Origin of the sequence: Ancylobacter radicis (assembly GCF_018449475.1) — a bacterium.
Lineage (GTDB): Bacteria > Pseudomonadota > Alphaproteobacteria > Rhizobiales > Xanthobacteraceae > Ancylobacter > Ancylobacter radicis.
The window spans coordinates 456,236-906,011 of record NZ_JAHCQH010000015.1 but is presented as its reverse complement, the minus strand read 5'-3'; the positions used below and the strand labels follow the sequence as shown (position 1 = coordinate 906,011).

The following is a 449,776-nucleotide window of genomic DNA, read 5'->3' as shown; positions in this document are numbered from 1 at the left end:
CCAGCCTCGACCCGCTGACCGGCATCGCCAACCGGCGCAGCTTCGACACCGTGTTTGCCCTGCAATGGAGCGCGGGCCAGCCGCTCGCCATCCTGCTGATCGATATCGACGCCTTCAAATCCTTCAACGACCGCTACGGCCATCGCGCCGGCGATGGCTGCATCCGCGCCGTGGCGCAATTGATGGCCGGCACGGTGCGGGCCAGCGATGTGGTCGCCCGCATCGGCGGGGAGGAATTCGCCGTTCTGATGCCCGGCGCCTCGCTGACCGCCGCCGCCGACGTCGCCGAGCGACTGCGCGAGGCCGTGGAGGGCCTCGCCATCGCCCATGCCGACCAGCCCGGCGGCATCGCCACGGTCAGCATCGGCGCCGCCGCCTGCACGCCGACGCCCGACCTCGCCCCCGGCGACCTGTTCGTCGCGGCCGATCTTGCGTTGTATGCGAGCAAGAATGCCGGGCGCAACCGCGTGCGCCTCGCGGAAAAGGTCGCCCCCGGCATGGCAGCCACCGTTCCCGGCGGCGGGCGGCGCGGCGCCGGGGTGCGCCCGGCTGGTTGACCGGGCGCCTCACTTCGTGCCTAGTCCCCGGCCATCGGTTTCGCGCCGATCCGCCCTTTCCCGAGCCTGCCCCATAGAAGCCGAACATGAGCACCGAGCGTTACAATGCCCGCGAGGCCGAACCCCGCTGGCAGAAGATCTGGGACGAACGCGGCATCTACCGCACGCGCAACGACGATCCGCGGCCCAAATATTACGTGCTCGAGATGTTCCCCTACCCGTCGGGGCGCATCCATATCGGCCATGGCCGCAATTATGTGATGGGCGACGTGGTGGCCCGCTTCAAGCGGATGAAGGGCTTCAACGTCCTGCATCCGATGGGCTGGGACGCCTTCGGCCTGCCGGCGGAAAACGCCGCCATCGAGCGCAACACCCATCCCGGCAAGTGGACCTACGAGAATATCGCCACCATGCGCGAGCAGCTCAAGCTGCTCGGCCTGTCGCTCGACTGGTCGCGCGAGATCGCCACCTGCGACCCGTCCTATTATGGCGAGCAGCAGCGCATCTTCCTCGAATTCCTCGCGGGCGGTTTCGTCTACCGCCGCGAGAGCGAGGTGAACTGGGACCCCGTCGACAATACCGTGCTCGCCAATGAGCAGGTGATCGACGGGCGCGGCTGGCGCTCGGGCGCGCTGGTCGAGCGGCGCAAGCTCGCCCAATGGTTCTTCCGCATCTCCGACGCCTCCGAGGAACTGCTGGCCGGGCTCGACACGCTGGAGCGGTGGCCGGACAAGGTGCGCCTGATGCAACGCAACTGGATCGGCCGCTCCGAAGGCCTGCATGTGCGCTTCGTGATCGAGAACGCGCCCGAAGGTCTCCCGGCCGGCCTGCCCCAGGATCTCCCCAGCGAGATCAAGGTCTACACCACGCGGCCCGACACGCTGTTCGGCGCCTCCTTCCTCGCCCTCTCGCCCGGCCATCCGCTCACCGAGCAGCTCGCCGCCGGCAATCCGGCGCTGGCCGCCTTCGTCGAGGAATGCCGGCGCGGCGGCACCTCCACGGCCGAGATCGAGACGCAGGAGAAGATGGGCTTCGACACCGGCCTCACCGTCGCCCATCCGCTCGGCGGCGCGCCGGTACCGGTCTATGTCGCCAATTTCGTGCTGATGGAATACGGCACCGGCGCCATTTTCGGCTGCCCGGCGCATGACCAGCGCGACCACGACTTCGCCCGCAAATATGGCCTGCCGATCACGCCCGTGGTGCTGCCGGCCGGGGCCGACCCGGCGCAGTTCTCGGTTGCCGACGGCCCCTATGATGGCGACGGCACGCTGTTCAATTCCGGCTTCCTCGACGGCCTCTCCGTGCCGGAAGCCAAGGAGAAGGTGGCGCTGAAGCTGGAGAACGCGATTCTCGGCAATGCGCCGGTTGGCGAGCGGGCGGTGAATTACCGGCTGCGCGACTGGGGCATTTCGCGCCAGCGCTACTGGGGCTGCCCGATCCCGATCATCCATTGCGATTCCTGCGGCCCGGTGCCGGTGCCGGCCGACCAGCTTCCCGTGCGTCTGCCGGAGGATGTGACCTTCGACCAGCCGGGCAACCCGCTGGACCGCCACCCGACCTGGAAGCATGTGAACTGCCCGCACTGCGGGGCGCCCGCCCGGCGCGAGACGGACACGATGGACACCTTCGTGGACTCGTCCTGGTATTTCGCGCGCTTCGCCTCCGAGCCCGGCACCGCGCCGCTGCAGAAGGGCGCGGCGGATCACTGGCTGCCGGTCGACCAGTATATTGGCGGCATCGAGCACGCGATCCTGCACCTGCTCTATTCGCGCTTCTTCACGCGGACGCTGGCAAAGATCGGCCGCGTCTCGATCACCGAGCCATTCGCCGGCCTGTTCACGCAGGGCATGATCGTCCACGAGACCTACAAGGACCCGGCCGGCAAGTGGCTGTTTCCCGAGGAAGTCGAGAAGCGGGCGGATGGCACGGCGGTGAAGGTCGGCTCGAATGAGCCGGTCACGGTCGGCGCGCCCGAGAAGATGTCGAAGTCGAAGAAGAACGTGGTCCCGCCGGAGATCGTCGCCGACACCTATGGCGTCGACTGCGCCCGCTGGTTCATGCTCTCCGACACCCCGCCCGAGCGCGACAGCGAATGGACCAGCGCCGGCATCGAGGGCGCCTGGCGCTTCGTGCAGCGCATCTGGCGCCTCGTCGGCGACGCCATGGAACTCACCGACGGCGTGCGCGAGGCGACACCGGAAAGTTTCGGTACCGAATCGGTCGCCCTGCGCCAGGCCTCGCACCGTCTCGCCGCCCAGGTCGAGGACGATGTCGAGCGGCTCCGCTTCAATGTCGCGGTGGCCCGCGTGCACAGCTTCACCAATGTGTTCGGCGACGCCATGGCCAGCGCCCGCAAGGGCGGCGTAACCCCGGATATCGGCTATGCCCTTCGCGAAGCGGCGGAATTCCTGGTGGCGGTGGTCGCCCCCATGGTGCCGCATCTCGCCGAGGAATGCTGGACCGTGCTCGGGCGCGACGGCCTCGCCGCAACGGCCGGCTGGCCGGTGGTCGAGCCCGCGCTGCTGATGGACGATACCGTTACGCTGCCGATTCAAATCAACGGCAAGCGGCGCGGCGAGATCACCGTGCCGAAGGACGCGCCCCCCGCCGAGGTCGAAAAGGCGGTGCTGGCGCTCGAACTCGTCTCTCAGGCACTCGACGGACGGGCGCCGAAGCGTATCATCGTGGTGCCGCAGAGGATCGTGAATGTCGTTGCTTGACCGGACCCCGATGCCTTCCCCCACCCTGTCCCGTCGCGTGCTGGGCCTTGTCTGCGTGGGCCTGCTCGCCCTCTCCACGGCCGGCTGCTTCCGGCCCATGTATGCGGAGACCACCGGCGACGGCACGGCGCTTCCCGAGAAGCTCGGCGAGGTCGAGGTGGTGTTCTCGCCGGGGCGGCTCGGCAATGAGGTCCGCAACGACCTGATCTTCAATCTCACCGGCGGCGCCGGCAATCCGGGCGGAGCGCCCTACCAGCTCGTGCTGCAGGTGACCGACAGCACGCAGGCGGCGGTGGTCGATACCTATACCGGCCTGCCGGAAGTTGAGCTGGTCTCGGTCGACGTGAACTGGCAGCTCATCGACACGACCAAGCCGGTGAAGGCCGGCCAGAAGCCGACCCCGGTCACCCAGGGCACCGCCTTCGGCAAGGCTTCGATCGATTCCGGCTATCAGCGTTTCGCCCGCTCCCGCGCGATTCGTGACGCGCAGAACCGCGCCTCGACCGTTGCCGCCGAGATGATCCGCGGTCAGCTCGCCTCCTACTTCATCACCACGCCGAAGAGTTGACCGCATGGTCGCCATCCGGCCGGCCGATGTCGAGGCGACGCTCTCGCGGATCGATCCGCTCCGGCCCGTCCTGCTGCTGTTCGGCCCCGATAGCGGGCTGGTGCGCGAGCGGGCCCGCGCCTATCTGACCCGCGCCCAGCAGGGTTCGGACGATCCGTTCGGCCTTATCCGGCTCGATGGCGACGAGATTTCCGGCGATCCCGGCCGGCTGGTCGACGAGGCCGGCACGGTGGCGCTGTTCGGCGGGCGGCGGGTAATTTCGCTGCGCGCCGGCAGCCGCAATCTGGTGCCGGCGGTCGAGGCGCTGCTGGCCGCGCCGGTCTCCGACGCGGTGGTGGTGATCGAGGCCGGCGATCTCAAGCGCGGCGCCGGGCTGCGTGCGCTGTGCGAGGCCTCGCCGCGCGCCAGCGCCATCGTTTGCTACGCCGACACCGACCGCGACCTCTCCCGCCTGATCGACACCATGACGGCGGAAGCGGCCATCCCGATCGAGCGCGACGCGCGCGGCGAGCTGATGGCGCTGCTCGGCGGCGATCGCATGGCCTCGCGCGGCGAAATCGCCAAGCTGCTGCTCTACGCCGCCGGTGAGCCGCGCATCACCTGCGAGCATGTACGGGCGATCGTCGGCGACGCCTCGAGCCTGGCGCTCGACGAGATCGCCGACAGCGCCTTTGCCGGCCAGCCGGCGGAAATGAGCGTGGCCTTCGGCAAGGCGACCCATGAGGGGATGCGGGCCGACATCATTCTCGGCTCGGTGTGCCGCGCGGCGCAGGCGCTGCATCAGATGCGGGTTCAGGTCGAGCAGGGCGCCAGCCCCGACCGCGCAGTGGAATCGGCCCGTCCGGCCGTGCATTTCCGGCGCAAGCCACTGATCGAGAAGGCGCTGCGCAGCTGGACCCTGCCGCGCCTGCAAAACGCCCTGCTCATCCTCGACGACGCGCTGCTGGCCGCGCGGCGCCATGCCGGGCTCGGCCCGGCGATCGCCGAGCGCGCTTTGCTCCAGCTCGCCACGCAAGCGCGGCGCGGCTGAGGCCGGATCAGCCGGCGCTGAGGCGGCGGCAGACCTCGTCGAGCTGGTCGAGCGAGGAATAGCGGATGCGGATTTCGCCGCTCTCGCCATCATGGCGCAGCGTCACCTGGAGCCCCAGCTCGTCGGAGAGCCGGCGTTGCAGCGCGGCAGTATCCGCATCGAGCGCGGGAACCGCCCGCGCCTTGCGCGCCGGCTTGCCCGCGGCTTCCGCCTTGGCCTCGTTCAGCTCCTGCGCCAGCGCCTCGATGGCGCGCACATTCATGCCGCGCTCGACGATCTCGCGCGCCAGCGTCTCAGGGTCGTCCTGCGTCAGCAGCGCGCGGGCATGGCCGGCGGAGAGGCGGCCATCGGCCAGATAGGCCTTCACGCTCTCCGGCAGGCGCAAGAGGCGCATCGTGTTGGCGACATGCGAGCGGCTCTTGCCGATCACCTTGGCGAGGTCGTTCTGCGAATAGCCAAACTGGTCGGTCAGCGACTGATAGCCGGCCGCCTCCTCCAGCGGGTTGAGATCGGCGCGTTGGACATTCTCGATGATGGCGATTTCCAGCGCCTGCCGGTCATCGACCTCAATGACGACGATCGGCACCTCGTGCAGGCCGGCGCGCTGCGAGGCCCGCCAGCGCCGCTCGCCGGCGACGATCTCGTAATGGTCGCGGTTGGCCGGATCGGCCCGCACGACGATCGGCTGGATGATGCCGCGCTCGCGGATCGAGGCGGCCAGATCCTCCAGATCCTCCTCGCCGAAGGTGCGGCGCGGGTTATGCGGATTGGCCTTGAGGAAGGCGAGCGGCACCCGCCGCGCGCCGCCCGCGGGACCCGGCCGGCCGCGCTCGCGCTCGCCGCCGAGATCGGTCATGTCCGACATGTCGCCGATCAGGGCTGCGAGACCCCGCCCAAGCCGGTTCCGGCCACCATCTTCCGCCATCGCCATCGCCGGCTCTCCTAGGCTGCCGCGGCGCGCAGAGCGCGCTCACGCTGGATTATTTCGGATGCGAGACGAAGATAGGCCTGCGACCCGACGCATTTGAGATCATAGAGCAGCACCGGCTTGCCATAAGACGGCGCCTCGGACACCCGGACATTGCGGGGAATCACCGTCTCATAGACCTTGTCGCCCATGAACTGGCGCACATCCTCGACCACCTGGGTGGACAGGTTGTTGCGCGCATCGAACATGGTCAGCACGATGCCATGGATCGACAGGCCCGGATTGAGCGTGGTGCGCACCTGCTCGACGGTCTTCAACAGCTGCGACAGACCCTCCAGGGCGAAGAACTCGCATTGCAGCGGCACCAGGATCGCGTTCGCCGCCGCCATGGCGTTGACCGTGATGAGGTTCAGCGAGGGCGGGCAGTCGATCAGGACGTAGCTGTAGGTGATCTCGTTCCGTGTCCGAAAGGACCCCTCGTCATTCAGCCCGCGAACCGCGTCGCGCAGGCGATAGGCGCGGTCGCGCCGGTCGGCCAGTTCCAGTTCGAGGCCGGAGAGGTCCATCGTCGAGGGCGCGATATGCAGGCGTGGCACCGCCGTCTCCAGCACCGCCTCGCGCATCACCGCATCACCGGTCAGCACATCATAGGTAGAGACCCGCCGGCTGCGCCGGTCGATGCCCAGCCCGGTCGAGGCATTGCCCTGCGGGTCCAGATCGACGATCAGCACCGTCTCGCCGATCGCCGCCAGCGCGGTGCCGAGATTGATGGCGGTCGTCGTCTTGCCGACCCCACCCTTCTGGTTCGCGAGCGCCAGCACGCGCGGCGGCGCGCGGGGCGGAAGGGGAGCAAGCGGAATCTCGTCGGTCATGTCAGTGATCCCGATGGCGAGCCGGTTCGCGGCTCAAAGCGCCGGCGTCAGCGGCTCGGCAGTCTCGACGGTCAGGATGCGCCCGCTCGTGTCGGTCAGGCTCTCCGTGATCCTGGCGTTGATTCTCCAAGATTTAGCTGTCTCGGTCAATTCGTTATCAACATCTTGTCCCTTCAGGAACAGGCCGCGCGCTCCCTGTGCAAGGAACGGGTAGGCCAGATCGAGAAGTCTCGGCAGCGGCGCAAGCGCGCGGGCGGAAACCAGCTCGACCCCCGGCGCGATCTGGCCGGCCACCTGCTCGATCCGGGCCGGCAGCACGGTAACCGGCAATTCGCCGATCCGCGCCGCCTCGCGCAGAAAGGCCGCCTTGCGGGTGTCGCTCTCGACCAGGATCACGTCCATGCCATCGCGCTCCGCCAGCGCGGCCGCCACCACCAGACCGGGGAAGCCCCCGCCGGAGCCGAGATCGACCCAGCGCCGCACCTCACCGGCCAGCGGCACGAGCTGGAGCGAATCCGCGATGTGGCGGGTCCAGATCTGCGGCAGGCTCGCCGGGGCGATCAGATTGATGGTGCGCTGCCACTTTTCCAGCAGCGCGACGATGGCGACAAGGCGGTCCTCTGTTTCACGTGAAACAGGGGTCAGGCGCAGCGCGCGGGCGCGATCCGAATCGGTCGAGGTCATGGCCATACTCTAGCGCGAACCGCGTCAGCGCGCGCGCCGCGCATGGGCTGCCAGCAGCGCCAGCGCCGCCGGGGTCATGCCGTCGATCCGGCTGGCCTGGCCAATGGTACGGGGCCGAATCGATTCAAGTTTGGCCTTGATCTCATTGGAGATGCCGGACAGGCCGGCATAGTCGACCTCCGGCAGTTCGGCCTGCTCCTCGCGGCGGAAGGTGGCGATGTCAGCCTCCTGCCGGTGCAGATAGACCGCGTATTTCGCGTCGATCTCCACCTGCTCGCCAATGCGCGCATCCTCCCCGGAAGCTTCCGGCCAGATGCGGCAAATGTCGTCCCACTGGATCGTCGGGTAGGACAGCAGGTCGAAGGCGCTGCGCCGCTGGCCGTCGCGGTTCAGCGTCAGCCCGTGCCGGTCGCCCTCCCCCGGCGTGATGGCCACCGAGCGGCTCCAGTCCCGCACGCGGGTCAGCGCCGCCTGCTTGGCGCCGTGATGGGCGAGTCGCTCCGCCCCGATGAGCCCGAGCGATTCGCCCCGCGAGGTGAGCCGCTGGTCGGCATTGTCGGCCCGCAGCGACAGGCGATATTCGGCGCGCGAGGTGAACATGCGGTAGGGCTCGCTCACTCCGCGCGTCACCAGATCGTCGATCATCACGCCGATATAGGCCTCGGCCCGGTCGAAGGTCGCGCCCTCGGAACCGGCCGCCCGGCGCGCCGCGTTGAGGCCGGCGACCAGCCCCTGCGCGGCGGCTTCCTCATAGCCGGTGGTGCCGTTGATCTGCCCGGCGAGGAAAAGCCCCGTCGCCTTGCGGGTCTCCAGCGTCGGCTCCAGCTCGCGCGGATCGACATGGTCATATTCGATGGCATAGCCCGGACGCACCATTACCACCCTCTCAAGGCCGGGGATGGTGGCGAGGATGGCGCGCTGCACCTCGGCCGGGAGCGAGGTGGAAATGCCGTTCGGATAGACGGTCGGGTCGTCCAGCCCCTCCGGCTCCAGAAAGATCTGATGCCCTTCCCGCTCGCCGAAGCGGACGATCTTGTCCTCGATGGACGGGCAGTAGCGCGGGCCGACGCTCTGGATGTTGCCGGAGTACATGGCCGAGCGGGCGATGTTGTCGCGGATCACCTGATGCGTCGCCGCCGTGGTGCGGGTGATGCCGCAGGCCACTTGCGGGTTGGTGATCGCCGCCGTCAGCATGGAGAAGGGTTCGGCCGGGTCGTCGCCCTGCTGCATCTCCAGCGCCGCCCAGTCGATGGTGCGGCCATCGAGGCGCGGCGGCGTGCCGGTCTTGAGCCGCCCGAGCGTCAGGCCGATGCGGGCGAGCGAGCCGGAGAGGCCGCGCGCCGGCGCCTCGCCCATGCGCCCGGCCGGGGTCTGCTCGTCGCCAATATGAATGAGTCCGTTGAGAAAGGTGCCGGTGGTGATGACCACGGCGCCCGCCCTGATGGTGCGTCCATCGGTGAGCTGAAGGCCGGTGACGCGCGTGCCAGTGAGGGTCAGCGTGTCCGCCTCGCCTTCGATGACGAATAGGTTCGGCTGCGAATCGATCGCCCGGTGCATCGCTTGCGCATAGAGCTTGCGGTCGGCCTGCGCGCGCGGGCCGCGCACCGCCGGGCCCTTGCGCCGGTTCAGCACGCGGAACTGGATGCCGCCCTGATCGGCCACGCGGCCCATCAGCCCGTCCAGCGCGTCGACCTCGCGGACCAGATGGCCCTTGCCGAGACCCCCGATCGCCGGGTTGCAGGACATCGCGCCGATGGTCGCGCGGCTATGGGTGAGCAGCACGGTCCGGGCGCCGGCGCGCGCGGCAGCCGCCGCCGCCTCGGTGCCGGCATGGCCACCACCAACCACGATCACATCAAAGGAAAGATCGGCCTCGCTCATCGGGCATGGCTCACGCGGGAGGAGAATGGGATGGCGCTAGAAGCCCTGCTTCGCCGGCCCCGTCAAGCGAGGGCCCGCGCGGGGCGGCCCCGCAAAAGCTGGGGAGGCTGATTCACGTGAAACATTTCGCTAACGAATCGTTCGGGCGAGCGCACCTGTTTCACGTGAAACGGGGTGCGCGATCCGCCTCGGACGACCTACGTCATTTGCCGATGCAAAACTCGCGGAACACCACGTCGAGCAAATCTTCCGTGCCGATGGCGCCGGTGATGCGCCCGAGCGCGCGGGCGGCAAGGCGCAGCTCCTCCGCCAGCAATTCCTCGCTGAGATCGTCCCACCCGGCGAGCGCCAGGTCGAGATGACCAAGCGCCTCCGACGCCCCGGCACGGTGCCGCTCGCGCACCAGCATGGGATGCTCAGCCCCCTCCACTCGCGCGGCGACGAAGGCCCCGAGCGCCGCGATGAGATCGGCCAACCCCTCCCCCGTCGTCGCCGCGACAGTGAAGCTACGCGCCGCCCATTCGGGCGAGGCGAGCGGCACAGGGGCGAGGTCCGCCTTGTTGGCGAGCAACCAGCGCGCCGCGCCGTCGCCAGCCGGAGCGTCGGGGATCGCCTCTGGCGCCGGCCCGTCCGTGGCATCATGCACCCAGAGAACGAGATCGGCCTCACCGATGCGGGCACGGGCGCGGCGGATGCCTTCCGCTTCCACCTTGCCGGTTGCCTCGCGCAGCCCGGCGGTGTCGAGCAGCGTGACCTTGTGGCCGGCGAGGTCGAGCGCGACTTCCAAAACGTCGCGCGTCGTGCCCGGCTCGTCGGAGACGATGGCGACATCGCGCGCCGCGAGCGCGTTCATCAGCGACGACTTGCCGGCATTGGGACGCCCGGCGAGCGCGATCACCGCCCCCTCGCGCAGCAGTGCGCCGCGCCGGTCGGTCAAGGCGGCGCGCAGTTCCCCGGCCAGCGCAATGACCGGCGGGTGCGCCATGGCGCGGGTCTCAAGGGGCACGTCGGCCTCATCGGAGAAGTCGATGCCGGCCTCGACGAGGGCCATGGCCTGGATGAGCTGGCGCCGCCAGGCCTCCACCCGCGCGCCGAGATGGCCGAAGGCATGGGCGAGCGCGAGCCGGCGCTGGCTTTCGGTCTCGGCCGCGATGAGGTCCGCGAGGCCCTCGGCGGCCGCCAGATCCATCCGGCCATTGAGGAAAGCGCGGCGGGTAAACTCGCCCGCTTCCGCCGGCCGCATTCCCGGCAGGGCGAACAGCGCAGCCAGCACGGCGGCGACGACCGCGCGCCCGCCATGGATCTGCAGCTCCGCCATGTCCTCGCCGGTGGCGCTGCGCGGCGCCGGGAACCACAGCGCCAGCCCCTCGTCGAGCCGCTCATCGCTCGCGGGATCGCGCAGCACGGCAAGACTCGCCCGGCGCGGCTCCGGCAGACGCCCGCACAGCGCGCGCAGCGCCTCCCCCGCGGCGGGGCCGGAGAGGCGGATTACCGCCACCGCGCCGCCGGTGCCGGAAGACACCGCGGCAATGGTGTCGCGCGCGATCCTGTCGCCGTCGATTCCGCTTTTCACCTTCTCGCTCCCACGCTACGCCCTATCTCTCTCACACAAACGCGAACCGAAGCGCCGCCGCCGGAGAACGCCCGTGAACCGCCTCAAGGACGCCGCCAGCCCCTATCTCATCCAGCACAAGGACAACCCGGTCGACTGGTGGCAGTGGGAACCGGCGGCCTTTGCGGAAGCCCGGCGCAGCAACCGGCCGATCCTGCTCTCCATCGGCTATGCCGCCTGCCATTGGTGCCATGTCATGGCGCATGAGAGCTTCGAGGATGCGGCGACAGCGGCCGTGATGAACGAGCTTTTCGTGAACATCAAGGTCGACCGCGAGGAACGGCCCGAGGTCGACCAGATCTACATGTCCGCCTTGCAGCAGCTCGGCGTCCAGGGCGGCTGGCCGATGACGATGTTCCTCGATCCCGAGGGCGCGCCCTTCTGGGGCGGCACCTATTTCCCGAGGGAAGCGAAATACGGCCAGCCCGCCTTCACCGAGGTGTTGAAGACCATGGCGAACGCCTATGCCTCCGGCGATCCGCGCATCGCGCAGAACCGCGAGGCACTGCTGCACCGGCTGCGCGAGAAGGCACGGCCCGCCGGCGCGGTGACGATCGGCCTCAACGAGCTGGACGATGTCGCCACCCGCATTCTCGGCATCATGGACCCCGAGCATGGCGGCCTGCAGGGCTCGCCGAAATTCCCCAACACGCCGTTCCTCGAATTGCTCTGGCGCGCTTATGAGCGCAGCGGCCGGCAACGCTTCCGCGACGCGGCGCTGCACGCGCTGGACGGCATGAGCGAGGGCGGCATCTACGACCATATCGGCGGCGGCTATTCGCGCTACTCGGTCGACGACCACTGGCTGGTGCCGCATTTCGAGAAGATGCTCTACGACAACGCGCAGATTCTCGATCTGCTCGGCCTCGCTTATTCGCAGACGCAGGCCGACCTGTTCCGGGCTCGCGCCGAGGAAACCGTCGGCTGGCTGGAGCGCGAGATGCTGACCGAGGGCGGTGCCTTCGCCGCCAGTCTCGACGCCGATTCCGAAGGCCATGAGGGCAAATATTACGTCTGGACGCTGAAGCAGGTGCTCGACGCGCTCGGCGCCGCCGACGCCGAATTCTTTGCCAGGCATTACGACATCGTCCCGTTCGGCAATTGGGAGGGCGTTTCGATCCCGAATCGGTTGAAGGAGACCGAGCGGTCGCCGGCCGATGAGCTTCGCCTCGCCATGCTGCGCGACAAGCTGCTGGCGGTGCGCGCAACCCGCATCCCGCCCGGCCGTGACGACAAGGTGCTGGCCGACTGGAACGGGCTGATGATCGCGGCGCTGGCCAATGTCGCCCCGCGCGTGCACCGCCCGGAATGGGTGGAACTGGCCGCCCGCGCCTTCCGTTTCATTACCGAATCGATGGTGCGGGATGGGCGCCTCGGCCATAGCTGGCGCACCGGCAAGCTGGTCTTCCCCGGCCTCTCCGCTGACTATGCGGCGATGATCGGGGCGGCGCTGGCGCTGCATCAGGCGACCGGCGACGCCGCCTATCTCGATCAGGCGGTTGCCTGGCAGGCCACTTTGGAGGCGCACCACGCGGCCGAGGATGGCGGCTATTATCTGACAGCCGACGATGCCGAGGGCCTGCTGGTGCGCCCGCAGGCGACGGCCGATGATGCCGTCACCAACCCGAACGCGCTGATCGCCCGCAACCTCGTTCGGCTGGCCACGCTGACCGGCGACGAGGCCTATCGTGCCCGCGTCGACCGCCTGTTCGAAGGCCTGCTGCCGCGCGCGGCGCCGCAGCTCTATGGCCATGCCGGGCTGCTCAACGCGCTCGATACACGGCTGCGCGCCCCGGAGATCGTGATCGTCGGCGCCGGGCCCGAGGCCGAGGCGCTGTTCGCGGCGGCCCGGCGCCTGCCGCGTGCCGATATGGTGATCCAGCGCATCGCCGATGCGACCGCCCTCCCCCCGGATCATCCGGCGCAGGCCAAGGCGGCGTCCGTCACCCAGGCCGCGGCCTTTGTCTGCGCCGGCGCGGTGTGCTCGCTGCCGGTCACCGACACCGCCGGGCTGATCCGCGCGGTTGAGGCGCGCGCCAGAGCGGAGGCGTGAGGTCGGGACGACCCGTCTCCGCGCCGACGACGGGATGTCCGGCATTCAGCCGTGAAAAGGCAGGCTCACGGGCGGTCCCGCTCAAGCTGGGGACAAGCCTGTGGATAAGTTGAGGGCAAAATCGGCCATAGCCGCCAGAAGGCTCAGAAATCGCCGCTGGCGGGCCTTTTCAGTTCTGTGAGGAATGGATCGGACGGGAAGCGGAAAGGCCGTCCTGAGTCATTTCTGGAGGCCATCATTTCGGCTCCGAAACACAATCCAGACGATGTAAATATCCTCAGGATCAACCGCGGCGCGAACCACGACGCGGCGGGCGCTCGTCCTGCCGCGTGAAGCGGATATTGGCGAACATCAGCGGCACCACCAGCAGCAGCGCGCCGGCCAGGTCCGCTTCCAGAATATAGAGGACGCCCAGTTCCTCGCGCACCGCCGCGCCGATCACCGGGTCGGCGAAGTCGGCGATCAGGCTGGAGATGAACAGGGCGCAGGGCACCCAGATCGCCAGCGGCAGCCACCAGCGCCGGCAGGCCATCACCCAGCTCAGGGCCGCGGCACCGATCACCAGAAGATACAGGACGGGGACAGGCGGCTCGCGCTCGGCCATGCCGGCCAGCGCCGCGCCGGGTGTCGCCAGGAAAACCGCGCAGGAAAGGGCGAGCGGGGCGAGAATGAAAAGGGCGGGCCTCCGGCGCTGCCGCAGCCGCGTTCCGAATAACCCGCCCATATTCCGTCCCCATCGCTGCCGATGGAACGGGCGGCCATCCGGCCGCCGCACCATCGGCCGAGGCGCCCCGCCCCGTCAGGTGTTCCGTCAGGTATTCATCGAATCGAAGAAGTCACCATTGGTCTTGGTCTGGCGCAGCTTGTCGAGCAGGAACTCGATGGCATCGACCGTGCCCATCGGGTTGAGGATACGCCGCAGCACATACATCTTCTTGAGCACGTCGGCCGGGACCAGCAATTCTTCCTTGCGGGTGCCCGAGCGGGTGATGTCGATCGCCGGGAAGACGCGCTTGTCCGACACCTTGCGGTCGAGGATGACCTCGGAATTGCCGGTGCCCTTGAACTCCTCGAAGATCACCTCGTCCATACGCGAGCCGGTATCGACCAGCGCCGTGGCGATGATGGTGAGCGAGCCACCCTCTTCGATATTGCGCGCCGCGCCGAAGAAACGCTTGGGGCGTTGCAGCGCGTTGGCGTCGACACCGCCGGTCAGCACCTTGCCGGAGGACGGCACGACGGTGTTGTAGGCGCGCCCGAGACGGGTGATCGAATCGAGCAGAATAACGACGTCGCGCTTGTGCTCGACGAGACGCTTGGCCTTCTCGATGACCATTTCCGCGACCTGCACATGGCGCGCGGCCGGCTCGTCGAAGGTGGAGGAGACGACCTCACCCTTCACCGAACGCTGCATGTCGGTCACTTCCTCCGGCCGCTCGTCGATGAGCAGCACGATGAGGTAGCAGTCGGGATGGTTGGTGGTGATCGACTGGGCGATGTTCTGCAGCAGAACCGTCTTGCCGGTGCGCGGCGGCGCGACGATGAGCGCGCGCTGGCCTTTGCCGATCGGCGCCACGACATCGATGATGCGGGCGGAGAAATCCTTGCGCGTCGGATCCTCGATTTCGAGCTTGAAACGCTCGTCGGGATAGAGCGGCGTCAGATTGTCGAAGTTGATCTTGTGACGGATATTCTCAGGGTCTTCGAAATTGATCGTGTTGACCTTGAGCAGCGCGAAATAACGCTCGCCATCCTTGGGGCCGCGGATCTGGCCCTCGACCGTGTCGCCGGTGCGCAGGCCGAAGCGGCGGATCTGGCTCGGCGAGACATAAATGTCATCGGGACCGGGCAGATAATTGGCGTCCGGCGAGCGCAGGAAGGCGAAGCCGTCGGAGAGGATCTCGACCACGCCCTCGCCGATGATATCGGTCTCGCGGGCGGCGAGCTGCTTGAGGATGGCGAACATCAGCTCCTGCTTGCGCAGCGTGCTGGCGTTCTCGACCTCCTGCTCCTCCGCAAAAGCGAGAAGTTCGGCCGGATTTTTGGACTTGAGGTCCTGGAGCTTCATTTCCCCCATGGGAAAAGGCCTCGGAAGTTGGATTGACCCCGGCAAAGGCGGAAGGCATCGGCCAGGATAAAGCAGGAAAGGAAGGCGCTGGTCCGTGGACGCGGCCGGCAAGGAGCCGGCCTCTCATCCGATACCCCGTCCGGCATCGGGGAGATACCGGTCAGTAATGGAGCATCAGCCAGCTTAGCGAAAGCGAAGGGCACCATAGGCAAAGCGGCGATTCGGTGCAACCCCCGCGCAAACACGCATTCACGCGCTCAAAACGGCTTTACGATGACCAGAATGACGATGCCGATCATCAGAAGCGTCGGCACCTCATTGGCGAACCGGTAATAGCGCTGCGCCCGCGTATTTCGATCCCCGGCGAAATCGCGCACCCAGCCGACGCATTTGCCGTGAAACGCGCTCATCGCCAGCACCAGCGCGAATTTCGCGTGCATCCAGCCGGACAGATACCAGCCGCCATCCCAAACCAGATACAGCCCGGCCAGCCAGGTCACGATCATCGCCGGGTTCATGATCGCCTTCAGCAGGCGCCGTTCCATGACCTTGAAGGTCTCGGACTGCACCGAGCCGGGCGGCGCGTCGCAATGATAGATCATCAGCCGCGGCAGATAGAACAGGCCGGCCATCCAGGAGATGACGGCCATCACATGCAGCGCCTTGATCCATTCATACGCCATCGCGCGCCCCTCAGCCGCGCAGGCGGCGGATCATCTGCTCGACATGAGCGATCGGCGTTTCCGGCCGTATGCCGTGACCGAGATTGAAAATATGCGCGGAGCCGCGAAAATCGGCCATCAGCGTGTCGATGGCCCGGTCAAGCGCATCGCCGCCGGCGATCAGCGCCAGCGGGTCGAGATTGCCCTGCAGCGCATAGCGCCCGCCCAGCTGCGCGCGGGTCGCCCGGCGGTCCGCGGTCCAGTCGAGTCCGACCCCGTTCACCCCGGTTGCCTGCGCAAGTTCGGTCAGGCCGGACAGGGTCGCCCCCTTCGGAAAGGCGATGATGCGCGCATCCGGCACTTCTGCTCTCACTGCACTGACAATCCGCCTGATCGGCCTGACTGACCACGCCCGGAACGCCTCTGGATCGAGCACCCCGGACCAGGAATCGAAGATCTGCACCGCATCGACGCCGGCCTTGAACTGGCCGATCAGATAGCTGGCGGAGGCTTCCACCAGCCGGTCCATCAGCGCCTCGAAAAACGCCGGATCGCGCAGCGAGGCGAGGCGGGCCGGGGCCTGATCGGGCGTGCCACGCCCGGCAATCATGTAGGTGGCGAGCGTCCAGGGCGCGCCGCAAAAGCCGAGAAGCGTCGTTTCCGCCGGCAGTTCGGCGCGAATCCGGGTGATCGCCTCATACACCCGGTCGATCTTCGAGGCGTCGAGCTCGGTGCGCAAGCCATTGAGCTCGCTCATATTCGTGGTGGTGGAAAGGCGCGGACCCTCCCCCTGCTCGAAGGTAAGATCGCAGCCCAGCGCATGCGGCACGACGAGGATGTCGGAGAACAGGATCGCCGCATCGAAGCCGAAGCGGCGGATCGGCTGAAGAGTCACCTCGACGGCATGGTCGGGCGTGTAGCAGAGGGTGAGGAAGTCGCCGGCCTTCTCGCGCACCGCACGATATTCCGGAAGATACCGCCCCGCCTGGCGCATCATCCAGATCGGCGTGCGTGCCGCCACATGGCCGTCCAGCACCTGCTTCACGACCCGCTCAGCCACGCTATCCCCTGCGCACTTCATACTTCTTTAATCTCTTATATATGAGAGTCGTTAGTGTTTAGGCGTGGGCATTAGACATGTTCCGGGCTGACCACAACAAGCCCTTGGCTCGGCTCCCGGTCGCACCGCCGCAAGCAATCCTGAAATCATTGGACATCAATGGCTTGCAGGTCTGCGGCGGATTATCCCCGTAACCCGCAGGCACCACCTTGATTTGGCTCACAGGCACCAGCCTTGTGGATGGAAAGCACCGCCATCCCCAGCGCGGGACTTGCTAACGCCTCCTCCCCATGGCTTGTTCCTGCTTTATGCACAGCCCTGTGGATGAATGGTGTGACTGATCCGATCCGCCAGGCGGAAAGCTATTACCACCTCCATCTCGTCTCGGATTCCACCGGCGAGACGCTGATCAGCGTCGGGCGCGCGGCGGCGGCGCAGTACAGCGTGAAGCCGATCGAGCACGTCTACCCGCTGGTCCGCACCCATCGCCAGCTCGACAAGGCGATCCAGTCGATCGAGGAATATCCGGGCATCGTGCTCTACACGCTGACCGATCCCGAGCTGCGCAACCGGCTGAAAATCTACTGTCAGAACAATGGCGTACCGGTGCTATCCGTGCTGGCCCCGGTGGTGCGCCTGTTCCAGGCCTATCTCGGCGGCGTGCCAGAGCCGCGCGTCGGCGGCCAGCATCAGCTCGACGGCGAATATTTCCGCCGCATCGACGCGATGAACTACACGGTCATGCATGATGACGGCCAGCATACGGACGGGCTGGAAGCGGCGGATGTGGTGCTGCTCGGCATTTCCCGTTCGTCGAAGACGCCGACCAGCATCTATCTCGCCAATCGCGGCATTAAGACCGCCAATATCCCGTTGGTGCCGAACCTGCCCATCCCGCCGGGCCTGTCCGAGCTGAAGCGCCCGCTTGTGGTGGGGCTGGTCGCCAGCGCCGAGCGCGTGGTCGAGATCCGGCGCAACCGCCTGCTCGGCCTCAATGCCAGCCAGCCCAATGATTCCTATGTCGATCGCGATGCTGTCGCCGAGGAAATCGCCTTCTCGCGCCGGCTCTGCGCCCGCCATGGCTGGCCGGTGATCGACGTGACACGGCGCTCCATCGAGGAAACCGCCGCCGCCATTATCGGCCTGCTGCAGGAGCGCCGCCGTAAAATGTTCGAGACGACAAGTGCCTGAAGATATGAGCGTAAATCCGCTGTGGCGGGGAATGACTCCGCTCGTTCTGGCCTCGAGAAGCGCGGCCCGCCGGGCTCTGATGACGGCGGCCGGTCTGCCGCATGAGGCGATCACTGTCGACGTCGATGAGCGCGGCCTTGAATCCGAGGCGCTGGCGCGGGGAGCGGGACCCGCCGAGATCGCCCGTCGCCTCGCGCGCGCCAAGGCGCTGGCGGGCAGCGCCGCAAGGCCCGGCCGGGTGGTGATCGGCGCCGACCAGACGCTCGCTCTGGGCGAGGAAGCCTTCCACAAGGCGCCGGATCGGGCGGCCGCCCGCCACCAGATCGCCCGGCTCGCCGGCCGCACCCATGCCTTGCATGCCGCTCTCGCCGTCGCTCTGGATGGCGAGATCCTGTTCGACACCGTCGCATCGGCGCATCTGGCCATGCGCGCGCTCGATGACGTCGCCCTCGACGCCTATCTCGACGCTGCCGGTGAGGCCGTGCTGTCCAGCGTCGGCGGCTATCAGCTCGAAGGTCTCGGCATTCATCTGTTCGAGCGGATCGAGGGCGAGCATTCTGTCATTCTCGGCCTGCCGCTCTTGCCGCTGCTGGCTTTCCTGCGTGATCGGGGAGACCTGCTTTGACCCGCCGCGCTGCCATTATCGGCCATCCCGTGGCCCATTCCCGCTCGCCGCTGATTCACGGCCATTGGCTGGTCCAGCATGGGATCGACGGCGAATATGGCCGGCGTGACATCGAGCCGGAGGCCATCGACGCCTTCCTGGCGGATTTCGCCGCCAGCGGCCTGATCGGTGCCAATGTGACGGTTCCCCACAAGGAAGCCGCCTTCCGGGCCGTGGCCGCGCTTGATCCGGTCGCCGCGGCCCTTGGCGCGGTGAATACGTTGTGGCTGGAGGATGGCCACCTGAACGGCGCCAATACCGATGTGCACGGCTTCCTTGCCAATCTCGATGCGGCGGAACCCGACTGGGCGCGGGCCTTGGGCGAAGCCGTGGTGCTGGGCGCGGGCGGTGCCTCGCGTGCTGTGATCTATGGTCTCATCAGTCGCGGCATCGGCCGCGTCGTTGTCGCCAATCGCACCCTCGCCCGCGCGCAGGCGCTGCGCGACCAGTTCGGCGCGCAGGTGCTGCCGGTCGACTGGCGTGATCTGGGGGGCCGGCTGAATGGCTGCCGTCTTCTGGTCAATACGACCTCGCTCGGCATGAAGGGTCAGCCGCCGCTCGATATCGACCTTTCGGCGCTGTCGCCCGACGCGGTGGTCAGCGACATCGTCTATGTGCCTCTGGAAACGCCGCTTCTTGCGACCGCGAGAGCCCGCGGGCTCAAGACCGTGGACGGCCTCGGCATGCTGCTGCACCAGGCGGTGCCGGGATTCGAACGCTGGTTCGGCGTGCGCCCGCAGGTGACGGCCGAATTGCGTGACCTGGTGCTGGCCGACCTCGCTGCCAAGGGGCAATTGCGATGAGCGCCAAGGGCCCGTTCCGGCTGGGTCTTACAGGCTCCATCGGCATGGGCAAGACGACGACCGCGGCGTTTTTCCGCGAGCTTGGCGTGCCTGTGCATGACGCCGATGCTGCCGTTCATGAGCTCTACGGCGCCGAGGGCGTCGCGCCGGTTGAAGCGGCGTTTCCGGGCGTGAGTGTCGATGGCCGGATCGATCGCACGCTTCTGGGTGCTCGCGTGCTCGGTGACGATGCGGCGATGCGCCGGCTGGAGGCCATCGTTCACCCGCTGGTGCGGGCGCGGGAGGCGGCGTTCCTCGCCGCGGCGGCGCAGACTGGGGCCCGCCTCGCCGTGCTCGACATCCCTCTTCTCTTCGAGACCGGCGCGGAGGAGCGAACCGACGCGATCCTCGTCGTCACAGCGCCGGAAACTGTGCAGCGCGCGCGCGTCATGGCGCGCCCGGGCATGACAGAGGAGAAGTTTGCGTCGATCCTGCAGCGGCAGATGCCCGATCCGGAGAAGCGGCGCCGCGCCGATTATCTGCTCGACACAGGCCCCGGCCTCGATCATGCCCGGGCCGAGGTGGCGGCGCTGGTCGCGCGCCTGACCGAAGGAGACCACCTTGCGTGAGATCGTTCTCGATACCGAGACCACCGGCCTCAATCCGCTCACCGGCGACCGGCTGGTCGAGATCGGCTGCGTCGAGATCTATAACCGCATCCCGACGGGGCAGGTCTACCATGTCTATCTGAACCCGCAGCGCGACATGCCGGTCGAGGCGTTCAACGTGCACGGGCTGTCGGCCGAATTCCTGTCGGACAAGCCGCTCTTTGCCCAGGTGGTGGAGGAGTTTCTCGCTTTCATCGAGGATTCGCCGCTGGTCATCCACAATGCGGCCTTCGACATCGGCTTCATCAATGCGGAACTGGCGAAGATCGGCCGACCGCCGATCACCTTCGACCGCGTCATCGACACGCTGAGCCTCGCGCGGCGTCGCCATCCGGGCGCCTCGAACCGTCTCGACGACTTGATGTCCCGCTATGGCATCGACGGCTCGCGCCGCACCAAGCATGGGGCGCTGCTCGATTCCGAGCTTCTGGCGGATGTCTATGCGGAGCTGTGCGGGGGACGGCAGACGGCGCTCGGTCTCACCGTGGCCGAGGTGCGCGTGGAGACCACCGAAATTGTTTCGGGCCTGCCGCGCGAGAGGCCGCGGCCTTTGCCGGCGCGGCTGGATGCCGTGCAGATCGCCACTCATGCCGCCTTTGTGGCGACGCTGGGTGATGGCGCGATCTGGAAGGAATACGCGGCTGACACCGAGGCCGGGCCGGCCGCGTAAGCCGGATCAGGAAGCGAGCACGCCGCTCGGCTGCTGCTTGGCCATGCGCTGGCGATACAGCGTAACGAAATCGACCGGATCGATCATCAGGGGCGGGAAGCCGCCATTGCGCACGGTGTCCGCCACGATCTGCCGCGCGAAGGGGAAGAGCATGCGCGGGCATTCGATCATGATGAAGGGGTGGATGGTCTCCTGCGCCACATTCTGCGCGCGGAAGATGCCGGCATAGGCGAGTTCGAGCGCGAACAGCGTCTTGCCCTTGAGCTCGGCCTTGGCCTCGATCTTCAGCTCGACCTCAAATTCGGAGCCCTCACGCACCGGCTTGGCGTCGACCTTGATCTGGATGCCGATCTGCGGCTGGCCACCGACCGCCAGCGATTCCGGGGCGCCCGGATTCTCGAAGGACAGGTCCTTCGTGTACTGCGTCAGCACCTGGAGCGTCGGCATCGACGCGGCGTTTTCGTTCTCGGCCATCAGGAATCTCCGTGTCGCCGGCGGAAGGAGCGTCGCCGGCCTATGTACCGCGCGGCCGGGCTCGCCGTCGCATCGGTCTTCAGGAAAGGGCGCGTGTCGCTAACACGGTTGCTGCGTACTCACAAGGAGAGGTGCGCGATGAGCAGGCAGGGTTGGCGCATGGAGCGCGCTTGGACTACTCTGGGAGGAAGCGTCGACAAAAGACCGTGTTCTCGGCGAAATGGATGACCTTGCGGCATCCGCTGCACTGGCGAAATCGGTTGGACGGCGTACATAACCCAAGCGGGCACGAGGGCCAGAGTGGTTCGGCGTGCCAAGATCAGTCTGAGGCCTGCCGGCGGTCGCGCCGGCGCAACGAAATCAACGGCGGCGTGTAACGTGTTCGATATTTATACGATCATCTTCCTGGCCCTCGCCGTGTTCATCTTCATACGGCTGCGTAGCGTGCTGGGACAGAGGACCGGGCGCGAGCGGCCGCCCTATGACCCCTATTCGCGTCGCGATCCCGCCAAGGCCCCGGCGGGTGCGTCCGACAAGGTGGTGAATTTTCCCGGTACCGCCGAGCCTGTCGCCGTGCCTGAACCGGTCGAGCCGGAAGAATCGCCGGCGTCGCCGCGCCGCTGGTCCGGTGTCGCCGAGGTCGGTTCGGCCGTGGCCAACGGGCTCGATGCGATTGCCGCGCAGGAGCGGGGCTTCGATGTCCAGCACTTCATTACCGGTGCTCGCTCGGCTTATGAGATGATCGTGGTCGCCTTCGCGCAGGGCGATCGGCCGACCCTCAAGGAGCTTCTGGCCCGCGAAGTGTTCGACGGCTTCGCCGCCGCGATCCAGGAGCGCGAGCAGCGCGGCGAGAAGATGGAGACGCAGTTCGTCGGCGTCGACAAGGCGGAGATCATCGAGGCCAGCGTGAAGGGCCGTACCGCGCAGATCACCGTGCGTTTCGTCTCCCAGCTCATTTCCGTGACGCGCGACCGGGCCGGTCAGGTCATCGATGGCGATGCCGAGCAGGTCGCCGATGTGACCGATGTGTGGACCTTCGCCCGCGATCTCGGGGCCCGTGACCCCAATTGGAAGCTGGTCGCCACCGAAGCCGCTTCGTGAGAAGATGACGGAGTGCGCGCACCCCGTCATTTCCTGGCCCCTCTGCGGGCTTTTGTCCTCGCATTGATCGCCGTCCCGGCGGTGGTCGCCGGGGCAAGCACGGCTGCGGCCCGCACCGACGCGCCGCTGTTTCTGTTCCCGCAGGCGACGCTTGAGCCGATCGCCTTCGACGCCCTGCCGGGCTGGGAAACCGATCCCATCGCGCCCGCCTTCACCGCCTTCCGCCGCAGCTGCGCGCGGCTCCGCAGCCGGGGCGATAGCGTTGAACCGCCGCGTCCGATGTTCTCCGCGCTCCGCCCGGTGTGCCGGCGCGCCCTGCGCCTGGCCTCTCATCCCAGCGAGCACGCGGCCCGTGCTTTCTTCCAGCGCGAATTCACGCCGTTTCTCATGACCGGGGTGGATCAGCCGCAGGGATTTCTGACCGGCTATTACGAGCCGGAGGTGGAAGGCTCGCGCACCCGCACCGACATCTACGCGACGCCGCTCTACCGCCGCCCGCCCGATCTCGTGCTGGAAGCCCCGCCGAAGGATGGCGCGCCGGCCAATAAGGGCAAGGCCTTCCGCCGCGAGGGCGATGCGCTTGTGCCCTATCACGACCGCGCCGCGATCGAGGATGGCGCACTGGCCGGCAAGGGGCTGGAGGTGGCCTGGATCAAGGACCCGGCCGACGCTTTCTTTGCTCATATCCAGGGTTCGGTGCGGGTGCGGCTGCCGGACGGCGCGGTGCTCCGCCTCAATTATGACGGCCATAACGGCCAGCCCTACACGCCGATCGGCCGTCTGCTGATCGAGCAGAATCTCGTGCCGCGCGAGAAGATGTCGATGGACGCGATCCGCGCCTATATTGCGGACCATCCGCAGCAGGGGCGCGAATTGATGCGGCAGAACCGCTCCTACATCTTCTTTCGCGAGGCGACGGAGCTGAAACCGGGTGATGGCGCGATCGGTGCCCAGGGTCTGCCGCTGACGGCCATCCGCTCCATCGCGATCGACCGCACCATCCATGTCTATGGCACGCCCTTCTTCATCGCCGCCGACCTGCCGACCGGCGAGGACGGGGCTGTCGCGCCGTTTCGCCATCTGACGATTGCGCAGGACACCGGCTCGGCCATCATCGGCCCCGCGCGGGCGGACATTTTCTTCGGCGCCGGCAAGGAGGCGGGCTCGATTGCCGGCCGCATCCAGCATCCCGGCCGGTTCGCGATCTTTTTGCCGCGTGCGCTCGACCCGGCCCGCCACCGCGTGCCCCTGCCCAAGCCCCGCCCGCCATCGGCGCCGATGACGGCGGCTACCCCATGACAGAAGGCGGCGGACAGACCGGCGGGCGCCCGCGCCGTCGTCGCGGGCTTGATCTCGAGGAGCGGGCGCTGTGGGAACATGTCGCGCGCTCGGTGAATCCGTTGAGGCCGAAGCTCCCGGTCACTGCGCCTCCGGCCCCAGTGCCTGAACCGGCGGAGCCGGAGGCAAAATCCCCCGCACCCACCCGGCCGGCAGCAGCACCGTCGGTCAAGGCAAAGCCGCCCGGCCCCCCGCCGCTGGCGCCGCTCGCTCCTCTGGAGCCCAAGCTGCGCCGCCGCCTCGGGCGCGGGGCCGAGGTGGATGCACGGCTCGATCTTCACGGCCTCACGCAAGCGGCCGCCCATGGCCGGCTGAACGCCTTCCTGCGCGGGGCGCAGGGTGCGGGTCATTCCCTCGTGCTCGTCATCACCGGCAAGGGCGAGGGCATGCGGGTTCTGGCCGGGGAGGGCGGGCGTGGTGTGCTGCGCCGTCTGGTGCCGCAATGGCTCGCCGCCCCGGAGCTGCGCGGCGTTGTGGTCGGCTTCGAGACCGCCGCACGCGGCCATGGCGGAGAAGGCGCGCTCTATGTGCGCATCCGCCGCGCGCGGGAGATCGGCCGATGACGCCGTTTGGCTGGAGAATGCGGGAACTGCGCGCCGAACGCGGGGTGACGTTGTCGCAGATGGCGGAGGCGATCGGCGTGTCCGCCGCCTATCTCTCGGCGCTTGAACACGGCAAGCGCGGGCAGCCGACCTTCATGATGCTCCAGCGCATCATGGCCTATTTCAACGTCATCTGGGACGAGGCGGAGGCCCTGCGCATGCTCGCGGAGATTTCCGATCCGCGCGTCGTTGTGGACACCTCCGGCCTTGCGCCCGAGGCGACGGAGCTGGCCAATCTTCTCGCCCGCGAGATTTCCACCCTGCCGCCCGAGGCGGTGGCAGAGCTGCTGGGGCGCCTCAAGATCCTCAGCCGGCCGGGGTAGCGTAGGGAGCGGGGCACCAGAGGCCCCGCGGTTTCACGTGAAACTACCTGATCGACCCTGGCCCGTTTCGTAGCCGAATCAAAGGATGTAGCGGCTGAGATCGGCATTGCCGGCGAGGTCCGCGACCCGCTCGCGTACATAGGCGCCGTCGATCACCACCACGTCTCCCGACCGGTCGGGCGCGTTGAAGGACAGATCGTCGAGCACCCGCTCGATCACCGTTTGCAGCCGGCGGGCGCCGATATTCTCCACCGTGGAATTCACCTGGACCGCGATATCGGCAATCGCCGCCACGGCATCCTCGGTGATGGTGAGCGTCACGCCTTCCGTCCCCATCAGCGCGACGGACTGCTTGACGAGGCTCGCCTCCGTCTCCGTGAGGATGCGGGTGAAATCCTCGCGCGACAGTGCCTCAAGCTCCACCCGTATCGGCAGGCGGCCCTGGAGCTCGGGCAGCAGGTCGGAGGGTTTCGAGACGTGGAAGGCGCCGGAGGCGATGAACAGGATGTGGTCGGTCTTCACCGAGCCGTGCTTGGTTGAAACCGTCGTGCCCTCGATCAGCGGCAGCAGGTCGCGCTGCACGCCCTCGCGGGAGACATCGGCGCCGCCGCGCCGCTCCGAGCCGGCAATCTTGTCGATCTCGTCGAGAAAGACGATGCCATTCTCCTCCACCGTGCGGATTGCTTCCTGTACGATGGCGTCCTGGTCGATCAGCTTGTCGGCTTCTTCCGAGAGCAGCAGCGGGTGGGCGTCCTTCACCGTCACCCGCCGCGGCTTGGAGCGTCCGCCAAAGGCCTTGCCGAGCATGTCGCCGAGCGAGACCGCCCCCATCTGCGCGCCGGGCATGCCGGGTATCTCGAACATCGGCATGCCCTGACCACCGCCGGACGCAATCTCGATCTCGATTTCCTTGTCGTCCATCAGCCCGTCGCGCAGCTTCTTGCGGAAGCTCTCGCGCGTGCCGGAGGAGGCGGTGGCGCCGACCAGCGCGTCGAGCACCCGTTCCTCGGCGGCCAGATGCGCCTTGGCCTCGACCCCCTTGCGCCTCACCTCGCGCACCAGCCCGATGCCGACCTCGACGAGATCGCGCACGATCTGTTCGACATCGCGGCCGACATAGCCGACCTCGGTGAACTTGGTCGCCTCGACCTTGATGAAAGGCGCGCCGGCGAGCTTGGCAAGGCGGCGGGAAATCTCCGTCTTGCCGACGCCGGTCGGGCCGATCATCAGAATGTTCTTCGGCAGCACCTCCTCGCGCAACTGGCCTTCCAGTTGCTGGCGGCGCCAGCGGTTGCGCAGCGCGATGGCGACGGCGCGCTTGGCCTTGTGCTGGCCGACAATGTAGCGATCGAGTTCGGAGACGATTTCGCGCGGCGAGAAATTGGTCATTGGTCGTCTTTCGCAGGGGCGGCCCCGATGGGCGGCTCAGCCAATGGTTTCCAGCACCAGATTGCCGTTGGTGTAGATGCAGATCTCGGCGGCGATGGACAGGCTCCGGCGCACGATGGCTTCCGGGTCCTGCCCGCTATCGGCCAGCGCCCGCGCGGCGGCGAGCGCATAGCCGCCGCCCGAGCCGATGGCGGCGATGCCGTTCTCCGGCTCCAGCACATCGCCGGTTCCCGTGAGCACCAGGGTGATGTTGGCGTCGGCGACGATCATCATGGCTTCCAGCCGGCGCAGATAGCGGTCGGTGCGCCAGTCCTTGGCAAGCTCGACCGCCGCGCGCTGCAATTGGCCGGGATATTGTTCGAGCTTGGCTTCCAGCCGCTCGAACAGTGTGAAGGCATCGGCCGTGGCGCCGGCGAAGCCGCCGATCACATCGCCCTTGCCGAGGCGGCGTACCTTGCGGGCGTTCGATTTCATCACCGTGTTGCCGAGCGTGACCTGCCCGTCACCACCGACGGTGACGCGCCCGCCAATCCGGACGGAGACGATGGTGGTGCCGTAGATGGTCTCGGGAGAATGCGTCGTCATGAAAGGCTCCGATCGAGAGCCCTTACTTAAGCCCTCGCGACGTCAGTGCAACTCGGGCCACCAATGCCGGCCCCGTAGCCGCGGATGTGGCATCGCCACCCCATAGCTGCTAAGACGCCGGCTCTTTCCGGAGCCCACATCATGCGTCAGGCCAGCATTACCCGCGCCACCAAGGAAACGCAGATCCGTCTGTCCGTCGATCTCGACGGGACCGGCCAGGCGGTGATCGCGACCGGAGTCGGCTTTTTCGACCATATGCTGGACCTGCTGGCGCGCCATTCGCGCATCGATATGAACATCGAGGCCAAGGGCGACCTGCATATCGATTTCCACCACACGGTGGAGGATGTCGGCATCGCGCTCGGCCAGGCGGTCAGGCAGGCGCTGGGCGACATGCGCGGCGTGACCCGCTATGCCAGCCTTCATCTGCCGATGGACGAGACGCTGACCCGCGTCGCGCTCGACATCTCCGGCCGTCCCTTCCTCGTCTTCCGCACCGATTTTCCGGCGGCGAAGATCGGCGAGTTCGATACCGAGCTGGTGCGCGAGTTCTTCCAGGCTTTCGCGATCAATGCCGGGCTGACGCTGCATGTCGAGACGCTCTATGGCGCCAATGCGCACCATATTGCGGAGAGCTGCTTCAAGGGCCTCGCCCGCGCGCTGCGCGCGGCGGTGGCGATCGATCCGGCGGCGGCGGGGGAAATTCCCTCGACCAAGGGTAGCCTTGGAGGCTGAGCATGACGATGTGGAGCGTTTTCGAGCCTGAGGAAGCGCAAGAGGAACGCACGGGCGCGTGGGCCGACAGTGTGGTCTTCGTTCCCGAGCGCCTGTCCTGGAGTTCCATCCCTCTGGCGCCACTGGTCTTGCTGCGCCACCAGCTCTGGCTGGGGCTGATCGGCTACCTCCTGTTTCAGGGGGCGATCGGCGCGACCATGTATGGTCTCGACATTGAGGACGGCTTTGCCCTGCTGATGATCGGCAATCTGGCCGTCGCCGTTCTGCTGCCCGGCCTGCGCCGGAGCAAGCTGATCGGGCACGGCCATGAGGAAGTCGCGGTGATCGTCGCCCCGACGCTCGAAGCCGCCGAGCAGCGTTACTTCGAGGCCCGCCTCAGTAGTGGCGCGCTGCGGGCGCAGGGCGTCAGCTACATTCCCGAGCGCCCCACACATCGTTTCGCTGGCGATCCGATTTTGGGCCTGTTCCCGGAGGCCGGACGATGATTCCGCCCGCACCCGTCGTTCTCATCGATTACGGCTCCGGCAATCTGCACTCGGCCGGCAAGGCGCTGGAACGCGCCGCCCGCGATGGGGGCTCGAACAAGACCGTGCTGGTGACGGCGGACCCGGAAGTGGTGCGCCGCGCCGACCGCATCGTGCTGCCGGGCGTCGGCGCCTATGCTGATTGCCGCCGTGGCCTCGACGCCGTGCCGGGCATGGTGGAGGCGCTGACGGAAGCGGTGCTGGAGAAGGGGCGTCCCTTCCTCGGCATCTGCGTCGGCCTCCAGCTCATGGCCTCGCGCGGGCATGAGCATGGCGTGACGCAGGGGCTCGGCTGGATCGAGGGCGACGTGGTCAAGATCACGCCGTCCGATCCCGCGCTGAAGATCCCGCATATGGGCTGGAATTCGCTCGACCCCGCCCGCGCCCATCCGATTCTCGACGGCATTCCGACCGGGCCGGATGGGCTCGACGCCTATTTCGTCCATTCCTACCATCTCGCCGCCGCGCGGCCGCAGGACGTGATCGCCACCAGCGACTATGCCGGCAAGATCACCGCCGTCGTCGGTCGCGACAACATCGCCGGTACACAGTTTCATCCCGAGAAGAGCCAGCGCCTCGGCCTCGCCCTTCTCGCCAATTTCCTGAAGTGGGCGCCGTGATTCTCTTTCCCGCCATCGATCTCAAGGACGGCAAATGCGTGCGCCTGCAGCAGGGCGACATGGCACGCGCCACCGTGTTCAACCATGATCCCGCCCAGCAGGCCGCCCAGTTCGAGGCCCAGGGCTTCCGCTATCTCCACATTGTCGATCTCGACGGCGCCTTTGCCGGCAAGGCGGTGAACGCCGGCGCCGTCGAGCGCATTCTCGAAACCATCGCCATGCCGGTGCAACTCGGCGGTGGCATCCGCGATCTCGCGGCCGTCGAGGGCTGGCTGGGCAAGGGCATCACCCGCGTGATCCTCGGCACCGCCGCCGTGCGCGATCCGGCCTTCGTGAAGGAGGCGGCACGCCGCTTTCCCGGCCGCGTCGCGGTGGGGCTCGATGCCAAAGACGGGCGCGTGGCGGTGGAAGGCTGGGCCGAGACCTCGGACCTCACCGCGCTTGACCTCGCCCGGCGCTTCGAGGATGCCGGCGTCACCGCCATCATCTACACCGATATCGACCGCGACGGACTGCTCAAGGGCCTCAATCTGGACGCCACGATCGCGTTGGCGGAGGCGATTTCCATCCCTGTCATCGCCTCGGGCGGGCTTGCCTCGCTGGATGATGTGAAGGCGCTGCTGGAGCCGCGGGCGGCCAAGCTCGAAGGCGCCATTACTGGGCGCGCGCTGTATGACGGGCGTCTCGACCCCCGCGCCGCGCTGGCGCTGGTGGCGGGGCTGCCGGCATGAGCGGCGGAGAGGATTCCATGCTCAAGGTGCGCGTCATTCCCTGCCTCGACGTGAAGGATGGCCGCGTCGTCAAGGGCGTGAAATTCGTCGATCTGCGCGACGCCGGTGATCCGGTCGAAGCCGCCAAGGCCTATGACGCGGCGGGGGCCGACGAGCTCTGTTTTCTCGACATCACCGCGAGTGTCGAGGCACGCAGCACGCTGATCGACGTGGTCAGCCGCACCGCCGAGCAGTGCTTCATGCCGCTCACGGTCGGTGGCGGCGTGCGCACGGTGGAAGATATCCGCGCGCTGCTCAACGCCGGTGCGGACAAGGTGTCGATCAACACGGCCGCCGTGAACCGGCGCGACTTTGTGCGCGAGGCGGCGGAGAAGTTCGGCGAGCAGTGCATCGTCGTCGCCATTGATGCCAAGAAGGTGTCGTCGGATGGTGAGCCCGACCGCTGGGAGATCTTCACCCATGGCGGGCGCAACCGCACGGGCATCGACGCGGTGGATTATGCCCGCGAGGTCGTCGCGCTCGGTGCCGGCGAAATACTCCTCACCTCCATGGATCGCGATGGCACCGGCGAGGGCTTTGACCTCGCGCTGACCCGCGCCATCTCGGACGCCGTATCGGTCCCCGTCATCGCCTCGGGCGGCGTCGGCACGTTGGATCATCTGGTCGACGGCATCCGCGAAGGGGGCGCCTCGGCGGTTCTGGCGGCGTCCATCTTCCATTTCGGCACCTTTACCATCGGTGCGGCCAAGCAGCGCCTGGCGCAGGCCGGGCTGCCGGTGCGCGCCACCGAGACCTGAGGAATGGCCATGGCCGAGACAGCCGCCCGCGTGAGCCTTGAAGATCTCGCCGCCATCGTCGCGCAGCGGGCGCAGGCCACGACGGAGACCTCCTACACACGCTCGCTTCTGGCCAAGGGCGTCGCCAAATGCGCCCAGAAGCTCGGTGAGGAAGCGGTGGAAACGGCGCTTGCCGCGGTGAGCGGCGATACGAAAGCCGTCGTTTCGGAAGCCGCCGATCTTCTCTATCATCTCGCCGTACTCTTGCAGGCGCGTGGCGTGCCACTGGACGACGTTTATGCGGAACTGGGTCGCCGGACCGGCCAGTCCGGGCTGGAAGAGAAGGCCTCCCGCCCGGCTTCATGACCTGCGGCCGGGGCGTGGACGCATCGTTCGCCCTGCCTGGGCAGGGCGTGGTTTCGCAACGGCTTCTGTTCTGGTATCTGGTCGACCAACGCCCGGCGCAACGAATGTCCGGGCGATCGACCGGGGAACGCGCCAATGGACATGAAGCTCGACGGGGGCGGCCTGTCGCCTTTCCGCAATTTCACGCGCTCGGAATGGGCGGCGCTGCGCGCCGACACGCCGCAGCCCCTGCGGCCGGAAGAAATTGCCCGGCTCCAGGGCCTCAATGATCGGCTCTCCATGGCCGAGATCGAGGAAATCTACCTGCCGCTCTCGCGCCTGCTCTCCATGTATGTGGGCGCGGCGCAGAAGCTGTTCCGCGCCATGCAGAAATTCCTGGGGCCGGAAGAGAACGGAAAGATGCCCTACATTATCGGCGTCGCCGGCTCGGTGGCGGTGGGCAAGTCCACCACCTCGCGCGTGCTTCAGGCGCTGCTCGCCCGCTGGCCGAACACGCCGAAAGTGGCGCTGGTGACGACCGACGGATTTCTCCTGCCCAACGCCGTGCTCCAGCAGGAAGGGCTGATGGGCCGCAAGGGCTTCCCCGAGAGCTACGACCTGCCGGCGCTTCTGCATTTCCTCTCGGACATCAAGGCCGGCCGGCGCCCGGTTCGCGCGCCGCTCTACAGTCATTTCCATTACGACGTGAAGCCGAACGAGATGGCCGAGGTCGACCAGCCGGACATCCTCATCGTCGAGGGGCTGAACGTGCTGCAGACCAGCCGCCCGCCCAAGGATGGTAAGGGCATTCCCTTCGTCTCGGACTTCTTCGACTTCAAGATCTATATCGACGCCGACGAGACCATTCTGGAACGCTGGTATGTCGAGCGGTTCATGCGGCTGCGCGAGACGGCCTTCCGCGATCCGGCCGCCTATTTCCACCGTTATGCCGACATCTCCGACGCCGAGGCCGATGCCACGGCGCGCGGAATCTGGCGCACCATCAACCTCGTGAACCTGCGCGACAACATCCTGCCCACGCGCCAGCGCGCCGATCTCATCCTGCGCAAGGGTGGCGACCATGAGATCGAGGCTGTCGCGCTCAGGAAGCTCTAGCATGGCGGCGCCGGTCGAGATCGCTCCCGGATGTCTATGGTGGTCTGGCTGGCTGAACCGATCCGGTCAGGAAGCTCTGGCCGAGGAACTGCGCCAGCTTCTTCTGCAGGCGCCGCTTTTCACCCCGCGCATGCCGCGCACCGGCACGCCTTTCTCGGTGCGCATGTCGAATTGCGGGCCACTGGGTTGGGTATCGGACGTGACCGGCTATCGATACCAGCCGTCCCATCCGGAGACGGGCGAGCCCTGGCCGGCCATGCCTCTGGTGCTCCAGAGCGCCTGGGCGGAGCTCGCCGGCACGCCGCTGGCCCCGGAAGCCTGCCTCATCAACTGGTACGCCCCCGGCACGCGCATGGGCCTGCATCAGGATCGCGACGAACAGGAGTTCGGCGCGCCGGTCCTGTCCCTGTCGCTGGGGGATACCGCAGTGTTCCGCGTTGGCGGCACATCCCGCAAGGATCCGACCCGCTCCATCCGCCTCGTCTCGGGCGACGCGCTGATCCTGGCGGGTCCGTGCCGCCTCGCTTTTCACGGCATTGACCGCATCATGCCGGAGAGTTCCACCCTGCTGAAGCAACCGGGCCGGATCAATCTGACGTTACGGCGGGTGAATCCGGCGGGATCGGGCGAAATTCCGCCGCGGTGAGCACGAAGAAGGGGATGACCGCCGGCATAGGATGCCCCACTTTGGTCATCGAACAGCGTGAGACGAAGGAAACCGAATGCGCCGCCTGATCTGCGCCCTTGCCGCGAGCCTCATGCTCCTGGCTGCGCCCCTTGCCGCCACTGCCCAGGCCCTTTTTCCCAATGAGGGTGTCGTCGGCATCGTGCCGCCAGCCGGGATGGTGGAAATTCCGGGTGTCGCCGGTTTCGAGGATCGGGACGCCAAGGCCGCGATTCTCATCCTGGAGATGCCGTCGGCTGCCTATGCCGACATCATGCGCACCTTCGAGCCGGAGGCGCTGCAGAGCAAGGGCGTCACCATCGAGCAGCGCCGCGATCTTGAACTCGCTGGCGGGGAGAAGGCGGTCCTGCTGACCGGCTATCAAAGCGTCGGTCCGGTCGCGCTCAAGAAGTGGATCCTGCTGGTCGGGGGCAAGGACGTGACCGCCATGGTCACCGTGCAGTTCCCTGAGGCGGCGTCGGCGCGCTACTCCGACGAGGCGGTGGAGACGGCGCTGCGCAGCATCGTGTTCCGCGCCCCTCCCACGCAGGACGAACTCCTCGCGCGCCTGCCCTTCACCATCGGCGATCTCGAGGGTTACCGCGTTCTCAAGGTGCTCGGCGGCAGCGCGGTGCTGCTGACCAAGGGCGACGCGAAGGGGCCCGACGTTGCCGGCCAGCCTTACTTCATCATCTCGGCCGCCCGCGGCGAAATCCGCGAGGATGACCGCGAGAGCCTTGCCAAGCGGGCAATTGCTTCGGTGCCGGGCGTGAAGGAACTGCGCGTCGAGCGTGGCGGGCCGCTGCGCATTGGTGGCCAGCCGGGCTTCGAACTGATGGGCAAGGCGCAGGACCAGCAATCGGGGAAGCCCGTCAAGGTCGCCCAATGGCTGCGCTTCGGCCGCACCGGCTATCTGCGCATGGTCGGCGTGGCACCGGAAGAGACCTTCGGCGCCGAGTTCGACGGCATGCGCGCGCTGCGCGACGGCATCGACCTGCGCTGACGGAAGGCGCCGGGCGGCGGAGGCCTCAGCCTTCCGCCGCCGGAGCGTCGGCGGGCGTCGCCTTGGGGCCACCTTTGGAGACGCCGACCATGGCGGGGCGCAGGACGCGGCCGCCGATCGTGTAGCCCGGCTGTACCACCTGAACCACGGTGCCGGACGGCACCTGCGGATTCGGCACCTCGAACATCGCCTGATGAAGATTGGGGTCGAACTTCGCCCCTTCTGCCTCGATCCGGGCGACGCCATGCTTGGTGAGCGCGTGATTGAGCGCCCGACCGGTGAGTTCGATCCCCTCAAGCAGCGTCTTCAGCGTGCCCTCGGCCTGCTCGCGGGCCTGCGGATCGATCGTGCCGAGTGCACGTTCGAAATCATCGGCGACATTGAGCAGGTCGCGGGCGAAGCCGGTGATGCCGTAGACCTTGGCGTCGGCGACTTCGCGCTCGGCGCGGCGGCGGACATTGTCGGCTTCGGCAAAGGCGCGCAGGAACTTGTCCTTGAGGCTGGCGATCTCGGCTTCGAGGCGCTCCTTCTCGGCCGCGAACATGGCCGCGGCATCTTCCGGCGCACCCGGCGCATCGCTCGCCTCGGGGGGAACGCTCGCCATGGTCTCGGGCTGTTCCGCCGGATTGCGGGTGTCTTCGCTCATCGGTACCTCGTCGGAAATGTCGAGTGGGCGCAGGCAGGCTGCGGCGACGCTCGCCATATCGGGTTCCGGGCCGGAAAAATCAAGCGCCGTCAAATCCGGACCGTCCCAGCACACGGCTCACCACGCGGGCGGTGAAATCCACCATGGGAACGATGCGGGCATAGTTCAGGCGCGTCGGGCCGATGACGCCCAGCACACCCAGGACCCGCCCCTGCCCGTCGCGATAGGGGGCGACGATGGTGGAGGAACCGGACAGCGAGAATAGCTGGTTCTCCGAGCCGATGAAGATGCGCAGCCCCTGCGCGTCCTCGGCGCGGCCGAGCAGGTCGACCACCTCCTGCTTGGATTCGAGATCGTCGAACAGCAGCCTTATCCGTTCGAGGTCGTCGATCGCCTTGAGGTCGTGCAGGAGGCGGGTCTGGCCGCGCACGATGAGCCGGCGCTCGGTGCGGTCCCCGCCCGACCAGCTCGCCAGCCCCGTCTCGACTACCCGCGCGGTGATCTCGTCGAGCTCGGCGCGGCGGGCGGTGAGGGTGCGCTCCACCTCGGTGCGCAGTTCCGCGAGGGTGCGCCCGCGCGTGCGGGCGTTGAGGAAGTTCGTGGCCTCGACCAGCGCGGAGGAGGGCAGTCCGGTGGGCAGTGGGACCAGCCGGTTCTCCACCTCGCCATCCTCCGAAACGAGGATCAGCAGGGCGCGGGTCGCGTCGAGCGGAACGAATTCGATGTGCTTCAGCCGGCCGTCGCTCTTGGTGCTGGTGACGACGCCGGCCCCGCGGGTGAGGCCGGAGAGCAGGTTCGAGGCCTCCGTCAACACGCCGTCGACGGTCTGCCCCTGTGCCGCTGCCCGCACCTGCGTCTCGATCGAGTTGCGCTCTTCCTCCGACACATCGCCGATCTCCAGCAGCGCATCGACGAAAAAGCGCAGGCCCCGCTCGGTCGGCAGGCGGCCGGCGCTGGTATGCGGGGCGTAGATCAGCCCGGCGGCCTCGAGATCCGCCATCACATTGCGCACCGAGGCCGGTGACAGTGTCATGGGAATAAGCCGCGATATGTTGCGCGAGCCGGCCGGCTCGCCCGTGGCGAGATAGGTCTCCACGATCTGCCGGAAAATCTCGCGCGAACGCTCGTCGAGCCGGGCGAGCTGCGGCGCGGACGCGGAAATAAGAGAGTCGAGGGCCATCGCGCGCTGCCTGTTCGGAGGGGTTGGTCTCATATTTCGGCAATCAGCGGCGCGGTTCAAGGCGCGCCGTGGCCGTCCCCCAGTCCTCGCACGGGCGCGAGACGATTGCGCGCCTTCCTTTGCACCCGTAAAAGGGCGGCCACAACGCCGAGGAGAATTTCGCATGCGCCCTTCCCGCCGCTCGTCCGACGAGATGCGTGCCGTCAGCTTCGAACGCGGCGTGTTGCGCCACGCGGAAGGCTCCTGCCTCGTGAAGTTCGGCGAGACCCATGTGCTGGTCGCCGCGACGCTGGAAGAGCGTCTGCCGCCCTGGCTGAAGGGTCAGGGGCGCGGCTGGGTGACCGCTGAATACGGCATGCTGCCGCGCGCCACCCATGACCGCACCCGCCGCGAAGCCGCGACCGGCAAGCAGTCCGGCCGCACCCAGGAAATCCAGCGCCTGATCGGGCGCTCGCTGCGCGCCGTGGTCGATCTCGAGAAGCTCGGCGAGCGCCAGATCACCGTCGATTGCGACGTGATCCAGGCAGATGGCGGCACCCGCACCGCTGCCATCACCGGCGCCTGGATCGCGCTGCATGACTGCCTGAGCTGGATGAAGGCGCGCAGCATGATCCCGGCCATCCCGCTGCGCGACCATGTGGCGGCGGTGTCCTGCGGCATCATCGAGGGCGAGCCGCGTCTCGATCTCGATTATGCTGAAGACTCGCAGGCCGATACCGACGTGAATTTCGTGATGACCGGCACCGGCGGTTTCGTCGAGGTGCAGGGCACGGCCGAGAAGACGCCTTTCACCGAGGACGAGTTCAACGCCATGCTCGGCCTCGCCCGCAAGGGCGTCGGCAAGCTGGTCGATCTGCAGAAGATGGCGGTTGCCTGACCATGGACGCCCATAACCGCCGACTGTCCGGCCGCGTCGTCATCGCCACGCATAATTCCGGCAAGCTGGAGGAGATGCGCGGCCTGCTCGCTCCCTATGGGATCGAGTGCGTTTCGGCGGGCGATCTTGATCTGCCGGAGCCGGAGGAGACGGGTCTCACCTTCAAGGCAAACGCCCGCATCAAGGCGATCTCCGCCGCCAATGCCACGGGATTGCCGGCCTTTGCCGACGATTCCGGCCTGTGCGTCGATGCGCTGGGCGGCGCGCCGGGCCTGTACACCGCCCGCTGGGCCGGGCCGGAGAAGGATTTCTACGCCGCGATGACCCGCGTCGAGGAGGAACTGCGCGACGCCGGCGCGAACCTGCCAGACATGCGCCGTGCCTATTTCATCTCGGCGCTCTGCCTAGCCTGGCCGGATGGCCATGTGGAGGATTTCGAGGGCGTGGTCGAGGGCACGCTGGTCTGGCCGCCGCGCGGTCCGGCCGGCTTCGGCTATGACCCGATGTTCCAGCCGGACGGCCATGACCGGACCTTCGGCGAGATGAGCGGTGCGGAAAAGCACGGGCTTCCGCCGCTCGGGCGTGGCCTGTCACACCGGGCCCGCGCCTTCATGGCGCTTGCCCGCGCCTGCCTCGGGGCGAAATTTGACGAATAGCGGCCTTTGGCAGCCGGCGGGACGCGCGGCGCCGCCGCCGGCCGATCCCGGCTTTGGCGTCTATGTTCATTGGCCGTTCTGCAAGGCCAAGTGTCCCTATTGCGACTTCAACTCGCATGTCCGCCACGCCCCGCCGGATCAGGCGCGCTTCATCGCCGCCTTCCGCGCCGAGATCGCGCACATGCGCGCCGCCATCGGCCAGCGGCGCACGCAGAGCGTGTTCTTCGGCGGGGGTACCCCGTCGCTGATGGAGCCGGCGACGGTGGGGGCGATCCTGTCCGCCATCGACGCCGCTTGGCCGCTCGACGCCCGTGCCGAGGTCACATTGGAGGCGAACCCCACAAGCGTGGAGGCGGAGCGTTTCCGTGGCTATCGCGCGGCGGGGGTCAACCGCGTCTCGCTGGGTGTGCAGGCGCTTGACGATGCCGCGCTGAAGGCTTTGGGGCGTATGCACACGGCCGATGAGGCGCTTGCTGCGGTCGCGGTGGCGCGCTCGGCTTTCGAGCGCGTATCGTTCGATCTGATCTATGCCCGCCCCGGCCAGACGCCGGAGGCTTGGGCTGCCGAACTGCGCCGCGCCATTGACGAAGGGTGCGAGCATCTCTCGCTCTACCAGCTCACCATCGAGGAGGGGACGCCCTTCGCCGCGCTCCACGCGGCCGGCAAGCTGCGCCTGCCCGAGGGCGACCTCGCCCGCGCCCTGTGGGACGCGACACAGGAGACGACCACGGCGGTCGGGCTTCCGGCCTATGAGATTTCGAACCATGCCCGGCCCGGGGCCGAGAGCCGCCATAATCTGCTCTACTGGCGCTATGGCGAATATGCCGGCATCGGCCCGGGCGCGCATGGACGGCTCGACACGCCGGAGGGGCGCCTCGCCACTTCCACCGAGCGCGGCCCGGAAGCGTGGCTGGGCCGGGTCGAGGCGGACGGACATGGGATCATCCAGGAGGAGACCTTGTCGCGTGCCGAGCAGGCCGATGAGCTCCTGCTGATGGGACTGCGTCTCAAGGAAGGCATTGACCGCCAGCGATTTGCCCGTCTTGCGGGACGGGACGTGACTCCCGAGCGCGTGGCTGCGCTGGTGGAGGAAGGCATGGTCGAGGAAATGCCGGGCGGCCGGCTGCGGGTGACGTCGCTCGGCTTTCCGGTGCTCGACGCCATCGTGGCCGATCTCGCGGCGTGAGGCGCGCTCAGGCGCGTCAGCTCGCCTGCGCGAAGCTGCGCGGCGCGGGGCTGATGATCTGCACCGTGCCGCCGCCGATCTGCATGATGGCGAGGCCGCGCTGGTTGGTGCCATCCGCCCGGAAGCGGAAAATCCCGTCAATGCCGGTGAAGCCCGACGGGTTCTGAATGGCCGCATCGGTGATGCCGACCTCGCCATGGGCTGTCACCAGCGCCGCCATCAGCGACACCGCGTCATGGGCGAGCGTCGCGGTGCGCACCGGCTCGCGGCCATACCGTGCCCGATAGCGTTCGGCGAAGGCTCGGAATCCTGCCGGGTCGGGCGCGGCGAAGATGCCGCCGGCCACCGATTGGGCGGTAAAGAGCTTGCGGTCGTCCCACAGGCCGGTGCCGATAAGCTGCTTGCCAGAAAGGTTCACCCCGGCCTTGTCCAGTGCCTGAAGGATTTGCGGCACCGCATCGGCCGCATCGGGCAGGAACAGCGCATCGGCCTGCGCCGCCGAACCGGCAATGCGCCGGGCGGCTTCGGCATATTGCGCCTCGCCTGTGGCGTAACGCTCCAGCCCGACCACCCGACCACCGACAACGGGCACTGTCTCGCGGAAGGCGGCCTCCACCACCGAGCCATAGGCATTGTCCGGCACGAGGCCGGCAAAGGAGCGCCGGCCGATGGAGGCGGCGTAGCGGATGGCGCGATCCACATCGGTCTGCGGCAGGAAGCTCAGCAGATAGACGCCCTGCGTCGCCACATTCGTGTCGGTCGAGAAGCCGACCACCGGCACGCCGCGCTGGCGGGCGACCTGGCCGGCGGCGGCCACCGTGTGGGCGAAGACCGGGCCGATGATGGCACGAGCCCCCTCGTCGATCGCCTGCTGGGCGGCGGCCTGCGCACCCGGCCCGGTGCCGGTATCGTCCTTGACGATGAGCTGAATGTTCGCGCCGGTGAATTCCGCGATCGCCATTTCCGCCGCATTGCGCAGCGACTGCGCGGCAAGGGCGGCATTGCCGCTGGCGCTCAGCGGCAGGATGAGGCCGATCCGCACCGTTCCCGTGCCGAGCACATTCGCCGGAAGCTGCGGCGCGGCGGGCTCCACCGGCGCGATCTCGGCCTGCGGCGGCGGCGTGTCGCGGATCGAGCCGCAGGCCGACAGGGCCGCGCTGCCCGCCATGAGCAGGAAGGCGCGCCGGCTGCTGCCGATGAAAGCGGGGCGGAGGCCCGGCCTGTTGCGTTCGTCCTGCATGCCTGTGATGTGTCCAGCCTTGCGGATGGCCCGTCCGGCGAGCCTGTTGCTGTTTTAAGGTGCGCCGCCGGGACCTGTCACCTCATGCCGGGGTGGGGGAGAATCAATTGCCGACATATCCACCCCTTCACGGCGCGATTTACGGCTTCGCCCTTGCTTTTCGCCGGCCGCGCGGGGCTCTACACTCGTCGCGATGAACACTCCCCCTCCCGCCGACCGTTTCCGTGGCTTCCGCCTTGCCGGCCAGAGCCTGCCCGCCCCGCGCCTGTTGCCCGGCCTGCACATCGTGGCGACGCCGATCGGTAATCTCGGTGACATCACCCTGCGCGGGTTGGAGACGCTGGCCGGCGCGGATCTGATCGCCTGCGAGGACACCCGCGTTACCCGCCGTTTGCTGGATCGTTACGGAATCGAAACGCCGCTGCTGGCCTATCACGATCATAATGCCGAGCATATGCGCCCGCGCCTGCTGGCCAGGCTCTCCGAAGGGGGGACGGTCGCGCTGGTCTCGGACGCCGGCACGCCCCTGGTCTCCGACCCCGGCTACAAGCTGGTGGAAGCGGCGATTGCCGGCGGTTTTCGCGTCATTCCGTTGCCCGGCGCCTCGGCGAGCCTCGCCGCGCTGGTGGCGGCGGGACTGCCCACCGACCGCTTTTTCTTCGAGGGCTTCCTGCCGCCCAAAAGCGGCGCCCGGCAGACCCGCATTGCCGAGCTGAAAACGCTGCCGGCGACGCTGGTGATCTATGAGAGCGGCCCACGGCTCCCGGAGAGCCTCGCCGATCTTGCCGCCGGTCTCGGTGCCCGGCCGGCGGCGGTGTGTCGCGAGCTTACCAAGACCTTCGAGGAGGTACGACGCGGTACGCTCGGCGCGCTGGCGGCCCATTATGCTGAAGCGGGCCCGCCCAAGGGCGAGATCGTGCTGGTGATCGGTCCGCCGCTGGCTGAGGAGGCCTCCCCGGACGATGTCGATGCCGCCCTGCGGCAGGCGCTCGCCACGCTGTCGGTGAAGGATGCGGCCATCGCGGTCGCGACCGCAACCGGACTGCCGCGCCGCGCCATCTATGCCCGTGCGCTGGCCCTTCAGGGGCAGGAATGACCCGGCCATGAGGCGGCCCTCCACCCCTGCCCGGCGCGCCGCCTTCACGCGCGGCGTCGACGCGGAGGCGATGGCCGCGGCCCTTCTGGAGGGACAGGGTTTCGTCATCCTGGCCAAGCGTGTGCGCACGGCGCGCGGCGAGATCGACCTCGTCGCCCGCCGCGCCGATCTTGTCATCTTTGTCGAGGTCAAGGCGCGCGGCACGCTGGTCCGCGCGGCCGAGTCGCTTCTTCCCCGCCAGAGGCGGCGCATTGCCGGAGCGGCGGAGATTTTTCTGGCGGATAATCCTGAGCTGGCCGGTCTCGACATGCGGCTCGATGTGGTGCTGATCGCACCGGGCCGGGCGCCGCAACACCTTCCCGGAGCGTTCGAGGCGGAGTGACCCGCCCGCCCCCGTGGCGCATCGGCCGGCGAGGGACTACATCAGCAGAGACCCGCGGCGCGGCCGCCCCACCGATGCTTCAGACGGAACTCCCATGAGCTTGAACGTCGCCATCCAGACGGACCCGATCGAACGCCTTAACATCGCTGGCGATTCCGGCTTCGCCCTCATGCTGGAAGCCCAGGCGCGCGGCCATCGCCTCGCCTATTACACCACCGACCGTCTCGCCATGCGCGACGGCGAGGTGTTCGCCACCGTCGAGCCGGTCGAGGTGCGCGATGTGAAGGGCGATCATTTCACCCTCGGGGCGCCGGAGCGGGTGCGGCTCGACAGTTTCGACGTGATCCTGATGCGGCAGGATCCGCCCTTCGATCTCAACTACATCACCGCCACCCACATGCTGGAGCGGGTGCACCCGCGCACGCTGGTGGTGAACGATCCCGCCCATGTGCGCAACGCGCCGGAGAAGATCTTCGTCACCGAGTTCCCGGACCTGATGCCGCCGACGCTGATCACGCGGGATCTCAATGAAATCAAGGCCTTCCGCGAGGAGTTCGGCGATATCGTGGCCAAGCCGCTCTATGGCCATGGCGGCTCCTCGGTGTTCCGGCTGACCCGCGACGACCTCAATTTCGGCTCGCTCTACGACATGTTCGCGCAGGTCTTCCGGGAGCCGTGGGTGATTCAGCAGTTTCTTCCGGCGGTTAGCGCGGGGGACAAGCGGATCATCCTGGTGGATGGCGTGTTCGCCGGGGCGGTGAACCGGGTGCCGAGCGCGGGCGATCTGCGCTCCAATATGGTGCGCGGCGGCGCCGCCAAGGAGACCGATCTCACCCCGCGCGAGCGCGAGATCTGCGAGCGGCTGGGGCCGTCGCTGCGGGAAAAAGGCTTGCTTCTCACAGGGATAGACGTGATCGGCGGCTACCTCACCGAGATCAACGTCACCGCCCCGACCGGGCTGCGGGCGATCCAGCGCCTCGGCGGGGGGAACCTGGCGGGCAAGGTCTGGGACGCCATCGAGGCCCGTCACGGCTGAAAAAAACGGCCGGTCGCGGGGGATTACCCGGCGGCCGGCCGTGGATTGTCAGTGCAGTCGGGTGGACGATCAGGCCAGTCCGGCCGATCCGTCCGAGCTGCTCAGTGCACGCTGAGCGTCACCAGCTCGTTCTGATGGGCGGAGGCGATCGCCGCCTCGCGGCTGTCGGTCAGCATGATCGGCGTGCCGTCCGCCCCGTGCAGGGTGAAAAGCTGGAGACCCGGCGCGAGCCGTGCCTGGGGAAACATCTCGGCCGCGTCTTCCGAGCGGATCGGGCGCACATAGGCGATGTGCCCGTCGCCGAGATTGGCGAAGGCTTCCGGGGAGAGCGCGCCGGCGATGGCGTCGCCTGCCGAGGAAGCGTCGATCTGGAATTCGTTGGTCATGGTCCGCGACTCCTTTCGTAGCTGTCGAGACCGGCTTTGGGGCCCCTCACTCATCGGTCGCTATGGTGATACGTCGGATGACGCGTTCCGGTTCCGGCCGGGCGAGATCGATCGACAGAAGACCGTTCTTCAGGTCGGCCCCGAGCACGCGCATGCCGTCGGCCAGCACGAAGGTGCGCTGGAACTGGCGGGCGGCGATGCCCCGGTGAAGATAGACGCGCTCGGTCTCGTCGGCCTGCCGGCCGCGGATGACGAGCTGCTTCTCCTCGACGATCACTTCCAGCTGCTCGCGGGTGAACCCGGCGACCGCCAGCGTGATCCGCAGACGGTCGGGCTCGCCCGACAGCGCGACCCGCTCCACATTGTAGGGCGGATAGCCGTCGGAGCCTTTCATGACGCGGTCGAGAGCTCGCTCGACCTCGTCAAAGCCGAGCAGGAAGGGGCTCGACAGCGAGGGAATACGCGACATGTCCCAAAGTCCTCGTTCGAAGCGACTTTGCGTGATGGGACCCGGTGACGGCGTCCCGTTGCGTTCAGATATGGGCGAGGGGCGGGGCGGCTGCAAGATCGCGCCTTCGTGCCGGGCGAAAAAGGCACGACGGCGCAGCGTCACCGGCGGGCGACGCGCTACCTCGCGCAAGCTCGTTTCGTGCAAGCTCGTTCCGCGCGGGTCCGGCGCGGGTATCGGCGGCATTGAGTGTCAGGGCGGTTGGCGCGCGCTCAGGCGGCGTGGCGCTCGCCATTGACGCCGAAATGATCGAGATAGCGCGCATTGATGCGCTCGACCGGCAGCACGATCAGCACATCGGTGGTGCCGAACTGGTGATCGACCACGGCGCCGCGCCCGATCTGCGCGCCGAGGCGCAGATAGCCCTTGATCAGCGGGGGGAGATCGTTCAGCGCCGCCTTGGCGTCGAGCGCCTCGACCGGGAGGCGGTCCATCGCTGCGGCGTGACGCGGCAGGGCATCGGCCGACCATTCCGGGTCGACCGGGGCGAAATGGTGGAGGAAGGCGAGCGGGCGGGCCAGCGCCTGCGGATCGGTGCCCTCAAGGCTGGCGCAGCCGAACATCACATCGATGCCGTGTCGGCGGACATAGGCCCAGATGCCGTGCCAGAGCAGCTCGACGGTGCGCTTGGTGCGATAGGGGCGCAGCACGCAGGAGCGGCCCAGCTCCAGGAAGCGGCGGCCGGGATGGCGCGCCAGCAGCGGGCCGATGTCGAACTCGCTGGCGGTGTAGAAGCCGCCATGGCGTTCGGCCATGCTCTGGCGCAGCAGCCGGTAGGTACCGACCACGCGCGGCTCGCGGCGCCCGCGCACGACGCGGCAATTATCGTGGTCGAGCACCAGGAGATGGTCGCAAATTGCGTCGAACTGGTCGAAGTCGCGCCGCGCGATCCGCGCCGCGGCGGCCGGGATCGCCGACATTTCCTCGTAGAACACCTCATAGCGCAGGCGCTGGGCGCGCCGCACATCCGCCGCCGTGACGGCAAGGCGCACTTCCAGCGCGCCGATCCGGCCGAGGGTCGACGGGCCGGTGGGCGCGCGGCTCTCGCGGTGGCGCAGGCCCGAATAGGAGCGCAGCGCCGGCATCAGGCGCGAAGGGGCGAAGGCGGCGGGGGAAAAGCGCGACGGGGCGGGCGAGGCGGGCCGGGCGGTCTTCGGCGTGAAGGGCTTCAGCAGGGCCGGGGGCAGCAGGCCGGGCTTGAGAAACGCCCGAAACACCGAGGACGCGGTGGCGGGCACCGCTTCGACATTCGCGTCGGCCAGCATCTCGGTCATGGCAACCCCCAACCTCGGCTCAAGTATAGCGATCCGCCAAGAGGAATCACATCTCTAGGACGAGCATGTGACAGATCATCTCTACGTCAGGCGGCGGGGCGCCATCCGCACCCGCCCTCATCCCCGGGGCGTGATCCGGGGATCCATGTCTTTGGCTGCGTGCGGGGGGCGGGAAGTCGTGGATGGCCGGGTCAAGCCCGGCCATGACGTGGTGGGGGTGGGGCGCGACACTCGGCTTGTCTGGAAACGGCGGCGCTCCGGTCTCGCGCCGTCCCCCGTCATCGTGCCGCCCCTGTCATCGCCCCGAGTCCGCAGGCGTCATCCCGGCCGCAGCGAAGCGGAGAGCCGGGATCGTCGGAGGACTTTCGCGGCGCGCTATCCCGGCTCGGCCTGTGGCCGTCCGGGATGACGCCCTCTCTTCATCCCGCTGTCATCCCCGGGCGTGATCCGGGGATCCATGTCTTTGGCTGCGTGCGGGGGGCGGGAAAGCGTGGATGGCCGGGTCAAGCCCGGCCATGACGTGGTGGGGGTGGGGCGCGACGCTCGGCTTGTCTGGAAACGGCGGCGCTCCGGTCTCGCGCCGTCCCCCGTCATCGTGCCGCCCCTGTCATCGCCCCGAGTCCGCAGGCGTCATCCCGGCCGCAGCGAAGCGGAGAGCCGGGATCGTCGGAGGACTTTCGCGGCGCGCTATCCCGGCTCGGCCTGTGGCCGTCCGGGATGACGCCTGCTGTCCATTTGCTCCCGTCCTCTCCCACTCCTCCTCCGTCACGCGGCCGCGGCGGCGCGGTCGGCGGCGGCGCGATAGGCCAGCGCCTCGGCGAGCTGGCTGCGCCCGACCGTCTCCGCCCCGCCGAGATCGGCCAAGGTGCGGGCGACCCGCAGCACGCGGTGATAGCCACGCGCGGACAGCCGCATCAGCCGGGCGGCATCGGCCAGCAGGGCGGCGCCGGCCTCGTCCGGGGCGGCAATCTCTTCCAGGATCGGGCCGCTCGCCTCGGCATTGGTCGACAAATCCGGGCGACCGAGGGCGCGGTAGCGTTCGCGCTGCACGCGGCGTGCCTCGAACACCCGCGCGGCCACCGCCGCGCTCGATTCGGTCGGGCCCGGCCGCACCAGATCGACCGCCGAGACCGAGGGCACGTCGAGATGCAGGTCGATCCGGTCGAGGAACGGCCCGGAGAGCCGGTCCTGATAGTCGCTGGCGCAGCGCGGCCCGCGCCGGCAGGTGTGGCCGGGCTCGCCGGCCCGCCCGCAGCGGCATGGATTCATCGCTGCCACCAGTTGGAAGCGGGCGGGATAGGAGATGCGGTGATTGGCGCGGGCGATCACCGCCTCGCCGGTCTCCAGCGGCTGGCGCAGCGAATCCAGCACGGCCGGGGCGAATTCCGGCAATTCGTCGAGAAACAGCACGCCATTATGGGCGAGCGAGACCTCGCCCGGCCGGGCCCGCATGCCGCCGCCCACCATCGCCGCCATGCTGGCGGAATGATGCGGCGCGCGGAACGGCCGGCGATTGGTGAGCGCCCCGCCCTGCAGCGCGCCGGCCACCGAGGTGATCATCGAGACTTCCAGCAGCTCCGCCGGGGTGAGCGGCGGCAGGATGGAGGGCAGGCGCTGCGCCAGCATCGACTTGCCGGCGCCGGGCGGGCCGGACAGCAGGAGATTGTGCCGGCCGGCGGCGGCGATCTCCAGCGCCCGCTTGGCGGTCTCCTGCCCCTTCACCTCCGCGAGGTCCGGCAGGCTGGTGCTGCCGCTGTCGAGCCGCGGCTCGGGCCGGGCCAGCAATTGCCGACCGGCGAAATGATTGACCAGCTGCACCAGCGAGTGCGGGGCGAGCACCGACATGTCCGGGCTGGCCCAGGCGGCCTCCGGGCCGCAGGCGGCGGGGCAGATGAGGCCATGGCCGCGCGCATTGGCGCCGATGGCGGCCGGCAGCACGCCGGCAACCGGGGCGATGCGCCCGTCCAGCGCCAGTTCGCCGACCACGGTGAAACCGTCCAGCGCGTCGCCGGCGATGGCGCCGATCGCCGCCATCAGGCCGAGCGCGATCGGCAGGTCGTAATGGCTGCCTTCCTTGGGCAAATCCGCCGGGGCGAGGTTGACGGTGATGCGCCGCGCCGGCAGCGCGAGGCCCGAGGCGATGAGCGCGGCGCGCACCCGCTCCTTCGCCTCGGTGACCGCCTTGTCGGCCAGCCCGACCAGATTGAAGGCCGGCAGTCCCGGGCTCACCTGAACTTGAACGTCGACCGGGCGTGCCTCGACGCCCTCGAACGCCACCGTCGCCACGCGCTGGACCATGCCGCGCCCCCGTCGCCCGCGCCCCGAACCGAGGCGCCCCAAGGGAAATCTAGCGGTTCGGCATCGCCCGTCAAGAACATTTGCAGAACAGATGGCGGCGGGACGCGGGCGCCGACGATGGCGGGCCGCAGCTTGTTGATAGAAAAATTCTATCAATGCACGGAACACCCGAATTGATTTCGTATCAACGACATAGGAATGTCTGTTTGGAAAATTCTAAAAGAAGGCCCGGGAGAAAATGCCGCATTACGAACCTTGGAGCGAGGAGCGCGCCCGCACGGTGATCGAGGAGTTCTCGCACCTCGAGGGTCCTCTCATGCCCATGCTTCATGCGGTGCAGGAGACCTTCGGCTATGTGCCGGACGCCGTGGTGCCGATGCTGGCCGAGACGCTGAACGTCTCGCGCGCGGAAGTGCATGGCGTCGTGACCTTCTACCATGATTTCCGGCACGAGCCGGCCGGCCGCCACGTGCTGAAGATCTGCCGCGCCGAGGCGTGCCAGGCCGCCGGCGGCGACGCGCTCACCGCCCATGCCGAGCACAGGCTCGGCTGCAAGCTTGGCGAGACCACGGCCGATGGCCGCGTCACGGTCGAGCCCATCTACTGCCTCGGCCTGTGCGCCACCGCCCCCTCGGCCATGCTGGACGGCAAGATCGTCGCGCGGCTGAACGAGCGCCGGCTCGATGCCCTGATCTCGGAGGCGCAGTCGTGACCATTCGCATCTACGTTCCCAAGGACGCCTGCGCCATCGCCTGCGGCGCCGACGAGGTGGTCGAGGCGATCCAGGCGGCCGCGCTGGCGGCGCGCCAGCCGGTCGAGATCATCCGCAACGGCTCGCGCGGCATGCTGTGGCTGGAGCCGCTGGTCGAGGTGGTGACGGCGGAAGGCCGCATCGGCTACGGCCCGGTCGGCGCCGACGACGTGGCGAGCCTGTTCGCCGCCGGCTTCCTGGATGGCGGCGCCCATGAGCTGCGCATCGGCAAGCCGGAAGAACACCCCTTCATGGCTCGCCAGACGCGCCTCACCTTCGCGCGCTGCGGCATCATCGACCCGGCCTCCTATGCCGATTACCGCGCCCATGGCGGCTATAAGGGGCTGGAGCGCGCGCTCACCCTTGGCCCGGCGGGGATCATCGAGGAAGTCAAGAAGTCCGGCCTGCGCGGGCGCGGCGGCGCGGGCTTCCCGACCGCCATCAAGTGGAAGACCGTGGCCGACGCCCAGGCCGACCGGAAATACATCGTCTGCAACGCCGACGAGGGCGATTCCGGCACCTTCGCCGACCGCATGATCATGGAAGGCGACCCCTTCGAGCTGATCGAGGGCATGACCATCGCCGGCATCGCGGTGGGCGCCACCAAGGGCTATGTCTACACCCGCTCGGAATATCCGCACGCCATCTGGGCGATGGAGAAGGCGGTCGAGGTGGCCCGCGCCAACGGCATGCTCGGCGCCAATATCGGCGGCTCGCCCTACAGCTTCGACATGGAAGTGCGCATGGGCGCCGGCGCCTATGTGTGCGGCGAGGAGACGGCGCTGCTCGACAGCCTGGAAGGCAAGCGCGGCACGGTGCGCGCCAAGCCGCCGCTGCCGGCGCATAAGGGCCTGTTCCAGAAGCCGACCGTCATCAACAACGTGCTCTCGCTGACCGCCGTGCCGCACATCCTGGCCGATGGCGGCGAGTTCTACGCCAATTTCGGCATGGGCCGCTCGCGCGGCACGATGCCGATCCAGATCGCCGGCAATGTGAAGTTCGGCGGCCTGTTCGAGACCGCCTTCGGCATCACGCTCGGCGAGCTGGTGAACGAGATCGGCGGCGGCACCGCGACCGGCAAGCCGGTCAAGGCGGCGCAGGTCGGTGGCCCGCTCGGCGCCTATGTGCCGACCTGGCAGTTCGACCTGCCCTTCGACTACGAGGCCTTCGCCGCGAAGGACGCGCTGATCGGCCATGGCGGCATCGTCGTGTTCGACGAGAATGCCGACATGAAGAAGATGGCGCGCTTCGCCATGGAGTTCTGCTCGGTGGAGAGCTGCGGCAAGTGCACGCCCTGCCGCATCGGCTCGACGCGCGGCGTCGAACTGATGGACCGCATCATCGCCGGCGAGCGCGTCGAGGCCAACCTCGCGACGCTCACCGACCTCTGCCAGACCATGAAGCTTGGATCGCTTTGCGCCCTTGGCGGGTTTACCCCGTATCCGGTGCTGAGCGCGATGAACCATTTCCCCGAGGAATTCGGCGCCCCGCGCCGCCTCGAAGCCGCTGAATGAGGAGGACGCTGCACATGTCACTCGTCCATGAGATCGACTACGGTACGCCCGCCCCCAAGACCGACAAGATGGTGACGCTCACCATTGACGGGATGGAAATCTCGGTGCCGGAAGGCACCTCGATCATGCGCGCGGCGATGGAAATGGGGACCCAGATCCCCAAGCTCTGCGCCACCGATTCGCTGGAAGCGTTCGGTTCCTGCCGCCTCTGCCTGGTCGAGATCGAGGGCCGCAACGGCACCCCGGCCTCCTGCACCACGCCGGTCGCGCCGGGCATCAAGGTGCACACCCAGACCGCCCGCCTCGCGCAGCTGCGCAAGGGCGTGATGGAGCTGTACATCTCCGACCACCCGCTGGACTGCCTGACCTGCGCCGCCAATGGCGATTGCGAGCTGCAGGACATGGCCGGCGCGGTCGGCCTGCGCGAGGTGCGCTACGGCATGGAGGGCGCCAACCACTTCGCCCCCACCTCCGAGCTCGTCATGCCCAAGGACGAGTCCAACCCCTATTTCACCTATGACCCGGCCAAGTGCATCGTCTGCAATCGCTGCGTGCGCGCCTGCGAGGAAGTTCAGGGCACGTTTGCGCTGACCATCTCCGGCCGCGGCTTCGGTTCGCGCGTCTCGCCCGGCCAGTCGGAAGCCTTCCTCACCTCCGAATGCGTCTCCTGCGGCGCCTGCGTGCAGGCCTGCCCGACCGCCACCCTCTCCGAGAAGCGCCTGATCGACATCGGCACGCCCGAGCATTCGGTGGTGACGACCTGCGCCTATTGCGGCGTCGGCTGCACCTTCAAGGCGGAAATGCGCGGTCAGGAAGTGGTCCGCATGGTGCCCTGGAAGGATGGCAAGGCCAATCGCGGCCATAGCTGCGTCAAGGGCCGCTTCGCCTGGGGCTATGCCACCCATCAGGACCGCATCCTCAAGCCGATGATCCGCGCCAAGGTCACCGACCCGTGGCGCGAGGTGTCGTGGGACGAGGCGATCGCCTACACCGCCTCCGAGCTGAAGCGCATCCAGGATACCTATGGCCGCAAGTCGGTCGGCGGCATCACCTCCTCGCGCTGCACCAATGAGGAAGCCTATCTCGTCCAGAAGATCATCCGCGCCGGCTTCGGCACCAACAATGTCGACACCTGCGCCCGCGTCTGCCATTCGCCGACCGGCTACGGCCTCAATCAGGCCTTCGGCACCTCGGCGGGCACGCAGGACTTCGATTCGGTCGAGGATTCCGACGTCATTCTGGTGATCGGCGCCAACCCGACCGACGGCCACCCGGTGTTCGGCTCGCGCATGAAGAAGCGGCTGCGCCAGGGCGCCAAGCTGATCGTCGTCGATCCGCGCCGCATCGACCTGGTGCGTTCGCCCCACATCACCGCCGATTATCACCTGCCGCTCCAGCCGGGCACCAATGTCGCCGTCGTCACCGCGCTGGCCCATGTGGTGGTGACCGAGGGGCTGGTGAATGAGGGCTATGTCCGCCAGTTCTGCGACTGGGACGAGTTCCAGGATTGGGCCGAGTTCGTCGCCGATCCGCGCCACTCGCCCGAAGAAGTCGAGAAGCTCTCCGGCGTGCCGGCCGAGCTGATCCGCGGCGCCGCCCGGCTCTATGCCACCGGCGGCAATGCGGCGATCTATTACGGCCTCGGCGTCACCGAGCACTCGCAGGGCTCGACCACGGTGATGGCGATCGCCAACCTCGCCATGGCGACCGGCAATATCGGTCGTCGCGGCGTCGGCGTGAACCCGCTGCGCGGCCAGAACAACGTGCAGGGCTCGTGCGACATGGGCTCGTTCCCCCATGAGCTGCCGGGCTACCGTCACATCTCCGACGACGCCACCCGCGCCACCTTCGAGGCGATGTGGGGCCGTCCGCTCGATGCCGAGCCGGGCCTGCGCATTCCCAACATGCTGGACGCCGCCGTCGACGGCACGTTCAAGGCGATCTACATCCAGGGCGAGGACATCCTCCAGTCCGACCCGGACACGCATCACGTCGCCTCGGGCCTCGCGGCCATGGAGCTGGTGATCGTGCAGGACCTGTTCCTGAACGAGACCGCCAACTACGCCCATGTCTTCCTGCCGGGCTGCACCTTCCTCGAGAAGGACGGCACCTTCACCAATGCCGAGCGCCGCATCCAGCTCGTGCGCAAGGTGATGGCGCCGAAGAACGGCTATGGCGACTGGGAAGTCACCCAGATGCTCGCCCGCGCCATCGGGCTCGACTGGAACTACACCCACCCGGCCCAGATCATGGACGAGATCGCGGCGCTGACCCCGACCTTCGCCGGCGTCTCCTTCAAGCGTCTGGATGAGCTGGGTTCGGTGCAGTGGCCGTGCAACGACGCCAACCCCGAGGGCATGCCGATCATGCACATCAACGGGTTCGCGCGCGGCAAGGGCAAGTTCGTCGTCACCGAATATGTGCCGACGGATGAGCGCACCGGCGCCCGCTTCCCGCTGCTGCTCACCACGGGCCGCATCCTCAGCCACTACAATGTCGGCGCGCAGACCCGCCGCACGGAGAACGTGGCCTGGCATCCCGAGGACGTGCTGGAAATCCACCCGCACGATGCCGAGCAGCGCGGCGTGCGCGAGGGCGACTGGGTCCGCATCGACAGCCGCGCCGGTGGCACCACGCTGCGCGCGCAGATCACCGACCGCGTGGCGCCGGGCGTCGTCTACACCACCTTCCACCACCCGACGACGCAGGCCAACGTCGTGACCACGGACTTCTCCGACTGGGCCACCAACTGCCCCGAGTTCAAGGTCACCGCCGTGCAGATCTCGCGCTCGAACGGCCCGTCCGAGTGGCAGGAAGACTATGACGCCTTCGCGCGCCAGAGCCGCCGCATCTCCGTCGCGGCGGAGTGAGCGGGGTCATCCGATGATCCCGCCCGTCGTCCGTGTCGCGCGTCTGGCCTGCGGTCCTTCGGGAGCGCAGGCGGGCGAGCGGGCGATCCCCGAGGAAACGCCGGTCGCCATCGTCCATAACGGCTCCACCTATGCCGTGATGATGGCGACGCCCAGCGACCTCGAGGATTTCGGCTATGGCTTCAGCCTGACCGAAGGCGTGATCGGCGACCTCACGGACGTCGAATCGATCGAGACGCTGGAATTCGACGAGGCGGACGGCGCCGTGGGCGTCGAAATCCGCCTCTGGCTGAGCGCCGAGCGGGCCGGTCAGATGGTGGCGCGGCGCCGCCAGATCGCCGGCCCCACCGGCTGCGGCCTGTGCGGGGTGGAAAGCCTGGAACTGGCGGTGAAGCCGGCGCGCGCCGTCACGGCGGGCCGGAGCTTCTCGGCCGGGGAGGTGGCGCAGGCCATCGCCGCGCTGCCGGCGGCGCAGGCGCTGAACCGGCAGACGCGGGCGGTCCATGCGGCCGCCTTCTGGGAGCCGGAGGAGGGGCTGATCGCCCTGCGCGAGGATGTCGGCCGCCACAACGCGCTCGACAAGCTGGTCGGCCATCTGGTGCGCCACGGGCGCGAGGCCACCTCCGGCATCGTGCTGCTGACCAGCCGGGTGTCGATCGAGATGGTGCAGAAGACCGCCATGCTGGGCGCGGGCGTGCTGGTCGCGGTCTCCGCCCCGACCGCGCTGGCGGTGCGCACGGCGGACAAGGCGGGCATCACCCTGGTGGCGATCGCCCGCGACGACGGCTTTGAGATTTTTACCCACCCCCATCGCATTTTGATCGGCGGGGCAGAACAGGAGCGGATCGCCCATGTCGGCTAATACGATGGACCGGCTCGTCTATATGGCGAACCAGATCGGCAAGTTCTTCGCCTCGCAGAAGCAGGGCAAGGCGGTCACCGGCATCGCCAAGCACATCAAGGATTTCTGGGATCCGCGCATGCGGGCGCGGATGGAGGACCATATCGCGGCGGGCGGCGAGGGGCTGGACCCGCTGGTCCTCGAGGCTCTCAAGACCCTGCCGCCGGTGACGCGCGATACGATTCCGGTGCCGCACCCGACGCTGCACCCGCCCGGCCCGACCGCCGCCCACCACTGATCCGGCGCGCCTGTTGCGCCATCGACGCCCACCCGACGCCCGGCCCATGCCGGGCGTTTCGGTTTTTTCGGTGCCGATTTGTCGGCTTCGCCCGAGAACTTGCCCTCAAGCACGGCGCGCGGGATTTCCCTGCGGCGTGAAAGATGTTCCGATGCGGCAGGGAGGAATTCGGCCTGTGGGGGAGTTCGTCGGTCCCTAAAGCACCATGGTTCTGCCATTGCGCGGCGCCATGCCTTGTCCAGATAGTGGGACGGCGCGGGGTGGCGCCGAGGGAGCACGGGTCGATGCACGGTGAAGGTCAGGGATTTCTGATCGGGGCGCTGATTTTCCTCGCCACCGCGGTGATCGCCGTGCCGATCGCGCGGCGGCTCGGCCTGTCGCCGATCGTCGGCTATCTGATCGCCGGCGTGGCCATCGGCCCCTCGGGCATCGGCGCCTTCCACGATCCCGAGCGCATCATCACAGTCGCCGAGATCGGCGTGGTGCTGCTGCTGTTCGTCATCGGGCTGGAATTGCAGGTGAGCCGGCTGCTCGCCATGCGCCGCGCCATTTTCGGCGTGGGCGCGGCGCAGCTGGTCTTCACCGGCATCGCCATCGCCTTCCTCACCCGCTATGCCGGCGACAGTTTCGACTGGCGGGCGGCGATCGTCGCAGGTCTCGCGCTGGCGCTCTCGGCGACCACGATCGCCCTGCAATTGCTGGAGGACAAGGGCGGCCTCGCCCAGCCCTATGGCCAGCGCACCTTCGCGGTGCTGCTGTTCCAGGACATGGCGGTGGTGCCGCTGATCGCCTTCATGCCGCTGCTGGCGCCGGGCGACCATGAGGCGCAGAGCTTCAGCCAGTCGGTCGGCCATGTGCTGGTGGTGATCGCGGCGATCGCCATCGTCATCGGCACCGGGCGCTATCTGCTGACCCCGTTCTTCCGCATTCTCGCCCGCTCCGGCGCGCGCGAGGTGATGACGGCGGCAGCGCTGCTGGTCGTGCTGGGCGCCGGCGGGCTGATGGCGGCGGTCGGCATGTCGATGGCGATGGGCGCCTTCCTCGCCGGCGTGATGCTGTCCGAATCGAGCTTCCGCCATGAGTTGGAAGCCAATGTCGACGCCTTTCGCGGCCTGCTGGTGGCGCTGTTCTTCATGGGCGTGGGCATGTCGATGAATCTCGACGTGGTGCTGGCCAATGCGCCGCTGCTGATCGTCGGCACGCTGCTGGTGACGCTGGTCAAGGCAGTGTCGGTCTGGGCGGTGTTCCGCGTCTCCGAGGGAACGGAGGCCGATGCGGTGCGCTCGGCGACGCTGCTGACCCCGGCGGGCGAGTTTTCCTTCGTGCTGTTTCCGCTGGCGCTCGGGCTCGGGCTGATCACCGCGCGGCAGGGCGACATGCTGGCCGCCTGCGCGGCGATGACCATGCTGCTCGGCCCGCCGGTGGCGCTGATCGGCGAGCGCCTCGCCCAGCGGATCGACAGCCGGCAGCGCCATGACGAGCCGCCCGAGGCCGATTTCAGCGAGGCCAAGGGCTCGGTCCTGGTGGTCGGCTTCGGCCGCTTCGGCCAGATCGCCTCGCAATGCCTGCTGTCGCAGGGGGTGGAAGTCACCATCATCGACAATGACGTCGAGATGATCCAGAGCGCCGGCCGCTTCGGCTTCCGCATCTATTATGGCGACGGCACGCGGCTCGACGTGCTGCGCGCGGCGGGCGTCGAGCGGGCGCGGGTGGTGGCGATCTGCGTCGACCGCCGCGAGACCGCCGACCGCATCGTCGACATTCTCCAGTCCAACGTGCCGGGCGTGCGGCTGCATGTGCGCGCCTATGACCGCACCCACGCCATCGCCCTGCGCGAGAAGGGCGTCGATTTCGAGATGCGCGAGACCTTCGAATCGGCGCTGGCCTTCGGCGAGGCGACGCTGCTGGCGACCGGCATCGATTCCGAGACCGCGCATGCCACTGTGGTCGATGTGCGCCAGCGCGACATGGAGCGCCTGCTGCGCCAGCGCCTGCTGATGAGCAAGGACGGGCAGGTCGGCTTCGTCGAGCCCGAGCCGCTGGTGGCGCCCGAACGCGCCGCCCAGCCGCTCAACGCGGAAGCCGAGGATGTGCTCAAGCACGAGACGGAGTTTTCGGGCTAGAGCATTTTCGAGCGAAGCGGATTCGGGTTCGCGCGAAGAGATGCGCCAGACAACAATCTGGCTTCTCCGGTGAACGGGAGTTCACCGGAGAAGTTTCTAGCGTGGAACGCCCAGCGTGGGACGCTTAGCCCGGCGCGCGCGGCAGGACGAAATGCTCGATGGCGTAGGCCACGCCGTCCTCTTCATTGGTGACGGAGACCACGTCCGCCCGTTCCTTCACCTCGGGCGCGCCATTGCCCATGGCGATGGCGAGGCCGGCGACCCCGAACATCGGCAGGTCGTTGGCCATGTCGCCGATGACAGCCACCTCCTCCAGCGGCACGCCGAAATGGCGGGCGAAGGCACGCACCGCATAGCCCTTGTCGGTGCCGGGCGGGGTGAGATCGAGATATTTGGCCTGGGAACGCCGGGCGGTGGCGCCGGCGCCGACCAGAGCCTGAAGCTCCGGCTCGCTCGCCGCCAGCATGTCGAAATCGGTCGAGGAGAAGACGATCTTGCCGGCGCGCTCGATATGGTCGCCGAAATCGCTCACCAGCGTCGGCTCGAAGGCGACGGTGCGGGTCTCGCCGGCGACATAGGGATTCGAGGGGTCGGTGATGTACCACTCATTATCGGCGAACACCCAGACCGAGGCGCCGCGCGGCACCATCATGTCCAGCCCCTTGCGCACGGCGGCGGGGTCGATCAGCGTCTGCTCGACCAGGCTGTAATCGCGGCGCAGGATGGTGCCGCCATTGAAGCCGCCGAAAATGTCGAGGCCGATCGCCTCGTTCAGCAGCTTCATGCCGCGCGGCGGGCGCGCGGAGACGGCGGCGAACTCGACGCCGGCCGCCCGCAGGCGGCGCACCGCCTCGACCGTGGCGGGCGTCACCTCCTTGGCGCGGTTCACCAGCGTACCGTCGACATCCGACACCATCAGCCGGATGCGATCGGGCAGAGGGCGCTTTTCGGCGCCTTTGGTCTCGGTCATCGCGTGCGGTCCCTTTCGAGCGGCAGCCATTGGAAGCCGTCCTGCGCCAGCATGACGTCGGACATGGCCGGTCCGTCGCTGCCGGCGGAATAGAATTGGACGTCGTTCTCGCCGCCGGCCACCGCCTCCAGGATCGGTTCGACCGCTTCCCAGCCCGCCTCGATCGTGTCGGCGCGCTGGAACAGGGTCGGGTCGCCGCACAGGCAGTCATAGATCAGCGTTTCATAGCCGGTGCTGGGCGCCGCCTTGAAGTAGTCGGCATATTTGAAGTCCATCTGCACGTCGGAGAGCCGGACCTTGCGGCCGGGCACCTTGGCCGCGAAGCGCAGCGACACGCCCTCGTCCGGCTGGACATGGATGACCATCAGATTGGGCTTCAGAGCGGTCGGCAAATGGCTGAACAGCACGCCCGGCGCTCGCTTGAACTGGACGGCGATCTCGGTGCGGCGCTTGGCCAGCGCCTTGCCGGTGCGCACATAGAACGGCACGCCGTTCCAGCGCCAGGAATCGACGAAGCATTTGAGCGCCACATAGGTCTCGGTGCGGCTCTCGGGGTCGACATCCTTCTCGGCCCGGTAGTCCTTGACCGGCTGGCCGTTGACGAAACCGGCGCGGTACTGGCCGCGCACCGCCGCGCCGATCGCCTCGTTCGGGCGCATATGGCGGATCGCTTCGATCACCTTGGTCTTCTCGGTGCGCACCGCGTCGGCGTCGAATGAGTTCGGCGGCTCCATCGCGGTCATGGCGAGGAGCTGGAACATGTGGTTCGGCACCATGTCGCGCATGGCGCCGGTGGTGTCGTAGAAACCGCCGCGCTGCTCCACCGTCACCGTCTCGGCGGCGGTGATCTGCACGTGGTCGATATATTCCTTGCTCCAGATCGGCTCGAAAATGCCGTTGCCGAAGCGCAGCGCCATCATGTTCTGGACCGTTTCCTTGCCGAGGAAATGGTCGATCCGGTAGATCTGCCGCTCATTGGCGATGGCCAGCAGGCGCCGGTTGAGCGCGCGGGCCGAGGGCAGGTCGGTGCCGAACGGCTTCTCCACCACGATGTGGCGGAAGCCGGTCTCCTCCTTCAGCAGCCCGGCGGCGCCGAGCTGCTCGGAGATGGTGGCGAAGAAACGCGGCGCCACCGCCAGGTAGAACACCGCGTTGCAGGTCTGCTGGGCGCGCGAATCGAGCCGCTCGCGGATGCGGCCATAGGCGGCCGGATCCTCGAAATCGCCGGCCATGTAGCCGATGCGGCTCATCAGCCAGCGCCAGGTTTCCCCGCTCGTGTCGCAGGAACCGGGCAGCTTGGCGATCTCGTCGGTGAGGAAGGCGCGGTAGTCCTCCTCGCTGCGCTCGACATGGTCGACGCCGATGATCGCGAAATCATCGGCCAGCACGCCCTCATGGGCGAGATTGTAGAGCGAGGGCAGCAGCAGGCGCTTGGTGAGGTCGCCCGAGGCGCCGAAGATGAAGAAGGTCGATGCCGGGGCCGGCGCCGAATCGGGCGCCAGCACCTTCTGACCGAGAACGACGGTCTCGCTTCCCATGGCTGTTCGGCCCCGTCACTTGTTCTTGAATTCGGAATGGCCGCCGAACTGGAAGCGCATCGCCGAGAGCAGCTTCTCGCCGAAGGTGTGGTCCTGGCGCGAGCGGAAGCGGGCGAACAGAGCGGCGGTCAGCACCTCGGCCGACACGGCCTCCTCGACGGCGGCTTCCACCGTCCAGCGGCCCTCGCCGGAATCGGCGACCGCGCCGGAGTAATCGGTCAGCTTCTCGTCGCTGGTCAGGGCGATAGCGGTCAGGTCGAGCAGCCAGGAGGAGACCACCGAGCCGCGGCGCCACACTTCGGCGATGTCGGCCATGTCGAGCGAGAAACGCTCCTGCTCGGGCAGGTCGGTCGAGGCCTTGTTCTTGAGGATGTCGAAGCCCTCGGCATAGGCCTGCATCAGCCCGTACTCGATGCCGTTATGGATCATCTTGACGAAATGGCCGGAGCCGGCCGGGCCGGTGTGGATGTAGCCCTGCTCGACGCGCGGGTCGCGGGTCTCGCGGCCGGGGGTGCGGGGAATGTCGCCAAGGCCGGGGGCAAGGGCGGCGAAGATCGGGTCGAGCCGGTCGACCGAGGCCTTCTCGCCACCGATCATCATGCAATAGCCGCGCTCAAGGCCCCACACGCCGCCGGAGGTGCCGACATCCACATAGACGATGCCCTTCTCGCGCAGGCTGGCGGCGCGGCGGATGTCGTCCTTGTAGAAGCTGTTGCCGCCATCGATGATGACGTCGCCGGCCGAGAGCAGGCCGGCCAGTTCGTTCACGGTGCTCTCGGTCGGGCCGCCGGAGGGCAGCATGACCCACACGGCGCGCGGCGCCTCCAGCTTGGCGACGATGTCGGCAAGATCAGTGGCGGCGGTGTTGCCCTCGCTGGCAAGGGCCTCCACGGCAGCGGTGTTGCGGTCCCACACCACGCAGGAATGACCGGCCTGAGCAAGCCGCCGCGCGATGTTTCCGCCCATGCGGCCAAGACCCACGATACCGAGCTGCATAGATCTGTCTCCGGTTGTTACCCCATGCCGGCCAAGCCGAGCGAGCCGCACCCTAAGCCGGGTATGCGACAAATGAAACGTCCCCGCCGGTTCCGTTGAACATATCGTGCGCGGCGCATCGACGGCGGGCGCGAAACCGCGCGGCCAGCGTCCACAAGTGGGCACAGCGCGGGCCGGGACTGAGTTAAGGACAGTCATGAGAAAAACGGAAGAAACCGCGCGCGCGATCTGCGGCCTCGATCTGCGGGCCCGAGGCATCCGGGACGAAGAGGTGCCCGCCCTCGTCGACCGCTTCTGGCCGGTGCTGGCGAACGAGATCCGCCAGGGCATCGCGGTCGGCGCCTGGCCGTTCAGCGCCGCCGAGATCGAGGCGCTGACGCAGGAATATCAGCGCCTGCTGGCGCGCAAGCGTTAGCCGCGCGGTGGAGACCCGCGCGGAAACGCTCAGCCGCGCAGCTTGTAGAGACCGACATCGATGGCGCCGGAGCGGAAGCCGCCCTCGCAATAGGCCAGGTAATAGTCCCACAGCCGGCGGAATTGGTCGTTGAAGCCGAGGCGCTGCACCTCCGGCCAGGCGGCGTGGAAGCGGTGGCGCCACTCCGCCAGCGTCAGCCCGTAGCCCTCGCCGAAATACTGCGCTTCCTCCAGCGTCAGCCCCGCCGCCTGCGCGTGCTCGGCGATCAGCGCCTTGGTCGGCAGCATGCCGCCGGGGAAGACGTAACGCTGGATGAAGTCGGGGTTGCGGCGGTAATCGTCGAAACGGTCCTCGGCGATGGTGATGACCTGCAGCACGGCGGTGCCGCCGGCCGCCAGCCGCGCGCGCAGCGTCTCGAAATAGACCGGCCAGTAACGCTCGCCCACCGCTTCCAGCATCTCGATCGAGACGATCCGGTCGAAGCGCCCCTCAGTGTCGCGGTAATCCTGCAGGCGCAGCTCGACCTGGTCCTTCAGCCCGCGCTCGACCATCAGATCGCCGGCATAAGCGAGCTGCTCGCGCGAGAGGGTGAGCCCGGTCACACGCGCGCCGGCCTCGCCCATGGCGCCCGCAAGGTCGCCCCAGCCGCAGCCGATCTCCAGCACCGCGTCGCCGGTCTTCAGTTCCAGCATGTCGAGGATGCGGGCGATCTTGGCGCGCTGCGCCTCCTCCAGCGTCTGGTCGCGGTCGGCATAGATGGCCGAGGAATAGTTCATCGAGGGATCGAGCCAGAGCCGGTAGAAGGCGTTGCCGAGATCGTAATGGAACGAGATGTTGCGGCGGCTGCCGGTCTTCGAATTGGCGTTCAGCGCGTGGCTGACGCGGTTCCACAGGCGCAGCGGCAGCGGCGCGGAGAGTGCGCGCGCCATCTTCGGCTGGTTGAGGGCGGCAAGCTCGATGAAGGCGGCGAGATCCGGGCTCGACCAGTCCCCGTCGACATAGGCTTCCGAAAAGCCGATGTCGCCGGCGGTGATCAGGCGGCGGATCGCCCGCCAGCGATGCAGCACCAGCGTCGCTTCCGGTCCCGGCTCGTCGCCGCGCGCGGCGATGCGCAGGCCGCCGGGCAGCACCACGTTCAGGCGGCCCTGCGTCAGGGTGGCCAGCAGCCGGGACATCACGAACCGGCCGAGCCAGGCGTCGCGGCGTGCGGGCCGGGCGGTCGCCGTGGCGTGGTCGCTATCAGTCAGCATGCACGATCCTCGGGGAATGCGGGGCGGTGGGGAGCGAGACCGGCTCGGCCGGCAGCGGCGGCCGCTGGCGCAGCCGGATGCCCTTCGCCCAGATGAACAGGGCCTCCCAGTGAATGCCGGCGATGACCTTCAGCGTGAGCAGCGGATAGGCGAACAGCGCGCGCATCAGCTCCCGGTCGGTCAGCGCACGACGCCGGGCGCGATGGGCGGCGATCAGCACCGGCCCGTCACTATCGCGGGCGCTGATGATGACGGTGAAGGCCGCGCCGGGCGGCTCGACGCGGAAGGCATAGTCGAGCCCCATATCCATGAAGGGCGACACATAGAAGGCCTTGGCCGCGCTCTGGCGGATGGTGCCGCCCGCGCTCCCGCCATCCACCGGGATGAAATAGGAATGGCGCTGGCCGAAGGTGTTGTTGACCTCATAGAGGATCGCCGCCAGCGCGCCGTCGCGGCGGTAGCAGAAATACATGCTGAGCGGGTTGAAGGCATAGCCGAACAGCCGCGGCATGGTGAGCAGCCGCACGGCGCCGCCATCGGGCTCGATCCCGGCCGAGCGCATCACCGATTCGACATAGGGCTTCAGCGCCGTGCCGTCGCCCCGGCCGTAATCGGCATCGCGCAGGCTGAACAGGTTGAAGCGGTTATGCGAGAACAGCCGCAGCCGGTCGCCGAGCCGCGGCAGCTCGTCGAGATCGAGCAGCAGCGAGAACAGCCGGTAGCGCAGCCGGTGGCGGCGCGGCTTCAGGCGGGAATGAATCACCGAGCCGGCAAACAGCGCGGACGCGCCTTGGTCGCCGGGACTCATGCTGCGACCCCGCCACGCTGACGCAGGGGCGCCGGGCCGATATGGATGCGCGCGCTTTCCTCGTCCACGCTCCAGGGCCGGCGCACGCCGCCCAGGGCCTCCGCGACGGCGAGCCCCGCCTGCAGGCCGTCCTCGTGGAAGCCGGCACCGAAATAGGCGCCGCAGAACCACACGCCGCCCTCGCCCTGCAACGACCAGAGCTGCTTCTGGGCCGCCATGGCGCCGGTATCGAACAGCGGGTGCCGATAGGTCTGGCTGTAATGGATGCTCGCGGGATGCGGCGTGCGGACGGGATTGAGTGTGACGAACATCGGCGGGCTGGCCGGCAGATTCTGCAACTTGTTCATCCAGTAGGTAACGGACAGTCCCGCCGATCGGTTCCGTTGCGTCAGATAGTTCCACGCCGCCCAGGCCGACCGCCGCACGGGCATCAGGCCGGGATGGCTGTGCAATATCGCCTCGTTCACCGAATAGCGGAAGGCCCCCAGCACCTCGCGCTCGCGCGGCGTCGGCGCTTCCAGCAGATGCAGCGCCTGATCGGCATGGCAGGCGAGCACCACCTCGTCAAAGCGGCGGCGCTCTCCCGCCCGGTCCACGACCTCGACGCCGAGCGGGCCGCGCCGGATGGCGGCCACCGGCGTATGGGTGACCGTCTCCCCGCGCATGGCGCCATGCAGGCGTTTGACATATTCGCGGCTGCCGCCGCGCACGGTGCGCCAGATCGGCCGCCCGGTGATCTTCAGCAGGCCGTGATTCTCGCAGAAGCGGGTGAAGGCCGTGAAGGGATAGCGCCCGACCTCGCCCGCCGGGGTCGACCAGATCGCCGCCGCCATCGGGTAGAGGTGATCCTCGCGAAAGGCCTCGCCATAGCCCTTGGCGTCGAGATAGGCGGCGAGAGTGCCGTCGAAGCCCGGCGCATCGCCGGGCGCCTCGCGGTAGAAGCGCAGCAGGTCGCGCAGCATCGACCAGTAGCGCGGGCTCACCAGATTGCGCTTCTGCGCGAACAGGCCGGCGAGGCTGGTGCCCGAATATTCCAGCCGCCCCTCATCCAGCGAGACGGCGAAGGACATGTCGGTCGCCTCGGTGGCGACGCCGAGATGGGCAAAGAGCGCGGTGAGGTTGGGATAGGTCGAGGTGTTGTAGACGATGAACCCGGTATCGATGGCGAGCCCGCCCGCGTCGCGGGTATGCGCATGGCCGCCCAGCCTTGGCTCCGCCTCGAACAGCGTGACATCATGGGCCTGCGACAGCAGCCAGGCGGCCGAGAGGCCGGAAATGCCGCTGCCCACCACCGCGATGTTGAGACGGCGGTGCGGCGAGGCAGGTTCGATGCGCAGATTCACCGGTGATTTCTCCGGGCGGTGGGATCGGTGTCTTTTGCGCTATACGTTGTCGAGCCGGCGTCAGATCACCGAAGGGTAAGGTGATCCGCCATCCGGCAAGGTGCGTAAGAGGGGCATGAATGCTGAGCCAGTCATCCATCATGCGAAACGGTTGCGAAGCCGCACAGGGTTGCGGAGCGCGATCGTGACGGATGTTGCCTTGGGCGGCGCCATGCCGAATGGGGAAGAATTGGACCGGCTTATCCAGCTCATCGCGTCAGAGCGCGACAAGCAGGCCTTTGCGCTGCTCTACAAGCACTTCGCGCCCCGGCTGAAAGCTTTCCTGCTCCGCCAGGGCCTCGCGGCCTCGGTCGCCGAGGAGCTGGCGCAGGAAACGATGCTCTCGGTCTGGCGCAAGGCCTCCTATTTCGATCCGCAGCGTGCCGGCGCGGCAACGTGGATCTTCACCATTGCCCGCAATCTGCGCATCGACCATCTGCGGCGCGACCGTTCCGTCTCGACCCCTGACCCGGAGTCGGAGGACACGGTCGACGACGGCGAGACGGGCGAAGCGTTCGTCTTGAGGGCCGAGCGCGAGGAACGCCTGCGCACTGCCATGAAAAGCCTGTCTCCCGAACAGGCGGCCATCGTCCGCCTCTCCTTCTTCAACGACAAGCCGCATTCCGAGATCGCCAGCGAGCTTGGCCTGCCCTTGGGCACGGTCAAATCGCGGGTGCGTCTCGCGCTGGGAAAGCTGCGCACCCTGCTGGAGGGCCAGCTTTGAGCATTCAGCATCATCCCAGCGACGAGACGCTGCTGCGTTACGCCGCCGGCCGCCTGCCCGTGGCGCCCGGTCTGGTGGTCGCCACCCATCTTTCCGGCTGCGTCGAATGCCGGGCGCGGGTCGCGACCTTCGAGGCCATGGGCGGCTCGCTGCTGGAGCAGGTGACGCCGGAACCGATGGAGCCGGAGGCGCTGGCGCGGCTTCTCGCCCAGATCGACGCTCCCGCCCCGCCGCCGCGCGCGCCCGCGCCGCGCAAGCCATTGCCGACGCTGCCCGGCGGGATCCTCCTGCCCCGCGCGCTACGCCATTGCGAGATGGGCCGATGGCGCTGGCTCGGGCCGGGCGTGCGCGCCTCCTCGCTGACCATTGCCCAGGATCCCTCGGCCCGGCTGACGCTGCTGCGGGTCGGTCCGGGGCGCAAGCTGCCCGAGCACGGCCATACCGGGCTGGAATTCACCCAGATCCTTTCCGGCTCGTTCTCGGACGGGTTCGGCCGCTACCGGCCGGGCGATCTGAGCGAGATGGATTCGGAGATCGACCACCAGCCGATTGTCGATCCCGAGGGCGAGTGCATCTGCCTGACCGCCATGGAAGGCGAGATGCGCATCGGCGGCATGTTCGGCCGCCTGCTGACCTCCTTCGCGCGGATCTGAGCGGGTGCCGCCCCCGATGGCCGGCGCCCTCCTCCTCCTCCTCCTCCTCGGCGTGCTGGTGTTCATGGCGCTGGCCATGGGCTTTGCCTGGGCGCTGGCGCGCGCGACCGGCCGGCATGGCTGGGTCGACACCATCTGGTCCTTCTCGGTGGGGTTGGCGGGCGTCTCGGCGTCTCTGGCGCCGCTCGCGGCTGATTCGCCGAACCTGCGGCAGATGGTGGTCGCGGCGGTGGCGGCGCTGTGGTCGGCGCGGCTCGGCGCGCACATCCTCGCCCGCACGCTGAAGGGCGGCGATGATCCCCGCTACGCCGCGCTGGTTCAGGAGTGGGGTTCGAACGCGGCGAGCCGGCTCTTTCTGTTCCTGCAGATCCAGGCGCTGTGTGGCGCCGTCCTCGTGCTCGCGGTGATGGCCGCCGCGCGGGCGCCGATGCCGTTCGGCAGCGTCTGGGACATTCTGGGGCTCGCGGTGATCGCGACGGCGGTGGCGGGCGAGACGCTGGCCGACCGCCAGCTCGCCGCCTTCCGCGCCGACCCCGCTAATCATGGCAAGGTCTGCGATGCCGGCCTGTGGGGCTGGAGCCGGCACCCCAATTACTTCTTCGAATGGATGGCGTGGGTCGCCTACCCGCTATTCGCGATCGACGCCAGCGGCGCCTATCCCGCCGGCTTCGCGGCCCTTTTGGGCCCGGCGCTGATGTATTGGCTGCTGGTGCACGCCTCCGGCATTCCGCCGACGGAAGCGCATATGCTCCGCTCGCGCGGCCAAGCGTTCAGGGATTACATGGGGCGGGTCAACAGCTTCTGGCCGGGTCCGCCGAAGCGGCGCTGAGGGGTCAGATCCCGATCCACCGCCCAAGCGTGCGCGCGGCGAGATAGCCGAGCGTGGCCGACATGCCGGTGACGAAGGTGCCCCACGCCATGTCGATGACCGTCAGGGCGAGCGGCCAGTTCTTCAACGTCGCCTGATTCGTCAGGTCGTAGGTGCCATAGGCCATCAGCCCGAACAGCAGGCCGAAAATCAGCGCCGTGCTCCATTTGCCCGAGCCGATGGCCGGGTGAATGGCGAAGATGACGATGCCGGCGACATAAAGCAGATAGAAGGCGGCGGCCGGGGCGAAGCTGAACCCGTCCTGCACCAGATCGCCCATCAGCGGCCGGTAGATTCGGTCCGCCATGGTGCCCAGCCAGACCGCGTCAAACGCGAGAAAGACGAGGCCGGCCATCAGATAGGACAGGATATAGATCGACACGGCGCTTCCCCTTGGCCCGGAACTCATGGCGGGTACGGGGCAGCAGGGGCGCTGGATCAGGCGACGCCCGCGGCGCGGGCGATCCGGGCAGGGCGTCGGCTGGACGGCCGGGCCTTACGACCGCGCATTTTCGTAGGGAAATCAGAGAATTGGTGGAGCCAGGCGGAATCGAACCGCCGACCTCTTGAATGCCATTCAAGCGCTCTCCCAACTGAGCTATGGCCCCACCGGGGGTTGCCGGGTCGCGCCTGGCCGAAGCGGGCGCTTTGGGTGTTTCTCCCGGCGAGCCGCGCTGGCATCAGCCAGAGCGGGATGGTCGTAAAGCACATGGCGGATGAGACTGCAAGGGCCGTCTTGAAGACTCTTGCGCCATCCCCAGGGCTTTTCAGGTTTCCTCGTCGTCCTCGATGCCGTCGCCGATCAGATCGATGACGTCGTCGTCGGCATCCTCGTCTTCTTCGAGGAAGGTGTCTTCGTCATCGGCCTCGACCTCGTCGTCAATGTCGATGTCGTCATCGGTCGCGACAACCTTGGCCGCGCCGGTGGCTTCCTCATCGGCATCCTCGAGCGAGACCAGTTCGACCTCGGCCGTCTCTTCGACCTCGGCTTCCTCGGCGGGACGCACGGGTTCGGCGCGGCCGCCGCGGGTCACGGGGGCCGTGATCGGCACGATCTGCCCGGTATAGGGCGAGATCACCGGATCCTTGTTCAGGTCATAAAACTTCCGCCCGGTGACAGGGCAGATTCGCTTGGTGCCAAGTTCAGCTTTCACCACGGTTCGGAACCTCGGAAAGTGGTGATTAAGGGGTGCTCCCATTGAACCGCCCGTTCTGTGGAGTCAAGCGCGCATTTGCTGGTCGTGACGCGGATGACACCCTCGTGCTAGGAGGAGCCCGCATTCGACCCGGCGATGCCGAGCCGCCAGAAAGGCCCTTCGATGAGCAGCCACGCCTCCGCTCCCGTCCCCGCCGCCTCAAGACTTTCGCCCGCCCTGAAGGGCCGGGTGCGGGTGCCCGGCGACAAGTCCGTGTCGCACCGGGCGCTGATCTTCGGGACGCTGGCGGTGGGCGAAACGCACATTACCGGCCTTCTGGAAGGCGAGGATGTTCTGAACACCGGCCGTGCCTGCGCCGCGCTCGGCGCCACCGTGGAGCGGCTCGGCGAGGGCGAGTGGCGGGTGAACGGCGTCGGTGTCGGCGGCCTGACCGAGCCCGCCGGCCCGCTTGATTTCGGCAATGCCGGCACCGGCTCGCGGCTGATGATGGGCATGGTGGCCGGAAACCCGATTACCGTGACCTTCGACGGCGATGCCAGTCTCCGCCGCCGGCCGATGCGGCGTATCCTCGATCCCCTTGAAAAGATGGGCGTTCAGGTGATCGAGGCGGCCGAGGGCGGGCGCCTGCCGCTGACCCTGAAGGGGCCGCGCGAACTGGTGCCGATCACCTATGAGAGCCCGGTCGCCTCGGCGCAGATCAAGTCCGCCGTGCTGCTGGCCGGGCTGGGCGCGCCGGGCGAGACGGTGCTGATCGAGGCCGAGGCGAGCCGCGACCATACCGAGCGCATGCTTACCCATTTCGGCGCGCAGGTGAGCGTCGAGCCGTACGGCGCGCATGGCCGCAAGGTCACGCTGAAGGGCCGCCCGGAGCTGAAGCCGGCGCCGATCCATGTGCCGGCCGACCCCTCTTCCGCCGCCTTCCCGATCGTCGCCGCGCTCATCGTGCCCGGCTCGGAGATCGTCGTGGAGGGGGTGATGACCAACCCGTTGCGCACGGGATTATTCATCACTCTCAAGGAGATGGGCGCCGAGATCGCTTATGAGAACGCGCGCGTCGAGGGCGGCGAGAACGTCGCGGATATTCGGGTGAAGTACAGCGGACGGCTGCGCGCGGTCGAGGTTCCGCCCGAGCGGGCGCCTTCGATGATCGACGAATATCCGGTGCTTGCGGTCGCCGCCGCCTTTGCCGAGGGGACGACGCGGATGCGCGGGCTGTCGGAGCTGCGGGTCAAGGAATCCGACCGTTTGCTGGCCGTTTCCAAGGGTTTGGACGCGGCGGGGGTGGTGAACCGGATCGAGGGCGACGACCTCCTGGTCGAGGGCGCGGGCAGCGCCGCCGGCGGCGGTACGGTGGAAACCCATATGGACCACCGCATCGCCATGAGCTTTCTGGTGCTCGGCCTCGCCACGGCTAAGCCCTTGAATGTGGACGATGTTTCCTTCATCGCCACCTCCTTCCCGAGCTTCCTGCCGCTGATGCGCGGCATGGGGGCGGTGATCGAGGCGGCGCTGTGATCATTGCCATTGACGGTCCCGCCGCCTCCGGCAAGGGTACGATCGCCCGGCGGCTGGCGGCCCATTACCGGCTGCCGCATCTCGACACCGGGCTGCTGTACCGCGCGGTGGGGGCGGCGGCGTTGGAAAAAGCCGTTGATTTTGAAGACGTTGCAGCGATGGCCGGGCTGGCTGAGGGGCTCGACCTCGCCGCCCTCGATCCCGAATCGCTGCGCGCCGGGCCGGTCGGGGAAGCCGCCTCGCGCGCTGCCGCGATTCCACAGGTGCGCGCCAAGCTGTTGACATTGCAGCAGAATTTCGCGCATCAGCCGGGTGGGGCGGTGCTCGACGGGCGCGATATCGGCACGGTGATTGCCCCCGACGCGGCGGTGAAGATCTTCGTCACCGCCACCCCCGAGGCCCGCGCGGCGCGGCGCTTCCGCGAGCTGGCGGCGCGCGGCGAAAAGGTCACGCCGGAGAGCGTGCTGGAGGATATTCGCAAGCGCGACCAACGCGATAGCTCGCGCACCAGCGCCCCGCTGGTGGTCGCCGCGGATGCCGAGATCATCGACAATACCGCGCTCGACGTCGCCGCGAGCGTGGCCGCGGCGCTGGCCATCGTCGAGCGTCGGAGGTAATTCAGTATGGTAAATCCGGTGGAGCGTGAGACCGGTGAGGCGGACGATCAGGCCGGTCAGGCCGATCCGTCCACTGATCCGTCCGGCGCCGCGCTGCCGCAGGACCGCCTCGCCCGTGGCCAGGCGCTGCTGGCGCGAATCACCGGGCGTTCCGGGGCGCAGGTGATGGACAGCCTCGGTGACATCGCCCCGGATTTCGCGCGCTATATTTTCGAGTTCGGCTATGGCGACATCTATGCCCGGCCCGGGCTCGATCTGCGCACCAGGCTGATCGCCACCGTGGCGGGGCTGGTCTGCCTCGGCCATGCCGAGCGCGAGCTTGAGGTGCATATCGGCTCGGCGCTCAATGTCGGGGCGAGCCGGGAGGAAGTGGTGGAGGCGATCATGCAGATGGCGCTCTATGCCGGCTTCCCGGCGGCGCTGAACGCGCTGATGGTCGCCAAGCGGGTTTTTGCCGCGCGCGATGCCGCCCCCGCCCCCCCTGTCCCCCCCGCGCGCTAGCTCATGCGCCGCCTGCTCGTCATCGGCATCGGCATGGGGGAGGCGGATCACCTCACCTTTGCCGCCGCCCGCGCGCTGGCGCAGATCGACCTGTTCCTGCTGCTCGACAAAGGCGAGGCGGCCCATCCGCTGGTCGCCCGGCGCGAGGCGCTGATCGCTCGCTTCGCCAAGCCCGGCCACCGGCTTTTCCGCGCGCCCAGCCCGCGCCGGCAGCGCCCGCCTCTGCCGGGGGCGGCCCTGCCCCATCTGGAGACTTCCCCCGCCGCCTACCGCGCCAGCGTGGCGGACTGGCATGGCGAGCGCGCGCAGCTTCTCGCCGCCGCCATCGCCGGGGAGCTGGGGCCGGAGGAGACCGGGGCGATCCTCGTCTGGGGCGACCCGATGCTCTATGATTCGACGCTGCGCGTGCTGGCGGCGGCGGGCGCGCTTCTGCGCGATGGCGGCCATGAGGGCTTCACCCTTGCCGTGGAGCCCGGCCTCTCCGCCCTGCAGCTGCTCTGCGCCGCCCATGCCATCCCGCTCAACGGGGTGGGCGAGCCGGTGCTGCTCACCACCGGGCGGCAGGTGGCGGAACAGACGCCCGACGCCCCCGCCTTCGCCGTGATGCTCGACGATGGCAGCGGCCTTGCCGCGCTGGCGGCGCGGGGCTGGCCGGGCGAGCTGTTCTGGGCCGCCAATCTCGGCACCGCCGACGAGGTGCGGATCGCCGGCCCGCTCGACGCGGTGGCCGGGCCGATCCGTGAGGCCCGCGCGCGGGTGAAGGCGCAGGCCGGCTGGGTCATGGATGTGTGGCTGGCGCGGCGGGTCTAGCGCATTCGCGCGCGCCGGTTCGCGCGTGCGGCGTTGCCCCTTCGCCCGTCCGGGTTTCGGGCGCATGATGGGGTGACCGCCCGGCGGTCAGGGAGACCCCATGATGACCCCGCCATCCCGCTCGATCACCCCCGCTGTGCCGGTTCTGGACGCCACGATTACGGGCGCCTCTCGCACAGGCGCGTCTTCTGCCGGGGAGCGCCCCGCGCCGGGCGAGGCGCCATCAGGCCCGGCCCGCGCCGCCCATCCCGAGGAGATGAAGGCCAGTGCCGAGATCCGCCTCGGCCGCGCGCTCACTATGTCCGCCACCGCGCGCATCACCCCCGCCGGCATGATCGCCGTGGGGCTGGCGACCGGAGTGATCCTGCTGGGCGTCGCGGCGGTGGTGCGGGCGGGGAGGAGAGCTAAATATCAACAGTATTTCTGATCTTTTCAATTTGAGGGTATAATGAAGTCAATTCTGAGCTAACGTAATAACGTTTTTTGTTTGATTTCAAATCAAGAAGTTTAGCATTATATAATGCAACGATTGCTAATTGATATAATGAAACAGAACGCGGGAATTTTGAACCAAGAGAGCGGTAGAAATTATCAATTACACCTATTGCGGCGTCAATTCTATTTTTCTCAATGAGAGAGTTATATATATTTTCACCTAATCTCTTGCCGTTCTTTGGCCTCATCTCCGAAGGAATAACTCCGTCATAGATAAGTTCGTCTATTTTTTGTGTTATACGACTGCTTGCTATGGCAGCGTAACGGCCAACATATTTGACGTTTCTAGATTCAGTTTTGAATCTAGAAAAAGTCCGGTCGATTTTTTCAATGTGCGCCATTAATTCGGCGGCTAATCGACTCGCTCTAGGATCAAATTGATGGCCTTTATACACAACAGGATGTGTAATTTTGGACCATGCATGTTGAAGTATAGTCCTTATTTGAATTTCGAATATTATTTCATTAAGTCCAGTTCCGTTATAATGGTTGCTATTAAGTGAGCAATAAACTCTAGGGCAGTCGAAATCAAAAGTTCGTTCATCAATAAGGGTTTTGCCAGATTTAATTGATTTTACTTTAAAAGCTTTTCGTAGATAACTTATAACGTCCTTGGTCTGTGCAGAGGTATCGATAATGATCGAGAATGCAATAAGATCGTCAATCATCAAAAAGCTTGAATAACGACCGGTCTCGATTTTATCTCTAACTGAATCTACATTCTTGAGCCGATTGACGAGAATATACGATCGACTGTTGCAAAAATCGGACAATGCTTCTTTTGCTTGACCTTCAACTATCTCGATCATTTTTAATGAAGAAGCATAGGCTTGCTCCAAAGTACGCATATCAGGGTGCTCCGAGCACTCGCTTAATGGCGTTGATACGAATGCGCCTCGGTCCCGCGTCATTAGATGCAGCTCGAGCTGCACCTAGATACATGATCTCGTCAGCGTATTGATCGTTAGTCTCAGCCATTAACTCAACATGCTTAAGACGAGAAATCCACTGAGCCAGTTTTGTAGCAGCGACGTCTGGTGTAGGTGCTCCACCGTCTCTGTTTAATTCCACAACGGCTGCAAAAAGAGAATAAAAATCCGCCTGATTCCTAAGTCTGCTCGAGGTGATATAATTTCCATTATTTTGTCGGATTATATCAGCTATGTAACCGATATTTCTACGAAATTCCGCGATAGTGTCGTACTGACTAAGCCACTCTTCGTCACGCTCGCTATATGCTTTATCTATGTCAGTTTGTGACAAAGAGCGTTCACCTTGCTCCAAAAATAGAAGCATAGTTGACAAGTTCTCTACATCTTTCATCTGGCGCCTTGATTGAGGCGCAATATTAGGAAAATTTGGATAAAGTATTGTGTCTAGTTCGTTAGAAAGATCCTCGCATTGTGAAATGAAAATCCCCGAAAATCGCGCATGACGTAACTCTTGAGCCGTTAGCTTCGCGACGTTCTTATTTATTCTATTAAAAATGTCATTAATTAGTGTTTCATTTTCTTGCTCAATGAATTCGACAGAAAATGAATAGCGCCAAACTTCTAGTTTTGAATTATCGTCTAGTTCATCAAATATTTTTCCTCTCATGTTCATGTTTGGATAATCATCAGAGACAGATATCTTATTGTCGACAAAATCAAAAAGAGAGCTTAGGCGCTGTTTTCCGTCTACGACTTTGTAAAGAAATGATCCATTAATATTGATTTCTTCATATAAAAATATCGCAGGACAGGGATATCCCAAAAGGACTGTGGTTATAAAATCAACTTTGTAGCGTTCTGGCCAAACGCTTCTGCGCTGATACGGAGGCTCCAAATCAAGTTGTTCACGGACTCGAAGGTCATGTAACCAGCCAAAAGGACGAAATTCAGCACGTCTACGCATGTGACCCCCAACGTTCGGATAATTGTGCAATATTTAGCGGATCGATCAAGTCCTTTCGCGCCGCCCCCTCACGCCGCCTGGAACGGGACGACGTTGCAGGGGGCGCCGTATTGGGCGCGGTTGATGCGGCAGAAGGCGAGATAGGCGTCGGCCGGCAGGGCGCGGGAGAACAGCCAGCCCTGCGCCATCTGCACCCCGCTCTGGCGCAGATAGTCGGCCTGCTCGGGCCGCTCCACCCCTTCGGCGACCACGGTGAGGTGCAGCTCGCGGGCCAGCGCCAATATGTGCTCGGTCACATGGCTGGTCGGCGCTTCCGTGCCGACCACGTCGATGAACGACTTGTCGATCTTCAGCGCGTCGATCGGCAGGCGCTGGAGATAGCGCAGCCCGGAATAGCCGGTGCCGAAATCGTCGATGGCGATGAAATGGCCACGCGCGCGGGCCTTGGCCAGCGTCGCATGGGTGCCCTCGATATCGACGAAGCCGCGCTCGGTCGCCTCCAGCCAGATCTGGTTGGAGCAGATGCCGGTGCCCGCCAGCGCCTCCTCCAGCACGCCGAGCACCCGCCCGGTGGAGAGATCCTCGGCGCAGATGTTGATGGCGACGTGCAGGCGCGGGTCGGCCACCAGCGCCGCGCCGAGATCCTCGATCACCGCGCCGATCATCTGGTCGGTGATGGCGCGGATGAGGCCGGTCTCCTCGGCGAGCGGGATGAACAGGTCCGGCCGCACCAGCTGGCCGTTCGGCCGGCGCCAGCGCACCAGCGCCTCCGCCCCGACGCAGCGCCCGGTCGAAAGCTCGATGATCGGCTGGTAATGGGCGACGAATTCGCGCTGCCGCACCGCCGCCGCCAACTCGCCGCGCGGCGAGAGCCGCTGGCGCAGCATCCAGATCGAGGCGCCGGCGAACAGGATCGCCAGCACCGCGCCCAGCGGCAGCAGCAGCCGGCGCTGCCCCTCGATATGGGCGAGGAAGCCGAGCGGCGGCTCGTGCACCGTCACCTTCCAGCGCGGCGAGGCGGCGGTGGCGGTGAGCGGGGGCGGGGACGGCTCGGGCGGTTCCGCCTCGTCAGTGGCGGCGACCGCCCCCGGCACCGCGGCACCAGCGGAGGCATCCGAGCCGGACGGGACCGGATCGGCGGTGACGGGCGCGGCGGCGAGCAGGACGGCGCTGCGGTAGCGCGACGGAGGCCGCGTCGCCAGCGGGATGCCGCCGGCGGTACGCAGCTCGGCCTGCAGGTGTCCGTGCGGGAAGCCGAGGAAACGCTGCTGGTCCACCAGCACATGGTGGCCGCCCAGACTCATGATCAGGGTCGGCCGGTCGACGACATGGGAGGCGCTCCAGTTGACCACGAGGCCGATGCCGTCCACCGTCCGCTCGGCGATCTCGGACAGCACCATGCGCCGCATCATGGGACCGAACGTGTTGCACTCGACGATCTCGCGCGCGCCATAGGCGATGTTGTCGACCACCAGCGAGATGCGGTCGAGCTCGCGCATCCAGCGCACATGGCCCGGCGAGCAGGTGCTGAAATCGGTCGAGGCGATGGAGCGCAGCGTCGCCGCCGCCTCGGCATAGACCGCCTCGGCATGGGCCAGCACCTCGTGCGCCCGGTGCTCCAGCGCGTCCTGCCGGGTTTCGACCGCCAGGCGCCAGGAGGCGAGCAGCGTCGCCGCCAGCGGCACCGCGGTGCCCACGCCGACGATCGTGACCGCGAGCAGCAGGCCGCGCCAGCGTCTCACCCGAGCCTCTCCCGACTGCCGGACAGCCCCCGCGCGCCCCGCAGCCGCGGACGGGGCGCGGTCTCCTGGGCGAGGTCGCGGGCGACCGGTCGAAAATTCATGCACTTTCATACTAACACGCGATCATCCTGTCGTCGTCGGCAAGTCTGGCGGCACCCGGCCCGGAAAGGCGCCCGCCACGGCGCGATCACGGTCTCGCGCCTTGCCAGAAGCCTGCCCTTGCGCTATGGCATCGCGCGTCCGGGCGCCCATGTAATGAGCGGCAGCCGGGCGGGCCGGGAGAGCGGGATGCGCGTCTCCCGCTTCTGGAGGCCAGCCCGCCCCGTCGCACATTGCGCCCGCAAGCTCGCTCACGAGCCTTGCCGCTACCTTGCAGCCCGCCTGAGGGCGCTGCCGTGCGACAGGGGACATGTACCGCGTTTCCCGGTCCTGGTGATGCCGCGCCGCCTTCAAGGCGCGGGCACCGGACCTTATGAAGACGCCTCGACCGTCACGGCCATTGCGCCGGGTCCCCGCAAGGGGGCTGCTCCGGGAACTGCCAGGTCCCGGGGCCCGCGACGAGCGAGGCGACCCCAACCCGCACCGGCGCATTGGCAACATGGAGTCTTGATGTCCGCTACTCAAACCCTCAGCGCCGCGCGCGATGATTTCGCCGCGATGCTCGAAGAGAGCTTCAACCTGACCGAGCCGGCCGAAGGCTCGGTGGTCAAGGGCATTGTCGTCGCGATCGAGAAGGATCTCGCGATCATCGACATCGGCCTGAAGACCGAAGGCCGCGTGGCGCTGCGCGAATTCGCCGGCCCCGGCCGCGAAGACCCCATCAAGGTGGGTGACGAAGTCGAGGTCTATCTCGAGCGCGTCGAAAATGCGCTCGGCGAAGCCGTCCTGTCGCGCGACAAGGCCCGCCGCGAAGAGAGCTGGGTCCGCCTCGAAAAGGCGTTCAACGCGCAGGAGAAGGTCACCGGCGTGATCTTCAACCAGGTCAAGGGCGGCTTCACCGTCGACCTCGACGGCGCTGTGGCCTTCCTGCCGCGCTCGCAGGTCGACATCCGCCCGATCCGCGACGTCGGCCCGCTGATGCACAACCCGCAGCCGTTCCAGATCCTCAAGATGGATCGCCGCCGCGGCAACATCGTCGTGTCGCGCCGCACGGTTCTCGAAGAGACCCGCGCCGAGCAGCGTCACGAGCTGGTGCAGAACCTCGAAGAGGGTCAGGTCATCGACGGCGTGGTCAAGAACATCACCGATTACGGTGCGTTCGTTGATCTCGGCGGCATTGACGGCCTGCTGCATGTCACCGACATCGCCTGGCGCCGCGTGAATCACCCGACCGAAGTGCTGAACATCGGCCAGACGGTCAAGGTGAAGATCATCAAGATCAACCACGAGACGCACCGCATCTCGCTCGGCATGAAGCAGCTCCTCGGCGATCCGTGGGAGGGCATCGAGGCCAAGTACCCGGTGCAGGCCCGCTTCAAGGGTCGCGTCACCAACATCACCGACTACGGCGCGTTCGTCGAGCTGGAGCCGGGGATCGAGGGCCTCATCCACGTTTCCGAGATGAGCTGGACCAAGAAGAACGTCCATCCCGGCAAGATCGTCGCCACCTCGCAGGAAGTGGAAGTGGCGATCCTCGAGGTGGATCCGGTCAAGCGCCGCATCTCGCTGGGCCTCAAGCAGACCCTGCAGAATCCGTGGGATGCCTTCGCCGAGAAGTATCCGGCCGGCGCCACCGTCGAGGGCGAAGTCAAGAACAAGACCGAGTTCGGTCTGTTCCTGGGTCTCGACGGCGATGTCGACGGCATGGTCCATCTCTCGGACCTCGACTGGAACCGTCCGGGCGAGCAGGTCATCGACGAGTTCAAGAAGGGCGACGTGATCAAGGCGGTCGTTCTCGACGTGGATGTCGAGAAGGAGCGCATCTCGCTCGGCGTGAAGCAGCTTGCCGGCGACCCCTTCCAGGACTCGGGCGAACTGCGCAAGGGCGTCATCGTCACCTGCGAAGTGATCGACGTGAAGGATGGCGGCGTCGAAGTGAAGATCGCCGGCTCCGACATGACCACCTTCGTCAAGCGTTCGGAACTGGCCCGCGATCGCGGCGACCAGCGTCCTGACCGCTTCGCCGTGGGCGAGAAGTTCGACGCCCGCGTCACCCTGTTCGACCGCAAGGCGCGCAAGGTTCAGGTCTCCATCAAGGCGCTGGAAATCGCCGAGGAGAAGGAAGCCGTGGCGCAGTTCGGCTCGCAGGACTCGGGCGCTTCGCTCGGCGACATCCTGGGCGCCGCGCTCAAGAAGGCCTCCGAGAAGGCCGACTGATCGGCGTCTCGATCGGCTGATCGCACCGAAAGCGACGGGGCCCCGCCCCGCCGCCTTCCGGTGACCAGCACCAGATGGAACGGCCGGCGTGGCGACACGCCGGCCGTTTTGTTTTGGGGGGTGTTCTGTGCTATAGAGCCGGCGACGTCAGCGGCGCTAAATGAGCTTCGTCAGCCACGGTTTGGATTCGCCGTCCATGCCATCACCCAACGGTACACCGAGCATAGAGGTATGCCATGCGCGAACGCGCTTGGCGCTGGCTCGATCGCGGGTTGATGGTCATTCGCATGTTGCGCGACCTTGCGGCCCTTTGCGACGAGTTGCTGGCGCTTTTCGATAAGATTTGACGCGGACCCGTTCCCGGATCGGCGATGCTCTGCTGCATCGCTTTTCCGCGAAACGGGCAGGAAGCTCCCGCCGTCATCCCCGGGCTTGACCCGGGGATCCACGACGTGGGCCGGGCTCGCGGCGGGAAGCGAGAAGTCGTGGATGGCCGGGTCAAGCCCGGCCATGACGGCGTTGAGGGGAATTGGCGCCGAGAGAACAGCCGGCGTGGCGACACGCCGGCTGTCTTGTTTTTTGGGGGGGGCTGCGTGCTTCGAGGCCGGCCTGCCGGCCGGCGCCTCAGCATGACGGGGCGCGTCATTGCCCATCCCGTGTCGTCAGTCCCCGCGCCGTCATCCCCGGACTTGATCCGGGGATCCACGGTTTCCTCGCGCGGCGCCCCGGCCAAAGACGTAGATGGCCGGGTCAGGCCCGGTCATGACGGTGTTGAGGGGAATTGGCGCGCGGCCTCGTGAGGCTCACATCCGCGTCGGCGGGTCGCCCATCGGCGGCGGGGTGATGTCCGGGGCGATTTCCGGCGGGGTGTCGCCGGGCATGATTTCCGGCATGTCCGGGCCGGGCGGGGGAATGTCCGGGCCGTTGCCGGGCAGGTCGGGCGCCTCGACCGGGGTCGGCGGGCGGTCCGGGCTTTCGACCGGCGGGGGAATATCCGGCCCGCCGGGCTCGGGCGTGGTCGGGTCGATACCGTTGGGGTCGATACCGTTGGAGTCGATCATGGCGCGTCCTCCCTGGGGCTGTCAGGGGGCAACGGATGGGAGGGGCGCGGGTTCCCCGCTGCCCTCAGCGCGCCCGCGCGGGGTTGCCGACCACCGTCGCGCCGGCCGGCACGTCGCGGGTGACGACGGCGCCGGCACCGATCAGCGCGTCGTCGCCCACCGTGACGCCCGGCAGCAGGATGGCGCCCGCGCCGATCCACACATTGGCGCCGATGCGGACCGGGCGGCCGAATTCCAGCCCGGTGGCGCGGGTGGCGGGATCGCGCGGATGGTCGGCGGTGAGGATCTGCACGCCCGGCCCGATCTGCGTTTTGTCGCCGATGGTCACCGCGACCACGTCCAGTACCACGCAGTTGAAATTGAGGAACACGCCGGCGCCGAGCCGGATGTTGAAGCCGTAATCGCAATGGAAGGGCGGGCGGATCACCGCGCCTTCGCCGACCGCGCCGAGCCGCTCGGCCAGCAGCGCGTCGCGCACCGCCTGCGGGGCCCCGAGCGCGCCATTATAGCGGGCCATCCAGGCGAAGCTGGCTTCCTGCGCCGCCTGAATCTCCGGGTCGGCGGCGTGATAGAGCGCGCCGGCGAGCATTTTCTGCATTTCAGTGCGGGTATCGGCGGCGTGGGCGATGGGCGTCGGAATCGGCGTCGGAAGGGTCATGGGCGCTCTCCGGCTGTCGCGGGGGCACCCTGCATCGGCGGGAACGCGCGCGCGGGCAAAACAAATCAGGTTTCGCGGGTGAAAGGTGGGCGATGTTCGCGATGGTGGGCGATCCCGGCGCTCGGCCGGGATGACGCTCATCCGGGGCGGCCTGCGTCCTTCGAGGCCCGGCGGCGCCGGGCGCCTCAGGATGGCGGGCCGCGTCGTCTCCCATCCCCGCCGTCATCCTCGGGCTTGGCCCGAGGATCCACGACTTTCCCTCGCGCGCCCGACCAAAGGCGTGGATGGCCGGGTCTGATCCCCGGATCACGTCCGGGGACGGCCATGACGCCGCGTGAGGTGGAGGCCGTCCGGGATGACGGCTTCGCCCCTCAGCCGATCTCCGCCCAGCCGCGCAGCTCGCGCTTCACCACGGCTTCCAGCGTGTTCATGCCGCCCTCGGAATCATTCAGGCAGGGGATGAAGTGGAACTTCTCGCCGCCGGCATGGTGGAAGATCTCGGCATTCTCGCCGGCGATCTCTTCCAGCGTCTCGAGACAATCGGCGACGAAGCCGGGGGTGATGACGGCGATCTTCTTCACGCCGGACTGGGCCAGCGCCTCGATGGTCTTGTCGGTATAGGGCTGCAGCCATTCCGCCTTGCCGAAGCGCGACTGGAAGGTGACCTTCAGCTTGCCCTCGGGCCAGCCGAGCCTCTCGCGCACCAGCCGCGCGGTCTTGTAGCAATAGCAGTGATAGGGATCGCCCTTGTCGAAATATTCCTTCGGAATGCCGTGGAAGGAGGCGATGACCAGCTCCGGCTCCCAGTCCAGCCCGGCCAGTTCCGTGGTGATCGAATTGGCCAGCGCCTCGATATAGGCCGGCTCGTCCGGCCAGGGCGCGGCGACGCGCAGCACCGGCTGCCAGCGCATCTTCTTCAGCGCGTCAAAGGCGGCATCGGCGACGGTGGCGGAAGTGGCGGCGGCATATTGCGGGTAGAGCGGCACCAGCAGCAGCCGGTCGCAACCCTGCTGCTGCAGCGCCTCGATGCGCGAGGCGACGGACGGGTTGCCATAGCGCATCGCCCAGTCGACCACGAGGCGGTCGTCCAGCGGGCCGATGCGGGCGGTCAGCTGCTCGGCCTGCGAGCGGGTGATGGTGCGCAGCGGGCCCTCATTGCGCTCATTGTTCCAGATCGTCGCGTAATCCTTGCCCTTGGCCTGCGGGCGGATCGACAGAATGATGACGTTGAGGATGAACCACCAGAGCACGCGGTTGACCTCGATCACCCGGCGGTCGGAGAGGAACTCCTTGAGGTAGCGGCGCATCGACCAGTAATCGGTGCCATCCGGGGTGCCGAGATTGACGATGAGCACGCCGATCTTGCCGACCTTCACCGGCGGATGGCCGGCGGGAAGGTGCGTGCCCGCGCCCGGCTGTGCGGCGACGGTGCCGGCCGGCACCGGAACGATCTTGTTCATCGAAAAACCCTTCGTCCCCGGGCCCGCATTCCGGCGGGCCGCTTTCCCCGAGCTTATAGGCGAAAACGCCCGCCCTGCCATCACAGCCGGGCGAGCGGGTTGTCACCTCGTGCTTCTACGCATCACGGGCGCGGGGGGATTTCCAGACCGCGCTGCACGGCGGGACGGGCGAGGCCGCGCGCCAGCCAGGCCGGCACATGGGTCAGTTCCTGATAGGCGACGAGATCGGCCGCGCCGTAAAAGCCGATCAGGTTGCGCACCCAGCCGAGGCACGCCATGTCGGCGATGGTGTAGTCCGCGCCCATGATCCAGTCGCGCCCGTTGAGCCGGTCCTCCAGCACGCGGATGAGGCGGGCGCTCTCCTTGGCGTAGCGGTCGCGCGGGCGCTTGTCCTCATAGGCCGCGCCGGCGAATTTGTGGAAGAAGCCGAGCTGCCCGAACATCGGCCCGAGCCCGGCCATCTGCCACATCACCCACTGGATGGTCTCGATGCGCGCGGCCGGGTCGCTCGGCAGGAACTGTCCGGTCTTCTCCGCGAGGTAGATCAGGATCGCGCCGCTTTCGAACAAAGCGAGCGGCTTTCCGCCCGGCCCGTTCGGATCGAGGATGGCGGGGATCTTGCCATTGGGGTTGAGCGCCAGGAATTCCGGCGTCCAGGTCTCGTCCTTGCCGATATTGATGGTGTGCGCCTCATAGGGCAGGCCGGTTTCCTCCAGCAGGATGGAGATCTTCACGCCGTTCGGCGTGGGGAAGGAATAGAGCTGGAGCCGGTCCGGGTGCGTGGCGGGCCAGCGGGTGGCGATCGGGAAGGCGGAGAGATCGGACATGGTGGCTCCGGTGGGAGGAAGGATCGGGCCTTATCTAGGCACCCCCGCGCCCGGCGCCAGAGTGGGCGCGCCATCTGCGCCCCGTCATCCCGGCTCAATGTCATTCCCGCCCTGTCATCCCCGGGCTTGACCCGGGGATCCACGTTTTACGCGCGCGCCCGTCCCAACTCGTGGATGGCCGGGTCTGATCCCCGGATCATGTCCGGGGGACGGTCATGACGTTGTGTTGGTGGAGATGCGGCTCGGCCTGCGGCTGTTGGGATGGCGGCGTGTGGGGCAACCCACCTCCCCGTCATCCCCGGGCTTGACCCGGGGATCCACGTCTTCCGCGCACGCCCGTCCCACGTCGTGGATGACCGGGTCTGATCCCCGGATCATGTCCGGGGACGGCCATGACGTTGTATTGGTGGAGAAGCGGCGCGGCCAGCCGGAGAATGGGACGAGGTGGAACGATGACGGACGACACGGTGCCGGGACGCCTTGGGCTCATCGGCTGCGGCCAGCTTGGTGGGGCGATCGCCGGGGCGCTGCTGCGCGCGGGCGTGGTGCCGCCGTTGCGGCTGACCATCTGCACCCGCTCCGGGCCGGCGGGCCCGATGGCTGAGGTCGCGGGCATCGTATGGACCGCCGATCCGCAGGCGGTGGCGCAGGGCTGCGACACGCTGCTGCTGGCGCTGCCCCCAATGGCGGGGCGGGCGCTGCGGCTCGCGGCGGGCGGGCGTCTGGTGATTTCGGTGATGGCGGGCGTCACCCTCGCGCAGCTTGCCACGATCAGCGGCTCGCCCCGGCGGGTGCGGGCGATGTCGAACCCGGCGGCGCAGAGTGGGATGGCCTATTCGCCCTTTTATGCGCCGGGCCTGTCCGACGCCGACCGGGCGGTGACGCGCGCTGTGTTCGACGCCTGCGGCCTCACCGACGAGGTGCCGGAGGAAAGCCAGATGGACGTGTTCACCGCGGTGACCGGGCCGGTGCCGGGCTTCGTCGCCTATGTCGCGCAGTGCATGCAGGAATATGCGCAAAGCCAGGGTGTGGCGCCCGACACGGCGCGGCGCGCGGTGGCGCAGCTGTTCCGCGCCGCCGGCACGCTGATGGCGGATTCAGAGCGTCCGCCGGCCGCTTTCGTGCAGGAGATGCTGGACTATGCCGGCACCACGGCGGCGGGGCTCGCGGCGATGCAGGCCGCCGGGCTGCCGGCAGCGGTGGCGCAGGGGCTGGAAGCCGCGCGCCAACGCTGCCTCACCATCGGCGCGCCGGAAGATTGACCGGCGCGGCGATGGCGTGGAGGTGACGGGCGTGAGGGGCGTGCCCCTCAGCGCACCAGCACGTTGCGGAACTGCCAGGGGTCGGTCTCGTCGAGATCCTCGGGGAACAGGCCGGGGCGGCCGTCCAGCGGGGTCCAGTCGGTGTAATAGCCCTTCACCGTGCCGAGATAGGGCTTCTGGATGTCGAGGCAGCGGCGGAAGTCCATCTCGTCGGTCTCGACGATGCCGGCCTGCGGGTTTTCCAGCGCCCACACCATGCCGGCCAGCACGGCCGAGGTGACCTGAAGCCCGGTCGCGGTCTGGTAGGGGGCGAGGTTGCGCGCTTCCTCGATGGTGAGCTGCGAGCCGAACCAATAGGCGTTCTTGGCATGGCCATAAAGCAGCACGCCGAGTTCGTCGCGCCCGTCGACGATCTCGTGCTCGGTCAGGATGCTCCAGTCGCCGGAGAACTTGCCCTCATTGCCGAACATCTCGTGCCACGACACCAGCGCGTCGTTGCAGGGATGGTAGGCATAGTGGCAGGTCGGGCGGTAGGCGACCTGCGCGCCATTGCGCACGGTGAAATAGTCGGCGATCGAGATCGACTCGTTATGGGTGACGAGGAAACCGTGCTGGGCGCCGAGGCTCGGGCACCAGGTGCGTACCTTGGTGGCGGCGCCCGGCTGCATCAGATAGATCGCCGCGCCGGAGCCGAAATTATGGGTGTGGCCATTGGCCGGCATCCATTTTTCATGGGTGCCCCAGCCGAGTTCGGCCGGCTGCAGGCCTTCCGAGACGAAGCCCTCGACCGACCAGGTGTTGACGAAGGTGCCGAACGGGCGCGGGTCGCGGGCGCGCTGGGTGTCGCGCTCGGCGATGTGGATGCCCTTGACGCCGACGCGCTGCATCAGCGCCGCCCAGCCCTCGCGGCTGGTGGGTGTCTCGACATCGAGACCGGTGTCGGTGGCGATGTCGATCACCGCCTGCTTGACGAACCAGGAGACCATGCCGGGATTGGCGCCGCAGCAGGACACCGCGGTCAGCCCGCCGGGATTGTCGCGCTTGGCCTTCAGCATGGATTCGCGCAGCGCGTAATTGGAGCGGCTGGCGGGGCTGGCGTCCTTGTCGAAATAGAAGCCGAGCCAGGGCTCGACCACCGTGTCGATATAGAGCGCGCCGCATTCGCGGGCGAAATTCATCAGGTCGACCGAGCCGGTATCGACCGAGAGATTGATCACGAAGCCGCGCCCGCCCGTGGTGAGCAGCGGGCCGAGCACCTCGCGGTAATTCTCCCGGGTGATGGCGAGCTGGAGGAAGCGGATGCCGCGCTCATCGAGCAGGGCGCGGTGATCGTCCACCGGATCGATGACGGTCAGGCGTTCCTTGTCGAAATCGAAATGCCGTTCCAGAAGCGGCAGGGTACCGCGACCGATCGAGCCGAAGCCGATCATCACGATGGGACCGTCGATTTTTCCGTAGACCGGCCAGACTGACATTCTCGGGGGGACTCCTTTGTTCTCAAGGGGAAAGATTGGCGGCGCGCACCATGCGGAGCCAAGCCTGCCGCGTCAATGGTGACGGGCGCGTGACGGGGGCGCAGTTGCGTTGCAGATGAAACCTGGGCCGGGCCATGAAGGCCCTCACCCGCTGCTGCGCGGCAACCTCTCCCCGACGGGGAGAGGTAAGACCATCCCATTCCCCAGGCCCCTGCGTGCTTCGAGGCTCTCTGCGCTCGCACCTCAGCATGACGGCGACAGGGCAGAGGAATCCGGTTGAGGCGGCTGTCGCGGCGTGTCGTCATCCTGAGGTGCCCGAGGCTTGCCTCGGGCCTCGAAGGACACAGGACGGGCCGCCCCTCGCCTGCCGGTCAGCCGTGAGCCCCGCTCAGGCGTCGCTGGCGAGGATGTGGTTGCGCACCAGCGGGTAGACCTGGCCCTTCCAGCGCCGGCCCGAGAACACGCCGTAATGGCCGACGCCGGCCTGCATGTGGTGGCGGCGCAGATGCGGGCGCAGGCTGGTGCAGATGTCCTGCGCCGCCATGGTCTGGCCGACGGCGCAGATGTCGTCGCGCTCGCCTTCCACGGTGAGCAGCGCGGTGCGGCGGATGGCGCGGAAATCCACCCGCTCGCCGCGATAGGTCAGCACGCCGCGCGGCAGGTCGTGCTCCTGGAAGACGATGCGGATGGTCTCCAGATAGAATTCGGCGGCGAGGTCGAGCACGGCGAAATACTCGTCATAGAAGGCCTTGGTGGTGCGCGCCTTCTCGTGCTCGCCCATGGAGAGGTTCTCGAACAGCTCGACATGCGCCTTCACATGCCGCTCCATGTTCATCGCCATGAAGGCGCCGACCTGCACGAAGCCGGGATAGACCCGCCGCCCGGAGCCGGCGAAGCCCGGCGGCACGGTGGCGATTAGGTTCTGCTCGAACCAGTCGAGCGGCTTCGAGGTGGCGAGTTCGTTGACCTTGGTCGGGCTGATGCGGGTGTCGACCGGCCCGGCCATCAGCGTCATCGACAGCGGCTGGGCCGGGTTGTCCTGCTGCGCCATCACCGCGCTGGCGGCGAGCACCTGCACGCAGGGCTGGCACACCGCGAGCACATGGGCGCCCGGCCCGATCGCCTCCAGGAAGCCGATGACATGGGCGACATAATCGTCGAAGCCGAAGGCGCCGGCGCTGAGCGGCACGTCGCGGGCGTTCAGCCAGTCGGTGATGTAGACGTCGTTCTCCGGCAGCAGGGTCTTCACCGTGTCCTGCAGCAGGGTCGCGAAATGGCCCGAGAGCGGGGCGACGACGAGGAGGCGGGGCTGGGCCTGCTCGATATCCTTGGCGAAATGGATCAGCCGGCCGAATGGCAGTTCCGCCGCCACCTCCTCGCGCACCTCGACCTCGCGATTGCCGACCATCACCTGATCCACCCCGAAGGAGGGGCGGGCATGGCTGAGCCCGGCGCGCTCGATCATCTCGAAGGCGGCCGAGAGGTTGCGCAGCAGCACCGTGTCGCCGAATGCCGCGCCCAGCGTCGTGTCGAGCAGCCGGCGCGACATGCGGGCGGCGGCGCGCATCGGATCGAACAGATCGGCCTGGGCCTGATAGGCGGCATACATCATGGGCGGTTCATGGGCGGGTTCACGCACGGCTCGCGGGGGCGCCCTCGGGGCGGGGATAGAGGCGGAAGGCGGGTCGGCGCGGCGTGTCAGGTTCGGCGAGGCGGGGGCGGCAAGGCAGGGTCGGCAAGGCAGGGTCGGCAAGGTGCAGATCAGGCGGTCGGCAACGCTAGCGCGTCCCCGCCTCGCCCGCGACAGGAAAAACATCCGGCAGGCCGTATCGGCGGCGGCTCACCGGGCTACGGGCAAGCGGCGTGCCGGACCGGTTGCGGCCGATGGCGCGCGGGACGGTCCCGGCCTGTCATCAGGGATGGCACGAATAGTGTTTGCCTCCGGGGCATCCATCCTTCGCCCGCCTCGACGCCGTTCGCGCCTGCCGACGGCCCCCGACACAGGACGCTTGCCATGCCCGCGCCGACCGACACGCCCGCCAGGGTCCGCCCGGCCAAAGCCAGTGCTGCCAAGGCAGGTCCCGCGAAAGCCAGTGCTGCAAAGGCCGGCGCGGCAAAGGCGGGTGCGGCAAAAGCTGGCGCACCCAGGATCAAAGCGGCGCCGAAGGCGGTGCTGACGATCTCCAGCAAGAACTACTCCTCCTGGTCGCTGCGCGGCTATCTGCTGTGCCGCATGGCCGGCATCGATTTCGAGGAAGCGCGCGTCTCGGCGGATGATCCGAGCATCCGCGCCGAGCTGCTGCTCCAGTCCTCCTCCTTCCTCGTGCCGCGCCTCGATCATGAGGGGATGCGCATCTGGGACACGCTGGCCATCGCCGAATATCTCAACGAGCTGTTCCCGGAGGCGGGGCTGCTGCCCAAGGATCGCGCAGCACGGGCCCATTGCCGCGCCATTTCCGGCGAAATGCATTCGGGCTTCGCCAATCTGCGCTCGGCGCTGCCGATGAGCCTCAAGGCGCATCATCCCGGCTTCAAGGTCTGGGCGGGGGCACAGGGCGACATCTTGCGCATCGTCGCGATCTGGCGCGAGTGCCTGAAGACCTATGGCGGGCCGTATCTGTTCGGCACCGCGCCGACCGTGGCGGACGCGATGTACGCCCCGGTCTGCACGCGCTTCCGCACCTATGACGTGCCGCTGGAGCCGGTGAGCGCGGCCTATTGCCAGACCATGCTGGCCTTCGCGCCGCTGCGCGACTGGACCGCGCAGGCGCTGGTGGAACCGGACGAGATGGAGGAGCTCGACGTCGAGTTCTGACCCGGCGGGGGAGGCCGGGGAACCCGCAAGCTCGACCCCATCCCGTCCGATGGGAGCGGAGGGGCGGGCGCCGCGCGCTCGATCCGCGCCGGTGAGGGCGGGAGAACGTGGGGCACGCCTTGCCCCTCCGATGGGAAATCGGGAGAGTGGCCCGTCAGGACCGGGCGTGGCCCGGTCCTTCATCGATGTGTCGGTCGATACTCAGGCGCTGCGCTTCAGCGCGCCGGCATCGCTCTCGCGGGCGATCAGGTCGGTGAGGCTCGGCGCCTCGACCGGCGCGCCGGTCGGGCTGACGAGGCCGCGCGCGCCGCTGAGCGCGCCCGCCTTCAGCTCCAGCCCGAGGAAGCGCGAGCGTTCGAAGGCGCCGGGCAGCCACAGGCCTTCGGTCAGCGCCACGTCGAAGCCGAAGCGCGCATAATAGGGCGCGTCGCCGACCAGCAGGATGGCGCCATGGCCGAGGCGCGCGGCCTCGTTGATGGCGGTGGTCATCATCGCCTTGCCGAGGCCCCGGTCGCGGAACCAGGGATGGATCGCCAGCGGGCCGAGCAGCAGCGCCGGACGGCCCGGACCGGCCGCGACATGCCACAGGCGCAGCGTGCCGATGACACGGCCATCCGCGCCATGGGCGGCGAAGGCCAGCCCGTCAGCCGGCTTGCGGCCCTCGCGCAGGCGCTCGGAGGTCTTGGCCAGCCGGGCGGCGCGGCCGAAGGCGAGATCGAGCAGCGCCTCGCGCTGGGCGAGGTCGGCCGGACGCTCCAGCGAGATCGCGGGCGTGGCAACGGTGTTGAGGGGGGCGACAGAAGCGACGGCGTGTGCGGAGACAAGAGCCATGGCGGCCTCCAAAACCCGGCTTTGCCGGGAAAAAGAGGAAAGGGAATTGTGAAAGGCGCTCGGCGTCGCGCGCGCCCTCAACCGCCGGGGTTGATCCCGGTGATTCAGCCGATCCGTCGGCGGAAGGCTGGATGGCCGGGTCGAGCCCGGCCATGAGGGGCGTTTGACAGGGGTGTCTGAAAGGGCCGCTCAGATCACGTAGGATCGCAGCGGTTCGAAGCCGTTGAACGCCACCGCCGAATAGGTGGTGGTGTAGGCGCCGGTCGCTTCGATGAGCACCTTGTCGCCAATGGCGAGCGACACCGGCAGCATGACCGGGGTCTTCTCGTAGAGCACGTCGGCCGAATCGCAGGTCGGGCCGGCGAGCACGCAGGGCTCGGTCGCGTCGCCGTCATGCGGCGTCACGATCGGGTAGCGGATCGCCTCGTCCATCGTCTCGGCGAGACCGCCGAACTTGCCGATGTCGAGATAGACCCAACGCACCGCGTCGGTCTCCGACTTCTTCGAGATCAGCACGACCTCGGCCTCGATCAGGCCGGCCGCGCCAACCATGCCGCGACCCGGCTCGATGATGGTCTGCGGGATGACATTGCCGAAGTGACGCGACAGGGCGCGGAAGATTGCCTCGCCATAGGCTTCGGCGGCCGGCACGTCCTGCAGGTACTTGGCCGGGAAACCACCGCCCATATTGACCAGCGAGAGCGAGAAACCCCGCTCGGCGCAGGCATTGAAGATCGCCGCGGCCGAGGCCAGCGCGGAATCCCACGCATCGACATTCTTCTGCTGGGAGCCGACATGGAACGACACGCCATGGGCTTCGAGGCCGAGGCGATGCGCGTGCTCCAGCACGTCCACCGCCATCTCCGGCTCGCAGCCGAACTTGCGCGAGAGCGGCCATTCGGCGCCGGCGCCGTCGCACAGGATGCGGCAGAACACCTTGGCGCCGGCGGCGACGCGGGCGATCTTCTCGACCTCTTCCACGCTGTCGACGGCGAACAGGCGCACACCCAGCTCGAAGGCGCGCGCCACGTCGCGCTCCTTCTTGATGGTGTTGCCGAAGGAGATGCGCTCGGCGGTGGCGCCGGTGGCGAGAACCATCAGGATCTCGTTGACCGAGGCGCAATCGAAGCACGAGCCCATCTCGGCCAGCGCGTTCAGCACGGCCGCATCGGGATTGGCCTTCACCGCGTAGAACACGCGGGTGTCGGGCAAAGCGCGCGCAAAGGCGGCGTAGTTCGCCCGCACGACATCGAGATCGACGACGACGCAGGGACCATCCTCGCGTCGGTTACGCAGAAATTCGCGAATACGGTCGGTCATGGCGCTCTCCACAGACCCGAAGCAAGGACCCAGAGATGCGAACACCCGCCCGCGGCGCCAGTGGGCCGCAGGTATGGCGAGAATGCGCATCCGTTCGCCGGCCGCACGGTTTTGCCGCAAGGCCGGATGGAATGGAGCCGTGGCACGAATGCAATCGCTGGCGCATGTGGAGAGCGCAAACGTTTGTTCGATGCCTTCGCTTGGTACGGGAAACCCGACCGCACGCCCGGCAAGAAGTAGTGCCTCTTCAGTTTCCCGACCTTTGGAGGGCCGACAGAGACCAAAAAAGCCCGCTACGTCGTTGCTTCAAGTCACGTTCCCCGCTGAGAGCGAGGTGCGCCGGTTTCGCCTCCGGCTACCGATCTGACTGGCGATTTTCCGGCCTCTTGTCCGGACTTCCGCCGATCGGCACGCGACCACAGGCACGTGCGAATATTGGGCAAGGCGGGATGTATGGAGTTCTACTGTCACATGCAAGCGGGTAGGGCAGTTTTTCTGCCCTAAGCCTGCAATTTCCGCGTGCTCATAAATCAAGCGGTAGTCGACGGTGGAGCCGGGGGCGATCTGTATTCCCGCCATCGCGGCGCGCCCGCCGGCGTCGCTCTCCGCGCGGGGCCTGATTCGGCCCGCACCGTTCTGCCAGGGCCGGATGGTCCGCCCCGCTGGGGCGTCAGCCCTCGACGAAGGGCTCGACCGACTTCGCCTTCATCACGAAACGATAGACGCCGTAGAGGGCGAGCAGGGCGAACACGCCCTCAAAGGCCAGCTCCCACGCCAGGCTGGCGTCGAACAGCGCGGCGATCGCCCAGCCGGCGGCGAGGCCGGCGCCGATCAGCTCGGCGCCGAGCAGGATCGCGGCGCTGATCACCGTGCTCACATTGTCCCAGCGGATGCGTCGGCCCGTGCTCATCATTCTCGTTCCGTCTTATTCGGCGGCCGGCAAACTGCTATGCCGCGACGCGCGGGTCAAGCGCACGCCACCGCAGGGGAGAACAGGCATGGGTCACGGGGACGTTCACGAGAGCGTGCGTGCCGGCGCCGGCATGGTGGCAAGCCCGCATCATCTGGCGACCGAGGCCGGCCGCGCCGTGCTGGAAGAGGGCGGCAATGCGGTGGAGGCCGCGCTCGCCGCCGCCGCCGCCATCGCCGTGGTCTACCCGCACATGAACCATCTCGGCGGTGACGGCTTCTGGCTGATCCGCGATGCCAAGGGCCGCGTCGCCTATATCGAGGCGGCGGGTCCCGCGGGGGCGAAGGCGAGCCGCGCCTTCTACCGCGAGCGCGGCTATGACGAGGTGCCCGTGCGCGGGCCGCTCGCCGCGCTCACCGTGCCCGGACAGGTCGGCGGCTGGACGCTGGCGCTGGAGACGGCGCGCGCGCTGGGCGGGCGGATGCCGGTCCGTCGGCTGCTGGAGGCGGCGCTCGACCATGCCCGCGCCGGCTCCCCGGTCAGCGCCTCGCAGCACCGGCTCACCGCGCTGAAGAAGGACGAGCTTGCCGCCGTCCCCGGTTTTGCCGAGGTCTTCCTGGCCGCCGACGGGACGGTGCCGGCGCAGGGCGCGCTGCTGCGGCAGGGGCGCCTCGCCGACACGCTGGAGCAGCTCGGCCGGGCCGGACTGGAGGATTTCTATCGCGGCGATGTGGGGCGCGAGATCGCCACGGACCTGGAACGCGCCGGCAGCCCGGTGACGCGCGCCGACATCGCCGGCTACCGCGCGCTGCGCTGCCCGCCGCTCACCGTCGCCCTGCCGACGCTGCGGCTCTGGGGCTCGCCGCCGCCGACCCAGGGGCTGGCGACGCTGATGATCCTCGCTCTGTTCGCCAAGCTGGGCGTCAAGCAGCCGGAGAGCCTCGCCCATGTGCACGGGCTGATCGAGGCCACCAAGCGGGCCTTTCTGGTACGCGACCGGGTGGTGACGGATGCCTCCCGGCTGACCGTCGATCCCGCCGATTTCCTCACCGACACGGCGCTGGAGCGCGAGGTCGCCGCCATCGACATGGGCCGCGCCGCGCCCTGGCCGCACAAGGGCGCGCCGGGCGACACGATCTGGCTCGGCGCGGCCGACCGGCACGGCACCACGGTGTCCTATATCCAGTCGATCTACTGGGAGTTCGGCTCCGGGCTGGTGCTGCCGGGCACGGGGGTTCTCATGCAGAATCGCGGCAGCAGCTTCTCGCTCGATCCGCGCGCGACCAACCCGCTGGAGCCCGGCCGGCGGCCGTTCCACACGCTCAACCCGGTGCTCGCGGAACTGGCGGATGGGCGCGTCGTCGCCTTTGGCTGCATGGGCGGGGAAGGCCAGCCGCAGACCAATGCGGCGGTGCTGAGCCGCTACGCGCTGTTCGGTGTCCCGCTCGGGGCGGCGGTGGCGCGCCCGCGTTGGCTGCTCGGGCGAAGCTGGGGCTCCGATTCCACCTCGCTCAAGCTGGAACACGGCTTCGACGGCGCGTTGGCCGAGCGGCTGGAGCGTGCCGGCCATGAGATCGAGCCTCTGGGGCCGGGCGTTTCGGACAGGCTTGGCCATGCCGGGGCGGTGGTGTTCCATCCCGGCCGCAGCGGCTTCGAAGGCACCCACGACCCGCGCGCCGATGGCGGGGCGGCGGGGGTGTGAGGGCGGCGCGCCGGGCCCGGCTCGGCAGGACAAACATCGCGCGAAATTTCACGGAACGGTCACATCAACATGCGAGAGGCGGGCCGATGGAAACCGTTCTGACCCATGCCCGCCTCGTTCTGGAGGACCGTGTCGTCGATGGCACGCTGGTCCATGAGAACGGCGTTATCCGCACCCTCGACGAGGGCCGCTCGCATATCCCCGGCGCGATCGACTGCGGCGGTGATTTTCTCGCGCCCGGCCTGATCGACCTGCATACTGACGCGCTGGAAGGCCATTTCGTGCCGCGCCCCAAGGTGATCTGGCCGGATGCGCGGGCCGCCGCGCTCGCCCATGACGCGCAGATGGCCGGCTCGGGCGTCACCACCGTCTATGATGCGATCTGCGCCGGCGGCTTCGACCAGGCCAAGGCCGACCGGCGCGCGCTCTATGAGGTAATGCTGGACGCGGTCGACCAGGGCACCGCGCGCGGCCTGTTCCGCGTCGATCACCGCATCCATCTGCGCTGCGAGCTGACCGATCACGGCCTGCCCGAGCTGGTCGACGCGGCGCTCGGGCGCCCGACGCTGGCGCTGGCCTCGCTGATGGACCACACGCCTGGCACGCGGCAATGGCGCAATGTCGAGCACCTCAAGGTCTATCTCTCCGGCATCGGCAAGGGCGGCGCCGATCTCGACCGCGAGGTGGCGGATCGGATCGAGCGGGCGCGCGGCGCGGTGGCCGGCAATTACGACCGCATGGTCGCGCTGTTTTCCGCCTCCGGCATCGTGCTTTCCAGCCATGACGACACGACGCCGGCCCATGTCGACGAGGCGCGGGCGGCGGGCTGCACCATTTCCGAATTCCCGACCACGCTGGAAGCGGCCCGCGCGGCGCACCAGGCGGGCCTCGCTACCATTGGCGGGGCGCCGAATGTGGTGCGCGGCGGCTCGCATTCCGGCGGCGTGTCGATGCGCGACCTCGCGGGCGAGGGGCTGCTCGACGCGCTGGCCTCCGACTATGTGCCGGCCAGCCTGTTGCAGGCGGCCATCGCGCTGACCCGCACGCCCGGCCTGGCGCTGGCCGAGGCGCTGGCGCTGGTGACCGCCGCCCCCGCCCGTCTGGCCCGGCTCGACGATCGCGGCCGGCTGGCCGAGGGGCTGCGGGCCGACCTGCTGCGCTTCCGACTCGTCGACGACACGCCGGTGGTAGGCGAGGTGTTCCTCGCCGGCCGCCGGGTGTTCTGAAGACCGCCATGTCCCAGCCCCGCTACGCGCTTTATTACGCCCCGCCGGCGCAGAGCCCGCTCTGGCGTTTCGGCGCTTCCGTCATCGGCTATGACGCGGAGACCGGGCAGGACTGCGCCCCGCCGCCGCTGCGCCGTTTCGATGCCGCGCGCTGGCGCGAGATCACCACGGAGCCGCGCCGCTATGGTTTCCACGGCACGCTGAAGGCGCCTTTCCGCCTCGCCGAAGGGCGCACCGAGACGGAGCTGCGGGCGGTGTGCCGGCGCTTTGCCGGCGACCGCGCGCGCTTTGCCTGCGCGGGGGTGAAGGTCGCCGCGATCAGCCGCTTCATCGCGCTGAAGCCGGTCTCGCCCAGTGCCGCGCTGGACCGGCTGGCGGCCGGGGCGGTCGCCGCTTTCGATGACTTCCGGGCGCCGATGAACGAGGCGGAGCGCGAGAAGCGCCTGCGCGCCCCGCTCACCGCCCGGCAGAAGGACTATCTCGACCGCTGGGGCTACCCTTACGTGCTCGACGATTTCCGTTTCCACATGACGCTCACCGGCCCGCTGGAGGATGAGGAGCGCGCCCTCGCCGAGGCCGAGCTGATCGAGCATTTCACCGCCTGTGGCGCCGACGGGCCGCTGATCGTCTCCGAGATCGCGCTGTACCGGCAGGACGACGGCCCGTTCCGCCTGCTCGCCCGCTATCCGTTCGGAAGCTGACCCCTGCCCTTCGGGAGCCGACCATGGCGAAACTCGGTATTGAGCCGGCTATTGACCCTGCCGCGCACATCACCCGCTGCCGGCTCGGGCGCTACACCGAGGTCGGCCCGCGCACCCTTCTGCTGGAGGTGGAGCTGGGCGATTATTCCTATGTGGTGAACGATTCCGACATCGCCTATGCGCGGATCGGCAAGTTCACCTCGATCGCCGCGATGACCCGGATCAATCCCGGCAACCACCCGATGGAACGGGCCAGCCAGTCGCATTTCACCTACCGTGCCTCGGCCTATTTCGACGACGCGCAGGACGAGCCGGCGTTTTTCGACTGGCGCCGCGCGCAGGGCGTGACCATCGGCCATGATGTGTGGATCGGCCATGGCGCGATCATTCTGCCCGGTCGGAGCATCGGGGACGGCGCGGTGGTGGCGGCCGGCGCGGTGGTGAGCAAGGATGTCGCGCCCTACACCATCGTCGCCGGGGTGCCCGCCAAGCCCGTGCGGGCGCGCTTTCCCGCCGCCATCGGCGCCCGTTTGCAGGCGCTCGGCTGGTGGGACTGGGACCATGCCCGGCTGCGGGCGGCGCTTGACGATTTCCGCGCGCTGCCCATCGAGGCGTTTCTGGAAAAGCATGGCGGCTGACGGGGGCGCCTGGCGCGGGAGGCGTGCTGCCCGGCTGCGGCTTTTCCCGCCTTGCGCCGGGTGCGGGCGGGCTTTACCCCTGTCTCGCCCCCAGGCGGGCGGACATCGGGAGTCGGCGAGATGGCATTTGGCGCGATCGAGGTGGACGAGCTGCTCGCCCGGCGCCGGCTGCGGCGCAAGCTGCTGGTCTGGCGCAGCTTCGCCTTTGTCCTGCTGCTCGGCGCCGGGGTGGCGCTGTTCGCCTGGTGGAGCGATGGCGAGTTCCTGCCGGGCGCCGCGCCGCATGTGGCGCGGGTGACGATCGGCGGCATCATCCGCAATGAGCGCGAGCGTCTGGAGCTTCTGGAGGAGATCGGCACATCGGGCGCCAAGGCGGTGATCCTGTCGATCGACAGCCCCGGCGGCACGGTGGTCGGCTCGGCCGCGCTCTATGACGGGCTGCGGCGCCTTGCCGCCAAGAAGCCAGTGGTGGCGGTGGTCGACGGCATGGCGGCCTCGGGCGCCTATATCGCCGCTCTCGGCGCCGACCACATCATCGCGCCGCGCAATTCGCTGGTCGGCTCGATCGGCGTGATCTTCCAGTTTCCCAATTTCGCCGAGCTGATGAAGACGGTCGGCATCTCCTATGAGGAGATCAAGTCGAGTCCGCTGAAGGCCGCGCCGAACATGTTCGATCCGCCGAGCGAGGATGCCCGCGCCGCGGTGCGCTCGCTGGTCGAGGACAGCTATGGCTGGTTCAAGGATCTGGTGTCCGAGCGCCGGCTGATCACCGGCGACAAGCTCGCTGAGGCCGCCGACGGACGGGTCTTCACCGGCCATCAGGCGCTGCCTTTGCGGCTGATCGACGAGATCGGCGACGAGCGCACCGCGCGCGACTGGCTGGCCCGCGAGCGCGGCGTTTCCAAGGATCTGCCGGTGCGGGCCTGGCACACGCGGCGCGCCGGCGACGAGTTCGGCTGGCTCAAGGGTATGGTGGTGGGGGCTATGTCGCTGATCGGGCTTGAGGAACTGGCTACCGCCGTGCTGCGTTCGGCAAGCGATGTTGCCGCGCAGGCCCGCCTTGACGGTCTGTTGGCCCTCTGGCACCCTCGGGGCGGCTAGACGGGGCCAAGATTTTCCAAAATATGATGTTTTTGGATTTCCGACGAGCCGAAAACAAAAAGGGGCCGGGGCGTCGATGATCAAGTCCGAACTCGTACAGCGGATTGCCGAAGCCAATCCGCATCTCTACCAGCGCGACGTCGAGAACATCGTGAATGCGATTCTCGACGAAATCGTCGCGGCGCTGGCGCGCGGCGATCGCGTCGAACTGCGCGGCTTCGGCGCGTTCTCCGTCAAGGCGCGCCCGCCGCGCACCGGCCGCAATCCGCGCACCGGCGCGCATGTGGCTGTCGACGGCAAGGCCGTGCCCTATTTCAAGACGGGCAAGGAGATGCGCGAACGCCTCAATGATGGCGTCGATCTCGAATAAACCGCCCTGTCGCAACCTTCCGGGAGTTTCGTCTTGCTGCGCCGTATCCTGATGGTCGTCATCGTCCTGCCGCTCTCGGTCGGGCTGGTCATGCTCGCGGTGGCGAACCGCCAGAAGGTCGGGCTGGTGGTCGATCCGTTCGGCGGCAACTGGACGGTGGACCTGCCGCTGTTCCTGGTCGTGTTCGGCGCGCTGATTCTCGGCGTGGTGATCGGCGGGCTGAGCGTGTGGTTCAATCAGGGCCGCTACCGCCGTGCCGCCCGCCGCAACGGCCGGGAGGCGCGCCGCGCCACCCAGCAGGCGGAGGAGCTGCGCGCCAGCCTCGCCACCCGCAACGCGGCGCCGACCGCGCCGCGCGGGCCGGGCCTCGCGCTCGCCTCCGGCCCCGCCACCCCGGCGCTGACCGACCGCCGCACGGCGGCGTGACGGCAACATGATAGCGGACTGATGGACGATCTGCGTTTCGTTTCGGCCGGCGAGATCGCCGGCCTGCTCACCTTCCCCGCCCTGATCGACGCGCTGGAGGCCGCCTTCCGGCGCCGCATCGTCACGCCGGTGCGCCATCATCACCATGTCGAGCGCCCCGAGGGCGACGGCACGCTGCTGCTGATGCCGGCCTGGAGCGCGGATGGCACCGAGGATGACGTGATGGGCACCAAGCTCGTCTCGGTCTTTCCCGGCAACAATGCGCGCGGGCTCGACAGCGTGATCGGGCTCTATGTGCTGAATTCCGCCGCCACCGGCGCGCCGCTGGCGGTGATGGACGGCCGGGCGCTCACCGTCTGGCGCACCGCCGCCGCCTCGGCGCTGGCCGCGCGCTATCTGGCCCGGGCGGATGCCTCACGGCTGACCCTGATCGGCGCCGGGGCGCTGGCGCCCTATCTCGCCCGCGCCCATGCCAGCGTCCGGCCGATTCGCACCGTCACCATCTGGAACCGCACGCTGGAGCGGGCCGAAGCTCTGGCGCAGACGCTGCGGGCGGAGGGCTTCGACGCCCGCGCCGAGGCCGATCGCGGCACGGCGATCGCGCAGGCCGACATTGTCAGTTCCGCCACGCTCTCGGGCGAGCCGCTGGTCGAGGGGCGCTATCTCGTGCCCGGCCAGCATGTCGATCTGGTCGGCGGCTTCACCCCCACCATGCGCGAGGCCGATGACGAGGCGATCCGCCGGTCGCGGGTCTATGTCGACACCCGTGCCGGGGCCGGCAAGGAAGCGGGCGACATCGTCGTGCCGCTGGCCTCCGGTGTGCTGGGACCGAACGGGGTGCAGGGCGACCTGTTCGAGCTGATCGGCGGGATCGTGCCGGGGCGCGGCGGGCCGGACGAGATCACGCTGTTCAAGTCGGTCGGCACCGCCATCGAGGACCTCGCCGCCGCCGAGCTGGTATGGAAGGCGCTGCGGGGCTGAGGGGGCGCTCCGGGCAGATGCCTGCGTCCTTCGAGGCCCGGCCGGGGGCCGGGCACCTCAGGATGACGACCTCTGTTCTTCGGCATACAACGCCGTCATGCTGAGGTGACGCCCGCCAGGGCGGCCTCGAAGCACGCAGGCGCGCCCCGCCTAATGCCCGGCCTTGGCCGCAACCTTTACCGTCGGCTCGCCGGTGAGCGCGGCGCGGCGGGCGTCGAGCCGCTCGATGATCGCCTTGGCGACCAGCGTCACCAGCGCGACGGCGGTCAGGATCGTCGCGATGGCGAAGGCGGCGATGGCGTTGTTGTCCTGGTAGAGCAGCTCGATCTGCAGCGGCAGGGTGTTGGTCTGGCCGCGAATATTGCCGGCCACCACCGAGACCGCGCCGAACTCGCCCATCACCCGCGCATTGCACAGGGCCGCGCCATAGAGCAGGGCGAAGCGCACATTGGGCAGCGTCACCAGCCGCAGGATACGCCAGCCGCCGGCGCCGAGCGTGACCGCCGCCTCCTCTTCCTCCGAGCCCTGCGCGATCATCAGCGGGATCAGCTCGCGCGCCACGAAGGGGGCGGTGACGAACAGGCTGGCGAGGATGATCGCCGGCACCGCGAACATGATCTTGATGTCATGGGCTTCCAGCCACGGCCCGAGCAGCCCCTGCGCGCCATAGACGAACAGATAGGCGACGCCGGCGATGATCGGCGAGATGGAGAAGGGCAGTTCCACCAGCGCCACCAGCAGATTGCGGCCGGTGAAGCGGAACTTGGCAATGCACCACGCTGCCGCGATCCCAAAGGCGACATTGATCGGCACCACGATCAGCGCGGTGAACACGGTGAGGCCGATGGCGTAGCGCGTATCGGGATCGGCGAAGGAGGCGGCATAGGCGCCGATTCCCTGCCGGAACGCCTCGGCGAAGATGGCGATCAGCGGCGCCACCAGCACCAGCGCGGTGACCAGCAGCACCGTGCCGATGAGCAGGGTGCGGGCCAGCGGTCCATCGCCGACGCGGATGCGGCGCGGGCCGCCGGAGGAGGGCTGAAGGGCCATGGATCAGTCTCCCCGCCCGATGCGGCGCTGCTGCCAGAGCTGTATCATGTTGACGAGGAACAGCATCACGAAGGCGAGCCCCAGCAGCGTCGCGGCGATGGCGGCGGCGGCCGGGTAGTCATATTCCTCGATGCGGATGAAGGTCAGCAGCGAGACCACCTCGGTCTTCATCGGCAGATTGCCGGCGATGAAGATGATGGCGCCGAACTCGCCGAGCGAGCGGGCAAAGCCGAGCGAGGCGCCGGTGAGGAAGGCGGGGAAGATCGCCGGAAAGATGATGCGGGTGAAGATCCGCCAGTCCGAGGCGCCGAGCGTGGCGGCGACTTCCTCGACATCGGCGGCGAGGTCCTCCAGCACCGGCTGCACCGTGCGCACCACGAAGGGGATCGAGGTGAAGGCCATGGCGGCGGCGATGCCGAGCGGCGTGTAGGCCACCTTGATGCCGAGCGCGGCGAGCGGGGCACCGAACCAGCCATTGCTGACGAACAGCGCCGACAAAGCGAGACCCGCGACGGCGGTCGGCAGGGCGAAGGGCACGTCGACCAGCGCGTCGAGCAGCCGCTTGCCGGGAAAATCATAGCGCACCAGCACCCAGGCCAAAGCGAGGCCATAGACGGCGTTGAACAGCGTCGCCAGCGCCGCCATGGACAGCGTCACCTGAAAGGCCGAGGCGGTGCGCCCGCCGCTCATGATGGCGAGGTAACGCTCCAGCCCCACGCCACTGGCCTGCCAGACCAGCGCGCCGAGCGGCAGCAGCACGATCAGGCTGAGATAGAGCAGGGTGATGCCGAGCGAGAGCGGGAGGCCCGGTATGACGCGGTTCAACGGGAGGCTCCTGGAATGACCATGGCCGGGACACATCCCGGCCATGCCGCAAAGGGTGAGAGATGTCCAGCGCCGCGGCCGCCCGGGCGTCGTCCCGGACGCGCCGCGAGGCCCGATCCGGGGCGCTCCGGCGGCGTGCGGTCCCGGCTCTGCGCTGCGCGTCGGCCGGGATGACGCTTTCTAGAGCGCGCTTACCTAGCAGCCGCTCACAGGCAGCCCCTCACTGGCCGACGAACAGCTCGTCGAGCTTGCCGCCGGAGGCGAAGTGGGTCTTCTGCACATTGGCCCAGCCGCCGAACACGTCGTCCACCTTGACGAGGCGCACCGGGGCGAACTTGTCCTTGAACGCCTCGGCGACCTTGGGGTCGACGACGCGGTTATTGGCGGTGGCGGCCACCGTCTGGCCTTCCGGCGAATAGAGGAAGGTCAGATAGTCGGTGGCGAGGGCGCGCGAGCCGCGCTTGTCGACCACCTTGTCGACCACGGCGACCGGGAATTCGGCGAGCAGGCTCACCGGCGGCACCACGACGACGAAGTTCTTGTCCTTGTAGGCATCCTTGGCGCTGATCACCTCGGCCTCGAAGGTCAGCAGCACGTCGCCCTGCTCGCGCTCCACGAAGGTGGTGGTGGAGCCGCGCCCGCCGGTGTCGAACACCACGACATTGGCGAGGAACTTCTTCACGAAGGCGTCGGCCTGGGCGGTGTCGCCGTTGAACTTCTCCAGCGCATAGGCGTAGGCGGCGAGATAGGTGTAGCGGCCATTGCCCGAGGTTTTCGGGTTCGGGAAGACCAGCTTCACGTCATCGCGGACCAGATCGTCCCAGCCCTTGATGTTCTTCGGGTTGCCAGCGCGCACCAGGAAGGCGGGGAAGGAGTACCAGGGCGAGGAGGCGTTGGGCAGGCGCGTCTGCCAGTCCTTGGCGACGAAGCCCTTGTCGACCAGGAACTGGATGTCGGTGATCTGGTTGAAGGTCACGACGTCCGCCGGCAGGCCCTCGACGATCGAGCGGGCCTGCTTGGAGGTGCCGGCATGGCTCTGGTCGATCTTCACCTCGGTGCCGGTCCTGGCCTTGTAGGCCGGGACGAAGTCCTTGTTGATCGCCTCGAACACCTCGCGGGCGATGTCGTAGGAGGCGTTGAGCAGGGTGGTCGGCGCCTGCTGGGCGCGCGCGCCCTCAAAGGCGAGGCCGGACAGGACGAGGGGCGCCAGGGCGGCGGCGAGGACAAGGCGGCGCGACGGGCGCATGGCGGTTCTCCTGATGCCGGCTCGGAGGCCGGATAATGCAAAAATATTGCGTGAAATAATATATTTCACAGATAATCCTGAGTAGCATGTGAATTGCCGGCACGGAAGGGCTAAATGCCGCCTTCTGTCGCAAAGCTGCCGCGCCCATGACGCGGACCTTCAACGCCGCCCTGTGCGCAAGGGCGTCCGGGAGCCTGCGCGACCCCGGCCCTCGCCAGCCCGCGCGATTCCGTGCTAGTGCCTCGTTTGCAGGAGGCGGCCTTGTCGCTTGAGATCAAAATCTGCGGGCTCAGCACGCCCGAGACGCTGGAGGCGGCGCTAGAGGCCGGAGCCGACATGGTCGGCATGGTGTTCTTCGCCCGGAGCCCGCGCCATCTCGACCTCGCCCGTGCCGCCGGTCTGGCGGCGCAGGTGCGTGGTCGCGCGCAGATTGTCGCGCTGAGCGTCGATGCGGACGACGCGGCGCTCGCCGGCATCGTCGCGGCGATCCACCCGGACCTGCTCCAGCTTCACGGCGCGGAAGACCCGGCCCGCATTCGCGCCATCCGCGCCCGCTTCGGCCTTCCGGTGATGAAGGCGATCGGCATTGGCGGGGCGCAGGATCTGGCTGTCCTTCCCGCCTATGCGGCGGCGGCCGACCGGCTGCTGCTCGACGCCAAGCCACCCAAGGACGCCGTGCTGCCCGGCGGCAATGGCGTCGCCTTCGACTGGAACCTGCTGACGGGCCCGAATCTCGCCGGTCTTGACCTGACCCGGCCCTTCATGTTGTCAGGGGGACTGGATCCGGACAATGTCGGCGCGGCCGTGCGGCTCATCCAGCCGGGCGGCGTGGACGTATCCTCCGGTGTCGAGCGTGCCCCCGGCATCAAGGACCCCGACCGCATCGCCGCCTTCGTGCGCGCGGCGCGCGAGGCGTCCGCGTTGGCGGCTTCCGGCCCCGCCGATCCCGCCCGCCCTTCACCCGCCAGAGAGACGAGACCGTCGTGAACGTTCTGAACTCCTTCCGCACCGGCCCCGACGAGAACGGGCATTTCGGCATTTTCGGCGGTCGTTTCGTCGCCGAAACGCTCATGCCGCTGATCCTCGACCTGGAGAAGGCCTATGAGGCGGCGAAAGCCGACCCGGCCTACAAGGCGGAAATGGATTCGGGGCTGAAGCATTATGTCGGCCGCCCGAGCCCGCTCTATTACGCCGAGCGTTTCACCGAGCACCTGCGCAAGGGTGCCCCGGCCGGCAAGGGCGCCAAGATCTATTTCAAGCGTGAGGAGCTGAACCACACCGGCTCGCACAAGGTGAACAACGTCCTCGGCCAGATTCTGCTGGCCCGCCGCATGGGCAAGGAGCGGATCATCGCCGAGACCGGTGCCGGCCAGCACGGCGTCGCCACTGCCACGCTGTGCGCCCGCTACGGGCTGAAATGCGTGGTCTATATGGGCGCCGTCGACGTTGCCCGGCAGGCGCCGAACGTGTTCCGCATGAAGATGCTCGGCGCCGAGGTGGTGCCGGTGAAGTCCGGCTCCAGCACGCTCAAGGACGCCATGAACGAGGCGCTGCGCGACTGGGTGACCAACGTGCACGACACCTTCTACTGCATCGGCACGGTTGCCGGCCCGCACCCCTATCCCGGCATGGTGCGCGACTTCCAGTCGATCATCGGCCATGAGACCCGCACCCAGATGGAGGAGCAGGAAGGCCGGCTGCCGGACAGCCTGATCGCCTGCATCGGCGGCGGCTCCAACGCCATGGGCCTGTTCCATCCCTTCCTCGACGATCCGACCGTGCAGATCTTCGGCGTCGAGGCGGCCGGCCACGGCATACCGTCCGGCCAGCACGCCGCCTCGCTCACCGGCGGGCGTCCGGGCGTGCTGCACGGCAACCGCACCTATCTCTTGATGGACGATGACGGGCAGATCACCGAGGCGCATTCCATCTCGGCTGGCCTCGACTATCCCGGCATCGGCCCGGAGCATAGCTGGCTGCACGACACCGGCCGCGCGACCTACATCTCCGCGACCGATGACGAGGCGCTGAGCGCCTTCCAGCTTGTCTCCAAGCTCGAGGGCATCATCCCGGCGCTGGAGCCGGCCCATGCGCTGGCCAAGGTGATCGAACTCGCGCCGACCCTGCCGGAGGATCACCTGATGGTGGTCAACATGTCCGGCCGCGGCGACAAGGACATTCCGCAGGTGGCGGAGATTCTGGGGACCAGCCTATGACCACGCGCCCGATCACCCGGCTCGATCACCGCTTCAAGGCCTGCGCTTCGGCGGGCCGCGCGGCGCTGGTGACCTTCATCACCGCCGGCGACCCGGATTACGACACCTCGCTCACTTTGCTGAAGGCGCTGCCGGCCGCCGGGGCCGACATCATCGAGCTTGGCGTGCCGTTCACCGACCCGATGGCCGACGGCCCCGCCATTCAGGCGGCGGGCCTGCGCGCGCTGAAAGCCGGGCAGACGCTCGCCAAGACCATCGCCATGGTCCGCGAGTTCCGCAAGACCGACGACACCACGCCGCTGGTGCTGATGGGTTATTACAACCCGGTCTATATCTATGGCGTCGACCGCTTCCTCGCGGATGCCAAGGCCGCCGGTGTGGACGGGCTGGTCGTCGTCGACCTGCCGCCGGAAGAAGACAATGAGCTGTGCCTGCCGGCGCTGAAGGCGGGCCTCGCCTTCATCCGCCTCGCCACGCCCACCACCGACGACAAGCGCCTGCCGACCGTGCTCGCGAACACGGCGGGCTTTGTCTATTACGTCTCGATCAACGGTATTACCGGTTCGGCGACGCCCGACGCCGATGTGGTCGGCCAGGCGGTGGCGCGCATCAAGCGCCACACCGCGCTGCCGGTCGCCGTCGGTTTCGGCGTGCGCACCCCGGCGCAGGCGGCGGCGATCGCGGCCGGTGCCGATGGCGTGGTGGTCGGCTCGGCGCTGATCGACGCGCTGCGCGGCACGCTCGACGGCGAGGACCGGGCCACCGCCGGCACGGTCGGGGCCGTCACCAGCCTGGTCGGCCAGCTGGCCGAGGCGGTGCGCGGCACGCGGCGCGAAGCGGCCGAATAGGCGCCCGCGCGCGCTCCTCACCCTTTCCCGCCTTTTCATCGCCCTTGTCGGCGATTAGATGAGGATGCGGCCGTCTTGCGCGGCCGCCGTCCCACCGTCCGGAGCCACGCCGTTGAACTGGATCTCGAACGTCGTCCGCCCGAAGCTGAACAGCTTCCTCAATCGCCGCGAGGTGCCGGAGAATCTCTGGGTGAAGTGCCCCGAGACCGGGCAGATGGTGTTCCACAAGGATTTGGAGGCCAATCTCCACGTCATTCCCGGCTCCAACTACCATATGCGCATGGACCCGCTGGCGCGGCTCCGCTCGGTGTTCGACGGCGGCAAATGGTACGACATCGCCCTGCCGCAGGTGGTTGCCGACCCGCTGAAGTTCCGCGACGAGAAGCGTTATGTCGACCGTCTCAAGGACGCCCGCACCAAGACCGGCGCACAGGATGCGGTGAAGGTCGGCTATGGCAAGCTCGAAGGCTTGCCCGTCACCATCGCCGTGCAGGATTTCGGCTTCATGGGCGGTTCGCTCGGCATGGCGGCGGGCGAGGCCATCGTGACGGGCCTTGAGACCGCAGCCTCGCGCGGCACGCCCTTCATCATGTTCGCCTCGTCCGGCGGGGCGCGCATGCAGGAGGGCATCCTCTCGCTGATGCAGATGCCGCGCACCACCTGCGCCATCCAGGAACTGCGCGAGGCCAAGCTCCCCTACATCGTGGTGCTGACCAACCCGACCACCGGTGGCGTCACTGCCTCCTATGCCATGCTGGGCGACATCCAGATCGCCGAGCCGGGCGCGCTGATCGGCTTTGCCGGCCCGCGCGTCATCGAGCAGACGATCCGCGAGAAGCTGCCCGAGGGCTTCCAGCGCGCCGAATATCTGCGCGACCACGGCATGATCGACCTCGTCGTGCACCGCCACGAGATGCGCGCCACGCTCGGCCGGCTGTGCCGCCTGCTGATGCGCGCACCCGCGCCCGCCCAGCCGGTTGAAACGGCTCCCACCGAGCCGGCCCCCGCCGCGCCCGAGACGCCGGCCCTGCCGTCGCCGGCCGCCTGAGGCTCGTGCCATGTCCGCCGCGCCTGCTGCTCTCCCTCCGGTCGAGGATATCTTCGCGCGGCTGCTGGCGCTGCACCCCAAGCTGATCGACCTCTCGCTGGAGCGCATGCAGCGGGTGCTGGAGCGGCTCGGCCATCCCGAGCGGCGCCTGCCGCCGGTGATCCATGTCGCCGGCACCAATGGCAAGGGTTCCACCGTCGCCTTCATGCGCGCCGTGCTGGAGGCCGCCGGCAAGCGCGTGCATGTCTATACCTCGCCCCATCTGGTGCGCTTCAACGAGCGCATCCGCCTCGCCGGCACGCTGGTCGACGACGCGACGCTGACCGAGGCGCTCAGCCGGGCCGAGGCGGCCAATGAGGGGGCGCCGATCACCTTCTTCGAGATCACCACGGCGGCGGCGCTGCTGCTGTTCGCCGAGGTGCCGGCGGATGTGTTGCTGCTGGAGGTCGGGCTCGGCGGGCGGCTCGACGCCACCAATGTGATCGAGGCGCCGCTGGTCAGCGTCATCACGCCGGTTTCGATCGACCATGTCGATTTCCTCGGCGAGACGGTGGCCGCCATTGCCGGCGAGAAGGCCGGCATATTGAAGCGCGGCGTGCCGGCGGTGATCGCCCGGCAGCCGGCGGAGGCGCTCAAGGTCATCGAGCGGCAGGCCGCGCGGCTGGCCGTGAAGCTGGCGGTGATGGGCGAGCATTTCCAGGCCCATGAGGAATCCGGCCGGCTCGTGGTGGCCGATGAGGACGGGCTGCTCGATCTGCCGCGCCCGCGCCTGGTCGGCCCGCACCAGATCGGCAATGCCGGCCTTGCCGTCGAGGCGCTGCGCGTGGCCGGGCAGCGCGATCCCGCCTTGCGCCTGCCGCCCGCCGCCTTCGAGGAGGGGATGCGCCAGGCGAGCTGGCCGGCGCGGCTGCAGCGCCTGGGGCCGGGGCCGCTGACCCAGCGGGCGCCGGCCGGCGTCGATATCTGGCTTGATGGCGGTCACAATGCCGCCGGCGGGCAGGCGCTCGCCGCCGCGCTGGCCGATCTGGAGGATCGCGTGTCGCGGCCTCTGGTGCTGATTGTCGGTATGCTGGGAACGAAGGATTCCGGCACCTTCCTTGCGCCCTTCGCGGGGCTGGCGCGGGAGGTGATCGCCGTGCCGGTGCCGGGCGAGCACAAGGGCCAGCCGCCCGAAGCGGTGGCCGCGGCCGCCGCAGTGCATGGCATCAGCGCCTCGACCGCGCCGAGTGTGGCGGCGGCGCTGGAAGGGCTCGCGACATTTCCGGTGGCGCCGGCGCCGCGCGTGCTGATCGCCGGCTCGCTCTATCTCGCCGGGGCGGTGCTGGGCGAGAATGGCAGCCTGCCGGACTGACGCGCCGCCAAGGGGGCGTCAGTTGGGGCCGTCAGTGGGGCCGTGATCTTCGCCGCCCCACCTGTCGCGGGGCAGCCAACAGCAATATCCCGGACCCGGCCTCGCGGCCGTTCCGGGACAGTCTGCCCAAGCTGGGCCGGCTCCGCTCAGCGCGGGGCCAGCACCATGATCATCTGCCGGCCTTCCAGCGAGGGCTCCGCTTCGACCTTGGCGATCGGCGCGAGTTCTTCCTTCACCTTGTTCAGCAGCTTGTAGCCGAGTTCCTGATGCGCCATCTCGCGGCCGCGGAAGCGCAGGGTGATCTTCACCTTGTCGCCTTCCTCGAAGAAGCGGTGGATGGCCTTCATCTTCACCTCATAGTCGTGGGTGTCGATGCCGGGACGCAGCTTGATTTCCTTGATCTCAACGATGTGCTGCTTCTTGCGCGCCTCGTTGGCCTTCTTCTGGTTTTGATACTTGAAGCGGCCGTAATCGAGGATCTTGCAAACCGGCGGCACGGAGTTCGGCGCGATCTCGACCAGATCGAGGCCGGCTTCCTGCGCACGCAGAATGGCATCCCGAGTCTGAATGACGCCGAGATTAAGCCCATCCTGATCGATGAGCTGCACTTCGCGGATCCGGATGTCTTCGTTGACGCGCGGACCGTCCTTTTCCGGCGCGACGGGTCTCATGGGGCGACGAATGGCGGTTTTCTCCTCTGCCATTTCAGAAAATCCGTTTCGACGCGCCGCGAGTTCTTGCCGGCCGGCTCGTTTCTGCGCGCGTAAAACGGTCGCAGAAGATCGTGACAAACCCGACAGAAGTCAACGGTATGACGAAACGGAAAATGCGCTGCGCCGCACATAAGGGCAAAGATAAGCCCAACGGCCCTTGCACGCGGGCGACGCACCTGTAGGGGAATGTGGCGTGGCCGGCGTGAATCGCAAGTCGCCCGCCCGCGCCTGCGCGCCACGCACCCCGCGGCGTGCCGAGCCGCCTGCCGAGAGGACTGCCAGCCATGACCGAGATCGCCAAGACCGCGACCACAAAGACCGCGACCACAAAGCCCGATGCCGTGACTCTGGCGGCGCCGGAGTTTCTCTCGGTCGGCAGCGATGCCCGCCGCATCGCCCTGCGCCGCACGCCCGGCAGGGCGACCGATGAGGCGCCGGGGGTGCTGTGGTGCGGGGGGTATCTGTCCGACATGCGCGGCACCAAGGCGGAGCGGCTGGCGCAGTGGGGCGCGGCGAGCGGCCGGCCGGTGGTGCGTTTCGACTATTCCGGCCATGGCGAATCCGAGGGCGCCTTCATCGACGGCACGATCTCGCGCTGGGCGCAGGAGGCGCTCGCCGTGTTCGACAGTGAAACCGAAGGCCCGCAGGTGGTTGTCGGTTCCTCGATGGGTGGCTGGATCGCGCTGCTGCTGGCGCGGGCGCTGGCCGCGCGGGGCGACAGCGCGCGCCTTGCCGGGCTGGTGTTGATCGCCCCGGCACCGGACTTTTCCGAGGAGCTGATGTGGAAGGTGATGACGCCCGAAATCCGCGCCGAGATCGAGGAAAAGGGCGTGTGGTACCGCGCCTCCGATTATGGCGAGCCCACCCCGATCACCCGCGCCTTCATCGAGGACGGGCGGCGCAATCTCGTGCTGGGCGCCCCCTTTGCGGTCGGCTGCCCGGTGCGCATCCTTCAGGGCGTCGCCGACGAGGTGGTGCCGTGGCAGCACGCGATGAAGCTGGTCACGTGCCTGGCCGAGGACGATGTGGTGATCACGCTGGTGAAGGATGGCGACCACCGCCTCTCCCGCGAGGAAGACATTGCCCGCATCATCGAGGCGGTGGCGGCGGTGGGCTGAACCCCGCCACCGGGTCCCGCCATGCAGGGTCACGCAGCCGCGCGCAGAAAAATCAGTTCGCTGGTGTCGTAGCGCCGGCGCTCCAGCTCCTCGAAGCCATCCGGCGCGGCGAAGGCGGCCTCGACCGATTCCTCGACGATCACCAGCGCGTCCGGCGCCAGCCAGCGGCCCGCGCGGGCGCACTCCAGCGCCGCCACCGCGAGGCCCTTTCCATAGGGCGGGTCGCAGAAGACCAGATCGAAGGCATCATTGGCGAGGGCGGCGCCGAGCTTGGTGGCGTCGCGGCGGAAGATGCGGGTGATGCCGTCGAGGCCCAGAGCCTCGATATTGGCGCGGATCAGGCCGCGCGGCTCGGCCGCCTCCTCGACGAAGACGGCGAAGGCCGCCCCGCGCGAAAGCGCCTCCAGTCCCAGCGCGCCGGTGCCGGCGAACAGGTCGAGCACGCGCGCGCCCTCGGCCGGGTCGCCATAGGCATGGGCAAGCACGTTGAACAACGCCTCACGCAGCCGATCCGAGGTCGGCCGCGTGGCGTTGGTGGAGGGGCCGCGCAGGGTGCGGCCCTTGAAGCGCCCGCCGACGATGCGCACGGTTCACACGCTCCGCGGATCAGCCACGCGGCGGCCGGCCGGGACGCCCGCCGGGCTTGCCACCGGACGGCTTGCCGCCCGAAGGCCGGTCACCGGAAGGTCTGCCGCCCGAAGGCTTGCCGCCCGAACGGGGCGCGCCGGGCTTGCCGCCGAACGACTTACCACCCGGCCTGTCGCCGAACGATTTGCCGGCGGGCCGCCCGCCGGAGGGGCGCTCGCCGCGCGGCGCATCGCCGGTGCGCGGGCCGGAGCGGTCGCCGAACGACTTGCCACCCGGCTTACCGCCAAACGACTTACCGCCAAACGATTTGCCCGGCCTGTCATCGCCCGGCTTGCCGCCAAACGACCGTCCGCCCGACGGCTTGTCGCCGAAGGAACGCCCGCCCGGCTTGTCGGCGAAATTCTTGGCGCCATAGGCGCGCTTCTCGCCGCCGTCCCGGTTGCCGAACGACCGGCCACCTTCCGGACGCTCGCGGCGGGCAGGGCGCTCGCCCTCGTCCCGGCGCGGCCGGTCATCACCGCGCGGAGCATCGCCCATCTCGGCGACGCGCGGACGGCGGGTGCGGTTCTGCTCGGACTTCACCCGCCCGCTGAACGGCCGGTCATTATCCGCGCCGCGATAGGGGCGCCCCCCCTCGGGACGCGGAGCGCGTTCGCGGAACGGACGGTCGCCCTCGGGGCGCGGAGCACGCTCACGGAACGGACGGTCGCCTTCGGGACGCGGGGCGCGCTCGCGGAACGGACGATCGCCCTCGGCGCGCGGGGGCCGCTCGCGGAACGGACGATCGCCCTCGGCGCGCGGGGGCCGCTCGCGGAACGGACGGTCGCCTTCGGGACGCGGGGCGCGCTCGCGGAACGGACGATCGCCCTCGGCGCGCGGGGTGCGCTCACGGAACGGACGGTCGCCCTCGGGACGCGGGGCGCGCTCGCGGAACGGACGGTCACCCTCCGGGCGCGCGGGACGGTCCTCGTCGCTGCGGACGGGACGGTCGCTGCGGGCGCGGAAGGTGCGTTCGCCGCCCCGCTCGCCGCCGCTCGGTCCATCGCGCTCCTCGCTCGCGCGGGGACGGGAGGGACGCGGCCCGGCGGCCTTGCGGTCGCGGCCGGGACCGCGTGCCTTGTCACGACCCGGTCCACGGGCCGGGCGGCGTTCCTCGCGCTCCGGGCGTTCCTCTTCCACGGCTTCCGGCTCGTTGCTGCGCACGCGCTGCACCAGAACCTTGCGGCCCTTGCGATCGGACAGCATGCCGGTGCTCACGGTCTTGTCGGGCGCCGGCTCGGCGTCGATCGGCTTGCGGCGCGGGCGGTCCTCGGCGCCTTCCACCTTGGCGTAGCGGGCCTTGGAGGGCTTGCGCGGGGCCTCATCCTCGACCGCGTGATCGAACAGCGGCCCGTCGAAATCGGCACCGGCGGCGGCGGAAAGCTCCGGGCCGAGCTGGTCCATCAGGATGCGGGTGCGCACTTCCTCGGCCGCGCCCTGGACGATCTCGCCGAGCTGGAACGGGCCATAGGAGAGGCGGATCAGCCGGTTGACGTCGAGGCCGAGGCTGCCGAGCACATTGCGGACTTCGCGGTTCTTGCCCTCGCGCAGCGCCAAAGTGAGCCACACATTGGCGCCCTGCACGCGGTCCAGCACCGCTTCGATCGGCCCGTAATGCACGCCGTCCACGGTGATGCCGGCGATCAGCGCGTCGAGCTTGTCCTGGGTGATGTCGCCCTTGGCGCGCACCCGGTAGCGGCGCAGCCAGCCGGTTTCCGGCAGCTCCAGCACGCGGGCGAGGCCGCCATCATTGGTGAGCAGGATCAGCCCTTCGGTGTTGAGATCGAGCCGGCCGACCGAGACCAGGCGCGGCAGGCCGCCCGGCAGGATCTCGAACAGGGTCGGGCGTCCCTCGGGGTCGTAATTGGTCGTCACCACGCCCTTGGGCTTGTGGTAGAGGAACAGCCGCGTGCGCTCCTTCTCGGGCAGCGCGACGCCGTCGACGGTGATCTTGTCCTCGGCGGTGACGGTGCGGGCCGGGCTCTCCAGAACCTCGCCATTCACCGCGACGCGCCCGGCGAGGATCCATTCCTCGATTTCGCGGCGCGAACCGAGGCCGGCGCGGGCGACCACCTTGGCGATGCGCTCGGCGTCGCGGGGTTCGGCCGGCGTCAGCGCGCGGGGGGCGCGCGGCACGCGATTCTGTTCCTTGCGGGGCGGGGTATTCTTGGGCATGGGATGCGGGCGTCCGGGCTACGCGCCGGGCGATCAGGGCGCCGGGCGTCTCTAAGCGATATCTGCAATGGGTCGCGGGTGCTAGCACGTCCGGTGCGCAGAGGCGAGCTTTTACGAGAACGGTGCGGGGCAGGTGACGGCAGGATCGAGCTTCATGACGGCGGCGCTGGAGCAGGCCCGGCTGGCCGCGGCGCGCGGCGAAGTGCCGGTCGGCGCGGTGATCGTGCGGGACGGCGCGGTGATCGCGGCCGACGGCAACCGCACGCGCGAGCTGAACGACCCCTCCGCCCATGCCGAGATGCTGGCGATCCGCGCCGCCGCGGCGCGGCTGGGATCGGACCGTCTGCCCGACTGCGATCTCTATGTCACGCTGGAGCCCTGCACCATGTGCGCCGGCGTCATCGCCTGGGCGCGGCTGCGCCGGGTCTATTACGGCGCGGCGGACCCCAAGGGCGGGGCGGTGGAAAGCGGCGTGCGCTTCTTCTCGCAGCCGAGCTGCCATCACCGGCCCGATCTCTATGGCGGGCTGGGCGAGAGCGAGGCGGCCATGCTGCTCAAGGACTTCTTCGCCAGCCGGCGCTGAGTGCCGGCCCGCCGTTGGCGCTCTTAGTGGGCGCGCGAGACGCAGAAGTCGACCACGTCGATCAGCGCGCTGCGGGTCGGACCGGCCGGGAAGATGCCGAGTGCGTCCTTCGCCATGGCGCCGTAATGGCGGGCGCGCTCCACCGTGTCGGCAATGGTCTTGTGCCCGGCCAGCAGCGCGATGGCGCGCTCGAGGTCGCCCTCGGCGATCTCGCCGCGCTCCAGGCAGCGGCGCCAGAAGGCCCGCTCCTCCTCATCGCCGCGCCGGAAGGCGAGCACGATGGGCAGCGTGATCTTGCCCTCGCGGAAATCGTCGCCGACATTCTTGCCGAGATCGGCGCCCGAGCCGCCATAGTCGAGCGCGTCGTCGATCAGCTGGAAGGCGATGCCGAGATTCATGCCGTAGCTGCGGCAGGCGGCCTGTTCCAGCTTGGGCCGGCCGGCGAGGACCGGGCCGACCTCGCAGGCGGCGGCGAACAGTTCGGCGGTCTTGCCGCGAATGACGGCGAGATAGTCGTCCTCGCTGGTCGCGGTGTTCTTGGCAGCGGCGAGCTGGGCCACCTCGCCCTCGGCGATCACCACGGCGGCGGTGGAGAGAATGTCGAGCGCGGTGAGGTTGCCGACCTCGATCATCATGCGGAACGCCTGGCCGAGCAGGAAATCGCCGACCAGAACGCTGGCCTCATTGCCCCACAGCATGCGGGCGGCGAGCTTGCCCCGGCGCATCTCGCTGTCGTCGACCACGTCGTCATGCAGCAGCGTCGCGGTGTGCATGAATTCCACCGAGGCGGCGAGCTTCACATCGCCCTCGCCTTGGTAGCCGCACAGATCGGCGGTCGCCAGCGTCAACATCGGCCGCAGCCGCTTGCCGCCGGAGGAGATGAGGTGTTGCGCCACTTCCGGGATCATCGTCACGTCCGAGCCGGTGCGCGAGAGGATCAGGGCGTTGACCCGCTCCATGTCCGCGCGAACCAGAGTGACGATACCCTCGATGGAGGGCGCGGCCGAGACCTCGGCGACGGGATCGAAAGGCAGGACAACGGCCACGGCATGCTTTCCGGTTGGTCGGTGGGCGGGCACCATATGGAGCGCGGATCGCCGCCGCTGCAAGGGTGCCAGCCCCCACGACAGCGCGCGGGTGCCGCTCGATTGTGGGCGACGGCCCCCTCGCATAGCGTAAATGGCGGAAAGACGGAAATAGTCCCTGTTGCGAAATTGCCGCAACGTTATGCATCGCCGGCTCTTTCCGTGGCATTATATCCTTATGCGTGAACTCTTGCGGACCAATGACATCGTTCTTCTTTCCGCCATCGGGGCGCTGCTCGATGGCGCGGGCATCGTGTATCTGATGCTCGACCAACACATGAGCGTGATGGAAGGCTCCATCGGCCTGCTGCCGCGCCGCCTGCTGGTGGAAGAGGACGCGCTCGACGAGGCCCGCGCCCTGCTGCGCGAGGCCGGGCTGGGCGCCGAACTGCGGACCGAGTGAGCGTGACCCATCCCGATGTCCCGGCGCTGGTCGATGAGGGCGAGGCGCTGACCGATGACGCGCTGCTCGGCGGTCGGCTGAGGCTGCTCCAGCCGGCGCGCGGCCACCGGGCCGGCCATGACGCGCTGCTGCTCGCCGCCAGCGCCCCGGCCGATGCGCACCGCGCGGTCGATCTGGGATCGGGCGTCGGTGCGGCCGGGCTGGCTCTGGCGATCCGCCTTCCCGCCGCCACGGTGACGCTGGTCGAGATCGACCGCGCCACCGCTGAACTTGCCCGCCGCAACGCCGACCGGCAGCAGCCGGACCTGTCGGGCCGCGTTCGCGTGGTGACGGAGGATGTGACCCGCCTCGCCCGCCCCTCCGGTCCCGCTGAACCGGCGGCGCGCGCGGCCGATCTCGTGCTGATGAACCCGCCTTTCAACGATCCGGCGCGTCACCGTGTCTCGCCCCGCGCGCGGCGGGCGCTGGCGCACAGCGTGGCTGATGGTGCGATCGAGCCCTGGCTGCGCGCGGCCGAGCGGCTGCTGGAGGCGGGTGGGCGGCTGGCGCTGATCCACCGGCCGGAGGCGCTGGAGACGCTGCTGGCGGGCCTTTCAGGACGTTTCGGTGCCGTGACGATCCGTCCTGTGCATCCGCGCGCCGAGGCGCCGGCGATCCGCCTGCTGATCGGCGCGGTGAAAGGCCGGCGCACCCCGCCCGCCTTCCTGCCCGGCCTCGTGCTTGCCGGGCCGGACGGGCGCCCGAGTGCCGAGGCGGAACGCCTGCTGCGGCAGGGCGAGGGAATCTAGCTCCAGAGGCACAGGCGCGGTGTTTGCGCCGGCCGCTTGAGCCGGGCGGCTGGGCGCCCTATGTGGATGGACACACCCACGTGGATCACCATGGCCAGCTCCTCCTTTCTCGCCGATCTCCGCCGCCGCCTCGATCCGATCCTGCCCGCGCGGATGCGGGCCGACGCCGCCATCGTGCCGGTGGTGCGGCTCTCCGGCGCCATCGGCATGTCCCGGCCGTTCAATCCGGGCCTGACCTTCGCCGGCATTTCCCGCTCGCTCGACCGCGCCTTCGCGGTCAAGGGCGCGAAGGCGGTGGCGCTGGTGATCAATTCGCCGGGCGGCTCGCCGGTGCAGTCGCATCTGATCTATCGCCGCATCCGCCTGCTGGCGGAGGAGAAGAAGATCCCGGTCATCGCCTTTGTCGAGGATGTCGCCGCGTCCGGCGGCTACATGCTCGCCTGCGCCGCCGACGAGATCGTCGCCGATCCGTTCTCCATCCTCGGCTCGATCGGCGTGGTCAGCGCCGGCTTCGGCTTCGACCGCGTGCTGGACAAGCTCGGCATTGAGCGGCGCGTCTACACCGCCGGCGCCCGCAAGGTGATGCTCGACCCGTTCCAGCCCGAGAAGGCGGAGGATGTCGAGCGGCTCAAGGCGATCCAGCAGGACGTCCATGTCGCCTTCACTGGCCTTGTCCGGCAGCGGCGCGGCGATGTGCTCAACGGCGACGATGAGACGCTGTTCTCCGGCGAGTTCTGGGCGGCGCCGCAGGCGCAGGAACTCGGCCTCGTCGATTCGATCGGCGACCTGCGTTCCTTCCTCAAGGCGCGTTATGGCGACAAGGTGCTCACCCCGCTGATCGAGGCGCGCGGTGGTTTCCTGAGCCGGCGTGTGCCGGGGCTGTCCCATAGCGCGCTCGACGGGCCGGAGGCGGGGCTGGGCAGCGCCGGCGCCGGTTTTGCCGAAACCCTGCTGGCGCGTGCCGAGGAGCGTTCGCTCTGGCAGCGTTACGGCCTGTGACGGGCTGAGACGGAGGACACGCCATGCCCCCCTTTATCGTCCTCGCCCTCGGTGCCCTCGGCGCCGCCGCGCTGGTCAAGCGCCTCGCCAGCGAATCCCGCCGCGTCAATGCCGAGCTGGATGCGCGCCGTGAGGGCGAGGAGGCGCGCGCGGCCGGCCGGAGCACCCTGCGCCGCGATCCGGTAACCGGCGACTATCGTCCGCAGGACCGCTGAGTGCCGCCCGGGCGCCACCCCGACGCCTGACATTTTTTAGAGCGTTTCCAGTTCGATAGGCGCCGCCTATCATTACCGCGAATTCACTTTGTGCGCTGCGGCTTCCGCCTTATCCCGGAACAAGGGGTCAGGCGAGTGGACGGGCGATGCTTCAGAGGTCGGAAGGCGGGTTGATGGCGACGACAGTGGCGGTGCGGCGGCGTCGGCGGTGGCCGTGGATCGTGGCGATCGCCCTGGCCGCGGCCGGCGGCGGCGCCTATTACTACAGCACGCGCGCCGGCTCCGAGGCGGGGCCCGCCTACCAGACGGCGACCGTCGAACTCGGCGATATCGAGACCACCGTCACCGCCATCGCCAAGATGCAACCCAAGACCTATGTCGATGTCGGCACGCAGGTGTCGGGCCAGCTTCGCGTCATCCATCCCGATGTGGGCGCCGTGGTGAAGAAGGGCGAGCTGCTCGCCGAGATCGACCCCACCGTCTACCAGACGCGGGTCAATGGCGACCGCGCCAGCCTCGACAATCTGCGCGCCCAGCTGGCCCAGGCCGAGGCGCAGCTGACCCTCGACCGGCTGCGCAACGACCGCGCGCAGGAACTCTGGTCGAAGCAGGCCGGCAGCCGCGACGCGGCGGAGGCGGCCGAGGCCACCATGCGCATCTCCTACGCCAAGATCGACGCGCTGAAAGCGCAGATCGCCCAGACGCAGGCGACGCTGGAAGGCGATCTCGCCAATCTCGGCTACACCAAGATCTACGCCCCGATGGACGGCACGGTGGTGTCCATCACCGCCCGCGAAGGCTCGACGCTGAATGCCAACCAGAGCGCGCCCATCGTGCTGCGCATCGCCGACCTGCAGACCATGACGGTGACGGCGCAGGTGGCCGAGGGCGACATTCCCCGGATCACGGTCGGCACCCCCGCCTATTTCTCCACGCTCGGCCTGCCGGACCGGCGCTGGGAAGGCGCGGTGCGGCAGATCGAGCCGACCCCGACCATCGTCAACGATGTCGTGCTCTACAATGTGCTGATCGACGTGCCGAACCCCGACCTGACGCTGATGACCGACATGACCGCGCAGGTGTTCTTCCGCCTCGGCGAGGCCAAGGGCGTGCCGCTGGTGCCGACCCCGGCGGTGCGCACCCGGCGCGACGGCACGGCCACGGTGCGGGTGATGACCCCCGCCGGCCCGCAGGAACGGACCATCAGGACCGGCCTGTCCAACCGCTCGCTCACGCAGGTGATCGAGGGCCTCGCGCCCGGCGAGACGGTGGTGACCGGCACCGCGGCGGCTACCGGACGGCCCGGCGGCGCGGGCGGGCCGCGCCCGTCCATGCCGCCGCGCCTCGGCTGAGGGCGCGCCATGGACGATCTCACGCGCGATCTCGGGTCCCGTCTCGACGCATTGCCCGCGCCCGTCGCCTCCCCCGGCACGCCTCCCCGCCCGATCCTCGAACTCACCGATGTGAGCCGCATCTACCCCAATGGGGAAACCGTGGTGCGCGCGCTCGACCGCGTGTCGCTGGCCATCCATCCCGGCGAGTTCGTCGCCATCATGGGCCAGTCCGGTTCGGGCAAGTCGACGCTGATGAACATTGTCGGCTGCCTCGACCGGCCTTCCGCCGGCAGCTACCGGGTGGACGGGGTGGATGTCGCCGGCCTCGACAAGGACCAGCTCGCCGCCCTGCGCTGCTCCACCTTCGGCTTCGTGTTCCAGCGGTACAATCTGCTGCCCACCCTGACGGCGGCGGAGAATGTGGAAATCCCGGCGATCTATGCCGGCACGGCGCAGGAGCGGCGGGAGACCCGCTCGCACCAGCTGCTCGCCCGGCTCGGCCTTGGCGATCGCGCCGGCCATCGGCCGAACCAGCTTTCCGGCGGCCAGCAGCAGCGCGTCTCGATCGCCCGCGCGTTGATGAACGCGGCCCCGGTGATCCTCGCCGACGAGCCGACCGGCGCGCTCGATTCGCGCAGCGGCGAGGACGTGCTGGCCCTGCTCACCGAGCTGAACGCGGAAGGCCACACGGTCATCCTCATCACCCATGATCCCGATGTCGCCGCGCACGCCCGGCGCGTCGTGCGCTTCCAGGACGGGCGCATCGTCTCGGACGAACGGCATGAGCCCGAACCCGACCGGGCGCCGCTGCCGGCGAGCCGGGGCAATGGGGCTGGGGGCTTTGCCCGCTTCCTTCCCGATCTCGCCGAGGCGGTGCGCATGGCCTTCGCCTCGATGGGGTCGAATGTGTTCCGCACCGCGCTGACCCTGCTCGGCATCGTCATCGGCGTCGCCTCGGTCATCACCATGCTGGCGGTCGGCGATGGCGGCAAGCAGAGCGTGATGGAGCGCATCTCGCAGATCGGCACCAACCTGCTGATCGTGCGGCCCGGCGCCGCCGGCATCCGCTCCAGCGGCGACAATGCGACCCTGCTGCCGGAGGATTCCGATGCGCTGAAGGTCATACCGGGCATCAGCGCGGTCGCGCCGGAGCGGACCGGGCGCTACACGATGCGCTTCGGCTCGGCGGATTATTACACCTCCATAACCGCCACCAGCGCGGATTATCTCGCCGCCCGCGACTGGTCGCTGGCGCGCGGTGTGATGTTCACCCCCGCCGATGTGCGCACCTACGCCCCGGTGATCGTGCTCGGCGAGACGGTGGTGAACAATCTGTTCGGCGAGGACGACCCGCTCGGGCGCTACGTGCTGGTGAAGAACGTGCCCTATGAGGTGATCGGCGTGCTCGCCCCGCGCGGCGCCAACGCCTTCGGCCAGGACCAGGACGACGTGGCGCTGGTCCCGGTCTCCACCGGTTTCGTGCGCGTCTTCGGCCGGCGCTTCGTCAATTCGATCACGGTGAAGGTCGAGAACGCCGGGGACATTCCCCGCGTCGAGCAGGACATCACCCGCATCATCACCGAGCGCCACCAGTCGGAGGATTTCCAGGTGCGCAACACCGCGCAGTTCCTGGAAACGGCGATGGAGACGCAGAACACGCTGACGCTGGTGCTGGGCTGCGTCGCCGCCATCTCGCTGCTGGTGGCGGGCATCGGCGTGATGAACATCATGCTGGTGAGCGTGACCGAGCGCACCCGCGAGATCGGCATCCGCATGGCCACCGGGGCGCGCATGAGCAACATCATGCTGCAGTTCAACACCGAGGCACTGGTGGTGTGCGGCGTCGGCGGCGCGGTGGGCGTGGGCCTCGGCGTCGGCGTGGCGCTGCTGCTGGAATATCTCGGCGTGACCATCGTGCTGTCGCTGCTGCCGGCGCTGCTCGCCTTCGGCTGCGCCTTCCTCACCGGGCTGATCTTCGGCTACCTGCCGGCCCGCAAGGCCGCCGGCATGGACCCGGTGGTGGCGCTGGCCTACGAGTAGGGCCGCGCCGGGTATCCTTCGAGCTCGGGCTGCGCCCGAGCACCTCAGGATGACGGCACACGGGGACGGCTCGACGGCCGTCATGCTGAGGTGCTGCCCGCCAGGGCAGCCTCGAAGCACGAACAGGTCGGTACCCCGCCGGTGGCCATGCATTGAACAACCCTTGCCCCATCCCGCCCGAACGTTTAGGCGAAGCGCGAGGTCGGGGCGCTGGAGGCTTGCCGCATGAATGTTCTTCTGCTCGGTTCGGGGGGGCGTGAGCACGCCCTCGCCTGGAAACTGGCGCAGAGCCCGCTGCTCGGCCGGCTTTACGCGGTGCCGGGCAATCCGGGCATTGCCGAGCACGCGACCTGCTTCGACGTCCCGCTCGACGACCATGACGCCATCGTCACCCTGTGCGGGGCGCAGAAGATCGATTTCGTGATCGTCGGCCCCGAGGCGCCGCTGGTTGACGGCATCGCCGACCGGCTGATCAGTGAGGGCCTGCCGGTGTTCGGCCCGCGCCGCGTGGCGGCCCAGCTCGAAGGCTCCAAGCTGTTCACCAAGGAATTGTGCAAGGCGCACGGCATCCCGACCGCCGCCTTCGGCCGGTTCACGCAGGTCGAGGCCGCGCGCGCGTTCATCCGCCAGCAGGGCGCGCCCATCGTGCTCAAGGCCGACGGGCTGATGGCCGGCAAGGGCGTCATCGTCGCCATGACCGTCGACGAGGCACTGGACGGCGTCGACGAGGTCTTCGCCATGGGCGGGGAAGGCACCGAGATCCTGATCGAGGAATTCCTCGAAGGCGAGGAGGTTTCCTTCTTCTGCCTGGTCGACGGCGAGACGGTGCTGCCCTTCGGCTCGGCGCAGGACCACAAGCGCGCCTATGATGGCGACCGCGGCCCCAATACCGGCGGCATGGGTGCCTATTCGCCGGCGCCCGTGTTCACCGCCGATATCGAGCGGCGCACCCTGCACGACATCATCCGGCCCACCGCCCGCGCGCTGGCCGATGCGGCGAGCGCCTATCGCGGCGTGCTGTTCGCCGGGCTGATGATCACCCGCGAGGGGCCCAAGCTGATCGAATACAATGTCCGCTTCGGCGACCCGGAATGCCAGGTGCTGATGCTGCGGATGGACAGCGACATCCTACCCCTGCTCCACGCCGTCGCGACGGGGCGGCTGGAGGATCAGCCGGTCCCCTTCAAGCCCGAGGCGGCGATCACCGTGGTGATGGCCGCGCGCGGCTATCCCGGCGCCTATCAGAAAGGCACGCGCATCGCAGGCATCGGCGCCGCCGAACAGGTGCCGGGGGTGAAGGTGTTCCACGCCGGCACGAAGCGGGCGGGGACCGAGCTGGTCGCCAATGGCGGGCGCGTGCTGAACGTCACCGCCATCGGCGCCAATGTCGCCGAGGCGCGCGAGCGGGCCTATGACGCCATCGCCCTGATCGACTGGCCGGACGGGTTCTGCCGTAGCGATATCGCCTGGCGCGCGCTGGGTGGCGAACCTACATAGGGGCGAAGCAGCATCCTTCCTGGATTTGCCGCATGAAGGCGGTATGAGGCGAAGCCATGGACGATCATCCCACCTCCTCGCGCGGCCGGCGCGGCCCGCGCCCGTCCCCGGAACCGCAACCGGTCGGGACGGCCCATCACGGCGTCATCGTCTCCGGCGAGGGGAGCGTGGCGCCGGAGCCGTCCGGGCCGCGCATCGCGGTCGCCCTCGGCTCGGGCGGGGCGCGCGGCCTGGCGCACATTCTCGTGCTGGAGGCGCTGGACGAGCTCGGCATCAAGCCCACCGCCATCGCCGGGGCGTCCATCGGCGCCTTTTTCGGCAGCATCTATGCGGCCGGCATGCCGGCCAGGGAACTGCGCCAACTGGTCGCCCACACGCTGCGCAACCGCGGCGAGGTGATGCGCGCGCTGTTCGCCGCCCGCGTCGGGCGCATAGCCGATCTGTTCGGCGGGCTGGGCAACCCGGTGCTGATCGATGCCGAGCAGGTGGTCGCCACCTTTCTGCCGGACGTCGTGCCGGAGAATTTCGAGGAACTGTCGATCCCGTTCCAGGTGGTGGCGACCGATTATTGGGGCCGTTGCGAGAAAATGTTCGAGCACGGCCCGGTGCGCCCGGCGCTTGCCGCCTCGCTGGCCATTCCCGGCCTGATGCGCCCGGTGCAGCTCGGCGGCCACACGCTGGTCGATGGCGGCGCGGTCAATCCGCTGCCCTTCGACCTCTTGCGCTCCAAGGCCGACATCGTGCTGGCCGTCGACATCACCGGCGGCCATGGCGCCGATACGCGCGGCGTGCCGCAGGCACTGGAGGCGATGTTCGCCACCTTGCAGATCATGGCCAGCTCGATCGTCGGCGAGAAGCTGAAATCCGGCGCGCCGGACATTCTCATCCGGCCCAATGTGCATGATTTCCGGGTGCTCGACTTCTTCCGCGTGGCGGCGATTTTCAAGGCCGCCGAGCCGGCCAAGGACGAGGTGAAGCGCCGGCTGGAAGCCGTGCTGGGCTGAGCGCGCTAAGGGCCACTCAGCCGCGCGGGCCGAACACGATGATCGCCGCGCCGACCAGGCACACCGCCCCGCCCAGTAGGTCCCAGCGGTCGGGCCGGAACCCCTCCACCGCCCAGAGCCAGACCAGCGACGCGGCGACATAGACCCCGCCATAGGCGGCGAAGGCGCGCCCGGCGGCGCTCGTCTCGATCTGGGTGAGCAGCGCCGCGAAGCCGATCAGGCTGAGCACGCCCGGCGCCAGCCAGAGCACGCCTGCCCCCTGCCGCAGTACCGCCCAGAAGGCGAAGCAGCCGGCGATTTCGAGGAGGGCGGCGAGGATGAAGACCACCGAGGAGCGCATGGGTTCGCCTGTCAGCCGAGCACGGTGGATTTGACCCACCAGCCGGGATGGGCGGCGGCGACCATCCGCCCGGCGCGGGCGGCGGCGCGGCAATCATCATAGAGCGCGAACATGGTCGCCCCCGAGCCCGACATGCGCACGAGGTGCGCGCCGGGGGTGGCGGCAAGCGCCGCCTCGACCTGTGCCAGCACCGGTGCCAGCCCGCGCGCGGGGGCCTCCAGATCGTTCGGCTCATCGGCCAGCCAGCCGAGCGCCGCCTGCCGCGTCGCGAAGCCGGGCGGGACGGATTCCGGCCCCCGGATGGGGCCGGGCGGGAGCGACAGCGCGCGGAACACCGCGGCGGTGGCGATCGGCACGCGCGGATTGACCAGCACCGCGCCGAAACGCGGCAGGGCGAGGGGCGTCAGGCTCTCGCCCCGCCCGCCCATCAGGCAGGAACGGCCGAGCAGACAGGCGGGCACATCCGAGCCGGTGGCCAGCGCCGCCGCGAACAGCCGGCCATCCTCCGGCGCGAGGCCGTTGGCGCGGGCCAGCAGCCGCAGCGCCGCCGCCGCGTCCGCCGAGCCGCCGCCAAGGCCGGCGGCGACCGGCAGCCTTTTGTCGAGGGTGAAGCGGCCGAGCATCAGGCCGGTCACGCGGGCGGCGAGTTCGCGCGCGGCGCGCAGCACCAGATTGTCGGCGTCCGCCTCCAGCACCGGCGCGCCCGGTCCGCGCAGGGCGAGCGCCAGATCGGGGCCGGGACGCAGGGTCAGCCGGTCCGCCGCGCCGGCAAAGGCGACCACGCTCGCCAGTTCGTGATAGCCGTCGGGCCGGCGGCCGAGCACCCGCAGCGACAGGTTCACCTTCGCCGGAGCGCGCTCGGTGAGCGCGGGCACGGGATGGATATCGGGCGTTTCAGGGGCATCGGGCATGGCTGCGCTTATGCGATGGCACGCGAGCGCCGGCAAGGCGCCGGCAGTGCGCCGGGTTGACGGGCGGTGCCCTGCGCTTGCATGGGTGGGGCGTTTGGATGTATAAGCACCTCACTCCACATATCTCACAACGACTTCTGGTCGGTTGAGAGTGGGTTCCGCCGCCGGAACCCGCTCTTTTTGCATTGCGGACCTGATGGGTTCGGACAGGACGGATGAGCGAACAGGACATCATCGCCGGGCAGGCGACGGAATCAGTGGCCGGGGCGCCGGAAGGCCGCCTCGACGAGCCGCGTCTCGTGATCGAGACCGGCCCCGCCGCGCGTGTGGCTGGCATTGTCGGGCCGGTGCTTCAGGGTCTCGGCTTCCGGCTGGTCCGGGTCAGGCTGTCCGGCCGCGAGGGCGTGACGCTGCAGATCATGGCGGAGCGGCCCGATGGTAGCTTCGGCATCGAGGAATGCGAGGCGGCCAGCCGCGCCATCTCCCCGGTGCTGGATGTCGAGGACCCGATCTCCGGCGCCTATAATCTGGAAATGTCGTCGCCGGGCATCGACCGGCCGCTGGTGCGCTTCAGCGATTTCGAACGCTGGTCCGGCCATGAGGTCAAGGTCGACATGGCCGTGCCGCTGGAAGGCCGCAAGCGGTTCCGCGGCCTGCTCACCGGGGCGCGCGAGGGCGAGGCGCTGGTGCGCCTGCCCGACGTTCCCGCCGGCACGCCCGACCTCGTCGCCCTGCCCATCGCCGATATCGGCGAGGCCCGCCTCGTCATGACCGAGACGCTGATCCGCGAGGCCCTGCGGCGCGACAAGGCGCTGCGCGAGGGCGCGGGCATCGACGAGGACGAGATCGACACCGCCGATCTCGGCGACACGTCCGACGCGGACGATTCCGAGGACGGCATCGAGACCGAAGGCGACAGCGAGGCCGGTGGCCCCGCGCCCCGTCTGGTGCCGCCGAAGAAGATGCCCGTGCGCGGCAAGCAGAAGGCGAAACCCGCCTTCAAGCCGAAGGGCTCGGCCAAGCCCGGCAAGAAGTCCAACGCCAAACGCAAATCTATTGCGAAGGAGATCCCCTGATGGCCGTGGTCAGCGCAAACCGGCTCGAACTCCTGCAGATCGCCGATGCGGTCGCGCGTGAGAAATCCATCGACCGGGGCATCGTCATCGCCGCCATGGAAGATGCGATCGCCAAGGCGGCCCGCTCGCGCTACGGCGCCGAGACGGACATTCATGCCGAAATCAACCCGCGTACCGGCGAGCTGCGTCTGGCCCGCCATCTGCTGGTGGTCGACCAGGTCGACAATCCGGCGATCGAGATCGATCTGGTCAGCGCCAACCGGCTGAACCCGGCCGCGCAGGTGGGTGATTCGATCGCCGACACGCTGCCGCCCTTCGATTTCGGCCGCATCGCCGCGCAGTCGGCCAAGCAGGTCATCGTGCAGAAGGTGCGCGAGGCCGAGCGCGACCGTCAGTATGACGAGTACAAGGACCGTATCGGCGAGATCACCAATGGCGCGGTCAAGCGCGTCGAATACGGCAATGTGGTCGTCGATCTCGGTCGGGGCGAAGCCTCGCTGCGCCGCGACGAGCTGCTGCCGCGCGAAGTGTTCAAGGTCGGCGACCGCATCCGCGCCTATGTCTATGACGTACGCCGCGAGCCGCGCGGGCCGCAGATCTTCCTCTCGCGCACCCATCCCCAGTTCATGGCCAAGCTGTTCGCGCAGGAAGTGCCGGAGATCTATGACGGCATCGTCGAGATCCGGGCGGTGGCCCGCGATCCCGGCTCGCGCGCCAAGATCGCCGTCACCTCGCGCGATTCCTCGGTCGATCCGGTCGGCGCCTGCGTCGGCATGCGCGGCTCGCGCGTGCAGGCCGTGGTGAACGAGCTGCAGGGCGAGAAGATCGACATCATCCCGTGGTCGCAGGACGTGGCGACCTTCATCGTCAACGCGCTGGCCCCGGCCGAAGTGGTCAAGGTGGTGCTCGACGAGGACAGCGAGCGTATTGAAGTCGTGGTCCCGGATGCCCAGCTAAGCCTGGCGATCGGCCGCCGCGGCCAGAATGTGCGCCTGGCCTCCCAGCTCACCGGCTGGGACATCGACATCATGACCGAGGCGGAAGAGAGCGAGCGCCGGCAGAAGGAATTCGCCGAACGCTCCAAGATCTTCGCCGAGGCGCTCGATCTCGACGAGATGATGGGCCAGCTTCTGGCTTCCGAGGGCTTCGCGACGCTGGAAGAACTGGCCTATGTGCCGCTGAACGAGCTCGCCGGCATCGAAGGCTTCGACGAGGATACGGCGCAGGAACTGCAGAGCCGCGCGCAGAACTATCTGGCGCAGGTGGAAGCCGATTTCGACGCCCGCCGCCGCGAACTGGGTGTGGCGGACGAGCTGCGCACGGTTCCGGGCGTGACCTCGGCCATGCTGGTGGCGTTCGGCGAGAACGACATCAAGACGGTCGAGGATCTGGCCGGCTGCGCCACCGACGATCTGGTCGGCTGGACCGAGCGGCGCGACGGTGAGACCGTGCGCACGCCGGGCGCGCTGGAAGGCTTCGAGGTCTCCCGCGAGGAGGCCGAGGCGATGATCATGCAGGCCCGCGTCAAGGCCGGCTGGATCGAGGAAACCGAACTCGCCACGGCGGGTGAGGAGGACGCGACCGAAGGCGAGCCCGAGGCCTGAGACAGGCTTGAGGCGAGTTTTGGGCACGGCGCAGGCGGGCGCGGAGGCGGAAATGCCGACGGTGGACGACGAGGCCGGACCCGTGGGGCCGGATCCCGCAAGGGCTGCGGGGACCGATCCTGATGCCGAGGCCGATGCCCCGGAGGGGGCGCCGGATGATACCGACGCCGGTCCCGCGGCCGTCCGCCGCGAGACCACACGGCAATGCCTCGCCACCCGCGCTGTGCTGCCGGTGGCGCAGATGCTCCGCTTCGTCGTCGGACCCGACGGCGCGGTGGTGCCCGACCTCGCCGCCCGGCTTCCCGGCCGGGGCGCCTGGGTCGCCGCCAACCGGGGCGCGCTCCGGCAGGCGTTGAAGAAGAAGGCTTTCAGCCGCGCCTTTCGCGGCCAGGGCCGTGCCGAGGAGGGTCTCTGCGAACTCGTGGAGGCGCTGCTCGAAAAGGATGCGCTCGCCGCCCTCGCCCTCGCCAATAAGGCCGGGCAGGTGGTGACGGGCAATTCCAAGGTCGTCGAGGCGCTGCAATCCGCCGCGCCCCGTCCCGGCATGAGGCGGGTGCCCGTCGCGGGGCTGATGCACGCGGCGGACGCGGCGGCCGATGGCATGGCGAAACTCGATGCGCTGGCCCGCCGGGTCGGCGAAGCGGCGGGGCGTGAGATCGTCCGCGTCGTTGCTTTTCCGGGCGCACAATTGGACTTGGCGCTAGGGCGGGCAAATGTGGTACATGCTGCGCTTCTTGCGCATCCGACCAGCGCGGGCTTCCTCGCGCGTGTAACAAGGCTCGAAGGCTGGCGCGCCGAATAAGCCGGCTGACAGACGATAAGTGACGCATTCACGCACGGGGCGGGAGTGCACAGGAACGGATACCGAATGACCGATACGAAGAACCCGGGCGAGAAGACGGTGGGCGTTGGCCAGGGTGCTGGCCAGGGGGGGAAGACCCTCACGCTCAAGCGACCTGTCGAGCAGGGCGTCGTCCGCCAGAGCTTCAGCCATGGACGGTCCAAGTCCGTCGTGGTCGAGAAGGTGAAGCGCCGTGTGCTCGGCCCGGGCGACAAGCCCGAGGCGCCGGCTGCGGCCGCTCCTTCTCCGACCCCGGCGTCGGCCCAGCCGTCCCGTCCCGCTCCGGCTCCGGCTGCCGCTGCCGCCGCGGCTCAGCCGAGCCGTCCGCTGCGCACCCAGCCGCAGCCGAACGCCAACCTCTCGGCGCCGCGTCCGGCGCCGCAGGGTCCGCGTCCGGGCGGCGTGGTGCTGCGCTCGCTGACCGAGGAAGAGGCCCGCGCCCGCACCGCCGCCTTGCAGGACGCCCGCGTCCGCGAGGTCGAGGAGCGCAAGCGCGCCGAGGAAGAAGCCGTCCGCCGCGCCGAGCGCGAGGCGCGTGAGAAGATCGAGCGTGACGCCGCCGAAGCGCGCAAGCGCGAGGAAGAAGCGCGCCGCGCCGCCGATGACGAGGCCAAGCGCAAGTCCGAGGAAGAGGCGCGCAAGCGTTTCGGCGAAAGCCAGCCGGCCCCGGCCGCCGCTTCCGCCCCGGCCGCGCCGCGCGCCGCCCAACCCTCCGCGCCGTCCACGGCGGCCGCTCCCGGCGCTCCCCGCGTCGCGACGCCGCGCGGCCCGATGGATGCCGAGGAAGAAGAGCGTCGTCCGGTTCGCCGTGGTCCCGGTGGCGCGCCCGCGCGTCCGGTCACCCCGCCCAAGCCGACCCGTCCGGCCGGCCCTGAAAAGAGCCGTGGCCGCCTGACCGTGGTCACCGCCCAGTCGGCCGAGGACGAGCGCCAGCGTTCGGTCGCCTCGTTCCGCCGCCGCACCCAGCGCATGAGCGGCCATCGCCATGTCGAGGCGAAGGAAAAGATCGCCCGCGAAGTGACCGTGCCGGAGACGATCTCCATCCAGGAGCTCGCCAACCGCATGGCCGAACGCGCGGTCGACGTGATCCGCCTGCTGATGAAGCAGGGCCAGATGGTCAAGATCACCGACGTGATCGACGCCGACACCGCCCAGCTGATCGCCGAGGAACTCGGCCACACGGTCCGCCGCGTCGCCGAATCCGACGTCGAGGAAGGCCTGTTCGACACCGAGGACACGGCCGAGCATCTCGAGACGCGCCCCCCGGTCGTGACCATCATGGGCCATGTCGACCACGGCAAGACCTCGCTGCTCGACGCGATCCGCAAGGCCAATGTCGTCTCCGGCGAGGCCGGTGGCATCACCCAGCATATCGGTGCCTATCAGGTGACCTCACCGCTCGGCGGCAAGGTCACCTTCATCGACACGCCCGGCCACGCCGCCTTCACGGCGATGCGTGCCCGCGGCGCCAAGGTGACGGACATCGTGGTGCTGGTGGTGGCGGCCGATGACGGCGTGATGCCGCAGACGGTCGAGGCCATCAGCCACGCCCGCGCCGCCAAGGTCCCGCTGATCGTCGCGATCAACAAGATCGACAAGCCGGATGCCAAGCCCGAGCGCGTGCGCACCGAGCTGCTGCAATACGAAGTCCAGGTCGAAAGCCTCGGCGGCGATACGCTCGAAGTCGAGGTGTCGGCCAAGGCCCAGACCAATCTCGACAAGCTGCTGGAGCTGATCACGCTTCAGGCGGAAGTGCTCGACCTCAAGGCGAACCCCAACCGCGACGCGGAAGGTACCGTCATCGAGGCCAAGCTCGATCGTGGTCGTGGCCCGGTGGCCACCGTGCTCGTCCAGCGCGGCACGCTGCATGTCGGCGACATCGTCGTGGCCGGCGCCGAGATGGGCCGCGTGCGCGCCCTGATCGACGACAAGGGCGTCAATGTCACCGGGGCGGGTCCGTCCTTCCCGGTCGAGGTGCTCGGCTTCAACGGCACGCCGGAGGCGGGCGACCGCATCGCCGTGGTCGAAAACGAAGCCCGTGCCCGCGAGATCACCGACTATCGCCAGCGCCAGAAGCGCGAGAAGGCGGCGGCCCGTTCCGCCACCGTCCGCGGCTCGCTGGAGCAGATGATGAGCCAGGCCAAGACGACCGGCCGGAAGGAATTCCCGCTCATCATCAAGGGCGACGTGTCCGGCTCGGTCGAGGCGATCATCTCCTCGCTGGAGAAGCTCGGCACCGACGAGGTGCAGGCCCGCATCATCCACTCCGGCGCCGGTGGCGTGAACGAGAGCGACGTGACGCTGGCCGAGACGGCCGGCGCGGCGATCATCGCGTTCAATGTGCGCGCCAACAAGGAAGCCCGCGACGCGGCCGATCGTGCCGGCATCGAAATCCGCTACTACAACATCATCTACGACCTGGTGGATGACGTGAAGGCGGCGATGGGTGGCCTGCTCGCCCCGATCAACCGCGAGACCATGCTCGGCAACGCGCTGATCAAGGAGATCTTCGGTGTCTCCAAGATCGGCAAGGTCGCCGGCTGCCTGGTCACCGACGGTATCGTCGAGCGCGGCCAGCATGTCCGCCTGATCCGCGACAATGTCGTGATCCACGAAGGCAAGCTCGCCACGCTGAACCGCTTCAAGGATGCGGTGAATGTGGTGCAGTCCGGCCAGGAGTGCGGCATGTCCTTCGAGAACTACCAGGACATGCGCGCGGGCGATGTGATCGAGTGCTACCGCGTCGAGGTCGTGCAGCGCACGCTCTGACGTCACGGCTCCCCGCACGCGGGGAGCCTCCGCGCCTCCCGCGGGGGGCGCGAACATCCACGGGAATGTGCGGTCCAAACCCGCGCGTTCCGGTCGAAGCTGGCTCCGCCGATCCGCGACAACCGGACGGGGGCCCTGAAGGTTTGTGAATCATGAAGAACAGAGCGAGCTCGGGCTCCGGCCCGAGCCAGCGCCAGTTGCGCGTGGGCGAACTGGTGCGTCACGCCCTCTCCGATATCCTCGCGCGGGGCGACCTGCCCGATCCGGCGCTCACCAAGGTGCTCATCACCGTGCCCGAGGTGCGGATGAGCCCGGATCTGAAGATCGCCACCTGCTACGTCATGCCGCTCGGCGGCAAGGACGCGAAGGCGGCGATCGATGCGCTGGCGACCAATGCCAAGCCGCTGCGCGGCGAGATTGGCCGCCGCATCGAACTGAAATTCGTCCCCGAGCTGCGCTTCCGCATCGACACCTCCTTCGAGGAAGGCGCGCGCATCGACGCTTTGCTGCGCCTGCCGCAGGTGCAGCGCGACCTCGACGAGGCCGGGCACGAGACGAACGACAAGACCGACAGCCACGAGGCCGATGAATGACCGCCCCGCTCGATACCACGACGCTGCTCCCCGAAACGGGCGCGGATACGGGCCCCGAGACGCATCCGGCGGACGCCGCCCGCCCGGCTCTCGCGGACGAGACGGCTCCCGCCGAGCTGCCGCCCCGCAAGCGCCGGCCCAAGCGCGACATTGACGGCTGGGTGCTGCTCGACAAGCCGGTCGGCATGACCTCGACCCAGGCGGTCGGGGCGGTGAAATGGCTGTTCTCGGCCAAGAAGGCCGGTCACGCCGGCACGCTCGATCCGCTCGCCTCCGGCTGCCTGCCGATCGCGCTGGGCGAGGCGACCAAGACCGTTCCCTTCGTCATGGAAGGGCGCAAGGTCTACCGCTTCACCGTGCGCTGGGGGGTCGAGACCGACACCGACGACAGCGAGGGCAAGGCCGTCGCCCAGTCCGAGGTGCGTCCCGCGCGCGAGGCCATCCTCGCCATTCTCGACGCGTTCCGCGGCGAGATCGAGCAGGTCCCGCCGGCCTATTCCGCGCTCAAGATCAATGGCGAGCGGGCCTATGACCTTGCCCGCGACGGCGTGCAGGTGGAACTTGCCGCGCGCACCGTGGTGATCCACTCGCTCGATCTCGTCGAGATGCCCGATGCCGACCATGCGGTGTTCGAGACCGAATGCGGCAAGGGCACCTATGTGCGCTCGCTGGCCCGCGACATGGGCCGCCGCCTCGGCACGCACGGTCATATCTCGGCGCTGCGCCGCACGCGGGTCGGCACCTTCCCGGAAGAGGAACTGGTGCCGCTCGCCACGCTGCGCGCCTGGTCCGAGGAGCGCGACGACGCCGCGCCGATGCATGTGCTGCGCCCGGTCTCCATCGGCCTCGACACGCTGCCCTGCCTGCGCGTCTCGCCCGCCGATGCGACGCGCCTCGCGCATGGTCAGCCGATCATCCTGCGTGGGCGCGATGCGCCGATTCTCGAAGGGCCGGTGGCGATCACCGCCGGCGGGCGCCTCATCGCGCTCGGCGAGGCCGAGGCCGGCGAGATCTACCCCAAGCGCATCTTCCACGCCGGCAAGTAGGGCACGCAGGCCCTCCGGCGCCGCACCCCGGTGCCGGAGGGCTCGGCTAGCCAAGGCCGCGTTTTCGTGTATGGTGCGCGCGCGTTGCGGACACGAGTCCGCGCGACCCGTCTGCTTTGACCGCGCTGGACGACATCCCGGCCCGGCCGAACGGCGGATCCGGCGAGGCGACCGTCGGACAGGACCCTTGAGAGGGTTCGTGCCGCGCCCCGCCCTTTCATCTAGACACTGAAAGGACTCTCCGATGTCGATTACTGCCGAGCGCAAGCAGCAGCTCATCACTGACTACGCCACCAAGCCGGGCGACACGGGTTCGGCTGAAGTGCAGGTCGCGATCCTCACCGAGCGCATCGCCAACCTCACCGGCCACTTCAAGATCCACGCCAAGGACAACCACTCCCGGCGCGGCCTTCTGAAGCTGGTGTCCCAGCGCCGTGGCCTCCTCGACTATCTCAAGAAGACCGAGGAAGGCCGCTACAAGTCCCTGATCGAGCGGCTGGGCATTCGCCGCTGATGCACGACCCGAGGCTCGCGCTGTAACGGCGCGGGCCTCGCGGCCTTTAAAGACGGCGCCAGCGGATGGTCCGCGGCGCTGACGACCGTAAAGGCGGCGGGCATGGGGCTCGCCGCGACCGACGAGAAGCGGCGCGCCATGGCAGGATCGCCGGGGGCTCGGACCCGCAGCCGCTCCGTGAGGAGCGGGCATCCGCCGAGCCTCTCGCCGTCTTGCCCTGGCCCCGTTTCGGAAAGCCAGAGACAGACATGTTCGATATCCACCGCGAGGAACTCGACTGGGGCGGGCGCACGCTCGTCCTCGAGACCGGCCGCATGGCGCGTCAGGCCGACGGCGCCGTGCTCGCGACCTATGGCGACACCACCGTGCTCGCCACCGCCGTTTCGGCCAAGGCGCCGAAGCCCGGCCAGGACTTCTTCCCGCTGACCGTGAACTACCAGGAAAAGGCCTACGCGGCCGGTCGCATTCCCGGCGGCTTCTTCAAGCGCGAGGGCCGTCCGAGCGAGAAGGAGACCCTCGTCTCCCGCCTCATCGACCGCCCGATCCGTCCGCTTTTCGCGGAAGGCTACAAGAACGACACGCAGGTCGTTGTCACCGTGCTCTCGCACGATCTTGAGAACGACCCGGACATCGTCGCGCTGGTCGCCGCCTCCGCCGCGCTGACCCTGTCCGGCGTGCCCTTCATGGGCCCGATCGGCGGCGCCCGCGTCGGCTTCATCGACAATGAATATGTGCTGAACCCGACCAGCGACGAGGTCAAGGAATCGGCGCTCGACCTCGTGGTCGCCGGCACCACCGACGCCGTGCTGATGGTCGAGTCCGAGGCCAAGGAACTGTCCGAGGAAGTGATGCTCGGCGCGGTCATGTTCGGCCACCGCCACTTCCAGCCGGTCATCGAGGCGATCATCCGTCTCGCCGAGAAGGCCGCCAAGGAGCCGCGCGACTTCGCCGCGCCGGATCACTCCGCGCTCGAGACCGAGCTGCGCGGGCTGATCGAGGCCGATCTGCGCGCCGCCTACAAGATCGCCCGCAAGCAGGACCGCTACGAGGCGGTCGGTGCCGCCAAGTCCAAGGCGAAGGCGCATTACGCCGCTCTCGCCGCCGAGGGCAAGGACGTGCCGGACGCCCAGACCCTTGGCGAAGTGCTCAAGGAGCTCGAAGCCAAGATCGTGCGCTGGACCATCCTCGATGATGGCGTGCGTATCGACGGCCGCGACACCAAGACCGTGCGCCCGATCGTCTCCGAAGTCGGCGTGCTGCCGCGCGCCCACGGCTCCTCGCTGTTCACCCGCGGCGAGACGCAGGCCCTGGTCGTCGCCACGCTCGGCACCGGCGAGGACGAGCAGTTCATCGACAGCCTGGAAGGCACCTACAAGGAACGCTTCCTGCTGCACTACAACTTCCCCCCCTTCTCGGTCGGCGAGACCGGCCGCATGGGTTCGCCCGGCCGCCGCGAAATCGGCCATGGCAAGCTCGCCTGGCGCGCCATCCGCCCGATCCTGCCGCCCGCGCACGAGTTCCCCTACACGCTGCGCGCGGTGTCCGAGATCCTGGAGTCGAACGGCTCCTCCTCCATGGCGACCGTCTGCGGCACCTCGCTGGCGCTGATGGATGCCGGCGTGCCGCTGCGCCGCCCGGTGGCGGGTATCGCCATGGGCCTCATCCTTGAAGGCGACCGCTTTGCCGTGCTCTCCGACATCCTCGGCGACGAGGATCACCTCGGCGACATGGACTTCAAGGTGGCCGGCACCGACAAGGGCGTCACCGCCCTGCAGATGGACATCAAGATCGCCGGCATCACCGAGGAGATCATGAAGGTCGCCCTCGGCCAGGCGAAGGATGGCCGCGCGCATATCCTCGGCGAGATGAGCAAGGCGCTGACCGGCGCCCGCGCCGAACTCGGCGAGCACGCCCCGCGCATCGAGGTGATCCAGATCCCGGTCGACAAGATCCGTGAAGTGATCGGTTCGGGCGGCAAGGTGATCCGCGAGATCGTCGAGAAGACCGGCGCCAAGATCAACATCGAGGACGACGGCACCGTGAAGGTGGCGTCGGCCTCGGGCGAGTCGATCAAGGCGGCGCTCAACTGGATCAAATCCATCGCCTCGGAGCCCGAGATCGGCCAGATCTATGAGGGCACCGTGGTGAAGGTCGTCGATTTCGGCGCCTTCGTGAACTTCTTCGGCGCCAAGGACGGCCTCGTGCACGTCTCGCAGCTCGCCAAGGAGCGTGTGGCCAAGCCCTCCGACGTCGTCAAGGAAGGCGACAAGGTGAAGGTCAAGCTGCTCGGCTTCGACGAGCGCGGCAAGACCCGCCTGTCCATGAAGGTCGTCGACCAGGAGACGGGCGAGGATCTCGAGGCGAAGGGCAAGGGTGACGAGGGCGAGGCTGGCGCGGCCGAGTGATTGGCCCGCTGGCGGGAGCGCCCCCGGCGCTCCCCTGCCACACCTGTTGAATCGAAAAGGGCGGCCGCGAGGCCGCCCTTTTTGCTGTCGTGGGGTCATCTGCCGGCCGTCAGGCGGCGCGGACCGTCTCCACGAAGCTGTGCACCTCGGAGCGCAGCGCCACCGCCTGCTGGGACAGGTCGCGGGCGAAGGCGAGCACCTGATGGGCGGCGACCGAGGAAGCCTGGGCCGCGCGCTCGACCGCACCCATGCTGCTGGTCACTTCGCGGGTGCCGGTTGCGGCCTGCTGGATGCTGCGCGCGACTTCCGAGGTGGTGGCGTGCTGCTCGGCCATCGCCGCCGCGATCGCTGCTGCCGCCGCGCGCAACTCGCCAATGGTCCGGCTGAAGCCGGTGATCGAGCCGAGCACGTCGCCGGTGGAGTCCTGAATGCCGGAAATCCGCTCGGAAATCCCGGCCGTGGCGGTCGCGGTCTGGCCCGCCAGTGCCTTGACCTCGTGCGCCACCACGGCGAAGCCGCGGCCCGCCTCGCCGGCGCGGGCGGATTCGATCGTGGCGTTGAGCGCGAGCAGGTTGGTCTGGCCGGCGATCGAGTCGATCAGGCTGATGATGGTGCCGATCTGCTCGGCCGAGGAACGCAGCAGGGTCATCTGGCCGCTGGTGTTGTCCACCTCGGTCACGGCCCGCTCGGTCATGCTGGACGAGTGCTGCAACCGCTCGCCGATCTCATGGGCCGAGGCGGAGAGCTCCTCGATGGCAGCGGCGACCGCCTGCACGTTGGAGGTGGCGAGCTGCGCCGCCGCGCTGACCGAGGCGGCCTGCGCCGTGGTTTCATCCGCCGTGGCGTTGAGGCTCTCGGAGGCGGTCTGCAACTCGCTGGCCGCCTTGGCCACGGTGTCGACCACCGCGCCGACCGCGGCTTCGAACTGGTTGGCGAGCTGGTGCATCTCCTCGCGCCGCCGCGTGGCGGCAAGCTGTTCGGCCGCCTGGCTCTCCGCCCGCTCGCGCTCGGCCTCGACAAGGCTGTCGCGGAAATAGGTGAGCGCCCGCGCCTGGTCACCGATCTCGTCCTTGCGCGCGGCATAGGGGATATCGGTGGCGAGGTCGCCCCCGGACACGCGTTCCATCGCCTCGCTGACATGGCGCACCGGCCGGGCAATGCCGAAGAAGGAATAGATCGCCGCGGCGATGGCCGCGAGGATGGCGACGATCGAGAAGATCAGGATCTGCGTCATGCCCTCGACCAGCGCCGCATCGGAGGCGTGCTGCGCCTCGATCGCCTGCTCCGCGCTGGCTTTCGTGACTTCGGCGAGTTCGCGCGCGGCCTCGTTGATCGCCGGATCGCTGCGCTCGGCGACGAAGGCGGTGCGGTTCTGAAGCTCGGTAATGCCCTCTTTGACCGTGTCGATGTAGTCCTTGAAATCCTTGTCGATGGTCTCCAGCGTCTGGGCGATCATCAGGTTGCTGCCGAACTGCTCCTTCACGTCGGTCAGCACCTGGACGACGCGCCCGCGCATGGAGTCGATGAGCGGAAGCTGCTTGGCGTCCCCTTCGAGGATGAACAGCGCGGCGGCGAGGTTGATGGCATCGACCAGCGGATCGAGCGGCTGGACGTTGCTCGCCATGTCCGGCTGCTCGGCTTCCAGCAACTGGCCGTAAAGCGTGGAGAAGCCGGTGCGCGCGCGCATGGCGAGGGCCGCGCGGCTGTCCACCGCGTTGAGCTGGATCGCCTGGGATTCCCGGATATCGACGGTCGCCGTGCCGATCTCGCGCAGCTTGGCCTTGAGCTGCTTGAAGACCGCGAGGTCGTCCTCGTGGGTTTCCAGCTCCATCAGCCGGTCGAGCCGCATCTGGGCTCCCGCCAGATCCTTCTTCACCTGGCGCAGCAGCGCGTCATTCTCGGGATTGGAGAAGGAGAGGCGCAACTCCGTCACGTTGAGGCGGATATCGGCGAGGGCGACGGACACCTCCTTGGTTTCCGTCAGAATCTCGCTCTGGCGGAAGGCGGCCTCGTCCGCCGCCTCGATCCGGCTCATCGCGATGTTGCGGCTGAGGATCACGCTGGCCGATAGAAGGATGAGCAGGCCGGACACGATGCCCAGCTTCCACGCGATCCCGAGGCGCATTCCCATCATTGGGAGACTCCTGCACATTGATGTTGATGCAAGAGAGGGCAAAAGGCTTGCACGAGACTTGCTGGCCGGTCGTGCTTGCTGGTCCCACGTGCCGGGGCGCCGCCTCGCGGCGCATGCGCGCCCGCAATAACCCGTATAGGCAGAACAGCCTCTATTGTTTAGAGTGATTCTAAATAATAGAGGCGTGCCCATGAAGCGGTTCAACGAGCTGACCGAGGCGGAGATTCTCGCCTTGGCGATTTCCAATGAGGAGGAGGATGCCCGCATCTACCTCCAATTCGCCAATCGCCTGCGCGGCGACTACCCGGCCACCGCCGCCATGTTCGAGCGGATGGCGGAGGAGGAGCGCGGTCACCGCCACTCCCTGCATGAACTCTTCAAGCGCCGCTTCGGCGGCGAGCTGCCCTATATCACCCGGCAGGATGTGAAGGGCTTCCTCAAGCGCAACCCGATCTGGCTGCTCGACACGCTGCGCATCGACGCGGTGCGCGGGCAGGCCGAAATGATGGAGTACGAGGCCAAGCAATTCTACATCAAGGCCGCCGAGCGCGCCCGCGATGCCGATACGCGCCGGCTGCTCGCCGACCTCGCCGAGGCCGAGGGGGCGCATGAGACGCTGGCGCAGGAACTGGGCGGGGAGATCGAGACCGGTAGCGCCAAGGACAGCGAGGATGCCGCCGCCCACCGCATTTTCGTGCTGCAGATCGTCCAGCCGGGCCTTGCCGGCCTGATCGACGGCTCGATTTCGACGCTGGCGCCGATTTTCGCCGCCGCCTTCGCCACGCAGGACAGCTGGGCGGCCTTCCTGGTTGGCCTCGCCGCCTCCATCGGCGCCGGCATCTCCATGGGCCTGACCGAGGCCTTGTCTGATGATGGCGAGATCACCGGGCGCGGCAGCCCCTGGCCGCGCGGCATCGCCTGCGGCGTGATGACGGTGCTGGGCGGGCTCGGCCACACCCTGCCTTATCTCATCACCGATTTCTGGACCGCCACCGCGGTTGCCGGCGTGGTCGTCGCCGTCGAGCTGTTCGCCATCGCCTGGGTGCGCACGCGCTACATGGACACGCCGTTCACCTCGGCCATCGTGCAGGTGGTGCTCGGCGGCATATTGGTGCTGGTCACCGGCATTCTCATCGGCTCGTCCTGAGTCTGGAGCCTTTTCGGTGAGGTGGAGTTCACCGAAAAAGCTCTAGCCGAAGGCGGCGAGCCCGGCGCGGATCGCCTGACGGTCCCAGCCGGCGCGCAGGGCCAGCATTAGCAGCAACCGCGCCTTGGGGCCGGGCAGGAAGCCACCCGGCAGCGCGCCGCGCTCCAAAAGGTCGATCTCCGAGCCGGGATAGGCATAGGTCCGCTCGAAGGAGGGGCCGGACAGCGTCCGGCTCGCCAGCAGAACGGGGAGGCGCGCGGCGACCTCGCCGACGATCTGCGTCACCGGCGCCGGCACATGGCCGGCCCCGGCGCCCTCGATGACGAGGCCGGCATAGCCGAGGCCGGGCGTCGCGGCGATCAGCCGGCCATCATCGCCCATGCCGATCTTCAGCAGCGCCACCGCCGGCACGTCCCCACCCGCAATGGCGAGCGGCGGCAGATCCAGCGGCGCGACGCGGGTGAGGATCCGCACGCGCCCCTCCGCCACCAGCCCGAGCGGCCCGGCATTGTCCGAGACGAAGGCCGAGGTGAGGCTGGTATGGCCCTTGCGAATGAAGCGGGCGGCGTGGATCTCGTCATTCAGCACCACCAGCGTGCCGAGCCCGCGCGCCGCCGGGCTCGCGGCAACGAGGGCGGCGGACAGCAGATTGGCGGGGCCATCGGCACCCGGCTGTTGGGGCCCGCGCATGGCGCCGACCACCACCACGGGTTTCGGCTCGCGCAGCAGCAGGTCGAGGATGAAGGCCGTCTCCTCGATCGTGTCCGTGCCCTGAATGACCACCGCGCCGTCAATGTCGCCATCGAAGCCCGCTTCAATGGTGGCGGCGACGGAAAGGATGTTCTCCACCGTCAGCGAGGAACTGCCGACCTTGAAAGGCGAGCGCGCCTCGATCTCCGCCACCTCCGCGAGCCCCGGCACGGCGGACACCAGCTCGGCCGCGCCGAGTGTCGGAGCAATGCCGCCGCCCGCCGTGGCGGTCATGGTGATGGTGCCGCCGAGCGACAGGATGAGCAGGCGGGGACGGCGGGAAATGGAGGCCATGGCGGGGTCCGGCAGGCAGGGGAGGCGGATCGCTTTCCTATACCCATCCCCGGCCGGCTTGTCGCCGTGTCCGGCGCGGGCGCTCAGGGCGCGGGCGGATGCACGGCGCGGCTGTCGTCGGGCGCCTGATCCCGCGCGTCCATGCCATAGTCGCGCAGCACGCCGGCGACGCGCAGGCGGTAATTGGCGAAGACGCCGCCGCGTCCCTCGGCCTGCGCGCTGCGGTGCGACGGCAGGCAGCGCCAGGCGCGCACCGCCTCCTCATCGCGCCAGAAGGAGAGCGAGAGCAGCTTGCCGGGCTCGGTTAGGCTCTCGAAGCGTTCCACCGAGATGAAGCCGTCGCGGCCAATGAGGTCCGCGCGCAGCGCGGCGGCCAGTTCCAGATAATGCGCCCGCTCACCCTCGGCCGGCCAGACCTCGAAAATCACCGCGATCATCCGCTCACTCCGCCGCGACAGCCGGGACGAGCGGCACCGGGAAGGGCGAGGGCCCGCCGGTCGCCCAATCCAGCAGTTCCACCGTATGCACCACCGGGATCGAGGTGCCGCCGCCGATCTGCGTCATGCAGCCAATATTGCCGGCGGCGATGATCTGCGGCTGGGTACGCTCGATATTGGCGACCTTGCGCTCGCGCAGCTTCCCGGCGATTTCCGGCTGAAGAATGTTGTAGGTGCCGGCCGAGCCGCAGCACAGATGCCCTTCCGCCGGGTCCAGCACGGTGAAGCCGGCCTTGGCCAGCAGCGCCTTGGGCGCCGTGCGCACCTTCTGGCCGTGCTGGAGCGAGCAGGCGGAATGATAGGCGACGCGCAGCCCGGCCGGGATCACCGGAACGGGGAGCTCGCGCTCCACGAGAAATTCGCTCACATCCTTGGCCAGCGCCGACACCTTGGCCGCGCGCTCGGCATAGGCCGGCTCGTTGCGCAGCATGTGGCCGTAATCCTTGATCGTGGTGCCGCAGCCCGAGGTGGTGACGATAATGGCATCGAGCCCCTCGCCGGCAATCTCGCGCCACCAGGCGTCGACATTGGCGCGGGCATTGGCGAGCGCCGGCTCCTCCTTGCCCATGTGGTGGGTCAGCGAGCCGCAGCAGCCGCCGCCGACCGGGCGGACGATCTCGACGCCCATGCGGGTCATCAGGCGGATCGCCGCTTCGTCGATCTCCGGGCGCAGCACCGGCTGGGCGCAGCCATCGAGCAGCGCCACGCGGGCGCGGCGCGGGCCCTTGGCCGGGAAGCGCCGTTCCCCCTCGCTGGCCGCGCGTGTGGCGGGCCGCGCCGGGGCGAGGCGCAGCATGGCGGCGACCGGGCGCAAAGCGGGGATGGCGTCGAACAGCCCGGCGAAGGGCTTGGCCAGCATCGCCCCGCCAATGGCCAGGCGGAACAGGCCGCGACTGGGCAGCACCCGCGCCAGCACCGCCCGGATCAACCGGTCCGTCAGCGGGCGCTTATAGGTCTTCTCCACATGGTCGCGGGCATGGTCGACGAGGTGCATGTAATGCACGCCCGAGGGGCAGGTGGTCATGCAGGACAGGCAGGACAGGCAGCGGTCGATATGCTTGGCGACCTCGACCGTGGCCGGCCGGTCATTCTCCAGCATGTCCTTGATGAGGTAGATGCGCCCGCGCGGCGAATCCAGCTCGTCGCCCAGCAGCACATAGGTCGGGCAGGTGGCGGTGCAGAAGCCGCAATGGACGCACGCGCGCAGCACCTGCTCGGAGCGGGCGGTCTGCGGGTCGGCGAGCTGGGCGAGGGAGAAATGGGTCTGCATGGCCTAGACTCCCGCATACATGCGGCCGGGGCTCAGCACCCGGGCCGGGTCGAAGCCATCCTTCATCCGCGTCACCAGCGCCTTGGTGACAGGGTCGAGCGGCTGGAACACCTCCTCCGCCCGCGCCGCGAGGCTGGCGCGGACCAGCGTGGCGTGCCCGCCGCCTGTCGCCGCGACGGCGGCACGGACCTCGGCGGAGCGCGGCGTGCCATCGGGCAGGGCGATCCAGACGAGGCCGCCGGCCCAGTCATAAAAGGCCCGCGCGCCGAGCGGGCGCAGCGCCGCCACCACATCCGCCCCCGCCATGGGGGCGACGGAAACGCGCCAGATGGCGGGGGCGGTGTCGAGAATATTCTCCCTCTCCCCCACGGTGAGAGGGGGGGGTGAGGGGGAAGTCGCGCTCGAAAACCCCTCACCCGGCGCGGTTCCCGCGCCGACCTCTCCCCCACGGGGAGAGGTGACAGTTGCCGCGAAGGGCTCCACATCCCGCACCGCCTGCCAGAAGGTGAGCGAGGCCGCCTCATTGAGGAAGGACAGCTCGCCGCGCGCCCGCAACATCTCCTCCAGCTTGCCGCGCCGGTGCAGGATGGACGGCTTCACCCCTTCCAGCCGCAGCGCCGTCACCGCTCGCCCTGCCCCGGCCACCGCTGGCACAAGTGCGGCGATGTCGGCGGGCAGATGGGCCGAGCCGGACACGTCGTAATAGGAGCCCATGGCCGCGCTCATGGCGCTGGCGGCTTGCGCCTCGTCGAGGCCGAGGATGAGCAGCGTCTCCACCGTCTCCGGGCGTGGCAGCACCTTGATGGTCAGTTCGGTGAAGGCGGCGAGCGTGCCATGCGAGCCGGCAAGGCCGCGCGGCAGGTCGTAGCCGGTGACATTCTTCACCACCCGCCCGCCCGCCTTGAACGCCTCGGCGCGGCCGGAGACGGCGCGCAGGCCCAGCGCATGGTCGCGCGCCGCGCCCGCGCTCGGCCGGCGCGGCCCGGCAAGGTTGCAGGCGATCAGCCCGCCCAGCGTGCCCCCGCCGGCCGGCTGGCCGAACAACGGGCCGTAATCCATCGGCTCGAAGGCCATCATCTGGTGCGAGGCGGCGACAAGCGCCGTGATCTCGGCGATGGGCGTGCCGGCCCGCGCGCTCAGCACCAGTTCTTCCGGCTCATAGAGGGTGACGCCGGAAAGCGCCGCCAGCTCCAGCGTCGCGTCGGTTTGGATGTGGCGCCCGAGCCCGGCCTTGGAGCGCGAGCCGGCGACATCGAGCGTGCGCCCGTTCGAGACCGCCCAGCGCACCGCCTCGACCACATCGGCCTCGTCGCGCGGGCAGAGCCGTTCGGTGGAGGCTGGCTCCTTGATAAGGGCGCTCATGGTCTACTCCGCAAGCGCGGCGAGCCGCGCGGCATGTGTGTTGTGTTCGGCGATGACCGCCGGCAGGTCGATGGTGACGATCCGCCCCTCCGCCACCACCGGGCGCCCGTGGACCACGGTAAAGGCGGCGGGGCCGGGGGTGCAGAACAGGGCGGCGGCGACGGGGTCGGACAGCCCGCCGGCAAAGGCGACATCATCCAGCCGCAGCGCGAAGAAATCCGCGCATTTGCCCGGCTCCAGCGACCCGATGTCGGCTCGCCCGAGCACGGCGGCGCCGCCCAGCGTGGCGAGCTCCAGCGCCTCGCGCGCGCTCATCCATTCGGCGTCGCGCGAGGGGTCGGAGGTGGAGAGCGTGGTGTCCGGCCCCTCGGGCGGGCGCAGGCTGATTTGCAACCGCGCCAGCAGCATGGCCTGGCGCGCCTCGGTCAGCAGGTTGTTGCCGTCATTCGACGCCGAGCCGTCCACCCCGAGCCCGACCTTCACGCCCGCGCGCCGATAGGCCTTCACCGGGGCGATCCCGGAGGCGAGGCGCATATTGGAGGAGGGGCAATGGCACACGCCGACGCCGGCGCCGGCAAAGCAGCCGATCTCGTGATCGTTCACATGCACCGCATGGGCGAACCAGACATCGTCGCCCAGCCAGCCCAGATCTTCCATGTAAGCGACCGGCCGTTTGCCGAAGCGCTCCAGCGTGTAGCGTTCCTCGTCGATGGTCTCGGCCAGATGCGTGTGCAGCCGCACGCCCTTGGCGCGGGCGAGGGCGGCGGAATCCCGCATCAGGCCGGGCGTCACCGAGAAGGGCGAGCAGGGCGCCAGCGCGATCTGCAGCAGCGAGCCGGGCGCGGCGTCGTGATAGCGGGCGATGACGCGCTCAGAGTCGGCGAGGATGTCCTCTTCCCGCTCCACGCAGTCATCCGGCGGCAGGCCACCCTTGGACTGGCCGAGCGACATGGAGCCGCGCGAGACCATGAAGCGCATCCCGATCTCGCGGGCGGCGCCGATCTGGTCGTCGACCTTGCAGCCATTGCGGAACACATAGGCGTGGTCGAAGGCGGTGGTGCAGCCGCTTAGCGCGAGTTCGGCGAGGCCGACCAGCGTCGCGGTGCGCGAGGCCTCCGGCGTGCGCGCCGCCCAGAGCCGGTAATGCGCCTTCAGCCAGCGGAACAGGTTCACGTTCTGCGCCGCCGGCAGATTGCGCGTCAGCGTCTGGTCGAGATGGTGGTGGCAATTGACGAGGCCGGGCAGCACCACATGGCCGGCAAGGTCCATCACCGTGTCGGCGGTGGCCGGCAGCGCCTCGCTCGGACCGACCTCGACGATCATCCCGTCGCGCGCGAACAGACCGCCGCCGGCGATCTCGCGCCGGGCGCCGTCCAGCGTGACGAGAACGGTGGCGTTGCGGACGAGGAGGGTGGTCATCGCGCGCCCCGTCCCCATAGGACGTCATCCCGGCCGGAGCGTGTCAGCGCGGAGAGCCGGGATCGTCTGGCAATACCCGCAGTGGCGCGCGATCCCGGATCGGCGCTGCGCTCCGGCCGGGATGACGGGTTGGGAGAGGGCAACCCGCGCATCAGAACCTCGGAATGTCGGGGAAGGGCAGCTTGCCACCGGAGACATGCATGCGGCCGAGTTCCGCGCAGCGGTGCAGCACCGGGAACACCTTGCCGGGGTTCAAGAGCGCCTCGGGATCGAAGGCGCATTTCAGCCGCTGCTGATGGGCGAGGTCGATCTCGTTGAACATGGAGGGCATGAGGTCGCGCTTCTCGACGCCTACCCCATGCTCGCCGGTGAGCACGCCGCCGACCTCGACGCAGAGCAGCAATATGTCCGCGCCGAAGGCCTCCGCCTTGTCCAGCTCGCCGGGCGTGTTGGCGTCGTAGCAGATCAACGGGTGCAGATTGCCGTCGCCGGCATGGAAGACATTGCCGCACTTCAGACCGTATTTCTCCGACATCGCCTCCATGCGGCGGAGCACCTCGGGCAGCGCCTTGCGCGGAATGGTGCCGTCCATGCAGAGATAATCCGGCGAGATGCGGCCGACCGCCGGGAAGGCCGCCTTGCGCCCGGCCCAGAAGGCGATGCGCTCCTCCTCGCTGGTGGAGGCGCGCAGCGTCTGGCAGCCGAGGCCGCCAGCGATCTGCGCGACGCGCTCGATGAGGTGGTTCACCTCCGCTTCCGGCCCGTCCAGCTCGACGATCAGCAGCGCCTCGACATCGAGCGGGTAGCCGGCGCCGAGAAAGGCCTCGGCGGCGTGGACCATCATCTTGTCCATCATCTCCATGCCGCCGGGAATGATGCCGGCGGCGATGATGGCGGCGACGCAGGCGCCCGCCGCCTCCGAGGACGGGAAGCCCACCAGCACCGCGCGCGCCGTCTCCGGCTTCTTGAGGATGCGCACGGTGACTTCGGTGACGACGCCGAGCAGCCCTTCCGAGCCGACGATCAGGCCGAGCAGATCCAGCCCGCCGGAATCGAGGTGCTTGCCGCCGATGCGCACGATCTCGCCCGATATCAGCACCATCTCGACGCCGAGCACATTATTGGTGGTGAGGCCGTATTTCAGGCAGTGCACGCCGCCGGAATTCTCCCCAACATTGCCGCCAATGGTGCAGGCGATCTGCGAGGAGGGGTCGGGCGCGTAATAGAAGCCCTCATGCGCCACGGCGGTGGTGATGCCGAGATTGGTCACGCCGGGCTGGGCGACCACGGTGCGGTTGGCGAAGTCGATGTCGAGGATGCGGTTGAACTTGCCCATGCCGAGCAGAATGCCGTCGGCCAGCGGCAGCGCCCCGCCCGACAGCGAGGTGCCCGCCCCGCGCGGCACCACGGGAATGCCGTTGGCATTGGCATAGGCCAGCACCTGCGAGACCTGTTCGGTGGTCGAGGGCAGCACCACGGCGAGCGGCAACTGGCGATAGGCGGTGACGCCGTCGCTCTCGAAGGGCCGCATCTCGTTGATGGCGTCGATCACCCCCTCGCCGGGCACGATGGCGCGCAGATCGGCGATGATCTCGGCGCGCCGCGCCATCACCTCGGCCTTGGGGGCCGGCATGACGAGACCGGACATGGCGTTTCTCCCTGCGTCGCGCCGGCTGGACCGGGCGAGGCTTCTCCGTTTCGAGCCATTCTAGGGAAATCCGCGCCGGCTTCCATGGTAAAAAAAATAGACCAATGACCAATAAGCGTGCGTCGGCCGGTGCCGGAGCTTCGCCTGCTGCCTTTGCCGGCCCACCATCGCCCGCCCCGCCGCTTGCGCCGGATCAAGGCGGGGCCATCTTCCCTGTCATAGGCAAACCGGGAGGCGGGCCTAGAGGGACGGGCCTTCAGGGGCAACCCGTCAATCCGGCCCAGATAAAAGAGGAAACACCCATGTCCGACGCCGCCACTCTTCAGCGCATCCGCCTGCATCTCGCCCGCTCCAGGGAGTTCCCCGAGGGCAGCGCGCGCCATGGCTATGAGTTCGTCGCCCCGCTGGATGGCGCGGGCCATATCGACCTGGAGGCGTGGAAGGGCCAGCGCGCGCTGTGCACCGTGACCCGCTTCTGGGGCAATGACGCCCATGAGCACGGCCATCTCGTGCACCGCGCGGGCGGGGCCAACGGGGCCACCTGGGTGTTCGATTACGAGCCGGAGGCGAGCGAGGACGACGAGGCCGGCTATCGTTTCGGCGACCACGCCTTTGCGCCGGGCGAATATGTCTCGGTGCGCGAGGAAGACGGCGACATGCACACCTTCACGGTGTTCTCGGTGGCCGCCGTCTGAGGAGACGCCGCGCGCCTCAGTTCGGCGCGCGGATCACCGCCGGCACGCTCGCCGCGCTGCCGGGGGCGGCGGCCGTCTCGGTGGCGCTCACCGTGGGAGCGATGGCGGAGGGCGAGGCGGCGGTCGGGCTCGCCGGCGCGGGCGCGGCCACCTGCGGCGCGGGGCGCGGGGCGCGCGGCCGGGCCGGCTTCTCGATCATGGCGATGACCCGGTTATGCAGCTCGGCCGCCTTCTCGATGTTGAAATGGCTGAGCTGGCCGGCGCCGGTGAGGTCGACATTGTCGACGCGCGGGCCGGAGACGGCCTTTCCGGCGCCGCCGGCCTGATAATAATTCACCACCTTGCCGATCTTGGCCGAGGCGGTGGTGGGCGTCACCGGATCGAAGGTCACGACCAGCGGCACCGGCACGCCGGCGGCGCTGACCTTGTTGGCCATGTAGACAGCCGCGTCCGCGCCCAGCGAATGGCCGATGATGATCACCGGGGTCGGGCGGCGCTTGCCGGCGCGGGCATCCTCGATGGCCACCGCGCTGAGCGTCTGCCAGTCGACATAGGAATGCACGCTGGCCTTGATGCCGCGCGCATTGAGCTTGGTGGTCAGCTCGTCCATGCCGAAGGAGAAGATGTTGGCGAGGCCGCGCAGCAGGTAGACGCGCACCTGCGGCGCCTTGCGGGTCTGGGCTTCGGCGACCGCCGGCAGAAACGCCAGCGCGACCGCGACCAGTGCGACAATGCCAAGACCCAATGACCGCGCGAACTTCATGTCCTGATTCCCGAACTGACCAACGACTTTCATGACTCTGCCACATGCGGCAAATCAAACGAATTTTGATCCGTTCTGGCTTACCGGCCGGGCTGATGCCATTGCGCAACAGCGCCCGACACCCTGATGCCACCACCGTCTCGGCCGGGCCGGACCCCGCCACCCCGGGCTTGCCAGAGGGGCAGTCCGCATGCAACCGACTGGTACCGCCCAAAGTTCCATGCGCGGCGGCTGGATGCCGGGACGGCGGGCGAACAGGGAGCATCAAGCGTGACGTCCAGTCCCCCCGCCACTAATCCCCCCGCTGGCGCGCCCAGGATGCCGAGCGCGGGCGCCTTCTACGACCATCCGCTGCGCGCGCCGGTGCTCGCCGAGCTGCACGCCCGCCCCTTCATGCCGGTGGGAACGCCGGCGCGAATCCTCCATGTCGCCTTTCTGGTGGATCGCGTGCAGGCGAAGGCCGACCGGGCCGCCTTCGCTGCGCTGTGCGTAGCGCGCGGCCAGTCCGGCCCGCACCGCGACGCCAAGCAGCACCGCGTGGCCTTTGGCGGCGCCGTGCTGCGCTGGGAGCGCCACGCCGAGTTCACCACCTACACGTGGGAACTGCCGGCCGAGGACCTGACCGAGGGCGGGCTGCCCTTCCACCCCTCCTCGGGCAGTCTGGCGCGCACGCTGCTTCAGGTGCCCCAGCCCGGCCCGCTGCTGGTGGCGGTCGATCTGCAACTGGTGACCGACACCGCCGACGCGCTGCCGCTCGACCGGCTGTTCGACCGTTCCAGCCTGGCGCGCTCGGATGTCGAGGACGGCCTCGCCGAGGTCGCCACCGACTTCCAGCCCGATGCCTCCGGCTTCGTGCGCATTCTGGTGCGGGACCGGGGCATGACGGACGACGCCGCCGGCGCGCTGATCCAGCGCCTGCTGGAGGTCGAGACCTACCGCACGCTCGCGCTTCTGGGCCTGCCGGAGGCGCAGCGCCTCGCCCCGACCGCCGCCCGCATCGAGAACGAGCTGAGCACGCTGACCCGCGAGATGCGCGAGACCGAGGGGCTGGCCGCCAACAACAAGCTGCTCGACGCCCTCACCTCGCTGGCCGCCGAGCTTGAGGCGGACGCCGCCGCGTCGCTGTTCCGCTTCGGCGCGACGCGGGCCTATGAGGAGATCGTCAGGAGCCGGCTCAACGCCATCGGCGAGCGGGCGGTCTCCGGCTACCCGACCTGGCAGCAATTTCTCTCGCGCCGGCTCCAGCCGGCGATGCGCACCTGCCAGGCGATCGAGCAGCGTCAGGCCAATCTGTCGGTCAAGCTGTCCAGCGCCGCCAACCTGCTGCGCACCCGCGTCGATGTCGAGCTGGAGCAGCAGAACCGCGATCTGCTGCGCTCGATGAACCGGCGCGCGCGCATGCAGCTACGCCTCCAGCAGACGGTCGAAGGCCTCTCGGTGGCGGCCATCTCCTATTACGTCATCAGCCTGCTGCATTACGCGCTGGAGGGCCTGCATGCCCGCTTCGAGGCGTGGGGGCTGCATGTCGATATCGGGCTGGTGACGGCGGTGGCGGTGCCGCTGGTGGCGCTGACGATCTGGAGCGTCGTGCGGCGCATCCGCAAGGGCCATTTCGACGAGGAATAGCCGGGCCAGCGTCGTCCCCCTAGGGACGGGAGGGTCATCCCGGCGGGGCCGCCGGGATGACGTGTCGACCTACTGCGAGCAGGTCTATTGCGAGAAGGTGCCGGCGGACGGCGCGGGCGCGCCGATCCACTGCGCGTCGCCGCTCGATGCAGGCGCACTTGCGGCCGGCGCGCTTGCGGCCGGAGCCGTGGCAGCGGGAGTGCTTGCGGCGGGAGCGGTGGCCGCCGGGGCGGGAGCTGTCTGAACCGGCGCCGCCGCCGCGGGCGCGGTTGTGGCCGGGGCGCTCTGCACCGGGGTGGTCTGCGCCGCCGGGGCGGTGCGCGGCGGGGTGGTGCTGGCCGCCGGCCGCGGCGTTGCCGGCGCCGCGCTGGTGGCGGGAGCGGGGCGCGGGCGGGTCTGCTGCGCCGGGCGCGGGCGCACCGGCTTCTCGTTCGCCCCCTGCGGGTCGAAGCCGATATAGACGACATATTTGTCGAGCACGTCATAGCTCGGACGCGGGAAGCTGATATCGTCAGCGACAAGGCCGAAATCGACCTGCAGCACGCTCTGCCCGATCTCGACCGGGACGGAATAGAACTTGGTCCAGATCGACTTGGGGGCCGGCCCTTCCTGCACCACGGCGACGCGGATCGGCACATTGATGCGCCCCGGCCCGCCCTTGGCGCCGAGCAGCACGCGGCCCTGTATGCCGACGCGCATGGTCATGTCGGGCGCCGTGTAGCGGCATTCGCGGGAGAACTGGCCCAGCGTCGCCTGATAGCGCACGCCGCCATCGGCGGGATCGGTCACCTGCCAGGCGGCGGCGCCGCCGCGCACCTCGACCGGCGGGCAGGAGAAATTGGAAGTGTCGCCGCCCGGCGTACCATTATTGGCCTGCGTCTCCGGGGCGACGGTGGTGGTCTGGATCTGCGAGCCGAACAGGCCCTGGTCGCCGGCATTGCCGGTGCCCATCGGGCCTTCATTGCCGCTGCCACCGCCCGTGCCCGCGCCGGCACAGCCGGCCAGCAGCAATCCGAGAGGCAGCAGGATCAGGGCACTCCGAAGACCCCGAGCCTCGCCCCCGCGGCGGCTCCGGTTCAGCAGTTCAGCTCCACGCATACGCATACTCCCCGCGAGGCTGGTAAGACGGCCATGCCCCGGCTGTCACCGGGTCTGGCCCTATCGACATCAATCGACCGGCGGTTCTTATAGCAGGCGATTGCGCGCCGGGGGAACCTGCGGCGGCGAGACTTTGCGCGGGAGGAAAATGCCACCGCGCCAGAGGTCTCTTCCAGCGCCGGGGATCAGCCGCCCTGCGCGCCGGGGATGGCTGTCGGGGTAATGCCGGTGGGCTTGCCGACCAGCGAGAACAGCAGGGCGGGATCCTCGCGCAGCCGGGCGGCCACGCGCCGGATGTCGTCCAGCGTCACGGCGGCGACCAGCGCGTTGCGCCGGTCGATATAGTCGATGCCGAGATTGTCGATCTGGATCTGCAGGAGCTGGGAGGCGACCTTGGCCGAGCTGTCGAAGCGCAGCGCGAAGGAGCCGATCAGATAGCTCTTGGCGTCCTCCAGCTCCTCCGCGCTCGGGCCATCCGTCAGCAGCTTGAGATATTCGGCGCGGATCAGCTCGATCGATTCGGCGGTGCGGTCGTTCTTGGTCGCCGTGCCGCCGAGGATCAGCGCGGCATGGTCGAGCGGGGCGAGATGGCTGTAGACCGAATAGGCAAGGCCGCGCTTCTCGCGCACTTCCTTGAACAGGCGCGAGGAGAAGGCCGAGCCGCCGAGCATGTGGTTGAGCACGAAGGCGGGAATGAAATCCGGGTCGTCGCGCATCAGCCCGATGCCGCCGAAGATGACCGAGGTCTGCGGCACGTCGAGTTCCTTCACCACCGTCGTGCCGAGCCCCTGCGGCACCACATCGGGCACCGGGGTGAGCTGGGCCTTGGCCGGCAGGGCGCCGAACATCTGGTCCAGCGCCGGGCCGAGAGCGGCGGCGTCGATGTCGCCGACCACGGCGATCTTGAGATTGTCGCGGGCCAGCGTGCGCGTGGCAAAGCCGGCAAGGTCGGCGCGGCTGATGGTCGGCACGCTCTCCAGCGTCCCGGCGACCGGGCGGCCATAGGGATGGTTGGGGAAGGCGGTCGCCGACCAGCCAAGGCTCGCCAGCGTCGAGGGATCGTTCATCCGGCGGCGCAGGCCCGCGAGCTGGCCCTGTCGGATGCGCTCCACCGCCTCGTCGTCGAAGCGCGGCGCGGTGACCGCGAGGCGCATCAGCTCGAAGGCTGGCGCGGTGTTTTCCGAGAGCGTGCGCAGCGAGCCGCTCACCATGTCGCGGGAAGCGTCGAAACGCAGCTCGATGGCCTTTTCGGCCATCCGGTCCTGGAAGGTCCGGGCGTCGAGATCGCCGGCGCCCTCGTCGAGCAGCGAGGCCATCAGGCTGGCGATGCCGGGCTTGTCGGCCGGGTCCTGCGCCGCGCCGCCGATGAAGGCGACCTCCATCGCCACCAGCGGCAGCGTGGTGTCATGGACCAGCCAGGCCTCGATGCCGCCCGGGCTGACCACGCGCTGAATGCGGGTGGTCTGCGACTGGGCCGGTGTGACGGGGGCGAGGGCGATGGTCATGACGGCAAGCACCAGAGCAAGGATCGTGGGAAGACGGGTCTTCAGGAACAGGCCGGGCGAGCGCCCGCCCATACGGGGCGGTAGCCGGCCAGCGGCGCCGGTCGCGGCGACGCTCATGAACGCTTCTCCGGCTGGGAGGCGGGCTGCGGATTGGTCGGCTGCGGCGCCACCTGGCGCAGCTCGCTGGTCACCGCGCGGGCGGGAACGAGGTAGCGCCGGGCGACGTCGCGCACCTGCTCGGCCGTGACCTGCTTGACCATGTCCGGCCAGATTTTCACGTCCTCGGCGGTGGAGCCGGTGGTGAGCGCGGCGCCATAGATGCGCGCCAGTGTCGCCTGATTGTCCTGCGCATAGATCGCCTCGGCGACCAGGCGGGTCTTGGCCCGCTCCAGCTCGCCCGCGTCCGGCCCGTCCTTGGCCAGCGTGCCGATAGCCTCGTCGAGCGCCGTCTCCAGCGCCTCCATCGTCACCGCGGGGCGCGGGCTCACGGACACGCCGAAGCGCGTGGCGTCGAGCGCGGTCGACTGGTACCAGGCGCCCGCATTGGCGGCGAGGCCCTTGTCGACCACCAGCGTGCGGTAGAGCCGGCCGGTGGAACCGCCGCCCAGCACCTGCGCGAGCACGTCGAGCGCGACGCTGTCCGGCTTGTCCATCCGGTAGGACGGCACGAGATAGGCACGCGAGAGGCTCGGCTGGCCGACGCGGGGATCGGCGAGAACGAGGCGGCGCTCGGCGCGCGGGGTCGGCTCCTGCGGCCGCTCGCGCGGCGCGGTCTCCGCCCGGCGCTCGACCTTGCCATAGGTGGCGTCGGCGAGCTTCTTCACCTCGTCCGGCTCGACATCGCCGGCGACCACGAGGATGGCATTGTTGGGCGTGTAGAAACGCTTGTAGAAGGCCAGCGCGTCCTCGCGGTTGAGATCGCGGATCTCGTCTTCCCAGCCGATGATCGGATGGCCATAGGGGTGGTTGACGAACATCGCCGCCTGCGACGCCTCGGACAGCTGCGCGGCGGGGTCGTTGTCGGTGCGCATCCGGCGCTCCTCCAGCACCACGTCGCGCTCGGGCAGCACCACCTCGTCGGTGAGCACGAGGCCGGTCATGCGGTCGGCCTCGAATTCCATCACCCGGCCGAGATGCTCCTTGGCGACGCGCTGGAAATAGGCGGTGTAGTCCTGCGAGGTGAAGGCGTTCTCCTGCCCGCCGAGCTTGCCGACGACCTGCGAGAACTCGCCGACCGGGTGCTTTTCCGTGCCCTTGAACATCAGATGTTCGAGGAAATGGGCGATGCCGGACTTGCCCGCCTGCTCGTCGGCCGAGCCGACGCGGTACCAGACCATATGCGTGACGACGGGGGCGCGATGGTCGGGCACCACCACCACCTGCATGCCGTTATCCAGCGTGAACTCGGCGACATCGGCCGCGCGGGCCGGCGTGTTCGAGGCGAGCGAGGCGGCGATCAGCATCACGGCGGACATCAGCTTTCCAGTCGACAGGGTTCCAGACGGCGAGTTTCCAGACAGCATGTGCGGTCACGGTATCCGATTTAAGCGTTGCCGGCGAAACCGGAAGGGCCGGTCCGCCAGGGAAGCGACAACTCTGCCACAGAACGCACGGCAAGAATGCGCCGCCGGTTCAATCCCGTGTGAGGCGTTGCCACGAAAGGTTGCCACGCGGGGCTGCCACGAGCGGCCCAGGGAGCGGCCAAACGAAAACGCCCCGCCGGGGTGCGGCGGGGCGCTTCATGAGCAAGCGGCCGGAGATGGCGCTCAATTGCGGTCGTTGTTCTTCTGCGTGCGGCTGAACCAGTCCGGCAGGTTCCACGCCTTGTCCTCGGGGCGCTCGGCGACCACGCCATAGGCCGCGCCGGGCGCCGGGGTCATCAGGCCTTCCGGCGGCTGGAACAGCGCCTCGCGCGGCGGTTCGCCCTCGAACACGAGCGGCTTTTCCTGCTTGTTGCCCCAGCCGAGGAAACCGGTCTGGCTGGGACGCAGCCAGTCCTCGCGGGAGGCGTTGTTCTTGGCCATGGCCTGGGCGTTCGGGCTCGCCGCACTCGTGTTGATGCCACGGGCGACTTCCGAGGGCGTCAGGGTGCGGGTCGCCTGACGGTCGCTGAACGGGTCGAGCGAGCTGCCGTTCTTCGCGGCGGCCTGCTTGCGGACGAGGTCCTCATCCTTCGGCCAGGCCGGATTGCTGGTGATGTCGTCGCCACTGCGCGGGGGCGGCAGCACGTCGCCCGAGGGCGGCACTACCAGCGGCGCGCGCTCGCGGTAATTGATGTCAGGCGGCGTCGGCGCGACCAGCCCGAGGCCGGTCAGCAGCTGGCCGGTGAAATTCTCCTCCTGCGAGAAGGCGGGCGCGGCGGCCAACAGAACGGCCGCGCCAAAGGCACCGGCCATCAGGCGGGCGCGCGTCGGGAAAGGTCGTTTCATCATCCGGTCGTCTCCTGCGGCATCGGAGGAAGCCTCGCCGGGCCGGTGCCCGGTGCGCTCGCCCCACAGGATGGGGCAGCGGGCGAGATCTCACGTCAGGACGGCGATTTTACGGCGCCGCCGCGGAAGGAGTCATACAGAAGCAGGCCCACCCCGGCAACAATGGCGACATCGGACAGGTTGAACACGTACCAGTAGAAGCCGAAGGCATGCAGCGAGACGAAGTCGAACACCGCGCCATAGGCCGCGCGGTCGACGGCGTTGCCGAGCGCCCCGCCGATCAGCAGGCCGAGCGCGGCGGCTTCCAGCTTGCGGTCGACCCGCGCCAGCCAGAACCAGAACAGCACGGCGGCGAGCAGCTTCAGCCCGCCCAGCAGCCACCAGCCATCAACGCCTTGTGAGAACAGGCCGTAGCTGATGCCGGTGTTCCACGCCCGCACCAGATCGAGAAACGGCGCGACCGTGACGACGCCGCCCGGCCCAAAATCGACGCCGTGCAGCACGGCGAGCTTCGAGCCCTGGTCGATGATCAGCGCGGCGAGCGCGAAGACGCTGCCATAGCGGGTGAGCGGGCCGGACAGAGGCAGCTTCATCGCGGGCGCGTCACTCGGCGGCCCGGCGGGCGTGGGCCAGCTCGCGCAGCGCCATGGCGTCGCGCGGGGTCACGTCGGGATAGTCGGGATCGGTGCCGACCAGAGGCGAGATCTTCCAGGAGCGGGCGCATTTATGCCCCTGCGCCCGCGCCGGCACCACTGCCACGCCCGGCACGTCGTCGAGCCGGAAGGCGTCGGCCGGGCCCTCATCCGGCATCAGATGCGCGTCGGAGGTGATGCACACTTCCGCCAGATCGACCGCGCTCACCGCCGCGAACAGCTTCGGGTCCGACACATGGATCACCGGCGCCGCCTCTAGCGAGGAGCCGATGCGCTTGGCCGCGCGCTCCACTTCCAGCGCCCCGAGCACGACGCGCCGCACCTGGCGGATCTTGCGCCATTCATCGGCCAGCGTCTCGTCGCGCCACTTCGCCGGGGTGTCCGGGAAGGCGATGAGATGCACCGAGCCGGCCTCGGAGGGGAAACGGGCCAGCCACGTCTCTTCCGCCGTGAAGGGCAGGATCGGCGCCAGCCACACCACCAGCCGGTTGAACACCTCGTCCAGCACGGTCAGGCAGGCGCGGCGCGTCACCGAGGAGATTGGGTCGCAATAGAGCGCGTCCTTGCGCACGTCGAAATAGAAGGCCGACAGCTCCGTCGTCATGAAGGCCGACAGGGCCGCGTGCACGCGCTTGAAATCGAACGCGGCGTAGGCCTCGCGCACCGTCTTGTCGAGCTCGGCGAGGCGGTGCAGCACCATGCGCTCCAGCGCCGGCATCTCGGCCAGCGCGATGCGCTCGGCCTCGCGGTAATGGTGCAGCGAGCCCAAAAGCCAGCGCAGCGTGTTGCGCAGCTTGCGGTAGGTCTCGACCGTGGTCTTGAGGATTTCCGGGCCGATGCGCAGATCGTCCGAATAGTCGGAGGCGCAGACCCACAGGCGCAGGATGTCGGCGCCGGAGGATTTGATGACCTCCTGCGGGGCGACGACATTGCCGACCGATTTCGACATTTTGCGGCCCTGCTCGTCGAGCACGAAGCCATGGGTCAGCACCACGTCATAGGGCGGGCGCCCGCGCGTGCCGCAGCTTTCCAGCAGCGAGGAATGGAACCAGCCGCGATGCTGGTCCGAACCTTCCAGATACATCACCCGGTCCGGCCCGCCCGAGAAGGCGCGGTCGGCCTTGAGGTCCTCGCGCACTTCCAGCGTGAAGGCGTGGGTGGAGCCGGAATCGAACCACACGTCGAGAATGTCGTCGACCTTGTGCCATTCATTGGCGCTGTAATCGGTGCCGAGGAAACGCTGCGCCGCGCCTTCCTGGTACCAGGCATCCGCGCCCTCGCTGGCGAAAGCCGCGGCGATGCGGGCATTGACCCTCTCGTCCTTGAGGATTTCGACCGTGCCGTCGCCCTTGTCGCGCACGAAGACGGCGATCGGCACGCCCCAGGCGCGCTGGCGCGAGACCACCCAGTCCGGGCGGTTCTCGATCATGCCGTTGATGCGGTTGCGCCCGGCTGCCGGCACCCATTGCACCCCGGCGATGCCGCCCAGCGCGCGGGCGCGCAGCGTGTCGCCCTCGGTGGACGAGCCGTCGGTCGCCGCAATGTCCTTGTCCATCGCGATGAACCATTGCGGCGTGTTGCGGAAGATGATCGGCGCCTTGGAGCGCCAGCTATGCGGGTACTGGTGCTTCAGCCGGCCGCGCGCGATCAGCCGGTCGGCGGCGAGCAGCGCCTTGATCACCGCGTCATTGGCGTCGCCGTCCTTGCCCTTGTCGTCCATGACGCGGGCGCCGGCGAACAGCGGCACGTGCTCGTAATAGCGCCCGTCCGGGCCGACCGTGTGCGGGACCTCGCCGAGCTTCTCGGCGATGTAGAGATTGAAGTCGTCGGCGCCATGGCCCGGCGCGATATGCACGAAGCCGGTGCCAGTGTCGTCGGTGACGAAATCGCCGGGCACCACCGGCACCGGGAAGTCGTAATAGCCGCCGACACCCTCCGTCCCGCTGAGCGGATGGGCGCAGACCAGATGGGTCGGGTCGACCTCCCGGCGCCGCTCGAAGGCGGTGACGCGGGCGGCCTTGAACACATCCGCCGCCAGCTTGTCGGCGAGGATGAAATGCTCGCCCACCTTGGCCCAGTTGTCGGCGGCGGCTTCCGTCACCTCATAGACCGCGTAGGTCACGTCCTTGGAGAAGGCGATGGCGCGGTTGCCGGGGATGGTCCAGGGCGTGGTGGTCCAGATGACGACGGAGGCGCCCTCATAGGAGGGGAACAGGTGGATGTCATCCGCCTGATCGGGTGCCTGCAGCCCGCCGCTCGCCACGACGCGCTCGCGATAGCCGGTAACCGGGAATTTCACGAAGATCGTGGTCGACTGGTGGTCGTGATACTCGACCTCCGCCTCGGCCAGCGCGGTGCGCTCGACCACCGACCACATGACGGGCTTGGAGCCGCGATAGAGCAGGCCGTTCTCGGCGAATTTGATGATCTCGCGGGCGATCTGCGCTTCCGCGTCATAGCTCATGGTCACATAGGGGTGCGACCAGTCGCCCTCGACGCCGAGCCGCTTGAACTCGGCGCGCTGGATGTCGATCCAGCCCTGCGCGAAAGCGCGGCATTCCTGGCGGAACTCGACGACCGGCACCTCGTCCTTGTTTTTGCCCTTGGCGCGGTACTGTTCCTCGATCTTCCACTCGATCGGCAGGCCGTGGCAGTCCCAGCCCGGCACATAGTTGGAGTCATGGCCGAGCGCGCCCTGCGAGCGCACCACGACGTCCTTCAGGATCTTGTTCAGCGCGTGGCCGATATGGATGTTGCCATTGGCGTAGGGCGGGCCGTCATGCAGCACGAAGCGCGGCTTCCCGGCGCCCGCGCGGCGCTGCTGGCCATAGAGGTCGATCCGCTCCCAGCGGGCCAGCAGTTCCGGCTCGCGCTGCGGCAGGCCGGCGCGCATGGGGAAGTCGGTCTGCGGCAGGAACAGGGTCGACGAATAATCGTGCCCCTGCGCCCCGCCTTCGCCGGCCTCTGTCGCGGCACCCTCGGTGGCACCCTTCGGGGTGCGCCCATCGCTGTTGCGGCTCGTCATGACGCGCTCCTTCACTCGCCGCCCGGTTTAAGCGCAGCGCCGAAGCGGTGCAAGGGCGGGATGGGGCGGCGCAAAGGGAACGGGGCTGACGGCGCGGCGGTGCGGCTCGCTGTCAGCCCCTATGAGCCCCTCGACCGCTAGTCGGGCGTCATCACGATCTTGCCGAAGGCGCCGCGATCGAGATGGTCGAGCGCGGCCGGCAGCGCGGCGAGCGAGTAATGGGCGTCGATCACCGGCTTGATCCCGGATATGTCCACCGCCCGCACCAGATCCTCCAGCGCCCGGCGGTGACCGACGCCGATGCCGTTGAGAGTGATCTGCTTCAGCATCAGCGGGCCGAGCGGCAGGCTGGCCTCGAAGCCCTCGATGATGCCGATCTGCGCTATCCGCCCGCCAATCGCCGCCACCTCCACCGCCCGGCCGAGCGTCGCCCCGCCGGCAAGCGCGAGGATATGGTCGGCGCCGCGTCCGCCTGTGGCCGCCCGCACCGCCTGCACCCAGTCGCCCTGCGTGCGGTCGATGCCGATGGCGGCGCCCAGCGCCCGCGCGCGTTCCAGCTTGGCGGCGCTGCCGGAGACCACGATGGTGCGGGCGCCCTGCGCGCGGGCGATGGCGAGCCCGGCCAGCGCGACGCCGCCCGTGCCTTCCACCAGCACGGTGTCGCCCGCCTTCAGCCCGCCGCGCTCGACCAGCCCGAACCAGGCGGTGAGCCCGGCGCAGGACAGCGTGCTCGCCTCGTCCAGCGCCAGCGTGTCGGGTGCCCGCACCAGCCAGTCCTCGGGCAGCGCCACATAATCCGCCAGCACGCCGGGATAAGCGCCGCCCAGTGACTGATAGGGCGGATGGGCCGAATCACCCTCCGGCAGACCGTCGATCCAGCCGGGGAAGAAGGTGGAGATGACCCGCTCGCCGGGGGCGAAGCGGCGGGCGCCGGTGCCGAGCGCCGTCACCGTCCCGGCAAGGTCGGAGGCCGGCGTGAAGGGGAAATCGAGCGGCGCGCCCATGCCGTCGGCGATGATCAGCTGGTCGCGGTAGTTGAGCGACACGGCGGCCATCTTCACCAGCACCTCGCCGGGGCCCGGCTGCGGCACCGGCACCTGCTGGAGTTCCAGCCGGTCACGGCCGAAGCCGTCCATCTCCCAGCGGCGCATGAGACCCGCCTCTGCCGTTTCCCCGCGCGAATCCATCTCATCCACCATCGTCGGTCTCCACAAAGCTTGAACTGACGACGAGCCTAGCGTTGAGATTTACGATCCAGTTGCGATAGAATTTCCCGACTTTGGCGATCATCTGGCGCCAATGGGAGACCTTCATGAGCGAGGTGCTGGCGGGCATCGACGTCTTCGTCGCGGTCGTCGAATCCGGCAGCTTCTCGGCGGCGGCCGGGCGGCGCGGCCTCACGCGCTCGGCGGTGGCCAAGACGGTGGCGCGACTGGAGGCGCGGCTGCAGCTCCGGCTGTTCCACCGCACCACGCGCAGCCAGACGCTCACCGAGGATGGGCAGCTCTATTACCAGCACTGCCTGCGCGCGCTGGACGAGCTGCGGGTGGCGCGAACCGCGCTCGATTCCGGCCGGCACGCGGCGGTCGGGCGGCTGCGTGTCACCGCCCCCCTGCTGTTCGGCCGCCGCTGCGTCGCGCCGATCCTGGCCGACCTGGTGGCGCGCCACCCCCGCCTCACCATCGACGTGCATTTTTCCGATGCGGTGGTCGATGTGCTGGCGGATGGCTACGACCTCGCCATCCGCAACGGCGCGCCGGGCGCGCTCCACGGCACCGGGCTGACCACCCGGACCCTCGGGCAGCAGCGCATGGTGGTCTGCGCCGCGCCGGCCTATCTAGATGTCCATGGCACCCCGGCGGACCTCGCCGATCTCAAGGACCATGCCGCCATCGTCTATGCGGTGGACGGCGGGGTGAAGCCCTGGGAGTTCCCGCAGGCGGACGGCCCGCCGCTGACGGCCACGCCGCCGAGCCGGCTGCGCTTCGACGATCTGGAAGCCATCGCGGATGCCGCGACCGCCGGGCATGGTCTCGCCTGGCTGCCCTGCTGGCTGATCCGGGATCGGGTGACTGCCGGCGCACTGGTGCCGCTGCTCAAGGCGCTGCCCGCCCGCATCTTCTCCACGCAGGCGCTCTGGCCGGCGGGTCCGCACATGCCGCTGAAGCTGCGCGTCGCGCTTGATGCGCTGGCCGCCGGGCTTCCCGGCAGCGCCGAACTTTAGGCGAGCGCCGCCCGGGCGCGGGCGCTGTCGATGTCCATCTGCGCGATCAGCGCGTCGATGCTGTCGAATTTCAGCTCGGGGCGCAGATAGGCGTGGAAGGCGACGGTCAGCACCCGGCCATAGAGATCGCCGGTGAAATCGAAGATGAAGCTCTCCAGCCGGGGGGCGCCGTCGTCGAAGGTCGGGCGGCGGCCGAAGCTCGCCACGCCCTTATGAGCGATGCCGTCAATATCGACCGTCACCGCATAGATGCCGTGGGCCAGCGTCACCGCCGGGTCGAGCCGCATATTGGCGGTGGGGTAGCCGAGCTCGCGCCCGCGCTTGTCGCCATGGATCACCTCGGCCTCGACCGCCCAGGGCGCGCCCAGCATGTGGGTGGCCTGTTCGACCCGGCCCTGCGCCAGCGCGGCGCGGATCACGCTGGAGGAAATCTGCGCCCCCTCGTCGAGCAGCGGCGGCACGATCTCGACCGGGAAGCCGTGGCGCTTGCCGGCCTCGCGCAGATAGATCGGCGAGCCGCCCCGGCCCTTGCCGAAATGGAAATCATAGCCCGCCACCACCATGGAGACGCCGAGCCGCCCGACCAGCAGGTCGGCGACGAAGGCCTCCGCCTCCAGCCCGGCGAGCGCGGCGTCGAAGGGCAGCACCACCGCGCCGTCGAGCCCGGTCTCGGCCAGCCGGCGCAGCTTCATCGGGTCCGGGGTGAGCCGGAACATCGGCTCCTCGGGCCGGAAGAAGGCGCGCGGATGCGGCTCGAAGGTCAGCGCCAGCGCCGGCCGGCCAAGCGAGCGGGCCTGGTCGATGGCGGTGCCGATGACCGCGCGATGGCCGCGATGCACGCCGTCGAAATTGCCGATGGCGATTACCGGGCGGGCCAGTTCCACGGGCAGCGGACCGGCCTCGCGCAGGATGCGGAACGGATGGGATGAGGCGGCAGCGTGAGTCATGTCGACCGGCACGAAGGATCAGGAGCCTCTTTAGTGGTCCCGCGCCGCATGGGCGTCAATCACCACGAAAGCCGCGTCGTCACCGCCGCCGGCTGTCCCGGCCCGTCGGCCATGAGGCGGGCGAGTGCGGCGGGGTCGACCTGCGCCCCATGCTCCAGCCCCAGCTCGCCGGCATGGATGCCGGCGGCAACGAACAGGCAGTCGATGCCGAAGCCGAGCGCGCCGGCAAGATCGGTGCGCAGCGCGTCGCCAATGGCGATCATCCGCGCCTTGTCGGGCGCCGCGCCGCGCAGGCGGGTGGCGGTGGCAAAAGCGGTCTCGTAGATCGGCCGGTGCGGCTTGCCGCAGAACACCACCTCGCCGCCAAGCTCGGCATAGGCCTCGGCGATGGCCCCGGCGCACCAGATGAGGTCGCCGCCACGCTCCACCACAATGTCGGGATTGGCGCAGATGAAGGGCAGATTGCGCGCCTTCGCGCTTTTCAGCGTGTCGGCATAATCGGCCGGGGTCTCGGTGGTGTCGTCGAACAGGCCGGTACAGACGATCAGATCGGCGCCGTCGAGGCCGGTCTGGACGAGGTCGAGCCCGTCATAAATGCCGAGATCGCGCTCCGGGCCGAGATGCCACATCCTGGCGCCGGGCCGCTCGGCGAGCAGCGCCATGGTCACCATGCCGGAGGTGACGATCGCGTCATAGGCGTCGCGCGGCACGTCGAAGCCGTCGAGGATCTGCGCCACCACATCGGCCGGGCGCGGCGCGTTGGAGACGAGGATCACCGTCGCGCCGGCCGCGCGGGCGCGCCGCAAGGCATCGCTCGCCGGGGCGGAACCCAGGACGCCATTATGCAGCACGCCCCAGATGTCGCAGAGCACGACATCATAGCGCGGCGCGAGCTCGGCGAAGCCGGGGACGATCGGCGGGGCGGCAGATGGGGCGGCGTGCGGGGCAGCGTGTTCTTGCATGGCCCGGCTCGTGCCATGGAGCGCCCGCGCGCGCAAGAGCCGGCGCGGCGGGCCAGCCATGCGCCGCGGGCCGCCTCTCGACCGCCGCCCCGCGTCTGCCCCTGCCTTGCTGCCCCTGCGCGGATTGGGCGCTGCCCGGCGCCGCTTCGTCGCGTGGACAGCGGCGGGGCGCTGGGCTTTGCTCACCCAGCGTGAGCCGGAACGCCTCGGAGCCTCCATGGACGTCGCCTTCGCGGCAAAGGTCTTTGCCGCCCTGTTTGCCATCATGAACCCGGTGGCCAACCTGCCGATCTTCCTGTCGCTGACCGGCGGCATGGGGGAGGCCGAGCAGCGCCGCACCGCGATCCTGGTCACCGCGACGGTGGCGACCGGCTGCTTCGTCTCGGCCGTGGCGGGGGAGGCGATCCTCGCCTTCTTCGGGCTCGACGTGAATCATTTCCGCCTGGCCGGCGGGCTGATCGTGCTGCTGATCGCCCTGTCCATGCTGCACGGGCAGGAGAGCGCCACCCATGGCGGCTCGCCGTCGGAAAGGGCGCAGTTCGCCAGCGCCGCCAATGTCGCCTTCTACCCGCTGGCGATACCCATCCTGCTCGGTCCGGGCACCATCTCGGCGCTCATCGTCTACGCCCATCAGGCGGCCGGCACGGCCCGCCTGGTCGCGCTCGGGGCCGGCATGGCCGGCTTCATCGCCGTGCTCGGCGCGGCGCTGATCGCGGCGCCGTGGATCGGGCGCGTGCTTTCGCCGACCGTGATGACGGTCACGCGGCGGCTGATGGGCATGGTGCTCGCCGCCATCGCCATGGAGATGCTGGTGGCGAGCCTGCGCGCGCTGTTTCCGGGCCTTGCCTGAGATCACCCCGCCCGAGCCCGCTCAGGGCCGGAAGGACGGTCCGTTGGTGATGATGCCGCCGCCGCCGGCGATCTCGTTGCCGGTCGGGTAGACGCCGCCCAGCACATCGTCGAAATGGCTGCGCACGACGCTGTGGCAGCCGCAGCTCATGGTGCGCAGGCGCTGCGTGTCGCGGATGGTGAGGCGCCCGCGCGAGGGCTCCACCGCGCCGCTCTCGCGCAATTGCTGGATCACCCGGCTGATATAGGAGCGCCCCACCGCCAGCATGGAGGCGAGCTGTTCCTGGGTCAGGCGGATATTCTCGTCGCCGGTGCGGTCGAGCGCGGCGAGCAGCCATTTGGCGGTGCGCTGCTCGATCGAGTGGGCGGCGTTGCAGGTGACCTGCTGGAACACCTGCGCCAGCAGGCAGTCGGCATAGCGGGCGAACAGGTGCCGCAGCGCCGGCGAGGCATCCTTGGCGCGCTCAAGCTCCGCCGTGTCGAGCCGCAGCAGCGGCCCGCCGATCTGCACCACGGCGCGGGCATAGGCCGGCAGCCGCCCCTGGCTGACGATGCCGCCGACCGCGCCTTCGCGCCCGATCGTGGTGACCTCCACCGGCCGGCCGTCGGCCAGCAGCACCATGAAGGAGACCAGCGTCGGCCCGCAGGGAAAATAGACGTGGCGCACATCGTCGCCCGGCTCGTAAAGCACCGCGCCGGCCGGGCGGTCGAGCCGGCGCAGGGCGCCGCGCAGCAGCGCGAAATCGCTCGGGCGCAGCGCGCCGAGCAGATTGTTTCCCCCCGAGGAAGGCTCGCTGAGCCCCCCGGCCTGCCCGTCATCGGCGGAGGTATCGCGCTTCATTGGATGGCCCTCATAACCGGTCCCAGAGACGTTCCACAGTACCTTCCGCGCGATAACGCAATCGAACGCCGAATGTTCACTACTGCGCAGAAGCCCGGTGACGGGCGCGGTAAAACCCGGCAGACTGTCGCACGGGCAAGCGGCGTCTCGGGGGTATTTGTTATGCGTCGCGATGACGGTCGATGCGCGGCGGCGGGCGTTTCCCGCCGGGCGTGGATTATGTCCCGTGTTCGCGGCGCGGCCATCCATCATGGCTGACCACCCGCCGGGCGCGCCGGCGGATTCACTGTTCTGGCGTCTGGTGCGGCTGGCCCGGCCGCTGCGCGAGAGCCGCCTCCTGGCGGACGCCTTCGGCGTGGCGATGTTCCTGATGGCGCTGGCCCTGCGCTTTGCCGTCGATTCTGTCCTGCCGCCGGGCTTTCCCTTCCTCACCTTCTTCCCCGCGGTGATTCTCACCACCTTCTTCTGCGGGCTGCGGCCGGGTATCACCTGCGCCGTGCTGTCGACCCTCGCGGCGTGGTTCTTCTTCATCGGCCCGGCCAGCAATATGGAGCTGACCGGTCAGGCGCTGATGGCGCTGGGTTTCTTCGTCGTCATCGCCTTCATCGACATCACGCTGATCCACTTCACCTTCGGCGCGGCGGACAAGCTGCGCGCCGAGCAGGCGGTCACCGCGCGGCTCTATGAGAGTCAGCGCACCATGTTCCAGGAACTCCAGCACCGCGTCGCCAACAACATGCAGTTCGTCGCCGCGCTGCTGACCCTGCAGAAGCGCAAGGTGACGGACGACCCCTCCCAGGCGATCAACGCGCTCGACGAGGCCCGCGCCCGGCTCGACACCATCGCCCGCATCCACCGCCGGCTCTACGCGCCCGAGCGGCTGGACATGCCGACCGGGCAGTTCCTGCGCGAACTGTGCTGCGATCTCATCACCGCCTCGGGCGGGCAGGCGATCACCTGCCAGGTCGAGGCGCCCGACCTGCCGCTCAACGTCACCCAGCTCACCACCCTGTCCATGCTGGTGGCGGAGATCGTCACCAATTCGCTCAAGCACGCCTTCGAGCCGGGCCGGCCGGGGGAGATCGCCATCACCGTCAGCCCGCGCGGCCATGGCCGCTACGAGATCGCCATCGCCGATGACGGGCGCGGCATGCCGGAGGAGCTGGATTCGGCGCGCAGCCGCGGCCTCGGCATGCGCATCATTCAGGGGCTCGCCACCCAGCTCGGCGGGGAGGCGCAGTTCAGCGCCCGTCCCGTTCCCGAGCGCGGCACGCGGGTGCGGGTGCAGTTCGCCGTGCTCGCCTGAGCGGGCGAGCTGCGGCGAGCCAGATCCGCGAACCGCATGCGCGAACCACAACCACGCGAGCGTTCATCTCCCACGTTCAACTTCGCCGTTTTATGGCGTATGAGCGCGGGAAGACGCACGCACCCATCACCGGCGAGGGACCATGACCGAGACATTCGATCTTCTGCTCAAGGGCGGCACGGTGGTGAATCAGGACGGCATCGCCGCCCGCGATGTCGGCGTGCGGGCCGGCCGGATCGCCGGCATCGGGTCGTTCGATGCCGCCCAGGCCGGCGAGACGATCGACTGCACCGGCCTCACCCTGCTGCCCGGCGTGATCGACACCCAGGTGCATTTCCGCGAACCGGGCATGGAGCACAAGGAAGACCTCGAATCCGGCTCGCGCGCCGCCGTCATGGGCGGCGTCACCGGCGTGTTCGAGATGCCCAACACCAACCCGCTCACCACCTCGGGCGACGCTCTCGCCGACAAGATCCGCCGCGCGACGGGCCGCATGCATTGCGACTTCGCCTTCTTCGTCGGCGGCACGCATGAGAATGTGAAGGACCTGCCGGAGCTGGAAATGCTGCCCGGCGCCGCCGGCATCAAGGTGTTCATCGGCTCCTCCACCGGCTCGCTGCTGGTGGCGGATGATCCGGGCGTGCGGGCGATCCTCAAGGTGATCCGCCGCCGCGCCGCCTTCCATTGCGAGGACGAGCCGCGCCTCGCCGAGCGCCGCCATCTGCGCGTGCCGGGCGATGCCTCGTCCCACCCGGTCTGGCGCGACGAGATCGCCGCGCTGACTGCGACGACGCGCCTCGTCAACCTCGCCCGCGAGGAGGGCAAGCGCGTCCATGTGCTGCACGTCACCTCCGCCGAGGAGATCGCGTTCCTGCGCGGCCACAAGGATGTCGCCACCGTCGAGGTCACCCCGCACCACCTCACCATGGATGCCGACTGGTATGCCCGCCTCGGCTCGCTGGTGCAGATGAATCCCCCCGTCCGCGACGCCCGCCACAAGGCGGCGCTGTGGCGCGGCCTCGCTGAGGGCGTGGTCGACGTGCTCGGCTCCGATCACGCCCCGCACACCCTCGAAGAAAAGGCCAAGCCCTACCCGGAAAGCCCCTCGGGCATGACCGGCGTGCAGACCTTCGTGCCGATGATGCTCGACCATGTGAATGCCGGCCGCCTGTCGCTGGAGCGGTTCGTCGACCTGTCCAGCGCCGGCCCCGCCCGCATCTTCGGCATCGCCACCAAGGGCCGCATCGCGGTGGGCTATGACGCGGATTTCACCATTGTCGACCTGAAGCGGCGCCAGACCATCACCAACGCCTGGATCGCCTCCAAGCCCGGCTGGACGCCTTATGACGGGGTCGAGGTCACCGGCTGGCCGGTCGGCACCCTCATTCGCGGCAACCGCGTGATGTGGGAGGGCGAGCTGGTGACGCCCGCCTCGGGCGCGCCGATCCGCTTCCTTGAGGCGCTGGGTGCCTCCACCGCGAGCCGCACGCCGACCCTGATCGAACGGCTCGGCTGATCCTGCCCCGCTGAGCGGGGCAGGCGGGAACTTTTTCCCCCATTTTCCGTTGTCACGGAATGGGAAAAGGTTGACCCGATTGATTGCGAAACTGTTCCGCCGGAAGACGGCAAAACCCGCCCAGCCGGAACCGCTGGTCATCATGCCGGTTCCGGCGCTGGTCGACGTGCTGGAAGAACTGGAAGCCGCCAAGGGCGCGCCGCTGAGCGAGGCCGAAGTCTGGCAGGCGCGCGACAATGCGGTCTGCGTGCGGGTTCCGCCCGGCGAGGCCGAGGCGATCCGGGCGCGCGAGCGTTTCCACATCGCCCCGCACACCGCCTGGGCCGACTGGTGCGCCTATCGCGACGCGCAGTCCGACTACAAGGCGGCCGCCCAGTAGGGCCCCCTCAATAGGTCACTTCCGCCAGATAAAGCCCGGCCGACGGCGCCATCGGCCCGCAGCGGGTGCGGTCCTTTGCCTCCAGTGCGGCGCTCACATCATCCGCCGTCCACGCGCCCTCGCCCACCTTCACCAGCGTGCCGACCAGGGAGCGCACCTGATGGTGCAGGAAGGAGCGGGCCTGCGCGTGGACGCGGATTTCCATCCCCGGCCCTTCGATCGGCACCGTCTCCACTTCCAGCCGGTCCAGCGTCTTCACCGGCAAGGCGGCCTGGCAGCCAATGGCGCGGAAGGTGGTGAAATCGTGCCGGCCGATCAGCCGCGCCGCGCCTTCGGCCATCGCCGGCGCGTCGAGCGGGCGCAGCACCCGCCAGGCCCGGTCGCGCTCCAGCACGAGAGAGGGCCGGCGGGCGATGATGCGGTAGACATAGCGCCGCCCGGTCGCCGAGAAGCGGGCGTGGAAATCGTCGGCCGCGCGCTCCGCCGCCAGCACGGCGATCGGCAGCGGGCGCAGATGCGCGTTGATCGCGTCGCGCACCGTGTCCGGCTTCCAGTCCTTGGCGAGTTCCACATGGGCGACTTGGCCCGTGGCGTGCACCCCGGCATCGGTGCGCCCGGCGCCCTGCACGCTCACCGCCTCGCCGCAGAACCGCTCCACCGCGCGGGCGAGCGCGCCCTGCACGCTCTCCCCCGCCGCCTGGATCTGCCAGCCGACAAAGGGCGTGCCGTCATATTCGATGGTGAGCTTGTAGCGCGGCATGATGGTTTCCTGCCCGCTCTGTAGCGCCCGCCGGGCCCGCCGTCACCTGATCCGAATTCTCGAAGCGCCGTCATGCCCGGCCTTGGGCCGGGCATCCATGATTTCCCCACTCTCGCACCGACAGACGTGGATGGCCGGGTCAAGTCCGGCCATGACGGTGTGAGCTCGGGAATCGTCTATGAGGGACAGCCGGCGCCCGCCCGCCGCTCCCACCCCCTTGCCCCGGCGCGGCGGGGGGGGCATCGTGCGCGCCCGTAACGGAGCCCTCCATGCCCGAGCATGACCCGCTGGAAGCCGGCGACCACGTCGTCCTGATCGACGGTTCCGCCTATATCTTCCGCGCCTATCACGCGCTGCCCCCGCTCACCCGCTCCTCGGACAAGCTGCCGGTCGGCGCGGTGGCGGGCTTCTGCAACATGCTGTGGAAGCTGGTGCGCGCCGGAAATAACGGCTCTGGCTTCTCGCCGAAGCCGACACATCTGGCGGTCGTGTTCGACATGTCCGAGCAGACCTTCCGCAAGGACATCTACCCGCTCTACAAGGCGCAGCGCCCGGACCTGCCGGAGGATCTGCGCCCGCAATTCCCGCTGATCCGCGAGGCGACGCGCGCCTTCGACCTCGCCTGCGTCGAGCAGGCCGGCTTCGAGGCCGACGATTTGATGGCGACCTATGCCGAGCAGGCCAAGGCCAAGGGCGCGCTGGTCACCATCATCTCCTCCGACAAGGATCTGATGCAGCTCGTCGATGACCGGGTGCGCATGTACGACCCGATGAAGGACAAGGCGATCGGTCCCGACGAGGTGCTGGAGAAGTTCGGCGTCGCCCCGGAGAAGGTGGTCGACGTGCAGTCGCTCGCCGGCGATTCGGTGGACAACGTGCCGGGCGTGCCCGGCATCGGCATCAAGACCGCCGCCCAGCTGCTCGGCGAATTCGGCGATCTCGACACGCTGCTCGCCCGCGCCGGCGAGATCAAACAGACCAAGCGCCGCGAGAACCTGATCGAATTCGCCGATCAGGCCCGCCTGTCGCGCGAGCTGGTGACGCTGAAGCGCGACGTGGCGCTCGACGTGCCGCTCGACGACATCGCCGTGGTCGAGCCGGAGGGCCGCAAGCTGATCGCCTTCCTCAAGGCGATGGAGTTCACCACCCTGACCCGCCGCGTCGGCGAGGCTTATGAGATCGACATTGCCGCCATCGACCCCGATCCCGGCCTGAAGGCGGGCGGCCACGAGAGCGGCCTCGTCGCCGCCGGGCTTGACCCGGGGATCCACGAGCCGGGCGCCACAGCGCAGATGGATCCCCGGGTCAAGCCCGGGGATGAGGGCGTACAGGCGGGCGCGCCCGCGCTCGCCCCCGCCGCACTCTCCGCCAAACGGCAGGCCGAAGCCCTCGCCACCCCGGTCGACCGCTCGAAATACGAGACCGTGCGCAGCCTCGCGCGGTTGCAGGACTGGATCATCAACGCCTTCGAGGCGGGCATCGTCGCGGTGGATACCGAGACCACCGGCCTCGACCCGATGACCGCCGAACTGGTCGGCGTCTCGCTCGCCATCGCCCCGAACGAGGCCTGCTACATCCCGCTCACCCATAAGGGCGGCGATGACGGGCTGTTCAGCGAGGGCCTGCTGGCCGACCAGATCCCGATCGGCGCCGCCATCGATGCGCTGAAGCCGCTGCTGGAACATCCCGGCGTGCTCAAGGTCGGCCAGAACCTGAAATATGACTGGCTGGTGCTGAAGCGGTGGGGCATCGAGGTCGGGCCTTACGACGACACGATGCTGCTCTCCTATGTGCTCGATGCCGGCGCCTCGCCGCACGGCATGGACCCGCTGTCGATGCGCTGGCTCGGCCATACGCCGATCAAGTTCGAGGAGGTGTGCGGCAAGGGCAAGGGGCAGATCTGCTTTGATCGCGTCGCGCTCGACAAGGCGACCGACTATGCCGCCGAGGACGCGGATGTGACGCTGCGGCTGTGGCGCGTGCTCAAGCCGCGCCTTGCCGCCGAGGGCAAGAGCGCCGTCTATGAGACGCTGGAGCGCCCGCTCGTCACCGTGCTCGCCCGCATGGAGGCGCGCGGCATCATGATCGACCGGCAGATGCTCTCGCGCCTGTCCGGTGAGTTCGCTCAAGGGATGGCGCGGCTGGAGGCGGAAATCTCCGCCATGGCCGGGGAGAGCTTCAATCCCGGCTCGCCCAAGCAGCTCGGCGACATATTGTTCGGCAAGATGCAGATTCCCGGCGGGCGCAAGACCCCGACGGGCGCGTGGTCGACCGGCGCCGACGTGCTGGAGGAACTGGCCGAGCAGGGCCATGAACTGCCCCGCCGCATCCTCGACTGGCGCCAGCTGCAGAAGCTGAAATCGACCTATACCGACGCGCTGCCGGGCTATGTGAACAGCCAGACCGGCCGGGTCCACACCTCCTTCGCGCTGGCCGCCACCACCACCGGCCGGCTGTCCTCCTCCGAGCCGAACCTGCAGAACATTCCGGTGCGCACCGAGGAAGGCCGCAAGATCCGCAAGGCCTTCATCCCCGCGCCGGGCTGCAAGCTGATCTCGGCCGATTATTCGCAGATCGAGCTGCGCCTTCTGGCCGAGATCGCCGACACGCCGTCGCTGCGCCAGGCGTTCCAGGATGGGCTCGACATCCACGCCATGACGGCGTCGGAAATGTTCGGCGTGCCGATCGAGGGCATGCCGAGCGAGGTGCGCCGGCGCGCCAAGGCGATCAATTTCGGCATCATCTACGGCATTTCGGCCTTCGGGCTGGCCAACCAGCTCTCGATCCCGCGCGAGGAGGCCGGCGCCTATATCAAACGCTATTTCGAGCGTTTCCCCGGCATCCGCGCCTATATGGACGAGACCCGCCTGTTCGCCCGCGACCACGGCTATGTGGAAACCCTGTTCGGCCGGCGCTGCCACTATCCCGATATCAACGCCAAGAACCCGTCGATCCGCGCCTTCAACGAGCGCGCGGCGATCAATGCCCGGCTTCAGGGCTCGGCCGCCGACATCATCCGCCGCGCCATGGTGCGCATGGAAGGCGCGCTGGAGACGGCCGGTCTGTCGGCGCGGATGCTGCTCCAGGTGCATGACGAACTGATCTTCGAGGTGCCGGAGGACGAGATCGCCGCGACCATCCCGGTGGTGCGCGCGGTGATGGAGCGCGCGCCGCTGCCCGCCATGGCGCTGAAAGTCCCGCTCAAGGTCGACGCCCGCGCCGCCCTGAACTGGGACGAGGCGCACTAGGGGACTAAAGGGTGCGCCGTCGCGGCATCCCGCCTCCAACCGCGTCATGGCCGGACGTGATCCGGCCATCCACGTCTTCCTTCGCACCCAAGTCGTGGATGCCCGGCTAGATGCCGGGCATGACGGCTTGCGAGACGGGCCTCAGCCGACGCTGAGTTCGACCGGGATGTTGCCGCGCGTCGCCTTGGAATAGGGGCACATCTGGTGCGCGGCTTCCAGCACCGTGCGGGTCTCTTCCGCGCTCAGGGCGGGGGCCTTGAGGGAGAGCTTGGCGGCGAGGCTGAAGCCGTCATCGCCCTTCACCAGCGAGACCGCGACCGTCACGGCGGCGCCGGTGACGTCCAGCTTCTTCTGGTGGCCGACCGCCTCGACCGCCGAGCCGAAGCAGGCGGCGTAGCCGGTGGCGAAGAGATGCTCGGGCGTCGTCTTGCCGGCGTCGAGCGTGCCGCCCTTGGGCATGCCGAGATCGACCGAAACCGAGCCGTCGCTGGTCTGCGAATGGCCGTTGCGCCCGCCAATGGCGGTGGCGGTGCCGGTGAACAGAACCGTGCCGGACATGAAAACCTCCTGATCTTGACTGGAGCACCCAGTCTAGGGCGCGCCTGTTGAAATGGTGCGACAGCGCCGGGAGGCAAGCGGGGCCGGCAAGCGGGGGCGGCAAGCGGGGCGCGGCGCGCCGGATCTGCGTCCTGAGCCGTTCCGTCTTTGTTCCTTTCCGCTTGCCCCCGCGCCATGCAGGGCTTACCTGTCCTGTCCAACCTGTATGCGACCCGCCAGACGAGGCCAGGCGCCCATGCCGATCGCTGTCCTACCCGCCCGTGCCGTCGCGCGCATTGCCGGGGCCGATGCCGCCCATTTTCTGGATAATCTGCTCACCGCCCGCGTGCCCGCCGCGCCCGGCGAGGCGCGCTACGCTGCGCTGCTGACGCCGCAGGGCAAGATCGTCGCCGACATGATCGTGCTCGCCACCGAGGGCGGTTTCCGCCTCGATGTGCCGCGCGCGGCGCTGCCGGACCTGCTGAAGCGGCTCCAGCTCTACCGCCTGCGGGCGAAGGTGGAGATCGGCCCGCTCGACGACCTCGCGGTCGCGGTGGCGTGGGGCGCGGCCGCCCCGCTGGTCGACACGCTCGCCTATGACGACCCGCGCCTTGCCGCGCTCGGCCGGCGCTTCCTGCTCCCCGTAGCCGAGGCGGCGCAGATCGCGATGGTGCCGGAGGATGAGTGGCAGGCGCACCGCGTCAATCTCGGCGTGCCCGAGGGCGGGCGCGATTTCCTCTATGGCGACGCCTTCCCGCATGAGGCGGATATGGACCAGCTCGGCGGCATCGACTTCGACAAGGGCTGCTATGTCGGGCAGGAGATCGTCAGCCGCATGCAGCATCGCGGCACGGCGCGCACCCGCATCATCCCCGTCGCGCTGTGCGGCCCGCCGCCGGCCGAGGGGACGCCGATCATGGCCGGCGGCAAGACCATCGGCCGGCTGGGCTCGGGCGTCGAGGGCCGCGCCTTGGCGCTGGTCCGGCTCGACCGGCTGGCGGAGGCCCGCGCGAGCGGGCAGGTGGTGGAGGCGGATGGCGCGGCGCTGGTGCCGGAGCGGCCGGGCTGGGCGCGTTTCGCCATTCCGGGGACGGAGGATATAGCCGGCACGGAGGACAGGGCGTGAGGGTGCATCATCATCCCGACGGCGTGACCCGCTGCGCCTGGTGCGGCACCGATCCGTTCTATATGGCCTATCACGACACCGAATGGGGCGTGCCGGAATATGACGACCGCGCTCTGTTCGAAAAGCTGATCCTCGACGGCTTTCAGGCCGGCCTCGCCTGGATCACCATTTTGCGCAAGCGCGACGGCTTCCGCGCGGCGTTTGACGGCTTCAACCCGGAGATCATCGCCCGCTACACGCCCGACAAGGTCGAGGCGCTCATGCAGGATTCCGGCATCGTCCGCAACCGCTCCAAGATCGTCTCGACCATCCGCTCGGCGCAGGTCTGGCTCGATATCCAGGAGCGCGGGCCGGGTTTCTCCGCGCTGCTCTGGGGTATCAACGGCCCGGTGCTGGACAATGCCCGCGCGCCGGACGATCCGCCGCTGGTCACCTCGGAGGTGGCGCAGGCCATGTCGAAGGAGCTGAAGGCGCGCGGCTTCAACTTTGTCGGCCCGACCATCGTCTACGCCTTCATGCAGGCGGTCGGCATGGTCGACGACCACGCGGTGACCTGCCACCGCCATGGCGCCCGGTCCTGAGGCGCCGGCAATGACGTCTCCCGCAAAGCCTGCCCGTGTAAAACCCCAACGTGTCTGGCAGCGCATGCTGTCCGGGCGCCGGCTCGACCTGATCGACCCGTCGCCGCTCGACATCGAGATCGAGGACATCGCCCATGGCCTCGCCCGCGTCGCCCGCTGGAACGGGCAGACGGCCGGCGCGCACATCTTCTCGGTCGCCCAGCATTCGGTGCTGGTGGAGCTGATCGCCCGCCGGCAGGCCAGCGCGCGCGGAGCCGACCTCGCGCCGCGCTGGTTGCTCGCGACGCTCCTGCACGACGCGCCGGAATATGTGGTCGGCGACATGATCAGCCCGTTCAAGGCGGTGCTGGGCGGCGACTATAAGGAGGTGGAGGCGCGCCTGCTCGCCGCCGTCAGCCTGCGCTTCGGCCTGCCCGCGCTCTGGCCGGCGGCGCTGGTGAAACTGGTGAAGGCCGCCGACCGCGCCAGCGCCTTTCTGGAGGCGACGCGCCTCGCCGGCTTCGAGATCAGCGAAGCCCGTGCCTTCTTCGGCGCGCCCTGCCCGCTCGACCCGGCGCTTGAGAGCGATTATCTCACCCCCTGGAGCGCCGGGGAGGCCAAGGACCGTTTCCTCGCCCGCTTCCGCGAGCTCGCGGAACTGACGCGCGCCGCGCCTGACCTTCGGAGTCCGTCATGATCCATGTCTGCCCGCTCTCGCGCCTTGCCGAGACCGTCGAGCGCACCGGCGCCGAGCATGTGCTGAGCGTCATCAATGTCGGCACGCCGGTGACGCGGCCGGCGCGCGTGCTGGCCGATAACCACCTCTTCATCGGCTTCAACGACATCCTCGCCCCCCAGGACGGGCTGGTCCACCCCTCCGAGGCGCATGTCGACGCCATTCTCGGCTTTGCCCGACGCTGGCCGCGCCGCGCGCCGCTGGTGGTGCATTGCTATCTCGGCGTCAGCCGCTCGACCGCCTCGGCCTATATCGCCGCCTGCGCGCTGGCGCCCGAGCGCGACGAGGCGGAGATCGCCCGCGAGCTGCGCGCCGCCTCGCCCATCGCCACGCCGAACGCGCTGCTGGTGGCGCTCGCCGACGCCGCGCTCGGCCGCCAGGGCCGCATGAGCGCCGCCATTGCCGCCATCGGCCGCGGCAGGGAGGCGATGGAGAACGAGCCGTTCGAGCTGCGGGTCGGGTAATCGCTTACGTGCTTCGAGGCCGGCTTGCGCCGGCGCCTCAGCATGACGATGGGCGGAATGGTTTGGGCCCGTCGCTGTCGCCCGTCATCCTGAGGCGCGCGCCATCGGCGCGCCTCGAAGGACGCAGAGGCTGACCGCCCCCGCCCTCAGCTCATCGCCCCGCCGGTCGCCGGCAGCACCACCACGCGCGAGCCAGTGGGAACGCGGCGGTACAGGTCGATGATGTCCTGATTGATGAAGCGGATGCAGCCGGAGGACACCATGGTGCCGATGGTCAGCGGCTCGGTCGTGCCGTGCAGCCGATAATAGGTGTCGCGCCCGTTCTTGTAGAGATAGAGCGCGCGCGGCCCGAGCGGGTTGTCCAGCCCGCCGGCTAGGCCGCCGGCATAGGGGCCGTAACGCTCCGGCTCGCGGGCGATCATGTCCGGGGTCGGCGTCCAGCGCGGCCATTCCGCCTTGCGGGCGACGATGCCCTCGCCACGGAAATTGAAGCCTTCCTGCCGGCCGACGCCGACGCCGTAGCGCAGCGCCCGGCCATTGGCCATGACGAGATAGGCGAATCGCTCATTGGGATCGACCACGATCGTGCCCGGCTGATAGGGGGAGTTGTACGCCACTTCCTGGCGCAGGAAGCGCGGATCGATCTGGCTGATGTCGACCGCCGGGATCGGGAACGGCTCGTCGGTGATCGCCCCGTACATCCGCACATATTGCGGATCGAGCGCCGGAGGCAGCATCTGGCTGACGCGGGGGCTTCCGGTCGTGGTGCAGCCGGCGAGGGCGATGGGAGCGGCGAGCAGGAACAGACGGCGGTCGAGGAGCATGGGGGATCAATACGCAATGTGATTGGGACAGCAGGTCTCACCTATACCCGCAGAGCGTTGCTTTGCTCCTAAGACGGGGTTCACGGTGGCGTTATGGCGGGATTCCCCGCCCCCCTGTGGCCCGCGCGCCTCACCTGCGCGGCGCGGGACGGAGGCGCGCTTCGGCTCACCCGCGACCGCTCCCCGCCCACACGTCGTCATCCCCGGGCTCGACCCGGGGATCCACACTTCCTCGCGCACCCGGCCAATGACGTGGATGGCCGGGTCAAGCCCGGCCATGACGTTGCTTGGGATGGTCGGGGGTGGGGGGTGCCCATCGCTCGACAGCGAGAGGCACATCGGCCTCCGGCAACGGCACACCACCCAACTCCCCTCATCCCCGGGCTTGACCCGGGGATCCACGTCTTGGTCGGGAGCGTCGCAGGGAAGACGTGGATGGCCGGGTCAAGCCCGGCCATGACGTGGTGGAGGCGGTTGTGGCGCGGCCTCAGCTCCCTCTCCGAGGTGTTCCACCCAACGCCCCTCATCCCCGGGCGTGACCCGGGGATCCACGTCTTCGCGCCCCCTCGCGCGCCCATCCAAAGACGTGGATGGCCGGGTCAAGCCCGGCCATGACGTGGTGGAGGCGGTTGTGGTGCGGCCTCAGCTTCCTCTCCGAGGTGTTCCACCCAAAACACCGTCATCCCCGGGCTTGACCCGGGGATCCATGTCTTCGCGCCCCGGCCAAAGGCGTGGATGGCCGGGTCAAGCCCGGCCCTGACGTTGTTGGGGGGGAGCGAGCGAAGGGGCGCGGGACAAGGGAGACGCCAGCGATGGGCGCGGGGAGAGGCGGCATCCATCACCAATCCTGATGCTCATCCTCAAAACATTTTGTTTCCCTCGCCGAAGCGCCGGGCCTAATCGAAGATCAGGCGGAGTGCGAGGCTGCGCCGCATCCGGTTGCCGAGGCCCGTCATGAGCACCGCCCCTTCCGCCTCTCCTCCCGCCTCCCCCTCCGCCCGCCCGTCTCTCGCCACCCGCGCGCCGCTTCTGGTGGTGCTGTGCGGCTGCATGATCGCCATGCTCACCTTCGGGCCGCGCGCTTCCTCCGGCATCTTCATGCTGCCGATGACCGGGGAATATGGCTGGGGGCGCGACACGTTCGGCCTCGCCATCGCCATTCAGAACCTGCTCTGGGGCGTCGGCACGCCCTTTGCCGGCGCGGTGGCGGACCGGTTCGGCGTGGTCCGGGTGCTGTGGGCTGGCGCGGCGCTCTATGCGCTCGGGCTGATCGCCATGGCCTATGCGGTGACGCCGGGCGCGCTGCATCTGTCGGCCGGCATGATGATCGGCTTCGGCCTGTCCGGCTGCTCCTTCAACATCGTGCTCGCCGCCTTCGGCAAGACGCTGCCGGAGAAGTGGCGTCCCATGGCCTTCGGCGCGGGCACGGCGGCCGGCTCGTTCGGCCAGTTCCTGTTTCCCCCGCTGGCGGCCGGGCTGAACGCCAGCATTGGCTGGCACGAGACGCTGATCGTGTTCGGCGTGACCATGCTGCTGGTCATGCCTTTCGCTCTGGCGCTGGCCACCCCGGCGAGCGGCCCCCGGCCGGGCGAGGCGCGCCCGCAATCTATTCGCGCGGCGCTGGGCGAGGCGTTCCGTCACCCCAGCTACATCTTCCTCGTGCTCGGCTTCTTCACCTGCGGCTTCCAGCTCGCTTTCGTCACCACCCATCTGCCGGCCTATCTCGCCGATCGCGGCCTGTCGCTGACCATTGGCGGCTGGACCCTGGCGGTGATCGGTCTTGCCAATATGGTGGGCTCGCTCTCCTCCGGCTGGCTGTCGAGCCGCATGTCGCGGCGCTATCTGCTGGCCGCGATCTATTTCGCGCGCGGCATCGCCATCGCCGTGTTCGTGCTGCTGCCAGCGAGCCCCGTCACCTCCATCGGCTTCGGCATCGTCATCGGCCTGCTCTGGCTCTCCACCGTGCCGCCGACCTCCGGTCTGGTGATGCTGATGTTCGGCACGCGCTATCTCGCCATGCTCTATGGCTTCGCCTTCTTCAGCCATCAGGTCGGCGGCTTCCTCGGCGTGTGGCTGGGCGGCCTGCTCTATGAGCAGCTCGGTTCCTACAACCTGGTCTGGTGGCTGTCGGTGGCGCTGAGCTTCGCCTCCGCCGCGATCAACCTGCCGATCGTCGAGCGGCCGGTGGCGCGCGCGCCGCAGCCGGCCTGACGACAGGCTTTCGTCTCCTTTACCGGCGCGGTGTTTGCCGGACATTAACCCTCTTCGCGCATCTTGCGGTGCAGTGGTGCCGAAGACGTTGCGCGGCGGCCACAGGCGCGTCCCGCCTTGCCTGCCACAGGCGCCGGCGGGGCGTGCGCGCCTTGACAAGACGGGGCTTTCGCAGCGCATCGTAGCCGATCAACCATCCATGGACGTCCTCATGCGCGCCTCTTCCGTCCTTCTGGCTGCCGTGTCGCTCGCCGCTCCCGCCCTCGCGCCGCTGGCGCCGGCGGTGGCCGGGGAGACGCTGACAGCCGTGGCGGCGCAGCGTTTCGTGATGGGCCGCACCTTTTCCTATAGCTGCTATGAGGGCACCGCCGGCGCCGGGCGCATCATGCCGGACGGCTCGGTGGCCGGCACCGTGCAGATGCGCGGCAAGGGCAATGTCCGCTATGTGACGCTGCCGGCCGGCACCATCATGGTGAAGGGCGAGAAGGTCTGCGCCAAGATGAAGGGCCTCGCCTTCCAGCCCTGCTTCGAGCTGGAGAAGACCAGCGAGCAGAGCTTCCGCGGCAATCTCGCCGGCGCCGAGAAGCTGTGGTGCGAGTTCAAGCGCGGCGGCAGCGGGCGCACCCGCCTCGCCTCGCGCAGCGTGCCGCGCGAGACGCCGGAGATGGCCGCGCCGGTGACCGGCCGCGCCCCGACGGTAGAAGTCACCGTGGCCGCCGAGCCGATCCCCGCCCCGACCGGCGGCAACTGAGCGTTCTTACCCGTCCACTGCTCGCCCGCTTCCGCGTTCCCCGCCCGGCCTGTCGCCGCCGCGCGGCGCTTTGCAATGGCGGCCTGATCGGAGTCGCGAGACATTGCGGAAATGCAATGTCGGAACGGTAATTGCGGCTATCGCCTTGCTTGTTTCCACCGGCTAGCAATGAGCCACACCGGACGGATCGGCCTGATCGTCCACCTCACTGCACTCATCAGCCACGGATTCCAGCCATGATCGACACCCGTTCCGCCCCCTATGGCGTGTTTCTGCTCCGCGTCGCGCTCGGCGCCATGTGGATCTCCCATGCCCTTCTGAAATATGTGGTTTTCACCATTCCCGGCTTTGCGGGCTATCTCGGTAGCCTCGGCCTGCCGACCGCGCTCGCCTGGCCGGTCTTCCTCGCCGAACTGATCGGCGGAATCCTCATCATTTCAGGGGTTTACGCCCGCCACGTGGCCCTGCTGCTGATCCCGGTGATGGCCGGCGCGATGAGCGCCCACATCCCCAATGGCTGGCTGTTCTCCACCACCGGCGGCGGCTGGGAATATCCCGCCTTCCTGATCGTAACCTCTTTTGCGCTCTGGCTTATTGGCGATGGCGCGTTCGCCCTGCGCTCGCGTCCGCTGTTCTTCGCGGGCCGCCCGGCGCGCGCCTGACATCGCCGCGATCCCTCACGAAAAAGGGCGGGCCGCCTTCCGGCGCCCGCCCTTTATCATTTAGAAAACAAAAACTTAGCCGCCGCCATCCGGCTTCGCCGGGGTGGGCGCGGGCGGCGTGGCCGGGGTCACGGCCTCGGCTTTCTGGGTCGGCTCAGCGGCGCCATCCGTTTCGGTCTTCTGGATGTCGGGTTTCTGGTCCTTGATTTTATCGGCTTCATCCAGCCCTACCGCGATCTTGCGCTGGATCTGGGCAAGCTCATCCGCGTCCGGCTTCAGGTCTCGCGCGTGATTCCACTTGAAGCGCGCTTCAAGCTTACGGCCGACCTTCCAATAAGCGTCGCCGAGATGGTCGTTGATCACGGTTTCATTGGGCTTCAACTCGACGGCGCGCTCAAGTTCGCGAACCGCATCATCGTAACGCCCGAGCCGGTAATAGGCCCAGCCGAGGCTGTCGATGAAGAAGCCGTCATCGGGGCGCAGTTCGACCGCCTTGCGGATCATGTCGAGGCCCGGTTCCAGGTTGATGCCCTGATCAACCCAGCTATAACCAAGGTAATTCAGCACATGCGGCTGATCGGGCTTGAGTTCGAGCGCCTTCTTCAGGTCGGCCTCGGACTTTTCCCACTGCTTGGTGCGCTCGTAACAGGTGCCCCGGAAGTAATAGAGCATCCAGTTATTGGCGGTCGGCGCCTGAAGTTCATCAATCGCCTGCGTATAGACGGCGGCCGCCTCGGCATATTTCTCGTTTGACCGCAGAATGTCGCCGAGCGCCATCATGGCGCGCAGATCCTTCGGATTGGCCTCGACGACGCTCGTGAGCGTCTTCCGGGCCTCGTCGAATTCCCCAATCTGTTCAAGGTTTAAGCCAAGTTGCACGTCGGCATTGACCTTGAACGGCGAGTCCTTCGGCACCCCGCGATAGAGCGCGATGGCCTCGTCATGCCGCTTCAGCCCCTCGAACAGATCGGCGAGCGTGATCTGGATCAGCGGATGCGACGGGTCGAGCCAGCGACCGAGTTGGAGATAGATCAGGGCAAGATCTTCGCCCCCCTGGCGCCCGAGTGCCGCGCCAAGCCCATAAAGCACCTCGGCCGCGCCCGCCGCCGGCGTCGTCACAAGCGGCGTGAGGGTCTTGCCGGCGTTCAGCTGGGCCAGTTCCTGCGCGACCATCGGATCGTTCGGCACCAGCTTGTCGAACGCCTCATAGGTCTCGATGGCGAGCTTCTTGTTCCCCGAGCGTGAGGCCCATCGGCCATACGCGTCGACCACACGCAACGTCCGCGGATCGAGCTTGAGTGCCGCTTCCAGCCGCGGGCCGGCGTCGCGCTTGGCGCCGGAGGCATCAAGCAACAGGCCGGCGTGGAAGTCCTTGAAGCCCGCATACCATTCCGGGCCTTTCAGCTCGTCAATGGCGGTGACGCCAGCGCGCGGATTGCCGGACCCGTATTGGGTCCAGGCGCCGAGCAGCGTGGCGTTCAATTCGGCGATCGCCCCCTGCCCGCCGGCCCGGCGCAGATTGCTGCGGGCCGTGACGAACTGTTTGGCCTTGATGGCGCGGACGCCCAGCACAAGCCGCGCCAGCGAATGGTCGGGGTCGATGCGCACGATGCGTTGGGCGTAATCGACCGCTTCGTCGATGTTGCCTTCCGACAGAACAGCGAGGAAGGCGCGCTCGAGAATTTCACCGCTGCGCGGGAAGGTGCGAGCCAGCGCACGGTAATAAGATGCGGCAGCCGGCGTATCCCGCTCGGCTGTGGCAAGGCGTGCGGCGAGATAATTGCCGGCGGGCGCGGAGTGGGCGATGAAGGCGTCCGGGGGCGCCTCCGCCAGAACCGGCGTCGCGCCGAGCGCGGCGAGGGTCGCGAGAAGGGCCGCACCGGGCCGCAGCGACAAACGGCGGAACGTCAAATTGGAAGCCTCCTGCGGCGCGCAAAAAGAAGCCGGCGAAAAGTGACTCGCGGCTCACGAATTGCCGGCAGATTGGTCCTTTTTGACGTCCCCTGCAACAATCGAGGCGCGTCTCAGCGGTTCACTTGCCGACCGCCGAGACCGTTTCAGATGCGTCGGCCAAGAATAAGGCCGAGGAGTGCTGCTCCCGCGGCAACAGCGATCACAGTTGACGTACTGGCCGGGGGGCGGGCCGCCGGATCGGCGCTAGTGCCGGGCGGGGGAGTCGCCGGGCGGGCGGCATAGGCCGCGACATTTCCGAGGCCGGCGGCGCGACGCGGTGACCGCAGACGTACATAGGCGATGATGAAGAACACCAGCGCCAGGATCAGGCAGATGCCGGAAATGATGAAGCCGGCAACGATCGGGTCGTATCGGACCGCCAGCAGGATGTAGCAGGCGGTGAGGAAGGCGATGGCGGCCCCGCTCAGCATCAACGCGCCGAGCGCGACCAGCAGACCCGTTACGGCGGCGCGGCGTGCGGTGTAGCGCAGCTCGACGCCAACCATGCCCAGCAGAAAGCGGAACATCAGCGGCCCCGCGACAGCAGGCCAATCAGGAAGCCGACGCCGAGAGCGGCCGCGACGGCGCCGAGCGGGTTGCGCTCGATCACGGCGGTCACATCGCCACCGATCTTGCCGGCGCGCTCGCGGGCCTCGTCATAAGCGGCGCGGCCTTCATCCATCAGCTCGGAGGCGGTTGCCTCGGCCTTGGCCTTGCCCTGCCGGACGCGGCTGCTCACGGCATCGGCCGCCGCTTCGCCCTGGCTGCGGGCGAGCGTCGTCAGCGTGTCGGCAAGTTTCGCGACATCGGCGCGCAGTACCGCAAGGTCGGCGGTGAGCTTCGAGAAATCTTCCTGCGCGTTGGTATCGGCCATGATCGTCTCCTTCGCCAAGTCCCCGGGGAATGCGCCTGACAACGCGGGCACGCCCGTGAGGTTCCAGCTTACGAGGTAATCAGATGCGCAGGAACTCGTAATAGCCCGGTGTGCGGCCTTCGCGCTTGGCCTTGGCTTCGTAGCGTGTGCCAGGCCAGCCCTCCCAAGGCAGACGCCAGTCATCCGCCCGTTGCGCTGTCCAGGCGAAGCGCGGGTCTGCCAGCAGGCGCGCCAGCGTCCAGGCGGCATAGTGTTCGATGTCGGTCGCGAAGCGGAAGCGCCCGCCGATGGGGAGCAGGCGGGCGATGCGATCAATATTGTCCGCCTGCACGAAGCGCCGCTTCCAGTGGCGCCGCTTGGGCCAGGGGTCGGGATAGAGCAGGTCGATGCGGTCGAGGCTGGCGGGCGGCAGCCGGTCGAGCAGCGGCACGACGTCGTCGCCGTGCAGGCGCAGATTGGCGAGCCCACTCTCGGCAACGGAGGCTGTCACCTTGGCGATGCCGTTCAGGAAGGCTTCGGCGCCGATATAGCCGATATCGGGATTTCGCTGCGCTGCAGCCAGCAGATGCTCGCCGCCGCCGAAGCCGATTTCGAGCCGTACAGCGGTGACCGGCACGCGGAAAAGCTGGGTCAGGGCGCGCCCGTCCAGTTCCGCGACGTCGATGGCGAGCGAGGGCAGTTCCTGCGCCAGATGCGCCGCCTGCTGGGCTCGCAGCGGTTTGCCTTTGCGCCGGCCGTAGAACGCGGCCTCGCGCGGGGAGGGGCGCAGGGAGGCCGAAGCGGAAGCGTGGTCCACCGCAGGGTCAACGGCGGCGCGGTTGGGGAGCACAGGCTTGTCAGTGTTGGTCATCGGCAGGCGGAATATAGAAGCCTCACCAAAAAGAGAAGGGCGGACGTTGCCGTCCGCCCCTTTGAGCGTCGCGCCCTAGGGGACGCGTGAGGTTCAGGACACCGCAGCCTTGATCGCACCGGCGAGGTCGGTGCGCTCCCAGGAGAAGCCGCCATCGGCTTCGGGGGCGCGGCCGAAATGGCCATAGGCGGCGGTCCGGGCATAGATCGGCTTGTTGAGGCCGAGATGCTCGCGAATGCCGCGCGGGCGCAGGTTCATGACCTCGCGCAGCACCTTCTCGAGCTTGGCTTCCTCGACCTGGCCGGTGCCGTGAAGGTCGACATAGACCGCCAGCGGGTCCGACACGCCGATGGCATAGGCGAGCTGGATGGTGCAGCGGTCGGCCAGTTCGGCGGCCACGACATTCTTGGCGAGATAGCGCGCGGCATAGGCGGCCGAGCGGTCCACCTTGGTCGGGTCCTTGCCCGAGAAGGCGCCGCCGCCATGCGGGGCCGCCCCACCATAGGTGTCGACAATGATCTTGCGGCCGGTGAGGCCGCAATCGCCATCCGGGCCGCCGATCACGAACTTGCCGGTCGGGTTGACGTGCCAGATGGTCGAGGGCGTCACCCAGCCGTCCGGCAGCGCCTGGCGAATATAGGGCTCGACGATCGACTGAACGTCATGCGACGACAGATCGGCGTCGAGGTGCTGGGTGGAGAGCACGATCTGCGTGACTTCGACCGGCTTGCCGCCCTCATAGCGGACCGTGACCTGGCTCTTAGCATCCGGGCCGAGCACCGAGCTCTCGCCGGAGTGGCGCGCATCCGCGAGCAGCTTCAGGATCTTGTGGGCGTAAAAGATCGGGGCCGGCATCAGCTCCGGGGTCTCGCGACAGGCGTAACCGAACATGATGCCCTGGTCGCCGGCGCCTTCATCCTTGTTGCTGGCGGAATCGACGCCCTGGGCGATGTCGGCCGACTGCGCGTGCAGCAGCACCTCGATGTCGCAGTCTTCCCAATGGAAGCCGTCCTGCTCATAGCCGATGTCCTTGATCGCCAGCCGGGCGATGTGGGACAGGAAGTCATGGGTGATCTGCGAGGGGCCGCGGGTCTCGCCCGCGATCACCACCCGATTGGTGGTGGCGAGGGTCTCGCTGGCGACACGCAGATGGCTCGGATCCCAGCCATATTCGGGGCCGTACTTGAAAAAGGCATCGACCACCTCATCGGAGATGCGGTCGCAAACCTTGTCAGGATGCCCTTCCGAAACCGATTCACTAGTAAAAACATAGGATTGCCGGGACACGTGTCGCTCCTCACGTCAGACCGGCGCGTTCCATAGCGTCCGGCGCCTACTTGTTTGACAAGTGGTCGCCAGCGGGTCAAGCCTTTATGGCGGACGCGTTCGGAAAAAAGAACGCTGCGGCAACCCGCACCTCAGGTTGCAACGTCGTTCCCAGCCAGGGCCTCCACGAGGTCGACGATGCGGCGGCGCACCTTGCTGTCGGTGATTTTAAGGAAGGCCCGCGTCAGGGCAATGCCTTCAGAGGTTGCGAGGAAGTCCGAAACATAGGCCGGGGACGCATCGTCCGCGAAACCCTGGGCCATTGGCTGAACGTTCGGGGCGCCGTCGAAAAAGAACGAAATCGGTACCCCTAGTACCGACGAAATATGCTGCAGACGACTGGCGCCGATACGGTTCGTGCCCTTCTCGTATTTCTGAATCTGCTGAAACGTGATGCCGAGATTCTCCCCCAATTTTTCCTGACTCATGGCGATCATCATGCGGCGCATCCGCACTCGGCTGCCCACATGCTTATCGATCGGATTGGGAGACTTCTTCGTCATAGGCTTCCTCAACGGCAAGCAAAAAAATACCTCTCCCAACCGATGGAATGGGAGAAGCGAACCCGAGAGAACGTCAGTCTAGGCAAAGCTCGCCACAGCGTCGATCAATCTAGGCGTGCATATCGCGGCGTTGCAGCATAAGTGCTAGCACAGCAGCACATACCAGAAGCGCGATCGGTACCCCGTTGCCGAAGCGGGCATAAATCGTCATCGGGAGAGCCGTCGGCAGTTCCCCGTCAAGCACGCCGCGCACACCAAGGGGTAGCAATCCGACCGCTCGCCCGAGCGGATCGATAATGGCGGAAATGCCGTTATTGGTGGCGCGAATGAGCGGCAAACCTTGTTCGACCGCACGCAATCGCGCCTGTTCGAAATGCTGGTAAGGGCCCGGCGTCAGACCGAACCAGGCATCGTTGGACATGTTCAGGAGGAAGCCGGGACGGCCCGCGCCGGGTGCGCCGCGCGGGACGAGGTCTTCGGGAAAGATCGCTTCATAGCAGATCAGCGGCACCGCATCCGGCAGGCCGGGGATCGGCATCAGGCGGCGTGTTTCACCGGCGGTGAAGCCACCGCGCTGGCGGGTGAGTTGCTCGATGCCGAGAGTCTCGAGCGTTTCCTGAAACGGCAGATATTCGCCGAACGGAACGAGATGCACCTTGTCGGCCGAGCCAGCAAAGCCTCCCTGGCTGTCGATGATGCGCAGGCTGTTGAAGGCTTGCGGGCGGCCATTGCTTCCACTCGCTCCCAGCCGCACCGCGCCCGTCACCAGCACCGCGCCATCCGGGAGCATGGCGGCAATGCGCGCCAGCGCCTCGGGCTCGCGTTCAAGGAAGAAGGGAAAGGCCGATTCCGGCCAGAACAGATGGGTAACCTCAGCAAGCCCGCCTTGGCTCTCGCTGGTGGCGATGTAGAGGTCCATGACGCTGCGCCGGGCGTCGTAGCGGAACTTCTGATCCTGCGGCAGGTCAGGCTGCATGATCCGTAGCCGCGCACCCGGCACGGTGCCGATCTCGGTGGTGGCGAGGCGCCATTGTCCGGCACCCCAAACCAGCGCCAGAAGCAGCACCGCCAGCCCTAGCGGGCGCTGGCGCGCTGCACGGGGCCGATCCCGGTCGAACAGCAGGGCGGGCGTGGCGAGCGTCGCCAGAGTGAGAAGGCATAGGCCAGACAGTCCGATGACCGCGCTGGCCTGTGCAAAGCGCAGGTCATCGGCCAAGGCATAGCCGAAATTGTTCCAGGGGAAACCGGTCAGTGCATGGCCGCGCAGCCATTCGGTGAGGGTCAGCGCGATCGCGAACACCAGCACCCGTCCGGCGCCGCGGCTCCAGGCGAAGCTGGCAAGGCCGCAACCGAGCGCGACAAACAGAGCCAGAAAGGCCGGCACGCCGATGACGGCGAAAGGCATGAGCCAGACGAACATGTCCGCCTGGACCAGAAACGCCATCCCGATCCACCAGAGCCCGGCGATGAAATAGCCGAACCCGAACAGCCAACCCATGCCGAAGGCCGCGCGGAACCGGCGCCATGGGCTGGCATGGGTCGCGGCCTGGTCGATCAGCCAGACCAGCACCGGCAGCGTCAGGGCCAGCACCGGCCACAACCCGAAGGGGGGCATGGCGAGTGCCGACATGGCGCCTGCCACAAGGGCCGCGAACCCGCGTCGGCGTCCGGACGCGGCCCGCAGAACCTCTGAGATCAGCATTGCGAGGCTCTCTTACGCCGCCGCATCCGGGTCCTGTTGGGAGCCGGGACGCGGCCCTCCGCCCTGTTCAGCCGGCGGCGGAAGGCTGGTGGAGGACGATCGCTCCTCCCGGCCGGCGACACGAAGCGCATGCGCCGCCTTATTTGTGCCCGTTCCGCTCGGGCTGAGCCTCAGCCGCTTGACGCGGCGAGGGTCGGCATCGAGCACCTCGATCTCGAAATTGCCCGGCCCCGGCACGATCTCGCCGCGCACCGGCACACGCCCGGCAAGCGTAACCAGAAGGCCGCCCAGCGTGTCGACCTCTTCGGCCTCCTCGCCAAGAGCGAAGGCCGGATCCACCAATTCCGCCACTTCCTCGAGGCCCGCACGGGCATCCGCGATGAAGCTGCCATCCGCCTGGCGCAGGATCAGCGGGCCGTCATCGTCGTCATGCTCGTCCTCAATGTCGCCGACGATCACCTCGACCAGATCTTCCATCGAGACGATGCCGTCTGTGCCGCCATACTCGTCGATGACAAGGGCGAGATGGATGCGGCTCGCCTGCATGCTGGCCAGCAACTCGATGGAGGGCATGGAGGGTGGCACAAAGAGCAGCCGGCGGATCAGCTTCGCCGCACTGAGCGAGGCCGCGAGGTCGATCGCCTTCAGATTGAAGGCGGGGACATGCTTGGCCGTTTCGGCCCTGGTTCCGTCTTCCCGGATGCCGTCGCTGCGCCTTGCCGCACCGCCGAGCGCCTTGCCGCCATCCTTGCGCGGCGTCATGGCGCGTTGGGTGAGATAGGCGACGAGGTCGCGGATATGGACCATGCCGACCGGGTCATCGAGCGTGTCGTCATAGACCACGAGCCGCGAATGGCCGGCATTGGCGAAGACGGTCAGCAATTCGCCGAGCGTGATGTCCTTCTGCACCGCGACGATGTCGGCCCTTGGCACCATGAGGTCGCCAATGCGCAATTCGCGCAGGCCAAGCACGCTCTTCAGCATCGAGCGTTCGGTAGCGGTGAGGTCGGCCGCGGTGTCGATATTGGCCGAGAGCGCCTCGGCGAGATCGGTGCGCAGCGAACCGGAGAAGCGTCGGCCGCCAATCAGTTGGCGCAGCCGATCGAAAAGGCCGCCGCGAGGGTCGGCAGGGCGATGGTCACCCGCGCCGGCCGAAGCGGCGCTTCTACTCTGGCTCGGGCCGCTACTGGGTCCGCTACTTGGGCCGTTGGCAGCGCCTTCGCTGCCCGAGGGGGAGGAGGCGGCGGTGGAAACAGGGTCGGACATTGGCCTTTTCAATGCAGCTGTTGAACGGGTTCGGTGTCGGCATAGGGATCGGGTACGCCGAGTTCGGCAAGGATGTCACGCTCCATCGCCTCCATCTCCTCGGCCTCCTCTGCGACTTCATGATCGAAGCCGAGGAGATGCAGCGTACCATGGACCGCAAGATGCTGGAGGTGGTCGGCGAAGGGTTTGCCCTCCTCCTGCGCCTCGCGCGTCAGCGTCTCAAGAGCGATGGCGATATCGCCCAGATGGGGATCGCCGCCAGCGCGTACCACTTCCGGTGTGGGAAAGGACAGCACGTTGGTCGCGTAGTCCTTGCCCCGCCAGTCGCGGTTGAGCGCCTGGATCGTGGCGTCGTCAGTGAGCTTCACCGCGATCTCGGCGCCGCTCTCGATGTCGAGTTCATAGGCACCAAGTACGCCCGCGCAGGCGGCACGTACCGCTCTGGCCACGAGATCGGCTGCGAGCGGGTGGGCCGACCACGCGTCGGCCTCCACGAGCACATCGACCTCTATGAATGGCTCCTCGCTCATCGCGGCGGGGCCTCGGCTTCCGCCGTCGGTGTGCCTTCGGCGAGCACGTTGGCGCGCGTCTCTGCCCGGGCACGCTGCGCGGCAAGCTTGCCATCATAGGCGGCGACGATCCGGCCCACCAGTTCATGGCGCACCACGTCGGCGGCTTCGAAATGGCAGACCTCGACGCCTTCGACATTCTTCAGCAGCGCGACCGCCTCGCCAAGGCCCGAGGTCTGGCCGGGCGGCAGGTCGATCTGGCTGGGATCGCCGGTCACGATCATGTGCGAGTTCTCGCCGAGGCGGGTGAGGAACATCTTCATCTGCATCGAGGTGGTGTTCTGGGCCTCGTCGAGGATCACGCAGGCATTGGCCAGCGTGCGCCCACGCATGAAGGCGAGCGGGGCGATCTCGATCTCGCCGGAGATGAGCGCGCGCTCGACAAAGGCGCGGTCCATCAGGTCGTGCAGCGCGTCGTAGATCGGGCGGAGGTATGGATCCACCTTCTCCTTCATGTCGCCGGGCAGGAAGCCGAGCCGCTCGCCCGCCTCCACCGCGGGGCGCGAGAGAATGAGCTTGTCGACCACTCGCCGCTCCAGCAGATGGACCGCATGAGCGACCGCCAGCCAGGTCTTGCCGGTGCCCGCCGGACCAACGCCGAACACCAGCGTGTGGCGCTTCAGCGCGCGGATATAGGCATCCTGCGCGGCCGTACGTGCGCGCACTGGGCGCCGGCGCACCTGGATCTCGTCGAAGCTCTGGCGCCGCGCGGCGGGATCGAACTCGAACAGCACGCCCTGCGAGGCGGCCTCGCGCAGCACGCCCTCGACATCGCCGGGAGCAATCTCGCCACCCTTCTTCAGCCGGGCATACAGCGTTTCCAGCACATGGCGGGCCTGGTCGCAGACGTCGCGCGGGCCTTCCAGCGTGACGTGGTTGCCCCGCTGCTCGGCGACGATTTCCAGCCGCCGCTCGATCAGGGCAAGGTTCTGGCCGTAATGGCCAAACAGCAGGCTCGCCAGCCGGTTGTCGTCGAAAGCCAGCACGATCTGCCCGGTCGCATCGTCCCGTGTTTCTGTCCAGCGGGCCTCGACACGGTTCGGTTTCGGCGGCGTCGTTGCGCCCGCATTGCCGCGGGCGGGAACCAAGGCACGGTCAGGATAGGAACCCGGTCGACGCACGCTCACGCCTCCACCTTCTCGCTCTGTCCTCGGATACGCGTTTCCATCCCGGCTTCCGTGGCGAAGAATTCCCCGCCGAGGATCTCACCGGAAAGACTCTTGGTGCTCACATCCCGCACGATGACGCTGGCCAGCGTGCCGATAGCCTCGGCCGGGGCCTCGACCACCACCGACTGGAGATAGGGCGAGCGGCCGATAAGTTGACCCGGAAAGCGACCCACTTTTTCCAGCAGGATGTCGAAGCGGCGCCCGCGGCAGGCCGCGTCGAAGGCGGCCTTCTGGCGGTCGAGCAATGCCTGGAGCGCGTAGATTCGCTGCGACTTCACGTCTTCCGGCACCTGCTCGCCCAGACCCGCTGCCGGCGTGCCCGGCCGCGACGAGTACTTGAACGAGAAGGCGCTGGCGAAGCCGACCTTTTCCACGAGATCCATCGTGTCGGCGAAATCCTCGTCGGTCTCACCGGGAAACCCGACGATGAAATCCGAGGAGAACGCGATGTCCGGCCGCGCGGCGCGTACCTTGGCCACGATCTCGAAGAACAGCTCGCGGTCATGCTTGCGGTTCATCGCCGCGAGAATGCGGTTCGAGCCCGACTGAACCGGCAGGTGCAGATAGGGCATGAGCGCGGGCATGTCGCGATGGGCGGCGATCAGCTCCTCGTCCATGTCGCGCGGGTGGCTGGTCGTGTAGCGCACGCGGGCGATGCCCGGCACTTCGGCGATGCGGCGCACGAGTTCCGGGAGGCCCACCGGCTGGCCGGTGGCATCCGGGCCGTGATAGGCATTGACGTTCTGGCCGATGAGAGTGATCTCGCGCACCCCGCCATCGGCAAGGCGGATCACTTCGTCGAGGATTTTGGACAGCGGGCGCGAGACTTCGGCGCCGCGCGTATAGGGCACGACGCAGAAGGTGCAGAACTTGTCGCAACCCTCCTGCACGGTCACGAAGGCGGTCGGGCCGCGCTTGGCGATGGCGGCGCGGGTCGGCGGGGGCAGGAAGTCGAACTTGTCCTCGACCGGGAACTCGGTTTCGACGATGCCGGCGCGGCGGTTGCTGCCGCGCGCCTCGGCCTGTGCGATCAGTTCGGGTAGCTTGTGATAGCTCTGCGGGCCGATCACCAGATCGACCGCGCGGGCACGCTTGACGATCTCCGCGCCCTCGGCCTGCGCAACGCAGCCGGTGACAGCAATCATGGAGCGGCGCCCGGACTCTTCCTGCCCTTTGCGCAGCCGGCCGAGCTCGGAATAGACCTTCTCGGCGGCCTTCTCGCGGATATGGCAGGTGTTGAGAATCACCAGATCGGCGTCGTCCGGCGTGTCGGTCTCGACATAACCTTCCTTGGCGAGCGTGTCCGTCATGCGCTGGGCGTCATAGACGTTCATCTGGCAACCAAAGGAGCGGACGTAAAGTTTGCGCGGCTCACTCATGCGTGTTGATCGACCCGGCCCGCGCCGCCCGTCGGGCGCCTGCGGTCATCCCGTTGAAGCTCCGGGCACGCGGCAGGCGCGCCCCTGAAAAGGCGCTCCCGCAAATCGCCACTCGCACCGAGGTCGAGATCGCCTATGTCTCCACAAAGAACGCCCTACCCCTTGTGTAACGGGATTCCCTCGAAAAGGAAATGCGCAGGCGGCCGGCATCGGGCGCCGATGAGGATTTTCACGACTCCTGTTGCGCCTCAGCGCGCGCGGCCGGTGAGGGCCTGGGCCAGCATGCGGCGGGCAGAGGCTTCCGCCTGCACCGTCGCTGCCTTGCGGTTCGCACCATCGAGCGGCGGGCCGAAATGGAGTTCGACATCAATGGCGCCGCGACGCAGCACCTCCATCAAATGCGGCACCAAATCCATATCACCATACCAGGCGGTGAGGGGCCGGCGGGGCCGGCCGAGCGGGATGCCCGCCTGCCCGACATAGGCGATGGCGAGCGGCTGGATGGTTGCGGCGTCTGCGCCGCCCCCCATCGCCTGCCGGGCCGCGCCGATCAGCGCCGAGCGGAAAGGCAGCACTCGATTACCATCGCTCGACGTCCCCTCGGCGAATAGCACGACAGGATCGCCACTCTTCATCCGCTCGGCCATCTCGCCGGCGACCCGTGCGGTGGCCGTGCGTGAAGATCGGTCGACGAAGATGGTGCGCTGAAGCCGGGCGAGCAGGCCAATGCCCGGCCAGCGACCCACCTCGCTCTTGGCCACGAAGCAGAGCGGCATCTGCGCGCCGAGCACCATGATGTCGAGCCAGGAGACATGGTTGGAGACCACCAGCAGCGGCCGCTGGCGCGACACGGAGCCTTTCACTGTGACCCGCACGCCGATCAGCGCCAACAAAATTCGATGATATATCAAAGGGATAGTGCGGCTTGTGGGGAGGCGGAAGGCGAGGGAGAGCCACTGCAGCGGCAGGCCGATGAGCGTCACCAGCACCACAGGCACCAGCACCAGCCAGGCGCGCATGGGGCCCGCTCAGCTCTTCTTGTCGAGCGGCACGCCGTAGAGTTCCAGGCGATGGCCGACCAGACGGTAGCCGAGCTGGCGGGCGATTTCTTCCTGCAGCCGCTCGATTTCCTCCGAGCGGAACTCCACCACATGGCCCGAACGCAGGTCGATCAGGTGGTCATGGTGCTCATCGGGCACCGGCTCATAGCGCGAGCGGCCGTCGCGGAAGTCGTGGCGTTCGATGATACCGGAATCCTCGAACAGCTTGACGGTCCGGTAGACGGTTGAAATGGAGATGCGATCGTCGATCGCGACAGCGCGTCGGTGCAGTTCCTCCACGTCGGGATGGTCCTGCGCGTCGGCGATGATGCGGGCGATGACCCGCCGCTGGTCCGTCATGCGCAGACCCCGCGTGATGCAGGCTTCCTCGATGGCGGTCGGCTTGTCGTTCATCTACGGCTGGTCTCCGTCGTTGACGCGTTATGGCGCATGGCGGTGGCAAAGGGCAATCGTTTCGTGGGAACGGTTCAGGCGATATCCCGGCGCATCATCAGGGCCGCGCGGGGCTCGCCGGCGGCGTCGCGATAATAGCCCTGGCGCCTGCCGATCTCGTGGAAACCGCTGCGCTGATAGAGCTTGATCGCCGCCGCATTGCCCTCTTCCACCTCCAGAAACACCGTGGTGAAGCCCTCCGCCGCCAGCGCGCCGAAGGCGGTGTCGATCAGAAGGCGGCCGATGCCGGCGCCGCGCCGGTGTTTTAATACCGCGATGGATAAAATCTCGATTTCCGGATTCACGCCACTTAACAACACGAACCCTACAATGGCACCTCCCGGCCGGTCGGTCGCGACGAGGGCGCGGGTGAGCCGGTTGGTCAGCAGTCGCTCGAACTCGTCCGCGCCCCAGCCGATGCGGAAAGCGGCCGCGTGAAGCTGCGCCAGCGCCGGCGCGTCGTCCGGCCGGGCGGCGCGCAGCGTCGGATTCTGTCGGCCAAAGCCGAGCCTTTCCAATAACTTGCGCGTCATCGCCGGGCGATGCGGCCGGCCGTCTGCGGCTTGGCGTCGGCGTCCCGCAGATAGAGCGGGCGCGGCTCCGAGCGGGTCGGATCGGCCACGCTGGCGAGCCGCGCCAGCCAGACAGGGTCCGGCGTGGAGTATTTATATACCTCCAAGGGCGGGCGCTCGCCGGGCGGCCAGACCTCGGTGAGGAGGGGGGCGCCGGAGCCTACGAGGCGGACGGGGCCGATGGCGACAACGCGTGCAGCATCCTTGACCGCCATCGCCCGCGCGCCCACCAGAATGCGCCCGGAGGCGCCGATCATCTGCAGGTAGACATTGCCGTGCCGGGCGTCGATGGCGGCGGCGACGGGGATGGAATCGTCCTCCGCCAGCAGCGGCGCGGCGAGCGTCGCCAGCGTCGTGACGCCGATCACCGGCCGCCCGGTGGCGAGGCCGAAACCGCGCGCGGCGGACAGCCCGACCCGCAGCCCGGTGAAGCTGCCCGGCCCCACGGTGACGGCGAAAAGCTCGATATCCCCGAAGCTTAGCCCGCTCGCGCGCATCACCTCCTCGACCATCGGCACCAGCGCCTCGGCATGGCCGCGCGCCATGTCGCGGCTGTCGCTGGCGAGCGTGCGGTCGGTCAGCGTGTCGTGCAGCGCGACGGAACAGGCCTCAAGGGCGGTATCGAGGGCCAGAATCAGCATGGAACATCCTTCACCGGACCCCCACCATGCGCATGGCCGGCGCCGGATGAAAAGAGCGCGCGCCGGGCCGCCGGAACCGCCGGCCGGTCAGTGCAGTCAGGCGGACGATGAGGCCAGTGTGGCCGGCCCGGCCGCCATCTGGAGGTATAAAAACACCGAAACGGGCGCGCCCGGCCGATCAGACCGGTCGCACCTCGACCACATCCGGCACGAAATGGCGCAGCAGGTTCTCGATGCCGTTCTTCAGCGTCGCGGTGGAGGAGGGGCAGCCGGCGCAGGAGCCCTTCATCGCCAGAAAAACGATCCCGTCCTTATAGCCGCGGAAGGTGATGTCGCCGCCATCATTGGCCACCGCTGGGCGCACCCTTGTGTCGATCAGCTCGCGGATCGTGTCGACGATTCCGGCGTCCTTGGCCTCGAAGAAGGCGTCATCGGCGACATGCTGATGGTCCTCGGGCAGCAGCGCCTGGCCGGAGACGAAATGCTCCATGATGGCGCCGAGGATGGCGGGCTTGAGATGCGCCCACTCGCCCTGTTCCTTGGTCACGGTGACGAAATCCGAGCCGAAGAACACGCCGGTGACGCCCGGCACCTCGAACAGCCGGGCGGCGAGCGGCGAACGCGCCGCCTCCCCGGCATCGCGCGCCTCGAACGTCCCGGCCCCGAGCACGGAACGGCCGGGCAGGAATTTCAGCGTGGCAGGATTGGGCGTGGCTTCGGTCTGGATGAACATGTCTGGCGCTCCTTGCCAACCCCGGTTCAAGGCCGGGGCGACGGGAATGGATCGCGTTTTAGATAAGCGGTCGTGAGGCGGAGGGGAAGGGGTGGGGGGCCGTTGCTGCCGCTCGGGCGCTTTGCTCATTATGTTCGCGTGCGACCCCATCTCGGTCATTTGCATGATTTCTGTAAATCACGAAAAGCGGACGTTGCTTTCGGACCTCATTTATAAATGCTGATAGGGCTTGGGAGGCTTGTGTTACGCAAGGGCCATACCGCCTGATCTCGCCCCCCCCCCTAAGGCCCTCTCGGTGCCTGCGGTCAGGATGCCCTCCGTCGCCACGATCTCACTGCCGATCTCATCTCGTTTGACCATTGCTTCGATGATGACAGGAATTCGCGACAGCTGCGCGGCGAACGGCGCGTATGCCAACTTCGCAGCGAAGGACATTGTGAAGTGTCGACCTTTGCTGTTAACCTCGCTGATATGAACTTGGGCTAAGCGCCCCGCGTACCGGCGTAAAATTCGCACCGCTTCTGTCATAGACGAGTCGACCTGCCTGGCATGCGCTACGTCAAAACAGAGCTGAGCTTCCGGCAAAAGGTCAAAGAACGGAGCCAGTTCATCGGCGGTTCTACCGGTTGGTTTGCGAGAGTCCATGTTTTCAATGCAAAGTCGCGCACCCAACAACCGCCAGGCGGCGAAATCGTGCATGGTATCCGGATGGACGACTATGTTCAGTCCCATGTTAGCAATGACTTTTAACTGCTGTACCAGGCCGCGCTCATCATCAAAATTAGTGGGTGCGTGAAAGCTTATGTACTTGTATCGGCGCTGCAGTTCCGAGAATTTAAGCGGAAGGGCGGCAAGAAGCGCGGGAAGTTCTGCGGCTCTTAAAGCCGAGAGTTCAACGGCGTTCGCACGCGTGGGGGCTAATAGCCTCAATGCAGTTTCAAAGTCATCCAAGGCGATTGCGCCTGTCGAGAACCCAATAACGCTCATCAGAAGACCCCATATTTCTTGACTAGTTTCGTTACGTCGTCACTGGAATCGAATAGCAGCTTCGTGAGAGCATCGTCGAAACTCAAAGAAATTGAACGAGCCTGTAAGAATATATCATCTTCGTAGGCGGCGTAGGGAGACAGATTTTCAAGCCGTTCTCGCTTTTGGGTGTCGTTCAGAAGCGCGATAAATGCGTCGTAGTTATCGAAAATTTGTCCAGCGAGATCCGGCGCGTGAGCTGTAACCATTGCTGCCAAGGACTCCAACGGCGTTCTGTTGGTCCACGTAGTCAGGTGGCTTACCAGATCCTGTGTGAGAAACGCCCCTTCCTCGCAACTGCTCTCACGCAAAGCCCATGAGATACACATGAAAAAACCTGAAACGAACAACAGTTTGCGGGACATGCGAAGCTTGATATTGCGCAGAGCCCACTTGTCTCCGGCGCGAGCGCGATACTTATTTGCGTAGTCCACCGCCATTGTGCGCCAGAACCGGACCACGTCATTAAGAAGGAACCTCGGAATCTTGTCCGCACGAGTGTTGCTTCGAATGAAGCTCGCATCCTCCTCGACGTATCTGCTCAAGATGGCATTGATGATACGTGCCCGCACCTCTTCGCTGCTGGCAGTTTGAACGGCGCGGGATTCCAACAAGAGCAGCAAGCGCCTCGTCATGTTCTTGTTGCTGTCTTCGTCCCCACCGACTGCGTGCACGAGGTCATGGCTGAATATCAGCCCGCCGAAAACCCCGGTAGGACCTGGCTTGATGAAATTTGCATCGGTCAGCCTCCCGCTGAGCTGATGAACGAGCTTTTGATGGAGGGAATCCGCCCGCCCGTCGATCAAGATCGTCCAGTCGAGGTCGCTCCCACCGGTAAACTCTCCTCGAGCCATCGAGCCGAAGACGACCGCGCTACCCTCATCCGTTGGTAACAAATCACCCATCAACGCAGCGAGCTCCTGCAACTTCTCACCGCTGCGTACCTCTGCTGCCGCAATTTGTGGCCAGCGTTCGTCGTCGCCATTGCGTATATGGTTCAACGCTGAAACTCGCATCGGCGTAGAATGTCCCTACATGAGTCGGTTGACCGCCACGTTTAGCCGTTCCACCGAACTTTGTCTCTCCAATGCTATCTGGGCCGCAACATGCATCCCTCAAGTCAGTTCGTGAGGGCAAAATTCTTGAGCTTGCGCGACGCCACAGGAGAGGCGATCAGCGTGCTGCATTTCCATTTCCATAGGGCCGTCACCAAGTGCGGCGGACTGATTGCGGAGCAGACTTTGTCTAGAATGACGTCCGCTTTCCCGGACGGTCCCGCAAAAGCTGCAATTCGGCTTTCCACCCCAAAGCCGATATGGGTTGCGACCTCGGCAAGCGGCCGCTTCTGGTGCAAAGCCGACGGCCGACAATCTGGCACGTGCCGGTTGGCCCGTCCTTAGCAGGGATCATAGTCACTACAGTTTCGATCCCGAAGCGACCCAGCTTCCCCCAATTGACTGCCACCCCCTCACCGCCCCGCCGCAAAGGTCTCCGCGATGGCGAGGATGGCGGCGTGGACGGGGCCGGAGGGGATGGTCGGGATCACCGAGGCGTCGACCACGTGCAGGCCCTCGAAGCCGTGCAGCTTGAGGTCGGGGTCGACCACGCTCGGGCTGTCCGCTCCCAGACTGTCGGCGCCCATAGCTTCCGCCCCCATGCGGCAGGTGCCGACCGGGTGGTGATGGGTGATGACCGCGCGGGCCAGAAAGGCGTCGATTTCCGTTTCGCTGCGCACATCAAGGCCGGGATGGATTTCCTCCGCCCGCCACTCGTCCAGCGCCGGCGAATGGCCGATCTCGCGGGCGAGTTGCAGCGCCCGGCGGGCCATCGCGCGGTCATGATCGGTGGAGAGATAGGCCGGGTCGATGCGCGGGGCGTCGTCGAGGTCAGGTCCGGTGACGGTGAGCCGGCCCCGGCTGGTCGGGTGGGTGACGCCGGACAGGAGTGTGTAGGCGGTGCCATAGGCGGGGGGCGCCAGGCACTCCGAGACGCTGGGCGCGGCGACGCAGCCGAGCACCACATCCGGGCGCCCGTCCGGCCGGGTCGGGTCGGCGGCGTTCAGATACATCAGCGATTCCGAATGCTGCAGCCGTGACGGCGGCACCGGCCGGCGCGCGCGGTAGACATTGCCGGCGGTCAGCAGGTGATCATGCAGATTGCCGCCGAGACCGGGCCTATCGGCGATGCAGGCGATGCCGGCCGCCTTCAGATCGGACGCCGGGCCGATGCCGGAGCGCATCAGCAGCAGCGGCGAGGCGATGGCGCCGGCGCACAGGCAGATCATGCCGGCCGAGAAGGTCGCGGGCGCGCCGGCGATCTCCGCCTCCACGCCGGTGATGCGGGAGCCGGCGACCACCAGCCGGTGCACGCGCGCGCCGGTGATCAGGGTGAGGTTCGGCCGCTCGAGTGCCGGCAGCAGATAGGCATCGGCCGCGCTGACGCGCTTGCCATCGCGGATGGTCAGCGAATTGGCGGCGACGCCGTTGAGCGGGCCGGCATTGTGATCGCCGATCAGCGGCACGCCGCGCGCCACCCCCGCCGCCATATAGGCGCGCACCACCGGGCTGAGCTCGTCATCCGGCAGATAGACGGTGAGCGGGCCGTCGCCGCCATGATGGGCGTCCGCGCCGCGCGAGAACGCCTCGCTGCGGCGAAAGCCCGGCAGCAGGCCCGCATAGGACCAGCGGGCATCCCCGGTCGCCAGCGCCCAGGGCGCGAAATCGTCCGCATGGCCGCGCACATGGGCCATGGCGTGCAGGCAGCTCGACCCGCCGACAATGCGCCCGCGCGGCCAGGGATGGACGCGGTTCGCCGTGCCCGGCTGGGGGATGGTGCGGTAGGCCCAGTCATAGGGGCGGTCCGGCAGGGACGGCCATTTCTGCGGGATGGCGATGTCCGGGTCGCTCGGGTGCTCGCCGGCCTCCAGCACGCCGACGCGGATAGCGGGATTCTCCGAGAACCGCGCCGCCAGCACGCAGCCGGCCGAGCCGGCGCCGATGATAAGAATGTCGAAGGAGGTCATCGAAGGCGTCTCCGGGTGCGAACGGGCATGAAGGGGCGTTCCGCGCGGCGGCGCGGGTGTCAGCGCGGTGCGGGAGGGGAGGCGGGAGGCGCTAGAGCGAGCCGCCCGGCGCCAGCCGCCCCATGATCTTCTGCTGCAGCGTCGCGAGGTGCTGCCACATGCCGCGCTCGGCCGCTTCCGGGTCGCGCGCGGCGATCGCCTCGGCGATCTGCCGGTGCTCGGCATCGCGCAGCCGCACGCGCTCGGGCAGCAGCGTGGCGTCGCTGTCGGTGAAGCGCAGCCGGCCATCATTGGCGACGCGGTGCAGCAGCACGTAAAGCTCGGAGGCCAGCGCGTTGCGGGCGCCGGCGGCGACCGATTTATGGAACACCATGTCCGCCTCGATCGGGTCGGCGTCCGGCGGGGTGGTGGCGGCGCGCAGGATGCGGTCGATCTCCACCGGGCTGGCGCGCAGCGCGGCGAGCCGGGCCAGCGAGGGCTCCAGCATCAGGCGCAGCTCCATCACCTCGAGCGGGTTGGTGGAGTTGACCAGGCTGCGGCTGCTGTCGATGGCGGTCGAGGCGCGCCGTCCGGCCCGCGCCGGCTCCAGCTCGCCGCGCGCCCTGAGCACGCCGAGCGCGCGGCGCAGCGTGTGGCGCTTGACGCTGAGTTCCTCGGCGACCACGCGCTCCGGCGGCACGCTGCCGGTGCGGGCGATGATGGCGCGGATCGAGTCCACCAGTTCCTCGATGCCGGCGGCCTCAACGGTGCCGGCCCCTGCGTCGCCGCGCGTCTTGCGTCCGGTCTTGTCCGCTATCGCGTCCATCGAGGTCACTTCCGTTCTGCTGTGCGGCCCGCCCGCTCCGCCGCCGCGGTCGGAGGGCAGGTCGAGGGCGAGGCCCGCCGCCAAATGTATGGCCGGTTCGTCCCAGTTACAATATTGGTTGGCTTCTGGTCGAGATGCGCCCCGCCGCCTTCCCCGCTTTCGCCGGTGCAGGGCGGGATCGCCCGGCCCGCCGCGCGCCGCGACGACGGCTCGGCAGGCGCCGGGAAGCCATATGCCGCATATGAAACGCCGGGCCGCAGGATCACGGTTGCCCCGCGCCGCCGGCAGTGCCAATCTGAAACCATTGAGGCAAATTCGGTTGGATTTTGGTTGGCTCCCCTCGCCGCGATTTCCCCCGGATGTCTGCCGTCCCGTCGATGAGCCAGGGCAACGCCATGCGATACGCGCCTTCCGATCTTCCGGTTTTCACCCTCACCACCGGCCCCGTCGACGCCTATCCGGCGGTGCTGCGCGGCCTCGCCTCGACGGTGCTGTATGATTACGACCCGGCCTTCCAGGCGACCTATCAGCGGGTCAGCGAGAAGCTGGCGACCGTGGTGAAGGCGCAGACCATGCCGGTCATTCTGCAGGGCGAGCCGGTGCTGGGGCTGGAGGCGGCGGCCGCCTCGCTGATCGGCGCCGACGATGTCGTGCTGAACCTCGTCAACGGCGTCTATTCCAAGGGTTTTGAAGGCTGGGCCGCGCGCAACGGCGCCACCATCCTTGAGCTCGCCGTGCCCTATGACCGGGTGATCGACCCCGCCGAGGTGGCCCGCGTGCTGACCGCGCGCCCGGACATCACGATTGTCGCCGCCTGCCATCACGACACGCCCTCGGGCACCATCAACCCGATCGCGGAGATCGGCGCGGTGGTGGCCGCCCATGGCGCGCTGTTCCTGGTCGATGCGGTCTCGTCCTTCGGCGGCATGATGGTGGATGCCGCCTCGGCGCAGATCGACCTGCTGATCACCGGGCCGAACAAATGCCTGGGCTGTCCGCCGGGCCTCTCCATCCTCGGCGTGTCGAACCGCGCCTGGGCGACGATGAAGGCCAACAAGCTGGCGCCGCGCGGCTCGATCCTGAGCATTCTCGATTGGGAAGACGCCTGGCGCGCCGACAAGCCGTTCCCCTTCACCCCCTCGGTCGCCGAGATCAACGGGCTTGAGGCGGCGCTCGACCTCTATCTCGCGGAAGGGCCGGAACAGGTCTGGGCGCGCCATGCGCTGACCGCGGCCGCCTGCCGCGCCGGGCTGAAGGCCATGGGGCTGGCGATCTGGGCCGCTGAAGAGAGCTTCGCCTCGCCCACCGCGACCGCCATGCGCACGCCCGAAGGCATCGACGAGGCCGAACTGCGCGCCACCGTGCGCGCCCGCTACGGCGTCGTGCTTTCCTCCGGGCGCGGCGAGACGCTCGGCAAGCTCACCCGCATCGGCCATATGGGCCCGACCGCGCAGCCGCTCTACGCCGTGGTCGCGCTGACGGCTCTCGCCGGGGCGCTGGGCGCGCTCGGCCACAGCGTTGATGTCGGCGCGGGTGTCGCCGCCGCGCTGGCGGTGATCGACGCCGGCTGAGGACGGGCGGGGCGTGTTCATCGCGCGCCCCGCACATAATGGGTGCCGAGGGCCGGCGGCAGGCTCGCCTTGCGGCCGAACAGCACCAGCACGGTGAGCACGGCGGCGAAGGGCAGCATCTGGATCACGTCGGTCGGGATGCTGACGCCCGCCACCTGCAGCGCCGTGGTGGCGGAGAGGCACGCGCCGAACAGCAGCGCGCCGCACAGCACCCACAACGGCTTGCCGCGCGCCTGCATGGCCAGAACGATGCCGATGAAGCCGGCGCCATTGGTCATGAACGGCACGAAGATCCCGGCCCCGACCTCCGCCATGAAGGCGCCGCCGACGCCGGCAAGGCCGCCGGTGATGAGCACGGCGATGGTGCGCACGCGCACCACGTCGACGCCCGCCGCATCCAGCGCCGCCGGCTTGTCGCCCGCCGCCTGAAGCGCCAGGCCGAACTGGGTCGCGCGGAACACATAGGCCGTGACGAACACCGCCAGCACCGCGAGATAGACGATGGGCGGCCGGTCGAACAAGGCCGGGCCGACGACCGGCAGGCTCGACAGCACAGGAATCGGCAGCGTCTCCACCGCCGGCAGGCGCGGGTAGCTCTGGGCGAACTGGAAATGGTGGAGCAGGGCGGTGAGCCCTTCCGCGCCGAGCGTCAGCGCGATGCCGATGACGATCTGGCTCAGCCCCATGCGGATGCACAGCACCGCCATCGGTACCGCCACCGCCATGCCGCCCACGGCGCCGCCGAGGAAGCCGAGCCAGATGGAGCCGGTGTGGTAGGCGACGAGGAAGCCGGCATAGGCGCCGAACAGCATCATGCCTTCGATGCCGATATTGAGCACGCCGGCCTTCTCGGAGATCTGCTCGCCGAGCCCGGCCAGCATCAGCGGGATGCCGGCGGTCAGCGCGCCGAGAACGAGGGAGGTGAGGAAGGCGTCGGTGAACAGAGCGGACATGGTCTCTCCCCCTCACTTGCCGGCGGCGCGGCGGCGCTGGTCGAGATATTCGGCGACGCCGAGCATCACGAGCAGGATGGCCACCACGACGAGGGTGAAGAAATTCGGCACGCCGGTGCGCCGCGCCGCGCTCTCGCCGCCGATCGACAGCACCGAGAACAGGAAAACAAAGGCGATCGAGCCGAAGCCGTTGAAGCGGGCGAGGAACACCAGCGGGATCACCGTCATCGCGTAATGCGGGTTCCAGTCGGCGCGCACATTGCCCTGCACGCCCAATATCTCCACCGCCCCGGCGAGCCCCGCCAGCGCCGCGGAGAGGGCGAACACGGCGACGGTGAGCGCCGGCACCGGCAGGCCGGCATGGATCGCCGCGCGCGGATTGGCGCCGACAATGCGCAGCTTCAGCCCGAAGGCGGTGCGGGTCATGACGAGATGCACCGCGATCACCGCGACGAGGCCGATGAGAAGGCCGCTCGACACGGTGGTGTCGAACAGGCGCGGCAGACGGTCGGCGACCGCCAGCGTGCGGGTCTGCGGCACGGTGGTCGCGGGGTCGCGGAAGGCGAGCTTCACCAGCACATTGGCGAAGGAGACGCCGAGAAAGGTCATCATCAGCGTGGTGATGATCTCGTTGACGCCCTGATAGGCCTTGAGCAGCGCCGGCAGCACCGACCAGACGGCGCCGACCAGCGCGCCGACCACCAGCCCGACCAGCAGCACCAGCCATACCGGCAGATGCGGCGCGAGCAGCGGGCAGAGCGCGGCCACCACCACGGCGCTGAGCAGGAACTGACCGTCGCCGCCGAGATTCCAGATGCCGGCACGAAACGCCACGATGAGACCGGCGGCGAGCAGCAGCAGCGGGCCCATGCGCGTCAGCGTCGCCTGAAGGCCGTAAGGATTGATCAGCCCGCGCTCGATGACGAAGCCGTAATAGGCGATGGGGTCGACGCCGAGCGCCAGCAGCACGAGGGCCGACAGCAGCAGCGCGCCGATCACCGGGCCGATGCCCAGCAGGGCGACGCGCGCACGGCCGCGCCAGAGCTCGGCGCGGGCTTCCGCGCGGGCCGTTTGGTCGCGGCGGTCGGCCTCGGTGAGGTCGGGGGTGGAGATCTGGGTATCCGTCATGCCGTCACGCCGCTCATCAGTTCACCGACCCGGCCACGGGCCGCGGCATCATTCTCGACCACCCCGACCACCGCGCCGCGCGACATCACGGCGATGCGGTCGGAAAGCTCCAGCACCTCTTCAAGATCCGTCGAGATCAGGATGACGGCGAGGCCGCGATCCGCCGCCTCGCGGATGCGCTGGCGGGTGGCGCGGATATTGTTCACGTCGAGCCCATAGGTCGGCTTGGCGAAGATCACCGCCTTGGCCGCGCCGGAGAGCTCGCGGGCCAAGAGCGCCTTCTGGATGTTGCCGCCGGAGAGCTTGCCGATGGGCGTCTCGATGCTTGGGGTGCGCACGTCGAATTCGCCGACCAGTCGCCGGGCATGGGCGGCGATGGCCTCGGGCTGGTCGAACCCGGCGCGCCAGAAGGGCGACTCGCCCACCTGTTTCAGCAGCAAATTGAGCGAGATGGCGAAGCCGCCAATGGTGCCCTCGCCCAGACGATCGTCGGTGACATAGCGCAGGCCATGGGCGCGGCGGGCGCCGACATCGAGGCGCTCCAGCGACGTGCCAGCGAGTGTGATGCGTCCCGCCCGGAGCGGGCGCTGGCCGGCGAGCGCCTCGGCGAACTGCTTCTGGCCGTTACCGTCAATGCCGGCGAGGCCGAGGATTTCGCCCGGCGCGACCGCGAGGTCGACGCGCTCGACCGGCACGGCGGGGTCGTCCACAGCGAGGCCCTCGATCACCAGCAGCGGGGCGGCGCCGGGGCGGGCGCGACGCGGCGCGGCATCGGCCGGCGCGCCTGCATCGGTGCCGAACATCAGGCGGATGATCTCGGCGGTGGCGGCGGCCGGGCCGAGGGCGGCGAGGCGCTCCGGCGCGATCTCGCCGACCTTGCGGCCGAGCCGCAGGACGGTGATGCGGTTGCCGAAGGACAGCGCCTCGTTGAGCTTGTGGGTGATGAAGACGACGGCGATGCCGAGCCGGGTCAGCCGGCCCATCAGCGCGCCGAGATCCTCCGCTCCCTTGGGCGTCAGCATCGCGGTCGCTTCATCGAGGATCAGCACGCGCGAGCCGCGCATCAGCGCGCGGACGATCTCCACCTGCTGCTGCTCGCCGAGCGAGAGCGTGCCGACCTTGGCGGCGGGGTCGATGGTGACGCCGATATCGGCGCAGACCTGCGCCATGCGGCGGGCGACGCCCGCGCGGTCGGGGCGCGACCACCAGGGGCCGCCCAGCGCCATGTTGTCGGCCACGCTGAGCGAGGGCACGAGCATGGAATGCTGGAACACCGTGCCGATGCCGAGTTCCAGCGCGCGGGCGGGGGAGGCGATGCGCACCTCGCGATGGTCGATGAGAATGCCGCCCTCATCGGGCGTCTGCAGGCCGGAGAGCATGCCGACCAGCGTCGACTTGCCCGCGCCGTTCTCGCCCAGCAGCACATGCACCTCGCCCGGAAACAGATCGAAGGCGACGCGATCATTGGCGACCACGCCGGGGAAGCGTTTGGTCACATGGTCGAGCGTGACGATCGGCCGGGGCGCCGCCGATGGGTCATTGTGCGGTGGGTGCGCGGGGGCGGGCTGGGTCATGATCTGCTGCTGGTCGTCCCGGCGCCGGAGGGAGCAGGGCAAAAATCGGAGGGGAACGCCGGGCGACGGCGGGAGGCCACGGCCGGCCCGCAGGCGGGCCGTGGCCAACGCGTCACTGGGCGGTGGGAAGCTGCGACACCATCTTGTGCACGGTGTCGGCATCGTAATGCGCGGTCACCTTGATCTTGCCGTCGATGATGTCCTTCTTCAGCGCCTCGATCTGCGCCCACACATCGGCCGGGATGTGCGTGGTCTTGAGCAGCGTGACCGAGCCGTCCTTGAGGTTGATGTCGTAGTTGCGCGAGCCGTATTTGTCGGCCTTCACGTCGGCGATCATCGCCGCATAGACCGGGGTCAGGTTCCACACCACGGACGAGAGCAGGTTGCCCTTGTCGATGGCGGTCTTGTCGCCGATCACGTCGATGAAATAGACCTTGCCGCCATTGGTCGCCTTGTTGGTCTCGACCGCCTGCAACATGCCGAAGCTCGAGCCGTTGCCCTGGCCGAAGATGATATCGGCGCCGGCCGCGATCAGCGCCTCGGTGACGCGCTTGCCGCCGGCCGCGTCCGAATAGGCCGCCGGTCCGATCACCGCGTAGCGCACATTGATGCCGGGCTTCTCGGCCTTGGCACCCTCGGCGAAGGCGGAGGACTGCGAGTTCCAGGACGGCGGCTCGCCGGAGACGACAATGCCGACCGTGCCGGTCTTGCTCATCTTGGCGGCGAGGCGGCCGGCCAGATACGCGCCCTCATGGCCGCTGGCGGTGTAGTCGGCGACCGCGCCGGGCTTGCGGGCGTCCGGCAGGTCGACGATGGCGACCGGCACCTTCATCTCGGCGCCGATCTCGGGGGCGGCGGTGTTGTAGCCGCTGGCATGGGCGATCAGCAGCCCGGCGCCATCCTGCGCCATCTCGCGCAGCGTCGGGCGCACATCGCCATAGCCGAGATTCTCGGCCACCAGCACCTCGACGCCCGCCGCCTTGCCGGCGGCCTTGGCGGCATCGACGCCCTGCTGGTTCCAGCCATAATCCGTGCCGGGCTCGGGGGTGAGAATGGCGATCGACTTCAGCTCGGCCGCCTGGGTCACGGCGGTCAGCGCCGTCGACATCAGGGCAAGCGAGGTGATTCCAAGTATCGTCAATGCCGTGGTCTTGAAGATGCGGTGTCTCATGGAAGGCCCTCTTTATGTTATACGTGAATTATATTATTTCACGACTGTAGATCAGCGTCTTTCCATGGTCTAGAAAGCGTATCGATCCAGTAGTAGATAGAAAAGGTGCGGCATGCGGGCGTTTCTTGTTCTGGGTTTTGCGGGTCTCGCCGCCAGCGCCGCGCCGGTCGCCGGCCGGGCGCTGGCGCAGGAGGCGCTCGTGGTGGAGCGCGGCGTGGAGGGGCTGGAGGCGGTGCCGTTCCGTGTGCGCAACGCGACCGATCGCCCGCTCGCCTGCGCCGCCGCCATCGCCCATTGGTACTCCGCCGCCATCGGCACGGTCGCGCCCGGCGGGCGGCTGGACGCGCAATTGTGGTCCAAGGCGGCGAGCGGCGAGGTGTTCCTGCTCAATGCGCAGCAGGACCGGATGCCGATCCAGACCCTGTGGTGCGGCTATGAGGGGGCGGATGTTTCCACCCGCAGCATGATCCGGCTGGAGCGGCGCGCCGGCGCGCGCGAGCCGGGCGTGGAACTGGACTGCCGGGCGGGCGCCACGGCGCAGGCGCTGGACTGCCAGCGGCGCGCGGCCGACTGATCGGCCGGTTCCGTGCCCGGCGCTGCCCATGCCGGCGCTCGCCGTGTCGACGTTGCCCATGTCGAGGCTGCCCATGCCGACCTCTCCCGCGATGGCTCCACCGCGCTGAACTGTCTGTCGTCCTCAACCAAAAAGACAGAACCATTTTTTTTGGTCAAGCGGTTGGTGGCTGAATTTGGTCAGTCGCGAGGGGCTTCGAGCCGCACGCCATTTTGTTATGCTTCTTTTTTGTGCGGCGAATTGGTGCGTTTGAGCGGAATAAAGCGATATTCTAAGGCGATTATAGCGGTCATATGTGTAAGAAAGTTTCTTATCCGGCGGATATGTGCGAAGTTTAGGCATTGGCGGGGCGTGCAATAGGGGCTTGACCATTTCAGCCAATCAATGGTTGGATCGCTTCACCCGAGCCCGACAGGCGGCGCGTGCCACAGGCGTCATCCGGTGGCGCGCAACGCGGTGAATGCAGCGACTGAGATCGACCACGACGGCGTCCGGGAACGGGTTCTTCAGAGGAGAGCGGACGATGAACGCGCAGACGCCGAAGCGGGATCTTCCCGTAGGCCACAAGCTCAAGACCGGTGATGAATTCAAGAAGTCGCTCGACGACGGTCGCGCCTTGTGGGTCGGCGGCAAGCGCATCGCCAGCGTCTTCGATAACCCGGCGCTGTCGGCCGGCGTCGACCTGATCGCCTCGATGTTCGACGACCAGTTCACGCCGGAATTCGCCGATGCCACGACCTATATCGACGATAGCGGCGCGGTGGCGAGCCGTTCCTGGCAGGTGCCGCGCACCAAGGAAGACCTCGCCGACCGTCGCAAGATGATCGAATATACCAGCCTGAAGACCGCCGGCACCTTTGGCCGCCCGCCGGATCTGGCTCCCGCCATCGCCGTCGGCCTGCTGGCCTATCTGCCGACCTTCAAGTCGAAGAAGTCGCTGATCGAGGGCTGCAACCCCGATTTCGCCGAGAATATCGAGGCCTATGTCGCCTATGGCCGCGACACCAACCTCACCGCCTCGGAAAGCCTGACCGGCCCGCAGAATGACCGCTCCAGCGCCAAGGGCGCGGAAGCCTCGCTGCTGAAGGTCAAGAGCGTCGAGAAGGGCGGCATCCGCGTTTCCGGCGCCAAGACGGTCGGTTCGATCTCGGCGCAGGCCAATGAGATATTCTTCACCAATCTCGGCGGCATCCGCGAGACCCCGGCGGAAGCCTGCATCTGGGCCTCGGTGCCGATCAATGCCGAGGGCATCAAGCTGATCTCGCGCGAGATGGTCTCCCATCCCGGCGCCGACCCGTTCGACCACCCGGTCGCCCGCCTCGGCGAGGAAGCCGACCAGCTCATCATCTTCGACAACGTGTTCGTGCCGACCGACCGTATCTTCAACCTCGGCGACCCGACGGCCATGTCCTATTACGGGCCGGTCTGCGTCTTCGCGCATTGGCACGTGCTGACCCGCCTGACCGTGAAGGCCGAGCTGTTCGTCGGCGCCGGCCAGCTCGTGCTGGACATTCTCGGCACCTCGCACATCCCGGCGGTGCAGGGCATGCTCGGCGAGATCATCCAGTACGCCCAGACGCTGCGCGCTTTCGTGACCGCCGCCGAGGCGCTGGCCAAGCCGACCGAGGGCGAGGTGATGGCGCCGGATGTCGGCATGCTCACCGCCGGCCGACTCTATTCCATCGAGCACTACCCGCGCATCATCCACACGCTGCAGGAACTGTGCGGCCAGGGTCTCGTCATGCGCTTCGGCAAGGCGGCCTTCGACAATCCCGAGATCGGCCATCATTTGCACGACCTGTTGCCCGGCAAGGGGGTCAGCGCCGAGGTCAAGGAACTGCTGATGAACTTCATCTGGGACATGACCTCCTCGTCCCTCGCGGGGCGGGTGGCCCTGTTCGAGAACGTCAATGCCAGCCCCGCCCCGCGCCTGCGCGAGCGCCTCTATAATGAGGTGAAGCGCGACGCTTTCATCGGCCAGGTGAAGAAGCTCGCCGGCATGCCCTGAGCGGGCCCGTACCCCCTCGCGGGGGGTATGGTGTTGCGATCCCGCGCGCTGCCGGGCCGTTCATCTGACGGTCCGGCGCTTCTCCCGCCCTGAACCGACCGGAGGCACTCCATGGCTTCATCCCACGGCGCCGCCGCGCGTGCCGCCGCCGCCCCGGATGTGGTGGACGTGTTCTACGACGCCTATAACCGGGGGAGCGCGGAAGCCGCGAGCGCGCTCTATCTGTGCGATGGCTGGCACGAGGAAGCCCATAACGGCACGCGCCGCCAGGGCCGCGAGGCGCTGCGCGAGGGGCTGGAGCGTTTCTTCGGCTTCATCACCGATGCCCATTGGCAGATGCGCGAGCGGATCGATTCCGGCCCGCGCGTCGCCGTGGTCTACACGCTGACCGGCCGGCTGGGCGTCGACCTGCGCGGCGCGCCGACGCGCGGCCTGCCGATCGAACTGCGCGGCGTGCATGTCTTCGACCTCGCGGACGGCGCCATTTCAGGCACGCGCGATTATTGGGATCCGGCCGATTTCCAGCGGCAGATCAGCGGCGCCGGGGCGCAAGCGGGGAGGACGGCATGAGCACGGCGCCCGTCTCCCATGAAGGCTTTGCCGGCTATGAAGACTATGACGCCATCGGCCTCGCCGAGCTGGTGCGCGCCGGCGAGGTGAAGCCCGCCGACCTGCTCGATGCCGCGCTGTCGCGCGTCGAGGCGCATGAGCCGACGCTCCATGCCCTCGTGCATCGCTTCGAGGATCTGGCGCGAGAGGCCGTTGCCGAGGGACTGCCGGACGGCCCGTTTACCGGCGTGCCGTTCCTGCTGAAGAACACCGGCTTCGAGATGGCCGGCACGGTGCTCTCGACCGGCTCGAACCTGTTCCGCGACAATGTCTCGGCGCGCGACGGCACGCTGGTCGCCCGCTACAAGGCGGCCGGGCTGGTGATCCTGGCGAAGTCCAACACGCCGGAATTCGCGCTCAGCTTCACCACCGAGCCGGACGCCTTCGGCCCCTCGCGCAACCCGTGGGACACGGCGCGCAGCCCCGGCGGCTCGTCGGGCGGCTCCACCGCCGCCATCGCCGCCGGCTATGTGCCGATGGCCAACACCTCGGACGGCGCCGGTTCGACCCGCTTGCCGGCCTCCCATTGTGGCCTGTTCGGCTTCAAGCCGAGCCGGATGCTCAACCCGCTCGGCCCGGTGGTCGTCGAGGCGATTGCCGGCATGTCGACCCCCCATGCCGCGAGCTGGAGCGTGCGCGACAACGCCGCCCTGCTCGACGCGACCGCCGGGCCGGACGTGGGCGATCCCTATTTTTCGCCCGTGGGACCTGAGAGCTACCTGTCGCAGGTGGGCCGCGATCCCCGCCCGCTGCGTATCGGCTTCACCCCCGACTCGCCGCTCGGCACGCCGGTCGACCCGGAATGCCGGCGCGTCGCGGAAGCCGCCGCGCGGCTGTGCGAGGCGCTCGGCCACAAAGTCGAGATCTGCGAGCCGGGCTATGACGCCCATGCGCTGAAAGCGGCCTGGCGCATCATCGTCGGGGTCAATGTCGCCCCGGCGGTTGAGGGGCGCGGGCGGGCGCTGGGGCTGGATGATCCGCTTGGCGCGATCGAGCCGGTGAATGCGCAATGGGTGCGCGAGGCGCGCGCCTTGCCGGCCACCGCCTATCTCGGCGCGGTCAATGTGCTGCACCAGACGGCGCGCGCGCTCGGGCGCTTCTTCACCCGCTATGACGTGCTGCTCTCGCCCACCGCCGCCGAACTGCCGCCGCCGCTCGGCGTGCTGGCCGGCGGGGACAAGAGCCTTGATGCCTTCTACGACGCCTTCTGGACCCATGCGCCCTTCACCTGCGCCTTCAACGCCTCCGGCTTCCCGGCGATGAGCGTGCCGCTCGGCATGTCCGGCGGTGGCCTGCCGGTCGGGGTGCAGTTCGGCGCCGGGCTCGGGCAGGACGGGCTGCTGTTCAGCCTGGCCGGGCAATTGGAGCGGGCGCGGCCCTGGTTCGGCACCCGCCCGAACCTCTCGGCGGGAGTTTCCCCATGACGGACGTGACCCACCTCGCCGACCTCTCCGCCCGCGAGACCGCCCGGCGCGTTTCTGCCGGCGAGATGACGGCCGAAGCCGTGACCGCCGCCTTCGCCGACCGCATCGCGGCGATGGAACTGGAGGTGCAGGCCTTCGCCTTTTTCGACCGGGAGCGCGCGCTGGCGGAAGCCAAAGCCGCGCCCGCCGGGCCGCTCGCCGGCGTCACCTTCGGCGTCAAGGACGTGATCGACACGGCGGACATGCCGACCGGCTATGGCTCGGCGGTCTATGAGGGGCATCGCCCCCTGTGGGACGCGCCCGCCGTGGCGCTCACCCGCGCCTTTGGCGGGGTGGTGATGGGCAAGACCGTCTCGACCGAATTCGCCATGTCGAGCCCCGGCAAGACGCGCCACCCGGTCAACCCCGCCCACACGCCCGGCGGCTCGTCGAGCGGCTCCTGCGCGGCGGTGGCGGCCGGCATGGTGCAAATCGCCTTCGGCACGCAGACGGCGGGCTCGATCTTGCGCCCGGCCTCCTATTGCGGCGTGGTCGGCTATAAGCCGAGCTTCGGCACGCTCAACCGGGCCGGCATCAAGCCGCTCTCCGACACGCTCGATCATCTCGGGCTGGTGACCCGCGACGTGCGCGATGCTGCCTTCGCCGTCGCCGCGCTGGCCGAGCGCCCGGCGCTGGCGCAGGGACGGACCGGCGGCGCGCCGCTGATCGGCCTGTTCCGCACCTCCCGCTGGGCGCAGGCCGAGCCCGCCACTCGCGACGCGCTCGCCCGTACCGTGACGGCCATCGAGGCGGCCGGCGGCACGGTGCGCGAGCTGGAGGTTCCCGACCATTTCGAGCGGCTCTATGCGCTGTTCGACGCGGTGATGGGCTTCGAGACGCCGCGCACGCTGGCCTATGAGCATCGCGTGATGGGCGCGCGCATCTCGCCGATCACGCGCGGCTTCATCGAGACGCTGTCCAGGGCGACGCGGGCCGAGTACGACGCGGCGCTGGCCGTGCTCCGGCAGCGCGAGGCAATCGTCGAGGAACTGCTGGGCGGCTGCGACGGCCTCATCACCCCGGCCGCGCCGGGCGAGGCGCCGCTCGGCACCGCTACCGGCGACCCGGTGTTCAACAAGCCCTGGACGCTGCTGCATGTGCCGACGCTGTCGGTCCCCGCGGGTGTCGGCCCGCTCGGCCTGCCGGTCGGCGTGCAGGTGGTCGGGCGCATTGGTGCGGATGCGGAAACGCTGGCGCTCGCCGCCTTCATCGAAGACGCGCTGAAGGCGGGGGCGTGATGGGCGCGCTGGCGATATCCCCGATGGAGCCGATCGACCCGGCGCTGGTCGAGGCGTTCAAGCGCGCCATGGGCCTCACCGCCAGCGCGGTCACGGTCATCACCGCCGGGCAGGGCGAGGAGGCGCGCGGGCTCACCGCCACGGCGGTGGCCAGCGTGTCGATCGCCCCGCCGACTTTGCTGGTCTGCGTCAACCGCGAGGGCGACGCGCATCGCGCCATTGCCCGCTCCCGCGCCTTCTGCGTCAACGTGCTGGCGGAAGCGAACCTGCCGGTCGCCGACCGTTTCGCCGGCCGGCACGGCCTCGCCGGTGCGGAAAAGTTCGCCGGGGCCGATTGGCGCTCGCTGGTCACGGGCGCTCCGGCTCTCGACGGGGCGCTGGTCAGCATCGACTGCACGCTGGCCGAGAGCGTCGAGGCCTACACCCACACGGTGTTCTTCGGCACCGTGCGCGCGGTGCGCCTCGGCGGCGCGCAGCCACCGCTCATCCATTTCGACCGCGCCTATCGCTCGCTGGCCTGAACCGGCGGCGCGGACATTCCGCAGGATTCCCAACAGGGAAGGTAATCATGGCTATCAGTGATCTGGCGCTCATCGAGGCGTGGAAGGATGTGCTCACCCTGTCGAAGCTGACAGCGGGCGAGCAGGTCTGCCTGCTGGTCAGCGATGACAGCAACCCGCAGCTCGTCGCCACCGTCCGCACGGCGGTCGGCCAGCTCGGCGGCGTGCTGACCATCCTTCACCTGCCGCCGCTCAATGGCGACGTGGCGCTCTCGCGCGACAAGTCCGGCTATGTCGGCCACACCGCGCTGAAGGGCAACCGCGCGGCGCTGGAAGCGATGAAGCATTCCGATCTCGTTATCGACACCATGCTGCTGCTGTTCTCGCCCGAGCAGGACGAGATCCTGAAGACCGGCGCCCGGATGCTGCTCGCCTGCGAGCCGCCGGAGGTGATGCTGCGCATGAAGCCGACGCTGGACGACGCCCGCCGCGCTGGCAACGCCGCCGCCCGCCTCGCCAAGGCGAAGACGCTCACCGTCACCTCGAAGGCGGGCACGGATTTCCGCTGCTCCATCGGCCAGTACCCGGTGCTGAAGCAGCAGGGCTTCGTCGACACGCGCGGCGGCTGGGACCACTGGCCGAGCTGCTTCGTCGCCACCTGGCCGGATGAAGGCACCTGCGAGGGCACCATCGTCATCGACACCGGCGACATTCTGCTGCCGTTCAAACGCTATGCCCGTGAGCCGATCCGCATCGGCATCGAGGGCGGCTGGATCCGCTCCATCGAGGGCGGCTTCGAGGCGGAATATCTGCGCAGCTACATGGAAAGCTTCAACGACCCCGACGCCTATGCGATGGCGCATGTCGGCTGGGGCCTGCACAAGCGCGCGCACTGGACGACGCTCGGCCTCTATGACCGCGAGGCCGGGCTTTCCATGGATGCGCGCTCCTTCTGGGGCAATTTCCTGTGGTCGAGCGGCCCGAACACCGAGGCCGGCGGCACCCGCAACACACCCTGCCACATGGACATTCCGCTGCGCGGCTGTTCGCTGTCGCTGGACGGCGAGCCGATGACCATCGACGGGAAGGTGATCCCCGAGGACCAGAAGTAAGGGGACTGCCTCTCCCTCTCCCCGTCGGGGGAGAGGGCTGGGGTGAGGGGCCTTCGACCGCTCCGCGACCGGGCTCCCCCTCACCGACCCCGCTGCGCGGGCCACCTCTCCCCAGTGGGGAGAGGGCAAGGCACGCTCAGCGCGGGAAAGGCCCAAAGCTCACCCCTTGGCGGCGGCGGCCTTGGCGTCTTCCTCGGCGAACACTTCGCGGGCGATGCGGAAGCTGTCGAGTGAGGCGGGGACGCCGCAATAGATCGCTACCTGGAGGAATACCTCCCGGATTTCCTCGCGCGTCAGCCCGTTGTTGAGGGCGCCGCGCACATGGAGCTTCAGCTCATGAGGACGGTTCAGCGCCGCGATCATGCCGAGATTGAGCAGCGAGCGGTCGCGGCGGGCCAGACCCTCGCGGCCCCACACCTCGCCCCAGCAATATTTGGTCACCAGCTCCTGCAGCGGGCGGGTGAAGTCGTCGGCCTCCGCCAGCGACTTGTCGACATAGGCGCTGCCGACCACGGCGCGGCGGATTTCAAGGCCCTTTTCAAAAAGGTCGTCGGTCATTGAGCGGTCTCCGAATCATTGAGCGGGGAAGAGGAGGCGGCCAGCGCGGCGCGGGCGGCGGCGGCGACGTGGCGTTCGGCCAGCGTGGCGGCGCGGGCGTCCTCGCGGGCGAGCAGCGCCGCCACCAGCGCGTCGATTTCGCGGATCGAGGCCTGCGCGCGGCCGGGGTCGACCAGCGAGCGGGCGCGCAGCAGGCTGATGCGGGCGTTCAGTCGTTCCAGCAGATCGAGCGCCACCGGATTGCCGGCACCGGCGCACAGCGCGCGGTAGAAGGCCAGCTTGGCGTCGAGGATCGCGCCCAGCCCGCCGCTGTCATAGGCGCGGGCGAGGTTGTGATGCGCGCCGGTCAGCGCCGCCTGTCCCGCCGCATCGGCGCGCTGGCAGAACTGGCGGGCGATCATCGCCTCCAGCGCGGCGCGTACCGCATAGATGTTCTCCGCCTCGCCCTGCGCCAGCACGGCGACCGAGAGGCCGCGCGGGCCGGCGGCGAGCAGGCCGTCCGCCTCCAGCTCGCGCAGCGCCTCGCGCAGCACGGTGCGGCTCACCCCCAGCTCGGCGGTGAGGTCCTTCTCGATCAGGCGCTGGCCGGCGGCGAGCGCGCCGGTTTCGATCAGCCGGCGCAGCGTCGCCACCAGCTTGCGGCGCAGCGGCGCGCTTTCCTGGCTGAGGGGGCCGATGCCGAGCGGGGAGTTCATCGCGGCGATCTCTCAGCGCGCCAGCAGGAACGGCTCGACGGCGGCGTGGAACGCCTCCGGCCGGTCGAGATTGGCCAGATGCCGGGCGCCCTCGATCTCCGCATAGTCGGCGCCGGGGATGAGCCGGGCGATCTCCTGCGACAGGCGCGGCGGGGTGCGGTTGTCGCGCGCACCGACGACGACACGGGTCGGCACCCGCACCGCCTTGTAGAGATCGACCACATCGGCGGTGAACACCGATTGCGCCGCCTCGACATAGGCGGCAGGCTCCATCCCGGCGATGCTGGCTACCAGCGCGGCGACATGGGTCGGGTCGTCCTCGACCAGCGTGTCGGCGGCATAGGCGCGGGCATAATCCTGCATCGAGCCCTTGGCGATGGTCTCGGCAATGGCGGCGGCGCGGGTGGCGCCGGCCTCGCCCTGCGTGGCGAAGCTGTCGGCGATCACCAGCCGGCTGACCAGATGCGGCGCGAGATCGGTGAGATGGGCGGCGATCGGCCCGCCCATGGAGATGGCGAGCACGCGCGCGGGCTCGCCGCCGAAGGCCTCCAGCACGGCGGCGAGATCGGCCGCGACGTTGCGCACGGTGAAGCCGCCGCGACGGGTGGAGCGGCCATGGCCGCGCGCATCCACGGCGATCACCTCGAAATCGGCGGACCAGCGGCGAATCTGCTCGCGCCACATCCAGGCGCCGGTGCCGAGGCTGTGGATCAGCAGGAGCCGCTCGCCGCTGCCCTCCCGCTCATAGCCCAGGCTTTCCCCGTTCAGCTCGATCATCGCCATCGGGCGTGCTCCTCGTTCGACAATGGACAGGCCCCGAGGGGCGAACTGCTTCTAGCATATTATCGTCATACAATACGACAAGACAAACGCGCCCGGCTGGACCGGTCCGGGCGTTCCAAGGAGAGTTGAGATGAAGATCGATGCGCATGGCGAGGGCATTTACGCCGTCACCTTCACCCACACCGCCGACGGCAACCACATTTCCTCGGCCCAGCTCGCCGCCTTTGCGGGTGCGCTGGACGAGGTGCTGGCCAAGCCCGATCTCACGGCGGTGGTGCTGGCGGGCGAGGGCGCGCATTTCTGCGCCGGCCGCGTGGGTTTGCGCGGACTGACCTCGGCGGCGGAGGTGCGCGACGATCTGAACCTGATCCTTGAGGTGAACGCCCGGCTGCGCGCCTCGCCCGTGCCTTTCATCGCGGCGGTGGAGGGCAAGGCGCTCGGCTTCGGCTGCGGTTTCACCACCCAATGCGACATCGCCATTGCCGCTGAGGATGCGGTGTTCGCCCTGCCGGAAATGTCGCACGGGCTGCCGCCGCTGATCGTGCTGTCCTATTTCGGCAAGTTCGTGCCGTTCAAGCGCGCCTTCGAGCTGGCGCTGACCAGCCGGCATTTCGGCGCGGCGGAGGCGAAGGAGATCGGCATCGTGACCGAGGTTGTGGCGCCCGGCACCGCGCTCGCCCGCGCGCTCGATTTCGCCCGTACCATCGCGGCGCTGGATGGCGAATCGGTGCGCCTGCTGCGCGCCTTTGCGCGCCGCGTCGCCGGCCTGTCGGACGAGACGGAAGCCCGCAACGCGGTCGCCACCATGGCGATCTCGCTCGCCGCGCGGGCCCATTGACCGGGGCGGGGCCGGGACGGGGGAGGCTAAGGTGACCGAGGACAGCGTGCTTTTCATCGGCGTGGGGCGGATGGGCGCCCTGATGGCGGCGCGCCTCGCCGATAGCGGCGTGCGGCTGGCGGTGGTCGACCTCGCCGAGGCGGCGCTGGCGCCGTTTCGCGCCCGCGGCATCCCGGCAGCGACAACGGCGGCCGGTCTGCCCGGCGACATCGTCATCACCATGCTGCCGACCGACGCCCATGTGCGGGAGGCGCTGCTCGGGCCGCAGGGCGCTCTGGCCGGGGCGCCGCGCGCGGTGGTGGTGGACATGTCGACCGCCGCCCCGGCCGGCATCGTCGGGTTGGCGCAGGAACTGGCCCCGCGCGGCATCGCCGTGCTCGACGCGCCGGTGAGCGGGGGCATGGCGGGGGCCCGCGCGGGCACGCTGACCGCCATGTGCGGCGGCGCGCCGGAGGTGTTCGCGCGGGTGCGCCCCTTGCTTGAGCGCATGTGCGGCACGGTGATCCATGTCGGGCCGGTCGGCTCCGGCCATGTCATCAAGGCGCTCAACAATTACCTGTCGGCGGCGACGCTGTGGAGCGCCACCGAGGCGCTGATCATCGGCCAGCGGCTCGGGCTCGATCCGCAGGTGATGCTGAAAGTATGGAGTGCCGGGTCCGGCAAGAGCCACGCCACCGAGGTCAAGCTGCCGAACCACGTGCTGACCGGCACCTATGATTTCGGCCAGACGCTGGAGCTGTTCTGCAAGGACATCGCCATCGCCGCCGACCTCGCCCACCGCGCCGACACGCAGACGCCGACGCTCGATGCGCTGCTCGCCACCTGGTCCGCCGCGCGCGACCGGCTGGGCGGGCAGGCCGACATCACCGCCATCGCCCGGCTGATCGGCCAGAGCGCGCTGGGCGCCGGCTCGATGTTCGACGCGGGAAGCGATGATCCCGAAAGCTGAGCCGGTGACCGGCTGAGCGGGCGACGGACCTTGCGCCCGCCGCCCGTCCTCGATGCCGCGCCGGCCTACCGCGCGAGGCGGGAGGCGTGCCAGGCGATGTGGTCGGCCATGAAGGTCGAGATGAAGAAGTAGGAATGATCATAGCCCTCGCGCAGATTGAGCGTGAGGGGAATGCCCGCCTTCTGGCAGGCGTCAGCCAGCAATTGCGGGCGCAGGCCGGTGTTCAGGAACGGGTCGGCGGTGCCCTGATCGACCAGGAAATCCGGGAAACGCCGGCCATCGGCGATCAGCGCCACCGCGTCATAGGCCCGCCACGCCGCCTGATCGACGCCGAGATACTTTTCCAGCGCCGGGCGCGACCAGTCCGCCGAGCTCGGCTCGGTGATCGGCGCGAAGGCCGAGCAGCTCGCGAAGCGGTCCGGGTGCTTCAGCGCCATGGTCAGCGCGCCATGCCCGCCCATCGAGTGGCCGAAAATGCCCTGCCGGCTCATATCGGCGGGAAACTCCGCCGCGATCAGCGCGGTGAGTTCCTCGACGATGTAGGAGTACATCCGGTAATTCGCGGCATAGGGCTCTTGCGTCGCGTCGAGATAGAAGCCGGCCCCCGAGCCGAACTGCCAATTGTCCTTCTCGTCCGGCACGCCCTCGCCGCGCGGGCTGGTGTCGGGCGTGACGATGATGACGCCATGGGCGCTGGCGGCGGCGCGGTACTCGCCCTTCTCCATGACATTGGCATGGCTGCAGGTGAGGCCGGACAGATACCACAGCACAGGCACGGGGCCGTTGGCCGCCTGCGGCGGCACGAAGACGGCGAAGGTCATCGGCGTGCCCGTCACCGCCGATTGATGGCGGTAGACGCCCTGCACGCCGCCATGGGACTTGGCGGTCGAGATGGTCTCCAGCGCGCCCATCAGTAGATCACCACGGAGCGGATCGACTTGCCCTCATGCATCAGGTCGAAGGCGGTGTTGATCTCGTCGAGCGGCATTGTGTGGGTGATCAGATCATCGATGTTGATCTTGCCCTCCATGTACCAGTCGACGATCTTCGGCACGTCGGTGCGCCCGCGCGCGCCGCCAAAGGCCGAGCCGCGCCAGTTGCGGCCGGTCACCAGCTGGAACGGGCGGGTGGAGATTTCCGCCCCGGCCGGCGCCACGCCGATGACGATCGAGGTGCCCCAGCCGCGATGGCAGGCTTCCAGCGCCTGGCGCATCACATTGACATTGCCGGTGCAGTCGAAGGTGAAGTCGGCGCCGCCATCGGTGAGGTCCTGGATCGCCTGCACCACCTTGTCGTTGCCGACCTCCAGCGGATTGATGAAGTCGGTCATGCCGAACTTCTTGGCCATGGCGACCTTGGCCGGGTTGATGTCGACGCCGATGATCTTGTCGGCGCCAACCATGCGGGCGCCCTGGATCACGTTGAGGCCGATGCCGCCGAGACCGAACACCACGACATTGGCGCCCGGCCACACCTTGCCGGTATAGACCACCGCGCCGATGCCGGTGGTGACGCCGCAGCCGATGTAGCAGATCTTGTCGAAGGGGGCGTCCTCGCGCACCTTCGCCAGCGCGATCTCCGGCAGCACGGTGAAGTTCGAGAAGGTCGAGCAGCCCATATAGTGGAAGATCTCGCCGCTGCGCCCGCCCACGGACTCGCAGGAGAAGCGGGTCGTGCGGTCCGGCATCAGGCCCTGGCCCTGCGTGGCGCGGATCGAGGTGCACAGATTCGAACGCTGCGACAGGCAGGTTTTGCAGTTCCGGCATTCCGGCGTGTAGAGCGGAATGACATGGTCGCCGACCTTGAGCGAGGTGACGCCGGCGCCGAGCTCGCGCACGATGCCCGCGCCCTCATGGCCGAGAATGGCGGGGAATTTGCCCTCGGAATCCAGCCCGTCCAGCGTATAGGCGTCGGTGTGGCACACTCCGGTCGCCATGATCTCGACCAGCACCTCGCCGGGCTTCGGCCCGCCGATCTCGATGGTCTCGATGGTCAGCGGCTTCTTGGCTTCCCAGGCAACGGCGGCACGCGATTTCATGGGTCTGTCCCTCTGTCGGATCGATGTGTGGCGGCGTTCGCGCCGCTATTTCAGATAGGTGCGCAGGATGGTGGTGATCTCGTCGAGCTCGCCATCGAACGGTCCCGGCTGGTGGCCCGGCGCGCCCGGCCCGAAGGTCTCGCGCAGATGGCTTTCGAGCACCTCGGCCATCAGCCCGCCGACGGCGCCGCGCAGCGCCGCGATCTGCTGGAGCAGCGGGCGGCAATCGGTCCCGGCCTCGACCGCGCGCTCGAGTGCCTCGGCCTGTCCGCGGATGCGCCGCAGCCGCGTCAAGGCGCGTTTCTTGTCATCGGGCGAATGCGGCATGGCGACACCAGAGCGCGAGCGATCGCGTGTTCACTGGGGGTCGAAATATACTGCCGGGAGTATCTAGGCAAGAGTCTCGCGGCGCAGCGAGAGCGGTCCGGCGCCTAGGCCAGCGCCTCGATATCGGCATCGGTCAGCGCGCCCGGCACGATGGTGATGGGGATGGGCAGCATCCAGTGGCCGGACACCAGCGCCGAGACCAGCGGGCCGGGGCCCTCATGGCCGGTGGCGGCGGCCAGCGCGAGGATGGCGATGTCCTCGTCGGCCTCCACCACGGCGTGGATCGCCTCGGCGAAGGCGCCCTCGCGGATCACCGTTTCCGGCTCGATGCCGGCGACCGAGCGGGCGCGGGCCTTGAAATGGGCGAGCCGCATCTCTGCCTTGTCGGTCTCTTCCGCGCGCATCAGATTGGCGACGCCGAGCCATTGCGCCGAGGCATCACTGAGTTCCAGCATCGCCAGCAGCACGAGGCCGCCCTGCGTGCGGGCCGCCCGGCGCGCGGCATAGGTGACGGCACGGTCGCATTCGGGCGTGTCGTCGACCACGACGAGGAATTTGCGCTGGTGGCCGGGCGCGAAACTCTGGCGGGTGCGCGGCATGAAGGCTCCACAGGCTGAGGGCGGCCGCGCAGCCCGCGCGCGCGCCCCGCGCTTTTACCATGTCCGCGGCGCGGGCGCCCCTTTCGGGACGCGGTCAGCGCGCGAAGCCCGAAGCCTGAAGCCTGAAGTCTGAAGTCTGAAGTCTGAAGCCTGCCGTCAGCGCACGAAGCCGACAATGTCCTTCACATGGCCGAGCGTCTCGTCGGCGATGACGCGGGCGCGGGCGGCGCCGTCGCGCAGGATGGCGTCGATATGGGCGGGCTCGTCCATCAGCCGCTTCATCTCGCCGCCGATCGGGCCGAGCTTGGCGACCGCCAGATCGACCAGCGCCGCCTTGAAGGTGGAGAACTGGCCGCCGCCGAAATCGGCCAGCACCTGCTCCTTGGCGTTGCCGGCAAGCGCGGCATAGATGCCGACGAGGTTCTCCGCCTCCGGCCGGCCCTTCAGCCCTTCGGCCTCGGAGGGCAGCGGCTCGGGATCGGTCTTGGCCTTGCGGATCTTCGAGGCGACCGCGTCGGCATCATCGGTAAGGTTGATGCGCGAGAGATCGGAGGGGTCGGACTTCGACATCTTCTTGGCGCCGTCGCGCAGGCTCATCACCCGCGCCGCCGGCCCGCCGATCAGCGGCTCGGTCAGCGGGAAGAAGCTCTCGCCGAGCCCGTGCGCGGCGATCGAGGGGCCGAAATCATTGTTGAACTTCTGCGCGATGTCGCGGGTCAACTCCAGATGCTGCTTCTGGTCCTCGCCGACCGGCACATGGGTGGCGCGGTACAGCAGGATGTCGGCGGCCATCAGGTTCGGATAGGCGTAGAGCCCGACCGAGGCGTTCTCGCGGTCCTTGCCGGCCTTCTCCTTGAACTGGGTCATGCGGTTGAGCCAGCCGAGGCGCGCGACGCAGTTGAACACCCAGGCCAGTTCCGCATGGCCGGAGACTTGGCTCTGGTTGAAGACGATATGTTTGGCCGGGTCGATGCCGGCGGCGATGAAGGCGGCGGTGACCTCGCGGATCTGCTTCTTCAGCTCGGCCGGGTCCTGCCACACGGTGATGGCGTGCATGTCGACGACGCAATAGACGCAGTCGAAGCTGTCCTGCAGCTCCACGAACCGCTTGATGGCGCCGAGATAATTACCGAGATGCAGGTTTCCGGTGGGCTGGACGCCGGAAAAGACGCGCTGCTTGAATTCCATGTCGGGCCGTCCTGATCGTCGCGCGCGCCGGATGTCCGCGCGCGTGGCGCTATCGCACACAGGGTCCGGCCGGGCAAGCGGGGCGTGGCCGGCCTAGCGGTTCCGCAGCCCCGCCTTTAGCGCCGCCGGCGACAGGCCGCCGCACAGGAAGGCGGTCGCGCCATAGGTGAGCATGCCGGTGAGCACCAGGCAGGCGAGCGTGCCCGCCGCGATCAGCCCGCCCGCCGCCAGCGGGGCGGCCAGCAGGCGCGCGGCCAGCAGGATCGTCCCCGCCATGGCAAGGCCCGCCGCGCCGAGCCCGATCAGCCGGCGCCGGCTCGCTGCCGGCAGAGGCAGCCGGCCGCGCCGGGCGAGCGCGCCGGCCAGCAGGGCGAGGCTCACGAGGCTGGCCGCCAGCACGCCGAAGGCGGGACCGGCAAGGCCCAGCGGGCCGGCGGTGAGGAAGCCGGCGAGCGCGCCGACCGGCAGGCCGATCAGCGCCGCGCGGGTGACATCGCGCCCGAAGCCGGCGGCGAAGGCGATGGCGGCGAGGATCTTCTCCAGCGCCTGAAGCGGCAAGGTAAGGGCGAGACAGGACAGCGTCGTCGCGGTGAGCGTCGCCGCCTCCGCCCCGAAGGCGCCGCGCTGGAACAGCACGACGACGATGGGATGGGCGAGCACGGCGAGGCCGAGCGCGGCCGGCAGGGACAGCGCCAGCGCCGCTTCCATCCCCTGCGCCTCGACCGTGCCGGCCTTCTCGTCCCGCGCGGCGAGCGCCGGCAGCAGCACCGCCCCGGCGCTGGCGCCGATCAGCCCGAGCGGCAGCTCGACCAGACGTGTGGCGTAGAACAGCGCGGCGACCCCGCCGGGAATGGTGGAGGCCGCCGCCGCGGCGATCAGGAAGCGCAGTTGCGGCAGGCCGGCGGCGAACAGGCTCGGCCCGGCGGCGGCGAGCATCGGCAGCGCCGCGCGCAGCGCCCCCCGTGAGGGAAGGGCGAGCGTGCCGGCGGGCACGGCGGCGAAGATCAGCGCCACCTGCGTCACCGCCCCGGCGATCACCCCGGCGGCGAGCCAGGCCAGCGCGACGGCCGGCGCCATCTCATGCGCGCCGGCCAGCCAGAGCAGGCCGAGCAGAATGAGCACCGCGACATTGGCGGCGGCCGGCGCCATGGCCGGGCGGGCGAGAGCGCCGCCGGCATTGGCCAGCGCGGCCAGCGTGCCGGCGACCAGCGCCAGCGGCACGCAGATCACGGTGAGCCGCCCCGCATGGACCGCGCCGGCCACCCGCTCCCCGTCATCGGGAAAGCCCGGCGCCAGCACGGCAATGACCTGCGGCATGAACAGCCAGAGCAGACCGGCAAGGGCGAGCCCGGCCGCCGCGAACAGAAGGAGCGCCGCCCCGGCCCGTCTGCGCCGCGCCGCGCCCTGCGCGCCGGCGATGGCCGGCAGCACGGCGGCGTTGAGCGCGCCCTCGCCCAGCAGGCGGCGGGAGAGCTGGGCCAGCGACAGGCCGGCCACCGAGGCATCGGCCACCAGCCCGGTGCCGAACAGCGCCGCCACCCCGGCGTCGCGGGCAAAGCCGAGCAGCCGCGAGGCGAGGGTGAGGGAGGCGACGGTGGAGGCGCGACGCAGCAGGGCCATCCCCCAGCAATAGACGGCGCGGCGCAGCGCGGAAAGCGGCCCGCGCGCGGTTTCGCTACCTTCCCGCCGTTGCGGGAGGGCGTCCGCTCTGCTACCGCGAAAGCTCAGGGATTGCGCGCAAGGAAACAACCTTCATGACCGCCCAGCAGCTTGATGTCGTCGGTTTCGGCAATGCCATCGTCGACGTGATCGCCCGTTCCGAGGAAGGCTTCCTCGACCGCCACGCCATGCGCAAGGGCGGCATGACGCTGATCGACGAGGAACGGGCCGAGGCGGTCTATGGCGCCATGGGGCCGGGGGTGGAGATTTCCGGCGGCTCGGCGGCCAACACCATGGTCGGCATCGCCTCCTTCGGCGGCATCTCCGGCTTTGTCGGCAAGGTGCGCGACGATGAACTCGGCGGCATCTTCGCCCACGACATCCGCGCCGCTGGCGTCGCCTATGCCACGCCGGCCGCCGCCACCGGCCCGACCACCGCGCGCTGCCTCATTCTGGTGACGCCCGATGGCGAGCGCACCATGAACACCTATCTCGGCGCGGCGCAGGACCTCTCCCCGTCGGATGTCGACGAGACGGCGGTGGCCGGCGCCAGCGTGACCTATCTCGAAGGCTATCTGTGGGACCCGCCGGCCGCCAAGGAGGCCTTCCTCAAGGCCGCCGGCATCGCCCATGGCGCCGGGCGCACCGTGGCGCTGACGCTGTCGGATGCCTTCTGCGTCGGGCGCTACCGGGCCGAGTTCCTGGAGCTGATCCGCACCGGCACGGTCGATCTGGTGTTCGCCAATGAAACGGAGCTGATGTCGCTCTACGAGACCGATTTCGACGCCGCGCTGGCCGCTCTACGGCAGGATGCGCGCCGCGCCGTGGTGACGCGCAGCGAGAAGGGCGCGCTGTCGGTGGCGGGCGAGGACCTCGTCGCGGTGCCGGCCTTCCCGGTGGCCAAGGTGGTGGACACCACCGGCGCCGGCGACCTGTTCGCGGCCGGCTATCTCTACGGCTTCGCGCGCGGCTTCACCCCCGAGGAATCCCTGAAGCTCGGCGCGCTCGCCGCCGCCGAGATCATCAGCCATATCGGCGCCCGGCCGGAGAAGAACCTGCGCGAACTGGCGCTGGAGCACGGCCTGCGGGTGTGAGGGGGCGAGCTGCGGCATAGGTCGGGACGGCTCTGGCGCGGGTGGCGCCGGAGCGCTGTCCTATGACCGACATGATCGGCACGGATGCTGGCGCTTTCGTCGCGCTCTCGCAGGAGCCCGCCATGGATGCCTCGCTCACGCCCGCCCCGGCGCCGGTCATTCCCTTCGAGCCGGACCGCTTCCGCTCGACGGTCGACTATTATGATCGGTTTCGGACGCCTTACCCGCCCGAACTGATCGCCGCCGTCGCCCGGCGGCTTGGCCTGCGCTATGCGGACCGGATGCTCGATCTCGGCAGCGGGCCCGGGCCGCTGGCCATCGCCTTCGCCCGGCTGGGCCTTGACGTGACGGCGATGGACCCTGAGCCGTCCATGCTCGAGGCGGTACAGGCGGGAGCCGCGGCGGCGGGCGTGGTGATCCGCACCGTCGAGGGATCATCCTATGATCTTCCCGGCGCGCTGGGGCGCTTTCGCCTGGTCACCATGGGCCGCTCCTTCCACTGGATGGACCGGCCGGCGACGCTTGCGGTGCTGGATGACATGGTGGAGCCGGACGGCGCCGTCGTGCTGATGGGCGACCGCACGCTGCACGCGGTGCCCGATTACCGCGCGACGCTGGACGAGCTCGCCGAACGCCATGCGGGCGCGCGGGCCACTGAGCGGGCGCTGCGCCGCTCCCCCGACTGGGTGCCCCACGAGGCGGTGCTGCTCGACTCGCCCTTCGCCGATGTCGAGCGGCTGGCGCGGATCCAGCCCATTGAGCGCACGGTCGAGAGCGTGATGGGGCTCGCCCTGTCACGCTCGGTCACGTCGCCGGCTGCCTTGGGGGAGGAGCGTGCGGCCTTCGAGGACGCGTTGCGGACGCGCCTCGCCGTGCTGGCGCCGGAAGGACGCTTCGTCGAGGTGAGCGAAAGCGGGGCTCTGGTGGCCCGCCGGCCGGTATCCTGACCAAAGGATGTCCCGCTCGGCGCGTTCGCGCCCGGCCCCTCAGCGCGGGGCGCGTTTGGCGAGAATCCGCTGGAGGGTGCGGCGGTGCATGGACAGGCGCCGCGCGGTTTCCGAGACGTTGCGCCCGCACAGCTCATAGACGCGCTGGATGTGTTCCCAGCGCACCCGGTCAGCCGACATCGGGTTTTCCGGCAGCGTCGCCTTGAACTCGCCCTGCGCGTTCAGCGCGGCGCAGATGTCGTCGGCATCGGCGGGCTTGGCGAGATAGTCGACCGCGCCGATCTTCACCGCCGTCACGGCGGTGGCGATGTTGCCATAGCCGGTGAGGATGATGCCGCGCGCCTCCGGGCGGCGGCGCTTCAGCGCCGAGATGACGTCGAGGCCATTGCCGTCGCCGAGGCGCATGTCGACCACGGCATAGGCCGGGGCGGTGCCTTCGACGCTGGCCAGCCCGTCGGCGACGGTCTCGGCGGTGGTGACATTGAAGCCGCGCGCTTCCATGGCGCGGGCGAGACGTTGCAGGAACGGGCGATCATCATCGACGATCAGCAGCGAGCGATCCTGCACGTCCGAGGTGATATCAAGCATTTCGGCCTTCCCTAGCGCCGCGCCAAAGAGGCGACAGTTCTTTTTCCTGCTTTTGATACGAACCTACACGACCAAGGTCGTGAGCGCAAAATTGTCGCATCCGGCCCGCCGTGCTCAGGCGGTCGCGGGCGGCGGCGCCGCGTCGGTGTCGCGAGCCGGCGGGGCGGCCGGCGGGGTGGCCGGCTCGTCGGAGATGTCGATCTGCGGGCGCGGCCAGCGCACCGTGACCGAGGCGCCATGGGCGGGCGGGGCGCGGTTGACGAAGCTCAGCTCCGCGCCGGAACGCTCCAGCAGCGTCTTGGCGATGAACACGCCGAGGCCGAGGCCCTGGCGGGTCTCCTCCTCGCCCTCGCCGGTCTCGCGGCGCCAGCTCTTGCGGCCGCGGCTCGTCACATAGGGCGCGCCGATGGAATCGATCAGCTCCGGCGGAAAGCCCGGCCCGTCATCGGTGATGGTGACGGTGACATCGTCACGGCTCCAGTTGGCGACGATGTTGACGTGGTGCTCGGCGAAGTCGACGGCGTTCTCGATGATGTTGCCGAGCCCGTAGAGCAGGCCGGGATTGCGGGCGATGATCGGCTCGTCCTCGCTGCGGGTCGGCACGGTGACGGTCAGCGCGATGCCGAAATTGCGGTGCGGCGCCACCACATCCTCAAGAATGTGGGAGAGCGGCATCTGGTCGAACGGGGCATCGCTCGCGTCGAGCGAGGTCAGGGTCCGCAGGATGGTGCGGCACCGCTCGGCCTGTTCGCGCAGCAGGCGGATATCGTCGGCGAGCGGGCTGTCGGGCGGCAGGGCGCGGGCGAGTTCCTTGGCCACCACCGTGATGGTGGCGAGCGGCGTGCCCAGCTCATGGGCGGCGGCGGCGGCGAGCCCGTCCAGCGCCGAGAGATGCTGCTCGCGGGCGAGCACCAGCTCGGTGGCGGCGAGCGCCTCGGACAGCTCCCGCGTCTCCTCCGCCACCCGCCAGGCATGCACGCCGATGAAGCCGATGGCGATGGCCAGCGCTAACCAGATGGCGGCGAGGTAGAGCGGGGGCAGCACCGGCGCCATCGGGGTGCCGTCGGTCGCCCAGGGCAGCGGCATCTGCCAGAGCCCGACCAGCGCCGCGCAGATCGCCGCCAGCACGCCGAGCAGCACGGTGGTGCGCGGCGACAATGCGGTCGCCGAGATCAGCACCGGGGCCAGAAACAGCAGCGCGAAGGGGTTGGCGAGGCCGCCGGTGAGGAACAGCAGGGCGGCGAGCTGGAGGATGTCATAGGCCAGCAGCCAGGCCGCCTCGACATCGGACAGCCGGCGCGCGCCCGGATTGCGCAGCCGCAATGCAAGGTTCAGCCAAGCCGAGAGCGCGACAACGGCCAGGCACGCGCCGAGCGGCAGGGTGAAGCCGAGCAGCCACTGCACCACCACGATCGCCAGCGTCTGGCCGGAAATCGCCAGCCAGCGCAGGCGGATGAGGGTGTCCAGCCGGAGGCCGAAAAACCGTTCGCCAATGGGATGATCGAGCGAAAGCGTCATGTGTTCCCCGTCGCCGCTTCCTCTATACAGGCAGATACGACGAAAGGGCGAGGGCGACCCCGATTTGACGGCGCGGCGAAAGAGCCTATTTATGCTGCAACGCACAAAGCATCGCGTCTCCGGCGGACAGTCCCGCCGGCACGGGGATGGAGGACTTCAATGGCCATCGGCGTCTTCGGCGATCTGACGGATCTCGACGAGGCGGCCCCGCCGCCGGCGGCCACGCTGGAAGCGGCATCGGCCTTCTCGCGCCCGCTCTACTGGATGTATGAGATGGGCCACGCGGCGCTCGACCCGCTGCGCATGGTCGCCGATGCCAACCGGCTCTACTACCGCAACCCGGCAAACCCGCTCGCCCATACCGGCTTCGGCAAGTCGATCTCCGCCGCCTGCGAGATGTTCGAGCGCACCACGCGCCGCTACGGCAAGCCGGACTGGGGCATCACCGAGACGGTGGTCGGCGCCACCCGCGTTCCCGTGCATATCGAGACGGTGTGGGAGCGGCCCTTCTGCCGGCTGCTGCATTTCCAGCGCGACTTTCCGGTCAATCCGCGCCGGCCGCAGCCGCGCATGCTGATCGTCGCCCCGCTCTCCGGCCATTACGCGACGCTGCTGCGCGGCACGGTGCAGACGCTGCTGCCGAACCACGACATCTACATCACCGACTGGATTGACGCCCGCAACGTGCCGATGAGCGGCGGGCGCTTCGATCTTGACGACTATATCGACTATGTCATCGACATCTTCCGCCATCTCGGCGGCGGCGTTCACGCGCTTGCCGTGTGCCAGCCGGCGGTGCCGGTGCTCGCCGCCGTGGCGCGCATGGAAGAGATGGGCGACCCGGACGTGCCGGCCTCCATGGTGCTGATGGGCGGGCCGATCGACACGCGCGAGAGCCCGACCGCGGTGAACGACTTCGCCAAGGAGCGCGGCATCGACTGGTTCCGCCGCAATGTCATCACCACCGTGCCGTGGCCCAATGGCGGCGTCATGCGGCAGGTCTATCCCGGCTTCCTGCAGCTTCACGGCTTCATGGCGATGAATTTCGAGCGCCATCTGCAGGCCCATGCCGACATGTTCAGCCATCTGGTGAAGGGCGACGGCGATTCCGCCGCCAAGCACCGGGAATTCTATGACGAGTATCTCTCGGTCATGGACCTGCCGGCGGAATATTATCTCCAGACGCTGCAGACCGTGTTCATCGACCATGCGCTGCCGACCGGCCAGATGACCCATCGCGGCGCGAAGGTCGACACCTCGAAGATCCGCAATGTCGCGCTGCTCACCATCGAGGGCGAGAACGACGACATTTCCGGCGTCGGCCAGACGCGGGCGGCGCAGACGCTGTGCTCGAACCTGCCTGACGACAAGCGCGCGCATTACCTCCAGCCGACCGTCGGCCATTACGGCGTGTTCAACGGCTCGCGCTTCCGCGCCGAGATCGCCCCGCGCATCTCCGACTTCGTGCTCTCGCACAACTGGCCGCGCAAGGGCCACAACGCGCCGGCCGACGCGCCCGCCTCGTGAGCTGAGCGCGCCCTGCCGATCCGGCTATGTGCCCGGCTCGGCATCTATCCCGGCTTCCCAATAGGGCGGATCGCCGAAAGCCGCGCGCAGGCAGTCGGCCAGCGCGCGGAGCTTGGCCGTGGGATTGCGACCCTCGGGATGCGCGACATAGATGAACTCGGCTTCCGGCTCGGCGCCGACCTCGATCACCCGCAGCGTGCCGGCGCCGATGTCGGGCCCGGCGATGAACAGGGGCAGCAGGGTGATGCCGAGCCCGGCGATGGCCGCGTCGCGCATGACCATGCCGTTATTGACCTGCAGGCCGACCTTGGCGCGCACCTGGACGCGGCCGCCCTCGACGATGAACTGCCAGTCGGCAAGGCCGCGATGGGTGTAGAAAATCCCGCGATGGTCATTCAGCTCAGTGAGGTCGCGGGGCGTGCCGTGCTGCTCCAGATAATCGGGTGAAGCCACCAGCACGCGCCGGCTGCGGGCGAGGCGCCACGCGGTCAGCGGGCTATCGCGCATCGCCCCGTGGCGGATCACGCCGTCATACCCCTCCGCCTGCGCGTCGACCACACGGTCATCAAGCTCGATACTCAGTTCGATCTGCGGGTGGCGGCGCAGGAAGGGGTAGAGCGCCGGCCCGATATGCAGGGCGGTCAGCGTCACCGGGGCGGAGATCCTGAGCGGGCCGCTCAGGGTGCCGCGCCGCTCGGCCAGCGTGGCGACCGCCGCGTCGAGGCCGCGCAGCGATTCCGACGCCATCTCCAGAAAGGCCGCGCCGTCCTCCGTCAGCGACAGCCGGCGGGTCGAGCGATGCACCAGACGTGCGCCGAGACGGTGTTCGAGCTGCGCCAGCCGGTCGCTGACCACCGATTTCGACAGCCGCAGCCGCCGCGCCGCCTCGCTGATCGAGCCGGCCTCGGCGATGGCGACGAAAGCGGCGATGCCATCCAGTTTCATCGTTCGGCTTTTCCGTACATGAATTCCACTTTTGGTAGTCTAATCCGAACGCACGGCGCGGGCCATACTCTCCAGCGAAACGGGTCGGCCGGGATCGTCCGGTGGCGGATCAGTCTGAAATCACGGAGAAATCTCATGTCACGTCTCACGGGCAAGGTGGCGATTGTCACGGGCGCCAGTTCCGGTATCGGCCGCGCCACGGCGCGGCTGTTCGCCGCCGAGGGCGCCAAGGTCGTGGTCGGCGCCCGCCGCCAGGCCGAACTGGACACGCTGGTCGCCGAAATCGCGGCCGCAGGCGGCGACGCGGTGGCGCTGGCCGGCGACGTGCGCTCGGAAGACTACGCGCAGGCGCTGGTGGCGCTGGCGGCCGAGCGTTTCGGTCGGCTCGATATCGCCTTCAACAATGCCGGCACGCTGGGCGAGAAGGGGCCGAGCACCGGCGTCTCCGCCAGCGGATGGGAGGACGCGCTGGCGATTAACCTCACCGGCGCCTTCTTCGGTGCCAAGCACCAGATCGCGCAGATGCTGAAGACCGGCGGCGGCTCGGTGATCTTCACCTCGACCTTTGTCGGCTACACCACGGCGTTTCCGGGCCTTGCCGCCTATGCCGCCTCGAAATCCGGGCTGATCGGCCTCACCCAGGCGCTGGCCGCCGAGTTCGGGCCGCAGGGGGTGAGGGTCAATGCCGTGTTGCCCGGGGCGGTGGAGACGGACATGTACCGCGAGGCCAATGATACGCCCGAGGCGCAATCCTTCGTCACCAACTTGCATGCGCTGAAGCGCGTCGCGCGCCCCGAGGAACTCGCCCGCTCGGTGCTTTATCTCGCCTCGGACGATTCGTCCTTCGTCTCGGGAACCGCGCATCTGGTCGATGGCGGCCTGTCGATCACGCGGACCTGAGGCCTCGCGCCGGGCCGGCGGGCGGGAAATAACCGCCCGTTTTCCGGCGGCGCGCGGGGGCGGGCGATGCTAGCGTCCCTTCATGCTGACCGAGACGCGCGATCTGTTCGACCTCACCCTGCCGGATCCCGACACGCTTTACCGCGCGCTGCTGGCGCGCGACGAGAGCTATGAGGGACGCGTTTATGTCTGCGTCGCCACCACCGGCATTTTCTGCCGGCTGAGCTGCCCGGCGCGCAAGCCGAACGCCGAGAACTGTACCTTCCGCCCGACCATCGGCGCATGCATCGAGGCGGGCTTCCGTCCCTGCAAAAGGTGTCACCCGCTCCAGCCGGCGGCTGACGCCGACCCGATGATTGCGGCCCTGCTCGCCGCGCTGGATGCGCGCCCCGCTTACCGCTTCGGCGAGGCGGACATCGCGCGCATGGGCTATGACCTCTCCACCGTGCGGCGCGCCTTCAAGCGGCAGTTCGGCATGACCTTTCTCGACATGGCGCGGCACCGCCGGCTGCGCGAGGGATTCGAGACGCTGGCGCTGGGTGGCTCGGTGATCGCCGCGCAGCAGGAGGCGGGGTTCCAGTCGCCCAGCGCCTTCCGCGCCGCCTTCGCCCGGCTGATCGGCTGCGCCCCCGGCGAGATTGCCGGGCAGGGCCGGCTGCTGGCGGACTGGATCGGCACGCCGCTTGGCGACATGATCGCCGTCTCCAGCACCAGCCATCTGCACCTTCTGGAATTTGTCGAGCGGCGCGGGCTTCCCGCCGAGATGACCCGCCTGCGCCAGCGGGCCAAGGGCGATCTCGGCATTGGCAGCACCCCGCCGACCGAACAGATTCGGGCCGAATTGTCGGATTATTTCGCCGGCCGCTCGGCCGATTTCGCGACGCCGCTGGCGCTGGACGGCAGCGCGTTTACCCGCGCGGTCTGGGCCGAGCTGCGGCGCATTCCGCCCGGCGAGACCGCGAGCTATGGCGAGATCGCCCGGCGCATCGGCGAACCCTCGGCGGTCCGCGCGGTGGCGCGGGCGAACGGGGCCAACCAGCTCGCGCTGATCATCCCCTGCCACCGGGTGATCGGTGCCGATGGCGCGCTCACCGGCTATGGCGGCGGGCTGTGGCGCAAGCAGCGCCTGCTGGAGATCGAGGCGCAGTTCCGCCCCGCGCCCGGCTGATAGCGTCAGCCCTGCGCGGGCCCGATTGCGATCGGCTCGGTGCGGGCGATGTGGTGATGGTCGGCGGCGCGGAACCGCTCGATGGCAAGCGCCTGGCGGAGCAGCGCCGCCTCCTCGACCAGGCCGCGCTCGGTCAGCAGGGTGATCGCCGCATCGGTCCAGCAGACATAATAGGAGCGTTCGGGATGGGCGTGAATCTGCGCGCTCAGCGCCGCCGCGAAGTCGTTCCAGGCGAAATGCCCGGCCTCGTGCAGCTTCAGCACGATGGCGAAGATCATCGCTTCCCATGGCGCGGCGAAGGCGCCCGGACGCTCGAAATCCGGCAGCAGGGGTTCCGGCGCGGGCGTGCTCATGCGGCGTCTCCCGCCGGATCGGGGACGAGATAGCTGTCCCACAGGTCGATGGTCAGGCTGTCACCGGCCGCGGCATCCTCGCCCCACAGCTCGCGCAGGGTAAAGCGCACGGCGTAGCACCATTGGCGGGTGTCCTCATCGCCGAGCGCCCGCACATCCGGCAGCGCGAACAGGCCATGCACCTTCACCACCTCGCCCTTTTTGCCGCGGCAATAGCGCGGCAGGCGGGTATGGGTCGGCGGGTTGAGGTTGCGGGTGAGCACGCGCTGGCCGACCGCGAAGGCGGGGGCGCGCGTCGCATCGTCGATCCGCGTCGTCGCCCCCTCGCGCAGCGCGGCCAGCAACTGCGCGGCATCGAGCGGCGGGGTGTCGAGGGGCGCGGGTTCCAGTGCAGGCTCTTGCTGGACCGGGGTCAGACGCGCGGCGAGGGCCTGCGGCGCGACCAGCGCCTTTTCCAGCATCAGCCGGGTGACGGCGAACCACCATTGTTCGTAATAGGAGCGGGTGAGGTATTTTGCCGGCTCAAGACACTCGCGCGACTGGCGGAATTCATCGTCGGAATAGAACGGGCCGATGGTCGCCATGAAGACGGCGAGCATCCGGCGTTCCCAGTCGCTCTTGAACACCGGCTCGGTGCCGTCATAGCCCGGCGGCACCACCGGGCCGAAGCCATCCATGCCGCCGCAATCATGCACGGAGTTCATCGCGCGCCTCCGGCGGAACTCATGCGAGAGCCTCCGGCGGGATTCATGTAAGAGCCTCCGGCTCCAGCGGCTCGGTGACGCCGATCATGCTGTCGCGGGTGACGAGACGGGCGAGGTCGGTCTCGTCCAACCCCTCGCTGCCGGCGGGGCGGCGGGGCAATACGAGGTAGCGCACCTCGGAATTGCTGTCCCAGACGCGGATTTCCATGGTCGGCGGCAGCACCGTGCCGAACTCGGCCAGCACGGCGCGGGGATCGCGCACGATGCGGGTGCGGTAGGGCATGGATTTGTACCAGACCGGCGGCAAGCCCAGCACCGGCCACGGGTAGCAAGAGCACAGCGTGCAGACGACGACGTTGTGCACCTCGCCGGTGTTCTCCAGCACCACCATGTTCTCGCCCTGCGCCCCGGTGAAGCCGAGTTCTGCGATCGCCGCGTTCGGGCTGGCCAGCAGACGGGCGCGATAGGCCGGGTCGGTCCAGGCGCGGGCGATGACTTTGGCGCCGTTCTTCGGGCCGATCTGGTTCTCGTAGAGATCGACCACGGCATCGAGCGCGGCGGGATCGACCAGCCCCTTGGCGGTCAGCAATTCCTCCAGCGCCTTGACCCGCACGGCGATGTCGATGTCGCCGATGGAGCGCAGCAGCGCGTCGGCCGCGTCATCCGATCCCGGCCCCTGCGGGGGATGGTGGTGGCCGTGATGCCCGTCACGCCCGTGATGGTGCCCGCCCATGTGCTGCTCCCGTGAGGAATTCGCCGGGAGAGTATGTGCCAGACCATGGGCCTCGTCGACCGCAATCGCGAAGAATTTCAGCAGAAGGTCGAGTTGCCCAAATCATGGGCTCCGGTGCGGTGGCGGGACGCCGGGTCAGTGCATAGCAAAAAGCCCTCCACGGGGGAGGGCTTGATGATCGGATGATGCCGGCTGGTAGCTGCCTCGCCCTCAATGGGCGCGGGCGAACATCTCGTTAAACGAGTAGCCCGAGCCGCGCACGGTGCGGATGGGGTCCGGCTGGCGCGGGCGGTTGAGCGCCTTGCGCAGGCGGCCGACATGCACGTCGACGGTGCGCTCGTCGATATAGACGTCCTGGCCCCACACGCCGTCGAGCAATTGCTCGCGGGAATAGACGCGACCGGGCGACTGCATGAGGAATTCGAGCAGGCGGAACTCCGTGGGACCGAGATGCAGCTCGCGACCGGCGCGGTGGACGCGCTTGGTTTCGCGATCAAGCTCGATGTCGCCGGCGCGCAGCAGCGTCGAGACATGCTCGGGCTTCGCCCGGCGCAGCAGGGCCCGCACGCGGGCGACCAGCTCGGGCACCGAGAAGGGCTTCACCACATAATCATCGGCGCCGGTGGCGAGGCCGCGCACGCGCTCGGTCTCCTCGCCGCGGGCGGTGAGCATCAGCACCGGCATGCGCTCGGTCTCGGGCCGGGCGCGCAGGCGCCGGCACAGCTCGATGCCGGAAAGCCCCGGCAGCATCCAGTCGAGAATGAGCAGGTCCGGCACGCTCTCGCGCAGCCGGGTTTCCGCTTCGTCGCCCCGCGCCACGCTGTCGACGGCGTAGCCCTCGGATTCGAGATTGTAGCGCAGCAGGAGGGTGAGGGGCTCCTCATCCTCCACGATCAATATGTTGGTGGGCATGACCTCATCCCCGCTCGTCGTTCACGCCGGCCATGTCAGGCCGGGAAGGGCATTGAGGTGAGGCTGGTCGTGTCCTGCTTCGGCCGCTCGTCGGTGAGCAACTGCCCGGTGGCGAGATAGTGCACGGTCTCGGCGATGTTGGTGGCGTGGTCGCCGATGCGCTCGATGTTCTTGGCGCAGAACAGCAGATGCGTGCACAGCGAGATGTTGCGCGGATCTTCCATCATATAGGTGAGGAGTTCGCGGAACAGCGAGGTGTAGAGCACGTCGACGTCGCCGTCGCGGCGCCAGACTTCGAGAGCGCGGGCATCCTCGCGGCTGGCATAGGAATCCAGCACCATCTTGAGCTGCTCCAGCACCAGGCCCGACATGTGCTCCACGCCGCGCACCAGCTTCTGCGGGTGGAATTCGCCAGTCAGCGCGAGCACGCGCTTGCTGGTGTTCTTGGCGAGGTCGCCGATGCGCTCAAGGTCGTTGGCGATGCGCATGGCGGCGACGATCTCGCGCAGATCGCCGGCCAGGGGCTGGCGGCGGGCGATGGTGAGGATCGCCTTTTCCTCGATCTCCCGCTGCAGCAGATCGACCGGGCCGTCGAGCACGATCACCTTCTGGGCGAGCTCGGTGTCGCGCTTGACCAGGGCCTCAACCGAGTCGGCGACGAGGCGCTCCGACTGGCCGCCCATCTCCACCACCCGGCGGCTGAGCTCCTTGAGGTCGTTATCGAAGGACGAAACGATGTGTTCGGTCATGGGAGGCTCCTGTGCCGCTGGCTCAGCCGAAGCGGCCGGTGATGTAGTCGCGGGTGCGGGCCTCGCGCGGATTGGTGAAAATCTCGTTGGAGGCGGCCACCTCGATCAGCTCGCCCAGATAGAAGAACGAGGTGATGTCGGCGCAGCGGGCCGCCTGCTGCATGTTGTGCGTCACGATGACGATGGTGAATTCCTGCTTCAGCTCGTCGATCAGGTCCTCGATCTTCGAGGTGGAGATCGGGTCGAGCGCCGAGGTGGGCTCGTCGAGCAGGATCACTTCCGGCCGCACCGCGATGGTACGGGCGATGCACAGGCGCTGCTGCTGGCCGCCGGACATGCCGAGCGCCGAGGTGTGGAGACGGTCCTTGGTCTCCTCCCAGATCGCGGCCTTGCGCAGGCACCATTCCACGCGCTCGTCCATCTGGGCCTTGGAGAGCTTCTCGTGCAGCTTCACGCCGAAGGCGATGTTGTCATAGATCGACATCGGGAACGGCGTCGGCTTCTGGAACACCATGCCGATGCGCGAGCGCACGACGGTGGAGTCGAGGTCCTTGCTCAGCAGGTCCACCCCGTCGAACAGGATCTTGCCTTCCGCGCGCTGGCCCGGATAGAGCTGGAACATGCGGTTGAAGATGCGCAGCAGGGTGGACTTGCCGCAGCCCGACGGCCCGATCATCGCGGTGACGCGCTTCTCGGGAATGTCGAAATTGATGTTCTTCAGGGCGTGGTTGTCGCCATAGAAGAAGTTCAGCCCCTCAACCTTGAGCTTGGGCTCGGCGGACGGCGCGGTGGCGCGGTTCACGGCGGAGGCGATGTCGATCGACGTGTCGGTCGCGAAATTCATGGTCCGTCTCACTTCATCTTCGCCAGGACGAGGCGGGAAAGGATGTTCAGGGTGAGCACCCCGACGGTGATGATAAGGGCGCCGGCCCAGGCCAGGGCGACCCAGTCCTCGAAGGGGCTGGCAGCGTATTGATAGATGGCGATCGGCAGAGACGCCATGGGCACGCCGAGGTCCAGCGACCAGCCATTATTGCCGAGCGAGGTGAACAGCAGCGGGGCCGTCTCGCCGGCAGCGCGGGCCACGGCCAGCAGGATGCCGGTGACGATGCCGGCGCGTGCCGCCCGCCAGGTGACCAGGGTGACGACCTTCCACGCCGGCGCGCCGAGTGCGAAGGCCGCCTCGCGCAGGCCGATCGGCACCAGGTTCAGCATGTCCTCGGTGGTGCGCACGACTACCGGGATGATGATGATGGCGAGCGCGAAGGAGCCTGCCCAGCCGGAGAAGCCGCCGATCGGCACGACCATGAGCTGGTAGACGAACAGGCCGATTAGGATCGAGGGTGCCGAGAGCAGCACGTCATTGACGAAGCGCACGGCATTGCCGATCTGCGTGTTCTTGCCGTGCTCGGCGAGGAAGGTGCCGCACATCAGGCCGATCGGCGTGCCGATGACCAGGGCGACGCTGATCTGGATCAGCGAGCCGACAATGGCGTTAAGCAGACCGCCGCCCGCGCCCGGAGGCGCGGTGATCTTGGTGAACACATGCGGGCCGAGGGCCGGCAGGCCCCGCGCCACCAGGGTCCAGAGGATCCAGGCGAGCAGGACGAGCGAGAGCGCGGCGAAGCCGGTGGAAATGACCTTGACGGTGTAGTCGGTGGCGCGGCGACGGGCGAGCGATGACATGTGCTTTCCTCAACCCTTGAGCTTCGAGCGGACCAGCAGCCGCGAGAGCGCCAGGACGATGAAGGAGATGACGAAGAGGATGAAGCCGAGTTCCAGCAGCGACTGCAGCTTGAGCGAGCCGTTGGAGGCCTCCGGGAATTCGTTGGCGATGGTGGAGGCGATGGTGGCGCCCGGCGCGAACAGCGAGACCGACATGCGCGTCGCATTGCCGATGACGAAGGTCACGGCCATGGTCTCGCCCAGCGCGCGGCCGAGGCCGAGCATCACCGCGCCGACCATGGCGGTACGGCCATAGGGCACCGAGACGTTGCGGTACACTTCATAGGTGGTCGCGCCCACGCCATAGGCCGATTCCTTGATCATCGGCGGCACCGATTCCAGCACCTCGACGAACATGGCGGTGATGAAGGGCAGGATCATGATCGCCATGATCAGGCCGGCGGTCAGCATGCCCGCGCCAAGCGGCGGGCCCTGGAACAGCGCGCCGAGCACGGGGATCGGGCCGAGCCATTCGATCAGCGGCGGCTGCACATAGGCGGCCATCAGCGGCACGATGACGAAGAAGCCCCACATGCCGTAGATGATCGAGGGAATGGCGGCGAGGAGCTGGATGGCGACGCCGATCGGCCGGCGAAGCTGCTGCGGCGCGATCTCGGTCAGGAAGAAGGCGATGCCGAAGGACAGCGGCAGGGCGATGATCACCGCGATCACGGCGCTGAAGACGGTGCCGAACACCATGACGCCGGCGCCGAACACCTCGGTGACCGGGTTCCAGGTCGTCGACCAGATGAAGCTCAGGCCAAACTCGCGCAGCGCGGGCAGACCGCCCTCGAACAGCATGGCGATGATCAGGCCGAGCAGGATCAGCACGAAGATGCCGCTGGTCCAGAGCAGCCCGACGAAGATGGGGTCGCTGAGGCGGCCGGTAGGCTTGCGCGCGGCGGCCATGGCCGCTTGGTTTCCGGTAAGCGTGGCGTCCATGTGTCTGTGATCCTGTCAGCGCCGTCGGGCGTGGACCCCTGAGGGGACCGGGTGTGCGCGCGGGGGCTCGCTAAGGCGTCTCGTGCGTCATGTCGGGGGCGTGGCGGCGGCGTCATGCCGGACCGGCGATGCCGGTTTGGCAACGGCCGCGGGATTCGCCGCGGGTACTATCAGGCGGCGCTCACGAGAAGGGGCAGCCGCCGCAACGGCCGCCCCTCTTTTTCGTGGATCAATAAAGATCAGTTGGTCCAGACAGCCTTGCCGTCAGCCTTCACTTCGGTGGCCCAGGCCTTCTTGATGTCGGTGACGACCGAGTCCGGGAGCGGGATGTAATGCAGCTTCTCGGCGACGGCGTCGCCTTCAGCGGTGTAGGCCCAGTTGAAGAACTTGATGGCCTCGGCCGACTGCGTGGCGTTGGTCGGGTTCTTCGGCAGCAGGATGTAGGTCGCCGAGGTGATCGGCCAGGCGCCCGGGCCGGCGGTGTCGATCATCGAGGCGGCGAAGTTCTTCGCACCCTTCCAATCGGCGGCAGCGGCGGCTTCCATGAACGCCTTGGTCTCGGGCTTCACGACCTTGCCGGCCTTGTTGACGAGGTCGGCGGCGGTCAGCTTGTTGGCGGCGGCGTAGATGAACTCGACGTAGCCGATGGCGCCCTTGGTGTTCTTCACGGTGCCGGCAACGCCTTCATTGCCCTTTGCGCCCGCGCCGACCGGCCACTGAACGGAGGTGGCGGCGCCGACGGCGGACTTCCAGTCGCCATTGGCCGAGGCGAGGTAGGAGGTGAACACGAACGAGGTGCCCGAGCTGTCCGAACGATAGACCGGAACGATCGCGGTCTCGGGCAGCTTGGCGCCCTTGTTCAGCGCGGCGATCTTGGGGTCGTTCCACTTGGTGATCTTGCCCTGGTAGATCTCGGCGAGCACCGGACCGTCGAGCACCAGCGAGTCAACGCCGTCGAGGTTGAAGATCGCGACGACCGAGCCGATCACGGTCGGGAACTGCAGCAGGTTGGCGGATTCGAGCTTGTCGTCCTTCATCGGCGCGTCGGAAGCGCCGAAATCGACGGTGCGGTTGACGATCTGGTTCTGACCGCCGCCGGAGCCGATCGACTGATAGTTCAGGCCCGTGCCGGTCTTCTCCTTATAGGCCGCAGCCCACGCCTGATACACCGGGGCCGGGAAGGACGCGCCGGCGCCGTTGATGTCGGCCGCGAAGGCGGTCCCGGACAGAAGGGCACTGAAGGACAGCGCGGCAGCGCCGAGGATGTGGGTGATTTTCAAGGATGCTCTCCTGAGCTGGATGACCAGCAGCATACGGGCCAGTGCCCGCATGCTCCGATGGCCGAAAACGGCGGAAATGGGTGGCGGGGGTATATCTAACCTCCCGGCGCCACGGTTCTATGACTTTGGAATGACGTCTTGATGACAGGCTAAGCCGCTGATGCAGCGTTGCTTTCCGACCCGTCCGAAGCGTCTGCGGCGAGCCGCACGGAAAAGGTCGAGCCTTCGCCCGGCGTGCTCTCGATGCCGAGCCGCCCGCGATGCCGGGCCACGATGTGTTTCACGATGGCGAGGCCGAGGCCGGTGCCGCCCTGTTCGCGCGAATGGGCGGTGTCGACGCGGTAGAAACGCTCGGTGAGGCGCGGCACATGTTCGGGGGCGATGCCGGGGCCGTAATCGCGGATCGAGACGATCGCGTCCCCGCCCTCGCGCGCGACGCTGATCTCGACCCTGCCGCCCGAGCCACCATATTTCAAGGCGTTCTCGACCAGATTCTCGAACACCCGGAACAGTTCGTCGCGATCGCCGCGCACCTTCACCGGCATAGCCGGATGGGTGAGGCCGATCTCCACCCCGCGCTCGCGGCCGAGCGGGGCGAGCGTGTCGCGCACATGGCCGACGATGCCGACAAGGTCGAGTTCCGTCTCGGGCCGCATATGGGCGTTCAGCTCGATGCGCGAGAGCGACAGCAGGTCGTCAATGAGGCGCGACATGCGCCGCGCCTGCTCGCCCATGATCTTGAGGAAGCGTTCGCGGGCATGGGTGTCGTTGCGGGCCGGGCCCTGCAGCGTCTCGATGAAGCCGGACAGCGAGGCCAGCGGGGTGCGCAGCTCATGGCTGGCATTGGCGATGAAGTCGACCCGCATCTGCTCGATGCGCCGCTGCTGGGTGAGATCGACGAAGCTCACCAGCACGGCATCGGTCGCGCGCCGCTGGGCCTCGGTGCGGAAATCGGCGCGGCTGTCGCCACGCCCCTCGCCCTTCGCCTCGCTGGAGCGGATCGGCACGATGTCGGCGCGCAGCCAGCGGTCGATCGGCACGCGCTCGGCAAATTCGATGCGGCGCGGCTGGCCGTCGGCGATGGCGGCGCGGATCGCCTCCAGCACTTCCGGCACGCGTACCGCGAAGGAGACCGGGTCGCCCACCCGCACGCTGGCGACCATGCCCTTGGCGCGGGCGTTGGCGACCAGCACGGTGCCGCGCGGATCGAGCAACAGCGCGGCCTCCGGCAGGGCGCGCACCAAAGCGGTGAGGCGTTCCTCGCCGGCGCCGAGGCGCAGCGGCTTCGGCTCGCCCTGCGTGGCGAGGCGGGCCAGCGCGGCGACCACCGGCCGGCGCCGGCCGGGCAGGAACGCGCCGAGCAGCACGAGGGCCCCGATCATCACCGCCGGGAGCGGGGCAAGAGCATCCGCCCACACGGCGCCGCCAAGGCCGAGCGCCGCCGCGAGCAGCGCCCAGCGCGCGCCGAGCACCCGCTCATACAGCGTGTCTTCCGCAAAAGGGGCTGGATCGCTGCTGGCCATGTCGACCGATTCCTGAGACAGGGGGAATTCGCTATGCTCGTCGCGCCGATGCTGAATCGGCCCCCATGCATGAGCATGAACGAATCCCTTCCTTATTGTACAGGCGAGAGGCTTCCATATGACGAAGAAGCCGGAGAAATCGGTCGGGTCGAAAAAATCCGCCGCCAAACAGGCCGCCAAGGACGCCAACAAGGCGACCGCGGGCCATGGGACTGCCGCGACGGGCGGGATCGAGAATCCCGAAAGCATGCTGGCCCGCGCGCTGGCCGACTTCTCGGTCGATGCCCCGGAACTGCCGGACATCATCGACAGCCGGGCCTATGGCAGCGGCAACTACCCCTACACCGACCGGCCCAAGCGCGGCGATTATGAGGATGATCTGCGGCTGCTGCAGATCGAACTGCTCAAGGTGCAGGAATGGGTGAAGAAGGCGGGCGAGCGCATCGTCATCGTCTTCGAGGGGCGCGATGCGGCCGGCAAGGGCGGCACGATCCACCGCTTCGTGCAGCATCTCAACCCGCGCTATGTGCGGGTGGTGGCGCTCGACAAGCCGACCGAGATCGAGCGCGCGCAATGGTATTTCCAGCGTTATGTCGCGCACATGCCCTATAAGGGCGAGATCGTGATGTTCGACCGCTCCTGGTACAACCGGGCCGTCGTCGAGCCGGTGATGGGCTACTGCACCCCGGCGCAGACCGCCCAGTTCCTCGACCAGGTGCCGACCTTCGAGAAGATGCTGGTGGATGACGGGATCCGCCTGTTCAAGATCTGGCTCGACATTGGCCGGGAAATGCAGCTCAAGCGCCTGCACGCCCGCCACAAGGACCCACTGAAGCAGTGGAAGCTTTCGCCCGTCGACCTGTCGGCGCCCTCGCGCTGGGACGCGATTTCCGCCGCTCGCAACGCGATGATCGAGGCCAGCCACAGCCCGGCCGGCCCCTGGACCGCTGTGCTCTCCAACGACAAGATGCGGGCGCGGCTCGGCGCGATCCGGCAGATTCTCTCGCATCTGCCCTATGAGGGGCGCGATGACCGGATTGTCGGGGTTCCCGACCCCGCCATCGTCATGGATGGCGGGACCTTTCTGGAACGACATGCGTTCTGAGAGGTGGAGGTCGTTATGCTGACAAATGGTCCGATCCTGCCGGTGTGGCTGGCAACCCTCGCCTGCGGGGGCGCCTTGGCGTGGGTACCGGCCCCGGCACTCGCGGCTGAGAAGCTGCCGCGTCCCCAGGTCGACTACAGCCTGACCGCCCGTGGGCCGGAGGATTCGCGCATGAAGCTCGCCCATAAGGGCGAGCGGATGCGGTTCGAGGTGAGCCAGCCGGGAATGCCCGGCGACATGACGGGCATCGTCGACCTCGCCCGCAACCGCATGCTGATGCTGGTCGCCATTCCCGGCATGGGCAACCGCGCCTTCGACGTCGAGCTTCCGGCGGACTTCGCCGCCGCCGATCCGGGCGGCGAGGGCACGCGCGGCGGCGAGGACCGTGTGGCCGGCGAGATCTGCGACATCTGGCGCACGCGCGAGGATCGCAGCGGCACGCCGGTCGAGGCCTGCATCACCTCTGACGGAATCACGGTGCGGGCGCGCGCCGAGGTGAACGGCAAGCCGCAGATCGTGTTCGAGGCGATCGAGCTGGTGCGCGGGCCGCAGGACCCGGCGCTGTTCGAGCTGCCGCCCGGTGTGAAGGTGACGCGCCTGCCCTCCGGCATGCAGGGCATGATGCCCAGCCTTCCCGGCCTGCTGCGCTAGAGCCTTTTCGAGCGAACTGGATTCCGGTTCGCGTGAAGAAAATGCGTCAGAACAAAAATCTCTGGCCTGTGCTGCGCGAGGCTTCCTAAAGGAGGCCTCTTCGCGCGGTGGTCAGCTTGCCGCGCGGCGCGGCGGCTCGCCACTGATGGCGGCGTGACCGGCGGCCTCCGTCGCCAGCTCGGCGTCGGGTTCCAGAACCGGCGGCTCGGCCAGCGGATCGACCGAGACGGACGGCGGGGGAATGGCGCGCTTGCGTCGGCTCATCCGCAGTTCGCGCAGGCCGAGAACGACCAGGGCGATAGCGAAGGGCGTCACGTAGTAGAGCAGCCGCAGCAGCAGCAGCGCGCCGAGCAGCGGCTCCTTCTCGAATTGCGACAGCGCCACCAGCATCGCCGCGTCGAACACGCCGAGTCCGCCCGGCGCATGGCTGGCAAAGCCGAGCAGGGTGGCCGAGATGAAGATGACGCCGAGCGCGATCGGGTCGATATAGGGGCTCTGCGGCATCAGCACATACATTGCCGCCGCGCAGCAGGTCAGGTCGATAATGCCGATGGCGATCTGCAGCAGGGTGAGCTTCGTCCCCGGCAGCGTTACCGTCCAGTGCCCCTGGCCGACGCCGATGCGGCGCGGCTTCAGCCCGACCCATACGGCATAGGCGGCCAGCCCGGCCAGCAGGCCGAGACCGATCAGCCGGTTGACCCAGGGCGGCAACTGGTCGACCGCGCTGGCCGCCCAGGGCTCGATCGAGATGCCGAGGCCGAGAATGGCGATGTTGCCCAGCCAGAAGGTCAGCCCGGTGATGAAGCACAGCTTGGCGACATCGATCGCGCCGAGGCCGTGCGCCGAATAGATGCGGTAGCGCACCGTGCCGCCGGTGAAGGCGGAGAAGCCGATATTATGGCCGATGGAATAGGAGGTGAAGGAGGCGAGCGCGGCGGTGCGGTAGGGCACATGCGGCTTGCCGATGGTGCGCAGCGCGAACCAGTCATAGAAGGTGAGGGTGAAATAGGCCGCCGCCACGAACAGCGCGGCGAGGCCCACCCGCCACGGCTCCGTGCCGGTGAGCGCGTCGAATACCTCCGCCGGGCGGATGTTGCGAAGCATCTCGTAGAGCACCACGGCAGCGATGCCGATGATGACGAGGCTCGCGACGACGCCGAGCGTATGCCAGCCGACATGCCCCCGCAGCCAGCCGAATATGGCCTTAAGCCCCTTCATCGCGCACTCACCATCATCTTTGCCGCGTTCGTGGTGGTTGGCGGCAGCCCTAGCAGACCCGGCGGGCCGGCGAAACCGCTTAAGCGGCGGTGCGACGGATTAGCTGACGCCATGATGCGCCGGCGCGCTGTCGCCAGCCTGCCGGCCCGTCGGCAGCGGCGCGCTTGTGCCGCCAGATAGGGGCGCTGGCGTGACCTCGCGCACCCGCTCGCGGCAGCGTGAACGGGCGGCTACAGCCGCACCGGATAGCCGATCTCGATGGTGCGCGGGCGCGGCAGGCCGAAGCGGTCGACCGAACGCTCGGCATTGCGGGCGAGGAAGGCGAACACATGGGCCAGCACATCGCGCACGCCGCGAATGTCCTCGGGCGGCATCACCCGCTCATGGCCGATCACATAGACCGCCTCGTCCGGGTCGATCCCCTGCGCATAGAGCGCCGGGCCGAGCACGGCGGGAACGTCGATCTGCTGCATGTAGCCGAAGCGCACATCGACGCGCACATGCACCCCATCGAGCGGTAGCACGCGCACGCGCTCATCCACCGGCACGCGCGGCCGCGAGGCGATCCAGACCGAGACGATGACCGCCTTGGTGAACTGCACGTCCAGCAGATCCGATACCCGCCCGAGCGCCACCGGCGTCACCGCCCCGCCGCGCGACAGGAAGATCGCGGTGCGCGGGCTGATGGCGCAGGCCGGTGGGCGGCCGCGGGCGATGAAGGCATCGAGCGGTTCGGTGAAGCGGCGCTGCTGGATGCCCAGCCCCTCCAGCCCGCGCCGCCACGACACCATGATGAGCAGCACGATGGCGGCGATGGTGACGGGCAGCCAGCCGCCATCATGCAGCTTGGTGAGATTGGCGGCGGCGAAGGAGATGTCGATCACCCCGAGGCTGCCGGCGAGCAGGATCAGCGCCGGCAGCGGCCAGCGCCAGCTCCGGCGGACATAGGCGACGAAGAGAATGGTGGTCGACACCATCGCCATGGCCACCGCGATGCCATAGGCCGAGGCCAGCCGGTCGGACGAGCCGAACGAGACCACGATCAGCGCGCAGGCGATCATCATGATCCAGTTGAGCCGGCCGACATAGATGTGCTGGTCGTTGTGCTCGCTGGTGTAGCGGATGCGCATGGGCGGCAGGTAGCCCAGCTCGATCGCCTGCTTGGCGAGGGAGAACACGCCGGTGATGATGGCCTGCGAGGCGATGACGGTGGCGGCGGTGGCGAGGATGAGCAGCGGCACGTCGACGAAATCGGGCGAGAGGTCGTAGAACGGGTTGCGCACCGCCTCCCGGTTCACCAGCACGATGGCGCCCTGGCCGTAATAGTTCAGCAGCAGGGCCGGCATGGCGACCAGCAGCCAGGCGCGGGTGATGACCTTGCGGCCGAAATGGCCGAGATCGGCATAGAGCGCCTCGCCGCCGGTAATGGCCAGGAAGATCGCTCCCAGCACCGCGCCGGCGAACCAGATATGGTCGTTGAGCAGTTCGATGCCGTGGCGCGGATCGAGCGCCCAGAGCACTTGCGGTGCCTGGACGATGCCGTGCACGCCGAGCGCGGCGAGCGAGCCGAACCAGACCAGCATGATCGGTCCATAGAACGCGCCGATCCGCTCGGTGCCCGCCCGCTGGGAGAAGAACACCAGCAGGATCACCAGCACGGTGACGGCGACGATCCAGTGATCAAGCGCGGGGGCGATGACCTCCAGACCCTCGATGGCGGAGAGCACCGACATGGCCGGGGTCAGCACGCCGTCGCCGATCAGCATGGCGGCGCCGATGAGCCCGGCGATCAGCAGGAAAAGCCGCTTGCCGGTGGCGCTGCGATGCAGGTCGAGCAGGGTGACGAGGGCGAGGATGCCGCCTTCGCCGTCATTGTCGGCCCGCAGCACCAGCGAGACATATTTGATCGAGATGGAAAGGATGATCGCCCAGGTGATGAGGGAGAGCAGGCCCAGCACCTCGGAATGGGTCACGGCCGTGCCGCCGACGGCGAGCAGACCCTGCTTGAACGCATAGAGCGGGCTGGTGCCGATGTCGCCGAACACCACGCCAAGCGCGGCGGTTTCGGCGGCGAGCGGGAGGACCCGGCTTTTGGCCGCTGCGGGACTAGCCATGCCGTGACGGCTCACCACAGGCCGGACGATGCGCCGGCGAAGCCATCGGCGAGGCCGCTGGACAGGCGCGGTTCGGGTACCGGCAGGGTCGGGAGATGCGTTTCATGAGGCTCCGCAATCGCGCAGGCCGGCCAAAGCGCGGCAGCGCAGCATTAACCCGGCGGGCGGCGGGAGCCAAGCGGAGTCTCCGGTGCCGGCCAGATGGCTGAGGGAGGAGGATTGGGGGGCGGAATTAACCCTCCTCCCTCTACCAGCGGTGCCAGCGTCTGAAAGCTTGCGGGACCTTCAACCGTCACCGTGGCTGGAACCGTTTTAGTCAGCCCGCCGGCTTCGGGCAAGGAAAACTGAACGGTTTGGTCAAAATTTTTCCGCTATCCTTTGGTCTGATATCGTTGGGTAACACCCTGCTTCATGGCATTGTGCTGAAAGTGCACTTCGAACCAGTTTATGGTCGTTTTGCGTGGAGCCAGGCCCTATCCGTGACCCCGTTGCATGAGCCTCTGAAAACGCCCGAGCCGTCCGAACTCCTGGACAGTGTGGTCCACCTCGCTCCCATCTCCATCCACGGACGGGAAAAGCGGGGCCAGATCCTGCACGGAGCGCGCGAGGTGTTTCGTGCCAGCGGTTTCGATGGTGCCAGCATGGGCCAGATCGCCCGCGCGGCGGGGGTCTCCAAGGGCACGCTCTATGTCTATTTCAGCTCGAAGGTCGATCTGTTCGCCGCGCTGGTGACGGAGGAATGCGAACAGACCGCCGAGCATTGCTTCGACCTCGATGTGGATGCCGACGTGGCTGCCAGCCTGACGGCGCTCGGCCATCGCTACATCCGCGCCATGATCGAACCGTCGAAGATCAGCACCGTGCGCATGGTGGTCGGCGTGGCGGAGAAGTTCCCCGAGATCGGGCGGATCTTTCTCGCCGCCTCGCATGAGCGCGGGGTCGAGCGGCTGGCAGCGTGGTTGCGGGCCAAGATCGAGCGTGGCGAGCTGGAGATCGACGACATCGAACTTGCCGCCTGGCAATTCGTCATCGGCTGCCACGCGCGGATCGTCATGCCGATGTTCTTCGGTGAGGAAGCCGCCTCCGAGGCCGAGATCGGGCGGGTGGTAAATCACACGGTCGATACATTCCTGCGCGCCTTCGCGCGCCGGCGCCGTTCCTGTGATTCCGCCGGGCGATAGCGCCGGCTTCAGCCTTCCGCACGGCCCTCGCCGCCCTGGAACAGCGCGGTGAGCCCCGCGCGATAGGTCGGGTAGAGCAGGGCGCCGTCGATCAGCCGGTGCAGCCGCTCATTGCGCACGCGCCGGTTATCCGCCCAGAAGGACAGCGCCATCGGCGACATAGTGGCGGCGGCGATCTCGAACGGCACCGCCTCGGGCGGCTCCACCCCCAGCAGCCCGGCGGCGAAACGCACCGGCGCGCAGGAGGGCGAGGGCTCGTCATCCACCACATTCACCACCCCATCGAGCCCGCTCATCGCCGCCGCGGCGATGGCGCCGGCAATGTCGGCGACATGGATGCGGTTGAACACCTGCCCGGCGCGTTCGATGCAGCGGGCCGTGCCGGCGCGGATATCGAGCAGGGCGTTGCGGCCCGGACCATAGATGCCGCCGAGCCGCAGCACCGCCACCGGGCGGCCCGCGGCGTGGCCGACCTCCCGCCAGGCGGCCTCCGCCGCCACCCGCCGGCGGGCGCGGGGCGCCTCCGCGTCGAGTGGAGCGTCCTCGTCGATCCAGGCCCCGCCGCTGTCGCCATGCACGCCGATGGTGGAGAGATAGATCAGCGGGCCGCGTCCCCGCGCCCCTGCGAAGACGGGGCCGAGCGGGCCCAGGAAGGGGTCGCCGGCCTCGCCCGGCGCGGCGGAGGCGAGCACCACATCGGCCTCCTCCAGCGCGGCGCGCAGTTCGGGCGTCGGCGTCCCGTCAAAGCCGATCATGGTCACGCTGGGTTCCGCGCGCGCGGTGCGTGCGGTGCCGATGATGCGGGCGAACGACTGGCCGTGCCGGGCAACGAAGTGCCGGGCGCAATAGCCATAGCCGAGGCAGAGCAGCGTGGTCATCAGACGTTCCGTTCGCGGGCGTTGAACCATTCGGCCTGCACGTCCGCATCGGGCTCCTGCGCATGAAGCGCCTTGATGCGGGCGAAGGCGGGGCCGTCCATCAGACGCGAGAGCGCCCACACCGCCGCGCCGCGGATCAGCGGGGCCTCATCGGCGAGAAGACGTTCCGCCTCCGGAATGAGATCGCGGTCGCCGGAATTGCCGATGGCGATCAGCACATTGCGCAGGAAGCGGGTGCGCCCGGTGCGCTTGATCGGGCTCTTGGTGAAGCGGGCGCGGAAGGCGGCGTCGTCCAGCCGGGCGAGTTCGGCGAGCGGTGGCGCGCGGTTCTCGTCGCGGGCGGCAAGCCGCGCCTCGCGTCCGGCCTGCGCGAACTTGTTCCACGGGCAGGCCGCCAGGCAGTCGTCGCAGCCATAGATGCGGTTGCCGATCGCTGCGCGCAGGTCGCGCGGGATCGGGCCGCGATGCTCGATGGTGAGGTAGGACACGCAGCGCCGCGCGTCGATCCGGTAGGGCGCGGGGAAGGCGCCGGTCGGGCAGGCGTCGAGGCAGGCGCGGCAGGAGCCGCAATGGTCGCGCTCGGGCGAATCCGCCGGCAAGGCGAGGCTGGTGGCGATGGCGCCGAGCAGCAGCCACGAGCCTTTCTCGCGCGAGACCAGATTGGTGTGCTTGCCCTGCCAGCCGAGCCCGGCGGCCTCGGCCAGCGGCTTTTCCATCAGCGGGGCGGTGTCGACGAACACCTTCACCTCACCCCCGGCGCGCGGCACGAAACGCGAGCAGATGCGCTTGAGCTTGCCCTTGATGAGTTCGTGATAGTCGTCGCCGCGCGCATAGACGGAGATGGTGCCCCGGCTTCTTTCGGAGAGACTGCGGCGGGGATCCTCGTCCGGGCCGTAATTGAGGCCGAGCATCAGCACGGCCTGCACCTTGGGCCAGAGGTGGCGCGGCGAGGCGCGGCGTTCCGCTGTCTCCGGCATCCAGTCCATGTCGCCATGGTGGCCCTCAGCGACCCATTGCTGGAGCCGTGTCCCGGCCTGCGGGATGGCGCCGGGCGCGGCGACGCCGAGGGAATCGAAGCCCTCCTCGCGGGCGAGCGCGACGAGCAGCGCCTTGGCGCCGGCCGGGTCTAGAAGTCGAGATCCGCGTAGCACGGTGCCGGCGGCATCCCCGCCATGGTCACGGCGAGCAGCGGCCGGAAGGCCGGACGCGACTTGATGCGCGCGTACCAGATCTTCGCTCCCTCATCCTCTTCCCACGGCACGTCGCCGAGATAGTCGACGCAGGAAATATGCGCCGCCGCCGCGAGATCGGCATAGCCCATGCGTTCGCCGGCCAGCCAGTTCCGCGATTTCAGCAGCCAGCCGATATATTGCAGATGATAGCGGATGTTCGAGCGCGCCGCGCGGATCACCGGCATGTCCGGCGGCCCGCCGCCCAGTTCGCGCGGCATGTACCGCTTGTAGACCTTCTCGCGCACCAGCGGCTCGGACACCTCGGTGTAGAATTTGTGGTTGAACCAGGCGGACAGGCGGCGGACCTCGACGCGCGCATAAATGTCGGGCGGCAGCAGCCGCCGGTCGCCCAGCGCCTCGCCGCGCGTCTCGTCGAGATATTCGGTGATGGCGTCGACGCCGGGCACGACCAGCCCGTCATCCTCGACCAGCACCGGGGTGGTGCCGGCGGGATCGAGCATCAGGAAGTCGGCGCGGCGCTCCCAGGCCCGCTCCTCGATCAGCATGGGAGCGATCCCCATCTCGCCGAGAGCGAGGCGGACGAGGCGCGAATGCGCGCAGAAGGGATGATGATAAAGCTGCATTGTCCGGGAAAAGCCTCGGCGTGCTCGTCGGCGCCGCCTGAAGGACCGATCTAAAAGGGTTTATGCTTCATCGCAAGCTATCGCGGCGTCAACATGGCACCCGGTTGCACCGCTGCGCAGGGCCTTGGTCACGCATTTTTCGCAGCAGGGTGTAAGGATCGTTAACAAAGCGAGCGCGTTTTCCGTCGCACGGATATTCTGGGAGGCACAGATGGTGAATGAGCCCGAGCATGGCAGTTTCATCTGGAATGAGCTGAACACCCACGACCCGGAAAAGGCGAAGACGTTCTATGCCGAGACGCTGGGCTGGAGCTACGAGACCATGCCGATGGAGGATGGCACCGACTACGCCATCATCGTGCATGGCGGGCGGCGCGTCGGCGGTATTTTCGCGCTGACCGGCCCCGACTTCGAGGGGATGCCGGACCACTGGATGGCCTATGTCGGGGTGGACGATGTCGATGCCCGCCTCGCCCGGGTGGAGGCCGCCGGCGGGAGCATCATCCGTCCGGCCTTCGACGTGGCGGGGGTGGGGCGGATCGGCGTCATGCGTGATTCGACGGGCGCCTATCTCGCCTGGATGACGCCGCGCATGTGAGTGCTAAGCGCCTCGCATGGCTGACGATTCGGCCATCTGTAATGCGTGTGCCATAAAAAGGGCGCAGGAGTGAACGCGCGCCGCGTGGCCGCTCGTGCCGAAATGAGCGGATTGTCCCAACGTTAGCGGACGTTCCAACCCGCTTGCCTGTCGTCATCGCCCAACCCCCAGGAACAGCCACCCGATGCAGATGCACATTCCGGTTTCCCCCATCCGCGCCAGCGGCTTTGCGATCCTCGAAGGCAGCCCCGAGTTCGACGACCTCGGCGCTCATCTCGACGAGGCGGAGGCTCTCGGCGTCGATATGGTGGAACTGCCGGCCTATGCCTGGCATCTCATTGTCGACGGCCGGGTGCTGACCGAGCGGGTCAAGGATATGACCGCCGCGCTGGCCGGCCGGCGCCTCGGCTATTCGGTCCATGGCACGCTCGCCATCAACCTGATGGACATTCCCGAGCGGCTGGCGCGCCATGAAAAGGTGCTGGCGGCCAATATCGAGATCGCCGCCGCCGCCGGCGCGCAACGCCTCGTGATGCATAGCGGCTTCGTGCGCGCGCCCGACGACGATGTCGAGGTCGCCTATTCGCGCCAGCGTGACGCCCTTGCCCGCGCCGGCGAGCATGCCGCCGCGCTCGGCGTGACGCTGTGCGTCGAGAACATCTTCCGCTTCGCCCAGGTGCGCGAGACGGCGACCCCGGCCAAGCTCGCCGGCGAACTCGCCGCCATCGACCATCCGGCGGTGCGCGCCACGCTCGACGTCAGCCACGCCTATATACGCTGCACCGATGCGCGGCTCGATCCGATCGCCGAGATGGCGCAGCTCGCTCCCTATGTCGCGCATTTCCACCTGCACGATTCCTTCGGTCGCCCAAGCGAAATGTGGACCTACCACTCCGCCGAAGCGGTGGCGCTGGGCGAGGGCGACCTGCATCTGCCGATCGGCTGGGGCGGGATCGACTGGGACGCGGTGATCGGCGCGGTTCAGCCGCCGGCCGGCGCGACCGCCATTCTGGAGCTGGAGCCGCGCCACTGGCGCGAGCTGAAGGATCAGGTGACGGTGCTGCAGGACCTCGTCGCGCGCTTCCGCAGCCCGGCCGCCGTCGCCGTCGTCTGACGGGCATTGAAGCCGGTGTAGACAGCTCGGTATCGGGGTGGCACTGATCGCTACCGGACGGCGCGGTTTCCCGCGCCCCTTCATGGGAACGCGCCGTGCCATCACCACATCCAGCCAGCCTCGCCCATCTGCCCTTCTTCATCACGGCGCCGGGGGAGAGCGACATTCTGCTCGGCGTCGCGATTGCGGCGCTGGTCGGCGCCGTTCTCGTCGGTGGCGTGCTGTTCCTCGCGCTGCATTCCCTGCCCGAGCGTATCGCGCACAAGGCGCAGAAGCTGCAGATGGAAATCGTCGCGGTGCTGTGCCTGCTGGCGCTGTTCACCCACGTTCACATGTTCTGGGTCGCGGCGCTGCTGCTCGCCTTCATCGACCTGCCGGATTTCGGCACGCCGCTCACCCGCATCGCCCGCGGCGTCGAGCGCCTGGCGAAGAAGGAGCCGCCGGAAGACAAAACTCCGGCCAAGCGCACCGGCCGGGGGAGCCATCCCCATGCTTGAGCTGCTGCTGTGCTCGCTGGTCACGGTGTTCCCCGATTATCTCGTCCGCCGCTATGCGCAGGGAAAGCGTTTCGGCCACGAGATCACGCTCTATTCGGTCTGGTACGAACTGCGCTGGGGCATCACCGCCTGCCTGATGCTGACGGTCGGGCTGATCGCGGTCATCTTCTACAACCACCCCTCGACCAGCAACGTCACCGCCTATTTTCGCGCCGTACCCATCGTCCCGGAGGTCGGCGGGCGGGTGAGCGAGGTTCTGGTCGGCCCGAGCGCCCGTGTCGAGGCGGGCCAGCCGCTGTTCCGGCTGGATGATTCCATCCAGCAGGCGCAGGTCGAAACCGCCCGCCGGCGCATCGTCGAGACGGATGCGTCGCTGATCGCCGCCCGCGCCGATATCGCCGCCGCCGACGGGCAGTTGCGCCAGGCCGAGGAGGCACTGCAGCAGGCGCGCGACGAACTGGCGACCCGCAACGAGCTCCAGCAGCGCAATGCCGGGGTCGTCAGCGTGCGCGAGGTCGAGCGGCTGCAGAATGTCGTCGATGGGCGCGAGGGCGGCGTCGCCGCCGCGCTCGCGGCGCGGCAGGCAGCGGAAGCCCGCGCCGATCTGCTGCTGCCGGCGCAGAAGGCAAGCGCCGAAGCGGCCCTCGCCGAGGCGCTCGTCGCCCTCGACAAGACGGTGATCCGTGCCGGCACGGCCGGCTGGGTCGAGCAATTCACGCTGCGGACCGGCGACATCGTCAGCCCGATGCTGCGTCCCGCGGGCGTGCTGATCCCCGAGGGGGCGGGCCGCGAGCGGCTGATCGCCGGCTTCGGCCAGATCGAGGCGCAGGTGCTGAAGGTCGGCATGGTGGCCGAGGCGGTGTGCCTGTCGAAGCCGCTCACCGTCATTCCGATGGTGGTGACCAGCGTGCAGGACGTCATCGCCGCCGGGCAGTTGCGCGCCGCCGAGCAGCTTCAGGACGCCCAGCAGGTCGTCGCGCCGGGCACGCTGACGGTGGCGCTGGAGCCGCTCTATGAGGGCGGTCTGGCCGGCGTGACGCCCGGCTCCAGTTGCATCGCCAATGCCTATTCCAGCAATCACGAGCGCCTGGCCTCCGGCGAAGTGGGTGGGCTCGCCGCGGTCTATCTCCATGTCGTCGACACGGTCGCGGTGGTCCATGCGCTGCTGCTGCGGCTGCAGGCGGTGATCGTGCCGCTGCGCATTCTGGTGTTCAGCGGGCACTGAGCGGGGCGGTCGCCGCGCCGTTCGAGGCACGTGCGGGGGTGCACCGCGTGCGCCGAGTTCACGAGCCCGCGATTTTCGCGGCCCCCAGCTTCTTGCGGCGGAAACGGGCGCCCCCTATATCGGCCACGAACGGCGTGCAGAGCGTCGTACCCTATATTACTTGGGGGCCGGTCCCGGGGGGTGGTGCGGTATAACCGTCCAGCCATTCCTCTCCGGGTGCTTCAATAAGGTCCGGCCGGCCTGCCGGAAGGAGAAACAACATGTCTAAAGTCATCGGCATCGATCTCGGCACGACCAATAGCTGCGTCGCGGTCATGGAAGGCAGCACGCCGAAGGTGATCGAGAACGCGGAAGGTGCCCGCACCACCCCGTCCATCGTCGCCTTCACCGAGGATGGCGAGCGCCTCGTCGGCCAGCCGGCCAAGCGCCAGGCGGTCACCAACCCGGAGCGCACCTTCTTCGCGGTGAAGCGCCTCATCGGCCGCCGCTATGACGACCCGACGGTCGCCAAGGACAAGGGCCTCGTGCCCTACCAGATCGTGCGCGCCGACAATGGCGACGCCTGGGTCGAGTCGGACGGCAAGAAATATTCGCCCTCGCAGATCTCCGCCTTCACCCTGCAGAAGATGAAGGAGACCGCGGAGGCCTATCTCGGCGCCAAGGTCACGCAGGCGGTCATCACCGTCCCGGCCTATTTCAACGACGCCCAGCGTCAGGCCACCAAGGACGCCGGCAAGATCGCCGGCCTCGAAGTGCTGCGCATCATCAACGAGCCGACGGCGGCCGCCCTTGCCTATGGCCTCGACAAGAAGCAGGCCGGCACCATCGCGGTCTATGACCTCGGCGGCGGCACCTTCGACGTGTCGGTGCTGGAGATCGGCGACGGCGTGTTCGAGGTGAAGTCGACCAATGGCGACACCTTCCTCGGCGGCGAGGATTTCGACATGCGCCTCGTCGGCTACCTCGCCGACGAGTTCAAGAAGGAGCAGGGCATCGACCTGCGCAACGACAAGCTCGCCCTTCAGCGCCTGAAGGAAGCGGCTGAGAAGGCCAAGATCGAGCTGTCCTCCGCGACCCAGACCGAGATCAACCTGCCCTTCATCACGGCGGATGCCTCGGGCCCGAAGCACCTGACCATGAAGCTCACCCGCGCCAAGTTCGAGGCGCTGGTGGACGATCTGATCCAGCGCACCGTCGAGCCCTGCCGCAAGGCGCTCAAGGATGCCGGCCTCACCGCCGGGCAGATCGACGAGGTCGTGCTGGTCGGCGGCATGACCCGCATGCCCAAGGTGCAGGAAGTGGTGAAGCAGTTCTTCGGCAAGGAGCCCCACAAGGGCGTCAACCCGGATGAAGTGGTCGCCATCGGCGCCGCGATCCAGGCCGGCGTGCTGGCGGGCGACGTGAAGGACGTGCTGCTGCTCGACGTGACCCCGCTCTCGCTTGGCATCGAGACGCTGGGCGGCGTGTTCACGCGCCTGATCGACCGCAACACCACCATCCCGACCAAGAAGAGCCAGACCTTCTCGACGGCGGAAGACGGCCAGACCGCGGTGACCATCCGCGTCTTCCAGGGCGAGCGCGAAATGGCGGCGGACAACAAGATCCTCGGCCAGTTCGATCTCGTTGGCATTCCCCCGGCGCCGCGCGGCGTGCCGCAGATCGAGGTCGCCTTCGACATCGACGCCAACGGCCTCGTCAACGTGTCCGCCAAGGACAAGGGCACCGGCAAGGAACAGCAGATCCGCATCCAGGCGTCCGGCGGCCTGTCCGAGACCGACATCGACAAGATGGTGAAGGACGCCGAGGCGCACGCCGAGGAAGACAAGAAGCGCCGCGCCGTGGTCGAGGCCAAGAACCACGCCGAGGCGCTGGTCCACTCGACCGAGAAGGCCCTTGCCGAGCATGGCGACAAGGTCGGCGCGCCGGAGAAGGCGGCGATCGAGACCGCCATCGCCGATCTGAAGACCGCGCTGGAAGGTGACGACGCCGAGGCGATCGCCACCAAGACCAACACGCTGGCGCAGGCCTCCCTCAAGCTGGGCGAGGCGATGTATGCCTCCCAGCAGGGCGGCGGCGATGCCGGCGAGGCGCCGAAGGACGATGTGGTGGACGCCGAGTTCACCGAGGTCGACGACGACAAGAAGAAGTCGGCCTGACGCGTTCGAAACCCACGCCGCCCCCGAAAGAGATTTCGGGGGCGGATGTCTGTTTGGCAGTGCCGGACGATGTCAGGAGACCGCCGCCCGTGGCTTTGGCCGAGGCGCGGCAGGATTCCTGCATGAAGCGGCTGCTTTGATCTGGAAGGCGCGGCGATGGCGCCGCCTCATCCGGTCCAAACCGTGCGACGGCTCATCCATCCATGTCCAAGACCGATTATTACGAACTGCTCGAGGTCTCCCGCACCTGTACGGACGGGGAGCTGAAGACCTCCTATCGCAAGCTCGCCATGAAGTGGCACCCGGACAAGAATCCGGGCAATGCCGAGGCGGAGCACCGATTCAAGGAAATCAGCGAGGCCTATGATTGCCTGAAGGACCCGCAGAAGCGCGCGGCCTATGACCGCTTCGGCCATGCCGCCTTCGAGAATGGCGGCGGCGGTGCGGGCGGACCCGGCTTCGGGGCGGATTTCGCCTCCACCTTCTCCGACATCTTCGACGATCTGTTCGGCATGGCCGGCAACCGGCGCGGCGGCGGTGGCCAGCGCGGCGGGCGCGAGCGCGGCGCGGACCTGCGCTACAATATGGAGATCACGCTGGAGGAGGCGTTCGCGGGCAAGAACGCGACCATCCGCCTGCCGACCTCGATCATCTGCGAGACCTGCTCGGGCTCCGGCGCCAAGCCCGGCACGCAGCCGACCACCTGCCGCACATGCGGCGGGGCGGGGCGCGTGCGCCAGGCGCAGGGCTTCTTCACGCTGGAGCGCACCTGCCCGAGCTGCCAGGGCCGTGGCCAGGTGATCGAGGATCCCTGCCCCTCCTGCGCCGGTGCCGGACGCACCACCAAGGAGCGCACGCTGGAAGTGGCGATCCCCGCCGGCGTCGAGGACGGCACCCGCATCCGCCTTGGCAATGAGGGCGAGGCCGGGGTGCGCGGCGGCCCGCCAGGCGACCTCTACATTTTCCTGTCGCTGGCCCCGCACGAGTTCTTCCAGCGCGACGGCGCCGATCTGTTCTGCCGCGCGCCGATCTCCATGGTGACGGCGGCGCTCGGCGGCACCTGCGAGGTGCCGACCATCGAGGGCGACACCCACAAGGTGAAGGTCCCCGAGGGCACCCAGTCCGGCAAGCGTTTCCGGCTGGGCGGACGGGGCATGCCGGTGCTGCGCACGCGCACCCGCGGCGACATGTATGTGCAGGTGGTGGTGGAGACGCCGCAGAACCTGACGCGACGTCAGCGCGAATTGCTCACCGAGTTCGAGCGCGAATGCTCCGGCGAGACGCACCCGGAATCGAGCGGCTTCTTTGCCAAAGTGAAGGATTTCTTTGCCGGCGATGCGGATTAGTGACGCCGGCGTAACGCCGTCGTCATCACGGGGACTTAACATCGCCGTCCAAGCACTTTAGTCTAAGCGTGCCTTCCGTCCGTCGCTCTGCGCCGCCCCCTCGCGGCCCAATGGAAAAATCGCATGCTCGATCGTCGCGCTCTCGACGCCAAGACGTCCGATGCCTCGAACGGCAAGGTCCGCAAGTTCCGCGATCGCAAGTCCCGCCCCGACGAAGTCCGTTTTCTCCAGTCCTGGTTCCAGAACCCGCTGCGCACCGGCGCGCTCTCGCCGTCCGGCCGCGCATTGGCCCGCACCATGGCGGGTTATGTCGACCCGGCTCTGGATGGCCCGGTGATCGAGCTCGGGCCGGGCACCGGCCCGGTGACGGCGGCGCTGGTCGCGCGCGGTGTGGCCGAGGAGCGCCTCGTCCTCATCGAGTACAATCCCGAATTCTGCGCCCTGCTGCGTGCCCGCTTTCCGCGCGCCACCGTCATCGAGGGCGACGCCTACAACATGGCGCGCACCCTTGCCGGCAACGCTGACAGCCTGCCGGCGGGCAAGGCGGTGGCTGTTGTGTCCAGCCTGCCGCTGTTCACCCGGCCGGTGGAGGAGCGTTACAGCCTGCTCGATCAGGCCTTCGGGCTGTCGCATGAGCGCGCGCCCTTCATCCAGTTCACCTATGCCGTGGTCTCGCCCATGCCGCTCGCCCCCTCGCGCTTCGATGCGCATGTGAGCCCGCGCATCTGGGCGAACCTGCCGCCAGCGCGGGTCTGGGTCTATCGCTCGCAGGGCGTGGCGATTGGCGCCAGCCAGCCCCTGCCGCTCGCCGCCGTGGGCTGAGTGCCCGGCGGGTTACGGCTCGCTACCCTTCCAGAAACAAGGCCGGCGCCTGTCTTGGCGCAGGTCTTGGCGTCATGAGCGGAGATGCCGATGCGCACGCCCCGGATTCTTACCTTTGCCGGCTCCATCCGTACCGGCTCCTATTCGGCCGCGCTGGCGGCGCTCGCCGCCAAGGAGCTTTCCAGCCTCGATTGCGAGCCCGTGCTGATCTCGCTCGCCGATTACCCGCTGCCGATCTATGACGCCGATCATGAAGCGTCCGAGGGCGTGCCCGCGCCGGCCATGCAGCTGCGCGACCAGCTGGCCAGCGCGGACGGCGTGTTCATCGTCACCCCCGAATACAATGCCGGCGTGCCGCCGCTGCTGAAGAACGCCATCGACTGGGCGAGCCGCGCCAAAGGGCAGGGCGATCCCTTCACCAAGCCGGTCTTCGCCATTGGCTGCACCTCGCCGGGCGCGCTCGGCGGCTATCGCGCCTCGATGATGCTGCGTCAGGTGCTGGCGCTCGGCCTCAACGGGCTGGTGCTCGCCGAACAGGCGATGGTGGCCGGCGCGGGCAACGCCTTCGCCGAGGATGGCGGGCTGAAGGACGAACGCGCGCAGCAGAGGTTGCGCACGCTGATGACAACGCTTATCGAGCAGGCGGCGCTCAGGGCGGGTCTGCGCGCCTGACGAGCCGCGGAGACGAGCCTTGACGAGCGCGCCCCTTACCGATCCGAAAGACCGGCTCATCGTCGCGCTCGATCTGTCCTCCGTGGGGGCGGCCGAGAGCATCGTCGCTCGGCTGGGCGACAGCGTCACCTTCTACAAGATTGGCTACGAACTCGGCTTTGCCGGGGGGCTGGGCTTTGCCCGCGAGCTGATCGCCGACGGCAAGAAGGTGTTCATCGACTTCAAGCTGCACGACATCGGCAACACGGTCGCGCGCGGCGTCGCCAGCCTCGCCGCGCTCGGCGCCAGCTTCGCCACCGTCCATGCCTATCCCCAGACCATGCGCGCAGCGATGGAAGGCAAGGGCGCGAGCCCGCTGCGCATTCTCGCCGTCACCGTGCTCACCTCCTATGACGCCGCCGATCTCGCGGAAGCCGGCTACAGCGCCAGCGTCGAGGAAACCGTCGCCCGCCGCGTGGTGCAGGCGCGCGAGATCGGCATTGACGGCATTGTCTGCGCCCCGACCGACGCCACGCGCGTGCGCACCCTGCTCGGGCCGAAGGGCGCCATCGTCACCCCCGGCGTGCGGCCGGACGGGGCGGCGAGCGGCGACCAGAAGCGCGTCGCCACCCCCTATGCGGCGATCCGCGCCGGCGCCGACCATCTGGTGGTCGGCCGGCCGATCGTCGCCTCGCCCGATCCCGCCGCCGCCGCCCGCGCCGTGCAGGCCGAGATCGCTGCGGCGCTTGCCGCCTCCTGACCCGAAGAAAAGGTTCCGCTCATGGCCAAGGGCTATTGGATCAGCCGTCTCGATGTGAACGATGCCGAGGGCTACAAGCCCTATCTGCAGGGCGCCATCCCGACCATCGCGGCCTTTGGCGGGCGCTTCCTCGCGCAGGGCGGGGCCTTCGAGACGCTGGAAGGCACCTCCCGCGCCCGCAATGTCGTGGTCGAGTTCAAGGATTACGAGACCGCGCTGGCCTGCTTCCATTCGCCCGAATATCAGGCCGCCTATACCCATCGCCTCGCCCATTCCGAAGGCGAGCACCTCGTCATCGAGGGCTATGAAGGCGACCAGCCCGCCGCCGGGGTGATCGACGGGCCGGCGCAGGGGCCGGGCACCGCCTATTGGGTCATGCGGATCGACGTCCACGATCTCGAGACCTACAAATCCTACATTGCCGCCGACGCGCTGGCCGTGCGCAAATATCAGGGCTGGTTCCTGGTCCGTGGCGGCAGGCACGAGGCCGTGCACGGCACGGCGCGCTCGCGCAACGTGATCCTGGCCTTCAAGGACTACGAGACCGCGCTCGCCTGCTACCACTCGCCGGAATATCAGGAGGCGCTCGGCTTCCGTTCCAAGGCGGCGGTGGCCGAGGTGATCGCCATCAAGGGCGCGGGGCAGTAGTCCGGTAATATGGTATGGCGGGCGAATTTGCCCGCGCGTTGAATCGCTTGCCGGCGCTTATGCGTGCCGGCGGGCGGTGGACAAGGTGTTGGCGGTCTGCTATGTGCGCTCACCTTGATCGTCGGCCCGCGTTTCTCCGGGATGCCCGCCGCGATCTGCCAGAATTCAACGCATGCGCGATACGCGAAGCACGAAGAGGAAGACACGTGCAGGTTCTCGTTCGGGACAACAACGTCGACCAGGCGCTTAAGGCGCTGAAGAAGAAGATGCAGCGCGAAGGCATTTTCCGCGAGATGAAGCTGCGCGGCCATTACGAGAAGCCGTCCGAGAAGCGCGCCCGCGAAGAGGCCGAGGCCGTTCGCCGCGCCCGCAAGCTGGCCCGCAAGCGCGCCCAGCGCGAGGGTCTGCTGCCGTCCAAGCCGAAGGTCGTTCCCGGCGCCCGCTGAGACCGGCGGGCTCCTCGCGAGCCCTTTTCAGATACTGATCAGCGCAAAGCGCGGCGACCTCGGGTCTCCGCGCTTTTGTCGTTGGGCCGGGGACGCGCGAGGGAGCCTGCGCGCCGCAGGAGTCTGAATCGATGCCGGCGGACTATGCCATCCTCGATCTGCGGCAGGCGCCCGATAGGGCGGGCGTCGTGGCCGATCGCGTCTGGCGGGCCTGGTGGCGGGATGAGGGCGTGCCGCTCGCCGTGCTGCGGGCCCGGCTCGACGAGAGCCTGGGGGCCGGCGTGGCCGGCATTCCCACCAGCTTCATAGCCTGCCGTGGTGCGGCGTTCCTCGGCACAGTCGCGCTGATCGCCTGCGATCTGGAGGCGCGGGCGCATCTGACGCCATGGCTCGCCGCGCTCTGGGTAGAGCCGCATGAGCGGGGACAGGGCATCGGGGAGGCGCTGGTGGGTCATGCGGCCGCGGCGGCCTTTGCCGCCGGCCATGCCCACCTGCATCTGTGCGCAACAGCGGACAACGCGCCCTATTATCGGCGCCTCGGCTGGAGGGGGATCGAGGCCGATGTGGATGGCCTCGACATTTTCAGGCTGGAACGCGGGTAAGCCCCGGCCTACTGCCGATTGAACGGCACCGTATATTCGCCCGCGCGGATGCGGTCGGCCAGACGCTCGGCAAAGCCCGCGGCGGCTTCCTCGCCATAGGTCGCGACCATCGACCGGATGGCGGTGAACAGCGCCGCCTGCGCCAGGCAATCCTCGTCGAGACCGTCATAGACCGCCTCGTTCCACGCCTCATCGAGATAGGCGAGCGCCGCGTGACGCTCGTCCTCCTGCGCCTGATCGGCCGGACCGTCGATGTCATGCGTTTCCGGAAGCTCGGACAATCTTATTCCTCCGCTGAGCGATGCGCTCGGCGGGACCTTAGCACGCTGATTCCCGCGTTCCGCCCAAGAATTGAAGGAGGGTTAACAAGGCGCGGCAAAAAGGTGACAGGTGCGGCCAAAAACGCACAGACTGAGCCGTTCAGCGGTGGCTAGTTGCTGCCATAGCGCGCGGCGATGTCGCGCGAGAGCTTGGCGCCGGCTTCCAGATAACGCTGGCTGGCGAGTTCGGCCGAGGCGGTGCAGCTCCGATAGACCTGCTTGTAGCTCTCATAACCGAGATTGAAGGCGGCGATGAGCTGGCCGCGCCGGGTGTCCGAGGGGGCTTCCGCCGCGATCAGCGCCGCCATTTCGTCGCGCCAGCGGCTGTCCTCCGCCGCGCCGCACAGCGGGCGGACATAATGCAGCGCGCCGAGAATCTCGGCGAGGCGCATCAGGTCGCCCTCATAAGGCGGCGTGCCGCCCTCGTTCTGGGCGCGCGCCGGCGCGGCGGCCAGAAACGCGAGGAGGAGCAGCAGGCAAGGGGCGATCAGACGAGAGGCGGTCATCATGGCGCCTGTGGTGAGCCGGCATGGCGGGAAGGTCAAGGGAGGCGCGGGTTTCAGGTGACGAGCGGCGCGGCGGCCAGCGCATACGCGTCCTGCGCCAGCCGTGCCGCCTGCGCGACGATGGCGGCAAGGCCGGGCGTGGTGTCCGCCGGCAGGGCGGCGGGATCGAACCAGCCGATTTCCGCCGCTTCCGGCCCGGTGGCGGGCTCCCCGCTCTCCCAGCGCGCGGCGTGGCTGACGACGACGAAATGCGCACCCAGCGCGCCATCGTCGCCGCGCAGGATCACGTCCACCGCTCCGGCGACGCCGAGAATGATGCAGCGGACGCCGACTTCCTCCATCACCTCGCGCGCGGCGGCCTCAGCCAGCGTCTCGCCCGGCTCGACCCGCCCGCCCGGCAGGGTCCAGACGCCGCGCGCGGGCGGCTGGCCGCGCCGGGCCAGCAGCACGCGCCCCTCGCGGAACACGGCGGCGCTGGTGGCGAGGACGGGACGTTCGATGGCGGCGGCCATGGACGGGCTCCGGTGCGGGGCGAATCGCGGTGATTCTAGACGATGGATGGCCGGGCGGCGCGGAATGGCCGCATTCGCGCGGGAGAGTTTTGCCGGCAGGGGAGGCGACCTATGGCGGCACAGGCCAGATGGCAAGGGTGGGGCATCGGGGCGGCGATACTGGCCCTTCTCGCGGCGCCCGCCGGGGCCGGCACCGCTAACGCGCCCGGTGTCTCACCTCCCGGCGTCGCGACGCCCGGTGCCAAGGCGGCGCCCGCCGCGCCGGCCGGCGGCCCCGACCCGCTCTGCGCGGCTTACGGGCCCGGCTTCACGCGGCTGGAGGGCACGTCGACCTGCATGAAGATGAGCGGCTATGGCCAGGTCGATGGCGCCGCGCAGGGCGCCGCCGCCGCCGGCCTGCCCGGCGCGCTCTCGCCGGCGCTGCGCGGTCAATAAGCCTCAGCGCCGGCCGAATTCGGCGAAATAGCGGGCGATGATGCCGGCATAGACGCCGGTGAGCGCCTGCACCTGCGCGATCGGCGTCGATTCGTCCACCGCGTGCATGGTGGTGCCGACAAGGCCGAACTCGATCACCGGGCAATGATCCTTGATGAAGCGGGCATCCGAGGTGCCGCCGGTGGTGGACAATTCCGGCGTCTGACCGGTCGTCTCGGCGATCGAGGCGACCACGAGGTCGACAAAGGCGCCGGGCGCGGTGAGGAAGCTGTCGGAGGAGCGGAACTCGAAGGCCGCGCTCCAGCGCACGCTGTTGCCCGCCGCACGGTTCAGCCGCCGCTCGATCTCCGCCTGAAGGGTCTGCGGGGTCCACAGATCGTTGAAGCGGATATTGAAGCGACCCTGCGCCTGCGCCGGGATGACGTTGAAGGCGGGGTTGCCGACATCGACCGAGACGATTTCGAGGTTCGACGCCTGGAAATGCGCGTTACCGCCATCGAGCGGTTCGGCGATCAGCGCGCCGAGCAGGGTGATGAGGCCCGGAATAGGGTTGTCGGCGAGATGCGGGTAGCCGACATGGCCCTGCTTGCCATGGACGGTGAGGGTGCAGGACAGCGAGCCGCGCCGGCCGATCTTCACCATGTCGCCGAGCGCGGCGCGCGAGGAGGGCTCGCCGAGCACGCAATGGTCGAGCCGCTCGTCGCGGTCGGCCAGCCAGCGCAGCAGCTTCTCCGTGCCGTTGATCGCCGGGCCTTCCTCATCGCCGGTGAGCAGGAAGGAGATGGAGCCGGGCAGATCCGGGTGATCGGGGTCGTTGCCATGGGCGCGGGCGAAATCGAGCCCGGCGGCGATGAAGGCGGCCACCCCGCCCTTCATGTCCACCGCGCCACGGCCATAGATCAGCCCGTCATGGATCGCGCCCTCGAAGGGCGGGAAGCGCCAGTGCTGCGGATCGCCGGGCGGCACGACATCGGTATGGCCGGCAAAGCACAGGTTTGGCCCGCGCGTACCGAAGCGGGCATAGAGGTTCTCGATGTCGGGCGTGTCGGGCGCGGTCAGCGTCACGCGGTGGGTGGCGAAGCCCGCCCCGCTCAGCAGCGCATCGAGATAGCCGAGCGCGCCGCCCTCGGCCGGGGTGACCGACGGGCAGCGGATGAGCAGGCGCAGGATTTCGACGGGGTCGGCATGGATGTTGTCGATCATGCGACGTCTCCCTTATGTCGGGCTCCGACCCTCCCTCCCCGGCGGGAGGGAAAGAAACGCCTCAATCGCGTAGCAGGTCGTTGATCGAGGTCTTGGAGCGGGTCTGCTCGTCGACGCGCTTGACGATCACCGCGCAGTAGAGCGACGGGCCGGGCTGGCCGTTCGGCAGCGGCTTGCCGGGCAGCGAGCCGGGCACCACGACGGAATAGGCCGGCACCTCGCCGACGAAGACCTCGCCGGTGGCGCGGTCGACGATCTTGGTGGTGGCGGAGATGAACACGCCCATGGAGAGCACCGAGCCGCGGCGCACGATCACGCCCTCGACAACTTCCGAGCGCGCGCCGATGAAGCAGTCATCCTCGATGATCACCGGGCCGGCCTGCAGCGGCTCCAGCACGCCGCCAATGCCGACGCCGCCCGACAGATGCACATTCTTGCCGATCTGCGCGCAGGAGCCGACCGTCGCCCAGGTGTCGACCATGGAATTGGCATCGACGCGGGCGCCGAGATTGACGAAGGAGGGCATCAGCACGACGTTCGGCGCGATGAAGGCCGAGCGGCGCACGATGGCGCCCGGCACGGCGCGAAAGCCGGCGGCGCGGAATTCGCTCTCGCCCCAGCCCTCGAACTTGGAGGGCACCTTGTCCCACCACACGGCCTGGCCGGGGCCGCCGGGGATGACGCTCATGTCGTTGAGGCGGAAGGACAGCAGCACCGCCTTCTTGAGCCACTGATTGACCGTCCAGTCGCCATTGGCGCCCGGCTCGGCGACACGGACCTTGCCGGCATCGAGCAGGCTCAGCGCCTCGTTCACCGCCTGGCGCACATCCCCGCCGGTCTCGAAAGTGACCTCGGCGCGGTTCTCGAAGGCGGTCTCGATGATGCTCTGAAGCTGGCTCGACATCTGGCTCTCCCCTGTTCGGCCGTCTTGTCCGGTCGCGGCGGGATTCTGTCAACGGGTGAGTGATCGCCCGCGCGCGTTGCGGGCGCTCAGACGGCGAGCGAGCGCAGGAAGGCGGTCAGGTCGTCCGTCACCACGTCGATATGGTCGCCCTCGCGCCCCTCATGCTCCCACGCCTCGCGGTCGGCGGGGCTCACCGCTTCGCCGGACGGCACCACCAGCACGGTGCGCATGCCGAGCTGGGCCGGCACTTCGAGATTGCGGGCGAGGTCCTCGAACATCGCCGCCGTAGCCGGGTTCACGTCGAAGCGGGCGAGGAAGCCGCGATAGGCGGTCTCCTGAGGCTTCGGGTGGAACTCGGCGGCGACGATGTCATGCACATCGGCGAAATGCTCGGAGATGGCGAGCTTGTCGAGGATCTGCTCGGCATGGCGGCGCGAGCCATTGGTGTAGACCAGCTTGCGGCCGGGCAGCGCGCCCAGCGCCACGCCCAGTTCCGGCGCCGGATCGAGCGAGGCGAGGTCGATCTGATGGGCATTGGCGAGGAATGGGTCCGGGTCCATGCCGTGCTCGATCATCAACCCGCGCAGCGAGGTGCCGTATTTGCGGTAATAGCCCTTCTGCAGCGCGAAGGCGTCGTCCAGCGACAGGCCGAGATAATCGGCGATGTAGCTGCGCATCCGCATGTCGATCTGCCGCCACAGGTCGAGCCCCGGTGGGTAGAGCGTGTTGTCGAGGTCGAACACCCAAGTCTCGACATGGGAGAAATCGACCGGCGATGAGGCGGGGCTGCGCAGGAACGTCGTCATGGCGCCATCCATAGCGAAGAGCGGGCGGCGGGGCGAGGGGCAAGGGATCGCCTCAAGGCATCGTCATGGCCGGGCTCGGCCCGGCCAACCACGACTTCATGCCCGCGCGCTGCCAAAGACGTGGATCCCCGGGTCAAGCCCGGGGATGACGGGGCGCGTGGTTGGTTCCGCCCGCCTCAGCGCGTGATCAGCGTGCCGGCGCCGTGGTCGGTGAGCAGTTCCAGCAGCACCGAATGAGGCACCTTGCCGTCAAGGATCACCACCCCTTCCACGCCCTGTTCCAGCGCGTAGATGCAGGTCTCGACCTTCGGGATCATGCCGCCGGAAATCGTGCCGTCGGCGATCAGCGCGCGCGCCTGGGCGATGGTCAGCTCCTTGATGAGCTGCTTGTCGCGGTCGAGCACGCCCGGCACGTCGGTCAGCAGCAGCAGCCGCTTGGCGCCCAAGGCGCCCGCGATCGCCCCTGCAAACGTGTCGGCATTGACGTTGAAGGTGCCGCCATCCTTGCCGGTGGCGACCGGCGCAAGCACCGGGATCAGCTCGCGGCCGAGGATCTGGTCGAGCACGGTGGTGTCCACCGTCTCGGGCTCGCCGACGAAGCCGAGGTCGATCACCTGCTCGATATTGGAATCGGGATCGCGCACGGAGCGCGTGACCTTGGAGGCAACCACCATGTTGCCGTCCTTGCCGGACAGGCCGAGCGCCTTGCCGCCGGCCCCGTTGATATAGCCGACCAGCGATTTGTTGATCGAGCCGGCCAGCACCATCTCGACGATCTCGACGGTCGCCTTGTCGGTGATGCGCAGCCCGGCGGCGAATTCCGACTTGATGCCGAGCTTGGCCAGCATGGCGCCGATCTGCGGCCCGCCGCCATGCACCACCACCGGGTTCACGCCGGACTGTTCGAGCAGCACGATGTCCTGCGCGAAGTCGCGGGCCACCTGCTCGTCGCCCATGGCGTGGCCGCCATATTTCACCACGATGATGGCGTCGTCATAGCGTTGCATGTGCGGCAGCGCCTGGACGAGGACGCGGGCCTTGGCGTGGTCGTCGGTGATGTCGGTCATGGCGGATTCCAGTGCGGGCGGGCGAGTGCGTAGCCCAGAAGGCGTGCCCTTCTAGCCGATTTTGGTGACGCTTCTCAATCACCGCCTCGCCCGCGCCGACGATCTCCCCGCCGCCCGGCATTGGCGCAATCGCCCGCTTGCGGGGCCGGCCCTATCTGGACGCCGGCCGGACGTGGCATAGATGGCCCGCATGAGTAAATCCGCCCGCCGCGCCCCCCGCCCGATCAAGGCCCGCTTCGTCGAAGGCTCGACGATGCGCCATGTCGCGGTGATGACCGCCACTGGCTCTATCGGCCTGGTGGCGGTGTTCGCCGTCGATCTGCTGAACCTGTTCTACATCTCGCTGCTCGGCGAGGAGGAGCTGGCCGCCGCCATTGGCTATGCCGGCACGGTGATGTTCTTCACCACCTCGGTCGGCATCGGCGTGATGATCGCCGGCTCGGCGCTGGTCTCGCGCGCGGTCGGCGGGGGCTCCGCGCCGGAGGGCCGGCGGATGTCGACCTCCGCCATGGTCTATATGACGCTCGCCACCCTCGCGATGACGGCGCTCATGCTGCCTTTGCTCGGGCCGATGCTCGGCCTGCTCGGCGCCACCGGCCGCACGCAGGAACTTGCCCGCGACTTCCTGCTGATCGTGCTGCCCTCGACGCCGCTGCTCGGCATCGGCATGGCCGCCTCGGGCACGCTGCGCGGGGTGGGCGACGCGCGCCGCGCCATGTGGGTCACGCTGTCGGGCGGCCTCGCCACCGCCGTGCTCGATCCGCTGCTGATCCTCGGCCTCGGGCTCGGCGTCGAGGGCGCGGCCATTGCCTCCGTGCTGGCCCGTCTGGTAATGGCGGGCTACGGGCTTTACGCCGTGGTGAGGGTGCATGGCCTTGGCGAGCGCCCGCGCCTTGCCGCCTTTCTCAGGGATGTCGGCCCGCTCTCGGCCATCGCCGTGCCGGCGATCCTGACCAACATCGCTACCCCCGTGGGCAATGCCTATGTCACCTTCGCCCTCGCCCCGCATGGCGATGCGGCGGTCGCTGCCTGGGCGGTGATCGGCCGGCTGATCCCGGTCGCCTTCGGGCCGATCTTCGCGCTCACCGGCGCCATCGGCCCGGTGATCGGCCAGAATGTCGGCGCCTTGCGCTATGACCGTGTCAGGCAGGCGGTACGTGACAGTCTGGTGCTGATCCTTGGCTATGTGGCGCTGGTCTGGCTGCTGCTGGCGCTGGCGCGACGCCCGCTCGCCGGCGTCTTCGGCCTGTCCATGGAGGGGGTGGAGCTGGTCGAGTTCTTCTGCCTTTACGCGGCCGGAAGCTTCGTCTTCATGGGCGCCCTGTTCGTCGCCAATGCCGCCTTCAACAATCTCGGCGCGCCGCTGCTCTCCACCCTGTTCAACTGGGGGCGGGCGACGCTGGGCACCATCCCCTTCGTCTGGCTCGGCGGGCATTGGTATGGCGCGACCGGCGTGATCGGCGGGCAGGCGGCGGGCTCGGTCGCCTTCGGCATCGCCGCGCTGATCAGCGCCTTCGCCCTGGTCCGCCGGCTCGGCGCCAGCAAGGCCCCGCCGCCGGCCCCGCCCGCCCCGCTTTCGGGGGTGCAGCTCCCGGCCTTCTCCCGCGGCGAGGACGCCGCCGCCATCGAGAGCGCGGCGCTGCCGGATTAAGCCGTTCAGATCAGCCCGAGCGCACCCAGAGCGCCGCCGGCGGCCAGCATCCAGAGCGGGCTCAGCCGGGTGAAGAACAGCACCAGTGCGGTTACAAGGGTGAAGGCGGCGGTGGCCGGCGTGCGCGCCGCGCCCTCGCTCAGCAGCACGCCCGAGGCGGCGATCAGGCCGATGGTCAGCGGCACCAGCCCGCCCTGCACCACGCGGCGCCAGCGTGCTTCGCGAAACCGGTCCCACACCCCGCCGACCACATAGGCGAGCACGCAGGTCGGCCCACACATGGCGAGTGTGGCGATGAGTGCGCCCCACAGGCCCGCCACATGCCAGCCGATCAGCGTCACCACCAGCATGTTCGGGCCGGGCGCCGCCTGCGCGATGGCGAAGGTCTGGGCGAACTGGGCGTCGGTCATCCAGCCGGCGATGTCGACCACCTGCCGGTGCATCTCCGGCAGCACGCTGTTGGCCCCGCCGATCGCGAACAGCGAGATGACGAGGAAATGCAGCGCCAGCGCGCCGAGCGGGCTGCTCTCGTTCACGGCCGCCCCCTCTGCGCCCACCAGGCGAGCAGGATCGAGACCGGCCCCAACGTCAGCATCAGCACCGGCAGCGAGACCGGCGTCGCCACGATGCCGACGAAGGCGAGCAGCGCGATGAGGATGGCGTGCGCCTGCGGCCGGCGCCACAGCGGCTCGGCCATGCGCGCGGCCATGGCGAGCACCAGACCCGCCGCCGCCGCCGCGAGCCCGGCCAGCATGTCCGCCACCGCCGTCACGTCGCCATAGCGGGAGAACACCATGCCGGCGAGCACGACGCCCACCGCCGGTACCGCCGTCAGCCCGAGAAACGCGGCCAGCGCGCCGGGTATGCCGCGAAACCGCGCCCCGACGATGACCGAGAGATTGACGATGTTGGGGCCGGGCAGGAACTGGGCGAGACCGACCAGCTCGGTGAACTCGTCCGGCGTGAGCCAGCGGTGACGTTCGACCAGCGCCCGCCGGGCAATGGGCAACACGCCGCCGAACGCCACCACCGCGACCGAGAGGAAGCCGAGGAAAAGCTGGCCGATCCCTGGCGGCGGGGGCGCGGTGTCCTGCGGCAGCGATGTCGGCAGTGGGTCGGCCATGGCGTTGGACCGGTGAGGGCAGGCCATCCGCTATAGATGAGTCGGCGCCGGCTTATAAGCGCCTTTGCCGCCCGCGCGCCGTGCCTCTTCCCATCCACCTATGAGAACGGATAGAGTACATCGCATGAGCGCGCCCCTCATCCGCGATACTCTTTCCCCTCCGGTGGACGGGCGCCAGTCCGACACCGCCCGCGCCATCCAGCGCGGCGCGCTGCGCTATCTGGCGGCGCGCGGGTTGATGGGGGTGCCGGAATTCGTCCTCGCCTCCGGCCGCCGCGCCGACATTGCCGCCATCGATGCGCGCGGCGAGGTCTGGGTGATCGAGATCAAGTCCTCGGTGACCGACTTCCGCACCGACCGCAAATGGACGGAGTACCGGCTGTACTGCGACCGGCTGTTCTTCGCGGTGGCGCCGGATTTTCCCGCCAAGATCCTGCCCGAGGATGCCGGCCTGATCGTTGCCGACACGTTCGGCGCCGGCCTGCTGCGCGAGGCGCCCGCCCATCCCCTTTCCGCCGCCACCCGCAAGGCGCTGACGCTGCGGCTGGCCCGCACCGCCGCCAGCCGGCTGATGGGGCTGATGGACCCCGAGGCGATGCGCGGCATTGAATTGTGAGGCAGGCTGGCTCAGCTAGGAGGGGATAAGCACCCACGCCGGGCCCTCCCGGCTTGAAAGCCGGCCCCTGCCTCTGCCAGCGTCCTGTCATGAACGCGCCCCAGACGACCGCCCCGGACGAGACGCCGCCACCCGCCACCGTCGAGGCGCGGGTGACGCCGATGATGGCGCAATATGTGGAGATCAAGACCGCCAATCCCGGCAGCCTGCTGTTCTACCGGATGGGCGATTTCTACGAGCTGTTCTTCGAGGACGCGGAACTCGCCTCGCGCGCGCTCGGCATCGTGCTCACCAAGCGCGGCAAACATCAGGGCGAGGACATCCCGATGTGCGGCGTGCCGGTGGAGCGCGCCGAGGAATATCTCAACAAGCTGATCCTGGCCGGCTACCGCGTCGCCGTCTGCGAGCAGATCGAGGACCCCGCCGAGGCCAAGAAGCGCGGCCCGAAAAGCGTTGTAAAACGGGATGTTATCCGTCTCGTCACGCCCGGCACGCTGACCGAGGACGCGCTGCTCGATGCGCGGCGCGAGAATGTGCTGGCGGCGCTGGCGCGGGTGAAGAGCGGCGAGGGCGAGGACGGCTATGCCTATGCGCTGGCCTTCGCCGACATCTCCACCGGCTCGTTCCGCGTCGCCGAGACCGACGCGCTGCGCCTTTCCGCCGATCTCGCCCGCATCGAGCCGGCCGAGCTTCTGGTGCCCGACGCGATCTATGACGAGCCGGCCTTCAAGCCGATCTGGCGTGCGCTCCCCGCCGTCACGCCGCTGCCCAAGGACAGTTTCGACGGGGCCGGCGCGGAGCGCCGCATTGCCGGCTTCTTCCAGGTAGCGACCCTTGATTCCTTTGGTGTTTTCACCCGCGCGGAGCTCGCCGCCGCCGGCGCCGTGGTGGCCTATATCGAGCGTACCCAGCTTGGCGCCCGCCCGCCGCTGAACCGGCCGCGCCGGGAATCCTCGACTGACGTCATGGTCATCGACCCGGCGACGCGGGCCAATCTCGAGATCCTGCGCACCACCACCGGCGACCGCGCCGGGAGCCTGTGCGCGGCCATCGACCGGACCGTGACCTCGGCCGGTGCGCGCCTGCTCGGGCGGCGCCTCGCCGAGCCGCTGACCGACCCGAAACGGGTGGCCGATCGGTTCGATGCGGTGGAGCATCTGGCCAGTGAGACCAGCCTGCGGGCCGATTTGCGCGCGCGCCTTGCCGGCGCGCCGGACCTCGCCCGTGCCCTCTCGCGGGTCGCCCTCGGCCGCGCGGGGCCGCGCGACCTTGCCGCCATCGGTCGGGGGCTGACGGAGGGCGCGGCGATGGCCGGGCTGATCGCCGCCTCGCCCGCGCCCTTGGAACTCACGCAGGCCGCCGGCGTGCTCGCCGGCATCGATCCGTCACTCGCGGAGATGCTGCAAAGCGCGCTCGATGACGAGCTGCCGCTCAACCGGCGCGATGGCGGTTTCATCCGGCCGGGCTACCATGCCGACCTCGACGCCACCCGCGCGCTGCGCGACGAGAGCCGGCGCGTGGTCGCCGCCCTCGAGCGGCGCTATGTCGAGGAAACCGGCGTGCGGGCGCTGAAGATCCGGCACAATGCGGTGCTCGGCTATTATGTCGAGGTCAGCCAGCAGAACGCCGACAAGCTGCGCGAGCCGCCCTTCGACGCCATCTTCCTGCACCGCCAGACCATGGCCGGGGCGATGCGCTTCACCTCCACCGAGCTGGCCGAGCTGGAGGCGAAGATCTCCAGCGCCGGCGACCGCGCGCTTGCGCTGGAGCAGCGCCTGTTCGACGAACTGGCGAGTGCCGTGCTGGACCAGGCCGACGCGATCCGCGCCTGCGCCGAGGCGCTCGCGGTGATCGACGTCACCGCCGGCCTCGCCAAGCTCGCGGTGGATGAGTGCCATGTGCGGCCCGAGGTCGATGACGGGCTGGATTTCTACATCGAGGGCGGGCGCCACCCGGTGGTGGAGCAGGCGCTGCGGCAGGAACGCATCTCCTCGGGCGGGCCCTTCGTCGCCAATGATTGCGATCTCTCCCCGCCGGAGCGGGCGCGGGCCGGGCGCATCTGGCTGGTCACCGGCCCGAACATGGCGGGTAAGTCGACCTTCCTGCGGCAGAACGCGCTGATCGCCATCCTCGCCCAGGCCGGCGCCTTCGTGCCGGCGAAGGCGGCGCGCATCGGCGTGGTCGACCGGCTGTTCTCGCGCGTCGGCGCGGCGGATGATCTGGCGCGCGGGCGCTCGACCTTCATGGTCGAGATGGTCGAGACCGCCGCCATCCTCAACCAGGCGACCGAACGCTCGCTCGTCATTCTCGACGAGATCGGGCGCGGCACGGCGACCTTTGACGGCCTGTCCATCGCCTGGGCGAGCCTCGAGCATCTGCATGAGAGCAATCGCTGCCGGGGCCTGTTCGCCACCCATTTCCATGAGCTGACCGCGCTGTCCCAGCGGCTTGCCCGCCTCGTCAACGCGACGGTGAAGGTGAAGGAGTGGGAGGGCGAGGTGATCTTCCTGCATGAGGTGGTGCCCGGCGCGGCGGACCGCTCCTATGGCATTCAGGTCGCCAAGCTCGCCGGCCTGCCGCACGCCGTGGTCGAGCGCGCCCGCGCCGTGCTCACCGAGCTGGAAAGCGCCGACCGCGCCGCCCCGACCCAGCGCATCCTCGACGATCTCCCGCTGTTCGCCGCCCTCAACCGCCCCCCGCCGCCCGCGCCGGCTTCATCCGTGGCCAAGGCGGACCCGGTGGCGGAAGCGGTGAAGACGACGCTGGCCGGCATCGACCCCGACGAGATGACCCCGCGCGAGGCGCTGGAGGCGCTGTACAAGCTGAAGGCGGCGGCGAAGGGCGGGTAGTGGCCTTTGCGTTTGGCGGGTGAAGACCTATATTCAGACCCGAATAAAGCACTGTTCTGGATCGTAGGAAGCCGCCATGCAGCGTGTCGAAGCCGAGATGGCGGTGAGCGTCTCCGACCTCAAGAAGAACCCGACCGCCATTGTCGAGGATGCCCGCGGCGCAGCGGTGGCGGTGCTGAACCATAACCGCGTCATGGCCTATATGGTGCCGGCCGCCACCTATGAGGCGATGATCGACGCGCTGGACGACCGCGCTCTGGTGGAGATCGCCAAGGCCCGCGCCGGCGAGCGGGGCGTGCTGGCCGATGATGAAATACTGCAGGATTCCTTTGATCAAACAGAGGAATATGAAGCATGGCAGTCGGCTGCCGAGACGTACATCGAGTCTGCGTACCAACTACGCCATGCAGAAGCTTATTGCGATCGGCACGCTCCGGTAGTTCTTCACCTTGCATCTCTCGGGATTGAATTGCTTCTAAAAGCAAATCTGATCAGTAAAGGGCGGTCGATCAAAGACATAAAGCGTCAAAAACACAGAATATATGCTCTATACATTGATGATGAAAATGTGGAAATTAGAACAAATATAAGAAAATATGCTAATCTAGTGTACAAAAACGGGCGAATTCCGTCGGATAATTTAGTTGAATATAACAATGATGCTGTGAGATATTTTGAAGATAAGCTGAAATTTCTGGAATTTATACATAGTTCGCGGAAATCGCCGCTGCGGTATCCTGACCAAACTACGCAAAGCATCCCAAATGCGCGATTTTTTGTTGACGTTCTGCATGCGGTAATTAACGAAGGTTATATCTCGGATATGGACGATAATTCTTCGCGGAAGTAGGGGAAATGCGTGGATGCCCGGGTCAAGCCCGGGCATGACTGGCCACTACATGCACCGCCTCGATCTCGATGTGAGGCTTAAGGGCAGCCGCACGCCAGCGATAAGGGTCAGATCACCTCGGCCGCTTGCACCACGCGGCAATATTCGCCGTCCATGTTGGCCAGCGACATGGCGTGGACCTCGGCGGCGCTGCGCAGCGTGCCGGCATGGTCGCGGCGGGCGAAGGTGAAGCAGGCGTCTTCCACCAGATGCACGTCGAAGCCGAGATTGGCGGCCATGCGCACGGTGGTTTCGACCGAATTGTTGGTGATGACGCCGCAGATCACCAGCGTGCCGATGCCGTCCGCACGCAGCCGCGCCTCCAGATCGGTGCCGATAAAGGCGCTGTGGACGCTCTTGGCGATCACCGGCTCGCCGGGCAGCGGCATCGCCTCCGGCTTGAAGGCGCTGCCCGGGCCGTTCGCGGCATAGGTCGAGCCGGGCGCGGTCGACTCATGGCGCACATGGAACAGCGGCCGGCCCGCCGCGCGCCAGGCCGCCAGCAGCCGTGCGATGGTCGCCTCGGCCTGCGGATTGTTGCGCGGGCCCTGCGCCGCCCATTTGGGATGGTCGATGGCCTTTTGCAGGTCGATCACGATCAGCGCCGCATTGGCTGGCAGCATGGCGGTCCTCCCCAGCGCGATGGTAACGCAAAACGGCCGGGCGTCAGCCCGGCCGTCTGGCATTCATTTGTCATCCCGGACGGCCGCAGGGCCGATCCGGGATCGCGCGGTCGGGCGGCGATCCCGGTTGTTCTGCGCGAGGGCCGGGCGGGCGGCGTTAGCGGGCTATGCCCCCGATTCTGCGGCGCTTTGCGGCGCGAAGACCTCCTTGGCGGCGAACAGTCCGTTGAGTGCCGCGGGGAAGCCGGCATAGACGGCCATCTGCATGATGATCTCGGTGATCTCATCGCGGGTCAGGCCGACATTCAGCCCGGCGGCGATATGGACCTTCAGCTGCGGGGCAGCGTTGCCGAGCGCGGTCAGGGCGGCGATCGTCGCGATTTCCCGCGCGCGCAGATCGAGACCGGGACGGCAATAGATGTCGCCGAAGGGGAACTCGAGCAGATAGGTGGCGAAATCCGGGGCGATGTCGGCGAGTGCGGCGACGACCTTTTCGCCCGCCTCGCCGTCGATCTCAGCGAGGGCGCGCCGCCCGCGCTCCAGCCGGCTGTCGTCTGCGTTGCAATTCTGTTGCGTCATCATCCCGCATCCTCTGCTCCAGGCCGGCATAGCCGGCGATCTTGGTGTCGAGGACGAGAAGGCAGTCCTGAAGCTCGGCCAGATGAAGCGCCACGCGCTCGCGGTGCTGCTCCAGCAGCGCGCGTCGCTCAGCTTCGGTTGCGGCGCCGGCTTCCCGCAAGGCTGCATAGCGCAGCATGTCGCGGATCGGCATCCCGATCGTTTTCAGGCGACCGAGAAAGGCGATCCACGTCAGGATGGAGGCATCGTAATCGCGCTGGCTCGAACGGTTCCGGTCCGCATAGGGCAGCAATCCGATCCGCTCGTAATAGCGGATGGTGTGGACCGACAACCCCGATAGCTTGGCCAGTTCCCCGATCTTCATGATCGCCCTTTTCGCCACGACGCAGCCGAGGCTAGGGGTTCGAGCGCGCTCGAAGTCAAGCGGGACTGTCTTTCACGCAGGTGTCTGTCGCGGCCGGCCGGGCCGGCCGCGACAATGTCATCGCGGGTCAGCTCACGCCTGCGAGGCGACCTTGCTCCTGAGCGCGGCCTGCGCCGCCGCCAGCCGGGCGATCGGCACGCGGAAGGGCGAGCAGGACACGTAGTCTAGCCCGACTTCCTCGCAGAAGGCGACCGAGGCGGGATCGCCGCCATGCTCGCCGCAAATGCCGAGCTTGAGGTTCGGCCGCACCGCGCGGCCGCGCTCGGTGGCGATCTTCACCATCTCGCCGACGCCGTCCTGGTCGATCGACACGAAGGGGTCGACCTCGAAGATGCCCTTGGCGATGTAGGTGCCGAGGAACGTGCCGGCATCGTCGCGCGAGATGCCGTAGACGGTCTGGGTGAGATCGTTGGTGCCGTAGGAGAAGAACTCCGCCGTCTCGGCGATCTCGCCCGCCTTCAGCGCCGCGCGCGGCAGCTCGATCATCGTGCCGACCTGGTACTCGACCGTCTCGCCGGTCTCCTCCGCTACCGTGCGACCGGCGGCGTCGATGACTTCCTTGACGAGGTCGAATTCCTTCTTGCCGGTGATGAGCGGCACCATGATTTCCGGCACCACCGGCTTGCCGGTGGTCTTCTGCGCCGCCACCGCGGCCTCGAAGATGGCGCGGGCCTGCATTTCCGCGATCTCCGGGAAGGCGATGGCGAGGCGGCAGCCGCGGAAGCCGAGCATCGGGTTGAACTCGTCGAACTCCCGCTTGCGGGCGGCGAGCTTGGCCGCGCTGACCCCGAGCGCCTCCGCCACCTCGGCGATTTCCGCGTCGGTGTGTGGCAGGAACTCGTGCAGCGGCGGGTCGAGCAGGCGGATCGTCACCGGCAGCCCGTCCATGATCTCGAACAGCTCCTGGAAGTCCGAACGCTGCGCGGCGAGCAGCTTGGCGAGCGCGGCGCGGCGGCCCTTCTCGTCATCGGCCAGGATCATTTCGCGCACGGAACGAATGCGGTCGCCCTCGAAGAACATGTGCTCGGTGCGCGACAGGCCGATGCCCTCGGCGCCGAAATTCTTCGCGGTGCGGGCGTCCAGCGGGGTCTCCGCATTGGCGCGCACCTTGAGCCGGCGCACCCCGTCCGCCCAGCCCATGAGCGTGGCGAACTCGCCGGACAGCTCCGGCTGGAGCGTCGGCACCGCGCCGGCGATCACCTGTCCGGTGGCGCCGTCAATGGTGAGGATGTCGCCCTTCTTCAGCGTCACCCCGCCCGAGGTCAGCGTGCCCGCCGCATAATCGACGCGGATCGTGCCGGCGCCGCAGACGCAGGGCTTGCCCATGCCGCGCGCGACCACCGCCGCGTGGCTGGTCATGCCGCCGCGCGTGGTGAGGATGCCCTGCGCGGCATGCATGCCGTGAATGTCTTCCGGCGAGGTCTCGATGCGCACCAGAATGACCTTGCGGCCTTGCGTCTTCATCAGCTCGGCCTCGTCGGCCGAGAACACGATCTCGCCCGAGGCGGCGCCGGGCGAGGCGGGAAGCCCCGCGCCGATGACCTTCTTGTCGGCCTTGGGGTCGAGCATCGGGTGCAGCAGCTGGTCGAGCGAGGCGGGATCGACGCGGGCGATGGCCTCCTCGCGGGTGATCACGCCGTCATTAGCGAGTTCGACCGCGATGCGCAGCGAGGCCTTGGCGGTGCGCTTGCCCGAACGGGTCTGCAACATCCACAGCTTGCCGCGCTCGACGGTGAATTCGAGGTCCTGCATGTCACGGTAATGGCTTTCCAGCACACCGGCGATGCGGACGAATTCGGTATAGACCTCCGGCAGAGCCTTCTCCATGGAGGGCTTGTCGGAGCCGGCCTCGATGCGCGCGACCTCGGTGATGTTCTGCGGCGTGCGGATGCCGGCCACCACGTCCTCGCCCTGGGCGTTGATCAGGAACTCGCCATAGAGCGCGTTCTCGCCGGTCGAGGGGTTGCGGGTGAAGGCGACGCCGGTGGCCGAGGTCTCGCCCATATTGCCGAACACCATGGCCTGCACGTTCACCGCCGTGCCCCAGCTCTCCGGGATCTGGTGGAGGCGGCGATAGACGATGGCGCGCTGGTTCATCCAGGAGCCGAACACGGCGCCGATGGCGCCCCAGAGCTGGTCATGGGCGTCCTGCGGGAACGGGCGGCCCAGCTCGTGCTGGACCAGCGCCTTGTAGCGCGTGACCAGTTCCTTCCAGTCATCGGCCGACAGGTCGGTGTCGAGCGTGTGGCCGTGATCGGATTTATAGCCGTCCAGCACGTCCTCGAAATGGTGGTGCGGGAAGTCCAGCACCACGTTCGAGTACATCTGGATGAAGCGGCGGTAGCTGTCATAGGCGAAACGGGCATCGCCCGAGGAGGCGGCCAGCGCCTCGACCGTCACGTCGTTGAGCCCGAGATTGAGCACCGTGTCCATCATGCCTGGCATGGAGGCGCGGGCGCCCGAACGGACGGAGACGAGAAGCGGGTTGGCGGGATCGCCGAAGGTGCGATTGGCGAGCGCGCCGATCTGGCCGAGAGCTGCCTCGACCTGGGACGCGAGTTCGTCCGGGTATTTGTTGCCGTGAGCGTAGTAATAGGTGCAGACCTCGGTCGAGATCGTGAAGCCGGGCGGCACGGGCAGCCCGAGATTCGACATTTCCGCAAGGTTCGCGCCCTTGCCACCCAGCAGATTGCGCAGTTCCGCTGTACCTTCCGCGGTGCCGTCGCCGAAGGTGTAGACCCATTTCGTCATGTCAAAGGTCCTTTGGTGAGGCGCAACCTGGTGCGCCCTCATCGTGTGGTGGAAATTCAACCGAAGTCGAAAATTAAGCACCGTCAAAGGGTTCAACCGGTGGATGACAGGCCGCCGGAGAGCTCCCCACAAAGTGATCTATCCGGTTGAGGTGCTCCGTTCAATTGGTCATTTGCGGTGCACCATGAAGCTGGGGAGTGCACTGCAATGTGAACGTAAGGACGGATTGTCGCGGGCACGGCAATGGGGCACCAATCGACGGCCGGAAACCGATCCGTCGCAAGGGGCTTTCCATGATTTCAACGTTGAACCGTCTCGCGCCGCATGTGCTCAGCCTGCTGCGCATCATGTCCGCTCTGCTGCTGCTTCAGCACGGCACCACCAAGGTTCTCGGCTTTCCCGTCACCCAGATGACCGGTGTGAGCCTGACCTCGATGCCCGGCATTGCCGGCCTCATCGAACTGATCGGCGGCGCGCTGCTGCTGATCGGCCTGTTCTCGCGCCCGGTGGCCTTCATCCTCGCCGGCATGACGGCGGTCGCCTATTTCCTGGTCCACGCGCCGCAGGCCTTCCACCCCATCGTCAATGGCGGCGAACTCGCGGCGCTGTACTGCTTCGTGTTCTTCTATCTGGTGTTCGCCGGCCCCGGCCCGTGGAGCGTCGACAAGCTGCTCGGCAAGGCCTGACACGGCCGATCGGCCATCCCTGATGCGCAACGGCCCGGCCCGGCTCGGGGGAGCCCGGTCCGGGCCGTTGCCGTTTCAGGCGATCAGAGTCCGAACCGCTCCAGCCCGCCGGTGCCAAGCAGGCCGGAGACGCCGATGAAGATCAGGTAGATGGCGACGATATAGGCGAGCAGGCGCGGCATCACCAGAATGAGGATGCCCGCCACCAGCGCGACGATCGGCTGGAGGGCGATAATGCTGACGGCCATGAAGGGTACTCCTGTGAGGTTCCCCTAGAACGGCCGGCGGTAGGCGATGGTTCCCTGCGGGGGCCATGATTAGGCGGGCTCAAGTCTCCGCTCTGAACATGCCGCACGGACGACGGACCGCCTGCGTGCTTCGAGGGCGCCTGCGGCGCCACCTCAGCATGACGGGTGTACGTTCCGCGGTCTCCCTCACTCCCACGCACCGTCATCCTGAGGTGCGCGCGGAGCGAGCCTCGAAGGATGTCGTTCGTGTGCGACCGGCCCATCCCCACACGCCGTCATGGTGCGCGCCGGCCATGAGGAAAGTCGTGGATCCCCGGGTCAAGCCCGGGGATGACGTTGTGAGGGGGTGGGCGCCGCCTCCGGGCAACCTAAGGGAAGGCGCTAGCGCGCCTCTTCACCATCCCCACACGCCGTCATGGCCGGGCTTGACCCGGCCATCCACGCCTTCTCCGTTGTGCCAAAGTCGTGGATCCCCGGATCAAGTCCGGGGATGACGTTGTGAGGGGGCGGGAGGCTCAGCCCTCGATGCGCTCGAAATCGGCGACGTGGCGGGTCAGGGCGCGGATGTCGGCGAGCAGGCGCAGGCGGTTCTGGCGCAGGGCGGCGTCCTCGGCATTGACCGTCACCTTGTCGAAGAAGGCATCGACCGGCGCGCGCAGCTGCGCCATCAGGCCCATCGCGCCCTCGAAATCCTCGGCCACCAGAGCCGCCTCGATCCGGGGGCCGAGCGCGGCGATGGCGTCAGCGAGCGCGCGCTCCTCAGCCTCGTGCAGCAACACCATGTCGACGCCGCCCTCATAGGTGTGTCCGTCCTTCTTCTCCTCGATGCGCAGAATATTCGCCGCGCGCTTGGCGCCGGCGAGCAGGGTCTTGCCATCCTCGGTCGAGAGGAAGCGCGACAGCGCCTCGACGCGCTTCACCACCAGCAGCAGGTCGTCCTGACCGGGCAGGGCGAACACCGCGTCGACGAGATCGTGGCGGGCGCCGGCCTCGCGGAGGTGGACCTTCAGCCGGTCGGCGAAGAAGGAAAATAGATCGTTGAAGATAATCGGAGGTGATTCCGGATCGGTCTCCCGAAGAAGCTTTGTTAAGGCGACTTCCTCAATGATAGGTCGAACCGGGCTTATGATGTTAATTAATTCACGAACCCGAGCCTGCTGAGCTCTAGGGAACACCTCAATGTTGAACTCGCGCAGCAATGACCGAAGGTTGAAAGAAAAATTGTTTTCTAGGATGATTCTATTAGCACCCAACGCTGCGCGCCTTAGCGCATACGGATCCTTAGATCCGGTAGGCTTTTCGTCGATGATCCAAAAGCCGAGGAGTGTGTCGAGTTTGTCCGCGAGCGCGACGGCGACGGAGACCGGAGCGGTGGGGACGCGGTCGGTCGGTCCCTGCGGCTTGTAATGATCCTCCGCGGCAGCCGCGACTGACGCCGGCATACCTTCAAGTATCGCGTAGTATCGGCCCATAAGGCCTTGAACTTCAGGAAACTCGCCGACGACTTCGGTTCGCAGGTCTGATTTCGCGTAATTGGCTGCGAGCTTAACCTCATTGAAGAAATTAGAGCGCGCGCCGCCATATTCTCGGTCAGCGACCTTCAACCTGTTTTCCATCAACTCGGCAAACACTTCAGCTTTTGCCGCAATCCGCCGGATGCGCTCCAGCTGCGAGCCGAGCTTCTCGTGGAAGGTGACATTGCCGAACTTCGCCAGCCGGTCGTCCAGCGAAACCGTCGCGTTGGTCTTCTTGTCGGTCTCCCAGAAGAACTTGGCGTCGGACAGGCGGGCGCGGATGACGCGCTCATTGCCGGCGATGATCGCCGCGCCGCCATCGGAGGCGATGAGGTTCGACACCAGGATGAAGCGGTTGGCGAGGCGCCCGGTGGCCGGGTCCCTCAAGACGAAGCATTTCTGGTTGGCGCGGATGGTGGCGCGGATCACCTCGTCCGGCACGTCGAGAAAGGCCGGGTCGAACGCGCCCATCAGCACCACCGGCCATTCGACCAGGCCGCAGATTTCTTCCAGCAGGCCGGCATCCTCGACCAGTTCCAGCCCCTGCGCCAGAGCGAGGTCCTTGGCGTCGTTGAGGATGATGTCCTTGCGCCGCTCGCGGTCGGCGACGACATGGGCGGCCTCCAGCTTGGCCATCCAGTCGTCCAGCCGGCGGACCTTGATCAGGCCGGGACTAAGGAAGCGGTGGCCGCGCGTCACATCGCCGGCCTTGAGGCCGTCGACATCGAAGGCGACGATTTCCGGCTCCTCGGTCTCCGGCCCGAAGGTGCAGAGGATCGACTGCAGCGGGCGCACCCAGCGCAGCGCGCCGGGCTGGGCCGAGGCCTTGCCCCAGCGCATCGATTTCGGCCAGGGGAAGGCGCGGATGATGGCCGGCACGATCTCGCCGATCACCTCCGGCGTCGGGCGGCCATGCTTGTGGGTGTGGGCGACGTAGAAATCGCCCTTTTTCGGATCGGTGGCGAGCTTGGCCTGATCGAGCGAGGTGAGCCCCGCCGCCTTCAGGAAGCCGTCGATCGCGCCCTGCGGGGCGCCGACGCGCGGGCCCTTGCGCTCCTCATGCGTGTCCGGCTGCTGCGCCGGCAGGCCGTGCACGGCCAGCGCGAGGCGGCGCGGCGTGACGAAAGCCTTGGCGCCCTCATAGACCAGACCGCGCTCGACCAGCGCATCGGTGACGAGCTTCTTGAGGCTGTCCGCGGCGGCCGCCTGCATGCGGGCGGGGATTTCTTCGCAGAACAGTTCGAGCAGGAGATCGGGCATGGCGCTGTCGGCTGATGTGGCGGGAAGGCGGATCGGAGGGGCACGCCCTAGCACGTCGCGCCCGGCGAGGGGAGTGCGTTTAGCCGAGCGGCGCGCCGCGTCGCTCGGTCATGGTGAGCGTGGCGAGCAGCGACAGCACGGAAACGGCGATCAGATACCAGGCCGGGCCCATGTCCCAGTGCTCGCGGGTGACGAGATAGACCGCCACCATCGGCGCGGTGCCGCCGGCAAGGCCGAGCGAGATATTGTAGGAGAGCGAGAGCGCCGAGCAGCGCGTCTCCCGGCGGAACATCTCCACCAGCGCGCAGGGCATCGGCCCGGCATACATGGCGATCAGCACGGCAAAGCCGATCTGGCCGAGCAGCGCCCCCTCGGGCGTGCCTGAATCGAGCAGGCGGAACAGCGGCCAGGACAGCAGCACCATGCCGACGAGGCCGCTGGCGATCATCCATTTGCGGCCGATCCGGTCGGACAGCCCGCCGAACATGGGTGCCAGAAACAGCACCGTGACCATGGAGATGGTGTTGATCTGCAGCGAGAGCCGGTCGGTCAGCCCGTCCACCTGCTGCATATAGGTCGTGAGGTAGACGAAGATCATGTAGAAGCTGACGCCGAGCGTGAGGTTCATCAGCAGCGCCCGCAGCATGTTCGCCCCGTCGGTGCGCAGCGCGCGCACGAGCGGGAGCCCCTCCCCGGCGTCGCGGGCCGGGGCCTCCTCGTCCTCGCCGATCGAGGCGCGGCGCAGATAGAGCGTGAAGCCGCCGAGCAGGACGCCGGCGAGGAACGGAATCCGCCAGCCCCAGGCGATCAGGTCGTCGCTGCTCATCAGCATCGCCGTCACCGCCGCCGCGCCCGAGCCGAGCAGCGTGCCCGCCGAGGCGCCGCAGCCGGCGAAGGAGGTGATCAGCCCGCGCCGCTCCGGCTTCGCATTCTCCGCGAGATAGATGGCCGAGGTGGTGTATTCCCCGCCGATCGAGAGCCCCTGCAGCAGGCGCAGCATGAGCAGCAGCACCGGCGCCGCCGCGCCCGCCAGCGCATAGGTCGGCAACAGGCCGATGGCGACGGTGGAGCACGTCATCAGCGCGGCGGAGATCAACAGCGCGCGGCGCCGGCCATAGCGGTCGCCAATATGGCCGAACACCACGCCGCCGACCGGGCGCATCAGGAAGGAGGCCGCGAACACGCCGAAGGCCGCGATCAGCCCGACAAAGGCGTCGCTCTCGGGGAAGAAGTTCTTGGCGAAGATGGTGGCGAGAAAGCCATAGGCGGCGAAGTCGTACCACTCCAGCACATTGCCGAGCGCCCCGGCGATCAGGCTGCGCGGCGGCGCGCGGCGGGTGCCGGAACCAGCGCCGGCGGCGCCGGTGTCGGGGTAGCCTTCGGAAGCGAGACTGGACGCCGACACGGGCACTCTCCGGTGCGAGGGTGGATAGGGTCAGGCGGCCGGGGTGCCGCCCGCTTCCGTGGCGAGCCAGGCGGCGCCGCAGGCCTTGGCCAGTTCACGCACGCGCAGGATGTAGCTCTGTCGCTCGGTCACCGAAATGACGCCGCGCGCATCCAGCAGGTTGAACACATGGCTCGCCTTGATGCACTGGTCATAGGCGGGCTGGGCCATCAAATGCCGGGTCTTGCTGTCGTCTTCCCAGCCGGCCTCGAGATATTTCGCCGCCGCGCTCTCGGCCATGCGGAACTGTTCGAACAGCATGGCGGTGTCGGCGTGCTCGAAATTGTGCCGGGAATATTCCTTCTCGGCCTGCAGGAACACGTCGCCATAGGTGACCTTCTCGTCCCCCTCGCGGCCGTTGAAATTGAGGTCGTAGACGTTCTCCACGCCCTGCACATACATGGCGAGGCGCTCCAGCCCATAGGTCAGCTCGCCCGCCACGGGGGCGCATTCAAAGCCCGCGACCTGCTGAAAATAGGTGAACTGCGAGACTTCCATGCCGTCGCACCAGCACTCCCAGCCGAGACCCCAGGCGCCCAGCGTCGGGCTCTCCCAGTCATCCTCGACGAAGCGCACATCGTGCAGCTTCAGGTCGATGCCGATGGCTTCCAGCGAGGCGAGATAGAGTTCCTGCAGGTCCGTCGGCGAGGGCTTCAGGATCACCTGATACTGGTAATAATGCTGCAGCCGGTTGGGGTTCTCGCCATAGCGCCCGTCCTTCGGCCGGCGCGAGGGCTGCACATAAGCGGCCTTCCACGGCAGCGGCCCGAGCGCGCGCAGCGTGGTCGCCGGGTGGAAGGTGCCGGCGCCGACTTCCATGTCATAGGGCTGGAGCACGACGCAGCCCTTGTCCGCCCAGAAGGCATGGAGCGCGAGGATGAGCCCCTGGAACGACTTGTCCGGGCGCATATGGGGCGGCAGCTTGGGATCGATCATCGGGAAGGCCGGCGGTTGGCTTGAGAAGGCGGCGCAACCTAGGCCGGGCAAGGGCGGGGATCAAGGTGGGGGGGCCGCAGACCGTCATCCCCGGACTTGATCCGGGGATCCACGTCTTCGGTGCGGCAGCAAGATGTGGCGGCAAGGCGTGGATGGCCGGGTCAAGCCCGGCCATGACGGCGCACTGTCCCGGAATGCCCGAAGCGCGCCGTCATCTCGCAGAACACCGTCATCCCCGGACTTGATCCGGGGATCCACGTCTTCGGTGCGGCAGCAAGATGTGGCAGCAAGACGTGGATGGCCGGGTCAAGCCCGGCCATGACGCCGGGTCAAGCCCGGCCATGACGCCGGGTCAATTTCTGCTTCGCGCGAAAAGCCATTATGACTCCCCCATGCCCGATACGCTCTCCGAATCGCCTGTCTCCAACGCCCCCGACTGGACCGTCTCGGAACTCTCCGGCGCGCTCAAGCGCACGGTGGAGGATGCGTTCGGCCATGTGCGGGTGCGCGGGGAGATCTCCGGCTATCGCGGGCCGCATTCCTCGGGCCACGCCTATTTCTCGCTGAAGGACCAGAATGCCCGCATCGACGCGGTCGTGTGGAAGGGCGTGTTCGGCCGGCTCAGGCTGAAGCCGGAGGAAGGGCTGGAAGTGGTCGCCATCGGGCGCATCACCACCTTTCCCGGCAAATCCTCCTACCAGATCGTCATCGAGCAGCTGGAATTCGCCGGTGCCGGCGCGATCATGGCGATGCTGGAGGAGCGCAAGCGCCGCCTCGGCGCCGAGGGCCTGTTCGCGCCCGAGCGCAAGCGCCGCCCGCCCTTCCTGCCCGGTGTCATCGGCGTCGTCACCTCGCCGACCGGGGCGGTGATCCGCGACATTCTCCATCGCCTGTCCGACCGTTTCCCGCGCCATGTGCTGGTCTGGCCGGTGCGGGTGCAGGGCGACACGTCCGGGGCGGAAGTGGCCGCCGCCATTCGCGGCTTCAATGCGCTTCCCGCCAACGGTCCCATTCCGCGCCCGGACGTGCTGATCGTCGCGCGCGGCGGCGGCTCGCTGGAAGACCTGCTCGGCTTTTCCGACGAGGCGGTGGTGCGGGCGGCGGCGGAAAGCGCGATCCCGCTGATCTCCGCCGTCGGCCATGAGACCGACGTCACGCTGATCGACTTCGCGGCGGATGTGCGCGCCCCCACCCCCACGGCGGCGGCGGAAATGGCGGTGCCGGTGCGCGGCGAGCTGATCGCCGAGATCGGCAGCCTCAAGGCGCGGCTCACCGGCGCGCTGCTGCGCGGCACCGAGCGTCGCCGCGCCGATCTGCGCAGCCTCGGCCGCCTGCTGCCGAGTGGCGAGGCGCTGCTCGCCGTGCCGCGCCAGCGTCTCGACCTCGCGAGCGGGCGCCTGCCGCGCGCGCTGAAAGCCAATGCCGGGGCGCACCGGCTGCGCCTCACCCGTGTCGAGGGCCGCTTTTCCCCGCAGATGCTCGCCGTGGCCGTCACCCGGCGGCGCGAACGGCTCGCCGGCGTGCTGGCTCGCCTGCCGCGCGCGCTCACCGGCAATACGGCCGCGCATCGGCGCGAACTGGCGCGGATCGAGACCCGGCTGGCGCTGGCCGCGCAGGCGCAGCGCAACCGGCTGGAGCGCGGCCGCGACCGGCTGGGCGGCTGGCTGGAGCGTCTGCGCCGTGTCCATGCGCAGCAAAGGCTCGACCGCGAGCGCCGGCTGGAGCGCGCCTCCAAGCTGCTGGCCGCGCTGTCCTATAAGGGCGTGCTCGATCGCGGCTTCGCGCTGGTGCGCGATGGCGAGGGCCAGCCGGTCCATGCCGCCGCCGCGGTGAGCGCCGGGCAGGGGCTGGAGATCGAGTTCCGCGACGGGCGGGTCGCCGTCACCGCCGGGGAGGGGCCGGCGCTCGCCCCGCCCCCCGCGCCGCCGGCCGGGGAGAAGCCCGCCCCGCGCGCGCCGCGCAAGACGAAAGCCGCCGCCAAATCCCTTGCGGATGAGACGAGCCAGCCCACCTTGTTCGGCAATTAGAGCATTTTCGAGCGAATTGGATTCCGGTTCGCGTGAAGAAAAGGCGTCAGAACAAGCTCTAGCCCTCACCGCCGGGCGCGTGCCCGGCGCTCCTGACCGCCGGCACTTGCCGGAACGGCTCCCGGATCGGTATGGTCGGGGCCGGTCGACCAGAAGGATGAGCGGGACCATGAACCGCTTCGAACGTTTCTCCGCCTCCGGCGAAGCCGAGGTGCGCTATCTCGACGGCGATTTCCGGGTCGTGCGGCCCGGCACCTTCGTGCGCTGCGCCGTGACCGGCCAGTCGATCCCGCTCGACGAGCTGCGCTATTGGAGCGTCGACCTGCAGGAAGCCTATGCCACCCCGCAGGCGGTGCTGGCGCGCCTGCACCCCGACCGCGTCAAGGCCGGCTGAGCTTTCAGTCGAGGCGCAGCGCGCCGGCGATCAGCCGGTCCAGCGTCTTGGCGCTGTGCGGCTCCAGCGCGAGGCGCACCGGCAGAATCTCGCTCATTTCCAGCAGGGTCCGCCCGGCGTCGGAGCCGGCGAGCCGCGCCGCGTCCTTCTCGGTGGTGACCAGCAGCAGGTCTTGCCGCGCCGCCTGCACCTGAAGCTCGGCCATCTCCGCCGGGGTGAAGACGTGATGGTCGGGGAAGGCGCGCGTCACCGTGGTGAGCACGCCGAGGCTGCGAAGCGTCTCGAAGAATTTGGCGGGCCGGCCGATGCCGGCATAGGCCAGCACGCGCCGCCCGAACAGCCGCGCCACGACATGGGCGTCCGGGGCGAGCCGCCCGCGCAGCACGCTCACCCCTGCCGCATAGCCCTCGCGCGCCACCCGCTCGCCCGGCGCGCCCTCGCCGACGACGAGCAGCGCCTGCGCCCGCTCCAGTTGCGGGGCGAGCGGGGCGCGCAGCGGCCCGGCCGGCAGGCACAGCCCGTTGCCGACGCCCACCCCGGCATCCACCACGAGGATGGACAGCGCCTTGGCGATGGCCGGGTTCTGGAAGCCGTCATCCATCAGCACGACATCGGCGCCGGTTTGCGCCGCCGCCTGCGCGCCGAGCAGACGGTCGCGCGCCACATAGGTCGGCGCGGCGCGGGCGAGCAGCAGCGGCTCGTCCCCCACATCCGCCGCCTTGTGCAGACGCGGGTCGACCCGCAGCGGCCCGCGCTCGCGCCCGCCATAGCCGCGCGTGAGAATGACCGGGTTGCGGTTCTGCGCGATCAGCCGGCGGGCCAGCTGGATCACCGTCGGCGTCTTGCCCGCGCCCCCCACCGTCGGGTTGCCGACGCAGATCACCGGCACGCCGACGGCGGTGCCGGCCGTGCGCAGCCGCGCCAGCGTCACCCCGCCGACCAGCGCGCCGAGCGGGGAGAGAAGGTTTGCCGCCAGCGTCCGCTCGCGTTGCCACCAGAAATGCGGCGCCTGCATCGCTCAGCGCCTTTCGAGACGTATCTGCACCAGATAGGGGTCGATGGCGACCAGGGTGCGCCCCAGCGCGCCGCCGAAACTGTCGATCGTCGCCTGCCCGGCGCGGATCATCCGCTCGCGCGCCGCCGTGTCCTTGAACAAAGTGAAGGCGGTGGCCGCCATGGCCCGCGCATCCTCCACCAGCGCCGCGCCGCGATGGGCGTCGAGTTCGCTGTAGAGATCGCTGAAATTGGTGGTGTTGGGCCCGTGCAGGATCGCCATGTCGAGCTTGATCGGCTCGATCGGATTCTGCCCGCCCTTGCGCGCCAGCGAGCCGCCCAGAAAAGCCACGGCGCCGAGCCGGTAGAACAGGCCCAGCTCGCCGATCGTGTCGGCGATGTAGAGCGCCGTCCCCCGGTCCGGCAGATAGCCGTCCGAGCGCAGCACCGCCGGGCAATCGACCTCGCTGGCGAACTGGGCGATCTCCAGCCCGCGCTCGGGATGACGCGGGGCGATGATGGTCAGCAGGTTGGGGATTTCCTTGACCAGCCGCTGATGCGCCTCGATCAGCACCGCTTCCTCGCCCGGATGGGTCGAGGCAGCGACGAATACGGTGCGCCCGGTCGAGGCGGCGCGGAGCTGGTCGAAGGCCATCAGGTCGACCGGCGGCGGGGGCGAATCGAATTTCAGATTGCCGGTCACCGCCACGCGCGGGGCGCCCAGCGCGCGCAGCCGTTCGGCGTCATCCGGCGCCTGCGCGAGGCACAGATCGACCCGCCCGAGCAGCGCCTTCACGCTGCCGGCGACCTTCTGCCAGTTGGCGAAGGATTTCGGCGACATGCGCGCATTCACCAGCACCAGCGGCGTGCGCCGCGCATTCACCTCGATCAGCAGGTTCGGCCACAGCTCCGATTCGACCAGCAGCACGAGGTCCGGCCGCCAGTGCTTGAGGAAGCGGCGCAGGAACAGCGGCGAATCGAGCGGCACGAACTGGTGCACGATGTCCGGCGGCAGGCGCGAGGCGGCGAGCCGGGCCGAGGTCACCGTGCCCGAGGTCAGCAGCACCTTGAAGCCGCGCGCGCGCAGCCGGTCCATCAGCGGCAGCACGGCCAGCATCTCGCCGACGCTCGCCCCGTGCACCCAGACCAGCGGCCCCTTGGGGCGCGGCGCGCCGGCATGGCCATAACGCTCGCGCAGCCGCGCCGGGTCTTCCTTGCCGCGCTTCAGCCGGCGCATCAGCATCAGCCAGACGAAGGGCGTGGCGAGCCAGGTGGCGAGGCGATAGCCGCGAATGAGCAGGGTGGAGCGTGCCCTAGCCATTGGCCGGCCCGGAGGATGCCGGCGCGTCGCCGTGCGGCGGGCGGGCCGGCGCCAGATGAGCCGCGGGCCGGCGCCCCACCAGTTCCTCGGCCCGCGCGGTGGCGGCGTTGAGCTGGCGCTGCACCTCGTGACGGGCGGCCTCCAGCTCCTCCGGGCCGGCATCCGGGGCGACCAGCACGCCCTCGCCGGCGACCACGGCGGCGCGGCCGAACGGGAGATGGATCGCCGCGCGGTCCCAGCTGCGCGCCAGCACGCGGCGCGAGGTGGCGATGGCGACCGGGTAGATCGGCCGGCCGGAATGTTTGGCGATGGTGACGACGCCCAGCCCGGCGATGCGCGAGATCTTCGGCACATCGGCGGTCATCGCGACATTGGTGCCTTCGGAGAGGTGGCGGATCATCTCCAGCGTGGCGTTGAATCCGCCCTTGACGCGGAAATCGCGCCCCTGCGCGCCCGAGCCGCGCACCGTGCCGATGCCGAGCGCCTCGGCGGCGATGGCGTTCACATCGGCATCGGCGCTGCGCGAGATCATCACGCGGGCGCGGTGATAGGGCTTCATCAGGAACGGGGTGAGGAAATGCTGCCCGTGCCAGAAGGTCAGGATCATCGGCAGCTGGGCATCGGCCAGCTCATAGAGATTGGCCGGCTCCATCACCACGCGCTGGGTGCGCCAGACAAGGCGCAGATAGCCGGCCATGCCCCGGCCGAGCACGGTCCGCACCGTCTGCGAAGTGCGCAGCCTACGCCACATTATCGGATGCCGCAGTGTCAGCGAGCGGCCGGGCTGGTCTCGGGATCCAGCAGGCGGTGCAAATGGACGACGAAATAGCGCATCTGGGCATTGTCCACGGTCTGCTGCGCCCGGGCCTTCCAGGCCGCGTGAGCGGTGGCATAGTTCGGGAAGATGCCCACGACATCGAGCTTGTCGAGGTCCTTGAAGGTGACGCCGTCGAGGTTTTCGAGTTCGCCGCCGAACACCAGATGAAGAAGCTGAGGGCTGGTCATGATCTCAGTCTGCTGCCGTTGTTTCCGATCCGGGTGGCCCGCCTTCTCGCCTGCGGGCCGCGTCTTCAGCGCACCCTGCCCATGAGGGAGGGGTACAGAAGCGTGCCTGCCGATACCAGCGCCCCATGGCGCGGCACCGGAGCGTTATAGGCGAGGGGAAGGCCGTCGAGCGTGGTCAGGCGTCCCCCTGCTTCGTGCACCAAAAGGTCGGCGGCGGCAAGGTCCCAGTCATTGCCATTGGGCGATGCAAATGCCGCATCGAGTTCCCCGGTGGCCACGCGGGCGATGCGCAGCGCCAGCGAGCGGATGCGCTGGACGCGGTGCGTGGTGCCGTCGCGGTCGATATGATTGAGGAAGGGGACCGGCCCGTCCACCCGCGCGCCGGCGATCTGCGTCATCTGCGAGGCCTCGATGGGGCGCCCGTTGCGGGTGGCGCCGCCGCCCAGCACGGCGATGAACAGTTCCTCCGTCACCGGGGCGAACAGCGCGCCGGCGATCGGCCGCCCGTCCTCCACCAGCGCCGCCTCGACGCACCAGTCCTGCCCGCCGGCCATATAGGCCCGCGTGCCGTCGATCGGATCGACGATCCACACCCGGCGGCGGTCGAGCCGGGAGGGCTCGTCCACGGTCTCTTCCGACAGCCAGCCATAATCGGGGCCGAGACGGCCGAGCCGCTCGCGCAGCATCTGGTCGACGGCGAGATCGGCCTCGGTGACCGGCGAGTCATTATGCTTCGACCAGGACTTCACGCCGTCGCGGAACATGGCGACCGCGACCGCGCCCGCCGCCACCACCGCCTCGGCGAGGTGCTGCGCCGCGACGGCCGGATCGGCCAGCGGATCGAGCGGAGGGGGCGGGGCGTCGTCGGGGTTGTTATTCATCCGGGCGGCTTAAGCGCAGCGGGCGCGGCTGGCAACCGTCCAGTTCGCTCGGCCGCGCGCGGCTGCAAGGTTCCGTCAAGCATAGAGGGCGAAAGCGCCCGCCTTTCCGGCGCGAAGAAACGATCAACCATTTCCCTTAAGCCCGAAGCGAGGGGTCGGGCGTTAGCTTCCCGATACGACCGGGGCCGCTAGAGCCTGAAAACCGGCAGGGATAACGATCATGCGTCCGTTCAGAGCGGAGGCGCGGGCCTCCGATCCGATCTACCCCTATGTGAGCCTGGAGCGTCCCAGCGAGGACGCCCAGTATCCGCTCATCTTCCAGTCGATCGATCCGGCGGCCGATAATGGCGTGCGGCGGATCGAACTCTACCGCGACCATCTCGTGCTGCGCCGGCGCAGCGCCGGGGCGCCGATGAAGCTGCGTCTGGCGCTGTCCGCCTATCAGGGCCTCGCCGTGGCGCTGCTCGATCCCGAGGGCGACGACGATGGCGTGGCCATCGTGCTGGTCCACGCCGATCCGGCGCTGTCGGTGACGCTCTATTCGGCGCCGCATATCGACGATGTGGTGGCGGAATGGCGCGGCTGGAGCACCGCGCTCGGCCTGCCCATGCTGATCACCGAGGCGGACGGTTCGCGCCGCCCGGCCTATCAGATGATCGGCCGGCTCACCGTCGCCACCCCGCGCCTGCGCCGCCGGCGGCGCGGCGCGCTCAAGCACCGCCGCCCGACCATGCTGCGCCGCCGCGCGCCGGGCCGGCCGATCGGTTCCCTGTCGGTGCATCGCGGCGAGCGCGAGCTGATCGCGCGGGACTAGCGCGGTGCCGGTGCCGCGCCGGCCGGCATCAGGTCGCGCTCGAAATGGCCCCGCTCCTGCTGCTAGACTGAGGTGCCCTGCGTCGCCGCGCGTTAGAGACAGATCATGAAGCCCACCCTGCCGCTCCTTCTCGCCGCCCTTCTTCTCGCCGCGCCGGCCGCGCTGGCCAGCCCCTGCACCCAGGCGGCCGACGACACCCAGGCCGCGCTCGACCGCATGATCGCCGACCTCGCCGCGAGCGGCCCGAGCGCGCCGGAGAGCGACAGCGCGCTGCTCAGCCACGATCCCTCGCCATCCGCCCTCGCCAAGACCGAGGCGGAGATCGGCGATGGCGTGAAGCCGGAGATCGCGCAGAAGGCGCTGGAGCGCGCCCGCGCGGCCGCCGCCGCCGGGGATGAAGAAGCCTGCCAGAAGGATGTCGCCGCCGCGCGCGACGCGATCGGTCTGGAATAGCCGGCTTAGTCGCCGCCCGATTCCCCGACCGGGTGGATTAGATGGCCGTGGAAGGCCAGGGCGGTGAGAGCCAGCCCCGCCAGCAGCAGGCCCGCTCCCACCAGCGCGAGGGACAGGCCCAGCGCCCCCAGCGTCAGCGCGCCAATGCCCGCCCCACCCACGAAACAGGCCCATGAGCCGGCATAGGCCAGCGCCTCGGAAGGGCGACTCCTGCCGCTGGAGAGCCGGGCCAGCGACTGGCCGACGCCGAACAGCGCGCCGGTGACGAAGCTCTTGCCGATATCGGCCCCGGCGATCAGCTGGTGGACGCTGTTCTGCATCCCCATCGCCACCGCCACCGGGATCAGCGCCGGCGCCCCGGCGCCCGCGCCGGTGAGCAGGGCCGCCGCCGCGAACAGGGCGACCTCGACGGCGAGAATGGCGACCAGCTTCCAGTCACCCGCCGCGTCGGCCAGCCGCGTGCCGAGAAAGGCACCGGCGGTGAAGCTGGCGACGATGGTCGCGGTCAGCCCGGCCAGCTCCCAGTGGCCGCTGGCGAACTGGATGCCGAGCCGGGTGCTGTTGCCGCTCATGAAGGACAGGAACAGCCCGCCCAGATGCGCATAGCCGACCGCGTCGACGAAGCCGGCGATCAGCGTGGCGAAGCTGGCGAACAGGAGAGGGCGAATACCGCTGGGCATGAGGCGGGGCTGCTGAAGCAAAGCTACTGGGGCCAAGTTACTGGGGCCAAGTTACTGGGGCGACGCTGCCAACATGTAAAAGGGCGCCCTGCGGCGCCCTTTTGCGTCAGCGATCCGGCCCCGTGGGGCCATTGACGGTCACGGGCAGATATGGCTCCAGCCACCGCCCCAGTTGCGCCGCCAGAAGCAGCCGGGACGATCCGGCGGGCCCCAGGCGCGGGCATAAGGCGGCACCACGCCATAGTTCCAGTTGGGACGCCACCAGCAATGCCAGACGCCGCAGACCCAGCGCACATTCTCGGTGAGCTCGATCGAGGGGACGGCCGTGCCGACGGCGGGGCCGGCGATCGCGGCATTCGCGCTCGTGCCGCTGAGGGCGGTGGCGGCGAGCGTGGCGGCACCGAGGGCGGCGCCGAGCAGGGTCTTGCGCGCAGAACAGGAGAAGGCCGAGAAAAGGTTCCGCATGGAACGCTCCCGAAGATTTGACTGGACCGCTCGACGATATCACGTGGCCTGCCGCACGCCATGGATAACCCCATGGGACGGCAAAAAATTATCGGCCGGGAAACCGAGGCGGCAATCTGGATTTCCCCGCCTCCTGGCCTAAGGTTCCCCGACGCGCCCCAGACCATCCGCCGGAGGAACGCCATGCGCTCGAAGATCATCGGCACCACGCTGCCCGTGCTGGAAATCTATCTGGAGGCCGGCGAGAAGGTCGTCGGCGTGCCCGACCAGCTGTCCTGGATGTCCGGCGACATCGCCATGACCACCTCCACGGCGGTCGGCGGCGGCGGGGGTGGCGGCCTGTTCGGGCTGGTGAGCCGCGCGGTGTCGGGCGCCGGCCTGTTCATGACCGAATTCGCCGCCCAGCGCGGGCCGGGCAATGTCGCCTTCGCCGCCAAGCTGCCGGGCAACATCGTCGAGGTCGAGGTCACCCGCGCGCGCGGCTATCTGGTGCACCGCCACGGCTTCGTCTGCGGCACGCCGGGGGTGGAGATCGCCTCCGCCTTCCAGCAGTCGCTCGGCGGGGCGGTGTTCGGCGGCGAGGGCTTCGTGCTGCAGAAGCTCTCGGGCGAGGCCAAGGCGTGGATCGAGGTCGGCGGCGAGATCGTCACCTATGATCTCCAGCCCGGCCAGTTCCTCATGGTCCATCCCGGCCATGTCGGCTTCTTCGAGGACAGCGTGTCGTTCGAGCTGGTGATGATGCGCGGTATCAAGAACGCGCTGTTCGGCGGCGACGGGCTGTTCCTGGTGAAGCTGTCGGGGCCCGGCAAGGTGTGGCTGCAGACCCTGACCGCGCCGGGCCTCGCCCACACGATCAGCCATTACCTGCCGCCCAAGCAGGGGTGAGGGCCGGCGCGCGCCTCAGCTCAGCAGCGCCAGCCCGACCACGCCCCCGCCGAGCACGAAGAAGGCGGGGTTCACCTTCTTGACGAAATACACGCCGAGAAACACCGCCACCGCGATGGCGACGGTGAGCGCGCCGTCGATCGCGGTCTTGGCGATGGAGATCGCGCCCGCCGCCATCAGCCCGACCACCAGCGGCGCCATGCCCTTCTGCAGCGAGGCGCGCCAGGGCGAGCCCTCGAAATGGTCCCACACCCGCGAGGCGCCCCAGGAGATGACCCCCGCCGGCACGAAGAAGCCGAGAAAGGCCAGCAGCGCCCCGGTATAGCCGGTGACGTGATAGCCGATCACCATCACCATCAGCATGTTCGGGCCCGGCACCACCTGGCCGAGGCCGTAAATGTCGCGGAACTGGTCGTCATTGAGCCAGTGATGGGCGTCGACCACCAGCGCCTTGGTCTCCGGCAGCACGGCGGCGCCGCCGCCCACCGCCAGCACCGAGAGCAGCGAGAAGACCGCGAGGACGGACAGGTTCTCGTTCATTCGCCGGTCTCCGGGGGGATATCCTTGCGGGGCCGATAGATGAACACCGCCGCCGGCCCCACGGTGAGCAGCACCCAGACCAGCGAGATGTGCAGCACGCTGACCATCACCACGGTGACGGCGATGATGGCGGCATCCACCAGCCCGCCGAACTGCTTGCGGCCGATCTGCACGGTCACGGCGGTCAGCATCCCCACCGCCGCCGCGCCGACGCCGATCAGCGTGGCGTTGACGTAGGGGTTATGGGCGTTCGAGGCGTAGAGCACGCCGAGGATCATCACCAGCGCCGCGCCGGGCAGGGTGATGCCGAGAAAGGCGATGATCGAGCCCGGCACGCCGCGCAGCCGGTCGCCGACGATGATGCTCATATTGGTCGCGTTGAGCCCCGGCAGCGCCTGGGAAATCTCCAGCGCCGACATGAAGTGCTCCTCGTCGAGCCAGCGTTTCTTCAGCACCAGCCCGGCGCGCAGATAGGCCACCACGCCGCCGCCGAAGCTGGTGGCGCCGATGATCAGGAAGGTGACGAAGATCTCCCACAGCGGCACGTCGCGCGGCAGGCTGTAGCTGCCGGCGTCCTCGGCCGGCGCGGGCTCGACTTTGCCGCTCATTCGCGCACGCTCACTCGTGACTGTCGATGAGCTGCTTGCCGAAATTATACACCAGCGCCGTCTTGGTGGCGCCGAGCTGCACCCATTCCGGCGCCTGCATCTGCACCGCCTTGAAGAACTCCTCGGAGCGGGTGCGGGCCTTGGCGTGCATCTGGTCGTAGCGGTCGAACTTCGCCTGGAAGGCGAATTCGCCGATGATCGAGGTCTCGCTGCCGCGGTCGCGCCAGACCGCGATGGTCGCCTTGGCGATCAGCCCATGGCCGAAATCGAAGGAGCCGACATTCACCTGCACTTCCTCAACGGGGAGGTTGTTCACCAGCGAGACTTTCTCGTCCTTGTGCGAATCGCAATGCTGGGCGATGGCCGGGAACACCTTGGAGATGCGCTCCAGCCCCTCGTCCAGCACAAGGCCAGGGGTGAGCAGCACGCAATTATGCGAATAGAGCGAGCGCATGCCGCCGACGCTCTCCTTGAGCGGCAGCAGCTCCTCCTTGAACTTGATGTTGGCGGTGCCGCTCATATGCGGGGTGACGTCGACCGCCGCCGCCGTGTCGAGATCGGGGTGACGGAACTTGAAGGTCAGCTCGTGCTCGGGCTCCGGCCAGCCATCGGTGTAGAAGGTGCGTTTGCGCAGGATGAAGGCGTTCCGGTAAAGGTCGTAATCGGGCGTGTCGTAGAACAGCACCTCGCGGACATGGCGCTTGAAGCCATCCTTGTTGGTGACCACGCCGACCTTGAATTCCGGGGCGATGAGGCACAGCTTGTGCCAGTACACCTCGAACTGGTGCGGGTCGAAAAAACGCTCCGGCCGCAGCAGGATCTTGTATTCACGGTAGTGAATATCGTCCATTGAACGCCTCGAAGGGGCCGGGCCAGGGCCGGGCCGAAGGGGGTCGCGAGAGAGCAGCAGGCTTCCGGGCAGGCTCGTCCGCACCCGTCGTTAAACAAGCACGCTGTTCGAACTGCCGGATGGTTCCCTCCGGGCGCGAAGGGCACTAGGATTTACGCTTAGTCGAGATGTGTCACAAGAGCGTCGTCAGGGCGTTGCAAGGCCTCGGCCAGCTTATAGCCGGCGCCGCTGCGTGATTCAGCCGTGATGACCATCCGCCGCCGGTGGCGCCCCTCCCGGGCCGCCGCAACAAGAGAGACCGCACCATGCCGTCCAAGCTCGAACAACTCCGCTCCATGACCGTCGTCGTCTCCGATACCGGCGACATCGAGACGGTCCGCCGGCTCAAGCCGCAGGATTGCACCACCAACCCGACGCTGCTGCTCAAGGCGGCGGGCATGCCCGCTTATGCGCCGCTGGTCGATGAGGCGATCGCCTGGGGCCGCACGCAGGGCGGCGCGAGCGAAGCGGTGATCGACGCGACGTGCGACCGCCTCGCGCTGAATTTCGGCGCCGAGCTCTCCAAGATCGTGCCGGGCCGCGTCTCCACCGAGGTCGATGCCGACCTGTCCTTCGACACCCAGGCGACGCTCGCCAAGGCGCGCCGCTTCATCGCCGATTACGAGGCGCGCGGCGTCGGCCGCGAGCGCATCCTGATCAAGATCGCCTCGACCTGGGAAGGCATCCGCGCCGCCGAAGTGCTCCAGAAGGAAGGCATCGACTGCAATCTGACGCTCCTGTTCTCGATGGCGCAGGCGGTGGCGGCGGCCGATGCCGGCGCGTTCCTGATCTCGCCCTTCGTCGGGCGCATCCTCGACTGGCACGTCAAGGCGGGCGAGGGTCCGTTCACCCCGGAGACCGATCCGGGCGTGGTGTCGGTGCGCGAGATCTATGCCTATTACAAGACCCACGACATCCGCACCGTGGTGATGGGCGCCTCCTTCCGCAACACCGGCGAGATCGAGGCGCTGGCCGGCTGCGACCGCCTGACCATCGGCCCCTCGCTGCTCGACGACCTCGCCAAGGATGAGGGCGTGCTGGAGCGCAAGCTCGACCCGGCGAAGATCGACACCAAGCCGGCCAAGATCGAGCTGGACGAGAAGGCGTTCCGCTTTGCCATGAACGAGGACGCGATGGCCACCGAGAAGCTCTCGGAAGGCATCCGCCAGTTCGTCAAGGATCTGCGCACGCTGCGCGGCATGGTCGCCAAGCGGCTGGAAGGCGCGCAGGCCGCCTGATAGAGGAGGGCCCCGCCTTCCTCGTTCCACCCAAGAGGAGGGCACGGCCCTCCTCCTTCCATCCGAGAGAGGAGGGCTCCCGCCCTCCTCTTGCCGCGTAGTCCCGATGCTTCCTGTCGATCCAGCCTTTGCCGCCGCCGCCCTTCTCGCGGCTTTCTGCGTCGGCATGGGCAAGGGCGGCGTTCCGATGATCGGCACTTTGTCGGTGCCGATCATGGCTCTGGTCATGCCGCCCATCGCCGCCGCTGGCCTGCTGCTGCCGGTCTATGTGGTTAGCGACATGTTCGGCGTCTGGGCCTACCGGCGCGAATTCTCCCCCCGCATCCTCGCCATCATCATCCCCGCCGCCGCGCTCGGCATCGGCATTGGCTGGGCCACCGCCTCCTTCGTCACCGACGCCATGGTGGAGGCGATCGTCGGCCTGATCGGGCTCGCCTTCTGCCTCGTGCGCTGGTTCGGCAATGTGGGGGCGACGCCGCGCCCGGCGGATGTGCCGCGCGGCGTGTTCTGGGGCGCGGTGTCCGGCTTTACCAGCTTCGTCACCCATGGCGGCGCGCCGCCCTACCAGATGTATGTGCTGCCGCAGCGCCTGCCGAAGATGGTCTATGCCGGCACCACCACCATCGCCTTCGCCGCCATCAACGCGATGAAGCTGCCGCCCTATTGGGCGCTCGGCCAGCTCAGCCCGGCCAATCTGAAGATCGCCGCGCTGCTGCTGCCGGCCGCGATCATCGCCACCTTCGTCGGCGTGTGGGTGACGCGCCGCCTGCCCGAGGCGCTGTTCTACCGGCTTATCGTGATCGCGCTGTTCCTGCTCTCGCTGAAACTGCTCTGGGACGGCGGCACGCAGCTTCTGGGGCTGTGAACGCCCTGATCAGGCCGTCGCCGCGCCCAGCCGGGCCTGGACCAGATTGACCCAGTAGCTGGCGCCGACCGGCAGCAGCGCGTCGTTGAAGTCATAGGCGGCGTTGTGCAAATTCGGCCCCGGCCCGCTGGCGAGGCACAGATAGGCGCCCGGCACCGCCTCCAGCATATAGGCGAAATCCTCCGCCGCCATGATCGGCTCGAAATCCGGCACCACCTGCCCCCCGGCAGTGACGTCGGCGGCGGCGAGCGCGTGGCCGAATTCGCGGGTGTGATTGACCAGCGCCGGGTAGCGCCGCTCATAGCGGATTTCGGCGCGGGCCCCCTGCGCCGCGCACACCCCCGCGACCACGGCGCGGAAACGCCCCTCGACCAGATCGCGCACCTCTTTGGTGAAGGTGCGCACCGTGCCGCGCAGCACCACCTCGTCCGGGATCACGTTCCAGGTGTCGCCGCCATGGATCTGCGTGACGGTCAAGACCGCCGCCTCCTGCGGGCTGACCGAGCGCGCCACGATGGATTGCAGCTGCGCGACGATCAGCGAAGCGGCGAGCACCGGGTCGATGCCGCGCTGGGGCATGGCGGCATGGGCGCCGCGCCCGATCACCTTCACCTCGAAAATGTCGAAGGCGGCGAACATCGCCCCATTGCGGCCGAGGAAGGTGCCGAAGGGCGCGTTCGGCCAATTGTGCAGGCCGTACACTTCCTGCATCGGGAAGCGGTCGAACAGGCCCTGCTCGACCATCACCTTGCCGCCGCCCTCATTCTCCTCGGCCGGCTGGAAGATGAAATGCACCGTGCCGGCGAAATCCGGGTTGCCCGCGAGATGCCGGGCGGCGCCGAGCAGCATGGTCATGTGCCCGTCATGGCCGCAGGCGTGCATCTTGCCGGGCGTGTCGGAACGGTAAGGCAGGTTGGTCGCCTCAAGGATGTCGAGCGCGTCCATGTCGGCGCGCAGGCCGATGGCGGGGCCGTCGCCGCGCTTTCCCGTCAGCGTCGCCACCAGACCGGTGCCGGCGAGGCCGCGATGCACCGGCAGGCCGAAGCTCTCCAGTTTGGCGGCGACATAGGCGCTGGTGCGGTGTTCCTCGAACGCGGTTTCCGGCATGGCGTGCAGCGTGCGGCGCCAGGAGGTGAGTTCGGCGGCCTGCGCCATGAGGTCCGGCAGCACGCCGGGCTGAGACTGCTGTTCCATGCTGTGCCTGCCTGCCGCTGACCACGCCCGCATCCTGTATGGCGCCGGCGGCGGGGCGAGACAAGGCGGGGCGAGACAGGCTCGCGCCCCAAAGCCCGCCATGCGGCAGGGGCAGGGCGGTACTGCGCGGGGGAACCTTGCGGCGCGGCGGCGGTTGACGCCCCGACCTCGCTTCCCTGGAGACCGGATAGTGATGCCCCGGCTTGCTGAAGACATGATGGAAAACGCCCTCGCCGAACGCCCGGCCCCGGTTGCCGCCGCGCCGCCGGCCCCGCTCGGCGCCGGCCCGGTGCTGCGTGTCGGGCGCAATGTCTGGCGGGTGGAGCCGGCCGGGCGCGCCGCGGTGATCGCCGATGGCGCCAATTATTTCGGCGCGCTGCGCCGCGCGCTGCTCAATGCGCGCGACACCATCCATATCGCCGGCTGGGATCTCGACAGCCGGATGAAGCTGGTCGGCCCGGACGGCACCGCCGATGACGGGCTGCCGGAGACGCTCGCCGCCTTCCTCTCGGCGCTGGTGGCGCGCAATCCGCGCCTGCGCGTGCGGCTGCTGCTGTGGGATTATTCCGTACTGTTCGCCTTCGAGCGCGAGCTGACGCCGATCTATTCCTTCCTCTGGTCGACCCCGCCGCAGATCGAGCTGTGCCTCGACGATTCGCTCCCGCTCGGCGCCTCGCACCACCAGAAGATCGTCGTCATCGACGACGCCATGGCGTTCTCCGGCGGGCTCGACCTGACCCGCCGGCGCTGGGACACCAGCGATCACCTCCCGGACGATCCGCGCCGCATCGACCCGACGGGCGCCGCCTATTCGCCGTTCCACGACGTGCAGATGGCGGTGGACGGGGCGGCCGCCTCCGCCCTCGGCCGGCTGTTCCGCGACCGCTGGAAGCGCGCCGCCTGCGAGCGCCTGCCCGTGCCGCGCCGCCGCGACGAGGGCGATTACTGGCCGGCGGGGCTGGAGCCGGATTTCCGCGCTGTCGGCATCGGCATTTCCCGCACCCTGCCGAGCTTCGAGAGCGAGCCGGAGGTGCGCGAGGTCGAGGCGCTGTTCTTCGACATGATCGACAGCGCCGAGCGCCAGATCTACATGGAGAACCAGTTCTTCACCTGCGAACGCTTCACCGAGCGGCTGATCGCCCGGATGCGCGCCCGCCCGGCGCTTGAGGCGGTGATCGTCGTGCCGCAGGGCTACCGGAGCTGGTTCGAGCACCAGTCGATGGGGGCGGGGCGCGCCCGCGTGCTGCAGCGGCTCGATGCCTCCGGCGTCGCCGATCGCGTGCGCTTCGTCTTCCCGCAGGTGGAGCGGGAGGGCGCGAAAGCCCCGGTCATGGTGCATTCCAAGGTCACCATCATCGACGACCGGCTGCTGCGCGTCGGCTCGGCCAATCTGTGCAACCGCTCCATGGGTTTTGACAGCGAGTGCGATCTCGTCATCGACGCCGATGAGGAGACCGAGCGCCGCGCCGTCGCCACGGTGCGCAATCGGCTGCTGGGCGAGCATCTCGGCCTGTCCGGCGAGGAGGTGGCCGTCTGGTTCGGCCGTTCCGGCTCGCTGCGGGCGGTGGTGGACGGGGCGGCGCGCACCGGTGGCCGGGCGCTGCTGCCGGTGCCGCGCGAGGGCGAGGCGGACATGCTGATCGGCATCGATTCGCTCGCCGATCCGGTCGAGCCGATCTATGAGGAGCGGCCCGAGGAAGCGGCCCGCAACCCGCGCCGCCGCTGGCTGGTGGCGGGCGCCATCGCCGTGCTGGTGATCGCCGGCCTGCTGGTGGCCTGGGCCAATTCGCCGCTTTCCGAGCCCGAGCGCATCATTTCCGCCATGAACGGCATCGCCGACCGTCCCTGGGCGCCGGCGCTGATGGTCGGCATCTTCATTGCGGCCGGCTTTCTCGTCTTTCCGGTGTCGGTGCTCATCGTCGCCACGGTGGCGCTGTTCGGCGGCTGGAGCGGGGCGGTGATCGCCGGCATCGGCGCCATGGCCAGCGCGCTCGCCACCTATGGCATCGGCCGCCGACTGGGTTCCGGGCTGGTGCGCCGCTTCATCGGCCCGCGCATCAACCGCATCCGCCGCCGCCTCACCGAGAGCGGCGTGCTGGCGGTGGCGACCGTGCGCATGGTGCCGGTGGCGCCCTTCACCGTGGTCAATCTCGTGGCCGGCGCGGCGGGCGTGCGCTTCCTCGACTACGCGGCGGGGACCGCGCTCGGCCTGCTGCCCGGCCTCATCGTGCTGACCGCGCTCGGCCGGCAGATCGTCGATGTCATCTCCAACCCGTCGCTCGGCAGCGTCGCCCTGCTGGGCGGCTTCGTGCTGCTGTGGATTCTCGTCTCGATCGGCCTCCAGATGCTGGTCTCGCGCATGCGGAGGCCCGCTTGAACCCTGCCGGTGCCGCCGCCCTGCGGGTGATGACCTGGAACATCCATGGCGGCATCGGGCCGGACGGGCGCTTCGATCTCGACCGCATCGCCGCGCTGATCGCCCGCCATCGCCCGGACATCCTCGCTTTGCAGGAAATCGACACGCGCGGCCGAGGCCTTGAATGTCTCGCCCCGCTGCAGGGGCTGGGCATCGGCCATTTCACCGAGGCCCGCACCATCGCCGTGCCGGACGGGCATTACGGCCATGCCCTGTTCTCGCGCTGGCCGATGGACGGCGTGGAACTGCACGACCTCTCCGTGCGCCGGCGCGAGCCGCGCATCGCCATCGAGGCGAGGGTGCATACCCCTCAGGGGCCGTTGCACGTGGTCGCCGTGCATGTCGGCCTCGCGCTGCTGGAGCGCCGGCGCCAGGTGATGACGCTCGCCGCCATGGCGAGGCGTCACCAACTGGGTCGCCGCCGCCCGCTGCCGACGCTGATGATGGGCGACTTCAACGACTGGTTCTCCTTTGGGCTGGTGACACGCACCCTCACCCGCGTGCTGCCCGAGCGCACCGAGCAGCGCAGCTTTCCCGCCTTCCGCCCGACGCTGCGGCTCGACCGCATCTATTGCAGCCATCCCGGCATGCTGGTCGAGGTCGGCACCGATCCGGCGGCACGGGCCTGCTCGGATCATCTTCCCGTCATCGCCGACATCTGCCTGCCGCCGGCCTCCGCCATGGCGGAACCGGAGCGGGAAGGGACCGTTGACCCGGACTGGTTGCAGAGCGGAGGCCCACGCCATGACGCCGAACCCGAGTTCCGACAGCCCACCCCTTCCGCCCGGCGTTCCGCCGATGCCGGGACCTCCCCCGATTCACGAACCCATCCGCGACCCGGTGCGCCCGCCGGTGCGTGACCGCGACGTGCCCGCCATTCGCGATCCCCAGCCGCCCGGCATCAGCGACCCGCCACCGGCTCCGCCATTCCCCCACGGCAACCAGCCCCGACGCAGGGATGACAGGGGCGCGCTCTCCCGCGCCGTGGTGCTCGGACACACACGCCACACTGATACACATCGTCCACCTCACTGCACTGACACTCCGCTCCAAGGAGGCGCCGTGAGCGCGGCGGTACAGGAGGGCATTCTTGGTAACCAATCAATAAATCGGGGAACGCTCGGCCCTTTTGTCGGTTGTCAGGGCAGTCTCGCGCGCGAACATTCATGTTGTTCAATGCGCGATCACGGTAAAATAAAGCCGTTACAGGAGGAAAGTACCATGGGTCTGTTTTCAAAAGATATCAAGACGATGGACGACCTTTTCGTCCACACGCTGCGTGACATCTATTACGCCGAGAACAAGATTGCCAAGTCGCTGCCGACGATGATCGAGAAGGCAACCGATCCCCAGCTCAAGGCAGATTTCACGCATCACCTCACCGAAACCAAGAATCACGTCGTCCGTCTGGAAGAAGTATTCCGCCTGCACGGCGTAGAAGCGAAGTCCGTAACCTGCCCGGCGATCGATGGAATCATTGACGAGGCCGAGGAAATCGCGGGCGAAGTCGCCGACAAGCAGGTTCTTGATGCGGCTCTTATCGCGGCGGCGCAGGCTGTCGAGCATTACGAGATCACGCGCTACGGAACACTTGTCGCCTGGGCGAAGCAGCTCGGCCGGCCGGACTGCGCGAGCGTGCTGGAAAAGAACCTCGCGGAAGAGAAAAACACCGATGTGAAGCTCAGCAAGCTCGCCGAGGCGAAGATCAATCTGCGCGCCGCTGAGTAAAGTCAATGAACCGTAAGGCCTATGGCGGGAGGCAATACTCTCCCGCCAGGCCGTCATCCGGTTTGCAGAACGCTCACGGGAGACTTCCCATGCCGGCAAAATCGAAGGCGCAGCAGATGGCGGCGGGGGCAGCCCTCGCCGCCAAGCGTGGCGAGGGCCGCAAAAGCGACCTTAAGGGCGCCTCGAAATCGATGGAAAAGTCGATGACCGAGGACCAGCTCGAAGATCTCGCCGCGACCCCTCGCAAGGGCAAGCCCGCCCATGTCGACGATCGCAGATCCTGATTTTCAGGAGAGCCCTGATTTTCAAGAAAATCCTGAATTGTCATCAGCATGCCCCGACGCAGGAGTGCGCCATGAGCTTGAATTACCCCACGCCGCCTTTCGCCGAACAGCCCCAGCCCATGCCCGGCATGACCGCCGGAATGCAGCCTCGCCCGGATCATGGCGAGGCGAGCTACAAGGGCTCGGGGCGGCTCAAGGGCAAGCGCGCGCTCATCACCGGCGGCGACAGCGGCATCGGCCGGGCCGTGGCTCTGGCCTATGCCCGCGAGGGGGCGGACCTGCTGATCTCCTATCTCAATGAAGGCGATGATGCCGCCGAGACGCAGCGCCTGGTCGAGGAGGCCGGGCAGCGCGCCGTGCTCATGCCCGGCGACATCCAGCACGCGCAGCAGTGCCGCGACCTCGTCGAGGCTGCCCGGCGCGAACTGGGCGGGGTCGACATTCTCGTCAACAATGCCGCGCATCAGGCAAGTTTCGAGAAGATCGAGGATATTTCCGACGAGGAGTGGGATCTGACCTTCCGCGTCAACATCCACGCCATGTTCTATATCTGCAAGGCGGCGGTGCCGCACATGGGCGAGGGCGGGAGCATCATCAACACCGCCTCGATCAATTCCGACAAGCCGAGCCCGAACCTGCTGGCCTATGCCACCACCAAGGGCGCGATCCAGAACTTCACCGCCGGCCTCGCCCAGATGCTGGCGCCGCGCAATATCCGCGTCAACGCCGTGGCGCCCGGCCCGATCTGGACGCCGCTCATTCCCTCCACCATGCCGCCGGAAAAGGTGACGCATTTCGGCGAGCAGGTGCCGATGAAGCGGCCGGGCCAGCCAGCGGAACTCGCCACCGCCTATGTGATGCTGGCCGATCCGCTGTCGAGCTATGTCTCCGGGGCCACCATCGCCGTCACCGGCGGCGCGCCGATGATCTGAATCGGGATGGGGGCAAGGCGGCAGGAACGACCGGGGCGGAAGGACGTTGTCAGCGGCAAAAGCTGAGGAAGGCCATGTCGCGTACGCCCCGCTCCGGCGCCCCGCGCCGCTCGCTCTTCACCCGTTTCGCGCAATGGGTTTCATTGCAGACGGGCAAGCCCGTCATCTTCGCCGGCGCGCTGGGTCTGATCGCCATCTGGGGCGCCAGCGGCCCGATCTTCGGCTTCGGCGATACTTGGCAGCTGGTGATCAATACATCGACGACCATCATCACTTTCCTGATGGTGTTCGTCATTCAGAACAGCCAGAACCGCGACACCGCCGCCCTGCACATCAAGATCGACGAACTCATCGCCCGCAACGACAAGGCCCGCCGGATCCTCCTCGATCTTGAGGAGCTTGACGATACCGCCCTGGAACGGATTCGCGAGGAATATGAAGATCTTGCGCGGCAGGAGCGGGAGGCTGGAGAGCGCAGCGAGGGCCATGTCTGACGCTCCGGAATTCAATTAATCGCCGCCAGCCCCGTTCTTCCGGCGCACGGCTTTCCGTTCGTCGTTCGGCCGGGCGCGAGTGGTGAAACGGGCATTGCCGAGCCCGGTGCCGATCGTCAGCACGCCCCAATGCGTCACATCCTGCATCAGCGGCACCTCGCTAAGCCCTTGAACAACAGCATCATTATGGACCACCACCGTGGTCTCGCGCCCGCCGATCTCCGGTATCGCCTGCCAGAGAGCGGCTGGCAGATTGAAGCGCGAGCTCTCCCAATTGCCTGGCAGGTTCTGCGCGCCGGCGGCAATCGAGCCGTCCGGCTGGATAACGCCGGGGCAGCCCACGCCGATGAAGGGCGCAAGCGACAACTTTTCTTCTTCAGCTTCGCCCACCAGATCTTTCAGCATCTTGGCAAGCCGCTCGATCGCCATGTCCCGCTTGGGATCCTCGTCCCCATGGCGCCAGATCTGGCTGGTACGCACCTTCGCTTTCGACAAATCCTCTGCCTTATCAAGGTTCAAGCGCACGATACCGGCGCGAATATTGGTGCCGCCAATATCCACCGCGAGAATCTCGCCGAAATTGGCAAACATCCAGCTCGGCGCCAGATGAACCGCTCCAATGAGCCCCGCCTCGTCCGGGTGATGGCGAATGGGCCGCAGCTCGATTTCCGTGTCGTGAGAACGGGCAATCAACTCGGCGCGGGCAATGGCGATCTCCGCGAAACGCCCGGCCTTCAGCCCGCCACCAATAGCGATGCGCTCGGTGCCGCGCCACTCCTTGGTGCGCAGCAACCGGCGCACAACGGTGGCAAGCTCGCCCGCATATTCCTCAACCGCGCTCAGGATCACCGCCTGTTCGACCGGATCGCCCTCCATCAGCACGTCGTCGATCTGCCGCTTGGAGATGTCGGCGGTCGCCGTCTCGCCCAGCGGTGCCGCGTCGCCGGCAATTTCCCGCCAGCGATCAAGGCTTTGGAAGAATGCCGCGCGTCGGGCGCGGTCGCCGACAAAGCCGTCTTCCTCGCGCATCTGGCTGTTGCTGGCGTCGACCGTGACCGCGGTCAGGGTCGGCGATCCGTGGGCGACGGCGGGCGGAGCGTCGGAGGCGCTGCGGGCGGCGTTGTCGCGGTTTTTCTCGGCCATGGTATCCTGCTCATATTCATCCGTGAGAGAACGGCGCAGAGGCGGCCGCGTTCCCTGTCGCAGCGGCATGAAATAAACTGCGCAATACCGGGAATAGGGGAGCGCGGGGCTCCGTATACGAGTTATGAAGCGCGACGAAACCACGTTCGACGTACCGGCCCAGCTCGGGGTGATGCGGCGCTATGCGCGCTCGCTGACCCGCGACGACGCCGATGCGGAGGACCTGGTCCATGACGCGCTGGTGCGGGCCTATGAGCGGCGTGGCACCTTCTCCCCGGAGCGTGGTGCGCCCGGCAAGGGGCTGCGCGGCTGGCTGCTGTCGATCCTGCACAACGCCTTCATCGACCGCCGCCGGGCCCGCAGCGCCGAGGGCGTGCGTGAGCGCCGGGCGATGGAGCTGGCCGAGCCGGCAGGTGAGCCGGGGCAGGAGCATCATGTGCGTCTCGCTCAGGTGCGCGAGGCCTTCATGCACTTGCCGCAGGAGCAGCGCGCCGCGCTGCATCTCGTGGCCATTGAAGGCCTCGGTTACGCCGAGGCCGCGGCTGCGCTTGGTATTCCCCAGGGCACGTTGATGTCCCGTCTCTCCCGCGCCCGCGCCGCGTTGCGGGCGATCGAGGACGGGACGGCCGTGCGCCCCACCCATTTGCGTCTTGTTGGAGGAGCGGATGAGCCGTCCCCTTGATCCGGTCTCCGATACGGACCTTCAGGCCTATGTCGATGACGAGCTGGCGGTGGCCCGCCGGATCGATGTCGAGGCCTATCTCAGCGCCAACCCGATCGAGGCCTCGCGGGTGATGGCGGATTTGCGGATTCGCGACGAGTTGCGTCTGGCGCTGGCCGATACGCCGCGCTTGGCGGTTGGCGCGGGGGCGCGTCTGGCCACCACCGAGGCGGCCCGCCGGCTGGAGAACGCTTTGTCGCGCCAGAGCTGGCTGCGCCTTGTGCGGATCGCCGCGTCCGTGGCGCTGCTGGTCGGTGCGGGCTGGCTGGCCCATGCTCAGTTCGGACCGCTCGGCGTCAGCCGGGTCGTGGCCTCCGATCTTCCGCCGGCCTATCTGGAAGAGGCGGTGCGGGCCCATCGCACCAGCGCCCTGCGCGCCGGCATGAGCTCGCAACCGGGCGCGACCGCCTATGACCCGGCCGAGATCCGCTCGGCCACCGCCATCATCATGCCGAACCTGCCGCAGGAGTGGCAGGTGGCGGATGTGCAGGTCTTCCCCTCGGCCTTCGGGCCGAGTGTGGAAGTATCTGTTAAAACAAAGGATTTCGGCGCCGTCTCGCTGTTCGCCGTCCGGCCGGGCAGCTTTGATGTGGTGCCGGCCACCACCGTTCCGCGGGAGGACCTCAGCGCCGCCTATTGGCAGGTCGGTGAGGTCGCCTACGCCCTGGTCGCCCAGGGACAGACCCGCGAACTCGATCGGGCGGCCGCCTCTCTGGCGCGCTCGCTCTACTGATCCGCAAGGGTCGATTTCCTCAACAGGAGATGGAAATGAACACGCCGAACTTCGGCTATCAGTGGCAGACCGGCGCCCGTGGCGTCGACCAGGCCGTTTTCGACGAGGGCCTGCGCAAGCATATGCTGCGCGTTTACAACTACATGGCGCTCGGCCTCGTCATCACCGGTGCCGTCGCCTTCATCGTCGGCACCACGCCGGCGCTTTATGTGCCGATCTTTTCCACCCCGCTGAAATGGGTGGTGATGCTGGCGCCGCTGGCCTTCGTTCTGTTCTTCTCGTTCCGCATCCAGGCCATGTCGGCCGGTACGGCGCAGATGATGTTCTGGGCGTTCTGCGCGGTGATGGGCCTGTCGATGGCCTCGATCTTCCTGGTGTTCACCGGCACGTCGATCGCGCGCACCTTCTTCATCGCCGCAACCATGTTCGGTGCGACCAGTCTTTATGGCTATACCACCAAGCGTGACCTGTCGAAGTTCGGCTCGTTCCTGATCATGGGTCTGATCGGCGTGGTCATTGCGAGCGTCGTGAACATCTTCCTCGGCTCGTCGATGCTGCAATTCATCGTGTCCGTGGTCGGTATTCTTGTGTTCGTCGGCCTGACGGCCTGGGATACGCAGAGCATCAAGGAACAGTACGCGGACAATTTCGATGCTGAATCGCAGCAGAAGCTGGCTGTGTTTGGCGCCCTGTCGCTCTATCTGAACTTCGTGAACATCTTCCAGCTTCTGCTCAACCTGACCGGCGAGCGGGAGTGACGGGGTCACGAAGGGAGATCGCGCGATGAACGACCAGGATCGCCAAGCCATTGACGGGCTTTTCGAAAAGCTCGCGGAAGCGGAACGCCGCGCGCCCCCGCGCGACGGCCAGGCCGAGGGTTATATCGGCCAGCGGATCGCCCGCCAGCCGGCTGCGCCTTATCTGATGGCGCAGACCATCGTCATGCAGGACTATGCGCTGCAGCAGGCGCAGGCCCGCATCGAGGAGCTGGAGCGTCAGGCCAGTGAGGCGGAGCGTCAGGCCAATGAGTCGCGTCCGGCCGCGTCCGGCGGGTTGTTCGGCTCGCTGTTCGGCTCCAGCCAGCCGGCGCCCCGGCGCGGCTCCGTCCCCTCCATGCCGCGCGCGGCCAATCCCGCCTTCGGGTCGGGGGCGGGCGCGGCGGCCGGGGCGGCGTCGCCGGCCTGGGGCGGCAGCCCCCAGCCGGGTAACGCTCCCGGCATGAGCGCACAGGGCATGAATGCTCCCGGGATGAACCCGCAGGGCCAGCCCGGCGGGCTCGGCCGGCCCGGCTTCGGCGGGGGTGGTGGCGGCTTCCTTGCGGGTGCCGCGCAGACCGCGATGGGTGTCGCCGGTGGCGTGCTTCTGGGCAGCGCCATTTCCAGCATGCTCTCCGGCGGCGAGGCGAAAGCCGCCGAGGCACCGGCGGAAGACCCGGCGGCCGACGCCCCGGCGGATAATGCCGCCGATGCCGGCGCCGACGACATCAACGCCTCCGATGAAGGCGGCTGGTTCGATGGCGGCGGCTGGTTCGGCGGCGACGAGGAAATCTGACCGTGACGGGCCGGCCGGAAGGCCGGCCTTTCATCGACACTCCTTTCATCGATACTCTCGGGAGGCCGGCCGGATGGCCGGCCTTTCCTTTTGTCCCGGCCGCCCGATGTTCCCGTCCTGCTTGGCTTTCCGATCGGCCATCCGGGAATGTCCGGTTGTCAGGCGGGCCGGCGTCGCTAGCGTTTCCTTCCCCCCAGATGAAGGGCCTGTCGCCGCGATGACCCAACCGCCTGCTCCGCTCTCCCCTTTCGACGCCGCGCCGGCCCGCTCCGCCATGGAGGACCCCTGGCACGCGCTGCCGCATGAGGAGGTGGCGCGGCTTCTTGAGGCGCCACTGGGCGGGCTGAGCCCGCAGGAGGCGCTCCGGCGCCTTGCCGCCCACGGTCCCAACGCGCTGCCCGAGCCGCCCGGCCGCTCGCCGCTGCTGCGCTTTCTCGCCCAGTTCAACAATGCGCTGATCTATTTCCTGCTGGCCGGCGCGCTGGCCGCGCTGATCCTCGGCCATCATGTCGATGCCGGCGTCATCATCGCGGTGGTGCTGGTCAATGCGGTGGTCGGCTTCGTGCAGGAGGGCCGGGCCGAACAGTCGCTGCGCGCCATCCGCAACATGATCGCGCCGCAGGCCAGCATCATCCGCGGCAGCCAGCGGCTCAGCGTCGCCGCCCATGAACTGGTGCCCGGCGATCGGGTGCTGCTGGAGGCGGGTGACCGCGTGCCGGCCGATACGCGGCTCAGTCTGGCGCGGGGCATGCTGATCGACGAGGCGATGCTGACCGGCGAATCCGTCACCGCCGCCAAGCGGTCCGACCCCGCCGCTCCCGAGGCGCCGCTGGGCGACCGGCATTCCATGGCGTTTTCCGGCACCACGGTCGCCGCCGGGCAGGGCACCGGCATCGTGGTCGCCACCGGCCCGCGCACGCAGATCGGCCGCATCGGCACGCTGATGGCCGATGTCGAGCCGATGGTGACGCCGCTGCTGCGCCAGATCAACGCCTTCGCCCGGTCGTTCACCTGGGTGGTGCTGATCGGCGGCGCGGCGCTGTTCCTGTTCGCGGTGCTGGTGCGCGGCTATGGCTGGAGCGAGGCGCTGATGGCGGTGGTGGCGCTTGCCGTCGGGCTGGTGCCGGAGGGGCTGCCGGCGGTGATCACCATCACCCTGGCCATCGGCGTGCGGCGCATGGCCCGGCGCCATGCGGTGATTCGCCTGCTGCCGGCGGTGGAGACGCTGGGGGCGACCTCGATCATCTGCTCGGACAAGACCGGCACGCTGACCCGCAACGAGATGACCGCGCGCCGGCTGTTCCTGCCGGCGGGCGAGGGTCGCACCGCTGAGGTTGCGATATCCGGCATCGGCTATGCGCCGGAGGGCGAGTTGAACTGGGTGGGGGCGGGCGATCCCGCCACCGCCAGCGAGGCACTGCTGCGCTGCGCGCTGCTGTGCAACGACGCGCATCTACGGGCCGAGAACGGCCATTGGCTGGCCGAGGGCGACCCGATGGAAGCGGCCCTCGTCGCCCTGGCGGTGAAGGGCGGGATGGTGCCCGCCGTGGAACGCGGCGCATGGGAGCGGCTCGACGCGATCCCCTTCGATGCCGCCTATCGCTTCATGGCGGTGCTGGCGCGCGGCCCGTCGGGCGAGACGGTGATTTTCGTGAAGGGCGCGCCCGAGGCGGTGCTGGCGCTGTGCGCGGGCGCTGCCGGCGAGGCCGGCTGGAATGCGGCCATCGACGCCTCCGCCCGGCAGGGCGAGCGCGTGCTGGGCTTTGCCGCGCGGCGTCTGGCGGAGGGCGCGCCGGCCCGGCTTGCCGTGGACTCTCTCGACGGGCTCGATTTCCTTGGGCTGGTCGGCTTCATCGATCCGCCGCGCGCGGAGGCGGTGGCGGCGATTGCCGAATGCCGGAGCGCGGGCATCGGCGTCAAGATGATCACCGGCGACCATGGCGCCACCGCGCAGGCGATCGCCCGCCAGCTCGGGCTGGGCGAGAGCCCTCTGGTGATGACCGGCGCGCAGGTGGATGCCACCACCGATGCCGATCTCGTGGCGCTTGCCCACGCCACCACCGTGTTCGCCCGCACCAGCCCGGAGAACAAGCTGCGCATCGTGCGGGCGCTGCAATCGACCGGTGATGTGGTGGCGATGACCGGTGACGGGGTGAATGACGCGCCCTCTCTCAAGCAGGCCGATGTCGGCATCGCCATGGGCCGCAAGGGCACGGAAGCGGCCAAGCAGGCGGCCGAAGTGGTGCTGGTGGACGACAATTTCGCCTCCATCGTCGCGGCGGTGCGGGAGGGGCGCACGGTCTACGACAATATTCGCAAGATGATCGCCTTTACCCTGCCGACCAATGGCGGCGAGGTGCTGGGCGTGATCATCGCCATCCTGCTCGGCGCGACGCTGCCCATGTCGCCGGCGCAGATCCTCTGGCTCAACCTCATCCTCAGCATCACGCTGGGTCTGGCGCTCGCCTTCGAGCCGACCGAGCCGGGCACCATGGAACGCCCGCCTCGCCCGTCCCATGCCAGCCTGCTCACGCCGTTCATGCTGTGGCGCGTCGCCTTCGTCTCCATCCTGTTCATGCTGGCGACGTTCGGGGTGCTGCATCTCGCGCTGTCGCGCGGGCAGGGGCTGGAGATGGCCCGCACGCTGGTGGTGAACACGCTCGTGGTGATGGAGATCTTCTATCTGTTCAATGTGCGCTTCCTGCACATGCGCTCCATCACCTGGCAGGGGGCGCTGGGCACGCGGGCGGTGCTGATCGCGCTGGCCGCCGTGGTGGCGGGCCAGCTGGCCTTCACCTATCTGCCGCCGCTCCAGGCGGTGTTCGAGACGCGCCCGGTCGCCCTGCTCGACGGGGTGATGATCATCGCCATCGGCGTCGCGCTGATGCTCGTGCTGGAAGTGGAGAAGGCGATACTTCGCCGGCTTAATATCTTCGCGGGGGAGTTCTGAGGCGCAGGGGCGGGCGGCTTACAGCCGCCGGACGCTGCGCAGGGGCGTGCCGCCGGTTTCAATGCGGGCCAACGCGGGGGCGAGCGGCTCGCGCATCACCGACAGGCTGAAGGCGGTGGCGTGCAGCAGCGTCGCCGGATCCTCGACCATGCCGACATGGCCCGGCCAGAACAGCAGGTCGCCGCGCCGGAGCGTGGCGAGGTCGCCATCGAACGGAACCGCCGTGCCGAGCGCGGCCTCCTGCATGTCGCTGTCGCGCGGGCAGGCGATGCCGCAGGCGGTGAGCGCGATCTGCACAAGGCCGGAACAGTCCAGCCCGAGGCTGGAGCGCCCGCCCCACAGATAGGCGGCGCCGAGAAAACGCGCGGCCACGGTGACAAAATCGGTCTCCACGGCCTCCAGCGGCACCAGATGGCCGGCGAACAGGAAGCCGCCTTCGGCGGTGACAGCGAAACGCTCGCGTGTCTCCACCACGTTCACCCGGCTGCCGAAGGACAGCAGCGCGCTCGGCGGCAGCTTGATGGAGGGGCCGGGAAAGACCGGGGTGCGCAGCGCGGCGATTTTGTGGGTGGCCGCCGGGCCGACCGGGCCGAGCGCCTCCGCCGGCAGCCAGCCGACATAGCCGTCCGCGTCGAGCTGGCCCCAGGCCCAGCCTTCCATCGTCGTCTCGAAGATCGTCGCCGTCTCGCCGAACAGCGCCTCGGTGGTCAGCGGCGCCTCGGGCGAGGGCTCGCTGCGCATCGGCGCGGTGGCGTGGACCACCCGGTACACCGTGCCCTCCACATAGAGCGGGGCCTCGACCAGGCCGCGCAGGCTGGCGGCGGCGAGGTCCGGGCGGGCGGGGGTGAGGCGCGGGTCGCGATCGGTCACGGGCGTGCTCGCATTTCTCAGCGCAGATGGCGGGCCACGGCGACCACGAGATCGCCGAGCTTTTCCAGATAGAGCGCGCCGTCGACGGTGCGCTGGATGATGACGTTGCGCTTGTCCGCCTCGTCGCGCCGGCGCGAGACGAGGCCGAGCGCGCCCATCGTGTCGAGCGCGCGGGTGATGACCGGCTTGGTCACGCCGAGCCGGGCGGCGAGGCCGCGCACGGTGTGCGGCGGGGCTTCCAGATAGACGCAGAGCAGGATGGCGAGCTGGCGCGGGCTGAGATCGGGCGCATCGTCGCGCACCTGCGCGAGCGACAGCTCATGCAGAAGGCGCAGCGCCTGCGATGGGCGCATCTCGACCGCCATGGTGCGCACTCCGCTGATCCCTGCCGCAAATCGTTACGGCTGCGGATTGTTCGTACCATGGCGCCCATTGATCCAACAATGGGTTAACGGGCGTAACGCTCCGTCAGCAGGGCGTCGAGGGCGCGGATGGTCTGCGCTTCGCCGCCTTCCGGGCGGCCCGGCCGGTTCGACGGGTTCCAGGCGTAGATGTCGAGATGCAGCCAGGCCCCGGCCCGCTCGACGAAACGCTGGAGGAACAGCGCGGCGGTGATGGAGCCGGCAAAGCCGCCGCTCGGCGCGTTGTTGAGATCGGCGATCGGGCTGTCGAGCATCGACGCATAGGGCTGCCAGAGCGGCATCCGCCAGAGCGGATCGGCTTCCGCAAGGGCATGGCGGGCAAGGTCGGCGGCGAGCGTGTCGTCCGGTGTGTAGGCCGGCGGCAATTGCGGGCCGAGCGCGACGCGGGCGGCGCCGGTGAGGGTGGCGAAGTCGATCAGCAGCTCGGGCGCCTCCTCATCCGCCAGCGACAGCGCATCGGCGAGGATCAGCCGGCCTTCGGCGTCGGTATTGCCGATCTCGACCGAGAGCCCCTTGCGCGAGGCCAGGATGTCGCCGGGCCGGAAGGCGGCGCCGCCTACCGCGTTCTCCACCGCCGGCACGATGAGGCGCAGGCGGACCGGCAGCTTGCGGGCCATGATCATCTGGGCAAGGCCGATGGCGCTCGCCGCGCCGCCCATGTCCTTCTTCATCAGCAGCATGCCGCTCGCCGGCTTGATGTCGAGCCCGCCCGTGTCGAAGGCGACGCCCTTGCCGACCAGCGTGACCTTGGGCGCGTCCGGCTCGCCCCAGCTCAAATCGATGAGGCGCGGCGCGCGCGGGCTGGCGCGGCCGACGGCGTGGATGAGGGGGAAGTTGGCGGCCAGCAGATCGTCGCCCGTCGTCACCCGCACGCCGCCGCCGAAGCGGGCCGCTAGGGTGCGCACCGCCGCCTCGATCTCGGCCGGGCCGAGGTCGTTGGCCGGCGTGTTGACGAGATCGCGGGCGAGCGTCACCGCCTCGGCCGTGCGCTCCACCGCCGCCTTGTCGACGCCCTCGGGCACGACCAGCCGGATCGCCGCGCGGGAGCGCGCCCGGTAGCGGGTGAAGCGGTAGGCGCCGAGCAGCAGGCCGAGCGTGGCAAGGCGTGGATCGGCCGGGGCGCGCTCCAGAAGGTAATCGCCCGCGGGCAGGGTGGTGGCGAGCTTGCCGAAGGAGAGCGGGTCGCGCGGGGGCTCCGCGCAGCCGAACAGCACGCCGGCAATGGCGCCATCGGCCGAGGGCAGGACCAGCAGTGCGCCCGGTTCCGCCTTGAAGCCGGTGGCCTCGGCGAAGGAGAGCGCCGGCGCCGGCAGGCCGCCCGCCACCTCGCGCCAGTTCTGCGGCGTGACGCACCAGATCGGGCGGGGATTGGAGGCCTCCGAGGCGGTGATCAGCGTGACGCCCATGGGGGGCTCCCTTTGCCGGGTGGTGCCGTCAGGCGACGGCGAGTTCGAAAGCGCCGTTCTCGACCATGTAGACCGCGCCCTGGCGCACCGGCAGGTCCACCGCCTGCTCCGGCGGCATGCCGGCGAGGACATGCAACATGGCACGGACCACGCCGCCATGGGTCACGACCACGCTGTCGGCGGTGATCTCGTTGATCGCCCCCATGACGCGCTCGGTCAGCATGGCATAGCTCTCGCCGCCCGGCGGCACGAAATTCCACGGATCAGTCTTGCGCACGGCGACGCTGGCGGGATCGCGCCGGCGCAGCTCGGTCCAGCTGAAGCCTTCCCAGCGGCCGAAGCCGATTTCCTTCAGCCGCGCGTCGCGGCGGAATTCGTCCGGCGGCAGGCCCAGCTCGGCGCGCAGGATCGCCATGGTCTGGGACGTCCGCCCGAGCGGGCTCGCCACATAATCGAGAGTCGCCGCGCCGCCGGCGAGGCGGTCGACCACGCGGGCGGTCTTGGCCGCCTGTTCGCGGCCGAGATCGTTCAGCGGAATGTCGTGATGGCCCTGAAGGCGGCCGGCGAGGTTCCAGTCGGTCTCGCCATGACGGACCAGAAAGATGCGGCAGCGGCTCATCGGGCGGGCAGTGTCACGGTTTGGGTGTAGGTGCGCCCGTTTCGCCCGGCATGGGGATAGGCGACGCGCAGCGTGGCGGTGGCGCCGCCGCGTGGCAGCCGGCCGCTGACGAAGACCCGCGTGCCCTGGATGACGCGGCCGAGGCAGTAGGAGGTGCCGGCCTGCACCGCATCCACGGTGAAATTGCCATAGTCGGTGGAGAGCTTCACGCCGGCGGGCGCATCGAGAATGGTGATGATCGGCGCCTGTTCGGTCTGGCAGCGCGTGTCGGCGGTACCGGCGGCGAACACCATCCGCCCGCCGCTGCCGGTGAGCAGGGAGACGCGGGTATCGCCGTTCTGGTCGATCGGCGCGACATAGCCGGGGAAGATCGCCCCGCCCGGCCCGAAAATGCGCGGCAGCAGCGGATATTCCTCGAAGGTCGGCGGCACGCCCCGGTCCTGCGGGCCGGGCGGGCCCGGCTGGACGGTGATGGAGGAGGCGGCCTGCGCCACACCCACGGAAAATCCGCCTGCGAAAATCCCACCGCCGAGAAGGGCCAGCACCGCCGCGCGTGCCACGCGTCGCCGCGCCGTCGCGGCGCTCATCGGGTTCCGGGTTGCGCCTGTTCCGAGCCGAGCCTTGGTCATCGCTGTCTCCTGTGCCGGAGGGGGCCGTCGGGGCGCGGGATCAGTCGCGATCCAGCGTCAGGTCCGGCGCCTCGGGATTCTTCATGCCGACCACATGATAGCCCGCATCGACGTGGTGAATCTCGCCGGTGACGCCGCGCCCGAGATCGGACAGCAGGTACATGCCGGTATCGCCCACCTCGTCGATGGTCACGGTACGGCGCAGCGGCGCGTTCAGCTCGTTCCACTTCAGGATATAGCGGAAATCGCCGATGCCGGAGGCCGCGAGAGTCTTGATCGGGCCGGCGGAGATGGCGTTCACGCGAATGTTCTTGGGGCCGAGATCGGCGGCGAGGTAGCGCACGCTCGACTCCAGCGCCGCCTTGGCGACGCCCATCACATTGTAATGCGGCATCCACTTCTCGGCGCCGTAATAGGTCAGCGTCAGCATCGAGCCGCCATTGGTCATCAGCTTCTCGGCGCGCTGGGCGACGGCGGTGAAGCTGTAGCAGGAGATCAGCATGGTCTTGCTGAAATTGTCCGCGGTGGTGTCGACATAGCGCCCGTCCAGCTCGCTCTTGTCGGAGAAGGCGATGGCATGAACGAGGAAGTCGAGCCCGCCGAGCTGGCGCTCGGTCTCGGCGAAGACGGCATCGATGGTGGCGGGGTCGGTGACGTCGCAGTGACCGACGACGGCGGCGTCGAGTTCGTTCGCCAGCGGCTCCACGCGCTTCCTCAGCGGCTCGCCCTGATAGGTGAAGGCGAGCTTCGCGCCCTGAGCATGGACGGCCTTGGCAATGCCCCATGCGATGGAACGGTTATTGGCAACCCCCATAATGAGGCCGCGCTTACCGTTCATCAAACCAACCGATGCCATGCCCGTCACGCCGTGCTCCGTACTCTCTGCCCACTGTGCAGTGGCGAAGGGTTCCTATCGCACAGCGGCAGGAGCCGCTCAAGCGAGCGGTTACAGTCAGACACGTCCCCGGCCATGGTGGCAATCCGGGATGGGGGCTTCGACGGGCGATTCCGCACCCGGCGGATCCGGCGCGCCGTCAGGCTCAATCCTGTAATCCGCTGCGTCAGGCTCCGGCGTGCTTGCGCATCAGCGCCTCAAGCTCGGCGTCGCGCTCCTCCGGCAGGGCGATGCGGACGGTGGCGAGCAGGTCGCCCTCGCCGCCCTCGGCCTTGGGCAGGCCCTTGCCGCGCAGGCGGAAGGTGCGGCCCGAATCGGTCCAGGCCGGAACGGACAGTTCCACCTCGCCGCCCAGGGTCGGCACGCGCAGCTTGCCGCCGAGCACGGCCTGGGCGAGCGGCAGCGCCACATCGGCCCGCAGATCCGTCCCCTCGATCCTGAACACGCGGTGCGGCGCATAGGCGACGACGAGATAGGCGTCGCCCGGCGTGCCGCCAAAGGCGCTGGGCTCGCCCTGGCCCTTCATGCGCATCCGGTGCCCTTCGGCAACGCGCGCGGGGATCTTCACCTCCACGACGCGGCCATTGGGCAGGCGCACCTTGACCGGCCCGCCCTCGACCACGGTCTCCAGCGGCACCGGCACGGTGATGTCGATATCGTTGCCGCGCGGGGTCTCGGCGCGGCCGCGTGCCCGCCCGCGTCCGCCGCCGAGGCCGCCCAATATGTCGGACAGCACGTCGTCGAAGCCGCCGGCGTCATGGGGGCCATGGCCGGAGCGGCGGGCGCCCTCGGGACCGTAGGAGAAGCTCTCGAAAATCGTCTCGCCCCCGCCCGGGCCGCGCTGGAAGCCGCCCCGGCCGAAGCCGCCGCCCGGAAAGCCCTCGAAGCCTTTCGGCTTGCCTTCGGCGTCGATCTCGCCGCGGTCGAACTTACCGCGCTTGTCGGGGTCGGACAGGATTTCATGGGCCGAGTTGAGCTCGGCGAAACGGTCCTGCGCCTTCGGATCGTCCTTGTTGGCGTCCGGGTGCAGTTTCTTGGCAAGGCGCCGGTAGGCGCGCTTGATTTCGGCGGGGTCGGCGCTGCGGGCAACGCCGAGAATATCGTAGGGATCGCGCATGGATGATGGTCTCGTCCGGCGGTTCCGGCTGTCCGACATGTAGGAGGCGTGTTGCGCCAATGCAACGGCCACCGGGCCGGCAAGCCGGCTTCGCGGAAAACCTTCTGCGGGAGCCTGCGGCGCGAAGCTGGCGGGAAGCTTGGCGAGGCGGCTGCGGCCTCAGCTGCGTTCGAGCAGCCGGGCCTGATCGACCTTCCAGCCCGCCTTGGTCCGGCAGGCCTCGCCCTGGAGCCATTCCTCGCCGCTCTGCTTGACGAAGCTCATGAGGAATTCGCGGCACTGGCCGCTGCCGCCGGCATCGGCGGTCGGGCCGAGCGGCGTCACGGTGCCGCGGGTGGCGCCGGGATAATTCTCCCACGGCACGCTCGGCGCCGCCTCCTTGTCGACCAGCGCCTCGGCCAGCGCCTTGCGCGCCGCCACCCAATCCTCCGGCGCCACGCCTTTCGGCACGGGCTCGGAGGCATAGGCCACGGGGTGGGCACTGATCGAGCCGGTCGCCATCGGATCGAGCGCGGCGGTGCCCGAGCAGCCGCCCAGCACCGCGCCGACCGCGACGAAGGTCAGCGTGCAACGCGCTGTGCGAAGCGCCGCTGCGCGCGTATATGGAGCCGAGATGAGCATCATCGCAGATGACGCCATCTGTCGCCGCCTTAGGAACATCGCCGGGCCCTCGGGTCCAATCGTCGAGACTGCCCTTATGGAAGCGCCTGAAGAGTTAACATCCGGTGATTTCACGCTGGCCGCCGAGCCTTTCCAGCTTTTCGAGGACTGGTTCACGGAAGCCCGCGCGAGCGAACCGAACGATCCCAACGCCATGGCGCTGGCCACCGTCGACGCCGACGGGCTGCCGGATGTGCGCATGGTGCTGCTGAACGCCCGCGACGAGCGCGGCTTCGTGTTCTTCACCAATTCCAACAGCGCCAAGGGCCGCGAACTCGCCGCCATGTGCAAGGCGGCGGTGGTGTTCCACTGGAAGTCGCTGCGCCGGCAGATCCGGGTACGCGGCCCGGTGGAGATGGTGAGCGTGGCCGAGGCGGACGCCTATTTCGCCAGCCGCCCCCGCCTGTCGCAGATCGGCGCCTGGGCGAGCCAGCAGTCGAGCCCGCTCGAAGGGCGTTTCGCGCTGGAGGGAGCGGTGGCCAAGCTCACCGCCAAGCACGCGCTCGGCACCGTGCCGCGCCCGCCGCACTGGAACGGCTATCGCATTCGCCCGGTGCAGATCGAGTTCTGGCACGACCGGCCGTTCCGCCTGCATGACCGCATCGTGTTCGCCCGCGCCACCCCCGAGGCGGATGGCTGGACCAAGACCCGGCTTTATCCCTGACCCGTCTTCTCCCTGCCCCGTCTTTCTCCCTGACACCCCTCCCGAGCTGAGCTAAGACTGCCCCATGATCAAGGGTTCCAATCAGCCTCGCCGTACCTTGCTGCTCACCGGCGCCTCGCGCGGGATCGGCCATGCCACCGTCAAGCGGTTCTCCGCCGCCGGCTGGCGGGTCATCACCTGCTCGCGCCATGCCTTCCCGGAGAATTGTCCGTGGGAGATGGGGCCGGAGGACCATATCCAGGTCGACCTCTCCAATCCCGAGGACACGCTGCGCGCGGTCGACGAGATCAAGAGCCGGCTGGAGAATGGCGAGCTGCACGCCCTCGTCAACAATGCCGGTATCTCGCCCAAGGGCGCGGGCGGTTCGCGGCTGAGCACGCTCAACACGCCGCAGGAGGCCTGGCACAAGGTCTTCCAGGTGAATTTCTTCGCCCCCATCCTGCTGGCGCGCGGCCTGCTGGAGGAGCTGAAGCGCACCCATGGCGCGGTGGTCAACGTCACCTCGATCGCCGGCTCGCGGGTGCACCCCTTCGCCGGCGCGGCCTATGCCACCTCCAAGGCGGCGCTGGCCGGGCTGACGCGCGAGATGGCGGCCGATTTCGGCCCGCTCGGCGTGCGGGTCAACGCCATCGCGCCCGGCGAGATCGACACCTCGATCCTCTCGCCCGGCACGGAGAAGATCGTCGAGCAGATCCCGATGCAGCGGCTCGGCACGCCCGACGAGGTGGCCAAGATCATCTATGTGCTGTGCACGGAGACCTCGTCCTATCTCAACGGGGCCGAGATCCACATCAATGGCGGCCAGCACGTGTGAGCCGGCCGCGGGCGCCGCTTACAGCCATCGGCGCCACTTGAAGATCCAGTAGGGCACGATCGCCGCGACCAGCATGGCGATCAATGCCAACGGGTAGCCCCATGTCAGGGCCAGTTCGGGCATGTGCTCGAAATTCATCCCGTAGATCGAGGCGATCAGCGTCGGCGGCATCAGCACCACCGAGAGCACCGCGAAAATCTTGATGATGTTGTTCTGTTCGATGCTGACGAGGCCGAGCGTGGCGTCGAGCAGGAAGGTGATCTTGTCGCCGAGATAGCTCACATGGTCGGTGAGCGAGGTGGCATCGCGCTGAAGGCTCTTGAGCGCCGCCTTCTGGTCCTTGGACAGCGCCTTCGTCTCGCCCTCGGCGGCGAGGAAGGTGAAGATGCGGGCCATGCTGACGAGGCTCTCGCGCACCTTGGAGCCGAGGTCGGCCTTGCGGGCGATCATGTTGAGCAGCGCCCGGTAACGCTGGTTCTGGTCGGTGCGCGCCTCGCGATCGAAGATGCGTTCGGACAGCGCCTCGATCTGCTCGCTCAGATGCTCGATGATATCGGCCGCGCGGTCGACGATGGCATCGAGCAGTTCCATCAGGAGCTGCTCGCCGGTCAGCGTCGCCGAGCAGCCATGGGTCAGCCGCGCCATCACCAGACGGAAGGGCTTGGGCTCATCATAGCGCAGCGTCACCAGCCGATGGTTGACGAGGATGAAGGAGACGGCCGAGAGGATCGGGCGCTCCTCGTCGGCGCGGCAGACCAGACTGCCGGTCAGGTAGATCGCGCCGTTCTCGATCCGCAGCCGGCTCGACGGCTCGATCTCGACCATTTCCGCCTGGGTCGGCACGCCGATGCCGAGCGCGGCCTCGACCAGCGCGTCCTCGCCGCTGGCCGGACGGAGCATGTCGATCCAGAGGGCGTCTGGCGGCACGGGGCCTTCCGCAGGGACGTCAAACCCCTGCAGCGCCCCGTTGCGGATGCAATAGGCGGTGATCATTCGGCACTCCCCGGACGTGATGGCAACTGCTGCGGCCTTCCGGCATGGCGGAAGGCCGCAGCAGGATTTCACGCATCCCTATAACAGCGTCGCGACGTCGGGTCGCCCGAAGGCGCACGGCCAACGGGCGTGATGTCGGAGGATGTTCGGGGGGAGGGGCGGACGAGCTCGTCCCGGCTGTTCGGCCGGTGGCAATCAGGCCGCGAAATATTCGACGTCGCGAAGCGTTACGATCTTCGCTTCCGCGCCATCGGTCCGCGCCGCACCCATCGCGGGGGCATCGGATACCGTTTTCTTGTCGGAGGCATAACGCGCAGCGGCGGCAACCGCGGAGATGCCGATCTCACGCCAATGAGCACTCTGTTCCGAGCGGTCCCAGCGGTCGCTCGGCCGGCCTTGGGGGGCCGGCTTGTCTTCGGTAGACATGACTTCCTCCATGTGGACCACCCGTTCGCCGGGTGGATGCCGACGAAATGGCCGTCGACTGCGTCAAAAATATGCAGAGTCGAGGTCCGCGGTAAGGCTCTTGACGTTAGGGAGGGGTCTAAACCGGCTTTTTGGAGTTCTTCCACCAGAAGTGAGCTTTTTGAGCAACATTTCCGAACCGCCTTCGCTCGCCACTCATGTGGCCCCTTCAAGGCGGAACCAAGTTCGGTTAATCGACAGTCAAGGGTGAAGCCGCACGCTTCATGCGTGCAAACTGATTCGGAGCATTGCGAAATGATTATGCGCGGGGCGGGAGCTGTCCTGTTGGCGCTCCTCTTGGGTGCGTGCAGCTCTGTGGAGCGTCAACCGGCGCCGACGGCGTCGTTGACGCCGCGCGACAAGCAATTGCTCGCCAATGCGCCTTATCAGAAGGTCCTGCCGCCGGATATCTACCAGCGGTCGATCGTCGATTACGCGGGCAGCGAAAAGCCGGGCACCATCGTTGTCGATACCGACAAGAAGTATCTTTATCTGGTCCAGGCCGACGGCAAGGCCATCCGCTACGGCGTGACGGTCGGCGAAGAGGGGCTGGCGTTCAAGGGTGAAGCCAAGATCGGCCGCAAGGCCGAATGGCCGACCTGGACCCCGACCCCGGAGATCAAGCAGCGTCTTGCCGGCATCCCGAACTTCGTCGGCCCCGGCCCGCACAACCCGATGGGGGCGCGCGCGCTGTATCTCTACCAGGGCAACAAGGACACGCTGTTCCGCATTCACGGCACCAACCAGCCGGAATATATCGGGCAGGCGATTTCCTCCGGCTGCATCCGCATGCTGAACGAGGACGTGATCGACCTCTACACCCGCGTGCCCTCGGGCACCGAGGTGGTGGTGCTCTGAGCCTTCGCTCATCCTGAATTGAAAGGGGCGCTGCCGCGGCAGCGCCCCTTTTTGTTTGTGCCGGGATGCTCCCGAGACCTCATCCCGAACGGCCGTGCGGCCATCCGGGATGAGGTTGACCGGACTCAGGCCGCGAGCAGCTTCTGGCTCACCGCCCAGTCGAGGGTCTTGTCGAGCGCGCGGGTGAGGCGGTCGAACAGCTCGTCGATCTCGGCCGGCGAGATGACCAGCGGCGGGCAGATGGTGACGGCATCGCCGAACACGTTGCGCACGATCAGACCCTCGGCCTGCGCGAAGGCGACGCATTTGGCGGCCATGCCGAGCTTCGGGTCGAACTGGTGCTTGGTCTTCTTGTCGGCGACCAGTTCGATGGCGGCGACCATGCCGGCGCCGCGCGCCTCGCCCACCAGCGGGTGATCTTCCAGCGCCGCGCGACGGGCGACGAATTGCGGGATCTTCGCCCGCACCCGCTCGAAGATGCTCTCGCGCTCGTAGATTTCCAGCGTCTTCAGCGCCACGGCGGCGGCCACCGGGTGGCCGGAATAGGTGTAGCCATGGCCGAAGCTGCCGAGCTTGCGGCTCTCATCGACCATCGCCTGGTACATGTCTTCGGGGATCATGACGCCGCCGATCGGCTGGTAGGCCGAGGACAGCGCCTTGGCGATGGAGATGGAGTTGGGCTTCATCTCCATGGCTTCGCAGCCAAAGGCGGTGCCGAGCCGGCCGAAGCCGGTGATGACCTCGTCGCCGATGAAGAAGATATCGTACTTGGTCAGCACGTCCTGGATCTTCGGGTAATAGGTCTTGGGCGGCACGATCACGCCGCCGGCGCCCAGTACCGGCTCGGCGATGAAGGCGGCGACCGTCTCCGGCCCTTCGGCCAGGATCAGCGCCTCAAGCTCGGCGGCCAGGCGGGTGGCGAAGGCCTCCTCGCTCTCGCCTTCCTCGGCCTGGCGGTAATAATGCGGGCAGGTGGTGTGCCGCACGCCGGCGATCGGCAGGTCGAAATCATTGTGGTTGCCGGGCAGGCCGGTGAGCGAGGCCGAGGCGATGGTCACGCCGTGATAGGCCCGCATGCGGGAGATGATCTTCTTCTTCTGCGGCCGGCCCAGCGCATTGTTCATGTACCAGACGAGCTTCATCTGGGTGTCGTTGGCTTCCGAGCCCGAATTGGTGAAGAACACCTTGGAGATCGGCACCGGGGCCATCTCCTTCAGCTTTTCCGCCAGCTCGATCGCCGGGTCGTGGCTCTTGCCGCCGAAGATGTGGGTGAAGGGCAGCTTGCGCATCTGCGTCGCCGCCGCTTCCACCAGTTCCTCATTGCCGTAGCCGAGCGCCGTGCACCACAGGCCCGCCATGCCCTCCAGATAAGGCTTGCCGTCGACATCGTGCACCCACACGCCCTGGCCGCGATCGAGGATCAGCGGCCCCGTCTCGCGGAAGGCGGCGAGGTTCGTATAGGGGTGGATCAGCGTCTCGACATCGCGAGTCTGCATGTTGGTCAGCATCGGCCGGGCTCCAGAAAGGTATCGAAGCCCCAGCCTAGTGCGAGCGCGCACCGCCCGAAAGGGCGCCCTTCGCAGCATGACGCAGCGGAGGGCGCGAAAAACTCACGGCGCGGGCGGGTTTTCTGTCGCGGCCGGTGCGTCTCCCACCGGCTCCTCCGGCTCATCGGGTGCTTCAGCCGGGCGCGCCGGCGGCTTGGGTGGGGTGGCCGGCGTTTTCGGCCGCTCGGCGGTCGCCCAGCGGCAGAGCACCGCGCCGCTGCGCCGCACCGCGCGGTCGAGATGCAGATGCTGCTCGTGATAGCCGTCCGATCCCGGGCCGAGAATGGTGGTGAAGTCGGCGCAGGCGCTGGCCTTGAGCCGTTCCTGAAACGCGAGTGGCATGGCCTCCTCGCGCCCCGATGACGGCGTGCCGATGACGACCCGCTTGCCATCGGCGAGGACAATGCCGCGCAGGTCGATCGCGTTGCCGCGTCCATGCTCGCTGATCTTGGCGCCCGCCACGCGGTTGCGCGGCCGGCATTGCTGCGAGGCGGCGACCAGCACCGTCTTCAGCGGCGCGCCGAGCGTGGCGGCGGCCGGCTCCACCTGCTCGCGCAGCCAGTGCGCGACCGAGGCGGCCATCTCGCAGCGGAGCACGGCGGCGGGCTCCAGCGTCACCAGCCGGCCATCCTTCATGCGCACCGCCGACAGGCTTACCCCGCGATCCACCGCGCAGGCGGCCTGCGTGGCGGTCACGACCATGGGCGTGAACTCGCCGAGATTTTCGGCGGACAGTTCCGGGCAGATGGTCGGCACGGCGGCGGGGGCGGGCTCCGATGGGGGCAGGGGCGCGGTGGGAGGGGGCAGGGCGGCGGTCTTCATCTCCGGCGCGGCGGCGGGCGGTGGGGCGGGCTGTGCCGCCTGTGCGTCGTCCGGCGCGTCACCCGACGCCCCATCCGGCGCCCTATCCGGGCGTGGAGCGGGCATGGGCACGGCTCGCAGGGCGGCGCGCTTTTCCAGAGGGGAGGGCTTCATCTCCGCCCGCGCCGGGCCCGCCGGCAGGGGCGCCGCCGCGACATCGGGGGGCGCCGGCTCGGCCGGGGTTTCGGATGTCGACGGGGTCGGCGGGGGAGCGGGCGTTTGGCTGACGGGAGGAGCCGGCGCCGCCGTCACCGCCGTGTCCTCTCCCGCCACCGGGGCGGGGGCGGCGGTGTCGCTCGGGCGCGGCATCGGCAGGGGCGCGGTGGCCGGCATGGGGCGCCGTGGGGAGGCGCGGCGGGCGGGTTTGGGCGAGCCGACCCAATCGCCGATCTGCCGGTTCAGCGCCCGGCCGGCCTCGTCGAAGCCGCTGCCGATCTCGGCGAGCGGTTCGGCTGCGGCAGGTGCCGCCAGAAGGAGGAGGGCGAGCGCCAGTGCAGGCCGCGACCCGTACCTTGGGAGCCGGTGGAATTCCATGCTATCAGGCGCCTCTCTGTTCTGTTCGTCCGGAGGACGACCCCTAGTGAACGCCCCACGCGCCATTCTGTTCGACAAGGACGGTACCCTGGTCGATTTCGACCTCACCTGGGGACCGGCCGCCGGTGCCGTGATGGCGGATCTGGCCGGTTCCGATGTGCGCGCGCTGGAGGCGCTGCACGCGGTCAGCCATTATGTTCCCGGCGAGCGCCGCTTCCTCCAGACCTCGCCGCTGATCGCCGGCTCCTCCCGGCAATACGGGCCGGCCTGGGCAAAGGTGCTGGGGCGGGCGGCGGATATTGCCTTCTTCCGCGAAGTCGACCGGCTGTTCGTGGATCATGGCCGGCGCCACCTCACCCCGCTGGGCCATCCGGCGCAGGCTCTGGCGCGCTTCCAACGGCTCGGCCTACCGCTGGGCATCGCCACCAATGACGGCGAGGCCAATGCGCGCATTCAGGCGGACATGCTCGGCCTGATGCCGCTGCTGAGCGCCATCTACGGCCATGATTCGGGCTATGGCTCGAAGCCGGCGCCCGGCATGGTGGAGGCCTTCAGCAAGCTCACCGGCCTGAAGCCCAGCGAAATCGCCCTCGTCGGCGATACCCGGCACGATCTCGACACCGCCAAGGCGGCGGGGGCGCAGGCGATCCTCGTGCGCTGCGGGCCGCAGCCGGTCGACGACTTCGCCAACGAGGCCGATCTCGTGGTCGATTCGGTCGAGCATCTCGCCGACCTGATGTTCGCGCCGGCGTGAGGGGGCCGGGATGATCCGCCGCCGGCTCTATGTCGAGGAACGTGTCTCGCGGCTCGCGGTGTGGAGCCTGCGCGCGGCGGTGTTCGCGCTGCCCGTGACCGCCATCGCGCTGCTGCTTTACGCGACCGAGACGCTCGATTTTCGCAGCGCCGTCTATGCCGTGCTGGCGGGCGTCAGCCTGTCGGGGCTGGCTTTGCTGCTGGCTCTGGCCGGTTTCGTGGTGATCTGGAACGAGGGGCTGCGCGGGCTCGGCCGGGTGATTGGCGCGGCGGCGCTGGCGCTCCTGCTGCTCGCGCCCACGGCCACCGTGGCGGCGCTCAGCGTGGGCCTGCCGGTGCTGCACGACATCACCACCGACGCGCAGGACCCGCCGGAATTCCAGACGCTCGGCGTGGTGCGCTCGCGGGCCGCCAATCCGCTCGCCTATCCCGGCGCGATGGCCGCCGCCGAACAGCGCGACGCCTATCCCGGCATCAAGTCGATCACCTTCGACGTGCCGCCGGACGATATCTATAAAGCCGTGATGGGACTGGTGACCCGGCACAAATGGCTGGTGGTCGACGCCGTGCCGCCGCGCGGCGGGCAGCGCGAGGGGCGCATCGAGGCGGTGGCGCGCAGCCTGCCATTCGGCCTGCGCGACGACATCGTCATCCGCCTGCGCCGCACCGCCGAGGGCACCACGGTCGACATGCGCTCGGTCTCGCGCAATGGCGACCGCGATTTCGGCTCCAATGCCCGCCGCATCGACCAGCTCCTGACCGAACTCGCCGAGGCGCAGGGCCGCCCCCGGCGCTGAATCCGCCCCGCCGTTGACTCGCCGCTTCCGGTCGCGTCAGGCGAGCTGGAACACGCCGTCCAGCGCCACTGGCCCGTCGGTCAGCACCTGCCCGCGCCCGACCAGATCCTCCAGATGCGCCAGCGTGGACAGGCCGGCGGCGCCGAACAGGCGCGGGTCGAGCCCGATATAGATCGTCCGCACGATCTCCGGGATCGGCATCGGCCCGCGGGAGAGCGCACGCAGGATCGCCCCCTCCCGCGCCTGGCGGTGCCGGATATAGCGCCCGACAAAGGCATGGCCGTCGCGCACCGGGCCGCCATGACCGGGCAGATAGAGCGTTTCCGCCCGTTCCCCGAGCCGGCGCAGCGACTCCATGTAGTCGCTCATCGAGCCATCCGGCGGGGCGACGATGGAGGTGGACCACGCCATCACATGATCGCCGACGAAGATCAGCCCGGCGCCCTCCAGCACGAAGGCCATGTGGTTGGCGGTATGGCCGGGCGTGGCGAGCGCGGTGAGCGCCCAGTCCCGCCCCTTGATGCGCGCGCCATCGGCCAGCGCCACATCCGGCAGAAAAGCCCGGTCGGCGGCGGCGTCGAGCGCGTTGACCTCGCCACTATGCAGCGCCCGCGCCGCCCGGTGCGGTCCCTCGCCATAGGTCGCCGCGCCGGTACGCGCGACGATCGGCTCCAGAGCGCCGCTATGGTCGCGGTGGGTATGGGTGAGGATCACATGGGTGACGGTCTCTCCGGCCACCGCCGCCATGAGAGCCTCGACATGGGCGGGATCGTCCGGGCCGGGATCGATGATCGCGACCTCGCCGCGCCCGACGATATAGCTGCAGGTGCCGGTGAAGGTGAACGGTCCGGCATTGGGCGCCAGCACGCGCCGCACGCCCGGCGCGACCTCGTCGGCCACGCCGGCGACCGCATCGAAGGCGCGGTCGAAAGGGATGTCCTCGGCCATGAGCGTCTGTCCCCTGCCGGTGCCACCGCCGCCGGGATCGGCGTCGGCGGGCGCCCCGGAGTAGCCGAGCGATCCGGCGCTGTCGAGCCGGCCGCTGCGGCAGCATTGCCACCGGTCACGGGCGCGATTATGGAGCGCAGGCGGCGTGCATGAGCGAGGGATATGAGATGGATCAGCTGGTCGACGGCTATCGGCGGTTTCGCGCAACCTCCTGGCCGGAGCGCAAGGCCCTGTTCGAAAAGCTGGCGGCGCGCGGGCAGCGGCCGCAGACGCTGGTGATCGCCTGCTCCGACAGCCGCGTCGATCCCAGCATGATCTTCGATGCCGGCCCCGGCGAGCTGTTCGTGGTCCGCAACGTCGCCAATATCGTGCCGCCCTACTCGACCCCGGACCATCATCACCACGGCACCAGCGCGGCGATCGAATTCGCGGTGCGGGTGCTGGAGGTCTCGGAGATCGTCGTCATGGGCCACGCGCTGTGCGGCGGTGCCGGCGCCCTGATCGACGGCGCGCCGGACGCCGCGCAGGACTTCCTGCCGGACTGGATCCGCATCGCCACGCCCGCGCGGGACATCGCGCTGCAGCTCTCGCAGGACCCGGAGGAGCAGCGCCGCATTCTCGAACACCAGTGCGTGAAGCTCTCGCTGCGCAATCTGGAAACATTCCCCTGGGTCCGGGAGCGGCTCGACGACGGCAAGCTGGTGCTGCACGGGGCTTATTTCGCGGTGGCCACCGGAGTGCTGGAGATGCTGAACAAGGACGGCACCTTCCGCCCGGCCTGAGGCCGTCGCGCAACCCTGGAACCTCGCCGAACCCTTCGCGTTACCCGGATTGCAGGCGTTTCGTCCTGCCAATCAACGCATTGGGAGAGGCGCGATGGGTTTGCTCACGAAAGACATCAAGTCGCTCGACGACCTCCTTCTGCAATCGCTCGGTGAGCTGCGCTACACCGAGCGGCGCATCCAGCGGGCCTTGCCGCACCTCGCCGGCAAGCTCTCTGACGAACGCCTGCAGAATGAGATGCAGAATTGGGTCGAGGCTTCGGAAGCCTATATGGCGCGGGTCGACGAGGTGTTCCGCCTGCAGGGTGCGGCGCCCTGCGTGGTCGAGAGCCCGGCGATCGACGGCATTTTCATCAGCGCCGACGAACTCAATGACGAGATCGACAGCTACCATGTTCTCGACACTGCCATCATCGGCGCGGTCGAGGCGGTCGCCGCCTACAGCGCGACGCGCTACGCCACGGTGATCGGCTGGCTGCGCCAGAGCGGGCGCGTGGAAAGTGCCCGGCTGCTGCACGAGAATCTGAGCAGCCGCCGCCGCGCCGCCGCGCCGCCGCCTCCCTTCAGGTGCTCGCCGAGCGGTGCCTGAGCGAGACGACCCCGCGCCGCACAATGGGCCATCTGCGGGCCGTGCAGGCCGGCTGAGGCCCTTCCGGGCCTGTCAGGGCTCAGGCCCGTCCGCGACCCTCAACGCCGCCCGTGCCCCCTCTCGGGCGAGGGCGGGCGCGTCCCCTGCCAGACGCTCCACGGCGACCCAGCGGTTCCAGTCGGCGGCCAGGCTCCAGCCGGCCACCCCGACATGGGCGACCGGCAGCCGGTAATGCAGCACGGGCCGGGGCTTCACCTTGTCGGTGATGCGCGGCGCGACCCGGTCGCCCAGAAGCTCCAGGAACAGCGGCAGGAGATCGAGCCCGCGCTTGCGGGTCGGATTGGCCGCCAGATAATCCTCGCACAGCCCGCCGAGATCGGGCGCGTAGGACGGGTCGAGCACCTGCCGGCGATAAGCCGCCGGGAACGGCTCGGGCGCATGGAAGCGCACGAGAGCGCCGCGCAGTATGTCCGCCCGCAACGCCTCCTCCCGCAACAGATAGGCGCGCAGCAGCGCCAGCAGCGTCTCCACGCGGTGATCGGGCGGCGCGATGTTGAGATGCAGGCCCAGCGAGCCGGCTAGCGTCGCCCCATCGCCGCGCGCACCCGCCGTCCGCAGCGCGTCCAGAACCGCGTCCACCTGCGGGAGGGCCTCGCGCGGCAGCGGTTCCGTCACCATCTCGCGCGGCACGATTGCGCCCAGGCAGGCGCCGACCAGCGTGGAGACCGGCGGGCGCAGCCATGGGGCGGGATGGCGGTAGGGGCGATGGGGATGGATGTGACGCAGATCGCGCTCGATGCTGATCCGCCCGAGCGCGGAGCCGACGAGGTGGAAAGCGAACGGGTCTTCCTCCTCCACCCGCCCGCCGAGATGCCCCGCCAGCACGCCGGCCGCCCGGCGCTCGGACAGGCCGGTGAACTCGACCTCGACGCCGACGCGTCGCGGCTGGCCGGTCGCGTCATCGGGGCAGGGGAGAGGGGAGAAGGCGGAAGGAAGGTTCATTCGCCCTATGTGGCGAGCCGTCCCGGCTTTTTCGAGACGTAACGTCAACCCCGCCCCGGCTCGCCCGGAGGCGCGCGGGGAAGACCGGATGGTCAGGGATGGATCTCGGGAAATAGTGGTCGGAGTGGCAGGATTTGAACCTGCGACCCCCTCGTCCCGAACGAGGTGCGCTACCAGACTGCGCTACACTCCGCCGCGGCGCGAGCCTCTAGCATGCGAATGAGCAGGGTAGCAAGGGCAGTCGGCCGCGAAATGGTGGATCATGCCCAGCCTGTGGATGACGCGGACGGGGGGACGGTTGAAAGCCGCGCCATCCTGTGGCTATGTCCGCGCCGCGCTAGCCGGCTGATGGGGCGTCGCCAAGCGGTAAGGCAGGGGATTTTGATTCCCCCATGCGGAGGTTCGAATCCTCCCGCCCCAGCCAGCCTCCATGCTAGAAGCGGGCAATCCTCCAGCGACGGACCGCTCTGCCTTGCGCATCCATCTGATCAATCCCAATACCACCGCCTCGATGACCGAGAAGGCCGCTGCCGCCGCGCGCATGGTCGCAAGCCCCGGCACGCAGATCGTGGCGGTGACGTCGTCCATGGGACCCGCCTCGATCGAGGGCTTCTATGACGACGCGCTGGCGCTGCCGGGTCTGCTCGCCGCCATCGCCGCCGCCGAGCAGGGGACGGGCAAGCAGGGGGTGGGCGGGATCGGCGGTCCGGTGGACGCCCATATCATCGCCTGTTTCGACGATACCGGGCTTGATGCGGCGCGCACGCTGGCGCGGGCGCCGGTGGTCGGCATCGGCGAGGCGGGTTTTCATCTCGCCAGCCTGATCGCCCATCGCTTCGCGGTGGTGACGACGCTCGCGCGCTCGGTTCCGGTGATCGAGGCCAATCTGGCGCGCTACGGCCTGCTGGCGCGCTGCTGCGCCATCCGCGCCTCGGATGTGGCGGTGCTGGAACTGGAAGATCCGGCCAGCGATGCGCGGGGGCGCATCTCCGACGAGATCGGCCGCGCCATCCGCGCGGACAAGGCCGAGGCCATCGTGCTCGGCTGCGCGGGCATGGCGGACCTCGCCCGCTCGCTTTCCGTCCAGCACGGCGTGCCGGTGATCGACGGTGTGGCGAGCGCGGTGACGCTGGCGGAGGGGCTGGTGCGCACGGGGCTCGCCACCTCCAAGCTGGGGCCCTACGCCGCGCCGCGCGTCAAGCCCTATGCCGGACGGCTGGCCGACTTCGCCCCGCGCGGCGATTAGATCAGGTCAGCTTCTTCAGCAAATCGAGCAGATGCGAGCGTTCTTCGCTGCTTAGCGGTTCCAGCGTGCGTTCGTTGATCCGGCTGGCCGCCGTGATCGCCGCCTGGGTCACGGCATGGCCGCGCTCGGTCAACCCGACGGCCCGTCGCCTTTTGTCCAGCGGATCCTCCGCCGTCAGCACGAAGCCGCGGCCGATCAGCCGATCCACCACGCCCTTGATGGTGGCGGCATCGAGAAAGATGAGGCGGCCGAGCCGGTTCTGCGAGCAGGGGCCGACTTCGAGCAGCTTGGCCAGCGCGGCGAATTGCGGCGGCGTCAGCCCCTCGATCATGTCGGCGGCGAACAGGGCCGTGTGGCGCTGGCTGGCGACGCGCAGGATAAAGCCGATCTGCTCGCTCAGCCGATACGACTCGTCCGAGGTAGTGCCGGTCGTGTCGTTGGAACGGCGTCGACCCGCCATCACTCTGCCCCCTCGCTGGTGGGGAATATCAGAGCATGATTGAGCCGGCTCGCAAATCATCGAAGCCGAACATCGTTAAATTATCCCACGCTGCACAAAGTTTATTCATTCTGAGGGCGTGAAGAGTTTTTCTCCACAAGCCCGCCGGGACGCAACGCGCCGTGCTCGATCTCATAAGTGCGGTCGCAGATGGCATTGCACAGGTCGATGTTCTGCTCGGAAATGAGGATCGACAATCCCCGCGCCTTCATTGATCTAATGGTCTCGATCATTTGTTCAACAATGATTGGCGCAACTCCTTCCGAGGGCTCGTCGAGCAGCAGCAGGGCGGGGTTGCCGACCAGCGCGCGCGCGAGGGCGAGCATCTGCTGTTCGCCGCCGGACATCTGTCCGCCCGGCCGGTCGAGCATGCCGGCGAGGTTGGGGAACAGCGCGAAGAGGGCCGCCTCGTCCCAGGCCGGCGCGCCCGCACGGGCCGGGCGCCGCGCAAGGGCGAGATTTTCCGCCACGGTGAGGTCGGTGAAGATGCGGCGGTCCTCAGGTACGTAGCCGACTCCAAGTCTCGCGATGCGGAAGGTTGCAAGCGTGGCAACGTCCTGTCCGTCGATGCTGAGGCGCCGCGCGTGTCGGCGCACCAGACCCATGATGGCCTTCATCGTCGTGGTCTTGCCGGCGCCGTTCGGGCCGATCAGCGCCACCGCCTCGCCGCGCGCCACGGTGAGCGACAGGTCGAACAGGATGCGCGCCGCGCCATACCAGGCGTCGAGCCCTTCGATCTCCAGCATCGGCCGGCTCATTCGGCGCCTCCCCGGCGGCCGAGATAGATGTCCGCGACCTTGGGATCGGCGCGCACCTGCTGCGGCGTGCCGTCGGCGATGAGCCGGCCGCGCGCGAGCACGATCACCCGGTCGGCATGGCCGAAGACGACATCCATCGAATGTTCGGTAAACAACACGGCGAGCCCATTGGTGCGGGCGAGGTCGCGCACCAATGCCATGAGGGCGAGGCGCTCCTCGACGCCCATGCCGGCGGTCGGTTCATCCATCAGCAGAAGGCGCGGCGCGGTGGCGAGTGCCATGGCGAGTTCGAGCCGCTTCACATCGCCATAGGCCAGCGCCGCGGCGGGCTCGTCCGCGCGGGCGGCCATGCGGGTCTGCTCCAGCAGCGCCTCGGCCTCCGCGCGCAGCAGCGTCGCTGCCGGCCGCAGGAAGCCGAGCAGCCGGTGGCGGGCGGCGAGCAGCGCGGTCTGCACGTTCTCGCGCACCGTCATGGAGCCGAAGACCTGCGCGACCTGGAAGCTGCGGCCCACGCCTTCCAGTGCCATGCGGCGGGGCGAGGCGCCGGTGACGTCGCGCCCATTGAGCCGGACGCGGCCGGAATCGGCGCGGATCTGCCCGTTGACGATGTTGAAGCAGGTGGATTTGCCGGCGCCATTGGGGCCGATCAGGGCGAGCAGTTCGCCCGCGCTGACCGAAAAACTCACCCCGTCCAGTGCCTGCACGCCGCCATAGGATTTGGAGAGCGCCTCGACCGCCAGCACGCTCATCGCCCGGCTCCGCGGCGTGCCAGCAGGGCGAGGCCGCCGGCGATTCCGCCGGGAAAGGCGAACACGACCAGCAGGATGAGGCCGCCGAGCAGGGCGCGCCAGTAATCCGTCTCGCGCATCACCGTGTCCTGCAGCACGGTGAGCGTGCCGGCGCCGAGCAGCGGTCCGGCAAGGCTCTGCACGCCGCCGAGCAGCACCATGACAAGACCGTCGATGGAGCGCCCGACCGAGATCGCCTCCGGCGAGATCGAGCCCTTGGCGAAGGCGAACAGCCCGCCGGCGGCGCCGCCCAGCGTGCCGGCGACAATGAAGGCGAGCCAGCGCAGGCGGGCCACGGGAATGCCCGAGGCCTCCGCCCGCATAGCCGAATCGCGGGCTGCCCGCAGACCGTAGCCGAAGGGCGAAAAGGCGAGGTAACGCAAGAGCATGACGCCCGCCACGGTGACCGCGAGCGCCGCCAGATAGAGCCCGGTGCGGCTGTCAAAGGGCGGGTCGGGCCAGAGGCCGAACAGCCCGTTCGAGCCGCCGGTAACATCCTCCCACTGATAGACAACCGACCAGACGATCTGCGCGAAGGCGAGCGTCAGCATGGCGAAATACACCCCCTCCAGACGCACCGCCACGCTGCCGAGCAGGGCCGCTCCCAAGGCCGCGACGGCGATGCCGAAGGCAAAAGCTGTAATCGTATCAAGGCCTAAGCTGGTGGCGGCAAAGGCGGTGCCATAGGCGCCGAGCCCGAACGAGGCGGCGTGGCCGAACGAGGCCAGACCGCCCGGCCCCATCAGGAAATGCAGCGAGGCGGCGAACAGGGCGGCGATCAGCACATCGAGCGCCAGCACCGGCGCGTAGCTGAAAGCAGCGCCGAGGAAGGGCAGCGCGGCAAGGCCTAGAATGATGACGATAAAGGAGAATTTTCCTGTTGTGGTGAGCGGCCGCAGGGGCGCTTCGACGCTGCCGCGATGATGTGCGGGCGGTATCGGGCGGCCGAACAGGCCGTGCGGGCGCAGGATAAGTACTACGGCCATCACCAGGAATTCCGCCACCAGCGTGAGCTTGCTCATGTTGAAGGAAATACCGGCGATCTCAATGATGCCGAGCGCCGTGCACAGCGCCTTGACCTGCGCCACCAGCACGGCGGCGAGGTAGGCGCCGCGGATCGAGCCCATGCCGCCGACCACCACGACGACGAAGGCGTCACCGAGAACACCGAGGTCTATCAACAGGTTGGCGGGTTCGCGGGCCATCTGCAGAGCACCGCCGAAACCGGCGATGGCGGCGCCCAGCGCGAACACGGCGGTGAACAGCAGCGCCTCGTTGATGCCGAGCACCGCGACCATTTCCCGGTCCTGCGTCGCCGCCCGGATGAGGCGTCCGAAGCGGGTGCGGGTCAGTACGATGTGGAGGACAGTCAGGACAATGGGGCCGATGAGAGCGAGCAGGATGTCGTATTCCGGCAGGCGGCGGCCGAGTAGCGCGACCGAGCCGGTGAGCCCCGGCGCGCGGGGCCCGAGAATGTCCTCCGGTCCCCAGAAATAGAGCGCCGCGTCGTTGATGACGAGCAGCAGGGCGAAGGTGGCGAGCAGCTGGTAGAGCTCGGGCGCGCGGTAGATCCGCCGCAGCACGGTGATCTCGACCAGCGCCCCCAGCAGCCCCATCACCAGCGCCGCCGCCAGCACCGCGCCCCAATAGCCGAGCGGCCCCGGCACCAGCGGGGCGAGCGTGACCGCGACGTACAGCCCCAGCATGTAGAAGGAGCCGTGCGCCATGTTCACGATGCGGGTCACGCCGAAGATGATCGACAGGCCGGCGGCGACCAGGAACAGGGTGGAGGCCGAGGCGAACCCGTTGATCGCCTGGAAGGCGAGGGCGGGGACCAGCGGCCAGTCGGCGGCGAACGCCTCGAAGGACATGATGGCGGGTTCCCGGGCGCGCGGTCGGCGGATCGTCTGTCGATGGATCGTCAGTCGGCGGCGGGGCGCAGCGCCTTCACCTCGGCGTCAGACGGCAGCACGCTGGCCCCGTCGACATAGCGCGCGCCGGTCATCACGCCCATGCCATGCTTGACCGCCGTGGTGCCGACAAAGGCGCCCATGGTCGCCTGATGGTCGCTGGCGCGGTAGATGAACGGCCCGAACGGCCCGGTCACCTCCAGCCCCTTGAAGGCCGCGATCATGCGTTCGGCGTCGATGCCGCCAGCGGCGCTGGCTTTCGTGAAGCCGGCGGCGAGCGAGCGGATGGTGGCATAGCCGACCACCGAGCCGAGGCGCGGCGGCTCGCCATAGGCCCCCTGATAGGCGTCGAGGAAGGCTTTGTGCGCGGGAAGGACGATGTCGTACCAGGGATAGCCGGTTACCACCCAGCCGACCGGCGCCTCGGCCTTCAGCGGGTCGAGATATTCCGGCTCGCCCGACAGCAGGCTGACCACGAACACGCCCTCCAGCGCCGCGCGGGTATTGGCCTCGCGCACGAATTTGGCGAGATCCGGCCCGAACAGCACGTTGAACACCGCATCGGGCTTGGCATCGGCGATCGCCTGCACCACCGGGCCGGCATCGAGCTTGCCGAGCGGGGTGGCCTGTTCGGCGACGAACTCGACATCCGGCTGGGCGGCGCTGAGCAGCTTCTTGAAGGTGGCGGCGGCGGACTGGCCGTATTCGTAATTCGGATAGACGATGGCCCAGCGTTTGCGCTTGGCGGCCGCCGCCTCCGGCATCAGCATGGCGACCTGCATATAGGTCGAGGCGCGCAGGCGGAACGTGTAGCGGTTGCCGTCCGACCAGGTGATCTTGTCGGTCAGCGGCTCGGCGGCGAGGAAGAACACCTGCCGCTTGGCGGCATAGCCGGCGACCGCCAGCCCGACATGGGACAGGAAGGTGCCGGTCAGCGCGTCCACCTTCTCGCGGGTGACCAGTTCCTCGGCCACGCGCACCGCGTCGCCGGGATTGCCGCCATCGTCGCGGGTGATGAGTTCGAGCGGCCGCCCGGCAATGCCGCCGGCGGCGTTGATCTGGTTGACCGCCAGCTCCATGCCCTTGCGATAGGGCTCCAGGAAGGCCGGCTGCGCCTTGTAGCTGTTGAGCTCGCCGATGCGGATCGGTTCCGCCGCCCGTGCCGGGAGGAGGGCGAGGGCGAGAGCCGTGCCGATCAGGGCCGCTCGAACCAGGGTGCTGCCGCGCATCATGTTTTGTCCCGCCCGCTGGAAATGTTGGCGACAAGGTATCGTCCGCCCGCCCCACGTCCAGCCCTGATCGCGGGTCACGGCCCGATCTCGACCTCGGGCTCGGGTGCCGGGGGCACGCGCCGCGAGGCGATGAGCGCGCCGCCGACAATGAGCGCGGCACCGGCGAGCGTGCTCAACGAGGGCACCTCGGCAAAGGCGAAGAAGCCGATGCCGACCGCCCAGATGAAGGCGGTGTATTCGAACACGCCGAGCCGGCTCGCCTCCGCCCTTTTATAGGCCGAGGCCATCAGCAGATGCCCGCCGGTGCCGAGCGCGCCGATGATGAAAAAGGTGATGAACTCGGCCGGGGCCGGCGCCGTCCAGCTCGTCGCCGCCAGCGGGGCGATGATGAAGCCGGGCAGCAGGTTCTGCAGCAGCACGATGGTCGGCAGCGGGTCATGCGCGGCGCGGCTTTTCAGCGCCACCATGGACAGCGCATAGGTGACGGCGGAGGTGAGCGCCGCCGCGAGGCCCCAGGCATTGGCCGCGCCAGCGCCGTCCACCTCGTGCCAGAGCACCACCAGCACGCCGGCAAAGCCCAGCACCAGGGCGCTGATGATGGTCCGGTCCGGCCGCTCGCCGAGCAGCAGGGCGGCGAACAGGGCGATGAAGATCGGCGCGGTGAAGGAGAGCGCCAGCACCACCGCGAGCGGCAGCACGGCGAGCGCGTAGAAGAAGGTTAGCGCCGTTGCCGCCACCACGAGGGAGCGCCAGATGTGAGGGCGCAGCGTGGCGCGGCTTGGCCATGGCGTGCCCATGGCCCGGAACACCGCGAAGGCGATGAGCGTGCCGCAGACATAGCGCATCAACGCGATCTGCGGCGTCGAATGGTCCGCCGAGACGTGCTTGATGACGGCGTCCATGATCGAGAGCAGGCCGATGCCGGACATGGCGGCCATGGCGGGGCCGAAGCCGGCCGACCCGAAGGCGGCCCGGAGGGGACGGCGGAACATGGATCAGCCCGCCGCGCGCGATGCGATATCGGAGGGGGTCGCCGCGAGGGCGAGGCGATAGGGATATTCCCAGGTCGCCGACAGATCCTTCACCTCGCGCGGGCTGCTCTGGAGGGCGAAGCCGCAGCGTTCATAAAAGCGGTGGGCATCGGTGAAGCGCGTGTCGGTCCACAACCGCAGCTCCGGCGCGCCGCGCGCATGGGCATGGTCGCGGGCGGTCTCGAACAGCGCACGGGCGATGCCGCGCCGGCGGGCGGCGCGGGCGACATAGACCTTGAACAGCTCCAGCGTGCCCGCGGGGGCATCCACATCGCCGGTCGGGGCGATGGCCATGGAGCCGAGCACGGCGCCCTTTTCTTCCGCCACCCAGATGATGCCGCCGCGCCCCGCGAAATGGCTGGCGATGGCGTCGAGTTCGGGGAATTCGGCGGCGCGGTCAAAGACGCAGCCCTCATATTCGGCGAAGGCCGATTCGATCAGCGCGGCGATGGAATCGCCGTCGGCATCACCAGCCGGACGGATCAGAAAGGTGGTCACGAAAGACACTCCGGCCCCGGCGCCGTAAAAAGTCGGGCGGGCATGCGGGTAGGGTTCGACGCGGCGGCGCGGGCGGACTATGTTCGCAAGGCCTTTCCGCGTAAAGCGCAATCCTTATGCTGGTGTTCGAATCGAATGCGATGGGCTTCTGCCGGACCTTTGATCCCTTTCCCGGCACCCGTCCGTCCCGGAGTCGTCGATGAAGCTTGCCCGCCTCCCCGCTAGCCACCTCTCCCGCCGCCGCCTGGTCAATCTGGCCGGGCTGACGGCGCTCGCCGCGCTGACCGCCGCCTGTTCGGCCACCAACCAGACCGCGCCCCAGCCGGTGGAGCCGGCCATGCCGCGCTTCACCTCGCCGATCACGGCGCAGCAGGTGATCGGCAAATGGGGGCTCGCCGCCTATCATCGGCCGGAGGATGCGGCGCGCACCGAGGCGCAGGCCCGGCAGGGCTGCCGCCAGCCCTATCTCATCAATGCCGGCCCGTCGGGCGGCTTCATGATGTATCTGGCCGACCAGTCGCAGCCTTCCGAAGTGGTCTCCAAGCAGGTGCTGCCCGGCCCGATCTATATCGGCCTGCCGGACGAGCCGCCGGGCGCGGAGACCGACCGCGAGGTGCTGCGCTTCGACGGACAGGTGCTGGTGATGAAGTGGCTCGACCCGGAAGTCGCCGGGCGCTACGGCACCATGGTCTATGTGCGCTGCCCGTGAGGCGGCCCTCATGAGCTGAGGCGGGCGGCGCACGCCCCTCGCGCATGACGGTAAGGCGGCACTAACGGGAAATTAACCATGGGGAACCAACCTGTGGTTCATTCCACCCTGCCGGGTTGCCTCCTATGCGCGCTGATTCGTGCTTCCTCCGCCCCATCGTGCCGCTGCGCGCCTGCGCGATCACCGGCGGCGCGTTTCTGACGCTGATCGTCGCGACCGGGTTCGGCGCCGGCCCGGTGCGCGCGCAGAGCGGCATGTACGGCTTCGTCTCCTCCTACAATCTGTATTCCGGCCAGCGGGCCAGCGGGCGCGCGGCGCCGCAGCGGGCGCCCTCCGGCCTGTCCGGCGGCTCGACCTGGCGGCCGGGCGCGGGAAGCGTCTATCCGCCCGCCGGCGCCTATAGCGGCCCACGCCCGAACGTGGATGTCGGCGCCGGCTATGGCGGCACCGGTTATGCGTCGGGCGGCTCGGCGCGCGTGGTGGGCGGCTCCGGTTCGGCGCGGGGCACGTCCGGCGCGGCGCCGCGCGGCACCATCACGGTCACCGCCATGGGCGCGGGGCGCGATGTCGCGCTGCCGCCGGCCGGGGTCGGCGCGGCGGCGGTCGATGCTTATGACGAGGCGGATTACTACGACGAGGACGGCCCGCCGCTGCCGGTCCATCGCACGGCGAGCGGCGGCAAGGGCGTCGATCCGAAATTCGACCGCCGGCTGGTGCGCTATACCAGCTCCGATCCGGTCGGCACGGTGATCGTCGATACCGGCGCGCGCTATCTCTATCTGATCCAGGGCGACGGCACGGCGCTGCGCTACGGCATCGGCGTCGGCAAGGAAGGCTTTGCCTGGAGCGGCACGCAGCGCATCTCCAACAAGCGCGAATGGCCGGAATGGCGGCCGCCGGCGGAGATGATCGCCCGCCGCCCGGATCTGCCGCGCATGATGCAGGGCGGACCGGACAACCCGCTCGGCGCCCGCGCGCTCTATCTCGGCGACACGCTCTACCGCATCCACGGCACCAATGAGCCGGAGACGATCGGCCAGGCGGTCTCCTCCGGTTGCATCCGCCTGCGCAACGAGGATGTGGTCGACCTGTACGAGCGGGTGCCGGTCGGCGCGCTGGTGCGGGTGATCTGAGCCGCCGCCCGCTTCGCGCCCCTCTCCGGCGCCCCCTCTCCCGCGCATGGCTCCTGCCGCGTCCCGGCGCTTGGAGCCGGCCGGTCCCTCCGCTATGGTCCGCGCGATTTTGACCGAGGACGCGGGAGCGGCACATGGCGGCGGGCATCATAGCGGCGAGCAGCGAGGCGGAGGCCGGCGCGGGCGTGGAGACGGAACGCGCCGCCGAGACCCATTTCGGCTTCCGCACCGTGCCGCTGGGCGAGAAGCAGCGCATGGTGGACGAGGTGTTCCACTCCGTCGCGCGCCGCTACGACGTGATGAACGACCTCATGTCGATGGGTCTGCACCGGGTCTGGAAGGACCTGCTGGTCTCGCGCCTGCGCCCGCCGAAATCCGACCGCCCGTTCGCGCTGCTCGATGTTGCCGGCGGCACGGGTGACGTCTCGTTCCGCACCGTCGAGGCGGGCGGGGCCGGCACGCGGGCCACGGTCGCCGACATCAATGGCGGCATGCTCGGCGTCGGGCGCGAGCGCGCCGCGTCGCTGGGCCTGGCCGAGCGGGTGGAGTTCGTCGAGGCCAACGCCGAATCGCTGCCCTTTGCTGACCGCTCCTTCGACGCCACCACCATCGCCTTCGGCATCCGCAACGTGCCGCGCATGGACAAGGCGCTGTCCGAGATGCGTCGCGTGCTGAAGCCCGGCGGCAAATGCTTTGTGCTGGAATTCTCCCGCGTCGACGTGCCCATGCTGGACGCGATCTACGACACCTATTCGTTCAAGCTGATTCCCGGCATGGGCAAGATGGTCACCGGCGACGCCGAATCCTACCAGTACCTGGTCGAATCGATCCGCCGCTTTCCCGCGCCCGAGCTGTTCGCGCAGATGATGCGCGAGGCCGGGCTGAAGCGGGTCGGCTTCACGCCGCTGACCGGCGGCATCGTCTGCCTGCATGCCGGCGTGCGGATCTGAGCCGGTGGCCACTCCCCTCGGTGATTTGCTCCGCCTCGCCCATGCCGGCTTCGTGCTGGCCCGCGAGGGCGTGCTCTCGCGCATCGACCCGGACCTGCTGCCGCCCGGCTCCGAGCCGCTGTTCCGTCTCGCCCGGCTGGTGGAGCGGCGCGGCCCGGCCTCCAGCGCCCAGCGGCTTGGCGCGGCGCTGTCCCGGCTCGGCCCCTCCTATGTGAAGCTCGGCCAGTTCCTCGCCACCCGGCCGGATGTGGTTGGCCCGCAGCTGGCGCGCGACCTTGAACTGCTTCAGGACCGGATGCCGCCCTTCCCGCAGGAAGTGGCGGAAGCGACCATTCTGCGCAATTTCGACCGGCCGGCGAGCGCGGTCTATGCCACGCTCGGCCCGCCGCTGGCTGCCGCCTCGATCGCCCAGGTGCATCAGGGCGAGGTAGTCGAGGCCGATGGCACGGTGCGCCGGGTTGCGGTGAAGGTGCTGCGCCCGGATGTGCAGCGCCGCTTCCGGGTGGACCTGTCCTCCTTCTACCGGGCCGCCCGGCTTGGCGAGCGCACCTCGCCGGAGGGCCGCCGCCTGCGGCTGGTCGCGATTGTCGACACGCTGGCGCGCTCGGTGGCGATGGAGATGGATCTGCGGCTGGAAGCCGCCGCGCTCTCCGAACTCGCCCAGAACACGGAAGCGGAAGAGGATTTCCGCGTGCCGGCGGTCGATTGGGACCGCACCGGGCGCGAGGTGCTGACCACCGAATGGATCGACGGCGTCAAGCTGAACGATCTGGAGGGGCTGCGCGCCAGCGGCCACGACCTGCCGGCGCTCGGCCGCATCGTCATGCAGTCCTTCCTGCGCCACGCGCTGCGCGACGGCTTCTTCCACGCAGACATGCATCCGGGGAATCTGTTCGTCGATCCGCAGGGCCGGCTGGTGGCGGTGGATTGCGGCATTATGGGGCGGCTCGGCCAGAAGGAGCGGCGCTTCCTGGCCGAAATCCTCTATGGCTTCATCACCCGCAACTGGCTGCGCACCGCGCAGGTGCATTTCGAGGCCGGCTATGTGCCGCCGCATCATTCGGTCGAGGATTTCGCGCAGGCGATCCGCGCCATTGGCGAGCCGATCCATTCGCGCCGCGCCAGCGAAATCTCCATGGCCAAGCTGCTCACCCTGCTGTTCGAGGTGACGGCGCTGTTCGACATGAAGACCCGGCCCGAGCTGCTGCTGCTGCAGAAGACCATGGTGGTGGTCGAGGGCGTCGCCCGCAATCTCGATCCGCAGCTCGACATGTGGCAGACCGCCGAACCGGTGGTGCGCACATGGATCGAGCGCAATCTCGGCCCGGCCGGGCGGCTGGAAGATGTGGCGGACGGCTTCGGTGCGCTGGGCCGCTCGCTGCAGACGCTGCCGGACCTGATTGCCCAGGGCCAGCGCATCGCCACCCAGCTCGACGCCGCCACCCGCGAGGGAATCGCGCTGGCGCCGGAGACGATGGAGGCGATCGGCCGGGCGGAAGGGCGCGGCAATCGCTGGATGACCTTCGGCCTCTGGGCCATCGCGGCGCTGCTGGCGGTGCACCTGCTGTTCTGAGGGAGTGGGGAGGCGGCCGCGTGAGTCTCGTTCACAATGAGCGAACCAAGTATCTCGCCACACTGGTCAACACGATCGCGGCGGCCACCATTGCAGCCGGCGTGGTTGCGCCGCTTGTTGCCTTTACCTTTGGCGTGCCAGGTCCGTTCAGCGGTGGTTTTGCGATTGCCGTCAGCGTCGTTTGGCTTTCGACTGGAGCGGCCCTACATTATGCGGTGAGGATTATCCTCGGGAGGCTCAGGCCATGACATGGCTCCAGTGGTACGCTCTCGTCGGCATTCCCGCCCTTCTGCTCGCTGGCGCCTATGCCGCCGTCCGGCTATCGGCGCATGATGATCGGCGCGCCGGACCTGCGGAATGATGGTTGCCGCGTAACGTGGCGGTCTTAATCAAAGCCCTGTCAGAGGATGTTGTCCCTGTGCGGCACGGCGCGGGCGCGCTATAGGCGCTTTCAGTGAGCCGGCGCGGGGGGCATCATGTTCGCAGGCAAGACGGTTCTTCTCATCATCGGCGGCGGCATCGCCGCCTATAAGAGCCTCGACCTGATCCGCCGCCTCAAGGAGCGCGGCGCGGCGGTGCGGGTGGTGATGACGGCGGCCGCGCAGCATTTCGTCACCCCGCTCGCCGCCGGCGCGCTGGCCCATGGCCGCGTGTTCACCGAGCTGTTCGACCGCGAGGCGGAGCAGGATATCGGCCATATCCGGCTCTCGCGCGAGGCGGACCTTCTCATCGTCGCCCCCGCTACCGCCGACCTGATGGCGAAGATGGCGCATGGCCTGGCTGATGATCTCGCCAGCGCCGTGCTGCTGGCGAGCAACCGGCCGATCCTCGTCGCCCCCGCGATGAACCCGCTGATGTGGGCGAACCCGGCCACATCACGCAATGTCGGCCAGCTTCGGGCCGACGGCATCCATTTTGTCGGCCCCAATGAAGGCGCGATGGCCGAGCGCGGCGAGGCGGGCGCGGGGCGCATGGCCGAGCCGCTGGAGATCGTCGCGGCGGCGCAGGCGCTGCTGGCGCCGTCCGTGCCGGGGCCGCTCGCCGGCCGGCATGTGCTCGTCACCTCCGGCCCGACCCATGAGCCGATCGACCCGGTGCGCTACATCGCCAACCGCTCCTCCGGCAAGCAGGGCCACGCCATCGCCGCCGCCGCCGCCAAGGCCGGGGCGCGGGTGACGCTGGTTTCCGGCCCGGTGAACCTGCCCGATCCGGTCGGCGTCACCGTCCATCACGTCGAGACCGCCCGGCAGATGCAGGCGGCGGTGGACGGCGCGCTGCCCGCCGATGCCGCGATCTTCGCCGCGGCGGTGGCCGACTGGCGGGTGGCGAGCGAGGCGGGCGAGAAGATGAAGAAGGACGGCGGCGCGCTCCCGGCGCTCGCCCTCACCGAGAATCCCGACATTCTCGCCGGCGTCGCCCAGCGCACCGAGGGGCGCCCGCGCCTTGTCGTCGGCTTTGCGGCGGAGACGCAGAATGTTGTCGCTTATGCCACCGCCAAGCGCGCCCGCAAGGGCTGCGACTGGATCGTCGCCAATGACGTGTCGGCCCAGAGCGGCATCGAGGGCGGGGTGATGGGGGGCGATCGCAACGCGGTGCATCTCATCAGCGCCGAGGGCGTGGAACCCTGGCCGGTGGCCTCGAAGACGCAGGTGGCCGAGCGGCTGGTGGCCCGCATCGCCGCCTTTCTCGGATCGGAGACCTCATCATGACCGCCACGCTCGACCTGCGCGTTCAGGTGCTGCCCCATGGCCGGGGCCTGCCGCTGCCCGCCTATGCCACGGCGGGCGCGGCCGGGTTCGATCTGATCTGCGCGCTGCCGGAAGGCGAGGCGCTGACGCTCGCCCCGCTCGCCCGCGCCGCCGTGCCGACCGGCCTTGCCATCGCCCTGCCGGCGGGCTTCGAGGCGCAGGTGCGCCCGCGCTCCGGCCTCGCGCTGAAGCAGGGCGTCACGGTGCTCAACGCGCCGGGCACGGTGGATGCCGATTATCGCGGCGAGGTGAAGGTGCTGCTGGTCAATCTGGGCGAGGCGCCGGTGGTGCTGGAGCGCGGCCAGCGCATCGCCCAGATGGTGGTGGCGCCGGTGACGCGGGTTCATCTGGTCGAAGTCGGGAATTTGGACGAAACAACACGCGGTAGCGGTGGATTCGGCTCGACGGGTCTCGACGCGGCGGCGATATCGGGTTAGCCAAGGTCTGCCGAGCCTTTACCGCCAGTGCCTTCCGCCCTGTCGCCTGCCGCCTGTCCAACCGACGAGAGCCATGCCGCGCCTGTCCGACAAGAGCCTGCTCGCCATTGCCGCGGTCGTCGACGTCGCGCTGCATGCGCGCGGCATGCCGGTCGCCGCCAAGGCGCTGGCCGCCCGGCACGATCTGCCGCCCCGCCATCTCGAACCGGTGCTTCAGGCGCTGGTCCATGCCGGCGTGCTGAAGGGCGTGCGCGGCCCGCGCGGCGGCTATGAGCTGGCCCGCGAGCGCCGGCGCATCAGCGTCGCGGAAGTGGTGCGCGTGGTCGAGGCGGAAGCCGACGAGGCGATGGAGACGTCTCCCGCCATCGTGCGCGACATCGTCCAGCCCGCCGTCGCGGAAGCCGAGCGTGCCTTCGAGGCGGCGCTGGACGGGGTGACGGTGGAAGATCTCTGCCGCGCCGCCGCGCAGGACACGCTGCGCAAGGGCATGCCCGAAGGCATAGATTTCACCATATAATTCTGTTTATTAATTGCATCCTCGACATTACGTCGTGAATAAGCTAGCGATAGCCTCCAAGGACGGGGCGCCCCTCGGCGTGCCCGCGACAGGCAACGTTACGGGGTGAAGGCCGGTTCCCGGCTCTCCCGTTTGCAGGAGGCGTTCATGGCCGAGGCCGCCGTCACTTCATCCGCTCCCGCCGCCAAGGCGGGCCGTGGCCGGGTCTACAGCTCGATCACCGAGACCATTGGCGATACCCCGCTGGTGCAGCTCAACCGGCTGCCGGCCGAGCGCGGGGTGAAGGCGCGCATCCTCGCCAAGCTCGAATTCTTCAACCCGCTCGGCTCGGTCAAGGACCGCATCGGTGTGTCGATGATCCAGGCACTGGAAGAGGCGGGCCTCATCCGCGCCGGCACGGTGCTGGTCGAGCCGACCTCGGGCAATACCGGTATCGCGCTGGCCTTCGTCGCCGCCGCCCATGGCTACCGGCTGATCCTCGTCATGCCCGAATCGATGTCGGTGGAGCGCCGCAAGATGCTGGCCCTGCTCGGCGCCGAACTCGTGCTCACCCCGGCGGCGCAGGGCATGCGCGGCGCCGTGGCCAAGGCCGAGGAACTGGTCAAGGAACTGCCCGACGCCATCATCCCCCAGCAGTTCCGCAACCCGGCCAATCCGGCGGTCCACCGCCGCACCACGGCCGAGGAGATCTGGAACGACACCGACGGCGCGGTCGATGTGGTGATTTCCGGTGTCGGCACGGGCGGCACCATCACCGGCCTCGGCCAGGTGCTGAAGCCGCGCAAGCCGAGCCTGCGCATGGTCGCGGTGGAGCCGGAAGACAGCCCGGTGCTTTCCGGCGGCCAGCCCGGCCCGCACAAGATCCAGGGCATCGGCGCCGGTTTCGTGCCGGACGTGCTCGACCGCTCGGTGATCGACGAGGTGGTGACGGTGGGCAACCAGACCGCCTTCGAGACCGCCCGCGCCGTCGCCCGGCTGGAGGGCATTCCGGTCGGCATTTCCTCTGGCGCGGCGCTGGCCGCGGCGCTGGAAGTGGGCGCGCGGCCGGAGATGGAGGGCAAGACCATCGTCGTCATCATCCCCTCCTTCGCCGAGCGTTACCTCTCCACGCCGCTGTTCGAGGGCCTCTGAGCGGTCGCCATCCCCAGATGCGGCGACCCGTTTTGGTCGCCGCCCTTCTAGTGCGACTCACGCTTGGGTACAGTCTCGGTGATTCGGTCGCGCGATGGCGCGGCAGACCGGGCAAGCGACAGTCGGCAAGGGGGACGGGCGCGGATGGCGCAGCCGGCCGGCAATGACCAGGCCATGGACCAGCAGGGAGCGACGCCGCCCCCGGCGCGTGGCCTCGTCTCGCGCCTTTGGCCCGTCCGCCGCCGGCAGCCTGAGCCCGATATGGCGCCCCGCCTTGCCCCACGACTCGCCCGCCGCCTCGTTGCCCTGCTGCTGGTGGCGCTGCCCGCCGGCGCGCTGGCGCAGACCGGGCCGAGCGCGCCGGATGCCTTTTCCGATCTGCTGGCCGCCATCGCCGCCCAGCAGCCGGACGCGCTGATCGCGCTCGCTCTGGTGCTGGGCCTGATCGCCTTCGCCACCACCACCGCCATCGTCCATGTGCGCTTCCGCCGGCTCACCGCCGAGCGCGAGCAATTCGCCTTTGGCGAGATTTCGCGGCTTGAGGCGCGGATCGAGGAGGGGCGGGCGCTGCTCATGGCCGAGCCGCAGATCGTCGTGGTCTGGCGCGATCCCGCCGCCGACCCGGAGATCATCGGCAACACCCCGGCCTTTACCGGCGTCGCCGCGCCGACCCGCATCCTCGCCTATGGCGCCTGGCTCGCCCCCGCCTCGGCGCGCGAACTGGAGGCCGGCGTCGACCGGCTGCGCGCCTCCGGCATGCCGCTGACGCTGACCCTCGCCGCGCAGGATGGCCGGCATATTGAGGCCGATGGCCGCCCGGTCGGCTCGGCGGTGATCCTGCGCCTGCGCGACATTACCGGCGTGCGGCTCGACCATGCCCGGCTCACCGAGGCCTATCGCGGCCTCGACGCCGAGACGGCGGCGCTGCGCCGGCTGCTCGATGCGCTGCCCGCTCCGGCCTGGCTCGGCAGCGCCGACGGGCAGCTTCGCTGGGCGAACGCGGCCTATGCCCATGCGGTGGAGGCGCGCGACGGGCAGGACGCGGCCCTGCGCGGGCTCAATCTCATCGACCAGCAGGGCCGCGCCCAGGCGGCGCAGGCGCGGGCCGCCGGCAGCGCCTTTTCCGCCCGGATGCCGGTGGTGGTGGCCGGCAAGCGGCGCCTGCTCGACGTGCTGGAAGTCGGCACCCCGGCCGGTCTTGCCGGCATCGCGCTCGACGCGACCGAGGCCGAGAGCGTGCGCACCGAGCTTGCCCATGTGGTGAGCGCCCACCGGCGCACCCTCGACCAACTCGCCACGGCGGTCGCCATCTTCGGCGCCGACCAGCGATTGGTCTTCCACAACGCCGCCTATGCCAGCCTGTTCGAACTGGACCCCGGCTTCCTCGACGACCGGCCGACCGACACGGCGGTGCTCGACCGTCTGCGCGCCGCCCGCCGCCTGCCCGAGCAGGCGGATTTCCGGCTGTGGCGCGAGGAGCTTCACGCCGCCTACCGCGCCATCGAGCCGCGCGAGCACTGGTGGCATCTGCCGGGCGGGCGCACGCTGCGCGTCGTCACCGCGCCGAACCCGGAAGGCGGCATCACCTATCTGTTCGACGAGGTGACCGAACGCCTCGCGCTGGAGAGCCGCTACAACGCGCTGATCCGCATCCAGAGCGAGACGCTGGACGCGCTGGCCGAGGCGGTCGCGGTGTTCGGCAGCGATGGGCGCCTCGGGCTGAGCAATTCCGCCTTCGCCCGGCTGTGGGCGCTCGACGCCGCGCTGCTCGCCGCCCATCCGCATATCGACAAGGTGGCCGAGGCCTGCCGCCCGCTTGCCGGGGATGCCGATGTCTGGGGTCGCCTGCGCGCCGCCGTCACCGGCATCGAGGCCCGCATCCCGACCGAGTTCCGCATGGAGCGCACGGACGGCGCCATTCTCGACGGCTCGACCCAGCCGCTGCCCGATGGCGGCACGCTGATCACGCTGCGCAATGTGACCGACAGCGTGAATGTCGAGCGGGCGCTGGTGGAGCGCAACGAGGCGCTGGTGGCGGCCGACCACCTCAAGAGCACCTTTGTCAGCCATGTGTCCTATGAGCTGCGCTCGCCGCTGACCACGATCATCGGCTTCGCCCAATTGCTCGACGACACCGGCATCGGCCCGCTCAATACCCGCCAGCGCGCCTATGTGAGCCACATCACGGACTCCAGCGCGGCACTGCTGGCGATCATCAACGACATTCTCGACCTCGCCACCATCGACGCCGGCGCGATGACGCTGGACCTCGCCGAGGTGGATATCCGCGCCGCCATGGACGCCGCTGCCGAGGGCGTGCGCGACCGGCTGGGCGAAGGCGGCATACGCCTTGCCATCGAGCCCGGCAGCGCCTCCGGCACCTTCCGCGCCGACGCCAAGCGCGTCCGGCAGATCCTCTATAACCTGCTCTCCAATGCCGTCGGCTTCGCCCCCGAGGGCTCCGCCGTGACGCTGTCGGCCGAGCGCGGCGACAGCGAGGTGGTGTTCCGCGTGCGCGACGCCGGGCCGGGCATTTCGCCGGAAATCGCCGAGCGCGTGTTCGACCGTTTCGAGAGCCACACCGCCGGCACGCGCCATCGCGGGGCGGGGCTCGGCCTGTCGATCGTGCGCTCGCTGGTCGCGCTGCATGGCGGCACCATCACCCTGACGCCGGCGCCCGGCGGCGGCACGCTGGTGACCTGCACCTTCCCTCTTGAGGCCGGCGCCGGCCGGATCGCGGCGGAGTAGCGCCATGGCCGAGACCCGCAGCACCGCCCCCGTGCCCACCCCCGCCGTCGCCCATTGGGAGGTGGTGCTGCCGGATGAGCACGCCACCGGGCGCCTCGCCATGGACCTCGCGGCCCTGTTGCAGGCGGGCGACGTGGTGGCGCTGGAGGGCGATCTCGGCGCCGGCAAGTCGACGCTGGCGCGGGCGCTGATCCGCGAGCTGGCGCAGGACCCGCTGCTGGAGGTGCCCAGCCCGACCTTCACGCTGATCCAGACCTATGACCTGCCCCGCCACCGCGTGGTTCATGCCGATCTCTACCGGCTGGGCGACACCTCGGAGCTGGAGGAGCTGGGCTGGTACGACCTGACCGATGGCGCGGTGACGCTGGTCGAATGGCCGGAGCGGGTGGGCGAGGGCGCGCTGCCGGCCAACCGGCTGGAACTGCGCATCACCATTCCGCCCGAAGCCCCGGAACAGCGCCGCCGGGTGCGCCTGCTCGGCCATGGAAGGCTGGCCGGCGCGCTGCGCCGGATGCGAGCGATCCGCTCGCTGATCGACACCGCCGGCTTCGGCCCGGCGCAGCGCCGCCATCTTCAGGGCGACGCCTCGACCCGCACCTATGAGCGGCTGATCGGCTCGCGCCGCAACGCGGTGTTGATGAACGCGCCGCGCCGGCCGGACGGCCCGATCGTGCGCGACGGCAAGTCCTACAGCGCCATTGCCCATCTCGCCGAGGACGTGAAGCCCTTCGTCGCGCTGGCCCGCGGGCTGAAGGGGCTGGGTTTTTCCGCCCCCACCATCTACGCCGCCGATCTCGACGCCGGGCTTCTGGTGATGGAAGACCTGGGCGAGGAGGGCGTGCTTGCCGGCACGCCGCCCGCGCCGATGCCGGAACGCTATGAGGTGGCGGTCGACGTGCTCGCCGCCCTGCACGCGCTGGATCTGCCGGACACGCTGCCGGTTGCGCCGGGCATCGACCATGTGCTGCCGGCCTATGATCTCGACGCGCTGCTGATCGAGGTCGAGCTGCTGCTCGACTGGTATCTGCCGCATCGCGGTCTGCCGCCGGCGGCGCCGCTCGCCCGGGCCAGCTTCCGCCGGCTGTGGACGCAGGCGCTGGCCGGCTCGCTGGCACAGAAACCGAGCTGGGTGCTGCGCGACTATCATTCGCCGAACCTGATGTGGATCGAGGAACGCGACGGGCTGGAGCAGATCGGCCTGCTCGATTTCCAGGACGCGGTGATGGGCCCGCCGGCCTATGACGTCGCCTCGCTCACCCAGGATGCGCGCGTCGACGTGCCGGAGGAACTGGAGCTGGCGCTGCTCGGGCGCTATCTCAAGGCGCGCCGCGCGGCGGAGCCGGATTTCGACCTGCGCAGCTTTGCCGCCTCCTATGCGGTGATGGGCGCCCAGCGCGCGACCAAGATCCTCGGCATCTTCGCCCGGCTGAACCAGCGCGACGGCAAGCCCGGCTATCTCCGCCACATTCCGCGCATCTGGTCCTATCTCCAGCGCAGCCTCGCTTTCACCGACCTCGCGCCGCTGAAAGCCTGGTTCGACGCCCATGTGCCGCCGCCCGAGGGCGAGGTGCCCGGCGAGATGCTGGCGGCCGCGCGCGCCGCCGCGCCGCCCTCCTTCCTCGCGCGACCCGCCGCACCGGTGCCGCCGCTGCCGGCGGAAACGGGGGACGAGCCTGCTGATGATCCGATTGACGATCTGGCGGGTCTGCCGGAGGAGGCGCCGCCTGTCATCGAAACGTCATCAGCTTCCGGCACCCCCGAGGCCGTGACGACCGACATGCCCGCCGCGCCGCCGAGCCCACCGAACCCTTCATGACCCTCGCCCGTTCCCCGATCCACACCGCCATGGTGCTCGCCGCCGGCCTCGGCACGCGCATGCGCCCGCTGACCGACCGTCTTCCCAAACCTCTGGTGGAGGTTGATGGGCGCGCGCTGATCGACCATGTGCTCGACCGGCTGGCGGATGCCGGGGTCGAGACGGCGGTGGTCAACCTCCATTACAAGGCGGACATTCTCGAAGCCCATCTCGCTCGCCGCGCCGGCCCGCCCGCGCTCATCCTGTCCGATGAGCGGGACGAACTGCTCGACACCGGCGGCGGCATCGTCCGGGCGCTGCCGCTGCTGGGCGAGGGGCCGTTCTTCTCCATCAATTCCGACACGATCTGGATCGAGGGCATCCGCCCGAATCTGGCCCAGCTTGCCGCCGGCTTCGATCCCGCCACCATGGACGCCCGCCTCCTGCTGGCGGCGACCTCGACCTCGATCGGCTATGACGGCGCGGGGGATTTCACCATGGATCGCGACAGCCGGCTCACCCCGCGCGCCGAGCGCATGGTGACGCCCTTCGTCTATGCCGGCGCCGCGGTGCTCTCGCCCCGGCTGTTCGAGGGCGCGCCCGCTGGGCCGTTCTCGCTGACCCGGCTGTTCCGCCGCGCCGCCGAGGCGGGCCGGCTGTTCGGGCTGCGCATGGAAGGGGTGTGGATGCATGTCGGAACGCCCGATGCGATCGGCCAGGCCGAGGAGGCCATCCGCCGTTCGACCGCGTGATCTGATGGCGCGCGCGGAGGCCGGCCGATGAGCACCCTCCCGGCCGGGCGCGCCGTGCCGCGCCTGTTCACCATCCCGCCCTCCGTGCCGTTCCTGCCGACACTCACCGACGCGCTGCTCGACGGGCGGCTGATCGAGGGCTTCGCGCCGGGGAATGACCCGCTGGCGCTGGCCTCCGCCACCATCTTCCTGCCGACCCGCCGCGCCGGGCGCCTGCTGGCCGAGGCGCTGACCGCGCGCATGCCGGCCGGCGTCACGCTGCTGCCGCGCATCGTGCCGCTCGGCGATGTCGACGAGGATGCGCTCGCCTTCGCCGAGAGCTACACCGGCCCGCCGCGCGCCGTGCCGCCGACCACGCGGCGTCTCGCTCTGGCCAATCTCGTCGCCCATTGGCGCGGCGCGCTGGCCGGCGACGATGGCCGCGTGGCGGTCGCTGCCGGGCCGGGGGCGGAACTGGCGCTGGCCGATGCGCTCGGCAAGCTGATCGACGAGATGGCGGCGCAGGAAGTGCCGTGGGACCGCTTCGATACGCTGGTGCCGGGCGAGCACGATGCCTATTGGGACATGGCGCTCGATTTCCTGAAAGTGGCCCGCGATTTCTGGCCCGCTTTGCTGGCCGAACGCGGCGAGGTCGATGCCAGCGTGCGGCGCGACACGCTGATCGCCGCCGAGGCCGAGCGGCTGGTCCGCCAGCCCGATGCCGGGCCGGTGATCGTGGCGGGGTCCACCGGCTCGATGCCGGCGACCGGGCGGCTGCTTGCCACCGTCGCCCGCCTGCCGCGCGGCTGCGTCGTGCTGCCCGGCCTCGACACCCATCTCGACGAACCGTCCTGGCGGCTGCTGACGGATGAGGCGGCGCCGGCGCCGAGCCATCCGCAATTCGGTCTTGCTTTGCTGCTCGGCCGGCACATGGCGACCGAGCGCGCCAGGGTGACGGCGCTGGCCGAGCCGGCGCCGCATGGGCGCGAGGCGCTGCTGTCCGAGGCGCTGCGCCCGGTTGCCACCACCGAGGCCTGGGCGAGCCTCGACGAACGCCTGCCGGCCCGCGCCATCGACGCCGCCTTTGCCGGCATCAGCCTGATCGAAGCCGAGGATTCACGCGAGGAGGCGCTGGCCATCGCGGTGGCGCTGCGCGAGGTGCTGGAGACCCCGGACGCGACCGGCGCGCTGATCACGCCCGACCGCGACCTCGCCCGGCGCGTCGCGGCGGAACTGCTGCGCTTCGGCGTCGCCATTGACGATTCGGCCGGTGAGCCGCTGTCCGAGAGCGTGTCCGGCCGCTTCGCCCGGCTGGTGGCGGATGCTTGCGCGCAGGGATTCGCCCCGGTGCCGCTCGCCGCGCTGCTGCGCCACAGCCTCGCCCGTTTCGGTCTGGAGCGGGTGGCGCTGGACGATGCCGCCGACGCGCTGGAACTGATGGTGCTGCGCGGTCCGCGCGCCGCTGCCGGCCCGCAGGGGCTGCTTGCCGCCGCGCGGAGCTTCGATCCCACCCTGCACCACCGCAGCGACCCGCGCGCCGCGCTGGGCGAGGACACGCGCCAGCGCGCCGCCGATCTTGCCGCGCGCCTCGCCGTCGGGCTCGGCCCGCTCGCCGCGCTGGAGGCGGGCACCCATCCCTTCGCCACGCTGCTGGCAGCGCATCGCGCGGCGGTCGAGGCGGCGTGGAGCGGGCCGGATGGCGGGGCGGCCGAGGAGGACAGCGCGCTCAGCGAACTGGCCGGCGCCTTCGAGGCGATGGCCGAGGGCGCGGGCCTTGCGGCGCAGATGAGCCTTGCCGACTACGCCGCCGCGCTGCCGCTTCTGCTGGCCGACCGGCCGGTGCGCCCGCCGCTGCTGGCCGGCGCCCGGCTGCGCATCTTCGGCCCGCTGGAAGCCCGCATGATCCATGCCGATCGGACGGTGCTGGCCGGGCTTGTCGAGCAGACCTGGCCGAGCACGGTGCGCACCGACCCCTGGCTCAGCCGGCCGATGCGCGCCGCCCTGGGGCTGGAGGCACCGGAGCGCCGCGTCGGCCTCTCCGCCCACGACTTCGTGCAGGCCTGCGGCGCGCCGGAACTCATTCTCTCGCGCCCGCGCAAGATGGGCGGGGCGCCCACCGTGCCCTCGCGCTTTCTCCAGCGCCTCGCCGCCGTGAGCGGGCCGGAACGCTGGCAGGCGGCTCTGGCGCGCGGCGACCGCTACCGCCGCCTCGGTGCGCTGATCGACGCCGATCCGCGCACCGCGCCGATCCGCCGGCCGGAGCCGGCGCCGCCGCTGGCGCTGAGGCCGACCCGGCTCAGCGTCACCGAGATCGAGACCTGGCTGCGCGACCCCTACACCATCTATGCCCGCCATGTGCTGCGCCTCGGCCCGCTGGCCGAGCTGGACGAGACGCCCGGCGCCGGGGAACGCGGCAGCGCCATCCACGAGGCGCTCGGCGCGTTCGCCCGCGATTTTCCCGAGGGGCTGCCGGCCGCGCCGGAGGCCGTGCTGCTCGGCTATGGACGGCAGGCCTTTGCCGCGCTCGAAGCCTTCCCGGCCGAGCACGCGCTGTGGTGGGCGCGCTTCGAGCGGCTGGTGCCGCGCTTCATCGCCTGGGAGCGCGGCCGGCGCGCCAGCGCCCGGCGGGTCTTCGCCGAGATCGGCGGGCGGCTCGCTCTGGCCGGCGGGCGCTTCACCCTGACCGGCCGCGCCGACCGGATCGAGCAATTGCGCGCCGGGGGCCTCGCCGTGATCGATTTCAAGACCGGCGCCGTGCCGACCGCCAAGCAGGTGAAGGCCGGGATTTCGCCGCAACTGCCGCTGGAGGCGGCGATCGCCGCCGGGGGCGGCTTCTCCGACGTGCCGGCCGAAAGCACGGCGGCGCTGACCTATGTGCGGCTCGGCGTGACGGAACTCAAGGAAACCAGCGCCGAGGCCGGCGAACTGGCGGCGGCGCTGGCGACGGAGACGCGGGCGCGGCTGGAGCAGCTGATCGCCGCTTTCGAGAACCCGACGCGCGGCTATGCCTCGCTGGCCCGGCCAATGTTCCGGGGCCGTTTCGGCGACTATGACCATCTCGCCCGCGTCAAGGAATGGTCGACCGGCGGGGAGGGCGATGAATGAGCGAACTGCTCTCCACCCCGGCGCTGCGCGACGCCACCGGGCTTCAGGGTCAGGCGTCGGACCCGGCGATTTCCGCCTGGGTCTCGGCCAATGCCGGCTCGGGCAAGACCCATGTGCTGGCGCGCCGGGTGATCCGGCTGCTGATGCGCGGCGTGCCGCCGGGCCGCATTCTGTGCCTCACCTATACCAAGGCCGCCGCCGCCAATATGGCGAACCGGGTGCTGGACGAGTTGCGCCGCTGGGTGACGCTGGACGATGCCGCGCTCGACGCCGCGATCATTGCCGCCGATGGCGGCGCGGTGGATGCCGCGCGCCGCGCCCGCGCCCGCCGGCTGTTCGCGCAGGCGCTGGAAACGCCGGGCGGGCTGAAGATCCAGACCATCCACGCCTTTTGCGGCGCGCTGCTGCATGCCTTTCCTTTCGAGGCGGGCGTCCCGGCCGGCTTTGGCGAGCTGGACGAGCCGGGCCGCAAGGAACTGCTCGCCCGCGTGCGCGCCGATGTGGTGCTTCAGGCGGCCGGGGCGCCGGCGAGCCCGCTCGGCCGGGCGCTCGGGCTGCTGGTGGATCAGGTGTCCGATACCGGCATCGAGGACATCATCGCCGCCATCATCGCCGACCCGCAGGTGCTGGAGGCCAGCGAGGCGGAACTGGCCGAGGCGGTGGGGCTGGCCGGGCCGATCGACCCGCGCGAGGTGGAGCGGCGGATCGTCGAGGAGGCGCTGCTGCCGCGCGGCTCCTGGATCGGGCTCGGCCGGGCCCTGATCGAGGAGGGCGGCAATTGCGCCAAGCGCGGCCGGGGCCTGCTCGCCGCCGATGCCGCCCCGCCCGATGCGGCGGCGGACGCCTATGCCTCGGTGTTCCTGAAAGAGGATGGCGAGGCCTATGACGAGAAGCAGTTCGGCGCGGCGGCGGTGCGCGCGCGCTACCCGCTGCTCATCACCGAGCGCGACCGCGTGGCGCCGCTGGCCAAACTCCTGGCCGCCGCGCGCGCCTATGAGCGCAGCCGGGCGGTGCTGGCGCTGGGGCGTGAGGCGGTCCGCCGCTATGAGCGGGCCAAGGCGGCGCGCGGCGTGCTCGACTTCGCCGACCTCGTCAACCATGCGCGGCGCCTGCTCGCCTCCGGCGCCTCGGCCTGGGTGCATTACAAGCTCGATCAGGGCATCGACCATGTGCTGCTGGACGAGGCGCAGGACACCAGTCCCGAACAATGGGAGGTGATCCGCCCGCTGGTCGCCGAATTCTTTGCCGGCGAAGGAGCGCGGGCGGAGCCCTTGGGTCTTCCCCGTTCGCTCTTTGTGGTGGGCGACGAGAAGCAGTCGATCTTCTCGTTTCAGGGCGCAGATCCCCGCCGCTTCGACACGGTGCGGCGCGAATTCGAACGGGCCGGCGGGGCGAATTTCCGGCATATCCCGCTGAAGCATTCCTTCCGCTCGGCGCCGGGAATCCTCGCGGCGGTGGACGAGGTGTTTGCCCAGGAAAGCGCCCATCGCGGCCTGTCGGCCGACAATGCGCGCCCGCTACATGAGGCGATCCATGCCAGCCTGCCGGCGCTGGTGGAGCTGTGGGAGCCGGAGGCGCCGAGCGCGGCGGTCGATATCGACGCCTGGCAGCGCCCGCTCGACGCGCCGGCGGCGGACAATCCGAAAGCGCGGCTGGCGGTGAACATCGCCCGCCACATCGCCGCGCGGATCGCGCAGCGTTTCCCCCTGAGCGGGCGGCACGGCGCGCGCGCCGCGCGGCCGGGCGACTTTCTCATATTGGTGCGCCGGCGCGACAGCCTGTTCGAGGCGATCATCCGCGAGCTGAAGCAGGCGCATGTGCCGGTGGCCGGCGCCGACCGGCTGGTGGTGGCCGAGCATATCGCGGTGATGGACCTGATGGCGCTCGGCGACGCGCTGCTGTCGCGCGACGACGAACTGGCGCTGGCCTGCGCGCTGAAAAGCCCGCTCTTTGGTTTCGACGATGATGACCTGATGGAACTCTGCCCGGAGCGCACGCGGCGTCTGGAGGAGGCACTGGTCGCGCGGGCAGAGGAGAATCCCAAATGGGCGGGGGCGGCGGCGCGGCTCGCCCGGCTGCGTGTTGAGGCGCGGCGGCTGCGGCCGTTCGATTTCTATGCCCGCGTGCTCGGGCGCGAGCGCGGCCGCGCTGCCATGCTGGCCCGGCTCGGACCGGAGGCGGCGGACGCGCTTGACGAGATGCTCGCGCTGGCGCGGGCCTATGAAAGCGTCGAGGCGCCCTCGCTGGCCGGCTTCCTCGCCTTTCTGCGGCGCGGCGGCGCCGAGGCCAAGCGCGACATGGAGGCGGGGCGCGACGAGGTGCGGGTGATGACGGTGCACGGCGCCAAGGGACTGGAGGCGCCCTATGTCATCCTGGCGGATACGACGAGTGGGCCGATGACCCGCCGCAGCGCCGGGCTGGTACGCATCGAGACGGCCGACGGGCGGCGCCTCGCCGTTCATGCGCCCTCGAAGAAACGCGACACGCCGGCCATCGCCGCCGCCCGGCAGAAGGAAGATGACGCGCAGCAGGACGAATATCGCCGTCTGCTCTATGTCGCGCTGACCCGCGCCGAGAGCGCGCTGGTGCTGTGCGGGGCGGACCCGGCCAAAGCGCGGCCGGCCGAGTGCTGGTACAACCTCGTCCATGACGCGCTGGCGCCGGACGCGGTGGAGCATCCGGCCGTCGGCTTTGCCGGCACTGTGCGGCGCTGGCGGGCGCAGGACGTGCCGGCCCCGGATCTGTCCCCGGCGCCGGTGTCGACGGCACTGTCGGCCGGCGCTGAGGAAAGCGAGCTGGCCCGCCGCCTCGCCCGGCCCCCGACGGGAGCGCCGGCGCCGCGCCCGTCCGTGCGGCCCTCCTCGGCCGCGCCCGTCGCCTCGGCGGATCGGGCGGGGATGGCGGCGGCGCGCGAGCGGGGCGAGCTGTTGCACCGGCTGATGGCGGGGCTGGCGGAGGTGCCGGCGCCGGAGCGGGCCGCGCCCGGGCGGCGCCTGCTGGCGGCTGCCTCGGACCTGCCGGAGGCCGCGCGCGAGGCCCTGCTCGCCGAGGTGCTGGCGGTGCTCGACCTGCCCGAACTCGCCCCGCTGTTCGGCCCCGGCGGGCATGCGGAAGTGCCGATCGTCGGCACGTTGGAGGATGGCACGGCCGTCTCCGGCCGAATCGACCGCCTCGCCGTGCTGCCGGGCCGGGTGCTGGTGGCCGATTTCAAGACCGACCGGCATGTGCCGCAACGCGCGGCAGACCTGCCGGCCGCGCATGTGCGGCAAGTGGCGCTGTATGCGCGGCTGCTCGGGAAACTGTTTCCGGGCAAGGAGATCGCGGCCATTCTGGTCTATACGGCCGGCCCGCGCGCCCATTTGCTGGAGCCTGCCGCGCTGGCGGCAGCTGGGGATCGCGTCACGTCGCCGTGACGCTGCCTTGACGCAAGCTAGGGGCGGTACCTAGGTTGGTGGCAACTTGTCTATTCCCGTTACAGAGGTAACCGCCATGGGCGTTGAAAAAGTGTCGGACAGCAGCTTCGAGTCCGACGTGCTGAAGTCTTCCGAGCCGGTGCTCGTGGATTTCTGGGCTGAGTGGTGCGGCCCCTGCCGCATGGTCGCGCCGGTGCTCGAAGAAGTGTCGGGGGAGCTTGGCGACAAGGTGAAGATCGTCAAGCTCAACGTCGACGAGAATCCGAACACCGCGTCGAAATACGGCATCATGTCGATCCCGACCCTGCTGCTGTTCAAGGACGGCCAGATCGCCTCGCGCCAGGTCGGCGCGGCGCCGAAGGCCAAGATGCTGCAGTGGATCAACAACTCGATCTGATGCGGCGGCGGCCGGGACGTCCGGCCGTTTCCTGACGACCCGTTCCGCAAAAGCCCCGGCCCGGTCATCCGCGCCGGGGTTTTTCGTACCCGGGTTCGCGCTCCACCCCTTCGCGCCCTCTCTGCCCGGCCTTTCCCGCTGTTCCTCGATAATAAATCGCGCTTTCCCGTCTGGCGGTTATCGTTGCTTCATGGAATGGTTCCAGTAAGGGAAGATGGGTAGTGGAGGACGGGTCATGGTCGCGCGCAACGGAATGGGACGGGGGACCGTGCTTGGCCTGTTCGGGGGGCTGTCGCTCCTGACCCTGATGGGGGCGGCCTCGCTCCCGGCCAGTGCCCAGTCCAGCACCCAACCGGACGATTCCGCTCTGGTCGCCCGTGGCGAGTATCTGGCCCGCGCGGCGGATTGCATGCCCTGCCACTCGGCCGATCCCAACAAGCCCTATGCGGGCGGGCTCGGGCTGAAGACGCCGTTCGGCACGCTCTATTCGGTGAACATCACCTCCGATCGTGCGACCGGCATCGGCGACTGGACGTTTGAAGATTTCCGCCGTGCCCTGCATGACGGCATCCGCAAGGACGGCGCCTTTCTCTACCCGGCCATGCCTTTCGACGCCTATACCGGCATCACCGACGACGACCTGAAGGCGCTGTGGGCCTATGTGCGCCGCATCCCGGCGGTGAACGCGCCCAACCCGGCGAACGGGCTGGCCTTTCCCTTCGACATACGCTTCGGCATGATCGCCTGGCGCGAGCTGTTCTTCCGCCCGGCGACCTTCACCCCGACCCCCGGCAAGAGCGACGAATGGAATCGCGGCGCCTATCTGGTCGAGGCGCTCGGCCATTGCTCGGACTGCCACAGCCCGCGCAACATCATGGGCGCGATCAAGGGCAAGGCGGCCTTCACCGGCGCGGAGATCGACGGTTTCTACGCCCCGGACATCGCCTCCGGCGCGCTGGCGAAGAACTGGCAGAAGGACACGCTGATCGCCTTCCTCAAGGGCGGCGAGGCCACCGGCAAGACCACGGTGTTCGGCCCGATGGCGGAAGTGGTGCATGACAGCCTGGCCTTCCTCACGCAGGCCGATCTCGCGGCCATGGCGACCTATCTGCTCGACAGCCCGCCGCCGCAGGACGCCCCGGCGCCGCAGAAATCCTCGCCGCTGACCCCGGAAGTCCATGCCCGCGCGGCCCGGCTCTATGTCGATAACTGCGCCGCCTGCCATCAGGCGATGGGCACCGGCATGGGAACGGCGATCCCGCCGCTGGCCGGCAATCCGGCGGTGACGGCGGCGGAGCCGTACAATGTCATCTCCGTCGTGCTGGGCGGTTTGCCGGCAAGCGGGCGGTTCAGCGCCATGCCGTCCTTCGCCGGACGGCTCTCCGATGCCGACATTGCCGACCTCGCCAATTATGTCCGCACCAGCTGGGGCAATGGTGCGCCGTCCAACACGACGCCGTCGATGGTGGCGGCGTGGCGCGAGACGGTGAAGGTGCCTGATTACGGCACGCAGGCCGCATCCAAGTTCGATTGCGCGCAGGTCGGCGGCGCGCCGGGGGCGGATGGCCCGGACCCGAAGGCGGTGGCGGCCCTCTCGGCCGAGATCGCCGGCGGCAATACCGATGTCGCTTCGCTGGTCGACAGCTATGAGGGCGCGGCCCCCGACGCCTCCCCGCCCGAGGTGGTGGATGCGATGATGGCGGCCTATTGCCCGGTGGTCGCGGCGAGCGGGGCGGACGACTACACCAAATATGCGCGGCTGCGCGCCTTCACCCTGCAGGCCGCCGCCGATGTGTCGCTGCGCGCCGCGCCCGCCGCCCTTCCGGCGGTGCCGGTGATCTGGGCGGCGGCGGCCGGCACCTCGCTGGTGGCGCGCGAACCGGAGAGCCTTGCCGGCCCGCTCGCCTGCCCGGCGGAGCTTGCCGCCAAGCTGCCGGCGGATCTCAAGACCGCGGCGAGCGCCGCGCTCGGCACGCCGTCGCTGCCGCTCGCCGGTACGCGCGGCAGCGACCTCGCCCGCGACCTCGTCTCGAAGAACCCGAAGGCGCGGCTGGCGGATATCGCCAATGCGCTGATCGCCGGCTATTGCGGCCTCGTCGCCTCGGCCAAGGGGCTGGAGCCGGCGCAGCAGCACGCCTATGTCGAGAGCTTCGGCCAGCAGGTGATCCAGACGCTGCAGACCCAGCCCTGACAGTAGGTCAGGGTTGGGTCCCGTCGTGTCCCGCGCCCGGCGGGCGCGTCAGGCGCGGCGCTGGTTGTAGACGTCGAGGCAGACGGCGCCGAGCAGGACGAGGCCCTTGATCACCTGCTGGTAGTCAATGCCGATGCCGAGGATCGACATGCCATTGTTCATGACGCCCATGATCAGCGCGCCGATCACCGCGCCGCCGACGCGCCCGACGCCGCCATAGGCCGAGGCGCCGCCGATGAAGCAGGCGGCGATCACGTCGAGCTCGAAGCCGATGCCGGCCTTCGGCGTCGCCGTGTTGAGGCGTGCCGCGAAAACGAGGCCGGCCAGTGCGGCCAGCACGCCCATATTCACGAAGGTCAGGAAGGTCAGGCGCTCGGTCTTGATGCCCGATAGCTTGGCCGCCTTCTCATTGCCACCGACGGCGTAGATCTGCCGGCCAATGGTGGTGCGCGTGGTGATGAAGGCGTAGAGCGCGATCAGCGCCGCCATGACGACCAGCACATTGGGCAGGCCGCGATGCGAGGCGATCAGATAGGCGAAATAGACGATGATGCCGAACAGCATCAGGTTCTTGGCGAGGAAGAAGCCATAGGGCTCGGTGTCGAGATGATGGGCTTCCTGCCGGGTGCGGCCGCGGAAATTGAGCCAGACCAGAGCGAGAGCCAGCACGGTGCCGAGCAGGAGCGAGGTCGGGTAGAGCGTGCCGGCATCGGGGATCAGTTCCGGGATGAAGCCGGAGGAGAGCTTCTGGAACTCCGGCGGGAACGGGCCGACCGACTGGCCGGCGAGGATGGCCAGCGCCAGCCCCTTGAACACCAGCATCCCGGCGAGGGTGACGATGAAGGACGGGATCTTGAAATAGGCCACCCAATAGCCCTGCGCCGCCCCGATCAGCCCGCCGAGCGCGAGGCAGATCAGCGTCGCCGGGATGTAGTGGACGCCGAACTTGACCATCAGCACCGCCGCGACCGCGCCGATGAAACCGGCCACCGAGCCGACCGACAGGTCGATATGGCCGGTGACGATCACCAGCAGCATACCCAGCGCCATGATGACGATGTAGCTGTTCTGCAGCACGAGATTGGTGAGGTTGAGCGGGCGCATCAGCGTGCCGCTGGTCATCACCTCGAAGAAGATCATGATGGCGAACAGCGAGATCATCATCCCGTATTCGCGCAGATTGTTCTTCAGGAAGCCGGCATGGTGCGGCTTGTCCTTCAGCGCGGTGTCGCTCATGCCAGTGTCTCCATGGGGCGCGGCTCTCCCTTGCGCATGATGGCGCGCATGATCTTTTCCTGGGTCGCTTCCGCGCCGGGGAATTCGCCGACAAAGGCGCCCTCGTTCATCACGCAGATGCGGTCGCAGATGCCGAGCAGTTCCGGCATCTCCGAGGAGATCACCACGACGCCTTTGCCGGCATCCGCCAGCTCATTGATGATGCAGTAGATTTCATATTTCGCGCCGACATCGATGCCGCGCGTGGGCTCGTCGAGGATCAGCACCTTGGGGTCGGTGAACAGCCATTTCGACAGCACCACCTTCTGCTGATTGCCGCCCGAGAGCTTGCCGGTTTCCTGAAACACGCTGTGACAGCGGATGCGCATGCGGCCCCGATAATCGCCGGCGACGCGCAGTTCCTTCATCTCGTCGATGACCCGCGCGGAGGCGACGGCGGGCAGGTTGGCCAGCGTCACGTTCTTGCGGATGTCCTCGGCCAGCAGCAGGCCGAGATGCTTGCGGTCCTCGGTGACATAGGCGAGGCCGGCATCGATGGCGCGGCGCACGCTGGAAAGATCGACCTCGCGGCCCTCCAGTTCGGCCCGCCCGCTGATCTTCTGGCCCCAGGAGCGGCCGAAGACGCTCATGGCGAATTCGGTGCGCCCGGCGCCCATGAGCCCGGCAATGCCGACGATCTCGCCGCGCCGCACCTCGAAATCGACGTTCTTGATGACCTGCCGGTCACCATGCAGCGGGTGATAGGCCGACCAGTTGCTGACCTTGAAGATCGGCTCGCCGATGGTGGCGACGGCTTTGGGCTCGCGCTTGGGGTAGCGGTGCTCGAGGTCGCGGTCGACCATCTTGGCGATGATGCGGTCTTCCTCGACCGCGCCCTCGTGGCAGTCCAGCGTGTCCACGGTGCGCCCGTCGCGCAGTACGGTGATACGGTCGGCGACCTTGGAGACCTCGTTCAGCTTGTGCGAGATGAGGATGGAAGCGATGCCCTGCGCCTTGAACTCCAGCAGCAATTCCAGCAGCGCCGCGCTGTCCTTCTCGGACAGGCTGGCGGTCGGCTCGTCAAGGATGAGCAGGCGCACCTTCTTCGACAGCGCCTTGGCGATCTCCACCAATTGCTGCTTGCCGACGCCGATATTGGTCACCAGCGTGTCCGGCGCCTCGTCGAGGCCCACCTTGGCGAGCAGTTCCTTGGTGCGCCGGTGCACCGTGCCGCGGTCGATGATGCCGAAGCGGCCGGGCGGGTTGGCGATGAAGATGTTCTCGGCGATCGACAGCAGCGGGATCAGGGCGAGTTCCTGATGGATGATGATGATACCTTCCACCTCGGAATCGGTGATGTCAGCGAACCGACGCTCCTCGCCGTCGAAGATGATGGCTCCCTCATAGGACCCATGCGGATAGACCCCGCTCAGCACCTTCATCAGCGTCGACTTGCCCGCGCCATTCTCGCCGACAAGCGCGTGGATCTCGCCGGGGCGCACGGTGAAGCTCACCTCGCTCAGCGCCTTCACGACGCCGAAATGCTTGCTGATGCCCCGCATTTCCAGAAGCACGGAGGGCTCCGGGGAAGGGCTTGCCTGTGGGCGGCTGCCGGCGTGCAGATGCGCGTTCATGACCGAGCTCCCTGTTCGGAACCCGCGCCGGACGAATTGCCGGCGCGGGCCGCTCCTCGCCGTCAGTTGATCTGGTTCTGCTTGTAGTAGCCGGAGCCGACCAGCACCTTTTCCCAATTGTCCTTGTCGACCACGACAGGCTTCAGGAGGTAGGAAGGCACCACCTTGACGCCGTTATTGTAGGTCTTGGTGTCGTTCACCGTGACCGGCTTGCCCGAGAGCGAGGCGTCCACCATGTCGGCGGTGACCTTGGCGAGTTCGCGGGTGTCCTTGAAGATGGTCGAGTACTGCTCGCCGGCGAGGATGGACTTCACCGACGGCACCTCGGCGTCCTGCCCGGTGACGACCGGCATCTTCATCTTGCCCGAGCCGTAACCCACGCCCTTCAGCGAGGACAGAATGCCGATGGACAGCCCGTCATAGGGCGAGAGCACGCCATTGAGCGTCTTGTCGGAATAATAGGCGCTCAGCAGATTATCCATGCGCGCCTGGGCGGTGGCGCCGTCCCAGCGCAGCGTCGAGACCTTGTCCATGCCCATCTGGCCGGACGGGATCTTCAGCGTGCCGTTGTCGATCAGCGGCTTCAGGACCGAGAGCGCGCCATCATAGAAGAAATAGGCGTTGTTGTCGTCCGGCGAGCCGCCGAACAGCTCGACATTGAACGGCCCCTTATTCGCGGGATAGCCGAGGCCCTTCAGCAGCGATTCCGCCTGCAGCACGCCGACCTGGAAGTTGTCGAAGGTAGCATAGTAGTCGACATTCGGCGTTTCGCGGATCAGACGGTCATAGGCGATGACCTTGATCCCCTTGTCATGCGCCTGCTTCAGCACGTCGGACAGGGTGGTGCCGTCGATCGAGGCGATCACCAGTACCTTGGCACCTTTGGTCACCATGTTCTCGATCTGCGCGAGCTGGTTGGGGATGTCATCCTCGGCATATTGCAGATCGGTGTTGTAGCCGCGCTCCTTCAGCACCTTCACCATGTTGTCGCCATCGGCGATCCAGCGGGCGGAGGACTTGGTGGGCATGGCGATACCGACCGTCGCCTTGTCCTGGGCGAGGGCCGGGCCGGCGAGCGAGAGCGTCATCGCCCCGAGGGCGAGGGCGGAGAGGGTGGTGTTGATCTGGCGTCGGGTCAGGCGTTCGGTCAGGCGTTTCATGGGAATCTCCCGGAGGGGTGAGGATGGCCGCCTTTGGCGGGCCGGGTTCTTGGCGGGCGCGCCCGCGTTGCAACGTCGCGCCTAGCCGTCGGCGCGGGAGGTCTCCTGTGAGGCTGGAAAGGCCGCGTCATAGGCGGCGATGACAGCGCGCGCCTTCGCCCGCACCTCGTCGGCGGTGGCGCCCGGCCGGTAAAGGCTGGAGCCGAGCCCGAAGGTGCGGATGCCCGCCGCCGCATAGGCCGCGAACTCGCGCTCCCCGACGCCGCCGACCGCGCCGATCACGGTGCCCGGCGGCAGAATCACGGCGATGGCCTGGATAATCGACGGGCCGAGATGATTGGCGGGGAAGAATTTGAGACCGGAGGCCCCCGCCTTCACGGCGGCGAGCGCCTCGGTCGGGGTGAGCACGCCCGGCATCGTCACCATGCCGTGGCTGGCGGCGCGGGCGATCACGGCCGGGTCGACATTCGGGCTGACCATCAGCCGGCCGCCGGTATCATGAAGCCGGTCGACATCGGCCGTCTCCAGCACCGTGCCGGCGCCGATCAGCACGCCCGCCGGGGCGAGCTTCGCCGCCGCCTCGATGGAGCGGAACGGGTCGGGCGAGTTGAGCGGGATCTCGATCGCCTCCAGCCCTTCCTCGATCAGCGCGCCGACAATGGCTTCGGTCTCCTCGGGCTTGAGGCCACGCAGGATGGCGACCAGCGAGCGGCGCATCCGGGGCCAGGCGATGCGAGGGGTGGATGAGCTGTTCATGCGGGAACCTTTTCCTGCGGGAAGGCTATGAGCGCGGCCGCGTGCAGGCCCGCCCGGACGCAGGCATCCGCGTCGTGGACGATGACGGTCGAGGCACCCGCCAGCATCAGTGCGATGCGGTATAAAAACACCGCCGAGCCCGAGGCGACCAAGGCGACCTCGGCGAGCGGACCGAACAGCTTTGCAGCACCGGCAAGCTCGCCGCCGATCAGCAGGCCGGACAGGCGGGCAAGGCCCCGCGCGGGCTCCTCTCCGGCCAGAAGCCAGGCGGCGCGCAGGCGGAAAAGCTGGTTGCCCAGCAGCTCCGGCATGGCGAGCCCCTCGCGAACGCCATCGGCGAAGGCCGGGTCATCGGGCTCCACCGCCGCCGCCTCGACCGCCGCTGCGAGCACCGAGGTGGTGCGCAGCAGATGGAAAAGCTCGCCGGTCATGAAGGTGGCGAAGTGGCTGACGGTACCCTTTTCCACCCGCACCCATTTGGAATGGGTGCCGGGCAGGCAGGCGATCCCGTCGAACCCGTCGCGGATCAGCGACAGGAGCTGCGTTTCCTCGCCGCGCATCACATCTGCCCCCGCCGCCCCGCGCTGCGCGAGGCCGGGCAGGATGCGGATCGGGCGATGCGTGGACGGGACGGCTACCGCATGCGCGGCCAGACGGTCGAGCCGGGCCGGCGTGTCGACATAGGCGGCCTCGACCCAGCCGCTGCGCGCGCCCACCATGCCGCACATCATCACCGGCACGCCCTCACCGACGCCCAGCGCCGCCAGATGGGTTTCCAGAACGATCTCAAAGCCTTCCGTCGTCGCGGTGAGCAGCCCCTGTCCGCTGCGCCGCTCGGCGAGAACGCGCCCGTCGCGCGCGAGCGCCCAGAGCCGGAAGCTCGACGTGCCCCAGTCGACGACGATGTGCGAGACGCCGTCCATCACAGCCCTCCCAGCCGCACGCGCGGCTCCGGCCGGCCGCGGGCGCCGACATCAAGCAGGAAGGTCTGGCCATGGCCGGGATCGGCGGCGCGCAGCGCCGCGCCCATATTCTCCCAGGCGGAGGTAACAAGTAACCGATCAAACCTCTCCCCGACGAAGACCGGGCAGCTCGGCTGGCTGGCGGGCACCGCGACTCGGCGCACCAGCGCGCCGGCGGGGGAAAAAACATTGACGCCGCCGCCGCCCCAGATGGCGCACCAGATCAGGCCTTCCGCGTCCGTCACCGCGCCATCGAGCCCGCCCGGCCCGGCATGACGCAGCAGGGTGGTCGGGGCTTCCGTCGGCAGGCCGGTCGTGGGATCGAGTGCCACGCGGTAGAGCTGGTTCTCGCGGCTGTCGGCGAAATAGCCGGTCGCCCCGTCCGGCGCGAAGCAGATGGCGTTGGGGATGGTAAGGTCGGTAAACAGCGGTGTTATCGCACCGTTATGGAAGGCGTAGATCGAGCCCGCGCCCTTCTCGGCGCGCCTTCCCATGGTGCTGGTCCAGAAGGTGCCGCTGGGATGCACGCGCGCGTCGTTGGAGCGGGTGCCGGCGTCCTCCGCCTCGATGGCGACGAGCCGTTCCAGATGGCCGGTGGCGATGTCGCGCAGGTGAAGTCCGTCTTCCGCCACAAGGAGTTGGCGCTGATCGTCGACCATGGCGAGCGCGCTCGCCATCACCGGAAGCGCGTGGACGGCGATGCGGTGGGTGGATAGCGGCGCCTCGTGCAGGGTGCGGCCGAGAATGTCGAACCACCAGGCGGTGTCGCTGGCCGCGTCATAGGCCGAGCCCTCGCCGAGATGGCAGCGGGCGGCGTCCAGTATCCGCACCGGCACGGTCTCGGCGCTGCGCGTCACGGGCGCGATGGCGTCAATGGTTGTCACGGGGCATCCCCATGGTCTGCGCGATGCGCTGGTATCGAACGGCGGGTTCCAGCACCGCGCCGCTCTCCATCTGGCCGACAAGGCCGCGCTGGATTTCCTGCCAGGGCGTCTGATGCGCGGGATAGGCATAGCCGCCCGCGGCCTCCAGCTCGGCCCGGCGGCGGGCCAATTCCTCGTCTGAAACCAGCATGTTGGCGCTGTTGCGCCGGAGGTCGATGCGCACCCGGTCGCCGGTGCGCAGCAGCGCGAGGCCGCCGCCAACGGCGGCTTCCGGCGAGGCGTTGAGGATGGAGGGCGAGCCCGACGTGCCGGACTGGCGGCCATCGCCGATGCAGGGCAGCGCATGGACGCCGGCCTTGATGAGGTAATCGGGTGCCCGCATGTTCACCACTTCCGCCGCGCCGGGATAGCCGACCGGGCCGGCTCCGCGCATGAACAGGATCGAGGTCTCGTCGATGGCGAGCGCGGGATCGTCGATGCGGGCGTGGTAGTCCTCCGGCCCGTCAAACACCACGGCGCGGCCCTCGAAGGCTTCCGGGTCATCGGGGTTGGAGAGGTAGCGCACGCGGAACTCGGGGGAGATCACGCTGGTCTTCATGATGGCGGAGGAGAACAGGTTGCCGCGCAGCACGCGGAAGCCGGCCTTTTCCTTCAGCGGCTTGCCATAGGGGCGGATCACCGCCTCGTCCTCGATGGCCTTGCCCTTGCAGTTCTCGCCCAGCGTGCGCCCGTTCACCGTGCGCGCGTCCTCGGCGATAAGTCCCTGTTCCATCAACTGGTTTACCACGGCCGGCACGCCGCCGGCATGGTAATAATCCTCGCCCAGATATTCGCCGGCGGGCTGGAGATTGACCAGCAGCGGGATGTCCTCGCCATGGGTCTGCCAGTCGTCGATGGACAGTTCCACGCCGACATGGCGGGCCAGCGCGTTGAGGTGGATGGGGGCGTTGGTTGAGCCGCCAATGGCGGAATTGACCCGGATCGCGTTGAGGAAGGCGTCGCGGGTGAGGATGTCGGAGGGCTTGAGGTCTTCACGTACCATTTCGACGATACGCAGCCCGGTCAGATAGGCGATCTCCTGCCGGTCGCGATAGGGCGCGGGAATGGCGGCGGAGCCGGGAAGCTGCATGCCCAGCGCCTCAGCGAGCGAGTTCATCGTCGTCGCCGTGCCCATAGTGTTGCAGTAACCCGTTGAGGGCGCTGAGGAAGCCACCAGCTTGACGAAGCCGGCATGATCGATCTCGCCGGCCGCCAGCAGCTCGCGGGCCTTCCAGACGATGGTGCCGGAGCCGGTGCGCTGGCCCTTGTACCAGCCGTTCAGCATCGGCCCGACCGAGAGGGCGATGGCGGGGATGTTGACGGTCGCCGCCGCCATCAGGCAGGCGGGCGTGGTCTTGTCGCAGCCAATGGTGAGCACCACGCCGTCCAGCGGGTAGCCATATAATACCTCCACCAGGCCGAGATAGGCGAGGTTGCGGTCGAGCCCGGCGGTGGGGCGCTTGCCGGTCTCCTGAATCGGGTGGACGGGGAACTCGATGGCGATGCCACCGGCCTCGCGAATGCCCTCGCGGGTGCGCTTGGCGAGTTCAAGATGGTGGCGATTGCAAGGGGATAGGTCCGATCCCGTCTGGGCGATGCCGATGATCGGGCGGCCCGATTGCAACTCCTCCTGGCTGAGGCCGAAATTCAGGTAACGCTCCAGATAGAGCGCGGTCATGTCGATATTGTCGGGGTTGTCGAACCAGGCGCGCGAACGGAGCGGGCGGTCGGTCTTGGGGGCGTTGCCGTGCATCACCGCGGCTCCTCAATAGTCGAAGGCGTCGACGGTGACCCGCCGGCCGAGCAGGAAAGCGTCGGCCACCAGCGCCAGCGGGCTGAGGTCGACATCGGACTGGCCGGCCTCGATGAGGCCGGTGAAGTGCTTGTAAATGCCGGCATATTCGGCTTCGGGGGCGTCGCTCAGAACCACGCCGTCCTGCGTCAGCCGGGCGCCGCCGCCGGAGAGCACGACCGCGCCGGCATCGGTCTCGACGCGGATGTCCCAGCTCTGCGGGCCGGTCTGCAGGAAGTCGAGATCGGCACGTATCGGTATATTGTTACTATCGGCCATCTCCACCGTCGCCGCGATGGGGGCGGCGCGGTTGGCGGGGAAGGCGAGTTCCGCGCCGGTGACGAAGACCGGGTGGGGCAGGATGCGGGTCAGGATCGACAAGGCATTGATCGCCGGGTCGAAAACCCCGAGGCCGCCGGGCGCGAAGATCCAGTCCTGACCGGGATGCCAGACGCGCACATCCTCCTTCCAGGTGATGGTGACGGTATTAATGTGCCTCTTGGCCAGCAGCGCGCGGGCGGGCTCGACGGCGGGGGCGAAACGCGAATGCCAGGTGGCGAAAAGCGTCAGGCCGTGCTCCCGCGCGGTCTCGATGAGCGGCCCGATCTCGCTCACCGTGGCGCCCGGCGGCTTCTCCAAAAGCACGTGTTTCCCGGCACTTAGGGCGAGTGCCGCCTGTTCGCGGCGGCCCTGCGGCGGGGTGCAGAGCGCCACCGCGTCAAAGGCCACGTCGCTGGCGAGCAGGGCCTCCAGAGTGGTAAAATGCGGCAGTCCGTCGAGCGCGGCGTTGCGGCTAGCGATGGCGACGAGCTCGATGCCCTCGGTCGCGGCGATGGCCGGCAGATGCTGGTCGCGGGCAATCTTGCCGAGGCCGACAAGGGCGAGGCGGATGGGGCTCATGAGCGTCGCTCCCGACTGGGCGATGAGTGCAGTGGGGTGGACGATGAGGCCAGTGAGGCCAGTCTGTGCAGGGTGATCCGGCCCATCACTTCCCCCAGCGCAGGACGAGCGGGTCGAGCCGGGCGGCGATCTCGATCAGGCCGGCGCGGGTCGCGGGATGGACCGGCGGCAGCGGGGCGCGCAGCGTGTCATGCTTGATCACCCCGCCCGCCTGCATCAGGATCTTGCACGCGGCGAGGCCGGTCTGCCGGTTCTCGTAATTGATCAGCGGCAGCCAGCGCATATAGGCGTCGATGGCGGCTTCCCGATTGCCGGCAAAATACGGGTCGATGATCGCGCGGATGCCGTCCGGGTAGCCGCCCCCGGTCATGGCGCCGGTGGCCCCGGCGTCGAGATCGGCCATCAGCGTGATCGCTTCCTCGCCGTCCCACGGGCCCTCAATGGAAGCCCCGCCTGCCGCGATCAGCGCGCGCAGCTTGTTGGCCGCCTGCGGCACCTCGATCTTGAAATAGGCGAGGTTCGCGATCTCGGCGGCCATCCTGGCGAGGAACGGCACGGAGAGCGGCGTGCCGGCGACGGGCGCGTCCTGCACCATGATCGGGATACGGATCGCGTCGGATACCCCGCGATAGAACTCATAGACCTGCGCTTCCGGCACCCGGAAGGTGGCACCGTGATAGGGCGGCATGATCATGACCATGGCGGCGCCCATTTCCTGCGCCCGCTTCGAGCGTTCGGCGCAGACGAAGGTGGAGAAGTGGGTCGTCGTGACGATCACCGGCACGCGCCCGGCGACATGCTCCAGCACGGTGGTCATCACAAGGTCGCGCTCGTCATCGGTGAGCACGAACTGCTCGGAGAAATTGGCGAGGATGCACAGGCCGTGTGAGCCGGCGTCGATCATGAAATCGACGGCGCGCTTCTGGCCTTCGAGGTCGAGCCGGCCGTCCGCGTCGAACACGGTCGGGGCGACGGGGAAGACGCCGGAATAGCGGGCGGCGGAAGGGGTCGGCATGGCTGATCCTCAGTGATTGTCGCGGCCGACCGGCGCGCCGGAGCGGCCGACCAGAAAGTCGAAATCCGCACCGCGATCGGCCTGAAGCACGTGGTCGAGATAGAGCTTGGTGTAGCCGCGCGCGGCGTGCGGGGCGGGCGGCACCCAGGCGGCGCGGCGGGTGGCGAGGTCCTCCTCGCTCACATGCAGATGCAGCGCGCGGGCGGGCACGTCGAGCGTGATGAGGTCGCCGTTTTGCACCAGCGCCAGCGGGCCGCCGGCGGTCGCCTCGGGCGCGACATGCAGCACGACGGTGCCATAGGCGGTGCCGGACATGCGGGCATCGGAAATGCGGATCATGTCGCGCACGCCTTCGCGCAGCAGCTTGGCCGGCAGCGGCATGTTGCCGACCTCGGCCATGCCCGGATAGCCCTTCGGCCCGCAATGCTTGAGCACCATGATGCAGGAGGCGTCGATATCCAGCGCCTCGTCATTCACCGCATGGTGCATCTCCTCGACGCTCTCGAACACCACGGCGCGGCCGGTATGAACCATCAGATGCGGCGAGGCGGCGGAGGGCTTGATGACCGCGCCATCCGGGGCGAGGTTGCCGGTGAGAATGGCGATGCCGGCATCGGCCTTGAACGGGGTCTCGAACGGGGTGATGACCTCGGCGTTCCAGGTCGGCGCGGTCGCGACATTCTCCCACATGGTGCGCCCGTTCACGGTGATGGCGTCCTTGTGCAGCAGGTCACGCTCGCCCAGCGCGCGCAGCACGGCGGGCAGGCCGCCGGCATAGTAGAAATCCTCCATCAGGAAGCGGCCCGACGGCATCAAATCGACGAGGCAATGGATGTCGCGGCCGAGCTGGTCGAAATCGGCCAGATTCAGGTCGATGCCGACCCGCCCGGCAATGGCCAGCAGATGCACCACCGCATTGGTCGAGCCGCCGATCGCCGCCAGCGTGCGGATGGCGTTCTCGAAGGCGGCGCGGGTGAGGATGTCGGAGGGTTTCAGATCCTCATGCACCATCTCGACGATGCGCCGCCCGGCCATGCGGGCCAGCAGGTTGCGGCGCGCGTCGACGGCGGGGATGGCGGCGTTTTCCGGCAGGCCGAGGCCGAGCGCCTCGACCATCGAGGCCATGGTGGAGGCCGTGCCCATGGTCATGCAGGAGCCGGAGGACCGGTTCATGCCGGCTTCCGCCTCGTGGAACTCCTCCAGCGTCACCTCGCCGGCGCGCAGCTGCTCGCTCATCGAGATGATGTTGGTGCCCGAGCCGATGATCTGGCCGCGATAGACGCCGCGCAATTGCGGCCCGCCGGAGACGCCGATGGCCGGCAGATCGGCCGAGGCGGCGCCCATCAGCAGGGCCGGGGTGGTCTTGTCGCAGCCCATCAGCAGCACCACGCCGTCAAGCGGGTGGGCGCGGATCGCCTCCTCCACATCCATCGAGGCGAGGTTGCGGAACAGCATGGCGGTCGGGCGCATCGTCACCTCGCCGAGCGAGGAGACCGGGAATTCCAGCGGGTAGCCGCCCGCATCCAGCACGCCGCGCCGCACATGCTCGGCGAGATCGCGGAAATGGATGTTGCAGGGGGTCAGTTCCGACCAGGTGTTGCAGATGCCGATCACCGGGCGGCCGTCGAAACGGTCCTGCGGCTGGCCGGAATTCTTCAGGAAGGAGCGGTAATAGAACCCCATCTTGTCCTGCCGGCCGAACCAGGCCTGGCTGCGCAAGGGTTTTTTGTTGTCGTTGCTCGACGGATCGTCACTCATCGGGGCACCCGTTCAGCCTGCCGCGCCATGGCGGCGCAGGCCGTTGAAAATGACGTTGGTCATGGCGGCGGCGGCCGCTTCCGAATCCTTGTCGGCGATGGCCTCGACGATGCGCTCATGGGCGGCCACCGCGATGTCGTGCTCGCGCGCGTCGCCCGGCGCCGAGAGCATGAAGGAAGCGCGCAGCGCCGCCTCGATCACCGCGCCGATGGAGCGCATGAACGGGTTGCCGGAGGCGGTGGCGACGCCGACATGCAAAGTGAGGTCGGCCTCGGCGAAGCTGTCGGAGGCGCCGGGCTCGCCCTTCATGCGCGCCACCGCGCGGCGCAGCACGGCGAGGTCGTCCTCCGAGCGCCGCTCGGCGGCGAGGGCGGCCGCGCGGGGTTCCACGGCCAGCCGGATTTCCGAGAGATCGCGCAGGAACCGCTTGTCGATGCCGGCGTCGAGATGCCAGGCGAGCACGTCGGGGTCGAACATGTTCCACTCGGCGCGCGCCCGCACCACCGTGCCGACGCGCGCCTTGGTCGAGAGCAGGCCCTTGGCCACCAGCGTCTTCACCGCCTCGCGCAGCACCGGGCGGGAGACGCCGAAGATCAGCGTCAGCTCGGCATCGCCCGGCAGCTTCGCGCCCTCGCCATAGCGCCCGGAAATGATGTCGATGCCGATGCTGCGGGCGATGCCGGCATGGTTGGAATGGGCGCGGGCGGCCGGGATGACGATGATCTGCGAGGCGTTGGGTGCGCTCATGGACGAACTCCGGCCGGGGCCCGCCGGGAACGGCGCGCCAGATGCAAGGTGAGCTGCTGGAAGGCGATGAAGGCGAACAGCAGCAGCCCGGTGGCGATCTTCGCCCACCAGCTCGACAGCGTCCCGTCGAAACTGATGTAGGTCTGGATCAGGCCCTGGATCAGCACCCCGATGAACGAGCCGAAGACGAAGCCATAGCCGCCCGACAGCAGCGTGCCGCCGATCACCACCGCGGCGATGGCGTCAAGCTCCACCCCCACCGCCGAGAGCGAATAGCCCGACGAGGTGTAGAGCGAGAAGACGATGCCGGAGAGCCCGGCCAGCGCGCTGGACAGCGTGTAGATCAGCACCGTGCTGCGCGCGACATTGATGCCCATCAGCCCGGTGGCGGCGCGCGAGCCGCCCAGCGCATAGACATTGGCGCCGAAGCGGGTGAGGTGCAGCAGCACCATGCCGCCGATCACCACCGCCAGCATGACGATGGCCGGCACGGTGAGCCGGGCCCCGCCACCAAGGCGCAGCGCGTGATCGGACAGGTGGGTGTAGAGATCGGCGGTGATCGGCAGCGATTCCGTCGACAGCAGGAAGCTCACCCCGCGCGCCAGGAACATGCCCGCCAGCGTGACGATGAAGGGCGGCAGCTCGGCATATTGGATGATCGCCCCCATCGCCGCGCCGAAGCCGGCGCACAGGACGAGCACCAGCACGAAGGCGATGAGCGGCGGCACGCCCCAGCGTTCGATCGCCAGCGCCAGGAACACGGTGGTGAAGCCGATCACCGAGCCGACCGAGAGGTCAATGCCGCCGGAGATGATGACGAAGGTCATGCCGACCGCGACGATGCCGAGAAAGGCGTTGTCGGTGAGCAGGTTCATCACCACGCGCAGCGAGGCGAAATTGGGATAGGCGAGCGAGCACAGGACGAAGCCGGCAAGGAACACGGCGGTGGTCGCCAGCACGGGGGTAAGCCGGGCGAGGGATCGCATCAGGAGCGCCTCCGGGAGCGGGAGCGGCCGAACAGCACGCCGAGCCCGGCGATCTGGGCGCCGATCCGCGGCGACTGGGCGAGCAGCACGGCGAGCACCACCACCGCCTTCACCACCAGATTGGTCTCCGGCGGCAGGCCGGACAGCAGGATGCCGGTGTTCATGGCCTGGATGATGAGCGCGCCGACCACGGCGAGCAGGATCGAGAACCGCCCGCCAAACAGCGAGGTGCCGCCGATCACCACGGCGAGGATGGCGTCCAACTCCAGCCAGAGCCCGGCATTATTGGCGTCGGCGCCGAGAATGTCGGCGCTGGCGACGATGCCGGCGAGCGCGGCGCACAGCCCGCTCCAAACATAGACCGCGACCGTGATCAGCCGCGTGCCGATGCCGGCCAGCGCGCTGGCGCGCGGATTGCCGCCGGTCGCCTCGATCATCAGCCCGAGCGCGGTGCCGCGCACGATCAGCAGCGTCAGCGCCATCATGGCCAGCGTCAGCACGATCGGGGTGGGCAGGCCGAGCACCGAGCCGCCGCCGAGAAAGGCCAGTTCCGGCGAGGTGAAGGTGACGATCCGCCCCTCGGTGATGAGCTGGGCGATGCCGCGCCCGGCCACCATGAGGATGAGCGTGGCGACGATCGGCTGGATCCGCAGCACCGCCACCAGCAGCCCGTTCCACAGCCCGCAGGCCAGCCCCGCCCCGAGGGAGGCGGCGAGCACGACCGGCAGCGGGTGGCTGTCGGCGAGGCTGGCCGCGATGGCGCCGCAGATCGCCATCACCGCCCCGACCGACAGGTCGATGCCGCGCATGGCGATCACCAGCACCATGCCGATGGACAGCAGCGCCACCGGCGCGCCGCGGTTCAGCACGTCGATCAGGCTGCCGAACAGCCGCCCGTCCTGCAGGCGAATGTCGAAGAATTGCGGCGACACCACCCAGTTGGCGGCGAGGATCAGCGCCAGCGCGACGATCTGCGAGGTGCCGATGCGGGGAAGGCGCAGGGCCATGGCGTGCGCCCTCACGCTGCCGCCGCCGCGCCGGCGGGCGCATCGGCGATGGCGGCGAGGATGGCGGAAACCTCGACCGCGTCGCCGGTCAGGCGCACCACATGGGCACGGTCGCGCAGCACGATCACCTCGTCGGCATAGGTGACGAGTTCTTCCAGCTCCGAGGAGACCACCAGCAGTGCCATGCCTTGCCGGCACAGATCGCGGATCAGCTTGATGATCTCGGCATGGGCGCCGACATCGATGCCGCGCGTCGGCTCGTCGAGGATCAGCAGACGCGGCTCGGTGGCCAGCCAGCGGGCGAGCAGCGCCTTCTGCTGGTTGCCGCCGGAGAGCAGGCCGATCGGCCGCTCGGGATCGGGCGGGCGGATGTCCAGCAGGCGGATGAACCGGGCGGCGATGGCGTCCTGCTCGCGGCGCGGCAGCGGGGCGAGCGCGCCGCGCTTGGCCTGGAGCGCCAGCACGATGTTCTCGCGCACGGTGAGGTCGGCGACGATGCCCTCGGTCTTGCGCTCCTCCGGGCAATAGCCGAAGCCGAGCGCCATCGCCTCGCGCGGGCAGGTGAGGGTGACGCGGCGCCCGGCCACCTCCGCCGTGCCGGCATCGGCCGGCTCGGCGCCGAATACGAGGCGCACGGTCTCGGTGCGGCCCGAGCCGAGCAGGCCGGCGAGGCCGACCACATGGCCGGCGCGCAGCGTCAGGTCGAAGGGGGCGACATAGCCGGCCTTGCCGAGCCCGGTGAACACGGCGACATCCGCGCCGGCCGGGCCGGCTGCCGCATGGGAGCGGCGGGCGGTCGCCTCGCTCAGCTCGCGCCCGAGCATCAGCCGCACCAGATCGAGGCGCGGCATCTGCGCGATGGGGGCGCTGCCGGCCAGCCTTCCATTGCGCAGCACGGTGATGCGGTCGCAGACGGCATAGACCTGATCGAGGAAATGGGTGACGAAGACGATGCCGATGCCGCGCGCCTTCAACTGGCGCATGACGGCGAACAGCACCTCGACCTCCTGCGCGTCGAGGCTGGCGGTCGGCTCGTCGAGGATGAGCACGCGGGCCGACTGGTCGACCGCGCGAGCGATGGCGACGATGTGCTGGATGGCGACCGAATAGGTCTCCAGCGGCGCGCCCACATCGATCGACAGGCCGAAGCCGGCGAGCAGGGCGCTGGCGCGCCGGCGCATCTCGCCCTCGCGCACCAGGCCGAAACGGGTCGGCTGGCGGCCGAGATAGAGGTTCTGCGCCACCGAGAGATTGGGCGCCAGATTGACCTCCTGATAGACCGTGGCGATGCCGGCCTTCACCGCCTCTTCCGCCGAGCGCGGGGCGATGGCCGCGCCCGCCAGCCGCATCGTCCCCGCGTCCCGTGCGACGACGCCGGTCATGGTCTTGATGAGGGTCGACTTGCCGGCCCCGTTCTCGCCGAGCAGGGCGTGGATCTCGCCCGGATGCAGCGTGAAGTCGACGCCGTCCAGCGCAACAAAGCCGGCAAAGGATTTGCTGAAGCCCGTCACCTGCAGGAGGGGCGCGTCTTGCTGCGACGCGTCTTGCTGCGGCTTATGGCCGGCAGCGGGAGGCGGGAGGGGGGCGGTGGGAAGCATGGCGGCCTCGGCAAGGGCGGAAAGACGGCGCGGGCCGGCCGGAGGAGGAGCCGGCCCGCGCGGAACAGGCCCCGCGTGCCCTGGGGCACGCGGGAGCGCCGCTCAGTAACCGAGGTCCTTCTTGGATTCGTAGACCGCCATCGGGTTGTCGGCCTGGGTGTAGAGCTTGGATTCCGTCTGGATCCACTTGGGCGGCATGGTGCCCTTGGTCTTGTAGGCGATGACGGCGTCGAAGGCGGGGCCGGCCATGTTCGGCGTCAGCTCGACCGTGGCATTGGCTTCACCCGCCGCCATGGCCTTGAAGATGTCCGGCACGGCGTCGATCGAGACGGTGAGGATCTCGGTGCCCGGCTTGAGGCCGGCTTCCTTCATCGCCTGGATGGCGCCGACCATCATGTCGTCATTATGGGCGTAGACCGCGCAGATGGTCTTGCCGCCGCCTTCCGCCTTGATGAAGCTCTCCATGACTTCCTTGCCCTTGGCGCGGGTGAAGTCACCGGTCTGGCTGCGCACGATCTTGACGTTCGAGGCCCCGGCGATGCCGTCCTCGAAGCCCTTCTTGCGGTTGGTGGCGACGGAGGCGCCGACCGTGCCCTGAAGCTCCACCACATTGCAGGGCTTGCCGCCGGCGGTCTTCACCAGCCACTGGCCGGCCACCTTGCCTTCATGCACGCTGTCGGAGGTGACGGCGGTCAGATAGAGATTCTTGCCGGCCGGGTCGATGTCGCGGTCGAGCAGCACGACCGGGATCTTGGCTTCCTGCGCCTCCTTCAGCACCGCGTCCCAGCCGGTGGCGACGACGGGGGCGAGGAAGATAGCATCCACGCCCTGCGCGACGAAGGAGCGGATCGCCTTGATCTGGTTCTCCTGCTTCTGCTGGGCGTCGGCGATCTTGAAATTGATGTTCCGCTTCTTGGCCTCGGCCTTGGAAACGGTGGTTTCGGCGGCGCGCCAGCCCGATTCCGAGCCGATCTGCGAGAAGCCGATGGTGAGTTCCGCGGCCTGGGCGCCGACGGAGAACAGCGCGCCGGAAACGGCGGACGCAAGCAGCAATGCCCTGAGATTCATTGGCGTATCTCCCGTGAGGTCCTGCCGTCGCGCCACTGTCGGGTGCTTGCCGGCGGGGAATCTATGCCACAATCATTTCGGGCTGAATAGTCATATTATTTGACTTTTTAGCGCCTGTTGTCGCCGGCGGCGCCGCGAGGCTGGGAGGTCCCGCCGGCCTCCCGCGCTGGTATGAAACCTGCCTGTGAGCGCGGCGCAGTTCTGGTGCGCGTAGGAGCGAGGAGACGAGCATGGCGGCCCCGACGAGCAACTGGCGCACCGATGGCGCGCGTCTGTGGGACAGCCTGATGGCGATGGCGCAGATCGGGCCGGGGCTGCGCGGCGGCAATAACCGCCAGACCCTGACCGATGCCGACCGCGAGGGGCGCCTGCTGTTCCAGAACTGGTGCGAACAGGCCGGCCTGACGCTTGGCGTCGACGCCATGGGCACCATGTTCGCCCGGCGCGAGGGCACGGACCCGCAGGCGCTGCCGGTGATGCTCGGCTCGCATCTCGACACCCAGCCGACCGGCGGCAAGTTCGACGGGGTGCTCGGCGTGCTCGGCGCGCTGGAAGTGGTGCGCACGCTGAACGATCTCGGCATCCGCACCCGGCATCCGATCGAGGTGGTGAACTGGACCAATGAGGAGGGCACGCGCTTTGCCCCCGCCATGGTCGCCTCCGCCGTCCATGCCGGGGTGATGACGCTCAATGACGCCTATGCGTCCGAGGACGCGGCGGGGCTGACGCTCGGCGCCGAGCTGGAGCGGATCGGCTTCAAGGGTGACGAGCCGGTCGGCACGCGCCGGGCGCACGCCTATTTCGAGCTGCATATCGAGCAGGGGCCGATTCTCGAAGCCGAGGATACGCTCATCGGCGTCGTCACCCATGGCCAGGGCACGCGCTGGCTGGAAATCACCCTCACCGGGCGCGACGCCCATACCGGCTCGACGCCGATGCCGCGCCGGCTCAATGCCGGGCTCGGGGCGGCGCGCATCACCGAGCTGGTCGACGAGGTGGCCTGGGCGCACGCCCCGCTCGGCGTCGGCGCGGTCGGCCAGCTCAACCTCACCCCGAACTCGCGCAACATCATCGCCGGCAAGGCGGTGTTCACCGTCGACATCCGGCACCCGGAGCTTGCCGCGCTCGACGCCATGGCGGACGCGATCCGCGCGGGGGCGGAGCAGATCGCCGCCGATATGGGGCTCGGCATCTCCCTTGCGGTGGTGAATTCCTTCGACCCGGTGCCGTTCGACGAGCTTCTCGTCGGGCGGGTGCGGGCGGCGGCGGAAAGCCTCGGCTACAGCCACCGCGACATCGTTTCCGGCGCCGGGCACGATGCCTGCTGGATGGCCAAGGTCGCCCCTTCCGCCATGATCTTCTGCCCCTGCGTCGACGGGCTCAGCCATAATGAGGACGAGACCATCACGCCGGAATGGGCCAAGGCCGGCGCCGACGTGCTGCTGCATGCGACGCTCGCGACAGCCCAAGTGGTCTGAGGGAGGGACGCGCCATGCCGGACGGGACATCCATCGTCATCAAGGGCGGCACCATCGTCGCCGCCGACCGCTCCTATGAGGCGGACGTGCTGATCGAGGGCGAGACCATCGCCGCCATCGGCGACAACCTGTCCGGCGACACGGTGCTCGATGCCTCCGGCGCCTTTGTCATGCCCGGCGGCATCGACCCGCACACCCATCTGGAAATGCCGTTCATGGGCACGACGGCGGCGGAGACCTGGGAGAGCGGCACGCGCGCGGCGGCGACCGGCGGCACCACGCTGGTGGTCGATTTCGTCATTCCCGATTCGGAGAACCTGATCGGCGCGCTCGACGCCTGGGAGGGCCGCGCCAGCCGGCAGGCGGCGATCGACTATTCCTTCCATATGTGCGTGACCGGCTGGTCGCAGCCGATCTTCGCGGCGATGGAGGCGGTGGTCGCGCGCGGGGTGAACAGCTTCAAGCACTTCATGGCCTATAAGGGCGCGCTGATGGTCGATGACGACCAGATGTTCGCCTCCTTCCAGCGTTGCGCCGCGCTCGGCGCGCTGCCGCTGGTCCATGCCGAGAATGGCGACATCGTCGCCGCGCTCCAGCAGAAATACCTCAGCGAAGGCATTCGCGGCCCGGAGGCCCATGCCTATTCCCGCCCGCCGGAGGTGGAGGGCGAGGCGGTCAACCGCGCCATCATGATCGCCGATGCGGCGGGCGTGCCGCTCTATGTCGTGCATGTCTCCTGCGAGCAGGCGCATGAGGCGATCCGCCGGGCCCGGCAGAAGGGGATGCGGGTCTATGGCGAGCCGCTGATCCAGCATCTGACGCTGGATGAGGCCGTCTATGCCAATCCCGACTGGGACTATGCGGCGCAGCGCGTCATGTCCCCGCCCTTCCGCGACCGGGCGCATCAGGACAGCCTGTGGGCAGGGCTCTCGGCGGGCTCGCTGCAGGTGGTGGCGACCGACCATTGCGCCTTCACCACGGCGCAGAAGCGCATGGGGCTGGATGATTTCACCCGCATTCCCAACGGCACGGGCGGGCTGGAGGATCGGCTGCCGGTGCTGTGGACCAAAGGTGTCGAGACCGGGCGGCTGACCCCGAACGAATTCGTCGCGGTGACCTCGACCAACATCGCCCGAATCCTCAACCTCTACCCCCGCAAGGGCGCGATCGTGCCGGGCGCCGATGCCGACCTCGTGGTGCTCGACCCCAAGGCCGGCAAGACCATCCGCGCGAGCGCGCAGGCCTCGATCATCGACTACAACGTGTTCGAGGGGGTGGAGGTGCGCGGCCTGCCGCGCTTCACCCTGTCGCGCGGCGAGGTGGTGCATGCGCATGGCCGCAACGAGGCCCCGCGCCCCGGCCGCGGCCGCTTCATCCCCCGCCCGGCCTTCCCGGCGCCGAACCGGGCGCTTTCCACCTGGAAGGCGCTGGTGGCGCCCCGCGCGGTGAGCCGCGATCCCGCCCGGATGCCGATCGGCGTGTGAATGGGGGCCGCGCGGGCGGTCTTGTCGACAGGAACGCGCGCGGGGTGATGGCGTCCCGGCGCGGCTCAGATTAAGGAAGGGGCTTCCGACACTTTCCGATGGCTCTCCCCTTCGACGCCTGACGATGTTTTTTGCGACAGAGGCGGACCCGACGTGACCTTCCTGACGACGAACCCGGCGCTTGCCCGCGCCTTGGCCGAGCGGGACTACAACAACCCGACGCCGGTGCAGACGGCGGTGCTGGCGCCCGAGGCTTCGAGCCGCGACCTGCTGGTCTCGGCGCAGACCGGCTCGGGCAAGACCGTCGCCTATGGCCTCGCCATGGCGCAGACGCTGCTCGGCACCGAGGAACATCTGCCCCATGCCAGCGTGCCGCTGGCGCTGGTGGTGGCGCCGACGCGCGAACTGGCGCTTCAGGTGCAGCGGGAATTCGCCTGGCTCTACGCCGCCACCGGCGCGCGCATCGTCTCCTGCGTCGGCGGCATGGACCCGCGCCAGGAGCAGCGCCTGCTCAACCAGGGCGCCCATATCGTGGTCGGCACGCCCGGCCGGCTGCGCGATCATCTGGAGCGCGGGCGCCTCGACATTTCCGCGCTGAAGGTGGCGGTGCTCGACGAGGCCGACGAGATGCTCGATCTCGGCTTCCGCGAGGATCTCGAATTCATCCTCGACGCCACCCCGCCGGAGCGGCGCAGCCTGCTGTTCTCGGCCACCATGCCGCGCGGCATCACCGCGCTGGCCAAACGCTACCAGCGCGACGCGCTGCGCATCGAGGTGGCCAGCCCCGAGGGCGGCCATGCCGATATCGAATACCGCACCATGCGGGTCGCGCCGACCGAGATCGAGCACGCCGTCGTCAATGTGCTGCGCTTCTACGACACGCCGAGCGCCATCGTGTTCTGCAACACCCGCGAGGCGGTGCGGCGCATTCACGCCATGCTTCAGGAGCGGCAGTTCTCGGCGGTGGCGCTGTCGGGCGAGCTGAGCCAGAACGAGCGCAACCACGCGCTTCAGGCGCTGCGCGACGGCCGGGCGCGGGTGTGTGTGGCCACCGATGTCGCCGCGCGCGGCATCGACCTGCCCAATCTCGGCCTCGTCATCCATGCCGACCTGCCGAACGATTCGGAAAGCCTGCAGCACCGCAGCGGCCGCACCGGGCGGGCCGGGCGCAAGGGCGTGAGCGTGCTGCTGGTGCCGCCGTTCCGCCGCCGCCGCACGGAAGAGTTGATGCGCGGGCTGGGCATCGCCCCGGCCTGGTCGGGGGCGCCGACCTCCGAGGAAATCCGCAAGCTCGACCATGAGCGCATGCTGAGCGACGCGGTGGTCACCGAGCCGCCGAACGAGGAGGACGCGGCCGCCGCCCAGACCCTGCTCGCCGCCCATTCGGCCGAGCATCTGGCCGCCGCGCTGGTGCGCCTCTACCGCGCCGGCCTGCCGGCCCCGGAAGAGGTGGCCGATCCCGGCGAGCCGCGCGCCGGGCGCGAGCGCCAGGGCACCTTGGACCGCGCCTCCGAGCGCGATTTCGGCCGCGGGTCGGAGGGCGGCAGTGCCTGGTTCCGGCTCAATATCGGCCGGCGCAACAATGCCGATCCGAAATGGCTGCTGCCGCTGATCTGCCGGCGCGGCGGGGTGACGCGCAAGGATATCGGCGCCATCCGCATCTTCGACGAGGAAACCGCCTTCGAGGTCGGTCTCGGCGCCGCCGAACGGTTCGGCAAGGCGGTGCGCAAGGCCGAAGGCATGGATGTGGTGATCGAGCCGATGCCCGGCGGCCCCTCCGCCACCGCGCCACGCGCGCCGCGCCCGGCCGCTTCCGGCCCGTCCGCCAGCGGCCCGCGTCGCCGGGGCGGGTTTGATGACGCTCCGGCCGAGGGTGGGGCCGCGCCCGCGCGCCCGTTCAGCGAGCGGCCGCCGCGTGAGAAGCGGGCCTATGAGCGGCCCGCGCCTGAGCGGCCCGCTACCGACAGGCCTTTCGCCGACAAGCCGCATTCAGACAAGCCGTTTTCCGACAAGCCCTTCTCGGACAAGCCGCCCCGCCCGGAAAAGCGCCCCCGCGCGGCCTCGTCCTGGAGCCCGCTGGACGGCGGCCCGCCGGCCGATGGCGCGGGCGAAGCCTATCAAAAGCGGCCGAAGGCCGGAGCCGAGGGCAAGCCTGCCGGCAAGGCCTATGGCGACAAGCCCTATGCCGATAAGGCCCCGCGCAAGCCGTATGGCGACAAGCCCGCAGGCAAATCGTTTGAAGGCAAATCGTTCGAGGGCAAATCGTTCGCCGGGAAACCCGCAGGCAAAACCGCTGGCACGCCTGCCGGCAAACCCTTCGCGGGCAAGCGGGCCGACAAGCCGGGCTTCGACAAGCCGGGCTTCGACAAGTCGGGTTTCGATAAGCCGGCCTCCGGCAAACCGTTTGGCGGCCCGTCAAAGGGCAAGCCGCCCCGCCGCCCCTGAGGCGGGGGACGGGGCGTGACCGACAGGCGCGCCCCCGAACGGGAACCGATAAAAGCCGCCGAGGCCGGATGGTTTCGGCGGCTTTTTCGTGCCCGCCGGGTCTCGGAATCACGGAATTCCAGCGCATCGGCCCGGCCGGCCGGATGAGAAAAGCGGCGCGGCAGTCAATTAAAAATCTGGCGTCCTTGTAATATTTCGTTCAGGGGTCCATATTGAGCATGTCGATAAACGGCAATGATGAACGGCGACGTCGCGAATTATTTCGCGTCATCATGTTCTCTTTTCCTGAAAATGCGATTTCGACGGCCCGCGTTCGCGCGGGAAAGCCAGATTTACAATTACGAAAGGGTTTCCCATGGCTACGGGAACCGTTAAATGGTTCAACGCCCAAAAGGGCTTTGGGTTTATCGCTCCGGATGACGGCGGCAGCGATGCATTCGTCCACATCAGTGCGGTCGAGCGTGCCGGTATGAGTGACCTGCGCGAAGGTCAGAAGGTGGGCTTCGAGCTCGTCACTGACCAGAGAAGCGGCAAGATGTCCGCCGACAAGCTCGAAGCACTGAGCTGATTGTCTGACATTGGCGGCCCCGGATTCCGGGGCTTGCCAAAGCGTATCGCCCGGCCGGTCGACCACGGATGTACTGGCGGCCTGGACAAGCGATACGACGCAATCTGGCGCTCGGCGCCCGAAAGCCCCGCGCCTCCCCGAGGTCGCGGGGCTTTTTGTTTTTCCGGCATCGGTCCATCCGACCGGTCAACCCGACATGGAGGTCATCATGGCCAAGGGCCAAGTCCGCAGCAATCGCGAAACCAAGAAACCGAAGAAGGTCAAGGAAGCCGCGCCCGCCGTTTCGACCCTGACCAAGGGCTCGACGGTCTCGATCGGGCTGCCGAAAAAGAAGGGGTAAGGCACCGCCATGAGCTTCCGGTCTCGGGAGACGACGGTCACCTTCAGATATCCGTTCACGCTGAGCGCGATCGATAGCCCGCAACCGGCGGGCACCTACAAGCTGGTGATCGACGAGGAAGAGATTCCCGACATCACCTTCCTCGCCTATCGGCGTTCGGCCACCCTGCTGCATACCCCCGCCATCGGCGCCGCCGGCGCCTCCGGGCAGGTCTTCAAGGTCAGTTCCGAGGAACTGGACAAGGCGCTGGAAGCCGATTTGCGCGCCTGATCCGTGGCGCGCTGCCCGGCCCTGCGTCGGGCGGCACCGCATCCGCCATAGCGGCGCGGTTTGATAGGACGGCCCTTGCGCGCCGTCGCGGGACGATTGGCGCCGCCCAGGGGCGCCCGATGCGCCCGATGGCGCTGGCCATCCTGCGCGCGCGCCCCAGATAGTGCTCAACCCTGCCTCCGGGCGCGGTCCTCTGCGCGTTCATCCCCTGATCCGTGCGCCGCACGGCGAAAACCGTCGCGCCGCCGGCCCGGGCGCCGGCCCGATCGCTTCCCGCGCAAACCTTTCCCGCGGTTGCCTTTCCCGCGCGAGCCTTCCGCACGTTTGCCTTGCGCGCCTTTGCCTTCCACGCCATTTCGGACAGGACGGCCTTGATGACTCCGATTGCTGATCTTCGCCATCACTATGGATCGCGGCTCTCATCCTGGAGGGGCCGCGCGTGGCGGGGATCGGTCTGGGACGATGCCGTGCCGATCCGCGAGGAACTGTTCGGGGCCGAGCGGCTGGAACAGCATGCGCGCAGCCTTGCCGGGGCGCAGGCGATCACCGCCCGGCCCCCCGCCGTGCCCTCCCTGCATGCCCGCCTGCAAAGCAATGCCGGCGTGCTGCTGGCGGCCTATCGGGCGACCGCCGCCGACGCCGAGGCCGGGCGCGCGGTGGTGCCTGCCGCCGAATGGCTGCTCGACAATTATCATCTCATCGAGGAGCAGATCCGCGAGATCCGCGACGACCTGCCGCCCGGCTATTACCGGCAATTGCCCAAGCTCGCCGAAGGTCCGTTCGCCGGCTATCCGCGGGTGCTGGGCCTTGCCTGGGCCTATGCCGCCCACACCGACAGCCATTTCGACCCGGACATGCTGCGCCGCTTCATCGCCGCGTATCAGCAGGTCGAGCCGCTGACGATCGGCGAATTATGGGCCGTCGCCATCACGCTGCGCATCGTGCTGATCGAGAATCTGCGCCGGCTGGCCGACCAGATCACGATGGGTCGTCAGTCGCGCCGCGAGGCCGACCTGCTGGCCGACCGGCTGCTGGCCTCCGGCGAGGCCCGCGCCGCGCTCGACGCCGATATTCTGATCCGCTCGCCGGACGCGCTGGACGAGGTGTTCGCCGCGCAACTGGTCAAGCGGCTGAGGGATCAGGACCCGCGCATCATGCCGGCGCTGGGCTGGCTGGAAACCCGGCTGGCCGCCCAGGGCGCCTCCGTCGACGGCGTGGTGCAGCACGCCCAGCAGCGCCTCGGCGCGTCCAATGTCAGCGTGCGCAACGTCATCACCAGCATGCGGCTGATTTCCGATATCGACTGGGCCGACCTGTTCGAGAGCGTCAGCCTGGTCGATGAGCGGCTGCGGGCCGGCAGTGCCTTCGCCGCCATGGATTTCACCACCCGCAACCTCTACCGCAGCGCGCTGGAACAGCTCTCGCGCGGTTCCCCGCTGTCCGAGATCGACATTGCCGGGCTGGCGATGCAGGCGGCGGCGACGGCCTCGGCCGCCGCGCCCGACGGGCGGCCGCAGCCGGAGGGCGATCCCGGCTACTATCTGATCGGCGAGGGACGCCGCGCCTTCGAGCGGACGATCGGCTTTCGCGCCCCGGCGCGGCTGCGCCTCGGCCGCCTGAGCATCCGGCTCGGCATTGGCGGCTATGTCGGCGCCATCCTCGCCGTCACGCTCGGCCTGCTCGCGCTGGCGTTCTGGGCGCTGTCGGCGGCGGGCCTGTCCGCCGGCTGGTTCGTCCTGCTGGCGCTTGTCGGCTTCCTCCCGGCCAGCGATGTGGCGACCGCGCTGGTGAACCGGGGCGTGGCGTGGATGTTCGGCGCCGCCAGCCTGCCCGGCCTTGAGCTGGCCGGCGGCATTCCGAGCGCGCTGCGCACCCTCGTCGCGGTGCCGACGCTGCTCACCGACGCGGAGGATCTTCAGGAGCAGATCGACCGGCTGGAGGTCCACTACCTGTCCGGCGCCGGCGGCGATCTCACCTTCGCCCTTCTGTCCGACGGCATCGACGCCGATCGCGAGGTCCTGCCGGGCGACGCCGCGCTGCTGGAGCGGGCGATGGACGGGATCGACGAACTGAACCGGCGCCATGGCCCCGGCCCGGCGGGCGCGCGTTTCCTGCTCCTGCACCGCCACCGCCGGTTCAATCCGGGCGAGGGCACCTGGATGGGATGGGAGCGCAAGCGCGGCAAGCTGCATGAGCTGAACCGGCTGCTGCGCGGGGCGCAGGACACCTCCTTCATGACGCTGGCCGGGCGCGCGCCGCAGATGGCGCCACAGGTGCCGGCGGATGTGCGCTACGTCATCACGCTCGACGCCGATACGCGCCTGCCGCGCGACGCCGCCCTGCGGCTGGTCGGCAAGATGGCGCATCCGCTGAACCGGCCGAAATTCGACGTCGCCGCGCAGCGCGTGGTCGGCGGCTACGGCATTCTCCAGCCGCGGGTCACGCCCTCGCTGCCGATCGGCCGGGAAGGCTCGTTCTACCAGCGGGTGATTTCCGGCGGCGGCGGCATGGACCCGTATGCGGCGGCGGTGTCCGACGTCTATCAGGACCTGTTCGGCGAGGGTTCCTATACCGGCAAGGGCGTCTATGACGTCGATGTCTTCGAGGCCTCGCTGGCCGGGCGGATTCCCGACAATGCGCTGCTCAGCCATGATCTGTTCGAGGGCGTGTTCGCCCGCGCCGGCCTCGCCTCCGATGTCGAGGTGGTGGAGGAATTCCCCGCCCGCTACGACGTGGTGGCGCGGCGCCAGCATCGCTGGATGCGCGGTGACTGGCAGTTGCTGCCGTGGATCTTCGGCGAGGGGGCGGGACGACGCGGCCTGACGCCGGTGGGGCGCGGCAAGATGCTCGACAATCTGCGGCGCGCCACGCTGGCCCCGCTCACCTTGATGGCACTGAGCCTGTGCTGGCTGTTTCCCCGGCCGGCGGCGCTGACCGGCACGCTGCTCGTTCTGGCGACGCTCGCGGTGCCGGCCTTCCTGCCGGTGCTGGTCGGCCTGCTGCCGCGCCGGCCCGATATCCGCCTGCGCAGCCATCTCGCCCGGCTGCTGGCCGATCTGCGCCTTGCCGGCGCCCAGACGGCGCTGTCGCTCACCTTCCTGCCGGATCAGGCCTGGCGCGCCGGCGACGCCGCCCTCCGCACGCTGGCGCGGCTGTTCCTGACCCATCACCATCTTCTGGAATGGACGACCTCGGCGAGTTCCTCGGCGCGCCCGCAGCTCGATGCCCTCGGCTTCTACCGGCAGATGGCGGGCAGCACCGCGCTCGCTCTGGCGGTGTCGGCGGGCGTGCTTCTGCTGGCGCCGGCATCCTGGCCGCTGGTCCTGCCCTTTGCCCTGCTCTGGCTCGGCGCGCCGCTGATCGCGCAATGGGTGAGCCGCTCGCCCAAAGTGCCGCAACGGCTGGCCATGCGCGACGCCGACGGGCGGGAATTGCGGCTGATCGGCCGGCGCACCTGGCGCTATTTCGAGACCTTCGTCACGCCCGACGCGAACATGCTGCCGCCGGACAATTTCCAGGAAGTGCCGAAGCCGGTGGTCGCCCACCGGACCTCGCCGACCAATATCGGCCTCTATCTGCTCTCCACCGTCGCCGCCCGCGATTTCGGCTGGGCCGGCACGGGCGAGACCATCGAGCGGCTGGAAGCCACCTTCGCCACGCTGGCGAAGCTGCCGCGCTTTCGCGGCCATTTCTTCAACTGGTACGGCACGCGCGATCTCGCGCCGCTGCCGCCCGATTATGTCTCGTCGGTGGATAGCGGCAATCTGGCCGGCCATCTGATCGCGCTGGCCAATGCCTGCGAGGAGTGGGTGCCGTCCCCGCTCGCGCCGAACGCGCTGGCCGGAATGGGCGATGCCCTCGCGCTGGCCAGGGAGGCGCTGGCCGCGCTGCCCGGCGCGGCCAGCCCGCAGGGGCAGGGCCTGACCGATGCGCTGGATGAGATCGAGGCCCAGCTCAACGGGGCGCAGGCGCTGGAGGTGATGACGCCGGTGCTGAAGCGGCTGGTCGACAAGGCGGCCCGGCTCGCCCGGGAGATGGCGCCGGCGACCGGCGACGACCCCTCGACCGACATCGCCTACTGGATCGAGGCGCTCGGCCGGACGGCGAGCGCCCATGAAAGCGACCGTCTGCGTCACGCGCAGGCCGATGACGACGATACCGCTGCGCGGCTGACGGCGCTGGCGGCTACGGCGCGCGCCATGGCGATGGGGATGGATTTCGCCTTCCTGCTCGATCCCGAGCGCAAGCTGCTCTCGATCGGCTATTCGCTGGCCGATAACGGCCTCGATCCGAGCTGCTACGACCTGCTGGCCTCCGAGGCGCGGCTCGCCAGCCTGTTCGCCATCGCCAAGGGCGATGCCCCGACGCGGCACTGGTTCCGGCTCGGGCGGCTCGCCACCCCGCTCGGCAGCGGCTCGGCGCTGATCTCCTGGTCGGGCTCAATGTTCGAATATCTCATGCCGTCGCTGGTGATGCGTGCCCCCGCCGGCAGCGTGCTCGAACAGACCAACCGGCTGGTGGTCGAGCGCCAGCAATCCTACGCCCGGTCGCTCGGCATTCCCTGGGGCATGTCGGAATCCGCCTATAACGCGCGCGACATCGAGTTCACCTATCAATACGCCAATTTCGGCGTGCCGGGGCTCGGCCTCAAGCGCGGCCTCTCGGAGAATGTGGTGGTGGCGCCCTATGCCACCGGTCTCGCCGCCATGGTCGATCCCGAAGCGGCGGTGCGGAACTATGCCCGCTTCACCGCGCTGGGCGCGCGGGGGCGCTACGGCTTCTACGAGGCGCTCGACTTCACGCGCACGCGGGTGCCGGAAGACGAGGACGTCGCCATCGTCCGCAACTTCATGGCCCATCATCAGGGCATGACCATCGTCGCCATCGCCAACACGCTGCGGGGCGGGCAGATGCGCGCGCGCTTCCATCGCGAGCCGATGATCCGGGCCAGCGAATTGCTGCTGCAGGAACGCACCCCGCGCGATGTGGTGGTCACCCGTCCGCGCGCCGAGGAAGTGCGCGCCGCCGCCATCGACGCGCGGGGCGACGCGGTGACGGTGCGCCGCCTCCTCGCGCCGGCCGCCGGGGCGCCGATCACGCATCTGCTCTCCAATGGCAGCTATGCCGTGATGATGACCGCCTCCGGCAGCGGCTACAGCCGCTGGCGCGACATCGCGGTCACGCGCTGGCGCGAGGATGCCACCCGCGACGACTGGGGCTCCTTCATCTTCCTGCGCGACCTGAGGAATGGCGCCGTCTGGTCGCCCACCACCCAGCCGATGGCGGCGGGGGCGGGCGACAGCGACGTCGTGTTCGGCGAGGATCATGCCGAGTTCATCCGTCGCGATGCCGGCCTGACGACGATGATGGATGTCATCGTCTCCGGCGAGCACAATGGCGAGGTGCGGCGGGTTTCCCTGACCAATAGCGGGCGGCGCACCCGCGAGATCGAGCTGACTTCCTATGCCGAGCTGGTGCTGACCACGACGGCCACCGACAATGCCCACCCGGCCTTCGCCAAGATGTTCGTGGAGACCGAGTATCTGCCGGAATTCGGGGCCCTCATCGCCACCCGGCGGCGGCGCGCGCCCGGCGAGCCGCAGATCTGGGCGGCGCATTTCGCGGTGGTGGAAGGCGAGCTCGCCGCCGATCCGCAATATGAGACGGCCCGCGCGCCGTTTCTCGGCCGGGGCCGCAGCATCGGCACCGCCGAGGTTCTGTCGGAGGGGCGGGCGCTGTCGAACAGCGTCGGCACGGTGCTCGACCCGATCTTCTCGCTGCGCCAGAGCGTGCGCATCGCGCCGGGCCGGATGGCGCGCGTCGCCTTCTGGACCGTGGTGGCCTCCTCGCGCGAGGAACTGCTCGACCTGATCGACACGCTGCACGACCGCAGCGCCTTCGACCGCGCCCGGACGCTGGCCTGGACGCAGGCGCAGGTCCAGCTCCGCCATCTCGACGTGGAGCTGGAGGAGGCCGCCGACTTCCAGCGGCTGGCCGCCCCGCTGCTCTATGCCGATCGCCGCTTCCGGCCGTCCTCCGACATCATCCTGCGCGGCGCCGGCCCGCAATCGGGCCTCTGGCAGCACGCCATCTCCGGCGACCTGCCGATCGTGCTGCTGCGCATCGACGATATCGAGGACATCGCCCAGGTCCGGCAATTGCTGCGCGCGCGCGAATATTGGCGGATGAAGCGTCTGGCGGTGGACCTCGTCATCATCAATGAGCGCGCCTCCTCCTATGTGCAGGATTTGCAGATCGCCATCGAGACGGCGGCGCGGATCAACGCGTCCCGCCCTCAGCTCGGCGACGAGCCGGCGATGGGGTCGGTCCATGTGCTGCGGGCCGATCTGATGAGCGTGGAATCGCGCGCCCGGCTGGAATCGGTCGCCCGCGTGGTCCTGCTGGCCCGGCGCGGCGCTCTGGCCGATCAGCTCGCCCATGTCGGACGGATCCCCGATCCGCCGGCCGCGCTCCGCCCGCCCCGCCCGCAGCCGGCGATGCAGACGCCCGCGCCGGCCCATGAGCCGCCGGCCCTCGAATTCTTCAACGGCCTCGGTGGCTTCGACAAGGACGGGCGCGAATATGTGACCATCCTCGCCAAGGGCCACACGACGCCCGCGCCCTGGATCAACGTGATCGCCAATGCCGGCTTCGGCTTCCAGGTCTCCGCCGAGGGCAGCGGCTATAGCTGGGCCGCCAACAGCCGCGAGAACCAGCTCACGCAATGGTCGAACGACGCGGTGGTCGATCCCGTGGGGGAGGCGATCTATGTCCGCGATCAGGTGACGGGCGAGGTCTGGAGCCCGACCGCGCAGCCCATCCGCGACGAGGGCGTCTATGTCGCCCGGCACGGCTTCGGCTACAGCCGGTTCGAGCATGAGGCCCACGGCATCGGCCTCGACCTGCTGCAATTCGTGCCGCTCGACGACCCGATCAAGATTTCCCGGCTGAGGCTCACCAACCTGTCGGGGCGCCCGCGCCGGCTCTCCGTTACCACCTATGCCGAATGGGTGCTCGGCACCGCGCGGGGCGCCTCGGCCCCGTTCATCACCACCGAGATGGACCTGCCGACCGGGGCGCTGCTGGCGCGCAACCGCTGGAGCGCCGCCTTCGGTTCGCGCGTCGCCTTCGCCGACCTTGCCGGCCGCCAGACCGCCTGGACGGCGGACCGCACCGAGTTTCTCGGCCGCAATGGCGGGCCCGCCGCGCCGCTCGCCCTCGCCGGCAAGATCCCGCTCTCCGGCCGCACCGGCGCCGGGCTCGACCCCTGCGCCGCCTTGCAGACGGGGATCGAACTCGGCATTGGCGAGAGCGTGGAGATCGTCGCCTTCCTCGGCCAGAGCGCCTCGGTGGAGGATGCGCGGGTGCTGATCGCGCGCTATCGCGCGGCCGATCTCGATGCCGTGCTCGGCGCGGTGGCGGCGCGCTGGCGGAGCGTGCTCGGTGCGGTCCAGGTGACGACGCCGGACCGGGCGATGGACATCATGCTGAATGGCTGGCTGCTGTACCAGACGCTGGCCTGCCGCATCACCGCCCGCTCGGCCTTCTATCAGGCGAGCGGCGCCTATGGCTTCCGCGACCAGTTGCAGGACGGCATGGCGCTGACCCTGGCGCTGCCGGCGGAAACGCGGGGCCACATATTGCGCGCCGCCGGCCGGCAGTTCGTCGAGGGCGACGTGCAGCATTGGTGGCTGCCGCAATCGGGACAGGGCGTGCGCACCCGCATTTCCGACGATACGGTGTGGCTGGCCTTCGCCGCCGCGACCTATATCGACAGCTTGGGCGACGCTGCCATCCTCGACGAGCGGGTGCCCTTTCTCGACGGGCCGGCGTTGCAGCCGGGGGAGCACGACCAGTTCTTCCAGCCGATGCCGGCGGACGCGGCCGGCTCGCTGTTCGAGCACTGCGCCCGCGGCCTCGATCACACGGTCGCGCTGACCGGCGAACTGGGCCTGCCCTTGATGGGCACCGGCGACTGGAATGACGGCATGAACCGGGTCGGCGAGGGCGGCAAGGGCGAGAGCGTCTGGCTCGGCTGGCTGCTGATCCGCACCATCGAGCTGTTCGCGCCCTTCGCCGACCAGCGCGATCCCGAGCGCGCCCGGCGTTGGCGGGCCCATGCCGCCTCGGTGCGGCGGGCCATTGAACGCTCGGCCTGGGATGGCCAATGGTATCGCCGCGCCACCTTCGACGACGGCACCTGGCTGGGCTCGACGGAGAGCTGGGAATGCCGCATCGATTCCATCGCCCAGTCCTGGGCGGTGCTGTCGGGGGCCGCCGACGCCCTGCGCGCCAGCACCGCCATGGCCTCGCTCGAACGCCATCTGGTCCGCCCGGATGACAAGCTCGTCCTGCTGTTCACCCCGCCCTTCGACAAGACGCCGCACGACCCCGGCTATATCAAGGGCTACCCGCCGGGGCTGCGCGAGAATGGCGGGCAATACAGCCACGCCGCCATGTGGGCGGTGCTGGCCTTCGCCAAGCTCGGCGCCGGGGACAAGGCGCACGCCCTGTTCACCCGCCTCAACCCGATCAACCATGCCCGCACGCCGGAGGATGCCGACCGCTACAAGGTCGAGCCCTATGTCGTCGCCGCCGACATCTATTCCGTCGCGCCGCATGTCGGACGCGGCGGCTGGACCTGGTACACGGGTTCGGCCGGCTGGATGCAGCGCGCCGGCGTCGAGGGCATTCTCGGCATCCGCCGGCAGGGGGACGTGCTCGTCGTCGAGCCCTGCATCCCCCCGTCATGGCCGGGCTTCGAGGCGAACGTCACGATCGGGCGGACGATCTGCGCGATCACGGTGCGCAGGCTGGCGGAGGGGGAGGCGGCCGAGCCCCATTGGGTGCTGGGCGAGGACGGCGCCGCATCACCCGGCGGCACGGCCCTCATTCCGCTCGACGGCGGCAGTCATGAGCTGACCATGTGGGTGTGACGCCGGTGAGCGCGGCGTCTGCGTGCGCTCACTGCGGCGTGACGGTCTCAGGGCTACGCCGTTCCGCTCGACAGCATGCGGCCGATCGCGTCGGCAATGGCATTGTCATTGTAGGGTTTCGCGAAAAACCGGCTTCCGTCCGGGAGATTGCTCTCCTCGATGATGGCCTCGCCCGAGGCCACGATCAGTTTCAGCGGCGGCCAACGCTTGCGGATGTAATGGCACAGTTTGATGCCATCCATCGTTCCCGGCATCTGCACATCGGTGAACACGAGGTCGATGTCGGTTCGCGACTCGAGAATCTGAATGGCGTCGTCGGCGCAGCCGGCTTCAAGCGCCAAATATCCTGCGGATTCGATCAGGTCGACGGCACTCAGGCGAATGATCGCGCTGTCGTCGACGACGAGGACGACTGCCTTGCCGTTAAACATAATTCACTCGGGTTGTCTCAACGTCAGAGCTGCGTCGGCCCCGAGGACATACGTTTCGCCGGGCAATAGGTTCCTACTCGGCCGCCGGGAGGGTCGCGTCAGCATCCGCCGCCGCCCGATGACGGATCGTCACGGTGGCGCCGGGGCCCGCGTCGCTCACCTCGATGGTGCCGCGCAGATTTCGGGCGAGCGCCTCGACAATGCCGGTGCCGAGGCCGGCCTTGGGGGCATCGCTTCCCGTGGGCAGGCCGATGCCGTTGTCGGACACCGATAGCGTCCAATCCCCGTCCGCCGAACGATAATCGATCTCGATCCGGCCCTTGGACTGGTCGGGAAAGGCATGTTTGAGGGCATTGATCACCAGTTCGGTGACGATGAGGCCGAGGCTGATCGAGACGTCCGGGTCGACCGCGCTGTCATCGACTGTCACCGCGATGGACAGCCGGTCGGCGTCGGCGATCATCGAGGCGCCGAGGCTTTCGCACAATTGCGTGAAATAGGTTCGAAGTTCGACCTTTCCAACCGTGGAGGTGGAGAGCTGCTTCTGCACGGCGGCGATCGACATGACCCGGTGATGGGCATTCTGGAGGTGCCCGCGCGCCTCCTCCGACTGCACCCGGCGGGCGCTCTGCATGAGCACGCTGGCGATGATCTGCAGGCTGTTGGCGACCCGGTGCTGGACCTCCTGCATGAGGATGGCCTTGTCCCGCACGAGATCGTCCTTCAGCCGCGCCTCGGCGCGCATGTCGGTGACGTCCGTGACGGCCAGCAGCAGCCGAACGCGCTCCTTGTCGCCGTCGTCGAGCGTGCGGGCATTGATGACCAGACGCCGTGCCGGCCGGTTCGGTCGCAGCAGGTCGATTTCATAGGCGTCGATCTGCGCCACGCCCGAGGCGGTGGCCTTCAGCAGCGAGGCGAGCGTGGGCATGGCCCATTCGCCGCCGCCCAGATCGCTGAGCCGCCGGCCGGGAATGGTCGCCGGATTGATCTCGAAAGCGCGGCAGAACGAGCTGCTGGCGGCGATCACCCGCTGGTCTTCGGACAGAAACAGCAGCGGCTCGTTTGATGAAACCACCACGGCAATCGTACTCGCCGCTTCGAAATGGATCGGTGGTTCTGTCGTCACGACAATGGCCCTCAAGGGCCGAAAACTCGCGGAGCGAGCCATCACTCGGCTGGCATTGGGACACAGCCTACCATGCGGGCACCATTGAGCCCCCACATTAAGTGGCGCAGGGGCATGCGCAGTTCCGCGGACCTTCTCAGCCCGACGGTAACCCTCCTCACAGGAATAAAGCCACCGGGTAACTGCCCGGCGGGGCTTGGCAGCCGGCCCGGCAGGTTACACCTTAGCCGCCGGCCGCGACCCGGATCGGCGGTCCAATGAAATGGAGGAAACCATCCATGACCGAGGACAACGCCATCACCCCGCCGGGCGGGCCCGGTGGCCCGGCGCGCTGGACATCGAGCGCCAAGACCGGCGTCGGCACCGCCCTCACGGCGGCGAGCCGGCTCTGGTTCACGCTGAGCCACGGCATCCTCAACGAGATCTATTATCCCCGCGTCGACACCGCCTGTACCCGCGATTTCGGTTTTCTGGTCACCGGGCCGGACGGCTATTTCGCCGAGGAGAAGCGCGATGCCGACCATGAGCTGGGCGTGCTCGAACATGGCGTGCCGGCCTATCACCTGCTCAACACCGCGCGGGACGGGCGCTGGCGCATCCAGAAGCAGATCCTCACCGATCCGCGCCGCGACGTGCTGATCCAGAAGGTCACCTTCGAGGCGCTGATCGGCGATATCTCGGATTACCGCCTGTTCGTCCTGCTGGCGCCGCATCTGATCAATGCGGGCGCCGACAACACCGGCTGGGTCGGCGACTACAAGAGCACGCCGATGCTGTTCGCCTCCGGCCGGCCGGGCATCTCGCTGGCGCTGGCCTGCTCGGTGCCGTGGAAGGCGCGCTCGGTCGGCTATGTCGGCACCTCCGACGGCTGGCAGCAGCTCAGCCGCTGCGGCACGCTGGAGGAACGCTACCAGCGCGCCGAATGCGGCAATATCGCCCTCAGCGCCGAGATCGACCTGGCCGCCAGCGAGGGCGAGATGCTGGTTGCGCTCGGCTTCGGCGCCCGGCCGGAGGAGGCCGGGTTCCGCACCGTCTCCAGCCTTCAGGAAGGCTTCGAGGAACTGCGCCGGACCTATGTGCAGGGCTGGCGCGCCTGGCAGGGCTCGCTGCTGCCGCTCGACCACCCGCAGAACCGCTCCAACATCAACACCTACCGCGCCAGCACCATCGTGCTCGCCACCCACCAGCCCAATTCCGTGCCCGGCGCCATCATCGCCAGCCTCTCCATTCCCTGGGGCTTCAACAAGGGCGACGAGGACCTCGGCGGCTATCATCTGGTGTGGCCGCGCGACCTCGTGGAAAACGCCGGCGGCCTGCTGGCGGCCGGCGCGGTCGAGGAGGCGAAGTCGGTGCTGGCCTATCTGCGCGCCATTCAGGAGCCTGACGGCCACTGGTCGCAGAATGTCTGGCTCGACGGCGTGCCCTATTGGGGCGGCGTGCAGATGGACGAATGCGCCTTCCCGATCCTGCTCACCGACATGATCCATCGCGGCGGCCATTTCGGCCATGGCGAACTCGCCGGCTACATGGACATGGTCGCGCGCGCCGCCGGCTTCATCGTGCTCAACGGCCCGGTCACCGGGCAGGACCGCTGGGAGGAGGATGCCGGCTATTCGCCCTTCACCCTGGCGGCGGAAATCTCCGCTTTGCTGGCCGCCGCCGACCTGATGGAGCTCGCCGGCCGGCGCGACGAGGCGCAGTATCTGCGCGAGAAGGCCGATGCCTGGAACGACTCGATCGAGCACTGGACCTTCGCCACCGGCACGGAGCTGGCGGATCGTCTCGGCATTGACGGCTATTATGTGCGCGTCGCCCCGCCCGAGACGGCGGACGCCGCCTCGCCGCTCGACGGCTTCGTGCCGGTGAAGAACCGCCCGCCGGCCGACACCAACCAGCCGGCCGCCCAGCTCATCAGCCCGGACGCGCTGGCGCTGGTGCGCTTCGGCCTGCGCGCGCCGGACGATCCGCGCATCCTCGCCACCATCAAGGCGATCGACGCGATCCTCAAGGTCGAGCTGCCGCAGGGCCCGGTCTGGTACCGCTACAATGGCGACGGCTATGGCGAGCATGAGGACGGCGCGCCCTTCGACGGCACCGGAATCGGCCGGGCCTGGCCGCTGCTCACCGGCGAGCGCGCCCATTACGAGATCGCCGCCGGCAATCTGGTGCGCGCCGGGCAGTTGCTGGTCACGCTGGAGGATTGCGCCGGGCCGGGCGGGCTGCTGCCGGAGCAGGTGTGGGACCAGGACGACATTCCCAAGCGGGAGCTGTTCAAGGGGCGCCCCTCGGGCAGCGCGATGCCGCTGGTCTGGGCCCATTCCGAGCACATCAAGCTGCTGCGCTCGCTGCATGACGGCAAGGTGTTCGACACCCCGCCGCAGACCGTGCAGCGTTATCTGGTCGACAAGGTGACCTCGCCGCGCCGGCTCTGGCACTTCAACCAGAAGCTCCGCTCGCTTCCCGCCGGGCTCGCTTTGCGGGTCGAGCTGGCGGCGCCGGCCATCATCCACTGGTCGCTCGACGGCTGGACCACGACGCAGGACACCCCGACCCGCCCCAGCGGCTTCGGCCTGCACATCGCCGACCTGCCGACCACCGCCCGGCATCACGGCCATCATCTGCGGTTCACGCTCCACTGGACCGAGTCCGGCACCTGGGAGGGCGAGGACTTCACCGTCATGATCGACGGCGACGGCTCGCTGTTCCATGCCAGCGCGGACGAAACCGAGCATGCGGTGACCCGCCGGGTCGCCGAGCCGGCCCAGCCGTCAACGTGAAGGGAACGAATCAGATGACCAGCAAGGCGGGCATTCTCGCGGTCGATGTCGGCGGCACCGGGCTGAAATGCGCGGTGATCGACGATCACGGCACCATGATCTCCGAGCGCGAACGGGTCGACACGCCCCATCCCTGCCCGCCACAGGCGCTGCTCGACGCCTATGCCGGCCTGGCCGCCAAGCATCCGGCCTTCGACCGCATCTCGATCGGTTTCCCCGGCGTGGTGCGCAACGGAAAGGTGCTGACCGCGCCCAATCTCGGCACCGAGCTTTGGGAGGGCTTCGCGCTGGCCGACGCCATGGCGGCGCGTCTTGGCGCCCCGGCGCGGCTGATCAACGATGCGGAGATGCAGGGCTATGGCATCATCTCCGGCACCGGGCTGGAAATGGTGCTGACGCTGGGCACCGGCGCCGGCACGGCCCTGTTCCGCGACGGCGAGCTGATGCCGCATATGGAACTGGCGCACCACCCGGTGCACGACAACCTGACCTATGACGAATATCTCGGCGTCGCCGCCTATGAGAAGCATGGCAAGCAGCACTGGAACCACCATGTCCAGCGGGTGATCGAGCTGCTCTATGTGCTGCTGCATTACGACCACCTCTATCTCGGCGGCGGCAATGCCAAGCATGTCGAAATCGATCTGCCGGCCAATGTCAGCCTCGCCGACAATGATGCCGGCCTCACCGGCGGCGCCGCCCTCTGGCGCCAACGCTGATCATTTAGGGATCGCCGGGTGCCGGACGAGGTCCGGCGGCCGGCCAATACAAGGGCGCCGGCCAGAAACGAAAAAGCCGCCGAAACCTGAAGGTTTCAGCGGCTTTTCGGTCGTAAAGTGGTGCCCAGGAGAGGACTCGAACCTCCACGGTGTTACCCACTGGTACCTGAAACCAGCGCGTCTACCAATTCCGCCACCTGGGCTTATGCCTTGCGGCACGGCGGCGAGACATAGTCGGGTGGCATCCGTCTTGTCAACGTGGCTTTCGCGATGTCCCCCGCCCTGTGACAGTTTTCTTTGGACGCGGTCACGCGCCCCGATCCGTGCCCCACTGCGGCGGGCGGCTGCCGGGGCCTCTCCCGAAGCACCTTCCGGGGTCTCTTGCGGCCGCGCCATTCCCTGCGCCGTGACGCCGGGCCGCGTGTATTTGGTCGACCGCCCGCGCGTGGCCGCTGGACGCTCGCGCGGCGGCGCGCTAATCGTCGCTCATCCCTTTTGCCGGGCCGGGAGCACGCATGATGGTCGACGCCGCCAAAGCCAATGAAATGCCGCTGGAGAGCGAGGCCGAGCTGGTCAAGCGCGCCGCGCCGATGGAGCGGCTGGTCACCATCTATGGCGGCTCCGGCTTTGTCGGCCGCCATGTGGTGCGCGCGCTGGCGCGGCAGGGCTGGCGCATCCGCGTCGCCGTGCGCCGGCCCGATCTTGCCGGCCATCTGCAACCGCTCGGCGCGGTCGGCCAGATCATGCCGGTGCAGGCCAATCTGCGCTACCCGGCCTCGGTGCTGCGCGCCGCCGAAGGCTCGGAAGTGGTGATCAACCTCGTCGGCATCCTGCATGAGAGCGGGCGCCAGAGCTTCGAGGCGGTGCAGGGCTTCGGCGCCAGGCAGGTGGCGCTGGCGGCGCGGGAAGTTGGCGCCCGGCTGATCCACGGCTCGGCGATCGGCGCGGATGCGGCTTCCGAATCGCTCTATGCCCGCTCCAAGGCGGCGGGCGAGGCGGCGGCCTTCGAGGCGCTGCCGGAGGCGGTGGTGATGCGCCCCTCCATCGTGTTCGGGCCGGAGGACAATTTCTTCAACCGTTTCGCCGCGCTCTCCCGCCTCGCCCCGGTGCTGCCGCTGATCGATGGCGGCCACACCAAGTTCCAGCCGGTCTTCGTCGGCGATGTCGCGAGCGCCATCGCCAAGGCGGTGGACGGCAAGGCGCGCCCCGGCACGGTGTATGAGCTGGGCGGGCCGGAAGTGCTGACCTTCAAGCAGTTGCTGGAGATCATGCTCAAGGAGATCGACCGCAAGCGCCTGCTGCTGCCGCTGCCCTCGGCGCTGGCCAGCTTCCAGGCGCGGTTCCTCGAATTGCTGCCGAACCCGCTGCTGACCCGCGACCAGGTGAAGCTGCTCGGGGTCGACAATGTCGTCTCCGAGGCGGCCAAGGCCGAGGGGCGCACGCTGGAAGGGCTGGGCATCGCCCCGACCGCGCTCGGCGCCGTGCTGCCCGGCTATCTCTGGCGCTTCCGCAAGGCCGGCCAGTTCTCGCGCCCCGAAGCCGCCTGAGCGTCTTCGCAGGCCTGAATATGAAAAGCCGCCGGGAGGATGCTCCCGGCGGCTTTTTCGTGGGGCCTGCCGGTCTTCAGCCGACCAGGGCGAGCGCCACCAGCCCGATGCCGCCCACCGCGATGCGCCACCAGCCGAACGGCGTGTAGCCGTGCTTGGAGACGAAGGCGAGCAGGCCGCGCACCACGATGACCGCCGAGATGAAGGCGGCCATGAAGCCGACGCCGATGAGCAGCGCGTCGTCCGCGTTCAGCAGGTTGCGGTTCTTGTAGAGGTCATAGGCGAAGGCGCCGGCCATGGTCGGCAGGGCGAGGAAGAAGGAGAATTCCGCCGCCGCCGGCTTGCTCACCCCGAGCAGCAGCCCGCCGACAATGGTCGAGCCCGAGCGCGACGTGCCCGGAATCATCGCGAGGCACTGGATGAAGCCGATCTTCAGCGCCAGCAGCGGGGGCAGGGCCATGGCGTCGGTATAGACCGGCTTGATCTTCAGCGTGTCGACCCAGAGCAGCACGATGCCGCCGAGGATGAGCGTGACGCAGATCAGCGCCGGCGACTCGAACAGAACTTCCTTGATGAAGCCGTGCAGCAGGACGCCGATCACCGCCGCCGGCAGGAAGGCGATGAGGATGCCGAGCACGAAATTGCGCGAGCGCGGGCTGGAGGGCAGCGTCACCAGCACCTGAAGGAATCGCTGGAAATAGACGGTGATGATGGCGAGCACCGCGCCGAGCTGGATCACCACCTCGAACACCTTGCCCTGGCTCTCGAAGCCGAGGAAATGCCCGGCGAGCAGGATATGCCCGGTCGAGGACACCGGAAGGAACTCGGTGAAGCCTTCCAGAAGGCCGAGCAGAAAGGCTTCGAACAGCGTGCCGAACGACATGGAGACAGGTTTCCGGGAAAAGGGCGGGGAGACGCGCGGGTGGGGGCGGTAATGGATGGCGCGCATCCTGTCCGCTTCGCCGGTCACACGCAACGTGCCGCAGAGGGAGCGGGGGCGGCTTTCCCCTTTCGCCCGGCATTGCGCCGGAAATATTCGCGCCATCGCAGGCGCCTGCCCCTGCGTGACACGATTCCGCCCCAGAGCGGGGCTCCTTTAGCCCCCGGTCGGCGTTGTATGTCAGGCAACGTTGGGAGATTTTTTTGATGAAGAGAATTTTGGCGGGCGCGGCCTTCATGCTGCTGGCGCTCGGCGGGTCGGCCTTTGCCCAGCAGCGGGGCTTCGTGACGACGGATGTCAATCTGCGCGCGGGGCCCAGCACCTCCTATCCGGTGGTGGTCGTATTGGAAGGGGGCACGCCGCTCGGCATTTTCGGCTGCCTCGACGATTATAGCTGGTGCGATGTCGACTGGCGCGGGGCCCGCGGCTGGGTCGCGGCGCGCTATCTGGAATATGATTATCGCGGCCGCCGCGTCGAGTTCGAGGAATACGCGCCGACCATCGGCGTGCCGATCGTCGCCTTCAGCTTCGGCGATTATTGGGGCCGCTATTATCGCGGCCGGTCCTGGTATTCGAACAATGACCGCTGGGGTCCCCCGCCGCCGCGCCGTTATGGCCCGCCGCCGGGTTCCGGCTATCGTCCGCCGCCGCCGGGTGGTCCGGGCTATGGCGGGCCGGGTTATGGCGGTCCCGGCTATGGCGGCCCGGGTGGCCCAGGTTACGGTGGTCCCGGTTATGGTGGGCCGGGTGGTCCCGGCTATCGCCCGCCGCAGCAGGGCAACTGGAACGGGCGTCCGCCGCAGGGTGGTCCGCCGCCGCAGAACCGTCCTCCGCAGGGTCAGCCCCCGCAGCAGCGTCCTCCCCAGGGCCAGCCGCCGCAGAACCGGCCCCCGCAGGGCCAGCCGCCCCAGCAGCGTCCGCCGCAGGGTCAGCCGCCGCAGCAGCGCCCCCCGCAGGGGCAGTACCAGCCGCCGCAGAAGCAGCCGGGCATGGATCTGTGCGCCCGCAACCGCAACCTGCCGGGCTGCGAATGACCGAAACAATAGGCGGCCCGGCGCGTCCGGGCCGCCTATCGCTCCCGCCCCGCGCTGTCGTGCACTTGAAATAATCGGTGCGCTCCTGTACAGGGTGCGGCCTTCAAGAACCGCCCGGCCACTAGGGCTGCCGTGGCGGTTCGAATGCTCACACTAGCTTGAGCCGGATCCTCCCTCGCGGGAGCGTTGCCGGCCGTGGAGATCGAGCCAAATGCCCAAGATGAAGACCAAGTCCGGAGCGAAGAAGCGCTTCAAGCTCTCCGGGACCGGCAAGGTGATCATGGCCCAGGCAGGCAAGCGCCATGGCATGATCAAGCGCACCAACAAGCAGATCCGCGATCAGCGCGGCACCACGGTCATGTCCGAGCGTGATGCCTTCAACGTTCGCAAGTTCTTTCTGCCCAACGGCTGACGCCAGCCTTAGCCAGTACCAGGAGAAAATCCCATGGCACGTGTCAAGCGCGGCGTAACTTCACACGCCAAGCACAAGAAAGTGCTCAAGGCGGCGAAGGGCTATTTTGGCCGCCGCAAGAATACTATCCGCATCGCGAAGCAGGCCGTCGAGAAGGCGCAGCAATACGCCTATCGCGACCGCAAGGTGAAGAAGCGCAATTTCCGCGCGCTCTGGATCCAGCGCATCAACGCGGCCACCCGCGAACTCGGCTTCACCTATGGCCGCTTTATCGACGGTCTCAGCAAGGCCGGGATCGAAGTCGACCGCAAGGTGCTCTCGGATATCGCCATCCGTGAGCCGGAGGCCTTCAAGGCCCTCGTCGAGCAGGCCAAGGCCGCGCTGGAAAAGCAGGCCGCCTGATCTCCCGTCATTGCCGGGACCGAAACTGCCGGAAGCCCCGCGCGCAAGCGTTGGGGCTTTTTGCGTTGGCGGCTTTGCGCCTCAAACGCGTCCGGCTATAAGCGCGCCTGATCGCCCCCGCTTCACGCCGTCATGGCCGGGCCTGGCCCGGCCATTCCTGCCTTTCGTCCGCGCCTGCAAGGCGTGGATCCCCGGGCCGCGCCCGGGGATGACGTCGCCACGTTTCGAGGTTCATTCATGTCCGTCGCCGCCCTTCCCGATCTCGACGCGCTGGAGCGCGAGCTTCTCGCCGCCATCGCTGCCGCCGCCGATGAAGCCGCGCTGGAAGCGGTGCGCATCGCCGCCCTCGGCAAGAAGGGCTCGGTCTCCGAGCTGCTCAAGGGGCTGGGAGGCATGACCCCGGACGAGCGCAAGACCGCCGGGCCGGCGATCAACGGCCTGCGCGACCGGCTCAATGAGGGCCTCACCGCCCGCCGCACCGCGTTGAAGGCCGCCGCGCTGGCCAAGCGGCTGGAGACCGAGCGCGTCGATGTCAGCCTGCCGGTGCGCGAGGCGAGCGCCGAGACGGGCCGCCTCCACCCGATCAGCCAGGTGATCGACGAACTCACCGCGATCTTCGCCGATATGGGCTTCTCGGTGGCGGAAGGCCCGGACATCGAGGACGACTTCCACAATTTCACCGCGCTGAACTTCCCCGAGGGGCATCCGGCGCGCGAGATGCACGACACGTTCTATCTGCCGACCAAGGAGGATGGCTCGCGCCTCGTGCTGCGCACCCACACCTCGCCGGTGCAGGTGCGCACCATGCTGTCGAAGAAGCCGCCGATCCGCGTCATCTGCCCCGGCCGCACCTATCGCTCGGACAGCGACCAGACCCACACGCCGATGTTCCATCAGGTCGAGGGGCTGGTCATCGACAAGGGCTCCAATCTCGGCCACCTGAAGTGGATCCTCGAGGAGTTCTGCAAGGCGTTCTTCGAGGTCGACAACGTCAAGATGCGGTTCCGCCCGTCCTTCTTCCCGTTCACCGAGCCGTCCATGGAGGTCGACATCCAGTGCGACCGTTCCCGTCCGGGCGAGATCCGCTTCGGCGAGGGCTCGGACTGGCTGGAGATCCTCGGCTGCGGCATGGTCCACCCGAATGTGCTGCGCAATTGCGGGCTGGACCCGGACGAGTATCAGGGCTTCGCCTGGGGCATGGGCATCGACCGCATCGCCATGCTGAAATACGGGATGCCGGATTTGCGCGCCTTCTTCGAGGCGGATGTGCGCTGGCTGTCCCATTACGGGTTCCGCCCGCTCGACTTCCCGACGCTCGCGGGAGGGCTCAGCGTATGATCAAGGCACCCGACTGGTCCATCGAGCGTCTGCGCGGGATGGAAACGCCCCAGCTCAAGCAGCTCCTCGCCAATGCCGAAAAGCGCGGCGCCTCGGACATCGCCGCCCGATGCGAGGAGGTGCTGGCCGAGCGCGGCCCGGCCCCTCGCGGTACCGCCTCATCGGGCAGGGCGACCTTGGCTAAATCCTCTCCCGTCCGGCGCACGGGCCGGGATGTTGTGCGCGAATTCCACTTCGTCTGCGAGAACGATCGTGGCGTCAGTACCGATGGTGAGGGCTTCTTCTGGACAGGCTCCTGGATCGTATCCGAGGAAGAAGTCATCAAGGCTATTGAAGCTGGCGCGAAGGTGGCGCTGCACAAGTCGCGTACGGACCTGTCCTACCGCCAAGGTAAGATTCTCGATTATCGGAAGACCGCCCGTGACATGGTCAAGAAGCGCAATATCGGTATCGAGTTCCTCATCGCTGCTGATGACGTACCGCTCGCCTGGTTCGGCGACGGAACCGGTGAGAAGGGCTACCGCTGGGCCAGCGACGCCCCGAACAGCAAACAAGCGTAACGTTAGGGCTCTCCCATGAAATTCACCCTCTCCTGGCTGCGTGAGCACCTGTCCGGCGACTACACGCTCGACGATGTGACGGGCACGCTGAACCGCATCGGCTTCGAGGTCGAGGGCGTCGAGGACAAGGCGGCCAAGCTCAAGGGCTTCTCCATCGCCTATGTGGTCTCCGCCGAACAGCACCCCAATGCCGACAAGCTGCGCGTCTGCAGGGTCGATACCGGCGTGGGCGAGCCCGTGCAGGTGGTGTGCGGCGCGCCGAACGCGCGCACCGGCATGAAAAGCGTGTTCTCCCCGCCCGGCACCTATATTCCCGGCAAGGACATCACGCTCGGCATCGGCACCATTCGCGGCGTCGAGAGCCGGGGCATGCTGTGCTCGGCGGCTGAGCTGCAGCTCTCCGAGGACCATGACGGCATCATCGACCTGCCGGCCGACGCGCCGGTCGGTGCTGTTTATGTCGATTGGGCCGGCTTCGGCGATCCCGTCATCGAGATCGCGGTGACGCCGAACCGGGCGGATGGGCTCGGCATTTTCGGCATTGCCCGTGACCTCGCCGCCGCTGGCGTCGGCACGCTGATCGAGGCGCCGATCGCGCCCGTGGCAGGCAGCTTCCCGTGCCCGGTCACGGTGACGATTGCGGCCGATGCGCCGTGCCCGGCCTTCGCGCTGCGGCTCATTCGCGGCGTGAAGAACGGCCCCTCGCCGGACTGGCTGCAGGCCAAGCTGCGCGCCATCGGGCTCAGGCCCATCAACGCGCTGGTGGATGTGACCAATTTCCTCACCTTCGACCGCAACCGGCCGCTGCATGTGTTCGATGCCGGCAAGGTGCACGGTAACCTCGTTGTGCGCCGCGCGGTGGCGGGCGAGAGCCTGCTGGCGCTCGACGGCAAGACCTATGCGCTGGACGAGACGATGTGCGTCATCGCCGATGACAAGGCGGTGGAATCGCTGGCCGGCGTCATGGGCGGCGAGGAATCCGGCTGCGACGAGGCGACCGTCGACGTGCTCGTCGAATCCGCCCTGTGGGAGCCGATCAACATCGCCCAGACCGGCCGCAAGCTCGGGCTGAACTCGGATGCGCGCTTCCGCTTCGAGCGCGGCATCGATCCGGCCTTCACCGTTCCCGGCCTGGAACTGGCGACCAAGCTCATCCTCGATCTGTGCGGCGGCGAGCCGTCGCAGGTCGTGCTGGCCGGCGCGGTGCCGGACACCACGCGCGTCATCGAGTTCCCGCTCAGCCTCACCGAAAAGCTCACCGGCCTGGTGGCTGATGATGCCGAGCAGGTGGCGACGCTGACCCGCCTCGGCTTCACGGTTGAGGGCACCAGCGGCACGGTGCGCGTCACCCCGCCGAGCTGGCGCGGCGACATCGAGGGCAAGGCGGATCTCGTGGAAGAGGTGATCCGCATCGCCGGTCTCGACCGCGTGCCCTCGCTGCCCTTCCCGCGTGACGAGACCGCCCGCAAGCCGGTGCTGACCACGCTGCAATTGCGCACCCGCAAGGCCAAGCGTGCGCTGGCCGCGCGTGGTCTGGTCGAGGCCGTCACCTGGTCCTTCGTGCCGAAGGCGCAGGCGGAAGCGTTCGGCGGCGGCCAGCCCGCGCTGGCGCTCGCCAACCCGATTGCCTCGGACCTCTCCGACATGCGCCCGAGCCTGCTGCCGGGGCTGATCCGCGCCGCGCAGGCCAATGCCGACCGAGGGCAGGGCGATGTGGCGCTGTTCGAGGTCGGGCAGATCTTCAAGGGCGCCCGCCCGCAGGACCAGTTCATGGCCGCGACCGGCCTGCGCCGCGCCACCGCCAAGCCGGCGGGCGCGGGGCGCCACTGGTCGGCCAAGGCGATGAGCGTCGATGCCTTCGACGCCAAGGCGGACGCGCTGGCGGTGCTCGCCGCCTGCGGCGCGCCGGTGGCCAATCTGCAGATCTCGACCGACGCCCCGGCCTGGTTCCATCCCGGCCGTTCCGGCACCTTCCGGCTCGGGCCGAACGCCATCGGCCATTTCGGCGAACTGCACCCCTCGGTGCTGGAGGCACTCGATGCCGATGGCCCCCTTGTCGGCTTCGAGCTGCTGATCGACCGCATCCCCGAGCCCAAGGCCAAGGCGACGCGAGTGAAGCCGCTGCTCGACCTCGCGGCCTTCCAGCCGGTGGAGCGCGACTTCGCCTTCGTCGTCGCCCGTTCCGTGGCGGCGGGCGACATCGTCAAGGCGGCGGCCGGCGTTGATCGCAAGCTGATCACGGCGGTGAACGTGTTCGACGTCTATGAGGGGCCGGGGATTGAGGCCGACAAGAAGTCGGTGGCGCTCTCCGTCACGCTCCAGCCGCGCGAGAAGACGCTGACCGACGCGGAGATCGAGGCGGTGGCGGCCCGCATCGTCGCCGACGTCGCCAAGAAGACCGGCGCCACGCTGCGCGGGTGACGTAGCCGGCTAGCCGTCATCCCGGACGGCCGTCAGGCCGATCCGGGATCGTCGGCTGTTCCGGGAGCGATTCCGGCTCTCCGGCTGCGCCGGCGGCCGGATGACGGTGGTTGGAGCGGTTCAGGCCGGGCCGCCCACCACACGCAGCGCCTTGGCGGCAGCCACTTCGCCCGAGGCGAAGGCGCCCGCCAGCGTGCCCCAGTCGGTGAGCGAGGTGTACTCTCCGGCGAGGAAGATGCGGTTCTGCACGGGATCGCCGAACAGCCGGCGCAGCGCGCCCTGTCCGGGCATGGCGCTGGCCATCGCGCCGCGAAACAGCGGATCGGCGCTCCAGCGCGAGGCGACCACCTCGCGGACCGCCTCGCCCACCCCGCCGCCAAAAGCGCGGTCGAGGAAGGCGCGGGCAAGCTCCAGCGCCGCCGCCTCGCCCTTCTCGGCGATGGCGCGGGCCGGCGCGCCGCCAAAGGTCAGCACATGCAGGTCCGAGCCGTTGATGCGCCCGCGCAGCCGTGCGCCGGGCGCGGTCCCGTCGCGGCTGGCCAGCACGCCCTCATCCGGCTCAAGTTCCAGCGGATTGCCCGGCAGCAGGAAGCCGACCTGCTCCAGCGTCCCGGCTGGAAAGGCCCGGAAGGCCGCGAGGAGGCGGGGCGGCAGCACCGGGTTGAAGCGGATCGCGCCGGCCGCGATCACCGGTGCCGGCACGGCGAGGACGATGGCGCGGGCGCGGATCGTCGTGCGCTGCCCGGCGATGGAGAGCGTGTGGTAGCGCCCGCTATTGGTGATGAGGTTGACCGTGGCATGGGTCTGCCGGTTCAGCCCCGCGCCCAGCGCCTCGATCAGCGCCCCGACGCCGAGCGGGCTCGTCGCGTCGTCCGGCGGCACGTCGCGCAAAGCGAGATCGAGGGTCGAGAGCGCGTCGAGCTCCTTGCCGAGGGCGAGCGGCCCCAATCGCGCGGCGGCGAGGGCCGACCACGGGCCGGGCGGCGGCAGCACGCGGGCGACCGCGACATCGCGGCCCGCATCCGCTGCCGTCACGATATCCCGGCGCGCCCGGCCCAGCGCGGCGCTGAAGCCATCATAGGCGCTCTCGGACGCGGGATGGCCGTCGACATAGAGCCGGTCGCCCGGCAGCCCGCTCACCGGCAGCCCCGCCGCGCCGGCGGCGCTCGCCAGCCCGCTGCCAGCCCGCCCGAAGCTGGCGGTGCCAAGATCAACGGGCAGGCCGAAGGCCGTATCGGTGCGCGCCCGCCCGCCGAGCCGCTCGCCGGCCTCCAGCAGCACATGGCTGCGCCCGGCCTGCGCGATCCTCAGCCCGGCGGCGATCCCCGCCGCTCCGCCGCCGATGATGGCAATGTCGACCTCGGCCACGCTCTGGGCCAGCGCCGTGCCGATCGCCGGCCCGGCCAGCAGCGCCGCGCCGCCGGCGAGCAGCCCGCGCCGCGAGAAAAGGCCGCGCTCCGTCATGCCTCGAACACCCCCGGAAAATCCGCTCCTGCTCTAGCATGCGCCGCCGCCCGGCCAAAGGCCCGGCCCGAACGCCGGAAACAGCCAGCTAAGTAGCTGCTGTGAATCATGTTTTGTTCGCACGGGAACGAATCGGGACTCTTCCAGCGAATCGCAAATGGCAAGGATAAAAGGTCCGGCCGGAATCGCCCGCGGCCTCGGTTCGGATGCGCCACCCCTTGAGGTGCCGTTGCGTCGTGGTTACGTAACGTGGACCGGGGAGCGGCGAATCGACATGTTGCAGGACGCATTGAGGGCTTTTGCCCTGACCTTCTCCCGCGAATATCGTCGCGTCTTGCTGCGCTCCATCGCGCTCGCCATCGCGCTTCTGGTCGCGCTCGGGGTCGGCGCCTATTACGCGCTGACCTATTTCGTCGCGCTGGACATGCCGTGGGCCGAGATGACGCTGGAAATCCTCGGCGTGGTCGGCATCATCGCCGGGGCGATCTTTCTGGTCCCACCGGTCACCTCACTGGTCGCCGGCTTTTTCCTCGACGATGTCGCCGCGCACGTCGAGCGATCGGAATTTCTCGATCAGGAACAAGGCACTGCGCTGCCGATCGGTCGCTCGCTGGTACTCACCATCAAGTTCTTCGGCGTGATGGTGGCGGTGAACCTGGTCGCCCTGCTGCTTTTGCTGGTGCCGGGCGTGAATCTTGTCGTGTTCTACGTCGCCAATGGCTATCTGCTCGGCCGGGAATACTTCCAGCTTGCCGCCATGCGCTACCGCAGCGAGGACGAGGTGGCGCTGGTGCGGCGCCATCACGCGCTGGGCATCTTCCTCGCCGGCCTGATCATCGCGGTGGTGGTCTCGATCCCGATCCTCAACCTCGTCACCCCGGTCTTCGCCACCATCTTCATGGTGCGGCTGCATAAGCGGCTCACCCGCTCGCGCTCCTACGCACGCCGCTAAGGGCTTGTCAGGCCGTCGTTTTCTCCGGCCAGCGGCACAGATCCGCGATCAGGCAGGCCGGGCAGTCCGGGCGGATCGCCTTGCACACATAGCGCCCGTGCAGGATCAGCCAGTGATGGGCGTGCAGCTTGAAGTGGTCGGGAATGACCGCCTCCAGCCCCAGTTCCACCTCCAGCGGCGTCTTGCCGGCGGCCAGGCCAGTGCGGTTGGCGACGCGGAACAGATGCGTGTCGACGGCAATAGTCGGCAGGCCGAAGGCAATGTTGAGCACCACATTGGCCGTCTTGCGGCCGACGCCGGGCAGTGTTTCCAGTGCCGCCCGGTCGGGCGGCACCTGCCCGCCATGCTCGCCGATCAGCCGGCGGGACAGCTCCACCACATTCTTCGCCTTGCCGCGATACAACCCCAGCGTGCGGATGTGCTGGGCGACGCCTTCCTCACCCAGCGCCACCATGGCCTCTGGCGTCGGCGCAGCCGCGAACAGGCCGCGCGTGGCCTTGTTCACCCCGGTGTCGGTCGCCTGCGCGGACAGCACCACGGCGACCAGCAGGGTAAAAGGATCGTGATATTCCAGCTCGCCCACCGGCTCGGGATTGGCCGCCGCGAAGCGGGCGAAGGCGGTCTCGACCTCGGCCGCGCTCCACGGTGCGAAGGCCCCGCCGAGGGCGGCTGCTGCCGCATTGGCGACGGCCCGGCGGCGCGCGGGACGCGAGGCCGCCTGCACCTCCAGCGCCACCTTGCCCGGTGAGGACTTGGCGGGCGATCCCTTGATCCGGGGAGGCTTGGGCTGTGGGAGCTTGGCCCCTGTTCTCTTTGCCCCTGATGCCGCACGTGTTTTGGCGGCGCCGGGAGCCTGTCCCGCGCCGCCGCGCCGCAGCCCCGAATCCTTGTCGTCATCAGCCATTTTCGACCTATAATGCGGGGCGATGAACCCTGCCACTCCCGCCACCGAGACCGAGCACGAAACGGACGGCGAGCCGACCCTGTTTGCGGTCCGGCTGCGGCCGCATCGCTCGCTCGACCAGCGCGGCTTTCTCATCGTCATGGTCATTGTGGCGGGTATCAGCTTCGTCTGTGGCACCGCCTTCCTGCTGATGGGAGCCTGGCCAGTGTTCGGCCTGTTTGGGCTCGACGTGCTCGCCATCTGGTGGGCGTTCCGCGTGAATTTTCGCTCGGCGCGGGCCACCGAGGAAATCACCGTCACACCGAGCCTCGTCACCATCCGCCAGACCGCGCCGGACGGGCGGGCGCGCGAGGCGCAGATGAACCCGCTCTGGACCCGGCTGCACCGCGAATTGCATGAGGATTACGGCCTGCAGCGCCTGACGCTGGAGACGCGCGGCCAGCCGGTCGAGGTGGGCGGCTTCCTGCACACCGCCCAGCGCGAAGAACTGGCGAGCGGCCTCTCGCTGGCGCTCGCGCAGGCCAAGCGCGGCGTGGTGCGCTCCAGTTTCTGAAACGCACGTCGAAATCGGGTGGCCCGGCCACCCGGTGCATGGTCGGGTGAGGCCAGCAGGAGGAGAATGACCGTGCTCGCGCCAAATTTCGATGCCGCCCATCCGCTGGAAATCGCCGCCGCCGATTACGAGATCGTGCGCCGGGCAGTCGAATATGTGAATCTGCGCTTCCGCGATCAGCCCGAGGTCGAGGAGATCGCCCGCGCCGCCGGGGTGCATCCGCGCGCGCTCACCGATCTGTTCCGCCGCTGGTGCGGCCTCACCCCGAAGGACTTCCTGCAGGCGGTGACGATCGACGCGGCCCGCCGCGTGCTCACCGAATCCGGCAATGTGCTGGATGCCGCCTATGAGGTCGGCCTCTCCGGCCCCGGCCGACTGCATGATCTGTTCGTGGTGCATGAATCCATGTCGCCGGGCGAATGGAAGACCGGCGGCGCCGGCCTCGTGGTGCGCTACGGCTTCCACGCCTCGCCCTTCGGCTCGGCCCTCGCCATGGTCACGCCGCGCGGCCTGTGCGGCCTCGCCTTCGCCGATGACGGCGAGGAGGATGCCGCGCTTGCCGATATGCGCCGGCGCTGGCCGAACGCGCTCTATATCGAGGATCCGCTGGCGACCGCGCCCTATGCCGCGCGCATCTTCGATCGCGGCTCATGGCGGCCGGACGACCCGCTGCGCATCGTCTTCATCGGCACCGATTTCGAGGTGCAGGTGTGGGAGACGCTGATGCGCATTCCGCTCGGCAAGGCCACCACCTATTCCACCATCGCCGGCTGCGTCGAGCGGCCCAAGGCGGCCCGCGCGGTGGGCGCGGCGATCGGCCGGAACCCGATGTCCTTCGTCGTGCCGTGCCATCGCGTGCTCGGCAAGAATGGCGATCTCACCGGCTATCACTGGGGCCTGACCCGCAAGCGGGCGATTCTCGGCTGGGAAGCGGGCCAGCTCTGCAAGGACTGGCAGGGCTGAGCGCGACGGCCGCGGCCCTAATGGGCGACGGTCTTCGAGAACAGGTTGATGACCAGAACCCCGGCGATGATCATGCCAAGGCCGATCACCGCCGGCAGGTCCAGCTTCTGCCCGTAATGGATCCACGCCACGGCGGTGATGAGCACGATGCCGAAGCCCGACCAGACCGCATAGGCGATGCCGGTCGGCACCGTGCGCAGCACGATGGACAGGCACCAGAAGGCGAAGACATAGCTCACCACGGTGATGAGGCTCGGCACGAGCCGGGTCAGCCCGTCCGAGCGCGCCAGCGCCGTGGTGCCCACCACCTCGGCGGCGATCGCGATCAGCAGCAGCACATAGGTGGCAAGCGTGTTCACGCGCGGGGCCTCTCCGCCGGGGTGGCCTGTCGGTGGCGGGCGTTCAGTGTGCCATGTCGGTGACGCTGGCCACCGTCGAATCCGCGTTCAGCCGGTAGATGATCGGCGCGCCGGTGGCGAGTTCGCGCTGCACGATCGCCTCGGGCGAGAGCTTCTCCAGCACCATGATCAGCGCCCGCAGCGAATTGCCGTGGGCGGCGACCAGCACCCGCTTGCCGCGCAGCACCTCGGGCAGGATCTCCTGCACGTAATAGGGCAGGGTGCGCGCCAGCGTGTCCTTCAAGCTCTCGCCGCCGGGCGGGGGCACGTCATAGGAGCGGCGCCAGATCAGCACCTGCTCCTCGCCCCATTTGACGCGGGCATCATCCTTGTTGAGGCCGGCGAGGTCGCCATAGTCCCGCTCGTTCAGGGCGATGTTGCGGGTGATCGGCAGGCCGGTCTGGCCCAGCTCGGTGAGCGCGAGATCGAGCGTCTTCTGCGCGCGGGAGAGTTCCGAGGTGAAGCAGACATCGAACTGGTAGCCCTCGTCCTTCAGCCGCTTGCCGGCGCGCTTGGCCTCCTCGACGCCGAGCGCCGTCAGGTCCGGGTCACGCCAGCCGGTGAACAGGTTCTTCAGGTTCCACTCGCTCTGGCCGTGACGGACGAGGACGAGGAGGCGGTCGGACATCGGGATTCTCCGTTCGGTCGGAAGGCGGCGGGTGGCGATGCGCTAATGGCGGTGAAACTAGAAGTCCCCGAGGCCGAGCACGTCGGCCATGGAATAGAGGCCCGGCTTGCGGCCTCGGCCCCAGCGGGCGGCGGCCAGCGCGCCGCGCGAGAAGATGCCGCGGTCCTCGGCCTTGTGCGCCAGCTCGATGCGCTCATGCGGGCCGGCGAAGATCACATTGTGCTCGCCCACCACCGTGCCGCCGCGCAGCGTAGCGAAGCCGATCTGCCCGGCCTCGCGCGCGCCGGTGAAGCCGTGGCGGGTGAACACGCCGTTTTCCGCGAGGCTGACGCCGCGCCCGTCCGCCGCCGCCTGGCCGAGCAGCAGCGCGGTGCCGGAGGGGGCGTCGATCTTGCGGTTGTGGTGCATCTCGACGACCTCGATGTCGAAGCCCTCGTCGAGCGTGCGCGCCACGCGCTTCACCAGCGCCGCCAGCAGGTTCACCCCGAGGCTCATATTGCCGGACTTGACGATCACGGCATGGCGGGCGGCAGCGGCGATCTTTTCCTCATCCTCGGCGGAAAAGCCGGTGGTGCCGATGACGTGGACGATGCGCGCCTGCGCGGCGAGGCCGGCATGGGCGACGCTCGCCGCCGGCACGGTGAAGTCGATCACCCCATCGGCCGCGACGAAGGCGGCGAGGGGATCGTCGGTCACGGTGATGCCGGTCGGCGGCAGGCCGGCAAGCTCGCCGGCGTCGCGGCCCACGAACTCCGAGCCTTCCGGCTCGCAGGCGCCCGCCAGCACGAGGTCCGGCGCCTCGGCAACGGCGCGGATGACCGTGCGGCCCATGCGCCCACCGGCGCCCACCACAACGAGCCGCATTTGCGTCATCTCAGGCCCTCACGCTGCACTGCACCGCGTATAGCGGCCTTCCGGTGTCACGAAAAGTGCTTGATCGTCAGACATTCTGCACGTTCCATGGCACTGCGCTTGACGGGCGGATCGCCGGGCTGTAGAGGTCGCGCAACTTTACGAAGGAGCGGCGCCGCAATGCGCAACAATATTATCCTTATCGTAGGACGGCGCGTCGCCGCGGAGTCTGCCTGACGGCAGTTCCGCTTAACGGTGACGCGCGAAAAATGGCCCCCTCCGGGGCCTTTTGATTTTCCAGCCCCCCGATCCGACGACAGAAGACGAGTTCAAGAGGAAACGACCATGATGCGCGAGATGACCGGCGCCGAAATGGTGATGCAGGCCCTGATCGATCAGGGTGTCGAGCACATGTTCGGCTATCCCGGTGGCGCCGTGCTGCCGATCTATGACGCGATGTTCCACCAGAACCAGGTGCGCCACATCCTCGTCCGCCACGAGCAGGGCGCGGTGCACATGGCGGAGGGCTATGCCCGCTCCTCCGGCAAGGTCGGCGTCGTCCTCGTCACCTCGGGCCCGGGTGCCACCAATGCGGTGACCGGCCTCACCGACGCGTTGCTGGATTCGATCCCGCTGGTCTGCATCACCGGCCAGGTGCCGACGCATCTGATCGGCTCGGACGCCTTCCAGGAATGCGACACGGTCGGTATCACCCGGCCCTGCACCAAGCACAACTACCTCGTCCGCGACGTGAACGACCTCGCCCGCGTCATGCACGAGGCGTTCTATGTCGCGCAGAACGGGCGTCCCGGCCCGGTCGTGGTCGACATCCCGAAGGACGTGCAGTTCGCCAGGGGCATCTATGTCGGCCCGGAGAACATCGAGCACAAGACCTATAAGCCGCGCCTCAAGGGCGACCCGGAGAAGATCAAGACGGCGGTCGAGATGCTGGCCAAGGCCAAGCGCCCGATCTTCTACACCGGCGGCGGCGTCATCAATTCCGGTCCCGAGGCGAGCCGCCTGCTGCGCGAATTCGCCCGGCTCACCGGCTATCCGGTCACCTCGACGCTGATGGGCCTCGGCGCCTATCCGGCGGCCGACAAGCAGTGGCTGGGCATGCTCGGCATGCACGGCACCTATGAAGCGAACATGGCGATGCATGATTGCGACGTCATGGTCTGCGTCGGCGCGCGCTTCGATGACCGCATCACCGGCCGCCTCGACGCCTTCTCGCCCGGCTCGAAGAAGATCCACATCGACATCGACCCGTCCTCGATCAACAAGAACGTCAAGGTCGACCTGCCGATCATCGGCGATGTGAAGCACGTCCTTGAGGACATGCTCACCGTCTGGCGCGGCATGAAGGTCGAGCCGGACCGGCAGGCCATCGCCGGCTGGTGGGGCCAGATCGACAAGTGGCGCGCCCGCAAGTCGCTCGCCTTCCAGCCTTCCAGCTCCATCATCAAGCCGCAGCAGGCCGTCAAGGCGCTGTACGACCAGGTGAAGGACAAGGACGTCTACATCACCACCGAGGTCGGCCAGCACCAGATGTGGGCGGCCCAGCACTTCCACTTCGAGGAGCCGAACCGCTGGATGACCTCTGGCGGCCTCGGCACCATGGGCTATGGCCTGCCCGCCGCCATCGGCGCGCAGGTGGCGCACCCGGACAGCCTCGTCATCGACATTGCCGGCGAGGCCTCGATCCAGATGTGCCTGCAGGAGCTCTCGACCGCGCTGCAGTTCAACCTGCCGGTCAAGGTGTTCGTGCTGAACAACGAATATATGGGCATGGTGCGCCAGTGGCAGGATCTGCTGCATGGCGGGCGCTACTCGCACTCCTATTCCGAGTCGCTGCCGGACTTCGTGAAGCTCGCCGAGGCCTATGGCGCGGTCGGCATCCGCTGCTCCAAGCCGGGCGACCTCGACGGCGCGATCCACGAGATGATCAACGTGAATCGCCCGGTGCTGTTCGACTGCCTGGTCGACAAGATGGAGAATTGCCTGCCGATGATCCCATCGGGCAAGCCGCATAACGAGATGATCCTGCCCGATCATCCCGAAGGGCTGGACGAGGCGATCAGCGAGGAAGGCAAGATGCTGGTGTGATGGCGCCTCGCGCCTGATCACGTCATGGCCGGGCTTGGCCCGGCCATCCACGCCTTTCACCGGAGCGCCGATCACGCCGGCGCGGATTGAAGTCGTGGATCCCCGGGTCAAGCCCGGGGATGACGGTCAAGAAGCTCACGGACAGCCATAGCCGCCACACCTTTTCAGAGTGCCCCATGCCCCCCGTCAACGAACCCGTCGAACGCCACACCCTCTCTCTGCTGGTCGATAACGAACCGGGCGTGCTTGCCCGCATCGTCGGCCTGTTCTCCGGGCGCGGCTACAACATCGACAGCCTGACCGTCTCCGAGGTCAGCCACGATTCCAAGCTCTCGCGCATCACCGTCGTCACCACCGGGGCGCCGCCGATCATCGAGCAGATCAAGAGCCAGCTTGACCGGCTGGTGCCGGTGCATCGCGTGGTCGACCTCACCGTGGTCGGCAAGGCGGTGGAGCGCGAGCTCGCCCTCATCAAGGTGCGCGGCAAGGGCGAGATCCGGCAGGAGGCGCTCTTGATCGCCGACAGTTTCCGCGCCCGCACGGTGGACACGACGCTGGAGAGCTTCGTGTTCGAGATCACCGGCAAGCCGGAGAAGATCGACCAGTTCGTCTCGCTGCTGGAGCCGCTTGGCCTCGTGGAAGTCTCGCGCACCGGCGTCGCCGCTATTGGCCGCGGGCCCGAAGGCATGTGAAGATGCCGCTTCGCGGGGCGCCTCCCGGGGTGCCTCGCGGCGCCTTGGGCCGGCCGCTCCGTCCTGAGGCGAGCGGAAGGCGGAAGACGTGAGCGACAGTGCAGGCACAATGCCGGCGGCGACCACCGGCAAACCGCTGTGGCTCCAGGCGGCGCCCTTCATCTTCCTGCTGCTGTGGTCGGGCGGGTTCGCCGTCGCCAAGATCGGCATTCTGTACACCGGGCCCTTCACCCTGCTGGCCTGGCGCTATGGCATCGTGCTCGCCGTGCTGTTGCCGCTGCTGGCCTGGTTCCGGCCGCCGCTGCCGCGCAGCCCGCGGGTCTATCTCGATCTCGCGGTGGTCGGCCTGCTCATCCAGGTGCTGTATTTCAATCTCAGCTATTTCGCCTTCAAGTTCGGAATCTCGGCCGGCGCGCTGGCGATCATCGTCTCGATGCAGCCGATCGTCGTCGGTCTCGCCGCTCCCGCCCTTGCGGGTGAGCGTGTCGGTGCCCGACGCTGGACAGGCCTGCTGCTCGGGCTGGTGGGCGCGGGGCTGGTGATCGCCTCGCGCTCGGCGATCGAGGTGACCTCGCCGGGCGTGCTGCTGCTCGCCATCGGCGCCCTGTTGGCCATGTGCGGCGGCGCGCTCTACGAGAAGCGCTTCGGCTCGCCGCAGCACCCGCTGGTGTCCAACACCGTGCAATGTGCGGTTGGCTTCCTGTGCACGCTTCCGCTGGCGCTGCTGCTGGAAGACGGCCATGTGATGTGGACCGGGCCGTTGATCGCGGCGTTGGCCTATCTCGTCATCGGAAATTCGCTCGTCGCCATTTCGCTCTATCTGGCGATGATCCGCGCCGGCGAGGTGTCGAAGGTGTCGGCGCTGTTCTTCCTTGTGCCACCCTGCACCGCGCTCATCGCCTGGGCTCTGCTCAATGAACAACTGGCGCCGTTGGCCTGGGTTGGCATGGCAATCGCCGCCTCGGGCGTCGCTCTTGCTTCCGCGCCGCCGATGTTCTGGCGCGCCCGCCTCTCCGCCCTGATCCGCCGCTGATGTGAGCCGAGCGGATTACCCGCTTGCGGAACCATCGCGCCTGCTGTAGGAGAACCGTAACGTACGGTACGGAAAATACGGAGCCCTCCGGCGCATGGCGACGGCCCCTGACGAGACTGGCGATGCCTTCACCGAGCGGCAGCAGGCCGTGCTCGATGCCGTGCTCGCGCTGATGGTCGAAGAGGGCGGCGACGTGACCATGACCATGGTGGCGCGGCGCGCCTCCTGCTCCAAGGAGAGCCTGTACAAATGGTTCGGTGACCGCGACGGCCTGCTCACCGCCACCGTGCGCTGGCAGGCCTCCAAGGTGCGGGCCGGCAATTACGACCGCCAGCGGCTCGACGTGCTGGCCCTGCGCGACAGCCTCACGCGCTTTGCCGCCAACTGGCTGGGCGTGATCTCCAGCCCGACCTCGATCGCGCTCAACCGCTTCGCCATCGCGCAGGCCGGCGCGCGCGGCTCCAATCTCGGCGCCATCATGCTGGCCAATGGGCGCTTCGCCATTGGCGAGCGCATCAAGCCGGTGCTGGAAGCGGGCCGCGACGCTGGGCTGATCGGCTTCGACGACAGCGAGACCGCCTTTCGCAGCTTTCTCGGCCTGGTCGGCCGCGACGTGCAGATCCGGCTCCTGCTGGGAGACAGGCTGACGCTCTCCCCGGCCGAGATCGAGCGTGACGCCGCCCGCGCCACCGACCAGTTCCTCGCCCTCTACGGCACCGGCACCGCCGGGCCGGTCTCCCATTAACGCGTCACACAAGGAGAACCCCCATGCGCGTTTATTACGATCGCGACGCCGATGTGAACCTGATCAAGGGCAAGAAGGTCGCCATCATCGGCTATGGCTCGCAGGGCCGCGCCCATGCGCTGAACCTCAAGGATTCCGGCGCCAAGGAAATCGCCATCGGCCTGAAGCCGACCTCGGCGACCGCCAAGAAGGTCGAGGCCGACGGCCTCAAGGTGATGACCGTCGCCGAGGCCGCCAAGTGGGCGGACCTGATGATGATGGCCACCCCGGACGAACTCCAGGCCGACATCTACCGCGACGAGATCGCCCCGAACATCCGTGACGGCGCCGCCATCGCCTTCGCGCACGGCCTCAACGTGCATTTCGGCCTGATCGAGCCGAAGAAGTCCGTCGACGTCGTCATGATCGCGCCGAAGGGCCCCGGCCACACCGTGCGCGGCGAATATGAGAAGGGCGGCGGCGTGCCCTGCCTCGTGGCGGTCCATCAGGACGCCTCGGGCAACGCGCTCGACCTCGCCCTCTCCTATGCCTGCGGCGTCGGCGGCGGCCGCTCGGGCATCATCGAGACCACCTTCAAGGAAGAGTGCGAGACCGACCTGTTCGGCGAGCAGGTCGTGCTCTGCGGCGGTCTGGTCGAGCTGATCCGCGCCGGCTTCGAGACGCTGGTGGAAGCCGGCTACGCCCCGGAAATGGCCTATTTCGAGTGCCTGCACGAAGTGAAGCTGATCGTCGACCTCATCTATGAGGGCGGCATCGCCAACATGAACTACTCGATCTCCAACACCGCCGAGTGGGGCGAGTATGTCTCCGGCCCGCGCATCATCACCGCCGAGACCAAGGCCGAGATGAAGCGCGTGCTGACCGACATCCAGACCGGCAAGTTCACCTCGGATTGGATGCAGGAATACAAGGCCGGCGCCGCCCGCTTCAAGGGCATCCGCCGCCTGAACGATTCGCACCAGATCGAGGAAGTCGGCGAGAAGCTGCGCGGCATGATGCCGTGGATCGGCAAGAACAAGCTGGTCGACAAGGCGAAGAACTGACGAATCAAACAAGCGGCAGTTGTCAACCGTGGCGGTATCTAGATATAGTTCTTCACAGTCAGTATGTGGCGTAAGTGCCTGACAATACTGATGGTCCGAATTTAATCGAATCCGCCACGGTTGACGTGCCCGTATCGCCCTTAACCTCACTGCGTTCATTCACGAGGTGCGGCAATGGGCGAGACGGACGATTTCGAGTGGGATGACGATAAGGACGCGGCGAACCGTGCGAAACACGGTTTGCCGCTCCTCTTTGGCGAGTTCGTCTTCGACGGTCGCCCGCGCTTCGAGCCGTCATCGCCGCGCCTCGTCGTGGAGGAGTCCCGCCACGTTGCGATGGCCGAGGTGGCCGGGCGTGTTATACTCTGCGTCTATGTCTGGAGAGGGCGCCGTCGGCGCCTTGTATCCGTAAGACCGGCGCATCGGAGCGAGAGACGTGTCTTCGCACAAGCCATCGAAAGAAGCTGAACGGTTGCTGCGCGACTTCGACTGGTCGAAGGTCGATGCGTTGACCGATGAACAGATCGTCGCGGCGGCGAAGGCGGACCCGGACAGCATCCTCCCCACCGAGGCAGAACTCGCGGAGTTCGATCTCGTCCTCCCCGCCAAGGCGCGGCGCGAGATGAAGGCGGGCAAGCCGCCCAAGGAAGCGGCCGAGTAGCGGCAGCCTTCAGACAGCCACCGACGATGAAAAAGGGCGACCTCGCGGGTCGCCCCTTTCGTTTGGGGTCTGCACCTGGGCCCCACGTCATGGCCGGGCCTGGCCCGGCCATCCACGCCTTTCCTCCGTCGCCCGCTGGGCCCAAGTCATGGATGCCCGGGCCGGGCCCGGGCATGACGGGGAGGGGGGCTCCGACCGCGCCGGCCGCCGGCCGCCAACGCCCCCGCGCGCCCTCACGCCGCGGCGGGCAGGCCGGGCTCGGCGGCTTTCTGGTCCTTGTGATAGACCGTGTAGACATAGACGGGGATGTCGAGCGCGCCGAGATGGCGTTCCACCAGCGGCTTCACATCCGCCCAGTCGAGCCCGCCGACGCCGGTGGCGAGGCGGGGCAAAGCCAGGCTGGTGATCTTCTCCTCCTGCGCGTAGCGGGCGAGTGCCTTGAGTGCATGGCCGACATTCTCCAGCGTCGCCTTGCCCGGCCGCTCGGTGGCGTTCTCCGCCGCCTCCTGCGTCAGCAGATTGACGATGCGCACCGAGCCGGTTTCCCCGGCGCCGGCCCAGACCCAGATGCCGCCGGCCTTGGGGTGGTTGACCCGGCACTCATGGCGGAAATCCTTGGCGAGCGAGGGGTAACGCTCGCGCAGCGCCAGTGCCAGCCCGGTGTCGAAATGGTCGCCGGGGGCCACGCCATGGGCGATCACCTGCGCCTCGCTCATGAGGATGTCGCCCGCCACATCGTGAATCATCGCCATCGAATCCTCCAGAACCTTGCTTGGTCTTGGCGCCATGTGTGTCTTGGCGCCATGTGTCGAGGAAGGGCGGGCGGGCGTCGTTGAGATTTCGCAACCCTGAGGGGTAGCCCCTACACTACCAGCCGAGCGCCTTCACCGCCGCTGCGCCGGGGCCGAGCAGCAGCAGCGCCCAGGCCATGGCGGAGGTGATGTTGACCATCTGGAACAGGATATGCGGCATGGCGAACATGCCGGCGATGAGCGGCACGAAGGCCCGCAGCGGCCCGGAAAACCGGCCGAAGAACACGCTCCAGGTGCCGAAGCGGTGGAAGAACCGTTCGCCGCGCGCGATCGCCTCGGGAAAGCGGCTGAGCGGCCAACGCTCGCGCGCGCTGCCCTTGAGGTGGAAGCCGACCCAGTAGGACACGGTATCGCCCAGCGCGGCGCCCGCCGCCGTTGCCGCCCAGACCGGGAACAGCGGCACCCCGCCGGCGGCGATGAGCGGCCCGAGCCCGAGCAGCACGAAGGTGGCGGGCACGACCAGCGAGACCACGGCGAGCGATTCGCAGAAGGCGAGGGCGAAGGCGACATAGGGCGCGTAATGGGCGTGCGCCTGGACGAAGCTCAGCGCCTCGCGGGCATAGGCGTGCAGATCGAGCACCGCGTCCTCACAGCCGGTCGCGCAGGGCGAAATAGCTCATGCCGGCGACCAGCAGCGGCCAGCGCATCACCGGCCCGCCGGGGAAGGGCGGCACCGGCAGGCCGGCGAGTAGATCGAACGCGCCGAGCTGGCCCTGCACCGCCTGCGCCAGCAGCTTGCCGAAATAGGGGGCCAGCATGACGCCTTGCCCGGAATAGCCGGCCGCCGTCAGCACGCGGGGGGACAGGCGGCGCACGAAGGGCATGCGGCTCATGGTGATGCCGAGCAGCCCGCCCCAGCCATAATCGATCCGCACATCGGCCAGTTGCGGGAAGATCTTCAGCATATAGGGCCGGACAAACGCGCCGGGGTCCGGGCGCAGGCGCCGCGTATAGCTCTCCCCGCCGCCGAACAGCAGCCGTCCATCGGCCGAGAGCCGGTAATAGTTCACGACGAAACGGCTGTCCGCCACCGCCGCGTCATTGGCGATGATGTCGCGGGCGCGCGCCCCGAGCGGCTGCGTCGCGGCGATGTAGTTGGCGATCGGCATGACGTAATTGTCGACCCGCCGGTCGAGCCCGTCTTGCAGGCCGTCGCCGCATTCCAGCACGAAATCGGCCTCCACCACGCCGCCGGCGGTGGTTGCCCGCGCCTTGGCGCCGCTCTCGTCGATGCCGAGCGCGCGGGACTGCTCGAACAGCCGGGCGCCGGCCTTGCTGGCGGCGCGGGCGAGGCCCAGCGCGAGGTTGAGCGGGTGCAGATGCCCGCCGCCATGGTCGATCATGCCGCCATGATAGGCGTCGGAGCCGACCAGGGCGCGCAGCTCCTCGCGCGAGAGCGGGGCGGCCTGCGGGTAGTCATAGACCTCGTTCAGCTTGCGCGCATAGGCGTGGCTGTGCGCGACATAGCCGGGCTTGTGGTCGGCGACGATGAGGCCGGGGCGCACGTCGCAATCGATGGCGTGCCGCTCGATCAGCGCGTGGAGCAGCGCCTTGGCGTCTTCCGCGAGGCGCCACAGCGCCTTGGCATCGTCGATCCCGACCTGCGCCTCCAGCCAGTCCTGATCCCGCCGCTGGCCGGAATGGATCTGCCCGCCATTGCGGCCGGAGGCGCCGGAGCCGAGGCGCGCGGCTTCCAGCAGCACCACGTCCAGCCCGGCCTCGGCCAGATGCAGCGCGGCGGACAGGCCGGTATAGCCGCCGCCAATGACGCAGACATCGGCGCGCACAGTGCCGGCGAGGGCGGGGAAGGGGGAGAGATGGCGCGCCGTCGCGGCGTACCAGCTCTTGGGATGATCGGTGTCAAACGCCATTATGCCGGCACCATAGACCGGCCTCAGCGCCGCGCGAAGAGGCGTTCGATGTCGGCGAGCGCCAGCGTGACGAAGGTTGGACGTCCGTGGTTGCACTGGGCGGCGTTGGGGGTCTGTTCCATCTCGCGCAGCAGCGCGTTCATTTCCTCGACGCGCAGCCTGCGGCCGGCCCGCACCGAGCCGTGGCAGGCCATGGTGGCGGCGACATGCAGCAGGCGCCGCTCCAGCGGCAGCGCATCGTCCCATTCCGCCGCGTGCTCGGCCAGTTCGCGCACCAGCGCCGGCACATCGGCATCACCGAGCAGCGCCGGCACCTCCCGCACCAGCAGCGCGCCCGGCCCGAACGCCTCCAGCACCAGGCCGAGCTTTTCCAGCGCCTGCGCGCGCTCGGCAAGGCGCGCCGCGTCGGACGGGTCGAGATCGACCACCAGCGGCACCAGCAGCATCTGCCGATTGAGCCCGTCGCGCTCCATGGCGGCTTTCAGCCGCTCATAGACGATGCGCTCATGGGCGGCGTGCTGGTCCACCACCACCACCCCGTCGCTGGTCTGGGCGATGATGTAGGTCTCGTGCAACTGCGCCCGCGCCGCGCCGAGCGGGCGTTCCATCAGATCCGGCGCCGCGGGCAGGTGTGCCGCCCGCGCATCGGCCTGCGGCGCCAGATCAAGGGCGAGAGCCCCACTCTGCCCGCCGGGGGCACCGAAATCGAAGCGCGCGGGGGACTCATTGAAGCCGTCTGGCGCGCTGGCCGAGGCACCCTCGGGTGCCGCCCAGGAACTCGTCCAGTTGTAATTGCCTGGCCTGGGCTGTGGCCGGTAGCCATCCATCGTCTCGGCACGGGCGAACTGCGCCAGCCGGTCGGCAGCGGTGGAGGCGGTGCGCGGCACGGCGGTGGTGAGCGCGTCCATCAGCGTGCGCACGATCAGCGCGCGGATGAGGCCGGGATCGCGGAACCGTACCTCGGTCTTGGCCGGGTGCACGTTCACATCGACCTCGCGCGGGTCGAGATCGAGGAACAGCGCCGTCACCGGGTGCCGGTCGGAGGGCAAAAGGTCGGCATAGGCCGCGCGGATGGCGCCGATCAGCACCTTGTCGCGCACCGGCCGGCCATTGACGAACAGATATTGCGACAGCGAGTTCGCCTTGGAGAAGGTCGGCAGACCGGCGAGGCCGGCAAGCCGCGCGCCTTCGCGCCGGCCGTCAATATCGAGCGCGTTCTGCCCGACCTCATGGCCGAGCACATCGGCGATGCGGGCGCGGCGGCCGCTCGCATCGGCGCTGCGGGCCGGCCAGGTGACCGGAGCCCGCTCATCGGTGACGAGGGTGAAGCCGACCTCGGGGCGGGCCAGCGCGAGGCGCCGCACCGCATCCACCGCCGCCGCCGTCTCGGCGCGTTCGGATTTCAGGAATTTCAGCCGCGCCGGGGTGGCGAAGAACAGGTCGCGCACCTCGACCCGCGTGCCGGTGCCGAGCGCGGCCGGCTTTACCGGGGATTTCACCCCGCCCTCGACGCGGATCTCATGGGCGCTGTCCGCGCCCCGCGGCCGGCTGGTGATGGCGAGCCGCGCCACCGAGCCGATCGAGGGCAGCGCCTCGCCGCGAAAGCCGAGGGTGGAGATGGCGAGCAGGTCCTCGCTGTCGAGCTTGGAGGTGGCGTGGCGCTCCACCGCGAGCGCCAGATCGTCGGCATCCATGCCGCAACCATCGTCGGTGACGCGCATCAGCCGCCGCCCGCCGCCGTCGATGACGATCTCGATGCGGGAGGCGCCGGCGTCGAGCGCGTTCTCGACGATCTCCTTCAGCGCCGCCGCCGGGCGTTCCACCACCTCGCCCGCGGCGATGCGGTCGACCAGGGTGGGCGGAAGCAGGCGCAGGGGCATGACGGAATCCGATTCGAGGCTCGGCCGAAGTCTAGCCGCAGGCCGGCGGCTGACCTAGCAGGGCCGGCCTCAAGCCACCGGATCGTGACAGCACACGCACAGCTTGTTGCCGTCGGGATCGCGGAAATAGGCGCCATAATAGTTCGCATGGTACTGCGGGCGCAGGCCGGGCAGGCCCTCGTCCGTGCCGCCGAGTTGCAGGGCGAGGGTGTGCACGCGGTCGACCATGGGGCGATCGGCCGCCAGGAACGCGGCCATCTGGCCGTTCCCCGGCGCAGCAGGGCCGCCATCATAGGGGCAGCCGATGAGAAAGAGCGGCCGCGCCACGCCGGGCTGCACCCAGCCGGCCCAGTTCTTTTCGGCCTCGGCGAATTTCATCTGCAGCCCGAGTTCCGGCAGCAAGGCCGCATAGAAGGCGTAGGCGCGGTCGAAATCGGCGATGCCGATATTGATGTGGGAGAGCATGCGTCGCTTACCCCGCCGCCGCGAGCCGCTCCGCCTTCTGACGCTCCATCTCCTGCCGCTTGGTCATGACCGAGGCGACGATGACGACCACGGTGACGATGGCGATGAGGATGGTGCAGGCGGCGTTGATTTCCGGCGTCACGCCGAGCCGCACCTGGCTGTAGATGCGCATCGGCAGCGTGGTCGCGCCCGGCCCGGTGGTGAAGCTGGCGATGACCAGATCGTCCAGCGACAAGGTGAAGGCGAGCATCCAGCCCGATACCACCGCCGGCAGGATGATCGGCAGGGTGATGACGAAGAAGGTCTTGAAGGGCGTGCAGCCGAGATCGAGCGCGGCTTCCTCCAGCGAGCGGTCGAAGGTCACGAGCCGCGACTGCACCACCACCGAGACGAAGCACATGGTGAAGGTGATGTGCGCGAGCGTGATGGTCCAGAAGCCGCGGTCGATGTCCACCGCCACGAACAGCAGCAGCAGCGACAGGCCGGTGATCACTTCCGGCATCACCAGCGGCGCGTAGATCATGCCCGAGAACAGGGTGCGCCCGTAGAAGCGGCCATAGCGGGTGAGCGCGATGGCGCCGAGCGTGCCGAGCACGGTCGCCACCGAGGCGGTGATGAAGGCGACGCGCAGCGTCACCCAGGCGGCGTCGAGCAGCTGCTGGTTCTGGAACAGCTGGACATACCAGTGGGTGGAGAACCCCGCCCACACCGTGACCATGCGCGAGGCGTTGAAGGAGTAGATCACCAGCAGCAGGATCGGCAGATAGAGAAAGGTGAAGCCGAGCACGATCGAGGTGACGTTGAACCAGGAGAGGCCCTTTCTCATCAACGTTTCTCCATCTCGCGGGCCTGGACGTTCTGGTAGAAGACGATCGGAATCACCAGCACCATCAGCAGCAGCACCGCCACCGCCGACGACACGGTCCAGGAGCGGTTCACCGCGAATTCGGTCCACAGCACCTTGCCGATCATCAGCGTGTCGGAACCGCCGAGCAGGTCGGGAATGACGAATTCGCCCACCGCCGGGATGAAGCAGAGCAGGCAGCCGGCGAACACGCCGGGCAGGGAGAGCGGCCAGGTGATCTTCCAGAAGGCGGCGAAGGGCGGGCAGCCCAGATCCGCGGCGGCTTCCAGCAGCGTCTCGTCCATCTTCTCCAGCGCCGAATAGAGCGGCAGGATCATGAAGGGCAGGTAGGAATAGACGATGCCGATATAGACCGCCGTGTCGGTGGCGAGGATCTGCAGCGGCTGGTCGATCACCCCGAGCCCGAACAGGAACTGGTTGAGCAGCCCCTCCGGCGACAGAATGCCGATCCACGCATAGACGCGGATCAGGAACGAGGTCCAGAAGGGCAGGATCACCAGCATCAGCAGGGTTGGGCGGATCGATTTCGGCGCCCGCGCCATGGCGTAGGCGATCGGGTAGCCGACCATCAGCAGCAGCACGGTCGAGACGCCGGCGATCCACAGGCTGGAGCCATAGGCCTCGATGAAGTCATTGTCCCAGCTCAGGACGTAGCCGTAATTCTCGAAAGAAAGCTCGGCGAAGTTCTCCTTGAAGGCCTCCCAGCCGGCGGCGAGGTCGAAGGTCGGCACATAGGGCGGCTGGGCGATCGCGTCCTGCGAGAGGCTGATCTTGAAGACGATCAGGAACGGGACGAGGAACAGCGCGAAAAGCCAGAGATAGGGAATGGCGAGGACCAGCCAGCGCCCTTTCGCCTTGTCTGCCATGGGGGTCCCCTTCAGCTCTTCAGAACCACGCCGGCATCCGGCGCGAAGGAGACATAGACCTTGTCTTCCCAGGTGATGGGACGCTCGACCATGCGGGTCAGGTTCGGCTTGGCGGCCTTGATGCGCTGACCATTGGCCAGTTCCACATGGTAGATCGACAGGTCGCCGAGATAGCCGATGTCCCAGATCGTGCCGGTGAGGCAGTTCACGGTGGGGTCGGCCGGCGGATCGAGTTCGACCCGCAGCTTCTCCGGCCGGAACGCCAGCGCCACCGTGTCGCCGACCTGGGTCTCGCAGTCCTGCGCCACGCGGAAGCTCATGCCGGGCGCGGCCTCGGCGCGCAGCGTCACCAGGCCGGGCACTTTGGCCTCGATGACGGCGTCGAGAATGTTCACGTCGCCGACGAACTCGGCGACGTAGCGCGAGGCGGGCTGCTCATAGATCACCGCCGGCGGCGAAACCTGCACCAGCTTGCCATGGTTCATCACCGCGATGCGGTCGGCCACGGTCATCGCCTCTTCCTGATCGTGGGTCACGATCAGGAAGGTCATGCCGAGCTCCATCTGGATGTCCATGAGCTCGAACTGGGTCTCCTCGCGCAGCTTCTTGTCGAGCGCGCCGAGCGGCTCGTCGAGCAGCAGCACCTTGGGGCGCTTGGCCAGCGAGCGGGCGAGCGCCACGCGCTGGCGCTGGCCGCCGGAAAGCTGGTGCGGCTTGCGCTTGGCGAACTGGCTGAGCTTCACCAGCTTCAGCATCTCCTCGACGCGGTTGGCCACCGCGTCCTTGTCCATGCGGTCCTGCCGCAGGCCGAAGGCGATGTTGTCCCACACGCTCATGTGCGGGAACAGCGCGTAGGACTGGAACATCATGTTGGTCTGCCGCTTGTAGGGCGGCGTGCCGACGAGATCCTGCCCGGCCAGCGTGATCTGGCCGCTGGTCGGCTCCTCGAAGCCGGCGAGCATGCGCATCAGCGTGGTCTTGCCGCAGCCGGACGGCCCGAGCAGGGCGAAGAACTCGCGCTCGTAAATATCGAGCGAGAGATTGTCGATCGCCACGAACTCGCCGAATCGCTTGGTGACGTTCTGGTAGCGGATGAGCGGGGTTGCCTGGGGATCGGTCCAGGGGGCGAATTTGCGTCGGATGCCCCCGATGGTCTTCTGCGTCTTGTCGGCGACGCCTGTGCTCATGCTTGGCCCCGTTGTCCCCGCCGGTATGACCCGGCCCTGATGCGACGCTATCCGGCTTCGGGCGGCGGCTCAACGGCACAATGCGAACAATTTTACCATGCCCGCAAATGAGCAGTGCGCTTCATCGCGCGCCCCGCCTTGACGGCCATCGGGAGGGCGTGGTTGCCTCTTTGCGCGCAGAAAGCGCATCAGGATGGGTATTATGGCCAAGAAGAAGCGTCCCGAAAGCGACGCTGTGACGTCCACCCGCGGCGTGTCCTCGATCGAGGAGGCAAAAGCCTGGATGGGTGCCCGCGGCATCACCGAAATCGAATGCGCGGTGCCAGACCTTGCCGGCGTCGGTCGCGGCAAGATCATGCCGGTGTCGAAGTTCCTCTCCAGCCCGGTGATGAACCTCCCGCTCTCGGTGTTTTTCCAGACCATTTCGGGCGACTATCCGCCCTATGACAATCTCGTGGATTCCGTGGTGGTCGACAGCGACCTCGTCATGGAGCCGGATTTCTCGACGCTGGCGATCGTGCCCTGGGCGACCGATCCGACCGCGCAGATCATCCACGACGCCTATCACCGCGACGGACGCCCGGTGGAACTGGCGCCGCGCCAGGTGCTGAAGAACGTCGTCGAGCTCTACGCCAAGAAGGGCTGGAAGGCCGTCGTGGCGCCGGAGATCGAGTTCTATCTGGTCGAGCCCAATGTCGACGCGGACTATCCGCTGAAGCCGCCGATCGGCCGCTCCGGCCGGCCCGAGATCGGCCGCCAGTCCTATTCGATCCAGGCGGTCAACGAATTCGACGCCCTGTTCGAGGACATGTACGACTATTCCGAGGCGCAGGGCCTGGAGATCGACACGCTGATCCATGAGGACGGCGCGGCGCAGATGGAGATCAACCTGCTGCATGGCGATCCGATCGCCCTGGCCGATCAGGTGTTCCTGTTCAAGCGCACGATCCGCGAGGCGGCACTGGCCCACAAGATCTACGCCACCTTCATGGCCAAGCCGATCGCCGACGAGCCCGGCTCGGCGATGCATATCCACCAGTCGATCGTGGATGCGCAGACCGGCAAGAACATCTTCTCCGACAAGGATGGCGATCCGACGCCGGAATTCTTCTCCTTCATCGCCGGCCAGCAGCGTTATTTGCCGGCGGTGATGTCGATCCTCGCGCCTTACGTGAATTCCTACCGCCGGCTGACGCGCGATTCGATGGCGCCGATCAACGTGCAGTGGGGCTATGACAACCGCACCGCCGGGCTGCGCGTGCCGCCGTCCACGCCGGCCGCGCGGCGCGTCGAGAACCGGGTGCCGTCCTCGGACGCCAACCCCTATCTCGTCATCGCCGCCTCGCTGGCCTGCGGTTATCTCGGTCTCGTCGAGGGCCTGCGCCCGACCGAGCCGCTGGAGGCGGACGCCAAGGGGCTCGATTTCGAACTGCCGCGCGGCCTGCTCGAGGCGGTGGCGGCGCTGCAGCATTCCGAGGAGATCGCCACCGTGCTCGGGCCATCCTTCGTGAAGACCTACACGGCGGTGAAGCAGACCGAGTTCGACACCTTCATGCGGGTCATCTCGCCCTGGGAGCGGGAATATCTGCTGCTGAACGTGTGAGGCAACGCCCTTCCCCGCCGGGGAGGGGCGCAGTTCCTATAAGGCCGTCATCCCCACGCTCGTCGTCATGCCCGGGCTTGGCCCGGGCATCCATGCCTTTGACGGTTGAGCCGGGTGGCGAGGTAAGTCGTGGATCCCCGGATCAAGTCCGGGGATGACGGCCCCAGTTGGCGAGAGCCCTCACGCCTCCACCGTCTCCTGCGCCAGCAATTCCCGCACGCGCGGGGCGACCTTGGAGCCGTAAAGCTCGATGCAGCGCATCAGCCGGTCATGCGGCAGCGGGCCGGCGCTGTATTTCAGGTCGAAGCGCGACAGGCCGAGCGTCTTCGCGGTCTTGGCGATCTTGCGGGCCACCGTCTCGGGCGAGCCGAGATAGAGCGAGCCGTGGGTGATCTCCTGCTCGAAGGCGTCGCGGCCATAGGCCGGCCAGCCGCGCTCGCGGCCGATCCGGTCATGCATCACCTTGTAGTCGGCATAGAATTCCTCGCGCGCGGCCTCGTCGGTCTCGGCGATGTAGCCATGCGAATGCACGCCGATCGGCGCCATTGTGCCGCCCACCTGCGCGATGGCGCGCTTGTAGAGGTCCACATAGGGCGCGAATCGGCCGGGATTGCCGCCGATGATGGCGAGCATCAGCGGCAGGCCGTAGCGCGCCGCGCGCACCACCGATTCCGGGCTGCCGCCGACGCCGATCCAGGTCTTCAGCGTGCCGCTCTCGGCCGGCGGAAACACGTGCTGGCCCTTCAGCGGCGGGCGGATGCTGCCCTGCCAGGTCACGCCTGCCTTGGTGCCGTTGTCCTTCAGCAGCGCGGCGAACAGGTCGAGCTTCTCCGAGAACAGTGTCTCGTAATCCTTCAGGTCGAAACCGAACAGCGGGAAGGATTCGGTGAACGAGCCGCGCCCGAGAATCACCTCGGCCCGCCCGTTCGACAGGGCGTCGACGGTGGCGAAACGCTGGAACACGCGGATCGGATCATCCGAGGACAGCACCGTCACCGCCGAGCCGAGGCGGATGCGGCGTGTCTGGGTGGCGATGCCGGCCAGCACCACTTCCGGCGCGGAGACCGCGAAATCATCGCGGTGATGTTCGCCGACACCGAAGAAGTCGAGCCCCACCTCATCGGCCAGCCGGGCTTCCGCGACCAGTTCGCGGATCACCTGCGCGTGCGGCTTGAGCGTGCCATCGGCCTCGCGCGTCACGTCGCCAAACGTGTCGAGCCCGAGTTCGAGATGCTGTGCCATGGATCCTCCGCGCGTTCGTGCCGGCGAACGGCGCCGGCTGGTGTCCATATGGACCGCCGCGGCGCCGCGCACATCAGCCGCGCGTGCAAGGAGATGCTTGCCGCCGTGCAAAGCGGGAGGGCGCATAAAAAAAAGCCCGCTGGACGAACCAGCGGGCTCAAGTCGACGACACGAGGGGGTCGATGTCGCCGTCAATCCTGTGGACGGGCTGCACGCTCATCCGCAGGAAATGAGATCATCGCGCTCGCGCTTGGCGGCGCCGATGGAAAGATTGTCGCGTGCGGCGACGCGACGGCTGGCCCGGCGCTCGACCGAGCGGACCACGAGCACCGAGGTCGGGTCCTGCCAGAGCGGACCGGAGGCCGCATCGCGCAGATCGGCGCGCGTCAGGCCGATATCCTTGAGCATGCGGTCGTCGAACTCGCCGAGCTGCATCAGGTGACGGCGGCGCGCCAGCGCCGTGAGAAACTTGAAGCTACCCATGACGGCACCGACCAGCACGCTGGCGGCGGCGGTACCGAATGACGCGAAGGCGGACCTGCGAACTTCGCCAATATACGACATCTTCCTCTCCATCTGTCGGCCGCGCGGCGACGACGTTGGGCTGATGATCACGGGAAGGAGGCTTGCGGGCCACCCGATCTCGACGCTGTCCGTTCGCGGCAGGAGTGTTATGTCGTGGCGGGATCAATCACACTAGCGAATGTTTCTTATCTCAGATATCATTCCGATTGATGATACACCGCCCAGGGGCGCTGCCATGTCCGTGTTGCTCGACATTGATCAATTAAGAACATTCATTACAATTGCCGAAACCGGCAGTTTCACCAAAGCGGCGGATGTGGTCCACAAGACCCAGTCGGCCGTCTCCATGCAGATGAAGCGGCTGGAGGAGCGGGTCGGCAAGGCGATCTTCGCCCGTGACGGGCGCGCCTCGCGCCTCACCGACGAGGGCGAGCGGCTGCTCGATTATGCCCGCCGCATCGTCAAGCTGAACATGGAAGCGGTGGCGAGTCTGGCCTCGGCGGAGCTTTCCGGCCGCGTCCGGCTCGGCGTCCCCGATGATTACGCCGACCGCTACCTGCCGGAGATCATGGCGCGCTTTTCCGCCACCCATCCCAATGTCGAGCTGACCGTGGTCTGCGATCCCTCCAGCGATCTGGTCGACCGCATCGACACCGGCGATCTCGACCTCGCCATCATCACCGATTGCGAGACGCTGAACCGCGAGACCGAGATCATCCGGCGCGAACAGCTCCTGTGGGTCGGCTCCATGCGCCATTCCGCGCATCTCGACACGCCCGTGCCGCTGGCGCTCGGCCGGCAGAGCTGCAACTGGCGGCAGGAGGCGATTTCCATGCTTCAGGCCGCCGGCCGCGCCTTCCGCATCCTCTATACCTCGTCGAACTCGACCGCGGTGTCCGCCGCCGTGCTCTCGGGCCTCGCCATTTCCGTGCTGCCGGAATCGGGCCTGCGGCCGGGCATGCGCGTGCTCGGGCCGTCCGATGGCTTTCCCACGCTCGCGCCCTGCCGCATCGGCCTGCTGCGCAACCGGCACGAGGCCTCCCCGCTGGCCGACGCGCTGGCCAATCATATCGTGCAGGGTCTCGACAATATTTCGGAAGCCGCCATCGCGGCGGAGTGAGCGGGCGGGTTCCGTGTTATCCCGGCCGGCCGCTCCCGCGCTTGGCGGCGCGCAAGTCGTGGGGCGGAAAGCGTGGGCCGGAAAGTCGTGGATCCCCGGGTCAAGCCCGGGGATGACGGTGTGCTGGGTGGGTTAGCCCCAACACCCCCCAAAAAAGGAACGGCGGGCCCATGGCCCGCCGAGGTGAGCCGGCCGCCCGCCGGCTTGTCGAGAAGCTTCCCGGAAACCTCTCCCCTGCGCTACCGGCGAGGGCTGCCTTGCGCGTGGGATCTCCAGCTTCAACATCGTCACATGGGTGAGACCGGCCTCTCCATCCAGCGCGCGATCCTGCCGCAACAGGTCCGGGCGCCGGTCCCGATGGGAAGCCGGCGGACGATGGGGACAGATTAGGAGGCGAGCGCCCGCGCCGCCTTGATCCTGCTCAAGTCAGCAGCGGCCATGAGGGGCGCCACCCCGCATGGCGGCGCGGCCGTGCGGGCGCTCAATAGGCGCGTTCGTCGAACACCGGATCGACCGAGTGGTGCCACGGGCCCTCATAGCGGGCGAGCAGTTCCTCGGCCGGGGTGAGGCCGGTGGCGAGGCTTTCTTCCAGCGGCTGGAGGAAGCGCGTCTCGTCGCGGCCCTGGCTGTCGCGATAGTCGCGGCGGGCCAGACCCTGGCGGGCGATCGCCACCATCTCGCGCGCCACCTCCAGCACCGGGCGGCCGGCGATCTCGGCCTTGAAGCCGAGACGGGGCACCTCGTCGCGCAGCCGCTGGCGCTGCTCCGCGCTCCAGCCCTTGCAGAGCTGCCACGCCGCGTCCAGGGCGGCATTGTCGTAATAGATGCCGGTCCACAGCGCCGGCAGGGCGCACAGATTGCGCCACGGCCCGCCATCGGCGCCGCGCATTTCCAGATAACGCTTCAGCCGCACCTCGGGGAAAATGGTCGAGAGGTGGTTGGCCCAGTCCGAGACGGTCGCGCTCTCGCCCGGCACCGCCGGGTGGCGGCCGGCCAGCAGGTCGCGGAAGGAGGAGCCGGCGACATCGAGATAGGTGTCGCCGCGCTTGATGAAATACATCGGCACGTCGAGCGCGTAGTCGACATAACGCTCGAAGCCCATGCCGTCCTCGAAGGCGAAGGGCAGCATGCCCGCGCGGTTATTGTCGGTGTCGCGCCAGATTTCCGAGCGGAACGACAGGAAGCCGTTCGGCTTGCCTTCGGTAAACGGGGAATTGGCGAACAGCGCGGTTGCGATGGGTTGCAGGGCAAGCCCGACCCGCAGCTTCGTCACCATGTCGGGTTCGGAGGCGAAATCGAGATTGGCCTGCACGGTGCAGGTGCGGAACATCATGTCGAGGCCGAGCGAGCCGACCTTCGGCATGTAGTTCGCCATGATCTTGTAGCGGCCCTTGGGCATCACCGGCGTCTGCGCCCGGCTCCATTTCGGGCTCATGCCGAGGCCGAGGAAGCCGAAGCCGAGCGGCGTCGCCACGGCGCGCACCTGTTCGAGATGCGAATTCACCTCGGCGCAGGTCTCGTGAATGGTCATCAGCGGGGCGCCGGACAGCTCGAACTGCCCGCCCGGCTCCAGCGAGATCGCCCCGCCGCCAATGGTGTCGGCGAGCCCGATAATGGCCTCGCCCTCCATGATCGGCTCCCAGCCATTCAGCGCCTGCATGCCGTCGAGCAGCGCGCGGATGCCGTCCGGTCCCTCATAGGGAACCGGGTCGTGGCCGTTCAGCGTGAAGGGGAATTTCTCGTGCTCGGTGCCGACACGGAATTTCGAGGGCGACTTGCAGCCCGCTTCCAGCCAGGCGACGAGGTCGTCGCGGCTCTCGATGGGCTGGGTGTCGATCTGGTCGCGCGCCATTCAAAACTCCGGCGGGGCAGGGCAGGGTAGCAGGGCGCGCGACCATACACAGGCCGCCCCGCGACGCAAATCGCCGTAACTACCGATGGTCTCCGGGGAATGCGCTGGTGCAATGAGGCCGGGCGGGACTTCCGCGAGCGCGCGGGCTTGCGCGGGGAGTGCGGGCCGGGCGCCGGGTCGGCGGTCCGGCGCCCCATTGCATCCCTGCCGTGGCCTGCCGCTATTGCGCGGAGGCGTGGGTGAGCCAGCTCGTCACCGCCCGCAGCGCCTCGCCGCGGTTGCCGGTGCGGTGGGCGGCTTCCTGATAGACGGCGATCTGGATGTCGGCGCTGGTGCCGCCATTCAGAATGGTGCGCAGATGTTCCAGCTCCTGCCGGCTGCCCATGGCCTGCGCGTCGTCCGTCACCATGTCGATCAGCGTTTCCACCGCCTGCGCCACCGGGATCGCCTGCCGGGCGCTGCGGTCGACGAAGCTGCCATGGATGCCGTAACGCTGGGCCCGCCACTTGTTCTCCACGGCGATGGCGCGCTCGACCGCGTCGATGCCGGCATTGAGCTTGGGATTGCGCACGAGATGGCGCACCAGCGCGCGGTAGAGCGCGGCGATGGCCACCGAATCCTCCACCCGCGTGCAGCTGTCCGGCGCGCGCAGTTCCAGCGTCGGGTTCTTCTGCGAGGGACGGATGGTCCACCACACATAGCTGGAATCGCGGATGGCGCCGGCGGTCACCAGCGCGTCGATATAGTCCTGATAGTCTCGGGCGCTCTCGAACAGCTCGGGCATGCCGGTGCGCGGCAGCTCGTCATAGGCGGCGAGGCGGTAGCCCATCAGCCCGGTGCGCTTGGATTCCCAGAAGGGGGACGAAGTGGACAGAGCCACAAAGATGGGCAGGAAGGGCAGGATGCGGCGCATCACGTCGATGCGCGTCTCGGGGTCCGGCAGTTCGACATGGACATGCAGGCCGCACAGCATGTTGCGCTCGCCCAGCATCTGCAGATCGTGCATCAGCCCGTCATAACGCTGCGTCGGCGCGCGCTTGCCGTTCTGCCAGGAGGCGGTGGGATGGGTGCCGGAGGCGAAGAAGCACAGGTCGAAGCCGGCGGCGACATCGGCCAGCGTGCGGCGCATCGCGCTCAGCTCGGCGCGGGCATCGGCGGCGCTGTCATGCGGGCGGCTCATCACCTCGATCTGCGATTGCAGCATCTCGCCGGACACCCGCTCGCCCAGCGCGTCGCGCGCCTTGTCCATGAAGGCGGTCGGCATGCGTCGCAGCACGCTCTTGGTGTCGCCGTCGACGATGAAATATTCCTCCTCGATGCCGATACGGTATTCTTCTGCCATGGCGTCCGTCTCCGCGGAAAGTCAAGGATCGGGCGGGCGTGCGCAGCTTAGCCGGCGCAGAATCAATCCGCCGTAGCCCGAGCGTTAGATGGTGGAGGAGTGAGACCGGAATGTGACTGCGTTGTCTTCCGGTAAATCTCATATTTTTATTATGAAATTTCGAGGTAGAGCGGATTTATTACGCTTTACATCGGTTTATTGCACTCCAGCGCCAGACGTTAACGCGCGCAACGTACCGGGGGCGAAAGCCCTCCGGGCGGTCGGCGCGGACCTAACGCGGTCGTCGTCACCCGGTTCCGTCGTCGGCGATTCCCTCGCCGCCACGTTCCGTAATCGCCAAGTTCCGGGAAAATCGCGTGCGCTTCAGCCTGCCTGCCGCGCCTGCCGGGCCGCCTCGACAAGGGCGAGCGCGGCCACCGCCGCGGTGTCGGCGCGCAGAATGCGTGGGCCGAGCGAGAGGATGAGCGTGCCCGGCCGGGCCTGAAGCTGGCGCCGTTCCCCGGCGTCGAACCCACCCTCCGGGCCGATCAGCACGGCGAGCGGGCCGTCCACCGCGTCCTTCAGCGGGGTCAGCGGATCGGCCAGCGGCGCCGCCTCGTCGCAGAAGACGAGGGTGCGCCCGGCGTCGAGCCCGGCCAGCCAGCGGGCGAAGGGCAGGGGCTCCAGCACCTGCGGCGGCGTGAGGATGCCGCATTGCTCGGCCGCCTCGATCACGTTCGCGTGCATCCGCTCGGTATTCACCCGCGTCGCCTGGGTGTGCTTGGTCATCACCGGCTGGAGCCGGCCGGCGCCCATCTCCACCGCCTTCTGCACCATATAGTCGAGCCGGGCATGTTTGAGCGGGGCGAACACATAGTCGACATCCGCCGGGGCGGTCTGCGCCCGCAGCCGTCCCTCGCAGCGCAGCAGCGCCTCGCGCCGCCCGCCCGCCTCGCGGATCGCCCGCCATTCGCCGTCGCGGCCGTTGAACAGATGGATATGCCCGCCGACGGGAAGGCGGATCACGTCGGCGACGTAATGGGCCCGGTCGCGGTCGAGCCGCACGAGCGCATCCTCGCCGAGCGGTTCCTCGACAAAGAGGCGCTGGGCGCGGAAATCATAGGGCTGGTCGGTGTGCTCGGTGTCGGGACGGGACATGATTTGACCGTATATAGCGCACACAAGGGCACCCCGGCGACACATGACGCGCGCTGTGCTATTTCGCGCTCCGCCGTGATGTTGCCCAATCCTTGAGGCCTCTGTATCACGCTGGGTCACGAGTGGCTGTGTGACGAGTTCTGCACGAGCGGAAGGCTCCATGAGACGGTCGAATTGCGAAAAGCGCACCGCGCACCGGCTTTCCCCCGCCTCCGGGCGCGGGATGCCGAACCTGTCCGCCGCGTTTCTGGCCGGCGTCCTGCTGGCCGGCGTCTCGCTGCCGGCGGCGGCGCAGTGGATCGGCGCGCCGGGCGGTTCGGACAGCACCAGCACCGGGGATAGCGGCACCAGTTCCAGCGCCCCGCAGGCCGCCACGCCGGCGACCCCGACCATGGCCCCGGCCGCGCCGGCGCCGATGACCGCCGCCCCGGCCTCGCCGGGCTTCTCGTCTCCGGGCCTGTCGACGGACAGTTTCGGCGGCTCCCCGCTGCCGGGCAGCATGGGCATGATGCCCGGTCCCGCCACGCCGGTTCCGGCCGGTCCCAGCCCGGCCGACATGGCCGACTGCCAGACCCAGGTCACCAAGCTGCGTACCGATCTGGAAAACCGCAACGAGGCGCTGCGCAAGGCGGCCAGCAAGAAGCTGCCGCCCTCCGAGCTGTGCCCGATGTTCCGCAATTTCGTGTCCTCGCAGCAGCGTTTCTACAGTTATCTGGTCGCCAACAAGTCGAAATGCGGCGTGCCGGACGAGGCCATCAAGGGGCTGAAGGACAACGCCGGCAGCGTCACCTCGATCCGTGACAAGGTCTGTCAGGCCGCGGCCGCGCAGCAGCAGGGCGGTCCCTCCGGCCCGCCGGTGCAGGGCGCGGTCTCGCAGGGCCTCGGCCTGTCCAGCGGACTGCCCTCGACCGCGACCGCCAAGGGCGGCGTGTTCGACACGCTCGGCGGCGACGCGCTGCGCTGATCCTTGAGATGACGGTGCCCGCTCCCGGTCTCACCCCCGCCGATGCCGCCTCCGGCAATTGGGTGGACCGCCACGCGCCGTCCTTCCTGCGGCCTTTCCTGCGGCTGGCCCGCGCGGACCGGCCGATCGGCAGCTGGCTGCTGCTCATTCCCTGCTGGTGGTCGGTGGCGCTGGCGAGCGCCTTTGCCGCGCGCCACGGCCTGTCGGTCGATGCCGGACAGGCGCTGGCGCTGATGGCGCTGTTCGCGCTCGGCGCGGTCGCCATGCGCGGGGCCGGCTGCACCTGGAACGACATTCTCGACCGCGACATTGACGGGCTGGTGGAACGCACGCGCGGGCGCCCGCTGCCCTCCGGCCAGGTCACGCTCACCGGCGCCTTCGTGTTTCTCGCCCTGCAGGGGCTCGCCGGGCTGTTCGTGCTGCTCTGCCTGCCGCCCTTCGCGATTGCCGTGGCGCTGTCCTCGCTCGGCGTGGTGGCGGTCTACCCGCTGATGAAGCGGGTAATCTGGATTCCCCAGCTGGTGCTCGGCCTCGCCTTCTCCTGGGGCGCGCTGATGGGCTTTGCCGCGCTGATCGAGGCGCTGCCGCCGGCCGCGCTGCTGCTCTATGCCGGCTCGGTGCTCTGGGTGGTCGGCTATGACACGATCTATGCCCATCAGGACCGCGAGGACGACGCCATGGTCGGGGTGAAGTCCTCGGCCCGGCTGTTCGCCGGGGCGACGCGCGCCTGGCTGGTGCCGCTCTATGCCGGCGCTGCCGGCCTCATCGGCCTCGCTCTATGGCAGGCGGGGGCGGGACCGGCGGCCTATGCCGGCCTTGCCCTGTTCGCCGGCCATCTCGCCCAGCAGATCGCCCGACTCGACATTGACGACCGCGATCTGTGCCTGCGCCTGTTCCGCTCCAACCGCGATGCCGGGCTGCTGCTGTTCGCCGGTCTCGCCCTCGACGCGCTGCTCGCCTGATCGCGGGGCGGCTTCCGCCGTTGCGGTTGCTCCGCCCCGGCTGGCGATGCTAATGACGCAGCGTTCTCATGAAAGTGCTGTTCCGATGAGCATCCGCCTGCACCGCGGCGACCTGGTCGACCTGTCCCGCTACACCGCCGACGTCGCCCCCGTGGTCGCCATCGACACCGAGACGCTGGGTCTCAACCCGCATCGCGACCGGCTCTGCGTGGTCCAGCTCTCGCCGGGCGACGGCTCGGCCGATGTGGTGCAGATCCCGGCGGGCGCGGGCCCCGGCAGCGCGCCCAATCTGGAGGCGCTGCTCACCGATCCCGCCGTGACCAAGCTGTTCCATTTCGCCCGCTTCGATGTCGCGGTGCTCGGCAAGACCTTCGGCCTGACGGTGGGCCCGGTATGGTGCACCAAGATCGCCTCGCGCCTCGCCCGCACCTATACCGACCGTCATGGCCTCAAGGAGCTGACGCGCGAACTGCTCGGCATTGATCTGTCCAAGCAGCAGCAGAGCTCGGACTGGGCGGCGGAGACGCTGTCCGACGCGCAGCTCGTCTATGCCGCGTCCGACGTGCTGCATCTGCACGCCTTGCAGGCCAAGCTTGGCACCATGCTGGCGCGCGAGAACCGGCTGGGTCTGGCCGAATCCTGCTTCGGCTTCCTGCCGACCCGCGCCGCGCTGGACCTCGCCGGCTGGCCGGATGAGGACATCTTCGCGCATACGTGAGCGCGGGGGTGTCGCATGGCCGGCCTTGGCCGGCTTTTGCCGTTTTGCCGCCCGCATCCATGCCGCATTCGGCATGTTTAACGGCGTCGCTACCGCTGATGCTTGCACCGGGGGGTGGAAGTCGCCATCTTTGGCCCGGTCGGAGGGGGAGCCGGCCGCCGGGAATCACATGTACCTATGAACCGCCACGTGGAACCGCCACAGCGTCCGGGCGCGGCAGCCGATGAGCCGCGGGGGCGCTTTGCCCAGCGCGAATCGGCGCGCGACGACCAGCGCCGCTCGGATGACGATTTCCGCCGGGCCGGCCGCCACAGCCGCCGCGTCCGCCTGCTGCGCCGCGCCCTGCCGCTCGGCGTGCTGACGGCGCTCGGCCTCACGCTGGCGGTGAATTATCTCGACCCCTTCACCCTCGGGGTGGATCTGCCGTTCGATCTCGGCCGGGTCACGCTCTCCGGCACGCGGGTGATGATGGAGTTCCCGAAGCTGCACGGCTTCACGCAGGATAATCGCGGCTACAGCGTCACTGCCCAGTCCGCCTCGCAGGATCTCACCCAGCCGAACCAGATCGACCTCACCACCATCGACGCGAAGCTGGAGCTGGCCGATCAGGGCTGGGCCAATCTCGTGGCCAATACCGGCAAATACGACACCAAGACCGAGCAGATGACGCTGGGCGGCGGGATCAATTTCTCGACCTCGGCCGGCTATGGCGGCGAACTCGAAACGGTGGTGATCGACGTGAAGGGCGGAACGCTGGTCTCCGACCGCCCGGTGCAGCTCTCCTATCTCGACGGCAAGCTCACCGCCGACCGCATGGAAGTCTCGCAGAAGACCGCCCGCGCCCTGCTCACCGGCAATGTGCGGCTGAATTTCCGCATGCCGTCGAATGACGAAAAGGGCGAGAATGGCGGCGCTTCCGGCCCCGCCGCGCCCGGTTCGGCCCCCCGCGATTCCAGCGCCGATCAGGGCATGCTGGCGCCTGAACTGCGCCCGATCAGCTCCCCGCTGCTGCGCGGCAGCACGGCGGGGCTGCCGTGAGGCGTTCCGTCGTTGCCGGCCGGGGCGCGTCGCCATTGTATGCGCGGGCTTGCGCGGCTAGAGATGGAAGCATGATCGCCATGTCCGGTTCCTTCCCTCGCGCGCTCGCGCGCTCCGCCGCTGCCCTTCTCCTGCTGGCCGCCGCCACCCCGGCCGCGCTGGCGCAGTCGCGCAACGTGCCCAATGCGTTGCAGGGCTTCGCCACTAATCGCGACCAGCCGATCAGCATCGCCGCCGACAGCCTGGAAGTGCTCGACCAGACCAAGAAGGCGATCTTCTCCGGCAATGTCGTGGTCCAGCAGGGCGACACCACCATGCGTTCCAAGGAACTGGTGGTGTTCTATGACGGCAAGGGCGCCGCGCCCGCCGCTGGCGCCAAACCCGCCGCCGCCGCCGCTCCCGCCACCGGCGAGGCGCTGGCCGCCGGCAGCCCGATGAGCTCCTCCTCGATCCGCCGGCTGGAGATCAACGGCTCGGTCGTGGTGACCACCAAGGAGCAGACCGCGACCGGCGATCAGGGCGTGTTCGAGACCGCGTCCAACACCATCACCCTCTCCGGCAATCCGGTGGTGCTCTCGCAGGGGCCGAACGTCATTCGCGGCCGCCGGCTCACCGTGGACCTCGCCTCCGGCACCTCGCGCTTCGAGGGCGGGCGGGTCGAGAGCCTGATCGTGCCGAACAGCGTCAAGCAGCTCGACAATGCCGCGCCCAAGCCTGGCGCTGCGCCGAGCGGGACTACCGGCGCCAAGCCGGCTCCCAAGCCGCAATAGGCTTGACGGCCGGCGCGCGGCCGATCGCCGCGCTCTCGGCCCGGTTTTTGCATCGCGCTATTTGCCAGAGTGGCCTCAAGCGTTTATCACCTTCCTGTGGTGGGCTCACCACGGAGGGTGCGCGTGAGTTTTTTCTCGGTATTGGGCGGGCGTAACGGCAAGGCGCCGCGCAGCAAGGCGTCGCAAGCGGCGTCGGCGCGCGGCTTCGGCAGTTCCGACCGGCGCGAGGACGCATCGGGAGCACGTCAGCCCGACACCTATCACCCCGAGGAGCTTCGCCGGCCCGGCGCCGAGGGCGGCTCCTTCAGCGCCACCCCGCTCCATATCGGCGGGGATGATGGCCTCACCCCGCGCGAGGCGCCGGCCCCGCAACTCGGCGTGCTCAGCGCCGTCGGGGTCGCCAAGAGCTATGGCGGGCGCAAGGTGGTGCGCGAGGCCAGCCTGCATGTGCGGCGCGGCGAGGCGGTTGGCCTGCTCGGCCCCAACGGCGCCGGCAAGACCACGATCTTCTACATGATCACCGGGCTGGTGAAGGCCGATGCCGGCCGCATCGAGCTGGACGGGCACGACGTGACCCATCTGCCGATGTACCGCCGCGCGCGCCTCGGCGTCGGCTACCTGCCGCAGGAAGCCTCGATCTTTCGCGGCCTGTCGGTGGAGAACAATATCCGCGCCGTGCTGGAGGTGGTGGAGCCGAACCGCAAGGCCCGCGAGCGCGAGCTCGACGCGCTGCTGGAGGAGTTCCGCGTCACCCATGTGCGCAAATCGCCCGCCATCGCGCTGTCGGGCGGCGAGCGGCGACGTGTCGAGATCGCCCGCGCGCTGGCCACGCGCCCGACCTTCATGCTGCTCGACGAGCCCTTCGCCGGCATCGACCCGATCGCGGTTGGCGACATCCAGGCGCTGGTGCGCCACCTCACCAAGCGCGGCATCGGCGTGCTGATCACCGATCACAATGTGCGCGAGACGCTCGGCCTGATCGACCGTGCCTACATCATCCATTCCGGCTCGGTGCTGATGGAGGGCTCGCCCGACGAGATCGTCGCCAGCCCCGAAGTGCGCCGGCTCTATCTCGGCGAGGAGTTCCGTCTCTGACATGAACCCGCCGGTCCCGCCCGATCCCGTCCCCGATCCGGCCGCCCCCGGAGGTCGCGCGCCATGTCGCTAGGCCCGCGCCTGGAGTTCCGCCAGACCCAGTCTCTGGTGATGACGCCGCAGCTGATGCAGGCGATCAAGCTGCTGCAGCTCTCCAATCTCGACCTCGTCGCCTATGTCGAGGCCGAGCTGGAGCGCAACCCGCTGCTGGAGCGCCAGGCCGAGCCCGAGGGCGAGCGCCGCGAGGATGACAGCATCGCCGAGAATGAGCGCGCCGAAAGCGGCGTTCATGGCGATGCCGACAGCCGCGTCGCCACCAATGAGGAAGGCCACACCGCCGACTGGCTGGAGGAGCGGCTCGATTCCTCGCGCAGCGCCATCGAGGACCGGCTCGACACCGGCCTTGAGAACGTGTTTCCCGACGATGCCGGGCGCGAGCCCGCCGGCCCGCCCACCGGGCTCGACGGCGCCGCCTATTCGGAATGGTCCGGCGTCGGCTCCGGCGGGCGCGACGGCGACGATTACAATCTCGAAGCCTTCGTCTCCGCCCAGACCACGCTGGCCGACCATCTGGAAAGCCAGCTCAGCCTCGCCATCCTCGATCCGGTGCAGCGCCTGATCGGCACCAATCTGATCGATATGATCGACGAAGCCGGCTATGTATCGGCCGATCTCGCTGGCGTCGCCGAGCGTCTGGGCGCGCCGCTGGCCGTGGTGCAGCAGGTACTCACCGTCATCCAGGGCTTCGATCCGCCGGGCATCGGCGCGCGCTCGCTGGCCGAGTGCCTCGCGCTCCAGCTCAAGGAACGCAACCGCTACGACCCCGCCATGGCGGCGCTGCTGGCCCATCTCGAACTGCTCGCCCGGCGCGAATTCAACACGCTGAAGCGGGTCTGCGGCGTCGATGACGAGGACCTCGCCGAGATGGTGGCGGAGATCCGCCGGCTGAATCCCAAGCCCGGCCTCGCTTTCGGCTCCGGCATCATCCAGCCGATCGTGCCGGATGTGTTCGTGCGCGGCAGCACGGAGAACTGGCTGGTCGAGCTGAATTCCGACACGCTGCCGCGCGTGCTGGTCAATCAGGCCTATTATTCGCGGGTGCAGAAGACCACGCGCGGCGAGAAGGAAAAGGCCTTCCTCAGCGAGTGCATGCAGACCGCGACCTGGCTGACCCGCTCGCTGGACCAGCGCGCCCGCACCATCCTCAAGGTCGCCACCGAGATCGTGCGCCAGCAGGATGCGTTCCTGACGCTCGGCGTGCAGCATCTGCGCCCGCTCAACCTGCGCATCGTGGCCGACGCGATCGGCATGCACGAATCCACCGTGTCGCGCGTGACATCCAACAAATACATGGCGACGCCGCGCGGAATCTTCGAGATGAAGTATTTCTTCTCGTCCTCCATTTCCTCGGCCGATGGCGGGGAGGCGCATTCGGCCGAATCCGTGCGCTTCCGCATCAAGCAGATGATCGACGCGGAGAGCCCGGACGACGTGCTGTCCGACGACACGCTGGTGCAGCGCCTGCGCGAGGCCGGCATCGACATCGCCCGCCGCACCGTGGCCAAGTACCGCGAGGCGATGCGCATCCCCTCCTCGGTGCAGCGCCGGCGCGAGAAGCAGGCCGCCGCCGGCTGAGCGCCGGCTGGGCGGCCCTGCGGCCGCCCGAATCACCCGCCCGCTGGCCGTTCGCGCGCGCGGCGCCTTGCGTGAGCCTTGCGGCGCCCGCCTGCCCCCGGCGCTTCCGGGGACCTATCCACCGCCATCGTTGACACTTTCCCTTCCGGCTCCTACCTCTTTAAGGCACCGGCCGGGCAAGTAGGGGGTTCGGGCAGGTCGCGGGGTCCGCGTTGCAAGGGCCGCCGCGGGCATGCCCCAGCAGAGGGACTAGTCACCATGCCGCTGCGGGTTTCAGGGAAAAATATCGACGTGGGCGAGGCGCTCCGGCAACGGGTTGCCGAACGTGTTGCCGTCGCCATGGAGAAATATGTCGACGGGGGCTGGTCCGGCCACGTCACGGTGGCCCGCGAGGGCTCCGGCTATCGCTCGGACTGCGCGCTGCATCTGGACAGCGGCACCGTCCTGCAGGCCCATGCGGGCGCGCAGGACCCCTATGCCAGCGCCGATGCCGCCGTGGAGCGGATCGAGGCGCGGCTGCGCCGCTACAAGAGCCGCGTGAAGCGCCGCCCGACCAATGGCGAGCACGCCAGCGAGCTTCTGGCTCCGCTGATGGAGACCGCCCCGCTGACCGTCCTCTCCGCGCCGGATGAGGAAGAGGACGCGATGGAAGGCTGGTCGCCGACCGTGGTGGCCGAGGCGACCACCAAGCTGCCGCGCCTCGCCGTCAGCGACGCCGTGCTCGAACTCGATTTCACTGGCGCATCCGTGCTCGTGTTCCGCCATGCCGGCCATGGCCGCATCAATGTGGTCTACCGCCGCGTCGACGGGCATGTGGGCTGGGTTGATCCGCCGGAGACGCTGGCCACGCCGAACGGTGCCTCTGCCGCCCTGGCGGACGACCTTCATTGACCCGCTCTTTTTCTGAAGCGCGCGCGGCCCCCTCGGTGGCCCGCGCGCTTCCTCTCGCCACGACCCGGATCCCGCAATGGCCTTGAACGACATATTGGCGCTTCCAGCCGTCTTCCCGGCTCTCAGGGTCACCAGCAAGAAGCAGGCGCTTCAGGAGCTGTCCGCCAAGGCGGCGGAACTGCTGGGCCGTGACGAGCGACAGATTTTCGAGACGCTCAACCAGCGCGAGCGCCTCGGTTCCACCGGCGTCGGCAGCGGCATCGCCATTCCCCATGGCAAGCTCGCCAAGATGGACAAGCTGTTCGGCATGTTCGCCCGGCTCGACAAGCCGATCGACTTCGAATCGCTGGATGGCGAGCCGGTCGACCTCATTTTCCTGCTGCTCGCCCCCGAGGCGGCGGGCGCCGATCACCTCAAGGCGCTGGCCCGCGTCGCCCGGCTGCTGCGCGACCCCGAGGTCGCCCGCAAGCTGCGCCAGTCGCGCGACAGCGCCTCGATCCACGCCATCCTCACCGGCACGCCGGCCACCGACGCGGCCTGACATCGCGTCATGACCGCGCGCCGCCGCTTGGCATCCGGTCGCCGGGCCGCACCGAAGGAGCGGGAGGGGATATCAAAGGCGCGCGCGGGGCTGCACAGGCCGGCCGCGCGCCCTACCTCAGGAGGCGACAGCCGGTGGCTCTCGCGCCACCGGCCCGCTGCGAGGAGCGCCTGATGCCCGAGACCACCCTTCCTGCCCAATATGCCCTGAACTCTGCCCAATGCCGTGCCGCGCGGGCGCTGCTCAACTGGTCGCCGGCGGAGCTGGCCGAGCGGGCCCATGTGCCCACCGACTGGCTGCATGAATTCGAGCAGGGGCGCGAGCCCGGCCTTGATGCCGATCCCGGCGAGGCGGCGCGCCTGCGCCGGGCGCTGGAGGCGGCGGGCGTCGTCTTCCTGGCTGCGGGGGAGGCGAGTTCCGGTGGCGGCGCGGGCCTGCGCCTGCGCGATCAGAAGGCCGGCTACATCGCCACGGAGAACCTCTCCAGCGCCAATGATGGCTGACGCGCCGCGCGCGCTTCCCCGCTGACGCCGGCCGCATCTGGCGCGAGCCGGTTTCCGACGCAGCCCGCGCCCGCCAGCGCGGGTCCAAGAGCTGACCCGCCGGCGCCGGCCCACGCGCCGTCATCGCTTCAAAAACACGTTATCCCGTCGCTGGGCCAGCATCCCCCGCCATCGACATAGCGGGGGCTCCCGCCGATACGCCGTCATCCCCGGGCCTGACCCGGGGAGCCATGGCTTCCCTTCACGCCCGTCATGCTGAGGTGCTGGCCTGAGGGCCGGCCTCGAAGCACGCAGGTCCGTGCCGAGGCGCGGGTGTCGCCTGCGTCCTTCGAGGCCCGCTGGCGCGGACACCTCAGGATGACGGAAGAAGCGAAGTGCCGGCATAGCCGGCATGTCCGTGCGGGCACCTCAGGATGACTCTGGTTACCTGAACGCCGTCATCCCCGGGCTTGACCCGGGGATCCACGGACGCAGCGTGCGCCCGGAGCCGCCTCATCGACGGGCGATGTCGCTGATCTGATGACGGCGGGGCGGAGGCCAGCGAGGCCGCCGCTGCTACATCGGCAGCGTCACTTGAGCGACAGAGCAAGCCCGCTCAGATCAAGGCTGACGATGAGGCCCTTCTGCTCGCCGCCCAGCTCCAGAACGGCGCCGTTCTGGTTCGTCAGGACGACGACCTGCGCGCCCTTGCCGAGCGCGGCGCCCGCACCGCCCTGAGCATAGACGCCGGACACGTCAGACGCCTGGCGGATGTTCTTGACCGTGCCGCGCAGGCGGGTCTCGGAAGCGCCGAAGGTCAGGCCATAGCTCAGCCCGCCGACCGAGAGAGGATATTTGCGGCCCTGAAACGTCAGCACGCCGTCTCCGCCGGAGCCGCCGACGATGAAGCCGGCCTTCACGATGCGGATGCTGATGGTGCCGTCAGCCGCGCTCGCCATCGATACGGCGCCGATGAGCGTTGCCAATGCGAGGAGCCCGACCTTTAGTGCTGACAAGAGGTTCATCGACGATGCCTTCCCTATGAGAGTGATGGGCCATGGTGCCCATCGCTCGATAACGCGCACTCTGGTCGTTCGTTGCCCGACAATCAACGCGAGACTGAACGCCCGTGCGTGGCGCCAGGGCTGCCGCATGGACGCCGCGCATCTGCCGGGGGCCACCGCGGGCGAGTGCCTCCCGGCCGAACGCCCGTCATGCTGAGGTGCCGGCCAAAGGCCGGCCTCGAAGCACGCAGGCCCGTGCCGGGGCGCGATGCCCGCCTCTGCGTCCTTCGAGGCCCGCTGACGCGGGCACCTCAGGATGACGGGGGCGATGCCGCGGCCATGCGGCGCCGCACGGCCGCGAAGGGTGGCCCTCAGGGCGTGATCGCCACCTTCAGCACGCCGTCGCGCTGGTGGGAGAAGAGGTCATAGGCCGCCTCGATGTCGTCCAGCTTGAAGCGGTGGGTGACCAGCGGCTTGAGATCGACGCGGCCGGAGGCGATGACGTCCATCAGCCGGCGCATCCGCTCCTTGCCGCCGGGGCACAGGGTGGTGATGATCTTGTTGTCGCCCAGCCCCGCCGAGAAGGCGCTCAAGGGGATGGTCAGGTCGCTGGAATAGACGCCGAGGCTGGACAGCGTGCCGCCCGGCCGCAGCACCCGCAGCGCCGCCTCGAACGTCGCCTGCGTGCCCAGCGCCTCGATCGCGACATCGACGCCGCGCCCGTCGGTCAGCGCCATGATCTGCTCGACCACGTCGCCATTCTTGAAGTCGACGATGTGGTTGGCGCCGAGCTGGCGGGCGATCTCCAGCCGCTTGGGCACCGTGTCGACGCCGATGATGGTCGTGGCGCCCTTGAGCTTGGCGCCGGCCACCGCGCACAGGCCGATCGGGCCGAGCGCGAACACCACCACCGTGTCGCCGATCTGCACTGCGCCGCTCTCGGCGCCGGAGAAGCCGGTCGACATGATGTCCGGGCACATCAGCACTTCCTCGTCGGTGAGCCCGTCCGGGATCGGCGAGAGATTGGCGAGCGCGTCGGGCACCCGCACATATTCGGCCTGCGTGCCGTCGATGGTGTTGCCGAACTTCCAGCCGCCGGTGGCCTTGAAGCCGTGCTTGGTGCCGGCGCCGTCCTGCGAGCCGCAGCCGCACAGGCAGGCATAGGAATAGCCCGACGGGGTGATCGCCCCGGCGATGACGCGCTGGCCCTCGCGATAGCCGGTCACCGCCGAGCCGAGCTTCTCGATGATGCCGACCGGCTCATGGCCGATGGTGAGGCCGCGGGCGACCGGGTACTCGCCCTTGAGGATGTGAACATCAGTGCCGCAGATGGTGGTGGTGGTGATGCGCACCAGCGCGTCGAGCGGCCCGATGTCGGGGATCGGCTTCTCGTCCAGCACGATGCGGCCGGGCTCGACGAAGATGGCGGCTTTCATCTTGGGCATGGCAAATCCTCCTGTGATCGGGCCGCACTATGGCGGTCCGACCGGACGAGGATATGACCGCGATCAATCGCCGGCGAACAAATCCGGCCGGCGCGCAGTGGCTGGACGCATTAATTTAGCCGGCACCTTATCCCGGTAAGGAAAGGGCTTAGCCGACGCCGCGCTCGGCCATCAGCCGCACCACGGCGGCGCGCAGTTCGCCGATGCCGCTGCCCTCGCGCGAGGAGGTGGGGAACACGGTGGGGAATGCCGCCGGCCGGCGCGCGAGCCCGGCCTGCGTCTCGGCGATCCGGGTTTCCAGCTCGCCCTTCTTCAGCTCATCGGCCTTGGTCAGCACCACGGCATAGGACACCGCCGCCTTGTCGAGCCCGTCCAGCACCTCGCGGTCGATCGGCTTCAGGCCATGGCGGGAATCGATCAGCACGAAGACGCGGGCAAGGTTGGCCCGGCCGCGCAGATAGGCGTGCACGGTCGCGGTCCAGGCGTCGACCTTGTCCTTCGGCGCCTTGGCGAAGCCGTAGCCGGGCATGTCGACCAGCGTCAGCTCCGGGCCGAGGCCGAAGAAGATCAGCTCCTGCGTGCGGCCCGGCGTCACCGAGGTGCGGGCCAGCGCCTTGCGCCCGGTCAGCGCGTTGACGAGGCTCGACTTGCCGACATTGGAGCGGCCGGCAAAGGCGATCTCGATGGTGCGCATCGGCGGCAGCGTCTCGATCGTCGGCGCCGCCGTGAGGAACTGCCAGTCGCCGGCGAACAGCCGCCGCCCGGCCTCGATCTCCTCCGGCGAGGGTCCGCCGGAGGTGTTGTCGTCCTGGGTCTCGGGGGTATCTGCCACCTAGCCGGCCTTCGGCTTCTTGCGGACGAACATGCCCTTGAGATTGTCCCACAATTCGATCTTCACGCCATTCTTGCGCATGATGATCGACTGCTGGAGCACCGAGAGGGTGTTGTTCCACGCCCAGTAGATGACGAGGCCCGAGGCGAAGCTCGCCAGCATGAAGGTGAAGACCAGCGGCATCCAGTCGAAGATCATCTTCTGCGTCGGGTCCGGCGGGGCCGGGTTGAGCTTCATCTGCGCCCACATGGTGCAGCCCATGATGATCGGCCACACGCCGAGCATCAGGAAGTGGCCGATCACCGGCACCGTGCCCGGATCCCACGGGATCAGCCCGAACAGGTTGAAGATGGTCGTCGGGTCGGGCGCCGAGAGGTCCTGGATCCAGCCGAAGAACGGCGCGTGCCGCATTTCGATGGTGACGAACAGCACCTTGTAGAGCGCGAAGAAGACCGGGATCTGGATCAGGATCGGAAGACAGCCCGCGACCGGGTTGATCTTCTCCTTCTTGTAGATCGCCATCATCTCCTGCTGGAGCTTCATCTTGTCGTCGCCGTAACGCTCGCGCAGCGCCGTGATTTCCGGCTGCACCGCCTTCATCTTCGCCATCGAGGCGTAGCTCTTGTTGGCGAGCGGGAAGAAGATGCCCTTGAGCAGCACGGTGACGATCAGGATGGCGACGCCGAAATTGCCGACGCCCTTGTAGATCCAGTCGATCACCAGAAAGAGCGGCTTGGTGATGAAATAGAACCAGCCCCAGTCGATCAGCAGGTCGAAGCGGTCGATATTGTAGGCGGCGTCATAGCCGTCGACCACGCGCACTTCCTTGGCGCCGGCGAACAGGCGGGCGTCGGTCTGCGCGCTGGCGCCGGGGGCGACCGTTACCGGATCGCCGAGGAAATCAGTCTGGTAGATCAGGTCCGGCCCGGCCTGGGCGGCGGAGAAGCGCGCCTGCACCTTCTCTTCCGCGCCGGGGATGACGGTCGCGGCCCAGTATTTGTCGGTGATGCCGAGCCAGCCGCCGGTGGAGGCGAAGGTCTCGGTCTTGCGCTCGGCGATGTCGGCATACTTGATCTCGTGCAGGCCACCCTCGGTGGTCACGCCGATCAGGCCCTCATGCAGGATATAGTAGCCGAGCGTGTGCGGGGTGCCGTGGCGCGAGACCAGCGCATAGGGATGCAGCGCCACCGGCTCGGCGGTCGCGTTGTCCACCTTGTCGACCACATGGAACATGTAGTTGGCATCGATGGTGATGGTGCGGCGGAAGATGAGGCCGGCGCCGTTGTCGAAGCTGAGTTCCAGCGGCGTGTCGGGGGTGAGGCGGGCGCCGTCGGCGACGCTCCACACGGTCTGCCCGTCCGGCACCTTCACGGTCGAGCCGGCACCCGGCACCCAGCCGAATTCGGCGTAGAACGGGTTCGGCCCGCCCGAGGGCGAGAGCAGCACGATGATCGGGCTGTCGTCCTTCACCGTCTCCCGGTAATCCTTCAGCGACAGGTCGTCGACTCGCCCGCCGCGCAGATTGACCGAGCCGACCACGCGCGGCGTGTCGATGGCGACGCGCGGGGCGCGGGCCAGCGCCTGATCGCGGGTCAGGGCCGCGGCGGTGCCCGGCGCCGCGTTCGGCGCGGTGGCGCCGCCCGGCGTCGGGGCGGTCGAGCCGGCCGTCTGCGCGGCCTGCTGCTGCTGCAACTCCGCCTGCTGCTGGGCCTGGCGCTGCTGCTCCATCTGCGGGACGCCGGAGAAGAACTGCCAGGCGATCAGCACCGCCATCGACAGCACGATGGCGACGATCATGTTTCGGTTTTCACTGGTCATGGGCAGTTCTCTCTGTCGAGGCGGCCTTGGGCAGCGGCGCATGGGTGGGCGTCGCGGCAGCCGGCCGGCGCCGGCTTCCTGAGTGGAGGCGGGCGATGCCCCGCTCTATGTCGTTGATAAGGTCGGAAAACGGCACGGTCATCGCGGCACGCCGGGCGACGATCACATAATCGAAGCCGTCGCGCCCGGCGCGGGGCAGGGCCTCGCGCACCGCTTCGCGCAGGCGCCGACGAATGCGGTTCCTGACGACGGAATTGCCATGTTTCTTGGTGACGGTGAGCCCGATTCGGGGCGGCGCCGCGTCGGCGCGGTCACGGCCCTGCAACAGCAGCGGGCCGGAATTGGCGCGCAGCCCGGAGGCTGCGGCCAGAAAGTCCTTGCGCGTGACGAGCCGGTGCATGAAGGCGCCGATCCTCAGGCGGCAGGGCCGCGCGCCCCAGCCATTAGGGGCCGCGAAACGATATCAGGCGGACAGGCGCTTGCGGCCATGGGCCCGGCGGGCATTGATGATCTTGCGGCCGTTGCGGGTCGCCATGCGCGCACGGAAGCCGTGCCGGCGGGCGCGCACGAGCTTGCTCGGTTGATAAGTGCGCTTCACGGGTATCTCTCCGCTGTTTCATTGACGCCGCCCGAACCGGGATGCCGTCCCGCATCCGGCCGGCCGCGAAACCTGTCGCGGCGCAACTGCGCATAGGCGGGGGACAACCCGACCGCTGGGCAGCCGAGGTTGGGGCGGCTTATAGGGGCGGCGCCGGACCGAGTCAATCTGGAAGTGGGCGTGCTGCTGGAAGTGGGCGTACTGCAAGTCGACATGGTGCAAGTTGACGTGCTGCGGCGCGTCGGGCCCGCGTCGCCGCCTGCGGCGGGCAGGCCGGCATTCGCTGGGGATGGTGAGGCCATGGCGGCTGCCGCGCAATCCCCGCGCAATGCTGGCGCGTCACCCCTCGTTACGGCGCGTCACGCTTCGGGTGATGGCCCCGCTCGGGCGGTCCGCCTGCCGCCGGAGCGGGGGCGGGCGCCCGACAGCGCGGGGCCCAGTGGCTCCCGTTCTGCTGCTTTCGGCGGAACCCGCACGCGAAAAGCGCGCGGGCTCTGGTGCGGGGCGCGGGACGCCATAGATGAGGGAAAGGACGCGGGCGTTGTCCGCTGACGATTTCCGGGCGCGTAAGGCCGCCGCCCGGCATCCAGCGGGCGGGGCGCCGCGTATTTCCGGGGATCGGCTCTTTCGCGAGATCCGTCCCGCGGGAAACGACGTGCCAATGAGAATTGCCGTGCCGCCGCCGCATTCCCGCCGTGCCATGCGCGCGCGATTCGCGCGGGGGCGGGCGGCGCCGGCGGGTGTATGATCAAAGGCCCGGCTCCGGCCGTGGCGAGAAGGGGACCGATGGAAGACCGGCTGGAGCGCCTGAACGACGCGGCGGGCCTGCCCGACAGCCGGGCGGCCAGCGATGGCGCGCGCCGGGCGGGCACCACGCCGCGCCTTGGCGCCCGTGCGCCGATTCCCCGCCATCTCGGCCTGTCCGGCAAGCTGCTGGCCTTCACCCTTGCCTTCGTGCTGCTGGCCGAGGTGCTGATCATCGTCCCGGCGGTCGCCTCCTTCCGCGTCAACTGGCTGTCCGACCGGCTGGCCGCTGCCCGCACGGCGGCGCTGGTGCTGGACGCGGCGCCCGACGGGATGATTCCCCCGCAGCTCACCCGCGAATTGCTCGGCAGCGTCGGCGCTATCACCGTCGCCCTGAAGCGGGACGATACGCGCCGCCTGCTCGCCTCCAGCGAGATGCCGCCGGAAGTCGACCTGCATGTCGATCTGCGCGACGTCGACCCGCTCCAGGCGGTGTCGGAGGCGTTCGACACCCTGGCCGCCTCCGATGGACGGATTATCCGCGTCGTCGGCAATCCGCCGCGCGGCGACGGCTTCGTCGAGATCGTTCTGGACGAGACCCCGCTGCGCAAGGCGATGATGCGCTTCACCCGCAACATCCTGCTGGTGTCGCTGGTCATCGCCGCGCTTACCGGGGCGCTGGTCTATCTCGGCCTCGCCTGGATGTTCGTGCGGCCGATGCGGCGCCTCACCCAGCGCATGATCGCCTTTCGCGAGAACCCGGCCGTGCCGGTGCCGGTGCTCGGCCCGCCCGAGCGGATGGACGAGATCGGCCTCGCCGAGCGCGAATTCGTCGTCATGCAGCAGCAGATCGGCGAGACCCTGCAGCAGAAAAGCCATCTCGCGGCGCTCGGCCTCGCCGTCTCCAAGATCAATCACGATCTGCGCAACCTGCTCGCCTCCGTCCAGCTCATCTCCGACCGTCTGGCCGATATTCAGGACCCGGCGGTGCAGCGTTTCGCCCCCAAGCTGGAGGCCGCGCTCGACCGTGCCATCGCCTATTGCCAGCACACGCTGGCCTATGGCCGGGCGCAGGAGCCCCCGCCGGAGCGCCGCATGGTGCCGCTCGGCCCGCTGGTGGCGGAGGTGCGCGACACGCTGGGCCTCGGCGGCACCGGCGAGGAGGCCCCTTCCATCGGCTGGGTGGCCTCGATCGAGCGCGGCATGAAGGTCGATGCCGACCCGGACCAGCTGTTCCGGGTGCTGCTCAACCTGTCGCGCAACGCCATGGAGGCGCTGTCCGCCCGCGCCCCGAACGACCCGATTCGCGACCAGATCCGCATCACCGGGCGGCGCGAGGGCACCATCGCCATCATCGAGGTGGCCGATACCGGCCCCGGCGTGCCCGAGCGTGCCCGCGCGCATCTGTTCGAGGCCTTCCAGGGGTCCGCCCGGCGCGGCGGCACCGGCCTCGGCCTCGCCATCGCCGCCGAGCTGATGCAGGCCCATGGCGGCGGCGTCCAGCTCGTGCCCGGCACCATCGGCGCCACCTTCCAGCTGCGCGTGCCCGACCGGCCGGTCGATCTCGATGCCCACCGCGCCGCCCGCTCGCATGGGTGAGCGGCGGAACGGAGTGGGGGAGGCGGGCGCTCCGTCGGTCGTCCCGGCCGGGGCCTCGCGTGGGCGGCGCCGTCGCGGTCTCATTGCCCTCCCGCTCGTTCTCACTGGCCTGATCGTCCACCTCACTGCACTGACGCTCCGGCCGGCGGCCGCCGCCGAGGTCACGGTCGCCGGCCGTGCGATCGAGGTCGATGGGGCGCCCTTCGCGGTGCGCGGCGCGGCCGGGGAGGGGCGTCTCAACCTGTTGAAATCATTGGGTGCGACGACCGTCCGCTCCTATGGCGGCGACCCCGGCGCGCTGCTCGACGCGGCACAGGCGGCCGGTCTCAAGGTCATTGTCGGCCTCTGGGTCGGCCAGCCCCGGCAGGGCGCCGATTATGGCGACGCCGCTTTTGTCGCCCGCCAGCGCGACGAGCTGCAAGCCCTTGTCAATAAATACAAAAATCATCCGGCGCTGCTGATGTGGGGCATCGGCAACGAGGTCGAGGTCGATCTCGCCGATCCCGCCGGCGTCTGGCCGGAGATCGAGAAAATCGCCAGCATGGTCAAGGGCTTGGACCCGGATCACCCGACCATGGCGGTGCTCGCCGAGATCGGCGGTGACAAGGCAGCTCACCTGCGCCAAGCCGCCCCCTCCATCGACGTGCTCGGCATAAACTCTTATGGCGACGCGCTTTTTTCCGTCGCGGAGCGGGCCCGCGGGCAAGGCTGGACCGGCCCGATCGTCATCGCCGAGATGGGCGCTTTGGGCCAATGGCAGGCCGCGACCACCCCCTGGGGCGCCCCCTTCGAGCCCTCATCGACCCAGAAGTCGATTCAATTCCGTCGCTATCTCAAGGCGTTAGGCGATCAGCAGGCGGGTGCCGTGACGTTTTTCTGGGGGCAGAAGCAAGAGGTCACGCCGACTTTCCACAGCCTGTTCCTGCCGACAGGAGAATGGACCGAACCCCTTGAATCCATGGCGGAATCCTGGGGCGGCACGACACCGGACGGCAACCACGCGCCCCGCATCGCCTCCCTGCGCCTCTCCGCCGATCCCAGCGCCCCCTTCGCCAGCTGGGGCCCGGAAGGCGGTGCCGTCACCCTCGACGCCCTCGACCCGGATGGTGATCCGATCGAGGTCCGCTGGACCGTCATGGCGGAAAGCCGGGCGCGTGGCATCGGCGGCGATCCTGAAGCATTGCCAAAGGCTTATCCCGAGGCCATCAGCACCGCCGGCCCCACCGGCGCCCGCATCGGCGGCCTCGCCGCCGGCCATTATCGCCTGTTCGTCGAGGTGCTGGACAGCCGCGGCGCCGCCGCCACCGCCAATCTCCCCTTCGAGATCCGCTGACCGGTAATTTGCCGATAAGCCTGTGGACAGTCATCTATGACACGACAACGTCTTGCATCCTCCGCCGAAACGGGGTAGCAGACGGCCCTCGCTGGCAGCACATGCCGCGAAACGCTTCCCTCGGGAAGCCGGGCGCCCGTAGCTCAGCTGGATAGAGCACCAGACTACGAATCTGGGGGTCAGGAGTTCGAATCTCTTCGGGCGCGCCACTATCTCTTTGAAGAATAAGAGATTTCTGAATTTTCATAAATAAGAACGCAGGCCGCCATCCGGCAGGAATCGTTACCATCTGGTCCTGCTGCGGGCCCGCGTGGTGATCGGCTTCCATTTGGGGGGGCGATGCCGCACTTTCTGGCGCGTTAGGCTCAATCCTTCTACCGGGGCTCTCAACGACGACACGGCGCGGCGAACCAGCGGCGTGGTTACGACCCCGCGTCATGGAAGCGTCGTACAGTGTCCTTGCAGGTTCGTCGGTTAATCCCGACAGATCGAGCTTTGAGAGTGCTCCACGCGCCGTTATTTTCTCGTCCGGCTCGCGGTCCGCTCCCCGAGCCGCTGGTGGGGGCGA

424 protein-coding genes, 5 tRNA genes and 1 pseudogene (1 of these 430 only partly in view) are annotated in these 449,776 nt (G+C 68.6%); 215 read left to right on the top strand and 215 right to left on the bottom strand.

Annotated features, from left to right (window positions below; genetic code table 11):
- The 4 genes from KIP89_RS20115 to holA form a co-directional block, all read left to right on the top strand.
- On the top strand, positions 1-557 hold the 3' portion of the coding sequence (locus tag KIP89_RS20115) for a sensor domain-containing diguanylate cyclase (protein ID WP_213755256.1). It extends 1,234 nt beyond the left edge of the window; 557 of the gene's 1,791 nt are visible here — the last part of the coding sequence; its start codon lies off the left edge, out of view; the stop codon is at positions 555-557.
- 86 nt (positions 558-643) lie between these two features.
- Complete coding sequence (gene leuS / locus KIP89_RS10255; RefSeq protein ID WP_213755255.1) at positions 644-3,280, top strand: leucine--tRNA ligase; 2,637 nt, start codon at positions 644-646, stop codon at positions 3,278-3,280.
- A complete protein-coding gene (locus KIP89_RS10250) occupies positions 3,267-3,848 on the top strand; it encodes an LPS assembly lipoprotein LptE (protein ID WP_250152304.1) in 582 nt (193 codons plus the stop codon). Before leuS ends, KIP89_RS10250 begins: the two co-directional genes overlap by 14 nt.
- 4 nt (positions 3,849-3,852) lie before the next feature.
- Positions 3,853-4,878, top strand: coding sequence for a DNA polymerase III subunit delta (gene holA, locus KIP89_RS10245; protein ID WP_213755254.1), 1,026 nt, complete (start codon positions 3,853-3,855; stop codon positions 4,876-4,878).
- Positions 4,879-4,885: 7 nt separating this feature from the next.
- Here holA and KIP89_RS10240 read toward each other — a convergent pair whose 3' ends face one another.
- The 5 genes from KIP89_RS10240 to mnmE form a co-directional block, all read right to left on the bottom strand.
- Positions 4,886-5,809, bottom strand: a complete 924-nt coding sequence (locus KIP89_RS10240) for a ParB/RepB/Spo0J family partition protein (RefSeq protein ID WP_213755253.1) — start codon at positions 5,807-5,809, stop codon at positions 4,886-4,888.
- An 11-nt stretch (positions 5,810-5,820) separates the two neighbouring features.
- Positions 5,821-6,678 (bottom strand): ParA family protein, encoded by an 858-nt coding sequence (locus KIP89_RS10235; RefSeq protein WP_213755252.1) that lies wholly within the window; start codon positions 6,676-6,678, stop codon positions 5,821-5,823.
- 33 nt (positions 6,679-6,711) lie between these two features.
- Entirely contained in the window at positions 6,712-7,362 is a 651-nt protein-coding gene (gene rsmG / locus KIP89_RS10230; RefSeq protein WP_213755251.1) for a 16S rRNA (guanine(527)-N(7))-methyltransferase RsmG, read from the bottom strand.
- A 24-nt stretch (positions 7,363-7,386) separates the two neighbouring features.
- On the bottom strand, positions 7,387-9,243 hold the full coding sequence (mnmG, locus tag KIP89_RS10225; RefSeq protein WP_213755250.1) for a tRNA uridine-5-carboxymethylaminomethyl(34) synthesis enzyme MnmG: 1,857 nt from the start codon (positions 9,241-9,243) through the stop codon (positions 7,387-7,389).
- A gap of 202 nt (positions 9,244-9,445) precedes the next feature.
- Entirely contained in the window at positions 9,446-10,816 is a 1,371-nt protein-coding gene (gene mnmE / locus KIP89_RS10220) for a tRNA uridine-5-carboxymethylaminomethyl(34) synthesis GTPase MnmE (protein ID WP_369807101.1), read from the bottom strand.
- Positions 10,817-10,889: 73 nt separating this feature from the next.
- Between mnmE and KIP89_RS10215 the strand changes: the two genes are divergently transcribed.
- Positions 10,890-12,908 carry a thioredoxin domain-containing protein gene (locus KIP89_RS10215; protein WP_369807100.1) on the top strand — a complete coding sequence of 673 codons (2,019 nt, stop codon included), beginning with the start codon at positions 10,890-10,892 and terminating at the stop codon, positions 12,906-12,908.
- Between the two features lie 283 nt (positions 12,909-13,191).
- Here KIP89_RS10215 and KIP89_RS10210 read toward each other — a convergent pair whose 3' ends face one another.
- The 4 genes from KIP89_RS10210 to hemE all read right to left on the bottom strand — a co-directional run bounded on the left by KIP89_RS10210 (position 13,192) and on the right by hemE (position 16,719).
- Positions 13,192-13,632 (bottom strand): hypothetical protein, encoded by a 441-nt coding sequence (locus KIP89_RS10210; protein ID WP_250152303.1) that lies wholly within the window; start codon positions 13,630-13,632, stop codon positions 13,192-13,194.
- An 87-nt stretch (positions 13,633-13,719) separates the two neighbouring features.
- Positions 13,720-14,985, bottom strand: a complete 1,266-nt coding sequence (gene rho, locus KIP89_RS10205; RefSeq protein ID WP_213755248.1) for a transcription termination factor Rho — start codon at positions 14,983-14,985, stop codon at positions 13,720-13,722.
- A gap of 248 nt (positions 14,986-15,233) precedes the next feature.
- Positions 15,234-15,659 (bottom strand): protoporphyrinogen oxidase HemJ, encoded by a 426-nt coding sequence (hemJ, locus tag KIP89_RS10200; RefSeq protein ID WP_213755247.1) that lies wholly within the window; start codon positions 15,657-15,659, stop codon positions 15,234-15,236.
- Between the two features lie 10 nt (positions 15,660-15,669).
- Positions 15,670-16,719, bottom strand: coding sequence for a uroporphyrinogen decarboxylase (hemE, locus tag KIP89_RS10195; RefSeq protein ID WP_213755246.1), 1,050 nt, complete (start codon positions 16,717-16,719; stop codon positions 15,670-15,672).
- 303 nt (positions 16,720-17,022) lie between these two features.
- On the opposite strand from hemE, the gene KIP89_RS10190 reads away from it, so the two are divergent.
- From KIP89_RS10190 to dnaQ, 5 genes are read left to right on the top strand one after another with little or no spacing between them, the layout of a single operon-like run.
- Positions 17,023-17,889, top strand: a complete 867-nt coding sequence (locus KIP89_RS10190; RefSeq protein WP_213755245.1) for a pyruvate, water dikinase regulatory protein — start codon at positions 17,023-17,025, stop codon at positions 17,887-17,889.
- Positions 17,890-17,893: 4 nt separating this feature from the next.
- Positions 17,894-18,514 (top strand): Maf family protein, encoded by a 621-nt coding sequence (locus KIP89_RS10185; protein ID WP_213755244.1) that lies wholly within the window; start codon positions 17,894-17,896, stop codon positions 18,512-18,514.
- Positions 18,511-19,356, top strand: a complete 846-nt coding sequence (locus KIP89_RS10180) for a shikimate dehydrogenase (protein ID WP_213755243.1) — start codon at positions 18,511-18,513, stop codon at positions 19,354-19,356. The genes KIP89_RS10185 and KIP89_RS10180 overlap by 4 nt, the downstream gene beginning before the upstream one ends.
- On the top strand, positions 19,353-19,964 hold the full coding sequence (coaE, locus tag KIP89_RS10175; protein WP_213755242.1) for a dephospho-CoA kinase: 612 nt from the start codon (positions 19,353-19,355) through the stop codon (positions 19,962-19,964). Before KIP89_RS10180 ends, coaE begins: the two co-directional genes overlap by 4 nt.
- The gene (dnaQ, locus tag KIP89_RS10170) at positions 19,957-20,673 is read left to right on the top strand and encodes a DNA polymerase III subunit epsilon (RefSeq protein ID WP_213755241.1); all 717 of its coding nucleotides are present in this window, start codon (positions 19,957-19,959) and stop codon (positions 20,671-20,673) included. The genes coaE and dnaQ overlap by 8 nt, the downstream gene beginning before the upstream one ends.
- Before the next feature lie 6 nt (positions 20,674-20,679).
- Here the strand turns inward: dnaQ and secB are convergent, their stop codons facing one another.
- A complete protein-coding gene (secB, locus tag KIP89_RS10165) occupies positions 20,680-21,147 on the bottom strand; it encodes a protein-export chaperone SecB (protein ID WP_213755240.1) in 468 nt (155 codons plus the stop codon).
- Between the two features lie 378 nt (positions 21,148-21,525).
- Here secB and KIP89_RS10160 point away from each other — a divergent pair, with 378 nt between their 5' ends.
- The 4 genes from KIP89_RS10160 to KIP89_RS10145 are packed head-to-tail and all read left to right on the top strand — an operon-like array spanning position 21,526 to position 24,511.
- The gene (locus KIP89_RS10160) at positions 21,526-22,248 is read left to right on the top strand and encodes a Tim44/TimA family putative adaptor protein (protein WP_213755239.1); all 723 of its coding nucleotides are present in this window, start codon (positions 21,526-21,528) and stop codon (positions 22,246-22,248) included.
- A 12-nt stretch (positions 22,249-22,260) separates the two neighbouring features.
- The gene (gene mltA, locus KIP89_RS10155; protein WP_369807099.1) at positions 22,261-23,547 is read left to right on the top strand and encodes a murein transglycosylase A; all 1,287 of its coding nucleotides are present in this window, start codon (positions 22,261-22,263) and stop codon (positions 23,545-23,547) included.
- A complete protein-coding gene (locus tag KIP89_RS10150) occupies positions 23,544-24,149 on the top strand; it encodes a Smr/MutS family protein (protein WP_213755238.1) in 606 nt (201 codons plus the stop codon). The genes mltA and KIP89_RS10150 overlap by 4 nt, the downstream gene beginning before the upstream one ends.
- Positions 24,146-24,511, top strand: coding sequence for a helix-turn-helix domain-containing protein (locus KIP89_RS10145; RefSeq protein WP_213755237.1), 366 nt, complete (start codon positions 24,146-24,148; stop codon positions 24,509-24,511). Before KIP89_RS10150 ends, KIP89_RS10145 begins: the two co-directional genes overlap by 4 nt.
- 78 nt (positions 24,512-24,589) lie before the next feature.
- Here the strand turns inward: KIP89_RS10145 and hslU are convergent, their stop codons facing one another.
- The gene (gene hslU / locus KIP89_RS10140; RefSeq protein WP_213755236.1) at positions 24,590-25,900 is read right to left on the bottom strand and encodes an ATP-dependent protease ATPase subunit HslU; all 1,311 of its coding nucleotides are present in this window, start codon (positions 25,898-25,900) and stop codon (positions 24,590-24,592) included.
- 36 nt (positions 25,901-25,936) lie between these two features.
- Positions 25,937-26,485 carry an ATP-dependent protease subunit HslV gene (gene hslV / locus KIP89_RS10135; protein WP_213755235.1) on the bottom strand — a complete coding sequence of 183 codons (549 nt, stop codon included), beginning with the start codon at positions 26,483-26,485 and terminating at the stop codon, positions 25,937-25,939.
- Positions 26,486-26,626: 141 nt separating this feature from the next.
- Between hslV and hisB the strand changes: the two genes are divergently transcribed.
- The 9 genes from hisB to KIP89_RS10090 all read left to right on the top strand — a co-directional run bounded on the left by hisB (position 26,627) and on the right by KIP89_RS10090 (position 32,999).
- Complete coding sequence (gene hisB / locus KIP89_RS10130) at positions 26,627-27,220, top strand: imidazoleglycerol-phosphate dehydratase HisB (RefSeq protein ID WP_213755234.1); 594 nt, start codon at positions 26,627-26,629, stop codon at positions 27,218-27,220.
- Between the two features lie 2 nt (positions 27,221-27,222).
- Positions 27,223-27,705, top strand: a complete 483-nt coding sequence (locus tag KIP89_RS10125) for a DUF2628 domain-containing protein (protein ID WP_213755233.1) — start codon at positions 27,223-27,225, stop codon at positions 27,703-27,705.
- Complete coding sequence (hisH, locus tag KIP89_RS10120; RefSeq protein ID WP_213755232.1) at positions 27,702-28,364, top strand: imidazole glycerol phosphate synthase subunit HisH; 663 nt, start codon at positions 27,702-27,704, stop codon at positions 28,362-28,364. The genes KIP89_RS10125 and hisH overlap by 4 nt, the downstream gene beginning before the upstream one ends.
- Entirely contained in the window at positions 28,361-29,095 is a 735-nt protein-coding gene (gene hisA / locus KIP89_RS10115) for a 1-(5-phosphoribosyl)-5-[(5-phosphoribosylamino)methylideneamino]imidazole-4-carboxamide isomerase (protein WP_213755231.1), read from the top strand. The genes hisH and hisA overlap by 4 nt, the downstream gene beginning before the upstream one ends.
- A 17-nt stretch (positions 29,096-29,112) precedes the next feature.
- Positions 29,113-29,892 carry an imidazole glycerol phosphate synthase subunit HisF gene (gene hisF / locus KIP89_RS10110; protein WP_213755230.1) on the top strand — a complete coding sequence of 260 codons (780 nt, stop codon included), beginning with the start codon at positions 29,113-29,115 and terminating at the stop codon, positions 29,890-29,892.
- Between the two features lie 9 nt (positions 29,893-29,901).
- Entirely contained in the window at positions 29,902-30,237 is a 336-nt protein-coding gene (locus tag KIP89_RS10105) for a phosphoribosyl-ATP diphosphatase (protein ID WP_213755229.1), read from the top strand.
- Positions 30,238-30,372: 135 nt separating this feature from the next.
- Positions 30,373-31,332 carry a type I pantothenate kinase gene (gene coaA, locus KIP89_RS10100; RefSeq protein ID WP_213755228.1) on the top strand — a complete coding sequence of 320 codons (960 nt, stop codon included), beginning with the start codon at positions 30,373-30,375 and terminating at the stop codon, positions 31,330-31,332.
- Between the two features lies 1 nt (position 31,333).
- Complete coding sequence (locus tag KIP89_RS10095; RefSeq protein WP_213755227.1) at positions 31,334-31,978, top strand: alpha-ketoglutarate-dependent dioxygenase AlkB family protein; 645 nt, start codon at positions 31,334-31,336, stop codon at positions 31,976-31,978.
- 76 nt (positions 31,979-32,054) lie between these two features.
- On the top strand, positions 32,055-32,999 hold the full coding sequence (locus KIP89_RS10090) for a hypothetical protein (protein WP_213755226.1): 945 nt from the start codon (positions 32,055-32,057) through the stop codon (positions 32,997-32,999).
- A 25-nt stretch (positions 33,000-33,024) separates the two neighbouring features.
- Here KIP89_RS10090 and grpE read toward each other — a convergent pair whose 3' ends face one another.
- Both grpE and hrcA read right to left on the bottom strand, forming a co-directional pair.
- Complete coding sequence (grpE, locus tag KIP89_RS10085; RefSeq protein ID WP_213755486.1) at positions 33,025-33,645, bottom strand: nucleotide exchange factor GrpE; 621 nt, start codon at positions 33,643-33,645, stop codon at positions 33,025-33,027.
- A gap of 79 nt (positions 33,646-33,724) precedes the next feature.
- On the bottom strand, positions 33,725-34,825 hold the full coding sequence (gene hrcA / locus KIP89_RS10080; RefSeq protein ID WP_213755225.1) for a heat-inducible transcriptional repressor HrcA: 1,101 nt from the start codon (positions 34,823-34,825) through the stop codon (positions 33,725-33,727).
- Between the two features lie 163 nt (positions 34,826-34,988).
- Between hrcA and rph the strand changes: the two genes are divergently transcribed.
- The 3 genes from rph to hemW are packed head-to-tail and all read left to right on the top strand — an operon-like array spanning position 34,989 to position 37,544.
- Positions 34,989-35,702, top strand: a complete 714-nt coding sequence (gene rph / locus KIP89_RS10075) for a ribonuclease PH (protein WP_213755224.1) — start codon at positions 34,989-34,991, stop codon at positions 35,700-35,702.
- A 2-nt stretch (positions 35,703-35,704) separates the two neighbouring features.
- On the top strand, positions 35,705-36,358 hold the full coding sequence (rdgB, locus tag KIP89_RS10070; protein ID WP_213755223.1) for an RdgB/HAM1 family non-canonical purine NTP pyrophosphatase: 654 nt from the start codon (positions 35,705-35,707) through the stop codon (positions 36,356-36,358).
- Positions 36,348-37,544: a radical SAM family heme chaperone HemW gene (hemW, locus tag KIP89_RS10065; protein WP_213755222.1), complete on the top strand. Its 1,197-nt coding sequence runs from the start codon at positions 36,348-36,350 to the stop codon at positions 37,542-37,544. The genes rdgB and hemW overlap by 11 nt, the downstream gene beginning before the upstream one ends.
- Before the next feature lie 16 nt (positions 37,545-37,560).
- Here hemW and KIP89_RS10060 read toward each other — a convergent pair whose 3' ends face one another.
- On the bottom strand, positions 37,561-38,784 hold the full coding sequence (locus KIP89_RS10060) for a penicillin-binding protein activator (RefSeq protein WP_213755221.1): 1,224 nt from the start codon (positions 38,782-38,784) through the stop codon (positions 37,561-37,563).
- Positions 38,785-38,977: 193 nt separating this feature from the next.
- On the opposite strand from KIP89_RS10060, the gene rsmI reads away from it, so the two are divergent.
- The 3 genes from rsmI (at position 38,978) to gshB (ending at position 41,298) form a co-directional block, all read left to right on the top strand.
- Complete coding sequence (gene rsmI / locus KIP89_RS10055; protein ID WP_213755220.1) at positions 38,978-39,880, top strand: 16S rRNA (cytidine(1402)-2'-O)-methyltransferase; 903 nt, start codon at positions 38,978-38,980, stop codon at positions 39,878-39,880.
- A 7-nt stretch (positions 39,881-39,887) separates the two neighbouring features.
- A complete protein-coding gene (locus tag KIP89_RS10050) occupies positions 39,888-40,262 on the top strand; it encodes a YraN family protein (protein WP_213755219.1) in 375 nt (124 codons plus the stop codon).
- Between the two features lie 94 nt (positions 40,263-40,356).
- Positions 40,357-41,298, top strand: coding sequence for a glutathione synthase (gene gshB / locus KIP89_RS10045; protein WP_213755218.1), 942 nt, complete (start codon positions 40,357-40,359; stop codon positions 41,296-41,298).
- A 101-nt stretch (positions 41,299-41,399) separates the two neighbouring features.
- Here the strand turns inward: gshB and KIP89_RS10040 are convergent, their stop codons facing one another.
- The 4 genes from KIP89_RS10040 to KIP89_RS10025 form a co-directional block, all read right to left on the bottom strand.
- Complete coding sequence (locus KIP89_RS10040; protein ID WP_213755217.1) at positions 41,400-41,684, bottom strand: BQ00720 family protein; 285 nt, start codon at positions 41,682-41,684, stop codon at positions 41,400-41,402.
- A 46-nt stretch (positions 41,685-41,730) separates the two neighbouring features.
- Positions 41,731-42,153, bottom strand: a complete 423-nt coding sequence (locus tag KIP89_RS10035; protein WP_213755216.1) for an Hsp20 family protein — start codon at positions 42,151-42,153, stop codon at positions 41,731-41,733.
- A 251-nt stretch (positions 42,154-42,404) separates the two neighbouring features.
- Entirely contained in the window at positions 42,405-43,466 is a 1,062-nt protein-coding gene (olsB, locus tag KIP89_RS10030) for a l-ornithine N(alpha)-acyltransferase (RefSeq protein WP_213755215.1), read from the bottom strand.
- A 765-nt stretch (positions 43,467-44,231) separates the two neighbouring features.
- Complete coding sequence (locus KIP89_RS10025; protein WP_213755214.1) at positions 44,232-45,764, bottom strand: YifB family Mg chelatase-like AAA ATPase; 1,533 nt, start codon at positions 45,762-45,764, stop codon at positions 44,232-44,234.
- Between the two features lie 238 nt (positions 45,765-46,002).
- Between KIP89_RS10025 and KIP89_RS10020 the strand changes: the two genes are divergently transcribed.
- The 6 genes from KIP89_RS10020 (at position 46,003) to KIP89_RS09995 (ending at position 54,161) form a co-directional block, all read left to right on the top strand.
- On the top strand, positions 46,003-46,476 hold the full coding sequence (locus tag KIP89_RS10020) for a formate dehydrogenase subunit gamma (protein WP_213755213.1): 474 nt from the start codon (positions 46,003-46,005) through the stop codon (positions 46,474-46,476).
- Positions 46,473-48,029, top strand: coding sequence for a formate dehydrogenase beta subunit (locus tag KIP89_RS10015; RefSeq protein ID WP_213755212.1), 1,557 nt, complete (start codon positions 46,473-46,475; stop codon positions 48,027-48,029). The genes KIP89_RS10020 and KIP89_RS10015 overlap by 4 nt, the downstream gene beginning before the upstream one ends.
- 14 nt (positions 48,030-48,043) lie before the next feature.
- Complete coding sequence (fdhF, locus tag KIP89_RS10010; RefSeq protein WP_213755211.1) at positions 48,044-50,899, top strand: formate dehydrogenase subunit alpha; 2,856 nt, start codon at positions 48,044-48,046, stop codon at positions 50,897-50,899.
- A 13-nt stretch (positions 50,900-50,912) separates the two neighbouring features.
- A complete protein-coding gene (gene fdhD / locus KIP89_RS10005; protein ID WP_213755210.1) occupies positions 50,913-51,761 on the top strand; it encodes a formate dehydrogenase accessory sulfurtransferase FdhD in 849 nt (282 codons plus the stop codon).
- Complete coding sequence (locus KIP89_RS10000; RefSeq protein WP_213755209.1) at positions 51,751-52,038, top strand: formate dehydrogenase subunit delta; 288 nt, start codon at positions 51,751-51,753, stop codon at positions 52,036-52,038. The genes fdhD and KIP89_RS10000 overlap by 11 nt, the downstream gene beginning before the upstream one ends.
- 284 nt (positions 52,039-52,322) lie before the next feature.
- Positions 52,323-54,161 (top strand): monovalent cation:proton antiporter-2 (CPA2) family protein, encoded by a 1,839-nt coding sequence (locus KIP89_RS09995; RefSeq protein WP_213755208.1) that lies wholly within the window; start codon positions 52,323-52,325, stop codon positions 54,159-54,161.
- Positions 54,162-54,285: 124 nt separating this feature from the next.
- On the opposite strand, the gene KIP89_RS09990 is transcribed toward KIP89_RS09995, so the two are convergent.
- Genes KIP89_RS09990 through gnd form a run of 3 tightly spaced genes read right to left on the bottom strand, consistent with a single transcriptional unit; the run spans position 54,286 to position 57,665 of the window.
- Positions 54,286-55,131 (bottom strand): Cof-type HAD-IIB family hydrolase, encoded by an 846-nt coding sequence (locus KIP89_RS09990; protein WP_213755207.1) that lies wholly within the window; start codon positions 55,129-55,131, stop codon positions 54,286-54,288.
- Positions 55,128-56,669, bottom strand: a complete 1,542-nt coding sequence (gene zwf, locus KIP89_RS09985; RefSeq protein ID WP_213755206.1) for a glucose-6-phosphate dehydrogenase — start codon at positions 56,667-56,669, stop codon at positions 55,128-55,130. Before zwf ends, KIP89_RS09990 begins: the two co-directional genes overlap by 4 nt.
- 15 nt (positions 56,670-56,684) lie before the next feature.
- Entirely contained in the window at positions 56,685-57,665 is a 981-nt protein-coding gene (gene gnd / locus KIP89_RS09980; protein ID WP_213755205.1) for a phosphogluconate dehydrogenase (NAD(+)-dependent, decarboxylating), read from the bottom strand.
- 196 nt (positions 57,666-57,861) lie between these two features.
- Between gnd and KIP89_RS09975 the strand changes: the two genes are divergently transcribed.
- Entirely contained in the window at positions 57,862-58,080 is a 219-nt protein-coding gene (locus KIP89_RS09975; RefSeq protein ID WP_213755204.1) for a hypothetical protein, read from the top strand.
- A 29-nt stretch (positions 58,081-58,109) separates the two neighbouring features.
- Here KIP89_RS09975 and KIP89_RS09970 read toward each other — a convergent pair whose 3' ends face one another.
- Genes KIP89_RS09970 through KIP89_RS09960 form a run of 3 tightly spaced genes read right to left on the bottom strand, consistent with a single transcriptional unit; the run spans position 58,110 to position 61,475 of the window.
- The gene (locus tag KIP89_RS09970; protein WP_213755203.1) at positions 58,110-59,330 is read right to left on the bottom strand and encodes an SAM-dependent methyltransferase; all 1,221 of its coding nucleotides are present in this window, start codon (positions 59,328-59,330) and stop codon (positions 58,110-58,112) included.
- Positions 59,320-60,138, bottom strand: coding sequence for a DUF1365 domain-containing protein (locus KIP89_RS09965; RefSeq protein ID WP_213755202.1), 819 nt, complete (start codon positions 60,136-60,138; stop codon positions 59,320-59,322). The genes KIP89_RS09970 and KIP89_RS09965 overlap by 11 nt, the downstream gene beginning before the upstream one ends.
- Positions 60,135-61,475, bottom strand: a complete 1,341-nt coding sequence (locus KIP89_RS09960; protein WP_250152384.1) for an NAD(P)/FAD-dependent oxidoreductase — start codon at positions 61,473-61,475, stop codon at positions 60,135-60,137. Before KIP89_RS09960 ends, KIP89_RS09965 begins: the two co-directional genes overlap by 4 nt.
- A gap of 190 nt (positions 61,476-61,665) precedes the next feature.
- Here KIP89_RS09960 and KIP89_RS09955 point away from each other — a divergent pair, with 190 nt between their 5' ends.
- Genes KIP89_RS09955 through KIP89_RS09945 form a run of 3 tightly spaced genes read left to right on the top strand, consistent with a single transcriptional unit; the run spans position 61,666 to position 63,726 of the window.
- Positions 61,666-62,244, top strand: coding sequence for a sigma-70 family RNA polymerase sigma factor (locus tag KIP89_RS09955; protein WP_369807098.1), 579 nt, complete (start codon positions 61,666-61,668; stop codon positions 62,242-62,244).
- A complete protein-coding gene (locus tag KIP89_RS09950; protein ID WP_213755201.1) occupies positions 62,241-62,897 on the top strand; it encodes a ChrR family anti-sigma-E factor in 657 nt (218 codons plus the stop codon). Before KIP89_RS09955 ends, KIP89_RS09950 begins: the two co-directional genes overlap by 4 nt.
- 16 nt (positions 62,898-62,913) lie before the next feature.
- Positions 62,914-63,726 (top strand): DUF1295 domain-containing protein, encoded by an 813-nt coding sequence (locus tag KIP89_RS09945; RefSeq protein ID WP_213755200.1) that lies wholly within the window; start codon positions 62,914-62,916, stop codon positions 63,724-63,726.
- Positions 63,727-63,730: 4 nt separating this feature from the next.
- Here KIP89_RS09945 and KIP89_RS09940 read toward each other — a convergent pair whose 3' ends face one another.
- The 3 genes from KIP89_RS09940 to KIP89_RS09930 form a co-directional block, all read right to left on the bottom strand.
- Complete coding sequence (locus tag KIP89_RS09940) at positions 63,731-64,147, bottom strand: DUF2177 family protein (protein ID WP_369807097.1); 417 nt, start codon at positions 64,145-64,147, stop codon at positions 63,731-63,733.
- Positions 64,148-64,297: 150 nt separating this feature from the next.
- Positions 64,298-64,373 (bottom strand) — tRNA-Ala (locus KIP89_RS09935).
- A gap of 159 nt (positions 64,374-64,532) precedes the next feature.
- On the bottom strand, positions 64,533-64,922 hold the full coding sequence (locus KIP89_RS09930; protein WP_213755198.1) for a TIGR02300 family protein: 390 nt from the start codon (positions 64,920-64,922) through the stop codon (positions 64,533-64,535).
- Between the two features lie 162 nt (positions 64,923-65,084).
- Here KIP89_RS09930 and aroA point away from each other — a divergent pair, with 162 nt between their 5' ends.
- From aroA to KIP89_RS09905, 5 genes are all read left to right on the top strand, one after another.
- A complete protein-coding gene (gene aroA, locus KIP89_RS09925) occupies positions 65,085-66,437 on the top strand; it encodes a 3-phosphoshikimate 1-carboxyvinyltransferase (RefSeq protein ID WP_213755197.1) in 1,353 nt (450 codons plus the stop codon).
- On the top strand, positions 66,434-67,054 hold the full coding sequence (gene cmk / locus KIP89_RS09920) for a (d)CMP kinase (protein ID WP_213755196.1): 621 nt from the start codon (positions 66,434-66,436) through the stop codon (positions 67,052-67,054). The genes aroA and cmk overlap by 4 nt, the downstream gene beginning before the upstream one ends.
- Before the next feature lie 6 nt (positions 67,055-67,060).
- Positions 67,061-67,555 carry a carboxymuconolactone decarboxylase family protein gene (locus KIP89_RS09915; protein ID WP_213755195.1) on the top strand — a complete coding sequence of 165 codons (495 nt, stop codon included), beginning with the start codon at positions 67,061-67,063 and terminating at the stop codon, positions 67,553-67,555.
- Between the two features lie 3 nt (positions 67,556-67,558).
- Positions 67,559-68,365, top strand: a complete 807-nt coding sequence (gene cobF, locus KIP89_RS09910) for a precorrin-6A synthase (deacetylating) (RefSeq protein ID WP_213755194.1) — start codon at positions 67,559-67,561, stop codon at positions 68,363-68,365.
- A gap of 100 nt (positions 68,366-68,465) precedes the next feature.
- Positions 68,466-68,792 (top strand): hypothetical protein, encoded by a 327-nt coding sequence (locus tag KIP89_RS09905; protein WP_213755193.1) that lies wholly within the window; start codon positions 68,466-68,468, stop codon positions 68,790-68,792.
- Here the strand turns inward: KIP89_RS09905 and KIP89_RS09900 are convergent.
- The 3 genes from KIP89_RS09900 to KIP89_RS09890 all read right to left on the bottom strand — a co-directional run bounded on the left by KIP89_RS09900 (position 68,770) and on the right by KIP89_RS09890 (position 72,498).
- Positions 68,770-69,708, bottom strand: coding sequence for a RelA/SpoT domain-containing protein (locus KIP89_RS09900; protein ID WP_213755192.1), 939 nt, complete (start codon positions 69,706-69,708; stop codon positions 68,770-68,772). The genes KIP89_RS09905 and KIP89_RS09900 overlap by 23 nt on opposite strands.
- Position 69,709: 1 nt before the next feature.
- Complete coding sequence (locus KIP89_RS09895; RefSeq protein ID WP_213755191.1) at positions 69,710-70,756, bottom strand: DUF262 domain-containing protein; 1,047 nt, start codon at positions 70,754-70,756, stop codon at positions 69,710-69,712.
- 68 nt (positions 70,757-70,824) lie between these two features.
- Complete coding sequence (locus KIP89_RS09890) at positions 70,825-72,498, bottom strand: EAL domain-containing protein (RefSeq protein WP_213755190.1); 1,674 nt, start codon at positions 72,496-72,498, stop codon at positions 70,825-70,827.
- 609 nt (positions 72,499-73,107) lie between these two features.
- On the opposite strand from KIP89_RS09890, the gene rpsA reads away from it, so the two are divergent.
- Entirely contained in the window at positions 73,108-74,814 is a 1,707-nt protein-coding gene (gene rpsA / locus KIP89_RS09885) for a 30S ribosomal protein S1 (RefSeq protein WP_213755189.1), read from the top strand.
- Positions 74,815-75,617: 803 nt separating this feature from the next.
- Here the strand turns inward: rpsA and KIP89_RS09880 are convergent.
- The 4 genes from KIP89_RS09880 to KIP89_RS09865 all read right to left on the bottom strand — a co-directional run bounded on the left by KIP89_RS09880 (position 75,618) and on the right by KIP89_RS09865 (position 78,820).
- Positions 75,618-75,875 carry a hypothetical protein gene (locus tag KIP89_RS09880; protein ID WP_213755188.1) on the bottom strand — a complete coding sequence of 86 codons (258 nt, stop codon included), beginning with the start codon at positions 75,873-75,875 and terminating at the stop codon, positions 75,618-75,620.
- A gap of 64 nt (positions 75,876-75,939) precedes the next feature.
- Entirely contained in the window at positions 75,940-76,533 is a 594-nt protein-coding gene (locus KIP89_RS09875) for a sugar O-acetyltransferase (RefSeq protein ID WP_250152300.1), read from the bottom strand.
- A 371-nt stretch (positions 76,534-76,904) separates the two neighbouring features.
- Positions 76,905-77,993, bottom strand: a complete 1,089-nt coding sequence (gene hemH / locus KIP89_RS09870) for a ferrochelatase (RefSeq protein WP_213755187.1) — start codon at positions 77,991-77,993, stop codon at positions 76,905-76,907.
- Between the two features lie 122 nt (positions 77,994-78,115).
- The gene (locus KIP89_RS09865) at positions 78,116-78,820 is read right to left on the bottom strand and encodes a glutathione S-transferase N-terminal domain-containing protein (protein WP_213755186.1); all 705 of its coding nucleotides are present in this window, start codon (positions 78,818-78,820) and stop codon (positions 78,116-78,118) included.
- A 452-nt stretch (positions 78,821-79,272) separates the two neighbouring features.
- Between KIP89_RS09865 and KIP89_RS09860 the strand changes: the two genes are divergently transcribed.
- On the top strand, positions 79,273-80,082 hold the full coding sequence (locus KIP89_RS09860) for a pyrroline-5-carboxylate reductase family protein (RefSeq protein ID WP_213755185.1): 810 nt from the start codon (positions 79,273-79,275) through the stop codon (positions 80,080-80,082).
- Positions 80,083-80,129: 47 nt separating this feature from the next.
- On the opposite strand, the gene KIP89_RS09855 is transcribed toward KIP89_RS09860, so the two are convergent.
- Both KIP89_RS09855 and KIP89_RS09850 read right to left on the bottom strand, forming a co-directional pair.
- Positions 80,130-81,557 (bottom strand): homospermidine synthase, encoded by a 1,428-nt coding sequence (locus KIP89_RS09855; protein WP_213755184.1) that lies wholly within the window; start codon positions 81,555-81,557, stop codon positions 80,130-80,132.
- 388 nt (positions 81,558-81,945) lie between these two features.
- The gene (locus tag KIP89_RS09850) at positions 81,946-83,169 is read right to left on the bottom strand and encodes a polyhydroxyalkanoate depolymerase (protein WP_213755183.1); all 1,224 of its coding nucleotides are present in this window, start codon (positions 83,167-83,169) and stop codon (positions 81,946-81,948) included.
- Positions 83,170-83,571: 402 nt separating this feature from the next.
- Here KIP89_RS09850 and KIP89_RS09845 point away from each other — a divergent pair, with 402 nt between their 5' ends.
- On the top strand, positions 83,572-84,372 hold the full coding sequence (locus KIP89_RS09845) for a glutathione S-transferase family protein (protein ID WP_213755182.1): 801 nt from the start codon (positions 83,572-83,574) through the stop codon (positions 84,370-84,372).
- A 201-nt stretch (positions 84,373-84,573) separates the two neighbouring features.
- On the opposite strand, the gene KIP89_RS09840 is transcribed toward KIP89_RS09845, so the two are convergent.
- From KIP89_RS09840 to KIP89_RS09830, 3 genes are all read right to left on the bottom strand, one after another.
- Positions 84,574-85,203 (bottom strand): GNAT family N-acetyltransferase, encoded by a 630-nt coding sequence (locus tag KIP89_RS09840; protein WP_213755181.1) that lies wholly within the window; start codon positions 85,201-85,203, stop codon positions 84,574-84,576.
- A 189-nt stretch (positions 85,204-85,392) separates the two neighbouring features.
- A complete protein-coding gene (locus KIP89_RS09835; protein ID WP_213755180.1) occupies positions 85,393-86,523 on the bottom strand; it encodes a type III PLP-dependent enzyme in 1,131 nt (376 codons plus the stop codon).
- A 670-nt stretch (positions 86,524-87,193) separates the two neighbouring features.
- Positions 87,194-87,436, bottom strand: coding sequence for a hypothetical protein (locus KIP89_RS09830; protein WP_369807096.1), 243 nt, complete (start codon positions 87,434-87,436; stop codon positions 87,194-87,196).
- 85 nt (positions 87,437-87,521) lie between these two features.
- Between KIP89_RS09830 and KIP89_RS09825 the strand changes: the two genes are divergently transcribed.
- From KIP89_RS09825 to lhpI, 8 genes are all read left to right on the top strand, one after another.
- Entirely contained in the window at positions 87,522-89,135 is a 1,614-nt protein-coding gene (locus tag KIP89_RS09825; protein WP_213755179.1) for a gamma-glutamyltransferase family protein, read from the top strand.
- 86 nt (positions 89,136-89,221) lie between these two features.
- On the top strand, positions 89,222-90,361 hold the full coding sequence (locus KIP89_RS09820) for an alpha-D-ribose 1-methylphosphonate 5-triphosphate diphosphatase (protein ID WP_213755178.1): 1,140 nt from the start codon (positions 89,222-89,224) through the stop codon (positions 90,359-90,361).
- An 8-nt stretch (positions 90,362-90,369) separates the two neighbouring features.
- Positions 90,370-91,062 (top strand): DUF1045 domain-containing protein, encoded by a 693-nt coding sequence (locus KIP89_RS09815; RefSeq protein ID WP_213755177.1) that lies wholly within the window; start codon positions 90,370-90,372, stop codon positions 91,060-91,062.
- A gap of 23 nt (positions 91,063-91,085) precedes the next feature.
- Positions 91,086-91,700: a DapH/DapD/GlmU-related protein gene (locus tag KIP89_RS09810; protein ID WP_213755176.1), complete on the top strand. Its 615-nt coding sequence runs from the start codon at positions 91,086-91,088 to the stop codon at positions 91,698-91,700.
- Between the two features lie 120 nt (positions 91,701-91,820).
- Positions 91,821-92,801: a signal peptide peptidase SppA gene (sppA, locus tag KIP89_RS09805; RefSeq protein ID WP_213755175.1), complete on the top strand. Its 981-nt coding sequence runs from the start codon at positions 91,821-91,823 to the stop codon at positions 92,799-92,801.
- A 76-nt stretch (positions 92,802-92,877) separates the two neighbouring features.
- Positions 92,878-93,171: an integration host factor subunit beta gene (gene ihfB / locus KIP89_RS09800; RefSeq protein ID WP_213755174.1), complete on the top strand. Its 294-nt coding sequence runs from the start codon at positions 92,878-92,880 to the stop codon at positions 93,169-93,171.
- Between the two features lie 33 nt (positions 93,172-93,204).
- On the top strand, positions 93,205-93,597 hold the full coding sequence (locus KIP89_RS09795) for a lipopolysaccharide assembly protein LapA domain-containing protein (protein ID WP_250152299.1): 393 nt from the start codon (positions 93,205-93,207) through the stop codon (positions 93,595-93,597).
- A 21-nt stretch (positions 93,598-93,618) separates the two neighbouring features.
- Positions 93,619-94,578, top strand: a complete 960-nt coding sequence (gene lhpI, locus KIP89_RS09790) for a bifunctional Delta(1)-pyrroline-2-carboxylate/Delta(1)-piperideine-2-carboxylate reductase (RefSeq protein ID WP_213755173.1) — start codon at positions 93,619-93,621, stop codon at positions 94,576-94,578.
- 150 nt (positions 94,579-94,728) lie between these two features.
- Here lhpI and cysW read toward each other — a convergent pair whose 3' ends face one another.
- The 3 genes from cysW to cysP all read right to left on the bottom strand — a co-directional run bounded on the left by cysW (position 94,729) and on the right by cysP (position 97,699).
- Positions 94,729-95,628: a sulfate ABC transporter permease subunit CysW gene (cysW, locus tag KIP89_RS09785; RefSeq protein ID WP_213755172.1), complete on the bottom strand. Its 900-nt coding sequence runs from the start codon at positions 95,626-95,628 to the stop codon at positions 94,729-94,731.
- Between the two features lie 3 nt (positions 95,629-95,631).
- Positions 95,632-96,453: a sulfate ABC transporter permease subunit CysT gene (gene cysT / locus KIP89_RS09780; protein ID WP_213755171.1), complete on the bottom strand. Its 822-nt coding sequence runs from the start codon at positions 96,451-96,453 to the stop codon at positions 95,632-95,634.
- A 220-nt stretch (positions 96,454-96,673) separates the two neighbouring features.
- Entirely contained in the window at positions 96,674-97,699 is a 1,026-nt protein-coding gene (cysP, locus tag KIP89_RS09775; protein ID WP_213755170.1) for a thiosulfate ABC transporter substrate-binding protein CysP, read from the bottom strand.
- 261 nt (positions 97,700-97,960) lie between these two features.
- Between cysP and KIP89_RS09770 the strand changes: the two genes are divergently transcribed.
- The 5 genes from KIP89_RS09770 (at position 97,961) to KIP89_RS09750 (ending at position 103,162) form a co-directional block, all read left to right on the top strand.
- Positions 97,961-98,686: a phosphoribosylanthranilate isomerase gene (locus KIP89_RS09770; protein WP_213755169.1), complete on the top strand. Its 726-nt coding sequence runs from the start codon at positions 97,961-97,963 to the stop codon at positions 98,684-98,686.
- The gene (gene trpB / locus KIP89_RS09765; RefSeq protein ID WP_213755168.1) at positions 98,683-99,915 is read left to right on the top strand and encodes a tryptophan synthase subunit beta; all 1,233 of its coding nucleotides are present in this window, start codon (positions 98,683-98,685) and stop codon (positions 99,913-99,915) included. The genes KIP89_RS09770 and trpB overlap by 4 nt, the downstream gene beginning before the upstream one ends.
- The gene (trpA, locus tag KIP89_RS09760) at positions 99,912-100,763 is read left to right on the top strand and encodes a tryptophan synthase subunit alpha (RefSeq protein ID WP_213755167.1); all 852 of its coding nucleotides are present in this window, start codon (positions 99,912-99,914) and stop codon (positions 100,761-100,763) included. The genes trpB and trpA overlap by 4 nt, the downstream gene beginning before the upstream one ends.
- A 112-nt stretch (positions 100,764-100,875) precedes the next feature.
- Complete coding sequence (gene accD / locus KIP89_RS09755; protein WP_213755166.1) at positions 100,876-101,811, top strand: acetyl-CoA carboxylase, carboxyltransferase subunit beta; 936 nt, start codon at positions 100,876-100,878, stop codon at positions 101,809-101,811.
- A 10-nt stretch (positions 101,812-101,821) separates the two neighbouring features.
- A complete protein-coding gene (locus tag KIP89_RS09750; RefSeq protein ID WP_213755165.1) occupies positions 101,822-103,162 on the top strand; it encodes a bifunctional folylpolyglutamate synthase/dihydrofolate synthase in 1,341 nt (446 codons plus the stop codon).
- A 146-nt stretch (positions 103,163-103,308) separates the two neighbouring features.
- Here the strand turns inward: KIP89_RS09750 and infC are convergent, their stop codons facing one another.
- Positions 103,309-103,833 carry a translation initiation factor IF-3 gene (infC, locus tag KIP89_RS09745; protein ID WP_213755480.1) on the bottom strand — a complete coding sequence of 175 codons (525 nt, stop codon included), beginning with the start codon at positions 103,831-103,833 and terminating at the stop codon, positions 103,309-103,311.
- A gap of 326 nt (positions 103,834-104,159) precedes the next feature.
- Here infC and KIP89_RS09740 point away from each other — a divergent pair, with 326 nt between their 5' ends.
- Positions 104,160-104,993, top strand: coding sequence for an alpha/beta hydrolase (locus tag KIP89_RS09740; RefSeq protein ID WP_213755164.1), 834 nt, complete (start codon positions 104,160-104,162; stop codon positions 104,991-104,993).
- A 29-nt stretch (positions 104,994-105,022) separates the two neighbouring features.
- Here KIP89_RS09740 and rsmD read toward each other — a convergent pair whose 3' ends face one another.
- Together rsmD and KIP89_RS09730 are read right to left on the bottom strand one after the other, a co-directional pair.
- Complete coding sequence (gene rsmD, locus KIP89_RS09735) at positions 105,023-105,580, bottom strand: 16S rRNA (guanine(966)-N(2))-methyltransferase RsmD (protein ID WP_213755163.1); 558 nt, start codon at positions 105,578-105,580, stop codon at positions 105,023-105,025.
- A gap of 19 nt (positions 105,581-105,599) precedes the next feature.
- A complete protein-coding gene (locus KIP89_RS09730; protein WP_213755162.1) occupies positions 105,600-107,795 on the bottom strand; it encodes a pseudouridine synthase in 2,196 nt (731 codons plus the stop codon).
- 154 nt (positions 107,796-107,949) lie between these two features.
- Here KIP89_RS09730 and KIP89_RS09725 point away from each other — a divergent pair, with 154 nt between their 5' ends.
- Entirely contained in the window at positions 107,950-108,378 is a 429-nt protein-coding gene (locus tag KIP89_RS09725; protein ID WP_213755161.1) for a nucleoside deaminase, read from the top strand.
- Between the two features lie 23 nt (positions 108,379-108,401).
- Here KIP89_RS09725 and KIP89_RS09720 read toward each other — a convergent pair whose 3' ends face one another.
- Positions 108,402-109,424: a polyprenyl synthetase family protein gene (locus KIP89_RS09720; protein WP_213755160.1), complete on the bottom strand. Its 1,023-nt coding sequence runs from the start codon at positions 109,422-109,424 to the stop codon at positions 108,402-108,404.
- Between the two features lie 217 nt (positions 109,425-109,641).
- Here KIP89_RS09720 and KIP89_RS09715 point away from each other — a divergent pair, with 217 nt between their 5' ends.
- The 8 genes from KIP89_RS09715 to KIP89_RS09680 all read left to right on the top strand — a co-directional run bounded on the left by KIP89_RS09715 (position 109,642) and on the right by KIP89_RS09680 (position 117,743).
- Positions 109,642-109,866: a putative signal transducing protein gene (locus tag KIP89_RS09715; protein ID WP_213755159.1), complete on the top strand. Its 225-nt coding sequence runs from the start codon at positions 109,642-109,644 to the stop codon at positions 109,864-109,866.
- Between the two features lie 2 nt (positions 109,867-109,868).
- A complete protein-coding gene (locus tag KIP89_RS09710; RefSeq protein ID WP_369807095.1) occupies positions 109,869-110,654 on the top strand; it encodes a tRNA1(Val) (adenine(37)-N6)-methyltransferase in 786 nt (261 codons plus the stop codon).
- A gap of 90 nt (positions 110,655-110,744) precedes the next feature.
- A complete protein-coding gene (locus tag KIP89_RS09705; protein WP_213755478.1) occupies positions 110,745-111,653 on the top strand; it encodes a S49 family peptidase in 909 nt (302 codons plus the stop codon).
- Between the two features lie 23 nt (positions 111,654-111,676).
- Positions 111,677-111,868: a hypothetical protein gene (locus tag KIP89_RS09700; RefSeq protein ID WP_213755158.1), complete on the top strand. Its 192-nt coding sequence runs from the start codon at positions 111,677-111,679 to the stop codon at positions 111,866-111,868.
- Positions 111,869-112,041: 173 nt separating this feature from the next.
- Complete coding sequence (locus tag KIP89_RS09695; RefSeq protein ID WP_250152297.1) at positions 112,042-113,220, top strand: efflux RND transporter periplasmic adaptor subunit; 1,179 nt, start codon at positions 112,042-112,044, stop codon at positions 113,218-113,220.
- A 9-nt stretch (positions 113,221-113,229) separates the two neighbouring features.
- Positions 113,230-115,242: a MacB family efflux pump subunit gene (locus KIP89_RS09690; protein WP_213755156.1), complete on the top strand. Its 2,013-nt coding sequence runs from the start codon at positions 113,230-113,232 to the stop codon at positions 115,240-115,242.
- A 225-nt stretch (positions 115,243-115,467) separates the two neighbouring features.
- Positions 115,468-116,739: a phosphoribosylamine--glycine ligase gene (purD, locus tag KIP89_RS09685; RefSeq protein WP_213755155.1), complete on the top strand. Its 1,272-nt coding sequence runs from the start codon at positions 115,468-115,470 to the stop codon at positions 116,737-116,739.
- A 56-nt stretch (positions 116,740-116,795) separates the two neighbouring features.
- The gene (locus KIP89_RS09680) at positions 116,796-117,743 is read left to right on the top strand and encodes a patatin-like phospholipase family protein (RefSeq protein WP_213755154.1); all 948 of its coding nucleotides are present in this window, start codon (positions 116,796-116,798) and stop codon (positions 117,741-117,743) included.
- A 16-nt stretch (positions 117,744-117,759) separates the two neighbouring features.
- Here KIP89_RS09680 and KIP89_RS09675 read toward each other — a convergent pair whose 3' ends face one another.
- Complete coding sequence (locus KIP89_RS09675) at positions 117,760-118,083, bottom strand: YnfA family protein (protein WP_213755153.1); 324 nt, start codon at positions 118,081-118,083, stop codon at positions 117,760-117,762.
- A gap of 11 nt (positions 118,084-118,094) precedes the next feature.
- The gene (locus KIP89_RS09670) at positions 118,095-118,994 is read right to left on the bottom strand and encodes a 4-(cytidine 5'-diphospho)-2-C-methyl-D-erythritol kinase (protein WP_213755152.1); all 900 of its coding nucleotides are present in this window, start codon (positions 118,992-118,994) and stop codon (positions 118,095-118,097) included.
- Positions 118,995-119,209: 215 nt separating this feature from the next.
- Here KIP89_RS09670 and rimP point away from each other — a divergent pair, with 215 nt between their 5' ends.
- The 8 genes from rimP to pnp all read left to right on the top strand — a co-directional run bounded on the left by rimP (position 119,210) and on the right by pnp (position 129,842).
- The gene (rimP, locus tag KIP89_RS09665; RefSeq protein WP_213755151.1) at positions 119,210-120,070 is read left to right on the top strand and encodes a ribosome maturation factor RimP; all 861 of its coding nucleotides are present in this window, start codon (positions 119,210-119,212) and stop codon (positions 120,068-120,070) included.
- Positions 120,070-121,674 carry a transcription termination factor NusA gene (gene nusA / locus KIP89_RS09660; RefSeq protein ID WP_213755150.1) on the top strand — a complete coding sequence of 535 codons (1,605 nt, stop codon included), beginning with the start codon at positions 120,070-120,072 and terminating at the stop codon, positions 121,672-121,674. The genes rimP and nusA overlap by 1 nt, the downstream gene beginning before the upstream one ends.
- A gap of 7 nt (positions 121,675-121,681) precedes the next feature.
- The gene (locus KIP89_RS09655; RefSeq protein ID WP_250152296.1) at positions 121,682-122,476 is read left to right on the top strand and encodes an RNA-binding protein; all 795 of its coding nucleotides are present in this window, start codon (positions 121,682-121,684) and stop codon (positions 122,474-122,476) included.
- A gap of 66 nt (positions 122,477-122,542) precedes the next feature.
- Positions 122,543-125,284: a translation initiation factor IF-2 gene (gene infB / locus KIP89_RS09650; protein ID WP_213755149.1), complete on the top strand. Its 2,742-nt coding sequence runs from the start codon at positions 122,543-122,545 to the stop codon at positions 125,282-125,284.
- Positions 125,285-125,436: 152 nt separating this feature from the next.
- Positions 125,437-125,877 (top strand): 30S ribosome-binding factor RbfA, encoded by a 441-nt coding sequence (gene rbfA, locus KIP89_RS09645; protein ID WP_213755148.1) that lies wholly within the window; start codon positions 125,437-125,439, stop codon positions 125,875-125,877.
- On the top strand, positions 125,874-126,923 hold the full coding sequence (gene truB, locus KIP89_RS09640; RefSeq protein ID WP_213755147.1) for a tRNA pseudouridine(55) synthase TruB: 1,050 nt from the start codon (positions 125,874-125,876) through the stop codon (positions 126,921-126,923). The genes rbfA and truB overlap by 4 nt, the downstream gene beginning before the upstream one ends.
- Before the next feature lie 244 nt (positions 126,924-127,167).
- Positions 127,168-127,437, top strand: coding sequence for a 30S ribosomal protein S15 (rpsO, locus tag KIP89_RS09635; protein WP_213755146.1), 270 nt, complete (start codon positions 127,168-127,170; stop codon positions 127,435-127,437).
- A gap of 248 nt (positions 127,438-127,685) precedes the next feature.
- Entirely contained in the window at positions 127,686-129,842 is a 2,157-nt protein-coding gene (gene pnp, locus KIP89_RS09630; RefSeq protein ID WP_213755145.1) for a polyribonucleotide nucleotidyltransferase, read from the top strand.
- Positions 129,843-129,951: 109 nt separating this feature from the next.
- Here pnp and KIP89_RS09625 read toward each other — a convergent pair whose 3' ends face one another.
- Positions 129,952-131,976 (bottom strand): methyl-accepting chemotaxis protein, encoded by a 2,025-nt coding sequence (locus KIP89_RS09625; protein WP_250152295.1) that lies wholly within the window; start codon positions 131,974-131,976, stop codon positions 129,952-129,954.
- Between the two features lie 190 nt (positions 131,977-132,166).
- On the opposite strand from KIP89_RS09625, the gene mbfA reads away from it, so the two are divergent.
- Positions 132,167-133,123 carry an iron exporter MbfA gene (gene mbfA, locus KIP89_RS09620; RefSeq protein WP_213755144.1) on the top strand — a complete coding sequence of 319 codons (957 nt, stop codon included), beginning with the start codon at positions 132,167-132,169 and terminating at the stop codon, positions 133,121-133,123.
- Between the two features lie 42 nt (positions 133,124-133,165).
- Here mbfA and KIP89_RS09615 read toward each other — a convergent pair whose 3' ends face one another.
- The 6 genes from KIP89_RS09615 to KIP89_RS09590 form a co-directional block, all read right to left on the bottom strand.
- Entirely contained in the window at positions 133,166-134,167 is a 1,002-nt protein-coding gene (locus KIP89_RS09615) for an asparaginase (protein WP_213755143.1), read from the bottom strand.
- Positions 134,168-134,250: 83 nt separating this feature from the next.
- Positions 134,251-134,604 carry an antibiotic biosynthesis monooxygenase family protein gene (locus tag KIP89_RS09610; RefSeq protein WP_213755142.1) on the bottom strand — a complete coding sequence of 118 codons (354 nt, stop codon included), beginning with the start codon at positions 134,602-134,604 and terminating at the stop codon, positions 134,251-134,253.
- A 4-nt stretch (positions 134,605-134,608) separates the two neighbouring features.
- On the bottom strand, positions 134,609-135,934 hold the full coding sequence (gene glcF / locus KIP89_RS09605; RefSeq protein WP_213755141.1) for a glycolate oxidase subunit GlcF: 1,326 nt from the start codon (positions 135,932-135,934) through the stop codon (positions 134,609-134,611).
- Between the two features lie 3 nt (positions 135,935-135,937).
- A complete protein-coding gene (locus KIP89_RS09600; RefSeq protein WP_213755140.1) occupies positions 135,938-137,296 on the bottom strand; it encodes an FAD-binding protein in 1,359 nt (452 codons plus the stop codon).
- Between the two features lie 3 nt (positions 137,297-137,299).
- Complete coding sequence (locus KIP89_RS09595; RefSeq protein WP_213755139.1) at positions 137,300-138,715, bottom strand: 8-oxoguanine deaminase; 1,416 nt, start codon at positions 138,713-138,715, stop codon at positions 137,300-137,302.
- 151 nt (positions 138,716-138,866) lie between these two features.
- A complete protein-coding gene (locus KIP89_RS09590) occupies positions 138,867-140,363 on the bottom strand; it encodes an FAD-linked oxidase C-terminal domain-containing protein (protein ID WP_213755138.1) in 1,497 nt (498 codons plus the stop codon).
- Positions 140,364-140,665: 302 nt separating this feature from the next.
- Between KIP89_RS09590 and KIP89_RS09585 the strand changes: the two genes are divergently transcribed.
- Entirely contained in the window at positions 140,666-141,058 is a 393-nt protein-coding gene (locus KIP89_RS09585) for a hypothetical protein (RefSeq protein ID WP_213755137.1), read from the top strand.
- A 16-nt stretch (positions 141,059-141,074) separates the two neighbouring features.
- On the opposite strand, the gene KIP89_RS09580 is transcribed toward KIP89_RS09585, so the two are convergent.
- On the bottom strand, positions 141,075-141,821 hold the full coding sequence (locus KIP89_RS09580; RefSeq protein WP_213755136.1) for a hypothetical protein: 747 nt from the start codon (positions 141,819-141,821) through the stop codon (positions 141,075-141,077).
- Positions 141,822-142,139: 318 nt separating this feature from the next.
- Between KIP89_RS09580 and KIP89_RS09575 the strand changes: the two genes are divergently transcribed.
- Positions 142,140-143,447, top strand: coding sequence for a DUF3422 family protein (locus KIP89_RS09575; protein WP_213755135.1), 1,308 nt, complete (start codon positions 142,140-142,142; stop codon positions 143,445-143,447).
- Between the two features lie 84 nt (positions 143,448-143,531).
- On the opposite strand, the gene KIP89_RS09570 is transcribed toward KIP89_RS09575, so the two are convergent.
- The 7 genes from KIP89_RS09570 to KIP89_RS09540 all read right to left on the bottom strand — a co-directional run bounded on the left by KIP89_RS09570 (position 143,532) and on the right by KIP89_RS09540 (position 153,356).
- Positions 143,532-144,545, bottom strand: a complete 1,014-nt coding sequence (locus KIP89_RS09570; protein WP_213755134.1) for a hypothetical protein — start codon at positions 144,543-144,545, stop codon at positions 143,532-143,534.
- A gap of 185 nt (positions 144,546-144,730) precedes the next feature.
- Positions 144,731-146,167: a M16 family metallopeptidase gene (locus tag KIP89_RS09565; RefSeq protein WP_250152294.1), complete on the bottom strand. Its 1,437-nt coding sequence runs from the start codon at positions 146,165-146,167 to the stop codon at positions 144,731-144,733.
- Entirely contained in the window at positions 146,164-147,525 is a 1,362-nt protein-coding gene (locus KIP89_RS09560) for a M16 family metallopeptidase (RefSeq protein ID WP_213755133.1), read from the bottom strand. Before KIP89_RS09560 ends, KIP89_RS09565 begins: the two co-directional genes overlap by 4 nt.
- A gap of 291 nt (positions 147,526-147,816) precedes the next feature.
- Complete coding sequence (locus KIP89_RS09555; protein ID WP_250152293.1) at positions 147,817-148,482, bottom strand: hypothetical protein; 666 nt, start codon at positions 148,480-148,482, stop codon at positions 147,817-147,819.
- 92 nt (positions 148,483-148,574) lie between these two features.
- Positions 148,575-149,072, bottom strand: coding sequence for a signal peptidase II (gene lspA, locus KIP89_RS09550; RefSeq protein ID WP_213755132.1), 498 nt, complete (start codon positions 149,070-149,072; stop codon positions 148,575-148,577).
- Between the two features lie 10 nt (positions 149,073-149,082).
- Positions 149,083-152,157: an isoleucine--tRNA ligase gene (ileS, locus tag KIP89_RS09545; RefSeq protein ID WP_213755131.1), complete on the bottom strand. Its 3,075-nt coding sequence runs from the start codon at positions 152,155-152,157 to the stop codon at positions 149,083-149,085.
- 137 nt (positions 152,158-152,294) lie between these two features.
- Positions 152,295-153,356, bottom strand: a complete 1,062-nt coding sequence (locus KIP89_RS09540) for a zinc-dependent alcohol dehydrogenase family protein (RefSeq protein ID WP_250152292.1) — start codon at positions 153,354-153,356, stop codon at positions 152,295-152,297.
- Between the two features lie 113 nt (positions 153,357-153,469).
- Here KIP89_RS09540 and KIP89_RS09535 point away from each other — a divergent pair, with 113 nt between their 5' ends.
- Positions 153,470-154,381 carry a LysR family transcriptional regulator gene (locus KIP89_RS09535; protein WP_213755130.1) on the top strand — a complete coding sequence of 304 codons (912 nt, stop codon included), beginning with the start codon at positions 153,470-153,472 and terminating at the stop codon, positions 154,379-154,381.
- Here KIP89_RS09535 and KIP89_RS09530 read toward each other — a convergent pair.
- Together KIP89_RS09530 and KIP89_RS09525 are read right to left on the bottom strand one after the other, a co-directional pair.
- Positions 154,378-155,328, bottom strand: a complete 951-nt coding sequence (locus tag KIP89_RS09530; RefSeq protein ID WP_213755129.1) for a bifunctional riboflavin kinase/FAD synthetase — start codon at positions 155,326-155,328, stop codon at positions 154,378-154,380. The genes KIP89_RS09535 and KIP89_RS09530 overlap by 4 nt on opposite strands.
- Before the next feature lie 59 nt (positions 155,329-155,387).
- The gene (locus KIP89_RS09525; RefSeq protein ID WP_213755128.1) at positions 155,388-156,290 is read right to left on the bottom strand and encodes a TIGR01459 family HAD-type hydrolase; all 903 of its coding nucleotides are present in this window, start codon (positions 156,288-156,290) and stop codon (positions 155,388-155,390) included.
- A 217-nt stretch (positions 156,291-156,507) separates the two neighbouring features.
- Here KIP89_RS09525 and KIP89_RS09520 point away from each other — a divergent pair, with 217 nt between their 5' ends.
- Complete coding sequence (locus tag KIP89_RS09520; protein WP_213755127.1) at positions 156,508-157,140, top strand: MarC family protein; 633 nt, start codon at positions 156,508-156,510, stop codon at positions 157,138-157,140.
- 21 nt (positions 157,141-157,161) lie between these two features.
- On the opposite strand, the gene KIP89_RS09515 is transcribed toward KIP89_RS09520, so the two are convergent.
- Positions 157,162-157,980: a Crp/Fnr family transcriptional regulator gene (locus KIP89_RS09515; protein ID WP_213755126.1), complete on the bottom strand. Its 819-nt coding sequence runs from the start codon at positions 157,978-157,980 to the stop codon at positions 157,162-157,164.
- Between the two features lie 250 nt (positions 157,981-158,230).
- Between KIP89_RS09515 and KIP89_RS09510 the strand changes: the two genes are divergently transcribed.
- The 3 genes from KIP89_RS09510 (at position 158,231) to KIP89_RS09500 (ending at position 161,181) form a co-directional block, all read left to right on the top strand.
- Positions 158,231-159,286, top strand: a complete 1,056-nt coding sequence (locus KIP89_RS09510) for a sensor histidine kinase (RefSeq protein WP_213755125.1) — start codon at positions 158,231-158,233, stop codon at positions 159,284-159,286.
- A 142-nt stretch (positions 159,287-159,428) separates the two neighbouring features.
- Positions 159,429-160,802, top strand: coding sequence for a dihydroorotase (locus KIP89_RS09505; RefSeq protein WP_213755124.1), 1,374 nt, complete (start codon positions 159,429-159,431; stop codon positions 160,800-160,802).
- 79 nt (positions 160,803-160,881) lie between these two features.
- A complete protein-coding gene (locus tag KIP89_RS09500) occupies positions 160,882-161,181 on the top strand; it encodes a hypothetical protein (protein ID WP_213755123.1) in 300 nt (99 codons plus the stop codon).
- 7 nt (positions 161,182-161,188) lie between these two features.
- Here the strand turns inward: KIP89_RS09500 and truA are convergent, their stop codons facing one another.
- A complete protein-coding gene (gene truA, locus KIP89_RS09495) occupies positions 161,189-161,941 on the bottom strand; it encodes a tRNA pseudouridine(38-40) synthase TruA (protein ID WP_213755122.1) in 753 nt (250 codons plus the stop codon).
- A 287-nt stretch (positions 161,942-162,228) separates the two neighbouring features.
- Between truA and polA the strand changes: the two genes are divergently transcribed.
- Positions 162,229-165,189 (top strand): DNA polymerase I, encoded by a 2,961-nt coding sequence (gene polA / locus KIP89_RS09490; RefSeq protein ID WP_213755472.1) that lies wholly within the window; start codon positions 162,229-162,231, stop codon positions 165,187-165,189.
- 141 nt (positions 165,190-165,330) lie between these two features.
- Here the strand turns inward: polA and KIP89_RS09485 are convergent, their stop codons facing one another.
- Positions 165,331-165,747 carry an Ohr family peroxiredoxin gene (locus tag KIP89_RS09485; protein ID WP_213755121.1) on the bottom strand — a complete coding sequence of 139 codons (417 nt, stop codon included), beginning with the start codon at positions 165,745-165,747 and terminating at the stop codon, positions 165,331-165,333.
- Between the two features lie 235 nt (positions 165,748-165,982).
- On the opposite strand from KIP89_RS09485, the gene ygfZ reads away from it, so the two are divergent.
- From ygfZ to KIP89_RS09465, 4 genes are read left to right on the top strand one after another with little or no spacing between them, the layout of a single operon-like run.
- A complete protein-coding gene (ygfZ, locus tag KIP89_RS09480; RefSeq protein ID WP_213755120.1) occupies positions 165,983-166,852 on the top strand; it encodes a CAF17-like 4Fe-4S cluster assembly/insertion protein YgfZ in 870 nt (289 codons plus the stop codon).
- Positions 166,849-167,433 (top strand): DNA-3-methyladenine glycosylase I, encoded by a 585-nt coding sequence (locus KIP89_RS09475; protein ID WP_213755119.1) that lies wholly within the window; start codon positions 166,849-166,851, stop codon positions 167,431-167,433. The genes ygfZ and KIP89_RS09475 overlap by 4 nt, the downstream gene beginning before the upstream one ends.
- A gap of 10 nt (positions 167,434-167,443) precedes the next feature.
- The gene (locus tag KIP89_RS09470; RefSeq protein WP_213755118.1) at positions 167,444-168,109 is read left to right on the top strand and encodes a YfbR-like 5'-deoxynucleotidase; all 666 of its coding nucleotides are present in this window, start codon (positions 167,444-167,446) and stop codon (positions 168,107-168,109) included.
- Positions 168,106-168,612, top strand: coding sequence for a tyrosine phosphatase family protein (locus KIP89_RS09465; RefSeq protein ID WP_213755117.1), 507 nt, complete (start codon positions 168,106-168,108; stop codon positions 168,610-168,612). Before KIP89_RS09470 ends, KIP89_RS09465 begins: the two co-directional genes overlap by 4 nt.
- 146 nt (positions 168,613-168,758) lie before the next feature.
- On the opposite strand, the gene KIP89_RS09460 is transcribed toward KIP89_RS09465, so the two are convergent.
- Positions 168,759-169,436 (bottom strand): L,D-transpeptidase, encoded by a 678-nt coding sequence (locus KIP89_RS09460; protein ID WP_213755116.1) that lies wholly within the window; start codon positions 169,434-169,436, stop codon positions 168,759-168,761.
- 954 nt (positions 169,437-170,390) lie between these two features.
- On the opposite strand from KIP89_RS09460, the gene KIP89_RS09455 reads away from it, so the two are divergent.
- The 3 genes from KIP89_RS09455 to KIP89_RS09445 all read left to right on the top strand — a co-directional run bounded on the left by KIP89_RS09455 (position 170,391) and on the right by KIP89_RS09445 (position 173,060).
- Positions 170,391-171,647 (top strand): MFS transporter, encoded by a 1,257-nt coding sequence (locus tag KIP89_RS09455; protein WP_213755115.1) that lies wholly within the window; start codon positions 170,391-170,393, stop codon positions 171,645-171,647.
- A 211-nt stretch (positions 171,648-171,858) separates the two neighbouring features.
- Positions 171,859-172,398 carry a hypothetical protein gene (locus KIP89_RS09450; protein WP_250152291.1) on the top strand — a complete coding sequence of 180 codons (540 nt, stop codon included), beginning with the start codon at positions 171,859-171,861 and terminating at the stop codon, positions 172,396-172,398.
- A 236-nt stretch (positions 172,399-172,634) separates the two neighbouring features.
- Complete coding sequence (locus KIP89_RS09445; protein ID WP_213755113.1) at positions 172,635-173,060, top strand: DoxX family protein; 426 nt, start codon at positions 172,635-172,637, stop codon at positions 173,058-173,060.
- Between the two features lie 75 nt (positions 173,061-173,135).
- On the opposite strand, the gene KIP89_RS09440 is transcribed toward KIP89_RS09445, so the two are convergent.
- The 20 genes from KIP89_RS09440 to KIP89_RS09345 form a co-directional block, all read right to left on the bottom strand.
- A complete protein-coding gene (locus KIP89_RS09440) occupies positions 173,136-174,971 on the bottom strand; it encodes a tetratricopeptide repeat protein (RefSeq protein ID WP_250152290.1) in 1,836 nt (611 codons plus the stop codon).
- A 146-nt stretch (positions 174,972-175,117) separates the two neighbouring features.
- Positions 175,118-175,540 carry a phage holin family protein gene (locus KIP89_RS09435; RefSeq protein ID WP_213755112.1) on the bottom strand — a complete coding sequence of 141 codons (423 nt, stop codon included), beginning with the start codon at positions 175,538-175,540 and terminating at the stop codon, positions 175,118-175,120.
- The gene (locus tag KIP89_RS09430) at positions 175,540-175,887 is read right to left on the bottom strand and encodes an ElaB/YgaM/YqjD family protein (protein ID WP_213755111.1); all 348 of its coding nucleotides are present in this window, start codon (positions 175,885-175,887) and stop codon (positions 175,540-175,542) included. Before KIP89_RS09430 ends, KIP89_RS09435 begins: the two co-directional genes overlap by 1 nt.
- A 79-nt stretch (positions 175,888-175,966) precedes the next feature.
- Positions 175,967-176,683, bottom strand: a complete 717-nt coding sequence (gene trmB, locus KIP89_RS09425; protein ID WP_369807094.1) for a tRNA (guanine(46)-N(7))-methyltransferase TrmB — start codon at positions 176,681-176,683, stop codon at positions 175,967-175,969.
- A gap of 147 nt (positions 176,684-176,830) precedes the next feature.
- Positions 176,831-178,024 carry a methionine adenosyltransferase gene (metK, locus tag KIP89_RS09420; protein WP_213755109.1) on the bottom strand — a complete coding sequence of 398 codons (1,194 nt, stop codon included), beginning with the start codon at positions 178,022-178,024 and terminating at the stop codon, positions 176,831-176,833.
- A 131-nt stretch (positions 178,025-178,155) separates the two neighbouring features.
- Positions 178,156-178,566, bottom strand: a complete 411-nt coding sequence (locus KIP89_RS09415) for a helix-turn-helix domain-containing protein (RefSeq protein ID WP_213755108.1) — start codon at positions 178,564-178,566, stop codon at positions 178,156-178,158.
- A 109-nt stretch (positions 178,567-178,675) separates the two neighbouring features.
- Positions 178,676-180,268: an apolipoprotein N-acyltransferase gene (gene lnt / locus KIP89_RS09410; RefSeq protein ID WP_213755107.1), complete on the bottom strand. Its 1,593-nt coding sequence runs from the start codon at positions 180,266-180,268 to the stop codon at positions 178,676-178,678.
- Positions 180,269-180,280: 12 nt separating this feature from the next.
- Positions 180,281-181,534 (bottom strand): CBS domain-containing protein, encoded by a 1,254-nt coding sequence (locus KIP89_RS09405; protein WP_213755106.1) that lies wholly within the window; start codon positions 181,532-181,534, stop codon positions 180,281-180,283.
- 8 nt (positions 181,535-181,542) lie between these two features.
- Entirely contained in the window at positions 181,543-182,064 is a 522-nt protein-coding gene (gene ybeY / locus KIP89_RS09400; RefSeq protein ID WP_213755105.1) for an rRNA maturation RNase YbeY, read from the bottom strand.
- The gene (locus tag KIP89_RS09395; RefSeq protein ID WP_369807116.1) at positions 182,061-183,092 is read right to left on the bottom strand and encodes a PhoH family protein; all 1,032 of its coding nucleotides are present in this window, start codon (positions 183,090-183,092) and stop codon (positions 182,061-182,063) included. The genes ybeY and KIP89_RS09395 overlap by 4 nt, the downstream gene beginning before the upstream one ends.
- Before the next feature lie 134 nt (positions 183,093-183,226).
- Complete coding sequence (gene miaB / locus KIP89_RS09390) at positions 183,227-184,651, bottom strand: tRNA (N6-isopentenyl adenosine(37)-C2)-methylthiotransferase MiaB (RefSeq protein ID WP_213755104.1); 1,425 nt, start codon at positions 184,649-184,651, stop codon at positions 183,227-183,229.
- 248 nt (positions 184,652-184,899) lie between these two features.
- Positions 184,900-185,670 carry a lyso-ornithine lipid O-acyltransferase gene (gene olsA, locus KIP89_RS09385; RefSeq protein ID WP_213755103.1) on the bottom strand — a complete coding sequence of 257 codons (771 nt, stop codon included), beginning with the start codon at positions 185,668-185,670 and terminating at the stop codon, positions 184,900-184,902.
- A gap of 9 nt (positions 185,671-185,679) precedes the next feature.
- Positions 185,680-186,105 carry a Fur family transcriptional regulator gene (locus KIP89_RS09380; protein ID WP_213755102.1) on the bottom strand — a complete coding sequence of 142 codons (426 nt, stop codon included), beginning with the start codon at positions 186,103-186,105 and terminating at the stop codon, positions 185,680-185,682.
- Between the two features lie 74 nt (positions 186,106-186,179).
- Positions 186,180-186,677, bottom strand: coding sequence for a GNAT family N-acetyltransferase (locus KIP89_RS09375; protein ID WP_213755101.1), 498 nt, complete (start codon positions 186,675-186,677; stop codon positions 186,180-186,182).
- Positions 186,674-187,357: a tRNA (adenosine(37)-N6)-threonylcarbamoyltransferase complex dimerization subunit type 1 TsaB gene (gene tsaB, locus KIP89_RS09370; RefSeq protein WP_213755100.1), complete on the bottom strand. Its 684-nt coding sequence runs from the start codon at positions 187,355-187,357 to the stop codon at positions 186,674-186,676. Before tsaB ends, KIP89_RS09375 begins: the two co-directional genes overlap by 4 nt.
- A 178-nt stretch (positions 187,358-187,535) precedes the next feature.
- Entirely contained in the window at positions 187,536-188,090 is a 555-nt protein-coding gene (locus KIP89_RS09365) for a NifU family protein (RefSeq protein ID WP_213755099.1), read from the bottom strand.
- Positions 188,091-188,333: 243 nt separating this feature from the next.
- Positions 188,334-189,077: a hypothetical protein gene (locus KIP89_RS09360; RefSeq protein ID WP_213755098.1), complete on the bottom strand. Its 744-nt coding sequence runs from the start codon at positions 189,075-189,077 to the stop codon at positions 188,334-188,336.
- The gene (locus KIP89_RS09355; protein ID WP_213755097.1) at positions 189,077-190,117 is read right to left on the bottom strand and encodes a nucleotidyltransferase domain-containing protein; all 1,041 of its coding nucleotides are present in this window, start codon (positions 190,115-190,117) and stop codon (positions 189,077-189,079) included. Before KIP89_RS09355 ends, KIP89_RS09360 begins: the two co-directional genes overlap by 1 nt.
- Before the next feature lie 467 nt (positions 190,118-190,584).
- Complete coding sequence (locus KIP89_RS09350; protein WP_213755096.1) at positions 190,585-192,138, bottom strand: GMC family oxidoreductase; 1,554 nt, start codon at positions 192,136-192,138, stop codon at positions 190,585-190,587.
- 91 nt (positions 192,139-192,229) lie between these two features.
- Entirely contained in the window at positions 192,230-192,943 is a 714-nt protein-coding gene (locus tag KIP89_RS09345; protein WP_213755095.1) for a FadR/GntR family transcriptional regulator, read from the bottom strand.
- A gap of 395 nt (positions 192,944-193,338) precedes the next feature.
- On the opposite strand from KIP89_RS09345, the gene ppaT reads away from it, so the two are divergent.
- Entirely contained in the window at positions 193,339-194,514 is a 1,176-nt protein-coding gene (ppaT, locus tag KIP89_RS09340; RefSeq protein ID WP_213755094.1) for a pyridoxamine--pyruvate transaminase, read from the top strand.
- Between the two features lie 17 nt (positions 194,515-194,531).
- Here ppaT and KIP89_RS09335 read toward each other — a convergent pair whose 3' ends face one another.
- The 4 genes from KIP89_RS09335 to KIP89_RS09320 form a co-directional block, all read right to left on the bottom strand.
- Complete coding sequence (locus KIP89_RS09335; RefSeq protein WP_213755093.1) at positions 194,532-195,467, bottom strand: putative B6 ABC transporter permease subunit 1; 936 nt, start codon at positions 195,465-195,467, stop codon at positions 194,532-194,534.
- Positions 195,468-195,479: 12 nt separating this feature from the next.
- Complete coding sequence (locus KIP89_RS09330; protein ID WP_213755092.1) at positions 195,480-196,595, bottom strand: putative B6 ABC transporter permease subunit 2; 1,116 nt, start codon at positions 196,593-196,595, stop codon at positions 195,480-195,482.
- Positions 196,592-198,169, bottom strand: a complete 1,578-nt coding sequence (locus KIP89_RS09325; protein ID WP_213755091.1) for a putative B6 ABC transporter ATP-binding protein — start codon at positions 198,167-198,169, stop codon at positions 196,592-196,594. Before KIP89_RS09325 ends, KIP89_RS09330 begins: the two co-directional genes overlap by 4 nt.
- 112 nt (positions 198,170-198,281) lie before the next feature.
- On the bottom strand, positions 198,282-199,340 hold the full coding sequence (locus KIP89_RS09320) for a putative B6 ABC transporter substrate-binding protein (RefSeq protein WP_250152288.1): 1,059 nt from the start codon (positions 199,338-199,340) through the stop codon (positions 198,282-198,284).
- A gap of 112 nt (positions 199,341-199,452) precedes the next feature.
- Between KIP89_RS09320 and KIP89_RS09315 the strand changes: the two genes are divergently transcribed.
- The 7 genes from KIP89_RS09315 (at position 199,453) to KIP89_RS09285 (ending at position 206,844) form a co-directional block, all read left to right on the top strand.
- A complete protein-coding gene (locus KIP89_RS09315; protein WP_213755090.1) occupies positions 199,453-199,914 on the top strand; it encodes a hypothetical protein in 462 nt (153 codons plus the stop codon).
- Between the two features lie 523 nt (positions 199,915-200,437).
- Entirely contained in the window at positions 200,438-201,922 is a 1,485-nt protein-coding gene (locus KIP89_RS09310; RefSeq protein WP_213755089.1) for a 4-hydroxyphenylacetate 3-hydroxylase N-terminal domain-containing protein, read from the top strand.
- A gap of 111 nt (positions 201,923-202,033) precedes the next feature.
- Positions 202,034-202,492, top strand: coding sequence for a nuclear transport factor 2 family protein (locus tag KIP89_RS09305; protein ID WP_213755088.1), 459 nt, complete (start codon positions 202,034-202,036; stop codon positions 202,490-202,492).
- Positions 202,489-203,955 carry an amidase gene (locus tag KIP89_RS09300; RefSeq protein WP_213755087.1) on the top strand — a complete coding sequence of 489 codons (1,467 nt, stop codon included), beginning with the start codon at positions 202,489-202,491 and terminating at the stop codon, positions 203,953-203,955. Before KIP89_RS09305 ends, KIP89_RS09300 begins: the two co-directional genes overlap by 4 nt.
- The gene (locus KIP89_RS09295; protein WP_213755086.1) at positions 203,952-205,232 is read left to right on the top strand and encodes an amidase; all 1,281 of its coding nucleotides are present in this window, start codon (positions 203,952-203,954) and stop codon (positions 205,230-205,232) included. The genes KIP89_RS09300 and KIP89_RS09295 overlap by 4 nt, the downstream gene beginning before the upstream one ends.
- Complete coding sequence (locus tag KIP89_RS09290; RefSeq protein WP_213755085.1) at positions 205,232-205,753, top strand: flavin reductase family protein; 522 nt, start codon at positions 205,232-205,234, stop codon at positions 205,751-205,753. The genes KIP89_RS09295 and KIP89_RS09290 overlap by 1 nt, the downstream gene beginning before the upstream one ends.
- 47 nt (positions 205,754-205,800) lie before the next feature.
- Positions 205,801-206,844 carry a 2,5-dihydroxypyridine 5,6-dioxygenase NicX family protein gene (locus KIP89_RS09285; protein WP_213755084.1) on the top strand — a complete coding sequence of 348 codons (1,044 nt, stop codon included), beginning with the start codon at positions 205,801-205,803 and terminating at the stop codon, positions 206,842-206,844.
- Between the two features lie 159 nt (positions 206,845-207,003).
- Here KIP89_RS09285 and pcaC read toward each other — a convergent pair whose 3' ends face one another.
- The 3 genes from pcaC to KIP89_RS09270 are packed head-to-tail and all read right to left on the bottom strand — an operon-like array spanning position 207,004 to position 208,880.
- Positions 207,004-207,402, bottom strand: a complete 399-nt coding sequence (gene pcaC, locus KIP89_RS09280) for a 4-carboxymuconolactone decarboxylase (protein WP_213755083.1) — start codon at positions 207,400-207,402, stop codon at positions 207,004-207,006.
- Positions 207,399-208,097: a GntR family transcriptional regulator gene (locus KIP89_RS09275; protein ID WP_213755082.1), complete on the bottom strand. Its 699-nt coding sequence runs from the start codon at positions 208,095-208,097 to the stop codon at positions 207,399-207,401. Before KIP89_RS09275 ends, pcaC begins: the two co-directional genes overlap by 4 nt.
- 12 nt (positions 208,098-208,109) lie before the next feature.
- Positions 208,110-208,880, bottom strand: a complete 771-nt coding sequence (locus KIP89_RS09270; protein ID WP_213755081.1) for an alpha/beta fold hydrolase — start codon at positions 208,878-208,880, stop codon at positions 208,110-208,112.
- A gap of 130 nt (positions 208,881-209,010) precedes the next feature.
- Between KIP89_RS09270 and KIP89_RS09265 the strand changes: the two genes are divergently transcribed.
- Together KIP89_RS09265 and KIP89_RS09260 are read left to right on the top strand one after the other, a co-directional pair.
- Complete coding sequence (locus KIP89_RS09265; protein WP_213755080.1) at positions 209,011-209,718, top strand: enoyl-CoA hydratase/isomerase family protein; 708 nt, start codon at positions 209,011-209,013, stop codon at positions 209,716-209,718.
- 31 nt (positions 209,719-209,749) lie between these two features.
- Positions 209,750-210,667 carry an NAD(P)-dependent oxidoreductase gene (locus KIP89_RS09260; protein ID WP_213755079.1) on the top strand — a complete coding sequence of 306 codons (918 nt, stop codon included), beginning with the start codon at positions 209,750-209,752 and terminating at the stop codon, positions 210,665-210,667.
- Positions 210,668-210,732: 65 nt separating this feature from the next.
- Here the strand turns inward: KIP89_RS09260 and fghA are convergent, their stop codons facing one another.
- From fghA to KIP89_RS09230, 6 genes are all read right to left on the bottom strand, one after another.
- The gene (gene fghA, locus KIP89_RS09255) at positions 210,733-211,578 is read right to left on the bottom strand and encodes an S-formylglutathione hydrolase (RefSeq protein ID WP_369807093.1); all 846 of its coding nucleotides are present in this window, start codon (positions 211,576-211,578) and stop codon (positions 210,733-210,735) included.
- Positions 211,578-212,705 carry an S-(hydroxymethyl)glutathione dehydrogenase/class III alcohol dehydrogenase gene (locus KIP89_RS09250; protein ID WP_213755078.1) on the bottom strand — a complete coding sequence of 376 codons (1,128 nt, stop codon included), beginning with the start codon at positions 212,703-212,705 and terminating at the stop codon, positions 211,578-211,580. Before KIP89_RS09250 ends, fghA begins: the two co-directional genes overlap by 1 nt.
- A gap of 45 nt (positions 212,706-212,750) precedes the next feature.
- Complete coding sequence (locus KIP89_RS09245; RefSeq protein WP_213755077.1) at positions 212,751-213,032, bottom strand: metal/formaldehyde-sensitive transcriptional repressor; 282 nt, start codon at positions 213,030-213,032, stop codon at positions 212,751-212,753.
- A 104-nt stretch (positions 213,033-213,136) separates the two neighbouring features.
- Positions 213,137-213,631: a universal stress protein gene (locus tag KIP89_RS09240; protein WP_213755076.1), complete on the bottom strand. Its 495-nt coding sequence runs from the start codon at positions 213,629-213,631 to the stop codon at positions 213,137-213,139.
- 156 nt (positions 213,632-213,787) lie between these two features.
- Positions 213,788-214,819, bottom strand: coding sequence for a tryptophan--tRNA ligase (trpS, locus tag KIP89_RS09235; protein ID WP_213755075.1), 1,032 nt, complete (start codon positions 214,817-214,819; stop codon positions 213,788-213,790).
- Positions 214,820-214,912: 93 nt separating this feature from the next.
- The gene (locus KIP89_RS09230; protein WP_213755074.1) at positions 214,913-216,439 is read right to left on the bottom strand and encodes a lipid II flippase MurJ; all 1,527 of its coding nucleotides are present in this window, start codon (positions 216,437-216,439) and stop codon (positions 214,913-214,915) included.
- A 134-nt stretch (positions 216,440-216,573) separates the two neighbouring features.
- Between KIP89_RS09230 and KIP89_RS09225 the strand changes: the two genes are divergently transcribed.
- Entirely contained in the window at positions 216,574-217,572 is a 999-nt protein-coding gene (locus KIP89_RS09225) for an adenosine kinase (protein ID WP_213755073.1), read from the top strand.
- A gap of 122 nt (positions 217,573-217,694) precedes the next feature.
- Positions 217,695-218,519 carry a class I SAM-dependent methyltransferase gene (locus tag KIP89_RS09220; RefSeq protein ID WP_213755467.1) on the top strand — a complete coding sequence of 275 codons (825 nt, stop codon included), beginning with the start codon at positions 217,695-217,697 and terminating at the stop codon, positions 218,517-218,519.
- A gap of 39 nt (positions 218,520-218,558) precedes the next feature.
- Here the strand turns inward: KIP89_RS09220 and KIP89_RS09215 are convergent, their stop codons facing one another.
- Both KIP89_RS09215 and KIP89_RS09210 read right to left on the bottom strand, forming a co-directional pair.
- Positions 218,559-219,107 carry an ActR/PrrA/RegA family redox response regulator transcription factor gene (locus KIP89_RS09215; RefSeq protein WP_213755072.1) on the bottom strand — a complete coding sequence of 183 codons (549 nt, stop codon included), beginning with the start codon at positions 219,105-219,107 and terminating at the stop codon, positions 218,559-218,561.
- A gap of 114 nt (positions 219,108-219,221) precedes the next feature.
- Positions 219,222-220,625 carry an ActS/PrrB/RegB family redox-sensitive histidine kinase gene (locus KIP89_RS09210; protein ID WP_213755071.1) on the bottom strand — a complete coding sequence of 468 codons (1,404 nt, stop codon included), beginning with the start codon at positions 220,623-220,625 and terminating at the stop codon, positions 219,222-219,224.
- Positions 220,626-220,784: 159 nt separating this feature from the next.
- On the opposite strand from KIP89_RS09210, the gene KIP89_RS09205 reads away from it, so the two are divergent.
- Positions 220,785-222,152 (top strand): polyhydroxyalkanoate depolymerase, encoded by a 1,368-nt coding sequence (locus KIP89_RS09205; protein ID WP_213755070.1) that lies wholly within the window; start codon positions 220,785-220,787, stop codon positions 222,150-222,152.
- 24 nt (positions 222,153-222,176) lie between these two features.
- Here KIP89_RS09205 and KIP89_RS09200 read toward each other — a convergent pair whose 3' ends face one another.
- Positions 222,177-223,097: a LysR family transcriptional regulator gene (locus KIP89_RS09200; RefSeq protein ID WP_213755069.1), complete on the bottom strand. Its 921-nt coding sequence runs from the start codon at positions 223,095-223,097 to the stop codon at positions 222,177-222,179.
- Positions 223,098-223,232: 135 nt separating this feature from the next.
- Between KIP89_RS09200 and KIP89_RS09195 the strand changes: the two genes are divergently transcribed.
- Together KIP89_RS09195 and KIP89_RS09190 are read left to right on the top strand one after the other, a co-directional pair.
- Positions 223,233-223,997: an SDR family oxidoreductase gene (locus KIP89_RS09195; protein WP_213755068.1), complete on the top strand. Its 765-nt coding sequence runs from the start codon at positions 223,233-223,235 to the stop codon at positions 223,995-223,997.
- Positions 223,998-224,079: 82 nt separating this feature from the next.
- Entirely contained in the window at positions 224,080-225,165 is a 1,086-nt protein-coding gene (locus KIP89_RS09190; protein ID WP_213755067.1) for a bifunctional transcriptional activator/DNA repair enzyme AdaA, read from the top strand.
- Between the two features lie 5 nt (positions 225,166-225,170).
- On the opposite strand, the gene KIP89_RS09185 is transcribed toward KIP89_RS09190, so the two are convergent.
- From KIP89_RS09185 to KIP89_RS09140, 10 genes are all read right to left on the bottom strand, one after another.
- The gene (locus KIP89_RS09185; protein WP_213755066.1) at positions 225,171-225,518 is read right to left on the bottom strand and encodes a nitrile hydratase accessory protein; all 348 of its coding nucleotides are present in this window, start codon (positions 225,516-225,518) and stop codon (positions 225,171-225,173) included.
- Positions 225,515-226,222: a nitrile hydratase subunit beta gene (gene nthB, locus KIP89_RS09180; RefSeq protein WP_213755065.1), complete on the bottom strand. Its 708-nt coding sequence runs from the start codon at positions 226,220-226,222 to the stop codon at positions 225,515-225,517. Before nthB ends, KIP89_RS09185 begins: the two co-directional genes overlap by 4 nt.
- 43 nt (positions 226,223-226,265) lie before the next feature.
- Entirely contained in the window at positions 226,266-226,955 is a 690-nt protein-coding gene (gene nthA, locus KIP89_RS09175; protein WP_213755064.1) for a nitrile hydratase subunit alpha, read from the bottom strand.
- 210 nt (positions 226,956-227,165) lie between these two features.
- Positions 227,166-227,867, bottom strand: coding sequence for a phosphate regulon transcriptional regulator PhoB (gene phoB, locus KIP89_RS09170; protein WP_213755063.1), 702 nt, complete (start codon positions 227,865-227,867; stop codon positions 227,166-227,168).
- Between the two features lie 35 nt (positions 227,868-227,902).
- Positions 227,903-228,616: a phosphate signaling complex protein PhoU gene (gene phoU, locus KIP89_RS09165; protein ID WP_213755062.1), complete on the bottom strand. Its 714-nt coding sequence runs from the start codon at positions 228,614-228,616 to the stop codon at positions 227,903-227,905.
- A gap of 22 nt (positions 228,617-228,638) precedes the next feature.
- Complete coding sequence (pstB, locus tag KIP89_RS09160; RefSeq protein ID WP_213755061.1) at positions 228,639-229,460, bottom strand: phosphate ABC transporter ATP-binding protein PstB; 822 nt, start codon at positions 229,458-229,460, stop codon at positions 228,639-228,641.
- 8 nt (positions 229,461-229,468) lie between these two features.
- Positions 229,469-230,302: a phosphate ABC transporter permease PstA gene (pstA, locus tag KIP89_RS09155; protein ID WP_213755060.1), complete on the bottom strand. Its 834-nt coding sequence runs from the start codon at positions 230,300-230,302 to the stop codon at positions 229,469-229,471.
- Positions 230,303-230,311: 9 nt separating this feature from the next.
- Positions 230,312-231,283, bottom strand: a complete 972-nt coding sequence (gene pstC / locus KIP89_RS09150) for a phosphate ABC transporter permease subunit PstC (protein ID WP_213755059.1) — start codon at positions 231,281-231,283, stop codon at positions 230,312-230,314.
- 239 nt (positions 231,284-231,522) lie between these two features.
- Positions 231,523-232,563, bottom strand: a complete 1,041-nt coding sequence (gene pstS, locus KIP89_RS09145) for a phosphate ABC transporter substrate-binding protein PstS (RefSeq protein WP_213755058.1) — start codon at positions 232,561-232,563, stop codon at positions 231,523-231,525.
- A 149-nt stretch (positions 232,564-232,712) separates the two neighbouring features.
- Complete coding sequence (locus tag KIP89_RS09140; protein WP_213755057.1) at positions 232,713-234,086, bottom strand: ATP-binding protein; 1,374 nt, start codon at positions 234,084-234,086, stop codon at positions 232,713-232,715.
- Positions 234,087-234,204: 118 nt separating this feature from the next.
- Between KIP89_RS09140 and ppk2 the strand changes: the two genes are divergently transcribed.
- Entirely contained in the window at positions 234,205-235,191 is a 987-nt protein-coding gene (gene ppk2 / locus KIP89_RS09135; RefSeq protein ID WP_213755056.1) for a polyphosphate kinase 2, read from the top strand.
- Between the two features lie 15 nt (positions 235,192-235,206).
- Complete coding sequence (locus tag KIP89_RS09130) at positions 235,207-235,842, top strand: hypothetical protein (RefSeq protein ID WP_213755055.1); 636 nt, start codon at positions 235,207-235,209, stop codon at positions 235,840-235,842.
- Between the two features lie 111 nt (positions 235,843-235,953).
- Here the strand turns inward: KIP89_RS09130 and KIP89_RS09125 are convergent, their stop codons facing one another.
- Together KIP89_RS09125 and KIP89_RS09120 are read right to left on the bottom strand one after the other, a co-directional pair.
- On the bottom strand, positions 235,954-237,060 hold the full coding sequence (locus KIP89_RS09125) for a putative bifunctional lysylphosphatidylglycerol flippase/synthetase (RefSeq protein ID WP_213755054.1): 1,107 nt from the start codon (positions 237,058-237,060) through the stop codon (positions 235,954-235,956).
- A gap of 230 nt (positions 237,061-237,290) precedes the next feature.
- Positions 237,291-239,174, bottom strand: coding sequence for a potassium transporter Kup (locus KIP89_RS09120; protein WP_213755053.1), 1,884 nt, complete (start codon positions 239,172-239,174; stop codon positions 237,291-237,293).
- A gap of 479 nt (positions 239,175-239,653) precedes the next feature.
- Here KIP89_RS09120 and KIP89_RS09115 point away from each other — a divergent pair, with 479 nt between their 5' ends.
- On the top strand, positions 239,654-240,355 hold the full coding sequence (locus KIP89_RS09115; RefSeq protein WP_369807092.1) for a TetR/AcrR family transcriptional regulator: 702 nt from the start codon (positions 239,654-239,656) through the stop codon (positions 240,353-240,355).
- 8 nt (positions 240,356-240,363) lie between these two features.
- Here KIP89_RS09115 and KIP89_RS09110 read toward each other — a convergent pair whose 3' ends face one another.
- Genes KIP89_RS09110 through KIP89_RS09100 form a run of 3 tightly spaced genes read right to left on the bottom strand, consistent with a single transcriptional unit; the run spans position 240,364 to position 243,049 of the window.
- Positions 240,364-241,233 (bottom strand): Rossmann-fold NAD(P)-binding domain-containing protein, encoded by an 870-nt coding sequence (locus KIP89_RS09110; RefSeq protein WP_213755052.1) that lies wholly within the window; start codon positions 241,231-241,233, stop codon positions 240,364-240,366.
- Positions 241,233-242,384, bottom strand: coding sequence for a tRNA epoxyqueuosine(34) reductase QueG (gene queG / locus KIP89_RS09105; protein WP_213755051.1), 1,152 nt, complete (start codon positions 242,382-242,384; stop codon positions 241,233-241,235). The genes KIP89_RS09110 and queG overlap by 1 nt, the downstream gene beginning before the upstream one ends.
- The gene (locus KIP89_RS09100) at positions 242,360-243,049 is read right to left on the bottom strand and encodes a glutathione S-transferase family protein (protein ID WP_213755050.1); all 690 of its coding nucleotides are present in this window, start codon (positions 243,047-243,049) and stop codon (positions 242,360-242,362) included. Before KIP89_RS09100 ends, queG begins: the two co-directional genes overlap by 25 nt.
- A gap of 211 nt (positions 243,050-243,260) precedes the next feature.
- Here KIP89_RS09100 and KIP89_RS09095 point away from each other — a divergent pair, with 211 nt between their 5' ends.
- The 13 genes and pseudogenes from KIP89_RS09095 (at position 243,261) to KIP89_RS09040 (ending at position 253,914) form a co-directional block, all read left to right on the top strand.
- The gene (locus KIP89_RS09095) at positions 243,261-243,647 is read left to right on the top strand and encodes a VOC family protein (RefSeq protein WP_213755049.1); all 387 of its coding nucleotides are present in this window, start codon (positions 243,261-243,263) and stop codon (positions 243,645-243,647) included.
- Between the two features lie 184 nt (positions 243,648-243,831).
- Positions 243,832-244,761 carry a sugar phosphate isomerase/epimerase family protein gene (locus KIP89_RS09090; RefSeq protein ID WP_213755048.1) on the top strand — a complete coding sequence of 310 codons (930 nt, stop codon included), beginning with the start codon at positions 243,832-243,834 and terminating at the stop codon, positions 244,759-244,761.
- A 95-nt stretch (positions 244,762-244,856) separates the two neighbouring features.
- Entirely contained in the window at positions 244,857-245,258 is a 402-nt protein-coding gene (locus KIP89_RS09085; RefSeq protein WP_213755047.1) for a DUF3302 domain-containing protein, read from the top strand.
- Complete coding sequence (locus KIP89_RS09080; protein ID WP_213755046.1) at positions 245,251-246,483, top strand: HlyD family secretion protein; 1,233 nt, start codon at positions 245,251-245,253, stop codon at positions 246,481-246,483. The genes KIP89_RS09085 and KIP89_RS09080 overlap by 8 nt, the downstream gene beginning before the upstream one ends.
- Positions 246,484-246,743: 260 nt before the next feature.
- A complete protein-coding gene (gene dnaK / locus KIP89_RS09075; RefSeq protein ID WP_213755045.1) occupies positions 246,744-248,639 on the top strand; it encodes a molecular chaperone DnaK in 1,896 nt (631 codons plus the stop codon).
- Positions 248,640-248,842: 203 nt separating this feature from the next.
- Positions 248,843-249,985, top strand: a complete 1,143-nt coding sequence (gene dnaJ, locus KIP89_RS09070; protein ID WP_213755044.1) for a molecular chaperone DnaJ — start codon at positions 248,843-248,845, stop codon at positions 249,983-249,985.
- A 123-nt stretch (positions 249,986-250,108) separates the two neighbouring features.
- Positions 250,109-250,807, top strand: coding sequence for a class I SAM-dependent methyltransferase (locus KIP89_RS09065; protein ID WP_213755043.1), 699 nt, complete (start codon positions 250,109-250,111; stop codon positions 250,805-250,807).
- 90 nt (positions 250,808-250,897) lie between these two features.
- Positions 250,898-251,479, top strand: a complete 582-nt coding sequence (locus KIP89_RS09060) for an NADPH-dependent FMN reductase (protein ID WP_213755042.1) — start codon at positions 250,898-250,900, stop codon at positions 251,477-251,479.
- A 19-nt stretch (positions 251,480-251,498) separates the two neighbouring features.
- Positions 251,499-252,218, top strand: coding sequence for an orotidine-5'-phosphate decarboxylase (gene pyrF / locus KIP89_RS09055; RefSeq protein ID WP_213755041.1), 720 nt, complete (start codon positions 251,499-251,501; stop codon positions 252,216-252,218).
- A 21-nt stretch (positions 252,219-252,239) separates the two neighbouring features.
- Positions 252,240-252,542 (top strand): annotated as a pseudogene (locus tag KIP89_RS19765) (DUF1330 domain-containing protein); the annotation flags it as partial.
- Positions 252,543-252,548: 6 nt separating this feature from the next.
- The gene (locus KIP89_RS19760; RefSeq protein WP_369807115.1) at positions 252,549-252,866 is read left to right on the top strand and encodes a DUF1330 domain-containing protein; all 318 of its coding nucleotides are present in this window, start codon (positions 252,549-252,551) and stop codon (positions 252,864-252,866) included.
- Positions 252,867-253,072: 206 nt separating this feature from the next.
- Positions 253,073-253,312, top strand: coding sequence for a 30S ribosomal protein S21 (rpsU, locus tag KIP89_RS19975; RefSeq protein WP_213755039.1), 240 nt, complete (start codon positions 253,073-253,075; stop codon positions 253,310-253,312).
- Between the two features lie 131 nt (positions 253,313-253,443).
- Positions 253,444-253,914 carry a GNAT family N-acetyltransferase gene (locus tag KIP89_RS09040; RefSeq protein ID WP_213755038.1) on the top strand — a complete coding sequence of 157 codons (471 nt, stop codon included), beginning with the start codon at positions 253,444-253,446 and terminating at the stop codon, positions 253,912-253,914.
- Positions 253,915-253,922: 8 nt separating this feature from the next.
- Here the strand turns inward: KIP89_RS09040 and KIP89_RS09035 are convergent, their stop codons facing one another.
- From KIP89_RS09035 to KIP89_RS09025, 3 genes are all read right to left on the bottom strand, one after another.
- Positions 253,923-254,195: a hypothetical protein gene (locus KIP89_RS09035; RefSeq protein WP_213755037.1), complete on the bottom strand. Its 273-nt coding sequence runs from the start codon at positions 254,193-254,195 to the stop codon at positions 253,923-253,925.
- A gap of 149 nt (positions 254,196-254,344) precedes the next feature.
- Positions 254,345-254,740 (bottom strand): TIGR02301 family protein, encoded by a 396-nt coding sequence (locus tag KIP89_RS09030; RefSeq protein WP_213755036.1) that lies wholly within the window; start codon positions 254,738-254,740, stop codon positions 254,345-254,347.
- Between the two features lie 53 nt (positions 254,741-254,793).
- Positions 254,794-255,252 (bottom strand): NUDIX hydrolase, encoded by a 459-nt coding sequence (locus KIP89_RS09025; RefSeq protein WP_213755035.1) that lies wholly within the window; start codon positions 255,250-255,252, stop codon positions 254,794-254,796.
- A 111-nt stretch (positions 255,253-255,363) separates the two neighbouring features.
- Between KIP89_RS09025 and KIP89_RS09020 the strand changes: the two genes are divergently transcribed.
- On the top strand, positions 255,364-255,687 hold the full coding sequence (locus tag KIP89_RS09020) for a hypothetical protein (RefSeq protein WP_213755034.1): 324 nt from the start codon (positions 255,364-255,366) through the stop codon (positions 255,685-255,687).
- Between the two features lie 3 nt (positions 255,688-255,690).
- Here KIP89_RS09020 and dapE read toward each other — a convergent pair whose 3' ends face one another.
- The 4 genes from dapE to argB form a co-directional block, all read right to left on the bottom strand.
- Positions 255,691-256,890, bottom strand: coding sequence for a succinyl-diaminopimelate desuccinylase (gene dapE / locus KIP89_RS09015; protein WP_213755033.1), 1,200 nt, complete (start codon positions 256,888-256,890; stop codon positions 255,691-255,693).
- 61 nt (positions 256,891-256,951) lie between these two features.
- Positions 256,952-257,794, bottom strand: a complete 843-nt coding sequence (dapD, locus tag KIP89_RS09010; protein WP_213755032.1) for a 2,3,4,5-tetrahydropyridine-2,6-dicarboxylate N-succinyltransferase — start codon at positions 257,792-257,794, stop codon at positions 256,952-256,954.
- 86 nt (positions 257,795-257,880) lie between these two features.
- A complete protein-coding gene (locus KIP89_RS09005; protein ID WP_213755031.1) occupies positions 257,881-258,600 on the bottom strand; it encodes a pyrimidine 5'-nucleotidase in 720 nt (239 codons plus the stop codon).
- Between the two features lie 176 nt (positions 258,601-258,776).
- Positions 258,777-259,667 (bottom strand): acetylglutamate kinase, encoded by an 891-nt coding sequence (gene argB / locus KIP89_RS09000; protein WP_213755030.1) that lies wholly within the window; start codon positions 259,665-259,667, stop codon positions 258,777-258,779.
- Between the two features lie 190 nt (positions 259,668-259,857).
- On the opposite strand from argB, the gene KIP89_RS08995 reads away from it, so the two are divergent.
- On the top strand, positions 259,858-261,318 hold the full coding sequence (locus KIP89_RS08995; RefSeq protein WP_213755029.1) for an MATE family efflux transporter: 1,461 nt from the start codon (positions 259,858-259,860) through the stop codon (positions 261,316-261,318).
- Between the two features lie 5 nt (positions 261,319-261,323).
- Here the strand turns inward: KIP89_RS08995 and KIP89_RS08990 are convergent, their stop codons facing one another.
- Positions 261,324-261,854, bottom strand: coding sequence for a chromate transporter (locus KIP89_RS08990; protein ID WP_213755028.1), 531 nt, complete (start codon positions 261,852-261,854; stop codon positions 261,324-261,326).
- The gene (locus KIP89_RS08985; RefSeq protein ID WP_213755027.1) at positions 261,851-262,441 is read right to left on the bottom strand and encodes a chromate transporter; all 591 of its coding nucleotides are present in this window, start codon (positions 262,439-262,441) and stop codon (positions 261,851-261,853) included. Before KIP89_RS08985 ends, KIP89_RS08990 begins: the two co-directional genes overlap by 4 nt.
- A gap of 124 nt (positions 262,442-262,565) precedes the next feature.
- Here KIP89_RS08985 and KIP89_RS08980 point away from each other — a divergent pair, with 124 nt between their 5' ends.
- The 3 genes from KIP89_RS08980 (at position 262,566) to KIP89_RS08970 (ending at position 266,756) form a co-directional block, all read left to right on the top strand.
- Positions 262,566-263,057: an MmcB family DNA repair protein gene (locus KIP89_RS08980; RefSeq protein ID WP_213755026.1), complete on the top strand. Its 492-nt coding sequence runs from the start codon at positions 262,566-262,568 to the stop codon at positions 263,055-263,057.
- A gap of 89 nt (positions 263,058-263,146) precedes the next feature.
- On the top strand, positions 263,147-265,906 hold the full coding sequence (mutS, locus tag KIP89_RS08975) for a DNA mismatch repair protein MutS (protein ID WP_213755025.1): 2,760 nt from the start codon (positions 263,147-263,149) through the stop codon (positions 265,904-265,906).
- 76 nt (positions 265,907-265,982) lie between these two features.
- Positions 265,983-266,756 (top strand): type II toxin-antitoxin system Phd/YefM family antitoxin, encoded by a 774-nt coding sequence (locus tag KIP89_RS08970; RefSeq protein WP_213755024.1) that lies wholly within the window; start codon positions 265,983-265,985, stop codon positions 266,754-266,756.
- Positions 266,757-266,863: 107 nt separating this feature from the next.
- On the opposite strand, the gene KIP89_RS08965 is transcribed toward KIP89_RS08970, so the two are convergent.
- The 4 genes from KIP89_RS08965 to ppdK all read right to left on the bottom strand — a co-directional run bounded on the left by KIP89_RS08965 (position 266,864) and on the right by ppdK (position 271,172).
- Positions 266,864-267,418 (bottom strand): cysteine hydrolase family protein, encoded by a 555-nt coding sequence (locus tag KIP89_RS08965; protein WP_213755023.1) that lies wholly within the window; start codon positions 267,416-267,418, stop codon positions 266,864-266,866.
- A 165-nt stretch (positions 267,419-267,583) separates the two neighbouring features.
- Positions 267,584-267,997 (bottom strand): carboxymuconolactone decarboxylase family protein, encoded by a 414-nt coding sequence (locus tag KIP89_RS08960; RefSeq protein WP_213755466.1) that lies wholly within the window; start codon positions 267,995-267,997, stop codon positions 267,584-267,586.
- Positions 267,933-268,361 carry a MerR family transcriptional regulator gene (locus tag KIP89_RS08955; protein WP_213755022.1) on the bottom strand — a complete coding sequence of 143 codons (429 nt, stop codon included), beginning with the start codon at positions 268,359-268,361 and terminating at the stop codon, positions 267,933-267,935. Before KIP89_RS08955 ends, KIP89_RS08960 begins: the two co-directional genes overlap by 65 nt.
- A gap of 132 nt (positions 268,362-268,493) precedes the next feature.
- Positions 268,494-271,172, bottom strand: a complete 2,679-nt coding sequence (ppdK, locus tag KIP89_RS08950; RefSeq protein ID WP_213755021.1) for a pyruvate, phosphate dikinase — start codon at positions 271,170-271,172, stop codon at positions 268,494-268,496.
- Between the two features lie 293 nt (positions 271,173-271,465).
- Between ppdK and KIP89_RS08945 the strand changes: the two genes are divergently transcribed.
- On the top strand, positions 271,466-271,858 hold the full coding sequence (locus KIP89_RS08945) for a DoxX family protein (protein ID WP_213755020.1): 393 nt from the start codon (positions 271,466-271,468) through the stop codon (positions 271,856-271,858).
- An 83-nt stretch (positions 271,859-271,941) separates the two neighbouring features.
- Here the strand turns inward: KIP89_RS08945 and KIP89_RS08940 are convergent, their stop codons facing one another.
- From KIP89_RS08940 to KIP89_RS08925, 4 genes are all read right to left on the bottom strand, one after another.
- Positions 271,942-272,106 carry a DUF3096 domain-containing protein gene (locus KIP89_RS08940; protein ID WP_213755019.1) on the bottom strand — a complete coding sequence of 55 codons (165 nt, stop codon included), beginning with the start codon at positions 272,104-272,106 and terminating at the stop codon, positions 271,942-271,944.
- A 515-nt stretch (positions 272,107-272,621) separates the two neighbouring features.
- The gene (gene glyS / locus KIP89_RS08935; protein ID WP_213755018.1) at positions 272,622-274,880 is read right to left on the bottom strand and encodes a glycine--tRNA ligase subunit beta; all 2,259 of its coding nucleotides are present in this window, start codon (positions 274,878-274,880) and stop codon (positions 272,622-272,624) included.
- Between the two features lie 79 nt (positions 274,881-274,959).
- On the bottom strand, positions 274,960-276,285 hold the full coding sequence (locus KIP89_RS08930; RefSeq protein ID WP_369807091.1) for an MFS transporter: 1,326 nt from the start codon (positions 276,283-276,285) through the stop codon (positions 274,960-274,962).
- A 30-nt stretch (positions 276,286-276,315) separates the two neighbouring features.
- On the bottom strand, positions 276,316-277,260 hold the full coding sequence (locus tag KIP89_RS08925; RefSeq protein ID WP_213755016.1) for a glycine--tRNA ligase subunit alpha: 945 nt from the start codon (positions 277,258-277,260) through the stop codon (positions 276,316-276,318).
- A gap of 392 nt (positions 277,261-277,652) precedes the next feature.
- On the opposite strand from KIP89_RS08925, the gene xseA reads away from it, so the two are divergent.
- Positions 277,653-279,287 (top strand): exodeoxyribonuclease VII large subunit, encoded by a 1,635-nt coding sequence (gene xseA, locus KIP89_RS08920; RefSeq protein ID WP_213755015.1) that lies wholly within the window; start codon positions 277,653-277,655, stop codon positions 279,285-279,287.
- A gap of 169 nt (positions 279,288-279,456) precedes the next feature.
- Positions 279,457-279,681 carry a DUF2093 domain-containing protein gene (locus tag KIP89_RS08915; RefSeq protein ID WP_213755014.1) on the top strand — a complete coding sequence of 75 codons (225 nt, stop codon included), beginning with the start codon at positions 279,457-279,459 and terminating at the stop codon, positions 279,679-279,681.
- A 4-nt stretch (positions 279,682-279,685) separates the two neighbouring features.
- Here the strand turns inward: KIP89_RS08915 and lpxK are convergent, their stop codons facing one another.
- The 5 genes from lpxK to KIP89_RS08890 all read right to left on the bottom strand — a co-directional run bounded on the left by lpxK (position 279,686) and on the right by KIP89_RS08890 (position 283,881).
- Positions 279,686-280,696, bottom strand: a complete 1,011-nt coding sequence (lpxK, locus tag KIP89_RS08910) for a tetraacyldisaccharide 4'-kinase (protein WP_213755013.1) — start codon at positions 280,694-280,696, stop codon at positions 279,686-279,688.
- Positions 280,697-280,699: 3 nt separating this feature from the next.
- Positions 280,700-281,995 carry a 3-deoxy-D-manno-octulosonic acid transferase gene (locus KIP89_RS08905; RefSeq protein ID WP_213755012.1) on the bottom strand — a complete coding sequence of 432 codons (1,296 nt, stop codon included), beginning with the start codon at positions 281,993-281,995 and terminating at the stop codon, positions 280,700-280,702.
- Complete coding sequence (locus KIP89_RS08900) at positions 281,988-282,746, bottom strand: lysophospholipid acyltransferase family protein (protein ID WP_213755011.1); 759 nt, start codon at positions 282,744-282,746, stop codon at positions 281,988-281,990. The genes KIP89_RS08905 and KIP89_RS08900 overlap by 8 nt, the downstream gene beginning before the upstream one ends.
- Positions 282,747-282,763: 17 nt before the next feature.
- Positions 282,764-283,000, bottom strand: a complete 237-nt coding sequence (locus KIP89_RS08895; RefSeq protein WP_213755010.1) for a DUF4170 domain-containing protein — start codon at positions 282,998-283,000, stop codon at positions 282,764-282,766.
- A 65-nt stretch (positions 283,001-283,065) separates the two neighbouring features.
- A complete protein-coding gene (locus KIP89_RS08890) occupies positions 283,066-283,881 on the bottom strand; it encodes a 3'(2'),5'-bisphosphate nucleotidase CysQ (protein WP_213755009.1) in 816 nt (271 codons plus the stop codon).
- Positions 283,882-284,101: 220 nt separating this feature from the next.
- On the opposite strand from KIP89_RS08890, the gene KIP89_RS08885 reads away from it, so the two are divergent.
- Both KIP89_RS08885 and KIP89_RS08880 read left to right on the top strand, forming a co-directional pair.
- Positions 284,102-284,695 carry a DUF6101 family protein gene (locus tag KIP89_RS08885; RefSeq protein WP_213755008.1) on the top strand — a complete coding sequence of 198 codons (594 nt, stop codon included), beginning with the start codon at positions 284,102-284,104 and terminating at the stop codon, positions 284,693-284,695.
- A 105-nt stretch (positions 284,696-284,800) separates the two neighbouring features.
- A complete protein-coding gene (locus KIP89_RS08880) occupies positions 284,801-285,148 on the top strand; it encodes a hypothetical protein (RefSeq protein WP_213755007.1) in 348 nt (115 codons plus the stop codon).
- Between the two features lie 5 nt (positions 285,149-285,153).
- On the opposite strand, the gene KIP89_RS08875 is transcribed toward KIP89_RS08880, so the two are convergent.
- Together KIP89_RS08875 and KIP89_RS08870 are read right to left on the bottom strand one after the other, a co-directional pair.
- A complete protein-coding gene (locus tag KIP89_RS08875; RefSeq protein WP_213755006.1) occupies positions 285,154-285,828 on the bottom strand; it encodes a YoaK family protein in 675 nt (224 codons plus the stop codon).
- 138 nt (positions 285,829-285,966) lie between these two features.
- Positions 285,967-286,293 carry a hypothetical protein gene (locus tag KIP89_RS08870; protein ID WP_213755005.1) on the bottom strand — a complete coding sequence of 109 codons (327 nt, stop codon included), beginning with the start codon at positions 286,291-286,293 and terminating at the stop codon, positions 285,967-285,969.
- Between the two features lie 183 nt (positions 286,294-286,476).
- Between KIP89_RS08870 and KIP89_RS08865 the strand changes: the two genes are divergently transcribed.
- Complete coding sequence (locus KIP89_RS08865) at positions 286,477-287,178, top strand: TIGR00266 family protein (RefSeq protein WP_213755004.1); 702 nt, start codon at positions 286,477-286,479, stop codon at positions 287,176-287,178.
- A 15-nt stretch (positions 287,179-287,193) separates the two neighbouring features.
- Here the strand turns inward: KIP89_RS08865 and KIP89_RS08860 are convergent, their stop codons facing one another.
- The 3 genes from KIP89_RS08860 to KIP89_RS08850 are packed head-to-tail and all read right to left on the bottom strand — an operon-like array spanning position 287,194 to position 289,176.
- On the bottom strand, positions 287,194-287,718 hold the full coding sequence (locus KIP89_RS08860; protein WP_213755003.1) for a chromate transporter: 525 nt from the start codon (positions 287,716-287,718) through the stop codon (positions 287,194-287,196).
- Positions 287,715-288,326 carry a chromate transporter gene (locus KIP89_RS08855; RefSeq protein ID WP_213755002.1) on the bottom strand — a complete coding sequence of 204 codons (612 nt, stop codon included), beginning with the start codon at positions 288,324-288,326 and terminating at the stop codon, positions 287,715-287,717. The genes KIP89_RS08860 and KIP89_RS08855 overlap by 4 nt, the downstream gene beginning before the upstream one ends.
- A gap of 10 nt (positions 288,327-288,336) precedes the next feature.
- Positions 288,337-289,176, bottom strand: coding sequence for a hypothetical protein (locus KIP89_RS08850; protein ID WP_213755001.1), 840 nt, complete (start codon positions 289,174-289,176; stop codon positions 288,337-288,339).
- Between the two features lie 305 nt (positions 289,177-289,481).
- Here KIP89_RS08850 and tal point away from each other — a divergent pair, with 305 nt between their 5' ends.
- Entirely contained in the window at positions 289,482-290,453 is a 972-nt protein-coding gene (gene tal, locus KIP89_RS08845; RefSeq protein ID WP_213755000.1) for a transaldolase, read from the top strand.
- Between the two features lie 106 nt (positions 290,454-290,559).
- Positions 290,560-291,318 carry a sulfite exporter TauE/SafE family protein gene (locus KIP89_RS08840; RefSeq protein ID WP_213754999.1) on the top strand — a complete coding sequence of 253 codons (759 nt, stop codon included), beginning with the start codon at positions 290,560-290,562 and terminating at the stop codon, positions 291,316-291,318.
- A 9-nt stretch (positions 291,319-291,327) separates the two neighbouring features.
- On the opposite strand, the gene KIP89_RS08835 is transcribed toward KIP89_RS08840, so the two are convergent.
- The gene (locus KIP89_RS08835; protein ID WP_213754998.1) at positions 291,328-292,512 is read right to left on the bottom strand and encodes a M20 aminoacylase family protein; all 1,185 of its coding nucleotides are present in this window, start codon (positions 292,510-292,512) and stop codon (positions 291,328-291,330) included.
- A 193-nt stretch (positions 292,513-292,705) separates the two neighbouring features.
- Between KIP89_RS08835 and KIP89_RS08830 the strand changes: the two genes are divergently transcribed.
- The 6 genes from KIP89_RS08830 to KIP89_RS08805 all read left to right on the top strand — a co-directional run bounded on the left by KIP89_RS08830 (position 292,706) and on the right by KIP89_RS08805 (position 298,366).
- Positions 292,706-294,889 carry a VTT domain-containing protein gene (locus tag KIP89_RS08830; RefSeq protein ID WP_213754997.1) on the top strand — a complete coding sequence of 728 codons (2,184 nt, stop codon included), beginning with the start codon at positions 292,706-292,708 and terminating at the stop codon, positions 294,887-294,889.
- Positions 294,886-295,788, top strand: coding sequence for an endonuclease/exonuclease/phosphatase family protein (locus KIP89_RS08825; RefSeq protein ID WP_256441433.1), 903 nt, complete (start codon positions 294,886-294,888; stop codon positions 295,786-295,788). The genes KIP89_RS08830 and KIP89_RS08825 overlap by 4 nt, the downstream gene beginning before the upstream one ends.
- Positions 295,789-296,149: 361 nt before the next feature.
- Positions 296,150-296,656, top strand: a complete 507-nt coding sequence (locus KIP89_RS08820) for a YciE/YciF ferroxidase family protein (protein WP_213754996.1) — start codon at positions 296,150-296,152, stop codon at positions 296,654-296,656.
- Between the two features lie 89 nt (positions 296,657-296,745).
- Positions 296,746-296,940 carry a DUF3008 family protein gene (locus tag KIP89_RS08815; protein WP_213754995.1) on the top strand — a complete coding sequence of 65 codons (195 nt, stop codon included), beginning with the start codon at positions 296,746-296,748 and terminating at the stop codon, positions 296,938-296,940.
- Between the two features lie 71 nt (positions 296,941-297,011).
- Positions 297,012-297,872 (top strand): SDR family oxidoreductase, encoded by an 861-nt coding sequence (locus KIP89_RS08810; protein ID WP_213754994.1) that lies wholly within the window; start codon positions 297,012-297,014, stop codon positions 297,870-297,872.
- A gap of 74 nt (positions 297,873-297,946) precedes the next feature.
- Positions 297,947-298,366 carry a low affinity iron permease family protein gene (locus KIP89_RS08805; RefSeq protein WP_213754993.1) on the top strand — a complete coding sequence of 140 codons (420 nt, stop codon included), beginning with the start codon at positions 297,947-297,949 and terminating at the stop codon, positions 298,364-298,366.
- Positions 298,367-298,381: 15 nt separating this feature from the next.
- Here KIP89_RS08805 and KIP89_RS08800 read toward each other — a convergent pair whose 3' ends face one another.
- Positions 298,382-299,653, bottom strand: coding sequence for an ROK family protein (locus KIP89_RS08800; protein WP_369807090.1), 1,272 nt, complete (start codon positions 299,651-299,653; stop codon positions 298,382-298,384).
- On the opposite strand from KIP89_RS08800, the gene KIP89_RS08795 reads away from it, so the two are divergent.
- From KIP89_RS08795 to KIP89_RS08775, 5 genes are all read left to right on the top strand, one after another.
- The gene (locus KIP89_RS08795) at positions 299,634-300,191 is read left to right on the top strand and encodes a sigma-70 family RNA polymerase sigma factor (protein ID WP_213754992.1); all 558 of its coding nucleotides are present in this window, start codon (positions 299,634-299,636) and stop codon (positions 300,189-300,191) included. The two genes, KIP89_RS08800 and KIP89_RS08795, sit on opposite strands and share 20 nt — an antisense overlap.
- The gene (locus KIP89_RS08790) at positions 300,175-300,963 is read left to right on the top strand and encodes an anti-sigma factor family protein (protein ID WP_213754991.1); all 789 of its coding nucleotides are present in this window, start codon (positions 300,175-300,177) and stop codon (positions 300,961-300,963) included. Before KIP89_RS08795 ends, KIP89_RS08790 begins: the two co-directional genes overlap by 17 nt.
- Before the next feature lie 35 nt (positions 300,964-300,998).
- On the top strand, positions 300,999-301,721 hold the full coding sequence (locus KIP89_RS08785) for a Bax inhibitor-1/YccA family protein (RefSeq protein ID WP_213754990.1): 723 nt from the start codon (positions 300,999-301,001) through the stop codon (positions 301,719-301,721).
- 25 nt (positions 301,722-301,746) lie between these two features.
- Entirely contained in the window at positions 301,747-302,514 is a 768-nt protein-coding gene (locus tag KIP89_RS08780; RefSeq protein WP_213754989.1) for a DUF2076 domain-containing protein, read from the top strand.
- A gap of 217 nt (positions 302,515-302,731) precedes the next feature.
- Positions 302,732-305,464, top strand: a complete 2,733-nt coding sequence (locus tag KIP89_RS08775; protein ID WP_213754988.1) for an HAD-IC family P-type ATPase — start codon at positions 302,732-302,734, stop codon at positions 305,462-305,464.
- An 18-nt stretch (positions 305,465-305,482) separates the two neighbouring features.
- On the opposite strand, the gene KIP89_RS08770 is transcribed toward KIP89_RS08775, so the two are convergent.
- The 8 genes from KIP89_RS08770 to KIP89_RS08735 all read right to left on the bottom strand — a co-directional run bounded on the left by KIP89_RS08770 (position 305,483) and on the right by KIP89_RS08735 (position 312,061).
- Positions 305,483-306,334: an NlpC/P60 family protein gene (locus tag KIP89_RS08770; protein ID WP_369807089.1), complete on the bottom strand. Its 852-nt coding sequence runs from the start codon at positions 306,332-306,334 to the stop codon at positions 305,483-305,485.
- A gap of 17 nt (positions 306,335-306,351) precedes the next feature.
- Positions 306,352-306,699 carry a MarR family transcriptional regulator gene (locus KIP89_RS08765; protein ID WP_213754987.1) on the bottom strand — a complete coding sequence of 116 codons (348 nt, stop codon included), beginning with the start codon at positions 306,697-306,699 and terminating at the stop codon, positions 306,352-306,354.
- 83 nt (positions 306,700-306,782) lie between these two features.
- Complete coding sequence (locus KIP89_RS08760) at positions 306,783-308,162, bottom strand: leucyl aminopeptidase family protein (RefSeq protein ID WP_213754986.1); 1,380 nt, start codon at positions 308,160-308,162, stop codon at positions 306,783-306,785.
- A 28-nt stretch (positions 308,163-308,190) separates the two neighbouring features.
- Positions 308,191-308,781, bottom strand: coding sequence for a histidine phosphatase family protein (locus KIP89_RS08755; protein ID WP_213754985.1), 591 nt, complete (start codon positions 308,779-308,781; stop codon positions 308,191-308,193).
- Positions 308,778-309,410 carry a hypothetical protein gene (locus KIP89_RS08750; protein ID WP_213754984.1) on the bottom strand — a complete coding sequence of 211 codons (633 nt, stop codon included), beginning with the start codon at positions 309,408-309,410 and terminating at the stop codon, positions 308,778-308,780. The genes KIP89_RS08755 and KIP89_RS08750 overlap by 4 nt, the downstream gene beginning before the upstream one ends.
- Before the next feature lie 40 nt (positions 309,411-309,450).
- Positions 309,451-310,266 (bottom strand): enoyl-ACP reductase FabI, encoded by an 816-nt coding sequence (fabI, locus tag KIP89_RS08745; RefSeq protein WP_213755462.1) that lies wholly within the window; start codon positions 310,264-310,266, stop codon positions 309,451-309,453.
- A 205-nt stretch (positions 310,267-310,471) separates the two neighbouring features.
- Positions 310,472-311,422, bottom strand: a complete 951-nt coding sequence (locus KIP89_RS08740) for a DnaJ C-terminal domain-containing protein (protein WP_213754983.1) — start codon at positions 311,420-311,422, stop codon at positions 310,472-310,474.
- A 159-nt stretch (positions 311,423-311,581) separates the two neighbouring features.
- Complete coding sequence (locus tag KIP89_RS08735; RefSeq protein ID WP_250152287.1) at positions 311,582-312,061, bottom strand: RT0821/Lpp0805 family surface protein; 480 nt, start codon at positions 312,059-312,061, stop codon at positions 311,582-311,584.
- A 58-nt stretch (positions 312,062-312,119) separates the two neighbouring features.
- On the opposite strand from KIP89_RS08735, the gene pdxH reads away from it, so the two are divergent.
- Both pdxH and KIP89_RS08725 read left to right on the top strand, forming a co-directional pair.
- Positions 312,120-312,746, top strand: coding sequence for a pyridoxamine 5'-phosphate oxidase (gene pdxH, locus KIP89_RS08730; RefSeq protein ID WP_213754982.1), 627 nt, complete (start codon positions 312,120-312,122; stop codon positions 312,744-312,746).
- 64 nt (positions 312,747-312,810) lie between these two features.
- Positions 312,811-313,560 carry an SDR family NAD(P)-dependent oxidoreductase gene (locus KIP89_RS08725; RefSeq protein WP_213754981.1) on the top strand — a complete coding sequence of 250 codons (750 nt, stop codon included), beginning with the start codon at positions 312,811-312,813 and terminating at the stop codon, positions 313,558-313,560.
- A gap of 18 nt (positions 313,561-313,578) precedes the next feature.
- Here the strand turns inward: KIP89_RS08725 and corA are convergent, their stop codons facing one another.
- Both corA and KIP89_RS08715 read right to left on the bottom strand, forming a co-directional pair.
- Positions 313,579-314,553 carry a magnesium/cobalt transporter CorA gene (corA, locus tag KIP89_RS08720; protein ID WP_213754980.1) on the bottom strand — a complete coding sequence of 325 codons (975 nt, stop codon included), beginning with the start codon at positions 314,551-314,553 and terminating at the stop codon, positions 313,579-313,581.
- 195 nt (positions 314,554-314,748) lie between these two features.
- Positions 314,749-314,979, bottom strand: a complete 231-nt coding sequence (locus KIP89_RS08715) for a hypothetical protein (protein WP_213754979.1) — start codon at positions 314,977-314,979, stop codon at positions 314,749-314,751.
- 294 nt (positions 314,980-315,273) lie between these two features.
- On the opposite strand from KIP89_RS08715, the gene KIP89_RS08710 reads away from it, so the two are divergent.
- Positions 315,274-315,876 (top strand): L,D-transpeptidase, encoded by a 603-nt coding sequence (locus tag KIP89_RS08710; RefSeq protein WP_250152366.1) that lies wholly within the window; start codon positions 315,274-315,276, stop codon positions 315,874-315,876.
- 125 nt (positions 315,877-316,001) lie between these two features.
- On the opposite strand, the gene KIP89_RS08705 is transcribed toward KIP89_RS08710, so the two are convergent.
- Complete coding sequence (locus tag KIP89_RS08705) at positions 316,002-317,384, bottom strand: aminotransferase (RefSeq protein WP_213754977.1); 1,383 nt, start codon at positions 317,382-317,384, stop codon at positions 316,002-316,004.
- 102 nt (positions 317,385-317,486) lie between these two features.
- Positions 317,487-318,818, bottom strand: a complete 1,332-nt coding sequence (locus KIP89_RS08700; RefSeq protein ID WP_213754976.1) for an extensin family protein — start codon at positions 318,816-318,818, stop codon at positions 317,487-317,489.
- Between the two features lie 46 nt (positions 318,819-318,864).
- Here KIP89_RS08700 and KIP89_RS08695 point away from each other — a divergent pair, with 46 nt between their 5' ends.
- Entirely contained in the window at positions 318,865-319,572 is a 708-nt protein-coding gene (locus KIP89_RS08695; protein ID WP_213754975.1) for an HAD family hydrolase, read from the top strand.
- A 10-nt stretch (positions 319,573-319,582) separates the two neighbouring features.
- Positions 319,583-320,368 carry a DUF1499 domain-containing protein gene (locus tag KIP89_RS08690; protein ID WP_213754974.1) on the top strand — a complete coding sequence of 262 codons (786 nt, stop codon included), beginning with the start codon at positions 319,583-319,585 and terminating at the stop codon, positions 320,366-320,368.
- 36 nt (positions 320,369-320,404) lie between these two features.
- Here KIP89_RS08690 and KIP89_RS08685 read toward each other — a convergent pair whose 3' ends face one another.
- On the bottom strand, positions 320,405-321,316 hold the full coding sequence (locus KIP89_RS08685; protein WP_213754973.1) for an MBL fold metallo-hydrolase: 912 nt from the start codon (positions 321,314-321,316) through the stop codon (positions 320,405-320,407).
- A 149-nt stretch (positions 321,317-321,465) separates the two neighbouring features.
- Between KIP89_RS08685 and KIP89_RS08680 the strand changes: the two genes are divergently transcribed.
- Positions 321,466-322,098, top strand: a complete 633-nt coding sequence (locus tag KIP89_RS08680) for a carbonic anhydrase (protein WP_369807088.1) — start codon at positions 321,466-321,468, stop codon at positions 322,096-322,098.
- Positions 322,099-322,192: 94 nt separating this feature from the next.
- Positions 322,193-322,687 carry a YciE/YciF ferroxidase family protein gene (locus KIP89_RS08675; protein WP_213754972.1) on the top strand — a complete coding sequence of 165 codons (495 nt, stop codon included), beginning with the start codon at positions 322,193-322,195 and terminating at the stop codon, positions 322,685-322,687.
- 72 nt (positions 322,688-322,759) lie between these two features.
- Here the strand turns inward: KIP89_RS08675 and KIP89_RS08670 are convergent, their stop codons facing one another.
- Together KIP89_RS08670 and KIP89_RS08665 are read right to left on the bottom strand one after the other, a co-directional pair.
- Positions 322,760-323,689, bottom strand: a complete 930-nt coding sequence (locus KIP89_RS08670) for an amidoligase family protein (RefSeq protein WP_213754971.1) — start codon at positions 323,687-323,689, stop codon at positions 322,760-322,762.
- Between the two features lie 116 nt (positions 323,690-323,805).
- Positions 323,806-323,882: transfer RNA gene (locus tag KIP89_RS08665), tRNA-Pro, on the bottom strand.
- 156 nt (positions 323,883-324,038) lie between these two features.
- Between KIP89_RS08665 and KIP89_RS08660 the strand changes: the two genes are divergently transcribed.
- Both KIP89_RS08660 and KIP89_RS08655 read left to right on the top strand, forming a co-directional pair.
- Positions 324,039-324,113 (top strand) — tRNA-Gln (locus KIP89_RS08660).
- A 48-nt stretch (positions 324,114-324,161) separates the two neighbouring features.
- Complete coding sequence (locus KIP89_RS08655; protein WP_213754970.1) at positions 324,162-324,935, top strand: aspartate/glutamate racemase family protein; 774 nt, start codon at positions 324,162-324,164, stop codon at positions 324,933-324,935.
- Between the two features lies 1 nt (position 324,936).
- On the opposite strand, the gene KIP89_RS08650 is transcribed toward KIP89_RS08655, so the two are convergent.
- The 7 genes from KIP89_RS08650 to KIP89_RS08620 form a co-directional block, all read right to left on the bottom strand.
- Positions 324,937-325,395 carry a MarR family winged helix-turn-helix transcriptional regulator gene (locus KIP89_RS08650; protein WP_213754969.1) on the bottom strand — a complete coding sequence of 153 codons (459 nt, stop codon included), beginning with the start codon at positions 325,393-325,395 and terminating at the stop codon, positions 324,937-324,939.
- 101 nt (positions 325,396-325,496) lie between these two features.
- Positions 325,497-326,192 (bottom strand): ABC transporter ATP-binding protein, encoded by a 696-nt coding sequence (locus KIP89_RS08645; protein ID WP_213754968.1) that lies wholly within the window; start codon positions 326,190-326,192, stop codon positions 325,497-325,499.
- On the bottom strand, positions 326,189-326,941 hold the full coding sequence (locus KIP89_RS08640; RefSeq protein WP_213754967.1) for an ABC transporter ATP-binding protein: 753 nt from the start codon (positions 326,939-326,941) through the stop codon (positions 326,189-326,191). The genes KIP89_RS08645 and KIP89_RS08640 overlap by 4 nt, the downstream gene beginning before the upstream one ends.
- A complete protein-coding gene (locus tag KIP89_RS08635; RefSeq protein WP_213754966.1) occupies positions 326,938-328,851 on the bottom strand; it encodes an ABC transporter permease in 1,914 nt (637 codons plus the stop codon). Before KIP89_RS08635 ends, KIP89_RS08640 begins: the two co-directional genes overlap by 4 nt.
- A 50-nt stretch (positions 328,852-328,901) precedes the next feature.
- The gene (locus KIP89_RS08630) at positions 328,902-330,119 is read right to left on the bottom strand and encodes an ABC transporter substrate-binding protein (protein WP_213755459.1); all 1,218 of its coding nucleotides are present in this window, start codon (positions 330,117-330,119) and stop codon (positions 328,902-328,904) included.
- Between the two features lie 77 nt (positions 330,120-330,196).
- Entirely contained in the window at positions 330,197-331,114 is a 918-nt protein-coding gene (locus tag KIP89_RS08625; protein ID WP_213754965.1) for a DMT family transporter, read from the bottom strand.
- 3 nt (positions 331,115-331,117) lie between these two features.
- Positions 331,118-331,651, bottom strand: coding sequence for a GNAT family N-acetyltransferase (locus KIP89_RS08620; protein ID WP_213754964.1), 534 nt, complete (start codon positions 331,649-331,651; stop codon positions 331,118-331,120).
- A 199-nt stretch (positions 331,652-331,850) separates the two neighbouring features.
- Between KIP89_RS08620 and KIP89_RS08615 the strand changes: the two genes are divergently transcribed.
- The 16 genes from KIP89_RS08615 to KIP89_RS08540 all read left to right on the top strand — a co-directional run bounded on the left by KIP89_RS08615 (position 331,851) and on the right by KIP89_RS08540 (position 354,229).
- Positions 331,851-332,360, top strand: coding sequence for a hypothetical protein (locus tag KIP89_RS08615; protein ID WP_213754963.1), 510 nt, complete (start codon positions 331,851-331,853; stop codon positions 332,358-332,360).
- A gap of 125 nt (positions 332,361-332,485) precedes the next feature.
- Complete coding sequence (locus tag KIP89_RS19755; protein ID WP_250152285.1) at positions 332,486-333,493, top strand: L,D-transpeptidase; 1,008 nt, start codon at positions 332,486-332,488, stop codon at positions 333,491-333,493.
- Positions 333,494-333,627: 134 nt separating this feature from the next.
- Entirely contained in the window at positions 333,628-334,443 is an 816-nt protein-coding gene (ubiE, locus tag KIP89_RS08605) for a bifunctional demethylmenaquinone methyltransferase/2-methoxy-6-polyprenyl-1,4-benzoquinol methylase UbiE (protein WP_213754962.1), read from the top strand.
- 4 nt (positions 334,444-334,447) lie between these two features.
- Positions 334,448-336,016 (top strand): 2-polyprenylphenol 6-hydroxylase, encoded by a 1,569-nt coding sequence (ubiB, locus tag KIP89_RS08600; RefSeq protein WP_369807087.1) that lies wholly within the window; start codon positions 334,448-334,450, stop codon positions 336,014-336,016.
- A gap of 20 nt (positions 336,017-336,036) precedes the next feature.
- Positions 336,037-336,264, top strand: coding sequence for a hypothetical protein (locus KIP89_RS08595; protein ID WP_213754960.1), 228 nt, complete (start codon positions 336,037-336,039; stop codon positions 336,262-336,264).
- Positions 336,265-336,492: 228 nt separating this feature from the next.
- The gene (gene coaBC / locus KIP89_RS08590) at positions 336,493-337,725 is read left to right on the top strand and encodes a bifunctional phosphopantothenoylcysteine decarboxylase/phosphopantothenate--cysteine ligase CoaBC (protein ID WP_213754959.1); all 1,233 of its coding nucleotides are present in this window, start codon (positions 336,493-336,495) and stop codon (positions 337,723-337,725) included.
- Positions 337,722-338,201, top strand: coding sequence for a dUTP diphosphatase (gene dut, locus KIP89_RS08585; protein ID WP_213754958.1), 480 nt, complete (start codon positions 337,722-337,724; stop codon positions 338,199-338,201). Before coaBC ends, dut begins: the two co-directional genes overlap by 4 nt.
- 73 nt (positions 338,202-338,274) lie before the next feature.
- A complete protein-coding gene (locus tag KIP89_RS08580; protein WP_213754957.1) occupies positions 338,275-338,718 on the top strand; it encodes an RrF2 family transcriptional regulator in 444 nt (147 codons plus the stop codon).
- A 147-nt stretch (positions 338,719-338,865) separates the two neighbouring features.
- Positions 338,866-339,849 (top strand): cysteine synthase A, encoded by a 984-nt coding sequence (gene cysK, locus KIP89_RS08575; RefSeq protein ID WP_250152284.1) that lies wholly within the window; start codon positions 338,866-338,868, stop codon positions 339,847-339,849.
- Positions 339,850-339,993: 144 nt separating this feature from the next.
- Complete coding sequence (locus tag KIP89_RS08570; protein ID WP_250152283.1) at positions 339,994-342,597, top strand: sensor histidine kinase; 2,604 nt, start codon at positions 339,994-339,996, stop codon at positions 342,595-342,597.
- A gap of 4 nt (positions 342,598-342,601) precedes the next feature.
- Positions 342,602-344,413, top strand: a complete 1,812-nt coding sequence (gene tsaE, locus KIP89_RS08565; protein WP_213754956.1) for a tRNA (adenosine(37)-N6)-threonylcarbamoyltransferase complex ATPase subunit type 1 TsaE — start codon at positions 342,602-342,604, stop codon at positions 344,411-344,413.
- Positions 344,410-345,144, top strand: coding sequence for a nucleotidyltransferase family protein (locus tag KIP89_RS08560; protein ID WP_213754955.1), 735 nt, complete (start codon positions 344,410-344,412; stop codon positions 345,142-345,144). The genes tsaE and KIP89_RS08560 overlap by 4 nt, the downstream gene beginning before the upstream one ends.
- Before the next feature lie 27 nt (positions 345,145-345,171).
- Entirely contained in the window at positions 345,172-348,228 is a 3,057-nt protein-coding gene (addB, locus tag KIP89_RS08555) for a double-strand break repair protein AddB (RefSeq protein WP_213754954.1), read from the top strand.
- Positions 348,225-351,641 (top strand): double-strand break repair helicase AddA, encoded by a 3,417-nt coding sequence (gene addA, locus KIP89_RS08550; RefSeq protein WP_213754953.1) that lies wholly within the window; start codon positions 348,225-348,227, stop codon positions 351,639-351,641. The genes addB and addA overlap by 4 nt, the downstream gene beginning before the upstream one ends.
- Before the next feature lie 76 nt (positions 351,642-351,717).
- Entirely contained in the window at positions 351,718-352,038 is a 321-nt protein-coding gene (gene trxA, locus KIP89_RS08545; RefSeq protein ID WP_213754952.1) for a thioredoxin, read from the top strand.
- A gap of 235 nt (positions 352,039-352,273) precedes the next feature.
- Complete coding sequence (locus KIP89_RS08540) at positions 352,274-354,229, top strand: c-type cytochrome (protein ID WP_250152282.1); 1,956 nt, start codon at positions 352,274-352,276, stop codon at positions 354,227-354,229.
- A 48-nt stretch (positions 354,230-354,277) separates the two neighbouring features.
- On the opposite strand, the gene mmsB is transcribed toward KIP89_RS08540, so the two are convergent.
- The 15 genes from mmsB to ytfQ form a co-directional block, all read right to left on the bottom strand.
- Positions 354,278-355,465 carry a multiple monosaccharide ABC transporter permease gene (gene mmsB / locus KIP89_RS08535; RefSeq protein ID WP_213754951.1) on the bottom strand — a complete coding sequence of 396 codons (1,188 nt, stop codon included), beginning with the start codon at positions 355,463-355,465 and terminating at the stop codon, positions 354,278-354,280.
- Entirely contained in the window at positions 355,462-357,078 is a 1,617-nt protein-coding gene (mmsA, locus tag KIP89_RS08530; RefSeq protein ID WP_369807086.1) for a multiple monosaccharide ABC transporter ATP-binding protein, read from the bottom strand. Before mmsA ends, mmsB begins: the two co-directional genes overlap by 4 nt.
- 62 nt (positions 357,079-357,140) lie before the next feature.
- The gene (gene chvE / locus KIP89_RS08525) at positions 357,141-358,166 is read right to left on the bottom strand and encodes a multiple monosaccharide ABC transporter substrate-binding protein (protein ID WP_369807114.1); all 1,026 of its coding nucleotides are present in this window, start codon (positions 358,164-358,166) and stop codon (positions 357,141-357,143) included.
- 153 nt (positions 358,167-358,319) lie between these two features.
- Positions 358,320-358,994 carry a 2-dehydro-3-deoxy-6-phosphogalactonate aldolase gene (locus KIP89_RS08520; RefSeq protein WP_213754949.1) on the bottom strand — a complete coding sequence of 225 codons (675 nt, stop codon included), beginning with the start codon at positions 358,992-358,994 and terminating at the stop codon, positions 358,320-358,322.
- On the bottom strand, positions 358,991-359,917 hold the full coding sequence (locus tag KIP89_RS08515) for a 2-dehydro-3-deoxygalactonokinase (protein ID WP_213754948.1): 927 nt from the start codon (positions 359,915-359,917) through the stop codon (positions 358,991-358,993). The genes KIP89_RS08520 and KIP89_RS08515 overlap by 4 nt, the downstream gene beginning before the upstream one ends.
- Positions 359,917-360,840 carry an SMP-30/gluconolactonase/LRE family protein gene (locus KIP89_RS08510; protein ID WP_369807085.1) on the bottom strand — a complete coding sequence of 308 codons (924 nt, stop codon included), beginning with the start codon at positions 360,838-360,840 and terminating at the stop codon, positions 359,917-359,919. The genes KIP89_RS08515 and KIP89_RS08510 overlap by 1 nt, the downstream gene beginning before the upstream one ends.
- Positions 360,827-362,632 carry an IlvD/Edd family dehydratase gene (locus KIP89_RS08505; RefSeq protein ID WP_213754947.1) on the bottom strand — a complete coding sequence of 602 codons (1,806 nt, stop codon included), beginning with the start codon at positions 362,630-362,632 and terminating at the stop codon, positions 360,827-360,829. Before KIP89_RS08505 ends, KIP89_RS08510 begins: the two co-directional genes overlap by 14 nt.
- A gap of 12 nt (positions 362,633-362,644) precedes the next feature.
- Complete coding sequence (locus tag KIP89_RS08500; protein WP_213754946.1) at positions 362,645-363,571, bottom strand: Gfo/Idh/MocA family protein; 927 nt, start codon at positions 363,569-363,571, stop codon at positions 362,645-362,647.
- A gap of 85 nt (positions 363,572-363,656) precedes the next feature.
- Positions 363,657-364,586: a dihydrodipicolinate synthase family protein gene (locus tag KIP89_RS08495; protein WP_213754945.1), complete on the bottom strand. Its 930-nt coding sequence runs from the start codon at positions 364,584-364,586 to the stop codon at positions 363,657-363,659.
- A 9-nt stretch (positions 364,587-364,595) separates the two neighbouring features.
- Complete coding sequence (locus KIP89_RS08490; protein ID WP_213754944.1) at positions 364,596-366,344, bottom strand: IlvD/Edd family dehydratase; 1,749 nt, start codon at positions 366,342-366,344, stop codon at positions 364,596-364,598.
- A gap of 12 nt (positions 366,345-366,356) precedes the next feature.
- Positions 366,357-367,091 carry a FadR/GntR family transcriptional regulator gene (locus tag KIP89_RS08485; protein ID WP_213754943.1) on the bottom strand — a complete coding sequence of 245 codons (735 nt, stop codon included), beginning with the start codon at positions 367,089-367,091 and terminating at the stop codon, positions 366,357-366,359.
- Positions 367,088-368,077 (bottom strand): galactofuranose ABC transporter, permease protein YjfF, encoded by a 990-nt coding sequence (yjfF, locus tag KIP89_RS08480; RefSeq protein ID WP_213754942.1) that lies wholly within the window; start codon positions 368,075-368,077, stop codon positions 367,088-367,090. The genes KIP89_RS08485 and yjfF overlap by 4 nt, the downstream gene beginning before the upstream one ends.
- On the bottom strand, positions 368,077-369,084 hold the full coding sequence (locus KIP89_RS08475; RefSeq protein ID WP_213754941.1) for an ABC transporter permease: 1,008 nt from the start codon (positions 369,082-369,084) through the stop codon (positions 368,077-368,079). Before KIP89_RS08475 ends, yjfF begins: the two co-directional genes overlap by 1 nt.
- Positions 369,085-369,095: 11 nt before the next feature.
- Positions 369,096-370,682: a sugar ABC transporter ATP-binding protein gene (locus KIP89_RS08470; RefSeq protein WP_213754940.1), complete on the bottom strand. Its 1,587-nt coding sequence runs from the start codon at positions 370,680-370,682 to the stop codon at positions 369,096-369,098.
- 102 nt (positions 370,683-370,784) lie between these two features.
- On the bottom strand, positions 370,785-371,750 hold the full coding sequence (ytfQ, locus tag KIP89_RS08465) for a galactofuranose ABC transporter, galactofuranose-binding protein YtfQ (RefSeq protein WP_213754939.1): 966 nt from the start codon (positions 371,748-371,750) through the stop codon (positions 370,785-370,787).
- Between the two features lie 230 nt (positions 371,751-371,980).
- Between ytfQ and KIP89_RS08460 the strand changes: the two genes are divergently transcribed.
- From KIP89_RS08460 to KIP89_RS08430, 7 genes are all read left to right on the top strand, one after another.
- A complete protein-coding gene (locus KIP89_RS08460; protein WP_213754938.1) occupies positions 371,981-373,228 on the top strand; it encodes a Zn-dependent hydrolase in 1,248 nt (415 codons plus the stop codon).
- Positions 373,229-373,242: 14 nt separating this feature from the next.
- Positions 373,243-374,712, top strand: coding sequence for a dihydropyrimidinase (gene hydA / locus KIP89_RS08455; protein ID WP_213754937.1), 1,470 nt, complete (start codon positions 373,243-373,245; stop codon positions 374,710-374,712).
- Between the two features lie 153 nt (positions 374,713-374,865).
- A complete protein-coding gene (locus tag KIP89_RS08450) occupies positions 374,866-377,157 on the top strand; it encodes a DEAD/DEAH box helicase (protein WP_369807084.1) in 2,292 nt (763 codons plus the stop codon).
- 355 nt (positions 377,158-377,512) lie between these two features.
- The gene (locus KIP89_RS08440; protein WP_213754936.1) at positions 377,513-377,725 is read left to right on the top strand and encodes a cold-shock protein; all 213 of its coding nucleotides are present in this window, start codon (positions 377,513-377,515) and stop codon (positions 377,723-377,725) included.
- Between the two features lie 208 nt (positions 377,726-377,933).
- On the top strand, positions 377,934-378,065 hold the full coding sequence (locus KIP89_RS19970; protein WP_256441432.1) for a hypothetical protein: 132 nt from the start codon (positions 377,934-377,936) through the stop codon (positions 378,063-378,065).
- A gap of 9 nt (positions 378,066-378,074) precedes the next feature.
- The gene (locus KIP89_RS08435; RefSeq protein ID WP_213754935.1) at positions 378,075-378,335 is read left to right on the top strand and encodes a hypothetical protein; all 261 of its coding nucleotides are present in this window, start codon (positions 378,075-378,077) and stop codon (positions 378,333-378,335) included.
- A 374-nt stretch (positions 378,336-378,709) separates the two neighbouring features.
- Positions 378,710-387,271, top strand: coding sequence for a glycoside hydrolase family 94 protein (locus KIP89_RS08430; RefSeq protein ID WP_213754934.1), 8,562 nt, complete (start codon positions 378,710-378,712; stop codon positions 387,269-387,271).
- A gap of 53 nt (positions 387,272-387,324) precedes the next feature.
- On the opposite strand, the gene KIP89_RS08425 is transcribed toward KIP89_RS08430, so the two are convergent.
- Positions 387,325-387,702 (bottom strand): response regulator, encoded by a 378-nt coding sequence (locus tag KIP89_RS08425; protein WP_213754933.1) that lies wholly within the window; start codon positions 387,700-387,702, stop codon positions 387,325-387,327.
- Between the two features lie 73 nt (positions 387,703-387,775).
- A complete protein-coding gene (locus tag KIP89_RS08420; RefSeq protein ID WP_213754932.1) occupies positions 387,776-388,828 on the bottom strand; it encodes a sensor histidine kinase in 1,053 nt (350 codons plus the stop codon).
- A gap of 278 nt (positions 388,829-389,106) precedes the next feature.
- Here KIP89_RS08420 and KIP89_RS08415 point away from each other — a divergent pair, with 278 nt between their 5' ends.
- Both KIP89_RS08415 and KIP89_RS08410 read left to right on the top strand, forming a co-directional pair.
- Positions 389,107-391,605 carry a glucan 1,4-alpha-glucosidase gene (locus KIP89_RS08415; protein WP_213754931.1) on the top strand — a complete coding sequence of 833 codons (2,499 nt, stop codon included), beginning with the start codon at positions 389,107-389,109 and terminating at the stop codon, positions 391,603-391,605.
- 14 nt (positions 391,606-391,619) lie between these two features.
- Positions 391,620-392,324 (top strand): ROK family protein, encoded by a 705-nt coding sequence (locus KIP89_RS08410; protein WP_213754930.1) that lies wholly within the window; start codon positions 391,620-391,622, stop codon positions 392,322-392,324.
- A gap of 118 nt (positions 392,325-392,442) precedes the next feature.
- Here KIP89_RS08410 and KIP89_RS08405 read toward each other — a convergent pair.
- Positions 392,443-392,527: transfer RNA gene (locus KIP89_RS08405), tRNA-Leu, on the bottom strand.
- Between the two features lie 342 nt (positions 392,528-392,869).
- Here KIP89_RS08405 and KIP89_RS08400 point away from each other — a divergent pair.
- Positions 392,870-393,871, top strand: coding sequence for a complex I NDUFA9 subunit family protein (locus KIP89_RS08400; protein WP_250152360.1), 1,002 nt, complete (start codon positions 392,870-392,872; stop codon positions 393,869-393,871).
- Positions 393,872-393,947: 76 nt separating this feature from the next.
- On the opposite strand, the gene KIP89_RS08395 is transcribed toward KIP89_RS08400, so the two are convergent.
- Positions 393,948-394,754: an undecaprenyl-diphosphate phosphatase gene (locus tag KIP89_RS08395; protein WP_213754929.1), complete on the bottom strand. Its 807-nt coding sequence runs from the start codon at positions 394,752-394,754 to the stop codon at positions 393,948-393,950.
- Between the two features lie 263 nt (positions 394,755-395,017).
- On the opposite strand from KIP89_RS08395, the gene KIP89_RS08390 reads away from it, so the two are divergent.
- The 6 genes from KIP89_RS08390 to pheT all read left to right on the top strand — a co-directional run bounded on the left by KIP89_RS08390 (position 395,018) and on the right by pheT (position 400,978).
- Positions 395,018-395,845 carry an SH3 domain-containing protein gene (locus tag KIP89_RS08390; RefSeq protein WP_213754928.1) on the top strand — a complete coding sequence of 276 codons (828 nt, stop codon included), beginning with the start codon at positions 395,018-395,020 and terminating at the stop codon, positions 395,843-395,845.
- Between the two features lie 211 nt (positions 395,846-396,056).
- Entirely contained in the window at positions 396,057-396,257 is a 201-nt protein-coding gene (gene rpmI, locus KIP89_RS08385; protein ID WP_213754927.1) for a 50S ribosomal protein L35, read from the top strand.
- Between the two features lie 33 nt (positions 396,258-396,290).
- A complete protein-coding gene (gene rplT, locus KIP89_RS08380) occupies positions 396,291-396,659 on the top strand; it encodes a 50S ribosomal protein L20 (protein WP_213754926.1) in 369 nt (122 codons plus the stop codon).
- A 237-nt stretch (positions 396,660-396,896) separates the two neighbouring features.
- Positions 396,897-397,997, top strand: a complete 1,101-nt coding sequence (pheS, locus tag KIP89_RS08375; protein WP_213754925.1) for a phenylalanine--tRNA ligase subunit alpha — start codon at positions 396,897-396,899, stop codon at positions 397,995-397,997.
- Positions 397,994-398,557 carry a hypothetical protein gene (locus tag KIP89_RS08370; RefSeq protein ID WP_250152281.1) on the top strand — a complete coding sequence of 188 codons (564 nt, stop codon included), beginning with the start codon at positions 397,994-397,996 and terminating at the stop codon, positions 398,555-398,557. The genes pheS and KIP89_RS08370 overlap by 4 nt, the downstream gene beginning before the upstream one ends.
- 15 nt (positions 398,558-398,572) lie before the next feature.
- Positions 398,573-400,978: a phenylalanine--tRNA ligase subunit beta gene (pheT, locus tag KIP89_RS08365; RefSeq protein ID WP_213754924.1), complete on the top strand. Its 2,406-nt coding sequence runs from the start codon at positions 398,573-398,575 to the stop codon at positions 400,976-400,978.
- A gap of 120 nt (positions 400,979-401,098) precedes the next feature.
- Here the strand turns inward: pheT and KIP89_RS08360 are convergent, their stop codons facing one another.
- Entirely contained in the window at positions 401,099-402,442 is a 1,344-nt protein-coding gene (locus KIP89_RS08360; RefSeq protein WP_213754923.1) for a flavin monoamine oxidase family protein, read from the bottom strand.
- A 274-nt stretch (positions 402,443-402,716) separates the two neighbouring features.
- Between KIP89_RS08360 and KIP89_RS08355 the strand changes: the two genes are divergently transcribed.
- Positions 402,717-403,394: a sulfate transporter family protein gene (locus KIP89_RS08355; RefSeq protein ID WP_213754922.1), complete on the top strand. Its 678-nt coding sequence runs from the start codon at positions 402,717-402,719 to the stop codon at positions 403,392-403,394.
- A 7-nt stretch (positions 403,395-403,401) separates the two neighbouring features.
- On the opposite strand, the gene nth is transcribed toward KIP89_RS08355, so the two are convergent.
- Positions 403,402-404,298: an endonuclease III gene (gene nth, locus KIP89_RS08350; protein ID WP_213754921.1), complete on the bottom strand. Its 897-nt coding sequence runs from the start codon at positions 404,296-404,298 to the stop codon at positions 403,402-403,404.
- 22 nt (positions 404,299-404,320) lie between these two features.
- Here nth and KIP89_RS08345 point away from each other — a divergent pair, with 22 nt between their 5' ends.
- Both KIP89_RS08345 and KIP89_RS08340 read left to right on the top strand, forming a co-directional pair.
- The gene (locus tag KIP89_RS08345) at positions 404,321-404,851 is read left to right on the top strand and encodes a DUF2244 domain-containing protein (RefSeq protein ID WP_213754920.1); all 531 of its coding nucleotides are present in this window, start codon (positions 404,321-404,323) and stop codon (positions 404,849-404,851) included.
- A 66-nt stretch (positions 404,852-404,917) separates the two neighbouring features.
- Positions 404,918-405,814: a methylated-DNA--[protein]-cysteine S-methyltransferase gene (locus KIP89_RS08340; RefSeq protein WP_369807083.1), complete on the top strand. Its 897-nt coding sequence runs from the start codon at positions 404,918-404,920 to the stop codon at positions 405,812-405,814.
- A gap of 17 nt (positions 405,815-405,831) precedes the next feature.
- Here the strand turns inward: KIP89_RS08340 and KIP89_RS08335 are convergent, their stop codons facing one another.
- Genes KIP89_RS08335 through dapB form a run of 3 tightly spaced genes read right to left on the bottom strand, consistent with a single transcriptional unit; the run spans position 405,832 to position 407,713 of the window.
- On the bottom strand, positions 405,832-406,173 hold the full coding sequence (locus KIP89_RS08335; RefSeq protein ID WP_213754918.1) for an SMR family transporter: 342 nt from the start codon (positions 406,171-406,173) through the stop codon (positions 405,832-405,834).
- A gap of 43 nt (positions 406,174-406,216) precedes the next feature.
- A complete protein-coding gene (locus tag KIP89_RS08330) occupies positions 406,217-406,840 on the bottom strand; it encodes a 2,3-bisphosphoglycerate-dependent phosphoglycerate mutase (protein WP_213754917.1) in 624 nt (207 codons plus the stop codon).
- Positions 406,841-406,897: 57 nt separating this feature from the next.
- On the bottom strand, positions 406,898-407,713 hold the full coding sequence (gene dapB, locus KIP89_RS08325; protein WP_213754916.1) for a 4-hydroxy-tetrahydrodipicolinate reductase: 816 nt from the start codon (positions 407,711-407,713) through the stop codon (positions 406,898-406,900).
- A 324-nt stretch (positions 407,714-408,037) separates the two neighbouring features.
- Here dapB and KIP89_RS08320 point away from each other — a divergent pair, with 324 nt between their 5' ends.
- The 7 genes from KIP89_RS08320 (at position 408,038) to KIP89_RS08290 (ending at position 413,972) form a co-directional block, all read left to right on the top strand.
- Positions 408,038-409,798 (top strand): acetolactate synthase 3 large subunit, encoded by a 1,761-nt coding sequence (locus KIP89_RS08320; protein WP_213754915.1) that lies wholly within the window; start codon positions 408,038-408,040, stop codon positions 409,796-409,798.
- Positions 409,799-409,974: 176 nt separating this feature from the next.
- Positions 409,975-410,490: an acetolactate synthase small subunit gene (gene ilvN, locus KIP89_RS08315; protein WP_213754914.1), complete on the top strand. Its 516-nt coding sequence runs from the start codon at positions 409,975-409,977 to the stop codon at positions 410,488-410,490.
- Between the two features lie 88 nt (positions 410,491-410,578).
- On the top strand, positions 410,579-411,523 hold the full coding sequence (locus KIP89_RS08310; protein ID WP_369807082.1) for a DMT family transporter: 945 nt from the start codon (positions 410,579-410,581) through the stop codon (positions 411,521-411,523).
- A 94-nt stretch (positions 411,524-411,617) separates the two neighbouring features.
- On the top strand, positions 411,618-412,268 hold the full coding sequence (locus KIP89_RS08305) for a TetR/AcrR family transcriptional regulator C-terminal domain-containing protein (protein ID WP_213754913.1): 651 nt from the start codon (positions 411,618-411,620) through the stop codon (positions 412,266-412,268).
- Positions 412,269-412,291: 23 nt separating this feature from the next.
- Complete coding sequence (ilvC, locus tag KIP89_RS08300) at positions 412,292-413,311, top strand: ketol-acid reductoisomerase (protein WP_213754912.1); 1,020 nt, start codon at positions 412,292-412,294, stop codon at positions 413,309-413,311.
- 174 nt (positions 413,312-413,485) lie between these two features.
- Positions 413,486-413,779: a BrnT family toxin gene (locus tag KIP89_RS08295; protein WP_213754911.1), complete on the top strand. Its 294-nt coding sequence runs from the start codon at positions 413,486-413,488 to the stop codon at positions 413,777-413,779.
- A gap of 4 nt (positions 413,780-413,783) precedes the next feature.
- Positions 413,784-413,972 carry a hypothetical protein gene (locus tag KIP89_RS08290; RefSeq protein WP_213754910.1) on the top strand — a complete coding sequence of 63 codons (189 nt, stop codon included), beginning with the start codon at positions 413,784-413,786 and terminating at the stop codon, positions 413,970-413,972.
- Positions 413,973-414,205: 233 nt separating this feature from the next.
- On the opposite strand, the gene KIP89_RS08285 is transcribed toward KIP89_RS08290, so the two are convergent.
- From KIP89_RS08285 to KIP89_RS08250, 8 genes are all read right to left on the bottom strand, one after another.
- Positions 414,206-414,724, bottom strand: coding sequence for a macro domain-containing protein (locus tag KIP89_RS08285; RefSeq protein ID WP_213754909.1), 519 nt, complete (start codon positions 414,722-414,724; stop codon positions 414,206-414,208).
- 115 nt (positions 414,725-414,839) lie between these two features.
- Positions 414,840-415,364: a DedA family protein gene (locus KIP89_RS08280; protein WP_213754908.1), complete on the bottom strand. Its 525-nt coding sequence runs from the start codon at positions 415,362-415,364 to the stop codon at positions 414,840-414,842.
- A gap of 7 nt (positions 415,365-415,371) precedes the next feature.
- A complete protein-coding gene (locus KIP89_RS08275; protein WP_213754907.1) occupies positions 415,372-416,655 on the bottom strand; it encodes an NAD(P)/FAD-dependent oxidoreductase in 1,284 nt (427 codons plus the stop codon).
- A 23-nt stretch (positions 416,656-416,678) separates the two neighbouring features.
- Entirely contained in the window at positions 416,679-418,535 is a 1,857-nt protein-coding gene (gene mutL / locus KIP89_RS08270) for a DNA mismatch repair endonuclease MutL (RefSeq protein ID WP_213754906.1), read from the bottom strand.
- A gap of 69 nt (positions 418,536-418,604) precedes the next feature.
- The gene (locus KIP89_RS08265; protein WP_213754905.1) at positions 418,605-419,000 is read right to left on the bottom strand and encodes a VOC family protein; all 396 of its coding nucleotides are present in this window, start codon (positions 418,998-419,000) and stop codon (positions 418,605-418,607) included.
- A gap of 7 nt (positions 419,001-419,007) precedes the next feature.
- Complete coding sequence (locus tag KIP89_RS08260; protein ID WP_213754904.1) at positions 419,008-419,826, bottom strand: ABC transporter permease subunit; 819 nt, start codon at positions 419,824-419,826, stop codon at positions 419,008-419,010.
- Positions 419,826-420,731, bottom strand: a complete 906-nt coding sequence (locus KIP89_RS08255; protein WP_213754903.1) for an ABC transporter permease subunit — start codon at positions 420,729-420,731, stop codon at positions 419,826-419,828. Before KIP89_RS08255 ends, KIP89_RS08260 begins: the two co-directional genes overlap by 1 nt.
- A gap of 11 nt (positions 420,732-420,742) precedes the next feature.
- On the bottom strand, positions 420,743-421,918 hold the full coding sequence (locus tag KIP89_RS08250) for an ABC transporter ATP-binding protein (protein WP_213754902.1): 1,176 nt from the start codon (positions 421,916-421,918) through the stop codon (positions 420,743-420,745).
- 202 nt (positions 421,919-422,120) lie between these two features.
- Between KIP89_RS08250 and KIP89_RS08245 the strand changes: the two genes are divergently transcribed.
- Positions 422,121-423,521: a glutamine synthetase family protein gene (locus tag KIP89_RS08245; RefSeq protein WP_213754901.1), complete on the top strand. Its 1,401-nt coding sequence runs from the start codon at positions 422,121-422,123 to the stop codon at positions 423,519-423,521.
- Positions 423,522-423,701: 180 nt separating this feature from the next.
- On the opposite strand, the gene KIP89_RS08240 is transcribed toward KIP89_RS08245, so the two are convergent.
- Together KIP89_RS08240 and KIP89_RS08235 are read right to left on the bottom strand one after the other, a co-directional pair.
- Complete coding sequence (locus KIP89_RS08240) at positions 423,702-424,763, bottom strand: LLM class flavin-dependent oxidoreductase (RefSeq protein ID WP_213754900.1); 1,062 nt, start codon at positions 424,761-424,763, stop codon at positions 423,702-423,704.
- Positions 424,764-424,979: 216 nt separating this feature from the next.
- Positions 424,980-425,327 (bottom strand): DUF1127 domain-containing protein, encoded by a 348-nt coding sequence (locus KIP89_RS08235; protein WP_213754899.1) that lies wholly within the window; start codon positions 425,325-425,327, stop codon positions 424,980-424,982.
- Positions 425,328-425,523: 196 nt separating this feature from the next.
- Between KIP89_RS08235 and KIP89_RS08230 the strand changes: the two genes are divergently transcribed.
- The gene (locus tag KIP89_RS08230; RefSeq protein WP_213754898.1) at positions 425,524-426,408 is read left to right on the top strand and encodes a LysR substrate-binding domain-containing protein; all 885 of its coding nucleotides are present in this window, start codon (positions 425,524-425,526) and stop codon (positions 426,406-426,408) included.
- 481 nt (positions 426,409-426,889) lie between these two features.
- Here the strand turns inward: KIP89_RS08230 and KIP89_RS08225 are convergent, their stop codons facing one another.
- The 3 genes from KIP89_RS08225 to KIP89_RS08215 all read right to left on the bottom strand — a co-directional run bounded on the left by KIP89_RS08225 (position 426,890) and on the right by KIP89_RS08215 (position 430,739).
- Complete coding sequence (locus KIP89_RS08225) at positions 426,890-428,260, bottom strand: glutamate--cysteine ligase (protein ID WP_213754897.1); 1,371 nt, start codon at positions 428,258-428,260, stop codon at positions 426,890-426,892.
- Between the two features lie 220 nt (positions 428,261-428,480).
- Positions 428,481-429,602 carry a carboxylate-amine ligase gene (locus KIP89_RS08220; protein WP_213754896.1) on the bottom strand — a complete coding sequence of 374 codons (1,122 nt, stop codon included), beginning with the start codon at positions 429,600-429,602 and terminating at the stop codon, positions 428,481-428,483.
- A 363-nt stretch (positions 429,603-429,965) separates the two neighbouring features.
- Positions 429,966-430,739: a 16S rRNA (uracil(1498)-N(3))-methyltransferase gene (locus tag KIP89_RS08215; RefSeq protein WP_213754895.1), complete on the bottom strand. Its 774-nt coding sequence runs from the start codon at positions 430,737-430,739 to the stop codon at positions 429,966-429,968.
- A 160-nt stretch (positions 430,740-430,899) separates the two neighbouring features.
- On the opposite strand from KIP89_RS08215, the gene KIP89_RS08210 reads away from it, so the two are divergent.
- The 10 genes from KIP89_RS08210 to KIP89_RS08165 all read left to right on the top strand — a co-directional run bounded on the left by KIP89_RS08210 (position 430,900) and on the right by KIP89_RS08165 (position 439,856).
- Complete coding sequence (locus KIP89_RS08210) at positions 430,900-431,703, top strand: hypothetical protein (RefSeq protein ID WP_250152280.1); 804 nt, start codon at positions 430,900-430,902, stop codon at positions 431,701-431,703.
- Between the two features lie 8 nt (positions 431,704-431,711).
- A complete protein-coding gene (ubiA, locus tag KIP89_RS08205) occupies positions 431,712-432,665 on the top strand; it encodes a 4-hydroxybenzoate octaprenyltransferase (RefSeq protein WP_213754894.1) in 954 nt (317 codons plus the stop codon).
- 85 nt (positions 432,666-432,750) lie between these two features.
- A complete protein-coding gene (locus KIP89_RS08200; RefSeq protein WP_213754893.1) occupies positions 432,751-433,383 on the top strand; it encodes a ribonuclease D in 633 nt (210 codons plus the stop codon).
- 189 nt (positions 433,384-433,572) lie between these two features.
- On the top strand, positions 433,573-434,421 hold the full coding sequence (gene lptC / locus KIP89_RS08195; RefSeq protein ID WP_369807081.1) for an LPS export ABC transporter periplasmic protein LptC: 849 nt from the start codon (positions 433,573-433,575) through the stop codon (positions 434,419-434,421).
- A 71-nt stretch (positions 434,422-434,492) separates the two neighbouring features.
- Positions 434,493-435,191 (top strand): LptA/OstA family protein, encoded by a 699-nt coding sequence (locus KIP89_RS08190; protein WP_250152279.1) that lies wholly within the window; start codon positions 434,493-434,495, stop codon positions 435,189-435,191.
- Between the two features lie 123 nt (positions 435,192-435,314).
- Positions 435,315-436,286 (top strand): LPS export ABC transporter ATP-binding protein, encoded by a 972-nt coding sequence (lptB, locus tag KIP89_RS08185; protein WP_369807080.1) that lies wholly within the window; start codon positions 435,315-435,317, stop codon positions 436,284-436,286.
- A gap of 63 nt (positions 436,287-436,349) precedes the next feature.
- Entirely contained in the window at positions 436,350-437,921 is a 1,572-nt protein-coding gene (gene rpoN, locus KIP89_RS08180) for an RNA polymerase factor sigma-54 (RefSeq protein ID WP_213754891.1), read from the top strand.
- A 258-nt stretch (positions 437,922-438,179) separates the two neighbouring features.
- Positions 438,180-438,812 (top strand): ribosome hibernation-promoting factor, HPF/YfiA family, encoded by a 633-nt coding sequence (gene hpf, locus KIP89_RS08175; protein WP_213754890.1) that lies wholly within the window; start codon positions 438,180-438,182, stop codon positions 438,810-438,812.
- Between the two features lie 76 nt (positions 438,813-438,888).
- Entirely contained in the window at positions 438,889-439,353 is a 465-nt protein-coding gene (gene ptsN / locus KIP89_RS08170; protein WP_213754889.1) for a PTS IIA-like nitrogen regulatory protein PtsN, read from the top strand.
- Positions 439,354-439,526: 173 nt separating this feature from the next.
- Positions 439,527-439,856 carry a helix-turn-helix domain-containing protein gene (locus tag KIP89_RS08165; protein ID WP_213754888.1) on the top strand — a complete coding sequence of 110 codons (330 nt, stop codon included), beginning with the start codon at positions 439,527-439,529 and terminating at the stop codon, positions 439,854-439,856.
- Between the two features lie 569 nt (positions 439,857-440,425).
- On the opposite strand, the gene KIP89_RS08160 is transcribed toward KIP89_RS08165, so the two are convergent.
- The 6 genes from KIP89_RS08160 to rpmH form a co-directional block, all read right to left on the bottom strand.
- A complete protein-coding gene (locus KIP89_RS08160; protein ID WP_213754887.1) occupies positions 440,426-440,860 on the bottom strand; it encodes a lipid-binding SYLF domain-containing protein in 435 nt (144 codons plus the stop codon).
- 350 nt (positions 440,861-441,210) lie between these two features.
- Positions 441,211-442,284 carry an NAD(P)-dependent alcohol dehydrogenase gene (locus tag KIP89_RS08155; protein WP_213754886.1) on the bottom strand — a complete coding sequence of 358 codons (1,074 nt, stop codon included), beginning with the start codon at positions 442,282-442,284 and terminating at the stop codon, positions 441,211-441,213.
- A 148-nt stretch (positions 442,285-442,432) separates the two neighbouring features.
- Positions 442,433-443,116 carry a ribosome biogenesis GTP-binding protein YihA/YsxC gene (gene yihA / locus KIP89_RS08150; protein WP_213754885.1) on the bottom strand — a complete coding sequence of 228 codons (684 nt, stop codon included), beginning with the start codon at positions 443,114-443,116 and terminating at the stop codon, positions 442,433-442,435.
- Positions 443,117-444,934, bottom strand: a complete 1,818-nt coding sequence (yidC, locus tag KIP89_RS08145; RefSeq protein WP_213754884.1) for a membrane protein insertase YidC — start codon at positions 444,932-444,934, stop codon at positions 443,117-443,119. It lies immediately after the preceding gene.
- Entirely contained in the window at positions 444,924-445,334 is a 411-nt protein-coding gene (gene rnpA, locus KIP89_RS08140; protein ID WP_213754883.1) for a ribonuclease P protein component, read from the bottom strand. The genes yidC and rnpA overlap by 11 nt, the downstream gene beginning before the upstream one ends.
- Before the next feature lie 63 nt (positions 445,335-445,397).
- A complete protein-coding gene (gene rpmH / locus KIP89_RS08135; RefSeq protein ID WP_013165198.1) occupies positions 445,398-445,532 on the bottom strand; it encodes a 50S ribosomal protein L34 in 135 nt (44 codons plus the stop codon).
- Between the two features lie 786 nt (positions 445,533-446,318).
- Between rpmH and KIP89_RS08130 the strand changes: the two genes are divergently transcribed.
- From KIP89_RS08130 to KIP89_RS08120, 3 genes are all read left to right on the top strand, one after another.
- Positions 446,319-447,875: a sensor histidine kinase gene (locus KIP89_RS08130; protein WP_213754882.1), complete on the top strand. Its 1,557-nt coding sequence runs from the start codon at positions 446,319-446,321 to the stop codon at positions 447,873-447,875.
- A gap of 13 nt (positions 447,876-447,888) precedes the next feature.
- Positions 447,889-449,208 (top strand): glycoside hydrolase family 2 TIM barrel-domain containing protein, encoded by a 1,320-nt coding sequence (locus KIP89_RS08125; RefSeq protein WP_369807079.1) that lies wholly within the window; start codon positions 447,889-447,891, stop codon positions 449,206-449,208.
- Between the two features lie 132 nt (positions 449,209-449,340).
- Positions 449,341-449,417 (top strand) — tRNA-Arg (locus tag KIP89_RS08120).
- Positions 449,418-449,776 lie beyond the last annotated feature (359 nt).

Excerpts from the sequence above, each read along its gene's own strand:
- KIP89_RS08540 (WP_250152282.1), top strand. The coding sequence starts at position 352,274 with ATGGTCGCGCGCAACGGAATGGGACGGGGGACCGTGCTTGGCCTGTTC.
- KIP89_RS08905 (WP_213755012.1), bottom strand. The coding sequence starts at position 281,995 with ATGGCTAGGGCACGCTCCACCCTGCTCATTCGCGGCTATCGCCTCGCC.
- KIP89_RS10050 (WP_213755219.1), top strand. The coding sequence starts at position 39,888 with ATGAGGCGGCCCTCCACCCCTGCCCGGCGCGCCGCCTTCACGCGCGGC.
- nthB (WP_213755065.1), bottom strand. The coding sequence starts at position 226,222 with ATGAACTCCGTGCATGATTGCGGCGGCATGGATGGCTTCGGCCCGGTG.
- KIP89_RS09350 (WP_213755096.1), bottom strand. The coding sequence starts at position 192,138 with ATGACCTCCTTCGACATTCTTATCATCGGCGCCGGCTCGGCCGGCTGC.
- KIP89_RS08340 (WP_369807083.1), top strand. The coding sequence starts at position 404,918 with ATGACCGTGCTCGCGCCAAATTTCGATGCCGCCCATCCGCTGGAAATC.
- KIP89_RS08820 (WP_213754996.1), top strand. The coding sequence starts at position 296,150 with ATGGGTCTGTTTTCAAAAGATATCAAGACGATGGACGACCTTTTCGTC.
- KIP89_RS08165 (WP_213754888.1), top strand. The coding sequence starts at position 439,527 with ATGCCCGAGACCACCCTTCCTGCCCAATATGCCCTGAACTCTGCCCAA.
- KIP89_RS09415 (WP_213755108.1), bottom strand. The coding sequence starts at position 178,566 with ATGACGAAGAAGTCTCCCAATCCGATCGATAAGCATGTGGGCAGCCGA.
- grpE (WP_213755486.1), bottom strand. The coding sequence starts at position 33,645 with ATGAGCGAAGACACCCGCAATCCGGCGGAACAGCCCGAGACCATGGCG.
- KIP89_RS08900 (WP_213755011.1), bottom strand. The coding sequence starts at position 282,746 with ATGTGGCGTAGGCTGCGCACTTCGCAGACGGTGCGGACCGTGCTCGGC.
- KIP89_RS09850 (WP_213755183.1), bottom strand. The coding sequence starts at position 83,169 with ATGATGTATGCCGCCTATCAGGCCCAGGCCGATCTGTTCGATCCGATG.
- KIP89_RS08630 (WP_213755459.1), bottom strand. The coding sequence starts at position 330,119 with ATGCGCGGCAGCACCCTGGTTCGAGCGGCCCTGATCGGCACGGCTCTC.
- KIP89_RS08870 (WP_213755005.1), bottom strand. The coding sequence starts at position 286,293 with ATGCGGAACCTTTTCTCGGCCTTCTCCTGTTCTGCGCGCAAGACCCTG.
- KIP89_RS09090 (WP_213755048.1), top strand. The coding sequence starts at position 243,832 with ATGCAGATGCACATTCCGGTTTCCCCCATCCGCGCCAGCGGCTTTGCG.
- mutS (WP_213755025.1), top strand. The coding sequence starts at position 263,147 with ATGAACGCGCCCCAGACGACCGCCCCGGACGAGACGCCGCCACCCGCC.
- KIP89_RS08645 (WP_213754968.1), bottom strand. The coding sequence starts at position 326,192 with ATGAGCCGGCCGATGCTGGAGATCGAAGGGCTCGACGCCTGGTATGGC.
- ybeY (WP_213755105.1), bottom strand. The coding sequence starts at position 182,064 with ATGAGCGAGGAGCCATTCATAGAGGTCGATGTGCTCGTGGAGGCCGAC.
- purD (WP_213755155.1), top strand. The coding sequence starts at position 115,468 with ATGAATGTTCTTCTGCTCGGTTCGGGGGGGCGTGAGCACGCCCTCGCC.
- KIP89_RS09740 (WP_213755164.1), top strand. The coding sequence starts at position 104,160 with ATGACCGAGATCGCCAAGACCGCGACCACAAAGACCGCGACCACAAAG.
- phoB (WP_213755063.1), bottom strand. The coding sequence starts at position 227,867 with ATGCCCACCAACATATTGATCGTGGAGGATGAGGAGCCCCTCACCCTC.
- KIP89_RS09505 (WP_213755124.1), top strand. The coding sequence starts at position 159,429 with ATGACCGAGACATTCGATCTTCTGCTCAAGGGCGGCACGGTGGTGAAT.
- fdhF (WP_213755211.1), top strand. The coding sequence starts at position 48,044 with ATGTCACTCGTCCATGAGATCGACTACGGTACGCCCGCCCCCAAGACC.
- KIP89_RS08965 (WP_213755023.1), bottom strand. The coding sequence starts at position 267,418 with ATGCTGCCAGCCAATGCGGCGCTGATCGTGATCGACCTGCAAAAGGCC.
- KIP89_RS09815 (WP_213755177.1), top strand. The coding sequence starts at position 90,370 with ATGTCCCAGCCCCGCTACGCGCTTTATTACGCCCCGCCGGCGCAGAGC.
- KIP89_RS08750 (WP_213754984.1), bottom strand. The coding sequence starts at position 309,410 with ATGACCAAGGCTCGGCTCGGAACAGGCGCAACCCGGAACCCGATGAGC.
- rimP (WP_213755151.1), top strand. The coding sequence starts at position 119,210 with ATGAGCGAACAGGACATCATCGCCGGGCAGGCGACGGAATCAGTGGCC.
- KIP89_RS10235 (WP_213755252.1), bottom strand. The coding sequence starts at position 6,678 with ATGACCGACGAGATTCCGCTTGCTCCCCTTCCGCCCCGCGCGCCGCCG.
- KIP89_RS19970 (WP_256441432.1), top strand. The coding sequence starts at position 377,934 with ATGGCCAAGGGCCAAGTCCGCAGCAATCGCGAAACCAAGAAACCGAAG.
- KIP89_RS08460 (WP_213754938.1), top strand. The coding sequence starts at position 371,981 with ATGGCGGCCCCGACGAGCAACTGGCGCACCGATGGCGCGCGTCTGTGG.
- KIP89_RS09510 (WP_213755125.1), top strand. The coding sequence starts at position 158,231 with ATGGCTGACCACCCGCCGGGCGCGCCGGCGGATTCACTGTTCTGGCGT.
- KIP89_RS08235 (WP_213754899.1), bottom strand. The coding sequence starts at position 425,327 with ATGTCGTATATTGGCGAAGTTCGCAGGTCCGCCTTCGCGTCATTCGGT.
- ygfZ (WP_213755120.1), top strand. The coding sequence starts at position 165,983 with ATGCCGATCGCTGTCCTACCCGCCCGTGCCGTCGCGCGCATTGCCGGG.
- KIP89_RS09320 (WP_250152288.1), bottom strand. The coding sequence starts at position 199,340 with ATGAGACACCGCATCTTCAAGACCACGGCATTGACGATACTTGGAATC.
- KIP89_RS09725 (WP_213755161.1), top strand. The coding sequence starts at position 107,950 with ATGACGGCGGCGCTGGAGCAGGCCCGGCTGGCCGCGGCGCGCGGCGAA.
- KIP89_RS08755 (WP_213754985.1), bottom strand. The coding sequence starts at position 308,781 with ATGAGCCGCTGCCGCATCTTTCTGGTCCGTCATGGCGAGACCGACTGG.
- KIP89_RS09825 (WP_213755179.1), top strand. The coding sequence starts at position 87,522 with ATGGGTCACGGGGACGTTCACGAGAGCGTGCGTGCCGGCGCCGGCATG.
- yidC (WP_213754884.1), bottom strand. The coding sequence starts at position 444,934 with ATGACCAGTGAAAACCGAAACATGATCGTCGCCATCGTGCTGTCGATG.
- KIP89_RS09535 (WP_213755130.1), top strand. The coding sequence starts at position 153,470 with ATGAGCGAGGTGCTGGCGGGCATCGACGTCTTCGTCGCGGTCGTCGAA.
- hemE (WP_213755246.1), bottom strand. The coding sequence starts at position 16,719 with ATGAAGTGCGCAGGGGATAGCGTGGCTGAGCGGGTCGTGAAGCAGGTG.
- KIP89_RS08725 (WP_213754981.1), top strand. The coding sequence starts at position 312,811 with ATGATCAAGGGTTCCAATCAGCCTCGCCGTACCTTGCTGCTCACCGGC.
- miaB (WP_213755104.1), bottom strand. The coding sequence starts at position 184,651 with ATGAGTGAGCCGCGCAAACTTTACGTCCGCTCCTTTGGTTGCCAGATG.
- KIP89_RS09750 (WP_213755165.1), top strand. The coding sequence starts at position 101,822 with ATGTCCGCCGCGCCTGCTGCTCTCCCTCCGGTCGAGGATATCTTCGCG.
- KIP89_RS09945 (WP_213755200.1), top strand. The coding sequence starts at position 62,914 with ATGGCCGGCGCCCTCCTCCTCCTCCTCCTCCTCGGCGTGCTGGTGTTC.
- mmsA (WP_369807086.1), bottom strand. The coding sequence starts at position 357,078 with ATGAACGCGCATCTGCACGCCGGCAGCCGCCCACAGGCAAGCCCTTCC.
- KIP89_RS09560 (WP_213755133.1), bottom strand. The coding sequence starts at position 147,525 with ATGTCCGCCGTGATGCTGATCGCCGCCTCGCTCGCCTCGAACACGCCG.
- olsB (WP_213755215.1), bottom strand. The coding sequence starts at position 43,466 with ATGACCGAGATGCTGGCCGACGCGAATGTCGAAGCGGTGCCCGCCACC.
- fdhD (WP_213755210.1), top strand. The coding sequence starts at position 50,913 with ATGATCCCGCCCGTCGTCCGTGTCGCGCGTCTGGCCTGCGGTCCTTCG.
- KIP89_RS09625 (WP_250152295.1), bottom strand. The coding sequence starts at position 131,976 with ATGATGGGAATGCGCCTCGGGATCGCGTGGAAGCTGGGCATCGTGTCC.
- KIP89_RS09270 (WP_213755081.1), bottom strand. The coding sequence starts at position 208,880 with ATGGCGATGATCGAGCTGAACGGGGAAAGCCTGGGCTATGAGCGGGAG.
- ubiA (WP_213754894.1), top strand. The coding sequence starts at position 431,712 with ATGACGGTGCCCGCTCCCGGTCTCACCCCCGCCGATGCCGCCTCCGGC.
- gshB (WP_213755218.1), top strand. The coding sequence starts at position 40,357 with ATGAGCTTGAACGTCGCCATCCAGACGGACCCGATCGAACGCCTTAAC.
- KIP89_RS09205 (WP_213755070.1), top strand. The coding sequence starts at position 220,785 with ATGGCCATCGGCGTCTTCGGCGATCTGACGGATCTCGACGAGGCGGCC.
- KIP89_RS08155 (WP_213754886.1), bottom strand. The coding sequence starts at position 442,284 with ATGCCCAAGATGAAAGCCGCCATCTTCGTCGAGCCCGGCCGCATCGTG.
- KIP89_RS09200 (WP_213755069.1), bottom strand. The coding sequence starts at position 223,097 with ATGAAACTGGATGGCATCGCCGCTTTCGTCGCCATCGCCGAGGCCGGC.
- KIP89_RS08675 (WP_213754972.1), top strand. The coding sequence starts at position 322,193 with ATGGGTTTGCTCACGAAAGACATCAAGTCGCTCGACGACCTCCTTCTG.
- secB (WP_213755240.1), bottom strand. The coding sequence starts at position 21,147 with ATGGCCGAGAACGAAAACGCCGCGTCGATGCCGACGCTCCAGGTGCTG.
- KIP89_RS09690 (WP_213755156.1), top strand. The coding sequence starts at position 113,230 with ATGGACGATCTCACGCGCGATCTCGGGTCCCGTCTCGACGCATTGCCC.
- KIP89_RS10185 (WP_213755244.1), top strand. The coding sequence starts at position 17,894 with ATGAGCGTAAATCCGCTGTGGCGGGGAATGACTCCGCTCGTTCTGGCC.
- KIP89_RS10105 (WP_213755229.1), top strand. The coding sequence starts at position 29,902 with ATGGCCGAGACAGCCGCCCGCGTGAGCCTTGAAGATCTCGCCGCCATC.
- KIP89_RS08700 (WP_213754976.1), bottom strand. The coding sequence starts at position 318,818 with ATGGAATTCCACCGGCTCCCAAGGTACGGGTCGCGGCCTGCACTGGCG.
- KIP89_RS08440 (WP_213754936.1), top strand. The coding sequence starts at position 377,513 with ATGGCTACGGGAACCGTTAAATGGTTCAACGCCCAAAAGGGCTTTGGG.
- KIP89_RS09855 (WP_213755184.1), bottom strand. The coding sequence starts at position 81,557 with ATGTCAGTCTGGCCGGTCTACGGAAAAATCGACGGTCCCATCGTGATG.
- KIP89_RS08805 (WP_213754993.1), top strand. The coding sequence starts at position 297,947 with ATGTCGCGTACGCCCCGCTCCGGCGCCCCGCGCCGCTCGCTCTTCACC.
- KIP89_RS09100 (WP_213755050.1), bottom strand. The coding sequence starts at position 243,049 with ATGCAGCTTTATCATCATCCCTTCTGCGCGCATTCGCGCCTCGTCCGC.
- KIP89_RS08485 (WP_213754943.1), bottom strand. The coding sequence starts at position 367,091 with ATGAGCGCACCCAACGCCTCGCAGATCATCGTCATCCCGGCCGCCCGC.
- rpoN (WP_213754891.1), top strand. The coding sequence starts at position 436,350 with ATGTCGCTAGGCCCGCGCCTGGAGTTCCGCCAGACCCAGTCTCTGGTG.
- KIP89_RS08765 (WP_213754987.1), bottom strand. The coding sequence starts at position 306,699 with ATGGCGGTCGAGATGCGCCCATCGCAGGCGCTGCGCCTTCTGCATGAG.
- KIP89_RS10035 (WP_213755216.1), bottom strand. The coding sequence starts at position 42,153 with ATGTCGCGTATTCCCTCGCTGTCGAGCCCCTTCCTGCTCGGCTTTGAC.
- KIP89_RS09290 (WP_213755085.1), top strand. The coding sequence starts at position 205,232 with ATGGGCGCGCTGGCGATATCCCCGATGGAGCCGATCGACCCGGCGCTG.
- KIP89_RS08680 (WP_369807088.1), top strand. The coding sequence starts at position 321,466 with ATGAGCGAGGGATATGAGATGGATCAGCTGGTCGACGGCTATCGGCGG.
- KIP89_RS09860 (WP_213755185.1), top strand. The coding sequence starts at position 79,273 with ATGACGGACGACACGGTGCCGGGACGCCTTGGGCTCATCGGCTGCGGC.
- KIP89_RS09275 (WP_213755082.1), bottom strand. The coding sequence starts at position 208,097 with ATGAACTCCCCGCTCGGCATCGGCCCCCTCAGCCAGGAAAGCGCGCCG.
- cobF (WP_213755194.1), top strand. The coding sequence starts at position 67,559 with ATGCGCCGCCTGCTCGTCATCGGCATCGGCATGGGGGAGGCGGATCAC.
- hslV (WP_213755235.1), bottom strand. The coding sequence starts at position 26,485 with ATGACGACGCATTCTCCCGAGACCATCTACGGCACCACCATCGTCTCC.
- addA (WP_213754953.1), top strand. The coding sequence starts at position 348,225 with ATGAGCGAACTGCTCTCCACCCCGGCGCTGCGCGACGCCACCGGGCTT.
- rdgB (WP_213755223.1), top strand. The coding sequence starts at position 35,705 with ATGGACGCCCATAACCGCCGACTGTCCGGCCGCGTCGTCATCGCCACG.
- KIP89_RS09300 (WP_213755087.1), top strand. The coding sequence starts at position 202,489 with ATGAGCACGGCGCCCGTCTCCCATGAAGGCTTTGCCGGCTATGAAGAC.
- ubiE (WP_213754962.1), top strand. The coding sequence starts at position 333,628 with ATGGCGGCGGGCATCATAGCGGCGAGCAGCGAGGCGGAGGCCGGCGCG.
- KIP89_RS09430 (WP_213755111.1), bottom strand. The coding sequence starts at position 175,887 with ATGGCCGATACCAACGCGCAGGAAGATTTCTCGAAGCTCACCGCCGAC.
- KIP89_RS09590 (WP_213755138.1), bottom strand. The coding sequence starts at position 140,363 with ATGTCCGGTCTCGTCATGCCGGCCCCCAAGGCCGAGGTGATGGCGCGG.
- KIP89_RS08850 (WP_213755001.1), bottom strand. The coding sequence starts at position 289,176 with ATGGACGATATTCACTACCGTGAATACAAGATCCTGCTGCGGCCGGAG.
- chvE (WP_369807114.1), bottom strand. The coding sequence starts at position 358,166 with ATGACGCTCTCGCTCGCCGGCCCGGCCCTCGCCCAGGACAAGGCGACG.
- argB (WP_213755030.1), bottom strand. The coding sequence starts at position 259,667 with ATGACCGACATCACCGACGACCACGCCAAGGCCCGCGTCCTCGTCCAG.
- pheS (WP_213754925.1), top strand. The coding sequence starts at position 396,897 with ATGTCCGTCGCCGCCCTTCCCGATCTCGACGCGCTGGAGCGCGAGCTT.
- KIP89_RS08625 (WP_213754965.1), bottom strand. The coding sequence starts at position 331,114 with ATGTTCCGCCGTCCCCTCCGGGCCGCCTTCGGGTCGGCCGGCTTCGGC.
- rnpA (WP_213754883.1), bottom strand. The coding sequence starts at position 445,334 with ATGCACCGGCTCGTCACGCGCAAGGACTTTCTGGCCGCAGCCTCCGGG.
- KIP89_RS08925 (WP_213755016.1), bottom strand. The coding sequence starts at position 277,260 with ATGATCGATCCCAAGCTGCCGCCCCATATGCGCCCGGACAAGTCGTTC.
- KIP89_RS08865 (WP_213755004.1), top strand. The coding sequence starts at position 286,477 with ATGCGCTCGAAGATCATCGGCACCACGCTGCCCGTGCTGGAAATCTAT.
- yjfF (WP_213754942.1), bottom strand. The coding sequence starts at position 368,077 with ATGCGATCCCTCGCCCGGCTTACCCCCGTGCTGGCGACCACCGCCGTG.
- rplT (WP_213754926.1), top strand. The coding sequence starts at position 396,291 with ATGGCACGTGTCAAGCGCGGCGTAACTTCACACGCCAAGCACAAGAAA.
- KIP89_RS08275 (WP_213754907.1), bottom strand. The coding sequence starts at position 416,655 with ATGGCGTTTGACACCGATCATCCCAAGAGCTGGTACGCCGCGACGGCG.
- hslU (WP_213755236.1), bottom strand. The coding sequence starts at position 25,900 with ATGACCAATTTCTCGCCGCGCGAAATCGTCTCCGAACTCGATCGCTAC.
- KIP89_RS09575 (WP_213755135.1), top strand. The coding sequence starts at position 142,140 with ATGCCGAGCGCGGGCGCCTTCTACGACCATCCGCTGCGCGCGCCGGTG.
- KIP89_RS09285 (WP_213755084.1), top strand. The coding sequence starts at position 205,801 with ATGGCTATCAGTGATCTGGCGCTCATCGAGGCGTGGAAGGATGTGCTC.
- KIP89_RS09610 (WP_213755142.1), bottom strand. The coding sequence starts at position 134,604 with ATGATCGCGGTGATTTTCGAGGTCTGGCCGGCCGAGGGTGAGCGGGCG.
- KIP89_RS08760 (WP_213754986.1), bottom strand. The coding sequence starts at position 308,162 with ATGGGCGTCACGCTGATCACCGCCTCGGAGGCCTCCAATCCCCGCCCG.
- pstA (WP_213755060.1), bottom strand. The coding sequence starts at position 230,302 with ATGTCATCGCTCGCCCGTCGCCGCGCCACCGACTACACCGTCAAGGTC.
- KIP89_RS09325 (WP_213755091.1), bottom strand. The coding sequence starts at position 198,169 with ATGACCCAGCCCGCCCCCGCGCACCCACCGCACAATGACCCATCGGCG.
- KIP89_RS09585 (WP_213755137.1), top strand. The coding sequence starts at position 140,666 with ATGTCCGACGCCGCCACTCTTCAGCGCATCCGCCTGCATCTCGCCCGC.
- pstC (WP_213755059.1), bottom strand. The coding sequence starts at position 231,283 with ATGGACGCCACGCTTACCGGAAACCAAGCGGCCATGGCCGCCGCGCGC.
- KIP89_RS09360 (WP_213755098.1), bottom strand. The coding sequence starts at position 189,077 with ATGAGCGTTATTGGGTTCTCGACAGGCGCAATCGCCTTGGATGACTTT.
- KIP89_RS10000 (WP_213755209.1), top strand. The coding sequence starts at position 51,751 with ATGTCGGCTAATACGATGGACCGGCTCGTCTATATGGCGAACCAGATC.
- cysP (WP_213755170.1), bottom strand. The coding sequence starts at position 97,699 with ATGCGCCCGTCGCGCCGCCTTGTCCTCGCCGCCGCCCTGGCGCCCCTC.
- KIP89_RS10090 (WP_213755226.1), top strand. The coding sequence starts at position 32,055 with ATGCGCCGCCTGATCTGCGCCCTTGCCGCGAGCCTCATGCTCCTGGCT.
- glcF (WP_213755141.1), bottom strand. The coding sequence starts at position 135,934 with ATGCAGACCCATTTCTCCCTCGCCCAGCTCGCCGACCCGCAGACCGCC.
- KIP89_RS09240 (WP_213755076.1), bottom strand. The coding sequence starts at position 213,631 with ATGCCGCGCACCCGCCAGAGTTTCGCGCCCGGCCACCAGCGCAAATTC.
- hisH (WP_213755232.1), top strand. The coding sequence starts at position 27,702 with ATGATTCCGCCCGCACCCGTCGTTCTCATCGATTACGGCTCCGGCAAT.
- tsaB (WP_213755100.1), bottom strand. The coding sequence starts at position 187,357 with ATGCTGATTCTGGCCCTCGATACCGCCCTTGAGGCCTGTTCCGTCGCG.
- KIP89_RS08830 (WP_213754997.1), top strand. The coding sequence starts at position 292,706 with ATGCCCCGGCTTGCTGAAGACATGATGGAAAACGCCCTCGCCGAACGC.
- KIP89_RS09405 (WP_213755106.1), bottom strand. The coding sequence starts at position 181,534 with ATGTCCGACCCTGTTTCCACCGCCGCCTCCTCCCCCTCGGGCAGCGAA.
- KIP89_RS09680 (WP_213755154.1), top strand. The coding sequence starts at position 116,796 with ATGGACGATCATCCCACCTCCTCGCGCGGCCGGCGCGGCCCGCGCCCG.
- olsA (WP_213755103.1), bottom strand. The coding sequence starts at position 185,670 with ATGCGCGCCTGGCTGGTGCTGGTGCCTGTGGTGCTGGTGACGCTCATC.
- KIP89_RS09600 (WP_213755140.1), bottom strand. The coding sequence starts at position 137,296 with ATGAGCGCCCTTATCAAGGAGCCAGCCTCCACCGAACGGCTCTGCCCG.
- pheT (WP_213754924.1), top strand. The coding sequence starts at position 398,573 with ATGAAATTCACCCTCTCCTGGCTGCGTGAGCACCTGTCCGGCGACTAC.
- holA (WP_213755254.1), top strand. The coding sequence starts at position 3,853 with ATGGTCGCCATCCGGCCGGCCGATGTCGAGGCGACGCTCTCGCGGATC.
- KIP89_RS09005 (WP_213755031.1), bottom strand. The coding sequence starts at position 258,600 with ATGACGACGTTCCTGCGCAGCCCCGCCTCATCGCCGGTCGATTTCTCC.
- rsmG (WP_213755251.1), bottom strand. The coding sequence starts at position 7,362 with ATGACCTCGACCGATTCGGATCGCGCCCGCGCGCTGCGCCTGACCCCT.
- KIP89_RS10020 (WP_213755213.1), top strand. The coding sequence starts at position 46,003 with ATGCCGCATTACGAACCTTGGAGCGAGGAGCGCGCCCGCACGGTGATC.
- trpA (WP_213755167.1), top strand. The coding sequence starts at position 99,912 with ATGACCACGCGCCCGATCACCCGGCTCGATCACCGCTTCAAGGCCTGC.
- KIP89_RS09130 (WP_213755055.1), top strand. The coding sequence starts at position 235,207 with ATGCTGACAAATGGTCCGATCCTGCCGGTGTGGCTGGCAACCCTCGCC.
- KIP89_RS08970 (WP_213755024.1), top strand. The coding sequence starts at position 265,983 with ATGCAGCGTGTCGAAGCCGAGATGGCGGTGAGCGTCTCCGACCTCAAG.
- hisB (WP_213755234.1), top strand. The coding sequence starts at position 26,627 with ATGCGTCAGGCCAGCATTACCCGCGCCACCAAGGAAACGCAGATCCGT.
- KIP89_RS09705 (WP_213755478.1), top strand. The coding sequence starts at position 110,745 with ATGGCCAGCTCCTCCTTTCTCGCCGATCTCCGCCGCCGCCTCGATCCG.
- coaE (WP_213755242.1), top strand. The coding sequence starts at position 19,353 with ATGAGCGCCAAGGGCCCGTTCCGGCTGGGTCTTACAGGCTCCATCGGC.
- KIP89_RS09040 (WP_213755038.1), top strand. The coding sequence starts at position 253,444 with ATGCCGGCGGACTATGCCATCCTCGATCTGCGGCAGGCGCCCGATAGG.
- nthA (WP_213755064.1), bottom strand. The coding sequence starts at position 226,955 with ATGGGCGGGCACCATCACGGGCGTGACGGGCATCACGGCCACCACCAT.
- hpf (WP_213754890.1), top strand. The coding sequence starts at position 438,180 with ATGCCGCTGCGGGTTTCAGGGAAAAATATCGACGTGGGCGAGGCGCTC.
- KIP89_RS08940 (WP_213755019.1), bottom strand. The coding sequence starts at position 272,106 with ATGGCCGTCAGCATTATCGCCCTCCAGCCGATCGTCGCGCTGGTGGCG.
- KIP89_RS09185 (WP_213755066.1), bottom strand. The coding sequence starts at position 225,518 with ATGAGCACGCCCGCGCCGGAACCCCTGCTGCCGGATTTCGAGCGTCCG.
- KIP89_RS08345 (WP_213754920.1), top strand. The coding sequence starts at position 404,321 with ATGAACCCTGCCACTCCCGCCACCGAGACCGAGCACGAAACGGACGGC.
- KIP89_RS09840 (WP_213755181.1), bottom strand. The coding sequence starts at position 85,203 with ATGGCTCTTGTCTCCGCACACGCCGTCGCTTCTGTCGCCCCCCTCAAC.
- KIP89_RS08200 (WP_213754893.1), top strand. The coding sequence starts at position 432,751 with ATGAGCATCCGCCTGCACCGCGGCGACCTGGTCGACCTGTCCCGCTAC.
- KIP89_RS09435 (WP_213755112.1), bottom strand. The coding sequence starts at position 175,540 with ATGTTCCGCTTTCTGCTGGGCATGGTTGGCGTCGAGCTGCGCTACACC.
- KIP89_RS08285 (WP_213754909.1), bottom strand. The coding sequence starts at position 414,724 with ATGGCGATGATTCACGATGTGGCGGGCGACATCCTCATGAGCGAGGCG.
- KIP89_RS09905 (WP_213755193.1), top strand. The coding sequence starts at position 68,466 with ATGATGACCCCGCCATCCCGCTCGATCACCCCCGCTGTGCCGGTTCTG.
- pdxH (WP_213754982.1), top strand. The coding sequence starts at position 312,120 with ATGGAAGCGCCTGAAGAGTTAACATCCGGTGATTTCACGCTGGCCGCC.
- hydA (WP_213754937.1), top strand. The coding sequence starts at position 373,243 with ATGCCGGACGGGACATCCATCGTCATCAAGGGCGGCACCATCGTCGCC.
- KIP89_RS09080 (WP_213755046.1), top strand. The coding sequence starts at position 245,251 with ATGCTTGAGCTGCTGCTGTGCTCGCTGGTCACGGTGTTCCCCGATTAT.
- KIP89_RS08960 (WP_213755466.1), bottom strand. The coding sequence starts at position 267,997 with ATGACGCAACAGAATTGCAACGCAGACGACAGCCGGCTGGAGCGCGGG.
- KIP89_RS08415 (WP_213754931.1), top strand. The coding sequence starts at position 389,107 with ATGACCGAGGACAACGCCATCACCCCGCCGGGCGGGCCCGGTGGCCCG.
- KIP89_RS09810 (WP_213755176.1), top strand. The coding sequence starts at position 91,086 with ATGGCGAAACTCGGTATTGAGCCGGCTATTGACCCTGCCGCGCACATC.
- KIP89_RS08160 (WP_213754887.1), bottom strand. The coding sequence starts at position 440,860 with ATGAACCTCTTGTCAGCACTAAAGGTCGGGCTCCTCGCATTGGCAACG.
- KIP89_RS09030 (WP_213755036.1), bottom strand. The coding sequence starts at position 254,740 with ATGACCGCCTCTCGTCTGATCGCCCCTTGCCTGCTGCTCCTCCTCGCG.
- KIP89_RS08250 (WP_213754902.1), bottom strand. The coding sequence starts at position 421,918 with ATGAGCACAGGCGTCGCCGACAAGACGCAGAAGACCATCGGGGGCATC.
- KIP89_RS08390 (WP_213754928.1), top strand. The coding sequence starts at position 395,018 with ATGAAGAGAATTTTGGCGGGCGCGGCCTTCATGCTGCTGGCGCTCGGC.
- KIP89_RS08955 (WP_213755022.1), bottom strand. The coding sequence starts at position 268,361 with ATGAAGATCGGGGAACTGGCCAAGCTATCGGGGTTGTCGGTCCACACC.
- KIP89_RS09295 (WP_213755086.1), top strand. The coding sequence starts at position 203,952 with ATGACGGACGTGACCCACCTCGCCGACCTCTCCGCCCGCGAGACCGCC.
- KIP89_RS09615 (WP_213755143.1), bottom strand. The coding sequence starts at position 134,167 with ATGGCCTCCATTTCCCGCCGTCCCCGCCTGCTCATCCTGTCGCTCGGC.
- KIP89_RS09900 (WP_213755192.1), bottom strand. The coding sequence starts at position 69,708 with ATGCGTACTTTGGAGCAAGCCTATGCTTCTTCATTAAAAATGATCGAG.
- KIP89_RS09730 (WP_213755162.1), bottom strand. The coding sequence starts at position 107,795 with ATGCCCAAGAATACCCCGCCCCGCAAGGAACAGAATCGCGTGCCGCGC.
- KIP89_RS08305 (WP_213754913.1), top strand. The coding sequence starts at position 411,618 with ATGGCGACGGCCCCTGACGAGACTGGCGATGCCTTCACCGAGCGGCAG.
- KIP89_RS09345 (WP_213755095.1), bottom strand. The coding sequence starts at position 192,943 with ATGGACGCGATAGCGGACAAGACCGGACGCAAGACGCGCGGCGACGCA.
- KIP89_RS09225 (WP_213755073.1), top strand. The coding sequence starts at position 216,574 with ATGACCGCCCAGCAGCTTGATGTCGTCGGTTTCGGCAATGCCATCGTC.
- coaA (WP_213755228.1), top strand. The coding sequence starts at position 30,373 with ATGGACATGAAGCTCGACGGGGGCGGCCTGTCGCCTTTCCGCAATTTC.
- KIP89_RS08840 (WP_213754999.1), top strand. The coding sequence starts at position 290,560 with ATGCTTCCTGTCGATCCAGCCTTTGCCGCCGCCGCCCTTCTCGCGGCT.
- KIP89_RS09470 (WP_213755118.1), top strand. The coding sequence starts at position 167,444 with ATGACGTCTCCCGCAAAGCCTGCCCGTGTAAAACCCCAACGTGTCTGG.
- KIP89_RS08775 (WP_213754988.1), top strand. The coding sequence starts at position 302,732 with ATGACCCAACCGCCTGCTCCGCTCTCCCCTTTCGACGCCGCGCCGGCC.
- KIP89_RS09380 (WP_213755102.1), bottom strand. The coding sequence starts at position 186,105 with ATGAACGACAAGCCGACCGCCATCGAGGAAGCCTGCATCACGCGGGGT.
- KIP89_RS08705 (WP_213754977.1), bottom strand. The coding sequence starts at position 317,384 with ATGCTGACCAACATGCAGACTCGCGATGTCGAGACGCTGATCCACCCC.
- rsmI (WP_213755220.1), top strand. The coding sequence starts at position 38,978 with ATGAACACTCCCCCTCCCGCCGACCGTTTCCGTGGCTTCCGCCTTGCC.
- KIP89_RS08580 (WP_213754957.1), top strand. The coding sequence starts at position 338,275 with ATGCCGCGCCTGTCCGACAAGAGCCTGCTCGCCATTGCCGCGGTCGTC.
- KIP89_RS08470 (WP_213754940.1), bottom strand. The coding sequence starts at position 370,682 with ATGCTTCCCACCGCCCCCCTCCCGCCTCCCGCTGCCGGCCATAAGCCG.
- hemJ (WP_213755247.1), bottom strand. The coding sequence starts at position 15,659 with ATGGCGTATGAATGGATCAAGGCGCTGCATGTGATGGCCGTCATCTCC.
- KIP89_RS08330 (WP_213754917.1), bottom strand. The coding sequence starts at position 406,840 with ATGTCCGACCGCCTCCTCGTCCTCGTCCGTCACGGCCAGAGCGAGTGG.
- KIP89_RS08835 (WP_213754998.1), bottom strand. The coding sequence starts at position 292,512 with ATGGAACAGCAGTCTCAGCCCGGCGTGCTGCCGGACCTCATGGCGCAG.
- rbfA (WP_213755148.1), top strand. The coding sequence starts at position 125,437 with ATGAAGAACAGAGCGAGCTCGGGCTCCGGCCCGAGCCAGCGCCAGTTG.
- KIP89_RS09530 (WP_213755129.1), bottom strand. The coding sequence starts at position 155,328 with ATGACTCACGCTGCCGCCTCATCCCATCCGTTCCGCATCCTGCGCGAG.
- KIP89_RS08215 (WP_213754895.1), bottom strand. The coding sequence starts at position 430,739 with ATGTCCCGTCCCGACACCGAGCACACCGACCAGCCCTATGATTTCCGC.
- KIP89_RS09520 (WP_213755127.1), top strand. The coding sequence starts at position 156,508 with ATGGACGTCGCCTTCGCGGCAAAGGTCTTTGCCGCCCTGTTTGCCATC.
- KIP89_RS09820 (WP_213755178.1), top strand. The coding sequence starts at position 89,222 with ATGGAAACCGTTCTGACCCATGCCCGCCTCGTTCTGGAGGACCGTGTC.
- KIP89_RS08265 (WP_213754905.1), bottom strand. The coding sequence starts at position 419,000 with ATGCTCTCCCACATCAATATCGGCATCGCCGATTTCGACCGCGCCTAC.
- KIP89_RS08500 (WP_213754946.1), bottom strand. The coding sequence starts at position 363,571 with ATGAGCCCCATCCGCCTCGCCCTTGTCGGCCTCGGCAAGATTGCCCGC.
- KIP89_RS09875 (WP_250152300.1), bottom strand. The coding sequence starts at position 76,533 with ATGACCCTTCCGACGCCGATTCCGACGCCCATCGCCCACGCCGCCGAT.
- KIP89_RS08880 (WP_213755007.1), top strand. The coding sequence starts at position 284,801 with ATGAAGCCCACCCTGCCGCTCCTTCTCGCCGCCCTTCTTCTCGCCGCG.
- mmsB (WP_213754951.1), bottom strand. The coding sequence starts at position 355,465 with ATGAGCGACACCGCGCTGAAGGACAAGCCGCACCATGCCGGCTTCCTG.
- KIP89_RS10190 (WP_213755245.1), top strand. The coding sequence starts at position 17,023 with ATGAATGGTGTGACTGATCCGATCCGCCAGGCGGAAAGCTATTACCAC.
- KIP89_RS09245 (WP_213755077.1), bottom strand. The coding sequence starts at position 213,032 with ATGCCGCATTCGCCCGATGACAAGAAACGCGCCTTGACGCGGCTGCGG.
- KIP89_RS10040 (WP_213755217.1), bottom strand. The coding sequence starts at position 41,684 with ATGACCAACGAATTCCAGATCGACGCTTCCTCGGCAGGCGACGCCATC.
- mbfA (WP_213755144.1), top strand. The coding sequence starts at position 132,167 with ATGAAGCGGTTCAACGAGCTGACCGAGGCGGAGATTCTCGCCTTGGCG.
- KIP89_RS08490 (WP_213754944.1), bottom strand. The coding sequence starts at position 366,344 with ATGAGTGACGATCCGTCGAGCAACGACAACAAAAAACCCTTGCGCAGC.
- KIP89_RS09125 (WP_213755054.1), bottom strand. The coding sequence starts at position 237,060 with ATGAAGGGGCTTAAGGCCATATTCGGCTGGCTGCGGGGGCATGTCGGC.
- KIP89_RS08230 (WP_213754898.1), top strand. The coding sequence starts at position 425,524 with ATGTCCGTGTTGCTCGACATTGATCAATTAAGAACATTCATTACAATT.
- cysW (WP_213755172.1), bottom strand. The coding sequence starts at position 95,628 with ATGGCCCTTCAGCCCTCCTCCGGCGGCCCGCGCCGCATCCGCGTCGGC.
- glyS (WP_213755018.1), bottom strand. The coding sequence starts at position 274,880 with ATGCCCGATCTCCTGCTCGAACTGTTCTGCGAAGAAATCCCCGCCCGC.
- KIP89_RS08425 (WP_213754933.1), bottom strand. The coding sequence starts at position 387,702 with ATGTTTAACGGCAAGGCAGTCGTCCTCGTCGTCGACGACAGCGCGATC.
- KIP89_RS10150 (WP_213755238.1), top strand. The coding sequence starts at position 23,544 with ATGACAGAAGGCGGCGGACAGACCGGCGGGCGCCCGCGCCGTCGTCGC.
- KIP89_RS09195 (WP_213755068.1), top strand. The coding sequence starts at position 223,233 with ATGTCACGTCTCACGGGCAAGGTGGCGATTGTCACGGGCGCCAGTTCC.
- KIP89_RS08615 (WP_213754963.1), top strand. The coding sequence starts at position 331,851 with ATGAAGCTTGCCCGCCTCCCCGCTAGCCACCTCTCCCGCCGCCGCCTG.
- trpS (WP_213755075.1), bottom strand. The coding sequence starts at position 214,819 with ATGGAATTCAAGCAGCGCGTCTTTTCCGGCGTCCAGCCCACCGGAAAC.
- KIP89_RS09330 (WP_213755092.1), bottom strand. The coding sequence starts at position 196,595 with ATGACGGATACCCAGATCTCCACCCCCGACCTCACCGAGGCCGACCGC.
- pnp (WP_213755145.1), top strand. The coding sequence starts at position 127,686 with ATGTTCGATATCCACCGCGAGGAACTCGACTGGGGCGGGCGCACGCTC.
- KIP89_RS08245 (WP_213754901.1), top strand. The coding sequence starts at position 422,121 with ATGGCCAAGAAGAAGCGTCCCGAAAGCGACGCTGTGACGTCCACCCGC.
- KIP89_RS09365 (WP_213755099.1), bottom strand. The coding sequence starts at position 188,090 with ATGTTCATCCAGACCGAAGCCACGCCCAATCCTGCCACGCTGAAATTC.
- KIP89_RS08885 (WP_213755008.1), top strand. The coding sequence starts at position 284,102 with ATGCGTCCGTTCAGAGCGGAGGCGCGGGCCTCCGATCCGATCTACCCC.
- KIP89_RS09915 (WP_213755195.1), top strand. The coding sequence starts at position 67,061 with ATGGTAAATCCGGTGGAGCGTGAGACCGGTGAGGCGGACGATCAGGCC.
- KIP89_RS09210 (WP_213755071.1), bottom strand. The coding sequence starts at position 220,625 with ATGACGCTTTCGCTCGATCATCCCATTGGCGAACGGTTTTTCGGCCTC.
- ytfQ (WP_213754939.1), bottom strand. The coding sequence starts at position 371,750 with ATGAATCTCAGGGCATTGCTGCTTGCGTCCGCCGTTTCCGGCGCGCTG.
- KIP89_RS19755 (WP_250152285.1), top strand. The coding sequence starts at position 332,486 with ATGCGCGCTGATTCGTGCTTCCTCCGCCCCATCGTGCCGCTGCGCGCC.
- mutL (WP_213754906.1), bottom strand. The coding sequence starts at position 418,535 with ATGCCCCTGCGCCTGCTTCCGCCCACCCTGGTCGACCGCATCGCCGCG.
- KIP89_RS09975 (WP_213755204.1), top strand. The coding sequence starts at position 57,862 with ATGAGAAAAACGGAAGAAACCGCGCGCGCGATCTGCGGCCTCGATCTG.
- KIP89_RS08995 (WP_213755029.1), top strand. The coding sequence starts at position 259,858 with ATGAGTAAATCCGCCCGCCGCGCCCCCCGCCCGATCAAGGCCCGCTTC.
- KIP89_RS08355 (WP_213754922.1), top strand. The coding sequence starts at position 402,717 with ATGTTGCAGGACGCATTGAGGGCTTTTGCCCTGACCTTCTCCCGCGAA.
- KIP89_RS09250 (WP_213755078.1), bottom strand. The coding sequence starts at position 212,705 with ATGAAATCGCGTGCCGCCGTTGCCTGGGAAGCCAAGAAGCCGCTGACC.
- KIP89_RS08320 (WP_213754915.1), top strand. The coding sequence starts at position 408,038 with ATGATGCGCGAGATGACCGGCGCCGAAATGGTGATGCAGGCCCTGATC.
- fghA (WP_369807093.1), bottom strand. The coding sequence starts at position 211,578 with ATGGGCGCGCTGGAGACCATCTCGACCGCCAAGTCCCATGGCGGCGTG.
- cysK (WP_250152284.1), top strand. The coding sequence starts at position 338,866 with ATGGCCGAGGCCGCCGTCACTTCATCCGCTCCCGCCGCCAAGGCGGGC.
- KIP89_RS09845 (WP_213755182.1), top strand. The coding sequence starts at position 83,572 with ATGCCCGCGCCGACCGACACGCCCGCCAGGGTCCGCCCGGCCAAAGCC.
- addB (WP_213754954.1), top strand. The coding sequence starts at position 345,172 with ATGAGCACCCTCCCGGCCGGGCGCGCCGTGCCGCGCCTGTTCACCATC.
- KIP89_RS09305 (WP_213755088.1), top strand. The coding sequence starts at position 202,034 with ATGGCTTCATCCCACGGCGCCGCCGCGCGTGCCGCCGCCGCCCCGGAT.
- KIP89_RS08690 (WP_213754974.1), top strand. The coding sequence starts at position 319,583 with ATGATCCGCCGCCGGCTCTATGTCGAGGAACGTGTCTCGCGGCTCGCG.
- KIP89_RS09990 (WP_213755207.1), bottom strand. The coding sequence starts at position 55,131 with ATGACCGAGACCAAAGGCGCCGAAAAGCGCCCTCTGCCCGATCGCATC.
- hisF (WP_213755230.1), top strand. The coding sequence starts at position 29,113 with ATGCTCAAGGTGCGCGTCATTCCCTGCCTCGACGTGAAGGATGGCCGC.
- dnaK (WP_213755045.1), top strand. The coding sequence starts at position 246,744 with ATGTCTAAAGTCATCGGCATCGATCTCGGCACGACCAATAGCTGCGTC.
- dut (WP_213754958.1), top strand. The coding sequence starts at position 337,722 with ATGACCGCCACGCTCGACCTGCGCGTTCAGGTGCTGCCCCATGGCCGG.
- KIP89_RS10210 (WP_250152303.1), bottom strand. The coding sequence starts at position 13,632 with ATGGGCGGGTTATTCGGAACGCGGCTGCGGCAGCGCCGGAGGCCCGCC.
- KIP89_RS08640 (WP_213754967.1), bottom strand. The coding sequence starts at position 326,941 with ATGAGCGTGCTGGCGGTCGAGGCGCTCTCCAAATCCTATGGCGGCGTG.
- KIP89_RS09065 (WP_213755043.1), top strand. The coding sequence starts at position 250,109 with ATGCTCGATCGTCGCGCTCTCGACGCCAAGACGTCCGATGCCTCGAAC.
- KIP89_RS08980 (WP_213755026.1), top strand. The coding sequence starts at position 262,566 with ATGAGCGCGCCCCTCATCCGCGATACTCTTTCCCCTCCGGTGGACGGG.
- ptsN (WP_213754889.1), top strand. The coding sequence starts at position 438,889 with ATGGCCTTGAACGACATATTGGCGCTTCCAGCCGTCTTCCCGGCTCTC.
- aroA (WP_213755197.1), top strand. The coding sequence starts at position 65,085 with ATGAGCAGCCACGCCTCCGCTCCCGTCCCCGCCGCCTCAAGACTTTCG.
- KIP89_RS08410 (WP_213754930.1), top strand. The coding sequence starts at position 391,620 with ATGACCAGCAAGGCGGGCATTCTCGCGGTCGATGTCGGCGGCACCGGG.
- pstB (WP_213755061.1), bottom strand. The coding sequence starts at position 229,460 with ATGAATTTCGCGACCGACACGTCGATCGACATCGCCTCCGCCGTGAAC.
- KIP89_RS09880 (WP_213755188.1), bottom strand. The coding sequence starts at position 75,875 with ATGATCGACTCCAACGGTATCGACCCCAACGGTATCGACCCGACCACG.
- KIP89_RS09315 (WP_213755090.1), top strand. The coding sequence starts at position 199,453 with ATGCGGGCGTTTCTTGTTCTGGGTTTTGCGGGTCTCGCCGCCAGCGCC.
- KIP89_RS08785 (WP_213754990.1), top strand. The coding sequence starts at position 300,999 with ATGAACACGCCGAACTTCGGCTATCAGTGGCAGACCGGCGCCCGTGGC.
- KIP89_RS10095 (WP_213755227.1), top strand. The coding sequence starts at position 31,334 with ATGGCGGCGCCGGTCGAGATCGCTCCCGGATGTCTATGGTGGTCTGGC.
- rpsA (WP_213755189.1), top strand. The coding sequence starts at position 73,108 with ATGTCCGCTACTCAAACCCTCAGCGCCGCGCGCGATGATTTCGCCGCG.
- KIP89_RS09375 (WP_213755101.1), bottom strand. The coding sequence starts at position 186,677 with ATGACGCGCAAGTTATTGGAAAGGCTCGGCTTTGGCCGACAGAATCCG.
- KIP89_RS10125 (WP_213755233.1), top strand. The coding sequence starts at position 27,223 with ATGACGATGTGGAGCGTTTTCGAGCCTGAGGAAGCGCAAGAGGAACGC.
- KIP89_RS09450 (WP_250152291.1), top strand. The coding sequence starts at position 171,859 with ATGCGCGCCTCTTCCGTCCTTCTGGCTGCCGTGTCGCTCGCCGCTCCC.
- ilvN (WP_213754914.1), top strand. The coding sequence starts at position 409,975 with ATGCCCCCCGTCAACGAACCCGTCGAACGCCACACCCTCTCTCTGCTG.
- KIP89_RS09865 (WP_213755186.1), bottom strand. The coding sequence starts at position 78,820 with ATGTCCGATCTCTCCGCCTTCCCGATCGCCACCCGCTGGCCCGCCACG.
- nth (WP_213754921.1), bottom strand. The coding sequence starts at position 404,298 with ATGGCTGATGACGACAAGGATTCGGGGCTGCGGCGCGGCGGCGCGGGA.
- KIP89_RS08210 (WP_250152280.1), top strand. The coding sequence starts at position 430,900 with ATGAGACGGTCGAATTGCGAAAAGCGCACCGCGCACCGGCTTTCCCCC.
- KIP89_RS09220 (WP_213755467.1), top strand. The coding sequence starts at position 217,695 with ATGGATGCCTCGCTCACGCCCGCCCCGGCGCCGGTCATTCCCTTCGAG.
- KIP89_RS08635 (WP_213754966.1), bottom strand. The coding sequence starts at position 328,851 with ATGTCCTTCGAGGCGTTCGCCGCCGACTGGCCGCTGGTCCCCGCCCTC.
- ppdK (WP_213755021.1), bottom strand. The coding sequence starts at position 271,172 with ATGACGAAATGGGTCTACACCTTCGGCGACGGCACCGCGGAAGGTACA.
- ilvC (WP_213754912.1), top strand. The coding sequence starts at position 412,292 with ATGCGCGTTTATTACGATCGCGACGCCGATGTGAACCTGATCAAGGGC.
- KIP89_RS08790 (WP_213754991.1), top strand. The coding sequence starts at position 300,175 with ATGAGCCGTCCCCTTGATCCGGTCTCCGATACGGACCTTCAGGCCTAT.
- hrcA (WP_213755225.1), bottom strand. The coding sequence starts at position 34,825 with ATGGCCCTCGACTCTCTTATTTCCGCGTCCGCGCCGCAGCTCGCCCGG.
- KIP89_RS08815 (WP_213754995.1), top strand. The coding sequence starts at position 296,746 with ATGCCGGCAAAATCGAAGGCGCAGCAGATGGCGGCGGGGGCAGCCCTC.
- KIP89_RS08400 (WP_250152360.1), top strand. The coding sequence starts at position 392,870 with ATGCCGCTGGAGAGCGAGGCCGAGCTGGTCAAGCGCGCCGCGCCGATG.
- KIP89_RS08435 (WP_213754935.1), top strand. The coding sequence starts at position 378,075 with ATGAGCTTCCGGTCTCGGGAGACGACGGTCACCTTCAGATATCCGTTC.
- dapE (WP_213755033.1), bottom strand. The coding sequence starts at position 256,890 with ATGATCGACAACATCCATGCCGACCCCGTCGAAATCCTGCGCCTGCTC.
- dnaJ (WP_213755044.1), top strand. The coding sequence starts at position 248,843 with ATGTCCAAGACCGATTATTACGAACTGCTCGAGGTCTCCCGCACCTGT.
- tsaE (WP_213754956.1), top strand. The coding sequence starts at position 342,602 with ATGGCCGAGACCCGCAGCACCGCCCCCGTGCCCACCCCCGCCGTCGCC.
- dapD (WP_213755032.1), bottom strand. The coding sequence starts at position 257,794 with ATGTCGAGCCAGCTTCAGAGCATCATCGAGACCGCCTTCGAGAACCGC.
- KIP89_RS08260 (WP_213754904.1), bottom strand. The coding sequence starts at position 419,826 with ATGAGAAAGGGCCTCTCCTGGTTCAACGTCACCTCGATCGTGCTCGGC.
- lpxK (WP_213755013.1), bottom strand. The coding sequence starts at position 280,696 with ATGCAGGCGCCGCATTTCTGGTGGCAACGCGAGCGGACGCTGGCGGCA.
- nusA (WP_213755150.1), top strand. The coding sequence starts at position 120,070 with ATGGCCGTGGTCAGCGCAAACCGGCTCGAACTCCTGCAGATCGCCGAT.
- KIP89_RS08570 (WP_250152283.1), top strand. The coding sequence starts at position 339,994 with ATGGCGCAGCCGGCCGGCAATGACCAGGCCATGGACCAGCAGGGAGCG.
- KIP89_RS10060 (WP_213755221.1), bottom strand. The coding sequence starts at position 38,784 with ATGCAGGACGAACGCAACAGGCCGGGCCTCCGCCCCGCTTTCATCGGC.
- gnd (WP_213755205.1), bottom strand. The coding sequence starts at position 57,665 with ATGCAGCTCGGTATCGTGGGTCTTGGCCGCATGGGCGGAAACATCGCG.
- KIP89_RS09715 (WP_213755159.1), top strand. The coding sequence starts at position 109,642 with ATGCGTGAACTCTTGCGGACCAATGACATCGTTCTTCTTTCCGCCATC.
- KIP89_RS09335 (WP_213755093.1), bottom strand. The coding sequence starts at position 195,467 with ATGTCCGCTCTGTTCACCGACGCCTTCCTCACCTCCCTCGTTCTCGGC.
- KIP89_RS09110 (WP_213755052.1), bottom strand. The coding sequence starts at position 241,233 with ATGACCACGCTGCTCTGCCTCGGCTATGGCTATTGCGCCCGGCACTTC.
- trxA (WP_213754952.1), top strand. The coding sequence starts at position 351,718 with ATGGGCGTTGAAAAAGTGTCGGACAGCAGCTTCGAGTCCGACGTGCTG.
- rpsO (WP_213755146.1), top strand. The coding sequence starts at position 127,168 with ATGTCGATTACTGCCGAGCGCAAGCAGCAGCTCATCACTGACTACGCC.
- KIP89_RS09230 (WP_213755074.1), bottom strand. The coding sequence starts at position 216,439 with ATGGCCCTGCTGCGTCGCGCCTCCACCGTCGCCTCCCTCACCCTCGCC.
- KIP89_RS08670 (WP_213754971.1), bottom strand. The coding sequence starts at position 323,689 with ATGAACCTTCCTTCCGCCTTCTCCCCTCTCCCCTGCCCCGATGACGCG.
- KIP89_RS08515 (WP_213754948.1), bottom strand. The coding sequence starts at position 359,917 with ATGGACGGCGTCTCGCACATCGTCGTCGACTGGGGCACGTCGAGCTTC.
- KIP89_RS08890 (WP_213755009.1), bottom strand. The coding sequence starts at position 283,881 with ATGAATAACAACCCCGACGACGCCCCGCCCCCTCCGCTCGATCCGCTG.
- KIP89_RS09445 (WP_213755113.1), top strand. The coding sequence starts at position 172,635 with ATGATCGACACCCGTTCCGCCCCCTATGGCGTGTTTCTGCTCCGCGTC.
- KIP89_RS09565 (WP_250152294.1), bottom strand. The coding sequence starts at position 146,167 with ATGAGCGTCGCCGCGACCGGCGCCGCTGGCCGGCTACCGCCCCGTATG.
- KIP89_RS09580 (WP_213755136.1), bottom strand. The coding sequence starts at position 141,821 with ATGAAGTTCGCGCGGTCATTGGGTCTTGGCATTGTCGCACTGGTCGCG.
- KIP89_RS09310 (WP_213755089.1), top strand. The coding sequence starts at position 200,438 with ATGAACGCGCAGACGCCGAAGCGGGATCTTCCCGTAGGCCACAAGCTC.
- KIP89_RS08985 (WP_213755027.1), bottom strand. The coding sequence starts at position 262,441 with ATGGCCGACCCACTGCCGACATCGCTGCCGCAGGACACCGCGCCCCCG.
- KIP89_RS09555 (WP_250152293.1), bottom strand. The coding sequence starts at position 148,482 with ATGATGAAACGACCTTTCCCGACGCGCGCCCGCCTGATGGCCGGTGCC.
- KIP89_RS08220 (WP_213754896.1), bottom strand. The coding sequence starts at position 429,602 with ATGGCAGAAGAATACCGTATCGGCATCGAGGAGGAATATTTCATCGTC.
- KIP89_RS10250 (WP_250152304.1), top strand. The coding sequence starts at position 3,267 with ATGTCGTTGCTTGACCGGACCCCGATGCCTTCCCCCACCCTGTCCCGT.
- fabI (WP_213755462.1), bottom strand. The coding sequence starts at position 310,266 with ATGGCATCGGTTGGTTTGATGAACGGTAAGCGCGGCCTCATTATGGGG.
- KIP89_RS09695 (WP_250152297.1), top strand. The coding sequence starts at position 112,042 with ATGGCGACGACAGTGGCGGTGCGGCGGCGTCGGCGGTGGCCGTGGATC.
- KIP89_RS09460 (WP_213755116.1), bottom strand. The coding sequence starts at position 169,436 with ATGCTCCTCGACCGCCGTCTGTTCCTGCTCGCCGCTCCCATCGCCCTC.
- infB (WP_213755149.1), top strand. The coding sequence starts at position 122,543 with ATGACCGATACGAAGAACCCGGGCGAGAAGACGGTGGGCGTTGGCCAG.
- KIP89_RS08370 (WP_250152281.1), top strand. The coding sequence starts at position 397,994 with ATGATCAAGGCACCCGACTGGTCCATCGAGCGTCTGCGCGGGATGGAA.
- KIP89_RS09595 (WP_213755139.1), bottom strand. The coding sequence starts at position 138,715 with ATGACCACCCTCCTCGTCCGCAACGCCACCGTTCTCGTCACGCTGGAC.
- KIP89_RS09485 (WP_213755121.1), bottom strand. The coding sequence starts at position 165,747 with ATGTCCGGCACGGTTCTGTTCACCGGCACCGCCACCGCCATTGGCGGG.
- infC (WP_213755480.1), bottom strand. The coding sequence starts at position 103,833 with ATGAGACCCGTCGCGCCGGAAAAGGACGGTCCGCGCGTCAACGAAGAC.
- KIP89_RS08430 (WP_213754934.1), top strand. The coding sequence starts at position 378,710 with ATGACTCCGATTGCTGATCTTCGCCATCACTATGGATCGCGGCTCTCA.
- KIP89_RS09215 (WP_213755072.1), bottom strand. The coding sequence starts at position 219,107 with ATGCTTGATATCACCTCGGACGTGCAGGATCGCTCGCTGCTGATCGTC.
- ppk2 (WP_213755056.1), top strand. The coding sequence starts at position 234,205 with ATGACGAAGAAGCCGGAGAAATCGGTCGGGTCGAAAAAATCCGCCGCC.
- coaBC (WP_213754959.1), top strand. The coding sequence starts at position 336,493 with ATGTTCGCAGGCAAGACGGTTCTTCTCATCATCGGCGGCGGCATCGCC.
- tal (WP_213755000.1), top strand. The coding sequence starts at position 289,482 with ATGCCGTCCAAGCTCGAACAACTCCGCTCCATGACCGTCGTCGTCTCC.
- KIP89_RS10145 (WP_213755237.1), top strand. The coding sequence starts at position 24,146 with ATGACGCCGTTTGGCTGGAGAATGCGGGAACTGCGCGCCGAACGCGGG.
- KIP89_RS09835 (WP_213755180.1), bottom strand. The coding sequence starts at position 86,523 with ATGACCGACCGTATTCGCGAATTTCTGCGTAACCGACGCGAGGATGGT.
- KIP89_RS08780 (WP_213754989.1), top strand. The coding sequence starts at position 301,747 with ATGAACGACCAGGATCGCCAAGCCATTGACGGGCTTTTCGAAAAGCTC.
- KIP89_RS08710 (WP_250152366.1), top strand. The coding sequence starts at position 315,274 with ATGATTATGCGCGGGGCGGGAGCTGTCCTGTTGGCGCTCCTCTTGGGT.
- KIP89_RS09670 (WP_213755152.1), bottom strand. The coding sequence starts at position 118,994 with ATGCCCGATGCCCCTGAAACGCCCGATATCCATCCCGTGCCCGCGCTC.
- KIP89_RS08520 (WP_213754949.1), bottom strand. The coding sequence starts at position 358,994 with ATGAACAGCTCATCCACCCCTCGCATCGCCTGGCCCCGGATGCGCCGC.
- sppA (WP_213755175.1), top strand. The coding sequence starts at position 91,821 with ATGGCATTTGGCGCGATCGAGGTGGACGAGCTGCTCGCCCGGCGCCGG.
- truB (WP_213755147.1), top strand. The coding sequence starts at position 125,874 with ATGACCGCCCCGCTCGATACCACGACGCTGCTCCCCGAAACGGGCGCG.
- KIP89_RS08560 (WP_213754955.1), top strand. The coding sequence starts at position 344,410 with ATGACCCTCGCCCGTTCCCCGATCCACACCGCCATGGTGCTCGCCGCC.
- KIP89_RS08240 (WP_213754900.1), bottom strand. The coding sequence starts at position 424,763 with ATGGCACAGCATCTCGAACTCGGGCTCGACACGTTTGGCGACGTGACG.
- ppaT (WP_213755094.1), top strand. The coding sequence starts at position 193,339 with ATGCGATACGCGCCTTCCGATCTTCCGGTTTTCACCCTCACCACCGGC.
- KIP89_RS09465 (WP_213755117.1), top strand. The coding sequence starts at position 168,106 with ATGATCCATGTCTGCCCGCTCTCGCGCCTTGCCGAGACCGTCGAGCGC.
- KIP89_RS09830 (WP_369807096.1), bottom strand. The coding sequence starts at position 87,436 with ATGATGAGCACGGGCCGACGCATCCGCTGGGACAATGTGAGCACGGTG.
- leuS (WP_213755255.1), top strand. The coding sequence starts at position 644 with ATGAGCACCGAGCGTTACAATGCCCGCGAGGCCGAACCCCGCTGGCAG.
- KIP89_RS09265 (WP_213755080.1), top strand. The coding sequence starts at position 209,011 with ATGAAGATCGATGCGCATGGCGAGGGCATTTACGCCGTCACCTTCACC.
- KIP89_RS09970 (WP_213755203.1), bottom strand. The coding sequence starts at position 59,330 with ATGCTGACTGATAGCGACCACGCCACGGCGACCGCCCGGCCCGCACGC.
- KIP89_RS09190 (WP_213755067.1), top strand. The coding sequence starts at position 224,080 with ATGCTGACCGAGACGCGCGATCTGTTCGACCTCACCCTGCCGGATCCC.
- KIP89_RS08225 (WP_213754897.1), bottom strand. The coding sequence starts at position 428,260 with ATGGCGCGCGACCAGATCGACACCCAGCCCATCGAGAGCCGCGACGAC.
- lnt (WP_213755107.1), bottom strand. The coding sequence starts at position 180,268 with ATGCTGATCTCAGAGGTTCTGCGGGCCGCGTCCGGACGCCGACGCGGG.
- dapB (WP_213754916.1), bottom strand. The coding sequence starts at position 407,713 with ATGACGCAAATGCGGCTCGTTGTGGTGGGCGCCGGTGGGCGCATGGGC.
- KIP89_RS10025 (WP_213755214.1), bottom strand. The coding sequence starts at position 45,764 with ATGGTCCAGCGCGTGGCGACGGTGGCGTTCGAGGGCGTCGAGGCACGC.
- KIP89_RS08810 (WP_213754994.1), top strand. The coding sequence starts at position 297,012 with ATGAGCTTGAATTACCCCACGCCGCCTTTCGCCGAACAGCCCCAGCCC.
- KIP89_RS09675 (WP_213755153.1), bottom strand. The coding sequence starts at position 118,083 with ATGCGCTCCTCGGTGGTCTTCATCCTCGCCGCCCTCCTCGAAATCGCC.
- KIP89_RS08915 (WP_213755014.1), top strand. The coding sequence starts at position 279,457 with ATGAACCGCTTCGAACGTTTCTCCGCCTCCGGCGAAGCCGAGGTGCGC.
- KIP89_RS08855 (WP_213755002.1), bottom strand. The coding sequence starts at position 288,326 with ATGAGCGGCAAAGTCGAGCCCGCGCCGGCCGAGGACGCCGGCAGCTAC.
- pcaC (WP_213755083.1), bottom strand. The coding sequence starts at position 207,402 with ATGACCGACGACCTTTTTGAAAAGGGCCTTGAAATCCGCCGCGCCGTG.
- KIP89_RS09060 (WP_213755042.1), top strand. The coding sequence starts at position 250,898 with ATGCGCACGCCCCGGATTCTTACCTTTGCCGGCTCCATCCGTACCGGC.
- KIP89_RS09895 (WP_213755191.1), bottom strand. The coding sequence starts at position 70,756 with ATGCGTAGACGTGCTGAATTTCGTCCTTTTGGCTGGTTACATGACCTT.
- phoU (WP_213755062.1), bottom strand. The coding sequence starts at position 228,616 with ATGACCGAACACATCGTTTCGTCCTTCGATAACGACCTCAAGGAGCTC.
- mnmG (WP_213755250.1), bottom strand. The coding sequence starts at position 9,243 with ATGAGCGAGGCCGATCTTTCCTTTGATGTGATCGTGGTTGGTGGTGGC.
- KIP89_RS08295 (WP_213754911.1), top strand. The coding sequence starts at position 413,486 with ATGGGCGAGACGGACGATTTCGAGTGGGATGACGATAAGGACGCGGCG.
- KIP89_RS09455 (WP_213755115.1), top strand. The coding sequence starts at position 170,391 with ATGAGCACCGCCCCTTCCGCCTCTCCTCCCGCCTCCCCCTCCGCCCGC.
- zwf (WP_213755206.1), bottom strand. The coding sequence starts at position 56,669 with ATGGGAAGCGAGACCGTCGTTCTCGGTCAGAAGGTGCTGGCGCCCGAT.
- KIP89_RS08895 (WP_213755010.1), bottom strand. The coding sequence starts at position 283,000 with ATGACCAGCCCTCAGCTTCTTCATCTGGTGTTCGGCGGCGAACTCGAA.
- rpmI (WP_213754927.1), top strand. The coding sequence starts at position 396,057 with ATGCCCAAGATGAAGACCAAGTCCGGAGCGAAGAAGCGCTTCAAGCTC.
- rph (WP_213755224.1), top strand. The coding sequence starts at position 34,989 with ATGCGCCCTTCCCGCCGCTCGTCCGACGAGATGCGTGCCGTCAGCTTC.
- KIP89_RS08735 (WP_250152287.1), bottom strand. The coding sequence starts at position 312,061 with ATGGCGTCATCTGCGATGATGCTCATCTCGGCTCCATATACGCGCGCA.
- KIP89_RS08945 (WP_213755020.1), top strand. The coding sequence starts at position 271,466 with ATGATTTCAACGTTGAACCGTCTCGCGCCGCATGTGCTCAGCCTGCTG.
- KIP89_RS08130 (WP_213754882.1), top strand. The coding sequence starts at position 446,319 with ATGGAAGACCGGCTGGAGCGCCTGAACGACGCGGCGGGCCTGCCCGAC.
- KIP89_RS09120 (WP_213755053.1), bottom strand. The coding sequence starts at position 239,174 with ATGGCTAGTCCCGCAGCGGCCAAAAGCCGGGTCCTCCCGCTCGCCGCC.
- KIP89_RS09700 (WP_213755158.1), top strand. The coding sequence starts at position 111,677 with ATGCCCCCCTTTATCGTCCTCGCCCTCGGTGCCCTCGGCGCCGCCGCG.
- KIP89_RS09540 (WP_250152292.1), bottom strand. The coding sequence starts at position 153,356 with ATGGTGGATGAGATGGATTCGCGCGGGGAAACGGCAGAGGCGGGTCTC.
- KIP89_RS08475 (WP_213754941.1), bottom strand. The coding sequence starts at position 369,084 with ATGGCCCTGCGCCTTCCCCGCATCGGCACCTCGCAGATCGTCGCGCTG.
- ileS (WP_213755131.1), bottom strand. The coding sequence starts at position 152,157 with ATGACGAGCCGCAACAGCGATGGGCGCACCCCGAAGGGTGCCACCGAG.
- KIP89_RS08875 (WP_213755006.1), bottom strand. The coding sequence starts at position 285,828 with ATGCCCAGCGGTATTCGCCCTCTCCTGTTCGCCAGCTTCGCCACGCTG.
- KIP89_RS08715 (WP_213754979.1), bottom strand. The coding sequence starts at position 314,979 with ATGTCTACCGAAGACAAGCCGGCCCCCCAAGGCCGGCCGAGCGACCGC.
- lspA (WP_213755132.1), bottom strand. The coding sequence starts at position 149,072 with ATGAAGCTGCCTCTGTCCGGCCCGCTCACCCGCTATGGCAGCGTCTTC.
- KIP89_RS08255 (WP_213754903.1), bottom strand. The coding sequence starts at position 420,731 with ATGGCAGACAAGGCGAAAGGGCGCTGGCTGGTCCTCGCCATTCCCTAT.
- KIP89_RS08650 (WP_213754969.1), bottom strand. The coding sequence starts at position 325,395 with ATGGCGGGTCGACGCCGTTCCAACGACACGACCGGCACTACCTCGGAC.
- KIP89_RS08395 (WP_213754929.1), bottom strand. The coding sequence starts at position 394,754 with ATGTCGTTCGGCACGCTGTTCGAAGCCTTTCTGCTCGGCCTTCTGGAA.
- hemH (WP_213755187.1), bottom strand. The coding sequence starts at position 77,993 with ATGAACAAGATCGTTCCGGTGCCGGCCGGCACCGTCGCCGCACAGCCG.
- KIP89_RS09515 (WP_213755126.1), bottom strand. The coding sequence starts at position 157,980 with ATGAAGCGCGATACCTCCGCCGATGACGGGCAGGCCGGGGGGCTCAGC.
- KIP89_RS09140 (WP_213755057.1), bottom strand. The coding sequence starts at position 234,086 with ATGGCCAGCAGCGATCCAGCCCCTTTTGCGGAAGACACGCTGTATGAG.
- truA (WP_213755122.1), bottom strand. The coding sequence starts at position 161,941 with ATGCCGCGCTACAAGCTCACCATCGAATATGACGGCACGCCCTTTGTC.
- KIP89_RS09570 (WP_213755134.1), bottom strand. The coding sequence starts at position 144,545 with ATGCGTGGAGCTGAACTGCTGAACCGGAGCCGCCGCGGGGGCGAGGCT.
- KIP89_RS08860 (WP_213755003.1), bottom strand. The coding sequence starts at position 287,718 with ATGAACGAGAACCTGTCCGTCCTCGCGGTCTTCTCGCTGCTCTCGGTG.
- KIP89_RS09525 (WP_213755128.1), bottom strand. The coding sequence starts at position 156,290 with ATGCAAGAACACGCTGCCCCGCACGCCGCCCCATCTGCCGCCCCGCCG.
- KIP89_RS09095 (WP_213755049.1), top strand. The coding sequence starts at position 243,261 with ATGGTGAATGAGCCCGAGCATGGCAGTTTCATCTGGAATGAGCTGAAC.
- corA (WP_213754980.1), bottom strand. The coding sequence starts at position 314,553 with ATGATCACCGCCTATTGCATCCGCAACGGGGCGCTGCAGGGGTTTGAC.
- rho (WP_213755248.1), bottom strand. The coding sequence starts at position 14,985 with ATGGGGGAAATGAAGCTCCAGGACCTCAAGTCCAAAAATCCGGCCGAA.
- KIP89_RS09965 (WP_213755202.1), bottom strand. The coding sequence starts at position 60,138 with ATGAGTCCCGGCGACCAAGGCGCGTCCGCGCTGTTTGCCGGCTCGGTG.
- KIP89_RS10240 (WP_213755253.1), bottom strand. The coding sequence starts at position 5,809 with ATGGCGATGGCGGAAGATGGTGGCCGGAACCGGCTTGGGCGGGGTCTC.
- KIP89_RS08360 (WP_213754923.1), bottom strand. The coding sequence starts at position 402,442 with ATGACGGAGCGCGGCCTTTTCTCGCGGCGCGGGCTGCTCGCCGGCGGC.
- ihfB (WP_213755174.1), top strand. The coding sequence starts at position 92,878 with ATGATCAAGTCCGAACTCGTACAGCGGATTGCCGAAGCCAATCCGCAT.
- KIP89_RS08190 (WP_250152279.1), top strand. The coding sequence starts at position 434,493 with ATGATCGCCATGTCCGGTTCCTTCCCTCGCGCGCTCGCGCGCTCCGCC.
- lhpI (WP_213755173.1), top strand. The coding sequence starts at position 93,619 with ATGGACGATCTGCGTTTCGTTTCGGCCGGCGAGATCGCCGGCCTGCTC.
- KIP89_RS08685 (WP_213754973.1), bottom strand. The coding sequence starts at position 321,316 with ATGGCCGAGGACATCCCTTTCGACCGCGCCTTCGATGCGGTCGCCGGC.
- KIP89_RS09020 (WP_213755034.1), top strand. The coding sequence starts at position 255,364 with ATGGCGGCACAGGCCAGATGGCAAGGGTGGGGCATCGGGGCGGCGATA.
- KIP89_RS08505 (WP_213754947.1), bottom strand. The coding sequence starts at position 362,632 with ATGCACGGCAACGCCCCCAAGACCGACCGCCCGCTCCGTTCGCGCGCC.
- KIP89_RS09025 (WP_213755035.1), bottom strand. The coding sequence starts at position 255,252 with ATGGCCGCCGCCATCGAACGTCCCGTCCTCGCCACCAGCGCCGCCGTG.
- KIP89_RS08795 (WP_213754992.1), top strand. The coding sequence starts at position 299,634 with ATGAAGCGCGACGAAACCACGTTCGACGTACCGGCCCAGCTCGGGGTG.
- KIP89_RS08495 (WP_213754945.1), bottom strand. The coding sequence starts at position 364,586 with ATGCCGACCCCTTCCGCCGCCCGCTATTCCGGCGTCTTCCCCGTCGCC.
- xseA (WP_213755015.1), top strand. The coding sequence starts at position 277,653 with ATGCCCGATACGCTCTCCGAATCGCCTGTCTCCAACGCCCCCGACTGG.
- KIP89_RS09995 (WP_213755208.1), top strand. The coding sequence starts at position 52,323 with ATGCACGGTGAAGGTCAGGGATTTCTGATCGGGGCGCTGATTTTCCTC.
- KIP89_RS08740 (WP_213754983.1), bottom strand. The coding sequence starts at position 311,422 with ATGCGCGATCCCTACGATATTCTCGGCGTTGCCCGCAGCGCCGACCCC.